This is a genomic window from Patescibacteria group bacterium (assembly GCA_022563395.1).
Lineage (GTDB): Bacteria > Patescibacteriota > Minisyncoccia > Minisyncoccales > UBA10102 > 01-FULL-49-22b.
Map to the genome: position 1 here is coordinate 57124 of JADFNM010000001.1, position 454848 is coordinate 511971.

Below are 454848 nucleotides of genomic sequence, written 5' to 3' on the forward strand. Positions count from 1 at the left end.
TTTTTTATTTGAGCGATCCTTTCGAGGTGATGCACAAACGGTAGTTGAGCTGGCAGAAGCTTTATATACAAGTCATGAAAGAGAGGGAATCACTTCTGTGCCAAAACATTATCCTGGATATGATGATGTTGTTTTCAATCCAGAGATTGGAACGATTCCCCGTGCTGCGACATTCCCAGAGAGTATGGTCTTTAAAGAGTTTTTGCACAACGTTATGCCGTCTTTTCTGATGCTGTCTCATCTCTTTTATGATGAACTTGATGGTGAAAATCCACTACCTCTTTCCTCAATTGGTATTATAGCTATTCGAGAGCGTGTTGGAGATAGAATTCTTTTAATCTCAGATGATTTGTTGAGTAAGTCTCTTCTGACATTTTATCCTCCAGAAGAGATTGGAGCTTTGGCGATGATGGCTGGAATAGACGTTTTGTTGGTAGCTGGGTACCCAGATATTGATATGGTAGAAAGATTTTATGAGGGTTTTTTGGAGCGAGCAAAAGAGGATGCAAGATTGCGAGAGCGAATATTTAAAAGTGCAGCGAGGGTTCTTGAAATAAAAGGGGAATTTGCCCTTCCATAGGGACAATAGTATGCTAGAAACACCATGGAAGAACTTATCATCCATAGCAAAAAGGAAAAGGAGGTTTTAGACATTACCGATGAACTAAAAGAGCTCGTCAGGGAAAAGGGGGCGAAAGAGGGGGTGTGCAACCTTTTTTTGACCCATACCTCGGCTGCCTTAACCACGGCAGATTTAGATAACGGAACGGATTTGGACATGCTGGATGCTTTTGAAGAAGTGGTGCCCCAGTTAGCATACCGTCACCCCCACAATCCAGGGCATGTGAAATATCACATTCTCTCTTCTATTATTGGTTCTTCTCTTACCATTCCCATTGAAAAAGGGGAGTTGGTGCTGGGGCCATGGCAGAAAATCGTGTTAATTGAGTTTGGAGGCCCGAGAGAAAGAACCGTTGCAGTGAACTTTATTTCCTGAATATGTCTCAGTTCTATTCCGGAAAACGAAGTAGAAACTTGTATGAACCCTCAACAAAGGAGTCTTTTCGTTTAAGCCGCTCCAAGATCGAAAACTTTTTGAAGTGTCCCCGCTGCTTTTATCTTGACCGGCGCCTTGGCGTGGACCAGCCGCCTGGGTATCCATTTAGCCTCAATGCTGCCGTAGACACCTTGCTCAAAAAGGAGTTTAATCTTTTGAGAACAAAGCGAGAACCCCATCCTTTATTTAAAGAATACGGCATTGACGCTGTTCCTTTTCAGCACCCAAAAATGGATGAATGGAGAGAAACCCTAAAAGGCCTTCAGTATTACCATGAGCCCTCAGGATTTTTAGTGACCGGCGCGGTAGACGACATTTGGCAGAACTCAGAGGGAGAATTACACGTAGTGGATTATAAGGCAACGGCAAAGAATGGGGAGGTGAACTTGGATGCTGACTGGCAGCGCTCCTACAAAAACCAAATGGAAATCTACCAGTGGCTCCTGCGTCATCAACCAGACGGGTTCAAGGTTTCTCCTTTGGGATATTTTGTGTATGTGAACGGTAAGATGAACCGGGAAGCGTTTGACGCTCGCCTTGAGTTTGACATGAAGATTATTCTCTATAAAGGAGATGATTCCTGGATAGAAAAGGCCTTGATGGATGCAAAGAAAGTGCTGGATTCAGACAAGCTGCCGCAAGCAAACGAGGGGTGCGATTATTGTTTGTACCGAAAGTCGGTGCAGGACGTTTTGCAGCCCTTTCAGAAAAGCGAATAGTTCCTTAACGAAATTAAGGATTCCTTAGTTTAGTTAAGAGACAACCAAGAGAACCATTCGTGCTTAAATGAGATTTAAGCAGGAATGCAGAATAAAGAGTCGCCAAACAGGCGATTCTTTGTTAAACTATGCAGGAGATATGAAACAGGTGAGTTATAGTCAGTTAATGACGTATGTGAGATGTCCTGAGCACTGGCTGTTCCGTTACAAGCTGGGCTTAAAGCGCTCTCCCAAAAAGATTTTAAAACACGGTTTTGCCTTACATGAGACCTTTGCCTATCACTTTGACCAAAAAAAGAAAGATGGGAAAGGACTAAATGTTGGGGATGCAAAGGAGTTTTTTGCAGATGTTTTTCTGGAAGCATTAGATGACTATAAGCAAGAACTGGAGTCTGTGCGTCCCCATCTAACAAGGGAATATCTGAAAAAAGAACGAGAGGTTGATGTGACAAATTTGCTTGATCTTGGCATGCGGGGCATTGAGGTCTACTACAAAAAACTTAATCAATATATTAAACCTGACTTAGTGGAAGAGGCATTTGAGTTCCCAGCTAGCAGGGAACTCAAGGTTATAGGAAGAATTGACCTTACCGACAAGAGCAGTGTTATTCATGAGTTAAAAACCACCAGAAAATCACCCAATATGCAGGATATTCGTTCTGACCCCCAGCTTGCGATCTATCAGTTGGGATACCATAGCATCAAAAAGAAATATCCAAAGGCCATTAGCAAAGACTACATTGTGCTTTCAAAGAGAGATTCTAGGATTGTACGATTTAAGGTTGCTCGTCCCTTTGTAAATCGCTTAACGATTCTTAGAAACATTAACACCATTATGGATGCGGCCCGCCACAACATCTTTTACTGCATGCATCCAGCAGAAAGTTGGTTATGCTCTAAAGAATGGTGCGGGTACTATACTTTGCACCAGGAATTGAAAAAACTGGGATTACAAAAGTTTATGGCAAAGTATTTAAAGAAATGATGGCATCATATACCATAATACATCTTGGGGGGTCGGTGGTGGTCCCCCATATTTCAGATACAGGAGGCATCAATATTACCTATCTTAAAAAGCTGCGAACCTTTCTTTTGCCTCAGTTAAAAAAGGGCAGAAAGTTTATCATTGTCATTGGAGGTGGAAAGACCGCACGAGTGTATCAAAAGTCAGCAGAAAAGATTGTGAACATCCATGAATATGATTTGGACTGGATTGGCATTCATGCCACCCGTCTCAACGCGCATCTCTTGCGTACCATTTTTGAAAAAGAAGCATATCCCGTGGTTATTGATCACGACCCCACGCGAGAGGAAGTAGAAATGCTAAAAAGTTCAAACAGGAATCTATTTTTTGCTTCAGGCTGGAAACCCGGATGGTCTACTGACTATGTTGCAGTGGAACTTGCAAGAAAGTTTGGCGCAAAGGAGATAATCATTGCAAAGGACACCCCATATGTGTATGACTCAGATCCCAAGAAGAACAAAAACGCAAAACCACTCAAGAAAATATCCTGGAAATTGTATAAGCAGATTATCCCACAAAAATGGACCCCCGGTCTCTCTGCCCCAGTTGATCCTGTAGCAACCAAACTGGCAGAAAAGTTGGGACTTGAGGCAAAGATTCTCAAAGGGACCGATTTGAAGAATATGAAGAAGGCTGTAGAAGGAAAGCAATTTCGCGGCACCCTTATTCATCCTTAATGAAATTAAGGAGATAATTGATAGAATCAGCCATTCTTAAATAAGATTTAAGCAGCATGGAGAGAAAGAATCGCCACAAAGGCGATTTTTTGGTAAAATAGATTCATAAGTAGTATTCATGTAGTATGCCAAATTTCTTGAAACGTCCCTTCGGAGTCATCTCTATCTTCGTTCTTATTGGTGTTATTGGAATGTTCTTTGTTTTGAGGGATCCTGGAGAACTGCGTATTGAAACAGCAGAAGTTGTAAGGCGCGATATTGTGCAGGAAGTGGCAGTGACCGGGAGAGTTAAGGCAGCTACATCCGTAGAGCTTGCCTTTGAGAAGGCGGGCAGGGTATCTCAGGTTCACGTAAGAGTCGGAGACAGGGTTGTTCCCGGGACTTTGCTTGTGAGTTTGGATAGCTCAGAATTGCTTGCCAACTTAACTGAAGCAAAAGCCGATGTGAAAGTACAAGAGTCAAAACTAAAGGAGCTTAAGCGCGGCACAAGAGTAGAGGAACTGGAGATTCAGCGGGTGAAGGTGCAAAATGCGGAGTTTGCACTACAAGATACCAGGCAGCAGATTCTTGATACATTGCAAGACAGCTACACCAGGTCAGATGATGCGGTGCGAAACAAGATAGACCAGGTGTTCTTAAATCCACGAGGTTCATCTCCACAGATTCTATTCATTGCAACGAATTTTCAATTGGAGTACACGATTAAAACGAAACGCATCGTCGTGGAGGCAACACTCACTTTCTGGAAGGCTTCATTGGAATCCCTTTCCTTAAAGAGCGACCTGAAGGGAGCCCTTGAAACAACAAAGCAGAACCTAGGGGAGATTCAATCCTTTCTGGACGACTTGGCTCTTGCAATCAATGGGGCGACTCCCGCGGGTTCCATAACCCAGAGCACCCTAAACTCCTGGCAATCTGACGTTTCCACGGCAAGAACGAATGTGAATACGGCAGCTTCCAACACCAGCTCGGTAGAAGAAAGTCTGCAAGTAGCGCAATCGAGCTTGGCTTTGCAGCAACAGAACCTTGTCTTAAAAGAGGCTGGGGCTGCTCCAGAAGAGATTGCAGCCCAACAAGCAAAGCTGGAACAGTCAGGAGCTGCAGTCACAAAGATTGAGACGCAAATAGACAAAAACAAGCTATTCTCTCCCATTTTTGGCGTTGTTACCAAGCAGACGGCTAAGGTGGGAGAATTGGTGGTTTCAGCTGTCATCATCGTTTCTCTTATCTCAGAGAATGACTTTGAAATTAAAACCAATGTTCCAGAAGCCGACATTGCAAAGATACAGACTGGAAACACAGCTGAGGTAACCTTAGATGCCTATGGCAGGGATGTGATGTTTGGAGCTAAGGTTGTGAGTATTGACCCCGCAGAAACCATTATTGAAGGAGTGGCAACGTATAAGGTAACCTTGCTATTTGAAAAAGAGGATGAGCGCATCAAGTCTGGCATGACTGCAAACATTAATATTGTAGGAGCAAGCAAGCAAGGAGTACTTGCAATTCCCCAAAGAGCAGTTATTCGAAAAGATGGTGAGAAGTTCGTTCGGGTATTCAGAGGAAAGGAGATAGAGGAAATGAATGTAAAAACAGGACTGCGGGGTTCGGACGGCTTCATTGAGATTACAGAGGGCCTTAAAGAGGGAGACGTTGTCATCACCTTTCTTGAAGGTGAGTAACTTCATGGCCTTCCTTTTAGTAGAGAATGTAGAGAAAAGCTATAGTGACGGAACCCAGGCACTCCGGGGAGTGTCTTTTACAATTGAGAAAGGAGAGTTTGTTGCCATCATGGGACCTTCCGGCTCTGGTAAGTCTACCTTGCTGCATGTTCTTGGATTTTTAGATAGGCAAACAAAAGGAGAGTATCGCTTTGATGGGAAAACGATTGATGACTATACATCAGAGGAGTTGGCCCATGTTCGCAACAAAAGGATGGGATTTGTGTTTCAGGCATTTAACCTCTTGGCGAGAACCACAGTACAGGAGAATGTAAAGCTGCCCTTGTTGTATTCTGATGTGAAGAAATCAGAGCAAGAAGAATTGGCAAGAAAAGCGGTTGCAGCGGTGGGTTTGACAGAGCATAGCAATCATCTTTCCTCCCAACTCTCTGGGGGCGAGAAACAAAGGGTTGCCATAGCTCGTGCGTTAGTGAACAACCCCGATGTTATCTTTGCAGATGAGCCTACTGGGAATCTTGATTCAACTTCCGGCAAGATAGTCATGAAAATCATCCAGAAGTTAAACGAGGAAGGACACACGGTTATTCTCATTACACATGAAGCCTATACCGCAGAGCACGCCCAGCGCATCATTTACATGCTAGACGGCAAGATTGAGGGCGACAGCAAATAGTATGACGTTACAAGATAGCTTTAAGACCGCATTCAAGGGGTTGGAAACCAATCGTTCCCGCTCCCTTCTCACTATTTTAGGTATTGTTATTGGCATTACCGCCATTATTTTAATGATGTCCATTGGCCAAGGTGCAGAATCCTTGATTCTTCAGCAGCTCGGAGGATTGGGAGCCGAAACCATTGTTATTCGCCCCGGCAAGCAGCCCACTGGTCCGAGTGACATTGGCGAAACCCTACTGACCAATTCTTTGAAAACAAGGGATGTGGAATCCTTAAAGAGAAGAGAAAACGTGCCCGGTCTGGTTGAAATAACACCCATTCTTTTGGTGCCAGGGTCAGTATCATTTGAGGGGGAAACGTTTCGACCCACCATCATTGGAAGTTCGGGTAGCTTTTTCCCCGACGTGTTTAATGTCTATCCTAAAGAGGGCGTTTTGTTTGATGAGTCAGACATTACCCAGAATGCAAGCGTTGCAGTAATTGGCTCCAGGGTTGCTGAAGAGCTTTTTTTGAGCTCTGATGCCCTTGGAGAGTATATCACTATTAAAGACCGAAAGTTCCGCGTTATTGGAGTGTTTCCTCCAAAAGGCCAAGTTGCCTTCTTTAACATTAACGAGTTGGTTATTGTACCTTACACCACAGCCCAGCTGTACCTCTTGGGCGTTGATTACTTCCATGAAATCATCGTGAAGGCAGAAAGTCAGGAAGCGGTTTTGCGAACAGTACGAGACATTGAACTTACCTTGCGTGAAAACCATGGCATTGCAGATCCTAAGGACGATGACTTTTTTGTGACCACACAAGAAGGTATTGTAGAGCAGGTTCAGATTATCATTGGAGCCTTAACCGCGTTTCTGTCTTCGGTAGTTGCTATTGCTTTGGTAGTGGGAGGCATTGGAGTCATGAATATCATGTTAGTGTCGGTAACAGAACGAACACAAGAGATCGGACTCAGAAAGGCCGTGGGAGCAACAGAAGGGGATATTCTCTTTCAGTTCTTATTTGAAGCAATCATTCTCACTGGGGTGGGAGGTGTCATTGGCATTGCATTAGGCACAGGTCTCTCCTTTTTGGCTTCCCTTGTTTTAACAGCTACTCTAGGCGTTACTTGGATCTTTGTTTTTCCCATAACCGCAGCTCTCTTGGGGTTCTTTGTGTCAGGGTTGGTTGGACTCATCTTTGGCTTGTATCCTGCAAGACAGGCCGCAAAGAAATCTCCGATTGAAGCTTTGCGCTATGAATAACCAATAGTGCCCTAATGCATTAAGGAGATAATCACTAGAATCATTCATGCTTAAATGAGATTTAAGCAGCATGGAGAAGAAGAATCGCCAAACAGGTGGCTTTTTGATAGAGTTGGAGTATGGCATTATCACTCGGAATTGTGGGGCTGCCTAATGTGGGGAAATCTACCCTGTTTCAGGCGCTAACAAAAAAGGAGGTGGAGATTGCAAACTATCCCTTTACCACCATTGATCCTAACGTAGGGGTTGTTCAGGTTCCAGATGAAAGGCTGGAGAAGCTTGCCCACCTTTTTCATTCAGAAAAGGTGATACCTTCCATTATAGAGTTTGTAGATATTGCAGGGTTGGTAAAGGGTGCGAACAAAGGAGAGGGGCTGGGGAATCAGTTTTTGGCACGTATCAGAGAGGTTGATGCCATCTGCCAGGTGGTGCGCTGTTTCCCCAGCGCAGACATTATCAACGTTGAGAAGACCGTGGACCCGTTGCGCGATATTGATACTATTAACACAGAGCTTGAGTTAAAAGACATTGAAACAGACAAAAAAGGGAGTTCTATCCCAGAGTCTGAGCTGTTAAGCAAAAAACCCGTTCTGTACCTGCTTAACTGCAATCCCGGTGATGCTTCAGAAGAGCTTTTAAAGCAAGTCAAAAAATCTGGCGCTGCTTATGTTACTGCAAATCTGAAAGACGAACTTGAAATGCAGGAGCTTGCCGAAGTGGAAAGAAAAGAGCTTGGTTTTGTATCCCAACTCCCAGAGCTCATCAAGAAATCTTACGAACTCCTAGACCTTATTACGTTCTTTACCGTGGTAGGAGAAAAAGAGGCGAGGGCATGGGCTGTCAAAAAGGGAACAAAAGCCCCCCAAGCGGGGGGAGTGGTTCATGGCGACTTTCAAGAGAAGTTTATTAAAGCCATGGTAATACCCTGGGATAAGTTGCTGGAAGTTGGAACTTATGCTGCGGCCGCAGCTAAGGGCTGGCTGAGGACAGAAGGCAAAGACTATGTGGTGCAAGATGGTGACGTGATTGAAATCAAACACGGTTAGTACACTTTTCTATCTACAAAAAGGCCGTTTTCGTCCAGAAGTTGGATTGTGTCGTGGGTGGGATGTCCAAAGCTTCGGTTCGCGAAAACCTGCCACTCATTTTTCAGAAAGTTGGAGTCGCCAGAATGTTTGGTAACGCAAGCCCCATAGTTTAGGTTATCGTTGATATAGGTGATGCAGGGAGCATTGGCGGCAACAGCTGCGTTCTGAGAATACGAAGGGACTTCGCACCGGGAAAAGTTCACCTCTTTTAATATGAAATCCTGGCAGGCAGGAGTGAGGAATGACACATCCTGAAGGCTTGGCCTGTCTGGGCAAGAGGATGGGACGGAGAGGGGAAAAGAATAGTATTGGGCGAGCCAGCCAAAGCATATGTTCGGCCTGAAGTTGCCGCCGGCTCCGAACGGGGAAGCGGCCCCGGAAACGAGCACCTTATCACCCCTATTGAGCACTATTCGTTTTTGAAAGGCCGTGCCTACAGGAGAGATCCGTTCTGCGCCAAAGCCAATAGAAAAGCTCCCCGTGTTGCTCTTTAGGGTCCAGTTGGAGATGGAAAGGGTTTCCCCGGATTTAAGGTGCGAGGAAAGAGTGAACATAAAGGGAGAGGAAGAAGTTGCCCGCCGGAAGCTTCCAATGGTTATCTTCCCAAAGGAAGGGGAGACGTTGACGCGAAAGGCTCTTGTGGCGGGAGTCGTGTCCACCTCATTCTTGAGCTTTGCTCGGACTAAAAAAGTGTATTCGGCCGGTCCCCCGGGAAGTGTAATCTTTCGTTGCCTGCTTGAGGTTGCTTTCCAGTCAGGGTCAACACCCTCAATCTTGGTTTCAAAGGTGATACGTCCTGCTGTATCTGTTGGATTTACAGATCCCTCAAACTCAAAGGTCACCACATTGGTATCGCTGATTTTTGTATCCTCTGTTGGGCCTTTTGTAATAACGGTGTTAAGCACAAACGGGAGAGAGGTTTTTAAAGGGGCTTGTCTAATGGTGCTTGGTCGCGGAGTAGCAGCTTTTGGCGTTACTTTTTCAACGCTTTTTTGCGAGAATAGCTGGAGGCTGGGTAAAGGAATATCTATGTTTTTAAGAATATCGCCACCAGCAGAAAAGGCAAAGATTCCAATTAAGATAAGAATGGGAATAAGAAAGATTGGCATAGATTCCTTTATTCTATGATATAATCCATGGATATGAAAGTAACAGCTCTAAAGACAAAAAAGATTACCCCAAAGGATACCGATATCTTGGAGATTCTTGACAGGTATCTTCTGCGCTTAAAAGACAGGAGTGTGGTTGCTGTCACCTCAAAGATTGTAGCTATTTGTGAAGGAAGGGTGGTGCCAGAAAAATCAGGAGGCAAGGACAAACTTATCATCAGGGAAGCAGAGTATTACCTTCCCCGTACTTCTAGCAGGTATAACATTATGCTCACGGTGAAGGGAAACGCTATCAATTTCTCTTCTGGCATAGATGAGTCCAATACCGGGGGGTACTTTGTCTTGTGGCCCAAAGATCCCCAAAAGTCTGCAAATACAATTCGGGAATACCTTATTAAAAAACACAAGAAAAAGAACATTGGTGTTGTTATTTGTGACACCGCTTCCGTGCCCTTGCGTTGGGGGCAGCGAGGAGTGTTTGTCTTGGCGCACAGTGGGTTTGCCGCTTTAAACTCCTACATTGGAAAACTGGATATCTTTGGCAGACCCTTGAAGATGACGTCTGCTGCAGTAGCCGATGCTTTGGGAGCCGCTGCCGTGTTGGTGATGGGAGAGGGAGCAGAGCAGACTCCTTTGGTTGTTATTGAAGATGTTCCTTTTGTAAAGTTTAAACAGAGAAACCCGACCAAAAAAGAGCTTGAGAAGTTACAAATGCCGTTGGAAGATGACCTTTATGCCCCGTTATTGAAAGCAGTAAAATGGCGCAAAGGGGGTTCTGCCTAAATCTCGTTTAGGTGTGGATAACTAAACGAGATTTAGGCAAAATCGCTTATTCCTTAAAAGAGATTAACTTTCAGATGAAAAAGAGAGTTGTGGTATTTGGGATATTTGATGGTATCCATGATGGTCATAGAAGTCTCTTCCGTCAGGCAAAGAGGTATGGAGACGAGCTTGTTGTCGTTATCGGAAGAGATTCTGCTTCTTTAAAATGGAAGGGGAAGAACCCAAAGTATAACCAAGAAACGAGGCGAGCCCTCGTTTTGAAAGAAGAGCAGGTAGACCAAGCAGTATTGGGAGATGAGGAGCAGTCTTCCTATAAAGTGTTAGAAAATCTAAATCCCGATGGTATTTGCTTAGGATATGACCAGGATGATTTAGCTCAGGATTTGAGGCTATGGCTCAAGAAGATGGGTCGAGAAACACCCATCTACATTCTTAAACTTCACCACCCTCATATTAACCACACTTCTTTCCTTTCCTAATTCCTGCCTTCGTGAATTTTAAGGTATTTACAAAAGCGTTTTAAGGTGGTATCCTATCTTGACCGCATTGTTTTGATATATGCATATTAGTCTACAAGCTGAAACCTTAGGTATATTATTTGGTATCCCCATTACCAATAGTTTAATTCTTTCTGTAGTAACCGCCCTTCTTTTGGTTGGAGGCGGTCTTTTTGTGGCCTATTCTTTAAAAGTCATTCCAAACAGGGTCCAGGGAGCAGCCGAGGTTGTATTAGACGGCATTCTTTCTTTCATGGCACAAACCTTAGGAAGCATGGACCAGGCAAAGAAGTTCTTTCCCTTGGTGACCACCATCTTTTTGTTTATCCTGCTGAACAACTGGATTGGGGTATTGCCGGGAACAGGTTCTATTGGGTTTTTTGAGATGCATGATGGCAAAGAGGTATTTATCCCGTTCTTTCGTTCTGCAAACAGCGACTTAAACACCACCTTTGCCTTGGCTTTAATAAGCATGATTGCAATTCAGTTGTACGGCGTAAAGAAACTCGGGGTGTGGGGTCATGTTTCAAAGTTTTTGGTGTTGACGAAGGGTCCTATAAACTTCTTTGTTGGTATCCTTGAATTGGTAGGAGAGTTTGCCAAGGTGCTTTCCTTCTCCTTTAGGCTCTTTGGAAACATCTTTGCAGGAGAGGTCTTGCTTTTGATTGTGATGATGCTTGTTCCATTTTTGGCCCCATTTCCCTTTTTACTGCTGGAGTTTTTCGTGGGCTTTATTCAGGCCCTTGTTTTTGCTATGCTAACCATGATTTTCCTGAAGATGGCAGCCCTAAAAGTTCAACATTAAAAGGTCAGAGAAGATAACAGAAAAAAGACAATTACTATGGAATTGGAAGTATTAAAATCTATTGGAGCGGCTCTGGCCATTGGCTTGGGTGCCTTGGGACCTGGCATTGGTATTGGGATCTTGGCTGGAAAAGCAATGGAGGCAATTGGACGTAACCCCGAGGCTTCACAAAAGATACAGACCTCAATGATCTTGGCCATTGCGTTTGCAGAAGCCATTGCCATTTATGCTTTGGTCGTCGCCCTTATTATCCTGTTCGTGTAATGTCAGAGCTTCTTTCTAATCTTGGTATTGATATGAGGCTGCTGCTGGCGCAGGCAGTGAACTTTTTGTTGGTGCTGTGGCTTTTACATCGCTTCGTATTCAAGAGAGTCTTAAAGTTCTTGGACGAAAGAAAGCAGGGTATTGAAAAAGGAGTGGAGCTGACAAAAAAAGCCAAGCTTGAAATGGAGAGGATTGGAGAGGCAAGAAAAGTGGCCATGGGAAAGGCACGGGAGCTTGCAGAAAGCATGGTGGTGGAAGCCAAGAGCAAGGGGCAAGCTGCGCAAAAGGAGATTGTGGAGGAGGCCAGGACAACAGCAGAAGTTCTTTTGGAGAAGGCAAAGCAGGAGTCAGAACGAAAAAAGCAAGACGCTTTGCGGGAAGCTGAGGCAGAGATGCAAAAAAGAGCGTTCTTCCTTGCAGAAAAGGTCCTTTCCCGTTCTTTGACCAAGGAAGACGAAGCTATCATGGGGCAAGATTTGTTAAGGGAAGTTAAAGGACATGACAAAGAAAGCTAGCATATATGCAAAGGTTTTAGTGCAATCTTTTAAGGGAGCTCCAGAGAAAGAGCAAAAAATGATTGCAGCAAGATTTAAGAGTCTTTTAAAAAAGCGGGGCGATCTGCGTTATGTAAGTTCGATACTCCAGGAGTTCGCAAAGCTCTGGGAAGAAAGGAATGGAAAGATTGCCCATGTCCTAACAGCTCACGAACTTCCCGTATTGTATGCTCATTTAATAAAAAGTGCATTGAAAAAACAGGGATATCAAGTAAAGACAGAACTCAATGAGAGTCTCATTGGAGGAACTGCCATATTTTTGGGGCAAGAATATCTTTTTGACAATACCGTGAAAGGAAAACTACAAAAACTGAGAGCTGTATTACAGTCATAGCAATGGCAAGAGATCACGTTTTTGAAATTTTGCAAAAGGAACTGGAAGGAAAATCTTTGAGCCCTCAAAAAGAGGAGATTGGAAGAGTTGTATCTGTGGGGGACGGCGTGGTTTTAATTGAAGGGCTTCCCAATGTTATGTTTTCTGAAATGGTAGAAATTACGAGGTGGCCCCAGGAGGAGAACCAAAAGAGTATTCCGGCTTTGGTTTTGAGCTTAGAAGAATATACTCTTGGAGCCGTGATACTTGGAGAGGACAAAGATATTCAAGAAGGGGATTTGGTGAAGAGAACTGAAAAAGTTCTTTCCGTACCCGTAGGAGAGGCTTTGCTGGGAAGAGTGGTAAATCCCTTGGGCAAGCCCATTGACGGGAAAGGAAGCATTGCTACAGAAAAACAGCTTCCCATTGAGAGACCGGCCCCTGCGGTGCTAGACAGGCAGGCCGTGAACACATCTTTGGCTACCGGCATTAAGGTGGTGGATGCTGCCATTCCCATTGGAAGAGGCCAAAGAGAACTGATTATCGGAGACAGGCAAATAGGGAAGACCGCTTTGATTCAAGATACCATTTTGAATCAATTAAACGAACCAGAGGAAACAAGACCCATTTGTATTTACGTTGCCATTGGGCAAAGGGCTTCAAAGGTAGCGCAGTTGGTAGGTGAGTTAGAAAAGAGGGGGGCAATGGAGTACACCATTGTGGTTGCGGCAACCGCTTCAGACCCTGCTTCTTTGTGGTATGTTGCCCCGTATGCCGGATGCAGCATGGGAGAGTATTTTCGCGACAAAGGTAAGGATGTTCTAATAATCTATGACGATCTTTCAAAGCATGCTTGGGCATGGCGTCAAATTGCATTGCTGTTGCGCCGGCCTCCGGGAAGAGAAGCATACCCTGGTGATGTTTTCTATCTTCATTCAAGACTTTTGGAAAGAGCAGCATGTTTGTCTGAAGAAAAGGGTGGAGGTTCTTTGACTGCGCTTCCCATTGTTGAAACTCAGCTGGGGGACGTTTCCTCATATATTCCAACCAACATCATTTCCATTACCGATGGGCAAATCTATCTTGAAACCGATTTGTTTGCAAAGGGACAGAGGCCTGCGGTAAATATTGGTTTATCCGTGTCTCGTGTAGGCTCTGCTGCACAGGCAAAAGCAATGAAAAAGGTGGCTTCTCAGTTAAAGCTGGATTTGGCGCAGTATCAAGAGTTGGCTGCGTTTGTGCAGTTCGCCCAGGATTTGGATGAGACAACAAGAAAGAGAATTGATAGGGGAGCACGGCTCGTTGAGACATTAAAGCAAGGGCAGTTTGAAGTTTTGCCCATGGAAGAACAGGTATGCTTGCTGTTTGCAGTAAACAAAGGGTACTTTGATGAGGTTGCAGTGGAAAATGTGCGCGTGGGCGAGAAAAGGCTCTTGGAGCACTTGCGAAACAATGAGACAGGATTGCTGCAGACGATCCGAGACAGTAAGGATCTGGACAATGAAACCCAAGGGGCACTACAAACAGTATTAGGAGAATTCAAGATATCCTAAACGAGATTTAAGCAATATGCCTTTTTCTTCACGACAACTCAAAGGAAAGATCCGTACGATAGGGAATATCAAGCAGATTACCAAGGCAATGCAGATGGTATCTGCAACCAAAATGCGTCGTTCACAAGAAGTCGCCCTGCGCGCCCGTCCTTTTGCAAAGGAGGCACTTTCCTTGCTGCGAAATTTGGTACGCCATGAAGAGGTTTTAGAGCAAGAAAGCATCTATTTTAGAGAACCAAGCAACAAAAAGACTTGCCTTATCGTCGTAACCTCAGATAAAGGGCTGTGCGGAAGCTTCAATAGTCAGATTACAAGGATGGCATTCCAGTGGCTTTTAGGCAACGACAATGTGGACATTGTTGCCGTGGGAAGAAAGGGCAGAGATTTCTTTAAGGCGAGAGGAATAGCGCCTGTGGCAGAGTTTCTTTTATTCTCAGATATTGTTTCTTTGCATGATGTAGCCCCGCTTTCAGAATGGGTGCTTAAGGCTTTTGAAAAAGGCAGATATACAAGAATAGTGATTGTTTCCACGCAGTTTTTCTCAGCATTGCTGCAAAAACCCAATATCCGACAGCTTCTTCCTTTAGACATGAAAGAATTAAAAGATGCGGTGGAAAACATTGCACCCAAAACGGGAAAATATGCAGATTGGAATAGTAAGGAGAATGAAAAGGAAGAACTCCCGCATCTTTTAGAACCTTCCCCAGAGGCAATCACACAGTCTTTGGTGAGAGACCTATTGCGAGTGCAGATTCTTCACTACATCTTTGAGTCCAATGCTTCAGAACATTCAGCGAGAATGGTTGCAATGAAGAATGCCACAGAAAACGCAACGTCTCTTGAAGATGAGCTGCAGCTTGCATTGAATAAGGCAAGACAAGCTGCGATTACGCAAGAGTTAACTGAGATTTCAACAGCAAAAGAAGCATTAAGTAACGAGTAATGCCTAAACGAGATTTAAGCAACAAGCCATGAATACAGGACATATAGTACAGATTATGGGTCCGGTGGTAGACGTGGAGTTTGAAAAGCAGCTCCCGTCCATAAACACCGCTTTGGAAGTGAAGCTGGAAGAAGCCGCCGAAGGCGAGCCTCGCCCTGCTGGGCGGGGCACTCTCGTTCTTGAGGTAGCGCAGCATTTAGGTGGAAACAGGGTTCGAACCATTGCAATGAGCTCCACAGATGGGCTTAAAAGAAAGGCTGAAGTTCAAGATACTGGCAAGACCATTTCAGTTCCTGTGGGAGAGGAAGTGCTGGGTAGAATGTTTAATGTGTTAGGTCAACCCATTGATGGAAAAGGAGAAGTTAAGGGAACACGTTCTTCTATCTATCAGGCACCTCCAAAATTGGAAGACCAAAAGACAGAACCTGAATTATTTGAAACCGGAATTAAGGTGGTGGACTTGTTGGCCCCTTTCTTGAAAGGAGGAAAGGTTGGTTTGTTTGGAGGAGCTGGAGTTGGAAAGACCGTGCTGCTCCAAGAGTTAATTCACAACACCGCAAAGGAGCACGGTGGATATTCCGTGTTTGCCGGGGTTGGGGAGAGAACAAGAGAGGGAAACGATTTGTACCGCGAAATGGAAGAGTCTGGGGTGCTTAAGAACACCGCCTTGGTGTTTGGGCAAATGAATGAGGTTCCAGGGGCGCGGTTTCGCACTGCCTTGACGGGACTAAGAATGGCAGAGTATTTCAGAGACGAGAAAGGAAAAGACGTTCTCTTGTTCATAGACAACATCTTTCGTTTTGTGCAGGCGGGTTCTGAGGTTTCTGTGCTTTTGGGGCGAATGCCCTCGGCCGTGGGATATCAGCCCACCTTGGCTACAGATATGGGAAACCTGCAAGAGCGGATTACGTCTACCAAAAACGGGTCCATTACCTCGGTGCAAGCAATCTATGTGCCGGCAGACGACATTACTGATCCCGCCCCAGCAACCACCTTTTCTCACTTAGATTCCACCGTGGTATTGTCTCGTGAGTTGGCTTCTTTGGGTATTTATCCTGCGGTAGATCCTCTGGATTCCCGTTCTTCTGCCTTAGATCCAAGAATTGTGGGGCAAGAGCATTATGATGTAGCCCGTGATGTGCAGAGAATCCTGCAGCGCTACAAAGAACTGCAAGACATTATTGCAATTCTTGGCATGGAAGAACTCTCTGACGAAGATAAGCTTACCGTTGCAAGAGCGAGAAGAATCCAGAGATTTCTTTCCCAGCCCTTCTTTGTTGCGTCGCAGTTTACGGGAAGAGAAGGAAAGTATGTGCCGAGAGAAGAAACCATTAGAGGATTTAAAGAAATCATTGAGGGGAAGCACGACGCAAAAGATGAGTCTGCCTTCTACTTGAAAGGCAGCATAGATGAAGTATGACATTTCCACTTTTGGTGTTTGCGATAGATAGGGAGATTTTTGTGGGTAAAGCCGAATCCGTGAGCGTTCCCGGGGCAGACGGTGACCTGCAAATTTTAGCTGACCATACCCCTTTAATCTCCCAATTGAAGGAAGGGGATATGATTATCCGGGGAGAAAACGGAACGGAAAAGAAGCTCCCCATTTCAGGCGGAGTTCTGGAAGTGAAAGAAAAAGAAGTGGTGGTATTGGTGAACTTTTAGAAGAATACAACATTGTTAAGGCAGACCAACTGCCTCGGTTTTTATTGGAAAGTGTATACTCCCTTAATGAAATTATGGGTTCCTTAATTTCATTTAGGAGACATGCGATCTTTGGAGTGGGAGGGGACTTGACAAGGTTGTATGGCGCATGATATCGTTTAGATAGTTATAGAAACGTTTAATTAATAGTATGGAGCGAAAGTTGTTTCTCCCCATTATTTTGGCCACAAACCGACAGGGTAGGCAGTCTGAGAACGTTGCCAAGTTGTTGCTGGAAACTATGAAAGGCCGAGAAGGTGTTGAAACGCAGCTCTTTGATGTTCGGGATTTTAAGTTTCCCCAAGATGACTATGGGCAGGATATAAAGGGGCAATTCCCTGAATGGCGGGATGCTATTATTAAAGCAGACGGTCTCGTGATTGTAACCCCTGAGTATAACCATGGGTATCCTGGTCCTCTAAAATCTGCACTTGATCTTTTACTGCCAGAATATATACATAAGGTAGTAGGTTTGGCGGGAGTATCCATGGGTCCTTGGGGCGGCACAAGGGTCATTGAGAACTTGCTCCCCACGATGCGAGAGCTGGGACTCGTGGCAATTTCTGCCAATCTGAATTTTCCCCGAGTACAGGAGTTGTTTGACGAAAAAGGGAACTTAAAAGACAAGACGTATGAAAAGCGTATTGCAGGATTTCTCGATGAGCTAGAATGGATGGCTCAGACTCTGAGATGGGGAAGAGAGAATCTGTAAGTTAAAGAATAATATGCTCAAAGAAAAGGAATTACAGAAAGTACAAAAATCCTTTACTGAGGCCAAAGACCGCATGGCCTTTATATTTGAGGCACTGGGAGATTCAACTCGCTTAAAAATCTTTCGGTTGCTTTGTCAAAAGAAAGGATTGTGCGTGACGGATGTTGCGAATGTATGCGGGATATCGGTTCCCGCCGCCTCCTACCAGCTAAAGATTCTTGAGATTGTGGGGTTAGTACAGCGAGAACGGGAAGGGAAGATGGTTTGTTATGAGCTGCGAGAGGAAGACCCCATGGTGAAAAATATTATGATGATTATTAAATAAAAGAAGAGAAGGTCGAAGCATAAGCAGTTTAAATTCAATCAAATGTATGGCAGATGTAACCATTTACACTACTCCAACGTGCGTATACTGCAGGGCAGCAAAGGAGTTCTTCAAGGAGAACAATGTTGAGTATGAAGAAAAGAATGTTGCCGAAGACGAGCAGGCCAGAGATGCCATGGTAGAGAAGTCAGGTCAGCTTGGCGTTCCCGTCATTGATGTGAAAGGGAATATTGTTGTTGGCTTTGACGAAAAGAAGCTCTCAGAACTTTTAGGAGTCAAATAAGGAAGCATGAAGCGTGGCATTATCATTCTTTTACTGCTGGCTGCCGGCGTAATCCTGGGAACAGTTCTTCTGCGCCAGCAATCCTCTTCTTTTGACTTGCCAAAGGGAGGAGATACCGTCGTTGAAACTATAACGGTGGAAGATGTTGACCAGAAAACCATGGTAGAAAAAGAGATTTTCGTAACCGACGGGGTAAGGCACAGCGTACCCTTAGAGGAGATTTTGAGCGGGGGGCCACCTAAAGACGGCATTCCTTCTATTGATAACCCAAAGTTTATCTCTTCAAAAGAAGCAGATGCTTGGTTGAAAGATGAGGAACCTGGCATTGCATTTTCTCAAGGAGACACGCATCGCTTTTACCCCTACCAGATTATTGTGTGGCATGAGATTGTGAACGATACCATAGAAGGGGAAAGGGTTTTAGTAACCTATTGTCCTCTCTGCCTTACAGGTTTTGTGCTTGATCCCGTGGTACAAGGAGAACGGGTGGAGTTTGGAACATCGGGGAAATTATGGAAGTCTAATCTTGTAATGTATGATAGAAAGACAGACAGCTTGTGGTCTCAGGTGTTGGCTGAAGCCATTGTGGGTGAAATGACAGGAACGAAACTTGCTATCCTTCCCTCAGATCAGATGCGGTACGGCAACTGGAAAAAGAAATTTCCCCAGGGAGAAGTTCTTTCTCAAGACACGGGCGCGCGCAGATTCTACGGACAAAACCCGTACGGCGACTACTTTACTGCAACAGGCCTTGCGCTTTCTTTGGCAAACCCAAAAGATACGAGACTCTCAAACGATGCATTTGTATTTGGAATCGTAATCAACGGAAAGGCAAAAGCGTATTCTACAGAGTCAGTAAAGCAACAGGGAACAGTGGAAGATTCTTTTGAAGGAACAGATCTTGTCCTGCGCCACGATACAGAACTTGATGTGGTGCGAATGTACAAAAAGGGCCCCGGAGGAGAGGAAGAACGAATAAACCCAATCAGTGGATTCTGGTTTTCCTGGGCTGCTGCTCATCCCGATACAGAGTTGTATAAGTGATAAAGAAAAGGTCATAGAGAATATAAGTTAACCATAGCAACACAATATGTTTTACAACGAAGATACTCCTAAAACGTGCGAGGGCTGCGGACATGCGCATGGAGAAGATGGAAAGTGTACTGATAGTACGTGTGGTTGCTAATAAGTAATTCCTGGGGGATGCCTTAGCGAGACCAAGGAATCCTTGGTCTCGCTAAGAGCCTCCTAACACTTTTTATGTCTAAGTTTGTTATTTTTGGCATCATCGTTGTAGTCGGTATTGGAGGGGGAATCCTGCTCTTGACACAGGGAGGAACTCCTGGAGAACAGCAGGAGGTTACGTCTCAGGGAGCTGGACGTGAGCTTGCCGATCTTACGCTCATTGACTACGAGGGAAACAACGTAGCGTTAACTGATTTTGTTGGCAAGCCTTTGGTGGTCAATGCCTGGGCTGTGTGGTGTCCTTTTTGCGTAAAAGAGCTCTCTGAGTTTTCTCTACTCCAAAAAGAGTTCCCCGAAGTGGTAGTTATTGCCATTGACCGGGCCGAATCCTTGAATACCGCAAAATCGTATACCGATGACATCGGCATCACCCAGGATTTGGTGTTCTTGCTCGACCCCAAAGATTCCTTCTACAAGTCCATTGGAGGATTTTCCATGCCCGAGACCTTGTTTGTTGATAAAGATGGTGTGATTCAAGACCACAAGCGAGGGCCAATGGATTTAGATGAGATGAAGCGTAGAGTGGAGAAGATATTATAATTATGGTGAAAGAAATCAAACAAGATGAATATGTCTGTGAGGCGTGCGGGTATCGCTATAGAGCGAGAGAACTAGCTGAGCGGTGCGAAGCATGGTGCACAGAGCACCACAGCTGCAACCTGGAAATTACCGCACAGGGCATGCCCCCAGAAGAACTATGAATATTGAATTTGTTGGTTTTACCCTAGACGTCATCGGCAAAATCATGGTGGCCTTCACAGCCATCATGGTGCACTATCGCTTTCGCAAAGAACACAAGATTGATGAGAGGGTGTTCCGCACGATGAGGAGAGAACAGTTGCTTGGGATCATTGGTATCTTCTTCATTATCCTCGGATTCCTTTTGCAGGCGCCCTTTAAGCTTTAAACTATGGAACCCATCAGTCTCACCTTTATCCTCGCAGCCTTTGTTGCCGGCATCATTACTTTTTTAGCGCCCTGCACGTTACCTTTGGTGCCAGGGTATTTGAGCTTTATTAGCGGCTCTTCGGTTGCCGATTTACAAGACCCGACAAAGGCAAAAAAAGCACGGCTCAAGATTTTTCTGAACGGGGTCTTTTATGTGATAGGATTTAGTGCGGTGTTTATTCTGCTGGGAAGTTTGTTTGGTCTTGGGGGAGCAGTATTTTTCCAGTATCGTTCTCTCATAACCAGGATAGGGGGCGTGCTCATTATTTTCTTTGGGCTATTTCTCTTGGCTCCTGCAATTACCAGCTTGAGCAAAGGGAAAATCAATCTTCTTCATTTTCCGCTATTCCGTTTTCTGGTTCCAGAGCGCCAGATGCGGGTACTGGGAAAACTTAAACCAGGAACCCCATTCAGTTCTCTTATGTTTGGAGGTACGTTTGCGGTTGGGTGGACTCCTTGTGTTGGGCCGATTTTAGGGGCAATTCTAACGTTTGCTGCCTCTTCTGCCACGGTGGCGAAGGGCGCTTTTCTCCTGTTTGTGTTCTCTTTGGGACTGGCAGTGCCTTTTTTGCTTACCGCCCTTGCCATTGGTTGGGCTTCAAAGCATTTCGCCAAGCTGGGCAGATATCTCAACTGGGTAGCTATTGTGGGAGGAGTCTTTCTTATTATCCTTGGAATCTTTATGGTAACCGACAGTTTTGTCATTTGGATTGCATATGTGTATAATGCGCTGCAGTTTCTGAATTATGAAGAGCAGTTATTAGATCTCTTGTAATATATGCAGCAAAAGCACGCTTCCTCGCATGGCGAGTACGATCAATGGGGGCCAGAAATTGTGCTCAAGGTCTATGACCCAGCCCTTCACATGACTGGGTTTTTGGTGGTTGACAATACCGTGTTGGGTCCAGGAAAGGGAGGCATTCGAATGACCCCCAATGTGACAGAAGAGGAAATCAGGAGGCTGGCCCGGGCCATGACCTTTAAGAACTCCTTGGCAGAGTTGCCTTTTGGTGGTGCAAAAGGAGGAATTGTGTGGCCAGGAGGTTCAGATAAGCTAAAAAAGCAGTACGTACAGTCGTTTGCAAGAGCAATTTCATTGCTGACTCCAAAAAAGTACGTTGCAGGACCCGACGTGAATACCGGAGATCAAGAAATGCAGTGGTTTGTGGAGGCAACAGGAAATTGGAGAAGTGCCACGGGCAAACCGGCATCTCTTTGCATGCTGGTATTTGGGGAAGGGGGATCGGTAGAACAATGTGGCATTCCCCATGAATTTGGCAGCACTGGGTTCGGGGTAGCTCACTCTGCCAAGATTGCTTCTGAGTTTTTGGGATTGGATATTCGCGGCCTCAAGGTTGCAATTCATGGCTTTGGAAACGTGGGAAGCTTTACCTATAGTGTGTTAACTGATATGGGTGCAAAGGTTGTTGCCATAGCCGACGCAAGGGGTGCGGTGCATGTTGAGAGTGGATTCAAAAAAACCCAGATGAGACCCTTAATACAGCACAAAGCTTCTATTATGGAGTACAAAGGAGGGGAAAAGATTTCCTCAGAGGAGTTCTGGGGCTTGCCAGTAGACATCCTGATTCCAGCTTCCGTGACCGACGTCATTCACAAGGGCAACAAAGATCAGATTAAAGCAAAGATCATTGTGGAGGGAGCCAACATTCCCATGCGAGAAAATGTTGAAGAAGAACTGCACAAAAGAGGTATTCTTATTGTCCCTGATATTGTCGCAAACGCAGGTGGAGTTATCAGCTCATATGCTGAGTTTCGCGGATACAACCCAAAGCGCATGTTTGATACCGTGGAGCGAAAGATAAAGGAAAGTACAAGAAAGGTACTTCAAAAGAGTTTGAGGACCAAAGAGAATCCGAGAACGGTTGCGCTTAAGCTGGCAGCAGCCAGAATTGATGAGGCGCAAAGATAATACTACAATAGACGAATGAATAATAAAGAAACTCTCCCCACCATATTTGTTATCTTGGGCGCAACCGGAGATTTGATGCGCAGGAAACTCATCCCGGCGCTCTTTCATCTATACAAGGAAGGAAATCTTCCCAAGCTTTTTCAGGTGGTCGGTTTTTCCAAGGACAGCTTAGATAAGGAAAGATTCCAGCAGATGGTGGCAGAGATGACGAAAGCTAAGGTTGCGGCAGCCGCAGAAGAGATAGCTTCTTTTTCCAAATTCTTTGTATACCAGCAAGGAACCTTTGGGGAAAGAGAAGGATACAAGAAGTTAGCTGAGTTTCTTGGAATGAGAGACCAAGAGTGGCAGGTCTGCTCCAACAAACTCTTTTACCTGGCGGTCCCCCCAGAACACTACAAAACTATTTTCCAAAACCTTCATGCAACTGGACTTACGAAACCCTGCAGTCCAGAGGAGGGATGGACTCGTGTTATCGTTGAAAAACCCTTTGGCAAAGACTTAAAAACAGCACAAGAGTTAGACCGCATGCTGGGAAAGTTGTTTAAAGAAGAACAGATTTACCGCATGGACCATTACCTGGGAAAGGAAACCGTGCAGAACATCTTGGCGTTTCGTTTCTCCAATTCCTTCTTGGAGCCCGCCTGGAACAAGGATTGGGTGGAAAGCGTTTCCATACGGCTTCTGGAAAAAGAAGGAATCGGAGAGCGAGGCATCTTCTATGATGGTATGGGCGCATTGCGCGATGTTGGCCAAAACCACATGCTTCAGCTTCTGGCGCTTTTTCTCATGGAGAGCCCGGCATCCTTTCAAGCGGACGCTGTTCGGCATGCACGCTCGCAAGTATTCAAGGCGCTGCAAGTTCCTATGGGGAAAGCGCTGCTGGAAACGACGATACGGGGACAGTACAAAGGATATGCGCAAGAAAAAAACGTTGCAAAAGATTCAAAGACCGAGACCTACTTTCGCATTGTGACGTCTTTGAGCAATGCTCGATGGAAAGGCGTGCCCATTATCTTAGAAAGCGGCAAAGCAATGGAAAAAGACCTGGTGGAAGTGCAAGTAGTGTTCCGGCATCCGGGCTTCTGTCTATGTCCCGACAAGAACGAGCATTACAAGAATGTGCTGCATTACACGATACAGCCAGACGAGGGGGTGCGTCTGAAGTTCTGGGTGAAAAAACCTGGAACAAAGATGCAGATTGAAGAAAAGGACTTCGTGTTTGATTACAAAGAGGCCTTTGAGGGAGAAGAATTCCAAGATGCATATGAGCGGTTGCTCTTGAGTGTTATTGAGGGAGATCAGACCCTGTTTGTGAGTACCGAGGAGATTATGGCAAGCTGGAAGTTTGTCGATTCTATCTTGCGAGGTTGGGAGAAAGCAAACGCCCCTCTGGTAATGTATCCTCAAGGAGCTTTTGTTATAGAAACTTAGTTAAACTAAGTTTACAAAAGTATGAAAAAAGAAATCGGATTTATAGGGTTAGGTAAGATGGGTATGGCAATGGTGCAAAGGCTTTTGAGAAAGAGATGGCGTGTTGTGGTGTATGATATTAATGGAAGAGTACTGAGAGTTGCAGTAAGAAAAGGCGCTGTGGCAGCTTCAAGCCCAAAGGAGTTAGCGCAAAAGCTCTCTATGCCGAGAACCGTGTTCTTGATGGTTCCGGCAGGTAGGCCCGTGGACAAGGCTTTGTTTGGAAAGCAAGGATTAATAGGCGCTCTCAAAAGAGGGGATGTGGTGATTGACGGAGGCAATTCTTTCTTTAAGGATTCTGTGAGAAGAGCTGCTCGATTGAAAAAGAAGGGGATTCACTACTTGGACACAGGGATTTCAGGGGGACCTGTATCAGTTAAACAGGGAAAGTTTGCCATTATGGCAGGTGGGGAAAAGAGGGTATATGAAAAGACCAAACCCTTGTTTCGCGCTCTTTCAGATACCGCCTCTGGTTACATGGGGAAATCCGGAGCAGGCCACTTTGCCAAGATGGTGCACAACGGCATTGAATACGGCATGATGCAGGCTCTGGCCGAGGGGTTTTTTGTATTGAAGAAATCTCCTTTCCGTTTTCGCTTAGAAGAAGTCGCTAACATATACAGCCAAAACAGCATCATTACTTCAAGATTGGTGAGCTGGTTGAAAGAGGGGTTCGAAGAATACGGGGAAGATTTAAAAAAGGCTTCCGGCAGTGTAGCCCATACTGGTGAGGGGGAGTGGACCGTGAAAACCGCAAAAGAGTTGAGGGTTTCAGTCCCCATTATTAAGGGAGCTTTTGATTTCAGGGTACGCTCTGCAAAGAATCCAAGCTTCACAGGAAAGATTCTTTCTACGTTGAGAGCGGTATTTGGTGGACACAAAATATGATGGAGATTACGCGCACAAAGAATAAGGAAGAAGCTATAAAAAAAGCCTCATCGCGCTTGAACCAAATTTTGGACGCACATTCTCACGTGCCCACACTGTTTTTATCTTCTGGCGGTTCTTCCTCGGGACTATTAGAACGCATTGTCATTTTCCCGCCAAACTTTATAGTCGGAATGACTGACGAGCGGTTCTCAGAGGACCCCAAGGTGAATAACTTTGCCCAGTTGGCTGAAACTGGGTTTTTTGAGAAGGCCCAGGATCGTGGAGCATATTTTATTGATACAAGAGTGCAGCGGGGAGAAGACCTGGAGGTTTTTGCTAAGCGTTTTGAAGCAGCACTCACGAATTGGAAAGAAGAACACCCTGGAGGAAGAATTGTCATTACCCAGGGTGTGGGGGCTGACGGACATACTGCAGGCATCATGCCCTATCCCAAAGAGAAGAGCAGATTCCAGGAACTTTTTGAGGGTGATGCCTTGGTGCGGGGGTATGACGCACAAAAGAAGAACGAGTATCCTTTAAGAGCAACAATAACACTGCCTTTTTTGCGTATGGTAGACCATTCAGTACTGTACATGGTGGGCAAAGAGAAGAAAGAAGCACTCAAACGAGCGCTCAAGGTCGAAGGAACATTGTGGGAAACGCCAGCTCGCATTATTCATGAAATGAAAGAGGTTCATATATTCACCGATATTCAAATTTCCTAAATTTCATTTAAGACACATTGATTATGTATTTATTGTTCGACATTGGAGGAACAAAGTGTCGCTACGCGCTTTCACGTGATGGTGAAACGATCGAGAAGTCCGTGGTTATCCCAACGCCCCCTTCGTATGAAGAGATACTTTTAAAGTTTAAAGAGATACAAGAGAGCCTGCCGCCTGGAGAACTGCAATCGATCGCAGCGGGATTGGCGGGTCCCCTGGATTCAGCGCGGAGCATGCTGGTGAACTCTCCGCATACGCCAGCCCTCATAGGAAAGCCGTTTAAACGAGACGTCGAGAATATATTCAAAGTTCCGGTCTCGCTTGAGAATGATGCTGTGGCGGCCGGTGTGGGGGAGGCTGTTCAAGGAGCAGGGAAGGGGAAATCTATTGTTGTGTATATGACCGTGAGTACGGGAGTTGGAGGAGCACGAATCATAGATGGAAGGGTTGATCGCAGTGCCATGGGTTTTGAGCCCGGGCACCAGATTATTGACCAGGGAAAAAGCCTAGAGCTAGAGCAGTTGGTTTCTGGGAGTGGAGTTGCAGCCCGCTACGGCAAAGACCCCAGAAAGATTGCAGACAAAACGATATGGGATGAGCTGGCGCGGCTGCTTGCGGTCGGGTTGAACAACACGATTCTTCATTGGTCCCCGGATATCGTTGTGCTTGGCGGCTCCATGATTCTCGGAGACCCTGCGATTTCTTTGGACATGACAAGGAAGTATCTGAAGGATATTCTAACCATATTCCCAGAACTTCCTCCTGTTGTGAAGGCAGAGCTTGGAGATGCGGCAGGGTTATATGGAGCCTTAGAACTGGCAAAGCAGCATGTATAAACCCATTCGTGACTACGCCATTATTGGGAACCTGAGATCCGCAGCCCTGGTTTCAAAGGAAGGTTCGGTTGATTGGGCTCCGGCTCCCTACTTAAACTCACCCTCGGTGTTTGCTGCCTTGCTGGACGAGCAAAAAGGGGGAAGTTGGAGTATAGCTCCCACGGAATCCTATAAGGTAAAGCAAGAATACCTTGGTTTTACCAATATTCTTGTGACCCGCTTTACTACCGACAATGGGGTGGTGGAAGTTGTAGATTATATCCCAGCTCAAGCCGGAAAAGCCATGGAAGAGCGAGAAAAAGCAGAGGTTCATAGAAAGATTACATGCACAAAGGGAACCTGTGAAGTTCAGGTTATCTTTGCTCCACGCTTTGACTATGCCAGAGGAGAAACCACACTTTCTTTCACTGAGCATGGCCTTGGAGTAGACCATGAAGGCACAAGAAAGGGAGAGCTGATTTCTCCTGGCGAGTATGCAATTTACGGCAACGTTGCAACCGGCACCCTTGCTTTAAAAGAAGGAGAGTCAGCATATCTTGCTTTTCACTACCATGAGACAACAAAGGAAGACTGGGCAGATGAGCATTACGAAGAGGAGCTTAAAGAAACCAAAAAATTCTGGGAGGATTGGGTCCATCGCTGCGATATTAAAAGCTGCCCGCTTTCGGGTCCCTGGCATGATTTGGTGGTGAGGTCTTCTCTGGTCTTAAAGATTCTCTTTTTTGAACCGCCTGGCTCCATTGCGGCAGCTCCTACTACCTCTTTGCCAGAGGCCATTGGGGGAGTAAGGAATTGGGATTATCGGTTTTCCTGGATTCGAGACTCCTCTTTTACCTTGCAAGCGCTTTTTCAAATGGGATATGTGAGGGAAGCACGAGCGTATGTGGATTGGCTGTTGGATGAATGCTGCAGCTTGAGAAACTTTGACCCAAAGGATGTTCAAATTATGTACGGATTGCAGGGCGAGGTGAATCTAAGAGAGGAGATTCTCCCGCATTTTGAGGGATATAGAGGTTCAAAGCCCGTGCGCATTGGCAACTCGGCACATCTTCAAAAGCAGTGGGACATTTACGGTTCCATGTTAGACACAGTCTGGCGCATCCATTTAATGGATGAGAGCTACAAGATAGAAGAGAGCACCTGGAACATTCTTCGCAAGTTTGCAAACTATGTGGTGGAGATTTGGCGTCAGCCAGATGAGGGTCTCTGGGAAGTTCGCGGAGGAAGGCAGCACTTTGTGTATTCCAAGGTTATGTGCTGGGTTGCCTTGGACCGTGCAATAAAGATCGCAAGAGAATACGGCTTTGAGGGAGAGGTTGAAGTGTGGGAAAAGGAGAAGGAAGCCATTTTTTCTGCAGTCATGAAACAAGGATGGTCAGAACAAAAGCAGTCCTTTGTACAGAGTTTTGGTTCTCAGGATTTAGACGCCTCTTTGCTTTTAATGCCCGTAGTTGGATTTATCAACGGGAAAGACAAGAGAATGATTTCTACCATCAAAGCTATTGAGAACGAACTTTCCGTGATGAATGGGCTTCTCTTGCGCTATACCGCCAAAGACGGTCTGCCAGGTAGAGAAGGCGCTTTTCTGCCAGCTTCCTTTTGGTTGATTGATGCCTTAATTTTTGCTGGTGAAAAGTCGAGGGCGAGAGTATATCTTGCAAGTTTAACAAAACTGGCAAACCATGTGGGGCTGTATTCAGAAGAGATCAACCCCAAAAGTCTGGAATTCTTGGGAAACTTTCCCCAGGCCTATACCCACATTGGCTTGATTAACAGTGCCTTTTACTTGTATAATATAAAGGATCTATGAAGTACGATCTCATCATTATTGGGTCTGGAGCGGCGGGTCTTTCTGCTGCGCTCTATGCGAGGCGCTACAAAATGGAAACCTTGGTGATTGAGGGGGAGTTTGGGGGTGAGACGGCCACTGCAGGAGCAATTGAAAACTACCCTGGCATTCTATTCATTGATGGGTTTGATCTGGTAAAGGCAATGCAAAAGCAGGCAAAGGACATTGGAGCTGTGTTTGAAAAAGGAAAGGCAGAAAAGATCAGTTCTGATGGGAATTGTTTTACCGTTAAGGTTGGCGAAAAGGAATTTCAAGGCAACACTGTTATTCTTGCCATTGGCTCTCAGCGGCGTCACCTTGGCCTTCCCAATGAAAAGGAGTTAACCGGAAAGGGAGTGCATTACTGCGTCACGTGCGACGGCCCGGTATACAGCGGCAAAACGGTTGCCATGGTTGGCGGGGGAGATTCTTCCGTGAAGGGAGTGAACTTTCTTTCTGAGTATGCTAAGAAAATCTATCTTATTGTCCGAGGGAAAGAAGTAATGGCAGAACCCGTGAACCTCGAGCGCATGAAAGCTCAGGGCAATAAGGTTGAGGTGTTGCTGGAAACTGAGGTTGCAGCGATTATGGGAGAAAAGTTCTTGGAGAAACTCGTTCTTTCCAAGGAATACAAAGGATCAAGGGACCTGAAGGTGGATGGTATGTTTGTGGAAGTTGGTTTTGATCCCGACAAGACCTTTGCAGAACAGCTTGGTATTGAGTTGGATGAAAAAGGATATATGAAGGTGGATAATTTGATGAAAACAAATGTGCCGGGCGTATTTGCAGCAGGAGATACAACGAACCACTTTGGGAGATTTAAGCAGGACATTACGGCCGCAGCTCTTGGGTCGGTTGCTGCAACCTCTGCTTACGAGTATCATCAAACCCATGGAGATATCTGCGAACTGCATGGAAAGGTTCCAGATACTAAATAGTTAAGGACACAGAGAATATATATGGTTAACAACCTTAAAGAATACAAAGAGCTGTTTTTGCCGGGTGCCATCGTGTTTGCGGCTTTGGTCATTGGAAGCTCCATTATTTACTTAGCTAATATGGGTGAAGGAAGTGTGCCAGAACGCGCAGGCTCGACCGCACAGCGAGAGACTTCCACCAATACGGTGGATAACAACGGATCCACAGTTAACTTTACCATCGGCGTAAACGACCATATTCGGGGTAATCCCAATGCGAAAGTAACCTTGGTGGAGTTTTCGGATTTTGAGTGTCCTTTCTGTCAGCGTTTCCATCCTACGGTTCTTAGGGCTTTGTCGGAGTATGACGGAGATCTTCGCTGGGTGTACAAGCATTTTCCCTTAGACAATATTCATCCACAGGCACGTCCTGCAGCAGAAGCATCGGAATGCGTATGGGAGCAAAAGGGGGACGAGGGATTTTGGGAATTTGCAGATGCCATGTTTGAAAGCCAGAGTCGTTTGGGAAATGCGTTTTATGAAGAAGTTGCCTTAGGAATTGGGGTTAATCTTTCGCAGTTTCAAACCTGTGTTTCAGAAAGAAAGTACCAAGACAAGGTGGAGCAGGACTATCAGCAGGGAATACAGGGCGGGGTTGCAGGAACTCCAGGTTCTTTTGTGAACGGAGTGCCGGTGCGCGGGGCCATACCCTATTCTCAGTTGCAATCAATCATTGAAGCGCAACTCTGATGGAAGAACAGCTATCAAAAAAAGAGAGGAAGGACTTAAGGCACCAGGAAAAGCGCGAAGGACAAATACACGAACGAAGAATGAGAAAGACCAAAAAACTTGTTATCTGGGCAATTTCTCTTGGTGTTATTGCGGTGGCAGGGTGGTTTGGCATTCAAGCTTTGACCCCAGAACCTTTGGGCGAGGATTACTCCCGTGTAATACCTCAGGAAGGCGGAACGCATGTTCAGGAAGGAACGCGCGTTTTGTATCAGTCAAATCCACCAACATCGGGGAATCACTGGGCTACTCCTTTGCGAGACGGCATCTACGATGTAGAGAAGCCGGACGAGGCTGTAATCCACAGCTTGGAGCATGGAAGGGTTTGGATTACCTACAAGCCCGACATTGGGCAGGAAGCCATTGCGGCTTTGAAGGACGCCGTAAAGGGGCAGTCTGGCACTATCATGAGCCCGCGTGTAGCTAACGAGACTGACATTGCGTTGGCTGTGTGGACGAGACTCGATACGTTTAATCTTCGTGAGGACGGTACGCTTGATGCAAAGCGCGTTCGTGAGTTTATTCAACGCTATCGCAATAAAGGCCCAGAATATGTGCCTCAAAATACCGGCAAAACCTACGAATAATGAGCAGAAAGACACTGTATGTGTTGGGTTATTGAGAAACTGCTTTTTGGGTACAATTGACAAAGGTCGTTTTGTATAAGAAATAATAGAAAGTATACATGATGAATAAATACATTCTTATCGTTGGGATTGTTGCTGTAGCTGGAATCGGGTGGTATGTGTGGAGTACAGGTGCGTTCACGCAGGCTCCTGCGGACAGGGAAAGAGAAGAAGGTCTAGCAGAGATGAGTGAGCCGGAGGTGGTGAATGAGATAACAGTGAATCTTGAGGAACAGAATGGATCTGGCGAGAGCGGAATAGCAATTATCACGGAAGTGGAAACAGGAATAAGGGTTGTTTTGCGCTTGACCGGTGCGCCAGAGGGCGTAACACAGCCAGTACATATCCATGTGAATTCATGCACCGATATTGGTGGGGTTCAGTATCCTTTAGAGTTTACAGGAGATGGTTATTCTGAAACCATGCTTGAGGTTTCCATGGCTACATTGCAGGCTGGTCTGCCTTTGTCGATAAACGTGCATAAGTCAGATGAAGAAGCAAGTGTGTATGTTGCTTGTGGAGATATTGTGCTGTAACTGTTAATGGAATGTATTGAAAACAGAACAAAGAGTCGTCCTTGAGGCGGCTTTTTGTAATGTTCAAGAATCGTCCCGGATTTGGATGGGGGGCTTGACTACTACTTTGGCTTTATTTAAGGTATAATAAGAACTTGAGGGGTAAACCCTCAAAACCTTGATGTTTCACTTCGTTCAACATTGAGAATGAGACGTAAAGAGAGGGAAAGGTCGTTTGGTATAACCTAACCATTATTCATAATATGGCTGATCCTACTGAGGGATACTGTGTAAAGTGTAAGGCAAAAAGAGAGATACAGGGTGCCAGAGAGGTTCCCATGAAGGGAAAGGGCGGAAAAACACGGAGAGCTATGACAGGCACCTGCCCAAAATGCGGCACGAAGATGTTCCGAATTTTGGGGAATAAGTAAACTATTAAGAAGGCTATTTTGCAACCCCGCCCTCTATGCTGTCGGAGTGATAAGTAGGTCATCCAAACAGCTTAGAGGGCGGGGTTTGTGTTGGCATGAAAGTTACTCTGATTGTTCTAGTGTTCCTGGGGGCAAGCTTTATCGCCCCAGTCCTTTGGAGCGAAGTTCTTTTTAGCCCCTCTTTGGAGCTTGCTTTCTTTGATGTTGGGCAAGGAGACGCCATATTCTTTGAAACGCCACAGGGCCACCAGGTTCTCATTGATGGAGGACCGGATGCGAAGGTTCTTTTAAGGCTTGGAGAGGTTATGCCCTTTTGGGATAAGACCATCGATCTTGTTGTTTTAACTCATCCCGATGCAGATCATGTTGCGGGATTGGTGAATGTGCTTTTGAGCTATGAGGTTAAGAATGTTCTCTGGACCGGCAAGAGAAAGGATACCAAGGTATTTAAGGCTTTTGAGAAGGCCTTGAAAAAAGAGGGCACGCAAGAGATTCTGGCTAAAGCAGGACAAAGAATTGTGTTTGAGGGATCTGAAGCCGTGCTTGAGATTCTGTATCCAGAGCAGGGAATTGATATTCAGAAAGAAAAGAGCAACGAAACCTCTATTATTGCAAGATTAGTATATGGAGAGCACGAAGTCCTTCTTTTGGGAGACACGACAAAGAAGATAGAGAAAAGGGTGGTTAAAGCAGAAAGTGAGCTTGTAGCTGATATTCTGAAGATTGCTCATCATGGTTCCAAAACCTCAACTGCCCGGGAGCTTTTGGGGGCGGTGGGACCTTCTACCGCGATCATTTCCGTTGGCAAGGATAATAGATTTGGACATCCACATCCAGAAGTTCTTGCGAATTTGGCGGAATATGGTATAAAAGTACGCAGAACAGACCAAGAGGGTACTATTCTATTTTATTTCCCCCTACCTAAATTCCATTCAGGTGGGGATAACTAAATAGAATTTAAGCAAATACGATTATATTTTTATTTGTGTGTTGCCTAAATGAGATTTAGGCAGAATGGATTATCATGGAGCAACCAAACGCAGGGAAAATTGAATTCCCGCTTTTTAAAACGAAAATCGTAGGGCTTGACCGAACATTTAATCTTACCAGCCCTCAAGAGCAAAAGGAGTATTTTGAAGCAAAAGCAGGAGAGGAGATTGCGAAGCTTCAAAAGTACCTTTCTTTAAATACCTTCATTGCGTATTTTCTTGGTAAAAAAAATGCCGGCAAAGGAACATATTCAAAAATGTTTGCTGAACTTGTTGGCCCAGAACGTATCTCTCACGTTGCCATAGGAGACATCGTACGAGATCTAGATAGCGTTATTCAGGATCCTGCGAGAAAGAAAGAACTCCTCACCTTTCTTGAAAAGTCTTATCGGGGATGGGTTTCTCTTGATGATATTATCTCAAGCCTTGAAAACCGGAGTACCCAATCCCTTCTTCCAACCGAACTTATTTTAGCTCTTGTAAAGAAGGAAATAGCAAAAAGAGAGAAGAAGGCGATTTTTCTTGACGGATTTCCACGTACGTTGGATCAAATTTCATATTCCTTGTTCTTTCGCGACCTGGTTGGGTACCGAGACGACCCAGACTTTTTCACCCTCATTGATGTGCCTACAAGCGTGATTGATGAGAGAATTAAATGGCGAAGAATATGCCCCGTGGACCAAACTTCAAGAAACCTAAAACTTCTTTCAACGCTTAAGGTAGGATACAAAGAAGATACAAAAGAATTTTATCTTATCTGTGATCATCCAAATCATGGCGGCAAGGAAATTGAAATGGTACCAAAGGAGGGGGACGAGCTCGGCACAGGGCCCATCAAAGCACGTTTAAAGATGGATGCAAAACTCATGGAGCAGGCATTCAACTTGCATGGAATTCCGAAAATCCTATTGCGAAATACCGTACCCGTAAATGCAGCACATGAATACATTGATGATTACGAAATTACTCCGGAGTATGTGTATGAGTGGCAAGAACAAGAGCAGAAAGTAAAAGTTCTTGAGAAGCCGTGGGTGGTTAAAGACGATAAAGGAGTTTCTTCATATAGTCTTCTGCCTCAAGCCGTAGTGGTTTCTCTCATCAAACAAATGGTTCGGGTATTGGGATTGTGAGGTTGATTTGACGAGGTCCCTTACCTCTGTGGTACAATACAAGAAGCCCCGTTCTTCTTTTAAATTTTCCGCTATATCTTTCTTAGGAAGCTGGGCAGAGTGTGACCCGTGGGTTACACCTCACCGTGGCATCCACTTAGACCTTTGTCGGAAATATTTATAGGAGAATAGGGCGTACAGCCCCGCCCTCTATGCTGCCGGAATGATGTCGTTGCGTTTATTGCAAAGATGAACCAGCGCAATGATAAGTAGGTCATTCAGACGGCTTAGAGGGCGGGGTTTTGCTTTCCGATAACTTTTTTTGTTACAATATACCAATGAACATTTTCCCCCACATCTTAAATAGGGGACTGGCCCACGTGGTAAGATTCAGCTCTATTCCCCAGCATTTTCCAGAGAGCGTGGCAGAGCATTCCTTTTACACCGCTTACTATGTTTCCCTGCTCTGTGATATTTTGGAAAAAGCAGACATTGAGATAAACCGAGAGAAAGCAGTCACCATGGCTTTGATTCACGACACAGAGGAGATGTTTTCAGGCGACATCCTCACTCCATTTAAGCATTATTCAAACGAGGTAAAAGAAACCATCCAAAAGGTGAACCGCGAGGTCATCCCTCAGGTGTATGAGGGATTGCCAAAAGACATGAAAGAGAAATACATTGCCCTCTGGAATGAAGATTCAAATGGGGAGAGTATGGAGGCAAAGATAGTAAAAGTTGCAGACAGACTATCTCTACTTTCAAAGTGTGCTGAAGAGGTAAAGGTGGGAAACGGATACTTTGAGAATATTTACGAGAGCCAGTTGAAACTACTTAAAGATTATGATGCTTCCTGGTGGCAGAAGATAAAAGAGCAGGTCCTCCCCAAGAGTGCTGCTTAAACGAGATTTAGGATGCGCTGAGCTTCTTGCTTCAGGAGTGGTCCTTCGTATTCTCCACTGTGGGCAGAGCTGCCTTGGTAGGAAGGTTGTTTTTGGTCTAAATGAAGTTTAATGATTGCCTCGTCATCCGTAGTTGTGGCGTAGAGGTGAAATCGTGGGTATCTTCTGCCCGTAAGAGACCGAAAAAACCGGAGTTCACCGGTTCTGCTGTCTTGTCCGTCTGGGGCATACCTACATTTCCTCATGATATTGAGAAGGTGTTCCTTTTTAAGAGAGATTGTGAATTTCATGTATAAACTGCTTGGCTTGATAAAATCACCCTTGTCGGGGAGCCGGGAATCGGACCCGGGCTGTACGCACCCCATGCGTACGTACTACCATTATACTACTCCCCGTCATTTTTTAAGGTATCCGCCTTCGGCGGACCCGGGGAAACCCTTCTTATGCCGTCGCCTCAGCGGCGACATGGCAAATTAAGGTAGGTTTCCCGCTAAAAACCACGCAGGTGGTTTTTAGCCCCCATGGACTTGTGCTGCCGTTGCACTATGCCCCGATTATGTTTTTGCCAATGCCTTCTTGCATTTAGCACAAAGTTTCACGCGTTCTCCCGAAGCCAACTTTGCCCACTGGAGATTGGGTTTCTGGATTCTCTTTACGGTAGGGTTGTACTTACCACGGAGCTTTACTAATCTCCAGGCAAGGTTTCTGCCTTTGCCGCACTGTGTACATCGCTGTGCCATATAACCACAATATAGTATTTTGAAAGCTAAATGTCAAAATCTCTCGCTTCGCAAGATATGGCGCAGCCAGACAAATTCCAAACAAACTCAAAATATTAAATACTAAATACTAGATACTAGATACAAAGTATGATAGAATAAGCCGTATGGAATTTATATTCCTCATTGCTATCTTAATATTCTCTGTGGTAATCCACGAAGTCTCCCACGGCGTTGTAGCCAATGCCCTAGGTGACCCCACGGCAAAGAATGCAGGAAGGCTAACCTTAAACCCCATTCCTCACTTAGATCCCATAGGTTCCATTCTCTTGCCGGGGTTTCTTATTTTAATGTCCCAGCTTGGAGGTGGGGGAATTATCTTTGGCTGGGCAAAACCGGTTCCGGTCAATCCCATGAATCTTAAGGGGAAATATGGTTCTGCTTTGGTAAGCATAGCAGGGCCTGGTTCCAATCTTGCTATTGCCCTGATTTTTGGCTTGGCTCTGCGTTTTTTGCCTTTAGTAGAGCTCAATCCAGCTCTGGTCTTAATCTTTTCTTATATTGTCTTCTTAAACATCCTGTTGGCAATATTTAACCTCTTGCCTATTCCTCCCCTCGACGGTTCCCACGTTTTGTTTACCTTTCTGCCCCGTTCGTTTGACGCTTTGAGAATCTTTCTCTCCCGGTTTGGTCTTTTTGTCTTACTCTTTGTTATTTTCTTTTTCTTTGGTTTTGTGTCTTATGTAGTGAACCTCATCTTTAGCCTTATTGTCGGTACCCCATTTTTCTAGGGAATGAGCCGTATCCTTAATTTCGTTAAGTTTTATTGACAAAACATGGGAGTTTTGATAAGCTTCTGTGTGAAAATTGTTTCATATGCCAACGATTCATCAACTTATAAAGAGACCAAGAAAGAAATCCAAGGGAAAGGACAAAACACCTGCTTTAAGTTTTGGTTTTAACACAAAAAAGAACCAGCCCGTGCGGTATGCAGCTCCATATAAAAGGGGAGTATGCCTGCGTGTGTTTACCACCACTCCAAAAAAGCCAAACTCTGCATTGCGCAAGGTTGCAAGGGTCCGTCTTTCCAACGGCATGGAGGTTACGGCCTACATCCCAGGCATAGGCCACAACCTTCAAGAGCACTCCGTGGTGCTGCTTCGAGGTGGAAGAGTAAAGGATCTTCCTGGAGTTCGTTACCATATTGTGCGGGGAGTCTTGGATGCAGGAAGCGTGGAAGGAAGAAAACAAGAGAGATCAAAGTACGGAACCAAGAGAGCAAAGTAAGAACCTTGCCAACGCAAGAACCTTGATTTCTAACGAAATTAGTATGCCAAGAGGAAAGTTTCAAAAAAGAGTTCCCAATCCTGACCTGAAATACAGCAATGCCACAGTGGCAAAGTTTGTGAACCACATTATGATGCGGGGCAAGAAGGCTGTTGCAAGAAAGATTGTGTACGGTGCTTTTGATATTGTAAAAGAGAAGACCAAGAAAGATCCCGTGGAGGTGTTTGAGCGTGCCCTAGAAAATGTTGCTCCCATGATTGAAGTTCGTTCAAAAAGAGTGGGGGGAGCGACCTACCAGGTTCCCGTTCAGGTAAAAGACCACCGTAAAGAATCTTTGGCCACAAGGTGGATTATTACTGCAGCCCGTTCCAAAAAAGGGAAACCCATGCAAGAGAAGTTAGCTGAAGAACTCATGGCAGCGTATAAGCGTGAAGGGGCGGCTTTCAAGAAAAAAGAAGATACGCATCGCATGGCAGAAGCAAACAGAGCATTTGCGCACTTCGCGTGGTGAGATATGGGCGCAAGAATCTCGCCTCGCTCCGCAGCGCCATACCCACGGCCTGCCCGATGCTACGCTCTGGCGAGACTCTTGCGCTTTTGTAATGCAAAAGCAGTATGCCGAGACAATACCCTATTGAGAGAGTGCGCGATATTGGAATAATCGCCCACATTGACGCCGGGAAAACCACCACGACCGAGCGTATTTTGTTTTACACGGGTATTTCCCACAAGATAGGGGAGGTGCATGAAGGGGCAGCTATCATGGACTGGATGGAGCAAGAGAGGGAACGCGGCATTACCATTACCGCAGCCGCCACCACGTGCTTTTGGACTCCAACCTATGTGAAAGAGAAGAACAAAGAAAAGGAGGTTCGAATCAACATTATTGATACTCCGGGCCACATTGACTTTACCGTAGAGGTACAGCGCTCCTTGCGGGTGCTGGACGGTGCCATTGTCGTGTTTGACGGAGTGGCGGGGGTGGAACCCCAGTCAGAAACGGTGTGGCGCCAAGCCGACAAATTTGAGGTTCCCCGTATGTGTTTTATCAACAAGTTAGATCGCATGGGAGCTTCTTTTGAGAAAAGCTTTGGCTCCATTGTAGAAAAACTTACGCCAAATGCTGTAGCGGTGCAGATTCCTAATGGAGAAGAGGACCAATTCTCAAAGATAATCGACTTAATTTCAATGAAGGCATACTCGTTTACGGGGGACTTTGGGGAAACGGTCAAAGAGGAGGAAATTCCAGCAGATTTAAAAGAGAAGGCAAAAGTGTGGCGAGAAAAACTCATGGAAAAGGTAGCAGGAGAGGACGAGTCTTTAATGAATAGGTATCTTGCGGGAGAAGAAATACCGGCTCTAGATATAAAGAGAGTATTGCGCAAAGCCGCTTTGGCAAATAAGTTGATTCCCGTGTTTGTGGGTTCTTCTTTAAAAAACAAAGGTGTGCAGTTAATGCTTGACGGAGTGGTGGACTATCTGCCTTCTCCTCAAGATGTTCCTCCCATTAAAGGGATTGACCCGCGTTCCGGCCAGGAGATTGAACGCCACGCAATAGATACGGAACCCTTCTCTGCTCTTGCCTTCAAGATTGCAACCGATCCCTTTGTAGGTACCCTAACGTATTTTCGCGTGTACTCCGGTACTTTAAAAAAGGGCTCGTATGTGTATAACGCTACGACGGGCGTCAAAGAGAGGATTTCTCGTATCTTGAGAATGCATGCGAATGAAAGAGAAGAGGTGGAGGAGCTCTATGCGGGGGACATTGCTGCCACTGTGGGGCTTAAAAACACTTCCACGGGGCACACCTTGTCGGACGAAGCAAACCCCATCTTGCTTGAACAGATTACCTTTCCAGAGCCTGTTATTTCGGTTCGCATTGAACCTGCCACCAAAGCTGACCAGGAGAAAATGGGCATGGCGTTAAAACGTTTGTCGGACGAAGACCCAACCTTTAGGGTTTTAACAGACCAGGAGACCAAAGAGATCATTATCTCTGGCATGGGAGAGCTGCACTTGGAAATCATCGTAGACCGAATGAAAAGAGAGTTTAATGTTACAGCCAATGTTGGAAGACCTCAGGTTGCCTACAAGGAAACCATTAAGCAAGAAGCAGAAGCAGAAGAGAAGTATGTCAGGCAGTCTGGCGGTCGTGGGCAGTATGGTCACGTCGTTTTGAGCGTTGAGGCCAAGGAGCGGGGAGAGGGCTTTGAGTTTGTAAATAAGATTAAGGGCGGCGCTATTCCTCAAGAATACATTCCAGCCGTAGAAAAAGGAGTAAAAGAAGCCATGGACAAGGGAGTGATAGCTGGGTATCCTGTTATTGACTTGAAAGCAACGCTGCTTGACGGGTCTTTTCATGAGGTGGACTCTTCTGAGTTTGCCTTTAAGATTGCCGCCTCCATTGCCTTTCAGGCTGCAGCAAAGAAAGCTCATGCAGTGTTGCTGGAACCCGTAATGTCGCTTGAGGTAATAATACCCTCTAATTTTCTTGGAGACGTAATTGGAGATTTGTCAGCAAGAAGAGGAAGGATTGAAGAGACAAAAGACCGGGGAAACCTCAAGGTGATAGATGTCAAGATTCCTTTATCTGAGATGTTTGGGTATGCCACCAACGTGAGGTCCTTGACCGAAGGAAGAGGAACCTTTACCATGGAGTTCAACACGTATGAGGAGGTGCCGGGGAATATAGCAAATGAAATTATTGAAGGCAAGCGCAGATAAAAGAACTATGGACTTGGAAGAATTAAAACGCATACTGCAAAAAGATAAGGGAAAGATTATCATTGTTGAAAACGGAAAGCCCGTGATGATAATTCTCCCCTACGAAAATCAGGACTTGCATCATAGCCAAGAGGAGGCAGTTGAACCTCCTTTGGAGGAAGAAGAGATGGGGCCTGTTCCTGGGGAGTTGACAATTGACGATTTGCCGCTATAATTGGAACATTGTCAATTAACGAGCAGTAGCGAGTATAATTGGAACATTGTCAATTAACGAGCAGTAGCGAGTATAATTGGAACATTGTCAATTAACGAGCAGTAGCGAGTATAATTGATAATTGCAATACTTAAGTAATAAATAAGAATTGATCGAAGAATACACATATGGCAGAAAAGTTTGAGCGAACAAAGCCCCACGTCAATGTTGGTACCATTGGTCACGTTGACCACGGAAAAACCACGTTGTCAGCGGCCATCCTGCATAGTTTGAAGTTGGCAGGAAAGAACGTGACCGAGAAATCGATTGACCAGATTGACGCTGCTCCAGAAGAAAAACAGCGGGGTATTACCATTAACATCGCGCACTTGGAGTATGAGACCGACAAGCGCCACTATGCACACATTGACGCTCCAGGCCATGCAGACTATATCAAGAACATGATTACGGGAGCAGCCCAGATGGATGGCGCCATTTTGGTGGTTTCAGCTCCAGACGGCCCCATGCCTCAGACCAGAGAGCACATTCTTTTAGCCAGGCAAGTGGGAATTCCGTCTATTATTGTTTTTTTGAACAAGATTGATATGGTGGATGACCCAGAAATTGCAGATTTGGTAGAATCTGAGGTCAGAGAGCTTTTAAAAAAGTATAACTACCCAGGAGATGATGTTCCTGTAATTCGGGGTTCTGCTCTAAAGGCATTGGAGGCAACTTCCGTGGACGACGAAGCAATAAAACCCATCTTGGAACTCATGAACAAGGTGGATGAATACATTCCAGAGCCTGTTCGAGAGATAGACAAGCCATTTTTAATGGCAGTAGAAGATGTCTTTTCGATTGAAGGGCGAGGAACCGTAGCTACGGGAAGAATTGAGCGTGGCATTGTGAAGTCCAACGAAGAAGTTGAGCTGGTTGGCATTAAGCCCACCTCAAAAACCGTTGTTGTGTCTGTAGAAATGTTTAACAAGTCTTTAGATGAAGGACGAGCCGGTGATAACGTTGGTATTCTTTTGCGAGGAACCAAGAAAGAAGAGATTGAACGAGGTCAGGTGTTAGCAAAGCCAGGATCCGTAACACCCCACACCGAGTTTGAGGCCGAGGTGTATGTTTTGGCCAAAGAGGAAGGTGGAAGACACACCCCATTCTTTAAGGGGTACAAACCGCAGTTCTACTTTAGAACTACAGATGTAACCGGCGACGTTGAACTTCCAGAGGGGACCGAAATGGTAATGCCTGGAGATACCGTGAACTTTAAGGTAAAACTCTTGGTGCCAATTGCCATGGAAGAAAAGCAGAGATTTGCCATCAGGGAGGGTGGAAAGACCGTGGGAGCAGGAGTTGTGATCAAGATTCTCAACTAACCATCCCTCGTTCCTCACGCCCCGTACCTTTTATGCCTCCGACAAAGCAAAAAGCAGAAAAACTCTTGCCATTGCAGCAAAAGCTGAGAATAAAGATCTCAGCCTACGACCATAAGGTCATTGACGCTTCCTCAAAGCAGATCATTGATACTGTTCTCAGATATGGATGCGAGGCAGTAGGTCCTGTTCCCTTGCCAACGGAAATTAAGAAGTATACGGTGAATCGCTCTTCTTTTGTGCATAAGGACTCAAGGGAACAGTTTGAGATGAGGGTGCACAAGAGAATCATAGACATTCTCAACCCCAGCCAGAAGGTGATTGAGGCCTTAACCAGTCTCAACCTTCCTGCCGGCGTTGACATCGAAATCAAAATGTAGCTAGAGAATTGCACTCATCCTAAATGTAATTAAGGAATCCTTAGTTTCATTTAGGAGATATGTGCAAGAATCAGTACTGCTTAAACGAGATTTAAGCAAACCAAAGAATCGCCAAACAGGCGGTTTTTTGGTAGAATAAAAATATGAAGCTAGAGAACAAAACCGCATTAATAACTGGGGGTTCGCAAGGAATTGGTAAGGCTATTGCTGGGAGGTTTATTAGGGAAGGTGCAAAGGCCATAGTTTTTGATGTTAAAAAGCCAGACTACGAGGCAGAATTTTATCAAGTCGATATACGAGAAGAAGAACAAATCAAAGCAGCTTTTGAACAAATCAAAAGTCTAGATATTCTCGTCAATAATGCTGGCGTTTACTTTGAGGAGGCGGTAGAGAGCACAACAAAGAAGCAGTTGGATGACATTGTTGATACCAACATTAAGGGGACGTATTTGATGTGCACGTATGGGATTCCGCTGATTAAGAATAGTAAGGGTACTATCATTAACATCTCTTCTGGGCTTGGGTTAGTCCCCGACCCAGCTGCTCCTGCATATTGTGCAACGAAAGCCGCTATAACCATGCTCACAAAATGCATGGCACAGGAGTATGCTGCAGAAGGAGTAAGGATAAATGCAATTCTGCCTGGTCCAATTGATACACCGATGTTGAGGAGTGTCTTTGCTTCTGAGAAAGAATTTGATGACTATGCGAAATCGAATCCACTAGGGAAAATTGGGAAAGTAGAGGATGTTGCAAATGTTGCAGCTTTTTTGGCATCAGACGAAGCAAGCTACGTAACTGGAAGTTTGTATACGGTTGATGGAGGAGAGTCTTCATCAAGCCTGCACTCTAAATAAAACAGGTTCTAACGTCGTCCAGTAGGGGGGGGAGCCATTATTGCTTAAACGAGATTTAGGCAATATTCATTTAAATGAATGGTTCCTTAATGAAATTAAGGAGATATGCGGGAAGTCATTAGTTCTTAAACGAGATTTAAGCAAACCAGGAACCGCCCACTAAGAGCGGTTTTTGGTTGATGTGTTGACAGTCTTTGAGTATTGTCATATACTCTATTCTATGAACGCTAAGCCAGCCTTGTGAGCGGCGGAGAGGTTGTAGCCACACTACGTCTATGTTAGATGTGCCAGGGTTACACCCTGGCGTTTTGTTGTAAATATGAAGGCAATAGTAGGAAGAAAACTGGGTATGACCCAGATATTTAAAGAGGACAAAGTCATTCCGGTGACCGTTATTGAAGCTGGCCCTGTTTCTGTTTTGCGAAAACTGACCAAAGAAAAGGATGGGTATGACGCAGTGCAGGTTGGGTTTCAGCCAAAAAAGAAGGGATACAAGGCAGTGAAAGAGATTAAAGGAAGCCAACTTGAAGTTGGGGACCAAATGACCGTTTCTGTGTTTGAGGAAGGAGATAAGGTGAAAATCTCTGGTATTTCTAAGGGAAAGGGATTTCAAGGAGGTGTGAAGCGCCACGGATTTCACGGAAGAAAGGCCACCCACGGAGTAAAGCATGAGGAACGAACCATTGGGTCTGTTGGAAGCATGTTTCCCCAGAGAGTTATTAAAGGAAGACGCATGCCAGGGCGGATGGGAGCGGAAAAGATAACAACCAAAAACCTTCAGGTGGTGCAGGTTGATGCAGAAAAGAATCTGCTTTCTGTGAAAGGAGCTGTTCCCGGAAGACCGGGTACACTCCTTTTTATTCAAGGATAATATGAAACAGGCATTGCTAAACACAAAAGGAGAAAAAGCAGGTGAGCTGGAATTGTCAGACAAGATTTTTGGGGTTGCCTGGAATCCTGACTTGGTGCACCAGGTAGTCATCATTCAGCAGGGGAACAAAAGACAAGCTTCAGCTAAGGTAAAAGACCGGGGTGAAGTGCGAGGAGGCGGAAAGAAGCCTTGGCGACAAAAAGGTACAGGAAGAGCAAGACACGGGTCCACTCGTTCTCCCCTCTGGAGGGGGGGGGGAGTTACCCATGGCCCCACCAGCGAGCGCAACTACAAAAGAAAACTCAACACCAAGATGCGAAAGAAGGCCTTGTTTTCGGCCCTGTCAGAAAAGCTCCGAGAGAGCAAGGTTTTCTTACTCGATTCTTTCGGTATTGAGAACGCCAAGACCAAGGAGCTGATAGCGGCACTGCATAACCTTCCCCTAAACGAAAAAAGCACCTTGTTGGTGTTACCAGCAATGGAGCAAAAGGTGATTCTTGCTTCACGCAACATTCCGTACTTGAGTACGGTGCAGGCGCGAGAGTTAAACGTTTTGGACGTCATGAATGCAACGAATGTCATCTTGCCCAAGGAATCATTGAAAATACTAGAGGAAACGTTTGGGAATTAATTATGCCATTCAGCTTTTTAAAAAAGTTAAAAGAAATAAGGAAAGAATTAGACCCCAGGCGTTCTTCGACCTCTCAAAAAGGACTCCACGAGACACGTGCCCGCGCGAAACAAGCAGTTGACTCTCACCCAAAAGAACATGAAGCCGCTCCACAGTCAGCTCCTGTTATAAAAAAGAAGGTAAAGAGGGCACCTTCTTTCCCAAGTGTTTTGTTGAATCCACACATCACAGAAAAGGCAACCTTGCTGGGGGAGAAGGGGCAGTATGTGTTTCGGGTTCAACCACAGGCAACAAAAGACGCAGTGAAACAGTCGGTGGAAGCGCTGTATGGAGTTGCGGTTCGAAACGTTCGCTTGATAAAGAAGCCAGCAAAGAAGATTCGTATTGGCCGAAGAGAAGGCGTAAAACAAGGATTGAAAAAGGCAGTGGTTCAACTAAAAGCAGGAGAAAGCATTGAAGTTATTTCAAGATAGTATGCCAAAGGTTTCAAAGAAACGACCAGAAAAAGCATTGCTGAGGTATCTTAGTAAAAGTGGAGGGAGGAACAACAGGGGCAGGATCACCGTGTGGCACAGAGGAGGAGGGGTAAAACGTCTCTATCGTGTAGTTGACTTTGCACAGGGGCATCTTAACATGCCCGGCAAAGTTGTTGCCATTGAATACGATCCCAACCGCAATGCGCGACTTGCCTTGCTGGAGTATGAAAATGGGGAGCGCTCTTACGTCTTGGCTCCGCATGAGCTCAAAGAGGGTGACGAGATTGTGACAAAAGACAAGACTGAGATACGAACCGGAAATAGAATGCGCATTGGCAATATTCCCGTTGGAACCATGGTGTACAATGTGGAGTTAAGCCCTGACCGAGGCGGAAAGCTTGTGCGTGGAGCGGGGGCCGCAGCTCAGGTACTTTCGCATGATGCAGGGTATACCCACTTGGCACTGCCATCCACGGAAGTAAGGAGGATTCCTTCAAAAAGTTTTGCTTCAGTGGGTATGGTTTCCAATCCAGAATACCGATACCAAAAGGTAAAAAATGCAGGCTCAAACCGCCTGAAAGGAAAACGCCCCAAGGTTAGAGGAACCGCGATGAACCCTGTGGATCATCCCCACGGGGGAGGTGAGGGAAGGACCGGAAGGGGAATGAAGCATCCCAAAACCCCCTGGGGAAAGCCTGCCTTGGGAGTGAAAACCAGAAAGAAGAAATGGTCAGACAAGCTTATTGTACAGCGGAGGAAAAAGAAAAAGCGAAAGAAATAAAAACCATGGCACGATCACTCAAGAAGGGCCCATACATTGACGAAAATCTTCAAAATCGGTTAAAAAACCGAAAACTGGGAGACAAGACCGTTTTAAAAACCTGGTCTAGGAGAGCCACCATTACTCCAGAAATGGTTGGGTTCATCTTTGGCGTGCATACGGGAAAAGACTTTGTGCAAGTTGTGGTACATGAAGAGATGGTGGGCCATAAACTGGGTGAGTTTGCAGCAACCACGAAATTTTCCCGTCATGGTGGAAGGATGCAAAAAGAAATAGAGCAAAAGGCGGCAACGGGCGCTGCTCCGGCCGCAGCAGAGAAGAAGTAACATGAAAGCAACGGCAAAACTGAGGTATTTAAGAATGGCACCTCGCAAGGTTCGCATGGCGGTTGACCTCATTCGGGGAAAGAAGGTTGTGGAAGCGCAACGCCTGCTTCAATTTGCCGCAAAACATTCTGCATTGCCGGTGTTAAAAACGCTAAACTCAGCTATTGCTTCCGCAAAGAACAATTTTGAGGCGGACGTGGCCAATTTATATATCTCCCATATTGCGGTAAACGAGGGACCAAAGTTAAAGCGATACCGCCCAAGGGCGCGGGGACAGGCCTACGAGATCCAGAAGAAGACTTCCCATCTTACCATTGTGGTAGATGAGATTGAGCAGGGTAAGACAAAGAAAGCCCTGCCTAAATCTCGTTTAGGAACTCCTAACCGAGATTTAGGCAAAACTGCAAAGCCAAGTTTTCGGCCAGTGCAGGAAACCGCAAAGCAAAAGGAACCGAGAGGAATGCAGAGAATGTTTAGAAGAAAAAGTATCTAACCATGACACATAAAGTACATCCCAAAATCTTTCGCATCAGGGAAACCAAGGACTGGCTTTCTCGTTGGGTTGACAAGAGATTGTATGCTAAAACCCTAGAGGAGGATTTTCGCATTCGAGAGTTCTTGCAAAAGAAACTGAAAGATGCTTCTTTGGAATCCATTGAGATTGAGCGGGCGGCTTCGCGCATCACGGTCATTATCAATTCAGGGAGACCAGGATTGATCATTGGAAGGGGAGGGTCTGGTATTGAGATTGTGAAAAAGGCGCTGCAAAAGCTTGTTGGAGTAAAAGACATTCGCTTGGAGATTCGAGAAATCAAGAACCCCTTAGAGTCAGCTACTCTGATAGCCCAGAACATTGCCCAGCAGTTAGAAAAGAGAATGCCGCACCGCAGGGTCTTAAAGCAGATCATGCAAAAGATTATGGCAAACAAAGAAATTCAGGGAGCTAAATTGGAGGTGGCGGGACGTTTGGGTGGAGCGGATATTGCCAGGCGAGAAGGATTAAAAGAGGGTCGCTTGCCTTTGCAGACCATGCGTTCTGTAGTAGATTATGCCTTAGTGGAGGCTAGAACCACGTATGGCACTATTGGGGTGAAGGTATGGCTGTACAAAGGAGAAAAATTTGACTAATATGTTGACACCAAAGAAGGTAAAACACAGAAAGTGGATGAAAGGACGAAGCAAAGGGTTGGCAAACCGAGGTACCGAACTTTCCTTTGGCAGCTATGGTTTGAAATCCCAGGGAACCCAGTGGATACCCTCTCGTCAAATAGAGGCTGCACGGCGAGCAATCATTAGGTACCTGCGCAAGGGAGGAAAGATGTGGATTCGCATTTTCCCAGACAAGCCCATCACAAGAAAAGGAGCCGAAACCCCCATGGGAGGCGGCAAGGGAGGTGTGGATCACTATGTTTTTCCTATAAAGCCTGGCAGGATTATCTTTGAGATTGAAGGTATTACAGAAGACATGGCAAGGGAGGCGCTGCGCAAGGCCGCAGCAAAGCTGTCTGTTAAGACAAGTGTTGTCACAAGGGAGAAATCATGAAATTGGTTGAGCTGAGAAAAAAGACCGAAACGGAGCTGCTGGATATGAACAGGAACCTGAAAGAAAAGGGACGGGATCTTCGCTTTCAGTTGGCAGCAGGCAAGGTAAAGAATGTGCGGGAAATCCGTTTGACCAAAAAGAGCATAGCCCAGGTACAAACGATATTACAAGAAAAGAAACGCTAACATGCCAAAAAGACAATTAACCGGCATTGTGGTTTCAGACAAGATGCAAAAGACTCGCGTGGTTCAGGTTGAGAGGTTAAAAACCCACCCAAAATACAAGAGGAGATACCGTTCTCATGAGAAGTATAAAGCGCATGATGAACAAAGCGAGTACCACACAGGCGATAAAGTGATTATTGAGGAGATGCGACCAATGAGCAAGGACAAGAGATGGAACATCGTGAAACGTGTAGTGTGAAACCTGAAACGTGTAGTAATTTTTACGTTTCATGTTTCATGTTTTAGGAATAACATGATTCAACCGCAGACAAATTTAAAAGTAGCTGACAATACGGGAGCAAAGCTCATCCAGTGTTTTCGTGTGTTGGGTGGTACCAGGAGACGGTATGCTGAAATTGGCGATGTCATCGTGGCAGCGGTCAAGGAAGCTGAACCTCGGCGCCAGGTGAAAAAGCACGACGTGGTAAAGGCAGTTGTGGTGAGACAGAGAAAGCCCTATCGGAGAAGTGACGGCTCCTATATCTCTTTTGACGAGAACGCAGCAGTGATTTTGGAAAAAGACAAGGAACCAATGGGAGGAAGAATGTTTGGTCCTTTTCCCCGGGAGATTCGAGAAAGGGGATACACGAAGATAGCAGCATTAGCCCCAGAACTCATATAGCGCTGCGCGATATATTAATCGTATTTTCTCAGAATTTTATTCAACACATTGCTAAAATTTCTTAAAAATACTCTACTATGAAACTCAAGAAAGGTGATACCGTTCAGGTTATGTCGGGAAAAGAAAAGGGAAAGCGTGGCAAGATTTCACGGGTGTATCCAGAAGACTTTCTTTTGGTGGTAGAGGGAGTGAACATTAAGAAGCGGCACCGCAAGCCAACCAAATCAGGGGAAAAAGGACAAACCATAGAAAAGCAGAATCCCATTCCTTCAAGCAAGGTACAACTGGTGTGTTCAAAGTGCAGCAAGGCAGTACGCATTGGCTACAGGGTGGAAGGGAAGACCAAGATTAGGATATGTAAGAAATGTGGCGCAGAAGTCTAAACCATGGAAAACATGAAAAGGCGATACGAAAAAGTAGTAATTCCCGAAATGGTAAAACGCTTCGGATACAAAAATGTTATGGCAGCTCCGCGTATTGAAAAGGTGGTGCTCAATTCTTCTTTTGGGAAGCTGGCTTCTGCAAAGACCAGTGAGGAGGCAGGGAAGATTGGAAAAGCCATTGCAGAGGATATGGGCCAGATTGCAGGACAAAAGCCCGTACAGACCCGCGCCAAAAAATCCATTGCAACCTTCAAGCTGAGACAAGGAGCTCCCATTGGGGTGAAAGTAACTTTACGGGGGCAAAGGATGTATGATTTTCTAGGCCGGCTCGTTCACGTTGTACTGCCGCGCTCCCGCGACTTTCAGGGGTTAAAGACCTCCTTTGTCGATAACCATGGCAATTTGAGCATTGGCATTACAGAGCATTTGTTTTTTCCCGAGATTTCCCTGGAAAAGTCAAAGATTCCCTTTAGCCTGGAGGTTACAATCCCTACGACGGCAAAGACCAAAGAGGAAGGGCTGGAATTATTCAAGTTGTTAGGATTCCCAATGCAAACGGAATGATATATAATCGTCAAATTTCTGAAGGACACCTTAAAGTTTTTGGAGGTTGAACACCTTTTTACCAAAAAGGGGTCCACATGTATGGCAAAAAAGTCACAGATTGAAAGAGCAAAAAAGAAGCCAAAGTTTGCCTCGCGCGTTGTGAGAAGATGTTTTCGATGTGGAAGAAAGAGAGGATTCATGCGAGACTTTGGGCTTTGTCGAATTTGTTTTCGGGAAATGGCGAACAAAGGATTAATACCTGGTATAACGAAATCTTCATGGTAGACCCTATAGCAGACATGATTAATAGAATAAAGAATGCTCAAGCTGTCAAAAAGGAAACGGTTGAGGTTCCCTTTTCTAAGATCCGTTTTGAGATTGGAAAGATTTTGGAGCGCACAGGCTTTTTGAAAAAAGTGGAGTTAAAGACCAAAAGAAGCAAGCGGCCTATTGAACTGACCCTGCAATACAAAGAGGGGATGCCGGTAATCTCTGACGTGAAGCGTATATCAAAACCAGGGAAGCGCATGTATGCGACAGCGTCCCAACTCACAAAGATTGCACGCAGGAGAGGTATTGTTATCGTTTCTACCTCCAAGGGATTGATGACCGCGGGGGAAGCACGGGCGCAAGGTCTCGGAGGAGAATTACTTTGTGAAATATTATGAGCAGGATAGGAAAAAAACCAATTGAAATACCGTCTGGAGTTGAGGTTATTTTAGAAAACCACACAGCTAAGGTGAAAGGCGCTAAAGGAGAGCTTAACTATGCTTTGCATCCAGACGTTGCAGTGAAAATGGAGGATAGCCAGATTGTAGTTTCCCTGAATGCCGGGCTTTCAAAAAAGCGTGCAAACCAAGCAAAGAGCCTGTGGGGATTGACTCGGACACTTCTTTTTAACATGATATGGGGCGTATCTGAAGGATACCAAAAGAAACTTGAGATAGAAGGAACTGGATATAGGGCTGCTGTAGAGGGTGACTCTCTAAACCTTTCTCTTGGTTTTTCCCACGCGGTAAACTTAAAGATTCCAGAAGGGCTTTCTTGCGAAGTTCAAAAGAACGTCATTATTGTTTCTGGCATCAGCAAAGAACGGGTGGGTGAATTTGCCGCCCACATTCGAAGATTGCGTCCCGTGGAGCCATACAAGGGTAAGGGCATTAGATACGAAGGCGAGGTTGTGCGCAGAAAAGTAGGAAAGAAGGCAGCCGGTGTAACCGGAGCCGCATAAGGATTATGGTAAAGATTACAGCAAAGGAGCGGAGAAAAGCCCGGCATCGTCGCATCAGGACGAGGATACAGGGAACAAAAGAGCGTCCCCGGCTTGTGGTTTCTCGTTCCAATCAGCATCTGTATGCCCAGTTGGTGGATGATGAAACGGGAAATGTGCTCGCTGCGGTTTCTGATTTGAAAGCCAAGGGAAAAATGTCAGGAGTGAAGCTTGCCAAGTCAGTAGGAAAGGCCATAGCTAAGAAAGCTCAAGGCCAAGGAGTTTCAAAGGCGGTGTTTGATCGGGGAGGGTATAAGTATCACGGAAGCGTTAAAGCATTGGCGGAAGGTGCAAGAGAAGGAGGATTACAATTTTAGACCCCACGACTATTAATATGCCAGGAAAACAACGAAGACAGCCTCAGAGAAGGCAGCCGCGAGAGAAATCCGAGTTTGATTCAAAACTCGTGGATTTAGCTCGCGTTGTGCGTGTGTCAGCTGGCGGGAGGAGATTCCGTTTCCGTGCTGTGGTGGTGGCCGGAGACAAGAAATCTCGGGTTGGAGTTGGCGTTGCAAAGGGAGGTGATGTTGCCCAGGCAGTGGAAAAGGCAACCCGCAAAGCGACAAAGAACCTGGTGCATGTCCCAATTGTAGAGGAGACCATACCCCATGAGGTAGAAGGCCATTTTGGAGCTTCCCACATTCTGTTAAAGCCCCAGCGAAAGGGACGAGGACTAGTTGCAGGAGGGGTGACAAGAATTATTGCAGAGAAGGCCGGTATCAAGAACATTTCTGCAAAGACCATTTCAAAGAGCAGAAATAAGTTAAACAATGCTTTAGCAACCCTAGCTGCTATAAGAAAGCTTAAGGTAAGGGAAGTAAATGAACCCAAGGTTGCAGAGGAAGCTGAAAACGAGAAACCAGAACAAGAAACTGCAAAATAAGAACCTGCAAAGCAGAACCTTGCTGCAGGAGAACCTTAATTGTAAGCGAAATTAGTATGCAGATGCACACACTTACGCCAAAACACAAGAGACCTCAAAAAAGGCGCATTGGCAGGGGCGGCAAGCGCGGTACCTATTCTGGCAGGGGCATGAAAGGGCAGAAGGCAAGAGCGGGAAACCGGCCAGCACCCGTTGTCAGAGAACTATTAAAGCGCTATCCTAAACTCAAGGGATACCGCAGAGTAAAGCGGCAGAGAAAACCCCAGTCGGTTTCTTTGGCTGTTATTGAAAAGAAGTTTTCAAAAGATGAGGTGGTTTCCCCAAAGGCCCTGGTTGCAAAAGGGCTGATTAAGCAACAAAAGAGCGGTACCCCAAAAGTAAAGATTGTGGGATTGGGCAAACTCAAGAGCGTGCTCACAATCCAAGGCTGCATCCTTTCTGCTGGCGCAAAAAAAGCCATTGAAAAGAGTGGTGGGAAAATCACATGACCTGGTTTCGCAACATTATTCGTACATTCCAGATCCCAGACTTAAGAAAGAAAATCCTGTTTGTTCTGGGCGTGTTTGTCCTGTTCCGCCTCATGGCAAACATTCCTATGCCCGGCATTGAGACCGAGCGTATCCAGCAGTTCTTTGCAAACAACCAGCTGTTCGGGCTCTTAAACCTCTTTACCGGGGGAGCTTTAGACAGTTTATCTATTGTTATGCTGGGACTTGGCCCCTACATTACAGCTGTCATTATCATGCAGTTATTAACCATGATTGTTCCGGCTCTAGAGCGAATGTATAAGGAAGAAGGGGAGGCGGGAAGGCAGAGGTTTAACCAGTACGGACGATACTTGGCAATACCCTTTGCCTTGCTGCAGGGATACGGATTTTTGACCCTGCTGACCCAACAACAGGTCATTGACCGCCTGAGTCCGGAAATCTTGGTTACGTCGCTGGTAACGATTACGGCAGGGACAATACTTTTAATGTGGCTTGGAGAGCTCATTACAGAGAAAGGCATTGGGAACGGAGTGTCACTCCTCATTTTTGCGGGTATTATTACAGGATTTCCTGCCTCAATCAGGCAGCTGTCGCTTGCTTATGACCCAACCCGACTCCCAGCCTATATTGCCTTTTTCGTCATGGCGATTGTGATTATTGCAGGGGTAGTGTTTATCACGGAGGCGCGAAGAAACATTTCAGTTTCCTATGCAAAGCGGATTAGAGGAAACAAGATGTATGGCGGGGTTTCAACATATCTGCCCTTGCAGGTGAACCCGGCAGGAGTTATCCCTATCATCTTTGCCTTGTCTCTGTTGACTCTTCCTGGCATACTAGCCTCTTTTCTTGTGGGAATTGGAGGTGTCGTTGGAGGTATTGCAAACGCCATTCAGAATTTTTTGGTAAACCAATTGGCATATGGCATTCTTTTCTTTTCGCTTGTGGTGATGTTTACTTTTTTCTATACTGCAGTAACCTTTGATCCAAAATCAATTTCTACAAACTTGCAAAAGATGGGGGGTTTTATACCGGGAGTGCGCCCTGGCGCCTCCACTGCCCATTTTCTCTCTTTTATCTTAAACCGCATTTTGCTTATTGGCGCCGTGTTCTTGGGAACCATTGCGGTCTTGCCCTCTATTGTGCAATGGGTAACAGGCATTGGCGCGTTTCAATTCTTATTGGGAGGAACCGCCCTCCTCATTGTGGTTTCCGTGGTTTTAGAAACCATGCGCCAGATACGCGCCCAGCTTCAAATGAGAGAGTATGATACCTTCTAAACGTTTTCCCATAGTTATTATCTTAGGGAAATCGGGATCTGGAAAAGGAACTCAGGCAAAGCTTCTTTCTGATAAAACTGGATTCCACATTGTGAGCTCTGGCAAGCTGCTCCGCTCTCGGATAAAAAAGAAAGACTTTCTCGGCAAGAAACTACGCAAGATTATCTATGGTGGAGGCCTCGCTCCTTCGCCCCTTATCTTTCACCTATGGCTTCACGAGTTTGAGCGTTTGCTTCCACAGCGCAAGATCAAAGGCCTTATCTTTGAAGGAAGTCCGAGAAAGCTGTATGAGGCATTCCTTTTAGACGAAGTGCTGGAGTTCTACAGTGCCAACAAGAATATGCGTGTTGTGCACATTCAGCTTTCAAACAAGGAAGCGAGAAAAAGATTGCACAAGCGCGGGCGTGTCGATGATGAGCTCAACGAAGTTAATAAGCGTCTCCGTTGGTTCAAGATTGAGGTAACCCCGACTGTAAAACACTATCGCATGGAGAAAATACTTGTTGAAGTGAACGGTGAGCAGTCAGTCGAGAAAGTTCACCAGGAGATTATGCGAAAGCTGAAGACCTTTTTGATGTGATTGTCGTTAAATCAAAACAAGATATTCGAGAGATGCGGGATGGAGGTGCAATCCTCGCCCGCATTTTAGATAGGGTTGCCACTGCGGTGAATCCTGGAGTGACAACCAAGGAGCTGGATGCTGTAACCAGAAAGCTCATCTTGGGGGCTGAAGCTGAGACTGCGTTTTTAGGATATCAAGGGTTTCCTGGGGTTGTGTGCACTGCAGTGAATGAAGAAGGAGTGCATGTTCCGCCTTCTCAAAGAAAGCTCCGAGAGGGAGACATCCTTACCTTAGACATGGGCCTTAAATGGAAGGGGTGGTATTTGGATATGGCCCGCACCCTTCCTGTCGGAGAGGTTAATCAAGAAAAACAGCACTTGATTAAGGTTACCAAAAAGGCCTTGAATCTTGGTATTACAAAAGCGCGAGTGGGGGATCGCTTAGGTGATATTGCAAGCACCATCCAAGAGTATGTTGAAAGCAATGGGTATAATGTGGTGCGCGAGCTTTGCGGGCACGGCATTGGCAGGGAACTTCACGAAGATCCCAAGGTATTAAACTATGGTAAAGCTCATACCGGCAAAAAGCTAAAGGAAGGCATGGTTATTGCTATTGAGCCCATGGTAACGGTGGGAGATTGGAAGCTGGTCTTGGCAAAAGATGGCCATAGCTATAACACCAAAGATGGTTCTCTGTTTTGCCATTTTGAAGATACTATTGCCATTACCAGAAGAGGACCTGTGGTGCTCACAAGGTAGAATCTGGTACAATAGGGCAATATGCAAGAAGCCTTGTTCACCTTTCTTGTTGCAGCTTCTCCGGTTGTAGAACTACGGGGGGCTATTCCCTTGGCTTTACTCGTCTATGAATTGCCTCTTTGGCAGGCTTTTTTCTTGTCTGTTGCAGGGAATATGGTTCCGGTGCTTCTTTTGCCTTTTCTTGGAGCTTTGAGCGGTGAACTTTCGCGTCGCTTTTCCATCTTTGAGCGATATTTTACCTGGTTGTTCTCTAAAACAAGTAGGAACAAAAAGAGGATGTTTGAGATATTCCGGGATTTTGCCCTTGTGGTGTTTGTGGCAATTCCCTTGCCGTTCACCGGGGCTTGGACCGCCGTGGTGGCGGCGTTCGTGTTTGGGATTCCGTTTCGCCGGGCATTCCCTCTTATCCTGTTTGGGGTTATAATGGCCGCGATCATTGTGTCTCTACTGACAACGCTATGGTAGTATTAAAGGTAGCGGCCATTTTGTCCCCATAGTTAGTAAGGATTAGGGGACAATAATAGCTGGAGTTGTGGTAAGTATGATTACACTTGGTATACCAAAGCTATGAAACCCATCATCATTGCAAACTGGAAAATGAATCCAGGTACTCTCAGGCAGGCAAAAACCTTGTTTTCTGCTGCACAGAAGGCAGCAAGATCAGGAAAGGTAGAAGTTGTGGTGTGTCCTCCTTATCCCTATCTTGCGGCCCTGCGCCAGATGACAAAAAAAGTTGCCCTGGGGGCTCAGAATTGTTCCTGGGAGGACAAAGGTCCTCTCACGGGAGAGGTTTCCGCAAAGCAGCTCAAGGATATTGGATGCAGGTATGTCATTATAGGACATTCAGAACGAAAGAAGTACTTAGCTGAAACGTTGGGCATGACACGAGCGAAAGTCCAAGCTGCTTTAAGAGCGGGATTGAGTGTTATCTTGTGCGTTGAGAATGCGAGAGAGCTTCAGATGATAATGAAAAAAACCAAGAGTTTTAAAAACATTCTGGTGGTGTTTGAGCCGTCTTCTGCAATCAGCACGCAGGGAGGTACGCGTGTTACGCCAGAAGATATTGCAAACATGGTTCAGACAATGAAAAAGGTGGCAGGAAGAAACGTTCCCGTATTGTACGGAGGGAGCGTGGATGCAAAAACCATCCGGCATATTCTCTTGCTGGGAAAGGTGCAGGGAGCTTTGGTGGGAGCTGCTTCCTTGGAGCCAAAGGAATTTGCCACCCTTGTCAAAAATGCGCTTTAAGAGTATACTGGGTAGATTATGGATGTTATATCTCAAGGAACATTTTACAACCCCACAAAAGGCCAAATGGATTTACAAGGGGTTCTCAGAGAACTTATAGGGTATCTCAAGGAAAAACCAGAACGCTCCTATGAAATTATTGTAGGATGCGATTCTTCTGCTGTGGAAGAGCCCACCTTTCCCGTGGTTATTGTTGTCTTGCGCAAAAAGGAAGGAGGCAGGTTCTTTTTAACCAAAGTGAGATACCCCGCACCCCGCAAGTTCTACAACATCCATGACCGGATTTTAGAAGAGGTGCTCTTGTCTTGTCAGCTTGCTTTGTGGTTGAGAGAGAACTTTGCTCTTAAAGCAGAAAAAGAAGATCTTAAGGTGCCCTATGAGCTTCAGTACATTCATGCTGATGTGGGAGAAAACGGTGTAACCAGAGACATGATTAAGGAGGTGACAGGACTCATTCGGGGCAATGGATTTACTCCAATGATAAAGCCCCGATCCTTTGCTGCCTCTAGTGTAGCTGACCGCTTTTCCTAACATTGCCTAAATCTCATTTAAGCAATATCAATAGTGCCTAAATGAAATTAAGGATTCCTTAATTTCATTTAGGAGATATTCGCTTTCGCCATATGGCTTCGCTCAAGCGCAACAGCAGTATTCTTGATTACCAGGAGTTTGTACGGCAGGTGTACGGTTTAAACAACGACCGCTACTTTAGCACTACAGACATTCTTACCCAGGTGCAGCGCTTTTGCATGCGCGGCCTTAAGGGAATCCGCAAGGGCGAGAGACAAAAGACAACACTCAATTTTTTGATTGCCCTCTGCTGGTTTATGTCTTTAATGAATCAGTTGCATATTGATCTCGCAGCTGCAACTTGGCAAAGGTTTCCCAGCCTCTGTTCATACTGCGGGAGTTGTCCGTGTGTTTGCAAAAAACAGAAGGTAAAGAAACGAAAAAGGGTTATAGCAAGAAACGGCAAGAAGCCAAAAACCATTGCAGAGTTTCAGCGCATGTTCTCTGTTATTTATCCTAAAGAGAGTAGAACCCTTGAACATGCGGGTATCCATCTGGGAGAGGAAATGGGGGAGCTGGCCGAAGCAGTGTTGGCATACCGAGGGGGAAGGAATGAAGAGGACTTTGAAAAAGTAGCTGAAGAGGGCGCAGATTTTCTTTCCTGCCTGTTTGGTGTATGTAATTCATGGGATATTGAGGTTGCAAAGGAGCTTGCAGCAATGTTTCCTGAGAACTGCCATGTGTGCAAAAAGGCTCCATGCGAGTGTAGTTTTCAGTCCATCACCGATTTTAAGTCCTAAAAAGTTATTCACATTGACGAAAAATCTTAGCCAATAATTCCTTAATGAAATTAAGGATTCCTAAATTTCATTAAGGAGATATGCGAAGAACCATTAGCTCCTAAACGAGATTTAAGCAAGCCAAAGAATCGCTAGGAAGGCGGTTTTTTGATAGGATAGAGTGGATGAGTAAAGAGAATAAGAAAGTTGAGTTCCCATTATTAGTATATGACGGAGATTGCACATTTTGTCGCGCATGGGTTGATTACTGGAAAAGTTTAACAGGAGATAGAGTTGCATATGCTCCTTTTCAAGAGGTAGCAGAACAGTTTCCAACAATCCCCCTCAAGGAATTTAAAAATTCGGTTCAGCTCATTACTCCAAAAGGAAAGATATACAGTGGAGCTCATGGGGTATTTCGTACCTTGGCCTTGGGTAAGGCAGTAAAGTGGCTGCTTTTTATGTATCTTAGGGTTCCTGGTTTTGCATTCTTTTCTGAACTCTTTTACAGGATTATTGCACGTCACCGCGGTCTTGCCTATTTTTTAACGAAAGTTTTTTGGGGAAAGCAGCTTATCCGTCCCTCATACATTCTTGTTCGGTGGCTCTTTTTTAGACTCTTCGGAGTCGTTTACCTTACTGCATTTATCTCGCTCTTCCTGCAGTTGTCGGGTCTTGTGGGGAGCAATGGCATTTTGCCTGCCAGCAATTTTTTGGAGGTACTGATAGATAATCTGGGACCCAAAGCCTTTTGGTTTTTTCCTACGGTAGCCTGGTTGAATGTAAGCGATCTATTTTTGCACCTGGTAGCCCTTGTGGGCGCAGTTTTATCACTCCTTCTTATCTTTGGGATAACCCGTACTCGTCTGTTGGCTGCCCTCTGGTTTTTGTATTTATCTCTTTTTACAGTTGGGCAGGTCTTTTTGTCATTTCAGTGGGATATTTTACTTTTGGAGGTAGGGTTCTTGGCCATACTCTTGACCCTGTCTCAAAATGTTATCTGGCTGTTTCGTTGGCTGTTGTTTAAATTTATCCTGATGTCTGGCGCAGTCAAGCTCTTAAGCGGGGATATTATCTGGAGAAATTTTACTGCCCTCAATTTTCATTATCAAACACAACCCCTCCCAACTCCTTTTGCCTGGTATATGCACCAGCTCCCAGAATGGTTTCAAAAGTTTTCCGTTGGTTTTACGTTTTTTGTGGAACTTGGGATTGTGTTTTTGATTTTTGCACCCCGTCGCCTCAGACTCGTTGCAGCCTTTTTTATCGCAGGCAGCCAAGTCTTGATACTTTTGACCGGAAACTACACCTTCTTTAACTTCCTCACCATTATTCTTTGTGTGTTTTTACTTGACGACGCTTTTCTCAGCCGTATCTCTCCAAAGAAGTTTGCAGAAAGAATTGTCAAACGTTTTTCTCCACGAATCATACCGGGCCCCGGACAAGTTGCTTTAGCAACCATTGCCTTTGTCCTTGTGTTCTTCAGTATTCTTCAGATGACCCTCATGTTTTCTGGTTCCTTGCCAAGCTCAGCTCAAGGTATGTTGCGCATTATGCAACCTTTTCACATTGTGAATACCTATGGGCTGTTTGCAGTCATGACTACCTCAAGGCCAGAACTCATTATTGAGGGCTCCAATGATGGAGAGCACTGGCAAGAGTATGAATTCAAGTATAAACCAGGCGATCTGAGAAAACCACCTGGCTTCGTAGCTCCTCACCAGCCTCGTTTAGATTGGCAAATGTGGTTTGCGGCATTACATGCACAAAGAGCTTTGGAAAGTGGCATAGAAGAGGGGAGGTATAATCTATGGTTTGTAAACTTTATGGTTAGGCTACTGCAAGATTCTCCGCAGGTCTTAAAACTCTTGGCCAAAAACCCCTTTCCTGAATCTCCGCCACGCTATGTAAGAGCATTGTTGTATGAGTACCAATTCACTGATTTTGATACGAAGAAGCGAGAGGGTACGTGGTGGAAAAGGGAATTGAAAGAAATATATCTTCCTTCTTTATCATTGCAATGATTTTCTACAAGCATTTCATTAAGGTCTGCCTGCCGCAGGCAGGAAATATGCAAGGGAATCAGTAAAAAAAGTTATTCACATTGACGAGAAAGCTTGCAAGCATATGATGTAAAGAAGAGTACATGCCGGGGAGTGGTCGCCCCCTGCACCTTGATATTTCTCATCTTGAGAACATGCCAAAAAAGAAAAAAGGCAAGAAGAAAAAGAAATAATATTTTTCTTGGAACAAAAAGAGAGAGCTGCAAAGTTACTCTCTTTTTGTTATTATGGTGTATGAGCGGTAAACTTCGTCTTGCTCTTCTCATATCTGGGGGTGGGAGTACAACGCAAGCAATTATCCGGGCCTCAAAATCAGGACAACTTGCGGTGCAGCCCGTTTGTGTAATTGCGAGCACGAATGAAGCGGGGGGAATTAAGCTGGCTCTCAAAGAAGAGATTGCGCCAAAAGACGTTCTTGTTCTCAAACCCGAGGAGTATGTTTCCCCCGAAGCATTTGGGGAAGCAATCCTTGCTGCGTGCAGGGCACGAGGCGTAGATATCATTGGGCAATATGGCTGGATGCCAAGAACTCCAGCGAATGTGATTGCGGCTTTTTTGGGCAGGATGATAAACCAACATCCAGGGCCGCTTGATCCTGGAAGACCTGATTTCGGCGGGAGAGGAATGTTTGGAAGGCGTGTTCATGCAGCGCGTCTCTGGTTTGTGCGTAAAACCGGGCAAGACTTCTGGACGGAAGCAACAGCTCAATTGGTCGCAGAGCAGTTTGACAAGGGAGCGCTTCTAAAAACTCAACGACTTAAGATTCTGCCCGATGATGATCCTAAACTCCTGCAAAGGCGCCTTCTTTCAGTGGAGCATGAAGTACAGATAGCAACACTCCAGGATTTTGCTCTGGGGCAGGTCAAAGTACTCTTGCCCCGTAAGTATCCTCTTGTGCCTCCCGACAAGGAATCTCTTTTGAAAGAGGCAAAACAGATTGCATGCGCCCGCTTCCCGCATGGATAGTAGAAGAAGTGACAGCGGGTGCGTTTTATGGCATAATCAAAAACCATGAACAGAAAGAAAAAGAAAGTATTTGTTGCAATGTCGGGCGGTGTGGATAGTTCGGTCGCTGCGGCTCTCTTGAAAAGAGCCGGTTTTAATGTTGTTGGAATATATATGAAGTGCTGGGTAGAAGGCTTAGCCTGTACGACACAGGAAGACGAGCGCTCAGCAAGATTGGCTGCCCAGCATCTTGGTATTTCCTTTTATGTTTGGAACTTTATTGACCAATATAAAGAAAAAGTGGTGGAGTACATGCTCAAAGGATATGAGGCAGGAGTTACCCCCAACCCGGATATTATGTGCAACCGAGAAATCAAGTTTGGCCTGTTTTTCAAAAAGACAATGGAGCTGGGAGCAGACCATGTTGCTACCGGACACTACGTGAGGGTAAAGAAAAAGAATACAGGATATGCTCTACTGAAAGGGAAGGATTCAGACAAAGATCAGTCATACTTTTTGGCCATGATAAGCCCCAAGGTATTAGAAAAGACCTTGTTTCCTATCGGTGAATACACAAAGACCCAGGTACGGGCTTTTGCAAGAAAGATTGGACTCCCCAATGCAGAGCGCAAAGATAGTCAGGGTATATGTTTTGTGGGAAAGGTAGAGATTGGGGATTTTTTGCGTTTGCACATCCCGCAAAAAGCAGGTGTCATTGTTTCTTCTTCTGGTGAGGTCTTGGGAGAGCATGACGGCGCCCATTATTATACCTTAGGACAGCGACAGGGTCTTGGATTGGCTGGTGGGCCTTACTATGTTGCGAAAAAGGATATTGAAACCAATACCCTACAGGTAACGAGGGAAGAACAGGATATTATGACATCCGAGCTTTTGGTAAAGAATGTGAACTGGTTTTTGCCTCTCAAGGAAAAGACTGGTATTTCGGCGAAGTTTCGTTATCGACAAGAGGATGTTTTTGTAACCATTGAAGAACTCAAAGATGGTTCAATTCGAGTAATCCCAGAAGTTCCCCAGCGAGCCATTACTCCGGGGCAATTTGCGGTGTTTTACCATGGAGAGGAGCTTTTAGGCGGTGGAGTTATCTTTACCGAAGTGATATAGTTTGCCATATGGGGGCAAACGAGATACGAGAAAAGTATCTGAACTTTTTTAAAGAGCGGGGGCACAGCATTATTCCCTCTTCTTCTTTAGTTCCAGAAAATGATCCCACCACCTTGTTTGTGGGTTCTGGCATGCAGCCGCTGATTCCCTACCTTTTGGGCGTAAAGCACCCCATGGGCTCTCGTCTGGTAAACTCACAAAAGAGTTTTCGGGCAGAAGACATAGAAGAGGTGGGCGACAATCGCCACACCACTTTTTTTGAGATGCTCGGGAACTGGTCGCTGGGCGACTATTTTAAGGAAGAACAGCTTTCTTGGTTTTTCTCTTTTTTAACAGATGAGATGGGCTTGGACCCTCAAAAACTCTACGTCACCGTGTTTTCTGGAGACACAGAGAACAATATTCCCAAAGACGAGGAGTCCATTGCCATTTTAAAACGCCTATTTCAAGAAAGGGGGATTGAGGCAAAGGAGGGGGAGCGCATCTTTGCCTATGGGGTCGAAAAAAACTGGTGGAGCAGATCAGGAATCCCTTCCAATATGCCAGTAGGTGAGCCGGGAGGCCCTGATTCTGAGGTTTTTTACGACTTTGGCACTCCACATGATATAAGGTATGGCGAAAAGTGTCATCCAAACTGCGACTGTGGAAGGTTCCTTGAAATAGGGAACTCCGTATTTATGGAATACAAAAAGAAGGACGACGGGAGTTTTGAAAAACTCAAACAGCGCAACGTAGACTTTGGCGGGGGATTGGAAAGGATTACGGCTGCAGTGAACAATGAGCCAGATGTATTCAAGGGAGATCTACTATTTCCTCTCATTCAAAAAGCAGCAGAGCTTTCTGGCAGGAGCTACGAGAAACACGTCAATTCTTTTCGCGTCATTGCAGATCATGTGAGAGGAGCTGCCTTTATGATTGGAGATGGCGTTATTCCTTCTAATACAGAGCGCGGATATATTGTTAGAAGATTGCTTCGCCGTGCAGTGCGCCACGCTGATTTAATAGGAATGGAAGAGGGAAATCTGGCCCTGTTCGTCGATCCTTTACTTGCCGCATATCAAAAAGTATACCCCGAGGTTGCAGAACGCAGAGAAGAGATTGTGCAGCATATCCAAGAAGAGGAAAAGAGGTTTCGCATCACTCTTCAAAATGGATTGAAGGAATTTGAGAAACTTTCTGGAAACAATATTTCTGGCAAGGAGGCTTTTGACCTCTATCAGACCTATGGATTTCCTCTCGACGTTACCCTAGAGCTTGCAAGGGAAAAAGGAGTTACGGTAGATACTACAAGTTTTGAGCAAGAGTTTTTAAAGCATCAAGAAGTTTCCCGGACTGCAGCAGCAGGAAGGTTTAAAGGAGGTCTTGCTGATACCTCCTATGAAACAACAAAACTTCATACCACAAACCATTTATTGCTTGCGGCTCTCCGCAAAGTACTTGGGCAAAACGTGCACCAGCGGGGAAGCAACATTACGGCAGAACGCATCCGCCTGGATTTCTCTCATGGGCAAAAGATGACTCCAGAGGAGATACAACAGGTTGAGGATTTGACGAATGAAAAAATTCAAGAGGGTCTGGATATGGTCAGAAAAGAAATGTCAAAAGAGGAAGCAGTAAAATTGGGGGCCGAAATGGAGTTTGGGATAAAGTATGGAGATGTGGTGTCTGTGTATGTCGCACAAGATAAAAAAGGGAATGTATTTTCCAAAGAGTTTTGTGGTGGGCCCCATGTGAAAAGTACCTCAGAGCTCGGCAAGTTTAGAGTTGTGAAGGAAGAGGCAGTCTCTGCTGGCGTGCGCCGCATCCGCGCAGTATTAGAACCTAAATGAAATTAAGGAATCCTTAATTTCATTTAGGAGATATGTGGAGAACCAGTAGCTCCTAAACGAGATTTAAGCAAACCAAAGAATCGCTAGAGGGATGGTGATTACTATTGATGAATTTCTCGATTTACTCTAGAATAGGACTATGGCAAATTGGAAGATTCAAGATATTGCCCCCCCCAAAAAGCTCAAAAAAAGGGCAGAGGAACTTTTTGATAATGAAGAACCAAAGGCGCGTAATACGCGTGAAAGAAGGCACTTGCCAGTCTGGATACTAAAGGGAGTCCTGCCGCTTTTTGTGCTCTTGGTATTTTCCTTTGGAGCCGTACACTTTTTCTTTACTACAGCTAAGGTTACCTTATGGCCGGAAACCAGACAGATAAAGATTTTGGAACCCATTGTAGCTGAGGTGGGAAGGGAACAATTGAACAAAGAAGAGCGCATCATTCCTGCTCGCACACTGACAGAGGAGAAAAAAGCAACGCGACTGTTTCCAGCTTCCAGCAACACCATAAAGGTGAATCGCTCGTCTGGAACCATTCGGGTGTTTAACGCATACACGACCTCTCCCTATACTTTAATCGCAAAGACCCGTTTTATATCAGAAGAGGGAAAGCTCTTTCGTACTCTCGTGCGGATTACCATACCTGGGTCTACTAACGAGGGGCCGGGATTTATCGACATTGAAGTGGTGGCAGGAGAATCCGGAGAAGAGTATAATGTTGGACCCTCAAACTTTTCAGTACCAGGGCTTTCGGGTTCCGCCGCGTTCACTGCAATCTATGCTGAATCTACAGAGTCTATGACCGGGGGGTCAGAACGTGAGGTGTCCGTTGTTTCAGAGGACGATATTGAAAAAGCAAAGCAATCTTTGATTGAAGAGCTGAAGCTAAAGGCAACCCAAGATTTACTCTCTCGCGTCCCAGGGCATATGATGGCAACCAAAGACTCAGTTTTAGTTGAGGTGACGGAAGCTGATTCCCTGGTGCAAGCTGGAGCCGAGTTAGATCAGTTCAACGTAAGTGTTTCTTTGACTGCCACTGCATACCTATTTTCGAGAGCTGATCTGGATATTCTGGTGAACGATTTTCTTTTGCATGCGCTCCAAGACGGAGAGCGCATTGCGGAGGATAAAACCGTAACCTACTTTGAGCAGATTACAGTGGATAAAGATGCGAATACAGCTGCTTTGGAGCTTGGCGTTACAGCTACAACATATCAGTATGTAGACCCAACAGAGCTTAAAATCAAGCTCAGGGGAAAGTCAAAGGATGAGGCAGAAAGTATTCTTGCGACCTACAGTGTCTTTCGCCAGACAGACCTTTCCCTATGGCCTTTTTGGATTTCCTCCTTGCCTGGCGGCGTGGATAAGCTTGAAATTCAGGTGATTGTTGACTAATAGAACTTACTTTGGTATACTCTAAACCGCAATTTCACGCATGAAGAACGATAAACAGGACGAGCTTGTAATGCAGGGTGAGGTGTTGGAAACCCTTCCAAGTTTAAAGTTTAAGGTGCGCTTGGAGGATGGAAGCGAGGTATTAGCATATCTTGCAGGAAAACTCAGGAAATTCAGGATCCGCATTTTGGCGGGCGATAAGGTTTCTGTTGAAATGAGCCCGTATGATGCCACCAAGGGGAGGATAGTCTATCGAAATAAATAGTATGAAAGTCCGCTCAACCCTCAAAAAGATTTGCAAGGATTGCAAGATTGTAAAGCGGCAAAGAAAGCTGTATGTCATTTGCAAAACGAATCCAAAGCATAAGCAACGCCAGGGGTGAAAACTCGACTGCTCGAGTTTTCACGGCTTCGCCCGGCGAGCGATGTTCCTAGAGGAACCCGCGAGACGTAGAGGCGAAGACCGGGCTTTTAATAAGTTTTTCATTTTTCATCATGCCACGACTTGCCGGAGTAAACATTCCAGACAAAAAGCAAATTAAGGTAGCCTTAACCTATATTTATGGCATTGGTGAGGCTGCCAGCGTGAAGATTTTACAGCAAGCAAAGATCAACCCTCAAAAAGAGGCAGGAGAGTTAAAGACCGAAGAACTGAGCATACTGCGTGATATTATTGAAAAAGGATTTAAGATTGAAGGGAGTTTGCGACGTGAAGTGATGCTGAATATAAAGCGTTTAAGAGACATTGGATCTTGGAGAGGATTGCGCCACCAAAAGCGGCTTCCGGTTCGGGGACAGCGCACCAGCACAAACACCAGGACCGTTCGTGGAAATGTGACAAAGACCGTAGGGTCTGGAAAGAAACCAGCAGCATCTCCGACATAATCTCATGGGAAAGAAACGAGTCATTAAAAAAGGAGAGGGCGCGGTAGTTACAACCACCTTTACCCCAAAAGCACTAACCAAGGGACGAAGCTTTCAAGATGGCAGGGTAAGTATTTATTCTTCCTATAACAACACCATACTTTCTTTGGCTGACACACAAGGTAATGTTGTGTTTACCACGTCAGCTGGCGCAGTTGGGTTTAAGGGAACCAAAAAGTCCACACCCTATGCCGCTTCCAAAGTGGCAGAAACCCTAGCAGATGTTGCAAAGGCACGAGGCGTGGAACGCATTGCAATTACCTTGCGGGGGATTGGACCCGGCAGGGAATCTGCCTTAAGGTCTCTTGGGACAAAGGGTTTTGTGATTCAATCCATTCGAGACTTAACTCCAGTACCCCACAACGGTCCACGAAAAAGAAAAGTAAGACGCGTCTAGTATGCAAAAGGGAATAATGAGAAAACGACGGCCAAAGCCGCTGTCTGAATACGGAAGACAACTACAGGAAAAGCAGGATTTGAAAGGTCAGTATAACCTCAGAGAAAAGCAATTCAAGCGCTATGTGAAAGAGGTGTTGGGCATGAAAGCCCATGGCGATTCTCCAGAGTTGTTTTTGCAAAAGCTAGAGCGCCGACTCGACAATGTGGTGTTTCGCTCCGGACTAGCTTCTACCAGAAAGCAGGCTCGCCAGATGGTTTCCCATGGTCATTTCTTGGTGAACGGCAGAAAGGTGGATGTCCCTTCCTTTGCGGTAAAAAAGGGCGACAGTATTTCTGTTCGTCCTTCCTCGCTGCAGCGAACCCTGTTCAAAAATGCGCTGCTGGGATTAAAAAAGTATGAAGCTCCTTCTTGGATACTGCTAGACAAAGAAAAACCAGAGATTATCATTCAACAACTTCCCTCGCTTGCTGAAGTTGCACCCTCGGTCGAGATTCCATTAATATTTGAGTTTTACTCAAGATAAGTATGATTCCACTTTCCAAATCAACGAAGATTGTGTCGAACAAGGGGAATAAAGGCGTCTTTGAGATTGAGGCCCTGTATCCTGGATACGGGGCTACCATAGGCAACAGCTTACGGCGAGTTCTTCTCTCTTCCTTAGAAGGTGCTGCGGTTACGAATGCTAAGATAAAGGGAGCTTCTCATGAGTTTACAACGCTCCCTGGTCTTAAGGAAGATGTCTTGGGTGTTTTGCTGAGCCTAAAACAGATTCGTTTTCGAGTATTTGGAGATGGTCCGTTTTCTGCAACACTGAAAGTAAAGGGAGCACGAGAAGTAAAAGCTGGTGATTTTAAGACCCCAAGTCAGGTTGAAATTATGAACAAAGATCTGGTAATAGCCCACTTGACCGCGAGTGGAGCTGAACTGGAGATTGAGGTTCGGATTGGGAAAGGTGTGGGGTATGAGACAGCGGAAAGCCGCCGCAGGGAAAAGGAAGAAATAGGAACCATTTCTTTGGATGCCATTTACACTCCGGTAAGAAAGGTAAGCTATCGAGTAGAGCAGATGCGTGTTGGAGATCGAACCGACTTTGATCGCCTTATCCTAGAGGTTGAAACTGACGGAACATTGAATCCAGAAACTGCCCTCAAAGAGGCTTCCGCTATTTTAGCGAGACAGTTTGAGATTACAGGAGAGGGGTTGAAAGAAGAGGAGGTAATGTCAGTGGCATCAAGCACAGTAAAGCCGAAGAAGAAAAGGGCTATAAAGAAGCCCGCTACAACGAAAGTCGCCTCAGCGGTACCTCGCAAAAAAGCCGGGAAAGCTGCCGCGGGAAAGAAAAAGTAGTATGAAGAAAAAAATTCACAAACGTACGTTGTCTCGCAAGGCAGGACCAAGAAAAGCTCTGCAAAAAAGCCTTTTGCGTGCTTTAATATTAAATGAGAAGATTGAAACGACCCAGGCAAAGGCAAAAGCGATTTCTCCTATGGCAGAAAAGCTTGTTACCAAGGCAAAGAAGGGTGGGTTGGCTCAAAGAAGGCAGTTAGTTGCACTCGTGGACGGTGAATCTGCGAAAAAGCTTGTTGATGTGATTGCTCCCCGATACCAGCAAAGAAAGGGCGGGTACACCCGCATTGTAAAACTTGTGCCCCGCAAATCAGACAGCGCAAAGCGTGCAATTATTGAATTTGTATAGTCATGGAACGCAAAACCTACACCATTAATGCTCAAGGGCGCCCGTTGGGACGACTGGCAGTAGAGATTGCAAACCTTCTTCGCGGAAAGCAAAAAAGCGACTTTGCCCCATACAAGGATGCGGGTGATTTTGTGACGGTCCAGAATTTCAAGCGGATTCGTTTCACCGGAAACAAACCTCAGCAAAAGCGGTATTTTCGACACTCGGGGTATTTGGGGAATTTGAAGGTAAAAACGTTAAAAGAGTTGTTTGAAAAGCAGCCTCAGGAAGTACTGCGCAAGGCAGTATGGGGTATGTTACCGACAAACAAGCTGAGAGCGCGTCAGATAAAAAGATTGAAAATTGAGCTATAGTAAATATGAACCATTCGCTTCTCTCAGAACCATATAATTTTCGCAAATAGCTCAAATTATGGCAACAAAGACAATAAAAACAACCAAAAAACCCGCTTCATCGGCGGTAGCACCTCATCGGTCCACCCGCCCGGTGAGGCGGAGTGCGCCAAAGAGGCGCAAACAGTCCTCAAAAAAAGATGAAGGACGATACTGGCAAGCAACAGGGAGAAGAAAGACTGCCGTGGCACGGATAAGGATTAAAAATGCAACGAAGACCAGCTTTATTGTAAATCAAAAGCCCTTTGAGGACTATTTTCAGGATGCGGAGTACCGCATAATTGCAAAAGAATCCTTAGATCGCGGGGCTGCGGGAAAGGCGTTTGAAGTAAGCATTCTTGTGCGAGGCGGTGGAATACGAGCACAAGCTGAGGCAGTACGCCATGCTTTAGCTCGCGCTTTAGTAGAGTGGGACGAGGGAATGCGAGATTCTATGAAAGCCCTTAAGTTTTTAACGAGGGATCCTAGAATGCGAGAGCGAAAAAAGTTTGGTTTGAAAAGAGCCCGTAGAGCTCGTCAGTGGAGAAAGAGGTAATCTATCGCACCACTTTTTCAGAAACAAAGAAGGTATCTTCGCTTAAAATGTAGAGGATGCCTTTTTCGTTATTCCAAAAGAATTCATGGTCAGAAAATGTGATAAGGTCCACAACATTGAGTCGGTCCCGAGTATCGATTTCGGCTCCTCGTATGGTTTCTCCTAAACTGAAGAGAAGATAGGAGGAGTCAATCCAGGAAAGCTGCTGTGGGGGCTCTGAGAATCTTGTGAGGAGCACCAGCTCACCGGCCTGGTGCTGGGGCTGTTCGGTTTCCTCTTTTAAAAAGAGAACCCAAAGTTCTGACTGGTTGCGGAGTGCGACCTTGGCACCTCCCGGACCCACAGCTATTTCAAGAACGGGGGAAAGAACCTCACGCCGCTCTGAGACGCTTCTTTCATGGAGAAACAGCGCTGTGTCTTCTTTTATGAGTATGGCGTCTCCGGCAATCAATAGTTCGTAGGTAGTTTCACGTTTTGGCGTAAATACTGATTCTTGAAAAACCTGTGCCTCGCTGTCTGCATCAAGGTTTTTTTGCCACAGTGTACCATCGTTATCCAGCCAAAAAACATAAGTGCTATGGCTGGTAAAGGCCACCACATTATTTGCGATGGGGACAGCCGATTTCTGCTCTCTGTATTGAGCCATAAACAGTGCCTTTGTTGTATTAAGGAATCTGGTAAAGAGTACTTGATTTAGTGTTGCGGGGGAAAATTGTATATTTCCTATGCCCTGGTTAAGGTACTCCAAGCTGCAGGGGGCCTTAAAGCACGGTTGGTTAGCTGAGACATTGTGGATCTCAGAAACTAGCTGTTCTCCACGAGTGCTATGAAGCAAGAAGCGGCGGGAGTCCTTTGCCCATTGGATGTCAACGATTTCATCTTTTGAGCTGGCCCCGACCATTAAGGATTCTTTCCCCCCGGTTTCTAGGTTGAGAAGGTTAAGTTGCCAGGATGTTTTGGGCTCACGCTGCAAAAGCAGTGCATACTGTTTGTTTGGCGAAACCCAGAAGCGCTCAACCTTATCTGCGAGTTTTTGAAACGCAGGGTTCTTTTTAAACAAGAGAATATTCTTTGCTTCAGTAACCTGCTGTTCTTTTATGTCAAGGATTTTTTGCCAGGAATGATATCCTTCTTTTGTAATTTCAAGAAAGTAGCTGCCGGGGAAAAAATTCTTGGTTAGCGCGGAACCAAAAAGGAAATCAGTTCTTTTAATATGGGTTCCGTCAACAATGATATCAGCTCTCGCGGGGGCGATCTTAAAGTAGAAAGCGCCTGTTTGAGTTATTCTTTTTTGCTGTATATCAATTCGATATCCTTGAGAGTACAGAGTAAGCGAGGGAGCGAGTATCAAAAAAAGACCAAGAAGCAAAAGAAACAACAGTGTACGTTGGCGTTTGGTCATAATGCTCTACTATATGCCAAAAAGTGCACCTTGTTAAGCTTTGCCAGAAAGACTTAGGAATCCGGCATCGCAGGCGCCTTTCTTCTCTTTGTGAGATCGGCGCTTTTCTTTTAAAAGTGAAGTACTCCTAAACGAGATTTAGGAGTACCTAAATCTCGTTTAGGAGATATGCAAAGCAACCACATAAACTAATAGTGCCTAAATGAAATTAAGGAATCCTTAATTTCATTTAGGAGATATGCGCGTTTTTACTCCATTGCCAAAAGACCTCATTTCAGCTAGAATAGGAAAGACCAACTATGGAGAAATTCGTTATTCATGGAGGGAAGCATCTTAAGGGAGAGATTGACGTTAAAGGGGCAAAGAATGCCGCCTTTCCGATTTTAGCTGCTACCATTTTAACCAAAGAAGACTGCACGATTAAAAATCTTCCCTTAATTGAGGATGTGTTTCGCATGATCGAGATTTTAGAAAGCATGAAGGCAAAGGTAGAATGGGTGGAAAAAAGATCGGTGAGGATAAACACAAAAAACTTGAATCCTGCCACCATTGACAAAAAAGCTATCTTAAAGTTCCGGGGGTCTGTGCTTTTGTACGGGCCATTGCTTACGCGATTTGGGAAAATATATCTTCCCAAGCCTGGAGGAGACATTATTGGAGCACGGCCCATAGACACCCATTTGGATGCCTTTTCTCAGTTGGGCACTTTTGTGAAGCCGCGGCTCAAAGGATTTGAGCTGAGATTCTCTGGGAAGGCAAAAAACAAGGTGGTTGTGCTTAATGAGTTCTCGGTTACGGGCACAGAAAACCTCTTGCTCTTTTGTGCGCTGAGACCAGAGCGTATTGTTATAAAGATTGCAGACATGGATTACCAGGTGCAAGAGTTAATGCGAGTGTTGCGAAAAATGGGGGTGTGGATTAGGGTTTCTGGGTTGCATGAGATAACCATTCAAGGAAAGAAAGGATTAAAAAGGTTTTCCCATACCATTATTCCAGACCCAATTGAAGCTGCCACCTTCATTGTCATGGCTATTGGAACACAAGGGAAAGTGCTGGTGAAAAATGTCTCCATACGGTTTCTGGAATTCTTTTTTAAAAAGCTCCATGACTTTGGTGCAAATCTTAAGATTCAAGAGCAGCGAGGAGGCATTGGCACTGTCCAGGTCTTGCCAGCTAGAAAGCTCAAAATAGATAAGATTCAGAGCTTGATTTACCCCGGCATTCCATCTGACCTTCAGTCGGTACTGGGAGTGCTTGCTACACAAAGTAAAGGCTCCACGCTTTTGCACGATCCTTTGTATGAAGGGAGGTTAAAGTACCTTGAAGAGCTCAACAAAATGGGAGCTGAAATTTACTTTACCGACCCTCATCGGGCAATCATCAACGGTCCTACGAAGCTTCGCGGCACCGATCTTGGCACGTTTGACTTAAGAGGGGGAGCTGCCCTTATCATGGCAGCCCTAATGGCAGAAGGAAAAAGCACGATTGATAATATCTACCAGGTGGACCGGGGATATGAGAGAATAGAAGAGCGCCTGCAAAAACTGGGAGCGGATATTAAACGCATAACGATATGAGTTTATTTGTTTCGAAAATTGGCATTGACCTTGGAACCAAAAACTCCCTGGTGTTTGTGCCTCAAAAAGGCATTGTGTTAAACGAACCCTCGGTGGTTGCGGTTTCCTTGGCAGACAACAGCATCTTGGCAGTAGGGGAAGCCGCAAGAGAAATGACCGGAAGAACCCCCGATACCATTCGAGTGTATCGCCCCATGAAAGATGGGGTCATTGCAGACTACCGGGTTACGCTGGCCATGATTCGCTATTTCTTGAAAAAAGTTATGCCAAGATATCAGTTTTTCAAGCCAGAGGTTTTAGTGTCAGTACCAGCTGGCATTACGTCTACGGAACGGCGGGCCGTGGTTGAGGCAACCACCGCAGCCGGGGCAAGGGCAACGTATATTGCAAAAGAGCCCATCTTGGCCGCCATTGGGGCCGAGATCCCCATTAACTCCACTTCAGGGCACATGATTGTAGATATTGGAGGGGGAACCACCGAGGTTGCGGTAATTTCCCTTGGTGGCATTGTTGCTGTCTCATCTGTCAGGGTGGCAGGAGACAAAATTGACCAAGCCATTTCAGACTATATAAAACGCAAGTACAATCTTGCCATTGGAGAGAATATGGCAGAAGAGATAAAGATCAAGATTGGATGCGCGCTTGCCCTAAAACCCGAGCTCACCATTGAAGTGCGAGGCCGCGACTTAGCTCAAGGATTACCCAAGAACATCAAACTGACATCTACCGAAATCTCCCAGGCTGTACAGGAACCCCTGCAGGAAATCATCATGATTATTAAATCACTCCTGCGGGAAACTCCACCCGAACTTTCAGCTGACATCATGGACAAGGGAATGATTATTTCTGGGGGCGGAGCATTGCTCAAAAATATTGACCAACTAGTATCTCAGACTACGGGAGTTCCGTGCTTTATTGCAGAGGATGCCTTAACCTGCGTTGCCAAGGGGACTGGAGTCGTGCTGGATAACTTGGAAGTATACAAGAGAAGCATTATGACAAAAAGATGAGTAGACCCCTTGACCACCTCACATATTTAAAAACAGCTCAGGCGCAAGGGAAACTGGCTCACGCCTACCTGCTTTCTGGTAATGATACTGCAGGGAAAGAACAGGTGATTCAGGGGTTTGTAGCCTTTTTACTCGGCCCTCAAAAAGCCAAAACGCATGCTGATGTGGCAATTTTGAGTCCGGAAAAAGATGAGATTGTCATAGGACAGATACGAAAACTCAAAGAACAGCTTAGTTTAAGTGCATGGGCCTCGCCCTACAAGATAGGGATAATCAGATCGGCTGACCGTATGAATCAAGAAGCCCAGTCTGCGTTCTTGAAACTCTTGGAGGAACCAAAAGGAAGCACCCTGCTGTTCTTGGAAGCTCAGCATTCTTCTTTGCTTTTAGATACGATTCGCTCCCGCACCCAGGAGTTGCGTCTATACCGATTTGAAGAGCCACATGCACAAAAGACAAACCTGCTTTTCAAACTTCAAAAGAGTTCCCTTCAAGAGCGCTTTGCCTTTGCACAAAGAGAAAGCCAGGATCCCAAGGCATTATATGAAACTCTGCTTGATTTGCAACGGGAGACGCGACTTGAGCTTTTGCATCAGCTTCGTGATGGAAAAGCCGAATCATTGCGGATTCTCCGCGTTTTTCAAGATGTCCTTTCTGCTTTGCGACAAACCCAGGTGAATAGACGCTTTGCTGCAGAGCGTATTCTTCTTGAATTGTAACTTGGCCCCTTTTTGCGAAAATGGTTAAACAAATTCTTGAAAAAACAAAACCGGAATTAGAGAAAGCGGTTGAATTCTTTCGCCAAGAACTGGCTAAGATTCGCACAGGACAGGCAAGCCCTGCCCTGGTAGAGGACATTATGGTTGATGTCGGAGGAGTGCTTCTCCCCATAAAGCAGTTAGCTGGGATCTCTTCTCCAGAACGACGCCAGATCTTAATTCAGCCCTGGGATCCTTTGTATCTTGGCCCCATGGAAAAAGCCATTCTCAAAGGGTCTCTTGGGATTTCTCCTGTAGTTGAGGGAAAAACCCTGCGTATCACTTTGCCCGCATTAACGCAGGAATATCGTCAAACCTTGCTTCGTCTTTTGGCTGAAAAGACAGAGCAGACAAAACAGACTCTTAGAAAATGGAGAGACGAGGCATGGGGAAAAATTCAGGAAGGTGCACGGGCAGGAGATATTCGCGAGGATGACAAGTTCAAGGGTAAAGAAGACCTGCAAAAGCTTATCGATGAATACATGCAAAAGATTGATGACCTGGTCGAAAAGAAAAAATCTGAAATAGATTTGTAATTGCTTTTTTATGACCCTTATTATTGTTCTGGTGAGCTTTCTTGCCTTAATCATCCTTCATGAGCTGGGACATTATCTCTTTGCCAAAAAGTACGGGGTAAAAGTGGAAGAGTTTGGCATTGGGCTGCCTCCTCGATTGATTGGCAAAAAGATAGGGGAGACCCTGTATTCTTTGAATCTTCTTCCCATAGGCGCTTTTGTAAGGCTCCAAGGGGAAGAGCAAGCCGCTGGCGGCCCCCGGAGCTTTACTGCAAAACCCATATGGCAAAGGATGGTTATTGTGGCAGCTGGCGTTGTTGCCTTTTGGCTGGTAGCTGCCCTTATCTTTACTGGGCTGGCCGTGACCAGCGGGATTCCAACTGGGATTGGGGACGAAGAGGTTCAAGGAGTGGTAAATCCCAAGGTGCAGATTTTGGGCGTGGCAAAGGATTCTCCTGCAGAAAATGCTGGCATTGAGCTGGGAGATAGTATTCTTAAGATGGAAGAGCGCGATTCTGGTGTTGTAATAGAGCCCACAAAGGTAAAGGAAGTTCAGTCTTTTACCGACAGCAGCGAGGGGAAAGAAATTATTCTTACCCTGCAGCGCGGAGAGGAAACAAGAGAGGTTGCTTTGGTGCCAAGGACAGAGCCGCCTGCCAGAGAGGGCGCCATGGGGGTTGCCTTGGTGAGAACAGCATTTGTGAAGTATGCCTGGTACGAAGCTCCCTTTCGTGCCATTGAGAGAACCGCTGTGTTGACCTATGAGATTGTGCGCAACCTCGGGGGATTGCTTGTAAACCTTGTATCTGGCAAGGGAGTACCAGCGGGAGTTGAGTTTATGGGTCCGGTGGGCATTGTTGACTTTTTGAACAAGTCTCTTTCTTTGGGCATAGCACACTTTTTGTCCTTTTTTGCAGTTTTGGCTGTTTACCTTGCCATATTCAACGCCCTTCCCATTCCCGTGGTAGACGGGGGAAAGCTGCTATTCTTGGGGATAGAAGCTATCCGAAAAAAACCTGTTTCAGAACTTTGGGAAAAAAGAGTTTCAGCAGTGGTTTTTGCCCTCTTGATAACCTTAATGATCTGGGTAACGGTTAAAGACATCACCCGTATTTTCTAGGTTTAGATTTGAATAGTTCTTAAACGAAATTTAAGCACCCTTAATTTCATTAAGGATATATGCGTTTATCTTAAAACAAAGAATCGCAAACAGGTGGTTTTTTGGTAAAAAGAAGATATGAGATTTGAGAAGTGGCACGGTCTTGGGAACGACTTTATTCTTTTGGATTGCCGGGTCAACGATATCCCAAATAAAAAGGCACTTGCTATCAAACTTTGTGATAGGCACTTTGGCATTGGGGCAGACGGCCTTGTATGTATCTTACCGAGCATTGTGGCAGATTACACAATGGAGATTTTCAACCCAGACGGGAGTGAGGCTGAAATGTGCGGGAACGCAATTCGCTGCGTTGCAAAGTTGCTCAAGAAATCTCCTGTGACTATTGAGACTTCATCTGGGATAAAAGAATGTGTTGCGCAAACGGATGGTTCAGTCAAGGTTAATATGGGAAGCCCCTTAAATATTAAAAAACAAGGCAGGTTTACAACCCTCTCTATGGGTAATCCTCATGCAGTTCTCTATGTAGACAACTTTGACTTTGATTGGAAGCAAGAAGGAGAAAAGATTGAGAACAATAGAGAGATGTTTCCAGAAAGAACAAATGTAGAGTTTGTGAAAATACTCAACGACGATACCATCCGGGTGAAGGTATGGGAAAGGGGAGCTGGCGCAACGCTTGCATGTGGGACAGGAGCATGTGCTTCTATTGTAGCGGCTGTAATCGATAAAGGTATTCACCGGGATGTCAACGTAGAACTACCTGGAGGAAAGCTGTTCGTGTCTTGGTCTGAATCTGGAGATGTTTACATCACAGGGCCGGCTGAGAAGGTTTTTGAAGGAGATTTGGTTTTATGAGAGCTAGGTTTTAACATCCCTTTAGAGGAGGGCCGGCGTCTCGCAGAGCTATTACTGCTTAAACGAGATTTAAGCAAACTCACCTAAAGCGAGCGGTTCTTAAACGAAATTAAGGATTCCTTAATTTCGTTAAGGAGATATACGTATAACTCTTATGGGGCTTTTCTTTTTTAAAAAAATATGTATAGTGGAAAATATGCGGCAGTCAGAACTCTTCAGTAAAACCCAGAGGAGTCTTCCAAAAGACGAGGAAAGTACCAATGCCAAGCTCCTTTTACGCTCAGGCTTTGTGCATAAGGAAACGGCAGGAGTATACTCGTTCTTGCCTCTTGGACTTAAGGTATTGAACAACATTATTTCCATTATTCGGGAAGAGATGAATGCCATTGGGGGGCAAGAGGTCTTTTTGTCCTCGCTTCAAGGCCCTGAAGTCTGGCGCAAATCGGGAAGATGGGATGATAAGATTGTGGATGTATGGTTTAAGACCAAGCTGAAAAACGGTGGAGAGCTTGGTTTGGCAAACACACACGAGGAAGCCCTAACCGCTCTTCTTTCCCACCATGTTTCCTCGTACAAAGATTTGCCCTTGTTGGTGTATCAATTCCAAACAAAGTTTAGGAACGAGACACGGGCAAAGAGCGGTCTCATGAGAACCCGAGAGTTTATCATGAAAGACCTTTATTCCTTTGCTCGTACCTTAAAAGAACATGAAATGCTGTATGGAAAGGTAATTGAGGCCTATAAAAAGATATTTGAACGTATTGGCATTGGAGAAAAAACCTTGTTTACTTTTGCTTCGGGCGGAAGCTTTTCAAAATATTCTCATGAGTTTCAAACATTGTGCTCTGCGGGTGAAGATACCATTTATATATGTGGGCACTGCAAGGTTGCAGTAAACAAGGAGATTATTAAAGAACAACCATCCTGCCCCCAGTGTGGCAATCAAGAGCTCAAAGAGGAGAGTGCAGTGGAGGTGGGCAACATCTTTGCTCTGGGCACCAAGTATGCTGAAATCTTGGGCCTTGAGTACTTAGATGAAAATGGTAAAAAAATACCCGTGGTTATGGGAAGCTATGGCATTGGACCAGGACGCGTTATGGGCAGCGTTGTGGAACTCTTTCACGATGAGAGAGGTATGATTTGGCCCGAGTCCATAGCTCCCTTTAAGGTGCATCTTCTTTCTTTGCCTGGGGGCGAAGAAGAAAGCGATAAAGTATATAGCTCATTACAAAGAGACGGGATTAAAGTCCTATATGATGATAGGGCAAATGTATCACCCGGCGAAAAATTAGTAGATGCTGATCTCTTTGGTATTCCCTGGCGTGTCGTGGTTTCAGAAAAGACTGTTGCGGTAGATTCTGTTGAGGTAAAAAAACGAAATGAAGAAAAAGCAGAGTTGATAAAACAAAAAGATATTGCAAAGTTTCTTGCAAAAAATACATGAAAAAGATGCTGCGGAAGATATTGTCACATTTGGGTCAAGACATTGCCATTGATCTTGGAACGGCGAACTCGTTGGTATATGTACGGGATAGAGGCATTGTTATTCAAGAACCTTCAGTGGTTGCAGTAAACCAAAAAACCGGGCAGATTTTGGCGATTGGGAATGAGGCAAAGAACATGGTAGGGAGAACCCCATCCCACATTGTGGCAACGCGGCCTTTGGTAAAGGGAGTCATCTCCGACTTTGAGGTAACAGAGCAAATGCTCAGGTACTTTATCAACAAAGTGGCACAAAGAAAGTTTCTGTTTTCTCCTGGCCCCCGGGTTATCATTGGCATTCCCTTTGGTGTGACCGAGGTGGAAAAAAAGGCGGTGCGGGATGCTACCTTGCAAGCCGGAGCCCGAGAAGTCTATCTTATCGAAGAGCCCATGGCAGCTGCCATTGGATCTCGCCTTGCAGTACAAGAGGCCGGCGGCAACTTTATCGTAGACATTGGGGGAGGAACAGCTGAAGTTGCCATTATTTCTCTTGGCGGCATTGTACTTGCAAACTCTTTGCGGACCGCAGGCGACAAGTTAAATGAAGACATCATCCAATTTGCTCAGGACGAATACAAACTCCTTATCGGCGAACGTACCGCAGAAAGTTTAAAAATAGGCATTGGCTCTGCTTACCCCTTAAAAGAAAAAAGAGAGATGCCGCTTCGGGGGCGTAACTTAGTGTCTGGGCTTCCCGAGGAAATTATGGTGTCAGATACAGTGATTCGAAAAGCAATGGAGCGCTCCGTGCGCCAGATTGTAGGGGAGATTAAAGCTGCCGTGGAGCAAACTCCTCCTGAGCTCTTAGCTGACATTATGGAAAAGGGCATCTACCTTTCTGGTGGTGGAGCTTTGCTGCGCGGTTTCGATACCTTAATTGCAAAAGAAACCAAGATTCCCACAACCACCGTAGAAGATCCTCTTACCGCCGTGGTTAGGGGTGCTGGCATGGTGCTGGAAAACCTGGATGAACTGCAAGAGGTATTGGTAGAAAGCGAAGAACTAGAACCACCCCACTAACATGATTGACAAAGAACAGGTTAAGCATATTGCAAAACTTGCCCGCCTCCAATTGAAAGAGGAAGAGGTTGCAGCATACCAACAGGATTTATCACAAATCCTAGATTATTTTGATATTTTAAAAGAAGTGAATACTGAAAACGTAGAACCCATGACCCACTCTATTCATCATGAAAACATTATCCGGGAAGATGTTCCGCAAAGAGAAGACCCCGATGTTATCTTGCGTATGATGCAGTTGGTGCCAGCCATGAAAGATGGGTTCTTGAAGGTAAAAGAAATCTTGAAACGTGATGCATGAAACCTGAAACATTGACTATTGATTCTGTTCAGCGGGGTCTGCAAAAGAAAGAGTTTTCTGCGATAGAGCTTGCCGAAAGTGCGCTTAAGGAAACAGAGAAACAGGAACCAAATCTGCATGCTTTTTTAACCTTGACTCCAGAGCTCGCGCGAGCTTCTGCTCAGGCAACAGATGAAAAAATTGCAAGGGGAGAAGAACTGCCGCCTCTTTCTGGCGTTCCTTGTTCGGTAAAGGATGCAATCTTGGTTCAAGGAATAAGGTGTACTGCAGGGTCCCGTATGCTCGATAACTATATTGCCCCATATGATGCTGCCGCAGTGAAGAAGATAAAGGAAGCAGGAGCTGTGATAATTGGGAAAACCAACATGGATGAGTTTGGGATGGGGGCTTCCACAGAAAACTCTGCTTTTGGAGCAACTCATAACCCCGCTGATTTAGAACGGGTTCCGGGCGGCAGTTCTGGAGGGTCTGCAGCATCAGTGGCGAGCGGAGAAGCCATGCTTTCTTTAGGAGCAGATACCGGCGGCTCTATTCGGCTGCCAGCTTCCTTTTGTGGGGTTGTTGGATTAAAACCAACCTATGGGGCAGTTTCAAGAGCTGGTATCATTGCCTTGGCTTCCTCGCTGGATCAAGTTGGGCCTTTTGCAAGAACCACGAGAGATGTACAAATCTTGTTTGAAGCTATCCGCGGGAAAGATCCGAATGATGCGACAAGCGTGGATATTCCAGGAGGCGGAAAAGAAATGAACGTTAAAGATCTTCGCATTGGGATCCCTAAAGAATACTTTGCAGAGGGATTGGATCTTAAAGTGGAAAAACTCATACGAGCTGCCGTGCAAAAGTTTGAGAAAGCTGGTGCAAAGATAGTAGAGCTTGAGCTCCCGCATACTCAGTATGCCTTGGCTGCCTATTACGTAATCAATATGTCTGAGGCATCAGCAAACCTGGCTCGGTATGATGGCATTCGCTATGGACTCCACCAAGAAGCTCCTGATCTGTTCCAAGAGTATCTTGACTCTCGAGGCACCGGTCTTGGAACTGAAGTGAAGCGCAGGATTATGCTGGGTACTTATGCCCTTTCTCAAGGATACTACGATGCCTATTACGTGAAAGCGCAAAAGGTGCGCTCTCTGTTAAAACAGGATTTTGATAGTGCATTTGCCAAGGTAGATGTGATTATGGGACCAGTATCTCCGGTTCTGCCTTTCAAATTGGGTGAACGAACTCAAAACCCATTGGCAATGTATTTAGTTGATATTTATACTGTTCCCGTGAATTTGGTGGGGCTGCCTGGAATTTCTCTCCCGGCAGGAAAGGTCGGTAATCTTCCTGTTGGGCTTCAGGTCATAGCCCCAGCATTTCAAGAAAACTTGCTCTTTTCTGTGGGCAAAACCCTTGAGAACCTGTAAACTGAAAGAACATGGAGGCATTGTTTGAAACACTTTCTATCGTGAATAATCCCGGGCTCCAACAGATCCTTGTACCCTTGAGGTGGGCTCTTGGAGTTTTTGGAGTTCTTTTGCTTCTCTTTTCTGTGTTTGTGCTTTTGCGCACCATGTGGATGAAGTTTGCTTTTCTCTTTGATCTTACTGAGTTTTTTACTTTTCGGCCATATGGATTGCGCAGAGTAGTGGGGAAGTGGCAAAAGATTCAACGACGCTTGGAAACCGCAAATGAAGCAGAGTACAAGCTTGCTATTATTGAGGCAGACGGTATGTTAAACGATATTTTGCTTCGCATGAACTTTCGAGGAGAAACCCTGGGAGATCGCCTAAAGACTTTGACCACCTCAATCATCCCCAACTTAGATGATATATGGAAAGCGCACCAAACGCGAAACAATGTGGTGCATGATCCAGATTACCGATTGACCTTAGAGGAAGCACAGAGGACTCTTGAAATCTACCAAACTACCTTTACTAACCTTGACCTCATCTAAACTTAGTCCTGCTAAGTTTGTATTCAACATAACCTTGATTTGGTTTAGATTCTCTGGTATTGTAAAACGTACGATGGCTTATGCCAGGCCTTCGCCACTCGCCTTTACCGGCTGTAGCTTTAACTGGGCTTGCCCGCAAAAGCGGCTACGGCCTGCGAAGGCGGGGTAGTGGAGTAGTACCATGCGAGGCCCATAACCTTGTGACGCCGGTGCAATTCCGGCCCCCGCAACAAGTATGTCGGGGTAGTTCAGCTGGTTAGAACGCCGCACTCATAAGGCGGAGGTCGTGAGTTCGAGTCTCACCCCCGGCACAAGTAAGAAAAATGCATCCTGCCATGGCGGGCAAAGGCGGGCGTAGAGGAGCCTGGAGTCCTCGTCTCCCTGTCACGGAGAAAATCGCCGGTTCGAATCCGGTCGCCCGCGCCTAAAAACTTAATCTCGCTTTGTTTTCCTTAGCAAAAACTAAGGGTGCTTTAATTTCATTTAGGAGATATGCGATTCTTTACGGGTTTGACAAAACTTGTGTTTCTGGTAAAAGGTGGGTAGCACCCTCAAATCTCATACGAGGGTTGATACTTGTCTGAGGAGAGACATCATGACAACCCGACATTTCGGAGAACTTCTGGCAGCTCGCATGGAGGCTGGATTTGCGGTCTGTGTGGGTCTCGACAGCGACCATGCACGCCTCCCTGCGGTGGCAACCGACGTAAAAAACGTCGGGTGGCGGTCAAAGGGAAAGCAGATGCACTGGTTCAACTGCCATATCGTAGACGCGGTGGCAGACCTGGTAGTGTGTTTCAAGCCTAATGTCGCCTTCTATGAGGCGCACGCGGGTGGATTCAGTGCCCTCCGAGAAACGATCCGCTACATCCACAAGCGGTTCTCGGACATCCCGGTAATCGTGGACGGCAAGCGCACCGACATCGGCAGCACGAACAAGGGATACGTCCAATCCTTATTTGACTACCTTGAGGCCGATGCCATCACCATCAACCCGTACTTCGGCGCCGAAGCAGTGATGCCTTTCCTGGAACGGGAAGAAAAGGGTATCTTTGTCCTTTGCAGGACGTCGAACCCAGGAGCAGGCGAGTTCCAAGACCTCATGGTAGAAGTCGACATCGGGAAGATGCCCCTCTACCAAGTGGTAGCAAGAAGGGTGGCAAACAACTGGAATGAACGGGGCAACTGTGGGTTGGTTGTTGGAGCAACTTACCCAGAAGAGCTTGTCCGGGTACGCCAACTTGTCGGTGACGATATACCCATTCTCGTTCCCGGCGTTGGAACCCAAGGAGGAAGTGTACAGGAAGTGGTAGCTGCCGGTAAGAAGAACCTGATCATCAACTCGAGTAGCGCTGTCATCTTTGCCTCCAACGGTTCAGATTTTTATGGCGCAGCAAGAATCGTTACCCAGGAGCTCCACGATAAGACTCAAGCGGCACACGCTGCCATGGCCTAGAAAGGAGAGGCATGCTTACAAGAGAACTGCTTGAGTCGATGGGCGCCATCCTGTCGGGACACTTCGTGTTTGCCTCGGGGCTTCACAGCAACACATACATCAACAAGGATGCCGTGCTCGTACGACCTCGTCTGCTCAACGATGTTGCCAAAGACATCGTTGCTCACTCTGGCCCGGATATTCAGACGGTTGTCGCTCCTGAAAAGGGCGGCATCAAGCTTGTGCATGCTGTCGCCCAGGAATTGTGCCGTCTCATGGAGTCAGAGATATTCTCCCCATATGCTGAACGAGGGGAGAATGACCGCTTCTACTTCAAGCGAGAACACGGCAAGTTTGTGGCGGGATACCAGGTGCTTGTTGTAGAAGATGTCATCACCACCGGAACTACGGTCCGCTCAGTCATTGATGCAGTGCGCGAGCTTGGCGGTACGGTCGTGGGTGTGGGCGTTATCTGCAATCGAGGCAAGGAAACTGCGCAGACCCTGGGAGTTCCATGGCTGTATTCCGTACTCCAGATTCCCTTGCCGAACTGGGAAGCAATTTTATGCCCCCTCTGCCTACAGAGAATGCCGGTGAATACCGAGGTGGGGCATGGGTGGAAATTTGTTGCCTAGATATCATAGTAATTCCTTGGGTAAAACCTGGGATTGCAAGCCGCTGAACATCTGTTCAGCGGCCTTTCTTTTCTTATTTCAATGGTTCCTAAATGAAATTAAGGATGCCTTAATCTCATTTAGGAGATATGCGGTTCTCATATTTTTGTGGATAACTTCCTCTTGATTTTAAAGGGATTTTAAGGTAAAATTAAGCCATGGTACATAGCCTCAAAGCCCTGGAAATAACGGCAAAAAAAGACATCAACAAGGCTAAAACCCTCAAAGCATTAGATGGGGTTTTTCGTGTGTATTTAGGTAAAAAAGGCGAGCTCACCCAGTTGTTAAAATCCCTTGCAAAGCTCAAGGTAACACAAAGAAAAAAACAGGGGAAAGCAGCTAACGCGCTAAAAGAAAAGATTCAAAAGTTGGTTCAGAACAAAACACAGGAATTACAAAAGAAAGAAGCTTCTGTTGTTGAACAAGGAGAGTGGCTGGACATTACAATGCCAGGGAGAAAGATTGAGCAAGGCCATGTGCATCCTTTAACGCAAGTGCACAGAAAAGCGCAGGAGATCTTTCGTTCTATGGGTTTTGCGGTGGCCGAAGGACCAGAAGTTGAAAGCGAATGGTATAATTTTGATGCTTTGAATATGCCTCCTGACCACCCAGCAAGAGAAATGTGGGATACCTTCTGGTTAAAACAAAAGGAGCGCTCAAAAAACACCAAGGAAAACTTTCTTTTGAGAACCCATACCAGCCCGGTACAGATTAGGTATATGCAGCAGCATAACCCACCCTTGCGCATTATTGCACCAGGTCGTGTGTTCCGTTATGAGGCGACAGACGCAAGGCATCAGATTAACTTTTACCAACTGGAAGGGCTTATGGTGGGAAAAGATGTTTCGGTAGCCAATTTCCGTGCCATGATCCAAGAATTTTACCAAAAGTTCTTTGGAAAAAAGATTACGGTCAGGCTCCGCCCCAGCTATTTTCCCTTTACCGAGCCCTCTTTTGAAGTAGATATGACCTGTGTGGTGTGTATAGGAAAGGGATGCAGTTCTTGCGGCCACGGTGGATTCATGGAAATGATGGGGGCTGGTATGGTGCATCCCAACGTATTCAAGGCAGCAGGATACAACCCCAAAAACTGGCAGGGTTTTGCCTTTGGCATGGGGATAGATAGGTTGGCAATGATGAAATACAAGGTGGAGGATATTCGCCTCTTTTATACCAAAGATCTAAGATTCCTCCAGCAATTCTAGCATGTTGTTTTCTGTAAACTGGCTCAAAGAACATATTCAAGGGCAACTTCCTGCCCCAGACAAACTGGAGCAGCTTTTGAATATGCATATTTTTGAGGTGGAAGGAAAGGAGCAAAAGAAAGGAGACTGGATATTTGATGTTGCTGTATTTACACACCGAGGAGATGCAGTTTCGCACCGCGGTTTAGCGCGTGAACTTGCGGCTCTCTTAGGCCGCCAGATGAAAAAGCTTCCTTTAAAACCCTTGAAAAAAGAAAGGGGGAGTTTGGCTCCTCTTAAAATAAAGGTTCAATCTCGCGCGGTATATCGATATTCTGCTTTGGTTTTTGAAGGGATTCGTATCAGCAAATCCCCTCAATGGCTTAGGGACCGCCTGGAATTACTGGGTATCAACTCCATTAATAATATAGTGGATGTCACCAACTATGTCATGGCAGAGCTTGGCCAGCCCCTCCATGCTTTTGACTATGACACGCTGCGAGGTCACCAGATGATTGTTCGAGAAGCCAAAGAGGGAGAGAAGATAGAGACCTTAGATGACCTTACCTTTACACTTTCCAAGGGAACCTTGGTTATTGAGGACAAAAATCGCTTAATTGATTTAGCTGGGATTAAAGGGGGAAAGTACAGCGGCATTAAGCGCAATACCAGGAATGTGGTACTCCAAGCAGCATCTTTTTCTGGAAAGCGCATCTACAAGACCAAAAAGCAGCTTGGGTACACCACACCGGCAGCAGATATCTATATCCACGAACTGGATCCTAATGGCACGGTAGAGGCCTTAGAGCGTGCTGTAGAGCTTCTAAGCAAGTTAGGGAAGGTAAAGATTGTGCAGATGGTGGACGTATACCCTGAAAAGAGGATAGCAAAGAAACTCTTGTTTGACCCGACTTTATTAAAGCAATACCTTGGGGTCTCACTGCCAAAGACTGTTGTCACACAGATTTTGAAGCGCCTGGGATTTAAGGTGAAAAATCAAAGGAACAAATGGGAAGTCACCGTTCCCACATTTCGCCAGGATATTACTTTGCCGGTAGACCTAATAGAAGAGGTGGCGCGTATGTACGGGTATGAAAAGATTGCCCCTGTCTTTCCCGTAACCTCGCTCTTGCCTTCAGTTGAAAATCCCGTTGTGCGCTTTAAAGAATGGGTACAGAACGCCTTGGTAGAGGCAGGGTTTACGGAAACATACAACTACTCTTTTATCGGGGAAAAAGACCTTGAAACATTTCAGTATGTTGCGAAAGATAGAGCAGCTCTGGTTGGGCTTCAAAACCCTTATAGTGAGGAGTACAAATACTTGCGCCAAAACCTCATAGAAAACCTCTTGAAGGTAGCCGGAGAAAACACAAGACGTCTTGTGGGCAAAGACATTCGGGTATTTGAGCTGGGAAAGGCATTCCAAAACATAAAAGGAAAGATTGTAGAATGGCATCTTGCAACCGGTGTTCTTGCCCTATCAGAAATGAATGACCAGGTAGCATTCGCTGAAGCAAAAGGTGTGGTAGATTTTGTATTGAGCCGCCTTGGAATTGCAGGCTCTTGGTATGACAGCTTTGCCGCAACCCCATTGCACTCTCGAACCTCGCTATGGCATGAAAAGAAGGGGGCTGAAATAAAGGTTGGGCAAAAGAAGATTGGGTTTCTTGGTATTGTCGCCCCTAAAATTACAGCAAACCTGAAGCTCAAGGGAAGCTGCGCTGTTTTTTCCCTTAATATAGAAGAACTCTTGCCCTTGTTTGCGAAAGAACGTCAGTATCAAGCAATTCCTCGTTTTCCTGCGGTCTTGCGTGATCTTGCAATATTGGTTCCCCGCAGAACCAAGATAGTTGACGTCATGAATATTATGCATACTGCGGGAGCCGAGCTCCTTGAAGATATCGATCTTTTTGATATGTATGAGGGCGAGCATATCCCTGAAGGACAAAAAAGCCTTGCCTTCCACTTAATCTACCAATCTCAACATCGAACCCTTACTGCAAAGGAGGCAGATAGCGTGCACCAAGAAATCATTTCAACCCTGGAAAAGAATCCCGCATGGGAAGTACGAAAGTAAGTATGGCAAAAAAACAAACTAAACAATCTGAATACGAAGCAAAGGACATCGTGGTTCTGGAGGGTTTAGATCCCGTCAGAAAACGTCCTGCAATGTACATTGGCTCCACAGGTCTTGATGGACTGCACCATTTGGTGTGGGAGGTGTTGGATAACAGCATTGATGAAGCCATGGCAGGATATGCAAAAAACATTGAGATTTCCTTGCTTCCCCAAAACCGGGTACAAGTTATTGATGACGGACGGGGCATCCCCGTTGAAAAACACCCCCAAACCAAGAAATCCACCCTAGAAACCGTCATGACCATTCTGCATGCAGGGGCAAAGTTTGGGAGCAAAGCATATCAGGTTTCAGGAGGTTTACACGGAGTAGGGGTTTCTGTGGTGAACGCCCTTTCTACCTATTTGAAAGCCGAGGTATGCAGGGACGGCATCCACTACCAGCAGGAATATTCCAAAGGAAAACCAAAGAGTCAAGTTAAGAAAGTGGGCAAGTGCAGAGGGTCTGGAACCAAGATTCTTTTTGAGCCAGATAGTGAGGTTTTCAAAGAAATTAAGTTTGATACAAAACGCATTATTAATCATTTGCGGCAACAGGCCTACCTTACCTCAGCTACCAAGATCACCCTTATAGACTTAAGAGAGAAGGAAAAGGAGTCTTATTCCTTTTACTTTGAGGGGGGGGTGGCTTCCTATGTTCTGTATCTTGTCAAAGATAGAACTCCAAAACATGACACTGTTTTTTACGTGAAGGGCGAGAAAGAAGGAATATTGGTAGAGATTGCGTTCCAATACACAGAAGAGTTTGAGATTATGGAAGAAAGTTTTGCCAATAACATCTATACCCCGGAAGGCGGAACCCATCTCACCGGTTTTCGATCTGCCCTGACAAGAACCTTAAACGAATATGCAAAGAAGAACAATTTTCTAAAAGGAGAGGAATCTCTTACCGGAGAGGATGTGCGGGAGGGAATGACTGCGGTGATTTCAGTGAAAATCCATGATCCTCAGTTTGAGGGACAGACCAAGGCAAAACTGGGAAACCCCGAGGCAAAGAACGTGGTGGAAAGCATTACGGCAGAGGCCTTGACCGATTATCTGGAACGCAACCCCCTAGATGGGCGAGCCATCATTGAAAAATGCATTCTTTCTTCCAAAGCCAGAAAGGCAGCTAAGGCAGCTCGCCAGATCGTGTTGAGAAAAGGAATACTGGAAGGATTGGCACTGCCAGGAAAGCTTGCTGACTGTGCTTCAAGAGATCCAGAAGAGTCAGAACTCTACATTGTAGAAGGGGAGTCAGCCGGGGGTTCTACCAAGCAGGCACGAAACCGAAGATTTCAGGCAGTATTGCCCCTGCGAGGCAAAATCTTGAATGTAGAGCGCGCAAGGCTAGACAAGATATTGACTTCAAAAGAAATTCGCGCATTGGTGATTGCCTTGGGAACTGCCATTGCAGAGGATTTTGACATTGACAAGATTCGCTATCAACGCATCATTATCATGACCGATGCTGACGTAGATGGTTCTCACATTAGAGCTTTGCTCTTAACTTTGTTCTACCGATACTTTCGTCCCATAATTGAGCGAGGATATTTATACATTGCCCAACCTCCTTTATATAGAATACAACAGGGAAAGAATGTGCAGTATGCCTTTTCTGACCAAGAGCGGGATAAAATCGTCTCCAAGCTTAAAGCACAAAAGGGAGCCCCAGCAATGAATATACAGCGATACAAGGGGTTGGGTGAAATGAATCCCGAACAGCTATGGGAAACCACCATGAACCCTGAACGTCGTGTCCTCTTGCAGGTCACCGTGGATAACGCCAGGGAGGCAGACAAGATCTTTGACGTGCTTATGGGAGACGAGGTTGCTCCAAGAAAGAAGTTTATCCAGACCTATGCAAAGTCCGTGAAGAATCTTGACATTTAGTATAGTTATAGGTATAGTTTAAAACCCAAAGCAATGCAAAATCCGCTTTCAAAACTTGGAACATTCCTCAAGGAATCTCATGGAGAGGCGAAAAAGGTAAACTGGCCCACTAAACAGCGTACCCTGCAAAACACTATTTTGGTGATTATATTTTCGGTTGTTGTGGCTATATTCTTAAATACGTTTGACCTTTTGTTTAGTAATCTGCTAGAAAGGTTCATTTTGTAATGCCAAAACAGCAAACAATACAAGAGCGAAATTGGTATGTTATTCACACGTACTCTGGATATGAAGACGCCGTAGCTCGTTCTCTCAAGCAAAGGATTGAATCTCTTAGCATGGAGGACAAGATATTTCAGATATTGGTTCCAAAGGAAAAAAAGATTAAGATAAAGTCAGGAAGGCGCCGAACCGTAGAAGAGAAAATCTATCCTGGATATGTGCTGGTAGAGATGATTGTGACCGATGACTCGTGGTATGTGGTTAGAAATACCCCCAACGTTACCGGGTTCGTGGGAGCTGGAACCACCCCCATTCCCGTTTCTAAAGAGGAGATTGACTACTTAAAAGAACGCATGGGTCAAGAATCCCCACAGTACGACATTAGTGTGGCAGAGGGAGATGCGGTAAAGATTATTGATGGCCCTTTTAAGGATTTTGACGGTAAGGTTTCAGAGATTGACCAAGAGCGGGGAAAGATAAAAGTGCTGGTAAATATGTTTGGTCGCGATACCCCCGTAGAGCTGGATTCGCTTCAGATACAGAAGTTATAATTATATTTATTGGGTTTATGGCAAAAAAAATAAAGGCGCAAATAAAGTTACACATTAAGGCAGGGGAGGCGACTCCCGCTCCTCCTGTTGGTCCGACGCTGGCCCCTCATGGACTGAACATAGGGGAGTTTTGCCAGAAGTTTAACGATGCTACCCGTGAAATGAAGGGATTCAAGATCCCAGTAGATATTGTAATTTACGGAGACCGGAGCTATGACTTTACAGTCCACCAACCTCAAGCCTCAGAGCTTTTAAAACGTGCTGCAGGTATTGAGAAAGGATCTGGTCAACCCAATAAACTGAAAGTTGCAAAGATAAGTAAGACGCAACTGGAAGAGATTGCAAAACAGAAAATGCCGGATCTCAACACAGACAATCTTGAATCTGCCGTAAAAACTATTGAAGGAACCGCAAAAAGCTTAGGCATAGAAATAATCTCATAGTACGCATTATGATACTGTCTGACCGAGACATTAAAAAGTCCATCCAGGAAGGGAAAATCATTATGTCCCCAGCCCCCAACTATGAAGAGCAGCTGGGGCCTTGTTCTTTGGACCTTCATTTAGGTAACGTCATGAAGGTATTTAAGACCACCTCCTATCCTTATCTGGACTTAAAGCGGGAAATCAATTTTGAAGAGTTGATGGATGAAATCACGGTAAAAGAGGGGGATCCCTTTGTGTTGCAGCCGGGAGCCTTTGCCCTGGCAATAACCAGAGAGGAGTTTACTCTCCCAGACGACATCATGGGGCGCTTGGACGGCAGGAGTTCCCTTGGACGCCTTGGCATTGTGGTGCATTCCACCGCAGCCCGTTTTGACCCAGGGTGGTCAGGAAAAGCTGTCATGGAATTGGGAAACCTTGGGCCAAGTCCGGTCATCTTGTATGAGGGCATGAGAATTTGCGCCTTAACCTTTGAAACGTTAACCTCTCCTGTTGAGGAATCCTACGCCAAAAGCAGCAAGCGAAAATACTCGCACCAACAAAAACCCCAGGCAAGCAAGATAAACAAAGAATTTAGCGAAAGTTAGGTCGACTTTTTGACCTCCTCCTTTTCATACAGTCCTCCTGCCACCGTGAGTTCTCCCTTGATGGCAGGGTAGGGATCGTAGTTTTCCAATGATACAAGATCTGGATGGAAATCATCCAGCTCTTTTATTTTAGGATCCAATATAACGTGCGGGAAAGGTCTTGGTTCTCTTTTTAGTTGTTCTTTGACCTGTTCAACATGATTCTCATAAATGTGGGCATCTCCAAAAGTATGTATAAATTCACCAGGTTTCACCCCCAGGATTTGGGCTAATACTTTTGTAAGCAAAGCATAGCTTGCAATATTAAATGGGACTCCTAAAAAGAGATCAGCTGATCTCTGATAGAGTTGAAGATAGAGTTTCCCACCTTTCAAGGATATTTGATACATATTGTGGCAAATAGGAAAACGGGAAGCATCCTCTTCTTGCGCCATTGTATAGAGGTATTCGGGGTTCCATGAGGTAACAATGGCATTCCGAGCAAAGGGGTCTTCTTTAAGCTCATCTACAATCCATTGAAGTTGGTCTATAGTATCGCCTCGTTTGGTGGGCCATTTTCTCCACATCTCCCCATATATTCGAGGAAGTTCTCCATGTTCTTTCGCAAATTCTTGGTCCTGTGCGATTTTGGCGATGAATTCTTCTTTGGAAAGTTCTGGAACACCCTGTTTTTGGGAGTAAATCTTGTAGGGATAATCATCCCAGATATGAACATTGTTGTCTACTAAGTATTTAATGTTGGTTTGGCCAGTCAAGAACCAATAAAGCTCATGGAGAACCCCTTTCCAGTACACTTTCTTAGTGGTTAAAAGAGGAAATCCCTCTGTAAGGTCATAGCGGATTTGCCTGCCAAACACACTCCAGGATTTGGCTCCAGTACCCCTGTCTACGTTTTCTGTGCCTTTCTCAAGGACCTCTTTGAGCAAGTTGAGATATTGGTATTCCGGATGCATTATGATACTATAGCAGAGACAAATAATGCGGGTCAATATCTCCTAAATGAAATTAAGAAATCCTAAATTTCGTTTAAGCAACCAACAATGACAACTTTTATTATAGCAGCCCTTACTGCAGATGGCTTTATTGGGAAAGATTCTACCCACTCGCCCTTAACTTGGAGGAGCGAGGGTGATAGGAAGTTTTTTATTGAGCGTACCAAACAAGCTGGTCTCGCCATTATGGGATTGAACACGGCAAAAACGTCAAAACGACCCCTTCCAGGTCGCCGCAATATTATTTATGCTGACAACAAAGATCAGTTGCTTCACTGGCAAGAATATGGAGAGTGGGAAATAACCCAGGATAACCCAAAAGAGTTGCTTTCTCGTCTTAAAAAAGATGGACACAAAGAAATTGCCATCTGCGGAGGAGCTACCATCTACACCATGTTCATGGAACAGAACCTCGTGGATAAACTCTATTTGAGCATTGAGCCAGTGTTATTCGGAAAAGGCATTACCCTGTTTAACAAAGAATTAGATACAAAGCTTCAACTTAAAAACGTATCAAAATTAGGCGAGCAGACAATTTTACTAGAATATAACGTGCTAAAACTTCGTTAAACGAATTCTGCTTAAATCTTGTTTAGGTGCGGATAACTAAATGAGATTTAAGTAAAAAGGAATATCTATGGTATTGGGGATTAAAGAATTACATCAATTGGTCAAAGAAAAAAATCTTGTAACCAATTTATCACAGCGAGAGCTTGAAAACCCGGAAGGCGCCGGTTTTGATTTAAGAATAGGAGAGCTGTACGAGATTTCTGGACAGGGTTTTTTGGGCGAGACAGAGCGGGAAACTCCAAAGATGAAGCTCGTTGAAAAATACGAGGAGGGAAAAACCAATGAGATACAACTCAAGCCCCACACTTACTATCTTTTAAAAACCGTGGAGGATGTAAACATGCCGGAGAATCTCTTGGCCATTATGACGCCTCGCTCCACTCTGTTTCGCTCTGGTGTCTACATCTTTGGAGGGCAAGTTCCCCCTGGATATCAAGGGGGTCTTAACATGGGCATCTATAACTACCGAGATACGGATTTTCGTCTTGAAATGGGGGCTCGTGTAGTACATATTATGTTTTTTGAGGTAAAAGGTGAAGGAAATCTCTATCGCGGCCAGTGGCAGGGTGGGCGGGTAACCACAGAACAAAAAGAAACTCAGGTATAAAACACGAGGCCCCTGGAGTTTTATCTCACAGGGGCCTGTTTATCGAGTGAAACGCCAAGCGTGTTTGCAACTCGTACGAGCCACGCGAATATATCGGCGAGCTCTTCTTCCATGCCCTCCTTGCTATTTTTGTTGATCGCCTCGTCAAGCTCAAGAACTTCATCCCTGAAGTGCTGAGTCTCTTCTGCGAGGGTATGATGCGGGGGGAATACCTCCCCGAGCATTTCCTGAATCCGCCAGAGATGATTTTCTTTCGGAGGAAACCCTGGATAGAGCTTGTACGGCGGTTTTACCTCATCATCCCAGCAGACGCAAGGGTTGCTGTGACAACGTGGGCATTGGTTGCGGTACTTCTTTCTTACCGCAACTCCCATATCAACGTCCAGCGCGCTTGCGATGCACAACAGATCATGCAAGACAGACTGCAGATCTTCGTTCTGTCCGCAGAACCGCATTGCGTCATCCTCTTCCTCAAAGAGATCAGAGAAATGCTCGACAAGATACGCGAGGCCGATATCAAATGTGCGACCACCCCACCGAGTAAGAGGTAGTCGCTCTTGGAGCTGAGACAGCATCGTCATGCGATCCCTCCTTTTCTCGTAGAATGTAAGAAGAATATAGCACAATTTCTCTTTTCTGTCAATAACTTTCAAAGAAAAGAGATATCTGTTACACTGGGTCTATTGTATGAAGATGAAGGGAAGGAAAGGACAATTTATTGTATTTGAAGGCATTGACGGGGCTGGAAAGACCACTCAAACCAACCTCCTAATAAAGCATCTTAAGAGAATCGGAAAAAAGGTTGCTTCCATTCACTTTCCGCAGTACCAAACAAAGTCAGGTGGCCTTATTGAAAACTATCTTCTGGGGCACTACGGTAAGGTAGGGCCGTATCAAGCCTCGGTATTTTATGCTGCAGACCGGTTTGATGGAGGACTTCACATTAAACAATGGTTGCGGGGTGGATATATTGTGGTGGTAGACCGTTACCTTGCTTCTAATATCGGGCACCAGGGTGGAAAAATCCGGGATATAAAGGAACGTGAAAAGTTCTTTCGCTGGCTGTATTATTTTGAGTATGGACTATTTCAGATTCCCAAACCCATCATCTCTTTTCTCTTGAAAATGCCGCCTCGTGTTGCGCAACGACTTACCAAAAAGCACGGTAAAAAACTTGATGTCCATGAAAAAGACATTCGTCACTTGCAGCATGCAGATCGGGCCTATCAACACGCAACAAAGGTATTTCCTCGAGATTTTCAGATTATAAACAGCATGTCTGGCAGCGCTCTGCGCTCACCAAGAGATATTCACAACGAAGTATGGAACAAGGTACAAGAACTCCTATGAACTATATCCCCACCATTGGTTTGGAAATCCATGCGGAGCTTAAAACCAAGAGCAAAATGTTTTGTTCTTGTTTAAACGACTCTTTAGAGCAGCATCCAAACGTTAACATCTGCCCTATTTGTATGGGGCATCCCGGTACTTTACCTGTTGCCAATAAAGCTGCCATTAAGAAAGTGCAAAAAGTTGGGCTTGCTTTAAGCTGCGATCTGGTTTTGTTTTCTAAGTTTGACCGCAAAAACTATTTTTATCCGGATCTTCCAAAAGGATATCAGATAAGTCAGTATGACCTGCCTTTTTGCAAAGGAGGATATCTGGATATTGCAGAAAAGCGTATTCGCATAACCAGAATCCATCTGGAAGAAGACACAGGAAAGCTTCTTCATCCTGCAAGAGCTGACTATTCCTTGGTGGACTTTAACAGAGCCGGCGTCCCCTTAATGGAACTGGTAACAGAGCCAGATATTACTTCGGGGCAGGAGGCAAGAGCATTTGCCCAGGAACTTCAAGTGCTTTTGCGCTACCTTGCGGCTTCAGATGCCAATATGGAAAAGGGTCAAATGAGAGTAGAGGCGAATATATCAGTGAGGCCCGAGGAGCAGGAGCAGCTGGGAACAAAGGTAGAAGTAAAAAATCTTAACTCATTTCGCTCTGTAGAACGGGCCATTGCCTTTGAGATTGCGAGGCAGTCGCAGGTTTTAGAATCAGGACAAAAGGTTATCTTGGAAACCCGGGGGTGGAACGACGCAAAAGGGGAGACCTTTTCTCAAAGAGTAAAAGAGGAGACGCACCACTATCGCTATTTCCCAGAACCTGATATTCCTCCCTTTCGTTTCACGAAAGAAGAGTTTGACGAATTAAAGAGTGAACTTCCAGAACTCCCCTGGCAAAGAAGAGAGCGGTTGGGTACTGAGTATAAACTTGGACCAAAGGAAACCGAGGTCTTTGTGCAGCAAAAAGACATTGGAGAATACTTTGAAAAGGTGGTTTCAGAGCTTGGTCCCAATTTGACGCAAGAAAGGCTGCAAAAACTTACCAAGCTTTCTGCCAACTATATCCTCACTGATTTAATGGGGCTTTTGCAAAAAGCTTCTGTCCAGGGTGAGGATTTTCTCATTACCCCAGAGAACTTTGCTGAACTTGTTTTGCTGATTGAAAAGGGAGAGATCTCCAGCCCCATTGCAAAGCAGGTGTTAAAAGAGATGTTCGCCAAAGGAGGGGACCCCTCTCAGATTATTGAAGAAAAGGGGCTGGCCCAAGTCTCTGATGAAGCAAGTATCCAAAAGATTGCAAAAGTAGTGTTAGAAAAAAATCCCAAGGCAGTTTTAGATTTCAAAAAAGGAAAGGAAAATGCCCTACAGTTTTTGGTTGGTCAGCTCATGGCAGAAACCAAAGGCACTGTAAACCCACAAACCGCCCGCACTATCCTCCAATCCCTTCTTGATTAAATTAAGGAATCTTTAATTTAATCAAGGAGTCGACTAATCAGACGATCCGCCTCTCGCGCGTTTGTTATCCAGTGGATGCGCGGATCTTTTTTAAACCAAGTCATCTGACGGCGGGCAAAGTCCACGGTAGCTTTTACTACTATTTCAATCATCTCCTTCTTTGAAATCTTACCTTGAAGGTATTGGGAAACCTCACGATATTCCAGCCCAAACTCTTCAATTCTTTTCCAAGATAATCCTTGCTTGCGTAGTGCTTTAATTTCATTTAGGAAACCTTGCTTTAATATCTTAAGAAAGCGTTTTTTGATGCGCTTTTTTAACTCGTGGGAAGACCTAGAGATTCCCAGAAACAAAACTGGGTAGGGAAGTGGAACCTTTTTGAGTTGAGGGATTGGCTTGCCAGTAGATAGGACAATCTCAAGGGCACGGATAAGGCGTCGCCGGTTCTTTTGCTCTATGGTTCTTACCCGCCGCGGGTCCAACTTCTTGAGTTTGTTAAGTAACTGAACTGTGGTTAATTTCTCCAATTGCACTCTAAGCTTCCTGCTCGGTGCTACTTTAGGCATAACCCAACCATCTACTACAGCGTAGATATACAGGGGACTGCCTCCAACCAGAAGAGGAAGCTTGCCCATTCGTTGAATATCTTGGATTGCTTTTCTCGCGGTCTTTTGATACCGAACAACGGTATAGCGTTTCTTGGGAGAAACTACATCCAAAAGATGGTGGGAGATACTCCTCCTCTCTCTTTTCGTCGGTTTTGCGGTCCCAATATCCAAACCTTTATACACCTGCCGTGAATCTGCAGAAACAATCTCGCCTTGAAACTTCTTTGCAAGACGTATTGCAAGTCCGGTTTTCCCCGAAGCCGTAGGCCCTAAAATTACAATCAACTTTTGCATACGGCTGGGGCGGATGACGGGTCGGTTGTTTGAAATTATAGTATCGAGCGTCAATGGACTTCTTCGCGTTTCTCACGCAGGAATGTCCTCCATTGTTCCAGGAATTCCACAAACACCTGGAAGGGAACCTCTATTAAGAAATTGAAGATGACAACAAGAATATTGTAGCGAGCAACCTGCCGAGACAGCCATCCGCCCGTATGAATGATGGGGAGTGAAAATAAGTCAAAAATGGTATAGAGAAATCCCTGCTTTTCTTTGCCAATTAAGAGTTCTCGGCCACGCTGCCTGATTTTGGTTCCAGCAAAGGCAACCAGGGAGAGAAAGAGGAGAAAGATAAGGATGGAGAGAATGCTAAAGTTCATCTGCCACAATACCCATGAAATAATGCCAAAGGAAAGCAAAAAACTTAAAAGATAAATGGTACTGATGAATTTTCTAAGCATGGGTCGCTTGCGTGCCGCCATAGGTATCTCCAGCACTTCTCCGTTCTTTTTCCCATAGGTAATCTTCATAACCCCCATCACTAAACGTTGAAAGTTCTCCTCTGTTGTCGTTTTTGTGCTCATAACCAGCAGCAACATAAGCAGGGGAGGAACTACAACGCTTATCCACAATACCGTTTGATTGAAGTCGCCGGTGACATATTTGTCAAAAGGAATCTCAATGCTAAAGGCAACTAAAACTTTTGTAAGAAATACCGAAATAGTGCTGTATACGGCGGCTCTTCGCATTCTACCCTTGAGTCTTTGCAGTCGAGTTTTATAGCTCTCTTCCACGGCGCCTTCCATGGCAGTGGCGTCTAAACTAAACTGTTCAAACTCGGTGGGGTGTACAGTCAATACATCCCCGATAATCAAATATGGGGAATCGTACTTTTCCATGAGCTGGTAGAAGCGTTCTGCCATGGGGTTCTGCAGAATCAGATGAAGCTCTTTCTTTACTAAAGGAAGTTGACCTGCTAATTGCTGAAGATTGGGTCCAGAAAGGGTTTTCCAGTTTTGGTAGCGCTGTTCTAAAAGATGATAGGTAATGGTTGTTTCATCCAGCTTAAACAGGGCTCGCTCTACGGCAACGGCAATCTGAAGATTCTTTTCTTCCTCGCCAATGGTGTTACCTTCTTGAACCCGCACCTTTTCTCTCATATCTTGCGCCATGAACTCAATTAAAGCGCGCTCTCGAATAGGCGGAGCCAGGGTTTCTTCAATTTCGGCTGCTGCAATAGAAAGCAGCCACATTCTAAGTTCTGCCAATACTTTTTCAGTCCCTTCCTGTGGGGTGTTTTCCAAAAGATAGAAGTATTTCTCAACAATCTTTTGAATTTCTTCTATCTTTGCTGTGGGAATGCGCTCATTGGGAAAATGTCCACCGCGGATAAGTTCTTGCAAAAAGGGTTCTGCAAAATCTTCCATTGTTCCCAGAAGCATCCTGCGCTTCAAGATTCTCTCAATTGCGGTCTTGCGCAGCAAATGTTCTTCTCGCCAATCAACCACGCCACGTATCTTTTCATAAAAAGAAGCAACCTTGGCTGCTACTTCATCCACCACAATGGTGGAAATGCCCTCCTGCGGCTGAATGCTTTTATACCAACGTTGGTATTCTGCGGTTAACTTTTTTACACTTGGTGTAAGTTCCATATTTCAGCTTCGCTTCTGGATTTCTTTTTCAAGGAGTTTTGCAAAAACATCAACCTTCATTAATCCCAGATCTCCTTTTTGCCGCTTTCTTGGACTCACGGCTGATTTCGCTTTTTCTTTTTCTCCTACCACAAGGAGGTAAGGGATTTTCTGCATTTCTCCTTCGCGTATCTTCTTTCCTAAGGTCTCATTTGTATCTCGCACTACAGCACGTAGTGAAGGGAGTTTGGACTGCAGTTGCTTTTTTACTTTGTTTGCATACTCTATAAACTTGTCTGACACCGGGACAATCCATACTTGTTCTGGGGCAAGCCATAAAGGGAAAGCTCCTGCAAAATGTTCAATAAGCATTGCCATGAAACGTTCAAGAGAACCCATAAACGTACGATGAATCATGACCGGTGTCTTCTTTGTACCGTTTTCTGCGATATATTCCAAGCCAAAGCGCTTTGGCATATTAAAGTCAAGCTGAATGGTAGAAAACTGCCATTCCCGTCCCAGACTATCTTTTGCCATGAAGTCTAGCTTGGGACCATAGAAGGCCGCCTCACCTTGAGCTTTGGTATAGGGGATTTTATGCTGTTTGAGTATCTGCTCCATTTCACGTTGCGCCCGTTTCCAGGTGGCATCATCTCCGAGATACGCCTTTTTGTTCTTTTCATCGCGCAGAGATAAACGAATCCAGTAATCCTTTATGTGTACTGCTTTTACCAGTTCTTGTTGAATGCGGAGATTCACGTCAATCTCTTTTGCAATCTGATCTTCCCTCAAGAAGGCGTGGCCGTCGTCTTGCGTGAATGCTCGTACCCTCGTTAATCCGCCCAGCTCTCCTGTCTGTTCGTCTCGGTATACGGTAGTGGTTTCAAAATAGCGCACCGGCAAATCTCGATAACTCCGAAGCTGAGACTTGTATATCTGGGTGTGATGCGGACAGTTCATGGGTTTTAATATAAAGTCGCTATCTTTTCCTTTGACATAAAAGAGGTCTTCTTTGAACTTCTCTAAATGCCCGGAAATACGATAGAGGTCGGGTTTCGCGATATGGGGAATCCATACTTGCTGATATCCATACTGGCGCTCAAGATTCTCCACAAAATCAGTGAGTATCTTGCGAATTATAGTTCCCTTGGGAGTAAAAAGGGGAAGACCAGATCCTACAAGCTCAGAAAAAGTAAAGAGTCCCAGGGTCTGTCCGAGTTTTCTGTGGTCCCGTTCTTGTGCTTTAGCTAACTGTTCAAGATGTGCGTTCAACTCTCTCGTTGTCTTGAAGCTAACGCCGTAGACACGCGTAAGCATAGGATTCTTTTCATCTCCCTTCCAATAAGCTCCTGCCACTCGCGTGAGTTTGAAGGCCTCCATGGGAAGGTCCTTTGTGCTTTTTGCGTGTCCTCCTCTGCACAAATCCAGAAATTCATCCCCCATATACACCATACCTACTTTTGTGGTCTTTTTTCCTTTGGAGAGTTCCTTGATGAGAGCAAGCTTAAGGGGCTGTTTCTCCTTTTTGTAGTAGGCAGTTGCTTTTCCTGCAGGCCAAAGCTTCTTTTTGAACAAAAGATTCCTTTTTGCAATGGTACGCATGTTTTCTTCAATGCGAGGGAGCTCCTTATCGGCAATCCTTACGTTTCCAAAGTCATAGTAGAACCCATTCTCAATAGCTGGACCAATGCCAAACTGGACTTTGGGGTAGAGTTTTTGTACGCTAGCTGCCAAAAGATGTGCAAAAGAATGTCGTATGCTCTCAATATCCTGCGATTGTGTTGCCTTGGGCATATCCCGTTCTATCACAGAATAATCATTTCTTCAATCTCTTCTGCGACAAACTTTCGGACACCCTGATATTGATTGACTCTGCCTGCGACCAAAACAATCTTGTTCTTTTGAAGTACAGTGGTGTACTTTTCAATGACTGAAGGAAACACCACCACCTCAATCTTTGAAGTCAGGTCTTCCAAGCCCAAAAAGAGCATGGGTTTTCCGGTTTTTGTAACGATGCGCTTAATAGAGGAGATGATGCCTCCAATGCGGATTCGAGATACCGGAGCGCCGGGCATTCGTCTTTGAGGCTCTTGAGCCATAATCCGTGAAATAGAAAAGGTTTTCTTTTCCAAAAGGTTCTTGACGCTCTGCAAAGGATGGGAGGAAACGTACAGGCCCAAAAGTTCCTTTTCCCATTGGAGTTTTTGGTTTTCGGTTGTTTTCTCCGTGTCCTGAAGGGGAAGCTGTAAAGGAGTCTGGCTAATTCCTGCAAACAAGGATTTCTGAGCTCCGTTTTGCGCCTTAAAGTTCTCTCTGGCAGCCTGCAGAAGGCGCTCTAAGTTAAACAGCAGCTTGTTTCGGTCAGCAAAGGCATCAAAGACCCCGGCCTTAATCAAGCTTTCCAGAGATTTCTTGTTTAAGTTGGTAGAGCTTATACGAGAGATAAAGTCCTGCATGCCAAGGTAGGGGCCGCTTTTCTTTCGTTCATCAATGATTATCTGCACAATGCCCTCTCCCACATTCTTTATTGCCAGCAGGCCAAAGCGAATTTGATTCTTTTTTGGCACTACGGAAAAGTTGCTGAAACTCTCATTTAAATCTGGGGGAAGCACTTCAATTCTCATCTTCTTTGCTTCTTCAATATAAAAGGCGACGCGCTCCACATCGTTTCGTTCGGCCGTCAGGAGAGCTGCCATGAACTCCACAGGATAGTGGGTCTTGAGCCAGGCGGTCTGGTAGGCAATGGTAGCATAGGCAGCAGAATGACTCTTGTTGAAGCCGTATCTGGCGAAAGGCAGTACCCACTCCCATATCTTATTGGCAATCTTCTCGTCGATGCCATTTTTCACCATGCCAGAGAACAACTTCTCTTGCTGCTCTTCCAGCAAGCTCCTGATTTTCTTTCCCACGGCTTTTCTGAGAACATCGGCCTCTGCCAGCGAGAATCCTGCCAAGTCTTGGGCTATCCTCATTAACTGCTCTTGGTAAATACAGATACCCTGTGTAGACTGTAAGATGGGTCTTAACTTTTCATGGAGGTACGTTATCTTTTTCTTTCCGTGTTTTCTTGCAATGTACTCTGGGATAAGTTCCATGGGTCCGGGGCGGTATAGGGCAATCATTGCAATGATGTCTTCAAACTCGGTGGGCTTTAATTCCTTAAGATAGCGGCGCATTCCCTCAGATTCTACCTGGAAGATTCCAATGGTGTTGGCATCTTGGAAAAGTTTGTACACTACAGGGTCGTCTTGTGCAATGCGGTCAATGTCAACGCTTTCTCCCTGTACAACGTAGATTCGCTTTAGGGCGTCTTCAATAACAGAGAGGTTCTTTAGCCCCAAAAAGTCCATTTTCAAGAGTCCAAGGTCTTCAATGCTGTGCATCTCGTATTGCGTTACAATGTTCTGGTCATTTTGCGTGGGATGTTGCAAGGGTACAACAGAATTCAAAGATTGAGCTGCAATCACCACACCGCAAGCATGGGTAGAAGCATGCCTGGCCACTCCTTCCAATTTCTGTGCTAAATCAATTAAACGCTTTGCCTTATCATCAGTCTCATACAATTCTTTAAACTCCTTTACTTGCTGGAGAGCTTGTTTTAAGGAATGGTTAAAGGGGATCATCTTTGCCATCCGATCGCAGTAACTATATTCATATCCCAATGCCCTGCCAACGTCTCGAACTACAGCTCTGGCTGCCATGGTTCCAAAAGTAATAATCTGGGCTACCTTATCAGACCCATACTTTTCTGCTACATACGCAATAACCTCGTCTCTGCGGTAATCTGCAAAATCCAGGTCAATATCAGGAAGAGAAATTCGCCCTGGATTCAAGAATCTTTCAAAGAGAAGATCATACTGCAGGGGATTAATGTTCGTGATTTTCAAAACATAGGCAACCAAGGAACCGCCAACTGACCCTCTTCCGGGCCCCACCACAATGCGCTTGTCCTTTGCCCAGTTCACGAAGTCTTGGACAATAAGAAAGTAAGAAGAAAATCCCATCTCTTTAATTACCGTTAACTCATAATTTAAACGATCTATAACTTCCTGTTTTCCTTGAAGCTCCGGTTTCTCTTTTAAGCGCGTGAAACAAAGTTTCTTGAGGTAGTCATCGTCTGATACGCCCTCTGGCAAAGGAAACACCGGAAGCTTGTTCACTCCAAGCTCTAGTTTAAGATTGCACTGCTCAGCAATCTTTTGCGTGTTCTTTATTGCATCTGGGATGTCAGAAAAAAGCTTTGCCATGTCTTGCTGGCTTTTTAAAGAAAAGTCGTCTGCAGTAAGCGTCAGGCGTTCTGGATCGTCTGGCCGAGCCCCTGTATTAATGAGCATTAAAATGTCTTGGGCTTCTGCATCTTCAGGGCGCAGGTAATGGGAATCTGCGGTGGCTACCACAGGAATGTTGAGTTTCAAAGAGAGCTCCAAGAGCCCCTGGTTTGTGGTCTTTTGCTCCGGGATGTTTTCATGTATCTGAAGCTCAAGATAGAAGTTGTCTTTCCCAAAGATTTCCTGGTACTTTACAGCTGTTTCCTCGGCCTCTTTTTTCTTTTTTGCTTGCAGAAAACGAGGGATTTTTCCACTGAGGCAGCCAGACAAGGCAATAAGGCCTTTGGAATGTTCTTTTAAGAACGCCTCATCCACCCGGGGCTTGTAGTAAAATCCCCGAAGGTGGCCTGCGGTTAGGATTTTCACCAGGTTTTCGTACCCTTCTTGGTTTTTCACCAGAACCACCAGGTGGTAGATGGTATCATCGATCTGAGGGCGTTTTTGGTCCATACTCTCAAATGCGAGATAGATTTCAGCCCCCAAAATGGGTTTAATGCCTTTTGCCTTGGCTTTCTTATAGAACTCCACTGCGCCATACAGGTTGCCATGGTCGGTTACGGCTACAGAATCCATGTTAAGCTCCTTTACTCTATCTAAAAGCTGGTCTATTTTGGGAAGACCATCAAGTAAAGAAAAATGCGAGTGCACGTGGAGATGCGTGAATTTTTCCATGGATACGTTATTTCATTGTATAATACTCTAATGCAAAGTTCAAAGCGAATTGAAAATCTGCACTCGCAGATTTTGGGTTTCCCCCGTGTCGGAAATTATTCAAAACCGAGGGTTTTGAAAAGAAGGGGGGTCGGGGGAAACCCTGTGATCGTGGCTGGAATAGACGAGGTAGGAAGAGGTCCTTTAGCGGGTCCTGTGGTGGCAGCTGCCGTTGTTTTCTTTCCTAAACGAAATTTAAGATATCTTAAATTTCGTTTAGGCAACTTTGGCAAGCTTCGAGACTCAAAACAACTTTCTTTCAAACAGCGGGAGAAATGGTATCGTTTGTTTTTGGAGGATCCTAACGTTCTATGGGGGATAGGAAAGGTATCTGAAAAAACCATAGACCGAATCAATATTCATCAGGCAACACTGCTTGCCATGAAGCGGGCAGTACAGAACCTTTCAAAGAAAGTACGTCCGCATTTCTTGCTGGTAGACGGCATTGCAAAAATTCCCATGGCTTTGCCGCAACGAACAATCATCAAGGGGGATACAAAGGTGAGACTTTGCGCTGCTGCTTCTATCATTGCCAAAGTATACAGAGATCGTCTCATGCTTCGCTATCACAAAACATATTCTCAATATGGCTTTGATCGACACAAGGGATACGGCAGTATACTTCATCTGGCAATGCTCAAGAAATATGGGCCATGCCCAATACATCGAAAAACTTTTTCTCCGATTAGCTCCTTAGCTAGACTAAGGAATGTTTAGTTTAGCTAAAGCGCTTGCAAACAGGCACATTCTCTGCTAGACTCAGCCATATGGCAGTGCCAAAACAACATCGTTCTAAGTCCCGTCAAGGGCAGCGTAGAATGCACATCTACTTGAAAGGGACTTCAACTGCAATCTGCCCAAAGTGCAGCAAGGCGGTTTTGCCGCACACCGTGTGTGCAAACTGTGGGTTCTACCGGGGCAAAGAAATGATAGATGTCTTGACGAAGCTCACTAAGAGAGAGCGAAAGGCAAAAGAAAAGGAAATGGCTTCCCAAAAAGAACAAGTAAAGTCCCAGGGAGAACTCTCTCCAGAAGGACTCTCACGGTCCAGCTCCTAAAGCACATATGGCGTCTCGGCATCTTGCAAGATCCATTGCCATGCAGACTTTGTATGAGTGGGACTTTTCTGGCATGAAAGTGGATACAACAAAGCTCACAGAAAAGAACATTGAAGAGTTTGGTCCAGGATTGAAAGACGTAAACAAGGACTTTATCCGCACCCTGGTTAGAGGAGTCTTGGAGCGAAGGGCTGCAATTGACAAAATCATTGAGAAGGCGGCCCCAGAATGGCCCCTAGAACAGATCACCATGGTGGACCGCAACGTTCTGCGCCTGGGGCTCTTTGAACTGCTGTACGGCAACAAAGAAGAGGTCCCACCCAAAGTTGCCATTAACGAGGCAATTGAACTGGCAAAGAACTTTTCGGGGGAGTCATCTGGCAAATTCGTGAATGGAGTGTTGGGAACCGTATTCCGAGAATTAGAAGAACAAAACAAAGAATGAACGACATTTCCACATTCCAGCAAGCGACTGGTATTCATTTCAAAAACGAAGACCTTTTACGGCAGGCCTTTACGCACCGTTCGTACCTCAACGAAAATCCAGAAACCAATTTACAGCATAACGAACGCTTGGAGTTTCTGGGGGATGCGGTATTAGAACTTGTGGTCACAGAGTCTTTATACAAGAACTATCCAGACAAGCCAGAAGGGGAGCTTACCACGTGGAGAGCTGCCTTGGTGAACGCCAGGATGCTGGCTATCGTGGCAAAAGACCTTAAGCTTGGGGATTATCTGCTTTTGTCCCACGGAGAAGCAAGAGAGACCGGAAAGGCCAGGGACTACATTTTAGCCAACGCCACAGAAGCCCTTCTTGGAGCCTTGTATCTTGACCAGGGGCTGAAAGTATGCAACAAAGTTATTGAACAATACGTGCTTAACAAACTCCCCCAGGTCTTAGAGGAAAAACTCTTTGAAGATGCAAAGTCTCAATTCCAGGAGTTAGCCCAAGAAAAGACTGGCATTACCCCAAACTACCAAGTATTGCAAGAGTGGGGCCCAGACCATGAAAAGCACTTTCGTGTTGGGGTAACCATAGGAAAAGACCTTATAGCAGAAGGAGAGGGGACCTCAAAACAAGAGGCAGAACAGGAAGCCGCCAGGGTAGCTTTGGAGAAGCAGGAAAAGATTTGGGTTTGAGTAAACTGCATATGTTAACAATAAGATTACAACGAAAAGGAAAAAAGAATCAACCTTTCTTCAAAATAGTGGTAACGGAAGAAAAGAAATCTTCTACGAGAGGGCGCTTTGTTGAAGAACTTGGCTATTACAACCCTCTTACCAAAGAGAGATCCTTGAACGGGGACAGGGCAAAATACTGGATGTCGGTTGGAGCACAGCCATCTGATACCGTATACAACATGTTGGTAACAGACAACATTATTGAAGGAAAGAAACGTCCCAAGCACAAAAAATCCAAAAAGAAGCCTGCCTCGCCCGATGCCAGCCTCGCTGAGTCTGGGCAGACGAGTCAAGGCGGGCAACCGGAAACAGCCGCCCCCAGTGGGGGCGAGCCTCGCCCCGATGCGTCGGGGCGGGAAGCTGCTCCAGTAACTGCAGCTCCCGCAGAAAGCACGGCCCCAGCTCCAACAAAAGCCAAGGCTAAGAAGGTAAGAGAAGAGCTCAAAGAAGCTGAGGTGCCTAACGAGACTCCAAAGTCTGAATCAGAGCCGGCAAAAGAGCAGAAACAAGTCTCAGAACCTACCTCAGAAGAATCCAAAGAAAAGACTCACAATCCTTAACTCCTAAATCTCATTTAAGCAGGATTGCTTAAATGAGATTTAAGCAACAATGAGGATTAAATAGGGGGGGGTTGACAAATCCTAGAGGCTATGCTATACTATTGGCATAAGTGAAATATGGCTTGCCCGTGATGGAGAGATATCGGGCATTATGAAATAGACAATCTGAATTAACAGGCGGCTCTCTTCACAAAGGAGGGCCGCCTGTTCGTTGAGACGAGCAAGTACACTATAATCCCAATAGGGAGCGGAAAGGAGAACGACATGAGAAAAGAGAGAAAAGACTGGGGACAGATGAGTCAATGGGAAAAGCTCCAGAACCTTGTCTGGAATATGCGATTGGCCCTAAGTCTGGGGGCAATCGTAACACTCAACGTAGTCCTCAGGAATCTCCTGTCGTGAAGGGCAAGTAATGAGTTTAATCCTCATATTTGCCCCCACACTTGAGCCTCAAACAATAGTTGGAGATTCAAGTGTGGAGGAAAGCACACAAAATCTCCCTTGAGCACCAAGCTTGAGGGAAGAAAGGAGAGTGGCATGACGTACTTCATCGTCGGCGGTCTGGTCTTCTTTTCGCGAGAAGACGCCGTAACCTACATGCACGGTTGCAGGTAGGCATGGAAGAATCGGGGCGACGCAGTATGAACAATGCGACTCTCCGATTCCTTAAGCTCGAGACCCATAGGCTAAGCTCGAGGCCGTGGGTTTAAGGAATCGGAGTTTAAGTTAGATGTTAAACATTAAGTGTCTAACATCCAGCACCTTGAGAAATATTCGAAGTGGCGAAATGAACATTAGCCAGAAACGCTCAAAGATATGAAAGATTGGAGTGAAAGACAGAGTTAGTGTTCATCTCGCCGCTCCGGAGTAAATCTAGAGTAGGCAGGAGAGATTTGTATGCGCAAGCATACTAAGCCCACCAGTAGGGGCTAAAAACATGGGGAAGGCTGCTGGTTGCAGTTGCCTGGCGAGGAGAGTTTTCACTCTTACTCATGCCAATAGGTCTGCACTCTTCCCCCCATACTTGAGCTTATTATCTTAAGATAGTAGGTTGAAGAATGGGAACAGCACCTTGAAACAAAGATGTTAGACCTCGGAGGTCTAACACATCCGGAGTGACGAAATGAACATTAGCCAGAAACGCTCAGAAGTATGAAAGATTGGAGTGAAAGACAGAGTTAGTGTTCATCTCGCCGCTCTAGAAAATGAGTAAAGGGGGTTGTTATGTCTCAGGAGACTCGGTCACTTGCAATCCGGGCGTCTATTCTAACCATACTCCGCAGCTGTGCGGACGAGGGAAATCGACCAACACTTGCCCCTCTTGAGGAACAATCCGCCCAAGTCAATCTACTCCAACGCCTAGGAAGAGATACTGCGGGTCTCATTCTATACGATGAGGTCTTTGAGGATATCCTCCAGCTGTTTCTTATCGGGCGAATATCTATCATGCCGGATAAATGGAAGCCAGGGGTGCTGCACTTGAAGTACAGATATTCCCCCGAGGATTCCGAAGAGGCAAAGCGCCATCGCGAACAGGGTTTCATTACGGCTTAATCCCAAGCCGATAGGGGGAGTAGGGGGAGGTACATATGAAGTGTACAAAGTCCACCAGCAGGGACTAAAAACATGGGGAAGGCTGCTGGTTGCAGTTGCCTGGCGAGGAGAGTTTTCACTCTCTCTCAATGCCAATAGGTTCTGCATACTTTCCCTCCATAGTGAGGAAAGGACGAGGAAGACTACATGTCTCTCCTCGTCCCCACACTTGAGCTCAGTACTGAGCTTGTCGAAGTAGTGAGTTGAAGTGTGGTTGACAGTACATTCATACTGCTTGTCCTTGGCGATTTGGCTGAAGATTCTTTTGCCAAGTCGCTGAGGACAAGTCTATAGGGTAAGCTATGGAGTCCAAAGCCCCTGCCTCGTCGAAGAACGCCGGGGATGCAAAGGGGTAAATATTCTGGCGAAGAACGTCAGAGAAAGAGAATGCAAAGATGTCATTCATAGACTGGTTTTTGGAGTCAATGTTCTCTCGACCAGGCAGCCAATCTTGGCTTCGGAAATCCGCAGAGGATTACGACCGTAAAGAGGTCGTAATGGATATCTTTCGAGCCCTGCTATTTGTGTTGCCACTAGCGTTAGTGACTGGTGCGGCAGCATGGAGTGGACTTGTACTACGTGATACCCCAGGGTTCCTGCTCTTGCTCTTGATTGTAGCGTCGATAAGTGCAGTACTGTTTGTCTTCTCGTTCTACAACCGTTTCCTCGGTCTCATCCCGTACTGGGTTGATATCTGGCAGGACAGAAGACGAGAAGAGATAGCAAGAAAAAGCAACAGTTTTGAAGCGATCTTCGGGGGCGGTGCGACTCAAGAGAAAGTGGACGAAGTTCTTGCTGGGTTGGCTGAGCAGTACGATAAGGCATGCACGACGCAATCTCTGCAACAGCGTTACCATCGACCTCCACTGTCCAGCGAGCTGTGGGAGAACCTCAAGGGACTGGTTGATCAAGAAGTCGAGACCACAAAGCAGACCTTCTGGCATGCGCATAAGCTAGCCAAAGACGCGAAGTTTGCAGTAGGAAGGCAGCACACAGATCACATTCCTCAGTCGGTGCTCACAACCTAGGCAGTACAAAGAGCGTCTTACCACGCTTTTCACAGGGGCAAGTTCGCTTGCCCCTCCAATTGAGCCCATCAGTATAAACTGGTGGTCTCAACGGGAGTACTTGAAACTAATCCAGAGTGGCGAAATAAACATTAGTATTATTTAGTGTTCATCTCGCCGCTCCAAAAACCCGAGCTGGCAACCTCATAATGGAAGAAGGAGGTAGTTATGGCGGGGTTCTTCATTGCATCAGACCCCAATGGGGGTCTGATCGTATACAAGGACGCAGAAAGAATTCTGCGAATCGTTGCCGAAGAAGAAACCGCATACGCCATTGCCCTTGTGGATGGACTTACCCTCAACGGTATATCCTTCCCGGCTTTGGGAGTCGGTCTCCCATTGAGGAAGGGGGATATGATTGGCATGCCCGGCGGCGGTCAGTTCACGATCACACAAGATGGGCTACCGTCATAGGAAAGGACGAGGAGAAAGACTATACGTCTCTTCCTCGTCCCCACACTTGAGCTCAATACTGAGCTTGTCGAAGTAGTGGATTCAAGGGTGGGGAAAAATACCGAAGGGAGATCATCATGCTGAATCGTATCATATCCGCGGTGAGGAGATCCTTCCGACCATGGTCGGGGATTACCAATATCTCGGCCAGCCCAAGGATCCTGGAGGCTGCTTGGTACCTCCAGGCGGGGAAACCTACGCCACCAAGGTAGACCCCCGAGGCAGGGCAGGAGAGATTTGTATGCGCAAGCATACTAAGCCCACCAGTAGGGGCTAAAAACATGGGGAAGGCTGCTGGTTGCAGTTGCCTGGCGAGGAGAGTTTTCACTCTTACTCATGCCAATAGGTCTGCACTCTTCCCCCCATACTTGAGTTCAAAATCACAGATTGTGGATTCAAGCATGGAGCTCAGAGGTGCTCTTGCAAAGGATGAAGTTTCTCTCCCTTCTTTGTGAGAGCCCTTCTGCGCTTTCTTGACAAAGATATTGTTTTGGCTACACTAAAGCTTACGAATACTGAAAGGTCGTTTTTTGCTGAATATACTGAAATCCACATATGGCAGACGAGCAGTTCACATACCAAGATCTATTGGAATACATCGTGAAAGGGTTGGTAGACCACCCAGACGACGTAAAAGTAGAACGCAAGGTGGATGAGATGGGCGTACTCATGATTCTCAAGGTACATCCTGAAGACATGGGTCAAATCATTGGCCGCCAGGGCTCCACAGCCAGGTCAATCCGCACGTTAGTGAGGATTGCAGGACTCAAGGCCCACGCCAGGGTAAACCTCAAAATTGAGGAACCAGAAGGCGGAAGGCAATCACAAGAGCCAAGAGAAGAAAAAAAAGAGTCTCTTGAAGACCTATCCATCTAAGTTGAAATCTAGGAAAACGGTGCTACACTCAAACAAGGTAGCATCGTTTTCTTTTGAGATGATAACCTTTGATATCTTAACCATATTCCCCAAACTCTTTGAGCCTTTTAAAAAGGAATCTTTGCTTGCGAGGGGAGCAAAAAAGAAACTGCTGAAAATCCAGGCTCATAACTTAAGAAAGTGGAGCACAGACAGGCACGGAACCATAGACGATAAACCCTTTGGCGGGGGATTGGGTATGGTAATGAAGATAGAACCTGTTTATAGAGCGGTGGCTGAATTGCAAAGGAAAAACCGCCTCAGCGGCGGTTCGCCGACGAGGCGAAAATCTAAAATAATCCTCTTTACCCCTCGAGGAAAAAAGTTTGACCAGGCAATGGCCCATGACTTTTCCAAACAAAGCCAGCTAATCTTCATTTGCGGCAGGTATGAAGGGGTGGACGAAAGAATTGCAAAGAAGATAGCAGACGTTGAGCTCTCAATAGGAGACTACGTTTTAATGGGTGGGGAGGTGCCTGCCATGGCTGTTATTGAAGCAGTCTCTCGCCTCATTCCAGGCGTCATCGGAAAACCCCAGTTCTTAAAAGAACGTCTTGGCAAAGGACGAAAGAAAGGGTTCTTGGAATATCCACAATATACCCGCCCTGAAATATTCAGGGCGAGGCTCGCCAAAGGCGGCCAGGCCATAGAATGGCGCGTTCCCAAGGTTTTAATGTCCGGGGACCACAAAAAGATAGAGGAGTGGCGGGCAATGCATGGGCGCACCATTGGCAAATAGCCCATTTTATGCTATCGTATATTATGTTTGGATAGCTCCTAAATGAAATTAAGGATTCCTTAATTTCATTTAAGAAATCGGGGTCGGTGCCGGAGCGGCCAATCGGACGTGGCTGTAAACCACGCGGCTTTACGCCTTCGGGGGTTCGAATCCCTCCCGGCCCACAAGAACAGTTTGCTTTAAGCCGTTGTAGCTCAGTTGGTAGAGCAACTCCATGGTAAGGAGTAGGTCGCCGGTTCAAGTCCGGCCAACGGCTCAAGAGAAATGTAACAAACGTTCAAATTATGGCAGGAAAAAGAAAAGCATACGCAAGGTTACTGTGCCAAGAGTGCAAAAACATTAACTACGCTACTCACAAATCCTTGATGAGAGACCGTAAGGAGGGTGAACAGAAGTTAGAATTCAAAAAGTTTTGCAAACATTGCAGAAAGCACACGCTGCACAAAGAATCCAAGAAATAATCCTTAGTTTAACTAAGTTTTCCTTAATAAAACTAAGGATAGAGGGGTGTGGTGAAGTGGTATCACGGAGGTCTCCAAAACCTTCGTCGGGGGTTCGATTCCTCCCACCCCTGCATTTGACAAAGCTATAAAAGTATGCTATACTCTGATCATTAGAGTTCTTTGATATCTGTCCTTTTGGGCAATGAGGCCTTAAATATACTTGAGGTTTGATTGTCCAAAAGGACATTGGCCTGAGCTGCACAGGTTTGGCGGGAAGCCATAGTTTGCAGTAATATAAAAAGGAGGTGCCGAGATGGCACGCCACAATAGGTTCAAGGTTCAAGCCTTTTTCGCAGAGTTCCCCTTCCTTGAACGACTCTTCCAAGAAAGGTTGGTCGTAGCGATGGGGTACGACAACGCCGAAGTTGAGGAGGTTTACGTCAAGCGTGTTGACACAAACTTTCTTGATAAGATCCCTCTCTATGAAGGAGCAACAGGCTCTTTGGTGGGAATCGAGGACGCCGAGAGTATCTTTCTCTTGAACAGTCAAGGGGATTTCCTCGACGTGGTCCACTCGGCGAAGAGCATCGTGCACAACGAGGCTTACTTGGATAATGAGGAGGAGGAGGGAGAGAGTGTCGGTGAAACGCTCACCCATTTCCGGGATCCCGATGTTGTAGCGTATGCGGTGTGTATACACGTAGGGTTTAAGGTTCGAGATCACCGCAGTGTTGGCGGATATTCCGTCACGCTATACAAACCCCCAAAGGGATTTTCCTTAAGAGGGTGGGTGGAAGAGCAGCAGAGACGAGCTGAGCAAATGCTCGCCGCCGAAGTTGCCGAGATAGACGCCGAAGCCACCGCCTAAGCGTCAATAGGGAGGAGGGGTGATAAGGGCAACCGCTCAAATCACCCCTCTTCTCCTAAAACCTTTCAAACACAGCTTACAGCTGTTTTTTTAAAAACTTGGGATATAAATATATTCCTCATTTAGCCTTATTCTAGTTCTAACATCCTCTACGAGCCCCTGCTAACATTGACAGTATCACAGATATATGTTATTGTTTTTGTATACAGTGTTATACAAAATAAAATCTAACAAAAAAATTATGGCGAATTTTAATAAAGATAGAAATTCACACGGAGACAAAAACTACAAGAAATCTAACGAACGAAGTTTTGGCAATGACCGAGGTGGAAATAGGGGATTTGGTGGCGGAAGAGGCGGTGGTCGGCCTGATATGCATAGTGCCAAATGCAGCGAATGTGGCAAAACTTGCGAAGTACCATTTCGACCAACAGGCGAAAAACCTGTTTATTGCAGTGATTGTTTTAGACGTAGACGTAATGAAAATTCTCAAAATGGTGGGAAAAGTTATTCTGGCAACAAAGACTCTAAGTCACGATATGAAGAAAAGCCATCATATCAAAACAGCGGAAGTCAGAATACAGAAAACCACAAAGCTCAGTTTGAAAATTTAAACACTAAACTCGATAAAATCCTACGAGTATTAAGCTCTGTTGGTACAGAAAATGCAAAAACAGTAGACATAGTAAAAGCAAAGGAACTTGAAAAAGCTTCAAAAAAAGAGGTTGATACAGCGGGTCTTAAAGAAGTGATAGCAGAATCAATTCCTAATAAGTCTGCACCAAAAAAGAAAACAGCCAAGAAAGGTACTACTAAGAAAAAAACATTCAAGAGGAAATAGAGTAGTGGCATAAAGCTAGCATCAAAAAATCACTAACTCGGCGGTTTTTTGTTTTTAGAGACTTGGAATACAAATATACCCCTCATTGAGCCTTATTCTAGTTCTAACATCCTCTACGAGCCCCTGCTGGCTAATTTCAAAGAATCGCCAAGAAGGCGGTTTTTTGGTAGTATAGAAACAAAGGCGAGAAAATATTCGTTAATAACACAAATTATGGCTCAAGTTATCACTTCAGAGGAGCTTAAGCAAAAGATTGACAACAAAGAAGATTTTGTTCTCGTGGACACGCTCATGGAGGGCGGCTATGAGATGCGGCATGTTCCTGGAGCGGTCAGTGTTCCTTATGGCACGAACTTCCTCCAGGAGTTTGAGAAGAAGGTAGCAGCTCCCAAAGACAAAGAGATTATTATCTATTGTGCCTCCGCTACCTGTCAGTTGAGCGTCCTGGCGGCAGATGCCTTGGAAGAGGCAGGATACACGAATGTGAAGCATTACAAAGAAGGAATCGCAGGCTGGCAGCAGGCAGGGTACAAGTTTGAGGGAGAGAGGGTGTGACCCTCATTTTATTGGGCGGTTTTTTGGTAGAGTTGAGTTATGAAGATGGAGTCTCTTAAGATCTCTAACATATAAACATAGCTTTTCTATCTTGAATAACAGCTCTAAAGCAAAACTCTCTTTCTTTACGATCGTACGAAGTCTAGCCACCTTATTTTATGCGGGTTTTGTGCATGTTACCCTTGCATTTATCGCATTCTTCGTGTCTCTTTATACTGCAGTGCAGATTGCGAGCGGTGAAATACATGGCGGTGTTCTTTTGCAGATGATCGTGCTGACAGTACTGTTTTTCACAACGAGTTGGATTGTATACCGGAAATTTCCAGAACGCTTCGTTTCCTGGAAAGAAATAACTCATCACAAACTGTTGATGTATATTTACTTCCCGCCTGTTTCAACTTTTTTCATGGCGATCGGGTTGAGCTTTTTTCTTCTTACATTTCTTAATGAAGATCTCCGCAAAACTTGGGAATTCATAAAAATATTGCCTTCTGTTTTGGGTATGAGTTTAATATTTCCAGCGGGAGCGATTTTCTTTGTTATTCTCTTCATGCCTTGGTCTAAGTACTTACAACTTGAACATTCGGCTCTGCAAAAGAAGATCATGTTCGTCGCGCTTTGGACTCTTTTTTGGGTTATTGTTCTTTTCCTGATATGGGTGAGTTTTGCAGAATTTAGACTATTGTATGAACAAATGATGGTACCCATTTTTGTTTTCTTAGCAGGATCCATTCCACTTGGATGGCTCTATGAGCTGTATTTCGGATCTTTTGCCAAGAGAGCATTACGAAAGGCCGTATAAACAACACGAGTAAAGTCAAAAGAACGTTAGGATGATGATAGTAACTCTGGCATCCCAATATATTCCTTGTGCTCTCTTATTCTAGTTCTAACATCCTCTACGAGCCCCTGCCATTATTGCTTAAACGAGATTTAAGCAGTATGAGCATCCTGTACTAACCGCTGCAAACAAAAGAGCGCCTTTACCGGGCGCTCTTTTGTATCCACTCAGTTCTACATCTTTTCATGTGTGTTAGATGTCCAACGTCTAACATCTTCGTCTAACATCTTCTACACTTTCTCAGATCCTGGCAGGGGCAGTCCCAGTTTGTTTAAGTTGCGGAACAGGGAAGCAACAAGAGAAAGCACAATCAAGAGAAAAGCTGCGGGGAGTAGAAAGGCCAAAGAGGGAATACCCTCTGCCACCAGCTCCAGCACCCCATATCCAAAGACATACCCCAATACGGGTCCCTTCAGGAATCCGCCTAATTTCCCAAAGCGGAATTCCTTTGCTACCACAGCTCCCAAGACCCCCAAAACAACATCAATGGCTATTAAAGCTACAATGATTTGTACTTGAGTGGTTGAGAATAAATCAACAAGTCCTAGCATTTTAAAAATGAGTAGTTTATGATAAAATCACCCGACCTTGTTATGATAGTATACCAATGCCTAAGAATCCCAGGAAGAAACTTATCCACACCTCGACAAGCTCGGTGTAAACTATGCTCAAAATCGTAAAGTATCCTGCAGCCATCCTCAAAAAGCAGGCAAAAGAGGTTCAAAAGGTAACACCAAATCTCTTGTCTTTGATTTCTCAAATGGAGGTTGCCATGGAAAAGAATCAAGGCATTGGTCTGGCAGCGCCCCAGGTTGGTGTTTCAAAGCAAATCATTGTGCTAAAAGACGAGAAAAAGAGTCAGGCCTTTCTCAATCCAAAGCTTCGCTCAAAGAGCAAAAAGCAGGAAACCGATGAGGAGGGATGTCTCAGCCTTCCGGGGCTCTTTCTACCCATTAAAAGAGCACAAAGCGTCCGCCTCTCTTGCAACACCAAAGAGGGGAAGTCTGTCATTATTAAGGCAGCTGGATTGGCCTCGCGCATCTTCCAGCACGAAATAGACCACCTTCATGGAAAACTCATTATTGATCGCGTCCCCCCTCTTAAGCGATGGAAGATCAGAAAGAAGCTGGAGGAAATCAAAAAGAAGGGCAGGGTAAACGCAAAATGAAGAAGTTCTTTTTTGCCCTTGTTATCATTGCTCTGTTGATAGTGTGGATTGGCATCTTTCTCCCCCAAGACCCTGGTTCTAAGCAGGAAATTTCATTCTTGGTTAAACGAGGTGAGGGAACCAGAGATATTGCAATACATTTAGAGCAAGAGGGGCTTGTGCCCTCCTCACCCTTGTTTTACCTCTTTGTTCTCAGCACCGGCATCTCAGGAAAGCTGCAGGCTGGAACCTATGGCTTTTCTTCTGCCATGTCTCCTTTTGAGATCTCAAAGAAACTGGCTATGGGAGATGTTATTGAAGAACACATCACCATCATTGAAGGTTGGGGCATTAAAGATATCGCCGCGTATTTCACAGAAAAGGGATTATTCCAGGAAAAAGAGGTGCTGGCATACACAGATTTTGAGGGATATCTCTTCCCCGATACCTATCTTGTAACCAAAGATATAAAACTCAAAGAAATCATTCAGCTTATGCTCCAGACCTTTGAAGAAAAGATTTCTTCAGAGTGGAGAGCAGAAATCCAAAAACAAGGAAAAACTCTTTCTGATATTGTGATTATGGCCTCTCTTTTAGAAAAGGAATTGCAGACACTTGAAGACAAAAAGATTGCAGCTGATGTGTTATGGAAGCGCCTTGATATTGGCATGGCTCTTCAGGTAGATGCCTCGCCCATAACCTATAAACAAAGAGGGCTACCGGAAAAACCTATTGCAAACCCAGGCCTTAAAAGCATTGAGGCAGCCATCTATCCTACAGAAAGTCCTTATTGGTACTACCTTTCTACTCCAGAGGGTGAAACCATTTTTTCAAGAACCCTAGAGGAACACAATACTGCCAAAGCACAGTACCTCAAATAGTGCTTTCTCATATTTTATGATATTATAGTTACATAGTTTAGTTACATAGTTTTAGAGTTTCGCAGCTCATTTCAGTATAAATCAAGGAAAGGCAAAGGAGGGTCTCTCATGGTGCAAGCGATAGCGTTCGCAGACCCTCAAAGGGGGGTGTCTCGTTCCGCAATTATCGGGCATTCGCTCTTTCATGCAGGAGCACTTCTCACCTTGGGACTGTTGTTGGGGGTAACCCTCACCAACAATCCTGAGCCTTGGATGACATCTTCCATCATGATTTCCTCGGGAGCCTTTGTGGTAGGGAGCATACTGCTCTTGTTCACCACGATATGGGAGACCACAAGGATCCGCTCTTTCATAAACTCAGCAGGATTCTATATCCTGGTGAGTGGGCTCCTTGTACTTCTCACCCTCTTCATGATAGGGGGGTTCCATCTGTTCCATGTTGGGATGTGGATACTTTTCGGCATGTACTACTTTGGGACGGTGTTTGGTATCACTGCCGGATATCACCGATGGGGAACCCACGAGGCATTTGAGGCTGGCCCCTGGTTCATACGTACTGTGTTGTTTTTGGGCGCCATGGCCTCTCAAAAGGATGCTCTTTGGTGGATAATAACCCATCTCATACACCATTCAATGACCGAACGTGCGGGGTGGGATCCCCACACCCCCAAAGAGGGATTCTGGTGGGCGCACATCTTCTGGATATGGTTTCCTTACCAGTACTCAGATGAGATGTGGCAGAAATATGCCAATGCCAAGAATCGTAACCCGTTTCTGATAGAACAGCTCCGCTACCAAAAGTTTGCCATGTGGTTCAGCCTTTTGTCAGGACCGGCAATCTTCTTTGTCTTAACGCTCATCACCGAAGCTTCTCTTCTTGAGGCAATCATCGAAGCGTTCAAGGCATTCCTTCTTGTGTCGGTATTGCGCACGGTGCTCGTATACCACACAACCTTCATGGTAAACAGCGTGTCCCACGCATGGGGATCCAAGCGCTATTCCACTCCGCGTGGGGGACAGAGTCGGGACCTCGTGTTCGGGCCACTTGCCATTCTCAGCCTAGGAGAAGTCCTGCACGCCATCCACCATAAATTCCAAAACGTAGCGGTGTACGGGGTGAGGTGGAACTACATTGATCTCACGGGAATGATACTACTGGCTCTTGCGGCAGCGAGGCGAGTATTCCCGTCTGAATCCCTCGGGTTACCCTACAACCTCAGACGGATTCCCAAAGAACGTCTCTGAACGTTCTCCACAGGGCTCGCCTCATCGCGGGCCCCTTCTTTTTGACTCTTGACAACCTCTAAAAGAGGAGTATGATAGTTGCCACGGACCGCAGCGTGGGAGCTTTGTACGATCAAATGACGGGGACAGAGAAGTAACGGTTAAGTGCCTCCTCACTGCAAGTGAGCTGGGCTACTACGAAGCTCCCAAGCACGTACTTCTCTGTTCCTGTCCCATATTCCGCAGACCGTGGGCAATAATAAGACCCGCGCAGGAAATCAATATATCCTAAACGAGATTTAGGAATGGTTGTCTGCGGTATCGCAGATTTTTTGTTCTCCCACAGGATAACAAACCCACCATAGCCCAAAGGGCGAAGGGGGGTATACCAATGAAAACAAAGACCCAAAAACAGAATATTCTCCAGCAGATTGCAGACAATCTCAAAAAGCAAAAGTCCCTGCTGTTTGTGGACTACAAAGGAATTGGAGTAAAGGATCTGTCACAGCTGAGAAAACAACTCAAGGAAGTAGGGGCAAGGCTTGAGGTTGCAAAGAAAACCCTGTTTTCCCGTGCCTTCAAAGAAAAGGGGATTGATGCAAACTTCAAAAATATGGAAGGACAAATTGCCGTGGTGTATTCTTTTAAGGACCCTTTAGCTGGAGTGAAGACGACGCACACGTTTGCAAAAAGAAGAGAGGACATAAAGCTCTTGGGCGGATATATGGAAAATCAGATGCTGGACGCAGGCCAGATAAAAGAACTGGCTTTGCTTCCTTCCAAAGAGCAACTGCTGGGACGATTTGTAGGAACCCTTGCTGCCCCCATGCGAGGGTTGATAACTGTATTTGAGGGGAATATAAAAGGTCTGTTAGTCGCGCTGAGCGCGATACAAAAAAAGAAATCATAAATATACACTATGGCAACAGAAGAAACAAAAGAGGAAACCGTAGAGGTTCCAGCAAAGTTCAAGAGTTTAGTGGAAAGCGTAGAAAAGCTTTCTGTGCTTGAACTCTCAGAATTAGTGAAAGTGCTGGAAAAGAAATTTGGAGTTTCAGCAGCAGCCCCCATGGCAGTAACTCAAGCTCCCGCAGCTGAAGCGGAAGAAGAAGCAGAGGAAAAGACCTCCTTTACAGTTCAACTAAACTCAATAGGTGACAAAAAGATTGAAGTCATTAAGACGGTGCGAGACGCTACTGAAAAGGGATTGAAAGAGGCAAAAGATTTGGTGGATGCCGCAGCTACAGAGCCCCAAGTGGTAAAAGAAGGGGTTGGCAAAGAAGAGGCAGAAGAACTCAAGAAGAAGTTTGAGGCCGCCGGAGCATCGGTAGAACTAAAGTAAAAACCTGCAAAGCAGAACCTTGTTTTGTGCTCAAAATAGGAGAACTCCAAGCAATAACAGCGCCAGAAACACAAGAATAAGCACCGCTTGCTTTTTAAAAACAGAGGGATGACGCATCCAGGAGAATTTTAGGCTAAGTTTTAAAAAGCTGAGTTTTACCCCTTTTGGAAGCATTAGACGGGGCTTTGGAAAAGAGGCCTGCCCGCGCAGGCGCGGGAGCAAGGATTTATTGATAGGAGAGCGCTTAGCTACCTCCTCTTCAATAACAAAGGAAACGAGGACTCCAGAACTCAAAGAAAGCATGCGATTGCGCTTTGAAAAGAATTCGCGGAACTGCTTTGCTTCCTGCAAAGTACCAATCCCCCCAAGCGACTTTTCCCGGGAAAGAACATCAAAAACCTCTTTGCTTGCTGCAGTTATGCTATCATTGGGCACTAAAGCGCCAGAAACCAGGTTTCCAAACACCGTTCCTGGCTGGTGAGAGGAGCTCTCCAGATTCTTGCCAACATCCACTACCATTCCTTGGCGCACCAAAGAAATCTTTATATTTCCGGTCTTTGCCAAATGAAACATGGTTTTCTTTTCTTTAACAGTAATGAACAAAAGAACTGCAAGGTGCAGGTTGCCCAGCCAATCCACATTTCCTTTCTTTGATTCATCTCGCAAAAAATGGTTTGCCGCTTTTAAAGCTACCTTCAACGCGGGCGCAGCTCCTTTTAAAGATGATCTGTAATACTCTCTCTGTATGGTTTCGGAGAGTCGTTTCAGGAATCTTGAATTGAATTCCAAAGCATTATTGAGCTCTCCTATAATGTATAAGCTTCCCTTTGGTTTTTCCTTTAAGCTTTTTGGTTCATACGAAAAGACCTCAAAGAAACGGTCCTTTCTCTTTTTGGGATTGAATGCAAACTCAAAGATTTTCATAGCGTTGGTATTTAGTATATTATATCAACCTTAACAAATAAGGTAAAATGTGGTATACCAAGAGCGTAATGCGGGCAGTTAGCTCCAACTAATGGGCGCGTAGCTCAGCTGGCAGAGCGCTACATTCACATTGTAGAGGTCAGAGGTTCAAATCCTCTCGCGCCCACTGAAAAAATATGAAGAAAAAATACCTCACCGATCAAAAGAGTTTGAACCGAGACACAACGCTTGAGTTTCGCCGTGCATCAGGCCCCGGGGGACAACGAAGAAACCGCAGGGAAACAGGGGTACGACTCCATCACATTCCCTCGGGCGTTGTTGTTATCGCAGAAGAACTCGCTTCTCAGGCACGAAACCGAGATGTTGCGTTTAAACGACTCAAAGAACGTTTGATGAAACTGAACAAGCCAAGAAAACGTCGCATCCCAACACAACCACCGCCATCTGCAGAAGAGAAGCGCATAAGAACAAAACATTGGAAAACCAGAAAGAAGGAGCTACGCAGACCTTCCCACCTTGAACAGCTATGAAAAAACAAAAGTACTGGTCAGCTCAGGTGACTCAGGAAAGCGATTCTTTGACCAGTCTGCAATGTCCATGCTCAACTTTTATATAAATAGAGCAGGTAAGAACCTTACCGATTCCCGAAAGCGTATCCTTAATCTCGTTAAGTTATCCGCGCCTTAGTTTCAGTAGCGATTGAATTATGAAACAAATACTTCCAAAAGTTGAATTTCGGTATTCCTGGATATACGATGAAAATCTCAAAGAGTGGACGAAAGCACCCAGGGAACGAAAGAAATTTTCGTCTCAAAAAATCCTGAACTACATAAAGACAGTAGAACCGTTGTGGCGAAAACACGAAAAGAGCGTACTGCGAGAAATGAGCAAGGTATTAGAACTGCCGTGGCATGCAAAAAAGATACCGTGCTATGTTGTTGCCTGGTCCACTCCATTTTCCGATCCTCTCACCGTTCCCTTTCGCCCAGACAAAAACCGCTTTATTGATACCCTTACCCACGAACTCATCCATCAGCTCTTCTTTCAGGGAAATAATGTGAAGCGCGCTGCGCACGCCTGGCAATATATACACCGAAAATACAAACGGGAGCAGTTCAACACCAGGATTCATGTTCCCCTCCATGCCGTCCACGAGCATATCTTTCGCTGTCATTTTGGAGAAGATCGCCTTGACAAAGAATATGCATGGATGAAGCATTTTAATGACTATAAGCGCAGTTGGGATATCGTGAAAAAAGATGGGTACTTGAATATCATCAACGAGTTCCGCGGTCGGACAAAGCGCGGTATATAGAGTGCAAAAAATCGCCAAGTCGGCGGTTTTTTGTTAGCATAGAGGAATGAAACAAAACATCTGGGCATACCTCTTTTTCTGGTATCTTTGGGGCGTACCAAAAGAGATTTTAAGAGGGTGGGGGAATATCCTGTGGTTTAACCTGGAATATTTCTCTTTTTTCTTTTTGCTCAAAACCCTCTTTGCCCCCTGGCGGCGTATTCAATGGACTCGCGGCAAAGGATTTAACATTGGCAAATGGTTTGAGGCTTTAACCGGCAACATCATCTCCCGCCTCTTGGGATCCATGATCCGGAGCAGCTTAATTGTTGTCGGGATTTTGATTGAATTCTTGCTCTTATTTGTGGGGCCAGTTGTCTTTATCCTCTGGTTTCTGCTCCCACTGCTCTTAATCAATTTCCTGTATCAAGGTGTGTTTGTGGCGGAGTTTCCAGGTCTTCAAGCATACCTTCTTTTAGCAATCTTCCTTGTGGGAACCATCTTACTAACACGTTCGTTCCTTAGAAGTTACCACAGCGCAATACCTCTCTCTACAGCAAAAACCCTTGCTGAATTTCTCAAAAAAGAGCAAAAGAGCCTGCGCTTTGTCTTTGCCAGACTCCTTATGGATTCAAAAGAACTCATAACTCGTCTAGAAGCCATCGTGCCTAAACGAGATTTAAGCATATTGCTTAAATCTCGTTTAGGCAGCACACCAACACCAGAGGAGGTGGTTGCTGTGGCCGCAAGGGAAGATAAAGACTTTCAAAAGGTTTTGATGCAGCTGGGTGTTACTCCAAAGGATATAGAGAATGCGGCTCTCTGGCTTTTGTCTTTGAGGCAAAAGATTGTGAAACAGGGAAAATGGTGGACAAAAAAGAATCTAAGAAGATACGGAACACTGGGCAGACAATGGACCTCTGGTTTTTCCCCTTTGCTGGACCAGTTTTCCTTGGATCTTTCAGAAAGAGTACGAAATCAAAGATTCCCTGAACTCGTCGGGCACAAAAAAGAAGTTCGCGTCATAGAACGCATATTAGCCCGAGACCAAATGAACAACGTATTACTGGTAGGGGAGCCGGGGTCTGGAAGAAAGAGTATTGTTAAAGAATTGGCCAAGAAAAGCGTGCTAGGGGAAACCCTGCCGGAGCTTAACTATAAAAGGGTGGTAGAACTAGACATCCCGGCCCTGCTTTCTCAAACGGAAAGCTCGGGGGAGCGGGAAGCTGCTCTAGACGAGATTTTTCAGGAAGTGGTGCGGGCTGGCAACATTATCTTGGTGATAGATGAATTTCATAACTTTGCGGGCCCCACTGGAGAAGCAAGGCCCGGAACTTTAAACATTACCGGGATTCTGGCAAAGTATCTTTCTTCCCCGCGCTTTCCCATTATTGCTATTACCACTTTCACTGGGTTGCACCGCGACATTGAGCAAAACCCTTCCATCCTTTCTTTGCTCGAGAAGGTGGAAACCGAGGAGATCTCAAAAGCAGAGGCGCTTTTGGTTCTTCAAAGCGTTACTCCCTTTTTTGAAAGAAAGTACAAGAAGTTTATCTCATACCAAGCTTTACGGGATATTGTGGAGCTGTCTACAAAATATATTCAAGCGATGCCTCTGCCCAAAAAGGCATTAAACGTACTTGAAGAAGCAATGGTGCATATCTCTCAGGGCAAAGAAAAAATACTTTTGCCAAAACACATTGCAGAAATCATTTCTGAAAAAACCCAGATTCCCATAGGAGAAGTAGAAACAAAAGAGAAAGAAGTATTACTTAATCTGGAGGATCTTATTCACAAGAGAATCATTAACCAAGATGAAGGAGTCAGGGAAGTTGCATCCTCGCTGCGCCGCGCAAGGACTCAGATTGCCTCTCGCAAGGGTCCCATGGGCAGCTTTCTCTTTCTGGGGCCAACAGGGGTGGGGAAGACAGAAACCGCAAAAGCATTAGCTTCTATCTACTTTGGCTCAGAGTCCCGCATGATACGCTTAGACATGTCTGAGTTCCAGAGCATAAAAGACATTGACCGACTGCTTGGTTCACCAGGACGGGAAAGCCTGCTCACTACGGCGGTCAGAGAAAATCCTTTCTCACTGATTCTCTTGGACGAATTGGAAAAGGCTCACGGCAATGTCTTGAATCTTTTTTTGCAGATATTGGATGAAGGACACGTCACAGACGGCCTTGGAAGAAAAGTGGACTTTTCTCACACCATTATCATTGCAACCTCCAACGCTGGCTATCAGATTATCTTGCGTGCATTAAAAGAGGGTATGGACTTTGCTTTAATCAAACAAGAAATCTTTGACCAATTGTTTGCGCAAGGAATCTTTCGCCCAGAGTTTTTGAACAGGTTTGATGGCGTTATTCTTTTTAAACCCTTAACAAAGCGGCATCTTGTAGATATTGCGCAGTTAATGTTAGCCAAACTGCAAAGGAACTTGCAAGAAAAGGGGATTGAATTCAAGATTACAGAACCTCTGAAGGTCAAGATTGCAGAGCTGGGTTACAACCCTCAGTTTGGGGCCAGAGACATGAGAAGGGTGATTCAAAACAAGGTAGAGAACGCTTTAGCTACTGCTCTTTTGAGAGGAACCATGAAAAGGGGAGACAGTATTGAGATTGATCCCACAACCTTTACCATAAAACCAGTATCTCCTTAATGAAATTAAGGATTCCTTAATCTCATTTAGTTATCCACAGCCCCGCACATAAATTGCTTATGTGCGGGGTTTTGCCTTATCCTATCTGTGGAAAACCAGGGGAAAACAGCTATATTTAGGCCTATCTAGATAGGGTATACCAGTGGTTGACTGGTATCTTTGGGTGGGATATAGTGAAATCAAGTGGGAAGCTGTGGATAAAAGTGGGGAAAACTCCGAGGAATTGGGGACAACTTTTCAAAGTTAGACACAAATCCGAGGACCCCGCCCTCTATGCCAATGCATTATATCTATGTTCTGCATCAGAAAAGGCGGGCTACAGAATTCTACATTGGATATACAGAAGATCTTCGCAGACGACTAAAACAGCATCAACGAAATTTTCCAAGTGAACTTCTATACTATGAAGCGTACAAATCAAAACAGGCAGCACGAGAAAGAGAAAAGAAGCTTAAATTTTATGGAAGTGTTTGGAGGACACTCAAGAAACGAATATCAGCTTAGAGGGCGGGGTGTCAGCCTCGCTTGAAAGCTCGGCTTCCATGTTCATAGGTGAATACCGACATTCTATAGACGAAAAAAAGCGTCTTGCTATTCCTTCTAAGTTCAGAAAGGAGCTTGGGGACGGGGCAGTAATCACAAAAGGACTAGACAATTGTCTGGTTATCTATCCCGTTAAATCTTGGAAAAAGAAGTCTGAAAAATTGGCTCAGCTACCTGAAGCCTCAAAAGAGGCGAGGGGATATGCAAGAACCATTTTGGCTGGGGCCGCAACAGCAGAATTTGACCGCTTGGGGAGAATTCTCATCCCGGAGTATTTGAAAGATTATGCAAAAGTAGAAAAAAACGTAGTTATCATAGGCCTGCATAACCGTTTGGAAGTCTGGTCGGAAAAACTCTGGAATACATACAGAGAAAAAGCTGAAAATAACATAGAAGATTTCGCCTCAAAGCTCAGTGATTTTGGAATCTAAACATGCACATTCCAGTCTTAAAAGACAAAGTCATAGAATACTTAAATCCCAGACCCAATCAAAACTTTATTGACGCAACGCTCGGATATGGGGGACACACAGTATCTATCCTGGAGAAAACAGCTCCTAAAGGAAAGGTTCTTGCTCTAGACCTCGACGCTACTGCGCTTTCAAGAGTTACAGCAAGAGCGAAAGAGGCAGGGGTGGGGGCAAGGCTTAAGGTGAAAGAAGAGAACTTTGCAAATATAGCGGGTGCTGCAAAAGAAGAAAAGTTTAAGCCCGTACACGGTATACTCTTTGACCTTGGGCTCTCATCTGATCAACTAGAGAACTCGGGGAGAGGATTCTCATTTAAAAAGTCAGAACCTCTCGATATGAGGTACAGCAAAGAGAGTCCAACCACAGCTGAAAAAATCGTGAACTTCTGGTCAAAGCGGGATCTAGAATACATTTTGAAAGAATATGGGGAGGAAGAGTTTTCAAGGGAAATTGCACAAGCCCTTATCCAGACAAGAGCCACAAAGCAGATTACCAAGACCAATCATTTGGTAGAAATCGTGCTGGCGGCCACTCCAAAGTGGTACCACAAAAAGAAAATCCATCCGGCAACAAAAACCTTTCAGGCATTGAGAATCGCAGTGAACCGAGAACTGGAAAACCTGAAGATAGCATTACCTCAGTCAGTAGAAATATTAGAAAATCAGGGAACCATCGTGGTCATTTCCTTTCATTCATTGGAAGACCGTATGGTCAAAGACTTTTTTAAAGAGCACTCATCACTCGTCGTTCTAACCAAAAAGCCCGTTGTGGCTCAGGATGAGGAGGTAAAACAAAATCCAAGGTCAAGATCGGCAAAACTGAGAGCAGCAAGAAAAACTGTATAAAGTATGCGCATGATTGCTTTTGCGACAAAGCCACCAGTAAAAGGAGCAGTACTCCTGGGAGTCTTCTTGGCCGGGCTTCTCCTGCTCTACATCTTTCAGGTAAATGCCCTCACCGCCAGTGTCTATCACATGGGAGACCAGGAGAAGCGCTTGAGGCAGCTAAAAGAACAGAGCATTCTTTTTAAGGTACAACATCTTCCAAGCTTTTCGAGAGCTCGTATGGAAGAGTTGGCACAAGAGATGCATTTTGAACGGGTCCAAGAGGTTTCTTACCTCAGAGTTCTGGGTCCCGCCGTGGCTGCAACCACAAACCAGGAATAGGATTGGGGGATACACCCCAGGGATATGCGAAATTGGAGACTTCTTCTCATTGTTTTTTTCTTCTTGGCTCTTGGATTTGGGCTTACAACCCGTCTTGCCATTCTGCAGATTGCAGACCACGGGTTCTATAGGGCCCTGGCACAAGGGCAACAGAGCTTACCTAGGATCGCGGTGGGGAACCGGGGAGACATCTTCTTTGTAGACAAGAAAGGGACTTTGTATACGGTAGCCACCACCAAAAAACAGCCTTTTGTGTTTGTCACTCCAGTTGAAGTAGAGCAAAAGGAAGAAACTGCGGCAATCTTGGCCGCCATCCTTGATGTTCAAAAGGATTTTGTTATAGAAAAGCTTTCCAAAGAGGAAAGTCTTTTTGAGGTAGTGAAAAAGCAACTCAGTTTAGAGGAAACGTATGAGCTCCAAAAACTGGTGCTACCTGGAGTATATATTCAGCAAGAAAGCATACGCTCATACCCGCATGGCGCTTTGGCGTCTCGCACCTTGGGGTTCGTAAACCAAGACTGGGAAGGCCAATATGCAATAGAGAAGTACTATGAGGAACATTTAAAAGGAAAAGAGGGTTTAGAAAGAACCGTACGCAATGTGGCAGGATACCTGCTCTCTGAGAACAAAGATACCTTGCAGCATGGAAAAGACCTCGTGCTCACTATTGATTTTAACATTCAGTCAATGGCTGAATCCTTACTTCTCAAAGCAAAAGAACTCCATAACATTGAAGAGGGGACCATTATCGTAATAGATCCCATGGACGGTTCCATCTTAACTCTGGCAAACTATCCAAACTTTGACCCCAACACGTATTCTGAGGTTGCGGATTTTGGCGTGTTCCAGAATCCCGCTGTCCAAAAACTCTTTGAGCCAGGCTCCGTGTTCAAACCCATTACCATGGCTTCTGGCATTGATGCCGGCAAAATTACTCCTTCCACCACCTACCAAGACCAAGGAGTGGTGCGCATTGGAGGATACAAAGTTTTAAACTATGACGAGCGAGTATGGGGAGAACGGACCATGACCGAGGTTCTGGAATACTCCATTAACACGGGGGCGGTATTTGCAGAAGCTGAAACCGGGCACGCTACCTTTTTAGAATATCTTGAGAGGTTCGGCATATTTAAACCAACTAAAGTAGATATCGCAGGAGAGATCTACTCCGCAAACAAGGAATTGAAAAAAGGATATGAGATTACCTACGCTACAGCTTCCTTTGGGCAGGGCATCGAAATGACCGCAATGCAACTCCTGCGGGCATACTCTGCCCTGGCCAACGGCGGATATTTGCCGACCCCACATCTGCTAAAGCAGGATATGCCGTTGTCTGCACCTATTATTTCAGAAAGGACGGCCTCCCAGGTAACAGCCATGCTGGTGTCGGTGACGGAAAATGGATTCGCAAAGTCAGCGCGAGTTCCTGGCTACTACTTAGCCGGTAAAACCGGGACTGCTCAGATTTCGTACTCGGCCCTTGGGGTGGAAAAACCCGGCTACTCAGATGAAACCGTTCAATCTTTCATTGGATACGCACCGGCTTTTACGCCAAGGTTTTTGGCTTTAGTAACGCTCAAAAACCCGCAAACCAAGACCGCAGAATATTCTGCAATCCCTTTGTTCCAAGAACTAGCAAAGTACATCCTGGACTATTACGAAGTTCCCCATGATTACGGGGAATAGCTCTCTGTAGAGTAGACTTAGCCTATTTCCTATGATATAAGAAAGAATCTTGGCCTTATCGTCTAGTGGCTCAGGACGCCGCCCTCTCACGGCGGTAACACGGGTTCGACTCCCGTTAAGGCCACACTCGTGAATTTGTCAAACTTCCCGCCTCGCCGCTTTGCGGCTCGCCGCGTTCTTCAAAAACTGCCAAAGAACCGGAAAAATATCGGCTCAAACCATATTTTGGTAAAAGAAAAATTTTTATATAATAAGGTCGAGATAATTATTAAGTTATATATAAATTATGAATTTAAAATACATTACATTTATTATAATTTTACTCACTCTTTTTGTTAGTTATGCGCTTTTTGGTTACCAGGTTGTAGAAGGACAAGAACTTCCCAATCCTTTTAAAGCACCACCGAAAGATATTGCGGGAGGAATATTTTCTTTGATTTTTAGCTTTGGTTTCGCGGTATTGCTTCCTATCTTGATCTTTTTCCTCATATCTTATTTCCTTATTTCATTAGGATTTAAGATTCTAAAAATTGAGGGGATAGCAAGATCTAAGATTGTAGTTTATATATTCGTAATGTTTCTAGTGGGTTCTTTCTTGCAGCCAGTAATTAGTAAATCTCTCGGAGGCGCTGTTAATGTATTCATTCTTTATTTGATAAATAGTCTTATTTCTTTTGGAATAACTTTCGCTCTCCTTAAATATTACTTTTCACTATCTGGGAAGAAACTTTGGCAATTCTTTCTGTATCTTGTCATCCTAGCTTTAATCTTTTTGGGATTAAGGGCGCTGTTGTTTTAACTTGCCGCCAAAGAAAAACTTGAAATTGTCAAAGAACGCGGCGAGCCGCAAATCACGGGGGCTTCTTCTCGCCGCCGTAGGCGGAGAAAAATGTTCGAGCTAATTTAAGAATAGCCCACATCTCGCAATTTCGCCTGGTTCGCCCCGTCATTCGACGGGGCGCCCCGTGTTTATCACGGGGCGACTCCCCTTGGGGCCACCATTGATTGACATCTTTTTTACCCCGTGTACCATAGATAAAACACAGGTGTTTTATGTCTTTGTTGAGCACTTTTTTCCAGGAGGGAGGGTATGGCAACCAGCCAGAAGGTTTCCGTCACCAAAACTCCTCCCCCCACTGAGGAGGGATGTAACCATCACTGGGACATTGATACACCAAGTGGTGGTTCAACAAGCTTGGGACGATGTCGCTTCTGCCGCGAGATCAGGGAATTTCGCAATGCGATGCCGCAATTCGACAAGCGGGGTGAGCGCGAGTACAACTAATCCCTCGACCGCCCCCAACGGTTGATGCAGTACCCCAGGAGCTATACGTACGATGCGTATGGCTCTTTTTCATTTCAGTTCCCATGCGTTTTCTGTATAATACAAGAATGCAAACTATTACTGCGTGGCACAGTATTACAACAAAAGAAGCGCTGAGAATTCTCAACTCGAATGCGGAGCTTGGGTTAAAAGAAAAAGAGGTTGAATTGCGAAAGAGTGAATACGGATTAAATACCCTTCCTGAAGACAAACCATTGTCTCCTCTGGTTCTTTTTTTACGTCAGTTTAAGAGCCCCCTCATCTTTATTCTGGTAATAGCAGGGAGCGTCACCTTCTGGCTTCAAGAATATACCGACAGCATCGTAATTTTCAGCGCCGTGCTCCTCAACACCGCCATTGGATACTTTCAAGAAAATAAGGCGAGCAAGGCACTTTTTGAGTTAAAAAAGATTCTCCAACAAAAAGCCTTGGTCGTGCGAGAGGGGACAGAAAGAGAGATACTTCAAGAAGACCTGGTGCCGGGAGACCTTATAGTGCTCACGGAGGGAAACAAGGTTCCCGCGGACTGTCGAATCCTAGAATCCTTTGAACTGCGCATTAATGAGGCAGTGCTTACCGGAGAGTGGCTCGCTTCAGAGAAAAAGCCAATGGTTCTTGAAAGAAAAACTCCCTTAGCTGACCGAGACAACATGGCATACATGGGCAGCGTGGTGGCAGCAGGAAAGGGAAAAGCCCTTGTTATCGCCACAGCTCAGAGAACAGAGCTTGGTAGGATTTCAAAACTCATATCTGAAGTTAAAGAAGAAAAGACTCCCTACCAAAAGAAACTTCAGCGCTTCTCTTGGATTATTGGGACTATCATTGCTTTTCTTACCGTGTTCATCTTTGTAGAAGGGGTGGCAACCGGTGGAGACATTGTTGAAATGTTCACCATTGCAGTGGCCATTGCGGTGGCTGCCATCCCAGAAGGCCTGCCTGTTGCAATGACCGTGGTACTGGCAGTTGGCATGCAGCGAATCTTGGCAAAAAAAGGTCTGGTGCGCCATTTAACTTCTGCCGAAACCCTTGGAAGTACCTCAATTATTGTAACCGACAAAACCCTTACCTTAACAGAAGGCAGAATGAAGGTAGAAGAGGTTGTACCCTTGAAAGCAGGGAACCGAGAAGAGGTCTTGCGAGCCGCTGCCCTTGCCAACGAGGCATTTATTGAAAATCCAAAGGCCGCATTGGAAAAGCCAGTGTTAAGGGGCAGACCCACAGACAAGGCCCTGCTCCAAGCTGCCATGGAAGCTGGCATCTCACGACAAAAGATTGAAGAGCACGCACCTTGCTTGTTTCGCATTCCCTTTAACTCAAATGAAAAGTACTTGGCCTCCTTTCACAAAGACAAAGAGGCAGTAAAGCTGTATGTCTCGGGAGCACCAGAAAGAATCATGGAACTCTCCAAGCTTTCTGAAGGAGAAGTCCATCAGGCAGAAAAAAGATTGCAAGAACTCACTTCCCAAGGTCTTAGAGTGGTTGCGCTTGCCAAAAAAGACATTCTGAATCATCAAGGACCAATGGTAAAAAAAGAGATGCTAAGAAAAGAAATTGTGGGGCTTGAATTTCTCGGTTTCATTGCCTTAAAAGACCCTATTCGCAAAGGAGTAAAAGAGGCGATAAAACTTGCAAAAGACGCAGGACTCAAAACCATCATTGCAACAGGAGACCATCTCTTAACTGCAAAGGCAGTGGCAATGGAACTTAAGATACCCGCAAACGAAGAAAATCTTATGGAGGGAAAAGAGTTGGATGGTTTAACCGACAATGAACTTGATTCAAGGCTGGGACACATTTTTGTCTTTGCAAGGGTAGAACCCAAGCACAAGCTCCGTATCATTGAGGCATGGCAAAGAAGGGGTCAAGTTGTTGCAATGACGGGAGACGGGGTGAACGACGCCCCAGCCCTAAAAAAGGCAGACATTGGTTTGGCCCTGGGCTCTGGAACAGATGTTGCAAAAGAGGCCTCTGACTTAATCTTGCTGGCCGACAACTTTGCCATTATTCCAGCTGCCATCAAAGAGGGCAGAGTTATTATAGACAACATCAGAAAGGTCATCACGTACCTCGTATCGGGATCCTTCACAGAAACCATATTAATAGGAACCAGTTTGTTGCTGGGGCTCCCGTTGCCTTTGACGGCCCTGCAGATTCTCTGGATCAATCTTGTAGAAGACGGATTGCCTGGCATGGCTTTGACCTTAGAAAAACCAGAAGGGGATGTTATGGCAAGACCCCCTTTAAAAAAGAACTCTTCCCTGCTTACGCAGGAAATGAAGGTCATTATCTTTGGCATTAGCATTATTACCGACGTTCTCTTGTTTGGACTGTTCCTCTGGCTCTTGCAAACGCCCTACACCATACAACACATCCAAACGGTCATCTTTGTAGGGTTGGGGATTGACTCTTTGTTCTACGTCTTCTCGGTTAGAAGTTTGAGGAGAAACATCTGGCAGTACAACCCCTTTTCCAATCTCTGGGTCACGGGAGCTGTGTTCTTGGGCCTTTTGCTGCTGGTATCTGCAGTCTATCTTCCTTTGCTTCAGTTCTTTTTGGGCACGGTAGCCTTAACATTGTTTGATTGGACCCTGCTTATTTCGCTTGGGCTCCTCAATGTTCTCCTCATTGAAGCTGTGAAGTGGTACTATATCAGAAAAATGAAGTGAGATGATTTTCCACGTACTCTTAGTTATCTTTTCTGCCTTCTTGATGTTCCGTGCTGCCAATTGGCTGGTGCAGGGAATCAGCAGGGTTGCACAATATCTTCAGTGGAGTGAGTTTGTTATCGCCTTTTTTGTTATGGCGATGGGGGGTTCATTGCCCAACCTCTTTGTGGGGCTTTCTTCTGTTGCCCATGGCATTCCAGAGCTCTCCTTTGGTGACGTTGTGGGGAACAGCGTGGTAGCCCTTACCCTGGTAGCAGCATTAGCTGTGTTTGTCGGCGGTTCTGACCTGTTGGCTGAAGGAAAATTGATACAAACCTCTGCCTTTCTCACTATTTCCATTGCCCTTCTGCCGTTGTTGCTTATTCTTGATGGAGTACTGGGAAGGGGAGATGGCATTGCCTTAATAATTGTCTTTTTCGGGTATGCCGCCTGGATGTTCACAAAACGCAAATACTATCAGCAGACCCTGGACGAAAGCCAAAAACCACCTCTGAAACAATTCCGAAGCTTTATGATTGGGCTTTTACAAATTATTGTCGGCGGGGCATTGCTTTTGGCTGCGGCAGAGGGGGTTGTACGTTCTGCCAACTTTTTTGCAAATGAGTTTTCGCTGCCTATTGCCATAATTGGTATTCTTGGGCTGGGCTTCATGTCTGCGCTTCCAGAACTCTACTTTGCAATAGCCGCAGCGCGCAGAGGAAAAAGCTGGATTATCTTGGGAGAACTCACGGGCTCCGTCATTATCTTAACCACCCTGGTGTTGGGCATTGTCGCCATTCTCCAGCCCATTGTAATAGTGGACTTTTCGCCCTTTGCCTTCGCCCGCTTCTTTATGATTCTCGCTGCCTTGTTTTTCTTAATCTTTATTCGCACAGAACGAAAGATTACCAAAAAAGAAGCGCTCTTTCTCGTTGGTCTCTACCTTGCCTTTGTGGGGGTAGAACTGTTCACTAAAATCTGGTGCGACCCCACCATGATTTTCTGTTTGAGGTAATAAAATGATACAATAAAGGCGCATGACAACCGTATTACTTTCAGTCATCATCATTCTTCTCGTTGGCGTGTTTGCATTCCTCTTGTGGCAGCAGCGAAAAAAAGAGGACAGCGCCAGCTCCCTTATGTTGCAAAACCAAATTGCAGAATTAAATCGTACGCTTGACTTAAAGTTAGGAGAATCAAGCAAGGCGATTCGTGACCAATTTGGTGAAAGTACAAAAATTATCAAAGAAATCACCCAAGAGCTTGTGAAAGTAGGGGAGGGACAAAAACAGGTGATGGGCGTTACCGACCAACTCAAGAGCTTGCAAGACATCCTTAAAAACCCAAAACAGCGGGGGGTTCTTGGTGAATACTATCTTGAAACCGTATTAAAAAATGTTCTGCCTCCGGGTGCGTACCAAATGCAGTATTCATTTAAGGACGGAACAATTGTAGACGCGGTTGTTATTACCAAAGAAGGTATTATCTCGGTTGACTCCAAGTTTTCTTTGGAAAACTACAACCGTATCTTAGAAGCTGCCACACCTGATGAGCGCGAGCGCTATGAAACAGCATTTCGCAACGACCTAAAGACGCGAATTGATGAAACCGCAAAGTATATAAAACCCCAAGAGGGAACGCTGAGCTTTGCCTTCATGTTCATACCTTCTGAAGCCGTGTACTATGACCTTTTGGTGAATAAAATAGGGGCAGTAAAAACAAATACCCTCAATCTTATTGAATACGCTGCCGGTCAAAAAAAGGTAATAGTGGTTTCTCCCACAACGTTTCTCGCCTATCTTCAAACCGTACTGCAAGGGCTCAAAGCTTTAAAGATTGAAGAATCTGCAAAGAAGATAGGGGAACGGGTACAAGCCCTGGGCAGGCATATTGGAAGCTATGAAAGCTACATGAAGAAACTTGGGGCACACCTTGGAACCACCGTAAACACCTACAACACCGCGTATAAGGAGCTGGGGAAGATAGATAAGGATGTGCTTCGCATCACAGGCTCCTCCAATGATATTGAGGCCGTGCAGATTGACCGCCCGCAAACCGAAGACGACGAATAGTTCCTTAACGAAATTAAGTTATCCACACCTAAATGAGATTTAGTTTTAAGGGATGCTCTTTACTTTTACTCCATTTTTGGTAGGATAGGGGACGTATGGCAGAGATTGCTGTTATTAAAACCGGAGGCAAGCAATATATTGTGCGCCCCGGGCAAAAAATCAAGGTAGAAAAACTCCCCAAGAAAGAAGGAGCTGAAGTTGTATTTAGCGAGGTATTGCTTTTGGACGATGGCAAGAAAACAGAGATTGGTACTCCTAAAGTAACGGGAGCTAAAGTAAAAGGGAAAATACTTAAACAGAGAAAGGCAAAAAAGGTTATCGTCTTTAAGTTTAAGGCAAAGAAACGTGAGCAAACAAAAAAAGGGCACCGTCAGCCCTATAGCGAAGTAGAAATTCTCAAGATTGAGACAAAGTAAGAACCCTTCGCTTCGCTCAGGAACCTTGATTTCTCACTTTGTTCAAAATTGAAGAGGGCTGCCTGAAAAGGTCAGCCCTCTAGAGTGCCGTACAGAACGTTACGGAGAGTTAGTGTTAATAGAGGGGAACGTCTTTGTACGCTGAATCGTCCCTGCGTGCCCGGGCAACAAGCTCAAGCTCAACTGGCTGCCACTCACCTTCTACTCGAGCCACTGCAAAGAAGGTGACCGGCTCATGCCCAATGAGCATTCCGAATGCACTGCCAGCGGGCACTGGTACCATACACAGGAACGTGGCCCCATCATGCGCAACATATCCCACGTAGCCCTCTTGTAAGGATGTAACCCTGAGTATGGCGACGGTCTTCCATCTCCATAGGACGCCCGAGACGATACTCAAGGATCCTGTTGTGGGGCCTACTTTGGGGTCACCGGCACAGGAAATGCCGTGAACAACGTCTCCCTCGTATTTTTTCCAGTTCCACGGCGAAAGAACTCTCATTACGAACCGCATATCTTCCCTCCCTCCTGGGTATTTTCTTTTTGGCTTTATAACCTTTACATTCTCCAGGTTCGTCAATAAAACACTAGCACTTTTTGTGGTATTTGTCAACCATTAGTGCTTAAACGAGATTTAGTTTGGGAAAACTAAATCTCGTTTAGGAAACATTAGCGGCGATTTTCTAGAGATTGTTTTAGGGTTTCAGGGTCTGCGTACTCAAGCTCACCCCCAATGGGAAGGCCTCGCCCAAGACGAGTGAGTTTCACATCCATATCTTTAAGTACTCGTTCAACATAAAGGGCAGTTACTTCACCCTCTGTTGTTGGATTTGTTGCAATGATGACTTCTTTAATAGGGGAGTGCTGCAGGCGTTCTTTGAGTTCTTTTGTTCTTAGGGTATCTCGCTGTTCCTTTTGCAAGGGGTCTACCGCACCTCCTAAAATAAAATACAGTCCCTTGTATTCTTTGATTGATTCTAAAGCCTCAAGGTCGCTTTCTTTCTCTACCACGCAAAGAATTTTCTGGTCTCTCGTTGCATCCTGGCAAATTACGCAGACCTCTCCTGTTTTTTGGCTTGCATCAAAAGGGGAAAAACACATCTTGCATAAGGCAACCTCGTTTCTGAGCTGTGCTATCGCTTCAATAATCTCTTTTACATCCCCTTTGGGGGCTTTGAGAATGTGAAATACAAAGCGGGCCGCGGTTCTTTGCCCCACGGTAGGAAACTGAGAGAAGAGTTGAATGAGGCGCTGGATCTGTTTTGGATACATTCATATTGCCTAAACGAGATTTAGGAGCTCCTAAATCTCGTTTAGGCGATAATGGTTAAAAGGAGATTTCTTCGGCTGGTTCTTGATACTCAAGGTCTTTTTTTGCAAGATCGCTAAAACTCACGGTGCGCTCATTAAAGTAGAGTTTTACTGAGCCGACCGGTCCGTTTCTGTGCTTTGCAATAATAATCTCGGCAATCCCTTGGTTGGTGGGGTCTGCCCTATACTTGTCTTCTCGGTAAATAAACAGTACCACGTCCGCGTCCTGCTCAATGCTCCCGCTGGTGCGAAGGTCTGAAAGACGTGGACGCTGCGGGGCTCTTTGTTCCACCGCCCTTGAGAGTTGGGACAACGCAAGAACAGGAACGTTGAGTTCTCTTGCCAAGCCTTTGAGGGAGCGGGAGATTTCTGTCATCTGTTGAACTTCGTTCGTTTGAGCGTTGCGAGGCTCGATAAGTTGGATGTAATCAATAATCAACAGGCCGAGCCCCTGGTTTGCCTGCAATCTTCTTGCCATGGCCCGCATTTTCAGCACGTTTTGAAGAGAGCTGTCTTCAATATACAGAGGGGCTTCAGACAACACTCCCATTGCTTCTTGTATTCTTGCAAAGTCATTATCATCTCCTTGAGAAGAAAGTCTTCCTGTTCTCAGTTTCCAAAGATCAACACCTGCTTGGGAGGCGATAAGGCGGTCTATAACCTGGTCTTTGGACATTTCCAAAGAAAACACTCCTACGGGAATCTGTTGCTGGACCGCAACTCTTTTTGCAATGTCCATTGCCAGGGCTGACTTTCCCAGAGAAGGACGGGCTGCCAAGATAACAAGGTCTGAATTTTGGAGCCCAGAAAGAATGTTGTCTAGGTCTGCAAATCCCGTGGCAACTCCTCTTGTGCTCTTCTCGTGCTTTGAAAGCATGTCAATTCTCTCAAAGGCCTCTTCTAAGCTGTCTTTTACCTTGGTAAAGTTCTGAGCAAAGGACTTTTGGGCAATGGCAAAGATGCTGGATTCTGCTTTGTCTAAGAGAAGGTCGGTATCTTCTGCCTCGTCATACCCCATGCTTCCTATCTCATAGGAGACGGAGATTAAGTCACGCAGGATTCTCTTTTTCTGCACAATCTTGGCATATGCCATGACATGCGAGGCAGTGGGAACAGAGTTGATGAGTTCGGTTAAATAAGCATTTCCTCCCACCTCTTCTAGTTTTTCTTTTTCTTTGAGTCTGGAGGCAACGGACAGCAAATCAATGGGCTCCCCCTTTTCAAAGAGTTCTTCTATTGCAAGGTATATTTGCTGATGAATCTTTTTGTAAAAATCTCTGGTTTCCAGAAAATCGCCAACCTTTAAAAAGGCGTCTTTATCCATCATCAAGCTGCCCAAAAGGGAGGCCTCAGCCTCAATGTTTTGTGGGGGGAGTTTGTCTGGAACAGAGGTTTTTTCTTCTGCCATAGTAGAACTATCATAGCCATTCTGGAAAGGTTTGGCAAGAACAGTAATCCTTTGTGGATAAATAGCTTGTCGCCATTTGGGGAATGCTGTATGGTACAAAAACAGGTCCTACAATCACCCATACGTAAACGCAGACTGAAAGGAGACGGACATGGCAGAAAAACTATGTAAGCACACCATGCCCATCCTTCAGTGTGCTCTTTGCAACAAGAATCCAATAGAGCTCAGGAAGGCTGGGATGGACCCGTATCCACGCTCGGTTGTCAGTTTGCCACCAAGTACCACGAAGCAGGTGGCAACGCCAGAGATACCAGAAGAAGGCGCTTTCGAGCCCAAACCCGAGGGCGAAAAAGAGATCGCTGAGGCAACCATCTTAAGAGAAGAGAGTCTCAGGCCAGCGGAAGACTTGGGAGACGACGGGGATATGGGAGACACGCCTCCAGAAGATGTGGAGCGAGACATGCAGGAAACCCCTGCAGCCCCTGTACCAACGCCAAAACCCATCAGAGCTTCCACTCCTTCTTCCAACGGCACAACCTCGCGTGCTCCAATCGTCCATCTGGCAACGGGGCACGAGGAAAGCCCAGATATTTCGCCTCCCGTGACAGAATCCGTAGCGGCTCCCCATCCTTCTCGCAGGACCATAAGAAAAAAAAGGGCAGCCACATCCCCTCCGCCACCTATCTCCACGGCAAAGAGGCATAGGCCAAAAAGGAGAAAGAGTGCGATATCAAACAAAAACTCTCCGAAAAGGAGAACCCGAGGAGAGACCATTCTAAGGAAACTTGGGATGCTAAAGAAGCGTCTCGAGAATATGTCTGGTATGAGCCCGGGGCAGATTTCCTCGATAACGCCGGAGGAGCGAAAAGAAATCGTCCAACAGATTTCGTTCCTCCTATGGGTTCTTCAAAAACTTGGCATCAAGTTCTCTCCTGAATGAGAACTCCCAGCCCAGGGCTTAGGCTCTGGACTTTTCTTTTGGTTTTAAGCGAGGTCCTTTGGAGGTATCGTCAACCTGCCACCCTTTCTTTAAGAGCATTTTTCGTAACTCGTCTGCCTTTTGCCACTGCTTGGCTTTTCGATACTTATCGCGTTGTTCTGCTAACTTAAGAATATCTAATGGGATTATAATTTTTGCCTTGGCAAAGAAAATAAATCCAAAAATCTTGTCTGCCTCTTTTAAAAAGGCGAGGATTGCTTTTGAGTCTTTGAAAGAAAGCTTTCCCGCTGCCATCATGGTGTTGCCGTGGTTTATTAACTCAAAGAGGATAGAAATGGCTTTGGGAGTGTTGAAATCATCTTCCAATGCTTTTTTGAATCTTTCCCGCACTTCTTTCAAAAACCCAGTGTGTCCTAAATCTCGTTTAGGAGAACTTAGAGCTTTTAATTTATCAACAAACTCATCAATGTGTGCTAGTTCCCGCTTTGTCTGTAAAAGCAGTTTGTCTGAATAATCAATAGGGGAACGATAATGGGTTTTGAGTACCAGGAGTCGAAGCATTCGGGAAGAATGTGCTTTCAAGAAGTCTTTGATGGTAATAAAGTTGCCCAGGGATTTGGACATCTTTTCGCCTTCTACTGTCAAAAACCCAGAATGCATCCAGTGCTTTGCCATGGGTTTTTTGCCAGAGATGGCCTCCATTTGAGCAATCTCTGCTTCATGGTGGGGAAAAATGAGATCTTGAGCCCCCCCGTGCAGCTCGTACTGAACGCCGAAGCGCTTCTCTGTCATGGCGGTATCTTCAATGTGCCAGCCAGGGCGTCCCCGCCCCCAAGGGCTCGGCCAAGCGGGGTCTGACCCCGCTTTTGCTTCAAATTTCCACAAGGCAAAGTCACCCTTATTCCGTTTGTGTATTGATTCATCAATACGGGAAACCGCATCTTCTGCCTGAAGAGAGGTTCTGCCAGAGAGCTTACCGTAATCCTTGAACTTTAAGATATCATAATACAAGCCATCTTCCTTAATCTCATAGGCATATCCTTTTTGCACCAACCGCTTTATCTGGGTGATAATCTCTTGGATATGTTCGGTGGCCCTGACATACTTGCTTACGCTTTTAATGCCCAGGGCCTTCATGTCTTTTAAGTACTCCTTCTCAAATCTCTTTGCTAAGGCCTTTGGAGTAACCCTGGTTCTTTTAGCCCGTTGAATAATCTTGTCGTCAATATCGGTAATGTTCTGCAGATAGTCTACCCCGTACCCTTCAAACCTTAAAAACCGCACAAAAGCGTCAAAAGAGATATAGGTTCTGGCATGACCAAGGTGCGAAAAGTCGTATACGGTGGGGCCACACACAAAAAGAGAGATTTTCTTTTTTGGTCTGGTTTTTAGGGGCTCTTTTTTTCTTGAAAGCGTGTTGTAGAGCTTTATCATGTTTCACTATTGTATCACAGCACCAAGGTTTGAAAAATGCCTCATTTTTTGCTAGTATTGCTGCATGGCCACCAATCTTGTGCTCTACCGCAAATACAGGCCCCAAAGCTTCGGAGAGGTTATAGGCCAAGACCACGTGGTTCAGACCTTAAAAAATGCAGTGAGGGCTAACCTTATTGCCCACGCCTATCTGTTTTCCGGTCCCAGAGGTTCGGGGAAAACAACCCTGGCCAGGATCTTAGCTAAGGCGGTAAACTGCAAGAATCCCAAACAAGGAGAGCCAGACAACACGTGTGAGTCTTGCCAAGAGATAAACCAAGGAAGAGCACTGGATTTCATAGAGATTGATGCTGCTTCTAACCGAGGCATTGACGAGATTCGAGAATTAAAAGAGGGGATTCGCTTTGTACCCGCAAGGTTAAAATACAAGGTCTTTGTCATAGACGAGGCACACCAGTTAACCAAAGAGGCCTCTAATGCCCTGTTAAAAACCCTGGAAGAACCTCCTTCCCATGCAATCTTTGTTTTAGCTACTACAGAGGTTCACCGCATGATTGGCACCATTGTGTCTCGGTGTCAGCGCTTTGACTTTAGAAGATTGCAGGTTCCAGAAATAGTAGAACGTTTGCAAGATCTTGCAAAAAAAGAGAAGGCTACAATTGACAAGCAGGCTCTCTTGATTATTGCAGGAAGCGCCGGGGGGTCATTTCGCGACGCAGAGTCACTGCTTGACCGCGTTCTTACTTTTCATGCAGGAAACAAGATTACGCAAGAAACAGTACAAGAACTCCTTGGCATTGTAGACATTCATATTCTCTCTAAATTTGTAGACCTGCTGTTTTTGAAGAAAGCGGCTCAACCAGTGGAGTTTTTAAACAAGAAGCTGCAAGAAGGCATGGACCCCCAAGAGTTTGCAAAGAATCTGGTAGAATATTTGCGAAACCTCCTTATTCTCAAACTCAACCCAGAGCTTAAAGATACCCTTACGCCAAGCTATACCAAAGAACAGCAAGAAAAAATAGCAGAGCAGGCAAAGGCAGTGGAAGGAAAGTTTTTGACCAATGCCTTAAAACTCTTTATGGCAGCAGAGCGTGACATGAGGTATGCCGATATTGTGCAGCTTCCCTTGGAACTTGCGATTGTAGAGAGCACAATGAAAGAAGAGTAACGATGCGGGGTCGCCCGCCTAGACTCGACGTCTAGTCGAGGCTGGTCTAACGGCCTGCCTCGCGAAGACTCGTCTCGAGACGAAGCGGATAATCTTCAGCAAGTCGAGGCAAGTAGGACTTAATGAAATATATAGTTTACATCCTTCAAAGTCTGTCAGCTAAAAAAAGTTATGTCGGAGTAACGGATAACATAGAACGCCGCATCAAAGAGCATAACAGCGGAAAACATTTCTATACGAAAAGGCATACTCCGTGGAAAGTAATTCATACAGAAGAGTATTCAAACTTTCAAGAAGCACAGAGGCAGGAAAAGTACTTAAAAACCACATCAGGCAGAAGAATCATGAAGAAAATCTTTGACTCAATCAAAACATAATCATTGCGGGATCGTCTAACGGTAGGACATGGCCCTTTGGAGGCCAGTATCTAGGTTCGAATCCTAGTCCCGCAGCCAACGTGTACGAACAGAGTCAAGAACTTTCTTGCTCTTATAATTAATAACAAGATACGGGGTATTGAAATGGACTTTTCCCTAGTCTAATGGTATAATAACTTACATAAGATTATGCTGGAAAAAGAATTAAAATATTTTATTGATAATCAAAAAGAACTCGTAGCTAAATACGAGGGAAGATTTTTAGTGATTAGGGACCAAAAAGTTCAAGGTGTTTATAACACAGAAATAGAAGCATACAACGAAGCTAAAAATAAGTTTGAACTAGGAACCTTTTTGATACAGAGAGCTCTTTCTGGTAAAGAAGGCTACACCCAGACTTTTCATTCTCGTGTAAGCTTTCCTTAGCCATGCAAGATGCCTTTACTACAAGATATAAAGGACTGACACAAGTATTACACACACAAATAGGTGTGTGTTTGCCTTATACCAAAGAAGAAATAGAAATTAACAAAATTCAACTCAAAGAATATCTTGCAATCTGGGACACAGGAGCAACTCATTCAGCTATAACCAAGAAAGTTGCAGATGAGCTTGGATTAAAACCAACAGGTCTGGTTGATGTAAGACATGCTAAGGGATTGTCTAAAACCAATACTTACTATGTTAATATTGAGCTACCAAGCCATCTAATGATTGGCAATGTACGCGTAACAGAGGTTGAACTTATTCCAGACGCTAATACTTCAGATGACCAGCAACCACAAATTTTGATTGGTATGGATATCATTGGTTTAGGTGATTTTGCAGTAACTAACTATAAAGGAAATACTATTCTTACATTTCGCACCCCCTCTATTGAAGAGATAGATTTTGTACCAGAGGCAAAGGAAGACAATATCATGGAAGGTGGAAATAGCCACGCACGTAAAGTTCAAAGAGCTAAAAAACGTAGAAGAGATAAGAAGAGATAAATTCTTTACTTTCTAATAAACTTGTACTGTAAAAACAATCAAAGAATCGCCAAATAGGCGGTTTTTTGGTAAGGTAGAGTTATGAGGGGCATTTACAGCATAACAAAGGGACAATTGATTACACTATGGTTTTTTGGAACTATTGGTTGGCTTTTCGCTGGTCTCGTTTTGCTTAATGAAATTATCAGTGCCCTCCTGTATATTTTTTTGATTCCGTTTATTCTTATTTTCTATACTATTGGTTGGAGAAATAGTAAAAAGAAAAAATAGTGAATAGCAGAGTAGGGGAGAAATAATCTATTATCTACCTATGAAGAGGAAAACTAAAAAAAGTACAGAGCTTACTACTAAGGAAGATTTGGGTAGCGACGAGGGATACTTGGAAAGTGAAGCGGTAGTAAAGCCTCCAGAAAAAGATAGTTTATTAAAGAGAATCCTATCGAGATTAGGCATGGGCGCCTTAGTCGTTGGTGGTGGCGCACTCTTTAGTGTAATTACTATTTTACAATTTTTAGTTACTGCTATCATTGGTTTAGGAATGATATGGTGGGCAGTAGTCTTATTTTTAGACGGCTCCATTATTTTGGGCCTATTGGTTCTTTTAATCGGGACCCCAATAGCTATTGGATTAACCCACTTTTTCTTTTTCTTCTTCCTGGCGATAGGAATCCTTGCAACGATAATATGGGGAGTTGCTAACCTATTTGGTGTCGGTCTTTCTTTTGGTAATGCCTGGGATATTATTTGGCTGGTTATTGAGGTAGTGCTGCTTGGGGGTATGGCTTTTCTGGGAGTAAGTGGATTGATTGAAGCGATAAAAGAAAAGAGGGTAGCAGAGTTTTTTAAAGGAAATTGGTTCTATCTTTTACTCTTTGCATTTCTTTTTTGGTTATTTTTTCTCTAAGAGAAACCAGTAAAACATCATAGTATGGTCAAAAAAATCTATAGAGCAAATAATAGAGATGGCATTCTTATTGTGTTTGAGGATGGAAAACAAGTCGGTTTAACTGATATAATGCGTGGTGTCCTACAGAACACATTCCGTACCCAGTTGGAGAATATAAAAATGCACCCTATCCCTCAGGAAGAAGGGGCATTAGAGACGAGACCTGATGAAGTAACAGAGGTTATACAAAAAGAAACTGGCTATTATTTAGAGGTTTCGGGAGATAAAGGGGATTATGATATTTCCGTTTCTCCTGAGGAGCTTAAAACTCTAATTTTTCTTGATGATAAATAAATATGTATCTTGATATTGTTCTCGGTTTTTATAATCGTGCTGATGGTGGCTATGCACCGTGGTTTATGATTTTTGAGCGTGATGGAGGTAATACCAGGGAGATTCCATTTGATTGCAAAGAGACTGCTCAATCAGAAAAAGAAGCAATACGCATTGCAAAAGCACACGCACTAAAGATACTGGAAGAAAGATACTCCTCATCCGTCCAAGTTCGCTTTAGAGAAAAGTAGGGGATTATCGCACAAAACTATATGCAAAGGTGAACTTGCCACCCAATAAAAGGGTTCTAACTTCGTCCAGTGCCCCCGGCTGCTAATTTTAAGCTTAGATTCTAAGCACCCTATCGTGGAGTTAGAACTATGGGTGATTTTTTGATAAAGTGAACAATATGAAAAAGAAATTGAGATTCATCTTACTAAACGGGCCAATAGGTTCGGGTAAATCCACTACTGCCAATCTTCTGCAAAGCAAATTGAAAAGAACTGCTATATTGAGTGTGGAAGACATTAGACAACTTATTTCTGATTTCAAGCACAACAGAGAAGACCATCTCCTTACGTGGAAAATTATCCATAGTATGTGTGATGAATATTTCAAAAATGGAATAAGTGTGTTGCTTGAACAGTCCTATTGTTCCAAAGATAATGTTAATCAATTTCTGCGTCTTGCAAAAAAGCACAAGTGCTCCATAGGTTTCTATCATCTTCAAGCACCAAGAAGTATTTTACTTGAAAGAATTAAGCAACGAAAGAAAGACCATAAGACTTCAAAAGCTAAAATAATAAGTAATATTAAAAAACACGAAGAAACGACCTACCCAGACGCTATTGTTATTGATACTTCTGAAATGAAACCGGTCGAAGTCGCTAAGCTTATTTTGAATGATTTAAAGTGATTGGAGAAATAGTGTAACGTGGGGTGGGGTAATTTGTGTTAAGATGAGCTCAAACTATAGGCAAACCCTGACTTTCCTTGCAATAAAAGGGTTCTAACTTCGTCCAGTACCCCCTGCCATGATTGCTTAAACGAGATTTAAGCAATATGAGAAAAAGAATCGCCATGCAGGCGGTTTTTTGATAGAGTAGGATTATGAAAAAGATTCATTTCTTCCTAGACGAATTCCACCACGGGGCTGTGAACCATGTGGTACATTTTACTGGCTTTACGCTCCTTGGATATGGATTAGGCATAGAGAACTGGTGGATTGTTATCCTCTCTCCTTTTGTCATGGAGATGGGTCATCTTTACAACTACTCTACGGGTAGAGACAGACACCATGCTATTCGCATCATTCCAATGCAGATAATAGCATGGCTCATCTTTGTAGGAATCGTATACTTACTTACAAGATTGTTTAGTTCATAGAAGTTAAATTTGGAATATAAAACTCATCACTTAGCCTTATCCTGGTTCTAACGTCGTTCACGACACGCAGCTAGTTTTAGAGGTTTGACGTGTTTGTGGATGCTTTGGTAAAATGAAATATGGAAAATAATTTTTATAGTAAAGGGCAAAGTTTAGTTGGTATAGCTATTATTTCAGTCATTATTAGCTTAATAGTAATAGGTGGTTTATATTTTTATTTTTCAAAACAAATCCCAGAAGTGTCTAAAATTTCCGAAAAACAAGCCGAAGAAATAATTCAACCAGAAGAGGTTATTCTTCCATCTGAAGAGTTACCCAAAGAAGAAATTGCTCCAGAGAAGAAAGTTGTAGAAATCTCAATTAAGGCTCCCAAGGAAACGGAGCTAGAAGCCCCCGCACCCCAATCACCGCGCAAACCCTTTCCACCAACTGTTAGGATTGAGGCAAATCCAAGCACAGTGCCATCTGGAACACCAGTTACTCTTTCTTGGACTTCTGAAAACGCAGATTCTTGTATTGCAAAAGACGATTGGTCAGGATCGTTGGAGCTTTCTGGGCAAAGAACAGTTACTCCTCCTAGATCCATATCATACTATCCTGTAGAATGCCGGAATCCATTCGGTATCGCATCATATTCTGTAACTATATATGTAGAGTCTATTGCACCTTTACCCTCAGAGGATGCGCCATTAACACCTAAAGAAGGATTTAGTCTACTTGTTGTCTTCACTTACGAAGATACACCACTAGATTCTCAGATTAAAGAGGACTTATGTACCGGATCTGGCACAAATAAGTTTTCCTATCTTCCAAAATGGTTCAAACGTGAAGCAAGCAGATACGGCGTTTCATTCTCAATGACGGTACAATGTCTTGATCAACAAGTTGAACTATCGCAGGATGTTATTGAGACAACAAACACCTGTAAGGGTGGTCTCGGAGGTACATTCACTTGTCCATATGACAAAACAAAAGCAAAAAGTTATCTCGAACAAACCATTCCATTACTACAGAATTATGATGTTGTGACGATTATGCATTATAAGCCTTATTCTTATGAATTTGGGGCTGATTCAGACGGTTCTGGGGGAAAATATAATTATATATACCTCGCAAAAGGCCCAGTTATCGACGGAGTCCAATATTATAACCCCAATGTAGGAAACGAAGGCAACCATGCTTTTGCTGCTGCACATGAAAGTCTCCATAATCTAGGAGCATCTGACTACTACTTTCAGGGTTCCGGATACAAATGTTTGATAGAATCTGATCCTACTTTAATTTATAATAGCAGGTATATAATGTGTGCTGCTGCTAGGGAAGATCCTTTTAGTAGTTATGTAATTTCTCCTGAGACTGCAAAAGAACTTGGATGGAGATAAATTCAAGCTATATTAAGAAGTCGTATGACGAGAATGTGAGCTCCTCACATACCAAAAGGGTTCTAACTTCGTCCACGACACGCAGCTAGCAGTTCTGAATAGCAAAAATCGCAATGCAAGAAAACAAACTAACGATTCAAATTAACAAACCTATTGTAGAGGTTTTTGCTTTTACGACGAATCCGCAAAACACGCCTTTGTGGCTTGACTCAGTAGTTACTGAACAAGTGAATGAGTGGCCAGCAAGACAAGGGAGTATTTATAAGAATCAAGATACAGATGGAAACTGGTCAGAGTATGTCGTAAGTGAGTGGAGAGAAAACGAAATGTTTGTATGGGACAAAAAGAATAGTAATTACCATGTTAGGTATATCTTTACGCCAGTAGACGAAAATATCACAGAACTTGAATACTATGAATGGGTAGATACAGGAGAGCTTGATAAACCCTTTACCCAGAAAATACTAGAAAAGCTAAAGCGCGTTTTGGAAAATTAGTTCTAAATGAGACACGAGATACTACGCCTATCCAGTGTCTCATTTGTCTCATTTTGTGCTAAAATGACCCCGACCGAGACGGGTAGATGAGACACCCCTAGAAAGCCCCAGAATCCCTCTTAAACCTCATGTTCCAGACCAAGGGTGCTAAAGCCAAACATAAAACATGATATCTCACCCATCTATCAAGGCCATCTTTATACCAGGAAATGATGGCGGTACAACGCAGGACCAGTGGTTTCCGTATGCCAAACGTGAACTTAAAAAGCTTGGTCTTGCAGTAAGGGCAGAAACTTTTCCTGACCCCATTCTTGCAAGGGAACAATACTGGATCCCTTTCTTGAAAGAGCTTGGCGCTGACGAGAAGACCATCCTTATAGGACATTCATCGGGAGCAGTCGCTGCAATGAGATTTGCAGAGCAGAACAAAATTCTGGGATCGGTGTTGATTGGGGCCTGCTACACTGACCTTAATGACGAGATGGAAAAGAAAAGCGGGTATTACGACCGCCCCTGGGATTGGGAGGCAATCAAAGCGAATCAAGAGTGGATTATCCAATATGCCTCTATTGACGATCCATACATTCCTGTTGAGGAAGCTCGGCATATCCATACACAACTTGGTACAGAATATTACGAGTATAAAGACCAGGGACACTTTGGAGAACCCACAAGGCCTAAACCAGAGTTTCCAGAGATGATAGAGGCAATCAGAAAAAAGCTATCCCAGGACTAAGATTCTCTGCACCAGCATTCACGCAACGGGACATTCGTCTCTGAGAGACTCAGTCTCGATGAGTTCTAACATCGTCCAAGCCCCGCAGCATACTAATACAAGAAGCCAATGGTTCCTAAATGAAATTAAGGATTCTTTAATTTCATTTAGGAGATATGCGCTCTAAATAAGGGGGACAAAACTTGTGTAAATCGGATGTGCACAACAAGGATTTTGAGAATATCATTAACTTTTTAGGCAAATGATTTATAATAAAGATGATAGATAAAAATGAACAGGATGATAACAACTTAGAAAAATGAGAGCAAAAATCCCCTTTATCTTCATTGTTGTTTCCCTTATGTTTGTCAGCATGTTTGTCGGCGCTTTTTTAGTCGGAGAGGTTAAGGCGCAGACAAAAGATTCCCAAGAGCTGTCAAAGGTTTTAGTGATTGACATTGAAGGAGAGATTCGCGCCGGCACGGTTCAGTTTGTAAAGCGCGCTTTGACAAAGGCCCAAGCTGGCGACTTTGAACTTTTTCTTATTCAACTGAACACCCCAGGTGGGCTCTTAAAGGCCACCGAAGAGATCAGCCGGCTTTTGCTGGACAGCAAAATACAAACCGCCGTGTTTGTTCATAAAAACGGCGGCTGGGCATTTTCGGCCGGCACTTTTATTCTTCTGTCTGCAGAAATTGCAGTTAGCCATCCCAATGCCTCAATTGGTGCGGCTCAGCCGCGCGCTTTGGGTATTGGGGAAGTCGCGGAGCCTGATGAAAAAATTATTAAAGCCTCAAGCATTTGGATGAAATCATTAGCTGAAGCTCGCGGACGAAACCTCGAGGTCGCGGAAAAATTCGTCCTGGAAAATCTAACATTAAGCGGTAAAGAGGCACACGAACAAAATATTATTAATTTCACCGCCGTATCTTTGGATGAACTTCTCAACAAGCTTAAATTTAAAGACGCCGCCATAGAAGAAGTAACGCCAAATCTCTTAGAGCAAATCCTGTCTTTTCTTTCCATTTCTTTTCTAATTCCGCTTTTACTTGGCATTGGGTCTTTAGGGTTGTTCTTTGTATTTCGCACAGGCGAGGTGGAAATTGGAATTTTCGCTATCGCTGCTCTTCTTTTAGGACTGTGGGGAATGGGGGCTATCAATCTTTCGGTGCTGGGAGCAACGCTTTTGTTCTTTGGTATTGCTCTTATTATTCTTGAAATTTTTGTGATGCCCGGATTTGGTGTTTTTGGCATAGCTGGAACCATCGCCTTTCTTTTTGGGATACTCACCTTTGCCCAAGAGCCGTTCTTACCAAGCGTTTTTACCAATGCAGCTTTTTGGTTTGTGATGGGGGTGACGTTGGCTGTTTCTGTGTTTTTCATTGTTCTTGGCAGATTGTCGCTTAAAACCCTAAGGGTAAAGGCCAGGGCTGGTCCGGAGGCTCTCACGGGAGAAACAGCTGTTGTAACCGAAACACTGCATCCCTACGGCAAGGTAAAGATTAACCGTGAGGACTGGGTGGCAAAAAATATTTCAGATAAAGAAGTTATTGAAGTGGGAGAGAAGGTAAGGGTTGTAAATATCCAGGGAAATACTATAATAGTAAAAGGGTCGAAAACTAGCATGCTGTAAAAACTTGTAAATATTATGGAATTTTTGTTTAATTTATTTTTCTCAACTGGAGGAATTATTGTTATCGTCGCCATCATTCTTTTCTCAGCTGTAAAGATTGTCAGGGAATATGAGCGGGCAGTTATTTTTCGCTTGGGACGCTTGGTGGGCACGCGTGGACCCGGTCTTTTTCTGCTTATCCCAATGATTGAAAAAATGGTCAAGCTTGATCTTCGGATTATTACCCTTGATGTGCCGGCCCAAGAGGTTATCACCCGCGACAACATACCCATAACGGTTGACGCGGTGCTGTATTTTAAGGTTTCTGACCCTATTCGTGCAGTGGTTGAGGTTGAAAACTTTCTGAAAGCAACTTCGCAAATCGCCCAGACATCGCTTAGGGGAGTTGCCGGCGAGGCGGCTTTTGACGAGATTCTGGCCGAGCGTGAGAAGATTAACACCAAGCTTCACAAAATTATTGACATTGCCACGGACCCTTGGGGAATTAAAGTCTCGGCGGTGGAAATAAAGCACGTTGAGGTGCCAGAAGCCATGCAGCGGGCAATTGCCAAACAGGCGGAAGCTGAGCGGACAAGACGGGCAAAAGTAATTTTGGCCGAGGGAGAATTTCAGGCGGCTCAAAAACTAAAGGATGCCGGTGAAATTCTCGGCGCCAACCCAATTGTGTTTCGCTATCTTGAAACCATAGCAGAAGCGGCTAAAGAAAAAAGCAATACCATCATCTTCCCGGCCGAGATGCTTGACTTGGTCAAAAAAATCTCCCGAAAATCGGACATGCAGTGAAAAACCACTTGAAAAATTAAGTGGCAGAGAAAAATAGAACTTGCTGGTCCTCTTTAGAGACACTACCCCTATCTAGTGTTTCATTTGTCTCATTCTGCCTTATTTCTTCTTGGTTGAAAGTGCCCCGTCCCCGTCAGAATTAGTTTCTTTAGTAGCCCCAATTTCCCCTTAAAATTCCGAGGGGATAAGGTGCAAGACTCGCCTAGAGAGCATTAGTGCTTAAACGAGATTTAAGCAAACTCATAATCTAATATGCACACAGGAGTTCCATTACCATCAAATCCTATGGAAGAATTAGAACAAAACAAAAACCTCGCCGAGGCAGCACAGCTTACCAAGCAAGAGCGGAAACAGTTAAAGAAACAGCGTAAGCGAGAAGAGCGTCAACAGGGACGCAGTCAAGAGAAAATGAAAAAGATAATTACTATTGCTGTAATTATCTTGGTTGTGGGGGGAGGAATCTTTGCTCTGGGCTGGTTTTTCTCAACCGGCCCGAGCCTGCCGCCAACCTCACAGCTAAATCATTCTGAACTATCGCCGCCAGCTCATATTGTCACAAGTCCTATCCCAGCAGCCATCCAGAAGCATATGCTTGAACACGCCGATGGAGGAGGCAAGCCCGGGGTTATTATTCAATACAATTGCGAAGATTTTGCATGTGAGCAGGATCTGGTAGACAACTTAACTGAGCTCGTAAAGCGGTATCCAGCCAACGTATACCTTGCTCCAAATAATTATGACGGAAAGATTATCTTAACCAAGCTTGGCAGGCGACAAATCTTAGAGGAGTTTAACCAACGAACAATAGAGGACTTTATTGGACGATAAACAGCCTGCAGGGTCGTGCAGGTAAGTTGCATATACGTTAAGGTGAAGTAACATATGAACAAAACCATAATAATCATTATTATTGCTTTAGGAGCAGTTGTCGGGGCATACTTCCTCTTTCAGGGAGGGGATGGGGTTCCACAGGAATCTGGTACGCAAACTCCTGCGTCGCAAAACCAAGAGCGGATTATATCCATTCGCAACCATCAGATTACAGAACCCACGCTTGTTATCTCAGTTGGTGACACGGTGACCTGGAGAAACCAGGATAATCTTGCGGGATTCCCGTATGATAATCACTCGCCAACGAGCGGCACGATTGATTCTACGGGCGCTCAGGGCCAAAGAGGCGTGGTTCCCAACAGCGGAAGCGGCATAGCCGATGGTACGTTTGAGCTTGCTCTGGGTTCTGGTGAGTCACAAAGCTTCACCTTTACTGAAGCTGGCACCTATACTTACTATATCGCAGAACACCCTTTAGTGAGCGGCGAGGGAAAGATTATTGTGGAGGAAAAGAAGGTACCAGTAAGCATGAGTGCTCGCAGTTTTGCCTTTAGCCCCGAAACGCTCAAAGCAAGGGTTGGGGAAAGTATAGTGCTTGAGGTGCAGGCAACCGGACAACATACCTTCACCATTGATGAATTGGGCGTGAATGTTTCCCTGCCGCATGGCAAAACAACGAGAGTGGAATTTACGCCGTCTCAAACAGGAACCTTCACTTACTACTGCGCCGTTCCCGGCCATCGTAATGCGGGGCAAATCGGCACTCTAACGGTCGAATAACTTATAACTAATAACTCATCACAAACACTATGAAATGGTCACCAATTTTACACGGAGTTGCCGCAGTTTCCGGAGTCGTTGGCTTTTTGGTCTTAGTCATGTGGTGGATAGTTCTTTTGAGGGAAGGCGCATCGCCTTTTTCGGCAGAACATTTGTATGACGACGCAATAGCTTTACTTTTGCTCTCAATCGCGTTTGGCATAGGCACTCTTATCCACCAAAAACAGGAGCGACAGCAATAATACCGTATGTTTTTTCGACCCGTTCTGGGTGTTTTTCTGGTTTTTGGTCTTCTCGTCCTTGGGGGCTGGTTTGTACTGCAAAAAAAGGGTAACGTTAAAACCCCAGCCGTGGACGATATTCAAGAGAAAGTTCAGGTTGCAGCCAGCTACTCTTTTTTTGTAACAGTTGACGGGATAGGACTCAATGTTGATGTGGCAGATACGCCAGAGAAAAAGGCCCAAGGGCTTTCTGGAAGAATTGGCATGGGAGAAGACGAGGGCATGCTGTTTGTGTATGATGCGCCGGGGCTTTATACTTTTTGGATGAAGGATATGCTATTTTCCATTGATATTATTTGGATCAATGAAAATTACGAAATTGTTGATATCGCAAAAAATGCTTTGCCTGATTCATTTCTTCAGACTTTTCAACCACAAAAACCAGCGCAGTATGTGTTGGAGGTAAATGCGGGCTTTTCCGATAGAAATAATATCCAAATCGGCAGTAGAGTAGATTTTTCAGAAATTTTTATTGGTAGTAAATTTAAAGAACTTGTTTTTGTTGTAGATGCCAAAAACGATGAGGTTATTGTTCTAACCAAAGAAGGTGGAATCATAAAACGAATCAAAGTTGATCATAGTCCGCACGATATTGCTCTCTCGCCCAATAGCAAGTTTATCGTTACGGCTAATTTTCACAGCAATACCATAAACATCATTGATGTTCAGAGTTTATCTTTACAAAAAACCATCGCAACTGGCGATGGGGCCCATGGCGTAGTATTCAGCCCGGATGGCAGGTTTCTTTTCGTTGTAAACGCAAGAGAAGACACGCTTTCCATTATTGAAACCGCAACCTTTACCCAACAAACTAAGATCAATGTAGGAAGTTATCCAGAATATGTGGGTGTTACCAAAGATGGCTCCAAAGTTTTTACCACCAATCTTAGTGATGGGGGATCAATAACCGTATTGCAGAACATTGGCTTTGAATCAAAAGTAATAAAGGAAATATCTTCTGATGTTGATCCTCACGGCTGGGCAATTTCGCCAGATGGCTCAAAAGTCATTATTACCACGCTGGGCAGTAACTCTGCTTATCTTTATGATAGCAGCACCTTTGAAGAAATAAGCCACTTTGATATTGGTGCGCCCTCAGAGTTTGCCGCTTTCCGCACGAACAACGAAGTGTGGGTTACCAATATTGGAGCTAATTACATTTCTATTATTGAGATTACGCAGAATACAATTCTTGACCAAATTGCGGTTGGAGAAACCCCTCACGGCATTTCTTTTTCATCAGACAAAACGCTTGCATTTGTTCCTTTATATCAACCAGGTGAAGTTGTTATAATTGACACGGTAGAACGAAAAGTAATCAAAAAAGTAAAAGTTGGCGAAGAACTTCATAATGCAGTGGTAGTAAAATCGAGGTAACAGCGCTACAATTTAAAGGCGCAGGCAGGAGATATGCGCCTCTAGGCAAGGAGAGAACAAAACTTGGGGCGGGTCGTCTTAGCGGAGAATCCGGCCCGTGGCCCTACTATTTACACGTACTGTTTTGTGCTATTATATCAATGTAGAACGATTTGAGATTTAGCAGGCTGTAATAGTAAATAAAAGGTTGAACTGCCTGCTAAGATTGAGTAACTACCACTTAGAAATATATGCCTATGAGTAAAAATGTAGCTATTGGCGTCGTTGTAGTTATTCTTGTCGTAGTGGCGGGAGCATTCTTCATTTTTAGAGGAGAAGAAGCATTTGATGTTTCTTTGTTTGAAAAAGATGAGGCGGAGTTAACCAGTATTGGCAATGATATTGAAATGCTTTCTCAAGATGCTGTCTTAGATGAACTTGAGCAGACATTCGGCGATATTCTAGAGGGAGCAGGAATCAGTGCCGCCGAGGCATTGGACGAATCCTCAATCGCACTAGAGGCATTAGAAGCCGACTTATCCCAAACATTAGATGCTTTTGCGTCAGATGATGCCGTTTTGCAGGAACTTGACCAAGCATTTGGCGACGTTTCGCAGTAATAACTCCCTAACATTATGACTATGAAAAAACTACTACTATCGTTCTTGCCAGCTTTGATTGCTTTGGTGCTTGTAGTGTCTCCATTGGCGGGGCTTGCACAAACTACTGATGAGGACTTTCAGAATGCTGTTGGCAAACTTCGTGCGGCGCGGCAGGGCTTTAATGATGCCAAAACGCAAGAGATAAATGAGGCCTCTCAAGAAAGCAGAGCACAGGGGCAGGCACTGCGTGAGGCAGCCCAGCAAAGGCGGGCCGCCGCACAAGAGAGAATGGAAGAGAAAAGAAAGGAGACCCTCCTCCGTTTGGTTGATATTCAAGTAAAGCACCTGGAACGCACCAATGAGCGTATTCAGAGAATGCCCAATATCACCGACGACCTCAAGGCTCAGCTTGCCACAGAGATTGCTTCTGATATTCAGAGTGTGAATGACCAAAAAGCAAAAGTTGAGAGTGCGTCAGGACGAGAAGAAATACAAGCTCTTGCAAAAGAAATCCGAGCTTTCTTTAAGTCTTACCGAGAAACCGTAAAAAGTATTGTTGATGCTATTCATGCCTCCCGTGCAAATATCGCTGCTGCAAAAGCCGGGGAACGAGCCGCCGCCATTAAGGCAAAGGTTCAAGAGCTAAAACAGCAAGGAAAGGACACAACTGAAATTGAGGTAGAACTTGAGGATGCAGAAGAAGACATTAACGACGCAGAGGATGCGATCGGACGAAAGGCATTTAAGGAAGCCAACGAAGACCTGAAGGGTGCATACCAAAAGTTCCGGAATATAGCAGAAAAGGCGAAAGGGCTGTAAATACCGAGCAGTCAAAAAGAAAGGCGGCTTTTGTTTATGCCGCCTTTCTTTAAGTTATCCACACCTAAATCTCGTTTAAGCATGAATGGGGAAAAGAAGTCGCCAGGGAGGCGGTTTTTGGGTAGAATAGCAATATAGTCAACATATGAATAAGGAGACCGGATTTACACTTATAGCATTACTTATTTCAACTGGATTAGTTTTGCTTGTTATCGCAGGCGGGATTTTTGTGGCTGATAGATACGCGGAGATGGATAGACTAAATCCACCGACTCAAGCTGTTCCTGCACCTGGGTTTGAAGATGTACCAGAGATGATTGTCAATGAAGAAGACAGCTTTGCTGAACCTGAACCCAAACCTGAATCACTTCCGCCGCAACGTGAAGACAGTGGTGAACCCAAAGAACCTCCGACTCCGCCTGTAGAGGTAGCGGAAATTGTAGAGTGGAAATATAGGCAAAACGGATGGGAAACAAACGTAACTCCGCCAGCCTGTCCGGAACCGCTCCAGCTTGTGACGCCTACCGATCTCACACTTGTTACATCTGTTTTATATCCAGGTCAGTATCGAGGCGATGACTACAAACCGCATGGGGGATTCCGTTATGATAATTCTCAAAGCGGCGATATAACAATTATCGCTCCCATGGATGCGCGAGTGGTCGATGGCAACAGGATGCTTGCTAATGGCGAGATTCAATACATGTTTGATTTCATAGCGCCTTGTGGAATTTGGTATCGGTTTGGGCATTTACGAGAACTTTCTCCGAAATTCGCAGCTATAGCCGAGACACTTCCAGAGGCAATTGAAGGTGATTCGCACACATATGAGTTGAATGCTGTAGTAACAGTCACTTCTGGGGAGACAATCGCCACTGCCGTTGGCACAAAAAATGATAATACTATAGGCGTGGATTGGGGTGTATATGACATCCGTTCCAAAAACAAAGCGTCAGAAGATCCTTTGTGGACGGCATTACATCCCGGGGGCCAGGAGCAACATGGAGTGTGTTGGTTTGATTTCTTGTCTCCGGAGGACGAGGAGATTGTGAGAAGTTTGCCTCCAACGGATGGAGTGAGCGGAGCAATGAGTGATTATTGTTTGTAGACAAATCCTAGTCCCGCAGCACTTCATTTTTAAGCTCGAACCTTAGGTAACCCCTCGTGGAGTTAGAACTATGGGCGGTTTTTTGGTAGAATACAACAATGGTAGATTTGGTTCGTATTAAAACATACCAAAATAGAATGGAAGCAGAGCTTGCAAAAGGACTTCTTGAGTCAAAAGGTGTCAAAGCTATGGTTTCTGCAGATGATGCTGGTGGGGCGCACCCCGCCCTCTTATGGGCCACAGGAGGAGTACGCTTACTCGTTAAGAAGAAAGATATTCAAAAGGCAATTAAGGTTTTAGAAAGTTTTAAGGAGTAATAAATCCACTGAGCAGGTTCTAACTTCATTCAACAGGCAGAGCCAATCCTGCTTAAGTTTCGCTTAAGCAGGATTGGCTAAGGCGAGTGGTTCCTTACCGAAATTAAGGATTCCTAAATTTCGTTTAGGAGATATGCGTATCTTGAAGGACTCGCCAGTACGGCGGTTTTTTGGTAGGGTTGAATAATATGTTGTCAAAAGAATCGATTACGCTTATCCTTTTGTTTACTCTTATCCTTGCTTTAGTCGCAGGTGGCTACGGGCTTTTTATCTGGTTTGTTATTACCATAATGAAAGGTGGGGCCGCCTATGGATTATTCTTTGTTGCAATAGTTGCAGGAATAGCGAGTTTCTTTAATCCTTGTGCATTTCCGTTACTTCCCGCCTATCTTGCTCAATACCACACGACAAAAAAGGGGGAAAGTAGAAAGCCAATGAGTAAACTGCTCTTTTCTGGGATAGCCGCAGCATTAGGTCTTATCACATTTAATCTTCTACTTGGCAGCATCATTGGTCTTTTAGGAGCTGGTTTTGGGAAGTCACTAGGTCTTGCAGGAGAAAATCCAAGTGTCCCTGTGAGATGGCTCCGTGGTATTGTAGGTGTATTCCTTGTCTATCTTGGTTTGAGCCACGCTACGGGCAAAGGGAATCCTTTTGGAAAGTTAACTCATCTCTGGCATCCAAAATCCCCCTCTCAAAAGAGTCAATCTTCTTTTGCAAAACTCTATAGCTATGGTTTTGGGTATACATTGCTTGGAATAGGTTGTGGTGGCCCCATAATGGCTGGACTAATAGTATTTGCTCTTTCTCGTGGTGGTTTCACAGATGCACTTCTTGCCTTCGGAGTTTACTCATTAACAATGGCATTACTTATGATTGTCATATCAACCCTGATTGCTCTTTCCAAAGAGACCCTGCTTCAAGGACTTAACCGGTCAACCGCTGCTATTCAGCGAGTAAGTGGCGTGCTTCTTCTTCTCGTCGGGGCTTTCCTTATTCTTTCCTCTATCTTTATTACCGCATTTACAAGTATACTGTTCCCATAGATATTACAGAGGTTCTAACATTCTTCCAGACCTGCCTGCGCAGGCAGAGGCGGGCAGGCGTTTCGTATGGGGAGCAACCATTGACATAGATATCAAAACGCGATATAATGAACTCATGAAATCAATTAAAAACAAAAAACTGTTAGTAGTAGCAGGTCTCATACTCTCCCTGGGAGTGTTTGTTGCCGTAGCCAGCGCTAATAATTCATGGAGCAAATATCACTGGAATATTTCAACTGCAGAATCAATCGAAAATCCGCTTGTACTTGGAAACAACCTGACCACTTCTGCATGGAACACTAGTCTTGCGGGAACATCTGCTGACTGGAATGCCTCCGTACTTAAGAATGGGGTTGTAGCTGGAACAAATACTGATTGTAATCCTGTTCTCGGAGGCGTTGAAGTTTGTAATAGTAAGTACGGTAACAATGGTTGGCTTGGTATTGCGCAGATCTGGATATATCGTGGAAGGGCCGGCCATATTGCGCAAGGATTAGTAAAGGTAAACGATACGTACTTTAATACTCCCCAATACGACACTCAGGCATGGAGAAACCTTGTTATGTGCCAAGAGGTTGGTCATACATATGGGTTGGGGCACCAAGATGAAGACTTTAGCAATGCGAACCTAGGTACTTGTATGGATTATACAAGTGATCCGGACGGCACAATCTTAGGCCAGTTAGATAATCAACATCCAAATCAGCATGATTACGACGTGCTCACCAAAAAATACGCGCATCTAAACGAAACGACCAGTGATGAACCCAAAAAGGGGAAAGGCGGAGGTAATAACGGTAAAAAGAAAGCAGGAGTTGGAGCAAATATTGATTTAAGCAACCCATCAGCATGGGGTCAAGCAATTAAGCAAGATGCGCAAGGCAGGAACTCACTTTATGAGCGTAATCTCGTAAACGGCGTAAAGGTGTTTACCTTTGTTATCTGGGCAGACGGAGAATAAGCAGACTAGCTGCTGCAGTAGTATTCCAAAAATACAAAATGACCCGGGAACCCCGGGCCATTTTGTTGTTTCTGTATAAAATAAGTTTCCCAACAAGGCAGTCAAACAGTGAACATACCGGGGTATGTTCATTACAACATTATGCACAAAGATAATATTGTACGAAAAATCGTAAAGAACGAACGGTGACATAATGTTAGACATCGGATGTCTAACATACGATGTCTAAGATACTAACATACGAAACTTATGCAAACTCACCTGAGGCGAGTGGTTCTTTAATGAAATTAAGAAATCCTTAATTTCATTAAGGAGATATGCGCTCTAGACATGGGGAACAAAGATGGTACAATGAAAAGGTCGCTTAAAATAATAATAACATTTTAGTGAGAGCTACACATGAATAACATCAATGAAAGAATGGGGGAGATAAATGTGAAGAAAATTATTTCCCGCATAAGTATTGGATTGGTTGTTCTTATCTTTGTCTTTAGCACTTTTGGCACGGTAGGGGCAGGAGAAAGAGGAGTGCTACTTCAATTTGGGGCAGTCCAGGATAAGGTTTTTGGGGAAGGGCTTTATTTAAAAATACCCTTTGTTCACAAAGTGGTGAAAATGGATGTGAGAATTCAAAAGGATGAAATAAACGCAAGCGCCGCTTCCAAGGATTTGCAGATAGTAACTTCCAGAATTGCCTTGAATTATCACATTGATCCAGACTCGGTGAATAAAATCTGGCAAGAGGTAGGAAAGAACTACAACGTCCGAATTATCGCTCCTTCCATTCAAGAGGCGGTTAAGGCAGAATCTGCAAAATTTACCGCAGAGGAATTGATTATAAAGAGAGAAGAAGTAAAGGAACAGATCAAGGCAAACCTCTCTAAAAGATTGCTGGAACGCTCCATTATTGTGGACGAATTCAACATCATTGAATTTCAGTTTTCCCAAGCGTTTAACGAGGCAATTGAGGCTAAGGTTACGGCAGAGCAGCTAAAACTTAAGGCAGACAGGGACTTGGAAAGAATAGTAATTGAAGCTGAGCAAAAGGTAGCTGATGCCAAAGGAAAAGCAGAGGCAATCAGTATTGAAGCTATAGCCTTAAGGCAAAATCCCCAAGTGGTGGAGTTAAGATGGATAGAAAAATGGGACGGGAAAGTTCCATTGTACTGGGGAGAAGCCAGCCCGTTTATCGGGATAAACAGATAAAACATCTTTTCTCTGAATCTGGTGTTGTGCCCCGCCCCAAAAGGGCGGGGCGGCTTTTTGGATTAAATAGGATATAATGAATATAATGCAAACCCCATATATCTCTATTATACAGGCAGGGCTTGTTATCTTGCTTTTCTTTGTGATTGTGAGCTTATATGGTTTTTACACTGCTGTGCGCCCCCCAAAAATTCATTCTTCTTTTACTCCAGCTGACTTTGGTTTAAATTTTGAAACAGTGGCTCTAAAGACCAAAGATGCAGTGAAGATAAAAGGATGGTTTATTTCTCAAGAAAATTCAGACAAGATTATCATTGCACTTCACGGGTATCCAGCTGATAAGGGCGATATTCTTCCTTCGCTGGTATTTCTTCACCAAGATTTTAATCTGCTCTTTTTTGATTTCCGCTACTTTGGCGCAAGCGATGGACTCTACTCCACAGCGGGCGCAAGGGAGATATATGATCTTTTGGCTGCTGTTGAATTTGCAAAAGAGCGGGGATTTACAAAAATCGGAATATGGGGATTTTCAATGGGGGGAGCCGTAGCTCTTATGGGTGCCAGCAAAACTTCAGAGATAAAGGCCGTTGTATCAGATTCAAGTTATGCCTCGCTTTCCTTGCTTGCAAAAGAACCCTATCGCAACCTTGCTTTCCTTAAATATCCTCTGGCATTCTTCACAAAGGTCTTTGCAAGAATATTTCTGGGAATATCCATTGATGAGGTTTCACCTGCAGAAAAAGTAAAGGGCGTGAAAATTCCCATATTGCTCATTCATTCCTCAGACGACAAGGTCATTCCCTTTTCTCATGCCCTCCTCTTGAAAGAAGCGCTCAAAGATAATCCAAACGCAGAATTCTGGTTTCAAGAAGAAATAAGGCACGGAGAATTTCAAAAAGAATACGAGACACGCATACGGGAGTTTTTCCAGAAAAATCTTTAAACTATGTTTACCAAGAAGCAAAAGGTACTGTTCTTCATTATTATCCTTGTTTTTGTGATTTTGCTCGTTCCCAAGATTCCTCAGGTTGCAACGGCTTTCAAAACAGGTGCGCTTTGGATTAATATGGCTATTCCTGAGGGAGACTGGCGACCGCTAGACCTTTTTACGCCTGCTCCTGTCCTTAAAAAACATAGTATAGAAAGTGAAAGCCTGCGTACCCTTACGATGCATTTATATCTTCCTGCTGGTAAAGATAGGGCGGGGGCAATCATAATCTACACCCCATTCGTTGGAGGGGGAATTGAAGATGCTCGTCTGGTTAATGTGGCAAAAAGTTTTTCTCGGGCTGGTTTTGCAGTGCTTTTGTCTTCCCGTACCGGAGACGAACTTATTATGAGCGCCAAAGATATACAAGATGTTGTTTCTTTGTTTCTTTTTTTGGAAAAACACCCAAAAGTCAATCCAGGGCGCATAGGATTGCTGGGAATCAGTTATGGGGCTGGCCCTGTTATAATCGCTGCAGCAGATTTAAGAATTCGAGACCGCGTTCATTTTGTAATGAGCATGTCAGGATACTATGATTTTAAGAACTCTTTGCGCTTTATTGTAACTGGCCAATACTCTTACAAAGATATACGGGGGCAGTCTGAACCTTTGGCCTTTACCCAAGAAATCTTAAAAAATAGTTTGGAGCATCACGGCATAAACGGAGAACTTTTTGAGTCCTTTATTTCTCAGCCCAATCGCTTTGAAGAATTATTCCAGGATTCGCCAGAGATTCAAGAATTTGGGTTGCAGCTTTCTCCTCTAAGGGTAATTGACGACATAAAAGCGCGGTTTTTCATTATTCATTCAACAGAAGACCTTTTAATACCCCATACCGAATCAATGCGCTTGGCCGATGCCTTACAAGACAAGGTGCCAGTCTCCTTCGCTCTTCTTTCTCTGCTGGAACACGGGCAACCCAAGCCCTTTACCATGAAAAATATTACCAGGTATTATGTACCGAGTTTAGCTGACTCCTATGTTTTTTTGTATAAGCTACTTAAAGAGCAGTGGCGCCAATAAAACATGTTTTCCTTGCTGAAGAATAAAAAGATTTTAGCTTGGACTTTCTATGATTTTGCCGATACTGCCCTGGCAGCTCTTTTCTTTACCTTTTTCTGGCCCTTGCTTATCAAAGAACATTTGGGAGGAAATGAATTCCAGATTGGCCTTGTTATGGGTCTTTCGCTTCTTTTCGTAGCGCTCTTTGTGCCTTTGATAGGAGCAATATCTGACGCCACTGGCAGACGCATGCCAATTCTTATTATATCTACTTTGCTGACCGCTATTTTTGCAGTTCTTACCGGATACATGGGTTTAGTTGGAGCTTTAATTCTGGGGTTTCTGGTACGGTTTTTGTTCACCGTTGATATTGATCTCTACGACGCTAAACTGGTTGATATTGTTGCGCGTTCCAAAATCGGCTTTGTATCCGGCCTGGGAGTTGCCATTGGATATCTTGGCACAATAGTTGGCCTGGCCGTAGCCTATCCATTGCTGGAGTATTTTGGCTGGGACACGTTGCTTGGCATTCAAGTGATTTTTATTGAAGGGGCGCTCTTTCTGCTTATTTTCTCTCTTCCTCTTTTCTTGTTGGTTAAAGATAAACCCCTCAAAGAAAAAATACCCTTTCTGTCTGCTTTTCGCAAAGGTCTTAAAGCACTGAAGTTTACCATTACCAACCTTAAACAATTCCCGGCCTTTGGCAGGTTCCTGCTTGCTTCTTTTATCTACAACGATGCGGTAAATACCACGCTTATATTTTTAGTGCTGTATGCCACAAGCGTTATTGGCCTTCAAATCAAGGAGTTTTTCTTTGTTTTTGTCCTTATGGCTTTGGGAGCTGGAGTTGGAGCACTCATATTTGGGTATCTTTCAGGCAGCTTTAGTCCCAAACGAGCCCTAATCATTGCTCTTGGAATGTGGATTTTTGTCATTGTTTATCTCCTTTTAATCAAAACCTTTGCCAGCATACTTATTGCCGGAATTATAGGAGGGGCGGCACTTGGAGGCATCTGGACCGCGAATCGGCATATGGTAGTTCTAATCTCGCCATATCGGAAAATAGCTGAGTTTTTTGGCATTGAAGGGTTAACCGAACGCCTCTCCGGGGTCTTGGGACCTATTATTTTTGGCGCAATTGTTGTCACGATTGGATACCAAGTTGCTCTTTTCTTTATCCTCTTTTTGTTCATTGCAGGCCTTGCTCTTCTTTTGAGAGTGCCGCTAAAAACTTGATTAAATTAAAATGGACATATCTCAATTTGTATCTCTTTTCCATCGTGTTGAGAAAAGATATTGGCAATTGTTCCCATGAGAGCTATACTATTGGTATGCGCTACAGCGTGAAGGGAACAAATATGGAACTCACTCCGGAGGTCTCCACGTATATTGAGGAGAAGATAGGAAGCTTGGATAGGTTTATTAAGCATGTGGATTCTGCAGTGCAAGGATGGGTAGAAGTTGGGCGCATTGGCAAGCATCATCAAACAGGAAAGGTCTGGAGAGCAGAAGTTCAAATTCATCTGCCAGGCAGGTCAATGAGATCGGAAGCTGTGGCCAAAACCATTTTCCTGGCTATCAATGAAGTGAAAGACAAATTGCAACGGGAACTCAAACAATATAAAAGGAAACAAGCCACTAAACAGAAAAAGGGGGCTCGCAGCTTTAAACCGCCTTTCCCTTTGAGAAAACCTCCCCGTCTCAAGGGAAAGGTTCAGAATGTTGGGATTAAACCAATTCGCAAGAAACCTCGTACTCATATGCCACCAGAAGCCCCTAAATAAGGGGCTTTTTGGTTGCATGGGGAGTGGAGTTCAAACTTTTGTTGGTTTTTTGGTAGAATGAGAATATGAATCCAATAGCATTCGCAGTTCTAGCAGCACCAGCTTTTGGTTTGTGGACCGTATTCCATAAGCTCGCCGCTCCGTATATCAACCAAGTGTTTGGAGCAATTCTTGTGTCGTTCACTGCTGTCATCTTAGGCAGTATTGTTCTGCTGCCTAGGATAAAAGACGTCCAACTCTTTAGTGACCCGAAAGGAATAATCTTCCTTGTTCTTGCAGGACTAATGGCCTTTGGAATTGATTTCTTTGCACTTCAGGCATATTCAAAGGGATTACCTCTCACTGTCGGTGGACCTATCATTATCGGAGGAAGTATCGCCGTCGCCGTTAGTATTGGCTTTGTATTAGGAATTTTTTAAAATATCTGCTAGACTATTAATATTCAAGGTCGGCTAATACTTCATTTACTAATATTTATTCCATGAAAAAAACTACATGCAAGACTATGGGTGGCGTTTGTGACGAGGAGATCCGTGGGGAAACTGCTGAAGAATTGATGGCCAACGGTAAGCAGCACCTTCATGATGCGGCTGAGACCGGCGACGAAGATCACAAAGGTGTCATTCAAAAAATGGAACAGATGAGCGAAGAAGATCGCAAAAAGTGGGCTGGAGAACTTACGAATAACTTTGATGCACTGGAAGAGGCTTAAAGTTAGATCCCGATAGGTAGGAGGGTGTGATCTCTTATTATACTAACCAATCAATCGCCAAACAGGCGGTTTTTTGGTAGAGTAAGGATGGCGAATTTCAGAGGAGAGAAGTGAACGACAAGCACCCAAGAACAGGGGAGAGGCATATGTATATGTACTGGATGCTCAGGATAGCACCCGTAGTGACGATTCTCGTTGTTATCAACCTCCTTGTGTGGCGGTTCACCGAATTTAAGGTGATCTTCGGCCCCGGGCTCTCTGGGGTTCTCCTGATTGCCTCTGTGGGTCTGTGGTTTATTGCCCTCTATGCTTCACGAAATGCTCGATATCGAGCAAGATGAGGGTTCATACCATGATAGGGCGGTGAGATGATATCAATACCCGCTTTTCTTTTACACAAAACAGGTTCTAACATCGTCCCATAGGGAGAGCCATTGTTGCTTAAACGAGATTTAAGCAATATCCATTGAAGTTAATGGTTCCTTAATTTCATTTAGGAGATAATCACTAGAATCAATCATGCTTAAACGAGATTTAAGCAGCATGGGGAAAAAGAATCGCCAGTACGGCGATTTTTTGGTAGAATCAAATATGATTATGAAACTCGGGACTGATATCGTACATATTCCAAGATTTGAAAAGACATTGAGAGAAAGTCGGGAATACTTTGAACAGAATGTGTTCTGCCCCGAAGAATGGGCAGATTCATCAATAGAGAAATTAGCTGGAAGATTTGCAGCAAAGGAAGCAACACTCAAGGCCTTGGGTATTAAAGCTGGCCGCTGGCAAGAAATTTGCGTCAAAAATTCAGAAGATGGAAAACCGTTCCTTGCTTCCTTCCTAATGCAGAAAAAATGGAAACATGAACTTTCCATTTCTCACGACGGTGAATACGCAATTGCTGTCGTAGTATTCTATCGGTGATTCCCCCATGTTGAGCAGGGAATCACAGGTTTCTTATTTTTTCTTCAATAAAACGGGCAGCTTCTTGATAGGTCATTGTTTGGTCAATGAGAAAAGGTTTTCCAAAGGTTATCTTGACCCTGTGACGACGAGGCCATCGAAACACAGGAGGCGCTCCTTCGGGTCCCGGTTGGACAACCTGTTGGGTTCCTTTTAGTTTGACAGGCACAATGGGAACTCCCATTTCAATTGCCAAGAGTCCGGCACCCCCTTTGAACTCCCTAAGTCTCCCGGTCCTGGACATGACCCCTTCTGGGAATACCAACACCGAGAAATCACGGTCAATAATGCGCCCAAGATATTCCACGGATGACTTTACCTGCCCGCTGCGTGAGAAAGGAAACATAACGAAAAGAAATTCTAGAAATCCTTTCGCATACTTAATCCAAGGCGTTTGTGTTTCATACAAAACCTCGGTGGCGGCAGCCACTGCAAGCCGTTTTCGAATCCTGGCGGGTAGTGCTCCATAGATTACACCTACATCAATCGTACTTAAATGATTTGAGAAAAAGAGAACAGGATGTTTGATGTGCTCTATATTCTCTAATCCCTTTATTTCTACGGGGGCAACATACAAAACCAAGGGCTTGAGAAAAAATATCTGAAAAAGTGCTCTCAAGAAGGTGGTATAACTTCCAAATGGTCTTGGATTAAATGGATAGAGTATGTGTTTTTGCTTTTTCTCTGTAATCGTTTCCCGTATGTCTCGCACAGTGGTCTGGGGAGTAATTTCAGCTTCGTCTAAGGCAACAGAAAACTCGCTTTCAATTCTGGCTACGAGCTCAATGCGCTTTAGGGAGTCTAGATTGAAGTCAGCAACAAGCCGCTTCTCGTCTTTAACCTCTTGTACAGGAACCTCTGCTACCTTTGCAACAATCTCTTGAAGGATTGAAGGGGTCTTAGAAGGAAGCTCCTCCTTTCTTTTACCTTGAATCTCAGCTTCAATAACTGGCAGCACTTCATGTTTCTTTACTTTTCTCGTGGGAGTACGGGGAAAATCATCCAAAGACCATACAGAGAAACCTTGAATCCTCTGATATGCCATCAATTTGGCATTGACTTTATTAATAATGGTTTGAGGATTGACCTCTGTATCTTTTTTAAGGAGAAGAACTGCGTGTACTTGTTCCTCTCCATTCCTTTTTAAGCCAAGAACCGTAGAATCAGCCACTCCATGTTCTTTGTTCAGCTCAAACTCAATATCCTCAGGGTATACATTCTCACCAGAGGGCAGTACAATCATAAATTTTTTGCGGCCTCTAATGTGAAGGTATCCTTTTCGGTCAAAAAATCCAATGTCTCCGGTCCGAAGCCACCCTTTTTCGTCAAATATTTCTTTTGTTTTCTGTTCGTCCCTCCAATATCCAGCAAAGATATTTGGGCCTTTCGCAAGTATTTCTCCGTCCCCTGAAAGTTTGAGAGTTACGCCTTGAACTGGCTTGCCGACAGATGCAATAGTGCGCTCTTGATAGCTGTTGACGGTGAGCACGGGTGAAGTTTCGGTGAGACCGTATCCCTGGAGAATATAGATACCCAAACTCTCCCAAAATTCACCCACCTCTTTTGAAAGTGCAGCTCCCCCAGAAGCGATGGTATGCATGTTCCACCCAAACTTTTTATGGATGTTGCGAAAAAAGAGTCGGCGCAAAGCCATGGATGGGATTGCTTGAGAAATTGAAAGCAGCACTTCCAGCATTCTGAGCTTATGTTTTATTTCAGCTTGGTCTCTGATTCTAAGATATATGAGCCGTAAAAATTCCGGCACTGCCAACATGCGGTTTGGTTTATCATCTTGAAATATCCTGCTCAGATGGTTTGGACTCAGAGAAGCCGCATAGCTTACTTGAGCGCCAGCGGCAAGGGGAACCAGCATGCCTCCCAACTGTTCAAACATGTGAAAAAGCGGAAGAATTGAGACAAATCGCATGGTGTGGTCTACGGGGATTGCCTTGCGGGAACCTGCAAGACTGGAAAGAAGGTTTTTATGCGTAAGGATAACACCCTTGGGGTTTCCTGTGGTTCCTGAAGTATATACAATCTCTGCGATATCATGTTCGCCAAGAGCAGGAAGGGAAGCATGGACTGGCGTACTGGGTTTTGCTATGTCTTCAATAAAAACAATAGGAATAGAAATTCCTTTGGTTGAGATGGTGCGATTTTTGAAGATACATTTTGCTTGAGTTTGTCTGACTATACCCTGAATAAACTCAGGTTTACTCTCGGGACTGAGAGGCACCGCTACCGCTCCCCGAAGCTGGATACCAAAGAATGAAGCTACCCAAAAAGGGGAATTAAATCCTATAAGAACTACGCGATCTCCCTTTTGAATGTTGTGTTGCCCGAGAATATGCGCAAAGGAAACCGCATGATTCCATAAATCTTGGTATGTCCAGCTCAGTGTCCGAAATCTGGGACGATACAGGTATGCGGTTTGAGAAGTGTATCTTTGGCATACACGAAAAAAGAGTTCTGGAAGGGTCTTTTGTTCCATGCTGTCATTATACCTATGAAAGAAAGGGGTTATCAAATATTTGTTTTTGTATTAACCTATGGTATAATATGTATTCTCTTGTAAATTAACCATTGGCATCAACTATGATGCTGTTAATATATTATGGATGAAAGCTCGCAACGCGAGCGGATACGGCTCCGCAAACAATTGCTCAAAGAAATTCAAACCCTCAAAGACCGAAGAGGATTTCTAAGAGCCGGCCTACCCAACTATAATCGTTTATTTGGAAGAGATTCTTTGATTGCCGCTTGGCAATTATTAGATTGGAATCCGGGAATCTGCAAATCAACTTTAGAAATTCTCTCTCAACATCAGGGTAAACTGTTTAACGACGAAAGAGAAGAAGAGCCCGGTAAGATAATCCATGAAATGGATTTGGAGGAGAGTTGGCATCCTGACCACTACTTTCCCTTTCCTTACTATGGCTCTGTTGACTCCACTCTTCTTTACCTGATTCTTTTTGCTTTTTATTTCAAAAAAACAAAAGATCGAAAGTTTCTGCAGGAGCATTGGGAAAATGTCCTCATGGCTTTGCACTGGCTAGAAGAATGTGGTGATAAGGATAAGGACTATTTTATTGAGTACAAAAGAAAAAATCCAAACGGACTTTTTCATCAGGGATGGAAAGATAGTTTTGAGAATCATTTGAAAATAAAGCCACCTGTGGCTATTGTAGAAGTTCAAGGATATCACTACTTGGCCTTAGAAGAGATTGCCAACTTGGCAGATGTAAGAAGAGACTTTGATTTGAGAGAGAAACTCAAAGAAAGGGCAGAAAACTTGAAAAAAGAGTTTAATAAAAAATTCTGGATGGATGAGAAAAATTACTTTGCATTGGGATTAGACGGAAAAAAGAGACAGAGGAAAGCAATTACTTCCAATCCCGGACGTTGTCTTTTTACGGGTATTATAGATGATGAGAAAAAACAGAAAATAGTGGAAAGGCTATTTGAAAAAGATATGTGGACACCTTTTGGCATCCGCACTCATTCAACGCAAGAACCGGATTTTGACCCTCAAGCCTATCACCTGGGGTCCGTTTGGCCTCACGATAACTGGATAATAGCTCAAGGTTTGAAGAAATACGGCTTCTTCAATGAATATCAAAAAATAAGACAAGCTTTATTTGCAGCACACAGAGAACTTGGTTTTCTTCCTGAGCACTACGGGGTAATTGATGGAAAAGTTATTCCAATCTCTACCGCAGCTTACCCCCAGGCTTGGGCAACCTGTGCCCTGTTTAACTTTCTCGGTTTGCAGATTCATGAGAAAATCCTCAGGATTCCCTTAAGGATTTTTCGCTGGTAATCTTTTTTCACCTCTTCTGACGGAGAATATCTTTGTACAGTTGCTCATAGTTATCCACCATGGTCTGCATGGAAAAATTCTCGACAACATGTTCACGACAGCGCCGCCTTAAGATAGCGTGAAGATTCTTTAAGGCTCGAACAGCCTCCTCCTTGGTATCAACAAGAAATCCTGTTTCGCCATCTTTGATTAACTCTGGCATAGCGCCGGATCTCGCAGCAATAACCGGAGTGCCGCAAGCCATGGCCTCAATAACTACAAGACCAAAGGGTTCTTGTCTTTTAAATACTGGAAAGAGTAAACCTTTTGCTTCCCTAAGAAGTCTTACTTTCTTTTTAAAATCTGCAACTCCCACAAATTGAATCTGTTTCCCGTCGATTAAAGGTTTGATTCGATACTCAAAGTAGTCTGCACTCCTTGGAAAGATTGGACCTGCAATTATAAGCTTCTCCCCGGCCATCTTCGCAATTTCAATAGCATCTGGTAACCCCTTGTCAGGAGCAATAAGAGATAACCAAAGAAGGTAATCTTTTGGTCTCGCATTAAAGCGATACCTAGCAATATCAATACCGTTGTAGATTCTTTTCGCGATATGTAACCCTGGTGCGGATTTCTTCTGATCATCCGAAATTGCTACATAATGAATATTCGGGAATTTTTTGTATATAATGGTATTTTCTTCGGTAAGGGGACTATGGATAGTACTGACGACAGGAGGCCTAAAAAAATTGCTGAAGGGGGCTGTGGAATATTCCCAATGGTCATGAATGATGTCAAATTCATCCTGTCGTTCCAAAAGTTCTTTACAGAGCAAAGCGAATACAGCATAGGTATACCAAACACCAGCGTCTTTATAGACACCTGTAGGCCATATGGGGATTAATTTCGCCTTCGTCTTTGAATCGGCGGTAGCGAACAGGGTTACCTCATGCCCTCTCTTTACTAGCTCCTCAGTAACAAGAGAAGTTATAAGAGTGCTCCCCCCGTAGGTTTGGGGAGGGACCTCAAACCAGAGAGGGGCTACTTGTGCAATACGCATAAGTTATCACTCATTATGGGGCAGAATGGAATTTTTGTCCACTCTGTGTCCACGGGGATACCAGCACACTAATACAAAAAGCCAATGGTTCCTTAACGAAATTAAGGAAATATGCGCTTTCTAGATAAGGGGAACAAACACAAAGCCCTCAAATCGCTGAATGTCGGGTTCTTTGCCTGGAACTTTTTGTATGCGCACCACCGCATCCTGCACGGGAAGCACCATGACCCCGTCATCTTTGAGCTGGGAAAGAAGTTCTCTTGGTATCTCTTTACCAACGGCCGAAACCAGGATTTTATCAAAGGGAGCTTGCCCTGGAAATCCCAAGGTTTCTTTCTTTGCCTGAACAACCTTAGCTGGCAACAAAGCATACTTTGAAAGATTCTCTTGCCCAAAGCGCACCAAGCCCGGTAACACCTCTGTTCCGTATACCTTTCCTTTGGGACCTGCGGCGTGAGCTAAAAGGGCAGTAGTCCAGGCGGAACCCGAACCAATATCCAGAATCTTTTCACCTTTTTTTGGCTGCAAAAGCTCCAGCATGAAAGCTACCGTGTAGGGCTGGGAAATAGTTTGGCCAAAGCCAATAGACAGAGGGTAATCCTCGTATGCCTGATTTTGATATTCTGGCAGCACAAAGTCCTTTCTATCTATCCCCAAAAATGCCTTAACGAGGGCTGGCGTTTTGAGAACCTCTACTTCTTTTAGGTGTTGCACGAGCTCTTCCATGTATGGTATTATTGTAGCATATAAGAACCTGCCTACTGGCAGAACCTTGAAATTCTTACAGAATTATGAAAGTATTTTTCTTGGGTATAGTTGCCATCTTACTTCTTGGAATTGTAGGGTATGTGTTATCGTTGAGCAAAAGTCCGAAGGAAGAGACTAATAACCAATCCGAGCAAAAAGAAGAAACTATGGCACCAAGCGAACTTCAAATTGAAGACACTATAGTGGGGGAGGGGAAAGAAGCTACTGCGGGAAAGATTGTCGTGGTGCACTATACAGGAACCTTGCTTGATGGAACCAAGTTTGACAGTTCTCTTGATCGCGGCACTCCTTTTGAGTTTGTCTTGGGGACAGGCCAGGTCATTCAAGGATGGGATCAGGGAATTGAAGGAATGAAAGTTGGGGGTAAAAGAAAACTCACCATACCTCCAGAGTTTGGGTATGGAGCAAGTCCGGGCCACCGTCTGCAAAACGAAACTCTCGTCTTTGAAGTAGAACTCCTGGACGTAAGAGAGCAATAATCATGGCAAATATATTATGAACAATACAACGCTTAAAAACTACCTTCTTCTTACCGTTATCGGAACCTTAATTGTTTTTGGCTTAAGTATTGTATGGTTTGTAGCATCCTACTCAAAAGCGACAGAGCCAGCTTCCTTTCGAAGCTTTCAAGTTTTAGGAGAGGGAAGTGTCACCACAATTCCCGACATTGCTCAATTCTCTTTTGGAGTCATCACCCAAGGAGGAATTGACCTTGCCGTCACTCAAGAAGAAAACACAAGAGAGGTGAATGCCGCCATTGCGTTCCTCAAAGAACAGAACATTGAGGAAAAAGACATCAGCACAAAAGCCTACCAGGTTAGTCCTCGCTACCAATACTACATCTGCAACGGAGAAAACGGCCCGTGCCCGCCTGCTGAAATCGTGGGGTACACAGTACAACAAACAGTACAGGTGAAAGTTCGGGACTTTAGTGTTATAGGGGGCCTGCTTGCCGGGGTGGTAGAAAATGGAGCAAACAGTGTTTCCCAGCTTTCTTTCACCATTGACGACCCAACACAGGTGCAAAACGAAGCAAGGGCAAAAGCCATTAAAAAAGCAAAAGAGAAGGCACAGGCAATAGCAGAAGCGGGAGGATTTAAGGTAGGGCGCCTTCTTTCAATCCAAGAAAGTTTCTCACCTTCCTTTGGCTATGTAACGCTCGAAAGTAGCAGGGGAGAAGCACCGAGTCCTCCCGCTCCCAGCATTGAGCCTGGGTCACAAGAAGTGAGCGTGGTAATGACCCTCAAGTACGAAATCCGATAAGCCGATTTCCTATGGACCCCATTGTCATTCAAAGAAAAGAAGAAACGGACAAGGGCTGGCGGTTCATAGTAGAAGTGGGAAGGCAAGCGGAATACAGGGTTGGCTTTTCGGTGAGCGTTGACAAGGACTACTGGCAAAAACTCACTCTAGGCAAACATTCTTCAGAACGTCTCGTCCAGGAAAGTTTTCGATTCCTCTTGGCAAAAGAAACAACAAAGACGGCTCTTATACGAGAAATCGGCCACTCTTTTAACTTGAGAGACCTTCCCAATACCTACTACAGCTACGAGAGGCGAATGAAGATGGCATTGTTCGGCACAGAGTACCCTGAGATTAAGTGATTACTGCACTCTTCTTACGTATTCACTCGTTTGTGTGTTTACCTCAATTTCGTCCCCGGTGTCCACAAACAGGGGAACTTGAATCACAGCTCCCGTTTCCAAGATAGCAGTCTTAGTGCCACCCACAGCACGATCACCCTTTATACCAGGGGGAGCTTCTTTCACCTTAAGATTCATTTTAATGGGGAGCGCAATGGTTAAAATCTCACCTTGAAAGCGCACCCCTTCCATTTCGGTGCTTTGAATCAAAAACTCCACTTGAGATCCAATCTGTTTCTTTGTAAGCTCGAAACGCTTTGAGGGACTGTTTGTTTCTGCAAAGACATACTTTTCTTGGTTCTCATAAATAAACTTGACCTGCAGCTTTTCTAACTCCGCTTCCTCAAACTCGTCTCCCGTGTGAAAAGTGCGGCTCAGAACGTTTCCGTTCTTTAGGTTTCGCAGCTTTACCTGCATCACAGAGCTTCCCCGTCCTTTGAACATTAAAGAATGCTCAAGAACTAAGCAGGGGGCTCCTTCATACACGAAATAAGTTCCTTTTTTTAGCTCAACATGGGAAAGCATAAGCGCTTTTTCCTAAATGAGATTTAGGAGCTCCTAAATCTCATTTAGGCAAGTATTGTGCCAAGAAAATCTTTATGGCCTAAGAGAAAGTCTTTTGCGGGCATGGGTTTTCCTCCTTCAAGCTGAAGCTCTTCAATGCTAAGTACTCCCTCTCCGGTGTGTACTGCAATTTTTCCATCAACCGCAAAGGTTGTGCCCGGTACTTTCTTCTCGTCTCCTAAGTTTAGCTTAGGAGAACTGACTTTTAATATTTTAAGAAACTTTCCGTTCCAGGAGGTATAGGTGCCGGGCCAAGGGTGAAAGGCCCGAATCTGCCTTGCAATATACTCAGCTTCCCGGTTCCAGTCAATCCTCCCATCTTCTTTTGTTATTTTCTTGGTAAAGGTGGCTTTGCTGTGGTCTTGCTCTTTTGGTTCAATCTTGCCCTCTAACCAAAGGGGCAAAGTTTTTACCAACAGTTCACCTCCTATCTCTCCAAGCTTTGCGTGGAGTTCTTCGTGCCGCATGTCTTCTGGAATAACAAACTCTTCTTTTGCTAAGATTGGGCCATGGTCTACTTTGTCATCTAACAGGATAATAGTGACTCCTGTTATTTTCTCGCCTTTAAGCAAGGTAAAGCGTTCTGGGGCCGGTCCCCGGTACTTTGGAAGCAAAGAAGGATGCACGTTCAAAACTCCTTTGGGAGGCAACTCCACCAATTCTTTTGACAGGATGTTCCCGTATGCACCCAATACAAAGAGTTCAGCCTCCTTGAGTTCCTTTCTCTCTAAAAGTTCTGCTGGGTTTTCGGGTTGCGCTACAGGAAGATTGTGCCTTAAAGCAACTTCCTTTACCGGTGATGATGTGGGTTCCTGTTTTCTTCCAGCTTTTCTGTCTGGCGCAGTCACCACCAAAGAAGGGGAATATCCTGCATTCAAAAGACGCTTTAACACTTTTGCTGCGAGCTCTCTTGTTCCAAAAAATACAAAGTTAAGGTCTTGACTTGTCATAATGTAATGGTATAAAGAAGATGTCCGTGGCTTAGGCAAAGCTCTCAAATCAGCCTCGGTGTAAGGGAGCTGCTCTGGAGAAATCCAGAGAAGGGAATAGAGGAGGTGCCACTCCTATTCCGAAAGAGGGATTGAGCCCCGCGGCTGCCGCAGCTTTTGCTCCGGCGTGCTCTCCCTCTCACTTTACTTTGCAAGGCGAGCTCTTCTCGGGCTCGCGTTTTCTTTTAGGGAACAATGCGCCACTCAATGTCCTTTTCTTCTGCCGCAAACTCCAGCCATTCGCCTTCGGGTGTCACCACAAACCATTTCTTCTTTCGTTCATCCCATATCATAGGATCTCCCCGAAAGAAGGCTTTTTTGACGGCTTCTTTCGGTTTGAGCTGTTCTAACTCCGGCCAACGTTTTATCACCGTATCAAGCGTGTAATCAAGCTTTCTGGAGTTTGCCCATTCTGCAACTTTCTTTATTGCACTCTCCGCCTTTTTTAAAGAACCTGCAAGCAAGAGAAGTTCGCGCGCTGACTTTGCATACTTTCCGTATACGATTTTCTCTGCTTTTGCCTTTCTTTTAAGCTCCACGAGTGAGACGCCCTTTGTTATAAAATAGTACGTGACAATCTGACGAAGTACGGTCTTGCGCCAGAGTTCATCGCGATATGCAATCTTCCTGGTACCAATATACTCCTCAATCTTTTGAGCAATGCTCACGCCGATGCCCCGTATCTTCTTTACTCCCGAAAGCCCTTCTCTCCTGTATATTCTCCCTACGCTTTCTTTAAGTTCCTCAAGGGCAAGGGCGGCTTTTTGGTATGCCCGTGGCTTATGTTTGGTTCCCTGAAGTTCCTCTAAATATGCAATCTCCCGCAGTATCTCAACCAACTTTTTGTTTTTTTCTTCTTTTGGCATTACAGTTTCATTTTACCTTATTTATGCTACTATTCAATCATGTTGCATCGGATTTTTCTCGCCATAAACCTGCCAGAGAAGACAAGAAAAGAGCTTCTGGGATACAAGGAAAAGTGGCTTAAACTCCCTGCACGCTGGATAACACCAGAGAATCTCCATGTCACCTTGGTGTTTCTTGGCAATACGTCTGATAAAGAACTTCTGGAAGTACAGAGAATTGCAAGAGAAATTGCAGCAAAACACAAACAATTTTCTTTCTTCCTTCAAAAGATTGCATACGGGCCCTCAGAAAAACAGCCTAGGATGATATGGACGAAGGGGACAATGTCAAAAGAACTCTTGTCTTTGCAAAAAGACTTGGCAGGGGCGCTGGGATACCAAGAGGAACGCCCATTCTCTTTGCACATTACATTGGCTAGATTGAATGAATGGGAATTCCGAATGATAGAGCCAGAAGAGCGCCCTGAAGTCAATGAGGAAATATCCCTTAAGATTCCTGTCTCTTCTTTGCAAGTCATGGAAAGCAGGCTCAAACGAACGGGCGCACAATACAGCGTGATAGAATCTATACCATTATCTCCTTAATGAAAAAGCGAATACATTTTATTGGTATTGGGGGAATAGGGGTTTCTGCCCTGGCAAAGTACTACCTAAAAAAAGGATGGCAGGTTTTGGGTTCTGACCTGACAGCAAGCGAGATTACCATACAAATGAAAAACCTGGGGGCAAAGGTACACATTGGAAAACCAAAGGCCTCCTTGATTACGACAAAAATAGAAAAAGTTATTTTCAGCCCTGCAGTTCCAAGGAATCATCCAGAGCGCATGGCTGCAAGAAAAAAGAAGATACAAGAACTCTCCTACCCTAAAGCCTTAGGAGAGCTTACTAAAAAACACTACACCATTGCGGTTTCTGGCACTCATGGGAAGTCCACTACCACTGCCATGCTCGGACTGTTGCTCACCAAAGCAGGGCTGGATCCCACGGTCATTGTGGGCACCAGGTTAAAAGAGTTTGGCAACAGCAACTGCAGGGTGGGAAAGAGCAAATACCTGGTTATTGAAGCTGACGAACACTTTGCCTCGTTTTTAAACTATCGCCCCCAAATCATTATCTTGACTTCTTTGGAAGCTGATCACTTAGACTTTTACAAAACATTGGAAAACCTTATCAAAACCTTCAAAAAGTATGTTCGCCTTTTGCCAAAAGACGGAATAGTAGTAGCAAACAGAGACGACAAAAACGTTCAAAAGGTACTCAAGGGTTTTAAAAAAGAGATTATCTGGTATTCAAAAAAGCATAAGGGGGCTAAAAAGGTAAAGTCTGCGCTCTGGATACCAGGAGAACATAATGTTTCAAACGCACTTTCCGTCCTTAAGGTCGCAAGACTTCTGAATGTTCCAGACAAGAAAAGTTTGGAGGCGCTTTCTCAATTCAAAGGTTCCTGGCGCAGGTTTGAACTGTTTTCCCTCAAAAAGCCCAAACCCTATACCTTGGTATCAGACTATGGTCACCACCCAACAGAGATTAAGGTAACAATAGAGGCCACGCGAGAGAAATGGCCTAAAAAGAACATCTGGCTTGTATACCAACCCCACCAGTATCAAAGGACGTTCTATCTTTTCAAAGATTTTGTGAGGGTGCTTTCCCGCCTTCCCATTCAAAAACTTCTCTTAATGGATATTTATGACGTGGCAGGCAGAGAAGAAAAAGCAATCAGGGGCAAAGTGTCCTCTCAGAAACTCATAGAGAAAATCCAGATGATGCCTAAACGGATGATGCCTAAACGAGATTTAGGATTTCCTAAATCTCGTTTAGGAGCCCCAAAAGAAGTTCTGTACATCCCCACTGCTGACCAGGTTAAAGCGTATCTTAAAAGAAACCTCACGGGAGGAGAGGTTGTTGTAGTTATGGGAGCTGGAGATATCTACCAAAATCTGACCCTTCGACTATGCTCAGGGTAAACCTTGCGATTGACCCCTCCCTTTCTTAGTCTTTTTAGGAAAGGGAGGGGTTGACACGCCCCATACTAAAAGAGGACAATAGAAAAAGAGGTCGAGACTGTATAAATAACCAACCACATTCATGCCATTTCTTTTAATAATCGTAATCATCATCGTGGTAGCAGCAGTGGCGTGGTACTTTGTAATGAGCAGGGGAAAGGGGAAAAGTCCAAAGCCTCAAGGCCCACAGCCTCCTTCCTTCAAAACCCCTCAGGGGCCACCACCTTCACCACCGCCTCCCGTGAGGCCAGAACCCCCGAGGCCAACTCCGCCTTCGCCTCCTCCGGTACTGCCAAAGCAACCAACACCTCCTGCGCCGCCACCTCCACCTCCCACGCGGCCAACTCCGCCTTCGCCTCCTCCGGTACTGCCAAAGCAACCAACACCTCCTGCGCCGCCACCTCCACCTCCTCCCACGCGGCCAACTCCGCCTTCGCCTCCTCCGGTACCGCCAAAGCAACCAACACCTCCTGCGCCGCCACCTCCACCTCCACCTCCTCCCACGCGGCCAACTCCGCCTCCACCACCGCCTCCGGTGGGAGGAGATACAGGAATGATGTAGCATTAGAGGAGATTCTTCAGTACTCATTTACCGCCCTCTTGAATCTCCTTATAAGTGGCCTTCTTGGGTTTTTTGTATACTCACAAAATCAAAAGAGTATTATCAACAGAACATTCACCCGTCATTGTGACCAAACGGCTTTTTGTCATTCGTGTCGTCTTGACCCAAATGCTGGTTGGCATCATTTCCGTGCTCCTTTTTATCAACCTCGTTCTTTCTAGAACCGCTTTTGAATACTTCTGGAAAGGGGGACTGCTCATAGCGTTCTTGGCAGCTGGCTACCTGTTTGTGAAAAGCGTGATAAATGAAATCAAGCAGCGCCAAGAACTGGAGCGAGCCCATGTGAAGTTAAAGGAGCTGGACGAGGCAAAGTCGGAGTTTGTTTCTATTGCTTCCCACCAGTTGAGAACTCCACTCACTGCCATTAAGGGATATATCTCCATGCTTATGGAAGGAAGCTACGGCAAGCTTTCTTCAAAGCAAAAAAAACCAATAACAAACATCTACGACTCCAATGAACGCTTAATTCGCCTGGTCAATGATCTTCTTAATATCTCTCGCATTGAGTCAGGCAGAATCAAGATGGAACCACAAAAAGCAAAGCTTCAAGAGGTACTGCAAGGAGTAGTTGACGAACTTAAGATTAAGGCGAAACAAAAGAATCTAAAACTCGTTTTGCGAAAACCCAAACTTCCCCTGCCTTCTTTCAACCTAGATCCTGCCAAGATGAGGAACGTTGTCTTGAACATCATTGATAATGCCATTCGCTATACTGCCAAGGGCTCCATTACGCTTCGGCTCACGCCCCAGCCTGAAAACCGCAACCTTCAAACCAAAAGCGTACTCATAACCATTAAAGACACGGGGGAAGGAATGTCCAAAGAAGAACTGCAGCACCTCTTTGAGAGTTTTACGCGAGGCAAAACAGGTACTAAGATGTGGACAGAAGGAGCGGGACTGGGTCTCTATATTGCAAAGCAGTTCGTGCAAATGCATAAAGGCAAGATCTGGGCAAAATCACCAGGCAAGGGGAAAGGCAGCACTTTCTTTATAGAGTTACCTGTATAATTAGGTATGGCAAAGAAAAACCAGATATTGTTCTTTTGGACATTCTTCTCTTTGACGGCCATGGCATTGAGTATTTGAGAACGAAGAAATCTGAAATAGGGAAGAACAAAGGCTTTTGAGTTGCCGTGATTTTATGCTATCCTACCTCAAGGATAGTTTTTATTTGTATTACAAGAAATCTGTGGATTTCCTTACAAATAACCGCAATTATATGGAACGAATTCTCGCAAGAGAAACTCCAGAGAAAGTGGCAAAGAAGGTAAAATTAGCTGGGTGGGTACAGACACGCCGCGACCATGGAAAACTGGTTTTTTTAGATTTAAGAGACCGAACAGGAATAGTTCAGGTTGTGTTCAAAGCGTCAAAAGAGGTTGAGCCTGTTCGCCCAGAATGGGTCGTAGAAATAGAGGGGGAAGTAAAAGAACGCCCCGAGAACATGAAAAACCCCGAACTCCCCACGGGGTCTATTGAGGTGGTAGCCCTCAAGCTCACCGTACTTTCAAAAGCCAAGCCCCTACCTTTTCCCATTGATACTGCGGGGTATGACATTGAAGAGGAGCTGAGATTGAAATATCGCTATCTTGATCTGAGGAGACCGAGGCTGCAGCGAAACATCAAAGTAAGGTCTGAATACATCAAAGCAGTAAGGGAATACCTCTTTTCAAAAGAGTTTGTGGAAATTGAGACCCCCATGCTCACCAAATCTACGCCAGAGGGCTCCAGGGATTTTGTTGTTCCCAGCAGAATTTACCCTGGCAAGTTCTTTGCCTTACCCCAGAGTCCCCAGCAATACAAGCAATTACTCATGACCGCCGGCTTTGAGCGGTATTTCCAAATTGCCAGAGCCATCCGGGACGAAGACCCCAGGGCAGACCGAGCTTTTGAGCACAGCCAGGTGGACCTTGAGATGAGCTTTGTTAATAGGGAAGACGTCATGGCTGTTGTGGAAGAGATGACTGTATTTGCCATAGAGAAGATAGGAGGAAAGATTGCAAAAAAACCCTTTCCCGTCATTACCTATAAGGAAGCAGTGAAAAAGTATGGGACAGACAAGTTTGACCTAAGAACAAAAAAAGAAAAGGAGGAAGGAATATTGGCTTTTGCCTGGGTTGTGGACTTTCCCTTTTTTGAGAAAACTAAGGAGGGTAAGTGGACCTTTACCCACAATCCCTTTTCAGCTCCTTTAAAAGAAGAGCAAGAGCAATGGCTTCTGGAAGGAAAAAACATTGAGAAGATCATAACTTCCCAATACGACTTGGTGTGCAATGGCCTAGAGATTGCAGGAGGAAGCATCAGGACGCACAAACCAGAGATACTGCAAGCTACTTTCCGGGTCTTGGGATACAAGGATAAAGAAATAGAAGAGGAGTTTTCACACATGCTGGAGGCCTTTGAATATGGAACTCCTCCGCACGGCGGGTGCGCCCAAGGCTTTGAGCGACTACTCATGGCATTTCTTGGAGAGGAGTATATACGGGAAGTACAGGCCTTTCCCCAAACAGGACAAGGGAGAACTTCTGTCATGGCAGCTCCCTCAGAACTCAACGCAACCCAATTAAAAGAACTGCATCTTGAGATAAAGAAGCCCGCCTCATCGGCGGGTGCGCCGAGGAGGCGCAAGAAAAAATGACAGGGAATCTCAAAATATTTCTCGGGGTGTTTCTCTTGAGTCTTCCTTTTTGGTGGACTTTAAATGTTTTTAGCCAGCATATGGAAGATTTCTTTTTGTTCTCAGAACTCGCACGAAACCCCCAAATATTCACCGCACAGGCAGCTTTGGAAGCTAAGGTTCAAGAGGTGCTTCCACTGCAAAAGGGAAATACTGCTTCCTTGGAATTGAGCAGCGCATCTCTACTCACGGTATTTGTGAATGGGAAAACCCAAGAAAGCAAGGCTTTGTTTGAAAAGGATACAGAAAAGAAACTTGCCATTGCTTCCTTGACTAAGCTCATGGGGTCTTTGGTGATTGTGCGCCATTATCCTTTAGACGAGGAAATTACAATCTCAAGGGCTGCTGTATTGGAAGAAGAGAACTTTGGGCAACTCAGGGAGGGGGACAGGTTTTGGCCGCGAGACCTTTTGTATCCATTGCTCATGGAATCTTCCAACGATGCCTCAGCTGCCTTCGCCTTGGAGGTTGGGATGTCAAACTTTCTGGATCTCATGAACCAAGAAGCAGAGTTTCTTGGCCTTAAAAATACCTTTTTTGTGAACCACGCAGGCCTTGACCCTGACATTAAAGGGGGGGCAATAAACTATTCCACCACACAGGATCTATTCCTTTTGACACAGTACCTCAAAACATTCCATCCCTCCGTCTTTGAGATTCTGGGACTTCAAAGTTACCCCCTGCACACCAGTGATGGCAAGTTCCATCACACCATGGAAAACACCAATGAGCTCTTGTCTTTGAATGGATGGCCCACCAAAGTCTTGGGGGGAAAGACCGGCTGGACCCCGGAAGCTAAAGGAGCTCTTGTTTTGGTATTGGAAAGTCCCAAAGGAAAGGGATATTTGGTAAACGTGGTGTTGGGTTCGAGCAAAAGATTTCAAGACATGAGAGAGCTGGTCAACTGGGTTTTTGACTCTTATACCTTCTAGCGCATGATCCCATTACTTTCCTTTTCTGTTATTAAGATTGCTCTTATGGTTTCAGCCGGCTTTTTGGTTGCTCTTTTCTTGACCCCGGGGCTTACCAACATTCTCTACAAATACAAGCTCTGGCGAAAATCAGTAAGGCAAACTGCCATGGGGGGCGGGGAACTCCCCATTTTTAAAAAGTTTCACCAGGAAGGGGAGGTGAAAACCCCTCGCTTTGGGGGAGTATTAATCTGGGTTACACCCCCATTTTTAGCCCTATTCTTTTTTTTGTTGTCAAAAACGGGGAATCCCTGGCTTGAGGGTTTCAACTTCCTTTCCAGGTCCCAAACCTGGCTGCCTTTGGCAACTTTGGTTGCGGCCTCCACAGTGGGTTTTTTGGATGATATTCTTCAAGTTCTTTCGGCCCCCACAAACATTTTTTTGCGGTCTTTATGGGAAAGGATAAACAAATACACTGCAGGGGGACTTTCTTTAAAACTGCGCTTCACCTTGGTTTTTCTTATTGGTTTGGTGGGGGCTTGGTGGTTTTTCTCAAAGCTCGGCTGGGACACCGTATTTGTTCCTGGGATAGGAGATGTATTTTTGGGATTTGCCATGATTCCCTTCTTTGTTATAGTCATGCTTGCCACCTATTCTGGGGGAGTCATTGACGGCATTGACGGCTTGTCTGGCGGTACTTTTGCTTCCATCTTTACCGCCTATGGGTTAATTGCCTTTGCGCAAGGGCAAATTGACTTGGCGACCTTGTGCTTTGCCATTGTGGGGGCGCTGCTGGCTTTTTTGTGGTTTAATATCCCTCCAGCCCGTTTTTACATGGGTGAAACCGGGATTATGGGACTGACTGCAACCTTAACAGTGGTTGCCTTTCTCACCGACTCTGTCATGGTATTGCCGATTATTGGCATACTCTTGGTTGCAGAATCCGCATCGGTCATTATTCAGGTTGCCTCAAAGAAACTACGAAAGGGAAAAAAGGTGTTTCTCGCAGCCCCCATACACCATCACTTTGAAGGCATGGGCTGGCCTTCCACCAAGGTGACCATGCGATTCTGGGTAATCGGAGTTGTCGCAGCTTTCGTAGGAGTTGCTGTCAGACTACTCGGATAGCTTCTTAGTGAAACTAAGTTTCTATGAAGATAGAGGTGTTGAGAAAAAAATATCCGAAGTTTTTCTATCGGGGGTATACCTACAAGCGTTCTGGGGGAGATCTCTGCATCTCTTTTGAGTTTGCGGTACCCCGCACCGTCGCCAAAGCGGCTATGGCGCGTCGGCGACCAGACATCTCCTTTCGCCCAACAATAGTGGTAAAGAACATACCAAAAAAGCATCCAAACATTGAGAACATTATCTTTCATCTTGGATTACTTGAGATGATAAGCTACTGGAAGGCAACAGCCTCGCCCAAGATTGTTATTGAAGCGGGGCATCTTACAAAAGAGCAGATTGCCTGGTTTAAAGATCTCATCTTTCAAGGAATGGGAGAGTACTTTTTTCAAAACAAGATAGACTTTACCCAGAAAAACTTCCTTACAATAACCTCCACCGGAAGTTTTCCTAAACGAGATTTAGGAACTCCTAAATCTCGTTTAAGCAACAGGACATTGGTGCCTGTGGGCGGGGGAAAGGATGCGGTGGTAACGCTTGAGCTGTTCAAAAAAGCAAAGCTTTTGCTGCGCCCCCTTCTCTTGAACCCAAAAAAAGAACAGCTTCGTATCCTTAGTCTAACTAAGACAGGGAAACCAATTGTGGTAGAACGCACCATTGATCCAGAGCTTTTGAAACTAAATCGTAAGGGATACCTCAATGGACACACGCCTTTTTCTGCTTATCTTGCGTTCCTGACAGTTCTCTGTGCAGCTCTTTTTGACTACAAATACATAGCTCTTTCCAACGAACGGAGCTCAAATGAAGGAAATGTAAAATACCAAGGCAAGATCATCAATCATCAGTATTCCAAGACCTATGATTTTGAAAAGAAGTTTCGGGCATATACAAAGAAATATCTTCTCAAAGATGTTGAATACTTTAGTTTCTTACGTCCCTTGTACGAATTGCAGATAGCAAAGCTCTTTTCGAGATACCCAAAGTACTTCCCTGTGTTCTTGAGCTGCAACGAAGCCTACAAAACAAAATCAGGAAGCAAAAAACCAACAGGGGAGTGGTGCGGGAAATGTGCCAAATGTCTCTTTGTGTTCCTTTCCTTGTATCCTTTTATAGGTCAGAAACGGACGATTGCTATCTTTAAAAAGAATCTTCTCAAGGAAAAGAAACTACAGCCACTCTTAGAAGAACTCACAGGCAAGAAGAGATTTAAGCCCTTTGAGTGTGTAGGCACTATAGCAGAAAGTAGGGCTTTGCTTGCATTGCAAAAGAAGAAAGACCACCTCATGCTGTATGCCTGGAATAAAATGCATTTCCTCCCCAAAAAGTTTGAACAAATACTCAAGAAAGCGCTTACTCCTTAATTTCATTTAGTTGCTATGTATATCAGTGAATTGAAAAGCAAGAAGCTTCTGATCCTTGGCTTTGCAAGAGAGGGGAGAGACACCTATAAGTTTTTGAGAAAGCATTTTCCCAATAAAGTATTTGGCATTGCAGATCAAAAGGAATCCCTGCCTAATCTTCCAAAGAAACGAGTAAGGCTTCATCTGGGCCGAAATTACCTAAAAGCAATGAGGCAGTATGACGTTGTAATAAAAAGTCCTGGCATTCCTTTAAGAATAGTGAAACCCTTGCTCAAAAAAGAACAGCATCTTACCTCAGAGACAGATATCTTTTTTTCAGAGTGCCAAGGCGCCATTGTGGGAATAACGGGCAGCAAAGGAAAGAGCACCACGGCTTCCCTTATCTGTTCCATGCTCAAAAAAGGAGGAAAGAAGGCAAAGCTGGTAGGAAACATTGGCACGCCCGCTCTCCAGTTTCTTTCAAAGCAAACTCCAGAAGATATCTTTGTTTATGAACTTTCGAGCTTTCAGTTAGAACATTTAAACAAAAGTCCTCACATTGCAGTATTCTTGAACCTGTACGAAGAACACTTAAACCACCACGGCAGCTTTGCTGCCTACAAGAAAGCAAAAGCAAACATCACCCTTTTTCAGACCTCAACAGATTTTCTTATCTACAACGCAAAAGACAATGAGGTTTCAAAGATTGCAAAGAAAAGCAGAGCACAAAAGATTCCCTTCGCTCCAGAAACAGTTTCAAAGAACCCGTCTTTTATCGCCCCAATAGAACCCGCCTTGCTTGTGGGCAAACTCTTTGGCATTACACCCTCAGCAATGAAAGAAGCGATAAAGAGCTTCAAGCCTTTACCTCATAGATTAGAAAGGATTGGGATGTTCAAGGGCATTGTCTTTGTAAACGATTCCCTCGCCACCATACCTGAAGCCACAATTTTAGCATTGGATGCTTTGAGCAATACTGTTACAACGTTAATCGCAGGAGGCTTTGACAGGGGAGTGAGTGTTACAAAATTGGCAAGAAGAATTGAACAAAGTAAGATAAAAACCCTTATTCTTTTTCCCACAACCGGAGAAACAATCTTCAAATCCTTAAAGAAGAAACCAAAGAACATATTTTTTGTCAAAAGCATGAAAGAGGCAGTACAACTCGCTTACCTGCACACAAAAACTGGGAAGATCTGCCTTCTTTCGCCCGCTGCCTCCAGCTTTAACCTGTTTTATGACTACCAAGACAGGGGAAACCAGTTTAAGGGGTTTGTGAAACGGTATGGATAGGAGAAGGAGAAAGAAATGGGGGGTTGACCCCGTACTTCTCGGCACTATTGTGCTGCTTGTGTTTTTGGGCATCCTTATTTTGGCCTCAGTGTCTGCTTCTTTCTCTTTGCAGACCTTTGGCACCACCTACTACTTTTTGAACCATCAAATCCTCTTGGGCCTTCTTCCCGGGCTTCTTGTTGGGGCCATGGCGTTCTTTTTTGTTTCTCCTGAAATGATAAAGAAGTGGAGCTTTGCTCTGCTCTTGGCCAACATTCTCTTGTTGATTCTGGTGTTCTTGCCTGGTATCGGGAGTCCAGAGGGAGCCCACCGCTGGATCTATATAGGATCCCAGTCCTTTCAGCCCTCAGAACTCCTAAAACTCACCTTCATTCTCTACCTTGCTTCTTTGCTGGCAGCCAAGGTTACAAAACACAGTGAAACCAGCAAGAAAAAGGAAGGAATGATACATCACCTCTTAAAAGGAAAGGAGGCATTGTTTCCTTTTGTCGTGGTCACAGGAATCATCAGCTTTCTCTTAATCCAGCAACCAGACGCCTCCACATTAGGGGTCATTGGCCTGACTGGCATTATCATGTACTTTGTTGCGGGAACCCCTTTGTGGCATACACCCCTCATAATCTTTTCGGGACTGGGACTTTTCTATTTCTTGATTAAGATTGCACCCTACCGATTCTCGCGCATTCAAGTGTTTTTCGACCCTTTACTTGACCCCTTGGGCCAAGGATATCAGATAAAGCAGGCGTTAATCGGCATTGGCTCTGGGGGGTTAACAGGCATTGGTCTGGGTCTAAGTTTTCAAAAGTTCGGGTTTTTACCAGAGCCCATCTCTGACTCCATTTTTGCTGTGGTGGCAGAGGAACTGGGATTTATTGGAGCTGTCTTTCTCGTGATGCTCTTTTTGTTCTTTGCCTGGCGCAGCTTTGCTTTAGCAAGAAAAATTGAGGACCCATTTGCAAAAATTGCAACGGTGGGTATTGCTTCCTGGATTACCCTGCAGGCATTCATCAACATGGGGTCCATTACAGGACTCTTGCCCTTGACCGGTATTCCCTTGCCCTTCATATCCTATGGTGGCTCTGCCTTGGTGGTAGAACTCATTGCAATGGGCATTCTACTGAAATTAACCTCAAAATCATATACAATGAGATAACATGAAGATTCTGTTTACAGGAGGAGGAACAGGAGGACATATCCTACCTATCATAGCCCTTACGCGAGAGATACGAGCGCAGGCAGACCTGCCCGCCGAAGCCTCGGCGAAGGAGGGGGATACACCTTTGGAGTTTTTTTACATGGGTCCAAAAGATGAATTTTCTGAAATGCTCTCGTCTCAAGAAGGAATAAAAACCTACCATATCTTTTCTGGCAAGATACGGCGCTATGAGTTTTTAAAGTCCTTGCCAAAGAATCTCCTTGATGTTTTTGTCAAAGTACCTCTTGGCATCATACAGGCATTCTTTCGTATCTTTTTTTTGGGCCCAGACATTATCTTTTCAAAGGGTGGATACGGGTCTGTTCCTTCTACCATTGCAGGATGGATTCTTCGCGTACCCATTATACTGCATGAATCCGACATTGTTCCTGGCATGGCAAACAAAATCGTAGCAAGGTTTGCTTCTGAAATCTTTGTGTCTTTCCCAAACACCAAAGAGTTTCCCAAAAACAAGGTTGTGGAGGTGGGTAACCCTATTCGAAAAGATATACTTACGGGTTCTAAAGAAGAAGCAAAGCGGCTCTTTAACTTACAGGGAACAAAACCCGTACTCTTGCTGCTGGGGGGCTCTCAGGGAGCTCAGCGGGTCAACGATATGCTTTTGGTTATATTAGATGAAGCACTAAAAGATTATGAAATCATCCATCAGACAGGGGAAAAGAACTTTTCTCAGGTAAAGGCAGAGGCAGAAGTAATTGTGGCAAAAGAGAGAAGGGGATTATACCATCCTTTTGCCTTTCTTAAAGAAACAGAGCTGCGCCATATGTATGCTGCAACAGACCTCATCATAAGCAGGGCAGGATCGGGGTCGGTGTTTGAGATTGCTGCCCTGGGTAAACCCTCCATTTTAATTCCCCTGCCAGAATCTGCCCAAAACCACCAAATAGAGAATGCCTATGCCTACCAAAAAACAGGCGCGTGCATTGTGCTGGAAGAAAACAACCTTACCCCACACTTCTTTTTAGAACGGGTACACTCCCTCTTTGCCAATAAAGCAGAACTCCAGAAGATGTCAGAGGCAGCAAAGAACTTTGCCAAACCAGAAGCGGGCAGAGTCATAGCAAAATACATAATTGAGTCTCTGTCAATCTCGTGATAGGCTGAATCAATGAGAGTAAGAACGAGATTTGCGCCATCGCCCACAGGGCCCCTGCACATGGGAAACGCCAGGACTGCCCTGTTCTCTTACCTCTTTGCCAAAAAAGAAAGAGGGGATTTTGTGGTGCGGGTAGAAGATACGGCCAAGGAGCGCTCAAAACCAGAGTGGGAGAAAGACGTGTTAGAAAACCTGGAATGGCTGGGGCTGAGTTGGGACGAAGGGCCAACCAAAGCAGGGGATAAAGGAAGCTTTGGCCCCTACCGGCAGTCTGAAAGAACCAAGATATACAAGGAATACCTTGAAAAACTCCTTAAAGAAAAGAAAGCATACTGGTGTTTTTGCACACAAGAAGAACTGGAAGCTCAGCGCCAGGATCAAACCAGCAGGGGAGAAACCCCAAGGTATTCTGGGAGATGCAGAACTCTCTCTTTAAAAGAACAAGAGCAGAACAAAAAAACCGGAAAACCTGCTGCTATTCGTTTTGTAGTGGAACCCAAAAAAATTACCTTCAAAGACCTTATTCGGGGTGAGGTTTCTTTTGATATGACTTTGTCTGGTGACATTGTGATTGCAAAGAACCTAAAAACCCCGTTGTATAATTTTACTGTGGTGGTGGACGACGAGTTAATGCGCATCACCCATGTTATCCGGGGAGAAGACCATATTTCCAACACACCAAAGCAGCAGCTTATAAGAAAAGCTCTGGGGTTTAAACAAGAAATCAAGTACGCCCACCTTCCGCTCATTCTTGGAGAAGACAAGACCAAGCTTTCAAAGCGCCACGGAGACAACTCCGTCACCAGGTTCAGGAAAGAAGGATACCTGCCAGAAGCAATCGTGAACTTTCTTGCCCTGCTTGGTTGGAACCCAGGGGATGAGCGGGAAATCTTTTCTTTGCAAGGGTTGGTCAAGGAGTTTTCTTTAGACCGGGTACAAAAGGGGAATGCCGTGTTTAACCTGCAACGCTTAGACTGGATTAACGGCTTTTACCTAAGGCAAAAAGACAAGAAAACCTTGGTAAAACTGGCAATTCCTTACTTAAAAGAGGCAGGGCTGCTGGAGGTAAATGGAAATGGAGAGCAAAAGAAGTTTTCCTTGCGAATGCAAAAATCCCACCCCTATGCCGTAAAAGAAACAGGGGAGGGGATTGGCCCTGAGTTTTTGGGTGAAGTGGTTAATCTATACCAAGAGCGCCTAAAAAAGCTTTCTGAGATAGCGGAGCTGGCTGACTTTTTCTTTAAAAAAGAGTTGAACTACGAAAAAGAACTCTTGCGCTGGAAAAACATGGAAGAACAAGAAATTGCAGAATCGCTGGAAAAATCCCACGAGCTTCTCTTAGGCCTCAAAGAAGGGGACTGGAATAAAGAAAAGATAGAACAGATATTGCTTAAGGAAGCCGAAGCGGGAGGCAAGGGAAAACTTTTATGGCCTCTGCGTGTTGCTCTTACGGGTAAGAAAGCTTCGGCCGGACCTTTTGAGGTGGCTTCGGTTCTTGGCAAAGAAAAGACGCTGCAGAGAATCAAGCAGGCAATGGCAAAACTCCAACAAACACAGAAACCATCCATGACCAACAATACTAACAATTTTAACTTCTAACGGGGTGAAAATCACCAAGGCGTCAGGCAAACAAGAAACCTACAGCAGACAAAAGCTCTGCAACTCTCTCTTAGCAGCTGGTGCTCCAAAGGCGCTGGTGAATCGGGTATGCCGCACGGTGGAAAAGGAGATTAGCCCCGGCATGACGACAAAAGAGATATATGAGAAGACCAAAAGGCACCTTGCAAAGGAAAACCCGGCTCTTGCAGCAAAATATTCTCTAAAACAAGGCATAATGGAGTTGGGACCTGCGGGCTTTCTGTTTGAGAGATATGTTGCAGCCATTCTCCAGGAATACGGCTATACGACAAAGACCAACCAGATAATGAAGGGGGAGTGCGTATCACACGAGATAGACATCTTGGCTTTCACCAAAGATAACCACTACATAGTTGAGACAAAATACCACAACACCAGGGGGATCAAGTCAGACGTGCGGGTTGCTATGTACCTGTATGCCAGGCTTCTGGATATTAAGGGACATCAAAAGAAAAAGGAGAAAAAGAAACCGGCAAAACACACCGCCTGGCTTATCACCAATACTAAGTTCACGAGCAGTGCCATTACGTACGGAACATGCAAAAACATGAAGCTTACGGGATGGAAATATCCAAAGAAAGAAAGTTTAGAAAAACTCATTGAGGGCAAGGCCCTGTATCCTGTGACCGTACTTCCTTCGGTCAACCACTATCTCAAAAGGCGGTTTGCGCAACATAATCTGTATTTTGCAAAAGATCTTATTCATTTCACGCCCCAGCAATTCCAGAAGCTATTTGGAATGTACCAGAAAATAAGTCAGAATATACAAAAGGAAGCTATGGCATTATGCGAATAACATTACTTTCAATTCTTATCCTGGTAATGACTATCGGTGCGGTTCCTGTCGCAGCACAGCAAGAAACAGCTCCCATTCAGGCTCCAGAAACCGTAGAGGAAGCACAGGAGTTTGGGCTTCAAATACTCCAGGGGATTCCTGGGGCAGTACAGGAGGTATGGAAAACACAGGTAATACCTTTGTGGACCAATATGTGGAGTATTGCAAAGAACATATGGGATACAACGGTGTTTTCTTGGGTAAAAGGATTATGGGACCAAGTTCTATCCTTTTTTGGACAAGAGATTGAAAAGAGAAAACCTTTCATTGAAGAGGAGTTTGAAAGAGAGAAAGAAGAATTGAAGCAAGAGCTAGAACAAAAGATCCCGGAACCAGGAAAAACTCTGTGGAACCGCATTAAAGGATTCTTTCCTGCCAATGAAACAGAATAGGTGCTCTTGGCCATTGAGTAGTCAAGAAATGATAGAGTACCATGACAGGGAGTGGGGGAGACCCCTTTTTGATGACACAAAACTCTATGAGTTTTTTCTTTTAGATACATTCCAAGCTGGTTTAAGTTGGGCAATTATTTTATCAAAGAGAAATAACTTCAAAAAAGCATTTTCTAATTTCAACGTTGCAAAAATTGCAGCATACGGCAGGGAAGAGCAAAACCGGTTGCTGCGTAACTCCGGGATTATACGAAACAAAAGAAAGATACAAGCTGCTATAACCAACGCGAAAATAGTACTTGACATACAAAAGGAATATGGCTCTTTTGCCAAATACCTCTGGAGTTTCACTAAAGGTAAGCCCATCCAGCATAGCTATAAAAGGCTGGGGGATATTCCCACGGCCTCAAAGGAGGCAGAAGCTATGAGCAAGGATATGAGAGCTAGGGGCTTTTTGTTTGTGGGTCCCACTACCTTATATGCTTTTATGCAGGGCATTGGCATGGTAAATGACCACCTGGTGTCCTGCTTTGCGCATAAAGAGGCTAAAAAGGCCATTTCTAGGCGTTTTTAGACCTTCTAAAGACCCTTGACACCTCATTGGGGGAGAGATATGGTTATAGCATGGTATTAGTCGCACAATGTAGATTAAGCGACGTTTAAGCCTATACTTCACCCGAGGTTACACTTTTAGCCCTTTTACAGCCGAAAAAGAAAAGAGGTGTATTTCAACCTCTTCGTGACGTTGTCAGCAGTGTTGCTAACGACTCTTGCTTTCTTCCAGTCGAGCGAGCAGGTCGCCGACACTCGTTGATTCCCAGAGTCCAACCAGTGCCCCGGTAACAAGGTTCCCAATCCATCGCAACAGGTACATGACTACCCCCAATCTGCCGAGTTTCCCAACTGTCAATCACGGGGCTTTGCCAGTATAACAGCAATAACTCCAAATAGGGATGGGTCAATGATCGCGAGCCACACTACAGGAATCTCGCTGTCAGGACGAGTTCCCTGCACAACTGCTAGGACAAAACTGACCACAAATATTGCCGTGAGGCCGCGGAACACCCACCGATGAACCATTATATCTTTTGCTCCTTGCTAGGGGTTACTGACTTAAACTTAAACTATCACCATTCCCCTGTCAAACAATAATATTTTATGAAATGTCGCAAAATGTTATACTAAGTATATGGTGAAATCAAAAAAGCCCATCATAGAACATATAAAAGACTTTCTTGATTACTGCGAGGTAGAACGCGGATTATCTTCACGCACACAAGAAAACTACAAACACTATTTAAAAAAGTTTACTACCTGGCTCTCCTTTAAGAATCGACCAGGCCTTCTTCCTCATGAGTTTTCTGCAGAGGATGTATGGGATTACCGGCTTTACCTATCAAGATACCAAAATAAGGGCAAAGAACTGTCCAAATTGACCCAGAACTACTATTTAATAGCCTTAAGAGCCCTTTTGAGCTTCTTTATTGCAAAGGATATCACTTCCCTACCGCCAGACAAAATCACCTTGCCAAAAGACGCAGCGAAAGAAAAATCAATAAAGTTTTTAAATCTTGATCAGATAAAAAAACTACTGGATGCTCCAGATGCCACCAATCCTGCGGGATTGCGGGACAAAGCCATTATTGAAGCCCTGTTTTCCACTGGATTGCGAATAGCCGAACTCGTTGCTTTAAACAAAGAGCAGTTTGATTCTATCTTAAACAAAGAAGACTTTGAGCTTAGTATTACTGGCAAAGGTTCATACACAAGAACCGTGTACTTTTCAGAGCGAGCTTTAGAATGGTTGAAAAAATATTTAAAGACCAGAAACGACAACGAAAAGGCTTTGTTTATTAATTACCGTGGGCGTAGGAAAGAAGAGAACCGCCTTACTCCCCGTTCCATTGAACGCATGATAAAAAAGTACTCAGTGAAAGCCGGTATTCCCCTCTTCACCACACCGCATACTTTGCGGCACAGTATGGCTACCGACTTATTGGAGCAAGGAGTTGATCTTCGTACGATTCAAGAGTTTTTGGGCCACAAGAATATTGTAACTACTCAAATCTACACTCACGTTACCAATAAACGCCTCCGGGACATTCATCGTCAATTTCATAGTGGAAAAAATCTAAAATAAAAAGAGTGGGGTACAAACGAGAAGCAGTGCTTCTCTCCCTCGCTCTTTTGCGGATCCGGGACTAATCGCCAGGCGGGTCGTGCCTTGTGCGAACCCATTCGCAGTCATTCTTGAACGCTTCAAGGTGCCTGAGCAACCTCCTGTCGTATACGCCGATCGGGTCGCCTGTTCGGTCGTACGCCGGAGAGCACCGAGACCCAATGACCTGGGTTTGACCTTGAAAAGTCCATGTCCCAGCCATAAGATCAAGAGTAACATCCTTTGGCACCCCGCTGATCAACGTTGAGTAGCAGGTATTGACCGGCCACACAAGCGAAACCAGATCCCTCTTCTTGTGCGCTGGCTTCACCGCCGTTGCAGAACTGCCCATCTCTCAGACCTCCTTTTGTATATCCTTATATCTGCGGAATCGGAAGCAGCCTCTTTCGAGCATATGCCTGGCGTGCTTTCAACGTCTGCAGCTTCCCGTCCTGAATTACTTTTGCACAACCAGGAGAACAGGTAAGCCCATAACCCCGCCGCAAGTGCTTTTGAGGCACATACAGTGCATTGCTGCAATCCGGGTTCCCGCACCACTCCCATTCTCCCCTGAAAAGGGTTTTGGTGTATCTTGCCTGGCCTTGATAAAGCGAGGCAAGATGTTCGAGTATCGCGTCCGTATGGGGTTCGGCCGCCACCACAATCCGATGATCATCCTTTCTGTAGAATGTAAACCTTCCAATTGTATACGCTTTGGCCATGCTCACTACCTCCCATGCTAGAAGCAAGCATATCACATTTTCCCAATTTGTCCAGCCCTGTAACCAATTTTAAAACTCAAACAAGCTCGGGTCCAAACGAATAATCTTGTCATCACCCTCTTTGGGGCGCCCTCTGCCGTCTTGATTGCTGGTTGTAATGTAGAGCATACCATCTGGAGCGAGGCGTACCGCTCTAATCCTCCCAAACTCTTTAAAGAAGTGCGCTTTCAGCTCTTTTGAGTTCTTTGTAACCTGATATAAAGCTTCCCCCCGAAGTCCGCCAAAGAAGAAGTTTCCCTTTATATATTCAACATCACCCGGGGCCCAGGTAAAGTCGGCTCCAGAATGCACAAAGGGAGCCTCCATGCCTTCTTTTGTCTCACCTCCCTGAATAACGGGCCAGCCGTAGTTCTTGCCTTTTTCAATGAGATTTAACTCGTCAAAACCAGATTGGCCGGGTTGAAGTCCGGATCTTCCATGCTCTGTGCTCCACAGCCTCCCCTTGTTATCCCACGTTAATCCTTGGGGATTGCGATGTCCGTACGAATAGACCTCGTTCAAAAATGGGTTGTCATCTGGAATGGAGCCATCATCGTTCAACCGCAGAATCTTTCCTGAAAGAGAATGTATGTCTTGGGCAGAGTCCGGATTTCCTGCATCCCCCGTGGTGATATACAACATGCCATCTGGTCCAAACTCTATTCTCCCCCCGTCATGGAACCTGGCTCCTGGAATCCCAGAAAGAAGCAAGGTGCGTTCTGACAGCTTGTTCTCCTCAAAACGATATCGCTCTACCCTGTTTTCCAAGCCCTGTTCAGTTTGCGTCGTGAGGTAAAGATAGAGCCAACGACTTGTTTCAAAGTCAGGGTGTAGGGCCATGCCAAGCAATCCCCCTTCTCCAACGTGCGCCACCCCTTCAATTTCATAGACCGCGTCCTCTCCAAGCAAAAGAAGTTCTCCTGAACGCTGAGTAACCAGAATATCTTTATTCGGGAGAAAGGCAACCTCCCAAGGAATAGTAAGTCCTTGAGCTATCATGGCAATCGCCTCTTCTGGAACTCTCTCTATGCCTGTTTGCGCTTTTGAGGGTGCTTGAGGAGAAAACAAAAAAGGCAAGAGTTGTCCTCGTACGCCATATAACACCAGGGCTATGCCAAGAACCACTCCTAATGCAAGAATAGTCTTCTTCATACAATCTCTTTACTTAACTAAGTTAAGTTTCTAGGGATTCGGGTGATCCTCGCTATGAGTTTGCTTGCCGTAGTGTTGCCCATCGGCACAATCACAAGGTTCAAGCATCTTCTCATGCTTTGGACAATCTTCTGCCTGGCACGTACCGGGCGTATCACTTACACCCTTGCATGTTCCTGTACAAATATAGTGAGTCATAGACAAAGTATATCAAAAAACCGCCTATCTGGCGATCCTCATTTAATCTTCCCAAATCATTTGGAGCAAACCGCATATTGCCCAGGCCTGAATAGGATTGGCATGAATAACGTTACCCGGTACCCCATGCTGCCATGCCCCAACAGAGAGACGAATAATTTTACCATCTTTGACTCCAAATAATTCTGGTATGCGTCCTAATTCTTGATGCACTAAAAGTAAGGCCTGTTTTATCTGATCAGCTTCCCTCAAAAATCCTAACTGCTTTAACCCGTAATAGATTATCCAATTGTCATGAGGCCAGACAGAACCTAAGTGATAACTTTGAGGGTCAAAGTCTGGATCATGTTTTGAAACCGTCTGAATGCCGTACGGAGTAAAAAGATCTGACTGAAACAGACGTTTCACAATCCGAGGCAAGACTTGTGCAGGAAGAATCCCCGTGAAAAGCAGATGGCCGGGATTTGAAGAAACGCTCCTTCTCTGCTTCTTGTCTCCATCTAAAGCAAGTGCATAGTACTGCTCCTCTTCCCACCAAAAGGACTGATGAAAACGCTCTTGCAGCGCCTTTGCCCTTTCTTCCCACTCAGGATTCACTTCTTTTCCTAATACTTTTGCCATTCTTGTGGCAGCAAGGTATGCAGCGTACACATAGCCCTGCACTTCAACAATCGCTACTGGGGAGGAAATTTTAAGGTGATTCTCATAGCTGTCGCGCCAAGCTTGATGAAAAAGACCTTTGGGAATTTTTCTCTCGTATTCCACAAAGTAATCTTTATCAATATCACCATACGTTGACATCCAGTCGGCTGCTGCAACAACATTCTTCCAAATTTGTGAAAGAAAACTCATGTCACCAGTTTTCTGTAAGTATTTATCAGCGACAATAACAAACAAAGGGGTGGCATCCACAGTTCCAAAATATGGGAAATCCCAGTCGGATAAAATAGCTTGCTGTTCTGGTTCAAGAGGATATTCATGCAGAATCTTCCCCGGTTCTTCTTCAGCTTTTCTATGGATGGTTTTGCCTTGATATTTTGCTAAGACCTTGAGAGAAGATTTTGCTATCTCAGGATTTATTTCAAGCATCTGCCATGCCGATATCAACGCATCCCGGCCAAAAAGTATATAATAGTTCGGGTATCCAGCATTCAAGTAACCATCTGGTGTCTTTAGTTTTTCAAGGTCCTGCAATAATTTGTTCCTCAGGGTTTCTTTAAAATCTGCCATATTTTTTATCGCTTGTAAAAATATCTGCCCACCCAAACTTAACTTTGTTAAGTTTTACCTTAACTTCTTTTCTCTCAAAATGCGCTACTCCCCTTCTTCCAACAAGAGTACAAGGCTCCCCTCTTTTGCTTTCTGGTCTACCTTAATGCCCACCGAGTCCCCCTTTTCTCCCTTCTCTATCGGTTGATACTCTTTTTGCATGGAAGTAACCTCCTGCTCAAACGTTTGGTCTCCCCGTTCAATCCGGATTCGGTCGCCCAGCTTAAGTTCGCCTTGAAGCTCAACAATGACCACTCCTGCTTTGCTATAGTAGTGAATGACTTTGCCTATTGGTTTCATAGAAAATGTTGAGAAACAACCTCGACCTTTAACGTTTTCTTAGATACTTCTTTCCTTTTAGCTTTTCTGGCAGTAAATCTTCTTTTGTATATTTCTCGTATTCCTTTCCGTATTCCAGCTCTTTCATAAGCTTAGTTGAAGCGTTCCTAATTTTCAAGGGAACGGGTAGGTTTCCGTATTCTTTCACATCATTAACAGCGCTAAAGTATGCCTCATATGAACTCCTGTCTTTCTTGCACTCACATAGGTATGCTACACCATGCGCCAGGTTTATGGCACATTCTGGCAGGCCAATAATCTCTACTGCACGAAATGCCGCATTTGCAACAACAAGAGCCGTGGGTTGGGCTAATCCAATGTCTTCTGAGGCAAAGATAACCATTCTTCTTGCTATAAACTTGGGGTCTTCTCCTGCATCAATCATTCTCGCCAAGTAGTATAAGGCAGCATCTGCCTGAGATGCTCTCATGCTTTTAATAAAGGCAGAAATGGTGTTGTAGTGCTCCTCACCCTTCTTGTCGTACCTTAAAAACCTTGCCTGGAGCGTGTCTTTGAGTGTTTCTACGGTAATTTTGCCATACAGTTCTTTGGTACTCTCAAGCATCATAATGGCCTGCCTGGCGTCTCCATTTGCCATTGCAACAAGCCAATCACTTGCCTTCTTATCTAACTTTAACCCTGTCTGCTTTATTATCTTTGCCATTTCCTCCTGGGAAAGTTCGTTTAACACAAAAACCCTGCACCTTGAAAGCAGAGGCGCAATAACCTCAAAGCTTGGGTTCTCTGTTGTAGCTCCAATTAAAGTAAGTTCTCCCGTTTCTACATAAGGCAAAAGAAAGTCTTGCTGGGCCTTGTTGAACCTGTGGATCTCGTCTAAGAACAAAACTTTGGGCTGCTCCTTTGCTTGCCCTGAGCTTGTCGAAGGGTCTGCCAATATGGCCTTAATGTCAGCTTTACCGGCTGAAACCGCAGAAAGCCCATAGAGTTTTGCATGTAAGCTCTTGGCATATATCCTTGCCAATGTTGTCTTTCCAGAACCCGGAGGCCCCCACAGAATAAATGAGAACAGGTGTTTTTGGGCAATCGCAACATTCAAGGGTTTCCCCTTTCCCACAAGATGCTCTTGGCCGACAAACTCCTTTAAGCTCTTTGGCCTTATTTTTGAAGCTAGAGGTTCCATATGACTATTGTGCGACTTTCAGATGTAACACAAATTAAGTAGGAAGAGTGAAATAAAATGTGTTGCCTATTCCTTCTTCTGATTCAACTCCTATGATGCCGCCGTGCCCCTCAACAATACCTTTTGCAATAGCAAGACCCAATCCGGTTCCCTTTGTGCCGTCTTTTGCGACCGCTTTAAATTGTTTAAATTTACTAAATAACTGAGGCAATACTTCACGAGGAATAGCTACTCCTGTGTTGAACACAGCGATAACTAAAGAGTCGGGGATTTTATTGATATTTTTATTTATGAACCGACGCATTCCCGCACTTTTTGCTTCCTCTCCCGCGCCCTGCCCTTTCTTGTAATAAAAAACATCAATAACAACCTTTCCCGGGGCATCACTAAATTTCAATGCATTAGAAATTAGATTATCCAATACTTGAGAAACTCGCATGGCATCAAAGTCGGCTTGCTTTGGGATATTTTCGCTAAAATGAGAGTGCAGTTCCACGCGAGCGTTTTTAGCCGAAATTTCAAAAAAGCTCAATCTACTTTTAACTATTTGTTGAATATCCGATGGCTCCTTGCGAATATCAAATTTTCCTGCTTCAATTTTCGCAACATCCAAAAGATCATTCACAAGCTCAAGCATATGCGATGAGCCGCTATGAATGAGCGCTATATACTTTTCAGATGAATCTTCGCTTTTGCGGTCCCCTCTTTCTTCTATTATTGCTTCGGCCATTTTTTTGATTCCATCCAAAGGAGAACGAAGTTCATGAACCATCATAGAGATATAGTCTTCCCGTATCTTTTCAATCTCTTTTTCGGGTGTTATATCGTGGAAAATTATTACTCCGCCAAGCACATTGCTCTTTATTGTTCCAGCCACGGCGCTTACAGGTGCAATAAAAATTTGGAAAAACTTGTCCCGCACCAGAATATCGTCAAGCTTTGATATTTTACTCGACGCAATGCTTTGTGCAAGCTTTCCTTTGATATCATGCTCTTTGCCTAGTATATTCGAAAGCTCAGAGATGGATAAGGTCCTCGTTATGGGAGCGCCGATAATGCGTTTAGCCGCAGGATTCATAACTGTAATTTTATAATTTCTGTCAGTCATTATTACTCCTTCAACCATGCTCTCTACCATTGCATTGAGATGGTTAAAAGATTCTCTTAGAATTTGCTCCTTGCGCGATATCGAAACGTATTGAGAAACATTAAATATCAATGCAGTCCCTATAATGGCGAGCCCCGGGTAGAGAAGGTCAAGCACAAGAAAATTATCAAAGCTGACAAACACAATTATGCTATACAGGGCAAAAATACCCAAAAGAACGGATAAAAGCATAAAGGTATTGCGTATACGGGCACTTACCCAGACAACAATGAACGCAAGAAGAAAAATAAACCCAACACTTATCCAGGGATTAAATGTATAAGATATTCCATCTAAAAATGTGTCGATCGCATTCGCTTGAATCTCTACACCGCTCATTAATCCAAACGGCGTCTGATGAAAATTTTGGACATCGCTTGCCGTAACGCCGACTAATACAATCTTATCTTTTATGAGCAGGCTCGGTACTTTTCCATCTAGAACCTCTATTATAGAAAAAGAGGGATAGGTGTTGTTGCGTCCGCGGTAATGAATACGAGTGAAATCTTGATTACTGAAGAGTATTTCTCCATAGGAAGCACCGCGTTGATAGATGGTGCTTATAATATGCGCAAAGCTTGGGAAGTCTTGGCTCTTTGTTTCAATACGGCGTGCCACACCATCAGAATCCACAATAATATTTGAAAACCCCTGATGGGTATATGGAATAAAACGACTAAGCGGCATAGTGGCACCATCATCTGTCTGAATATCAACAGGTAATACCACAGGAACAGCACTGTTTTTAAAAGCGTTTTGTAAAGCAGCGTCATCAGATTCTCCAAAACGAGAAGATTCTTTAAAATTTAAATCTATCCCTATCACAGATGCTGTTTCAAGAGAACGAATGAGGCGAGCAAAGTTTTCTCGAGCCCACGGCCACTGCCCTAGTTGATTAAGGCTTTTGTCATCAACCTTAAGTATGATAACTTTGCCAGAAGGAGATTGCGGGGTAAATAATAAATCAGACCCCGCATTTCGTAATGCGGGAAAGGGATCAAGAAGCGCAACAAGACTAAATAAAATCGAAACCGTCAGCCAAATAAGCAGACGGTTTTTATTTATATGTTGAAGTGTTGTGCGGCGCATATTCTAAGAATTGGCGGTTCTTGAATGCCAGAGTTTGACTGACTAGGCATGATACAAAGCCGCCAGTTTTATCTAAGCTCCAACACAAGAGTCTGGAGTAATTTTAACGATTTTTCGATTGACTCTAGGGTGTGGTTGATTCTGTCCCTGGTTCTAGGATTGGTTCTGACCCCGGTTCTAGAGTTTGGGTTGGTTCTGGTTCTAGAGTTGGCTCTGGTTCTGGCTCTAGAGTTGGCTCTGGTTGCGGTTCAAAAATTGGCTCTGGTTCTAAAATAAGCTCACCGTCTATAATATACTCTGAATCTATAATATATCCTTCGTTTAGAATATACTCACCGTCCAGAATATACCCTTCCTCTAGAATATATTCATCGTCTATAATATATCCTTCGTCTAGAATATACCCTTCGTCTAGAATATACCCTTCGTCTAGAATATATCCCTCTTGTAAAATAGACTTATCGTCTAGAATATACCCTTGTTCTATAATATATTCATCGTCCAGAATATATCCTTCGTCTAGAATATACCCTTCCTGTAGAATATATTCATCGTCTATAATATACCCTTGTTCTATAATATATTCATCGTCCAGAATATATCCTTCCTGTAAAATAGAACCGTCGTCTAGAATATATCCCGGCTCTAGAATATACTCTTGGTCTGATTCTAAAATATACTGCTGCTCTAGAATATACTCATACTCTTGCTCTAGAGTTTGCCCCAGCTCTAGAATTTGCTCTGTTCCTAGAATATGCTCTAGTTCTAGAATTTGCTCTGGTTCTAGAGTTTGCCCTAGCTCTAGCATTTGCTCTAATTGTAGAATTTGCTCTGGCGCTAGAATATTCTCTAGTTCTAGAATATCCTCAAGTTGTAGAATTTGTTCTAGTTCTAGAATTTGCTCTAGTTCTGGAGTTAGAGTTGGAAAAAGAAGTTCTCCGCTTGGCCTCTCAATAGAACGAAGAAGTATAAACTCTTCTGGGCTAATAGTTTCGAGCGCCTCGCCTGCCTTCAGGTGTTCTATATCCGCAATAGCTCTTTTGAAACCTTCCCTTGTTTCTAAAGATACCTGACTTTGTAGATTTTCCAGTATATCAACATGATGTAATGTTGCTTCTTCTACAAGGTTGCGCAGACTCTCTTCTCCAAATTTAAGATCATGCGCAAGCATTGCTATTTCATCGCCGAATGCAACATACCTTTGATATGCATCTATATTATGTTCCACAAACTCATCGTCACTGAAAAATACACCATCTTCAATATTTGACAGATAGTATTCTGCCTCATTTGCAAATATTTCAATCGCTCTTTCAGGATCTTGTATCGCAAGATCGCCCAAGGAAACAAGTTGGCTGTCAATAGAGCGATTTTTTACTTCCTGTATAGTATGCCCAATTCTTGACGGTAAGTCTTGAGAAATTAAACTAATCGTTTCAATAGTACGCAGTACATTGTCTATCTTAATACTGTACAATGCAAGAAGTTCTGCGTCGCTACCTTGCGACTCTCCGGCAAGCTGAAGGAATTGATTATAATCTTCCAGTTTATCAAGCATATCAAGTGAATCCTCTTTCGCGGCGGCAACCTGCATTTCTCGAAGGAGTTCCTGCGTTGCCTCAAGACTTAGGGTCAGCGCCTCTGAAGGGCTTTGAGAAGAAATAGCTTGCACAGCTGTGATATGTCCTTGGCGGGAAACAGACTCAGCTTTTTTGATAAACGCTCGTGCCTCTTCAGGTGCTTGCTCTAATATTGCCCCAAGAATATCAAAGTGTTCTGATGTTACCCGGGCCACCAATTTTTGTGTTTCTACACTCTCAGATTCTTCACTTATCCCTTCGGCCAGTACAAGCATTTTTTCATAACTCTCAAGCGCTTTATCTATCCCTCTTTTGCCTTCATTGGCAAGAAATTCTGCTTCGGCAAGCCGCTCCGACGCAAGATGTAAATACCTTTGCGCTTTTTTGTTCTCATCAAACACCAGAAAAGTTCCTATGGCTTCAGAAATTTGTTCAATCACATAGAAAGGGCTGTCCGGCGTTACCCCCGCTTCTGTAACTATATTACCCCGTGCGGTCTGCAATTTTTTCCGTATTTCCGGCCTGTTGAGCTCTTGCTCAACTCCCGCATGAACAAGAATCTTTGCTTTTATTTCTTCTGGAGTCATGCGTTCCCGCAAAGGTACACCAGTGAGTATTTCTTGATCCCCAAGAGTAATTTTTTCACCGGAAGATACTTCAACAACCTTTTCTGCAAGCGGTATCCCCGTTTCCGGGTCGAGCGCCGTAAGCACAACGGTGCTGCTGAGCACAGTAATAGTTGAGACATTGTCTTTTACTTCCACCTCAAATTCAGTTCCTCGAACAGATGTTACTATTCCTTGTGTTTCTATCTCATAAAGTTCGTCCTCCCCCAACAGTTTTTTAATTCTTGACCAAATACTTCCGGTTGTAAGCACAAGTCGTGAAGAGTTGCCATTTTTTTGGAGTGTCTTAACAACAAGATGTGTTCCTTCGTTAAGAGTCGTGAGCGTACCGCTGGGATAAATAAGTACGGCTTTTCCGGAATCAGATGTTCGTATTTCATCCCCCGCGCTGATTTCAACGCTTTCAGCAACTGAAGTAAAACCAGAATCTCCCGATTGTTTAACCGACACCTCGGAGTTCAACGCAATAAGTACTGACGCAAGCCCTGAATCAGAAGGAAAAGATGCAATCCTTGATCTCTCGATAAGCCCCACTATCAATCCAACCAGCACAAAGCTCATAACGAAAAGTGCAGTATATAATAATTTATTGCTCATAATAGTTAGTATGTCAGTATGTTAGATTAGGTAACGTTACATACCAAGTTTCTTTTTTACATCCTTCACCATGCTTTCTACCGAAAGGCTGCTCTTAACAAAATATCCATCAATCTTGCTAGTCATCATGTCACTAATTTTATCCATAGAATCAAGTTGCGTAAGAACAAAGACTGACGCGTTTTTCCCCCATTCATCTGCGCGCAACTTCTGGAGCATCTCCTCACCTCCCATTTCCGGCATCAAAATGTCAAGAAGAATAAAATCGGGATGCTTTTCTAATGCGATTGTAAGCCCATCTACGCCGTTTTGGGCCTCCAGAGTCTTTATACCCTCCGCCCTAAGCGCCTCCGAAAGTACCAGACGAAGTGCTTCATCGTCATCTACAACAAGAACTGTTTTCAATGACATATGTATTTTTAAAAATAGACCTTATCGAGCCTTGATAAATTATCTACAGGTACCAAGCAGGTTTATTTAACTTACACCATAAACGCTCCCAATAATATTATACCAAGGATACTGACTCAAAATCAATTTTCTTTTAGTTAGTTTTGCACACCCCAATTCTACCCAAAAATCACCTTTTTTGCGGTTTTTATTTATAAAATTTTGTAGAGTATTTTACTTCTCTCCTAAGAGTGCTTTTTTGCGGGCGGCTGGCTTCATTGCTTTTAGTTCCAGCATCCTTTTCTTTGCTGCGCGTCTCGTTGGACCTCTCTTTGTGTGAAACTTTTTTCTATTAAATACTCCGGATCGTCGTTTCGCCATATTTTTTTCTATTATGCAATAGAGTTATTTATAGTAACATTCTACCAAAAAACCGCTTTTTTGACAACTCTCTGCTTTGAGTCAACCAGCTCCACCACTGTATCTTAAAGAAAGGGGCCGATGTTGGTTGCATCGGCCCTCTTTGTTGGTCCTTATCGGATCTCTCCAATATCCTTGCGCCACACCGCCTTTTCAAAGCTGATCGTTTCCAAGCTCGTGTAGGCTGATTCGCGAGCTCTTTTAAGAGAGCTTCCGAGACCTACTACGGTCAGCACTCTGCCGCTCGCGTTGTCGGTCACGACTCTCCCGTCCACACTCTTCGTACTTGCGTGGAAGACCAGAAGATCCCCATTCAGTCCTTCAATGGGATATCCGCTCCCGTACTTTCCTGGATAGCCGTGAGAAGCCATGACCACGCCAACCGTATGGAGAGCGCGGTTCCAGGAAACCTGGACCTTGTCCAAGTTTCCATCCGTGCAAGCTTGCATGATCTCCAGTAGGTCGCCTTCCAGTAAGGGAAGAATCACCTGCGCCTCTGGGTCCCCGAACCTGGCGTTGAACTCCAAGACCTTGGGACCATCCTCAGTAAGCATGAGCCCGGCATAGAGCATACCTTGAAAGGGTGTGCCGCGCCTCTGCATTTCTCGCAGCACCGGTCTCATCACCCAGTCTCTAACCCATGAATCCAGCTTGCCATCCCAGAACTCGGGCCAGGCATAGCTTCCCATGCCTCCGGTGTTGGGACCTTGGTCTCCATTGAGCAAGCGCTTGTAGTCGCAAGCTGCAACCAAGGGGGAAATGTTCCAGCCGTCAGTAAAACAGAACACGCTTACCTCTCGCCCTTCCAGCAACTCTTGCACCACAATGTGTTGCTCTGGGAAAAGCTTCCAGCAGAGATTGGCTGCCCTCTCTACCTCCTCTATGGTATGGCACAACCACACACCCTTGCCTTGAGCCAGACCATCTGCCTTTACCACAATGGGCTTCCCATACCCCTTGGCAAAGGTTATCACGACCTCTGGGTTCAAGAACACCCAGGATTCAGGATGGGGAACGGATGCCTTGACCATAACCCCCAGGGCAAAGCTCTTGCTTGTTTCAAGCTGAGCTGCATCCCTGGTGGGCCCAAAGGCCGGTACCGGTACGGTCAGAGCACTCAAACGATCAACCATGCCCTCGGCTAAGGGTCCCTCTGGACCAATAACCACTAACCCTATCCCGAACTCCTGAACCATTTTGAGCAAGACCTCCATCTCAGAAGTCTCGATGGAAATGTTCCAAGCGACAGAGGAGGTACCATGGGTACCCGGCACTACATAGAGATTGCGCACCTTGGGACTTTGGCGCAACTTCCAGGCAATGGCATGTTCTCTCGCTCCAGAACCTACCACTAAAACGTCCATGGATATCCTCCTTTCCTTCTGGGCTAAAATGTCAAGCATCTTGCTCTACCCTAGCAGAAAACCTGGACTTGGCAACTTTAGATAAATGAGTCGCACATCGCACGTTGTACGACATTTGTTATCACTTTCGCTCTGTAAAAAAACACGTAATAAAACTCAATTAATTTAAATGGATTCTTTCAAAATAGACTTACGCAATACAATGGTATAAAATAAATAATTAGTCAAATAATTGCACGGGATCCCTTATTTATTATTTCTTCTTTCAACGCAATGATGTCAGATTCAAAACCTCAAAACATTGTATATTTATTTGGTGCTGGGGCGACTCACGCTGAAATTACTAACCTCTTCCCAAATTGGTTTACTGATGGCGTAAAAAGCAGAAAAGAAAGTCTTTTGCTGAAAGATGTCTCATTGAGAATATGCAGAGAAGCAAAATTAAAACCATGGTTTAAAAAATGGAAACAAACAAGAGATTTTGAGGATATAGAACTTTTTATAAGTTTAATAAAAGATAATCGTGTAGAATCTGATGCTACTGTTAAGGGGCTACAAAAGTTACTAGAAAAGGATATTACTTCAAAGCTTGGAGAGATAAGACAAAGGAGATTTTATCTTCATAGAGCTTTTTTTGAGCTACATAAAAAGACAGATGATAAAGAAACTTTAGTGGCTATAATCTCCTTAAATTATGACGATGTGTTAGACAAATCTTACGAGAGAGTCTTTAAGGAAAAACCAAATTATTCATTATTCAGCAATCCTGCTGGCCGTAGATTCATACTTAAGTTGCATGGAGGGTTTACACTTAAAAACAAGAAAACAGGCAGAAAAATACTAATCATACCCCCTGGAACACGAAAAAATTATCTGGAATTCCCCTATAATTTTATCTGGGGTCGAGCTCTAGAATCTCTTATAGAATGCGATATACTAAGGGTGGTTGGTTGTTCTTTTAGTGCGAATGATATAGGTTTAATCGACTTAATTTTTAAGGCAAATCTAGAGAGAAAAAGTAAAAATAAACTTGAAATTCAACTTATCAATGATCAACAGAGTGGGGTAGAAATAAAGGAAAGATTTGGTTTTTTCCCAGGAATTAAGACAATTGAGGAGATAAAAGAGCGTGGATACCAAACTTCTCTTGTTCCAAGAGTGGAAAACGACAATCCCTTCAAGAGTTGGCTACTAAAAAAAATAGAAATTATGATACCAAATGATGATGACATCAACAAAACAGAGTTTATAAAAAAACTTATTAATTCATGACCAGAAAGGATAAGAAAAAAAACAAAGATCTTGAAAGAGTTTTTGCCTTGGATGACAAAAGATCCGCCTTATTCGTTAGAGTGAAGGATTTTGTTGATGAGTTGATTTATACTATAGATCTTGATGCAGATTACCAAAGAGAAGAAGTTTGGTTAGATAGTACAAAGGAAAAATTAATTGATTCTATAATTGAAGGAATTGATATCCCAAAGCTCTATTTATTCGAGCTTAAAAACAATAAACAAAGTTTTAGATATGAATGTATTGATGGAAAGCAAAGAATGTTAGCCTTATTCCAGTTTTTTTCTCCAAGTTATGAAAAGCTTCGATCTGAAAAAAAAGAGCCTTTGAAGATTGTAGTTCATGGTAAAAAGTATACATATGAAAAGCTTAGAGAAGAGCTAACAGAAGAAGCTAAAAGAATTGAAAATTATTTACTTGAGTTTATTATATATAAAGAAAGTGACGATTTTAGCGAGGATTTTATTAGAGAAATATTCCTGCGATTGCAACTAGGCAAACCACTAAACTCTGGAGAGATATTAAATGCCCATATTGGTGTTATCAGAGATTTTATTTTCGCCGCAAAAAAGAAACAGATCCCATTTTTAGAAAAAACACATCTTTCCCAAAAAAGATACTCTAAACAGTTTACTTTGGCTCAGATCTGTATAAATTCTGTCATCAGAGCTGAAACTAATGAATTTACCAGGGCTCGTCTGCCTGATCTTGAAGCATTTTTTAATCGAGATATAGATAATATTACTGATCACTTTAAAAGAATAACAAAAGTTCTAGAGGAAATGGATAAAAGTTTTGAGGATAAAGCTGAGGCAGTTTCTAGTAGAGCTGTGGCCGTATCCGCCTACCTTTTTGCTGAAGAGCTATATCAAGACAAAAAGCTTGAATTAATCTCTAAATTTGCTGAATTTTACGAGAAGCTTTTACACGAAATTACGGATAATCTGACCTTGTTGAGAAAATATGACCCACCAAAGAATAAAGTCATCATTGATGAATTTCAAAAGCATATTTCTCAAGCTTCAGTTGAAAGAAACTCACTTGAAAACAGGCACAACTTTCTAAAGAAGGCGTTTTTGCACTATCAAAAAACAGGAAAGATAATTAATCGACGGACGAAACCTCTAAGTATTCTTCCAAATAATAATACTTTCTCTTGAGGGTTTCCTTTTAAATCGCTCCATTTGCTGGGCACTATTTCCTCTATATCTAGCAACGAGTATTGCGTTAGTTTGCAACCCAGCTTGCTCCCCTATTTGAGCAAGAATTTGATCAACATAAATATTTATACCCCCAAATCGAACATTGCTTACAACGAGCGCTAATTTCCCACCGCGCTTCAGATGTTTTTGCATCTGCAATAATGAAAGAAACATATCTTCAAAATACCCTGCAATCATCTCGGGAACTTTTGAATTGTTTAAACCCGCTTTTTCAACCCGGGTAATTATTTTATTAATAATTGCCGGTTCTTTATAGCTCGTGACTTTAAATCGTTTTCTCGCTTCAACATGGGATCTTAATGTGTTGTATCTAATCTGTTTTAGCTCGCTATTATCCCGAATAAAATTAAACATCAATTCAAGCCCATATATCCTTGTGTAATCATGCCTATTCGGATAAGGTGGCGAGGTAATTATTGCATCAAACTTTCTTTCGGTTGACAGTTTTCTTGAATCAGACATTCCTACAATCGCTTTTATCTTTGGAAATTTTAAAGTATTATTGAATCCTTCTACATCATCAATCATCGCCTTAATTCTTGTTAAATATTTTGGATGTACATCTTGTCCAGAAATATTCTTTTCACTGATTCGTAAGAAACCTCCAGCTTTTGAAGTATTGCTTACCGATTCAAGAATACTTAATAGACCCAACATAAAAAAGTCTCTAACATCAGAATTTCGAATCATCTTTACTTTGTATTTCAGATCCAATAACTCGTCTTTTACATCTTCACTAAACGCCTTATTCATAAGCTCAATGTCGGGGAATGAAGCCCTTCTCAGCATTCGCCGATTACTCTCGTTAAAATGTTTGAGCTGCTGTTTAAGTGCTCGTGGCTCGTAGGTTTTTACTTTGACACTGGATAAAAATACTGAAAAAGGAAGTATATCAAAACCCATTGAGTTAATACCTAATTCTTTGCAGGCAAGAAGCGTTGTGCCTCCACCACAAAAGGGATCGAGAACCCACGATCCCTTTTCAAGATTAAAAGTCCCGACTATTTTTTCAACAAGGTTTTTTGAATAACTGTGCTTAAAGGCATGCCAATTATATATAGGTCGATTCCGATCTCTTACAGGGGATATTAAAGAACCATATTCAGCTATTTTTTGAGTAATGGGAACAAACATCATTTGATCCTAAATTTTCCAGATTTAACAAGTTTGATACTATTGTAATCATCTAGTTTCGTAAACTCAAATTGCCAGATTGAGTAAATGTTTGTATCCTGTTCCTTGTCAAAAAATAGAGTCATAACTTTCTTTTTTGTACGAATTTGCCATTGTCTGAATGGATAGTAAAGCTGACGAATAATTGTATTTTTCGCACTAAAGTTTTTTGCCTCAACGAGCACAACCTGGTTTTTTCCTTCATACCCAGCATCAACCTCCGTCTGTACGCTTTTAACTTTAATCAACTGTTTTCCAACATAAAATTGAAAAATGGGAGTATATTTGCGCCCCCGTATGGTTAGAACTAATGAGACATCGTTCATGAAAGTTCGGATTAAGCTTGAGGCATATGCGTAATCCAAATGCTGCATTTCAGAATCCCCCACTTTAGCCGTGTCTAAAGAGAAATCTAATCTAGAAGAGTATACAGTTACCTCATTCTGAATTGATGGAATATCAACATATCCCTCGCCCTTAATAATGTTGTAAAAACCATTTTTGACTGGAAGTAAAAATAGGCCATTCTCTTGAAAAACTTTTGGTCTATCCTCTCTGGTATCTTGTTTACATAAAATACGCACTTCTTTTTCTGCTGTTTTCTTGAACCTTTGGACAGATTTCTTGATATCATCGGCAGAAAGCAAAAAAGGAGATTTATCAAAATCATGTCTTAAGATCTCATAATCTTTAAAGATTTTATTCCAAGATTTACTATTTGCCATATTAAAGCATCATGCTGCTTATACTTTTTTTCAACTCCTTAAATCTTTTCACCGATAAATCTAGATATTTCTTCTCGGTATCTATACCTACAAACTTTCTCCCATGCTCATATGCCGCAAGTCCTGTGGTAGAGCTCCCCGTAAAAGGATCTAAAATAATGTCGCCTTTATTCGAACTTGCAACAACTATACGCCTTAGCAAATTCAAGGGTTTCTGAGTTGGGTGCTTGGTAAACTTTTTCTCCCAAGCCTGCGGAGTATTTATGGCCCATACTGACCGCATTTGTTTATTGGGTTTTTTGAGAAAATCTTCTGGCCAATTTCCCTCACGCATATTTTTATAGTTAAAAGTATGTTTTGCATTCTTGTCTTTGCGGGCCCAGAGCAAAGTCTCATGACTCGCAGTAAAACAACGACCACTTAAATTGGGGGAGGCATTTGGTTTATACCAAGAAATATCATTAAGAATGTGGTATCCAGCTTGTTGCAAGGCATATCCGCATTGATAAATAGAATGATATGTGCCACTTACCCAAAGGGTTCCATGGGGCTTAAGAATTCGCCTACAAGCCTCAATCCACTTTTTGTGAAACTCAAAGTCTTCTTCTACTCCCCTGCTTTTATCCCAGTCTCCCTTGTTCACACTAACCCTTTTGCCAGCATGAACTGTAAATCCACCGTTCGAGAGGTTATATGGAGGATCGGCAAAAATCATATCTACTGAGTTTTCGGGGATGTCTTTAAGCAGCTCTAAGCTATCACCCTCGTAGAGTGTAAAATCATCCTTCTGAAAGTAAGGCTTTCCCAAGCTTGCCAATATATCCTTTTTTCCTTGCGACACTATTTTCTTGGTTCGGACTATCATTATATTACTCTACCAAAAAATAATCTTTTTGGCGATTTTTAGTCCCTGTCCGCACGATATGCGACACTTTTATCACTTATTCTACAACGGTAAAAAATTTAAAAGAGCACAAACTACTTTTTACGTTTCACCATTGCTTTCCTTTTTGGAATACTTTTCTTCCTCCACTCCAAATGGATAACTTCACCTAACTTTCGGAATTCTGCCAGTAGGTTCTTCAATCCATCCTCATGAACGATAAATAAAGCATAGGGGGTTGAACTCTTTTTTTCTCCAGGGAAATTAGTAAGTAACAAAATTCGTTTTTCCCTTGTAATTGTGAGCTTATTCATAGATTTATAACCTCTCAGATTTGCACTATATAAAGAACCATGAAATACAATCACGGGAATAAAAAGATGCAAAACATTCCCCGATGCATATCTTTCATGAAGAAACTCGGTCGCTTTCAAAACGCTTTGAGTTGCACTATAAATATTTCCAGCTTTCTCAGTATTATCTTTTCTAGGTGGAACTTCTGTAAATGAAAGATGCAACTTAGACTTTCCTTGTAATAGCTCAAAAGCTTTCAAAATTGATGAATCCCATGAAAAGGTGAGGGGGGCACTTTTAAATTTCAAGAAATGTGAATGTAATTTTTGATATACAGCATTCTTAAAAAACACCCAGGCATACTTTTCTGTTTTTTTACACTCAACCACATAATGAATGATTAGTCTTCTTTGATCGGGATCTTTCAATACTGTTTCATGGTCTGGATAAAAATCCAGTGCATGTAGATCGACTTCGCGAGCTTTCTGCGTTTCCGTATCAAAGTAAATCTCTCCAGGATGAACCATTAAATCTAGAGAGGCCAATTTATTTAGCACAGCAACTTCAAGAGGAAATCCTGTTCTGTATAATGAGTTCTTTACATCCCTTATGTTCTTGATGTTCATAATCAGTTCTAGCTATAGTATTATAGTTTGGCAGTCACGACGTACAATGTTAATCCCTTTTTCTTACAAAGTCTTTGTTGGCCAATTAGATATTACCATGGATTTTCTAAATAATTCTTCAATTGAACAGATGCGAAATAACACTTATCAGCATGTTTTTGTGCTAACTCTGCCTCTTCTTTTCCAAAAAGTTTTTCGGGTCCTATTCCAAAATTTTCTAGACCGTATTTAGCTACTATATAAAAATTACTCCAGAATCTTGAGTAAAGATACAATTTGTGAAATTCGAATTGCGCTAGTGATTCGGGAATTTGATTCAAAACCTCTTTGAATTCTATTTCGCCAAACTTGTGATCTTTCGGATATTTATCTAATAATAATAACGAAACTGCCTTTAAAGAAAATTCAATACACTCTTGAAAAGACGAGATCGCTTCGGCATCCTTCCAATTAGTCAGTGATTGTTTCCCTTCGTCGAGTTTATTCTTTGCCCTTTTCAACCAACTACCAGCCAGTAAAACATTCTCTTTTATTTGGTCTTCATTGGAAAAAAGTCTAAAATACAAAAAACCAATTTCTAATTCTTCACTTTTGGGAAAAATCTCTAAAACGCATTGCAACATCACGCTCCTATCTTCTTGGTAAGTTTTCTGGAGTTGTTGATATTTTTCACTCGGGGCATAGATAATAAAACAAGATAAAAATTTATTCCAATAAGAACTGTACTGATCTGTTTCTTCTGTCCCGGACCTACAGCCGATCAACAACTTTGCCAAATCGCTTTTGTTCTTATCTTTAAGTTTTTTAATAAGCTGTATAATGGGTTTATCCATACTGGAAACTTTTCATTTCGCCTAATTTTTTTGTTGGCCAGGACTTCATAAAAATAGGGAGGATAACACGGTTACTATTGAACCTATCCCAAGACCTGCAATAAAGTAAACCCCACCTTTTTTCTTTTGTTCAATCAAGACTTTGTAAATTCCTTCGAGGGTAGCAATTTCATTTAAAGTACTCTCCATGCTTTCAAACAGATCCTCGTTTTCAGTCATTCCTTTTGGTAGGCTTGCTTTTGTGTCCTGAAGAGATTCCAGATTTTTGCGAAGGTCGGCTAAAGATTTTGACTCTGCAAGTTTTTCCAATGCATTAGTATAGGCTTTATGCAAGTCCTCTAGGTGCTCCTCATATAGCACATCTTCTATGGTTGTCCCCATATTTTATTTCATAAATCCTTTAGTCCCAATCTGATTACCACCAAATTCTCCTGAGACCCCAGACAGGCCCGCGGTAAGATTGCTTTTCTTTTCTTTTTTCATCAACCCCAGATTATATCTTCTTTACTCTTTGGGAGCTAAAAATGAGATTTTTCTAAGGGGCAATAATGCCTTATCTTCGTCTAAGAGTTTGCCATAATATTCCTCCCACAAGTCAATAAAGCGTTCAAAATCAATCTCCTCAATATGCCTATTAGACTTCCTTACTTCAGCTAAAGCATCAGAGGAAAAACCCCCGGTTGAAACAATGATACCCACATATCCTTCTCCCTGTAAGTCTCCCATTAGGGTGGCCACCTCTGATCTACTGACTTTTGTTTCTGGTCTATGCTTTACCTGTATTCTGATTCGCGGTAATTCAACCCCAATAGGATCCTTATAAGCGATAATATCAATGCCTCCATCTGGCCCGGGCGGGGCTACAAATGGAGTATAGTAACCCATTCCTCGAAAGAGAGCTGCTACAAGATCCTGAAACTCATAAGGGTTAAGGTCTCTAATAAAGCTTTTTATCTCTTCCCGTGCGGTAGATTGAGATTGCTCATAGTTAGTAATGATGGAACCCTGGACCGCCTCTGGTTCTTCCTTTTCTTCAACTGACTCACGAGATTTTGCCCATTCACGGTATTTGCTAGTCGCAGTTTCAATAAAGTTCTCTGGATCCAATTCAAGTGCTTTTTTGCCTTCTTCGGTCACATACCACACTCCCTTATGCTTACGCAGCCAACCAGCTTTTGTGACATCAATCGAAAAGAAATGTAACACGGACTGCCAACGAATATAACCACTTTTTTCATAGATAGTTTTTTCATATTCATCAAAGGTTAACCGTTTCTCCATTTCTTGCATTATTTTTCTAGAAGGATAAGAACCACCATGCTCAAGAATGATTTTGAATGCGATTTGTAGGAATTCCCCTATCCGCTTGTAAGACATTTTTCTCATTGGTGGTCTATAGAATAAAAACGCTAGTTTAGAAAAAAATTAACATCTTTTTTATAAACTTTTGCGAGACTCGCAAGCTCAGTAGCATCGATACGTCGCTCTCCATTCTCCGTCTTTGAGATATAAGATTGAGGCTTCTTCAGCTTTTGAGCGACCTCAACTTGTGTCAATCTTACTCTCAAACGCGCCTCTTTGAGGCGTTTGATCATATTCTGGTACTTTTTTGAGCGTAATGATGTAGACATGCCTGTGGATAACTTTATGGTATATCCTATTGCAGAATATCCCAAATTGGGATATACTACAAATAGGCTAACTAACCCTTAAATAGACAACTAATGGAAATATCCGAAAAGCCTTTGACTGCCCATATCGACGAATTTCTTCAATACATAGAAATTGAGCGTGGACTTTCTCAAAGTACCCAAGTTAACTATCGTAGAAGTCTATATCATTTAAAGCAATGGCTTTGCTCACAAAATAAAGAACATGCTAAGCCACACGAACTCACTACCGAAGATATATGGCAATATCGTCTCTATCTCTCTCGAAAACAGGATAGAGTTGGAAACACAGTGTCAAAGAAAACGCAGAACTATCATCTTATAGTTCTGCGATGTCTGCTTGATTACTTTACGCTTCGGGATATAACTGCCATTTCTTCTCGAAAGATAATGCTTTCAAAAATTAATGACGATAAACAAATCTTAAAATTTTTAGATACCAGTCAGATAAAACTACTTCTCGAAACACCAGATATAAGTAGATCAAAAGGGCTTAGAGATAGGGCTATATTTGAAACACTATTTTCAACAGGCTTAAGAATATCTGAACTAGTGGCTCTCAATAGAACTCAATTCAACGGCATATGGGATCAAAACGACTTTAAAGTAAGCATTATAGGCAAAGGGAATTACCCTAGAATGGTGTTTTTCTCAGAACGCGCGACGTACTGGATTAAAGAATATCTTAAGGATGATAGTAATACTTACGAAGCCCTATTCGTAAGCTATAAAGACTCTACAAACAAAGAAAATCGCCTTACAGCACGATCCATTGAACGTCTTATGAAAATATACGTACTAAAAGCTGGTATTCCTACATTCGCCTCACCTCATACGATACGCCACAGTATGGCTACAAATCTCATGGAGCAAGGCGTAGACCTAAGAAGCATACAGGAATTCTTAGGCCACAGAAGCATTGTAACTACACAAATCTATACCCATGTGACCAATAAACGATTGCACGATATCCATAAAAAGTTTCATGATGGGAATAATTTTTAATCCCATTTCTAGCAACTATTTGGAACTACAAAAAGAAAGGACTATACTTAAACTATGAACTTTGCCGAGAATGAGACTAGTGAAAAATTAAGAGGCGGCTACTATACACCTTTGAATCTGGCGACTTTTCTCGCAAGATGGATTAAAGAAGTTCATCCCAAAAGCATATTAGAACCAAGTTGTGGCGATGGCGTTTTTTTTGAAGCATTAAATAAAGTTGGTAGTTTTCGCAGATCTGCAATTACAGGTATTGAGTTTAATTCAAAAGAAGCAAGCAAAGCTCGCCAGCGAATACAGAATGGTTTCGATAATGCAAAGATTCACTCAACTGATTTTCTAGATTGGTCTCTTAAGGCTTTAAAGAATAAGAATATACGATTTGACGCAGTAATTGGTAATCCTCCGTTCATTCGATATCAATATCTTCCAGAAATATTTAAGACTCACTCAGAAGAAATATTTAAAACCTTGGATTTGCCCTTTACTAAACATACTAACGCATGGGTACCTTTTATATTGGCTTCATTTGCTTTGTTAAAACCCGGAGGCCGCTTAGCTATGGTTATTCCAGCAGAGATCATCCACATAATATACGCGCAATCAACACGCAACTTTCTTGGTAAGGAATGTAAACGATTAGTAATAATTGATCCACAAGAAATTTGGTTTGATAACACCTTACAAGGAGCTGTCTTACTTCTAGCAGAAAAGCGTTCTAGCGAAACACAGTTAGCAGGGGGTGTTGGAATATATCCAGTAAAAAACCGAGAATTTGTTAACTTAGACCCGGGAAAAGTTTTTGCTGCTCCGAAACCAATTAACGGCCGGACCGTAATGGGGAAATGGACATATGCATTATTAGAACCTGCAATGCGCGTACTACTCGATGAAGTAAGTGAACACACAGAAGTACATCGCTTTAAAGAAATAGCTGATGTTGATGTTGGAATAGTCACAGGGGCAAACGATTACTTTCTTGTTTCGGACGAAGTAATTGATGAATATGGACTTTCAGATTGGGCACACCCCATGTTTGGCCGTAGTGATCACTGTCCAGGAGTAATTTATGATAAGAAACAACATTCTGAAAATAAATTGGCTGGTAAACCAACCAATTTTATTTGGTTTCCGAAGGAAGAAGTGTTTAAAAATGAAGGGGTCAAAAGATATATTCAGTATGGAGAAAAGAGAAAACTACAGACTCGTTATAAATGTAGCGTTCGTACCCCATGGTATTCAGTACCATCTGTATACGCCACAAACATAGGAATGCTTAAGCGCGCTCACAATATTCCACGTCTTGTTTTTAATAAGATGGAGGCTTTGACTACAGATACCGCATATCGTATTAGCTCTTCTACGGTCAAACCCGAAACATTGGTTAGTAATTTCGTTAATTCTTTGACTGCATTAAGTGCAGAATTAGAAGGTCGCCATTATGGGGGAGGTGTTCTTGAACTAGTGCCTTCGGAAATTGAGAAGCTACTCATTCCTTTGCCTAATGATGTGCATGGAAATCTGCGAGTTTTAGATAAAGAAATTCGCTCATTACCCATAGAGCAAGTTCTTGCCAATCAAGATAAAAGAATTCTTGGAGCTCTTGGTTTATCTAGGAAAAAAAGAGAACAACTTTTTAAGGCGTGGGAAGGGCTTCGCAACAGGCGTCAACGCATAGATGCCATTGCTTAATCAATCTCGATAAAGAATCTATCAGGATTTTTCTCATCTTGATAGAGAGACATTGTTCGTCCTATGAGATCTGGCCGCGCAATGTGAGTTTTCATATCACCCCAACTTAACCTGGTCATAGCATTATGTTGTAAGTAAGCAGTGCTTTCTGTATCGGTAGTATGACCTATGCGTAAATTGAATGTACCATAGGAGATATCTTTGATTACAAGTTGAAATTGAGCATGAGCTTCTTCGACAGTTTCTTTGTTTGTTGGTGACCAAGTTAGACTCCCAAAAATTTCCTCGCGAAAATAATGTCTATGATCAATGCTAGTATCCAACAATCCCTTATCTAGATTAATAGAGCCCGCTGCATGAGTCACATCTGCTTCGGGAATATCAAGATCTCTTCTAGTTAAAGGTTTGCTTTGCCAAACAAGTATAGGATTTGTAGAAATATCTGATGGCTCAACAGTAACTTCCGATACCACAGTAGTACTTGGGGTTGCCCTACGACGTATAGTACGACTACGTATTGGTACTGAAAGTTGAATACGTGGAACCGCATCGTTAATTGTTTCACCAACAACCCTTCTTAGGGGGCGTGGCGGTAATGCTTCATACTCATCGAGTAATCGGCCAGATGTTTGCATACTATCCAACTCTTCAGGACTAGTAATTAAAAAAATATTTTGAGGTTTCTGCTCCGGCAATTTAGAAAATTGAGTAACTATAGTATTCACAAGCGCTAAATCATTTTCATCTGCTAAGTCCAAATCGAGAGTAACACTTGCTTCTATGTTATTATTAAGGCCTCCAAGCGTTAAGTTAGCACTACCAATTACTAACCGTGCCTCCGTGGCGTTTTTTGTTAGATATAACTTAGGATGGAAGACAATACCACGTGCACCAGTATCTACCGCATACAGAGTTATCCCCATATCAAGTAACCGAACAAGCCCTTGTTTTGTTGTAATCTCATTTCGAATTCCAACAAAAATAGAAGTACGATCAGCAATACCTCTCAATCCTTCTTCAATAAGCCGAACGCCTTCATCAGTTACAAAAGCTACACTAAAAATAGCAACTTTTATGTCTGGAATATCAAACAAACGTAGTATTGCCTCAGTGTGAGTACGAGAAGTAAATCCCTGTAATATAAAATCTTTTTTGGGCATAGTATATAAATCCTGATTCACATACAATTTACTTTTCCTCTAACTCTCTCAAAGATCCTTGGATTACTTTAACTTTATGACGAGGACAATTTAATCTAGGACACCAAATTCTCATATTAACTCTATCCTCAGATTTACCAGTAATCTCAACTTCCATCTTAGTGCTACATATTGGGCAAAATTGATCTTTAATTTTCATATTTCTATCTTATCAAAAAATCACCATTCTGGCGATCTTTAGCACAAACGTCGTACAACATATAATGGACGTCATTTAGTCTCCCTCTGTACTCTCAAGTCCGGCCTCATATAATATACGTCTTTAATTTAATGTGTCTTAATCACGACCTTACTATCTTAAGAATAAGGTTACTAATACTCCTATTGCTATTCCTTTAATGAATGCAATCCAGACTACCCAATTACTCACTTTACTTAGCCACCATTTAAATATCTTCATAGTTATAAATCAAACTTATTATCATTTTATCTGACAATTCTATTCTATCAAAAAACCGCCTTTCTAGCGACTTTGAGTCCAGCCTTATATATTGAACGTCTTTAAATCCACTATCATAATTGCAAGGTCTCTATTCTTCAAAAACCCAGTCTTTGAGCTCTTCGTATGATACGGGATCACATATCAATCTTTTTCTTTCTGCGTCATAAAAACTAGGCACAACGAGATTCCCTCTGCAATGCTCTTTATAGAGATCTCTCATATCTTCCATTCTCTGATGATTTTCTGCGTCATGCCACGCTTCGCGCTTTACAATCTCTACCCCCTCTTCCGCTATCAACCGTTTCACTATGGGTATAACAGCTAAGCAATCTGGACACTCTCGCCCATAAAAAAATTCGATACGTTTTTTAATCATATTCAATTCTATCAAAAAATCGCCCTTTTAGCGATGCTGAGTCCCCCTTTATGCGCCTGAGTCCGGCTTCATATATTGTGGGACTAACTCATCCCTGAGCTCGTTGTATGGCTTCTCGAGCATAGAACTTAATACTAGATTCCAGGCGAAACCGTGAATCATCAAGTTCATCTTCTGTGAGCCATCGAATCTCGGTGTGTTCCTCTTCTGCAAGTTGAACCACATCAGTCTCAGTCCGCAAAAAATACACAAGACCAATGTGCTTGTGCGTTTTACTGATAGGATGAATATCTACATATGCTGGCGTATATAAAAACTTTCGACTAGGGTCCTCAAGACTTAGGTTCGGTTTTGACGCCAGCACTTCAACATTTTCAATACCGCTTTCTTCTTTAACTTCACGCAACAAAGCCTCATCAGGATCTTCATCAAGCTCTATGTGACCACCAAGGGGAAGCCACTTTTGGAGTTCCTTATGAAAAATAAAGAGCACCTTACGCTTATACACAACATAGGCTACGATTGTCCAATCAATTTGCTCGTGAATATGAGACATATTATATTCTTATCGTAACAAAAAACCGCCTTTTTGGCGACTTTAAGCATAGCTTATTATCTTGTATTACTTCCCAAGCTTAAGAGTTTCATCAATCCTAACTTGATCAACGAATTCCTTTACGTGACTCACAAGAATCATAGCACCCTCATACCGACTCAGTGCCTTTGCAATAATAGGCAAATGCCTAAAGTTCATATGGTTTGTTGGTTCGTCTAAAATAAGCAAACCGGGCTTTTGCAATACTAACTGTGCTAAAGAAACCAGGCCTTTTTGCCCTTCAGACAAGCTCCCAATCTTTGAATAAATAATATCTTGATCTATGAGAAATCCGGCAGCTAATGCTCGTAATTTTTCATTGGTGACACCAGTAAATACATTAACTAAAGAGTCATACACTATATCCTCAAAATTCAGTGTAGAAAAATCTTGACGATAATAACCAATCTTTACATCAGGATTTACCGTTATGCCTTTTGTATTGCGAAAAGCAATAGATTCCAATAATGTACTCTTCCCAATACCATTTGGGCCCGCTAAAAGAAGGTGATCGCCCTTGCGCAAAGATATGTTTACAGAATGATGCGATTCTTTTCCATCAACCATACTCGTTACGATGAAAATATTAAGAATCTCTCCGGACAGCGATTCCTGCACGGGAATTATAAAGGAACGGATTGTCTTATCCTCTTTTCGCACCTCCACCTTATTCTCCTCTGACTCTTTAATCTCATCTCTCAGCTTTTTTGCAACAAGCCGCATCTTTCCACCTTTATGAGAAAAAAAGTTAGCCTTATCTTTATTCTCTTGAATCACTTTTGCGAGTTGAGCATTCTTTCTCTTCTCTTGCTCAACTCTCGCTGTAATTTCTTTTACTACATCAAAGTAGTTCCCCGTATATCTCTCTATTCTTTGTGTAAATATATCTAAATATAGTACGCCTTCGGTAAATGCATTCAAAAAGTCTGCATCGTGAGAAATGACTATAACGGTCTTATCATAGTTAATCAAGAATTGCTTTAAGTGTTCAATCCCCTCTGGATCCAAGTTATTGGTTGGCTCGTCCAACAACAGCAAATCTGGTTTTTGAATTAAGGCTGAAGCTAAAAGCAGTCGTGCTTGCTGTCCTCCAGAGAAAGATCGTATAATTCTGTCATGATCCGCCTTAAAGTTCACTACTAAAAGAATCTCATCAATCTTTGGATCTATATCATATACCTTTTCTTTGAAACAAGCCTCAAAGAATTCACGCACTGTTATATCCAATTGTTCTTGCGGTATTACTTGCCGCGAGGTAGCGATAGTAAGTCCTCTTTCAACATGTATATTGCCGTCGGTAGATTCCAGCTTTCCATTCATTAACTGAAAGATTGTACTCTTTCCAGCACCATTCTGCCCCATCAAAGTCATCTTTGATCCTCGCCTAACAGAAAAATCCACCTCAGAGAGGATGGATTGTTTGCTCGTATATTTAAATGATACTTCACCAAATCTGACGATAACATTCCCATTGCTCATCTAGACATAGTGCAACTTTTTGAGTCAGGAGTCAATAAGTCCTATGTATTCGTTAATAAAAAACCGCCTGCTTGGCGATTCTTGAAAAAGTATAAGTTGACCACTTGCACAAGAAGCTCACACAGTTTAGAATGACTAAAACCTAGCAAGAGGGAGGTAAGTGAGATGGTTCTTTCCAAAATAGAAGAAATAAAAATCCGACTTATGGTGGAAGGTATGGCGGTAGACCCAGGTGTGCGGAACCTAGCCCTTGGCCCCCTTACTTTAGCTGAGTACGCTTCGACGTCAGGAGTTATCCTGGTGCTTCCAGATGAGGTCTGGGTGAATGCCCCTATTGCGGAACATAACCCAAATTTTGTTGTCCGGCCTTCCATCATACTCTCTGCGCACGAGGATGAATTGGTACTTCAGGTGAATGGAGAAGAGATCCCAGTTCGATTTAGCCCTATGCCTCAGGACCATGAAACAATGAGCCGATTGGGTGCGGTTATACATGCTGACCGTGTGCGCATTTCCCCCGTCGATGGGTGTGCTGTAACCTGCCTATTCTGTAATATCCCATATGAGGACAGGTACCAAAGGAGAGAAGCTGCGGATTTGCTGCAAGGCATCACACTCGCGCTCCACGACGAAGTGGTACCGGCACAGCATATCCTTATTTCGGGAGGAACCCCTCAACCCGGGGATTACGATTGGTTGAATGAGATGTATGAGCGGGTGGCGAATGCCTTCCGTGCTACCGTGGACATCATGATGGTACCAGAGGAAGGGTTACTCGACCCCGGGCATCTTAAAGAAATCGGCATTCACGGTCTATCTATCAATCTGGAGGTTTACAACCAAGAAGTCGCCCGGCGGATCATGGCAGGCAAATGGAAAGTGGGACTTGACCGCTACCTTAATTTCATTGGGAAAGCGGTGGAGATCTTTGGCGAAGGGAAGGTTCGGTCTCTCCTTCTTGTGGGCATTGAGTCGCTCGAAGATACCTTGCGGGGCGTGAGCGCATTGGCGGAGCGCGGATGCGACCCTGTCTTGAGCCCGTTCCGTCCCGACCCAGCAACACCCTTGCGGAACAATGTTCCTCCTTCTATAGAGCTCCTTAGGGAGGCATGGGAACGCAGCATAGAGATTGTAGGACGCTATTCAGGAGTCGTCCTCGGTCCGCGCTGCATCCCCTGCACCCACAACACTTTGACCTTCCCAGATGATAGCGGGAGGTACTACTACTCCCGCGTACACTAGGTAATGAGAGAAGGGAGAGTAGAAGGCCCGTTCACCTGATGAGCGGGCCTTTTCACTATTCAATGAAGAGAACAAACTTTCTCACGAAAGCCAATCATATTGAATTGTGCTGCTTGCACAGCGCAATACGCACCTGCTTTGGGAATTGCCACGAGATCGCCTTCACGGAGTTTCGGCATTTTCTTGAAAGGCACAAGTATATCGCCAACTTGGCAAGAAGCGCCAAGAATTGCTCCGTAGACAAGAGGTGATTTGCGAAAACTATACGGCCTTCTTTCATTTAACAAGCCTCTGATATGATGAATTGTGCCGTCCGAGAAGAAATAATATCGTCCCCTCCTTTGTAATACGGAATGGATACGGACAATATAATATCCTGCGCCGCGCACGATGTAGTTTCCAGGTTCCACTTGTATTTTTAGAATTCTTTTATGTTTCTTGCCGAACTTTTCTGCCTCTGCAATAATTCTTTTTGCATATGTTGTGATATCAAACTCGGACTCCTCGCTTCCAATAGGGGCTGCAATACCCCCACCGATGTTAATTACCAGAACAGAAGGATGTTTTTCCGTGATTTTAAGTAACCGCTGAAACGCTTCAATAAATAGACCAATTCGATATGAGTCCGAGCTTGTATGCATATGTAGTCTTGTTATACGATTTCTTAGTTTCGCAGGAATGCTTCTGAACTCTTCTGGAGAAACACCAAAATGGCTCTCTTTACTTCCCGAGGCAATTCCTGCCCCGTAACTCCACCCGATACGGGGATTGATGCGCAGTCCCACGTCTTTCATGGAGGCAATCTTTTTAAGGTCGGGAATACTATTTGCATTTGCTTTTACACTATTCCTCTTTATATATTGCAGTATCTCTGAGGTAAGTACTGGACCAGTGAAAGAAATATCCTTAGAAACTTTCCTCGCCGCCTTTAGTTCTTCCAAAGAAGAGACATGAAACCCCAAACCCATCCTACTTAGCTGCTTGAGTATCTCTGGGTTATTGTTCGCCTTTACAGCATAGAGCAGTTTGAAGTTTGTGTACGAAGAGAAGGCATTCTTGATTCTTTCCACCTGGCCTTTTACATGGTTTACATCATACAGAAAAACGGGCGTTCTTTCGCTCAAGGCTTTAGCATTCTCCAGCGTTGCTTTAATGCACTCAAGATCATTCACCGAAATCATAGTACCTATTGCAGTAAATCATGGGTTTTGGGGCTGTCAAAATAAAATTCCCAGTCGGTTGAATCAAAACTTGTCTCAATAATCTTGCCCACAGCCCCCCGTATTTTTTGTAGCGTCTGATCATACGACGTTCCTGTAGTAATATAGTATCCCGCGTTTCCTCCTGCGAATACATAACCTTTAGGATAGAACATCGCTTTGTAGGCAGCCCCTTTTTTCATAAATGGCGTGGAAGGGTTTTTGGAAGCGAAAACTCTTGTAATCTTTTGTCCACTCTTGTATGGCTTTATCTTACTGTGCGCCCATACATAATCAACCTGAAAGTTTGGGTAGGAAATATCAGGAATATCGTTGTGCAAGAATATGCGGAGTTCAAGGTCTATAAGATCTATGCCCTTGCTGCGAGCGGAAAGGATGTGACAAAGGTAACCACCTTGTCTCCGAGGATTCAAATCTGTAGGAAAAACAGAACCATTTTTATCAATAATAAAGTCGAGCCCAAATATACCCCGGAAACCCTTACGGGAAAGATAGTTCCCCACCACTGCAGTCGTTTTTCTCATTATGCCCTTGTGCCGTTCTGTGGCCTTTGAAGGGTAGATATTACCAATATATTGATTGCTGCGGAGAATCTGGTCTGAGATACAGTTCACAACAGTATTGTTTCTGCCTACTACTATAGCATTAGTGTTGGGGGATAATACAACATCCTCGATAAAGCGTGCCACAAGGAATTCATTGTTTCGGTTAATACCTCGTAATTCATGCGAGAACGAGTCAATCTGGGCAGGATTGCTTATAATCCTGCTTTCGTGTCCTCCAGAACTAAAAGATGCGGAAAGAAAAATAGGATATTGCTTTACAGTTCGTTGAACAGCAGCAAGGTTCTTAAAGATTTTGACTTCGTTCTTTGACAGACCTAGTTTATCAAAAAGCAGTTTATGCTGAACTTTATTATCATATTTCGTTACAACTTTTGAATCAGGGCCAAGAACAATCACTTTTGAGGAATTGAACGAAAGGTTGGTAGTCGTGAATGGAAGAAGAAATACGCGCTTTTGCTTCAAGATGAGTTTTCTAATAAAGTCTTTCACATAGGAAGATCTGCTAAATTCCTGATTAAGATCCTCATTCTCTGAGAGAAAGATGAAATTCTTTTCCCCAGTGTCTCTTTGTACTTTTTGCGCTCTCTGATTCATTACGAGGAAGTTCGCTTTTTGGAAATACTGATTGCTTCTTGCTGACACTACGAAAATGGGCTCAAAAGGTCTCTGAAAGCGATCCTGGAGTGCTTCTTTCCATAGCAGAGTAGCGTATTCAAAGCGGTCTACCAAAAAAGAGAAGAAGTACTCTCTCCGATTTGTAAATATGTTTGGATCCAGTTTTGCGGTGGAAATATCAGAGGCCATTCTTCAATCTATCAAAAAATCGCCTGTTTGGCGACTTTGAGTCCCCCTTTATACATACAAGTCCGGCTTCATATATTGGACGTCTTATGGTCCTACTGCACATATTCTCCAAGTCTCCTATCTCAGGTCAACAAAAGACAAAGATAAAAAAAAGAGGAAGTAGTCAATTAAGTGACTACCCCCTCATGAAAATCCCGAAGGATTCCCTTTAAACCTAGCTGACAACATCCAGAGGCAGATCTATCTCGTAGCCCTCCAGTAGTTCGTCTAGGAACGCTGCCGTCTGTGGATCAGCCTCTACCAAAGGCAGACGCAGCCCACCAACCGGGAAACCCACCTCATTCAGGCAATACTTCACAGGTATGGGGCTGGTGACCACAAACAGGCCCTTGGCCAAGGGAAGCTGCCGCAGGTGCTCAGACGCAGCCTTCTGCAACCTGCCTTCCACGGTCAGATTGATGAGCCGCTTGATCTGCTGCCCAATGAGGTGCGAGGCAACGCTCACCACCCCGTAACCTCCAAGGCTGAGGACGCCGAATGTGTCTGAGTCATTCCCGCTCCACACTTTGAACCCGTCTGGCGCGTTCCGAATGATCTCTCCGATCTGGTGGAAGTCTCCGGAAGCCTCCTTGACGCCAACGATGTTAGACACTTCGGCCAGACGCAACGTGGTCTCAGCCGTCATGTTGACGATGGTGCGGCTGGGCACGTTGTACAGAATGCAGGGCAACTCCACACTCTCAGCTATCGTCCTGAAGTGCAGATACAGGCCCTCTTGCGTGGGCTTATTGTAGTAAGGCACCACGAGCAAGAGAGCATCGGCTCCCGCTTCCTTCGCTTCCCGCGAAAGGTGCACGGATTCATCAGTTCCGTTGGTACCGGAACCCGCAATGACCGCTGCTGTGTCCCCTACCGCATTCTTGACTGCAGCCCACAGCTTGACGTTCTCTTCGTGAAAGAGCACTGGATTCTCGCCCGTGGTGCCGGTGACCACGAGGCCGTCGCTCCCAGAGGCCACAAGGGCCTTGGCCAAAAGCCTTGCTCTCTCAAGATCCACGCCACCATCTTCTCTAAACGGCGTCACCATTGCAGTAACGAGTCTTCCAATTTCCATTTCACTACCTCCATATTATTGTGACTTCTCCGTCAGTCTCTCGTCGCCAACCCCTTCATGAGATATCGTGCCTTCCTTTCTCCCTTTCCATAGAATCAGGATTTTTCATTCTTACTACCGGCTCTCTCCAGTAAGAATATTGTTAATGTACTTTGTGAGCCGATGAAGAGAGGTATGATCTCCCTTCATCGACACATAAAAACCCGCCTTTCTGGCTTATCCAAGAAGGCGGGTTCAAATGGCTTTATCTATCTAATGGATTACAGCTTTTGCCAAGCGAAAATACGCGCCTTCTTGAAGGGCTTCTTCGCTTTTTTCTCGTCTATCATAAACAAATGCAACATATACTTTAATGTATAAGAAGAAGCTCAGGGTGTCAAGCACACTTGAGTCCGGCTTCATATATTGTGGGACACTACTCCCCCCCTACAAGATAACGTTCATTCCTCTTCGTAGATCAATGTATCTTTGTACCCAGCAAACCAAGCAAACCAGAATGTAGAACTTGAAGGTATTGATATTTGTTCTCCATCTTTAATTAAGAACACTTGAGCAGAACGTCCTGCTATATCTCCAATAATTTCAAACTCTTGTCCACTCACTATATCTCTGATCACTTTTCCCTGAACTATTTTCACTGGATATGCCTTTGATATCCCATCAATTGTAATTCCCACCACTTGATCCTTGGGTAGTAATCTGTTGTCCTGAATACTAACAGGAAATCCGGGTTGCGAATCTGGATTTTCATATGCTCTATATGGATCACTAAGATAATTTCTTGTATATCCGGTATCAAGCGAGAGTACCTTGGTATCCTCGTGCAAAGCTCGCCACTCTTTCCACAACATCATCGTGGAAGGAAGTATAGAAAGCCGTTGTCCTTTTAAAGATCCGGTAAGAGCTTCACCAGTAATTTGGTACCAATAACTCTCAGTTTCTCTATCATACATTACCATGGCACTCTCATATAAAGCTCCTGTATTACCAAATGAAAGCAGCTGCTCATTAAGGTACCGGTCAAATACAATACCAGAGTTGCACAATGGGCAATACGTAATTACTATTTTCCGTCCTCCAATTGTCTCGTTCACAATCTCATGCCAATTCATAATCTTAATCGGGTAAGCTCTTGCATCTCCAGCAAATTCTACGCCTAAAACAATATCGTCATTTTGAATCCATCTTTCTGCTTCCAAACTACTTTCGTACTCTGGAGAATTAAGCGGTGGAATAGCGTCTCTGGGGACATCTTGAATAATGGGGATTATAGTGTCTTTACGCTGCGCATCCTCTCTGGATGGAATTACTTTCTCCGCCTTATTTGTGTAAATAAACATAAAAATGCTCAGTCCTATACCAAGCAAAGCAAGGAGCAGAACCAATAGAATCCCTAATATATGAACCAATTTTTGCCATTTTTCTACATAGCGGGATTCTTTTCCCCCTTTTCGCTCAAACAGTTTTTGTTGTTGTTCGGTAAACATTTGCTTTAACAAAAATCTTGACATCTTTACCCTATCAAAAAACCGCCTTTTTGGCGACTTTGAGTCCCCTCTATACGCTTGAGTCCGGCTTCATATATTGTAAGACTAGAGCTCTCCTAAATGAGCGTAATCGTTCCAAGTGACAAGTTTCCAGTTCTCTTCACCATCTTCCAAGTGAAAAACAGTGATGCCAGTATTTGTGGTACGCACATCGAAAGACTCTACATCTCCAAAAGGAAGAGACTCCGGGCCAAAGAGCACCACGCTCAGCATCATCTTTAAGGGAAGACTATGCATAACAACAAGGATGTTGTCTTTTGAACCCTTTTTCATTTCCTCCAAAAACTGAACTATCCTATCTCGCAACTCACCGATAGATTCCTCATCCTGCCATTTCCAGTAGAGGTCATCTTTGTGTAAAACAAGCTTGTTGTGAAATTCTTTTGCTTTCTTACCATCAATAGAAATATCCAAAAGGGACGATGGTTTACCCCACTCGTTCACGAGCTCTGTTATGTGAATAGAGAGCTTGAGCTTTTCATTGATGATTTCGGCTGTCTCCTGCGCTCTTTTAAGCGAACTCGAATACAGTATATCTATTGGTATATGCTCAAACCTCTTTTGGAGAATATATGCCTGCTCTCTTCCCTCTTTAGAAAGAGAGGTTTCTTTTCTTTGATAAATACGTTTATCATTTGCTTCACTTTTGCCGTGGCGCACAAGATACAGTGTTTTCATATTCCTATCGTAACAAAAAACCGCCTTTTTGGCGATCTATTGGCCCTGGAAGACCTTTCGACAGACTCAGGGCGGGGGCCAGGCATTTCTCGCTCCCTCATTCACCCTTTTTGCCTAAATCTCGTTTAAGCATTCTTCGCTGTTGCCTAAACGAGATTTAGGTGTGGATAACTCAGGAAAACCAAAAAAACCGCCTCCTTGGCGACTTTGAGTCCGGCTTCATATATTGGACGTAATTTGGTCCCCTTTTATACACCTGAGACTTTAATATCGCCCTATTTTATCTACGCATCGTGAACAACGCTAAACCTGTTGTTGGGCATTAAATATCTAATGTTCCATCTATAGGATTAACTAAAGTCCTAAGCTATCAAGGTTAAGGCTGCTTAAAAATATTGGTATGACAATAATAAGTCCCAGGATGGGCAAAACAATCATCGCAGCAGTTATAACAAGAGTTAAAAGGAAATACTTCCTTGTTTTTTCAACCGAGGAATAAATTGCATCGATCTTTTTTTCTAGCACTTCAAACTTGTTGGAAATTTCTTGATCCATATTTTAATTCTACACAAAAACCGCTATTTTAGCAACTTGAAGTTCTTCTTTATACACTTAAGTCCGGCCTCATATATTCTCCGACTCTCCTATCGCATCCTCTTAATATACTCATCTCGGCTGATCAGTTTTCTCATATCAGTTACTTTATCAAGATAGACAACTCCATTAAGATGGTCCATCTCATGCTGAATTACTCTAGCAAGCAAACCACTAGCTCGCAGGGTAAAAATCTCTCCATCGCCATTTTGAGCCTTTATCACTATGCCCTTTGACCGCCTCACTGGACCGAACAACTGGCCAGACGCAACGCTTCCACATCCCTCATGCCCAACACTCTGATCTTTTGAGAAAGAGACAATGCGAGGATTTATATAGACCCGAAGAGAATCTGTTTCCTGGAGTTTTCTCGTTTTCGTCTTTCGTAGCTCAGTTACAAAGACTCGAAGACTCACCCCAATCTGCGGAGCAGCCATGCCAACAAGCCCATGGAAACGCATAGAGTCAGTCAAATCCTTAACAACCTTTATAACCGTCTTTGAAGAAACTCTACCTACTCTCTGCGATTTCTTGCGAATAATGGAGCTCCCTATTTGTGTAGCTTTTCGTTTAACCATACCTTCTCTAATCTATCAAAAAATCGCCTATCTGGCGATCTCTTAAGTTTTGCTTAAATCTCGTTTAAGCACAAACCCATATTGCTTAAACGAGATTTAGGCGGGGATAACTAAATGGAATTTAGGTTTCCTTAGCGAAATCTGCTCTGCCGCCTGCCAAATCCTGTATGTCGCTGCCTAGACCCGCTACGTCCACGCCCTCTCTGCTGGGGCCGGGAAGGCCTCTCTACTGCCCGCGACTTGGGAGCGGCCAAAATACCCTCCGGGAGAGGTAAAGCGAGGATTCGCTTTTGGATTGCTCGCTCTATGGCACGAACCTCTTTCCCTTCGCTCACCATAGCAAAAGTAATGGCGTGTCCCTTGGTGCCGGCTCTCGCCGTGCGCCCGATGCGATGAACGTAGTCATCTGAAGTACCTGGCAAATCATAGTTCAAGACCAGCTCAATGCCCATAACGTCAATGCCTCTTGAAGCAATGTCGGTCGCCACGAGCACACGGTATTTCCCGGACTTGAATCCGTCTAACGCCTCCCTTCTTTGGTTCAAACTCCTGTTGGAATGCAACTCTGAGGCCCGTATGCCAAGATCCCGTATCTGGCGCGCCACTTTCTTTGCTCCATACTTTGTTCTGGTAAACACAAGAGTTGGGCCCTTGTAGCTTTCAAGCAGTCGTTTTAAAAGTTCTGGCTTCTGCTCTCTCGCAACCACGAAAAGCTCTTGTGAAACCTCTTCTAGGGTTGTGCCGGGCGGGGCAATCTCTACCCGTAGCGGAGTTTTCATATAGTCTGTTGCCAGCTTCATTATCTCGGGGGGCATGGTGGCACAAAACAGCATGGTCTGGCGCTCTTTGGGAAGGGCCTTAAGAATGGTTCGAATCTGGGGAAGAAAGCCCATATCAAACATACGGTCCGCCTCGTCAAGCACCACTATGGAAACGCTGGACAAAGAAAGGGTTTTTTGCAAAAGATGGTCGTTAATTCTTCCCGGTGTTCCAACGATAATGTGCGGCTTACGGGAGATATCACGGCGCTGTCGTCCAAAGGGAAGTCCGCCAATGAGCACGGCGGTTTTAAGACCCTGCTGTTGTCCCACCTTTTTTAGAAACGCTTCTACCTGAAGCGCAAGCTCTCGCGTAGGCAGCACCACCAACCCCTGTCTCTTTGTGCCAAGGAGCATTTGTATCATGGGAATGCCAAAAGCAAGGGTCTTTCCGGTTCCCGTCTGGGCTATGCCTACCAGGTCTTTTCCCTGAATCCCAAGAGGGATGGTACGAACCTGGATAGGGGTGGGTCTGGTGAATCCAGTCCGCTTGAGTACCTCTAGGAGACCGGGCGCTATGCCCAATCCATAGAAGTTCTGTTCTCTGTTTTCTGAAGATTCCTGCATAAGAAAAGCCCTGGACGCGCTTGCCAGGGCACACGTTAGTATAGTATACACTCTTTTTAAGATACTGCAACCTTAAAAATTACAAACTGAATGCTAAAAGCGGCAAAAATCTCAAGTGATGCTGGGCTCGGTTTAGTTTTCCCCACGCATTTCTACCGGGCCACATCCCCGCCGGTAATAAAAATAATCTCGCCCGTCATGTAACTGGAGTCAGCTTCGGAGGCCAGGTATACATAGGCCGGAGCCATTTCGTCTGGCTGGCCCGGACGACCCATGGGATTATACTTGCCAAAGTGCACAATATCCTCTTCTGATGAGTCTTTAATAGTTTGCAAGGGCGTCCAAACTGGCCCTGGAGCAACACAGTTCACGCGAATACCGCGCGGCAAGAGCTCTTTTGCAAGGGTTTTGGTTAAAGTATGCGTTGCAGCTTTGGTTCCAGAATATATCGGGTAGCCACCTCCACGCGATCCCACTATTGACCCCGTGTTTATGATACATGTACCTTCTTTCATATGTTTGAGTGCAGCGCGGGTCATGTAATAGTAGCTGAATACGTTCACTTGGTACATGCGTTCCAGCTCTTTGTCCGAGAACTTCTCAATATCGTCTGCAGGGGACATGGTAGCCACGTTGTTGACAAGGATATCCAGAGAGCCAAACTCCTGCACGGTCTTGTCTACGGCCTTCTGGCAGAAGGCGCTATCTGAAACATCACCCTCAAGGCACAGGCACTTTTTGCCCAACTTTTCAATCTCTTGCGTAAGTATCTCTGCGTCCCGGCTTTCTACAGGCAGATACGTAATGGCAACATTTGCGCCCTCTCTGGCAAACAAAAAGGCAACTGCACGGCCAATTCCTGAATCCCCACCCGTGATGAGAGCGGTTTTCTTAAGAAGCTTGCCAGAGGGTTTGTACTCTTTTCCCTGATACTGCGGCAAGGGCTTCATGTCTGCCTCTATCCCAGGGGGTTCTTGGTGCTGGGGTGGAAAAGGCGGGATTGGTCTTTTTGACTCAGACGCCATACATTACAGATGTTTCTTGATTAACCCGGTGAGCTCTTGAATGTGGTCTTCTTTATCCTTTTCCATCTTTTCCCAGAAGGCGTTGCAGTTTTCGCACTTCCCCGCGTCGCGCTTGTACACATCTTTGATGCGCCACAGACTTTTGTGCTCCACCACCAGCTGATTCATCAAGTTATACGTATGATTGTCAAACATAGGGGCAAAATACTCTATTAGACTTCTTTTTAAAACAACCTTTACTCATTTTAAAGTATATCAAAAAACCGCCCGTTTGGCGATTTAAGTCCACGCTCATATATTGTAGGGCTCATCCCCTAGCCAAAGGTGAAGGTGAAAAACTCAAGATTTAAAGAAGGAACAAGAAGTTCTAAGGTATGGGTACCATATTCCTCTTTTGTATCTACAAGATTATACAAACTTGCACCCTGAACTTTCAAAAAAGAAGCGGTGCCCTGAAAAACAATATCCTCTCCCTTGTTCTTTTCAGTAAGATATTCCCCGTCTAGCTTCACTTCGGCCAGAATGTCTGCTTCTCCTTTTGTATCCAACACAAGATTCAGCTTATTTGCCTTGTAGCGAATAAGAACTTTCCCCTCCCCCTCTACCAGTTGCGCAAACTCTGGGGCAATGCGCCAGGTTCCCACAAGATAAAAACGATTAAACTCTACTGCCTGGGGTTCTTTAAACTCGTGGGGTTCATTCACTTGAACTGCCTCAATTGGGTTCCCGATGTTGTTAATACGAGAAGCTCCAAAGTATATCTCTGGAGTTCCAATGCTCTTAAAATCAACGCCTGCAGGGGGTTCTGTAACCTTGGTAATCTTGTCTAAAGAAAGGAGGCCTGCCTCAAGCAACAGCTGTTGTATTGCAGCCTCGGTCTCTGCATATTGCCCTTCCCCAAAATGGGTGTAACGAATGTTCCCTTTTGCGTCAATTAAATAGAGTGCAGGCCAAAATCTATTCTCAAAAGCATTCCAGGTTGCATAGTTATTATCGAGGGCCACGGGATACTCAACGCCGTACTCTTTCACATTCCTTCTTACATTCCCCTCATCCTCTTCAAACTCAAACTCCGGGGTATGCACCCCAAGAACAACAAGACCGTTATCTTTGTATTTTTCATGGAACGCTTCGATATGGGGGATGTTGCGAATACAGTTAATACAGGTATACGTCCAAAAATCCACCAGCACAACCTTGCCTTGAAGCTCCTTTAGTACAAGGGGTTCAGAATTCATCCAAGAGGTAAGGCCAACGAACTCTGGAGCTTTTTTAAGAATAGGCAACTCTTCGGAAGAACCCAGAAGATTCCTTATCTCCTCCAAGACAGGCTCACGGGAGGTAAGGAACTCTTGATCTCCAAGTATGGCGTACCCGACTGCAAAAATGACGATAGCAAGAAGAACAAAAGTAATGAGTTTCATGGATATACTTTATCAGAAAACCACTTTCCTGGCGATTCTTTTCATACTTCTCTGCTCTAATCTGAAAAGAAAACAGGACGTTTTTGCATCCTGTTTTCTTAAGCCAAAACTCCAAGCGTTAAGCGCCCTTGCTTTGAGCATACTTTCTCCAAGCTTCTGCTGCTGATGCCTCTGTTTTTTCTAATTCAGCAAGAATGACCTCCCGCAATTCAGAGGTTGCAATTTCTTCTTTGCTATTTGCTGCTGCCAATGCAATCGGCAAAACCTGATTTACTACCTCGTCTGTCCTATCTGAAGAAAGGGCTGCGTCTTGCACTGCCAACTTAATGGACCTTCTGATTTTCCCTTCGTCAAAGGGCTGCTTTGAGCCGTCTCGCTTGACAACGTTTGTCGCCATAATTGCAATAATGATTCTTCATTATATTAAGTTTATAAAACAAGAGGGACCTTTCCTCTTGTTTTACTATGGCTTATGGAGAGATCCTTGTCAATTCAAATGGAAAGGCCGATGCTGACTGCATCGGCCCTGTGTTCACAGCTTGCGTAGCTCATCCTCCTTTCTCAGATTTTGCGTACCAGAGGAAGCTCGCGAATCAACATAACAAGCTCTACTTCCGCTTCAAGGTTTAAAAGAAGCAGCACTTGCTTGCTGCCTGCTGCCTGGATGCGATAATGCCACATCCCGTCGCTCATATACTCTTCCTCAGAGTCAATCCTGGGAGGAGAGAAGAGACTCATGGGTAAAACGATAACCCATGTGTTGTCATCCCTTTGCTCTCGAAGCTCCGCTTTGAGTAAAGACACCGCTTCTTCTGGCGTCTCTGCTAAAATAACAGCATCCGAGTCCTCTCCCTGAGTGAAAAGCTCATAGGCCTTGAGGCTCATTACACACCTTCCTTTTTAGAATGATCAAAAGGGCACCACTTTTATACATGAAAAAGAAGCTTTTGTCAACCTCCGGCAGAAACCAAATCTGTCTTCTAGGAAAGCTCTATGCGCTTGAATCCTTCTGCGTAGCGAAAGCCGGCCTTCTTGCCCAGCATCCGGGAACGATCACGAATACGCTTTTCAAACACCGCGTCAGGCATAACCTGACTTACATGCGCTTTTAGGGTTTTAAGTTTTGTTTCAAAGCTACCCGTAATATCCTCGCAATGCGTGGGGTCTTCCATGGCAACGAGCAAAAGTGTCTTTACCTTGTGGGAAGCCAATCCCCTCTTTTCATGATAAGGAAAGTTCAAGCGGTCTCTTGCCAGAGGAAACACCGCGTCAATTGCGGCCTGCCCCGCTGCCCTATGATCTGAATGATTTATAAATCCTCTCTTTACAGAGTACAAAAAAGTGGGGTCAAGCGTAATGACCAAGTCCGGTTTCTTTTGGCGAATCACCCTGGCAATATCTTCTTTGAGCTTTTTGTTCACCACAAGCTCCCCGTCAACATGGCGCAGGAATATTACGTCTTTTACTCCAAGAATTTTAGCCGCCATACGTTGTTCTTTTTTGCGTATGAGAGAAAGCTTGCGGGAGGTCATCTTTGGGTCATCTGACCCTTTGCTCCCATCGGTGCACACAAGATAGGTGATAGCAGCTCCTCTTTTGGCCCACTTTGCAATGGTGCCAGAAGAGCTAAAGTCCATGTCATCTGGGTGTGCAAAGACCGCAAGAACACTTTTAGGAGTCTTAAGATTTTTTGTCATATTTTTTCTATTCATATTCTATTAGTACACTATTCTTGAAGCTCAATTAAAAGCCGCGTCTCGTCTACAACCTTCTTTTCATCCTCTACTGCAAAATATCCTGCAGCAGACACAATAACAATAACAGCAAGAATGATAAACTTCATCATTTCTTTTCAAAGTTTAAACATACCGAGTTAATGCAGTACCTCCTTCCTCCCCTGTCTTTGGGGCCGTCGTCAAACAAATGACCCAAGTGAGAACCACATTTCTTGCATACAATCTCGGTTCTCTTGATACCAAGACTGCTGTCTTCTTTAAGCTCAACGTTCTCTAAGTTCGTAGGTTCAGTAAAGCTGGGCCAACCCGTGCCAGAGTCAAACTTGGTGTCAGAAGAAAACAATTCTTGTCCGCAGGCAGCACACGTGAACATTCCCTTCTCATGAAAGTTCGCATACTTTCCTTTGAAAGGGGCTTCGGTCCCTTTTTCTCGCATAATCTTGTACTGCTCGGGGCTCAGTTTCTCCTTCCAATTACTCTCCATCTTTTTGTAATAATTTCTTTACCTTTTCTACCTTTGGCGCAATAATTGCCTGGCTGTAGACCGTGTTTGGGTTCTTTTCATAGAAATCCTTGTGATAATCCTCTGCCTCATGAAAATCTTCAAAAGGCCAAATCTCTGTTGCAATGGGCTCCTTGTACTTTGAGGCCTGCTCTTTTTTTGTTTGCTCAGCTATCTTTTGCTGTTCTTTGGTGTGATAAAAAATAACCGCCTGGTACTCTGGTCCAACGTCAGGACCCTGCTTGTTTTTCTCGGTAGGATTGTGAATCTCCCAGAATATCTTTAACAACTCTTGGTAGGAAGTAAGTTTTGGGTCATACTCAATCTGAACCGTTTCCACATGCTCTTTTCCTGCGTATCCTGGGGTAACCGAAACCACGCCTTTTTTAAGCTTGAATGCGGCTTCTGCACACCAAAAGCATCCTATTCCAAGAGTAGCCTTTTCCATGTCTCTATTCTACCCCACTCTCTTGAATCTCAAAAAGAAATGGGAGGGCTTTTTCAATTGCGCGCTTTCGGTGCATATCCTCCAGTTCTTCAATGGCAAACTCAGAAAGCACCTTCCCTCCCAAAGTAAGGGAGAAAAGAGAACGATACGGATATCCTGCAACAATGGGATAGTACGCTTTCTCTGCAATGTATCCTTCCATAATACCGTCAAACAGGCGGATGTCTTGTTTGTCTTTAGCAATCGCAATAACTGCCCGGAACCTGGCAGTCCTTTTCTCTTTTGGGACTCCCTCCAACCTTTTGAGCGCATAATCTATAAGTTCTTGGTCTGTTGCTTCATACCCAGGCCAGCGTCTTGCATGAATGCCAGGCTCGCCTCCCACAGCGTCAATCTCAAGGCCCGTATCATCGGCAAGCACTGAAATCCCACTTTTCTCAAAGTAGAATTGCGCTTTCAAAAGAGCGTTCTCTTCCAAGGTTACACCAGTCTCTTCTGGTTTTTCCTCAATACCCAAATCAGAAAGTGTCACAAGCAAAAGAGGCACCTCTCTTAAAAGGTGCCTGTATTCTTTGATTTTCCCCGCGTTTGTTGTTGCAATAAGAAGTTGCATATCTTGCTTTAAAACCGTAGTGCGCTCTCTCGTGCTCGCAATATCTCCTCTAAAGAAAGTCCAAATCCGTTTGCGCCCCGGTGCATGAGCCGCTGCACATTTTGCACATGGTCCAATCCCAATATGTGTCCCACTTCGTGAGCCAGGGCCCGAAAGTCGTAGACCGTGGTATAGTCTGCCACGGCAACGCTGGAAAGTCCCCCAAAGGCAATGCCGTTTATCCCGCGCAATCTCGCCACGAGAAATACATTTATAAAGAAAGGGTCAAATCCCTCTACTCCTTCAACAAATTCGCGAGAAGAATCCAAGAGCAGAGTTATCTCCTCATCTGTTCTCTTTAACTCATACAGGTTGTGTATTTCTAATTCAATGTTTGCTTGTTCCCAAATCTGGGAAGCATTCTCAACCAAGTTCCTTATATTCTCTTTTGTACGCAGAGATCCGTTGTCTTCGTCGTTTCTGAGAATGAATAGAGAAAGAGGAACAAGAATCTCCTCTGCGTCTATTGCGCTCACCACTGGTTCTTGCTTGACCTCAGTTGGGGTCCTCTGGTAGAAAAAGTACTGGTCGAGCCCCGAAAGGTACACAAAACCCAAAAGAACCGCAAGGGCCATCAGCACTTTAAATATTCGAGCGAGAACACTGGGCTCTTGAATCTCTTCGTCTTCTTCAATCATTTCCCAAATCTTCTCTGCCTTCTTTGATATTCTTGAATTGCTTCATTAAAATCCTCTTCTGTAAAGTCGGGCCAATACTTACTGCAAAAGTAGAGTTCAGCATATGCTGATTGCCACAAAAGAAAGTTAGAAAATCTCTGCTCTCCTCCTGCCCGTATCACAAGGTCAGGATCTGGCAGGCCTGCGGTGGAAAGATAATTGGAAAACAACTCTTCTGTAACCTGTTCTGGAGATATCCCTTCTTTGAGCATTTTTTGTACCGCACTCACAATATCCCATCTTCCCCCGTAGCTTATAGCCAGGGTAACAAAGAATTTGTCATTGTCTTTGGTTGTCTCTTCTACCTTGGCAATAACCTTTTGCAGGGATTCTGGTAGGCGCTCTTTTTGACCAATGATACGTATTTTTACTCCCCGTTCTTTTGCTTTTTCTCCTACATACTTTTTAAGCTGCTGAACCAAACCAGTTTCCAAAAGACGCATTAAGTAGGTGACCTCTCGCTCCGTACGGTTCCAGTTTTCCGTGGAGAACCCAAACATGGTAAGGGCTTTTACTCCCCGTTCTTGGCACCAGTCTACAAGTTGTACTGCTTTCTCGTACCCCACCCGATGACCCTCTAAGGCATCCATGCCCCGTTCTCTTGCCCATCTCCGGTTTCCGTCCGGGAACAATACGATGTGTTGCGGAACATTATTCTCCATACTGTTCTTGGACCTGAACCGGGCCTTTTAACTGGTCTTTTGCCACTAAATATCCCGCAGCAAAGGAAATGAGGGAAATCAGAATCACGCCCAAAACCAGGACTATGTCCTTTTGATTTACTTTGACAAACTCTCTTATTTTTGTTAGTATAGTCATTGCTACATTGTTACATTGCTAAATTGTTTAACAATGTAACCATATAACCATTTAACAATTCTGTCGTATGGCTACTACAAAGTCAGTTGGATCAACGCGCCTCGGGCGGGATTCTCAACCAAAATATCTTGGAATAAAACTGTTTGCGGGTGAAAAAGCCAGGGCAGGACAGATTTTGGTCAGGCAGCGCGGCACCAAACTCTTTGCGGGCAAAAACGTTGGAACGGGAAAAGACTACACCCTCTTTGCCTTAAAAGAAGGTGTGGTGCAGTTTTCTACAAAGAGAAAGCGGGGATTTGACCGATCTCAAAGAATCGTCAAGGTGGTACATATTACCTAACTGCAGCTCGCACAAACTCTAAAAATAAAGGGTGGGGCTCCAAAGGCCTTGATTTAAATTCTGGATGAAACTGGACTCCAACAAAGAACGGATGATTTTTCAGTTCAACAATCTCTACTAAATCTCTTTCTAGATTGACGCCTGATATTACCATACCTTTCTTTTCCAGAATACCTCGGTACTCATTATTCAACTCATAGCGATGGCGGTGCCGCTCTGAGATATCTTGTTTTCCATACGCCTCGTATGCTAGGGTTCCCTTCTGAATACGACATCTGTACGCCCCAAGGCGCATGGTGCTCCCGTATTTCTTTTCTTTCAAAAGAGTCTTCTGGTCTTCCATCACATCAATAACGGGGTCAATAGTATCACGTGGGTAGAACTCTGCTGAAGATGCCTTTTTCAATCCACACACATTCCGCGCGAACTCAATTACTGCCAACTGCATACCAAAACATAAGCCAAAATAAGGAATTTTGTTAATCCGGCAAATCTCACTTGCCTTTGTTTTTCCCTCCACTCCCCTAGTGCCAAAACCGCCGGGAACAATAATACCATCAAAGTTTTTAAGCTCCTGGGCCGCCTTTGGGTTCTTTATATACTTCTCTGAAGAAAGCCAAGTAATTTCAGGATTCCTCCCCATGGCCCACGAGGCATGCTTGATAGCCTCAATCACAGAAAGATAGGAATCCATTAGGGTAAAGTCCCCTGTCTCAAAGTATTTCCCCACGATCCCTATTCGCACGGTCTTTTTTAAGGAACGTACCCTGCGCACCAAAGCTCTCCAGTCTCTCATGTCTTGCTTTTTGCCTTTCAATCCGAACTTTTGCAATATCTTGTCTCCCACCTTCTCTTTTTCAAAGTTCACGGGAATCTCGTAAATAAACTTTACGTCGGGGGCTGAAATGACGTAGTCTGCCGCAACGTTACAAGACAGGGAAATCTTTTGTTTTCTTGGCTTGTCTACGGGTAGTTCGGACCTGGCAATAATCATGTCTGGCTGAATACCTGCTGCGTTCAGAGTTCTGACAGCTGTCTGCGTAGGCTTGGTCTTTTGTTCTCCAATACTGGGTGGAATGGGAAGATAGCTTACCAACACAAAAAAAACCTGCTCAGGAGCGCTTGCCTGCATCATGCGCGCTGCCTCCAAAAAGAGCATGTTTTGATATTCTCCCACCGTGCCCCCTATTTCAATCAAGACAAAGTCTGCCTTGTCTACTCTTGCAGCCGCCTTAATGCGCGAGATAACCTCTTCTGGGATATGGGGAACTACTTCTACGCACTTTCCTTTGTATTCCAGATTGCGCTCTCTTTTAATAACAGAGTCATATACCTGACCTGTAGTCATGTAGTTAACTTTGGAAAAGGGTCTTCCAAAAAAGCGTTCATAGTTTCCCAGGTCCTGGTCTGACTCGGTTCCGTCGTCAGTCACAAAAATCTCCCCGTGTTCCAGGGGATTCATGGTACCGGCATCAACGTTGATGTAGGGGTCAATCTTTACCGCAGAGACGGCAAAACCCTTGCTTAAGAGAATCTTTCCAAGAGAGGCCGTAGCCACGCCCTTGCCAACGCCGGACATGACGCCTCCTGCAACAAAGATGTACCGGGTCATTCCGCTTCTTGTTCTGCAATGATTACTCGAATTTCTGCCTCCAGGTTATGCTCAAAGCTCAACTTTACAGGAAACTCTCCGAGTTCTTTTAAAGGATCCTCTAACTTTACCTGAGATTTCTTGACATTGTATCCCATCTCTTTTAACCTGTCTGCAATCTTTTGGGCGTTTACTGCCTCAAACAGCTGTCCTTCTTCTCCCACCTTCAGCACAAGCTGAACCTCCATGTCGTCTAACTGAGATGCCATTTCTTGAGATTTCTGCAGGCTCTCTTCTGCAACCTTTTCTACTAACTCCTTTTGCATCTCCGCCCATTCTAAAGCTTCCTTGGTTGCAGGCTTTACCAGTCCTTCTGGAATGAGGTGGTTTTGGGCGTGGCCGTCTGCCACCTCCTTTACCTCAAACTTCTTGCCAAGTTTTGGAACATCTTGCAGCAAAATAACCTTCATGAAAGTATTTTCTCACAAATCCTTAACTAACTCAAGAGCCTTGTCAAGCTGGGGATCCAGCTCTAGGTCAAAGTCCTCTGGAGTCATCTCAACTTCCACATCCGGGTCCAAGCCAACGTCGGTAATATGGTTTCCATTGGGGGTAAGCCAGTTTGCCACGGTCACTTTCAAAGAAGCATCTCCAACAAGGTTCTCCAACTCCTGCACAGACCCTTTTCCAAAGGACTTTTCCCCCACGACCGTCACTCCCTTGTGGTCTCGCAGGGCTCCAGCTAAGATCTCAGAGGCCGAAGCTGACCCCTGGTTCATTAAAATGACCAAAGGGTAGCCTCCCAGGCGGCCATTCCCTCTTGCCTTGTAGATGATTTCTTTTCCTTCTTCGCCAAAATCCTCCACCACCACAACCTGCCCTCTCTCTAGGAACCATCCTGCAATATCCACTGCAACCTCAAGAAATCCTCCCGGGTTGTTTCTTAAGTCTAAAATAATTCGGTCAGCTGAAGAAGCAAGAATGCCGGTTGCTGCTGTTCTGAAAGTGCGCGAGGCATTTTCTGAAAAATGGAAAAGCTGAATATATGCAATATTCTCTTCCAACATTTCCCACTCCAAAGAAGGAATCTTAATGACTGCCCTGGTGATAACAAAGTCTTTGGTTTCAGACCAGTCGCCTCGCAGAATGGAAAGGGTCACATCGGTTCCCTTGGGACCCCGAATTAAAGAGACTGCTTCATCAATCGTAAGGTTTCTTGTGAAGGTGTCATCCACCCGCACAATAACGTCTCCCGGGCGCAATCCAGCTGCCTTTGCCGGAGTCCCCTCCAGGGGAGAGATAACCCGAAGCTCACGGTTTCGAATGCCAATCTCCATACCCACCCCTTCAAAAGACCCGGAAATGTCGTCGCGGAACCGCTTGGTATCTTCTGGGTCCATGAACAAAGTATAGGGATCACCCAAACTCTCCACCATGCCAGAGATGGCACCGTACACCATCTCTTGATAATCAAAGGATTCCTTGGCAGCATACTTTTCTTGGATGATATTCCAGGCATCCCAAAACAGAGAAAAGTCTACAGCTTCAGGCGCCCCGAACTGGGTGTTTTGCACCCCTTCGATGGGAACTATTCTGGCCTCAGATTTCCCCACCTGAAAACCAAAGTAGTAAGCCCCAAGGATGGAGCCCACAAGAAAAAAGAGGACTGCTATTTTCCCTGCACCTCTTAACATATGGAAATAGTATATCATTTGGGGCTGCCTGGCGCAACCCTTAATATAGAAAGCCCCCTGTCCGCTTCTCCTTACGAGTTGCAGACAGGGGCCTTTAGTGTCACTCATGCATCCTCTCCGTCTGGTACCGGACAAGAGGCATACCGGTGATGCGCTCAAAGATCTCCAGATACCTTGAGCTTGCGTCCGACAGGACCTCTTCTGGAACCTTAAGCGAGGCCACGAAGGCGAGGTCTTCTGGAGCCTCAGGATCAAGCTTGTTGATTCCTTGCCCCTTTGGCGTCTCCACGGTACGCCCCCAGTTCCGCACCGTCTCCTTGTCATAGAAGACAGGGTCGCGCCCTTCTTTCATCGCGCGTTCAAAGTCCTCTACTGTAGTAAACCTTGAGGAGTCTGGAGTGAGCACCTCATCGGCAATGACGGGCGAGCCGTGTTCATCTACACCTACCTCAAACTTTGTATCGAGGATTAGGATGCCGCGCTTGCGTGCTTCTTCGTACACCAGTGCATAGGCCTTAGCAAACATGGAAACTACCCGAGGGCCAAGCTGCCCGGTAGCAGCCAGAAACTCATCCTCGGTGATGTTCACGTCGTGCCCGGACTCGGCCTTTGTAGAAGGAGTGAAGATTGGGGCGCTTAGCTTCTCCCACTTGGTGAGACCGTGAGGAAGCTGCTTGCCCGCAACCATGCCTGTGTCCTGGTATGCGGCCCACACCGACCCCCCAAGATGACCCCGAAAGATCAGTTCAAAGGGAATCATCTGGAGCTTTTTGACGACGGATGTGCGCTGTGCAGGAATCGATGCAAAATTCCCCATCAGCATACCCGAGTCCCTCAAATGGTGAGGAAAACTCGAAAGGACACCGCGCAACCAAAAGTGGGTCAGTGCGGTGAGCACCTCACCCTTCTTCTCCACGAAAGCGGGGAGAACAAGGTCAAAGATGCTTACGCGATCAGTTGCAACGATCAGAAGCAAGTCAGAGTTTGTTGGATGCGTATAGGTGTCCCGTACCTTCCCCTGATACAACCGGTCCAGTCCACCCTTCCTCAGTTCCTTACTGAACGGTGACTCTCGTACCATCTTTGGAATGACAGCTCCCATCAGGACCCTCCTTTCCCCTCAAGATTGTATACGGGCTCTCGTTTATTGCTTTCCAGGTAGACAGTCAGACCGCTTTTCACTCCCTTATCCCCCAGCGCTATGATCTGACAGGCCTGGATTGCGGCGTTCCGCAGTCCTGCACTCCCAATCCCCGTACAGGAAACTGAAACTCCAGGGGGCATACGCACAATAGAAAGCAGGGCGTCCATGCCGTCCAGCACGTCAGAAGCAAGGGCAACCCCAATCACAGGGCGTTCCTTGACAATAGCTGCTATTGCGCCAGGGAGCGCTGCTGACATGCCAGCCACGCCAATGAACACCTTGCCTCCGCTGCTCAGGCAGTAATCCCTGAGCTCCTCGGGATTTCGGTGGGCCGAGATCGCCGCAGCGGTCCAGGAGACCCCGACTTCATCCAAAACCTCGAACATCTTTGAGCTTCGCACCGCCTCTTCGTCACTTGTGCTACCAAGGATAACAATTATATCAGCCATGACAGGCCTCCTTTGTAATGGGCAATTCTGAGCAAAGCTCAGATAGGACAGTATACACAGAAAAGAAAAAGAGCGCAAGAGTTCAAAGAGTGGATTGGGCAACTCTTGCCCTTACTCCTATAAGGCGTATTGGGTTTAAGTTCTCAGTCAGAAATCTCAAAAGGAGCTGCATTGCTTCCTTCTCAAAGAGCTTCCAGTCTTTTTGGGGCTCCTTGAAGCTCTTTGCTTTCGTATGCGTCTCAAACCCATGGAAACGACACACCACGGTTATGGTTTTGAAAGCAAGCCCTGCTTCTTTGAGCTCTGAGGCAACCTCTCTTGCAAGCTCTCGGAACACGGGGAAGATTTCTTCGCCGTCTCTTGTATCCCTCTCAAAAGTGTGTTCCCTGCCAATAGACTTTACCTCTTCTTTAACGGTAACGGGGCTATGGTCAATGCCTCGAACCTTGTCATACAGAGTACTTCCAAACACACCCAAGAGTTTCACCAGCTCTTCTTTTGATGTCTCTCTCACATCTTTTATTTTGAGTGCCTTTTTCTTGAAAAACTTTTCCAGGATTGCGGCGGTTTTTGGCCCAATACCTGGAATCTCCCTGATACTCAAAGAAGAAAGAAAGCTCTCTACCTTTTGTGGCTCCACAACCAAAACACCATTGGGCTTTGCATGCTCACAAGCTATTTTGGCTACCATTTTGTTTGGAGCAATGCCGCAAGAAGCAGGAAGTTTCTCTTTTTTAAAAATCTCCTTTCTTATCTTTTCAGCTAACTTCCTTGCATTCTCAAAGCTCCCAACAAAGCTGATGTCCAAATATGCTTCATCTAAAGAAACTTGTTCTACCAAAAGAGTATACTTTCTCAAGATGGTCATGATGTTCTCTGACGCCTTATGATACAAGGCTCCATCCACCGGCAAGAACACGGCCTGGGGACATAATCTCCAAGCTTCAGATATGGGCATTGCAGAATGAATGCCATACTTTCTTGCCTCATAGTTGCAGGTGGATACCACTCCCCTGCCCTTGCCTTCTTTGGGGTCTGCCCCAACCACCACTGGTTTTCCTCTAAAGTGGGGGTTTTCTCTTTCTTCTACCATGGCAAAAAATGCATCCATATCAAGAAGCAATACAATTCTATTTTTCATAACATAAATAGAAACTAAATTTCATTTAAGCAATATGCGGATATTATATTAAATTTAAGCAGGACCGTTATGACACAATCATTATATACCACGCACAAAACAAAAGCCCCCGATTCGTTCTTTTGGTTCAGAACTACTACGGGGGCTCAGGAGCTGTATCCTGTTGCTGCTTTTCTCGTCAGAAATCTTCCAGTTCCGCCTCTTCACACTCCTGGCAGATACCATGAGTGGTCTTAAGACGCCGGAAAATCCAGCGGAGGAAAACAACAAAGATGAAACCTGTGTAGCCCATGTGCTTTCCGCATTTTTATCCTTTTGTCAAACAAAAAGTGCCCCTTGAGGGACTTGATTGGGACCAGTTACTAGAGGAGTTGAAGTACTTAGAGAAGCTAAGAAATGAATTTACACTCTCTGTAGCAGCCTGAGTGGTATTTGTCTATATATTTATGAGAGAAAAGGAAAAGGGTCTCCGGTGCACAATGTGCAGGGTGGAGACCCTTCTTTTAGAGGCGCTGCCGCAGCAACATACCTCTGTGGACCAGTTCTTCTGCAATCTGCACTGCGTTGGTCGCCGCGCCCTTGCGTAGATTGTCTGAGACGATCCACATTGCTAGGCCGTTCGGATGCGAGGTGTCGCGACGTATCCGGCCAATGAATACCTCGTCATGTCCAGCAGCATCAATCGGCATTGGGTAGACGGCGTTAGACGGGTCGTCGACCACAGAGATGCCAGGTGCACCAGTGAGGATGTCGCGGGCTTCCTCGGGGGTCATGGGGCGTTGGAATTCTACGAAAACGGCTTCACTGTGTGACACCTGCACCGGGACGCGCACGCACGTTGCTGCGAAGGCAACATCCGGTTCGTGCATGATCTTCTGCGTTTCCTGGCGCATCTTCACCTCTTCGGAGTAGTAGCCGTCCTCTCCGAGCGAACCGATGTGCGGTATAAGGTTGAGCGCAATCTGGTGGGGATATTGCTTGGGGACCGCTGGCTTGCCGGCGAGTACCTCACGGGATTGTTCGCTTAACTCTGCCATGGCAGCGGCGCCGGTACCCGACACAGACTGGTACGTGGCGACGACGACCCGCCTGACCGGGTTCTGTCGGTGCAACGGCCAAAGGGTCATCACCAATGGTGTGGTTGAGCAGTTGGGGATCGAGATGACTCCCTCGTGCTGATCTAGGTCATCGCCGTTGACTTCGGGGACAACGAGCGGGACTCTGGGGTCCATGCGCCATACGCTGCTGTCGTCAATAACGATGCACCCTTGCTTTGGTGCAAGCTCGCCCATCTGGCGACTCATCTCGTCCGTTGCAGAGATGAATGCGATGTCGCACTCGGCCAAGAGACGTTCGTCTACTACCTCTACCGTAATTTCCTCACCCTTGAACTCAATAGTCTTGCCCACCGAGCGCGGCGAGGCACAAAGACGTAGTGAACTCATAGGGAAGGTGCGTTCCTCCAGCACCTGTAACACAACCTTTCCCACGGCCCCTGTGGCACCAATGACGACAACTCGAGGGGCATTCATATAAAGTACTCCTTTCTGCTGGTTCTCTAGAGAAAAGGATTTCCTTATCTCCAGGGAACAGCACAAGAGCGCCTTCTCGTTGAGAAATCAGCTGTGAATATCGGTTATTGCTGATAGTGCCCCCAGCAGGACTCGAACCTGCAACCAATGGCTTAAAAGGCCACTGCTCTTCCATTGAGCTATGGGGGCAAAAGCAAACTGCTTTGCTTTTGCCGGGAAACCTACCTTGATTTGCCATGTCGCCGTTGAGGCGACGGCATAACAAGGGTTTCCCCGGGTCCGCCGGAGGCGGATACATTACTCAACTGCTTGAGTTTTTGCGGGGCCAGAGTCAACTGCTTGACTCTGGCGGGCGTTCTAGCAATTTAGTCCTTAAATTGCGTTAAGGAATGCCCAGGGCCCTCAATTGAATTCGTCCTCAACTAAATCAAGGAATCCTTGGTTTCACCAAGGACGTAATGAGTATACTCTAAAGTCCTTGATTTTTCAAGCGCTCCAAGAGCTCTTTTTGCTCTTTGGTGAGTTTCTTTGGGGTGACAACATCAATCTCAACTAGCATGTTGCCGCGGCCTAAACCAGAGAAATGAGGAATACCTTTGCCTAAAACTCGCAATGTCTTGCCAGATTCAATACCTTGGGGAATGGTTAAGAGAATCTTGGTTCCCTCAATGGTTGGAACTTCAATCTCGTCTCCCAAGGCGGCTTGCGAAAACAAGATTGGCATTTTTACATACAGATCATCCCCTTTTCTTTTGAACACGCTATGGGGCTTTACAAACACTCGAATGTATAAATCCCCTACTTTCCCTTTTCTTCTTCCCACGTCTCCTTTTCCTGCAATCTTAAGAATCTGGCTGCTATCCACTCCCGGGGGAATCTGTACCTTAATGCTATCTTCTCCCTGAATCCTTCCTTCTCCCTTGCATACGTTGCAGGAATGTTCTGGGATTAACCCTTCTCCCTTACATTCAGGACACAAACCAACCCTAGTAAAAGAGCCGAACACGGTTCTTTTAATCTGCTGCACCTGTCCTTGTCCCCTACAAGAAAAGCACTCTTTGACTTTGGTTGAGGGTTCGGCTCCTACTCCCTGGCACCTGATGCAGGTTACAAGCTTTGAAAGGTTAATAACCTCTTCTTTTCCTTTGACGGTTGCTTCCAAAGGTATTGTAAGCTCAACCTCAATGTCTCGCCCGCTTTTTATGTCTTTTGTGGTTTTTTGACCAAAGAAATCTTCAAAGATTTCTCCAATGTCAAAGTCAACACCAAAACCCTCCGAAAACTCGTCTGCGTCATGCTCATGAGGGGTTCCCCAACCCCACTGAAAACCTCCAAATCCCGCACCTGGAGCCCCTTCAAACACTCTGCCAAACTTGTCGTACTGGGCTTTCTTGTCCATATCTGAAAGCACCTGGTAGGCCTCAGCAACCTCTTTGAAACGTGCTGCGTCACCGCCTTTGTCTGGGTGATACTTGTGGGCCAACTTCCGGTAGGCCTTTTTAATGTCATCTTCTGTGGCGTTTTTTGTAACGCCAAGAATTTTATAGTAATCCTTCATCCTCGTATTTATTATTTCTCACGATACTTTCCTTCTTCCGGTTTTTCTTTGCCATTCTTTTTCTCCTCTGACTCCTGCTGTTGATACATGGAGGCCCCAATCTTTTGGATCGCCTGGGAAAGCTCCTCGGTGGCTTTTTGAATCTCCTCTATTGTTTCACCATCCTTCACTTTTTTGAGGGCGTCAAGCTTTTCTTCCACATCCTTCTTGTCTTGTGGTGCAATCTTGTCTCCAGCATCTTTTAGGGTCTTTCCCACGGTATAGATTAAAGAGTCTGCCATGTTCCGTGCTTCCACCAACTCCCTTCTTTTTTTGTCTTCTTCTTCATGTGCCTCAGCTTCCTTACGCATGCGCTCTGCCTCCTCTTTAGAAATGCCAGAAGACCCTTCAATGCGGATGGTCTGGGTTTTACCAGACGCCTTGTCTTTGGCAGTAACATTTAAGATACCGTTGGCATCAATGTCAAATACCACCTCAACCTGGGGAACTCCTCTGGCAGCCGGAGGAATGCTGTCTAAAATGAACCTGCCCAGAGACTTGTTGTCTTTTGCCATTTGGCGCTCTCCCTGCACCACATGAACCTCAACTGAAGTCTGATTGTCTGCCGCAGTAGAAAACACCTGCGACTTTGCTGTGGGAATGGTGGTATTTTTGGCAATCAAAATGGTGTTTACCCCGCCCAGGGTCTCAATACCCAAAGACAAGGGAGTCACGTCTAACAAGAGAACGTCTTTTACTTCTCCATGCAAGATTCCGCCTTGCACTGCAGCTCCCAAGGCAACCACCTCATCTGGGTTAATGGAGCGGTTGGGATCTTTGCCAAACAGCTTTTTTGCTGCTTCTTGGATGGCTGGCATGCGGGTCTGCCCCCCTACCAAGACAATTTCGTCAATCTCTTTTGCCACAACCTTAGCTTCTTTTAAGGTTTGCTCCACTAGGGTAATAGACTTGTCGATATACTCTTGCACCAAACTTTCCAGCTGGGCTCTCGTCATTTTAAAATACAGGTGCTTTGGACCAGAACTGTCAGAGGTGATAAAGGGAAGATTAACTTCGGTCTCCATGGACGAGGAAAGTTCAATCTTTGCTTTTTCTGCCGCCTCTTTCAAGCGCTGTAAAGCTAAAGGGTCTTTGGAAAGATCAATACCCTCTTCCTTGTGGTACTGCTCCACCAGCCAGTTCATAATCTTTTGGTCAAAGTCCTCTCCCCCAAGGTGGGTATCTCCTCCTGTGGCTTTCACCTCAATGGTGTCCTGGGAAACTTCTAAAATGGAGATGTCAAAGGTTCCGCCGCCAAAGTCATACACCACAATACGCTCATCCTTTTTCTTATTTAAACCATAGGCCAAGGCTGCCGCCGTGGGCTCGTTCAACACTCGCTTTACTTCCAGGCCTGCAATCTCTCCTGCCACCTTGGTTTCCTTTCTCTGGCTATCGTCAAAGTAGGCTGGTACGGTAATGATGGCTTCTGTAATCTTCTCTCCCAGCTTTTCTTCTGCATCAACTTTTAGTTTGCGCAGCACCATGGCAGAGATCTCAGCTGGCTTCAGCCATTTCTCCCCCAGCTTGATTTCTACTCCCCCATCCTGGCCTTCTCGTATATTGTAGGGCAGAAGCTTCTTATCTTTTTGTACGACAGCATCAGAAAACCTCCTTCCAATTAACCTCTTTACCTGAGAGATAGTGTTTTGAGGGTTGGTTATCTGCTGGCGTCTTGCCTGCACCCCAACCAAGATCTCCCCATTCTTAGCTTGTGCCACCACAGAAGGAGTGGTTCTTGCTCCTTCCCGGTTTTCAATGATTTTTGGTTCTCCACCCTCAATTACTGCCATAGCAGAGAACGTTGTTCCAAGGTCAATGCCTAATACTTTTGCCATAATGTTTGAATGTTAAATTGTGAGATGATATATGTTCTGCAAGCTCTCGGAGGCAATTTGGCATGGTTGCGAAAGCACAAATTGCCGAGAGTGCAGTTCCCAAAATCCGGCTGGGGATTTTGAGGAACGGTTGCCAAGAACATGTATCATCGAACAACCTTTACTTTAGCTGGTCTTAGTAATATGTCTTTTATGGTATATCCTTTTTCTACCACCTCTACCACCTTGCCCGGTTTTTCTCCTTGAACCATGCCTACTGCTTCGTGCAGGGCAGGGTTAAAGTTCTTTCCCTCTGCTTCAATCTCTTTTACTCCCTGGCTGTAAAGAAAGTCTTTTAACTGCTTTGCTATCTGCAAAAACCCTTGAACAAGCTTGCTGTTTCTCTCTTCGTCCTTTAGTTCCTTTTCTGCCCGTTCTAAGTTGTCCACCGTGGGAAGAAGGGAGGCAAGGAATTCTCCTCTGACATATTCCATCAAACCCTGCAACCGCTGTCTCTCTTCTTTCTTGTAGTTTACAAGGTCCGCCTTAGCTCGCTGCCATCCTGCCAGAAACTCTTCTTTCTCTTTTTGAAGCTCTTTTATCTTCTTTTGTAGTTTTTCAATATCTTTTTGTTCCATGAAATGTAGGTTTTGTTCACGTCCACCATTATACCCGATTTTTCTCTTTTTGAAAAGGGGTGATGCGCAAAAAGCAAAAATGAGTGTGGATAGTCTTCTACTCCAATACGCTTGAATCTGTTACAATAATGTAATGCGGAATATCATTGAACACGGAGGAATCACCTGGGTGGATATCCAAGATCCCACCAAAGAGGATGTGGAGTATTTGAGAGAGAGCTTTCATCTCCACCCCGTAGTACTAGAACAAATCATTCCTCCCTCCTGGGGAACCAGAGTAGAGCAGTTTGCCTCCAATCTCTTTTTGGTGCTGTTCTTTCCCATATACAGCAAAGAGCGCAAAGAAACACGTCCCAGAGAACTTGACATTATTGTTACCAGCAACGCTCTTATCACAAACCACTATAGCTCCATCTTGCCTTTAAAAGCCATGTTTGACGAGTGCAACCTGTATGAAGACTTAAAAGAACAGCACATGGGAAAGGGAGTGGGTCTTTTGCTTTACCGCGTGCTCCACACAATCTTGGAGGACACGGGAAAAAAGACAGGCAAGGTTGACCGCAAACTCATCCTTATTGAAGAATCCATTTTTAAGGGCAAGGAACGAGAAATGTTAACAGAAATCTCCCTTGCAAAAGCAGACATCATCAATCTCTGGCGCATCGTGCGCCCCCAAAAGGGAGTATTCACTTCACTTCGCGACAATGCAGCTAGTTTCTTTGACGGAGAGCACTACACTCCGTACTTCTCGCACCTGCGCAACCATTGGGCCCGCATCATGAGCACCCTCATTATTGCAAAAGAAACTATCAATTCTCTTGAGCAGACCAACAACGCCCTTTTAACAGACAAGACCAATGAGATTGTAAAGCTGCTCACCATTTTCTCGGTCATTGTCTTTCCCTTATCCTTAATTGCTGCCATATTTGGAATGAACACCAAGGTTCTCCCCTTGGTGGGACTCCCCGGAGACTTTTGGATTATCACTGCCATCATGGGAGTTGGCATCCTCTTTATGATTGCCTTTTTCAAAAAGAAAAAGTGGATCTAGTCTTGGTACTTAATGTAGGCCTGGTCCCCAAAACGAAGATCAATGTATTTAAGCTCCCCTCTTTTCTCCGGGGGGATTTTTTGTTCCAACACAAGCTGCAGCTTTGTTTGCTGCCATTCCATGCTTTCCTCCGTATCCAAGCGTATCTTCCATCCTTCCTGAGTCACACCCTCCACTTGTCCTGCGCGCCCAATCTCAAAGGCAGCAAGAATAACGTGCATGGGCTCGCCTGCTGAAAGGAAGGCCTCTCGAAAATCCAACAGAGTGGAAAGAAGCTGAAGGTTCAGGGATTCCTTGCCTAATGCAACCTGGGAAGCTTCCTTGGAACTAAACAAGGTATAACCTTCTCCAGCCTCCACCTCCTTGAAAGCAATGCCTTCTTTATCTAGTGCAAAACACAAGCTTTCCTCGCCTGCCTTAAGAGACACGCACCACGTCCCCACCTGCACCCGCTCTTCTACTGAAACGACAATGGTCTGCGGAAAGGAGCGCTTCACAAAAACCGCTCTGAGCAAAGGAAACTTATAAGATAGCAATTCTCCTGCTCCCGTGCCGTCAAAGAGCAGAATACTGTTTGTGGGAATGCCAAACCAGTTCCACCACAACTTCTCACCCAGAGCAGCAAGGATATGCTCTTTTTTGACTTCCTGTGCTCCCTCAACTTGAACCTCTTTGATTTCCAGCCAGGAAGAAAATACTACGGCGTAAAAAAGAAAGGTAAGAAAAAAAAGAACACCCGTCGCATACCAAAAGGACCGCAATTTCAAAAATGACACTCGCTTCTTTTTTCTTTTAAAACGCATGGGTTTTCTCATCAAAGATGTCTTCTTATTCTTCTGACAGTTTCAAAAAATGCGGTGAACCAATATTTTAAGCTCACTGGGTAATCCTGGGTCTTCACATAAAGCTTTGCCTCTCCTCCAAATCCCTGTTTGAAAAGCGTGGGTCCTGCCCAAGGATGCTTTGGCTGCGTCTTTGGGTCAACGTATCCCCAAAAATCATACAGCACACACCCTCTTCTCTTTGCCTCTTTTAAAGCTTCCCATAATAACAGATAAGACAAAGAAAGCTTTGCAAATTCCGGCAGAGAGACTGCGTGATGATAGAATCCAATGCCAGACCAAAACACCACAAAGGAAGCAGCTGCCACATTGCTTTTGTACTTTGCGAGAAACAAAAGAACCTGATTGTCTTTTGAAAATGCTTCAAACTCACCTTGTAAGTACTCCAAAGAAAAAGGGACAAAGGCCTGCCGCCTTGAAACTTTCTCATGCATGCGAGAAAAGAGTTCAACATCAACTCTGCTGCTGCTCCGTTCAATGGTAATGTCCTGGTTCTTTGCTGCCTGGCGAATAAGATAGCGTGTGGTCTTTCGCATCTGAGACAGTAACTCCTCTAGGTCAAGAGTAATATCTAACTTCCAAGAAGCTTCAGGGTGCATTTGTGAAGGAGCATCTTTGAATCCAGCTTTCCTGAAAAGCTGCACGTTTTCCTCTACCCTCTCCCAAATGGGGTTAAAACGAATAAAGCTTGCCTTTTCTTTTAAGGCAACGTCTTTCAAAAAAGGAAGCAGAGCAGAGAGTATTGCCTCCTTTCTCTGTTCCCCTGGTTTTGTCACCGGACCATGAGGCAAGAGCAAGAAAGTTCCCCGGCGGGCTACAACCTTCACCACAAGGGAAACTGCAACAAGGTTTTCCTCCTCATACACTCCCAAGCGCCATACACGCCCCCGTATGAGTTTCTGGAACTCGCCCCAGTTCCAAGACTGCAAAAAGGTCTTATCACGACATCCTTGCAAAAACCCTTCCCATTCTTCCTTGTTTGTAACCTTCTTAATCTCCATAGTGCTTAAACGAGATTTAAGAACTCTTAAATCTCGTTTAGGAGAAACTGGATAATAGTGTTTACTTCTTTTTCTGAAATGCGAATGTGCGTGGGGAGGTTAAGCGTAGTCTTGGCAAGTTCCTCTGCCTTAGGACAGCTCCCCCACTCGTATCCCATCTTCTCTATTTGAGTATCATAAGGAGCTATGGGAGTCGTGTACCAATCTCCCAAAAGCAGATTTTGCCGCCATGCCCTTTTGATGATCTCGTGGGCCTTTACATGCCGCAAGGGAAATCGAAGGTAAATATTTCCTTCCTGGTATTTCGTATCTAGTATTTGGTATTGAGTATGAGATAGGGCTTGAACATATTTTTGAGCAATCTGTCTTCGGTGTTCATTGAAACGTTCCAGTTTTCTCAATTGTTTTCTTGCCAAAAGCGCCAGCGCATTGGGGAGTGCCTTGGGGAAATATCCTGGTTTCTCGCCCCTTTTCTCTTTTTTGTGGACTGCCTTAGAAAGAACATGGAGGTATTGGGCAATACGAAGCGTGTACTTGCCTCCAATTCCATACAGAGGCAGAATCCTCCAGTTCATGATAACTGGATGAAGCAACTGCTGAAAAATCCAAAGTAAAAAAGGATACCCAACTTTTTTCTGAAACTCCCTCATACTCTCTGCAAGCGGAGCATCGTTTGTGACAACCATTCCTCCATACACAGAAGAAATCACCTTATCTCTTGAGAAACTGAAAAAAGAAGCTTTCCCAAACGTGCCAACTTTTCTACCTTTGTATTCTGCCCCCAGGGCATGGGCACAATCTTCCAGGAGAACAAGGTTGTGTTTGCTACAAATTTCTTGAATCTTGTCCATATCAGCTGGCGCGCCAAAGGTATGCTGCACCAACACTGCCTTTGTGTGTGGGGTAATCTTTTTTTTAAGATCCTCAGGAGACATGTTGTAGTCCTCTTTACAGTCAACGTACACGGGTTTCAAACCGGACCAAAGTATAGGATTGGGTACTGCATTGCAGGTGAAAGCTTGAATAAGAATTTCGTCTCCTTTTTTAAGCCCCAAAGATTCTAAGATAGCAAGAAAGGCAGACCTGCCACTGTTAAATGCAAACGCATATTCCACCCCCAAATACTCCCGAAACTCCTCCTCCAAAAGGGGGGTCTGACCCCCCTTTTGCCATCTCCACGGCTGAAATAACAACGCGAAAGCAGCCAGAATATCATCTGTCTCAGTATTGGGAGACAAGGAAATGGAAATGGGGCGAATCATACTTCAAGCAAAGGAAGAATACCAGCTGGTATTCTTCCTTCCAGCAACACAACATCTTCTTTCTTTGCTATCTTGAGAATCTTTTCCGCAATCTCCTTTGGATTTTCAGAAAGGAACATATCTTTTTCTTTCATGCCCTTTTCTTTTGCCCCCTTGAGAAGCGCAGGGAACTCATCTTGAGTGGTGATAATGGCCATGTCGCATACCTCCCCTATCTTGCGTCCTATCTGAACATGCAGTGTAGAGGAAGCTGACCCCAGCTCAATCAAAGAAGGCATAACCATAATCTTTTTTCCTTCCCACAGCTTTATGTGCTCTAAAGCAGCAAACACTCCGGTAGGATTAGCCGAGTAGCTGGAGTCCAGAATCTCAATGCCTTGCTTTCCCTTTTTAAGCAGCATGACACCTACTTCTGCCGGAACATCGCGCAGCGCCTCTGCTATCTCTTGTATACTCATGCCAAGAACCTCGGCTGTCGCAGCTGCCAAGAGCACATTTTCCACGTTGTGTTTCCCTACCAAAGGAAGGACTACCTTTGCCTCTTTTTCGTTCTTTCCTGCCATGGTGAAGCTGACTTGATCTTTTGCGACAACAACGTCTCTTGCAAAAAAGTCCTTTTGGGTTTTTGCAGAACACCACACATAGTTGGCAAAATTGGGATTCCACAACTGCAGCCAAGGCCCAAGTTCGTGCAGTTGTCTTGAATCATCGTTGAGGATTAAAACCCCCTCTTGTGGCAAAGACTGCACCAATTCTCCTCCTCCTTCAGCTGAAAACAGGCTCATTTCAGACCCAAATACACCCAGGTGCTGTTCGTTCACTCCCGTTACAATACCTATGGTAGGCTTTGCCATATTAGCTAACAGTTTTATACCTCCTTTGCTGTACGCCCCCATCTCACATACAAATACCTGGTGCTCGTCGGTAAGGTTATACAAAATGGTATGGGCAATACCCATTTCAGAGTTTTTGTGCTCTGGGGTTTTTAAAACAATAAACTTCTTTCCCAGAATGTGTGCCAAGAACTCTTTGGTTGAGGTTTTTCCGTAGCTCCCGGTAATTCCAACCACCTTGAGGTTTTTGAGCTTTGCTCTCTTTTGCGTTGCGCGCCTGAGGACTCTGCTTCTCTCAAATATGGTGTAGGGTTGCCATAAAAGCACCACCAAAGAACCAATCAGCAAAGACAACACATCAAAAAGAAGCAGGGCAAGAAACGGGGAATCAAGAATATACAAAAGTGTGCCGGCTAAAAACACGGATTGCAAAAAGAGTAGAGAGAACATAAGAACTGTGGTCTTTCTTGTAAGTACCGGGAAAAGCAATGTCTTTGTATTTGCGGCACGGAAAAACAGTATAGTTTCTCCAATATACAAGACCAGTAGCAAAAATGCTGCCGTCACTGGCTGAAAGAACCACAACACAAGTAAGGCAAGCTTTGCTGCAACAAAGGGATGGAAGAGTAGGCGTTTCCCTTTTGCAGTACGAAAATGCGCCAAGAACCGCCCTATGTGGTACTCTTTTAACTGCCAAAGGTACAAGGTAAAAAAGAGGGCTCTCGCAGTTCTTATATACCAAAAGAAAGAAAGAAGAAGTATCATATTCTAGTAAAGAAACTCAAGAATCTTTTGCGTGAAAGCTTGTGGCATTTTCTGCTCTATATCATGGTCGCCTTCAGGGAAGAGAGTGAGTTTTGAGTCTGTAATGTGTTTTTTGATGAAATAGGCATCTTCCACAGAAACCACATCGTCTTTCTCTCCCCAGAGAATAACAGTTGGAACTTTAACTTCTGAAAGAAGCGGGGAAAGATCCTGACCAATAACTTTAAGATAGATATCTTTCATGATTCCTTTTTGGTAAGGATAGTCGCTTGTTCTAATAATATATTTATACACTGCTTTGCGAAAAAGTGCATAGAAAGGAAGAAAGGAGAAAAACTTTCCTATCTTTGCTGCCGTCCTCAAGATATGCTTTCTTAAACTCTTTTCTCTTCTGATGGCGGCTGCCACCAAAAACAACTTTTTTACTCTCTCGGGATTCTTAGCAGTATAGGCAAGAGCTAATCCCCCACCAAAGGAGTGGCCGAGAAGATAAAACTCTTTTAATCCCAAGGCATCAACAAACTCCTCAACAAAGACACGGTACTCCTCTATGCCCCAGGGAGACTTTGGCTTCTCGCTCCTTCCAAACCCTGGCAAGTCTGGGATAATTACTTCATATCCCTGCTGCGTAAGTCCAACTTGCACAGACTGCCAGCTGGCTGAAGAACTTCCCCATCCATGCAGAATTAAAACCGCAGGACCTTCTCCCGCAGTTTTATAACCTACCTGAAAGCCTTGAATGTTGAGTATCTCTTCTTTCATCATTTCTTTATCTCTTTCTTTCCAACGTACTTTGTAAGCACCTTGGGTATTTTCACGCTTCCGTCTTTCTGCTGGTAATTCTCCAGAATGGCAATCAGCGTTCTCCCAATGGCAAAGGCAGTGGCATTAAGCATGTGAACATATTGGAGCTCTCCATTCTTTCCCTTAAACTTGATGTTCAGTCTTCTTGCCTGGAAGTCCGTGGTGTTGGAGGCAGAACTTACCTCGCGGTACTTGCCCTGTCCCGGGAGCCACGCCTCAATGTCTATCGTGGACGAAGAAGGTCGCGCCATGTCTCCCGTGGATAGCTGCACTACCTGGTAGGGAATCTCCAATGCTTGCCACAGGCGTTCTTGCATGGAAACTAAGAACTGGTGCTCTTCTTTGGACTTATCTTTGTGTGTGAAACTGAAAAACTCTACTTTGTCGAACTGGTGAACCCGCAATATTCCTTTGGTATCTTTGCCGTAAGAACCTGCTTCCTCACGAAAGCACGTTGAAAAAGCAACAGCCCTACTCGGAAGCTCGTTTTCCTCAAAAACCTCTCCCTGGTGCAAGGGCCCAATGGCTTGTTCTGCAGTCCCAACCAAAAAGAGTTGATCTTTTTCTAAATAATATCGCTCTGCCAAGTCCTCGGGAGTATCTATATACCCCATTCCTTGCATCGCTTTGAGCTTAATGAGAACCGGGGGCACGACAGGAACAAACCCTTCTTTGACAGCAATTTCGAAAGCAAGCTGAACCAAAGCAAACTCAATTAAAGCTGCTTCTCTTTTCAAATATCCAAACCTCGAACCCGAAAGTTTTGCTGCTCTTTTCACATCTATAATATTTAGTTCTTCTCCAAGATTTAAGTGATCTTTTGGTTCAAAGTCGAATTTTGGAACTTTTCCAACTTGTCTCAATACTACATTGGCAGATTCATCTCCTACCGGAACATCATCTTGGGGCATGTTGGGTAACAAGACAAGCAAAGAGCGTAGTCCTTCTTCCACTTCCTCCAATTGCGGCTCCAACTTCTTGATTTCCACCTTTATGCCTCTTGCTTCCTCAATATCTTCTTTTCCGAGTTTGTTCTGTTGCGCTTTCAAGGTTTCTATCATTCCCACAAGCTCCCTCTTTTTCTCGTCCAACTCCAAAACTCTGCTTACATCACAGGCAATACCTCTTTTTTGACACCCATCTTTTACCTTTTCTGGATTCTCTCTAATGTATTTTAAATCGAGCATAGTATACTTTGCTTAAACGAGATTTAGTTTTTCAAAACTAAATCTCGTTTAGTCATTACTTCTCTTTAGGTCTCATGGTGGGGAATAAAATGACTTCACGCAAACTATGCGAATCGGTAAGTAAAGCTGTTAATCTATCGACGCCCATGCCAAAGCCGGCTGCTGGTGGCATGCCATATTCCAGGGCCTCAATAAAATCTTTGTCCATACGCTGAGCATCCTCAAGCCCTTTTTTAAACAAAGACTCTTGCTGTGCAAATGCCTTTTTTTGCACTATGGGATCATTTTGCTCAGAATACGCCCTTACCAACTCCCATCCACCGCCAACCAACAGCTGAAAGGTTTCTGCCTTACTGGGATCATTTGCCCTGGTCTTTGCCAAAGGATACATCTCTGAAGGATGGTGGATAACGAACTGGGGTTCCCACAGCTCTGGGCGAATTGCCTTTTTATACAGCGCATCTACAACACGGCCTTTACTAAACGTTTTTTCAACATCAATACCAAGTTTCTTTGCTTCTTTTGCTAAAGCATCGCGATTCAAAGATTCAATATCCAGCTTAAGATACTTTCTAAACAGCTCGGCATATTCCACGCGAGGCCACGGGGTCTTAAAATTAATCTTTTTTTGCTCATACACAATCTCTTTTCCCCCTGCCACCCTCAAAACGACAAAAGAAATGAATTCTTCGGTGAACTTCATTAAATCCTTGTAGTCAGCATAGGCCCAGTAAAACTCCAGCATGGTAAAATCTGGGTTGTGTTGTCTGTCTACTCCTTCGTTTCGGAATACTCTCCCTATCTCGTACACTTTTTCAAAACCCCCAACAATCAAACGCTTTAAGGGCAGCTCCAGGGAAATACGAAGGTACATATCTAAATCAAAAGCGTTAAGATGCGTCATAAAGGGCTTTGCATCAGCTCCCCCGTATGTGCTTTGAAGAACAGGTGTTTCTACCTCAACGAACCCTTTTTTATCTAAAAACTCGCGAATGGATTTTAAAACAAGGGTTCTTTTTTTAAACTTCTCTTTAACCTCTTTGTTGAAGATAAGATCAAGGTAGCGCTTTCGGTATCGCTCTTCTTCGTCTTTTAGCCCATGCCATTTTTCTGGCAAAGGCAACAAGGATTTTGCCAGCATCTTTACCGAGCTTGCCTCAATAGTCTTTTCTCCTTTTTTAGTGGAAAAAAGAGTACCGCGGATTTGCACAAAATCACCTATATCAAAGGCATCCAAGAAAAACTGGTATGCCTTCTCCCCCACCCGATCTCGCTTGAGATAGACCTGTACTTGTCCCGTTCCGTCTTCAATATGAAAAAAAGTGGAACCTCCATGCTCCCTTACACTACGAATCCTCCCAACAGCCGTCACCTCCCTTCTTGACTTTACCAAAGCAGAAAACTCCTTGAGAAGCTCTTGCGCCTCGTGGGTTCTTTTAGACTCTGAAGGATATGCCGACTCTCCCGCCTTTTTCAGCAGGCCGAGTTTCTTCATTCTGGCTTTGCGTATCTCTGGGTTGCTTGCCATACTCCCCTATTCTACGACTATTTTAAGCCTTCTGCAATCTCCAGAATTTTGTAGGCAGTCTCTCCTTGAGGCGTTTGTACGACAACTTTCTCACCTTTCTTCTTCCCCAAAATAGCTTCACCCAGGGGCGAGGAAGCTGAGATCTTGTCTTTAAACGGGTCTGCTTCTTGCGACCCTGTAATGGTAATGGTCCACTTTTCTTTTTCGGTCTCCAGGGTTACCTTAGAACCTATTTCTACTGTTTCGTTTGTAGAAGAGCCTTCCACAATCTTAGCGTTGAAAAGGGTAGATTCAAGCTCTGCTATCCTGCGCTCCATGAAGCCCTGCTCTTCTTTGGCGTTCTGGTAGTCAAAGTTTTCAGACAGGTCTCCCATGGCAGCGGCCTGTCGAATGCGATTTGAAATCTCTTTTCGCTTGGTCTTTTTTAAGTATTCCAGCTCCTTTTGGAGCTTTTCTTTTCCCTCTTTGGTAATATATTGTTCCATATTATTAATATATGCCGGTGCGGTTTTATACGGCTCCGCAGGAGCTCCGCCTAAACCGCCCGTAAAAGTAAAGCAGTTTACTTTTACCCATACTATTGATTGAAATACCACTGAAACGCGTCACGCACAACCGGAAGGGTTGCAACCTGCCCCTCTATGACATCCTCCACAAGAACCACCAGAACAATCTCAGGGTTTACAAAAGGAGCAAAGGCCACGGTCCAGGAATAGAGATAATCTTTACCGTCAATAGTTTTTCTCCCGATTTGGGCCGTTCCGGTCTTTGCAGCGACAGCCACGGGCAATTCATTAAGAAATCCTGTGGCAGAACCTGAGGTCACGGCCTGTCGCATCCCTTGCCTGATAATCTCTATGCTCTGTCCGTCTACAAATCCTTGCCTCTTTACCTTGGGCTCTCGAATCTCCAAGGTGTTTCTCTCACCATCAACAAGCAGCTTTATTGCCTGTGGCTCCAGTAAAGTTCCGCCATTTGCCAAAGCTGCAAAAGCCGATGCAACCTGAAGAGGAGTTATGGCAAAGGGGCCTTGCCCAATGGAAAGATGGTAGGTGTCTCCCAATCTCCAATTTTGATCAAACGTTGGCAAGATGCCGCTTCCTTCCCCGGACAAATCCACCCCGGTTGTTTCACCCCACCCAAACTTCTCAATGTACTCTTTAATCTTTCCCGGTCCCAAGCCAGCAAAACCCTCATATCCTCCGCCAATGATGTAAAAAAAGGTGTTCACCGATTCTGCAATGCCCCGTGCAATGTCGGTCGTGCCATGAAACATCCAATCCCGGAAACATTCATCTTCTTTGGTGTAAATATTCTCAACACAGATTTCCAGAGGGGCAAAGATCTTGGTATCTTCTTGAATAATGCCCTCTTCTAAAGCTGCAATCCCGACTAAGGGCTTAATGACAGAACCGGTAGGATAGCCAATACCGGATATGGCGCGGTTAAACAGCGGCTTTGAGGGGTTTTGTATTAAATTATTCCATTGTTCTAAGGAAATACCCTGTCCAAAAAGATTTGCGTCAAAGGAGGGTAAGCTCACTAAAGCAAGAATGCCCCCAGTGGAGGGGTCAAGAGCTACTGCAGCTCCCTTCTTGGTTGTAGTCTGCTTAAACACCGCCTCAAGAGATTCTGCAATGCGCTCTTGCAATCCTGCGTTAAGCCACAAAACAAGGCTGGTACCCTGCTGTGAGGGGATTGTTTCTTTTTGCCCCACGATCTTTCCTGCAGCATCCCGCGAAAGCACTATTCTCCCGGGATTCCCCCGAAGAAACTCCTCGTATGTTTTTTCTACCCCAACCTTGCCAATCTGGTCGGTCACCGAGTATCCCTGAAGCCCTAAAAACTCCTGAGCTGAAATCTTTGCGGTATATCCCAAGAGATGGGAAAACAGCTCTCCTTCAACATACTCTCGCCTCACGTTTTCTACAACGTGGCATCCTGGAAATTCTTGAAGTCGCGCCTCCAGCAGCACAAGTTCTTCGTGGGAAAGATTTTCTTTCACCAAAATGCGGGGTGCAAGATTCTTTTGAATCTCGTCTTTCAACTCCCCAAAGGAAATGCCTAACAAAGCAGAGGCTTTTTTAAAAATGGCTTCGTTTTCTTTTGGGATAGTAGGCATGTTAAACTTGTCGCATACAAAGTCAAAACTGGGCCTGTTGAATGCAAGCTGCACAAAGGAATTATCGTACAACACCCCGCGGTCTGGGGCCAAAGGAATGTTGCGAACTGCGTTTTGTTCTGCTGATTTTCGCATCTCTTCCCCTAAAAATACCTGAAGGTCAAAGGTTTTTACCAGAACAAGAGCCGCAACCAAAAGAAAGGTACCATAGAGAACACGCATAATTGTTTCAGACAGAGGGAGTTCAATCCTTTGCTCGGCAAACTCATCTCCTGCCTTTTTTTGAGCAAGCTTGTCGAGCAATACCTCCTGAATCTCAATCTCCTTCCCTGCCGCCTTCTTTTTATATATATTGCGGGAGGCGAACATAGTTTCTGAGAATATGCCGTGCTGCAAAGAACAGCATCAAAGAAAGGATTATCCAGAATCCAAAAGGGAGCGAAGAGTATAGGTCTAAAACAAAACCCCCAGCCAATGCTGCGACAATCCCTGTTTCAGTAGAGGCAAAAGAGGCCAAGATCACCAGAGAAATTAACACAAGGTTTGGTACCCATCCCCACAAAGGAAAGTGGGGCAAGAAACTCACTTGGAGCAAGGCAAGAATGAAAAAGCTGAGTATGACAAGGAATCCTTTCTTCATTGGTAGTTTGTGAGGATAAACAAGGAGTTCTCCTTTCTCAATTGAAAGAACAGCTCAACCTTTCCTCCTTGAAAAGCGGTAAGGTCGCTCTTTTCAATGCTTTTCACATCTCCAATCAAGAGATTGTCTGGAAACACACCTCCTAAAGCTGAAGTCACCACAGCGTCTCCTTCCAGTAGTTCTTCTTCTTGAGGAATAAGATCTAAAAGAACACGATATCTTCCCTGCCCTTTCAACACTCCTATCACCTCTTTTCCCTGGATCTTCACGTCAGAAGAACGGCCACTCAGCGAAAGAAGAAGAACCTTTGAGGTGTGTTCAAATACTTCACCGATGCTTCCCACGGCAACCTTGCTTTGCGTAATGACAGGCATTCCTTGTTTTACGCCATCTTGAGCCCCTTTGTTTAAGAGCAACACGTCCCGTTCAACTTCCTTTCCAATAATCTCAGTAAAAAGCAGATTAAACTCCTCCCTTGAGGCAATATCAAGCGCTTCCCTCAGACGTTCGTTCTCCTTTGCCACTTCCTGGACCAAAAGGAGCTTCTGGCGAAGGAGAAGATTCTCTGTTTCTAGTTCCCAGGCACGCTCTTGTGAAACCTTAGAAAAAATCTCTACAGTAGACGTACCCGCTTTCCAAAGCAAAGACTGCACGGGAGAAAGGAGTGAGGAAAACGTTCCCCGTACGCTTTGCGAACTAAGGTTTAAAATCAAAAGAACACCCGCGAGAAAGAGCAGTGTTAAAAGCTTGTGTTTTTTGAGAAGAGATTGCATGCGTTCCCCTAGTATATCAGGAAATGAGGAACAAAAAAAACCGCCTAATTGACAATTCTTTGTTTTGAGATAAACGGATATCTCCTAAATGAAATTTAGGAACCATTGGCTTCAATGAATATTGCTTAAATCTCGTTTAAGCAATAACGGCTCCCCCTGCTGGACGAAGTTAGAACCTGTTTGGTGTAAAGATAAAGGCCGCTGGGCGAACCATGCGGCCTTGCAATCGGGCAGATTAACACTTCTTCATACTGTGAATCAACCGAGCGCTGGACTGAAGCGTTCGAGTGCTTCTTGGTCGGCTGGATGCATGTTGTCCGGGCGTGGTTGATCAACCCGGTCATCCATCCCCCAATCTTCCAGTATCTGCGGCTCCCCAATCTTTGGAAGGATGAGCCGCTCCAGATGTCCTTCTGGAGCAATCACGATCCATCTTGATTGAGAAGCGTCTCGACGGCTGGAGAAGATGACGACCTTGGTCTCACCAGTTACTCCCTCAAGGAGAGTAACGTGGGGTCTTCGTCGCAACAGCCTCTCTCCGAGAGAGCGTTCCACAGCACCGAGCTTGATCGCAAGATCCGGAGCGAGCTGGACATGCCCTTTCTCTTGAAGGAAACGCTCAGCCCTGGAACGTAACACAGAAGTGTTCATTCTTCTACCTTCCTTTCTAAATGCAACCATACCACATCTCTATGGTATTGTCAATATTAGCTCCCCCTGCTGGACGAAGTTAGAACCTGTTTAGTTGCTCAATAATTGGAAAAGTCGTTCTTTTTCTTCCCCTGGTAAATCCTTGTAGAGGGGTTTGCGGTGAATGTCTGCCTTCTCGTGAAGCTCGTCTTGATACTCTCTTGGATAAAGGTGGAAGTGCATATGATTTACGTGGGTTTCACTGTTTTCAATATAGGGCTTGTAGTTCTGGCGGATATCACACCCAGAGGCGAGTTTATCAAGAATCTTTGCCTGAAACTCAGCAACAAAGTCTATAGTCTCGTCTCGCTCTTCCTTGGAAAGCTCCTGAAGTTTTCCCTCAATGTGCCTCTTGGGAATGACCAGAAGATGCCCTGGCATGAGCCGTGGATTGCTAAAAATCACATAGGCATACTGCCCGTCTTTGAGTATCCTTCCCTCTTCTTTTGCGGTTGTACAGAATGGACAAGTGTTAATCATACCACCCTAATCTCTTCTCAAAATCTTGAACTCCTTGAATCCAGTGTTCTCATCGAGCTCTCGAGAAAACTTATGCTTTTCTGACTCCCCAATAACTACCTCTGCTGTAGTATGCAAAACACATCCTTCTTTAAGGTGTCCTCCTATCGTGTTCCCTTTCTTATCTCCCAAACCAATATGTAGGTGCATCCCATCCTGCGAAAGGGTGCCTACTAAAGAGATGATTTCAAACTTCTCATCCCATGTTCTAATCTCATTCTCATCTGCAAGCCTAAGCGTTGCCTTCTTCAAGCTTCCAACGCACGTTAGAATGAAACCTGCCTGAATGTTGTTTTCCGCAACAAACTTCTTGAGCTCTTCTCTAAGATCCTGGCCTGGTTGAAGTCGAAAGATATGAGTTTTCATATGCTCACTCTACCAAAGAACCGCCAGATTGGCGATTCTTTTTCTCCATACTGCTTAAATCCATGCTGCTTAAATCTCGTTTAAGCATGATTGACTCTATTGATTATCTCCTAAATGAAATTTAGGAATCACTGGCTTCAATGAATATTGCTTAAATTTCGTTTAAGCAATAAGAGCTCCCCCCCAATCGGGCACAGTCAAAACTGCAATCCTTATGTAAGTCCGAATTGCACAGGGGTTTACAGTTGTAATCAATAGCAAAACCTGTATAATGACAAAGTAGAAGAATGCAACAGTGGAGATTTGAAGACGCGCGGGCTCCGCGGTAGCTCAACGGTAGAGCCATTCGCTGTTAACGAAGGGGTTGTAGGTTCGAATCCTACCCGCGGAGCTCGCGTGTTTTCTTTACAACAAAAACAGGGTGCTTATGCCCTGTTTTTGTGTAGATAACTTAGCCGGGATAAATTTTAATAACCGCGGAGTTTTTTTAAAGACCGGTGGTCCCGGATTTTCTCTAGAGATTTAGCCTCAATCTGGCGGATGCGCTCTCTTGTAACGCCAAATTCACTTCCCACTTCTTCTAGGGTGTGGGTAATTCCATCATCCAGGCCAAAGCGCATAGCAAGAATCTTTTGTTCTCGTGGGGTAAGATCAATTAAGATTTCTTTTAAGCGCTCTTTTAAAAGATTTCTTGATGCTTCCACAGAAGGAGGTGGAACCTTTTCGTCTTCCACAAACTCAGCCAGCACGCTGTCTTCATCATCCTTTCCTACGGGAGTTTCCAAAGACACGGTTTCCTGAGAAATCCTTTGAATCTGGTGAATCTTCTCTATCTGAAGCCCCATCTCGGCTGCAACCTCCTCTGCTAAAGGCTCCCTTCCCAAATCCTGCAGCAAGCGCCTTCTTACCTGGGTGTACTTTGAGATGGTTTCAATCATGTGCACGGGAATACGAATGGTCCGCGCCTGGTCAGCTAGAGCTCTGGTAATGGCTTGCCTAATCCACCAGGTAGCGTATGTTGAAAACTTGTATCCCCGCCTCCAGTCAAACTTCTCTACCGCACGAAACAACCCGAGATTTCCCTCTTGGATCAAGTCCAGCAGGGTAAGGTTTGGGGAGCGACCTACATATCTCTTTGCAATAGAAACCACGAGGCGGAGATTTGCCCGTGCCAACTGCTTTTTTGCCTCAATGTCTCCTTTTTCAATGCGCTTTGCAAGCTCTTTTTCTTGCTCTGCTGTTACAAAAGGAATTTTGCCGATTTCTTTTAAGTACATCTGCACCGAGTCTAAAGGAGCTTCTGCTTCCACCCTTTTCTTTTCTACCTCTTCTTTTTGAGGCACACTCAGGTATTCTCTTACCTCTTCCACCCGAATACCAGACTCCTCTAACCTTTCGTACAAGGCCTCCAGAGCAGGAACCTTCTTTTCAATGCCGGGGAAAGCGTACAAGATTTCAGAATACGTTACAAACCCCCGGGGCTGTCCTCTTTCAAAAAGTTCCTGGAGGAGATCCTCTGAAAACAAGGCTCTTTCCCCCTTCCTTCCTCTGCCCTGCTTTTTCGTTTGCCTGAAGTGTGGGCGGATAAACGTTCGCTTTGTGGGGCGAGGAACCAACTGCTTGGTTCCTCGCGGGGTCAGAGTCAACTGCTTGACTCTGGCGGGCGATTTAGCGAGGCGTCTCTGCCAAGCGTTAGAAATCGCCCTGGGCTTGCGGCGAGAGGTCATAGAGCGCCCCGGGTCTAATTTTTTCTTCTTCTTTCTTGTCGGCTTACGCCTCTTTTGCGTACCCGCCGGCGTAACGGGCCTTTTTGCTTTCTGTTTTCTTGCCATATATTATTGAGATAACTCCCTGGTTATCTCATGAAATTCCTGCAAAAGCAAGTCGAGTTTTGCTCCTTCTTTTGCCCCTTCTGCCTTCTTAACTTCCTGTATGATCTCTTCCAAGCGCTCTCTTAAAGAAAATACCGCAAGGGATTTCAAACACAGGTGAAACTCATCTTCCAAACCTTCTTCATCTTCTTCAAGATCTGCCAGCAAGGCAATGTGCTTTACTATTTTCAGGTTTGTTTCTGGGAATATCTTTTCTAAAGAAGAAAAATCCAAGTCCTCTGCTTTTTTAAGCCCCGTAACGATCTCTTGCGTTCTAAGAGACATCTGTTTTACATCTTGCTCTTTGAGTTTTTTTAAGTTCTCTTTGTCACGGAACAGTAAAATGAGAATGCGCTCTTCAATCAACTCTCGTCTCCCTTTCTTTTCTTTTGGGGGTTGCGCCAAGGGAGCTGTCTCTTTTCGTTCTCCAGGATCTTTTTTGACTTTCGATAACTCCTCAAAAACTGCCTCTTCTTTTACTCCAAGCTCCACGGCCAAACGCTGAATCCAGTGGGTCTGCTCAATTTTGTTGGGAAGCTTGCTGATAATATGCAACAGAAACGTTCCTGCCTTCTTTTTTCCTTCGGCTGTTGTCCTATCAAACTGAGAAAACGCTGTTTCAAAATAATAATCAATAATAGAAAAAGCCTGAGAAAGCGCTTTCTCCCACAAAGCGGGATCTTCCCTGGCAATGTCTGCTGGGTCTTTTCCTTTTAAAAGACGAGCAATCTTTAAATTAAACCCTTCAGACAAGGCCAGCTCAATGCCTCTCTTGGTTGCTGAATCCCCTGCAACGTCCATGTCAAAAGCCAATACTAGATTCTCTGAATAACGCTTTAACAACTGAAGATGAAAAGAGGTCAAGGCGGTTCCCGAGGTTGCAACCACATTCTTTGTTGCAGTCTGGGTTGTCAAGATAACATCCATGTATCCTTCCACTAAAATGCAAGAATCCTGTTTTCGCATTTCCAGTTTTGCCTTGTCCAATCCATAGAGAATCCTCCCTTTGTCATACAGAGGAGTTCCGGGGGTGTTCACATATTTTGCAAGGTCCTTTCCTTCCTTACCAAAGATTCTGCCTCCAAAACCAACAACGACGCCTTGCACACTGAACACGGGAAACATAATGCGAGAACGAAACCTATCGTACACTCCCTCATCCGTTCTCACCAAAAGCCCCGCCCTACCGATTTCCTGCTCTCGGTATCCCTTCTCCAGCAAAAAGTCCAGTAGGGTTCTTTTGGTATCTGGCGCATATCCCAAACTCCAGGTTATAAAGGACTCGTCTGAAACTCCCCTGCTTTTTAGATATTCCTTTGCCGCAAGACCCTGCTGTGACTCAAGCTGCTTTGCAAAAAACTTGGAGGCGAGTTCCAAAACCTCTTCTAAGCGCTTTCTCTCTGACTGCAGTCTAGCAAAGGCAGGGTCTCTTTTGGGAAGTTCTACTCCTGCTTTTTGGGCCAACAGGCGTAACACATCCCCAAACTCTATACTCTCAATCTGCATAACAAACTGAAATACGTCTCCCCCAACCGAACACCCAAAACAGTGGTACATCTGGCGGGCTGGACTCACAAAAAAGGAAGGACCCTTTTCTGAATGAAAGGGACACAGGGCACGATAATTTGCCCCGGCCTTCTGGAGTTTCACGTATTCTCCAACTACTTGAACTATGTCTAATCTATTTTTTATTTCTTCTATGGGAGAATTGAGCATGCCTATTTAGAAAGTTTAGCTAGGGCCAGGGCAGCAAAGAAAAGGCCAGCATCCCGAAACACAATATCCATGGCTCCCAGGTTAAGGACAACGATTCCAAGAAAGGTAAGGGCCGAAAGCAGGGCGGAGTATACAACCTTTTTCCCCCACAGGAGCCACAGGCCCAATGCCGCCTCATACAGAGAGAACCCTCCCAGCACCAACCCTTCCGGGATGCCAATGCGAAAGAGAAACGTCGGGAAAAACCCTATCCAGTTCAAGGGTTCTATAAAAGAACCCAGGGCAGCATACAACAAGACGAAGCCAAGGCCTACTCTCAAAAGGAGGGCTGCTGAGACATACTGGAGCATATATACTGCTATTGTACGGTAATCTTTCCCGTATTGGAAATGTTCAAGTGGTTGTGGTACCCCCAGCTTCCCTGCTCCTGAAAGGCAAAGGACCAACTTTCCCCGGGAGCTATGCCTTTGCAGGCATCAAAGATTCGAGACTCCTCTCGCGTACCGCACTTTTGAATGCCAGAACCAGGATAGATGGTGTGGGTTGGGTGAATGGCACTAGCAGGCCACATTTCCCTTGAGCTTTGGTTCTCAAATGTCACGGTTCCCCCTGCCAAAACAGCAACCTCTCTTGGGAAATACCCAGAGTCCGTATACGTTACTGTAACTGAAGATTGAGGAGGGATGCTTGCCTCTAAAGCAGCCTCTTGGGGAGCATCTCCTGACTGAAGAAACAGAAATCCTCCCAGCACAATAATGACAACAACGGCAATGATGATATAGGTGTTTTTCGACATATGCTTCTGAAGTTAAGTAGTATGAAACTCGACTGATATACCCTACTCTAGCAAAAGAAAGGAAAAGTTTAAAGCGAGAATTCTCTCAGCACTCTCCAATCTTTCAACTCTGTATTCTTTGAAGAATTGGTAAGAAAAAGACTTTTTACCTCAAAGTTTCGAGGAAACTCTCTCCCGATCTCTGTAATAATCTGTTTTTTTATCTCTTCAGAAAACTCTCCATAGAGCAAGCTCACATGTGGCATGAAAGGAGGGACTTGTTCTCGAGAAAAGATCTTCCTTGTTTTACTGTTAGCCTTCATCAATCCTTGCGTTTCTTGTGCTCTAATGAAGACGCAACGAAAATACTCATCAGAAGAATCGAGGGCGGTGAAGGAAGTGGAAAAAGGTTTTAAAAGACCGGCTAACTCTGCCGTTTTGGACATGATTTTTTCTTCTGTCTCTACAATATCGCCAAGCAGGGTAATGTGCGGCTCAAAAAGAGGGGCGGCATACTCCTTGCTCAACCGAGATATTATTCCAGCCAGTTCATCATACAGCTCTCCCTCAGGCATTAACCAAATGGTATACTCTTTTGTTTTCTCCATCATAACAAATGCTTTCTTATAAAAGCTCTGCTAGAACCTGACTTGAGATATTTTTCAAAGGCAAATGCTTTGTATTTACCACCAGTCCCAAAATAAAAATCTAATTTTACAGGCAAACGGTCTGTAGTGGCTGAAATTTGACCCTTGTTATGTCTTTTCAACCTGTTCTCAAGATCGTCGGTACAACCGATGTAATAGCCGTCTTTACATTTTAAGCTGTATACATAATACATAAAGCGGATTTATCACGCCGTAGCTGAGCCGAGCTTTTGCGAAGCTCGCCTTCGCTAAAGCTTCGGCGAAGCGAAGGCGGAGGGGGAGAGATTCGAACTCTCGATGCCCTTTCGGACATAGCTGCTCTCCAAGCAGCCGCACTAGGCCACTATGCGACCCCTCCTTTATTTCGGTAATGATACTATTATCTGGGAAAGCCTGGCATGCTGTACAGCAAACTTATACACCAAAAGCTTGAGAATAGTCAAGAAATCCAGAATTTCCTCGCGCAGTATTTCAGGTCCAGAAAACACTTCCCATGTTTCTTCAAACAGGTTCCGGGCATAGTGATAGAGAATCCTGTTGTTAGCAGATTCCCTTACATACACAACAATGTTCTTGAACTCTCCCCTATCCAGCCACACTCCGTGGCATAAACTGCACACATCCACTTTGATGTTAGAATCCCCGTACCTAACCTCATACATGGGAAGACGGTCTTTGGGGCACAGCTTTTGGTCTAAAGAAAGAACAAACTTGGCAGGGTCTTTCCACAAATCAATGTCCAGCCATCTCAAATCCCTGTCTTTCTCATCCTTTGCCTCTCTAAGCTCATGCTCGTCAAACCACAAACCATAGTCTTTTGGGCAATAATCAACCTCAACTCCCAAGATGGCAGACTGCTCTAAAGGTATTTGATGATGGGGACAAAGCTTTTTCATTTCAAGATTATATATTTCACTTCCTTGGCGAATCAAGGTTCTGCCAGCAGGCAGGTTCTTATGTTTTCTGATTTCTCAACACGGCTACGCGTTCTTCAATAGGAGGATGGCTCATAAACAATTTATGAATCCAGCTCTTCTGTTCTTTTCCTCGAAACGGGTTTGCAATGTAAAGGTGGGATAGAGCATCGTTTGCAGATTTTAATTGATGCGGGTCAGCTGAAATCTTTTCTAAAGCCCTGGCCAATCCTTCAGGATACCGGGTCAACAAAGCACCTGAAGCATCTGCCAAGAACTCCCTCTTCCTTGAAATAGCAAGCTTCATTATTTGAGCAAGCACCGGCGCTATAACCAAGAAGACCAAGGCAATGAGAATCATCACTATTCTTGCCTGTCCTCCTCCCCTATTGTTATTTCTTCCCATACCGCCAAAGAAAGCTAAGCGAAAGAACAAATTTGCGAGTAATACCACAATTCCCACCAACACCACCACAATAGTAGAAATCAGCATGTCTTTGTTCCCAATGTGCGACAACTCATGGGAAAGGACTCCTTCCAGCTCCACGCGCTCAAGGCGCTTAAGTAGTCCCGTGGTTACTGCAACCACAGCATGTTTTGCATCTCTCCCTGTCGCAAAGGCATTGGGCTGCTGGTCCTGAATAATGAATATCCTTGGTGCTGGCAATCCTGCCGTAATGCTCAGATTCTCCACAATTCGGTAGAGTTCAGGAGCATCTTTTTTCTCAATGGGTTTTGCATGGGACAGAGACAACACCAGCTTGTCTGAATACCAGAAAGAACCGAAGCTCATCACGATACTCAAGACAACTGCAATCCACAAAATGAGCTGACTCCCGAGAACATAGCTCATCAACCACCCGGACCCAATCACAAAAAGAAAAAAACCCAGGAGGTACAGCCAAGTCTTTCTTGTGTTTGCCTCCGCATGCGAGTAAATGTTCACGGCACTGTTGCCTAAAAGTTTACTTTCGGAACTACCCGTTGCCCCTCCTCTTCAATCTCAAAGAACTCCTCTTTTTTAAATCCAAGGCTCTTTGCAACAAAGACCGCAGGGAAGTTTTGTATCATGGTGTTTAATGCCATGACTGTGGTGTTAAAAAACCTTCGTGCTGCTTGAATCTTGTCCTCTGCATCGCGAAGCTCACGCTGCAACTCCATAAAGTTTGCAGAAGCCTTAAGCTGGGGGTAGTTTTCTGCTACCGCAAACAGGGATTTTAAAGTTTGAGAAAGCATGTTTTCTGCCTTCCCCATATTCTTGACGTTTCCTGACTTTTCAGCAGAAAGCGCGTTTGCTCTCGCCTCGGTCACTTTTACGAATACTCCCCGTTCGTGCTGCGCATATCCCTTTACGGCTTCCACCAAGTTGGGAATTAAGTTGTACCTTCTCTTAAGCTGCACATCGATGTCAGAAAAGGCCTCTTTTGCCCGGTTCCTCAAGGTAATTAAGCGATTGTAGGTGAAAATTGCCCAGACGACAATAACAGCTACAACCAAAATAATGATTTGTGTAATGTTCATATGCCTCTATTCTACCAACAATACCTCCAAAAAACAACACCCCGCACATAAAGTTATGTGCGGGGCGCTGTTTTTGTGGGCGTAGCCTGCTTAAACGAGATTTAGGAGTTCCTAAATCTCGTTTAAGCAGTATCCCATGGATTAGTATTCTCCCATTCCTCCAGCCATGCCGGGGCTTGGAGACTTACCTTCTTTTTCTGGAATATCTACTATCACAGCTTCTGTGGTCAGCAGGGTGGAAGCAGCTGATACTGCACTCTCTAAAGCAACGCGCACTACCTTGGTGGGGTCTACCACTCCTGCATGTACCAAATTTTCATACGTGTCGGTTTTAGCATTGTATCCAAAGGCCCCTTCATTCTTTGCGACTTCTGCAACAACAACAGAACCATCCTTTCCTGCGTTTTCTGCAATCTGGCGGATAGGTTCTTCCATCGCTCTTCCTAAAATCTTAAAAGCAAGTATCTCTTCGGTCTCTTCAGGATTAGTAATATCTGGTCTTACGTTTTCCAGCACCTTTGCCGCTCTCAAGAGAGCAACTCCCCCTCCGGGAACAATACCTTCTTCAATTGCTGCCTTGGTTGCAGAAAGGGCGTCTTCTGTTTTGTGCTGTCTTGCTTTTTGTGCCACTTCGGTTGCAGCCCCCACTTTAATAACAGCCACCCCGCCAGCCAGTTTCGCCAAGCGCTCTTGAAGCTTTTCCTTGTCAAAATCAGAGGTAGTATCCTTCAAAAGTGTTCGTATCTGAGCAATCCTGGCATCAATCTTTTCTTTCTCTCCTTTCCCTTCGACAACCGTGGTGTTCTCTTTGGTTGCAACCATGCGCCGGGCAGATCCCAATTGTTCTAGGGTAACGCCGTCCAGTTTTAGGCCTACTTCTTCTGTGATAACCTGAGCTCCCGTTATCACGGCAATGTCTTCTAACATTTCTTTCTTTCTGTCTCCAAATCCTGGGGCTTTCACTGCCAGCGTATTAAAAATTCCCCGCAGCTTGTTGACCACCAGGGTTGCCAGGGCATCACCTTCTACATCGTCTGCAACAATAACAAGGTCTTTCTTGCCGGTCTTTGCAATAACCTCCAAGGTGGGAAGAATTTCTTGAAGAGAAGAAATCTTCTTGTCGGTTACTAAGATATACGGGTCTTCAAAAATTGCTTCCATGCGTTCTGTATTAGAAACCATGTACGGAGAAATGTATCCCTGGTCAAACTGGAGTCCTTTTACGATCTCTTTTTGAATGCCAAAGGTCTGGGATTCCTCTACCGTAACCACTCCGTCTTTTCCAACCTCTTCCATGACCTCTGCAATAAGGGTGCCTATGTCTTGGTCCTCTGCTGAAATGGTAGCTACCTGTGCCATTTCTTCCTTTTTAGAAACCGGCTGAGAAAGCTCTTTTAGGGCATCTATCACCTTTTTTGCGCCTTTTTCTAATCCTCTCTTTAAAGCGAGGGGGTTGGCCCCAGCCGTAACGTTTTTTAACCCCTCTGTGATAATGGCCTGTGCAAGCACGGTGGCCGTGGTGGTTCCATCACCCGCAGCATCATTTGCCCGAGAGGATACTTCTTTAATAACCTCGGCTCCCACGTTTTCAATCTTGTCTTCCAGCTCAATCTTCTTTGCAATGGTAACGCCGTCGTTGGTAATGGTGGGAATGCCAAACCCTTCTTCCAGCACGACGTTGCGCCCTTTGGGACCAAGGGTTACCTTGACCGCATCTGCCACCTTGTCTACCCCGGCCTTCAGTTTTCTTCTTGCTTCTTCTGAATAGAGTATCTGTTTTGCCATACTACTTCTCCAAGATAGCTAAAATATCCTTTTCTTCTGCAATGAGGTAGTCTTTGCCATCCACCTTCACCTCATTTGGTCCATACTTGCTAAACAATACAAGATCTCCCACCTTCACCTCCAGGGGAGTTATCTTGCCATCCTTTCCTTTCTTGCCAGGGCCCACCGCAACAACGGTTCCCTGCTCTGACCTTTCCTGTTCTGCGGTTTCTGGCAGTAAGATTCCGGTCTTGGTTTTTTGCTCCTCTTTTAGGGGCTCAATTAAAACGTGATCTGACAATGGTTTGATAGTCATAACTCTTTTGAGAATAGATTAGTAAACGCAACCTTTGAGTGCTGATTTCGCGCATAGGTACTCTACAAGACAAGAGAGAAATTGTCAATAAAAAAGCCCTTCTTTGGCAAGAAGGGCTACTCTCGGGACAGATGCCTCATCTTCCTCACGTGCACCTGGGGACGAGGAATCCCGACGCGAGGAGCAAGATTGCGGCTGATGCGGTGCGTAAGGTTACTGAATTTCCCCTTCTGGAATCCTTCAGCGGGTTGAACCAGAACCTCAAGAATACGTTTGCGGTCCACGCCCGTCTTAAATGAGATGCGTACATCCTCTACTCCAAGCTCTGCTCGGACCACCTCCTCAAGGAACTCGACGTCTTCAATGATTTGGACGCCTTCGTCTCTTCTTTGAGGAAGGATATCTATGGCTTTGAGCTCAACAGGCTCCTCGTCCTCTGCTTCCTCAGCTTCCTGCTCTGCCTCCTGCGGCCTCCCATTCCGATGAGGTAAAAAGAGGCGCAGGAATGATAGTATCTCCATTTCTCACCTCCGTAGGATTATAGTAAGCCGCTTCTAACAAATCATAAAACGGCCGAATTGTCAAAGAACCCTGCCCGTGTAGCTCTTTTTCACTCTTGCTACTTCCTTGGGAGTGCCCTCTGCAACAAGCTCGCCTCCTTTTTCTCCGCCTTCCGGTCCTAAATCCAAAATCCAGTCTGCATTACGCACCAAATCCAAATTATGCTCAATAACCAGCACGGTGTTTCCTTTATCTACAAGTTCTCCTAAAACCTGCAAGAGTTTTTTTACGTCGTCAAAATGCAACCCGGTGGTTGGCTCATCTAATATGTACAAGGTCTTTCCTGTTGCTTTCTTTGCAAGCTCTGTTGCCAGCTTTACCCGCTGTGCTTCCCCGCCAGACAAAGAGGGGGCCGGCTGTCCCAACTCAATATACGAGAGACCAACATCATGTAAGGTTTTTAACTTTGCTGCGAGCGATGGAATGTTCTTGAAAAACGCCAAGGCTTCCTCTACGGTCATCTCAAGTACCTCTGCAATATTCTTTCCCTTATACTGTACCTCCAGCACTTCTTTCATGTACCTTTTTCCCTGACACTCCTCACACTCAACATACACATCAGGCAAAAAGTACATCTCAATCTTTTTTAACCCTTGGCCTTCACAACTCTCACATCTTCCCCCCTTCACGTTAAAAGAAAATCTGCCCAAAGCATAGCCCCTTACCCTGGCCTCTCTTGTTCCGGCAAACAAATCACGTACGACAGAGAAAGCTCCGGTATAGGTTGCGGGGTTAGAGCGCGGCGTTCTTCCAATGGGCGACTGGTCCACCAACACCACCTTATTTACATACTCAATGCCTTCAATTGCTTTGTGTGCTCCCGGCTCTTCTTTTGCCTTGTAGAACTTTTGGAGCAGGGCTTTTGCCAAAATGTCGTTTATCAAAGAACTCTTCCCAGAACCAGAAACTCCGGTCACGCACACCAACTTTCCCAAAGGTATTTTTACGTCAATGTTTTTTAAGTTGTTGTGGGAAGCTCCCTTTATTGTAAGGAAATGCTGAGTGGGGTGCTGAGCGGGGTCAGACCCCGCTCTGCCTTGAAGGGGGGGTCTGACCCCGCTTTGCCTCAACATCGTGACTGTTTTTCTCCCCGCAAGATAATCACCAGTAAGGGTGCGAGATTTCTTCAGTTTTGCAGGAGTACCCGTAAATGTAACACGGCCTCCGTGCTTTCCAGCTCCGGGGCCAATGTCTATCACCCAGTCAGCAGAGCGGATGGTTTGGGGATCGTGCTCTACCACTACAATGGTGTTGCCCAATGTGCGCAATTTCTGCAATATTGCAATCAACCTGTATTGGTCTCTTGCATGCAGACCAACCGATGGTTCATCTAATATGTATAAGACTCCGGCGAGCTTAGAACCAATCTGGGTTGCAAGCCGTATTCTCTGCTCTTCTCCCCCAGACAAGGTTCCTGCCTTTCTTGCTAGGGTCAAATATTCCAACCCAACGTCAATCAAAAACTGAAGTCTATTCAACACTTCTTTTATTATGGGTTGGGCTATCTTCTTTTCGTACTCTTTTAAAGAGAGCTTGGAGAAAAACTCTTTGGTGTGATTAAGCTGAAGGTTCACTACTTGGTGGATGGATTTTGAGCCAACCGTCACTGCCAAGACCTCTGGCTTTAATCTCTTTCCTTGGCACTTGACGCAAATCTTCTCAACCATATACTGCTCAATTTCTTCCCTTGCATATTCAGAATCGGTTTCATGGTATCTCCTCTCTAGCCAAGGAATCACACCCTCAAACCCCGCACCAGAAGCTTCGCTTCGGTGCGGGGCGGGATCTCCGTAGAGTATTAAATCAATCGCTTTTTTGGGTAAATCCTTAACTGGACTATCCAAAGAAAACTTGCGCTCTTTTGCCAAATCCTCCAGTTTCCACCAAAAGAATCCCTGCCTCCCTATCCTATGGGAAGCATGGGCCCAGGGGAAAATAGCGCCTTCTGCAATGGAGAGCCGGGGATTGGGAATGACCAGTTTTGGATCAACCTCCAACTTCTCTCCCAACCCTTGGCAGGCAGGGCATGCTCCAAAAGGAGAATTGAAAGAAAAGACCCTGGGCTCAATCTCTGGCAAAGAGATACCGCAATCCTCGCAGGCAAACCGCTCTGAAAAAACAAGGTCAACATCATTTTGATTTTTTGCTTTTGATTTTTGACTTATCATCACCATGCCCTTTCCAAGCTTTAACGCGGTCTCTAAAGAATCAACAAGCCGGGGGCGGTCCAAATCATTTTCCATGGTCAACCTATCTACTACAACTTCAATGGAATGTTTCTTTTTGCGGTCCAACTCTTTTTCCAGGGCTTCTTCAATGCGGTATACGATACCGTCAATCCGAACTCGCACAAACCCGGAACGCTGAATCTCTTCTAAAATGCCTTGATGCTCACCCTTTCTTTCTCTTATCACAGGACCTAAAATGGCAACCTCGGTATCTTTGGGAAGTTTTTGCACCTGCAGCGCAATGTGAGAAACAGATTGCCTGGAAACTACCTTGCCGCAATTTGGGCAATGGGGTATGCCAATCCGCGCAAACAAAAGACGGAGATAATCATAAATCTCCGTAATGGTTCCAACCGTAGACCTTGGATTGTGCGCCCCTTTTCTCTGGTCAATGGCAATGGCAGGAGAAATGCCTTCAATGCTGTCTACGTCGGGTTTTTGCATGATACCCAGAAACTGGCGGGCGTATGCACTCAAACTTTCTACATACCTTCTTTGTCCTTCAGCATATAAGGTATCAAAGGCAAGAGAGCTTTTCCCAGAACCAGAAAGCCCGGTAATAACCACAAGCTTCCCCTTTGGGATGTCAACGTCAATGTTTTTTAGATTATGGACTCTTGCTCCCCTAATTTTAATGAGATCTTGCGCCATGTCGGTGCAATTATACACTCATTATCAAATCATTTCAAGAGATGAATGGGGAACCTGCAATTATTGACAAAGAGAGAAATATATGATATGAAAAATTCTAGCTCACGGCCAAAAAAATCAGTCAGCAGACGGAGGATACGATGAACGAACAGGAAATGCGCCAGGAAAAGATAGCTCTTGTCACAGGCGTCCTATTTGCTGTTTTGGGCGGCGCGTTCGGGTTCTGGATGGGGCTTGAAGCGGCGAGCGAGCCTATTGGAATTCTCGCAGGCATGATGGTTGTCGCCTTCGTCGGATACTTTTTCGGAGTTATCCTCGGAGGTATACTCGCCGCACCCCCAGAAAACGGCACTGCACACTAAGCAAACCTGGTCAGTATAGCCCCGGAGTTTCGACTCTGGGGCTTCCTATTTCTGCTATACTATTTTTATGGAGAAGTTTCGATATATTCTAAAAGCAAAACTCTCAATACTTCCCAAGGCACCCGGTGTCTATGCTTTGTCGTCTCCCAAAACAATCTTATATATAGGAAAGGCAGCCAACATCAAAGACCGGGTCAAAAACCACTTTGCAAAAATCATCTACAAAGACAACCTCTTCATTAAAGACGTAACCAGGGTTGGATATATCAAAACAGACTCAGATATTGATGCTTTGCTGCTGGAATCAAAACTCATTAAAACAAAGCAGCCAAAGTATAATGTCATGTGGAAAGACGACAAGAAGTACTTCTATGTCGCAATAACTAAAGAAAACTTTCCACGAGTATTTCTCACTCATCAACCCACAGGTTCCGCTACGGGAGCATCCACCGTCGCTTCGCGCGCCATACCCACGGCCCCTCCCGAGCTTCGCTCCGTCGGACGCTCCCTCCGCCAGGGCATAGACTATATTGGTCCTTTTACCGAAGGAAAGGCAATTAAGCGAGTGCTAAGATTGTTAAGAAGAGTATTCCCCTATTACACGGCAAAAAAGCATGGGACTCTTCTTTGTCAGTACTGTCATTTGAATCTATGCCCAGGCCCCACCCCTAACAAAAAAGCATACAAAAAGAACATACGCAATCTTGTTGCTGTTCTTTTAGGAAAGAAAACCTCGGTGTTGAAACAACTAAAAAAAGATATGGAGAGCGCGGCAAAGAACCAGGATTTTGAAAAGGCGGCAGGATTAAGAGACCAGTTTCTTTCTTTAGAACACATCATTTCCCATGCACGGCTTCTTTCTCCCGAGGTTTCGCCTTCCCTTAACTGGACCATGATAGAAAAAGAACTGCAAAAGCTCTTTTTGACCAAAAAGAGAATTACCCGCATTGAGGCATACGACATCTCCAACATTCAGGGTAAGGAGGCAACGGGTTCCCAGATTACCTTTCTTAAAGGAGTTCCTGCAAAGGAGTACTATAAAAAATACAAGATTCGATTGGTACATAATAAGAGCCGGGGCATTGCTAAACGCTCGACAGGGACGCCTCGCTACAATGCCCGTCGGAACCAAGCAGTTGGCTCCGACCCAAATGATTTCGCCATGATGAAAGAACTTCTTGAAAGGCGCCTTCGGCATCCAGAGTGGCCCTACCCCCAGCTCATGGTTATTGACGGCGGCAAGGGCCAACTCACCTCAGTTCTCAAAGCCATTTCAAACTTAATCTCGTCAAATTATCCCCAACCCTTCGGGTCTGAAAACCCTTCAGGGTCTGAACGACTTAGTTTAACTAAGTTACGAGGTATTAAAATCGTAGCTTTGGCAAAGAGACAGAATGAACTGTTCTTTCCAAAAAAGCCAAAGTCAGTATTACTCCGAGATCTGCCAAGACCGCTGGAAAACTTATTCTTGCACATTCGAGATGAGGCACACCGCTTTGCCATTAAATATCACCGTACCCTACGCTCAAAAAACCTATTCTTGAGGTCCTCTTAAATGAGGTCCTCTTAAATCTCGTTTAAGCATGTATGCTTAAACGAGATTTAGGCATTATCTGTATTATTGACGAAACGAGAGAATACCTATATACTAAGGTAATGCTGCAGACAATTGTACTCTCTTTGCTTGCAGGACTGGCTGGCCTTTGGATTGCAACGGAGTTCGTTCCAGGAGTTAGCTTTACGGGCAATCTGAAAAGCTTCTTGATTGCAGGTGTTATTCTTGGTATTATCATCGCTGTATCGCGCCCCTTGCTGAACCTCTTTTCTTTGATTGTGAAACTCGTGGTTCTGGTGGCCCTCACTCTTTTGGGAGTATGGATCTTGGACATTCTCTTTCCCGAACTCAACATTCTTGGTATAACCTCTTTGTTGTGGACCGGGCTTGCGGTGGCAGGAGCTACCGTAGTCCTTTCTCTGTTTGGCAGAGGTAAAGTATGAATCCTTTAAGCATTGCGCAAATTGTCGTAGCGGTCCTCTTGGTGGTTGCCATCCTTCTTCAGCAGCGTGGAGGAGGGTTGGGCGGCATTTTTGGAGGCGGAGGTGAAGGATTCTACGCCGCGAGGCGTGGGCTCCAACAAAAACTCTACTGGGCAACCGTTACATTGGGTATTCTCTTTGTAGCCCTTGCCCTGCTCAATCTCCTTTTTTAGGTAATGTTTCGAAAATCTCCTCTTTTTGACAACTTTTCTGGTTTTGTGCGGGACTTCAGGTTTCCCTCGTTTGATCAATGGACAAAACTGCCCCGCGTTCTTTCTCTAAAAGAAAAGAAGGGGCTGCTCTTGCTTCTGGTTCTCTTTTTGGGCTCCTTTCTGTTCTTAGCTTCCCATATCTATATCACCTACACCGTAGTAACTCCGGCCAGGGGGGGTCAGGTAACCGAGGGCATGGTGGGCTCTCCTCGCTTTTTAAACCCCGTGTATGCTGAGGTAAACGACATTGATAGAAGTTTGAGCCAACTTTTGTTCTCTGGGCTGCTCCGTTACGACAATGATGGTAACCTCGCTTACGACCTTGCAGAGAATTACAGCGTTTCGGAAGGCGGGAGAGTATTTGAGGTAAACTTAAAAGACAATGTGAGGTGGCACGACGGCTACGGCTTTGACGCAGACGATATTCTCTTTACCATACAGACCATTCAGGACCCCAGGTACAAGTCGCCGGTGAGGGCAAACTGGGTGGGAGTTAATGTTCAAAAGGTTTCTCCTCTTAAGGTACGATTTGTTTTAAAAGACCCTTTTGCAAGCTTCCCAGAACGTCTCACCTTAAAAATCCTGCCCAAGCACGTATGGGAAGAAATTAGTCCTGAAAACTTTGCTCTTTCCATATATAACCTTCAGCCCATAGGAACTGGCCCCTATCGCTTGGTTGATGTAAAACGCACCAAGTCAGGCTCGGTAAGTGAAATACAGCTCAGGGCAAATTCAAGATACCATCTTTTGGGCCCATACATTGAGAAACTCGTGTTCAAATTCTTTGAAACAGAAGAAGAGTTGCTCCGCGAAGCTGATGCGGGCAAGCTTCAGAGCTTTTCTCTCATAAACCCCGCCCCCTCAAGATTCCGCAACCCCGCATTAAAGCTATACGAGTTTTCTCTTCCACGCTCCTACTCTTTATTCTTTAACCTTGAAGCAAACTCTCCGGTTGCAGAAAAAAATGTCAGAAAAGCGCTTGCCCTCGGAATTGACCAACAAGAGTTAAACAAAAAAGTGTTTGCAGGAAATGCAATTCTGCTGTCTTCTCTTCTGCGGCCTGACCTATTTTTGTTTACCAATCCTCCAATCCAGGACAAAGATATTGCAAAAGCCTTTACCTTGCTTCAAGAAGAAGGATACCAAAAAACAGAGCAGGGAAATTTGGTAAAGGTTGCAGTTTCAAGCGAGTTTTCAACAGACCTTCGCCGAGGAAACCAAGGCGCCTTAGTGACTGCTTTGCAACAATGCCTATCGCTAGACCCCAATGTATATCCTGACGGCACGGTAAACGGGGTGTTTGGACCCGCAACCCAGGCTGCGGTCATACGATTTCAAGAAAAATATGCAGAGGATGTCTTGGCTCCCTCAGGCTTAAGCAAGGGAACAGGAACAGTGGGTCCCGCAACCCGTGCAAGGCTTAATGAAGTATGCTCTACTCCAGAAGAAGACACTCCGTTTAAGCTCACTCTTACCACCCTAGACCAGTCTCCCTTAAAAGACGTAGCCCTGTTTGTGGCAGATTCATGGAAAGAGCTGGGAATCGCCACAAAGATTAATTTTCTCACCTCTGGCGAATTGGAACGAGATGTGCTAAAACCAAGAAACTTTGAAATACTCTTGTTTGGAGAAATTCTCAGCAGAATTCCAGACCCCCTTCCCTTTTGGCACTCCTCTCAAGTAAAAGACCCGGGGCTTAACCTTTCAGGATACGACAACTCAGATGCAGACACACTGCTTGAACAAATCCGCAGGAGTTTAAACGCAAAAGACCGGAGCAATTTCCTGCTTGAGCTCCAAAGCCTTCTGTTAAAAGACCTTCCAGCAATAGCGCTCTATGACCTTCCTTTCCAGTATGTTGTTTCAAAGAAAATTAAGGACGTGAAAGGACAGCTCTTGTCTGAGCCTTCACAAAGGTTTTCTGGCGTTTTGGATTGGTATATAAAGACAAAACGAGTTTGGAGCTTTTAGGCCTGGGTGGTGAAATTGGCAAACACGCTAGCTTCAGGAGCTAGTGCCTTCACGGGCTTGCGAGTTCAAGTCTCGCCCCAGGCACCAAAGATAAATAAATAACTCACATATGACAAAACCACAGACGCAACCAATAAAGATTATCCCCCTAGGAGGATTAGGTGAGGTTGGGAAAAACATGATGGTCATTGAGGACCAGGGCAAAATCCTCATTATTGACATGGGTCTTCGCATGCCAGAAGAAGACATGCCGGGCATTGACTATATCATTCCCAACATTATTTCCTTGCGGGGCAGGGAAAAAGACATTGTTGGCATTCTCATCACCCACGGACACCTCGACCACATTGGCGCCATTCCCTACCTGGTAGGCAAACTTGGCAATCCTCCCATGTTTGTAGCTCCCCTTGCAAAAGGCATTCTCTTGAAACGCCAGGAGGATTTCTCGCGCCAGCCAAAGCTCAAAATCTCTCCCATAGAAGACGGGAAAATATTGAGGCTCGGGCCGTTTAAAATAGAGCCCTTTCGACAAAACCACAATATCAACGACAACTTCGGGTTTGTTATTGAAACGTCGCAAGGAAACATTGTCCACAGCTCAGACTTTAAGTTTGACGACAGCCCAGTCAATGATCCCCCAACAGACTATAATCGTTTTAAAAAGATTGGGAGAAACAAGGTATTACTGTTAATGTCTGACTCCACAAACGCGGAACAGCCCAATCATTCCCTATCAGAAAAGGTCATCATGGAAAACCTGGACGAAATCTTCAAGAAAGCACAGGGGAGAATCATTACCGCAACCTTTAGTTCTTTGCTCAACCGCATCCAACAAATCATCACACTCTCTGAAAAATACGGACGGAGGGTTGCCATTGAGGGATATTCCATGAAAACCAATGTGGAGATTGCAAAACGACTGGGGTATATTAAGGCAAGAAAGGGAACCCTGCTTACAACAAAAGAGGTATTAAAATACCCCGACAACAAGATAACAATTCTCTCCACGGGAGCTCAGGGAGAAGAGAATGCGGTCTTAATGCGCATTATCAACAAAGAGCACAAGGTTTTAAAAATCCAACGGGGAGATTCTGTCATTTTTTCCTCTTCTGTTATTCCGGGCAATGAGAGAACGGTGCAATTTGTGAAAGATCATCTCTATAGACAGGGCGCCATTGTGTTCCATTATAAAATGATGGATATTCATGCTTCGGGGCACGCCAATCAAGAAGAACTCAAAGAACTCATCTCATACTTAAAGCCCACGTTCTTTATGCCCATTCATGGACAGTTCTCCATGATGTATACCCATGCTGACCTGGCAAGGGAAGAGGGTATCCCTGAAAAAAATATCGTCATACCGGAAAACGGGAATATCATACATCTGACCCGAAGCCAAATCTCCATTGATAAAAAGAGTGTCCCCGCAAACCTCATTATGGTTGATGGTTTGGGTGTGGGAGATGTTGGAGAGATTGTGCTGCGGGACCGCCAGAACCTGGCCAAAGACGGTATGTTCGTAATTATTGTTGTGGTGGACCGCCAGAAAGGAACCGTGCGGGGCTCCCCCGACATTATCTCACGCGGTTTCATTTACCTGAGGGAATCCAAAGATCTCCTGCGGGACGTAAGGCGCAGAGTGGTGGGAGTCGTAAATAAGGCATCTCAAACCGGTGGAGCTGTCAACTGGGTGCATGTAAGAGACCAGGTGAAAAAAGAGGTTTCTGATTTTCTCCAAAAGAAACTGGACCGTCACCCCATGGTATTACCCGTCATCATTGAGGTATGATGGTGCAATGAGGATATTCTCTGGCATACAACCAACAGGACAGCTCCATATTGGAAACTACCTGGGAGCTACCAAAAACTGGGCCGAACTCCAAGCCAAACACGACTGCTTTTTTATGGTAGCTGACTTGCATGCGCTCACTGCTTTGCAAGACCCAAAACAATTCTCCAAGACCACTCTCGCAAAGTTTGTAGAGCTTCTTTCTGTAGGGCTCAATCCTGAAAAGTGCATTATCTTTATACAGTCCCACATCAAAGAACACACCGAGTTAGCTTGGATTTTCAGCACCCTCACCCCTCTTGGGGAGTTGGAACGCATGACCCAGTTTAAAGACAAGGTAAAAAAGCAACACGGAAATATCAACGCAGGGCTTTTAACCTACCCTGCCTTAATGGCAGCTGACATCCTCTTGTACAAAACACAAGGGGTCCCTGTGGGAAAAGACCAAACGCAACATCTGGAACTTGCCCGCAGCATTGCAAAGAAGTTTAACTTAACCTATGGAAAAACATTCCCAGAGCCAGAAACTATTTTGGTGAAAGAAGGCTCAAAAATCATGTCGCTGAAAGAACCAAAGAAAAAAATGTCAAAATCTGATGCGAAAGAATCCTTTATTAGCATTTTTGAAGAACCAGAAAGCATCTTAAAAAAGATTCGGGGGGCCATTACCGATACTGGCAAAGAAATCAAATATAATCCCACAAAAAAGCCGGGGATTTCAAATCTTTTGACCATATACGCTCTTTTTTCTGGTGAATCAATCCTAGAAATAGAAAAAAGGTTCAAGGGAAAAGGATATGCCACCTTTAAAAAATCACTGGCAGATCTTCTCGCAAAAAAGCTGGAACCATTGCGTAAAAGGCAAAAAGAGCTGGACTCACGCGAACTCTACGTAAAGGAAATCCTCCGCCAAGGGGAAAATAGGGCGCGTTCCATTGCCAAAAACACCATGGAGGAAGTTCGCGAGAAGGTTGGACTTCTAGAGGCCTAGCTAAGCCCGAGCTTCAGATAGTGCTCTTTTGTAACGGGCACGCCGAGCTTAGAAAACAAGTCAAGAAAATCCCGTTCTATCCTTTCCAGATCTTCTTTCGTTTCTCCTTCAAATCTACACTTCACGTGTGGACTTGTATTGGCTGCTCTCACTAAAGCCCACCCCTTTTCAAGCTGAATCCTTGCTCCATCAACATCAATAAGCGAATATCCCTCTTTCTTGAAATACTCTAACAACTTGCTGACAAGTCCAAACTTTGTTTTGTCTGGAACGTCGATAAACAGCTCGGGGCTCGCTTCATAATGCGGGAGGGTATCAATGTATGCTGCAAAGTCTTGCTGTGAAGAAGCAATTTCAGCCAACTTCAGAGAGGCGAACAAAGCATCATCTACAGGATAGTACTCCTGGGGAAAAATGAAATGCAGGGTAATCTCTCCGCCGAATACGGCTCCAGTCTCCTCAATTTTCTTTATCACCGCATTGTGGTGAGAAACAGAAAAGTGCGTAGGAACTCCCAACTTTCTCATTTCGTCTAAAAAAGCTTTGGACACTCGAACGTCATGCACCACGGGTCCCTTCTGCTTTTTTACTGCCTGCAAGGCCAACATGAGCATTGCAAAATCTCCCGACACCACCCTACCTTTATTATCTACAATGCCAACCCGATCTCCGTCGGCATCATACGCTAAACCAATGTCAGCTCCATCTTTGAGCACTGCTTCTTTTAAGTCTTTTAAGTTCTCCTCTTGGTAAGGATCGGGCGGATGATTCGGGAACGTGCCGTCATATTCTCCATACAGTGTTCTCACCGTACACCCCAGCTTTTGGAACACCTTTTCTGGAAGAAACCCCATGGCCCCGTTTCCAGAATCAACAACCAAGGAGAGCCGACGCTTCAAACGAATGCGAGAAGAAACATATTCTGTGTACTCCTCAACAGAATCTCTGGTCTCTACTTTCCCAGGAACGTCAGCTGAAATCAACCTTTCTTCTTCTGCAAGATCACGAATGCTGCTCAGTTCCTCTCCAACAACGTCATAGGGAACATCCTCTCCTTCGCGCTTCACGCTCATGCTCAAACCGTTAAAGGAGCCCAAGCTGTGGGATCCGGAAACTACAATTCCCCCGTCGTATCCGTGGTGAAACAGGGTAAAGTAGAACAGGGGGTCGGGTGCCAAGCCCAAATCAACAACGTTCTTTCCAGAGGCCAAAAAAACCTCTCTTACTGCCTCAGCAAGCAGAGGAGAACTCAGTCTCGTATCATGAGCCAACACCAAGGTTTTCACATGGGGATAGAGCCTGAGATATGCCTTTGCAATGCGAGATACCACCTCTTCTGAAAGCTCTTCTGGATACCTTCCCCGAATGTCATATGTCCGAAATATACTGGGATTTACGTTCATCCACCTTAGTATACCATACTGTGCTCTTGCTTAAATTTCATTTAGTTATCCACACCTAAACGAGATTTAAGCAGAGGTTGACCATGCAACTCAAATAGGATATGCTACCTGCGTATGAGAAACTATGAGCTTACTCTACTCCTCAAGGTAGGCCTGATGGAATCTGAACTCCAGGAACTTTTGGGTGGAATAGCATCCATGCTCCAAGACGAGGGAGCTTTGATTATAAGCCAAGACAGTAAAGGAAGGCGCGCCCTTCCAGCTCTCGTAAAAAAACACTCAGAGGCAGAGCTTACGGTTGTGAAGTTTGCCTTAGACCCCCAAAAGCTTAAAGGTGTGGAAAAGAGCCTAAGGGCCAAAGAAAGCATCCTAAGATTCGCCCTGCTCTCCTATATCCCCCAAAAAGCAAAAGAGCGCACCATTGCAAAAACTGTTGCAACTTCCATAACCCACGAACCAACAGAAGAGGAAAAGGTGGAAATTGGAGATATTGATAAAAAGCTGGAAGAAATCTTTAAAGACGACAATCTATGAATTTAAATAAAGTTTACATTGTAGGAAATTGTGTGGACGCACCAGAAATGCGCACCACCCAATCTGGTCAGCAGGTGGCAAGCTTGAGGGTTGCCACTAATAGAATGTGGAAAGATGCCCAAGGCCAACGCCAAAAGGCAACCGAGTTTCACAGTGTAGTTTTGTGGGGTAGGTTAGCAGAAATTGCCTCCCAATACCTTCAAAAGGGCTCTTTGGTCTTAATTGAAGGAAGATTGCAAACTAGATCCTGGGAAGACAGTTCTGGTCAAAAAAAGTACCGCACCGAGATCGTTGCAGAAACAATGCAGCTAGGCCCACGAGGAACAGGCGGGACAGCACAAACTTCCCAACCCTCCTCCGCTGACTCGGCCTCCGTAGCCACTTCGGCGGAGGGGGCAGCTTCGGAGGGCAAGGAAGAAATCCCAGTCATTGAAGAAAACGAAGATATTGACGTTAAAGACATACCCTTTTAGCTATGGAGTGCTATTTGTGCAAAAAGAACATTAAAGACATTGATTTTAAGAATACTCAACTCTTTCGAAACTACATTTCAGGATTGGGAAAGATACGCCCCAAAACAAAAACAGGGCTTTGTTCCACCCATCAAAGACGCATAGCCAAGGCAATCAAGCGAGCGCGGCACTTGGGTCTGCTCTCTGCCTCAGCTAAGTAGCTTTTCTCGAATCTCCTTTGCAAGCTTGGGGTTCTCTTGTAAGAACTTTTTTGAGGCCTCCATGCCCTGCCCCAGTTTTGTTGTTTCGTACTGCAGCCAGGAACCTGCCTTCTTGACCACTCCTTCTTTTAAACCTGCGTTCAAAAGGTCCGCTGCAGCAGAAATGCCTTCGTTGTAATAGATGTCAAACTCGGCTATCTTGAAGGGAGGTGCCACCTTATTTTTCACAATCTTTGCTCGAAGACGGTTCCCGATAATCTGGTCTCCGGATTTTAACTGTGCAATGCGGCGCAGCTCAATGCGAACCGAGGAGTAGAACTTAAGGGCCAATCCTCCCGGTGTGGTTTCTGGGTTTCCGAACATAACCCCAATCTTCATTCGAATCTGATTTATGAAGATAACGGTTGTCTTTGTTCTAGAAACAATCCCAGAGAGTTTTCGCAAGGCAGAAGACATTAACCGGGCTTGCAGGCCAATCGGAAACTCCCCCATCTCCCCTGCAATCTCACTTTTGGGAGTGAGGGCTGCAACCGAGTCAATAACAATGACGGCTACCTCGCCTGACCTTGCCAGGGTTTCTAAAATCTGCAGGGCCTGCTCGCCGGAATCTGGTTGGGAAATCAACAGATCATCCACGTTCACTCCAATCTTCTTTGCATAATCAGGATCCAAAGCGTGTTCTGCATCAATAAAAGCTCCAACCCCCCCCTTCTTTTGCGCTTCAGCTATAATATGCAGTGAGAGAGAGGTTTTCCCGGTTGCTTCGGGCCCATAGATTTCAATAACTCTTCCTTTGGGGACTCCTCCAACTCCCAAAGCAAGGTCAATGGAAACTGATCCGGTGGAGATAACCTCAACATCCATGGCCTTGGCTTCAGACAGGCGCATGATAGCTCCCTCTCCAAACCTCTGCTTTATCTCATCTATGGCTTCCTGGAGGTCTGCTAATTCTTTTTTTTCTTGTTTCTTTTTTGCCATGTTCTTGTATTCTAGTAAAAATTACGGAGAAAACCAGTCAGAGGCGCCAGCACCCTCTCCTTGAGGGACACCATACACCTCTCTGGGTTTCGCTCCTTCTCCTGGACCAATAACTCCTCTCTGCTCTAAAATATCCAGCAAACGGGCAGCCCTGGCATATCCAACCCTCAAGCGCCTTTGCAATAAGGAAGCTGATGCCTTCTTGGATTCCACAACTACCCTCTTTGCCTCCTCATACATAGGATCCTCGTCGTCTCCCCTGTTTTCTATGGCTTCCATGCCGCTTGCTGCTGCCTTGGCAAGCTCATCTTCTGCAATCTCTTCTCTGACATAGTCTTTGGTGTTCTTTTGAATCCACTCCACCACGTGCTTTACATCCTTGTCTGAGACATAAGAACCCTGAATTCTTTTTGGTCGGGAAAACTCAGAAGAAATGAACAGCATGTCTCCCCTTCCCAAGAGCTTTTCTGCGCCAGCCGCGTCTAGGATGGTACGTGAATCCACTTGTGAAGCAACCTGGAATGCGATGCGGGCAGTAATATTGGCCTTAATTAACCCGGTGATGACCTCCACAGAAGGGCGCTGGGTTGCCAAGACCAGGTGAATGCCAACGGCTCTCGCCATCTGGGCTAATCTCACCACCAAGGCCTCAACCTCTTTTCCTCGAGAAGCCATTAAGTCAGCTAACTCGTCAATAATGACGACAATGTAGGGCATTTGTTCTACCTCCTCACTCCTTTCCTTTCTCTTCTTTTGTTGTTCTTGCTGCCAGAGCGCATGGTAGCTTGCAATGTCTTTTGTCCTTGCAGCAGACAACACCTGAAACCTCCGTTCCATCTCTTTTATCAGCCATTTTAAGGCGTTGAGGGCGTGCTGGGTATCCAAGATAACAGGGGTTAGGAGGTGGGGAAGGTCGTTGTACACCAGAAACTCCACTCGCTTTGGGTCAACCAAGACAAACCTGAGGTTGGAGGGTGGGTTGCGGTAAATCAGGCTTAAGATAATGTTGTTTAAGGCAATGGTTTTTCCGGTTCCCGTAGCTCCTGCAACCATAAGGTGGGGCATTCGAGCCAAATCCGTGAAGATGGGACTTCCTGCAACATCCCTTCCCAAAGACATTAACAATGGATCAGTAGAGTTCTTGAATCTGGAGTTTTCAACTAAGGTGCGCAGGCGGACTGTGGTTCGTGCCTTGTTGGGAATCTCAATTCCCACCAAAGACCTCCCTGGGATGGGGGCCTCAATACGAATGGGATGCGCTGCCAAGGCTAAGGCCAAGTCACTGGAAAGCGCAGTAATTCTTGAGAGCTTTACGCCCTCGGCCGGTTTAAACGCATACTGCGTGACTGCGGGCCCAATATTCACCTCGGAGATCTCCACTGGAATGTCAAAGTTTGCCATCGTCTTTTTAATAATTGCAGAATATATCTTAATGTCCCCCGCATTGGGAACACCGCTCTCTGTTTCCAGAAGCGAAGAAGGCGGGAACTGGTAGTTTCCGGCCAAAGGCAAGGTTTGAAAACCTCTATCCTTTTCTTCTTTCCCGCCTCCGTGGCGAGGTACCGCTGAGGCGACTTCTTGCTCTTCTGGTTTTAAGTCCTCATCTTTGGGCCCTGGCTCTACTGCCTCTACTTCAAATTTGGGTTCAAAGATTTTCTTTACCTTTTCCTTTGCTCCTTGCGCAAAGGAAGACTCCTTGATCCTTTCGTGGTCCAAAAGCTGCCAAAAGATAATACCCGAAACTAAAACCACGCCGCCAAAGATAATCTCTGAAACCCAGAATCCAAAAGCAGAAAACGCGGGCCAGGAAACCAAGAGTCCAAGCCAACCTGAAACTTCTTGAATGTTTAACTCTTGAAAGCGAGCCACAGTTCCCACAATCCCCCCTGTTCCTAAAAAGAGCAACGCTAAAGCGAGCAGTACCTGCCATAAACCCCAGTAGCGCATACCAAAAAACACCAACCCTGCAATCACCAAGAACAAGGGAATGAGAAATACCGCTTTCCCGAGCACAAGAACTGCACCAGAAAAGAGAAGGGTTCCGGCAAATCCTGCCTTTTGAAAGAAAGCAAAGGCAAAGATGAGCGCCAGAACAAACATCAAAACGCCAGCTATCTTTCGCTTGGCGTCGTCTGGCACCTGAATACTCAGCCCTCTTTTGTTTCCCTTATTCTTATTCTGTTTCTTTCTTGCCACGTAAAATTTACTGTGTGATTGTTTCTGTATTATACCAAGAATCCCTTATCTATCCAAACTAACATTGTGGAAATCCGTCTTCATAAAAAATCGCCTCCTTGGCGATTTTTTGTTTTGAGATAAACGCATATCTCCTAAATCTCGTTTAAGCATGATTGATTCTATTGAATAATGCTATTTTTTCTTAAATCCGGTGCCGGCTGGAATGAGTTTTCCAATAATTACATTTTCCTTTAAGCCTCGCAGCCGGTCCTCCTTCCCTTCTAAAGCTGCCTTAATTAAAACGCGGGAGGTCTCCTGAAAGGAAGCCGAAGACAGAAAACTGTCTGTGGTTAGGGCAACTTTGGAAATGCCCAGGAGAAGCTGCGCGGCGCTCGCTCTTTTCTTTGTGAGTTTCTTCACCCTGGCATTCTCTTCTAAGAACACGGTCCGTTCTATTACCTCCCCCTCCGTGAATTTGGTGTCTCCTACATTTTTGATGCGAACCCGAGAAAACATCTGACGTGCAATGATCTCAATGTGTTTGTCATGAATAGAAGCACCCTGGGAGGTATAAATGCCCTGCACCTCTCTTACGATATAATTTGCAGTATTTTCTTTCCCGGTTAAGGAGAATACCTCTTGTAAGTCTAGGTGTCCTTCGCAGAGCTGCTGGCCTTGTGTGATCAGGTCTCCAACTTTCACCCACAAAGCTCTCTTTGCTGGAATCTGGTATTCCATAACTCCCGAATCCTGAGATTTGGAACCTGAAACCTGCATGCCAGATTTTTTGGTTTCATGTTTCAGGTTACGCGTTTTATGTTGCTTGTCGTTAATCACTTTAATCCTTACTATTCCTTCTGGAGTCACTTCTTGTACCTGCCCGTCCACTTCAGAGACTACTGCCTTCCCCGAAGGAGTCCTTCCTTCAAAGATTTCCTCCACACGGGGAAGACCCTGGGTAATGTCACCTCCTCCAGCAACTCCTCCTGTGTGAAAGGTTCTCATGGTAAGCTGTGTTCCGGGTTCTCCAATGGATTGCGCGGCCACAATGCCGACTGCAGCTCCAAGTTCAACCTCCTGGTTTCTTCCCAGGTCCCACCCATAGCACTTTTGACATACTCCACGCACTGCCCTGCAAGACAGGGGGGAGCGAACCTGAACTTCAGATACCTTCTCATCTTCCCCTATTTGTTGCGCCATATCCCAATCAATGTATTGCCCCTTTTTAACAATCCCCTTCAGGTCTGTCAAAAACATCCTGCCAGCAAGTTTTAAAGCAATATTCTGCCCAAGTTCTTCTGCTGCAGCTTTTGTAATGGTAATGCCCTCGGTATCCTTACAGTCGCTTAAGGTCACCAACACATCATGAGCAACATCAATCAAGCGCCGAGTCAAATATCCTGCAGTAGATGTTCTCAAGGCGGTGTCTGCGGTTCCCTTTCTTGCACCATGCGTAGAAATAAAGTATTCCAAAACGTTAAACCCTTCCTTAAAGGAACTGATCACGGGCAACTCAATGATACGCCCGGCCGGGTTAATCACCAACCCTTTCATTCCTGCCATCTGAACTGGTTGTGACCAAGACCCCCTTGCCCCAGAGTCAATAATGGAGAACACCGAGCCGCCTTCTGGCAACGCTTTTGGCACGAGTTTCTCTATGCTGGACTTTACCCGCTGCCAGATTTCAATAACCTTGGCAGATCTCTCCTCTTTAGAAAGGAATCCTTTTGCAAAGTGGGAGTCAATGACCTCAACCTCTTTTCTTGCGACGCTAAGCAGTTGTTTTTTCTCTGGCGGCACCAAAAGGTCATCCATACCCCAGGTAACGCCGGACTTGGTTGCATATTTAAATCCCAGCTCCTTTATCTTGTCCAACATCCCGGGAGCTTCTTTGGCAGGATAGTGCTTGATGATGTCTGCTACCAGGCGTTCCATTTTCTTTGCCGTAATCTGCTCGTTCATAAAGGGGAACCCCAAAGGCAGGGACTCATTGAAAATAATCCGTCCCGCTGTGGTTTCAACAAGAGAAATTGCATCGCCTCCCCAGTTTTCTGAGAGCCGGACCTTTATCATCTCTCGCAATTTAACAACCCCGGCTTCCATGGCAAGCATTGCTTCTTCGGGAAACGCAAAATTCTTTTGCTGCCTTACTTGTCCTGAGCTTGTTGGAGGATCCACGCCTGTAAGATAATAACACCCAAGCACCATGTCCTGCCTTGGGCTTGTCACCGGAATGCCTGTGGCGGGCTTGAGCAGATTCCTGTGAGACAGCATAAGGTCTCGTGCCTCTTCTTGCGCTTCCTTGGAAAGCGGGACGTGAACTGCCATCTGGTCTCCATCAAAGTCAGCATTGTAGGCAGAACACACTAAGGGATGTAGGCGGATTGCCGCCCCCTCCACAAGCAGGGGGTAAAAAGCCTGAATTCCCAAACGGTGAAGCGTGGGCGCGCGGTTTAAAAGCACAAGTTTTTCTGAAACAACCTCTTCCAAGATCGCCCATATGTCATCGGTTTCTTGCTCAATCAAACGGTTTGCCCCTCGGACATTAAAAGCAAACTCCCGTTCCAAGATCTTGTGAATGACAAAGGGTTTAAAAAGTTCCAAGGCCATACGCTTTGGCAACCCTACGTTATCAAGATTCATGGTGGGGCCAACTACAATTACCGATCTCCCAGAGTAATCCACGCGCTTTCCCAAAAGGTTCTGACGAAACCTTCCCTGCTTTCCCTTGAGCATATCAGCTAAGGATTTCAACAGGCGTTTTCCCCCGGTGGTAGCCTGGGTCATTTGCCCCTTTCTCATGGAGTTGTCAATTAAGGCGTCCACTGCTTCTTGCAGCATTCGCTTTTCGTTGCGCACAATAACGTCTGGGGCTCCAATATCCAAAAGATACTTTAACCGGTTGTTTCGGTTAATAACCCTGCGGTACAGGTCATTTAAGTCAGAGGAAGCATACCTTCCACCATCCAACTGCACCATGGGACGAAGATCAGGGGGCAGAATAGGCAGGTGCGTTAAAAACATCCACTCGGGTCGAATAGATGACTCAATCATGCCTTGGATGAATCGAAGGCGAAGCAAAAGCTTTCGCTTAGCTTGTATACTTGCCTTTTCTAGGTTCTTTTTTACCTGGCTGAGCAACTTTTTCAAATCCACCTCCTCAAAGATCTTACGCAAAGCTTCCCCTCCAGTTCCCGCCTCAAAGACCTGCCCATATTTTAAAGAAAGGTTCTGGTATTCTAATTCAGAAAGAATTTTCATTGGCTGAAGTCCTCGAAGCTCCTCTTTTGCCCTATCCCGCGCTCCCTTTAGGTCCTGCTTTTCTTTTTCTGTCTGTCCTTTTACCTTTTGTTTGAATTCCGCGTCAATCTCATCAGCAGCTTTTTGTTTCGTTTCTTCATGAACATTGGTAACAATGTAGGAGGCAAAATAGATGACTCGCTCTAAAGACGAGGCCGGAATGTCCAAAACCAAGCCCATGCGGGACGGCAGTCCCCGCAAGAACCAAATATGAGAACAGGGTACGGCAAGCTTGATGTGCCCCATACGCTCTCGCCGAACCGAGGATTTGGTTACCTCAACCCCACACCGGTCGCACACCACGCCTTTGTATCGGATCTTTCGATATTTCCCACAGTAACATTCATAGTCCTTTTCCGGGCCAAAGATGCGCTCGTCAAACAACCCATCCTTTTCCGCCTTCTGGGTTCGGTAATTGATGGTTTCGGGCTTCGTAACCTCCCCAAAAGACCAGGAAAGAATATTATCGGGAGAGGCCAGCTTAATCCGAATCGATTCTAAATCAGTTACCCTCATGGTTCTCTTGGTTATTTCTTGCTTCTCTTTTTTGCTGGGTTTCCTTTAGCTCAATGTTTAGACCTAAAGATCTCAGCTCAGCGACCAACAAGCTAAAGGAAGCAGGGAGGTTTGGGGTCTGAATGGGACTTCCCCGCAAGATACTCTCATAGGTTGAAGCTCTTCCCGGCACATCGTCTGACTTGATGGTAAGCATTTCTTGCAAGGTGTGTGAGGCTCCATATCCTTCCAAGGCCCATACCTCCATTTCCCCGAACCGCTGCCCTCCAAATTGTGCCTTTCCTCCCAGGGGCTGCTGAGTAATCAAAGAATAGGGACCAATGGAACGCATGTGAATCTTGTCTTCCACCATGTGAATTAACTTCATCATGTAAATGTACCCAACCGTAATCTTTTGGGGGAAGGACTCCCCGTCTCGCCCGTCAAACAAGGTCACCTTTCCATCTTCCGGGAGTCCTTGCGTCTTAAGCTCACTTTTAATGTCCTCTTCGGTGGCCCCTGCCAGCCCAGGAGTTATAGCATAGTATCCGCCTTCTTTTGCTGCCCAGCCAAGGTGGGTTTCCAGAATCTGGCCAATGTTCATTCGAGATGCCACGCCAAGAGGGTTTAAAACAATATCCACGGGGGTTCCATCTTCCATGAATGGCATATCCTCTTCTGGCAACACAAAGGAAATAACTCCTTTGTTTCCGTGACGTCCTGCCAGTTTGTCTCCTGGCTGCACCTTTCTTAACTCCGCTACCTCAACATGGATACGCTTTATAATGCCGGGTTCCAGTTTGTGACCCTGGGCCCTTTCAAATATCTTTACATTAACCACTTTTCCTCGTTTTCCATGCGGCATTAACAAAGAACTATCTTTCACGTCACGGGCCTTTTCCCCAAAGATGGCGCGCAACAATCGCTCTTCTGCGGTAAGGTCAGCTTCTCCCTTCGGAGAGATTTTCCCTACCAAAATGTCGTTGGGGCCTACTTCGGCTCCAATGCGAATCACTCCTTCCTCGTCCAAATCTTTGAGTTTCTCCTCTCCAACATTGGGAATGTCTGAAGTGATGACTTCGGGCCCCAGCTTGGTTTCCCTGATGTCAGCTACAAAATCCTCAATGTGAATTGAGGTGAACCGGTCGTCTCGTGCGAGCCGCTCTGAGATGATAATGGCATCCTCGTAGTTCCCTCCATGCCAAGAAATAAAGGCAACCAACAGGTTGGTTCCCAAGGCCAGACGCCCTTGGTCAATGGCGCCTCCGTCTGCAATAACCTGTCCCTTCTTTACTTTGTCTCCAATGTTTACAATAGGACGCTGATGAAAAGAGGTGTACTGGTTAGTCCTGACAAAATTCTTTAAGTTATGAGTTGTAACACGACCATTTTTTGGTTTTAAAGCTATGTGTTTTGCATCAACTTCAACGACCGTGCCATCCTCTTTTGCCATTATGGCAAGCCCTGAATCCTCTGCCACCTTTTCTTCAAGGCCGGTTCCCACCAAAGGGCTTTGAGGACGAAGCAGAGGAACTGCCTGGCGTTGCATGTTGGAACCCATGAGGGCACGGTTTGCATCATCATTTCTCAAAAAAGGAATTAAGCCAGTTGCGATAGAAATGGACTGCTCTGCAGCAACATCAAAAAGGGTGACGGTATCTCTTGCGGCAATGCTGGGCTCCCCCTTTACCCTGGCCTCCACCTTACTTGGGATAATCTTACCATTTTTGTCCAAAGGAGTTCCCGCATGCGCTATAATCTCCTGCTCTTCTTCAAAAGCATTGAGGTATCTTACATCTTTTGTTACCCTTCCTTTCTCTACTAAAAAGTACGGGGTTTCCAAGAACCCATAGGAGTTGAGGCGAGCATAGCTTGCCAGATGCCCCACCAAACCAATGTTGGGACCTTCTGGAGTTTGAATGGGGCAAATTCTTCCATAGTGGGAGGGCTGTACATCTCTGACCTCAAATCCAGCCCTCTCTCTTGTTAATCCGCCAGGCCCGGTTGCTGACACCCTTCTCTTGTGTTCCAGCTCCGCCAAGGGATTTTCGTTGTCCATGAACTGGGTAATCTGAGAAGAAGTGAAAAACTCCTTGATTATAGCCATGACCGGCCTGGGGTTCACCAACTGGACAGGGGTCAGCGTGGCAGAATCCAAGGTAGACATCCGGTCTTTTATAATTCGTTCCATTCTCATAAATCCAACCCGCAACCTATTCTGCAAAAACTCAGCAAAGGTCCTCACCCTTCTGTTCCCCAGGTGGTCAATCTGATCTGGCTGTACCCCTGGTGTATTATTGAGCCGGATGATTTCGCGGAGCACTTCTATCACATCTTCTAACTTCAAAACGCGATCTTCAATGGTAATCTCCTCTCCTGAAACCTGGAGCTTGGAACGTGAAACACTTTTTGTGTTTTGGGTTTCATGTCTCACGCTTTGTGTTTTATGCTTCAACGCTGGCAGACGCTGCAAAGTTTTCCATCTTCCAACCCGGGAAAGATCATATCTCTCAAAATTAAAGAACATATTCCAGATGAGCTCTTTTGCCGTGTCTGGAGTCACGTAGTCACCGGGGCGCAACCTTCGGTAGATTTCCACTAAGGCCTCGCCCTGTCCTTTGCTGGTATCTTTTTTCAGAGTTTCCGTAATGAAACTCACCTCTCCCGTGTCCACGTCTTGAAATGCACTCCGTATGGCCTCTTCGGTCTCCAAGCCAAATGCCTTCAAAAGCGTGGTAACAGGCGCCTTTCTCTTTCTATCAATGCGAACACCAATAAAGCCTGATTTTTCGGTCTCAAACTCCAACCAAGCACCACGATTGGGGATAATTTTTGCACCAAAGATTTTTCTTGTTGCAGTAACGTTCTGCCCGGTAAAGAAAGCTCCAGGGGAGCGGATGAGTTGCGAAATGGCAACCCGCTCCACGCCATTGATAATGAACGTGCCGCGTTCTGTCATTAAAGGAAAGTCAGCTAAAAAAACCTCCTGCTCTTTTTGTTCTTTGGTTTTCAGATTCACCAGGCGAACCTTTACTCGCAAGGAAGCCTCAAAGGAATCATCATTTTCTTTTGCATCTAGGTCTGAGGCGTAGTTTGGCTCTCCTATCTTGAAATCTAAAAACCATAGCTCAAACTCTTTTTTCGTGTGGTCACGAATGGGAGAGATTTCTTGGAGCAGTGCTTTAAAATCTGCAGCCCAAAACTGGTTCCAGCTGTCGTGCTGTACCTGCAAAAGATAGGGCAGTGGGAGGTGAACGCCGGTCTTTGAGAAGTTTTTGAAAGAAGATTGCAGAGCGGGCATGAAAAACAAAGGTCCCTTTTCCCATGCAAAAAAGGGCCTTGCTATAGCTTACTGCTTATATAAAGAAAGGATTCAAGGTTGAGATATTTTTGAAAATATTTAACTAGAAAATATACTACAAGGTATTGCCAAAAATGTCAACCCTTCCTGTCAAGGGGGTCTTTTCCCCAGGTTTTCAACAGGGACTATTGCTCCCCTTCAGGGATTGTTTATTCTTGGATTTCAGGCGGGGTTTCTTGGATGGGGGGCTCTGAAACCTGAATGCCTTCAAGAGCCGGAAGCCCCTGCTCCAGGTTTGCCAAAATCTTCTTTATCTCCTCATTGCTCGGGTTCAATCTTTCCACCTCAGAAAACTCCAGCTTTGCTGCACCTTTATCCCCTTTTGCATCATGCACCAGTCCCAAAATGTATCGTGCGTTGGAGTAATCAGGATTAATCACAATTGCTCGCTCCAGTTCAGATTGGGCTTTGTCCAATTCTTTGCGCTGCCAGTATAAGACTCCCAGCTGAAAGGCCAAACCAATGTCGTTGGGCGAGGCAATGAGTTTTGTTTCCTCCAGCTTTGCCACGGCTTCGTCCGACTTTCCCTGCTGGTCATACACTACGGCAGTCAAAAAGTGGGCAGGGGCATAGTCATTCTTTAACTCCAAGGCCTTTGTAAGATTCTCCAAGGCTTCCTCTAGTACTTTTGCTCTTGTCGCCTCAGCTTCTCCAAGAGCAAGGGTTTGGGCCTGTACAACCTTAGAACGCGCCAACTCAGTCCATGGGAAAGGAGAGGTTGGTTCCAGTTCTGCTGCTTTAAGATAGGATTCCTGTGCCAAGGCTTCTGCTCCCTGAATACCAATAAGGTTCCGGTACACAAATCCCTGTACGTTCCAGTTTGCAACGTTTGCTGGAGCTACCTTAGTCGCAGCCCGCGCAGCTGCTACCGCATTGGATACTGCAACCTGCGTTTGTTGCTGGCGTTCTTCTTGCGTAAGCTCCTGATTGACTGCAATCTGGTTCACCCGTGTAAGGTAGAGCTGGGAAAGATCTCGCCAGTACAAATCCACCGCAGGATTAAGGTTTGCTGCCGACAGAATCTTGCTAATGGCGCCGTCCAGGTCTCCTGTTACAGATGCTCTTGCACCCTTGAGGTACTGAGCTTCTGCCGCATACTTTTGTCCTCCGATAAACAAAAGCCCGAGACCAAAGATTAGAATAATCAAGAATACAAAAGAGGAGCCCAGGGCAAGGAATGGATAGGTGGTAACGCTAAAATGCAAAACTTTTCCCGCTCCCGTAAAGGCGAGGGCGCCAAGCAAGGTCCAGAATAGAAACCACAGCATAAAAGAAGAAGGATAGAAGAATGTAGAAACAATAAGGGCAACCAAAGAAGCAAAGGTTCCCAGACCCAGCATCCACACAAAGTTTTCTTTTTCAAAACGCACTAATGCTTTTGCTCCCATAACTTTTATCGTTCCAAACAGCGCCAATAGTAAAAGTAAGCCAACGGCTCCCTTGGTTACCAGCCAGTTTTGAACCTCAGAGGCACCCGAAGCAAATCGCGTTCCAAAGAACACGGTTTGGTTCAATTCTGCTGGCCGGTACTGAGTATACTGCAAGACAAAGGTTCCGGGTCCCCCACCAAAGAGCGCTCGCTGCTGCAGCGTGCTTTTTGCAACGTTCCAGGTTGCCCCCTGGTTTAGCGAAACCTCAAGCGGCAAGGTTCTTGGGGCTAGAGGAAGCGCCACCTGAAATACCATAAAGAACACGGCCACAATAATTAAGGCCATGGGCAAGGAAACCCACCCAAACTCAGCTTTCTTTCGCATGTTCCACATGCCAAAGGCTAAAAGCACCAAGAGGCCGGCTGTCAGGACTACCCAGGCTGTCTGAAAGTTTAGCAACACAAGCGAGACAAACAGTACGACTGCCACTGCCCAAAGAATCCAGCGCAAGAGCATGTTTGAAGCAAAGGCCAGGACCAGGGCCAAAGGCAAGAGTACTGCTGAAAAAATCGCAACCCCATTCATACTCCCCAAGGTGTTAAAGGTTGCAATCTTTGCAAAGTCAAAGGGAAGAAGATACAGCTGGTAGGCCTGCAGCAAGGTATATAAGACTGCAATGCCAGAAGAAACCAGTAGAGTCAACAGCAAACGAAAGAGATGCTTTGGATCTTCAACTACCTGAAAAACCAGAAAAGAGAACAAAGCAAAGACCGCAAAGGTCAAGAAGTTATCGCTTAAGTTCAAAGGCCAGCCCCAGAAAGAAGCTGCGACCCATCGGGACAGCAAAGTGGAAATGCCAATGCCGAGAAGCAACAGGGCAACGGGGATATACAGAAAGGATACCCTCAGACGAATCTCTCCTTGGCTCACTACCTTAGCTAACCAGGCAACCAAACCAACAAATACCAGCATCACCAGCAAAGCCTGCTTTTGATACACAAGAACATTTTGAGTCAGGGGCAAAAACCACAAAGGCAGCAAGAACACCGTTGCATACAAACTTCCTTTTGCGACCTTATCTAATATTGAAATGGACTGCATCATAGATATGAAATAAAGAAACTAGTTAATTGTTATTTATACCTTGCTTTCCCAACCCTTGCAACTTTTGTAAAACTTGCCTGGCTGTCGGGGTTTAACTCAAAGACCCTTTCAAACTGCAAAATTGCCTCTTGCGCTTCAACTACATTATAACAACAGCCGTCCTAGTTGAAAAGAGCTCCCCACATGTACGGGATAATGAAGTCTAGTAACTCTCCCATAATTTCCTAGTCTTCAACAATATTCTCATAGTGGTCTATGCGCCGCAATCCTTCATTTTCATCTATCACTAAGCACATAGCATCTATACGATAAGGGCCGTTATGTTTTTTTCGATGAATGTATGCTGCCGCGTTTCGCTTTAATCTCATGCGTTTTTTATAATCAATAGTTTCTTCTGGGGTTCCATAATGCTCGCGGCGTTTGGTGCGTACTTCCACGAATACGAGGGTACTTTTGCTGCGTCCGCAAAGGCCCCGGCGAAGGTGGGCAATGATATCAATTTCTGCCCTCTTTGTCCTGTAATTTTGTTCAATAATCTTATATCCCTTGTTCTCTAAATACTTTCTTGCAATCTCCTCCCCTTCCTTTCCTATAGTATTGTGTTTTGCCATGAGTCTTTGTCTTAATCTCGTTTAGTTATCCACACCTAAACGAGATTTAAGCAAACTCAACTTAATAGATTTCGTAGGACTTGGGACGGTACTGCAAAGCTTCTGCCATATGACCTTTCTCAATCTGTTCTGTTCCCGCCAGGTCTGCTATACTGCGAGCAATTTTTATCATTTTCATGTATGATCTGGCCGAAAGCTGATACTGAAGCGCTGCTCTTGCTAACACTTGTTCTGCTTCTTTTGTAAAGTTGGCATATTTTTTAATATGTGTATTTTTCATCTCGGCGTTGGCATAGATAGGTTCTTTAAAGAATCTCCTTTCTTGCAGTCTTCTTACCTTTGTGATGCGCTCACGAACACTCCCTGAATCCTCTGTAGTGCTTAAAGCTCGTTGATTATCACCAAACTCTTTCACATCAACCTCTGGCACCTCAACATGCAAATCAATGCGGTCCAAAAGAGGCCCGGAAACTCGTTTTCTATATTTCTTTACCTCTCTTGGAGTACACACACAGGGCTTTTGGGGATGGTTGAGGTATCCGCACGGGCAAGGATTGCAAGATGCCACCAACATAAAGCGGCAAGGGTAGGTTACCCGCTCACGAGATCGTGAAATCGTAAGCATGCCGTCTTCCACGGGCTGGCGAAGTCCTTCCAATACAGATCGGGGAAACTCGTTAAACTCGTCTAAGAATAAAACTCCTCGATGTGCCAAGCTTACCTCGCCTGGCTGGGGTTTTTGACCACCTCCAATTAAGCCAACTTGAGAAACGCTGTGATGAGGAGAACGAAAAGGTCGTGTGGTAATAAGCGATCCTCGGGGAGGAATAGACCCCGCAATAGAATAGATTTTTGTGACCTCAAGAGACTCTTCTTCGTTCAATTTTGGCAGAATCCCTGGCAGGGCCCGTGCCAGCATGGTTTTCCCCGAACCAGGGCTTCCTATCATTAATATATTGTGGCCACCCGCTGCAGCTATCTCAATGGCGCGTTTTGCGGTTTCCTGCCCAAGAATTTCTGCCATGTCAAACTCAATATCTTCCTTAAAATTCTCTTCTTTCTCTTCATACGAAACCGGCTTTAAAAAAGATTTCCCTAAAAGAAGTGCAGCTATCTCGGTAAGACTTTCTATCCCGTATACGTTTACGCCTCGAATAATGGCGGCCTCGTTTGCAGATTCTGCTGGCACAAAAACATTTTGGAGCCCGTGCTCTTTTGCAAAAAGTGCCATAAGTACAGCCCCTTTTGTATGGCGCAGTTTTCCATCTAAAGAAAGTTCTCCTAAAAATAGACTATCCTTGGGAACCTCATACTGCAGAACTGAGGCCATAATACCCACAGCTATTGGCAGGTCATACAAAGAACCTTCTTTGGGAATGTCGGCTGGCGCCAAATTCACCGTAATCTTTCTTTGAGGAAACTCAATTCTTGAATTGCCAATGGCAGCCCTCACCCTTTCCTTGCTCTCTTGAACCGCCTTGTCTGGCAGCCCCACAATGTCAAAACCCGGCAATCCTCTGTTAGAAACACTCACCTCAATATCAACCCCGAGAGCCTCCAGACCAGAATTTGCCGCAGATTGTACTTTAAATAACATGAAACTTGCCCTGCTCTTTTGTAATATGTCCTTTTAGTTGCAGCATCGAAATTGCAGCCCCCAGCTGTGCAGCCGGTATCTCAAGCTTTCTGGTAAGTGTGTCAATCTCCATCGCCTCCTTTTTAAGTTGTTCAACAATCTTTTGTTCCAATTCTCCTTCTACTTCTTCTAAGCGAGGTTTGCCCAAACGAGATTTAGGAGCTCCTAAATCTCGTTTAGGCAAACCATAATACTGCAGAATATCTTGTGCACTACTCACCAAAGTTGCACCTTCTTTGAGAAGCTGCGTCACTCCTTGAGAAACAGCACTCGTAAGTGGATTTGGCACGGCAAATACCTTTCTTCCATACTTTTTTGCAAGGTTTGCGGTAATTAAGGCACCGCTGTCCTCACCTGCCTCCACCACAAGCGTTGCTTTTGATAACCCGGCAACAATGCGGTTCCGTCTAGGAAACGTCCAAGAAATTGCAGGGTGAGTGTCTTCGTACTCTGAGATTATCAAACCTCCTGTATCTAGAATTTCTTGATATAAATCTGCCTGGTACTCCGGATATACCACATCAATACCGCAAGGCATCACGGCAATGGTTTTGCCTTCGGCCTTCACCGCTGCCTTGTGAGCCTCAGCATCAATGCCATACATAAACCCAGAAACAATGGTTACTCCTGCCGCCGCCACTTCTCCCACAATCTGTTCTGTCATGTGCCTTCCGTAGCCTGTCATTCTGCGCGTCCCAACCACCGCTAAGCACCTGTCAAAAATCTCGGGGTCCCAGTTTCCCTTGTAATACAGCTGCTTTGGCGCATCCCCAATACTTTTGAGTACCTTTGGATACTTGGAATTTCCCTTTTCAATTACACCTCCCATGTTTTTAAAACTCGCATACCTCCTTAATGAAATTAAGGATTCCTTAATTTCATTAAGTTTTATGGGGTGCGGGCTATAGTAAAGCCCCACACTTCTTTTACGCCTGCTTTTTTCAAAGCCCTGCAGCACTCTTTCATTGTGGCTCCCGTGGTCCACACGTCATCTATCAAAACCACCCTCTCAATCCCAGTTCCACTAGGACTGGCTATTAATTCAAACGTACCCTTTACGCTATGGAGCCGCTCTTCTTTGGTAAGATCTACCTGGGGCTTTGTGTCTTGTATTTTTTCTAACGTCCCGCGCACCTCTTTTTGTGCCAACTTTGCAACCTCTCTTGCGAATACTGCTGCTTGATTAAATCCGCGCTTCCTCTCCTTTTTTCTGTACATGGGCACGTATGTTACAAAAACGTTTTCTGAGAACAAAAATGAGAGAAATGCCCCAAATCGCTTCTCGTCTTTTATCATTGTTTCAAAGGCGTGCCTTGTAGTCTCCTCCACAGCATGGGTAACGCCAGCATACTTCACATAATGCAGCAAACTTTTCATGAGCCCTTCGTATTCCCACACACTTGCCAATCCCTCCAACCCATACATGGCTCTGCAGGCATGATGCCGCTCTCCTCCAAAGCTTGACTGCTGGCACGCCGGGCAAATCAACGCAACCTCACCCACAAAACCCTCGCACCTGGCACACATATATTTCCCTTCCTTCCCGCAACCCATGCAGGTTGCGGGAAATAATGCATCCAGCATACCACTCTTCACTTTTTCTAGAATTGTCATCATATTCCTTCCTTCGTATATCTCCTTAATGAAATTACTCTAAAAACAGCTCATTCATCGCTCCCAGCCCCTTCTTTCCAAGAAGAATATCGCGCGCAAAGTCACGATATTGCTTTGGGCTGGAAAACAAATCTTCTGCAATTCCTTTCTCCACAATAATAGAATCCCGCTTCCCCAAGTATTCTTGGTGAGTACTCCAGGGATATTCTTTCGCAAATTTCAATATCCCCTCTACATCCTGGGTACCCTGTTCTTTCAACATCGGCTCAATCTCCTGCCCGGGATTAATTACATTTATATATACAAGCAAATACTGAAGCTGCGTGTCTCTGTCTACCATCACTGCCTTAAACACACCTTGGAACAATGAACCTACTCGTTCGTATTTTGTATTGAAATATTTTGTATATCCCACTCCAAGTTTCTGCATAAATTTTGAAATGCCGTCTTCTTGTATCTCCTCTAAAAGAAGGTGGAAATGGTTTGGCTTTAAGCAATCGGCCATAATACGCACTAGGGGTCTTCGTTCTACCCCCTCTTGTTTCATGTAGTCGCGTAAAATACCAAAGTGCATTTTGCCTTTTTCTTGCTCGAGTCGATACAGCAAATTGAGCGAACCGCCCTCATCGTTAAAAAGATAGAGTCCCTGAAGAAATCTCTAGCGATCTCCATCGCTCAGAAAGATTTCACGCTTTTCAACGCCTCTATTGTATACATGATAAATTTTCCCTTTTTCAAATTTTACTCTTGCCATTTTCTTATGCTTAAACGTTTCTTATGCTTAAACGAGATTTAGGAAGTATCTCTAATTATAACCCCACACGCAAAAATTTTACTATTGCTTAAATCTCGTTTAGGTGTGGATAACTAAATTCCATCTGGGGGATACTCGGTGTGCTTAAATCTCGTTTAAGCAACCTTGGTTTATCTGAAGTATTTATCTGAAGGAGGGATCTACATCATCTATTGCTGTAGCTCCTGCATCTATAGTAGAAAGTTCCCTGCTCAATCTCCACCAAACTTAGTCCGACTAACGCCCCCACTATACCCGCTCGTTACTTTCACGCCGGTGTTATCACCAGTAAGACGGTCGACATATCCAAGAGTGGAGGAAAGAGAAACCTTAAACTTACCGGCATCACTCTGGTCAACGCCAATCGCCCAAGTCCTGGAAACTGTCTGCAAGTTCACGGCCCAACTCATACCAGGTGTCCTTGCCAAAAGCCATTCCAAAAGACAAGAGAAGCACAATTGCTATTACTGCAATACCAAATCGAAAAGCAGCAAACGGACTCGGGGGGTGATAAACATCCCCCGCCCCGTGTTCATCACGGGGTGAGCCCGTCAACTCTTCTCCGGAAAATAGTTCTGCTGGAAGATTTTCTGGGGGTTCAGGCAAACTGCTTTGCCTAGGGCTTTTATCCCTGCCATTTTGATACAGGTCAGCATTATCCACATATTCATCAAGCCAGTGTTTGGTAGTAACCCAGTTTCTTCCCAGCTTTATCGCTTTCAGTTTTCCCTGCCGAGCACGCAAGCTTAAATACTCTTGCGAATAGCTGCAGAGTTCTGATGCCTTTTGCAAAGAAAGGTATTCAATTTGTGTGTCTTTTCTGTGCATAACCTGTGGGCTAGCTTGGGGGAAAAAGGTGTACAAAATGTTGTCTTGACAAACATGGAGAAACTATCGGGGGCTTTTCTATTTTCCTGCCTGTTTAAAGCCAGTGACAAAGAACATCTTGAATATGTTATTACATTATCCGCGAAACAAAAACTTCCGTCAAGAGAAGATATGTGGATAACCGATATAGCCCCACTCACCCTATCGGGTAAACGATAATTTCTAAACTTGGTCATTGGGTATTGGGATTTAGCTAGACATTCAGACTAGTGGCGTTTGATGCTCAAAAGGATCCCCAACCCCACATACAGAGCCAGCAGAGAAGACCCTCCATAGCTCACCAAAGGCAAGGGAAGACCAATAATTGGCAGTAGACCCAGGTTCATGCCTATATTCACAAAGAACTGAAGGATGAAAAGAGTAGCAAATCCAGCCACAAATAGGCGTGGAAAGTTGCTTTTAGCGCTTAACCCAATTTTAAACATCTTGTAAAGTAAGAGTAAGAACAAAACTACAAGCAAAAACACTCCTAAAAACCCAAATTCTTCTGCGATGGCAGCAAAAATGAAGTCAGTTTGGGGTTCTGAAAGAAACCCATACTGAGTTTGGGTTCCCTGGCCTATGCCCTGCCCCAAAATCCCCCCACTGCCAATGGCAATCTTAGATTGAGCCTGGCTCCATCCAATACCCAATGGATCCAGTTCTGGCTCCAGAAAGCTGATTATCCTACTTTTTTGGTAATCATGAAGCACAACACCCCAACCAAATGAGAACAAAACAGTACCAATAATAAGTAAAGTAACAAAGTGACGAAGTTTAATACCGGAAATTAGGAGTAAAACTACCCACAATACGGCCAACAAGACAGCTGAGCCAAGGTCTGGCTGAAGAAATATTAGAAGTATGGGTATGCCAAAATAGATTCCAGATAGCAATATATGTCGTATTCGGTACATTTCAATATGCCTTAATGAGAAGTATTTTGCCATAAGCACAAGGAGTACAATCTTCACGTATTCAATGGGATCAATTGAAATATTTCCAATCCTATACCAGCTTTTCACGCCGCGTATTTCTGGGGCTAAAACAAAGAGTCCAATCAAGGCAAAAACCCCTATAATCCATAAAATAAAGAGGAAATAGGGGTCATTTCGCAAGAGCCGCCAATCAAAATAAGAGATGCCCAGCATAAGCAATATTCCCATGAACAGAAAGATTAACTGCTTTTGAAAGTTGCCAAAATCTTCAAGCCCAATTGAGGAACTATATAGAGAAACGAGTCCAAAAATGGATAAAAGTATTGCGATTCCGGCAATACTCCAGTCAATACTACGAAGATGAGTAAGAAATTTGCGCATATAACATTGATTGCCTAAACGAGATTTAGGAGTCCCTAAATCTCGTTTAGGAACACACCCAAAATATGTTTGAAACTAGGATATAATGGTGATACAAAACCTACTTTTTAAACATTGTGCAGCTATCCTAGTTTTAAACAGATTATGCCAGAGATTAAACGTTTAAAACTAGGAATACTGACTGGTTGCTTAAATGAGATTTAAGAGCTCTTAAATCTCATTTAAGCAGTGTCAAAAAACAGTTTTCTTCCCTCATTCTGTAAATCCTCTATATACGAGGTATAATCTTGTCTATCAGCAAAGAACTCCCCACCCAGAATCTTTAAAAGATTTGCTCTGCCCTCTGGGGAAAGCAAATGAGAGGTTCTGGTTCCAAAAAGGTCAGGAAAGCTTGAATAAGGATACTGCAAAAGAGCGTCTTGGCTGTAGTGGTCAAGTATCTTTTTTATATTAATGTATTTCACCACGCTTGCCAGCTGCTTTGAGTTTACAATGGGGGCAGCTTTAAATCGCCCTTCAAATAAAGTGCCGGTTCTCTTGTTTTTAAGGTTGTAGTATTTAGCAAAGCCCAAGTTAAGCTTTTGCATGTATAAAGGGATTCCCTCTTTTTTTGCCGGGACTATGCCTAAGTGGTAGCGGTCTTTACCAAGAGCAAAGCTAAAGAGGTGCACTAAGGGATCGTGCTCATTTTGCACAAAACCCTTGGGGATCGGCTCACCCTGCAAAATGGCGTTTGATATCTGAAAAATGTCTTTTCGGTACAGGTTAATAACGGGCTTTCCAATGTTTGCAGCATACATTTGAAACACAAACCGGGCCCGATCCTCTTTGGCCGCAAAAATCTCCCTGCCCTCTACCGCCTTTCCTAAAATATGGTAGGGGCGTATTTTCTCAGTGAGCTGTTCTTTTCTTTTTGGCATAGGCTAAGGATATTTTAGCAGGAAAATAAAAAAGCACCAAGAGGCGCAATCCACAGCGTATAATCCCCCATGTTGCTTAAATGAGATTTAGGAACTCCTAAATCTCATTTAAGCAGAATCATCTGCTTCATAGAGTTAGGTTTTAAGGAGGTGGAGGAACTCTTTTTCAGTAAGGGTCTGTATACCCAATTTTTTGGCTTGCTTAAGTTTAGAACCCGGGTTTGCACCCACCACCACATAATCGGTATTCTTTGAAACCGACTCTGAAATATTGCCCCCAAGCTGGCGTATTTTCTCTTTTGTCTCGTCTCTGGTTAAAGTAGAGAGGGTTCCAGTGAGAACAAAGGTCTTGCCCGATATTAAACTTGCCTGGCTGTTTAAGCTGGGTTTAGGATTCTGAATCTTTACCCCCACCTTGAAGAGTTTCTCAAGAAGCTCTTGATTTGCCTTGTTATGGAACCAATCTGCAATACTTTGGGCTACAACACTTCCAACATCTGGAATCTTTTCAAGCTCTTCTTTGCTTGAATTTTTAAGCTTATTTAAACTTAAAAAATAATTGGCCAAAGCTATGGCAGTTTCCTCCCCAACATGGCGTATGCCCAAAGCATACAGGAACCGAGACAGAAACACCTTTTTTGCATCTTTGATAGCCGATACGGTGTTTTGCGCAGCCTTTTCCGCAAACTTTTCAAGAGGTATGAGGTCACCTTCGGTAAGCTCAAAAATGTCGGAAGGTTCCGACAAAAGGTGCTCCTCTACCAGTTTATCAATGATCTTGGGGCCAAGACCAACAATGTTAAAGGCCTTTTTTGACGCAAAGTGGTAGAGATTCTCTCGCTTTTGGGCTAAACAACCCTTATTTGGGCACCTCCAGATTGCCTCTCCTTTTGGACGTACCAGTCTGACACCGCATACCGGGCAACGAGTAGGCATATGAATTACCTTTTCTGAGCCATTTCTCAACTCGGGGAGCGCCTTTACCACAGTTGGGATAACGTCACCGGCTCGCTGTACAACCACGGTATCCCCGATTTTAACCCGCAAACGCTTAATCTCGTCTGCGTTGTGAAGGGTTGCGCGGGAAACCGTGACTCCTGTCAATTGAATAGGCTCAAGCTGCGCCACCGGGGTTACGGCTCCCGTTCTTCCAACCTGAAATTTTACATCTACAATCTTGGTGGTTGCCTGCTTTCCTGCAAACTTTAAGGCACGGATTCCGCGTGGGCTTTTTCCCGCGACCCCAAGATCCTGAAATTCTGCGTTATCATTTACGCTTACAACTATTCCATCAATATGAAAAGGAAGGGAATCACGCTTTTTTTCCATCACTTTCCAATAAGAGAAAACTTCTTTTTTGTTCTTATATACTCTTGCTGTGGGGTCGGTTCGAAATCCTAACAAAGAAAGTATTTGGTGGTCTTGCTCATGTGTTTTCTGTCCAATGTCTGAAACCAAGTCATATGCCATGAACTTTAATGGACGAGCAGCAGCAAGCCTTGGATCAAGCTGGCGAATAGAGCCTGCAGCCAGGTTTCTTGGATTAGCATAAGGTTCTTCTCCAGCCTTCTTCCTTTGCTTGTTAAACTTCTCAAAATCCCGCTTTTCCATATACACCTCCCCCCTTACCTCAATTTCTCCTGTCCTTAGTTTAGCCAAGGATATATCCTTGGCTAAACTAAGGTGTCCTTCAGTCCTCAGGCGCAAGGGTATGCTTTGAATGGTTTTAAGGTTTTGGGTCACATTCTCCCCAAGCCACCCGTTCCCCCTGGTAGCACCCAGCACAAAGACACCTTTTTTATACCTCAAAGATACGGCAAAGCCATCAATCTTAACCTCGGCAAAGTATTCCAAGCTTTTCTTTTGAGACAAGCGCTCCAAGTATTCTTCCCACGAATCAAATTCTTCTTCCTTAAAAATGTCTTCGATGGAGAGCATGGGCGCCGCATGGGAAACCTTGCTAAACTGCGCCAAGGGCTCCCCTCCCACCCGCTGGGTCGGGGAATCTTTGGTGATAAGGTCTGGGAATTGCTGCTCTAAAGCAAACAACTCATGCTTTAAAACGTCAAATGCCTCGTCAGAGATCTCTTGCGTATCTTTAACGTGGTAGAGGTAGCGATGCTTTTGAATGAGGGATTTTAGCTTCTCAATCCTTTCTTTTGCCTCCTCTTTTCTCATATCCCTTCCATTATATCTCTTATATCTCTTTTACAAAAACGGGGTAAGGAGCCCTTATCCCACCTCTGGAAATCTGAGAAAACCTACCTTGCTATTCTCACCGCGCGCCTCGCCTCCTTGTAGCTTCCCGTTGCCTTCACGCAGTAGTTGAAGCCGAGAGCGCCAGGACACCCTCCTGTCCCGGCGTCCTCTGCCAAAAGCACGAAACTTGCCCCGTTCGCCAAGATAAGCTCCCCGGGCGGGATGTTCGAAAACTCCGTGGTGAGACAGGGTGCGTGCTCCTCCTCGTTCGCGCAAAAGGTATTATCAATAAACAGGGCGCGCTCCACACCGGCTTCCGTTGCGTAAAAGGCAAGGACCGCATGCCCCATGCCCCGCAGGATGCCGAGCTGGGAGAACAGAAGGGCACTCGTGCCAAGGGCAATGCCCAAGAGGGTAGTCATAATCATAAAAGCAATATACAGAGATACCCCTTTTTGGCTTTGGAAATTGGTCATTGAAAATTGAAAATTCTAATTAGGGACATCTACTTTTCTCTGGGATACCGTTGTATGCAGCTGAATGCTCGGCTTGGATTCCGGCTTTGGGCCCTGACCCTGAATCACCATGCCGAAGGTCACCCGGGGCTGAAGGTCGTCGGTCTGGTTCTCACCCAAAAGCACGAACTGTAAAGATACGACCTCAAGGTTGTCTGAGGTAAGAAACTCGGCTGGGGCTGGGGGAATGGATTCTTGGATCCTTGTTCCCTGCAGCAGGAACTCATGACATTGGCCGGCGTTGTTCAGGAACTTCACACCCTGCCCGCCCAGGGTGAGCTCATAGTTGAGCCCGCTCGTGGAAAGGCAGGTTGGGCCCAGGTCCTTTTGCGCCTGGCGCAGGACTCTCGTCATGTATTCTGCAAGAAAGGAAGTCTGGTCGAGAAGCTCTTCGGTCGCAAGGGAGTGGCGCTGGGCTATGATGCCCGTGAGTAGAAGGTTTGTGGCTCCCCCGATGACCAAAGAAAAAGCAAGGAGCGAAACCAAGAGTTCTGGAATGGTAAATCCTCGTTCTTTCATATGCTTTAAGGGGCCGGAAGCCAGTTATATAGTTCGGTGGCTATCGTCACGTCGTGACTCCTCGTTCTCTCTACCCACGTTACCTGGACCAAAACCTCCAGAACCTCCGCGGAAGGCTGGGTCACCGTAATCTTTCTTTTAAACAGCGTGTTGGTCCCCACAGTATAGTTGTACAAGCCCGAGCTCAGCTTCAAGACCGAGTCCGTATAGGACACCAAGGCGGCCTGGGTATAGTCGGCCTCGCACCCCGTGGTGCACCCTGTGAGGTTGTCAGTCCAATCTCCCCCCAGCCCCTTGTGAATCTTCAAAAGGTTGGTGTCCCGGATGTTCCGCGTGATCTCAATTCCCTCCTGGGCCAAGTAGGTGGCTTCCAGCTGGAAGACGGCATTCGTGGTAAAGGTGACAGTCTGCTGCACCAACGCAAAGACTCCCCCTGCTCCTAGAACCACCAGGAAGGACGCTGCCAGGACTTCAATTAAGGTGAAGGCTCGCTGCATGGTTAATCAACATCAATGATACCCTTACTGCTTACGGTGACAATCCTCGTGCCAGCAACCCCGTCCTTTCGCTCAAGCACGATCTGCGCCTGCGAGGGGTCTCCCGGCTTTATCCACACAATGGGAGTGGGAGGGATGAACACGATGCTCACGGCGGGAGTAGGCGTGACACTCTGCATCTGTACTCCACTCTCCATGGTAATCGTTTCTACCACCCCGTCCAATCCGGCATCATACGTGTTTGTGTCGTTGCACTCCGCGAACAGAATGTATGACTCAGGGGTGTTCACATTAAAGTAGATGCCGTACCCGGTAATGCTCCCTGTGGCGCAGGTGTAGGCCTGGGCCCTCATGGCGAGCTCCTGCGCCCGCCTCACGTCCTGGCCCACCTTGGCTGCCGTTCTCGCCAAGGCAAGGCTCCGATCCCCTGACCTCCAGTTGGGCAGGATGAGGGAGGTCATGAGAACAATAATGCCAACCACCACCAGGAGCTCTGTCATGGTATATCCTCCATCTCCTTCATTTGTTAAAAGGGTGAAATCTCTTGCCATTCTGGGAATGGAAGGGTTACGTTTACGGTATTTGTATCGGTGCAGGTTCCCGCATCATCCGTTGCTTGGAAAGTCACAAGATAGGCGCCGTTCACGGCATAGATGTGCAAAGGATTCTGCAGGGTTGAGGTTGCCGTATCTCCGAAGTCCCACGACCAGCTCTGACCCGTAGAGCTGGGATCATAGACGGTCTGGTCGGTGAATTGGATTTCTTCTTCGGCAGAAGGGAAAACCGGGACCCACGCAAAGTCTGTGGTAGGATAGGCGTGTACGGGCGTGGTAAAGAAAGGACCCGTTGCCCATTCGGGAGAGGATTGTTGATCAAAGCTGTCCCATACCTTTACCCGCCAGTGGTAGGTGGTGGCATATAAGAGGCCCACGGGAGTATACTCGCTGTTGGAGCTCGTGACCTTTCCTTCATCATCAACGATGTTTGTGAACCCGGCATCGGTTGCCACCTGCACCTGGTAAGCAGACTGGGAATCCCCGGGATTGGGGTCTGAAAACGTCCAAGAAAGGGTCACGTCGGGCGCGGAAACAAAGCAGTAGTCCGTCGTTGCGTTGTTGTGCGCAAGGTTTATGGCCTGGGGCGCAGTGTTCACGGTAACAACAATGGAAACCGTATCCTGCGCAGTGGCGCTTCCCCGGTCAACCTGCGTGTTCGCGGTGTAGGTGCTGGGACTAGCGTAAATGCACAGGTCCTGCACGGCAAAGATATCGGGGGCTGTCACCCTGGTGTTGAAACCGTTGCGCAGCACCCAGCCTGGGTCCGAAACTGACAGGTCAATTCCTGTTACCTCATACTCCCACAGGCTGTCGTTCGTGCAGTCAAACTTAAAGCCGGCGCTCCCTGACGCGGTTCCCGCAACCTGAGAGGAAAGGTCAAAGTTCGTCGTGGTAATCCCAGAGGAAGGGATGGCAGAAAGCGTCACGGAAAGGCTGTCCACCGTAACCACGCCGAATCCCCAGCCCGTGTTCCCGGGGCTGGGAAGGGTGAAGTCTGTGCAGCTAAAGGAAACGTCGTAGCTGCCGGGCGAGGCGAACGTGTGGTCAACGGATACGGTGCACGCTTCCCCGTTCTCGCAGGGAAGCGGGATGATGGTCGTTGCCCCACCGGTGTTCCATTCAGGATTGCCAACCAGCCTCCAAAAGAAGGTGCAGCTCGCAACCTTGCCCACGGGGTCTGACAAAGAAGAGCTGTAGTTCTGGGAAACCCCGGCCTGGGCAGTGGAGGGGGCTGGGGTGCCAACCACCGGGTCTGTGAAGTCCACGCTAAAGTCAAAGCTCTGCCAGCCCGACGTGTTGCCAGCAAGGTCAAAGGCCTGGGTGCGGACTCGGCACCTGTTTATTCCTTCAAACTCGCACACCTCGGGATTTGGCCCCACGCCGATGGTCTTCGTATCCAGGTTGCAGAGGCGCGTTAAGGTGCCGGACGTCGTGTCTGGCCCCCCGGGATTGAGGCCGATGAACTCGTACTCACAACTGGCTGCAAGCCCTGAACCAAGGTCAGAATCATCAAAGGTCGCAGTAAAGTTGTCCCTATACCAGGTGCCGGGTGCGGGGTCGGTCACTACTGCCGTGGGATTCTGCTTGTCCACCTGGATCCTCTGGGGCGTGCTTTCAACTGTTGGGTTGTTGGCATTGTCCAGCACGTGGAGGCCGTACCAGTAGGAGGCGGTTGCCAAAAGATTGGTATCAATGTAGGAATCGGTGTCGGTGCTCAATGTGGTAAAACCGGTGGTCTTCGTAGAAATAGGGTTGCTCTCTTCGTTTCCCGGATCGTCCCACTCATTCGGGGATACGGTATCAAGTACGCCATTGCCATTTATATCAAAAGCTCTCCACACCTCAATTTGTTGTAAGTTGGAGCCTCCGGCATCGGAAACGCTCCACGAAACCGTCCCGTTCGGAGCAGCGTTGTTTATCCAAGCCGGAAAAGCAGGAGTTGCCGTAAAGATGGAAATGCTGGGGTCTGTGGCATCTACCAAGAAGGCTCCAGAACTGGAAGAGGAGCAAAGGTCGCTGGTGTCACACACAAAGGCAAAGTAGTTGTTGGTGCCCTCATCCGCAGCCTGGGTGGTATATGTAGGGTTGCACGTTGCGTCCGTGCCAGATGGTACAGGGGTAGTATTTCTACACCATCGATTTACAGCTCCTCCAGAACAATCTCCTCCGGAAGGAGTGGTATTGTTTTTGCATACATAGAAGGTTACCGAATCTCCATCTGGGTCGCTCCAGTTTGCCGTAAACGTGATCTGTGCTGCTGCTTTGATTGGATCTGGTGTATCAGAAACAGTTGAGATGGTGGGGGCTTGGTTTAAGATAATGTTCCATGTATAGGAGGCGGGCGTCGGATCTGTGTTCCCTGCAAGATCAGTAGCCTGTACATCAAAGGTATGGGAGGCCTCAGAGAGTCCAGAATAGTTTTTGGGAGAAGTGCAACTTGAAAACCCTCCACCGTCCAACTGACACTCGAATGTGCCAGATTCCGTACTGGTGAAGGAAAAAGATGCTGAACTCGAAAAACTCGGATTGGGTGGGTTACTGGTAATAGTGGTATTAGGAGGCGTGATATCCTTTATCAGTTTGATGGGCCCCCGCACCGTTCTGCTGGGGTCCAGACTATCGGAGGAAACCCCTCCGCAGTGGGCGGTTGCCTCATCAATGCAGTTGTTTGCATTATCCACGGTATGTACACCGTACCAGTAGGTGCCCTCTGGGAGGCCGCTGTTGATAAAAACATCGTCATCCGTATCTAGGGTGTCAAACCCGGTGGTCTTGGTGAAGACGGGGTTTGGTTGCGTGCCTGCAGTGGGACTGCTGTCATCCCACTCCGACCCTTGAAGGATTCCGTCTCCATTCGCATCCCACGCCCTCCACACCTCAATCTGCTTTAAGTGCGATTCGCCGGTATCCAAAGTAGTCCAGGCGATGGAAGGATCGCCATTGATTATAACCGTAGTAGTGGAGCATGCGGCGCCCGTACAAGAAGTGCCGTCCACAGAAAAAGCGGTAATGTTGGGAGCAATGAGGTCTATCGTGACAATCTGCTCTTTGGTAATTTCCGTATTCCCTGCGGTATCCAAAGAGCGGAAACGCACGATGTGCGTGCCGCTGGTCGTCAGGTCAAAGGGGACGCTGTAGGTCAGGCTGGGTACGCAGGCACTCCCTATACAATATTGCGTGATGTCGCAGCCTGAATGCGGGTCGGCGCAAGAGAGGGAAACGGAAACTGTCTCTGCGTACCACGTGCCCAGACAAGAGACAGAGTTACAGGCAATGTTCGTGGTTGGGGCTTGATAGTCGACGTTGAAGTTCGGCGCTGCCACATTACAGAACGCAAAATCGTCTGGGCACTGTGTTACATTCCCGGCATTGTCTTCTGCACGAAGGTCAAGCTGACATTTTGAACTTCCTTGCCCATCCTCTGCACAATAGCCAGTATCTCCTACGGTAACAGTCACGGTTAAGGTGACAGATTCGCCCTCGCACGTTCCCGTTGCGTTCAGCCACGCTGTCGTCCATCCTGGCAAATCAACGTTCCAGAGGCGGTATTGACATTCTTCGAGACCGGAGCCGCCTGTATCTTCGTAGACCACCTGGCAAGTAAAGTCCGCAGTTTTCCATCCAGACCCCGCTGCCTGGCTGCACAGATGCGAAATTGCACCTACGTTATAGGCAAACCCAAACAAAAACACAAAAACCACCAAAACAATGGCATGTCTCTCAAGTTTTGTTAAAGCTGTAATCCTTTGCCTCATTAAAACAGTTTCTTTATTATATCCCTTCCGCTCCATAGAATAAAGCAACTTACCCACAGCGTGAAAGCAAGAGAAGGCATGGAGGGTCACTTTGTGCTCTTCCGCGTCGACTCCATAACGCAAGAAGGAGCCAAGATCTCCTACTTGTTCCGCTAAGTGCGAAGGCACAAAGCGGGAAAGGGGTCGGTTGAAACACACCGGCCCCTTTTTCTTTGTTTTTACCTTTACCTTGACAAGAAAACTTAACGAGATTAAGTTCTCCTAAATCTCGTTTAGGACATATTCGGGAATCCTTAATTTCATTTAGGAAATATGCGAAAGGTTGACAAACCTACTTTTGGAGGGTATAATATAGGCAGATCCTGAACAAGTGAATATTCGCGAGTTTGGGATACTCAAAGAAAGGAGGTGCCGAAATGGCACACGCAGAACATTCGCAGCAGGTTGCGGTGCCAAAGCGCATCTCCACGCGTTGGCCTGCAATCCTCATACCCATAGTCCTCATGGCTTTTCTTCTGGGCTTGGGGGCACTGATCGTCCTGAACATTGGTTCTGCAGGGGAGACTTCCTCGCAGACAGAGACAGTGGATACTGCTCCGGCAGTGACGGAGAGCGAACCAGCTCAAAACCTTGAGCCGGGAATGTCTGCGCCTGCTACACCCATAATCTCCCTCCAAGAGGTAGACTGGGTAGGGGTAGACCTACAGATTTTCACGTGGGATCAGATGTATCTCCGTGAAGAGAAAGAGGAATGGCTCCGTGAAAATGTCTACCCGAAGATTCAGCGAGATCCCTGGTTCTTAAAGCCCGGCGCCAAAGAAGGTTTCCCTGCGGGGTTCGTCTCGCTGTATGCCGATGGCAATGTCTGGTTTGCCTCAGTAATAGACCTGACATGTCTTCAAAACTGCGTTCGTCCTGCTGACCTCGTTGGAACCCAGAGGGATATAGTGACTCGCTTCACCTATCGGCTTCTTGCTTCGCTTGACGCAGGAGAAACGTGGATGGAGTTCGTACCACCCTCTCAGTACCACCAAGACAACCTTCCCCTGGCAGGAGAGGGTTACACCATAGGAGTGCGGGACAACGGGGAAACAGCAAGCTTCTACATCGGCATCCAGGAACCCGGCAAAGGTTCCGTGTACCGAGAATACCAGGCCACGATACCCAAGAGCCCTTCCTAGAGAGAAATCTCAAAGGAGGGCTTCTTTTTATTTTTCAAGATTATTACTTTTACTGAGGGGGCGTATAATCCACCCCAAATTGGAAATAGTTAATGTCATCATGAGTATCAGGAAAATCAATATAGCTTTGCTCGTCACTAGGGGCAATACGTATAGCGACCTCCTCGTTCGCCGCAGCATCAACAGCGTAGGCCTCAAGGGTACAGTTGTTGTTCTCTTCGGTTCTGCAATCCCCCGTAGGGCCCACGGTGAAGGTGAAGATTTTGGTGGTGATGGTGCCGCTGCAGGCAACCTCTTGTTCTTGTGTGCCGAAAATTTGATCGGTGATACGCAACCTGCAGAGAGAAAGCCCACCAGCATCTTTGTATTTCACGCTTACAGAATAGATGCGGTTTGTTCCGTCGTCTTTTGCCCGGATAAAGGCGCATATCTGTCCAGCAGTACAACTCCCCAGAGGAGCTATGCTTCCATCTCGGTACCCGATTGCCTGCCCTGAGTCAGGAGAAGAAATGCTCATAATCTTTGCTTCACTGGGGGCGACACTGTCAATGCAGGTATTCAGCGGGAAGTTTGCTGTTTGGCCGAGGTTGCATGTTTGAGTCGTGGACACCGCATCGGTGTTCGCACTACCGCTTCCCGGGGTGCAGTGAGCATCTGTAATACATTCCACAAGGTTATGGTTAGTCCCCCATAAACCCTCCACTCTTCCGTTTGCTGCGCTGTCAGAATACAAAGCGTCCACAGAGTAGAAAACATCGCTCGAGAGCACGGGGTGAGTATCTATATACTGATCCTCCCCCACAGCAGAGAGGCCTAAAATCGAATCCGCTTCAACAAATCTGCAGTATCTTTCGCTTGGCGGAATAAGGAGGTCGTACCCCCATCTCATATCCTCCGTGCTATCCTGAGATACAAATGAAGAGGTAGTCCAGAAATTCCATTGCGTTGGGGAGGGATCCTCCCAATCTGTCCACCATTTAAGAGCAGGGCCGCAATCTCCCGCACCAGGTGCATCCTCATCCATTTCAATACTGGAAGAGAATGCCACACCCCCTCCGCGGGGTATTTGCGGGGTACTGCTTGTACGCTCGTAAGAAAGCGAGCCACCGCCTGTAACATTAATTCCTTTATGAGTAATGAGAAGAGGACAGGTTTTTGGTGCTCCGGCAGTTATTATCGACACGTTAAACGTATCCTCTTTGGGGCTTGAGGTCTTCTGGCAAGTACTAACACTTACCCCCACGATGTCGGACTGCTCCCCGTCGTCGTCTGTCCCATTTAGAGGACTGCTCAAATCAATCCTTGCCCAGAAATCAACCACCCCACCGCCAAACCCGATTCCCGTTGTAAATCCGATCTGGCAGTAGCCGGAACTGATGACGCAGGAACCAAACGACCCGGGCAAGTTGAATGTGTTCCAGAAGAAAACCGTCCTCCCCTCGCAAGCACCCGCACAGTACGCTTTTAACGTTAACGTCTCACCCTCTACAATAGAGGTCGGTTCAACCACAAGCCGAAGCTTTGGCGTAAACATCACCCTGGCATTGCCCGTGTTGTCATAGTACTCAAAGAGGTAGTTGAACGAGCCAACCCCAAGATTGATGCTCCCCGTTGTTGTGCGGTAACTGCCGTCTCCCCACTGGTCTGCAATTGTGACACCGCCTACGGTTAAGCGCGCCCCGTCGTCAGAACCAATCATGAATTCGTAAACGCCAGTCGTGCCCACGGTAAAGCTCCTGCTGGACTTAAAACCAACCAAATCGGATGGGCCGCCGCTGAAAGGAACTCCGGCACCCCAGTTCGTATCAAAACGCCCAGAGCTTTCACTCGACGTCCCAAGGTAATTGCAGTCAGTAAACGTTGGGCTTACGCCAGATACCGAATACCAGAGACGCTGCCAACTCGTAGAGGGATAGGTGAGAGCGGGTACCGCTATGTTCAAAGCATTGTCTGCCGTCTGACTCGCCTGATAGCTCGTATCACCCTTAAACCGCACATAAAAGCTGTTGGTGCCAAGGTAGGTTGAGCAGGACGGTGTCCAGACATACAGCCTGGTACCAGTCGCATCAGTCTGGGAGCCCGCCTCATCTGCGCCCAGCCACGTTGCCCATGTGCCGTCCGATTTCCTGAGTTCAAGCGGCTTTCCCGCAAGCCCTCCTGCGTTTCCATCTAAAAGGCGGCCTCCAACCGATACATTCTCTCCCGGAACAAGGAGGGTTTTGCTAAAAATGCAGTTGCCATAAACACATTCAACCGAGGTCGAGTCGTTTACGGTTAATGTATCAAATAGTTCATTGTTGGTTTCGTTCGACTCCGTCACGTTGCAAAGGTCGTCTACGTACATCCATATCGTCTTGCTTCCGCCGGTCGCAAACCCTCCGCTCTTCACGAGAACAAATGGTTTGGTTGCGCCTCCCGCAATGGTACCCAAGGTCTGGGCCGCAAACCAATCCGCGCTACCACACAAGGGCGGATCCGAATTATACCCCGTAATCCACCCGCCAGAAGACTCCAGGGCCCCCTGGTTTTTCACTACCACAGCGTAGCTAATATCCTCTCCGGGCAGAGGGCTTGGAGGAGTTGGAATAATGGACTGGACAATGAGGTCGGGCGGACCTTGCCACGTAACCAAGGTGCCGGCAGAAATTGATTTAATAATGGTTGCAGCAGAATTCTCTATTTTCGCAGTGTAGCTGATGGCCGTATCGCTGTTGCTGACATCAAGCGTGCATTCTGTTCCCGAGCCGCAAGTTTTCAGTTGGGTGCTCCCATCATAGATGCGAATGAAGTAGGGGCTGAAACCAATGTTAAAGTTGCTCGTGGCAGTGAGGGTAACCGAGGTGCCGTTGGCAACCGGACCGCCCGCATCATCAGAGATGCCGGCAATCCAATCATCACCGGTTCCAGAAACAGTCCTGTTGAGCGGACCACCTTCCCCGGAGAACTCGGCCGTGCCGCTGCTGAATATCGCGGTGGTGGGCAAAAACCGTATTGTTACGTTCTGGGTCGCTGCCCCGCTCAGGTTATAAGTGCCGCATCCGCTGAAACAAGAAAAGGGAGCTGCCAGGCCGGAAACAATACCTGTAACCGTGAGACCCCCAGAGTTTGAAACCGTGAAGTCTTGGTTTTGCCAGCTACCAATGCCTATGGTCCCGAAGCTCAAAGACGTTGGGGTCACGGCAATCTGGGCATTCGGCTGCCACGTGATTGCCCAAGGACCAGAACTTGATTTAATAACGCTTCCAGTAGAATTCTCAATTCTCGTAGTGTAGGTCTTGGTTGTGTCGGTAAAACCTCCCACATTGACCAAGCATGTCGTTCCCGAAGCGCAAGATACCAGGAAGCTGGGCCATACGTTTGAGCCTTCGTAGATGCGAATCCAGTAGGGGCTGGTATTAACGGCGGCGTTGCTCGTACCAGTGATGGTGACGACGGTTCCATTGAGACACGTGGCGCAAGGCGCAGCATTGAGGCCAGCAACCCAGTCTACCCCAACCCCAGAAAGCGATACGCTATCTCCCCCTGCACCAGAGAAGTTGGCAATATCACTAAAATTCCCTGCGCTCGTGGGTGCAAAGCGCAAATTGACGTTAATACTACTACCTGCCCCAACGCTATAGTTGGTACAGTTGCTGGTACAAGAAAAGGGAGCTGCCAGGCCAGAGACGGAGCCCGAAAGCGTGCTGCCTCCGGCGTTTGACACCGTGAAGCCCACGGTTAAACCGTCATCAACCCCAAAGGTCTCATAGTTCTTGGAGCTTGGGGTCACGGAAATCTGGGCAGGAGGATTACTAACGGTTACCGTATTTGAGGTGAACCCAGTCGTATTGTTTGACCCGTCAAACACAAAAATAGTATAAGTGTAGTCTCCAGCAGTTGATTCTGAGGTGGTGAAACTATGGTTGCAAGAGGAAGCTCCTCCGCAACTCCAAAATTCACCGGTTTTCGTGAAATTCAGCCAATCAACACCGGAATGAGAATCTGCACCGGTTGTGGGAATGGTTATCGTATCTCCTGTAAACACGCTTGTCGGGCTTGCGCTCACACTCCCTGTTGGAGAGGTATAGTCAATGGAAAAAGAGCGCGTGGAAGCCCCTCCGAATCCAAAGGAAGTGCCGCCTCCGGCCTGTTGGCTGCCGGCATCCACGGTTACCGAACATGTATTGCTTCCTTGCGTGCTGCATGAACCTCCCGAGCCTGCGGACACCGTGTCGCTGCCGTTGCATGTGCGCACCCCAAGGTCCGGGGAGGTCTGCCAGCAGGTGGTAAGCTCGGCACCTGCGGGAACAGAGTCCGAAACAGAAATCGAGAAAGAAGAATTAAACCAAGATCCTGAGGACGGAGACGTTATTGTAGAACTGGATTGGCATTCGCTGGTGTGTTGGAACCCTGCCGCACAGGAAGCGGCCAGGAATACCGCACCGTACTTGCCTTTAGAAGCGCTCTTAAAGTAAGGCCTCAGGATTGCAGGCGTATCCTCGTCCAGCTTAAACTCCCCCTCCTGCAAGGAAGAAACAATGTTGAAGTTGTGCCTGATTCCACGCTGGATGGTTTCTAGTCCTTTTGCTGCGTGCTCCGGCTTGAGGCTGGGGTAATACTGCTGGAACATCGCAATATCCATGCCCTCCGCATACGCAAGGGCCTTTGTAACGAACCCTTCGGCCTCCTCAAAACGGTCCAACTCAATATACACGGCGGCCAGCCCCTGGTTGGCAAGGAAGCTAGAGGGGCGCTTCTCTGAAAGCTCTTGGAGAATCTCTTCTGCATCTTCAAACCTGTTTTGCAGGAACATCACGTAGGCCAGGTCATTGAGCCCCGCCTCACTGTTTGGATAAAAGCCAAGGAACGAACGAAAGTCCTGCTCAGCAAGTTTGAGCTCCTCCAAAAAGGCGTATGTAAGGCCTCTCATGTAAAAGGAGCTGGCGCTGTCTTTATGCAGGGCAATCTCTTGGTTGAATTCTCCAAGCGCCCTCTTAAGCTCATTGCCAGAGAAATAAATGCGCCCGAGCTGGTGGTGCGCCCACTGAACCGTTGGGTTCATATCCAGCGCTTGGAGGTACGCCTGCTCTGCGTTTTCAAAATCATAGCTCTCAAAGAACTCGTTCGCCGTCTCAAACTGTTCTTGGGCCAAGGACCCTTGCACATCTGCCGCTGTCAGCACAGCTCCCGCAGTAAGCGCAAAGAAAACTGCAAGGCCGCCGGCAACCACCGTAAAAATCCCCACGTGTTTCCGTCCTAACGTTGGCATATTCTCGGCCGGAGTAATGGCGGAATTCTGTTGTGTTTTACTCGCTTTATTCATAGACAATCAGACCTAACCAGGCAAGAACTGAGGATAGAAGCCGCTGTAGGGAGAGAAGCCGCTGTAGGGAGAGAACTGAGGGTAGAACTGAGGGTAGAAGCCGCTGTAGGGAGAGAACTGAGGGTAGAACTGAGGATAGAAGCCGCTGTAGGGAGAGAACTGGGGGTAGAACTGCGGGTAGAACTGCGGGTAGAAGCCGGTGTAGTAGAGAGACTGGGCATAGGGAGAGAACTGAGGGTAGAACTGCGGGTAGAAGCCGGTGTAGTAGAGAGACTGGGCATAGGGAGAGAACTGAGGGTAGAACTGCGGGTAGAAGCCGATGTAGGGCAAGAACTGAGGGTAGAACTGAGGGTAGAACTGCGGGTAGAAGCCGATGTAGGGCAAGAACTGAGGGTAGAACTGAGGGTAGAACTGAGGGTAGAACTGCGGGTAGAAGCCGGTGTAGTAGAGAGACTGGGCATAGTAGAGAGACTGGGCATAGTAGAGAGACTGGGCATAGGGAATGTCTGCTTGAACTACACCGAAAAACCCGAAAAAGAAAAGAGAGCAAAGTATTCCTACTCCTACCAAACACAATGCAAGCTTCCTTTTGCGACTAATCATGGTTCAACTACGATGATTTCGCCTGTGACATACGGCATCAAATGGTCGTGCATACCCCATTCACCCACCTTTTCAAAAATAAACCCCCATTCTTCGCCTGGTCCAATGGTTTGTTTGGGGTCAAACTCTGAATACAGTGTATGCGTAGGATGAATATCCGAAGCCGGCCAGTGCCATTCATCAGTTTTGTTCACAAAACGAACATATGTACCTTTTTTTACCTGCAGGGTTTGTGGGGTAAATCCATCTTCTGTAATCATAATAACATCTCCAGACGAAAAAAGGAGAGGGAAGGAAGGTATGCTTATTCCTCCTTTCCAAAATATTCCTCCTGCAATTACCAGTATACCAACTCCTCCGGCAAAAAGCACCCGCGAGAAGAAAAATGACTTCGATGGAATCATGCAGTTAAAAAAATGTATTTCTTTCCCACAAAAAACAAAGCTGGCTTTTAGTATCGATACGCTCTTTCATTATACAAAGTTATGATAAAATTGGGAATACAGGGTTGTGATATACATCATAAAACACGTTTGTTTAGGCAAGATTCGACATACGCCGGTTCGCTGTTGGCACAATACTCACGCAGAATTTCTTCCGAATAATAGTTCTCGTTATTCCCAAAGCCAATATTACTATAACAGGCAGCTTTTGCTTCTTCTTCAACTTTGCGGCAGAGTTGAAAAGGATTCTTGTTGCTCAGTAATGGATCGAACAATACCCAGTAGCGAACAGTGCCGGCATAGCAAAATCGTACATATTCCTTATCGGAATATGCCCTACAAGATTCGATAAGATCAGTAATCTTTTCTTCATTACTTAAGTCTGGCTGGTTGAGTAGTTGAATAAGAAGAGAGTTTGCAGCAGAATCATAGCATCGTCGAATATAATCGTCTCTTTTAACCGGATCGGGTTCCGGAATGTTGTCGCAACCCTTAAAGTCATCTGCAGAATCAGCAGTATGGGTCCTTCCCGGCACATGACTGTAGCAATGCCCGCGGAACTTTTCTTCAATGTCGCCGCAAGGATAATAAAGATCATCCTCACTCCACACATTTTCGATGTTATGATTAAGATCACCATCTACACTACCGGGCTGGGAGCCGGCATGAAAAACTCCACTTAAACAAAGCTGCACATCGTCGCTCAAAAATTCATCGCTCAATCCATCACACAATGCAAGTGTCTCTGTAAGGGGGACGTCTGCAAAAATAGCCATACCGTGCCCAAACCAATGCAAACACTGGTTAATGTAATATTGCGTCTCTTGAATTAACGGATTCTCCATACATGCCTCCCTAATTACTGTTGGACGTTCTTTGATCGGCAAATATGATAAAGCAGTCTCAATGACACCGTGGTAACATGCAAAAGCTCCAAAGCCATCACATTCTACGAGGGCCTTCCCGATCCGAGATTTAAGATCCGTATCTGGTCCCCCATAATACTTGATTCCGTGATTTCCGATGGTATGGCCAAATGGATGGCTATAGGAAAGAAGATAGGTAAACTCCTGAGAAAGCGGCTCAATCACCTGTAGTGCGGCGGGTATTCCTTTCTGTTCCGCAAGGAAAATAAGAACTTTATCTATACATTTAATTTGCTCTGCCTCGTCTTCAAACGTAAGGCATGATCTTACTTCAGCAGAGTATGTAGCAGCATCAAAGGTTTTATTGCTCTCACCCGTCTCGTCTGGTGTTGCTGCAGAAGTATAAGCTGCCACCCCAAAGACGACAAAGAACGCTAGAAGGTAAAGATATCTAATATGGAATAATACATTCTTCATAATTCTTGCGAACGCTGTCCCAGACAAACTTCATGAAAAGGACCACCCAACTCTTTACATAAAGTAATACGATTCTGAATACCTAAAAATTCCTCTATTACGTCTCCAAGCCTCTCGTGGCAGTATGCCCGGAAAGCGTCGGGCGCCGTATTGCAAATTGCAAATCCCACCTCGGGAGTTGAGTTTGTATCGGCGATAACAGTCTTTGCTGCTCCAGAAATACAGAGACTGATCATTTCTTCATTATATCCTTCACTACAGCTTTCTGCAACGAACAAGGGATCATTGGGAGTTGCGAGAAATAAGCTTTCTCCGATCCGCGCCGTACATTCCCTTTGATAGTCTGACGGCACCCGTCTACATGTTGCAAATGCCTCCTTTGGATTAAGGGTTCTCCCATACGCAAGATATCCTGCAAAGATAAAGCAAGATCTCCTATACGTGGCATCGACCTGAACACAAAAGCTGGCTATATCCTGCGGCATGGCTGATCGCTGAATCTGCTCGGGAGATAGAGTACTTAAAACCATAAACACCGCATGCCCGCATTGAAACCTTCCCTCTTCATCTTGTAACACATCACATCGATCAAGGTTTGCCTGGAGGTCTGTTCCAAACAAATCAGTGATACCATGGCCAAAGCCATGGTAACAAGCCGAGACTCTCTTTTTATCTCCGGCATAATCCGGAGGATTACAAAAACCATCCACACTCTCAATACTATTTCCGAGGGTAAGATATGTGTGGCCGACTCCGTTAAAACAACCTCCTTCGCATGCACTAGAACAATGAGTAAGAATATCAAGGCCATCATAACCTATCATTATTGCAGCCTGCCCCAAATCATGGCCCAAACTATGACAAGGTGCTCCCTGTAAAACCATACCCTCTTTTGTTGCAATATAGGAATCGAATGCCTCTGAAATTACTGCGAGACCATGCTCCTTCATGCCATCAAAAAATGCACGCTGATAACATGCATATCGGGGAGAACGGTCAAACTGACCCTCAAAAGGAAATACTTCGCAAGAACGAAACCATTGAAGAGCGCTCAAAGTATCGTGCCTCTGAGACTTTGGTAGAGGAGGAGAAGATTCAAAATAGCTATCGGACAAAAAACCCAAAACAATGCCGCCTACCATTACTACGGCTGCAAACATGAACAATGTCTTTTTTTCACTAAGTATGGCGTGCATAGATGCGCTTTTTATTCTGCCAAAACCCCTCTTTTTACAACACGTGCTGTCATGGGATACTCACTATTTTTTTGAACTCTAACGATACGATTCAAGGGCTGAGTAACAAAAGTCTGCATCTTCTGATGTCTCCATTTGCTCGCAAAATAGTTCAGGGGCATTGCTTCCAAAATCAACCGGATTTTGATAAAAAGTGAGAATAATGCCTTTCACACACTTTCTAAAATACTGCTCTCCCAAAGAATGACATGCTTCCCGTTTTGCCTTCATACTATATGGCTCATAGGCAATGCTTCCATAAACCTGGTGCTTACAGGTCTTTTGAGCCTCTTGATCCGGGACTTCCCCACATATTGGGAGCACATCCGGATAGGAAATCCCGGCAGAAATTGCCCTTTTTGCCACGTCAACATAACAGGTCCAGCGATACTCTTCAGGGATAATACCGCACGGATAGAATGGATCTTCCTCTTTATAAAAACGAGGGGGAGGAACTTCGAAATTACGATTGGCTAACTCCATAAAAACACCTGCCTGACACCAACGACGTTCGCGCAGTGCAAGAGAAGTTTCGTCGCATGCTTGAAGGGGCGAGATCAAATCATTTCTATCAAAGTCTGCCAGACCATGGCCAAGACCATGAAGACATTCCTCAAGAAAATTTGGTTTTATTGCCTGAAATGAATGGCAAAGCCTACTCCCCTCTTTTACAAATTCATCAATAGTCCAATTATTAACGATGTGCAATTCCGAAAATAATCCATGAAGATACCCCCACGAACATAACGGACTTAATGACTCAAACGCCTCCTCAAACCCTCTCTGTGTAACGGCGGCCCGACTGATAGTATGTCCCAGACTATGACAACCACCCAAGGTTACGTACCGTTCATCATATAAGAACTGAAGTGCTGTTTGGGCTTGAGCGGAACCAAAACGGAGCACAATATTCGAAAGCTCTTTTTGCATGCAAAGCGTATCTTCAATCCTCCGATTCTCCTCTTGACCATCTGGGGGACGGCATTGCTCAACAATGACTTGTGCATACGACTCAACCGACTCCTGGGAACGAAAAGAAGAGGACTTTAAGAGTATTCCTAAATAAAACAAAAAACCTCCAATAAAAAAAATAAATGCAAAACCGAGCACCACTATAAAAAACAGGTTCCGCTTCATTAAAAAAGTGACGCACGAGCGTATTCAACTGCTCCAAAACAACCTTCTCGATCGATTCTGTCTGGCAAGGAGTTACAAAGCATTTCTGCTTGTTGAGACTGTTGCGCGAACGAATAATGCGTTGCAGCGGTAGAAGTACACAACGTCCGGTATGTTGGATCGTACGTTACAAGTTTGTTGCATTCTTCAATAACTCGCTTTGGCTCACTGCTAAAATCCTGATTAATTGCAGAGCCCATTGCTCCAAAACATTCCCGCAAGGTATCTTCCGCTGTGAAGTATAAACAGTATTCAGCACTTTTATCTACATCCTTCCATCCAAAATTATTTCGAACATGAAAGATGTGCTCTCGTACGCAGGCGGCCTCATACTGTTGGGGAACGCTGTTGCAGGGATAATACGGATCCTCCGAATACAACTGGTCGAGTGCACCCTCCCTCTCGTGCCTTCGCACCACATTCTCCATAGAAACCCCATCGTAACAATAAAAGCTAGCGAGTTTATCCAGAGACATACGATCGCAATCTTCATAAGAAGGAATGAGATCATATCCTCGTACCACCATAATAGCATGCCCAATACCGTGAATACAGGCCGTAGTAGTTGTTCCGCTATGGGGGAGACTGAGGCATCCGTCGGCCAACTCCTCCAGGAGTTTTTGATTATAGCCGCTTTGCCGAATCGCCTCCAAAACAACTCCGTGGTAACATCCAAACTTAAAAAATGAATCACAGATGTTAAATGCCCCATACCCCAGTTTTAAAAATGCAGCTTCGCCAATGACATGAATGAGTTCATGGTCATCCGCAGGCTCGTCAGAATAGACATCTCTCAAAAACTGCCGCGCTCTCTCATATCCGTATGCTTTGGCCCACTCTTTAAGCAAACGAACCTGTTCAAGCGAAGCAAGTGATGAATAACGAAACTTTTCGCCGTCAAACGGAGGAATGGACCATTTGTTCAAAGGTTCTTCTTGTGATTGTGCGCTCTCCTTTTCAAATTCTGTCCCACCTGCAAAAAGTGGCAGATGATTTTTGCCAAAAAGAAATGCCTGAAAAATCATAACGCCAAGCAATATGTATATAAGGCTTATTCCGATAGATTGTATCTTCATGCTGGTAGCACGTTTGTAAAGGCAAAGTCTCTAAAAATTTTGCTGCGACCGAAATGACTGAATTCTATTCAGACATGCGCTTTGATCTTCGATGTTGAGAAACGTTGCGCACAATTGCTCAGCATAGGCGAATCGTTTCGTCATTGAGAAATTGGTTACCGCGCCAAAAATACAAAAGCGGAAATATGCACCACTTTTTCGACAGTGTTCAATAACCGCTTCCGGATCATCATACAATACTTCGGCATCTTGACTTCCTATCATACTAATACATTCTTGGCGGGTTTGTTCCTCCTTAAAAGAAAGGCAAAATGCCACCATTTCTTCAAGGTTAAATCCGAAATTCCGCTGCAGAAATCCGATATGATTGCGCACGCACACGGCTTCGTACTTCTGAGGAATACTATTACAGGGATAGTAGGGGTCTTCATCGCTTCCATAGGGTTCGGATTCTGAGTCTATCATTGAACGGGTAATGTTTTCCATTGTTACACCGTCTTGGCACCAAAAACTTTCATCCGAGTTCAAAAACCGTTCGCACTCCTCATATGCTTTAAGAAGGTTATATTGTTTTATAACCATAATAGCATGCCCAAGACCGTGAAGACAGTTGCCAGGAAACGGCGAGCTGCGCCTACAAGCTTCCCAAAGACCCTCACCTAAAAGTGGTTGTTCTCCATGGAAACGAATCGCAGCAAGCGCCGCTCCGTGAAAACATCCAAAGTTTAAAAACGTATCGCAGCGTCCAAATCCGTCAAGACCTAATTCTTTAATTGCAATTTCGCCTAGTTTGTGACTCAGATCATGTTTTGATGGGGGTTCATCCGGATATGCTGACTTCAGAAAACTCCAGACCGTATCAAAATTTTGGATGTTGCTCATATCATCTAACGCTCGGATTTGCATTTCATGCGACAACGTGCGAAAACGTTCTATCGAAATGCTGGATTTTTGCGAAATCTCCTCAGGGATGATACCCCCTCCTTGACTATAAAAATTATGCAGACCAAAAACCACCATACCCACAACCGAAAAAAAGGTGAAAAGGATTAAGGCCTTCTTCACTATAATTCTACGCATATATCATCGTATTATAGACACTTTTCATGCATGTAAACAAGAGTCAATACAAATACATACCACGTATTTCTGCTCGCAGCTGAATCTATTACATCCTGGCATTATTATGGTTTTGAAGGTTTCAAAGCCGATTGGCATATCGCCAACTCTGCTCCGACCATAACGTTACAGAATTGCTCAGGGGCGTCTTTATCAAAATTGATTACATTAGAAAGGGTATGAACAACGCCTTTGATACATTTCTTGGAGTACGCATCCCCCAGTGAACGACAGTTCTCAAGCCTCCCTTCCATATCGGGTCCTCCCCACGTGATACTCCCATAGAGCTGACTCATGCAATTCACAATCGCCCTTTTATCAGGAATTCTTTGGCACAATGACACTACATCGGGGAAGGGAACGTCTGCATAAATTGCCCTAGGTGATACATCAATATAGCACGCCCAACGATATTCTTTTGGAGTAATATCGCACGGATAGAATGGATCTTCCTCTTTATAAAAATACGCCTTTTCTCCTTGGTTGGGCCGAGCCAACTGCATAAACACACCTGCTTGACACTGCTGGCGGTCCTCAAAATCTTCTGAAGCTTTATCGCATGCTTTTAGGGGAGCAATCAAATCTTTGGGGTTAAAATCCGTAAGACCGTGCCCAAGACCATGGAAGCAATTCCTAAGAAATTTTTTGGTTTCGCTTTCACCCTGTATACGACATGCCTCTCCGCCTTTTGCTGCGAATATATCAATTGTCCAATTTTGAGTGCTTTGGAGGGCGAAAAAAACTCCGTGGAGATAACCCCAGCTACAAAACGGATCTAATGCTCCCAAAGCTTCATCAATTCCTTTTTGAACGACTGTTACCCGGCCCACAAGATGCGCAATATTGTGACACTCGCCGAGATTTACACGACCATCTTCATAAAGTGTCCCAAGTGCTACTTGAGCCTCGGCGGTTCCAAAATCCGTCACAATCTCTTCTAGTACATTCTGTAGGCATCTATCCTCATCTATATCTAAATCTCCGGGTCTATCATCAATACACTTATTTACTATGAGTTTAACTTGCGACTCTGATAATTTTTTGGGGAAATGACTAAAAAATAGAGTGAATTCCGAAAATATTTTTTGGCTCCCAAACAACCCAACTACAAAAAAAAGGAGGAAGAAAGCGGCTAACACTATAATGAGTAACCTGCTGCTAAAATGTCTACCACCTTTTACTTTCAGCGTTGAAAAATGGTCTAATTGTATACGCATATATATAAAATTCTGTATCGTCACTGTTCATCAAAACAAAAGGCGGCTTCTGATGGACCAAACATATTACAAAAACTCTCTTTCCCGCCTTCACCATGCAGCTTTTCAACATTTTGTCCAAGATACACAAAACAAACACGTTGGAGTTCTTCTTCTAGTACCCCGCACAAAGAACCCCCCAGTGATCCTGAAGGATCGGTAACAAAACTTGAGAAAATCGCCCCCTCAACACACGCTTCTTTTTGATGCTGTTTACCAAATTTGCATGCCTCCCAAATTTTCTCTACTCGGCCTTGAGAAAGAAAAAATAGGTCTGCTCCTATAACAAAGTTGCATTCTTTAAAAAGAAGCGGTGATATACTCTCACAAGTTTGAAATGCTTTTTGGATATTATTCGATCTCTTCAATTCAAAACCTCCCACACTCTTTAAACATAAATCGGCATATATGCCAGGCAAAGTCTGACAAAAGCGAGGAATGTCTTGAGGTATTTCAAGGCGTGGATGACTTTCTGTGGGAGCATCAAAAATCTCCATAAAAACCCCAGTAGCACACTCATTTTGGGCATTCGTGTTATCAAGAAGATCGCATAAGTTTAGTGTCTTCACAAGGTCAAACTGAACCATACTAGCAAGCCCGTGCCCCAATCCATGATTGCAGGCAGTAAGATCTTGACCGGGCAGTGGGGAAGGAGAAAGTTTCTCACACACCGAAGGAAGATCATCTAGTAAGTTGGGATTAAGACGTAATACTCCGAGAGCCGCGCCGTGCGTGCATCCAAATCCGCACTTTCTTGTACAGCTTGCAAGAACTTCACCCGCATCTTCTTGTAACTCAATACCAAGCTCTCCGACCACATGACCAAGATTATGACAGGAAACTCTGGAGGCAACCCCTCCCGATTCCTCATTCAAATATTCAAGCTCACTCATCATTGCATTCACACCATATCTAGAAACAAGCGGTCGGCTCTTCTCCCTGAAACAGCGAAAATAATGAGCCGTGTTGGTGTCTTCACCACATTCCTTCAAAACAGATGTGAGCTCGAAAGAAAGATCCTCTGCTTGGATGTCTGTACTTGACTCTCCGGAAAGAAAGGACATCATTCCCGCCACAAATCCACCTCCAAAAAATATAACAATGCTTATTTGAAAAATGAATTTTTTTATACGAGCCATGTTTAATTATTCAGCTGGGTAAGACAGTGTTTTTGAAACGAATCGGGAATAACCGAAGATTCGCAAAACTGTTCCTGTTTTTGCGGCCCGTGTCGCTCTTTAACATACAAACCAAGTAATTCAAAACATGTTGGCTTAAAACCTTCTTCGATAATCACGCATAAAGAAGCTCCATGCCGTTCTGAGTCGGATATGACGCTCGAAACCAACGCTCCCTCAAGGCATGCACGATACGAGGCTGGGGAGGGCGCCTTTTTGCAGGAACGAACTATATCTTCTCTCTCTCCCTCAAAAACAAAGTAAAAGTTTTGGCCGGTAGAAACGATACACGGGCGTTGTAAGGATGAAGGCGCCTCCCCACATGTTGTAAATGCCTTTTCCTCATCCCTCGATCTCCCATACTCGTGTACCCCGGCAGTAACATAGCATACTTCTGCATACACCCCCCAGAGCGTACTGCAGAAATCGGGTATGTCTTCAGGAAACTCGAGAAGAGGATGCTCAAAACTTGAAGGTTCGTAGAGTTCCATAAAAACGCCAGTACCACAATCTTTTCTTTCCTCCTCCTTTTGTAGGGAGTCGCAAAGCTCAAGGGATCTTTTAAGTTTGTATCCTGCAATGGTGGCGACGCCGTGGCCAAGCCCGTGAAAACATGCCGAGCGAGATCCACGATTCAAATCATCATCTGGTATTGCAGCACAAAGTTTCGGAAGTTCGTCAAGCAGGTTGGCTCCACGAGCAAGAAAACCCTCGACTACTCCATGATAACAACCATATGTACAGAGAGACGAACAGCTTGAAATCGTTGAATCCATATTCTTAGAATGCAGACCTCCTACCTGACCAATGGCATGAAGAAGATCATGGCACTGTGTAATGGCTCCGGCTTGACTAGTATTGCGAGCGGTGAACATCTGTTCAACGGCATTAATAAAGGGAGAGATTCCGTACGTTTTTACCGCCTCTTCGATATGCTTTCTAAAACAAAGTATGCTGCGAGACCGGTCACTTTCCGGTTTGCATATGTTTTGAACGTTTATGATCTGAGAAGAAATATCATCTTGATAATTCTCAGAGAAAGAAATCCGTGAATTGTACAGCGAAACAAAAGATAGTCCAAAATGGACATTCAGAATAATCCCGAACAAAAAAACAAAAGTTAAAACTATGCCCAAAACAGATGGTCTCATACAAACCAAAAATAGAAATGTGTATTCCCCCTACGTCAGTACCCCTATTTTATTCTTTCCTTAAGGCGGGCTTTTCTGCAAAGGAAATGTAAAAAAAGCATCTTTTACTGAGGGGCTGTTTCTGGACTACCCACCATCTCCATATATCCTACGATATTTCTGGATTCGCCACAGGAAATACCATACCATCCCGGCCCATTTGGAAACTGGGTATCAATGCTCTTTTCCTCGCCTGCTGCCACAAAAACATTTTTATCACCAACTAAAATTAGATGATCTACTGAAGCCGTGCTCTTAAACGTAAATGGCAAACCTTTTAGGGGGCGTACAACAAGCGGTGTGAGTACACAGCCTTCACCGATTTCCATGGTATTTGTTTCTACGGTCAACCTACCCATCTGGGCATTGAAAGCTGTCTTTTCCTCCTCAGAAGCATTTTCTGTTGGCAACAAAGACAATTCCCCTATCAGAGGAACACTGTCCCCACGAGTCCGAGTCGGTGATGCTATCTCTGGAGAAACTGAAGAGGATGGAGCCGGTTGCCCTATCTCCCCTTCTCCTGTTTTCTTTTCTTCTTGCTGCTGGAATTGCTTGAACGAAATACCAACAACATTCCCCAAAATAAGAGCCGCGCCCAGGATTAAAATAATGATGATAACTTTCTTTGTTTTACTTCTCATGGTACTTTTGTTATTGAATTATCCGATTCATACATCGAACAAATAGAGAATACTCTCCGTATTGTGCTTCTATCCATCTGTTCGACCGCCAGATTACATGAAAACATCTTCATTCCATTCATGGTGTTCATAATTATACATAATCACATCTCTTTCTTTCTTTTGGAATAAAATACTGTGCTCCCGATTATCCCCAGTATAGCACCTCCTCCAAATGTAATAACCCATAGAAAGTTACGCAAGTCAATAGTTTCCTTATTTTTATATACAGGTTCAAAGGGCGGGACCACGGAAAAAGAGAAAGAGGTCTCTGCCAGTGTTTCCTCCGTACCTTCAAAACTCAGTGTCGCATTATATGGTCCTTCTTTTGGGAAAGTCGCGACCAACCGCGTACTCCCCGAAACCAATTTTGATTCATCCAGTGATGAAACTAATATTACCGATCCACCACTCTTTGCAAACCGCACAAACAGGTAATCAAATGGGGTGCTCCCCTGGTTTGTAGCATCAAGGAGACGGAACGTAAAAGAAACTGCCTCACCGCTGTATATCTCGGGGGTATCATATGCAAATTCAACTGTATAGTCGCCAACAGTTTGAATTTGCTCCGTATCAAAGCCATGCCCCCAAGAAAAAAGTGGGGTAAGGGTCACAAAAAATACTCCGAATACGGCTGGAAGAAAAGGTAGGAAGTGTTTGAAAAAAAATACTGTTTTTCTCATGAAATAATATGTAAACACAAAGTAAAGATGCTGGAGCTACATGATATTCTATCATATTTTCAGATGGCAAACAAACTCATCAAGAAGACCACTTCGTTATATTTAAAGACAAAAAGTTGCAGTATAGAGTGGGGCAAATTCTTTAGGAACAGAACAGACTATTATCATAATTACTTTCTGCCCATCTGGAGTTATGACAGGAGCGCGTGTATCTATTCCCCCTTTTTTCCCGTCCTCCGTTGTTCTAAAAACTCCACAGTTAGTTAATTCTGAACTGTTTTGTGGATCACTAAGTTTCTGACACAGTATGGTGTCAATTTGGGGTATAAATTGATCTGTAAAGACACCTGCCATCAATGATATGGCCCGTGTTTCGTCCACTACAGTTCCTAAAGCAAATGTCCATCCTCGTATATACGTTGGGGTCTTAGAGGAAGAATCTTCTACATAGAGCACTGTAAAAAATCTATTGTCTTTATTCCAGCTTCCCACATATTCATTGCCGCCGCCACTATTTAATGGAGCTCGCTGAAAAACAACTCCTTCTGGTAAAAACTCTTCCCGAAATACGTTCTTGATAAACTGCATTATCGTTTGTCTGGCTTCATCGTCCAATTCCGAACTCATAACCATGCTGGAGATTTCAGGTTCTTTGGGTTCTCCGACGCTTCCTGTGCTAAAAAAATATTCTGGGATGAAAAAAATACTGAGCACAATTCCTGCCCCTACCAATACAAAGACCTTAATACTCTTTAAAAAGTTGTGACTATACATTAATTGTTTCATATTCTTCATAAAAACTCCGCCATAAGGCAGGAGCAACATATGGGTGTACGTACTGCTTTTGTATGTGAAGTAAAGCTAAAACGTGTCATTTTTTTCAACAATAATTATTTTCTGGTTCAACTGCACGTTAAAGAGTGTTTGGATTGCTCCACTCGGCCATTCAACTTTAACTACGTCAGCACGAGAAGATATTCCCAGCCCAAATGTTTGCCACAGGCTGTTCTGAGAAAGAAAAGAGGAGCCGTTGATTATCTCTCGTATTTGATATTTTTCCCCCGTTGTAATGGTTATTCGTGCTCCGATACCATCTCTATTACTCTTTGTTCCGACGAGCTGAACGGTCAGCCAGTTATTGCTGTTGCCCTGATTCTGGTAGAGACGGTGTGAGGATTTCTCTTCAAGATGGCTTGAAACTACTATAACATCGATAAATCCATCGTTATTATAATCTGCAAACGCTGCTCCCTCTTTTGCATCACTACCGTATATTCCTTCTTGTAAAGACACTTCGGTGAATACTCCCTCTCCGGTATTTTTATAAAGTTTATCGGTCACATTCATCTGAAAAGCGATCGTCCTCCTGCTGGGCACTCCCCCCGACAGTCCGGCGGGGCGGGCTTCAACAGTTACGCTCCCATTTATGTCATAGAGATCAAGATTGCCATCGTTATCATAATCCAAAAACCCAACCGCCCACCCCAAAGATGAACTATCTGCCGTTCCCGTACGTTGTGCCACTTCGGTGAAGGTATCATCCCCATTGTTCTCCCAGAAATAATTTGGGCCTGTATTGGTAACATATAAATCTAGGTCACCGTCGTTATCATAGTCCCCCACCGTTACGCCCATCCCTGTGCCCTTCAAACACAATCCGGCTTCTTGTGTTACATCCGTGAATGTGCCATCTCCGTTGTTCCGATACAAAGGGCTGATACTGGCATCGGTTGCAATAAATAGGTCCGGCCTTCTATCATTATTGTAGTCAAACCATATTGGCTGGAACGCTATTTTCCAGGGACCATTTCTAACCGTAAAATCTAACCCTTCACCTGGGGTAAACCCCGAACAATCAGCAATGCCCATTACCCCCGATTCTTCTGTTGTATCTGTAAAGGTGCCATCGCCGTTATTGCGATAGAGAATATTTGGCTCCGATATGTATGTCTCGAATGCTATTCGCTCACCATAGTTCGCAACATAAATATCTACATATCCATCATTATTATAATCGGCCCATGCTATTCCGGTTCCACGGTACGTATCTTCTATCCCTGCAGCACTACTCACATCCGTAAAGGTACCATCACAGTTATTGCGGTAGAGGGTGTCCGATCTTTTATCAAATCGATTTGATACATATAAGTCAATACACCCATTATTATCGTAGTCTGCGAAAGCTCCTGCCCAAGAAATAGGGGCATGGCCAATAATCGCATTGGGCTTAATTCCGGCTTCTTTTGTTACGTCCGTGAATGTGCCATCTTTGTTGTTCCGATACAGTTTATTCCCGTCTCTTCCCCCCAGCATAAGAAGATCGAGATATCCATCGTTATTATAATCAGCCCATGCAACTCCGGTTGACTCGCCTCCTTTTTTTATCCCAGAATCTTTTATCACATTAACAAAAGTGGGGGTAGAGTTAGAAATTAACGTACCTTCGACTACTAAAATAAAGGTCCCCCCCGCTATTCCGGTTCCTACAACAGCCATAAATAGGATGATGGCAAGTTTTTTGGAGAAATACTTTCCAATGACAAAAGTTGAAAAAATGCTGTAGGCAGGTAGGGTAATTAAAAGAGCTGCGGCGACACCAAGTGATAATCCGGCCTGGAGCAAAGCCAAGACAAGAATAAGATCAACAAGCATAGGTATGGGGAGGGCGGTTCCAATGAGTGCCGCAGCTCCAATCAAAAGAAACTGATTCTGCGTTGGGTCAATGAAATTTTCAAGAGGAAACAGGGTAATGATGGTAGCCCCCAATACTCCAGCAAGAAGCATGAGGGGAACAACCAGAACTGCCAGTCTTGCTGTTTGATAAACGAATGATGTTATTCCTGCCCGCAGTGCAAAAAACAAGCTTTCTTGTTCCCATTGAGTTTTTCCTTTCAGAACGAGGAAGGAGACGTTGCTTTTCTGCGTGAGAAATCTTACGACAAAAGGAATAACCAAAAAGATGAGAAAGAGCGTTGCAATAACCTTGGTAACTGCTAACTCAAAAGGGAACACGGTAAAAACAATGCTGAGAGCAACGATATTCAAGGTAGGAGAAGCAAACATGGCAGAGAGCGTCGTCTCAAGACTCACTCCCCTTTTCTTCATTGCAACTCCAACCGGGGCAACACAGTTGGCGCAAATGCCCATCGGAGCTCCTATGAATATTCCAATCAAAGAGCCTCCGAGGCCCCTTACTGAAAAATATCTCCGGAGTGCCATCAACGGAGTCAATAATGCGAGGAGTGCTCCTCCAAGAATGATACCAAAACTCATGCCTACCCTGTTTGCATATATCCAATCCAATGTGGTTTTGCCAATCACCACAAATGTACTTTCTGGCTTTTGAGCATCAATCTCTACAATTTCATCTTTGGTGATGCTCCCCACGTTGCGTTCAAGCAGAGTTCCTTGTTGTGCTCTCTTTGCCTCATACAACAATTCCGGATACCGCGAAAACGCCCAAAAAGAAAGGCCTATGAACATAATAATCAGGATGTGTACCCCTAACCTTTTTTTGGAAATGTGAATCCTTTCTGGCATAGAATAGAGCTAATCTTCTTATAAGGATACCATATTACTGTAAACACAAATACTTTTTCAAAAAGAAAAAACCAGAGAGCCTCGGTTTTTTTGTAATGACAGAAATGTAACTGGCTACGCCGTGGACATCTATTCTAGCTGCGATCTTTTCTTAAGATTTGTGAATTCCCATTCTTCAAATTTTTGCTTGAGCTTTGCGGCAACATCAGGATGCTGACTAATGACATTCTGTGTTTCTTTGGGGTCATCCTTAAGATTATAGAGTTCAAATCTTTCGCCAGCCTTCACAATAAGTTTCCACTGTGAAGTACGTATAAACTGAAGTTCATCCAATCCCGACATCGCATCTCCCTCACCGTATGCATACTCACTAACATTAGGACCAGCTCTTCCTGTTAAGAGGGGGAGAAAACTCTTTCCTTGAAGTTGCTTCTTTACGTTTTTCTCAATTGGAATGCGGAGGATGTCTAAAATTGTAGGAAAGATATCAATAAGTTGGATCTGTTCATTGACTTTTTGCTGTCCGAGCAAAGGATGTTTTATTAAGAGGGGGACACGAATGACTTCATCATATACTACCCCTCGATGCCCAACAAGTCTTGTCTTGTCGCTGAACACTTGTCTTGTCATATTGTCCATTGTGGTCAAGCCATGATCAGAAAAAATTATAACAAGAGAATTTTCATACAACCCCATGTCTTGCAATACATCGAGAAATTGCTGAATAAGATAATCCGTATGCAATATTCTTCCATCTTGGTGTGCAATGGTATGATAGATATCTTGCGGTTCAAAAATAATAGTTTCATTCTCAAGCCGCATAACTGCTTGCCCCCCGATCTTTAAAATATTTCGCATAGCATGAAAATATGGAGGTTGGTTTGGGAGTGTCCTATAAGCAAACTCAATCAGCTCTTCGTTGTGCAATATCCCATCATAATCAGGGTCAAAAATATGGTCAAAGGAATTAACAACAGGGACTTCAAAAGGAGGGTGGGCATCATATGCATGGAGAAACAACAAAAACTTTTCAGCTTTGTTTTTTTTGAGCCACTCCACTGCAAGCGGTATTGTGCTCACAAAGCTTCTCCCGACATCATCTACATAGATATCAAACCCTTGAGCGAATCCAAACTGTCCAGAAAGGTGTCCGTCTCCTACAAAAGCAGCTGTTTTGTATCCTTGTCCTTTTAGGACTTCGGCCAATGTTACCCTGGAGTCGGCAAGCACCTCGGTCGCTTGCAGCAACCCATGAACACGAGGATATTGTGATGTGAAAAAAGATGCCTGGCTTGGGAGCGTATAAGATGCCTGTGCAATTGCCTGCTCAAAAAGGATGCTTTCCTCTGCAAACCGATCAAGGTTGGGAGAGGTGTCGCGAGAGTACCCATACATTCCGAGGTGGTCAGCTCGGAGGGTGTCGATGCCGATAATAATCACGTTATAGGGAACGGGGGGCTGGAATAACTTTTTAGAAGAAGGGGTAAGACTTTTCGGAAAATAAAAAAGTAATCCGGCAGAAAAAGTCAATAATCCTATGATAGCTACTGCGATAATGTACTTTTTGGACATGGGGAGGGTATGATTTTATTATAAGTCAGGTATGGTATGATTCTTTTCTAGCTGTGATTTTTTTCTAAGATTTGTAGATTCCCATTCTTCAAACTTTTGCTTAAGCTTCTCGGCAACGTCAGGATATTGATCAATAACATTCTGCGTTTCTTTTGGATCGTCCTGTAAATTGTATAATTCAAAGTATCCTTCTGATACCATAAGCTTCCACTGAACGGTCCGTATAAACACGGGCTGATGCCCGTCTGCTTGTCCGAAGACATACTCATTAAAATGCTCATCTGCCCTATCTTCTATGAGTGGGACTAAACTTTTCCCCTGAATTCGCTGCTTAATTTCTTCAGATATTGGAATATGAAGAAAATCTAGGATAGTAGGAAAAATATCAATAAGCTGTACTTGGGTGGATATTCTTTGCCCTTCAAAGTCAGGGTGTTTGATAAAAAGAGGGACATGAATAACTTCTTCATAGAGTCTACCATGACCAAAAAGTCTGTCATTTTCATCTTTCTCCCTTCTAAGAGAATCTACCAGCATCTCACCATGATCCGAAAGAACAATGATGATGGAGTTATCATATACACCCATTTCTTTGAGTGTATCAAAGAATTCTTCTAGAAGAGAATCGGTATAGAGTATTCCTCCATCATAATGAGCAATGACATGATCGATGTCCCGTTGTTCAAGTGGGATGACTTTATCGTTCCAGGAAAGAACGGGGTTGTGGTTGATATTTTTAATTGAATAGAGGATGGAATTTGGATCTCTTGTTTGATTGGGAGTGTAATCCAGGTAATACTGCTCATGATCACTCAATATACCGTCATAGCCAGGATCAAATATATGATCAAATGGCTCTGGTTTGTGAAGAGGAGGATGAACATCATATCCTTGCACAAATAAGAAAAAGTTTTCTCCTTTATTAAGTCTAAGCCACTCTACTGCTGGAGGAATAGTTTGGCTCAGGTAACCGAGGGGACCAAAGTCACGATCGTAAAGATCAAATCCTTGAAGAGAATAACCTTCTGTTCCAGATATTTGCGCAAATGCAGCTGTTGTATAGCCCGTCTCCTGTAATATCTGCGCAAGGGTAATACTTGATAAACTTAATCTATCTGATGTCTCTATTACCCCATGAACAGAGGGGTATTGTGATACAAGTAATGAAATTTGGCTTGCCAATGAATATGGTGCCTGAGTAATTGCCTGCTCAAAAAGGATACTTTCCTTTGCAAGCCGATCAAGGTTGGGAGAGGTATTGCGAGAGTACCCATACATTCCGAGGTGATCAGCTCGGAGGGTGTCGATGATGACAAGAATCACATTGTAGGGAACGGGGGGTTGGAATAACTTTTTAGAAGAAGGGGTAGAACTTTTCGGAAAATAAAAAAGTACTCCGGCAGAAAAAGTCAATAATCCTATGATGGCTGCTATGATGATATACTTTCTTAGCATAAAAAATAGGGGTGTAATTTATGATGAATCAGGCAGGGGCTGCTTCTTTACTCATTGTGTTCTCTTCTGAATATTTACAAGCATCCATTCCTCAAGTTTTTGTTTAAGTTTCTCGGCAACGTCGGAATATTGATTAATGACGTCTTGAGTTTCTTTGGGATCATCATGGAGATTGTATAATACAAAATCTCCACTCGATGAAACAAGCTTCCATTGATTGGTACGTATAAATACGGGTTGATGCCCGTCTGCTCGTCCAAATACGTACTCATTAAAATTTTCATCCGCATTGCCCTCTATCAATGGAACCAGACTTTTTCCTTGAATTTGTTCTTCCACTTCTTTAGGTAGCAGAATGCGTATAAAATCAAATATGGTGGGGAAGATATCAATTAATTGCACCTGGGTGGATATGCTTTGTGGTCTAAAATCGGGGTGTCGTATGAGCAAAGGAACATGCACGTCTTCTTCATAGAGTCTTCCATGACCAAAAAGTCTTTCGTTGCCCATATCGCGCGCCAGAGAGTCCCCTAAACTCTCCCCATGATCTGAGAATAATATAATAATGGAAGTATCATAAAGACCCATTTCTTTTAATGTCTCAAAGAATTGCTTTAGAAGAGAATCGGTATAAAGTATTCCTCCATCATAATGAGCAACAATATGATCTATGTCTCTTTGGTCAAGCACAGTAGTCTGATCTTCTGATACCAAGGTGGGCCGGCCTTCAACGTTTTTGATTCGCTGCAAAGTATCATGTGGTGCTACATCGTAATCAAGATAGTACTGCTCGTGGTCACGTAATATACCATCGTAGTTGGGATCAAATATATGATCAAATGGCTCCGGTTTGTGAAGAGGGGGATGGACATCATACCCATGAACAAACAAAAAAAAGTTTTCTCCTTTATTACGTTTAAGCCATTCAGTAGCAGAAGGGATGGTGTTCTGGAAAGAACCGTATTTGTTGCTCTCATCAATTTGATGAGTGCCAAATCCCTGTGCAAAACCGTAACTCTCTCCCAGATGATTCCCAGCCACAAATGCGGCGGTCTTGTAGCCTGATTGCTGCAACACTTCTGCAAGAGTATATTTTGATACATCTAACGTATCTAAAGTAGAGATTAACCCATGAACAGAAGAATATTGAGATAAAAACAGTGAAGCATGGCTTGCGAGACTATATGGTGCCTGAGCAATTGCCTGCTCAAAAAGGATGCTTTCCTCTGCAAACCGATCAAGGTTGGGAGAGGTATCGCGAGAGTACCCATACATTCCGAGGTGATCGGCTCGGAGGGTGTCGATGCTGATAAGAATGACATTGTAGGAAAATGAAGAAGTAAATGGAGATTCGGACGGCGTAGAGACGCTGAAGCTTAAAAGAAACCACACCCCGCCAGCAACGAGTAGGACACCCATGATGAGTACTGTTGTACGAAAGCGTTTATCCATAAAAACTGCTGAGTGCATTATTCAAGCTCTGCTCTTTTTGTGAGATTGATCAACTTCCATTCTTCAAGTTTTTGTTTTAGTCTTTCAGCAGTGTCCGAGTACTGACTGATTACATTGTGGGTTTCTTTGGGATCGTCTTTGAGATTATACAATTCAAATTCTTCTCTAGATGATATAAGTTTCCATTGGTTGGTTCTGACAAATATATAATTATAATTCAGTTGTTCCCCTCCTCCATATGTATACTCAAACTGTTTATCTGTCCTGCCCTCTATCAACGACACCAAGCTTCTTCCTTGAATCTGTTGTTTGGCTTCTTGGAATATCGAGAGGTCAAGAAAATCTAGGATGGTGGGGAAAATATCAATAAGCTGTACTTGGGTGGATATTCTTTGCCCTTCAAAGTCAGGGTGTCTTATTATCAGAGGAATACGTATAACTTCGTCGTAGAGCTCTCCGTGCCCGATGAGCCTACCCCCCTCCAAATACTGTCTGTCTAGGGATTCTCCCAGACTTTCTCCGTGGTCGGAAAAGATCACAATTATGGAGGTATCATATAAATCCAACTCTTTTAACGTATTGAGAAATTGTTGGATAAGGGGGTCGGTATAGAGTATTCCATCGTCGTAGTGCGCAATGACGTGGTCAAGATCCCTTTGTTCAAGAGGGATTGTTTCGTTGCCCAACACAAGAAAAGGTTTGCCTTTAATTTTTTCAATAAAACGTAACTTAAAATTGGTGCTCTTGTGGTCACTAAATATGCCTTTATAATCGGGGTCAAAAACATGCTTAGGTGGATACTTCAGATATTGAAAACGAAGATCGCGGACATCATACCCATGCACAAACAAGAAAAATTTATCCTCTTTTTTGTTTTGCTTAAGCCATTTTATTGCAAGAGGGAAATTATCGGCGAGAGAGCCTCCATTAATGTAGGTATCAAATCCTCGATTAACGCCAGAACGATCAGACAATTGTGTGCCGGCTATAAATCCGGCTGTCTTAAACCCGTATTGTTTCAAAACTTCCGCAAGCGTGAATCGTAAGGGAGATAACGTATCCAATGATTCAGTGCTTGTTCTATGAACATCTGGGTATTGAGAGGTAAATAATGAAGCATGGCTCGGTAATGTTGCGCCTGCCTGAGTAATTGCCTGCTCAAAAAGGATGCTTTCCTCTGCAAACCGATCAAGGTTGGGAGAGGTATCGCGAGAGTACCCATACATTCCGAGGTGATCAGCTCGGAGGGTGTCGATGTTGATAAGAATGACATTGTAAGATTTTGGAGGAACGAGTAATTTCTCCAGGGGCAAAGTGTAATTTTGTGCAAAAGAAAACAAAAGTACGATAGACAAAATAAATATGCCCACAAAAGGAAGCATAATATTATATTTCTTGGTCATAGAAAGTTGTCAAGCATTAGAATACCACACAAAACCTACCCGCAGCGCAGAGAATGCAGTAGTCCTAAATCCCTGCTTTCCACAAATATTTCTGGTGGAAAAAATAATTTCATTTCAATAAACACGTCGTTTTTGGGACAATATAAAAATCCTATCAAGGATTTATATTTCACTTCATCAAGAGAACAGACCCCATAAGAGAATCTCTCGCTGGCGTACAGAATATAATAAGATACGCCATCCCGTATGCCACGAACGGGATGAAATTCATCGGGGCACTCCACATTGCGTGTTATTATACCCGGATAATGGGCGGGTCCGGGAAGAAAAATAGATTCTATGCTAGCCTTTTTGTCTTCCGTGTAGAGCTGGGCTTCCCTTTCTTCCATATTCTCAACTAACTCTATACGGGCAATAATGTTCTCATGCTTTGCTGATATTTTTGTGACTTTGAGGTCTATAATTTGTGTTGTTTTTATCTTATTGATGGAAAAACTCTGCGTCTCTTGAAAGAGTACTCCTTTTGTTTCTAGATACTCTTTAAGATTAGATGCAACAAAAGTGCTCTGTATTTTCCCAACGAGAAATACTGCCGAACCAACAAGGAAAACAATGCCGATGAAAACTAAACTCTTTGGTATTTTCCTCACTTCATTGTGACAATCTTCATTCTGCTTTTATTTCTTCTAACATCCTCCCTTGTACATATGGTGGCGACTCGATGCCCATCAGATTCAAAATGGTAGGCAACTGATCTATGTGAGAAATCGGATCGAGCAACTGAAATCCTTTTTTAACTCCAGGGCCCATTACCACAAACGGCGTCCACATACAGCTGTTTTCCTTTGCATCTATGGTTTGCTTGTATCCGGATGTCAAAGGATTAGCAAACACCCTTAAATCCTCATCCATTTCTTCCGTCCAAAAATATCGAGGGGTAACCTCTATAACAACATCACCAACTCTATCGGTCGGTAACTCAAAGAACTTGGGAGCATCTTCCCATGGGATAGCGTTTACGACCGGCTTAACTCCATTATCATCTTCTAAAGCCAATAATGTATCAATAACCTCCTGCCGTAATGCTTCATATTCGGCTCCCGAAGCTCTTTGCCAATCTCCGCCAAGTCCTTGAGGATGCACATAAATATGGGCCATCTTCAAATAGATGACTTTCGAATTGTCCCAGTCAATGGTAGGCTCTCCGGTCTTTTGATTGATAGTAAATTTTAGCCAGCCTTTTTGAGCAAACACATTATTCAATTTTACAAGCCGTTGAAGGGGGCAAACTCCATGGTCAGAACTTAAAACAAATAAAGTGTCTTTATCCGCATTATCCATGGCTTCACCAATAATTGCATCCAATCCTTGATACATCTCCAAAATATCGGCCCAAGCGCCCTCCGCCTTTTTTTGGTCATAATCCTCTCTTGATGTATCAATCAACCTATGCCACCATCTGCTTTCCAGCATCTGATTTGGGGTGTAGATGTCTTGAATGAAGACATCTGGATTATAGTTTTCGTAGATAAAAGGTACCGCATTCTTGTGCCATTCCCAAGACATCCTTGCCTCTTCCAAAAATGTTTCTTTGTCTTCCTGTTCATAAATAAGTTGGGGCGGCCAGTTATCTGCAAAATCAACCATCGGCCCCACATTCTCGGTAAGCTCGCCAGCTACCGAGGAAGGCTCCGTAACAAAGCGATTCAGGTTATTGTACAGAATCCTCACTCGAAAATTGCTCGTATCCCACAATTTGATGAGTTTAATTTTTATATCTGAATCAAAAGACGCATCTTGAAATGTTAATTGAACAGGCAGCCAATTGCTCCATTCGCCCTGCGCAAGCTCTACAAAAGTGTCTGGGTTGGATTTATCAAGAGCAAACACGATGCGATCATAATTTTGAGCACTATCATCACTCGAATCGTAAATATAGGCATACACGGGCAATCCGTGCGCTTCTAGTGTTGCCTCCATCGGGTTACTCAATGATGTGGGGGCGCCAACCCACCCCCCGGCATTATCTTTATCAACAAATTGCGTTAAGTGGGGTCCTAAGAAAAATAGTCGAAATCCCCTTCCCGCGTCTTTTCTTTCTTCAAGCTGCTCTTCTGACTCATATATAACCTTAAAAGTATCTGCTCCCCATCCTCCCCATCTTCCTCTTATTGTAATTCCCTCTTCTAATTCGGGGGGGGTAGAGCCCGGGATTGAAAGCAATAATACTTTTTTCCCAAGCTCTTCAAAAATACTCCAAACAGGAGAAACCTTTTTCGCAACAGAAGAAAAGCCCCCTACTGATGGTTTTGCAAGAGGATGCCCCTCCACGTGCATAGGGCCATCGGCTATTCCGTGAACAGTGGGAAAGGCACCCGTAAAAAGAGTAGCGAAATTCGTGGGTGTGTGGGACGGAAATACAGGAATTGAGTATCCATATGCACCATTATCCATCATTTTTTTTATGTTGGGTAATTTCCCTTCCTGCGCCCACTTAAAGACATCAAACTCCTCGGGATCTGCCCTCATGCCATCGGGAATAAACCAGTAAAGCTTTGATGCCTGAACTTCTTGATTAAAAACTGATTGCCAGACAAATAAAATACCTCCAAGCAGAACAACAATGCTAAGAAAAATAATAGAAAATTTTTTCATACTAGTTTACAAATTACTATTTTTTATCAAACAATCTTAAATTTATAATACAGGAGGTTTAAAGCTTGTGCAACTGTTAGGCTCTCCCCAGTGGAGAGCTCAGTTTGCTTGGGCTTTAGCCTTTATTTTTTTGCTCCTGCAAAACATTTGTTTTGCCAGAATTCAGGAAGACTGCTGCACAGGCGAAAGAATTCGTCAGACCCAGGATGAAAGTTGTATGTAGAATAGAAGAGGAGTTCTTCATAGCATTGTTCACCTATCTTGAGAAGCTCGGCTTCCCTGCACAAAGCAGCTGCTCTTTTAACCAAACTCGCATCTGTTTCAATCACCCTGGAAGCCATGCTGGCAAAACACTTTGCTTTTCTTTCTTCTAACATATTAGAACAGAAGTTTACCATCTTTACTTCATCTAAACGAAAATGGGCAGCTATGACATAAAAGAGGCCGTAGTAGCAGCGGTCTTGATGCAAGGAATTTGTGGGAACCGAGCAGAATTCAACCAACCCTCCTGGGGTTGCAATCTCCTTATAATACAAGGGCCAGCCCTCGCTCCAGCAAGAGTTTTGCTGCTGCAGAGAAAACTGGCTGCAAAAAGCACCCAATTCCTCTTTTTCCGGCTGCAATCCTTCTACGATGGCAAAATCTTCGGGTTCTAAGGGCTGAAAAACCTGCATGAATACACCGTCAAAACAGAGCTGGGAATAGTCTCTGCCATCTTGTTTTCTGGTAGTTGCCTCGCACAAGCCAGCAGACTTCTCAACATTTCCACCTGTAACATACATGGTGAGGTGGCCTAAGGCATGGTAGCAGGTTGCTTGTTCTAAACGAGTGGGATTCCAGTCAGCCCGTTTCTCGCAGATATTCTCCAGCTCTGGCTTTAACTCTGCAATCTCTGCATCGGGAAGAGCGTCTGCGCGAAACCGTTCTTGAAATGCCCCGTGGATACACCCATTCGAACAAATTCCACTTGGGCATCTGGCAATAACCTCCTTCCATTTGTCTGGGTCTTTTGCCGTTTCTTTTGCGCTCAGGTTATGTCCCAAGACGTGACAATACCAATATTCATCATCCTGTTCCTGTACAAGCCTCGTAATTTCAAACACCTCCTCAAGAGACACAACATCAAGAAACTTGGGGATCTCTCTGTCGTAGCATGCCGGACGATATCGCTCCTCACTGCAGATCTCGACGACCTGAGCTGCGTATCGCCGGAAAGATTCTTTATTGGTCCCCACGGGGCCCTCTGAAAGAAAGGGTAGTCGTAGAAAAACCAACAGAACACCCACCAGGAAAACAATAAAAAGCAGGGGGAGGGGGGGGATGGATTCCTTGCGAAATCCTCCGAATCTTTCTTTTCTCAGAAACTCTTGTAGACGCATAGTAATTCTCTCTTGGGGTCGACTTTAGGGGCTCTTTTGATTCATTATAGGGTTTGCGACACTTTTATACTATACTTCATAAAGTATGAAACGATTGATAAAAAGTAAGGCGGGGGCTTCCGCCTTTGTGCGTAGGTTTCACCTCTTTGATTTTCTTCTCATCGTTGTCTTACTTAGTGTGTTTTGGATAACAATCAATGCACCTTTTGACTACCTCGCAGAAACAGACAAAGATAAGGATTACCTGGTAGCTCGTCATATAGTTCAATACAAGGAGTTTCCTTTATCTGGGCCTTGGAATAGTATATCTGGCGCTTTTACGCATAGTCCCGTATCTTATTATTTCCTTGCTCCCTTTGTGGCGATCAAAGATGATATCGTGTTTTTAAGGTTTGTAAATATCTTGCTTCAACTCATTACGATTGTCATAATTTACCTGCTCGCAAAAAAAGCATTTGGCTCAGGAACGGCTTTCATTGCATCACTTTTGTTTGGTCTTAGTTCTCACATCCTACTCCTATCAAGATATCCTATAGTACCTGTTCTGGCGCATCCATTTATCAACCTGAGCTATCTCTTACTCTTATTTGCTTATGTGAAAAAAAGTTACCCATTGTTACTAGGAAGTATAGTTGCTTTGTTGTTTGCTTGGGCCATACACAGCACACCAATCCTAGTAATGCCGTTGTTCCTGGCGGTTATATTCTTGATTCTAAGAAAACAAGGTGGATCTATTGTTCATTATATCGGGGCACTCGCGGTTTTCGCTGGCTCTTTTCTTTTGTTTTATTCTTCAGTACTACTTGATTTATACAAAACAGGATTCGACACTTCCTCTCATTTTCTGACGAGTCTCGTTGTTTCATCCCCGTATGAATTTTCCCAGAACTTTTTGAGCAACCTGCAATCTCTCATAGGCTTCTTCTTTTCCTCGAATCTTCTCATGACAACTCGTTCCCTGGGTGGTCTATTGTTTTTTGTTCTTCTGCTTGGGGTTCCACTCTACTTTTTTTACTTCCAAAAAGACGCTTCCAAAAAATTCTATGCATTACTCGCTCTTCTTGGAGTCCTCCAACTATTAGTTATGCTTTCTCTCTTAAAAGCTCCTGTGTACGGCTACATGTTTATCCCCGTGTTGGGTTTATTCATAATCTTCATTGCTGAAATTCTTAATACCATATTATCAAAATACCACATCCTTACTGTTTTCAAGATTATACTAGTTATTCTGCTTATAAAAGTATTTTCTATGAACTTCTTCTTTCTCGAAACTCAGCCTCAGGAAAATAGGTTAGACCCTATTATTACCTCTATCAAAACAGAATTGTATGAAATCAAAACGCGGGAGGATTATAATGATTTTTCTTTTTTTCAAGTGAGACTTTATCGGGAATTGCAGCCACGTTCCACTTCAGAAAAACGGAGGTGGTTTCCCTTTGCTGATGCGGTATTTTGGACGCCCCTCGAAAAAGATCTTAATACAAAGTTAACAACAACAATTGGAAAAAACTATCAATTCTACGTATATCGATATTTTGGGTCTATGCCTATTGGTAGTGACGATTACATTTTTTTAATTTGCCAAAATCAATTTTCTCGTATTTCTGACATCGAAAATGAATGTATCGACACTTTTCTTATGGAGCATCGAACTCACTCCATTGGAAGACAACTCTATTCCCAAGATTCCTTTTCTGTTTATGTTATGAAGAAAATACCTCATTCTGATACATTGTAGGTAAAGCTACTCTTTTAAAGTCCTCACAAAGAGATTCAGTCTGAGTTCAAAAAACTCAAAGCGTATTTTTCTAGAAGAAAACCCTGCTTCACATAAAATTCTCTTGATCTCTCTTTTTGCATAATGCCTCTTGTGACTTTCGATCTCCTTGCGAGAAATAACTCCTAATCGTGCGAGAACTTGCAATGGTATCTTCAAGATGAGGACCGGAGTAGTAAGTAAAAGCACCCCTTTTGGTCTCAATACTCTAAAGCACTCTCGTATGACTTTCTCTGGATGCTCAAGGTGTTCAAATACAGCAAGCATAGTTACCACATCGATAGAAGCATCCTGAATTGGAAAGATTTTCTTAGCTTGTTGGGGATAAAGCATAAATTTTCCAAACTTCATCTCTCTTTCAAGGTAAGGATCGATCCCGATACCTTCCGTAACACGATCGTTAAGCGTAAAGAGAAAATGGCCATCTCCACATCCAACATCAAGCATACGGACTCCTCGAGGAATAAATGGCATGACTTGCTTTTCTCGAAAAAACCGAATTACATCATCAAGCCACCAGAAATCTTTTACTTCGCTTGTCAAACGTTCCCGAATTAAAACCCATATTGCCCTAAATCCATGAGTCCACTGCAACTTTTTCCCGTCTCGCAAGGTACGTGGTCTGTATGTAATCGGAACTTCAGATATATGATGCCCTCTCTTCAGAATTTTCGCTGTTAACTCTTCGCAAAATGCAAACCCCTGTTCTTGAAACTCAAAATCTTTTATGACTTCTCTTCGAAATGCTTTGTAGCAAGTTGGTAAATCGGTAAGATGAGAACCAAATAGAATATTTGCAACCTGTGTTATAAAACGACCACCGAGATAAAAAAGTGTGGATACTCTTGGATTTTCCAAGAGGTTCCTTGAACCATACACCACATCGGCATCCCCTAATAAGATTGGCTGAAGCAACTTCGAATACTCCTTTGGATTATATTCGAGATCAGCATCTTGGAGAATCACAATATCTCCAGATGCATGCGCAAGACCCGTTATAACAGCAGCGCCCTTTCCAAGATTTCTCTCGTGACAAACATATGGGAGCCCCATTAAGTCTAAAATTTCCCTTGTATGATCTGAAGAGCCATCATCAATAACAATCACCTCCTTCTCTTGAATACCCAAACTTTTAAGGTCTACCTCTTGGATCTTTTGAAGAATCGTATCAATGGTATCTTCCTCGTTAAATATGGGAACGATAATGGATATTTTCATATTCACCGCCACTTTTAAGAGTTACAAAGCTTCCTATACTCTTCTGGAACTGTTTGACACACCACGCCTGATTGCTCTTGAGAATACCAAACCCTCAAGCGAGACAAAATATGCTCAAAGCACACTTCTTGTTCTTTGTTAGAAAGAATGCCAGAAGAGCAGAACGCAAGGCCTTGAACATACTCCTCGTCGGGCTTGCCGTATTTCATGTGCCCTCCAGAAAGTCCATCAATGCAAGAAAGGTGCAGAGGGGCCTTGAGCGACCGGCACAAAGTCACTGCCTCTTTTAGGGCTGCCGGTTCTGAAAGATGAAGACGGAGAAACTCGTGGAATAAACCTGACAGCACGATGTTTCGAATCTCGTAGTCTTCGTCTTGGGGAATATCCTCTTCTATTACGCTTGCTGCCTTTGCAAAATCGTTGTTCGCAATCCTCAAAATGACAGGAATCATATTGGTATAGCAAGCTTCTCGATATTTTTCTTCTTGTACGTGACACAGCGAGAAGGGATCTTTTTGAAGTTCCTCTAGTTCATACTTTGGATCAATAGACAGAATCTCAATTGCGTTAAAGATACCTGTTGCACAAAGGTACTCTTGAAAGTTCGTCTCTGCAAATGCTTGGCAAAACTCAAAGCCCGGGGCTATCATAGCATCCACATTGCCCCAGACCCTTGGATCTCCCCCGTCAACCGCTCCATGTCCTACCCCATGGTAGCAAGCGGCTGCCGCTCCAAACTTTTGGAGGTACAACTGCTCGTCTACATATTTACAGAACTCTCGCCCTTGCCCCACGTCTCCTGTGGTCAAAAGCAGAGTCTCCATGAACCCGTGGTAGAATCCGTATCCGCAAAAAGAGGTTTTGGGGCTCAGCTCTATTTCCTTGCCTGCGGCAAACAACTCATATGCCTCCTCTCCAATCTCGTGAACGTATCCGTGGCAATCCCTTGCAAACTCGAGTTCTGAATTATACAAGGATGCCACCACTTCAAAAGCATCTGCAATGCCAGTTTCTTGAAGTGTTTTCTGTATGGTTTCTTGCCAGCACTGTCGTTGCTCTCCCCCAGATGTATCACAAGAGAAAGCATACTGAACATCAAAAGTCTTCTTCCCTACGATGACCGTGCCAACAAACAAGGGAGATAGATGATTGTGGTACTTCCATACCCCCTCCTTTTCAAAAGAAAAACTCCAGTCAAGCACGGGTTCCCGGGGGTCAAACTCTGAATAGATTCCATGACTGGGATGCAAGCTGGAAGCTGGCCAAAACAATGTTCCGTTCTTTGAAACAAACTGTACGGTATCTCCTTTTTCAATGATGACTTCTTGAGGAGAAAATCCATCCTCGCGAAGTTCTACGGTGTGGACGTTTCCATCCGTACGCCAGATAGAAAGTAGAAATAATCCACCAACAAAAACACCAAACAGAAGTATAAGGAGAATTGTCTTTGTTCGCATATGCTTGTTCTAGTCTACTCAACCTTGCCTCTCCTGTCTAACCGGTGAACATAATGGTATAATGTCGCCATGCGTTTTTTCTTGCTTCTCGCTTTCCTTGGACTAGGGATTGGAGTCTTCCTTGCTGTCAAGAAGTCTGTCCCCCTGTATCAACTTCCTGAACAAGAATCAGCATTACTTGCTCTTGGAAAGTCTCACTTTCGAAAAGGAAATTTTGAGGAATCTCTTCTTGCTTTCCAGAAAGCACTTGACAAGAACCCACAGAGTGTAAGTGCACTCATGCAACTGGCAAATTTTTACCGATATGTTGGTGGGCAGTATGACAAAGCAGAAACTATGTTCCAAAAGGCTCTTGAGATAAATCCAGAGAATAACTGGATTCTTGTTGATCTAGGGAAGCTCTACCGTAATATGGGGCGCTATCAAGATGCCGAAGATATGTTTTTTAAGGTTCTCGCGCGCAGTCCAGATACCGTTGCGGCATACGACTACGGACTTGGATATCTCTATCTCGAGCAAGATCAGTATGAAAGAGCGGAAGCGATGTTCAAGAAAGCCCTGGAGTTAAGTCCCGAACGTGATTTTGCATACATGGGTCTGGGAGATCTGTATCGAGAGATGGGCAGATACCAGGAATCAGAAACAATGTTCCGCAGAGCACTTGCGCTCAATCCAAAGAGCGAAGCATACCTTGGACTTGGCTGGCTCTACTTGTACCAGAAAGAACACGGGAAATCAGAGGAAGCGTTTCTCTCGTATCTTGACGTCTTGAAACCAAAAAGCGAGGTATATTACGGCTTGGGCGGCATCTATCTCTTCCAACAGCGATATGAGCAAGCGGAGGATATGTTCCAAAAATCCGTAGACTTGAACCCAAGGCTTGGAGGATATATTGGTTTAGGATCTCTCTACGAAAAACTGAAACAATACGACAAAGCACGAGAAATGTTTGCAAAGGAGCTTCAACTCAATCCTCAAAATCAATCTGCGAAAAACCAGATTGAATATCTTGATTCTCTTTAAGGGCAAAGTTTCTTGTACTGTTGTTCTACCAGGGTGCAAACCTCTTGATATTTTTCCTCGGGGAAAAGATGCGAGGTATGTCCCAAGGCAGTTTTGTAGCAAGCATGTTGTTCCTCTTCAGTAAAGATGTTCAAGCCGCAAAACTCAAGTGCTGGAACGTACTGATATCCCGGAGGACCAAACTCAAGTAGGCCCCCCACAAATCCTGTTATGCAAATCATATGGAGACGGTCTGATAGGGAGCGGCACGTGAGAACGAGATCTGTATTCTCTGTTGGTCTGGCAGAACGAAAGCTTGCAGCGTAACTCGCCAAACCCTCCATGGCGCGTTGAGCGTAATAATCATCGGAGATACTCTCGACCAAGAGAACTGCTTCTTGAAACTCAAAATCTGCCACAGAAAGAACGAGGGTGTTCATTTCTTCATAACAAGACTTTTGAAAGTACGGCTCCTCTTGAGTTCTGCAAGTCGCATAGGGATCTTGCCTGTCAAAAGAAAGCTTGTACTGGCCACCAACATACATAATAGCAAGGGAATTAAAAACTCCAGAACCGCAAAGATATTTCTGGAACTCGTTTGCTCCTATTAATTCACACATTTCCAAGCCCGGTTGAATGACAGATTGCGCATCTCCCCATGCCCGGGGGTCGCTTCCGTCTACCGTGCCGTGGCCAATGCCGTGATAGCAGGCGTTAGAGGCACCTGCACTTTGCTTGGATAGCTGATTGTCCACATACGCACAAAATTCTCGCGCTTCTTTGATGTCTCCTTTCGTGAACACCAGGGTCTCCATAAAACCATGATAAAACCCATACCCACAAAATGAAGTGCTAGCGCCCAAGACAATTTCTTTTCCCTCAGCATAGAGAGCATATGCTTCTTCCCCAATGAGATGAGTATACCCGTGGCAATCAGCTGCAAAGTCAGGGTCTGTAGTATAGAAGTCTTCCAGAACATCAAAGGCCGTCCCTACACCCTGTTCCGTAAGGACTCTCAGTATTGTGTCTTCCTTGCATTGGCGTTTTGACCAATCGCTGGAATTGTCTTCTTCGTTGCAATTGTATGTGATTGCTGTGCCCTTTTCATCAAAAACAATGATGGTTCCGGTATAATAAGAAGCTAAATGATTATGATATTTCCATGTGCCTACTTTATCAAATTGAAAACTCCAGCTTTCCTGTGGTTCAACGGGTTCCCCGGAATCAAACTCGGAATAAATAGTATGGCTTGGGTGTATGTTAGAAGCTGGCCAAAATTCTTTATTCTTCTTTGTTATAAAACCTACAGTCTGTCCCTTTTGTATCGTTAATTCTTGAGGATAAAAACCTTCCTCACGAAGTTCTACGGTATAATCTGGTTTTTGATTGAGCTCCGCTCTTCCTTTTGGCTCAAATCCGAACAGGTATAAAGATAAGGGAATTATAACGAGAAGAAAAAAAATGCCCCCTAAAATACTTTTTTTAAACAATGTTTTGCCTATAAAAAACTGCATTCTCGTGCTGTATAATTTGCACAAAATATTACATGTATTACCTTGAAATTACTTTAAGTGTTGCGCGACATTCCTCGGAGTATGAAGACGGCAGTTCTTCACAGAATGTTCTTCTATATATAGGATCCTGAACATAATAAGAAACTGCTCTCATTAAATTTATAAAACAGGAACCTTGATAATAGGGATCATCAATGACATTACAAAATGCAATTGCAATACTCCGGTCATTCTCACCTCCCCAATACAGCGAGTTTGTTGCATGCACCACGCAGGCCGCAGCGCCCTCTTTCGTATTCGCAAGCAGACACCATTCATACACACGATTTAATGCTTCGTCTGTTATCTGTTCTATTGTAGATACTCTAATATCTCGCCCCAAAGCTAATCCTATAAACTCTTTCCCAAATCCACCGTAGCATGCATCCCGACTACGAAAATCGGCAACAGGAAGCTTATCGCAGTACAAAAATGCTTGTTTGAAGTCAGCAGGCGTCGGAAATCCCGCATCTGCTCCTGCAGCGTTAAAAAGATGAGGGGTCAAATATATATAACAAAGGGAGCGCGCCTCATCGGGCATGAAATCGCTTGAACAGGGATAGAGAGGATTCTCCTCTTTAAAATATTTTTTATGCTGTTCCTCCCAAAGCTCCTTATCGTGAACTCCATTTATAATCTCCATAATACTCCCGCTGATACACTGATGCGCTTCCTGGTTTCCGTATTGTGGGGTACCGGTTTTCTCGCAAAGGTTGATTGCCTTCTCTAGATCATACCCAGTATAAGCTAATACTCCGTGGCCTAATCCATGGAAACACATGGTATAGGCACCGGAACCGCCCGGTGCGTTCCGACAAGCTTTTGCAATCTCATCAAGAGCAGCTTCTCCTTCTTCAAAAAATAGGCCTATGACAATGGAATGGGAGCAGGCATTACGAAAATCATGGGTGCATATGGGAATACCCCCCAACCCTTCTTGCTGATAGAGAACGCCGCCCACAACATGTGCAAGCAGATGCATATCAATGTTGGGGGGAATTGATGCAGCTCGCAACACATCAAAGGCATACCCTCCCCCTTTTTTCTTTGCAAGATCTTCAAAATACCTGCCTAACTCTTGAAATGAAGACAAGTTCTGAGTTTGGAGTTCTTGGATTTCAAGATACCTATTTTCTTTTTTACCCAAAAGCGGAGAAAAAATATTGATGTCTCCTTTCACTAAAGGAAAATAAGCCAAGAAAACTCCCCCAAGGAAAACGAGGAGAAAGAGAATAAAAAGAAGAATATTTTTTGAAAACAGGGAGAAAATAAAGGCAACCATGATATCTCAACATACCATGGTTTCTGCTAACAAAAAACCGAGGGTTCCTCGGTCTTTTGCTGAACTCTGAGGCAAACAACAAGATCTTAGGGAAGAATCTGCACCTCCAGGGGGTCCACCACCTCGTCTCCCGATTTCACGGGAACGGAACTCCGCACAAACACCTGTTCCCCAACCTTCAAATCCTCAATGGTAACCTCTTCCCTGATGGGTGTAAAAGAGGTGCCGGGGGGAGGATTGGCAATGTCAAAAGGGAATATAAGACGTATGAAGTTGGTGTTCTCTCCGAGTCTCACGGTAAAACTGCGTTCGTCCGCTGCCTGGAAGATCACAAAGGAGTTTTCTGCGATCTCTATTGACGTCACCTTTCCTGCAATGCTGCGAACTGCGGGTTGATCAATCTCTCTTTTTTGCTGTTCTTGGCCAAGCTGTTGAGACTCGCTCTCTCCTTCTTGCTGTTCTTGGCCAAGCTGCGAAAGATCTCCAGTAGAATAGAGATACACTCCCCCAACCACTGCCACCAGAACAACAATAATACCAATGGTGCTTAAACTTAATTTAGGCATAATGCTCTTTTTGTTATTCATTATTACTTATATCATATCCCATATCTCCTGCCTGCGGCAGGCAGGCCCTAGCAAAACTAAGGAAAAACGACTTTCTTTATTATACCCCCAGCAAAGTAAAATACCAATCCACAAGGGTCTCACCCCAGAAAAAGGCAATCAAGGTCCCAAACACCAAAAAGGGGCCAAAGGGTACCTCAGAGCGCATGGTCTTTCTTTTAAAGAAGATAAGCGCCAAACCAACAATTGTTCCGGCGGCGAATGCTAAACTCATGGCAACAAAAATATTGGGCCACGAAAGAAACAATCCCATAAAGAGCGCCAGCTTCACATCACCAAACCCCATGGCCCGTCTTTTTGAGAGAAGATAAATTGCCCAAAAAAACCCGGCCGCTCCGAGTCCTGCAAGCAGAGCCTCAAGAAAACTTAACGAGGTTAAGTTTTCTGCAATCTGAAAATGCAAAAGCAATCGCCAAAGCAATACAAGGCCTATGGCAGGATATAAAATCTTGTCTGGAATGAGGAAATGCTTAAAATCATACACAAAAATCACCACAAGGAATGAAACTATAGCCCAAAGATAGGCAACATTGAGTACCTGTAGAAAACTTAACGGGGTTAAGTTTTCTACGCCTTGTCCCAACCAAGGAATAATTAAATAGAATACTCCAACGAACAATAGGGCGGTGGCAAGCTCTACCAAAGGATACTGTATGGATATTGGTTTCCTGCAATATCTGCATTTTCCTTGAAGCAAGGCAAAGCTCGCCAGAGGAATCAAGTCATACCAAGCCAGCGTATGCGAACACGAAGGACAAAACGATCTTCCGCGCATCACCGTTACGCCCGTTTTCCTGCGATCGTGAGGAATTGGGCGCAATTTCTGCCGAACTTCCAAGCGGTAGATAAAAGCGTTGAGAAAGCTTCCCACTGCCAACCCAAAGAAAAACACCACAAAAAAGATCATTGTTACATTATATCTTATCTTGCCCCTGTGGAAAACTAAACGAGATTTAGGTGGGGATAACTAAATGAGATTTAAGCAAAACTAAATCGATCCGCCTCAGGCGGACCGATTTAGGAAATAACTGTATTGTTCCTTAATTTACATTAAGGCCTGCCTGCGCAGGCAGGAATCATCCACTCAGAAATTATTCACAAACAGCAAGGGTAACAGTTCCTGCGTCAGGTACGCTGTTTCCATCAGCATCTGCTACTTCCTTTTCAGTCACTCCTCCAGGACCCGTGGCTATAATGGCTACTTGTCCTGCGGTTGCGGCCCGCTCAAGAATGGCATAGGCGCAGTAGTCCTGGTCTGTAGCTGAGTTGTCAATCCAGGTGTAGGCAGGATTCCCAGAACCCGGATCTGTGGGAACTTTCAGGTACGTTCCAACTGCAGATGGAATGGGAGGAACCTGAGAAAGATACGCCTCGTTTGCGTTGCAGGTAGAATCGTCATAGCACAGTTCCATTGCGGTGTTAAACTGCCTCATGTCAGATTGTCTGCGTGCGTCTCTCGCATTGGCCCGTGCTCCTCCAAGAGATACCAGCACAATACCTGCCAGAATCCCAATAATCGCGATGACCACCAAGAGTTCAATTAAAGTAAACCCGCCTAAGTTTTTCTTAGAAAAATTTTGGCGGATAAATCCTTTTTGTTTCATTGTTGCGTTCTTGTTACTATAAAAACAGATATCTCGACCTTTCTGTCAAATCCGGTTCGGGTCGGACAGACACTCTACTAATGTAAATCCTTTTTGTTTCACTGTTGTGTTCTTGTTCTTTAAATGCACAAGCATCAACCCCTAGAGAGTACAATCATTGGTAAACACTCCATTGGTCTCAATTGAATGTAACCCCTCTGCCAGGCTCCCGGCTCCACTCTCCAGCCAGAAACAAATCTGGTAGTCTCCCGTGGTTGCACCGAGACTTCCGTCAGCCTGACTAATAGAATACTGACAGGTGGCACTAGTACCATTGGCACAGGCTGTCCCTCCGGTTCCAACTGATGGGTCAGCAAAGTTCACAAATCCTACAATGCTATTATTGCTTGGGCATCCGCTGCACCCCGTACAGGTATTTACCTTGGCATCAGCCAAGACGCATCCTGTCAGTGCCTCTGGATTGTCTGAGGCCTCAACTTCCAAGGCAGTGGACATTTGCCGTACGTCCGTCACGCGTCTGGCGTCTCTTGCCTTGGCACGAGCAGGACCCAGGGATATAAGAACAATGGAAGCAAGCAAGCCAATAATCGCTATCACGATGAGCAGCTCAATTAAGGTAAATCCTTTTTGTTTCATTGTTGTGTTTTTGTTCTTTAAATGCACAAGCATCAACCTTTCAATCGTATTCAAAACAACCTATTCTTCGCATGTGGTAAACACCCCATTGGTTTCAATGGCGTTTAAACCAGATGACAGGCTCCCGGCTCCACTCTCCAGCCAGAAACAAATCTGGTAGTCGCCCGTGGTTGCAACGGCACTTCCGTCATCCTGGCTAATGGAGTACTGGCAGGGGGCGGTGGACGGACTTACACTTTGCTGGCAGGCTGCTCCTGCGGTTCCTACTGTGGGGTCGGCAAAGTTCACAAACCCTGCTACTGCTCCGGGGCCCGTGCACAAATCCACCTTGTGGTCGGCCGAGGTACAGGTTTCTACGGCTTCTGGATTGTCTGAGGCCTCAACTTCCAAGGCAGTAGACATTTGCCGTACGTCCGTCACGCGTCTGGCGTCTCTTGCCTTGGCACGGGCAGGACCCAGGGATATAAGAACAATGGAAGCAAGCAAGCCAATGACTGCGATAACAACTAACAGTTCAATTAATGTAAATCCTTTTTGCTTTTTCATACAATCAATGTAAAAAATGATTTTGGCTTTTTTGCCGTTCTGTCAAATCCAAACTGGCCTACTGACACGTGGTAAACACCCCGTTGGTTTCAATGGCGTGCAATAGTGGGCCTCCCAAGCTCCCGGCTCCACTCTCCAGCCAGAAACAAATCTGGTAGTCGCCCGTGGTTGCATCGGCCGTCCCGTCTGCCCTACTGATAGAATACTGGCAGGTACTGCCGGAAGCTGACGTACAGGGAGTTCCAGGCGCAGTAGATGAAGGGTCAAGAAAGTTGCCAAAACCAGCAACCGCACCAGGTCCTGTGCAATCACGCACATTATCATCCAACCCCAGACAACCTTCAATATCTTCCGGATTGTCTGAGGCCTCAACTTCCAAGGCAGTGGACATTTGCCGTACGTCAGCTACGCGCCTTGCGTCTCTTGCCTTGGCACGGGCAGGACCCAAAGCTACCAATACAATGGAAGCTAACATCCCAATGACTGCGATAACAACTAGCAGTTCAATTAATGTAAATCCTTTTTGTTTCATAGAATATAAATAATATCGACTTTTTTACCGTTTCCTTAATGTTGAACAAAGTAAAACATCAAGGTTCTGAGGGGTTTACCCCTCAGGTTCTTATTATACTTGACTCAAAGCTTACCAACAAGGGCATTGTCCACCGTTGGGGCTTCCTGGCAGTCCCGGGTTGTAATCCAGCTTGAGGGAACCTTTTTGTGAACCCGCAAACCAGTCCCCTTCTTCAAGCTGTATGTACACGCAATACAACTGGCTTGAACAATTGGTAGTCAATGTATTCACGTTGTCTATCCAGAGGTAGGTACTCCCTTGAGGGTCTTTTGGGGTTGGGTCTAAGTACTTGCCGTCATCTACACCATTGCAGGCTGGGGGATTGATGCAGGGAATCTTTGAAGGAAGAGAGGATCCTGCAATCTGGGAGTACAGCTCATCATCCGAATAATCCAGCTCCATTGCAAGCGTTATCTGTCGAATGTCAGACTGGCGCCTAGCATCCCTGGCCTTTGCCCGTGCTCCCCCCAGGGACACTAAAATACTGGAAGACAAAATGCCAATGATAGCTATTACCACCAAGAGCTCAATTAAGGTGAATCCTTTCTGCTTTTGAGACATTGGTTTAGTATATCAAAGAGAGCCTAGTTGATACAGGGGCAGCAGGACCGAAGCCAACAATCCCCCCACAATCAATCCTAAAAACACAATAAGGGCTGGCTCAATGATGCTGAGGAATGCTTCCACGGTGCGATCAACCTCTTTTTGGTAAAAGGAAACAATGTTGGACAGGGTTTTGTCTAGGCTCCCTGATTTTTCTCCCACAAACACCATTTGGGTGAATACGGGAGGAAACTCTGCGGGGTACTTTTGCAGCACGGTGCTTATTTGGTTTCCCTTTTGTACCTCACTCTTTGCCTCCTCAATAATTTCTGTATACACCGAGCTTCCCACAATACGCCCGGTGATATCCAGGGCCTGGACAATGGGAAGGCCTCCTGAAATTAAGGTGGAAAGGTTTTCTGCAAAGCGTGAAAGATAAATCATTCGCAAAAAGGAATTCAAAAGCGGGACCTTAAGATAAAACCTGCTCAACAACCGTGTTCCCTCAGGAGTGCTTTTCCAGCGAAGGAAAAAGAATACAGCTCCCCCCGTCAATAAGAGAAAGACCCACCAGAACGCTCGAAACAAAGTGGCTAAAGTAAGAACAAACTGGGTGACGGCAGGAAGTTCCTGGCCCGTTTGCTCCAATACTTTGGTTAAGTTGGGAATAACAAAAAACATGAGCAAGGCTAACACCGTAAAGGACAGAAACACAATAAAGGCAGGATACACCAAGGCAGAACGAATCTTTGAAACTAAGTGGTACTCTCGCTCCATGTGGTCAGCTAAATACTCCAGCACAGAAGACAGGGTTCCTGATGCCTCCCCTGACTTTACCATGTTAACGTAGAAGGGGGAGAAAATATCAGGGTACTTTGATAGGGCTTTTGAAAACAGAGTTCCGCCTTTCACCTCTTCTGACAGGCGAAAGATTTTTTCTTTAAATGTTCTACTCTTGGTTTGGGAAGCTAGGGTCTGCAAGGCCTCTACCAAAGGTACGCGAGAAACAAACATGACAGATAACTGTCTGGAAAACATCATAATATCTCTCATGGAAACCCGCTCAAAAAACCGGATGTTCCGTTCAAAGAGTGGGCGTGCCTCTGCTGCCTCAAGAAACGTGACAAACAGATTATGGGCCGCCAAGAGCGACAAGGCAGCTTCCCTGGAGGAAGCCTCAATCACGCCAGACTGCGTTTTGCCTTTGTTGTCTTTGCCCTGGTAGTTGAATTTCATCCCGTTAGAGATAAGAAATGTTCTGCGGAACATTTCTGTAATTCATTGATGCAACCATAGAACCCTTGGTGCTTTTCTTTGTGTGAATAATAAAGTTTGCAAACATAGATATAATAATCTCTAACGGGATTCATTTAGTTTCTTGCCAGAGTTCTGAGTTCTGTTGGGTTCAAGGAGTAGGCAAGGGCATTTTCTAGGGTGATGGTCTTTGAACGAACCAAGTTTGCCAAGGCCCGGTTCAAAGAAATCATGCCAATTTCAGCAGACGTCTCAATCACCAGGGGAAGCTCGTGAATCTTGTTTTCTCGAATGAGGTTGGCTACCGCAGGGTTGGACATCATGATTTCAGCTGCGGGAACCAACCCGCCCCGCACGCTGGGAACCAAGCGCTGAGATACCACGCCCAACAAAGAACCTGACAGCTGCGCCCTGACCTGAACCTGCTGCGCTGGAGGAAAAGAGTCCACAATGCGGTGAATGGTTTGGGCGGCAGAGTTGGTGTGCAGTGTGGCAAATACCAGGTGTCCGGTTTCAGCTGCGGTGATGGCGGTGGCTATGGTTTCTGAGTCTCGCATTTCCCCTACCATGATACAGTCTGGGTCTTGGCGGAAAGTGGCGCGCAAGGCCTTTTCAAAACTCTGGGTGTCCTGATACACCTCTCGCTGGTCAATAATCGACTTGTCGTCTTCAAACACGTACTCGATGGGGTCTTCAATAGTAATGATGTGGTCGGCTCTTGTGTGGTTAATCTCGTCAATCAAGGCAGCTAGGGTGGTGGATTTCCCATGGCTGGAAGGACCGGTAATCAATACAAAACCCTGGCGTGCAGTGGCAAACTTATGAAGTATGGGAGGAAGGTTCAATTCTTCCAGCGTCTTTATCTGCTTTGGGATAAGGCGCAAGGCAGCAGACAAAGAACCCTGCTGGTAAAACACGTTTATTCGGAACCTGGCCTTATCCTCCATGTTGTACGAAAAGTCCACCTCTTTTTCCTGTTCCAAGCGTACTTTTTGTTCTTCGGTCATCAAGGAGGTGGCGAGTTCTCTAACGAGGTCTTGTGTCATGGGTCTCTTTTTGACCAAGGGAACCAAGCTCCCTGCAATTCGAAGGGTCGGAGGATGCCCCAAAGACAAATGTAAATCAGAAGCCGCTTCTTTTACAGTCAGTTCTAATAATTCCTGCATTTGTGTGGTTGGCATACAGTTACATTGTTAAATTGTTATATGGCTAAATGGCTAACAATTAAACAATTTAACCATTTAACAATTCTTTTACCTCCTCTACTACCTGGGTGGGGGTAAAGTGAGCTTTAATCAGGTAGCGGTCAGCGCCAAGAGAAATTCCTTTTTCAATCTCTTCTTTTTGCCCAAGGTTAGAGAGTACTACAATCTTTGTGTTCCGCAAGTTTTCTTGTTTTTGAGCGGCTAGAAGCAATTCCCAGCCGTCCACATGAGGAAGCACAATGTCCATGACAATGACCGAAGGGCTCAGCTTAGAAAACAAGGAAAGCGCCCTTTCTCCAGAATCTGCCACCTGCACCTTAAATCCAGCTTCTGTAAACTTTGTGGTGTAAATATCAATCAGCAAGGGGTCGTCTTCAACGAGTAAGATAGTATCTTTGGGGGACATATCAGTCTTCGGTCACGCGAATAACCTCCTCTATTGTTGTTATACCATCAATTGCCTTTAACACGCCATCCTGACGAAGCGTGACCATGCCCTGGCGCACTGCTTCTTTTGCAATGTTTGCTTCAGACGGAGTTTGAAGAACAATGTCTGAAAGCTCGTCGGTCATTGTAAGCACCTCAAAGAGACCAATCCTACCACTGTATCCTGCGGCTCCACATTCTTTGCATCCTTTGGCAACAAACAAACTCAGGTCTTTTCCTTTGGTTGCCAGGTGCACGCTCACGGATTTTTCTTTGGCAGCAGGAATCTTTCTGAGTTCTTGCAAGATGAGCTCTTTCATTTCCGTTTTTGGCTTGATGCGTTCCTTGCAATTATCGCACAAGCGTCTCACCAAACGTTGGGAAAGGGCAATGTTAAGCGTGGTTGGAACCAGGTACTTGTCCACTCCCATGTCCAAGAGACGAGGGATGACGCCAGAAGCATTGTTCGTATGCAAGGTGGAAAGCACAATGTGCCCTGTTAAAGCAGCGTGCACAACAAGGGAGGCCGTCTCTTCGTCTCTAACCTCACCTACCATGATAACGTCTGGGTCTTGGCGCAGAACCTGGCGTAACCCTTGGGCAAAATCGTATTGAATATCGGGCCTAACCTGGGACTGGTTCACGCCTTCCAAAAGATACTCCACGGGGTCTTCCAAACTCACAATGTTCAAGGATTCCTTGTTAATACTCTGGAGCATGGCATACAGGGTGGTGGTTTTTCCAGAGCCCGTGGGCCCAGTCACCAAAATCAACCCAAAGGGGCGTTTCAAAGCCGCTTGTGCTTTCTCTAAACTGGAACCTCCCAAACCAAGCTCGCCAAAACCCTTTAACCCCACTTCAGGGTCTAAAACACGTATGGCAACCTTTTCTCCTAGGGCAGTGGGAAAAGTGGAAACACGAAAGTCTATAGAGCGCTCTCCAATGTTTGCAGAAAATCTCCCATCCTGTGGTACTCGCTGCTCATCAATCTTTAAGTTGGAAAGAATCTTAATGTGCGACACCACGGCTTGGTGAACCCGTTTTGGCAAGAATAAAGAGGAGTACAGGTCCCCCAGCATGCGAAACCTTACTCTGAGTTTGTCTTTGGTGGGTTCAATGTGAATGTCAGAGGCCTTCCCTTCAACCGCGTTTCTCAAGATGACTGCCACCATCTTGGTGACCGGGGCCTCCTCCACCAAACGAGCGAGTTTTTGAGCTTGGTCCTTGCCCTTTTCTTCCTTCATCTCTTCTTGGAGTTCTCCTAAGGCCTGGCTCATATCGTTCTTTTGGTTTTGATAATGGCGCATGACTGCAGCAAACTGAGAAACAGAGATGAGCTGTATCTGAAACGAAAACCCTCCCTGGCGAGACAGGAAGTTCAGCGCCTCCTTTGCTTTTACGTCCTCCGGGGCTACCATACCAACCTCAACCACTCCTGCCCGCTTAGACAAGGGAACCATGCGATAGTGAGATGCCGCATCCTCGGGGATAAGCTCAAGAATCTTTAAGGGAATGTCTTTGGGCTCAACAGATCTCAAAGGAACCTGCAGTCCCTCTGATTTAACGCTAAACAAGAGCTCTTCTTCCACAAGCTTCTTTTCCAAGAGTACTTCCTCAACCAACTTTTGGGACCGAGTTGCCTCCTCTTGGACTTGGGTTGCGGCCTCGCTTAAAAGAAGATTTCTCTGAACAAGGGTTTGAAGAATGTTCATTATAGGGGGGGGAGCAATGGGTTGTCTCGACCAACATCCTGGGGAATTTGCGCTTTTGCCTCTGCCTCATCTAGTTTTTGGAGTATTGGATGGGAGAGAATGGAGGTATCCACCTCAACCCTGAGGGGCTGGAGAAGGATGTCGCCTGTGGGGAAAGGGGCTGTCACAAAGAATCCCCACCAGATGACAACTGCGGTAATAAAGACCACTACCCCAAGCGCGAGAATGAGGAGGCGTTGAATCTTCTTTTTCTGGAGAAACGTTACTGCCATATGTGGTTCATATGTTAGCTAGTAGAAATAGGTATGAAGCTGCAAAGTTACATTGAACCTTTCGGTCTCTTGGCTCCCAGAAAGGTTCAGGGATTGAAGAGAAACCATACGAGAAGCGATATTCAAACGTCCCGTCAGTTCTTTTAAAGCACTCCAGGAACCTACAAGCTCAAGTGTCACAGGAATGGTGCGTAGCTCTAAGGATTGAGCTTGGCTCTCCACTGCAGCTGAAATGTTGCGCAAGGACATTCCAGAAAGTGCGGAGCTCCGCTGCAAAAAGTCGTAGAGCGAGGGAAGCTGGGGGCCTAAGGGAAGGGCGGCCTCAACCTTTAAAAGCCCTTCTGCAAACTCCGCAAGGCTTGCCTTAACCTTTATCAAATCTGCAAAGTAGGTTTCCCGGTTTTCCAGCTCTTGCTGGCGGCCTTTAAGTTCAGACCTCAGCTGCTGGAAGGTCTGATAGTTGGGCCAGGTTAAGAAGATGCCTACGGCAACTCCTATAAAGAGCAGGATTCCAATGAGAAGGGTGCGGTTCATATTATTGAAAGAATGCGGCTGAAAATTGTATTTCCATTTGAAAGTCAACCCCGCCCTGTCCCCCAAGCTTAAGATTCGTCAGGGAAATGGAGCCTGGTTCTGACCGTGCTTCAAGCACCACAAGCTGTTCATCTAGGGCAGAGAAGGATTCTGCAGTTCCCCTAAGCTGCACAGTGTGGCTTTGCACATCAACATTCATTGAAAGAAAGGTGACCTCGGGATGTACCACGTTCTCCAAGAAAGAGAATGCGGGAAGCACGTCCTTTCGAAGCTCTACCAGTGTTGCAAAATCTTTAAGCCTGGTTCGTGCAACAAACATGTCTTGCTCCAGCTGTGCCTGCTCTGGGGTCTTTTCTGTTCTCAAGAGTATTTCTGCCTCTTTAATCTTGGTTTGAGTTCTTGATTCCAAGAAAAACAAGAGTACAAATCCTCCCACCGAAAGCACAAAGACACCAATGGACAAGGCAAAGAACACCCTCATGAACAAAGAGGAAGTTTGAGGCACTTTGGGAATGATTTCTACCATATATATTTACTCCAGTCCTCGTAATGCCATTCCTACTGCGACGCAGTACGAGGGCCCCATCTCTTTTATTGTATCTTCCAACACAGGAGGATAAAAGACAGAACGAAAAGGATCAACGAATTCTATCTCTTTCTTCAGGCTCTCTTTTAAGTATTCTCTGAGCCCCGGTAGCATTGCGGACCCTCCTCCGAGAACCACCCGTTGAATTTCCTTTTCTCTGAATTCTTGGATTGCTCTTTGGATTTCCGTCACCACGGTGTCTATCAGAGGACCTAATATAGTCTTGAGTTCTTTTGACAAAAGTCCTTCGGCTATTTTCTTCTCTTCTGCTTCTTTTCGGCCAATAGACAAGGATTGCGCAATGCGTTCTGAAAGGTTTCCCCCACCAATATCAATAGACCGTGAAGACTGCAGCACTCCTTTTTTAACCACATTAATAGTTGTGGTTTGGGCTCCCATGTCCAGCACCACAAGGGAACCTTCTCCATTTTTCAAAGAAGAGCGGATAAGACCAAAAACTTCTGCCTCTAGAGTTTGAAGCCGCAGCTTGGCCAACTTTGCTATCTCTTGATACTGATTGATTAGCTCGTTGGGGACTGCCACCATTAAAATCTTAATAGGTTCCTTTGGCAGACCAAGGCGCTTCTTGTTTAAAATCTGCCAGTCAAAGGTCACTTCAGAAAAGGGAATGGGGATGTGTTTTCTCGCCTCGTACTGAACTGCTTCTGGCAACTCCTCTTTGGTCATCGGAGGAAGCTCAAAGTGTGTGAAAAAGGAAGAGAAGTCCGGAATGGAGAATACCGCGTTCTTGGTCTCAATCTTTGCTTCCTGCAAAATGCCGCGAAGGGATCTTGCAATGTCTTTTGAAGAAAGGAGCAGGGAACTCTTTTCTGCTGTTCGAAACGGTTTGTCATACAGCATTTCAGACCGCATCTCTCCATAGTTCTTCAAGCTTTTTTTTGCGCCCCACCGAGAAAGCTCCACCACCTTAATGGTTGAAGTTCCGATGTCAATGCCAAGAAAGCTTTTGGGAATAAATTTGAAAGAACCAAGCTTCATATATACTCGCTACAGCTCGTTATTCCTTCTGGAATATACTCCCTGCAACTCGTTATTCCTTCTGGAATATACTCCCTGCAACTCGTTATTCCTTCTGGAATATACTCCCTGCAACTCGTTATTCCTTCTGGAATATACTCCCTGCAACTCGTTATTCCTTCTGGAATATAGTATATCATAAAAAATGCAAACAATCCTGTTATTTCCTGTATTATATAGTATATGCAAAGAAAACCCAAGTATTATAGGGGGCTATTTCTCTCCTCATGGCTTCCCCTGGTGTATGATTTTTGGGTGTGGCTTGCCGTGTTGGGAAACACAAAAAAACTCAGAGAAAGCATCTTAGAGTTTGTGCCGCAAAATCCAAACGTTCTTATTGATCTTGCAACGGGAACAGGAGAGAACGCCCTGCTTCTTAAACAAAGATTTCCTTACTCCAAGGTTCTTGCCTCAGACCTGTCTCAAGGAATGCTCAAGGTGGCAAAAGAAAAAGCAACAAGGCAGGCACGGGAAATTGAGTTCTCTTTTGAAGATGCGACAAAAACTAATTATCCATCAGAAATTGCGGACTTTGTTGCAATCTCTTTTGCCTTACACGACCTTCCCGGAGAAAAGAGGGTAGAAGTGATGAAAGAAGCTTTGCGCCTGTTAAAGCCTGGCGGGATATTCGTAATCTATGAGTACCACCTTCCCAAGAACTTGCTTGTCCGTATTCCCCTCATCATTCAGTTCCTATTAGTAGAAAACCTGGATGCCTGGCGCATGCTAAAAGAAAACCTTACAGAAAAACTGAAAGAAGCTGGGTTCAAAAACACAAAAAAGAAAACCTATTACAAAGGGTTAGCCCAGATTGTAGTTGGGTCAAAGTAAACTGCTTTACTTTGACGGACGATTTAGCGAGGCGTCCCTGCCGAGCGTTAAAAATCGTACCGGGCCCGCCGAAGGCGGATACCTTATTGTTTATTTGGCGGAGGGGGTGAGATTCGCCATATCATTCGATATGGCGCCCTGTCGAATGACAGGGCGAACCTCACTTTAATACGTCTCGATATTGCTGTCGAAATAATCTCTTTCCCTCGGTCGTCTTCAAGAATCGCTCTCTTCTCTGTGCATCGCTCTTCAGGAGGTATGCTTCATATCCTATCAGCTTAAGTGGTCGCAGTGATGTCGTTGCTCGCACATTTCCGATTTCGTGTTCCTTTGTTCGTCTACGCAAATCGTTCGTAGAACCAGTATAAATCCTCCTATTTCTGAGGCGAAGAAAATATACATAGTACATGTGCGGCGGGAGAGGGATTCGAACCCCCGATACCCTTTCAAGTATAGCAGTTTTCAAGACTGCCCCATTCATCCGCTCTGGCATCCCGCCTATACAATAAATTAAAGCTGGTGGCGGTGGGGGTGGGATTCGAACCCACGAGAGGATTTCTCCCCTAGCACATTAGCAGTGTGCTGCTTTCAACCGCTCAGCCACCCCACCTAACTCTTTCTATTCTATCTTATTTCCCGAATATTTCAACCTTTGAATTTCTTCTCGGATTCTGGTATATTCAAAGCGCATATCTCCTTAAGAAGACTGAGGAGCCATGCTCCCGTAGTTTAACGGACAGAATGAGGGATTGCGGATCCCTTGATACAGGTTCGATTCCTGTCGGGAGCACATGCAGCTAACCACTCCTCTCTCTGAAGTTCCACGCATTGGGCCGGTCTACCAGAAGCGACTGAAAACAATGGGGATCACAACTTGCCGTGATCTTCTTTTTCATTTCCCCAGAATGTATCACGACCTCTCTACCATCACTCCCATTGGAAAAGCAAAGGAGGGTTTTGAATACTGCTTTCAAGGAACCTTGGGAGAGCTTCAAGAAATGAGAACATACAGGAAAAGAATATCTGTTGTAGAGGGGGTACTAAGCGACAAAACAGGGAGCATAAAGGTGGTGTGGTTTAACCAGCCCTATCTCAAAGACACCCTGTCTTTAAGACAGGAGGTGTTTCTTGCGGGAAAGGTGGTTCGCGACCAAAATGGTATCCATCTTCAAAGCCCAGCGTATGAGAAAATGAGTAGAAACCCCATTCACATGGCAAGACTCGTTCCCGTGTACCAAGAAACCAGGGGGGTATCTTCAAAGTGGTTGCGCTTTGTCATTCATATGGTTTTAGACTCTCTTAAAAACATTCAAGACACACTTCCTTCATCCCTACTAAAAGAACGGGGGTTTCCTTCACTCAAGGATGCCTTGTTTTCTATCCACTTCCCAAACAATCCAAAAGACGCACAGCTCGCAAGGAAACGCTTTTCCTTTGAAGAACTCTTCTTCATTTCTTTGTTTGTCTTAACAGAACGAAAGAAACTTTCTGAAGTAAAGGCCCCGGTGGTTGCTTATGCCCCAGATATCATGAAGCGCTTCACCTCAAAACTCTCTTTTGAGTTGACCGACGCACAAAAGAAAGCTGCCTGGCACATCTTGAAAGATATGGAAAAGCCAAGACCAATGAACAGAATCTTGCAAGGGGATGTGGGTTCTGGGAAAACCGTGGTAGCTGCCATGGCCTCTTTGGCTGCAGTAAAGGCGGGGTATCAGGCTGTACTTATGGCTCCAACAGAGGTTTTAGCCCAGCAGCACTTCAAGACCGTGGGGGAATCACTGGCACTCTTTCGCATAACCATTGGCCTTTTAACCGGAAAGACAGACCGATTCATTTCTCCTAAACTTCCCAATGATTCCATTGAGATCTCACGAAAGAAGCTTTTAAAAAGAGTCAAAGAAGGAACCGTTGACGTTCTCATCGGCACCCACGCCTTAATTCAAGACAAGGTAAAGTTCAACAACCTTGCCTTGGTTATTATTGACGAACAACACCGCTTTGGCGTACAGCAAAGAAAAAAGCTTCAACACAGATCACAGCTCATTCCTCACTTTCTTTCCATGACCGCAACCCCCATTCCAAGAACGTTGGCAATGAGCGTGTATGGGGATTTAGACCCCACGATTATTGACGAGCTTCCCAAGGGAAGAAAGAGGATTGAAACCAAGATTGTGGCGCCAGAAGAACGGGCAAAGGCATACAAGTTCATTGCAAAAGAAGTGAAAAAGGGAAGACAGGTGTTTGTGATTTGTCCTCGCATTGAGAAAGTAGAAGAAGGAGAGAAATCAGAATTGAAGACCGTAAAAGAGGAGTATGAAAAGCTCTCAAGGGATGTATTCCCTGGCTTTGAAGTTGCAATGCTCCATGGGAAAATGGGGGCGCCAGAAAAAGAACAAATCATGCGGCGCTTTAAAAGAGGGAAAACAGACATTCTTGTTTCAACATCGGTTGTAGAGGTGGGGGTGGATATTCCCAATGCCTCCGTCATGATGATTGAGGGCGCAGACAGGTTTGGGTTGGCCCAACTCCACCAGTTTCGAGGAAGAGTGGGGAGGTCTCGCTATCAATCATACTGCCTCTTGTTTTCAGAATCCAAAAGCGCCGCAACAAAACAACGCTTAAAAGCTTTACTTGAATCTGAGAACGGATTTCAACTAGCAGAGAGAGACTTAGAGCTCCGCGGCCCGGGAGACTTTTCTGGAAACAAGCAATGGGGGCTGCCTGACTTTGCCATGAAAAACTTGGCAAACCTTCCCTTGGTTCAAGAAACTAGGGAGGCAGCAGAAAAGCTTTTAGAACAAGACATCTCTCTAAAAAACCACCCCTTACTTAAGAAACGAGTAGAAGAGCTCCGAGAGAAGCTGCACTTGGAGTAATCTTTGTCTGCTTAAATTTCATTTAGGAGTTCCTAAATGGAATTTACGCTAAGGCCTCAACTTCTGTGTTTTGGAGTTACCCAAAAACCAAGGTATTTTCCCAACATCCATCTGGTTTGTGCTTCCAAAGCAGGGAGCGCCATGAGAAAAATCATGGACAGGGGAAGCAAGATCCACTGGGCAACAAACCAAAAGGCTTTCATCTTGCCAAAGCTCGGCTTTCGCTTTGGCAGCAGGTACAAGCTCAAGACTCCAGTTCCAATCAGTCCAAGCATGGAAAAGGTGAGCATATTGCTCACAAACCGGGGGAGGTTGTAAGAAAGTAGAGTTTCAGAAAAAGCGTCTCCTCCCAGCATCAAGGGCAACCAGCCTAAGACAAAGATGAGAAGGGGGGCTGTTGCCCAAGTCCAGTGGCTTTCCAGCAGCTCAACTCCCAGGGTCAGCTTTCTTCCCAGGGGGATGGTTTTGTCTTTTAAAAACCCAAAAAACACGTATGCTATTTCTCCTACTCCATAGGCCCATCTTCGGTGCTGCAGATAGATGTTTTTTAGCGTAGTCCACAAACTTTTTGCTGCATTGGCATCCATGGACACAGGGTAATACAAAGACTGCACCTTGTAGTTTCCCTGATACCTAAAAAAACACTGCCAAAAGATATGTGAGTCGTCATTCACCACGTTGGGGGCACGGAAGTTCACATCCACCAGTGCCTGAAATGACATTGCATGGGAAGAAAAGGTAATGAGTTTTTCTGGACGCTGTTGGTTCATGGTGTGCCAGAAGGTAGAAGAAAAGGCAAATACTCTTGAAATGGGGGGCGCCTGCCAAATGTTGTTTAAGTACAAAGGGATTGGCTGAAAGCTGGTGCGGGTTGCATCCGGGGTCGTCAAGTAATACCAAGAAAGGCAGGAGAAATACTGAGGGTACACCACGGTGTCAGCATCTAAGGAAGAAATGATGATATTTTGATAGGAAATCTTTAATTCGTCAAAATACTCTCTTGCCTTTTTTGCAGCAAACGATTCGTTGGAACCTTTTCCGGCTATCTCTCCTTCAATGTTGTCTGGGTGCTCGGTAACCAAAAACTTTGAAAACACACCCCCAAACTCCATCTCAAGAATCGCTGCCTTCTCTTTTGCGACCTCTCCTTCTCTTTGTTCAATGCCGAGTATCACAACCATTCTGTCTTTTGGATACGAACTGTCTTTCAATGCTTGAAAGGTAGAACGCAGCACCTCTAAGGGTTCCTTGTATGTTGAAACAACAACAAGGTGCCACAGGTCTTTGAAGGAAGAAACGGGAAGCTGGTACTCTGCCTTTTGCAAGTTCTTAAGTTCCACAATCCAGTCTTTCTTCTCATTTACTCGCATATGTTGATACCCGGTCCACAAATGAAAGGCGAAGTACAGAGTACGAAGCAAGAGATAGATTACGAACGCAATCATAAAGAAAGCCACCCAGACTGGCTGCAGCCAGGAAAAGAGAATGGCAAGCGCAAAGGTTCCCCAAGCAAGAATACCCGGGAGCATTTCTAAGAACCGGTAGAGTCGCCGCTCCACTGTGTTCTTAAGGTCGCCTGCCCTGCCTACATGGGAATAGTTTTCTGGAAGAGACATAAAATAAGGTGGCCCCAACGGGAATCGAACCCGTGTTACCACATTGAAAGCGTGGTGTCCTAGCCGTTAGACGATGGGGCCAAATCGGGTTAATATTACCTTAAAAATTGCAAAAAATCAACCCTCTGTTATGCTTTCAATGTATGACTATTCTCGGCATTGAAACCTCGTGCGACGACACAGGCATTGCAATAGTTGAAGGCAAGGGCCTGCCCGCGCAGGCAGGAAAAACCTGGCCCCGCTTTCGTATTCTTTCTAACGTTGTTGCCTCTCAAATAGAGGTACACAAAAAGTATGGAGGAGTGTATCCCAACCTGGCAAAACGCGAGCATATCGTGAATCTTCCCGTTGTTCTCAAAGCAGCGTTGAGAAAAGCAAAGCTCCAAAAAAAGAATCTCAAGATTGATGCTGTGGCTGTAACCTACGGCCCGGGCCTTTCTCCTTGCTTGTGGACTGGTATTAACTTTGCAAAAGAACTGGCTAAAAAATATAGCGTTCCTTTAATCCCCGTTGACCATATGGAAGGGCATCTCTTGGTTGGTCTATTCACCGGTTTGCCTAAACGAGATTTAGGCAAGATCTTTCCTGCTGTCGTTCTCTTGGTGTCGGGAGGACACACTCAGCTCTTGCTCATGAAAGGAATGGGGAAATATGAGCTGTTGGGAGAAACCAGGGATGATGCAGCAGGAGAGGCCTTTGACAAGACCGCAAGAATTCTCGGGCTTCCTTACCCCGGCGGACCCGCCGTCGCCGCTGCAGCGGCTCTGGCGGGCAAGCCCGCCATTGCAAAACTCGCAGCCATGCCTAAATCTCGTTTAGGCATTAACCTCCCAAGGCCAATGATATACACCAAGGATCTTGACTTTAGCTTTTCTGGCTTGAAAACCGCGGTACTATATGACTATCAGAAAAGAACAAAGAAAGTGCGGGAGTCCAAAGAATATGTACGCAAAATGGCACAAGAAATTCAGCAGGCAATCATTGATGTCTTGCTCAAAAAAACACTGAGGGCTGCAAAGCAATACAACGCAAAGAGTATTATCCTGGGGGGAGGAGTTTCTGCAAATGAAGAGTTACGAAAACAGCTTAAAGAAGCGGCAGGCAAAGAAAAGATAGCGCTCTTCCTTCCAAAGAAATCATTGGCAACGGACAATGGGGTGATGCCGGCTTTTGTGGGATACTTTCTCCTTGTCAAAAAGAGGTATACAAAAGACCCCGAGTCTATTGCCGCAGACCCCAATCTGCGCTTACAATAGATGAATAGTTCCTTAGTCTAGCTAAGGAATTTTTAGCTAGACTAAGGATGTACAAGGATAACTATGAACGAGTTGCCAAAAGCATACAACCCCCAAAAGACGGAAGACAAAATCTATCAACTCTGGGAAAAGAGCGGCTTTTTTAATCCAGATGTTCTTACCAAAAAGAGGGTGGCAAAGAAAACTGCCAAACCATTTTCCATTGTTCTTCCTCCTCCAAACGTGACGGGAACCCTGCACATGGGGCACGCTGCCATGCTGGCGGTGGAAGATATCCTTATTCGCTACCACCGAATGAAAGGGGAGAAGACGCTTTGGCTGCCCGGAACCGACCATGCTGCCATTGCAACAGAATCCAAGGTAGAACAAACCCTTTTGAAAAAAGAAGGAAAGACCAAACACGACCTAGGCAGGGAAAAGTTTCTCAAGCTTGTGTATCAGTTTGCAAAAGAAAGCCACGACGCCATTGTACACCAGGTAAAAAAGATGGGGGCTTCTTTGGACTGGAGCCGTGAGGCCTATACCCTGGACGAAAAGCGGAGCCTGGCTGTGAGAACTGCCTTTGAGAGAATGTATAAAGAAGGTTTAATCTATCGCGGTGAGCGCATTGTGAACTGGGATCCCAAGATGCAGACCACCGTGTCAGATGATGAGATTGAGTGGAAAGAAGAACAAGCCCCCTTTTACTACTTGAAATACGGGCCCTTTACCATTGGTACTGCCCGTCCTGAAACCAAGTTTGGAGACAAGTATGTGGTCATGCACCCAAAAGACAAGAGGTACAAAAAGTACAAACAGAGAGACAAAATTGAGCTTGAGTGGATACGGGGGAAAATTACTGCAACCATCATCAAAGATAGCTCCATTGACATGAACTTTGGAACCGGAGTCATGACCATTACTCCCTGGCACGACAGAGCCGACTTTGAGATAGCTCTGCGTCACAACCTAGACAAAGAACAAATCATTGATCTGAAGGGAAAACTCCTGCCTATTGCGGGGGAATTTACAGGCCAGCACATTACAAAAGCCCGTCCCTTGATTGTAGAGAAGCTCCAAAAGAAAGGGCTCTTAGAAAAAGTGGATAAGAATTACACCCACCGCATTGCAACCAATTCCAGGGGGGGAGGCATTATTGAACCCCAAATTATGCGCCAGTGGTTTGTGGATGTAAAGAAAGAGTTTCCGTTTCCGCATGCAGGACTTAAGGGAATAAAGAAGGGACAGAATACCACGTTAAAGAAGCTCATGCTTCATGTGGTGAAAACAAAACAAATTGAGATTCTTCCCAAACGCTTTGAGAAAATCTACTTTCACTGGATTGAAAACCTCCGCGACTGGTGTATTTCCCGCCAGATATGGTTTGGGCATCAGATCCCAGTCTGGTACAAGGGTAAAGAAACCTATGTGGGAATACAGGCTCCCAGAGGGAAGGGCCCCGCCTTCGCCAATGCTACGGCAGGCACGTGGAAGCAGGATCCCGACACCTTAGATACCTGGTTTTCCTCTGGTCTGTGGACGTTCTCTACCTTGGGCTGGCCCCACTTCGCGCAAAGCGCTACGCGGGGCAAGCCCGGACCAGAAAACGACCTTGCTAATTATCATCCTACTTCGGTTCTGGAAACAGGGTATGACATCTTGTTTTTCTGGGTAGCAAGAATGATTTTAATGAGCACCTACCTCGTGGGCAAAGTTCCTTTTCGCACCGTATACCTGCACGGTTTGGTAAGAGATGAAAAAGGTAGAAAGATGTCAAAGTCGCTGGGCAACGTCATTGATCCTTTAACCATGGTAGAAAAGTACGGGGCTGACGCAACCAGACTGTCTTTGATTATTGGAGCTGGTCCCGGAAACGATATCAAGCTGTCTGAAGACCGCGTTAAAGGATACCGCAACTTTGCAAACAAACTTTGGAACATTGCAAGGTTCGTTCAAATCAACACCAAAGACTACCCTTTAACTTCGCTCGGGGCAGGCAAAGGAAAGGCAAAACCTAAACTCTCAGCCAAAGATAGAAAGATTCTCTCTGACTTTGAGAAAACCAAAAAGCAGGTGACTAAACTTATTGAGGAATACCGCCTTTCGCAAGCCGCGGAAACCTTGTATCACTATGCCTGGCACACGTTTGCTGACAAGGTGCTGGAGGATTCAAAGAAGGTGCTGGCGCAAAAGAACCAAAGGGCTGGAAGACAAAGAGTGCTGCTTTCCATTCTCCGAGAGCTCTTGTCTCTTCTCCATCCCTTCACTCCTTTTGTCACAGAAGAACTGTATCAGCAGCTTCCCTTAAAAGATAAAAAGAAAACTTTGCTGATAGAGCAATGGCCTGTGTAACTAAATCTCGTTTAGGAGCTCCTAAACGAGATTTAAGCGGACTATGAATTATCCGCTGTTTCTCTTCTTTGGTTTTGTTCCCAGTATAATCTGGCTTGCCTTTTATTTGAGAAAAGATTCCCACCCAGAGCCCAATTCCGTTATTCGAAAGGTGTTTTTCTGGGGAATGCTGGCAACGCTTCCTGCCATTGCCCTGGAACTTACCTTGCGCTCCTTATTCTCATTTCTTCCTTTCTCAGAAGGAGTCATCCTGATTTTGTACATCTTCTTGGGAGTGGCCTTGGTAGAAGAAGTGCTTAAGTTCCTGGTGGTGCGCTTTTCTGTGTATGCAAACCCAGCTTTAGACGAACCCGTGGACGTCATGCTCTACATGATAATAGCTGCTCTTGGGTTTGCTGCCTTTGAAAACATCTTAATCTTGTTTGGATTGGGGCCTACGTCCCCTGTCTCCAACATTGTGGCCTTAACCTTGGTACGCCTGGTGGGAGCCACTTTTCTGCATGCCTTGACTTCTGGAACCTTTGGATACTTTCTCGCCCGTTCCTTCTTTGACCAAAAAAGGAAGTATTGGTACGTGGCAGCTGGCCTCTTTTTGGCAACCCTCTTGCATGGCTTCTTCAACTTCTATATACTAGAGGCAGATGGGATTCAAAAGCTCCTCTTCCCAGCCATTATCTTGCTGGGATTGGCAGTTTTTGTATCATTGGCTTTTCGACAGCTAAAAAAGATAACGAAACTACAAATGTAACATGCCTTCGTTTTTTGAAAAGTTAAGAAACAGCATGGGCATTGAAGAGAAAGAATTGGACGAGAAGGAGCTTAAGGAAGAAGAGCGGCCCAAGCAGAAGTCGCCTCAACAGCAATCCGCCGGCGAGGAGGAAAAGAAAAAGGATACTGAAGAAAAGAAGATACAGGTGAAATCCTCAAAGTCCTCCGGAGGCGGACCCGCCTCTGGCGGGAAAGAAGATGTGGCTCCCTCAAAAGAGGAAGCCCCTGACTGGTTTGAGCCAGAAGGTGAGTTGGCTGTTGATGTATACCAGACGGATGATGAAATCGTTATTCAGTCAACCATTGCAGGGGTGAAGCCAGAGGATCTGGACATTTCCATTGAAAACGACACCGTTAGCATTTCAGGGGAGCGAAGGAACGTTGTTGAAGACAAAGGTAAGAACTACTTTTACCAAGAGTGCTTCTGGGGAGCTTTTTTAAGGGAGATTATCCTGCCAGAAGAGGTAGACGGAGAAAGGGCAGAAGCTGTCATGAAAGACGGGGTATTTACCCTGCGCATTCCAAAGATTGAACGCCAGAAAGTAAAAAAGGTGAAGGTGAGAGGATAAAGCAAAAGGGGGGTCTGACCCCCCTTTTGCTTTGTGACCCCCCTTTTGCTTTGGTGCGCCCGGGAGGATTCGCCCTATGATAAACATAGGGCGCCCCGTGTTCATCACGGGGCGAACCTCATGTGATGTGGGCAGGGTGGGAGTTGAACCCACAAGCCTTGCGGCGCTAGCTCCTAAAGCTAGTGCGTTTGCCAGTTTCGCCACCTGCCCAGCGCTTTGAATATAGCTGAAAATTGAGAGAAAAACAATACAGCGAGGGAATTCCCTCGCCATATTGTACTCCTTGTCTTAAAAAGAATATTTACGTTACAATGCTCCGCAAGATAGCGGGGAATCCTGCTGCCATCAAAGCAATGGCAATGCCAATTAAGGCATAGATGAGCTTTTGTCTTGCACCCGAAACTTGTGCAGGATCCCCTCCTCCAGTCACAAACTGGAAGGCAGCCAAGACAATGTAGATTAAAGATATTGCCAGAAACACGGCAAAGACCCAGTTGGCAATGATTTGAATACGAGCAAGTATTGCGCCACCAGATTGTGGCACTTCACTCTCTGTTCCAAGACGGAAATTAGCTGGGGGAATTTCGCCCGTACCTGAATTACAATCAGCCTTTGTTGCGTACACGGCACTCTTTGAAGCTTTGCAATAATCGCCTGCTTTTGCAGCAACACCTCCACATTCGCAGTCCGCTGTAACCGCTGCCTCACAATTACCTCCACCTACTGTGCTACACTCCGCCGCAGCAAAAACTGTGGCTGGAGCCAATAAGATCAGTAAGAAAACTGCAAGAAAGAAAGTGAGGCCAATAGTTTGTATTCTTTTCATAGCTTTACGTCACAATGCTTCGGAGAATCGCAGGGAAACCGGCAGCCATTAAGGCAATGGCAATTCCTATGAGAGCGTAGATTAACTTTTGGCGAGCTCCTGACACCTGGGCAGGATCCCCTCCTCCAGTCACAAACTGGAAGGCAGCCAAGAGAATGTAGATTAAAGATATTGCCAGGAATATGGCAAAGACCCAGTTTGCGATAAGACCGATACGGCCAAGAATTTCTGAACCTGAACTAGGTGCCTCTTCGGTGGTTCCAAGGCGAAAGCTGGTATCTGGTAGTTTGCTCTCATTAACACAAAGTCCGCCGCTACAAATGAAGCCAGTGCCGCACTCAGCGTTTGTGGTGCAACTGTCTCCCTCTACAGCAAACACAGCAACTGGAGAGAAAATGAGCACAAAAAGGAAGATTATTCCCAAAAGTATTTTCATACTATTGCCAAATATGCGTTCAAACTCGGCCTCTTAGGTTAATATACTTCTTAGCACATCATCTACCCCGTTGGCAAGGAGGGCAAGCCCAATGCCAATAATGGCATAGAGGAGACGCCTCTTGGCAGAAGAGACCTTTTCTGGGTTTCCCTCACCTGTTACGAACTCAAACGCCCCCCAAACGAGAAAGATAATAGAAATTGCAAGAAAGATGGCAAAAACCCATTCTCCAACCCGTTGAATAATCTGTAGGACAGCTCCTGCCGTCTGGGGACCCTCTGGTAATTCTGCCAAGCACTCATTACTTATACTGCATGTCAATCCAGAGTTACACGTTCCTCCGGGTCCGCACGGCTCTCCGAGTCCCTGTGCAAACACAGACCCTCCTGCCAGTACAAAAATAAGGAGGGCTGTTCCAATCCCAAAAAGTAAAATATACCTTGCGGGTTTCATTAAGCTTTATCCTACCAGAATATTCCTCAAAATATCGTCAAAACCTGCAGCCAAGAGAGCAATGGCAATTCCTACTGCAGCATAAATGAGCTTTTGGCGCGCCGCAGTCACCTGGGCCGGGTCACCACCACCGGTCACAAACTGGAAGGCAGCCAAAATAATATAGATGATTGACATTGCCAGGAAAATGGCAAAGACCCAATTGCCAATTAAGGCAATGCGGTCAAGCAGGTCAGCTCCCGTTTGTGGGCCTTCAGGAAGCCCATTGGTAGGGTGTTCTCCTCCATGAACAGCCATTGCTACCGGGGCTCCCACCATGACCAGCAGACTCACCGCTAGCATAATACCAAATACTATTTTCATTCTTTTTGTTTATTGCTTCAATTATGTGAAACCTCGACCTTTCTGTATCATAGCACCAAATGGGAATTGTTAAAACCCTATGATAGCCCGCAAGACCACAATCAGTCCTTTAGCCAGCAAGATAATCACAAATCCTACCGCAGTCCATAAAAGAATACGCTTGGCAGTAGAGATGCGCTCTGGGCTTCCTCCTGCCGTTACAAACATAATACCTGCCACCACTATCATAAGAGGGGTTAACAGCAAGGCAAAGTTAAAGAGAATGTCAAGAATGTTGTTTACAATACCAGTGAAGTTCTCGGTTTGAAGAGGATTGCAGATTTGAATCGTATCTTTTTCTTGGCACAGTCCCTGTGCTCCCTCCACAGCTCCCTGACAGACCAGATCTCCATCACAATTTGCATCCGTCTCACAAGCACCACACACCGGAGCAGCGTCTATTCTTTCAACAAAGCTTCCTCCAAACAAGAAAGCTATAAACACAACCAAAATCAGGGCCTTTTTCATATTAGGTCATTGTACTTGGGAGGATAAGGTATAGCAACAGGGTTATCCACAATCCCAAAAACCTCCCGGCACCATTGACATATTGACGAATTATGATATATTTCTGCACATAGAGAAAGAACAGAGAAAGAGGGGTGCAGCACAATGAGGAGACACATGGGACTGATGGTTTTCTTGCTTGCCACTGTCTTCTTGATAGCGGCATGCGTAGAGGACCCGCAAGGACCCAAGGAAGACACCGGAGGAACAGACTCACGAGGACTGCAAGGAGAACCAGGGCCTCAAGGCATACAAGGAGAACCAGGAACTCAAGGAGTCCAAGGAGAACCAGGGCCTCAGGGCATACAAGGAGAACCAGGAACTCAAGGAGTCCAAGGAGAACCAGGGCCTCAGGGCATACAAGGAGAAGGAGGGGAGCCGGGGCCAAGGGGAGATAAAGGAGACAAAGGAGAGTCTCCAAGCGAAGATGAGCTCATTAAGCTCCTCAACCAGATAGTGAATCCTCCTATTCCAACCCCAGAACCCTTGGAGGGCTCCTATCAAGCTCCCAATCCTCGTTTCGTGTTTAGCTACACGACAAAAGATGACGAGGAGGAGATAGGCGGATTAGACATCTACCTCATCTCAGACCCGGTCTTTGACCACCCTGGATGCCCTGCGCAAGCCGAAGTATTCGGCCAAAGTGCGAGAGGAGATAGCGTTCGATGCAGGTTTAATCCTTTACTCCTGCTTACGTGGGTCAAAGAATTCTCTCTGGCAAGCGAGCTTCCTGAAGAAGGTATGGAGTGGGGCGTATACGCCACTCTCACGCCCTACCAGGAACCGTGGCCTGTGCCAGAAGAAGCACAAGGACCCAAACCCAGATTCCTCGTACAGCTTGAAGCGTTTGGGCAGGAACATTCAGGAAACATCCTGCTCACCGTATTCCCGAAAGGCAAAGAACCCACTCCTCGGTGTCCTGACCAGGCAGATAAAGGGAACATAATAACTGAGGGAGAAACTGAGTACTATCGTTGTATCGCGTCTCCTGTGGCCACGCTTGCGTGGCTCCAGAAGTTCTCCCTTGTTAAAGATCTCCCCCCTCGCGAGGAATGGGAGGAGACCTATGCCATCTTCCCTGCGATCTTCCCCTGGGAGACGTAAAAGAAGGCAACGCAAAAGGGGAGGCGTGCTACAGCATGCCTCCCCTTTCCTTTTCCTACAAACTTGCGGCTGAGGCCACCTTGTCTTTCTCGTCAAGCCTCATGATTCTGACCCCTTGCGTAGAGCGGCTTATCTTTGCAATGTCTGCAATGGCAGTACGGATAACCTGGCCCTTTCTTGAAATAACAATAAGGTCTTCTTCCTCGCCAGAAAGCGCCTTGGCATACACCAGGTTTCCTGTTTTTGCGGTAATGTTTGCGGTTTTAATGCCAGACCCCCCTCTGGTTTGTACCCGGTATTCTTTTAAGGAAGTGCGCTTGCCATACCCATTTTCCGTGAGAATCAAAAGATAATCACCCTCTTTTGGAAGCTTAGCTTCCAAGTCCTTGGAAGCTAAGCTTCCATTATTCCCAGCAATAACATCCATGCCAACCACCTCATCTCCCTTTTTTAAGCGAATGGCCCGGGTTCCGGCCGCGGTTCTGCCCATAGCCCGTGCATCTTTTTCCTTAAACCGAATAGACTGACCCTTTTTGGTAGTGACAATAATCTGGTCTTGTCCCGTACTCTTTCTCACAATTCTCAGTTCATCCCCTTTTTTTAAGGAAATTGCAATAAGGCCGGACTTTCTCACGTTCTTAAAATCTTCCAGCGGCGTCTTTTTGACAAGCCCGTCCTTGGTAGTCATAACCATATACTTTATGCCTTGCTCAGTATCCTTTTTCCCAAGGGCAAAGAGGTTAAGAACCTTGTCATTTGAGCTCAGCTCAACAAAGTTTAACAGGCCACGGCCTTTTGCCACCCTGGTTCCTTCTGGAATCTCGTACACGGGCAGCTGAAACACCTTTCCAGAATCGGTAAAGACCATTAAAGAATCGTGGGTATTGCAGTACAAAAAGTGCTCTACAATGTCGTCTGACACGGTCTTCATGCCAATAATGCCCTTGCCCCCTCTTTTTTGGAGCTTGTAGGTGGCAGGGTTGATGCGCTTTATATACCCACCCTGGGTTAAGGTAATAATGGTTTCTTCTTTTGCAACCAAATCTTCTTCTGCAATCTCCCCCACCCCAGCAACTTGTACCCTGGTTCTCCGTTCATCCCCAAAGGTTTCTTTAGCGGCCGCAAACTCTTTTTTGATGACCTCATCTATTTTCTTTGAAGATGCCAAGGTGACAGTGAGTTCTTTAATCTTTACCCTCATTTCTTTTAACTCGTCTTCAATCTTTTTGCGCTCCAGCTTTGCCAGCTGGGCTAATCTCATATCCAGAATGGCGTTTGCTTGAAGTTCCGAAAGCCTAAAGGCTTTTTGCAATTTGATCTTTGCGTCGTCGCGGTGTTGAGCTGCCCGAATAAGCTTAATAACTTTATCAATGTTTGCCAAACACTTGTGCAAACCTTCCAAAATGTGTGCTCGGTCCTTTGCCTGAGTCAGGTCATACCGGAGGCGGCGCTGCACCACCTGACGCCGGTGCTCTATAAAATACTGGAGAATCTCAACCAAAGAAAGAACCTTGGGCTGAATGCCGTCTACCAAAGCTAAAAGGTTTACGTGAAAGGTCTTTTGAAAGTCAGAGAACTTGTACAGACGGTTTAAAATCTTTTGGGGGTAAGCATCTCTTTGCAGATCAAAAACAATTCTCATGCCGTCCTTGTCTGACTCATCTCGAATGTCGCGGATTCCGTCAATCTTTTTTTCCTGGACCAGCTTTGCAAACTGCTTTACCAAAGATGCCTTGTTCACCTGAAAAGGAATCTCGGTAATGATAATCTGGGGTTTCTTTTGGTCTTCTGTAATCTCTGCCTTTCCTCTCATTACAATTGGTCCCTTGCCCTGAGAATAGACAGCAATGATTTCTCGTTTATTGAAAATGGTGCCTCCGGTTGGAAAGTCTGGCCCTTTGATAAAAGAAAAGAGGTCTTCGGTGGTGGCTTTTTGGTGTTCAATTAAGAAGTTTAAGGCATCAATCAGTTCCCGTAAGTTATGGGGTGGGATATTGGTTGCCATGCCCACTGCAATTCCCAGGGTTCCGTTCAAAAGCAGCTGAGGCACGGGGGAGGGAAGCACCACGGGTTCTTTTCTGGTGCCGTCGTAGTTATCAACAAAATCCACCGTATCCTTGCCAATATCACGGAGCAGCTCTTCTCCTATCTTGGACATTCTGGCTTCTGAGTAGCGCATGGCAGCCGCACTGTCCCCATCTATAGATCCAAAGTTTCCCTGCCCATCAATTAGAGGGTATCTTAATTCAAAATTCTGGGCCATGCGAACCAAAGAATCATAGACCGCGGTGTCTCCGTGCGGGTGATAGCGTCCCAAAGTACTTCCCACTACCGTAGCTGATTTTCGGTATTTTGCAGTATGTGTTAAACCGTCCTCGTGCATGGCAAACAAGATTCTGCGGTGCACAGGTTTTAAGCCGTCTCTCACATCGGGCAGGGCGCGAGCCACAATAACAGACATTGCATAGTCCAAGTAGGACTCGCGCATCTCTTCCACGATTTCTCGGGGCTGAACCACACCTATTGCTGCCTTTTCTTCACTATTGTCCTTGGCTTTGGCCATATTCTTGTAGTTCTTTAAAAACCTCTTCTGGAATCTCTATCTCTTCAAATGCTGGGAATGTGAATTCTTCTTGCGTACGCTGTAGACTTTCTTTAAGCTCTTTTGGAACTTTGGGAAGAGAAACATTCTCTAGGGTTTCTTTAACATTCCTTCCCCACCAAAAAAAGAGCATGATTCCCAGCACCGCAACCACCGCCCACAGAATCACTTTGCGCTGCTTTACTGGGAGCTCTTGAATCTTCATTGCGGCTTTAAGACCACAATCTCTGCTTCTTCTTTTTCTCCTGCAACATCCTTTGCTTTCAAGCTAAGCTTTCCTTGGGGTTCAAGTCCCTTTTTGCCCATTGCGCGCAAAAACTCTTCTACCGGGGCCAACTTTACCTTAAGTTTTGGCAAAGCGTAGTGCATGGGAATGATAATGTTGGGTTCAATTTGCGAAATGATTTTTCCTGCGTCCTTGCCGTTGATAGTATACGTGCCCCCAACCGGAATCAGTAACACGTTAACCTGCCCGATCCTTTCTACCTGCTCTGGGGTCAGTTCCTTTTGCCCAAAATCACCCATATGACACAAGGTAATACCTTCTGCAGAAATGGTGTATACCGTGTTTGAGCCACGTTCTTTTCCCTCAACATCGTCATGAAAGGTTGCAATTCCCTGCACAAACACTGATTTTGCCTCGTACTCTCCTGGAGAATCAATAACAAAGGGATCTCCTTTTGCAACCTTCACATTGTTATGGTCAAAGTGGCCGTGCGTGACCAGTACAATATCTGCCTCCTGGGGAGGCAGTTTCAATCCGAGGGAATCTTCAAAGGGATCAATGAGAATCTTTATCTGCTCCTGCTTCCCTCGCGAGGTGGTAATGTGAAAGCAGGCCTGGCCTTTCCACACGATCTGCATAATATGTCTATTATGTGCCGGCTGGCACAAATGATACTTACCTTAAATATCTAATCTACAAGTACCATTATAACAAAATTAAGTATTTTTGCAAACTAAGAAGCATTGGCCCAGCATCACTTTTAGAAGAAATTCATGGAGTAAAGGTGATGCTGGATTGACAAAATTGATGATAATAGTGTAAAGTGTAGGACATGCAAACTATGCAAGGAAGAACACCAGAAAAGCTGGAGATGCTGCGTCCGTTTCGAGTAGGAGACATTGTAGAGGGCATTGTCATTGGCATTGGAAGATCGTCTGTGTACTTAAACTTGGGCCCTCGGGGGACCGGCATTATCTTCGGCCGGGAGTTTTTGGAAGAAAAAGATCAGCTCAAAGGCGTGAAGAAAGAAGACACGGTTACCGCCAAAATCGTAGAGTTGGAAAACGAGGATGGATACATTGAGCTCTCCTTGCGGGAAGCAGGCCGAGAACTCGCCTGGCAAAAACTCAAGGAACAAAAAGCGACAGAAGAACTCCTGAAGGTGAAAATCATAGGGGCAAACAAAGGAGGCCTTTTAGCTGATGTCTTTGGTATGCAGGCTTTTCTGCCTGTATCCCAACTTTCCCAAGAGCACTACCCAAAGGTGGAAGACGGGGACTCCATAAAAATCCTCCAGGCCTTGCAAGCTTTCATGGGAGAAGAGCTTGAGGTTGAAATCTTTGACCTGGATCCCAAGGAAGGAAAAGTCATACTTTCAGAACGCTCAAAGGAACGAAGAAAGGTAAGAGAAATCCTATCTCAGTACAAGGTAGGAGACGTGGTGGAGGGTGAGATTACCGGCGTGGTTGATTTTGGGGCTTTTGTGAAGTTTGGGGCCAAGGGAGAGGAGATTGAGGGATTGATTCACATTTCAGAGATTGACTGGCAAATCATTGAAGACCCTTCCTTGTTTTTAAAGGTTGGGGACCGGGTGAAGGCTCAAATCATTGACATTTCAAACGGCAGGGCATCCCTTTCCTTAAAGACCTTAAAAGAAGACCCTTGGAAAGAGGCGGCCAAAAAGTACCAGAAAGGAGACGAGGTACAAGGCACGGTAACCAAGCTCAACCCCTTTGGTACCTTTGTGGAAATCGAACCCAAGATCCAGGGGTTGTGTCACATCTCAGAGTTTGGAACAAGAAAGGCAATGGAAAAAGCACTGGGCGTGGGAGCTACCTTAAAGTTTCAAATCTTGGAGATTAATCCTGAAGAACACCGAATGTCTCTCAGGCTCGCCGGGCAAGAACCCGTCGCAGCAGCAGAATCAAAAGAGCAGACGAAAGAGCCAAGCTAAAAGCAAGAAACGCAGGAGGACTAAACACCGATTCTTTAGAGAAAGATCCAGCTGGGTCTTTTTTGTTTGCAAAAGAAGAAAGATTGGCAACTAATTCTTTAAACCCTTCACTGTTCTGACTTTTTGGAGTTCCACCCACTTTTGCGCTCGTCTGCCAGGCCTCCGCTAAAGTTTCGGCCTGCAAAACACCCGTCCGCTCCATGGTGCGTTTGGTTTCATTGTTTCCAGCTGGCCAGCCGTCCTGCGCGTCAATTTCATCGATAATGTTCCCAACCCCGTCTTTCAACGCCACCCTCATACCATTATTCAAAAACTTCCCTCCAAGGTTTGCATAGTTCACATCAGCATTTGGAATCTTGTCATGAGCCGCAACCAGAAAATATCCACCTTGAAAAATGGTGCCGGCAAGAGGAATCACGAAATACAATTCATCTTGCCGATACAGCTCAACATTCCATCCATCCAACAAAAATGGAACATCCTTTGTATTGTGCAGTTCCAACCATTCGTAGCGCCAATACTGGTTTGCATCCACCCCGTCCACAGATGAACCCATCCATGCTATCTCGTTTATGAGAACCGAAGAATCCTGCTGAGCAAGCACAACGCTGGGTAAAAATAGCAAGACAAGGAGAATCATAAATGCCATATCTGCATTATATCCTTAATCTCGTTAAGTTATCCACACCTAAATTTCATTTAGGCACACAGCGATAGGTTTAATTGTATTGCCTAAGCTTAGCTTGGTTTTCCACTCCTTAATTTCATTAGGGATATATGCGGAGCGAGAGCTTGACAAATATAGAATAAAATGGTATAAATACACCCAGTACGAGGGTCCAAACTTAGCCCTCGACAAGGTAGGAGGTGCTCCAGTGGATGCATTTGGAGTGGCTGTCCTGACAAAAGGACAACAGGGAAGAGTCTTCGGCGGTCCCGGGTACAGAGGATGTTCGCTGAGTGTCGCTGGACGCCCCGATGTCATCGACATCAGGGTCCGGGCCAAGGGCAATGGGATCACCCCCATCGCCATCTACGGAGGCCAGCCCTTCGAGTACGCAGAGGACATGGAGTTCCTGCTCCAGGTCCCTGTGCAGTGGAAGCAGCAAGGAAACGTCTGGGTCCCTCACACGCGAGAGCGTGGGAAGGACAATGTGGACATCATCCTGCTGGACTCCAACCTGCGCTTCAAGGATGTGCAGGTATCCCTGCTCTCTCGCAAGGGCCGCTTCTACGTCGTGGTCCAGGAGGTCTATGCAGGGTGGATACGGGTTGTGGAAGACGAGGTCCGCTTCGTCCCCAGCAACCCGATCTACGCCTACCCGGACGCAGACTACCGGGAAACCTGGAGAGGCATGGGCAACGTCCTCGCCACCATGGCTAGGGTCGTCAACGGAGTCCTCGACACGATGGGGGGGACGCCGCTGGAAGAGCCCACGCCGGCGGTGTGGGAACCCAAGGAGGTCCCCAACCAGGATGGGTGGAAGAGGGGCCATGTGCTCTTCTTCAACCCAATCACGAACACGGGACGCTTGCTCGGAGAGGACGGTATCACATACCACCTCTTCGGCAACGACCTCGTGGGTGTGCAGGGCGAGGTACACATGGTGGCTGCCATGGCCGCCGTGTACTTCCGTCCCGGGGAGCAGAAGGAGGGACAGGGCTACCCGCCGGTCCGTTCCTGTAAGCCAGCCTAGGCCGCGAAGCGCAAGGGGTCCGGGGAGCGATTCTCTCGTAGAATCGTCTGTCCCCGGACCCTTCTTTGTTTTCATAAACCCCTCATTTCCTCTATACTAACCAAATGAACCAAGCCTTTATGCAATCTTGGGAGAAGACAGTTCCCCGGCTAAAAGAAATTCTCCAAAAGATGCAGGAAAAAACGATTATCGCTCTGGGTATTGCTCCCTACCCACGCATCGTTCCCGCGTTGTTCTTAAAGAACTACCAAATCTATGTCGTAAAAGATACTGCAGACCTTGATGTTCTACGGAATTACGCTTCTATTTTCTGTCTGGAAGAAAAGTTTCCCAAGGTTGCACCAAAAATTCACTCTACGAACTACTTATTGGGGAATTATGCGTTCCAGGCATTTTTGAAATCACGGCGGCGGCCCTTCCGTCTCATGTTCTATCAAACCACCCCTCCGATTATAAAGAAGTTGGAAGAACAGGGTCTTGATTGGATAGGAAACCGCCCAGAGGCTTTTGAAAACATGCTGCTCAAACGGGATTTTCGCGATGTGGTGCAGAGTCTTGATTTGGCGCATCTTAAAGAACTAAGAGGGGCAAAAGAAACATTTCTCTCCAAATCTTTTCAAGAAATCTTTGCTCGCTGGGACAAACCCTTTGTGGTTCAACGGGGCGACTTTGACGTAGCAGGAGAACAGGGCACCTTTTTCGTTCGCAACGAGAAAGAATGGCAGATCATGCATGATATCCTTTCTGTCGATGAACGATTCAAAGAGATTCAGGTGTCCCCGCTCGTGGAAGGCCACTCTACTTCCATAGTTGGGTGCATAACGCATCTGGGAGTACTCACCTCTCCTCTCCAGCTTCAACTCATTGACGTACCAGAAGCTTTACACAATCAGCTTCCAACCGGGGTATTTCTTGGACACGACTGGAGTTTTCGCTCATGGCCAGAACGGGTAGAGCGCGATGCGCAGACCATGATGGAGCGAATCGGAGCCTTTCTTGCTAATCAAGGATTTCGAGGAATTTTTGGCGTTGACTTTATTTACGACACAGTAAAAGAAGAAATCTTCCCCCTAGAATGCAACCCCCGCTTTACGGGAGCACTTCCCATGTATTCTTTAATGGTCATGGCTCAAAACCAGGTTCCCCCCATGGAGTTCTTCCACCTCATGGCACACCTCAACATCCAAGAACCCTTTGACTTTGAAAAAGTAAATGAGCAGCTCAAAAACAGACTTCCCATTGCGCACATATCCCTTGCCCCCAAGGGCGTATATGAAATGAAGCTGCCTTTGGGAAGCGGCATCTACTCTTGGTCCCCCGAAACCAAAGAGCTCACGTTTGAACGCCAGGGAGCTTTTCCCTGGGAGCTCAAGAGCGACTCTGAGTTTATCATGATAGATTCAGTTCCACGCATGGGTGGGCGCATCATTCAAAACGTTCCTCGCTTGTACAAACTCATCTTTGCCCGCCCCATCGCAACCTCTTCTTTCTCGGTACAAAAAGATATTGCAAGTCTTTTGCAGAATCTCTCTGGAGCTTTGCGAAAAGACCAGTCCGAGCCGAAAGAGGAAACAGCATGAGAAGGCAAACAAGAGTTTTAGGATAACGCATACATGAACTACTTGACGAAACTTATAAAGTATGGTAAGAACTTGGTAGCGAAGCTCGGCAACACCAAGGAGGAAGACATGCCGCGTACCTTTGTATTCGGATACGGGAGTCTTCTCAGCGAGAATAATCTCCAGGGCACTCTTCCCGGCAAGAAGCACGCTGGATGGGCAGACCTCCAGGACTACCAACGAGTCTTCAACAAGGCCGGCCTCGAGCACGCCTACCTCAACATCAGAAAAGAGGAGGGCAGCGTGGTCCGTGGGGTGCTCGTGGAGGTGAACCCATCGGAGCTGGCACGCCTCGCACAGCGGGAACAAGGATATGAGCTGGTCGACGTGACCGACTACATTTCCCCAGTCCCCGAGGACGCCCAGGTACTTACCTTCATCGCGCCAGGCTTGGAGTCCATGCCGGTGCGGGGCAGCTACCTCAAGCGTGTGCTGGAAGGAGTACCCAAGGAGGAGCACGACCGATGGATAGCGGAAACCGACTTTCAGGGTCGTAAAATCGACGAGAGTTCCTAAGCCGCCAGAACCCCCATACACCTTTGCCGTGGCGCGAATGGGTACGGGGGTTATTCTTTTCCCTTGAAATTCAACCCTATTTTGATATACTAACCCCACGGTCACACAGTTTCCCCCGACCCCCCTTCTTTTCAAAACCCTCGGTTTTGAATAATTTCCTACACGGGGGAAACTGAAATTTCACACAATAAAATTTACGATGAAAAACCTAGGCAAAAACCTTTTCTTTGTCATCCTGATCTTCTTAGCAATCTCGGTTTTGTTTGCTGCGTTTGCTAAACCCTTTGAGCAAAAGGACGTCATTTCCTTGACGCAACTGGTCGCAGATATTGAGGCAGGAAGCATAGAAAAGGTAAGCGTTACAACAGGTGAACTGAACATTACCTATAAAGAAGAGGGAGTTGAGAAAACCTCAATGAAAGAGCAGGACGCAGCTCTTAGCGAAACCCTGCTTAACCTTGGCCTTTCAAGGGAAGCCCTGGCAGGGGTAGAAATTGAGACCAAAAAAGAGACCGGCATTTTAATCTGGCTGGCTCCTTTATCTTTTATCCTTCTTCCCCTTCTATTGTTTGCTTTCTTCTTCTTCTTTATCTTCCGTCAAGCAAAAGCAGGATTGGGCCAGGCCTTTGACTTTACCAGGGCAAAAGCGCGGCTGTTTGGCGCTGAAGGAACGAGCAAGGAACGCATCACCTTCAAAGATGTTGCGGGGTTAAAAGAAGCAAAAGAAGAACTCAATGAAGTTGTGGACTTTTTAAAAAACCCTAGAAAGTACCTGCAGATGGGGGCTAAAATCCCACGAGGTGTTCTCTTGATTGGTCCCCCGGGCACAGGAAAAACCTTGCTGGCAAGAGCCGTGGCAAACGAGGCCGGCGTTCCCTTCTTTTCTGCTTCTGGGTCTGAGTTCATTGAAATGTTTGTGGGAGTTGGTTCCTCGAGAGTAAGAGATCTTTTCTCCACAGCAAAAAAGGCAGGACGCAGCATTATCTTTATTGACGAGCTGGACGCCATTGGCAGGCAGCGGGGATTCGGGTTTGGGGGAGGACATGACGAACGAGAACAAACCTTAAACCAGATTTTAGTGGAGATGGACGGTTTTGAAAGGGATTCCACCACCATTGTGATTGCTGCCACCAACAGGCCAGACGTGCTGGACCCGGCTTTGTTGCGTCCCGGAAGGTTTGACCGGAGAATCATGCTTGACTTGCCAGATATTAATGACCGGGAGGCAATCTTGAAAATTCACGGCAGGGGAAAGCCTTTGGCTCAAAACACCAACTTAAGAGAGGTAGCTGAACGCACTCCAGGGTTTGCGGGAGCCGATTTGGAAAACTTAATGAATGAGGCTGCCATCTTTGCTGCACGCAGAAACAAACTGCAAATTAGCCAGGAAGAACTGCTGGAATCCATTGACAAGGTGCTCTTGGGCCCCGAACGAAAGAGCCATGTCTTGAGCAAAAAAGAAAAGGAGATTACCGCCTTTCATGAAGCAGGCCATGCTTTGGTAGCTTCCTTAGTTCCTCATGGAGATCCGGTACGCAAGGTTTCCATTATTTCCCGGGGAAGAGCAGGAGGATATACTTTAAAACTTCCAAGCGAGGAGAAACACTTAAAAACCAAGGCAGAGTTTCTCTCAGACTTAGCGGTGCTGCTCGGTGGGTATGCAGCAGAACGACTCAAGTTTAAAGAAATTACCACCGGGTCCTCCAATGATTTGGAAAAGGCAACTGAAATTGCGCGCTCTCTGATAAAACAGTTCGGCATGTCAGAAAAGCTCGGCCCTGTCACCTTTGGGGAGCGCGACGATACAATAATGTTTCTGGGAAGAAGGGGGCCCGAAACCCAGAACTATTCAGAAAAGGTAGCAGAGGAGATAGACAAAGAAGTGGCAAAACTCTTAGAAAATGCCAGAAAGACTGCAGAAAAAATCCTGAGAAAAAAGAAAGCAACCCTTGAAAAGATAGCCAGGATTCTGATAGAAAAGGAGACGATAGAACGGGAAGAGTTTGAGAAAATAGTAGGCAAGAAACAAAGGAAATAACGGATATTCCCTTAATGAAATTAAGGATGAGGGCACGTAGCTCAATGGTTAGAGCACCAAGCTTATACCTTGGCGGTTCCTGGTTCGAGTCCAGGCGTGCCCACTAGTATAATCCTGGGCGGTTAGCTCATTTGGTTAGAGCGTCACATTGACATTGTGAAGGTGACAGGTTCGATCCCTGTACCGCCCACCATGAGCTTGAATATTCTCTTTGAAAATGCTACACTCCAGGTTGTAGACAAACCTGCTGGCATTGATATTGAGGGAATACAGAAACTCTTGCCAGAAGGTTTTTCTCCAGCGCACCGCTTAGACAAAGACACATCGGGAGTACTCTTGGTGGCAAAAACAAGAGATGCTCTCGAGTACTTTAGAGGACAGTTCCAAACAAGAAAGATACAAAAAACCTACCTTTGTTTAGTACAAGGCAATGTAAGAAAAGAACAAGGAGAGATTGAAGCACTGTTGGGGAGATCCCCAAACGACCGCAGAAAACAAAAAGTGTTCTTGCCGGGGGAACCTGGGGCTGAAGGAAAACGGGAAGCCAGCAGCAAATACCGGGTACTCAAACAATATCAAGGATATGCCTTCTTAGAGGTAAAACCCAAGACAGGGAGAAAGCATCAGATCAGGATACATCTCAGCCACCTTGGCCATCCCATTGCAGGAGATAGGCTCTATGGATTTAAAGGCCAACAGGTTCCAAAAGGACTCAACAGACAATTCCTTCATGCGCACTCATTGCAGCTCACCATGCCAGATGGGACTACCAAAGAATTCACGTCAGAATTATCAGAGGATTTACAAGAAGTTCTCATGAAACTTAAAACATGAAACGCGAAACCTTATTTTTATGTTTCACGCTTCACGTTGCATGCTTCAAGACATTATGACCACAAAGCTAGAAGCAGTAGCGAATATGACACTAAAACAAAACGTGCCCGACGTTCGACCAGGCGACGTGATTCGGGTACACCAAAAAATCAAGGAAGGGGGCAAAGAAAGAATCCAGGTATTTGAGGGTATAGTGCTTGCCAAAAAGCATGGCAAGGGAATCACGAGCACCGTTACCGTAAGAAAGATAACCCAGGGCGTTGGGGTTGAGCGAATCTTCCCTTTGCACTCACCCTTGATTGACAAAATTGAGATTGTACGAAGGTCTAAGGTAAGAAGAGCAAAGCTTTATTACCTACGGGAAGCTAAAGGAAGAAAGGCGCGGCTCAAAGCAAAAGCTTTCAATCTGGAAGTCCCAGAAAAGGAACCCCAGAAAGAAGTGCCAGCACCAAAAGAACCTGTCGAGGAACAATCTGCTGAAGAAGAGAAAGCTGCTTAACATTTGCGGACGTGGTGGAATTGGCGAGACACGCAAGCTTGAGGGGCTTGTGGGAGCAATCCCGTGGAGGTTCGAGTCCTCTCGTCCGCACCATTTCGAAGGGGCAGCTAGCTCAACGGTAGAGCATCGCGTTTACATCGCGGGGGTTACGGGTTCAAATCCTGTGCTGCCCACCAAAAGCATGGGACAAAACGATCAAATCTTCTACGTCGGCTTGAAAGCTTTTATTGCCGATGGAGAAAAACTTCTCATCGTCCAGGACCAAGATGGACAGTGGGAGTTGCCGGGTGGTAAAGTTCAGATTGAGGAAGATGTAGCAGCTGCATTAAGCCGAGAAGTAAGAGAGGAGATTGGAGAGAGTGCAGACATTGAAATCGGCTCTGCGTTTCATGCGTGGATACGACAACCACACCCGGACCTAAAGTTCCTTCTGTTTTTGGTAGGTTTCCGTTGTTTCTGGAAAAGAGGTGAAATCTCGATAAGCCCTGAACACAAGAACTTTCGCTGGATTACCAAAGAAGAAGTTGATAGCATAGGCTTTGAAAATACGTATAAAGATGCTATAAAGTATTATTTCCAGAGCCTTGAAAAATAAATATGCCGCGGTAGCTCAGTGGTAGAGCAGTGGCTTGAAGAGCCTCGTGTCGAGTGTTCAATTCACTCCCGCGGCACAAAGTCCAGCCTTCGCTGTCTTCTTTGCGGGTCTTGCCCGCGCGCCGTCGCCAAAGCTATGGCGGCGTGCGACCGAAGCCAGCTACGGCTGGCGAAGGCGGGCGTGGTATAGTGGCTATTATGAGTCGTTGCCAACGACTAGACGGCAGTTCGATTCTGCTCGCCCGCTCCAAAAGCAAAATCGCCCCAGAAGGGGCGGTTTTGTGTTCCTTCAATATCTCCTTAATGAGATTAAGGATTCCTTAATTTCATTAAGGAAAAATTGCTTTCTATGCAACACCGCAAGGGCAAGTTCGTATGCTCCAACAAACACTCCGACAAAGAAGAGGTCTCCCAGTAGAGTATATTTCAAGAAGGGGAGACCCATTGTATAAGAAAGCATAAGACCTTCTAGGGTTGGGGCGTACAAAGGAGAAAAAGCCCACACGGCAAAGTTGGTGAAGAGATAAAAGAGAAACGATCCTGCCAGGGTTGCCAGTGTTATGGTTCCAAGGTTCTTTCTGCCTTTGATAAGCAGGCCAAAGATACCATAGAACAGAAAGCTTCCGTACACCACAAGCATTAACTTTACATCATAAAACCCAATGACAAGGTCAGCCAAAAACATCACGGCCAATGGGAGGACAAGGGCCCACCTGCTTTTTCTGGCAAGATATATGCCGGCAAACAAAGCCAAAGCACCTACCGGAGTAAAGTTTGGGGGGTGAGGAATCAGGCGCCCTGCCAAAGCAATTCCTAGGGCAGCCAACAAAAATCCAATAAGAAGATGCCGCTTCATTGCTATTTGTATGTTGGTTTCTTTTCTCTGATTTTACCTTCTGAAATCTCAAGTCTCGCTAAAGCATACAGGTAGCTGGAGAGCCGGTTCAGGTAAGTTATAAGCTCTTGTGGAAGTTTGTGTTTTTTGTTGAGCTTTACTGCTGATCTCTCTGCGCGGCGTGCTACCGCCCTGGCATAGTCCAGCCACGAGGCCTGCTCATTTTCTCCTGGAATGATGAACCCACGTTCTGGCTTTATCTTCTTCTCCATCCCGTCAATCTCTTGTTCCATCTTTCGAATCTTACCTTTTGTCATCTGAGGACTTTCAAACTTTTTAAACATCAACCAGGCTATTCTTGCCTGGATAATAAACAGGTTTTCCTGTACCAAAAAAAGCTTTTTTTGCAATTCTTTCTTTGCGGTGCTGCGAATAAGCCCCAGTAGAGAGTTTAACTCATCTAAATCACCCAGCACTTCTAAGATGGGAGAATCCTTGGGATATTTCTTTTTTCCAACAAGAGACGAACCTTTGTCTCCCTTTCCGGTATAAAATAATGCCATATCTTAAAAGAGCGAGGCAACAAATTAACAAAATAGCTCTCGGAGGCAGTTTTGCATGGTCCGTTAACGAGGCGGAAAACTGCCGAGAGCGCAGATTGCCCCGCCGTACTGGAGGCGGGGACAATCGATATTTTGGAACTTTGTTGCCAAGCCTTAAGTACACCTACTAAACCCACACATCTTGCAGGAAATGCATCCTTCCTGCATTAAAAGTTGAGCTCCGCAATCCGGGCATCCTGGCATAAATCCAAAATCCGCCATTTCCATCTTTGCCGTAGAGTCTCCAGCAAAGGGCAGCACTTCTTGCTTTTCTGGGCGGGAGATAACTTCTTGAACTGTTCCTGTGGCTGTCACGTGCTGCTCTAAAATTTTACCCAAGGCGTCTGGCAAAGAAAGAATGGTTCCTTTGTCGGTGAATACGGGCATTGGTCCCCGAATACCTTTCAGGTGCTTCACAATCTCATCTGCTGCGACCCCCGCCCTCAAAGAAATGGAAATGAGTTTACAGATTGCTTCTGACTGTTCTTGAAAGAATCCTCCTGACTTGCCAATGGTGGCAAACACTTCAAAGGGTTTTCCCTTCTCGTCGTTATTCACGGTGACATAGAGATTACCATACCCTGTCTTGACGCGGTACGTGTTTCCCGACATGACCTCGGGTCTCTGCCTGAGCTTACCCTGTTCTGCACTAATACTCAGGGCTTTTGTACGATTTTCCAGCGCCTCGGTGGGAGCAATGATGTTGTCTCCTAAGCCCACGTTGAGAATCTGTATAACCCGGCTGCCGTCTCGATACACGGTACACGCCTTACATCCCATCTTCCAGGCCTGCACAAAAGTATCTGCAACTTCCTCTCTGGTTGCCTCGTTGGGAAAGTTTACGGTCTTTGAAATGGAGTTATCCACGTTACGCTGAAAAGCAGCCTGCATTCTCATGTGGTCCAAACCCGGAATATCCATTGCAACCACAAACGTATCTCTAAATGCTTTTGGTAAATCCTCCAAATGCTGAATAGTTCCCTTCTCAATGACTTCTTTTAAAATCTTGTCCTGTTCTTTTGCAGAAAACTTATAGCGCTCCAGAGCTTTCTTGAAATGCTGGTTGAAGTACTGGTACTGCTGGCCGTCCTTATCTTGTTTGATGTAGGCTAAGGCAAAGTTGGGCTCAATGCCAGAGGAAGCATCAAACATCATAGAGATGGAGCCCGTAGGAGCCACTGTGGTCAGGGCAACATTTCTCATCTTCTTTCCCATGCCCCACTTTTGGGCTGCAGCATGCTGAACCTTCTTTTTTCCAAAGATGGATTTCTTGTAGTTTGCGAATTTGCCCTTCTCCTTTGCCAGAACTTGGGACATAAGATACGCCTCTTTATTAACGAACCCCATCACCTTTTCTGCGGCGGCGAATCCCTGCTTTGAGTGGTACCTTATCCCCAATTGGTAGAGCATGTCTGCAAATCCCATAATACCCAAACCAATCCTGCGGTTCTTTTGTGCAAGTTCAGTTACGTCCTTTACGGGAAAATCAAACTTGTCAATGACATTATCCATTAAACGCACTGCGGTCCTCGTTGCAAAGCGCAATCTCTTAAAATCTACCTTCTTTTGCTTCACAAAGGTTGCTAAGTTCAGGGACCCAAGGTTGCAGTTGTCATAAGCGTGCAGAAACTGCTCACCGCAGGGATTAGAGGCCTGAAGAGGGCCCATGTCAGGCAAGGGATTGGTGCGGTTGACGGTATCGATGAAAGCAATACCGGGTTCCCCGTTCAGCCAGGCGTGCTCCACCAGCAGGTCAAAGAGTTCTTTTGCGGTAATGTCTGTCTCTTCTGCCTTGAAGACCGAGCCGTTGGGGTGGCGAAACACCTTGTGAGGCTTTGTTTTCTTTCCCTTAAAGATACAGTACCATTGTTTGTCTGGGTTCTTTTCTAACTGTTCCATGAACTCGTCGGTCATGGTTACAGAAATGTTGAAGTTTCGAATATCGCCTTCGGTTTCCTTGCAAGAAATGAAGTCTAGAACATCGGGGTGGTCTATTCGCATCATTGCCATGTTTGCCCCGTGTCGTCCTTGCTGCTTGATGGTTCCAAAGGCAGCATCATACACCTTTAAGAAGGAAACAGGACCCGATGCCTTGCCGCGGGATTTCTTGGTGGGGAAGTCTGCCGGGCGCATTTCAGACAAATCAAAACCAAGGCCAGAGCCTGCCTGCTGCAAGAGGGCGGCATCTTTCAAGGTTTGAAAGATGCTCTCCATAGAGTCATGGATGGGGAGCACAATGCAGTTTGCAATGAGGGGAGTTTCAGACCCTCCATTGGTGAGTGTTCGACCAGCCGGGGTGTATTCTTTGCTGGCCATGATGGAGAGAAAATCCTTTGCAATCTTGTCGGTAAACTTTTCGTTTCTTCCGTACTTTTTTTCTTGCTGCGCCAAGTCGTTTGCCACCCGCAGAAACATGTCAGCTGGGGTTTCTTGCGTTCCATCATCTCGCGGAATAAGGTATCGTTTCTTCATCATCTTTAAAGCATTCTCTGAGAATCGAGCGTTGATGACATTCTTTTCTTTCTTGGTGAGCTGCAGCATAGAGTTATTTTTTTTCTAATTTTTTGATTTCCTTTTCAAAGGCCTTCGTGCTCTTAAAGTTTCGGTGCACAGAGACAAATCTTATGTAGGCAACCTTGTCTAATATTCTGAGGTGCGAAAGAACGATTTGCCCTATCTCTTCTGAACGAACAGTCTCTTTTTCCAAGTTAAAGATGTCGTTTTCAACCGCAGAAACCAGCTTCTGGAACTGTTCTTCTGACACCGGGCGCTTTTCCAAGGCCTTTCTCAATCCAAGCTCTAGCTTGTGACGCAAGTAGGGTTGTTTTTCCCCGCTTCGCTTTACCACCTGGAGCCCAAAAAGCTCGATGCGTTCGTACGTAGTAAAACGCCGGTTGCACTCCAGGCAAACCCGGCGACGCTTCACCGCTCTCCCATGGTCAGCTGATCTTGAATTGCTAACCTGAGTAGAGTTTTGACAGACAGGGCATTTCATTCCCTAATTAGTCAACATATTGTATAGAATGTCAAGGGTACTGTACTATGAAATATTTAGCAGTGCACTTCACATTGTAAAAGGCCAGGGGGTTGGTGTCAAACTGCAGACTGTGGAGAAATGCAAAGACTCCATACCAGAGATTGATTTTGCAGGGTTCTCAGGTCTTGACTTTCCCTCATTTCTGGTATATACTTTTTGCATACCCCGTGAAGGGGGTTTTCTATGAAACAAACAATTGCAAGAACAATTTTTGCCTCCCTTGCGGCATTTGGAATGGCTATTATCCCTATTTTTGGGGAAAAAATAGATAAGGGACCTATCTTTTTAGAAGAACCCCCGGCATTGATGGGAGAACTATCTTTCTCGCAGGCAAACGCTCTCCTTCCTATCCCATCGCCTACTCCAGAAAAGGTGGTTAAAACAATTCGTGTGGTGGTAACCGCCTACTCTTCCACCCCAGAGCAAACCGATGATACCCCCTTTATCACAGCATCTGGAACCAAAGTGCGAGAAGGTATTGTGGCAGCAAACTTTTTGCCCATTGGAACCAAGATTAAGCTTCCTGACATTTACGGAGACAAGATTTTTGTGGTGGAAGACCGCATGCACCCTAGGAAAAAATACATGGTAGACATTTGGTTTGCCAGCTTTCAAGAAGCAAAAGCATTTGGAGCAAAGCTCACCTACGTTGAAGTTTTAGAGGGGTGAAGTTTCAACTGCTTGAAACTTCACGGATTTGCGCGCCCCGAGTCCCCGAGGGGCAATAATGCAAATCCTGGTCCTGCTTTGGAAAACTGCTGAAAGCAAATCGTTTTTCAAAGCAGGTACCAAAAAAAACAAAAAATAGCTCAGACATGAAGCTGTTTTTTGTTAGTGCCCAGGGTGTACTATTAGACCTCCGAAGTCTAACACTCCTACGCCTTATTTATACTTGACTCAAAGCTTACCAACAAGGGCATTGTCCACCGTTGGGGCTTCCTGGCAGTCCCGGGTTGTAATCCAGCTTGAGGGAACCTTTTTGTGAACCCGCAAACCAGTCCCCTTCTTCAAGCTGTATGTACACGCAATACAACTGGCTTGAACAATTGGTAGTCAATGTATTCACGTTGTCTATCCAGGCATACGAACCTCCCCCTTGAGGATCTGTGGGGACGGGATCTAAATACTTGCCATCACCTATACCATTGCAGGATGGAGGATTGGTACAGGGAATCTTTGAAGGAAGAGAGGATCCTGCAACCTGGGAATACATCTGATCATCCGAATAATCCAGCTCCATTGCAAGGGTAATTTGACGAATGTCAGCCTGACGCCTGGCATCGCGTGTCGTTTCTCTTGCCAAATTGAGACTCAAATCAGATTGGCTGCGTGCGTCGCGCGTCGTTTCTCCTGCCGAATTGAGACTCCAAAAAAGGGTTGAAAGAATTATGGCAAGGATAATCAAAATTCCAAGAATTCCAAGAATTCCAAGAATTCCGATAATAATAAAAGTTGCCTTCTTTCTTCTGGTTGGCGTAAAAACAACCTCTCCTTTTACGGCTTTTAGATTGCTATACACTAAAAACGCATAAGTCATTGTCAATGGGGTCAAAAACAATCCAATAACAATACGACTAATTTCCTCCCCGAAAGGAATCTTCAGAAAGCTAAAAATAAGAATTGGAACTAAAGAAATTATAAAAGATATTACGCCGATAAAAAAGAAACGCCAAAATACACTACCCCATTTACCTTTTACATACTCACGACTCTTTAATAGAGCGTTCATTCCTTTTAGGTCTTCTGCAATTAAAACAAACACTGCCAAACTAAACCAGACAGCAAAAATAATTCCGGGCACAATCAAAAGAAAAAATCCACCAAGAGTAATAAATCCTACTAACAAAGAAACCCACCAGTAGGAAAATATTTTGTGCCATCCCCGCCGATACGACTCCATTACTCCAATCCTCTCTTGACTATCTTTCACAGCATACAGTAACGCTATTTGCCCCCATACTTGGCTAATAAAAGTAATTACAAAAAATAAAATAGCCAAAAGAATAAGCAAGCCAATGCCACCAGCAGCAAATTTTGAAAAAAGTAGACTAGTACCCAAAAGTCCACCGCCGGCAGAAATAGCGAGGACCGCTATTGATACTAACATCGGAATTACCATCACACCCAAAAATGTGCCAAGCCTTTGTTTATATATAGTCCATGCTTGGCCAAAAATCGCTGTAGCACCCGGTAAAGAAGAAATGGTTTGCGCTGGCGGCGGGGCTGGTTGCGATTGGTTAGTAGGATTTTCTATAAGAGAAAAAGCCTCATCAATATCTTGCATCTGCCAACCATTAGCCATTAGAGAACTTTTAATTTGTTCTTTGTTCGCTCCTTGTTGTAGCTGTTGCTTGATATAATCAAGCAATTGTTGATTAATCATATTTTCACTTAAAAAATTAGTTAATTATTTTTTTGACTCCACCATTACTTATAGCTTACCCTTACCGACACCTTTTGCAACAATCGTTTAGTTATCTTGTTAATACTTACCTTAAGAGCTTTCGCAATTTTCTTGAGTGTATCAAATGTTGGGCTCTGATTTTTACCAGCTTCAATTTAGTGCCGAGGGAGAGATTCGAACTCTCACGCCATTGCTGGCAGGGATTTTAAGTCCCCCGTGTATACCGTTCCACCACCCCGGCAAACTTAATCTCGTTAAGTTTGGAGGCACAGGCGAGAATCGAACCCGCTCATAGGAGTTTTGCAGACTCCTGGCTTCCCATTTGCCTACTGTGCCATTATTCTTCTTTCTTGATTTTATCTAAAATCTCATCAATCTCTTGTGCCTCTGCGGTCTTTTCTTCCAAGACCCACTCAATGCGGGGAACAGGGCGCATGTTGAGACGCTTGTTTAAAAGCTGCTGCATTGCATACACCTCCTTTTTAAGAAGCTGTAACACCTCTTTTGCCTTTTCTTCTGGCATTACACTAATATATATCTTGGCCTGCTGCAAGTTGGGAGCTGTATCTACCCTGGTTAAGGTCACAAGGGTATTTTCTGGCACATCAAACTCACGAAGTAAGATTGTTCCCAGCTCTTGCTGCAAAAGCTCGTTGACCTGTGGGACGCGCTCGGTCACAAGGCAACTTGCTGTGTTTCTTGGATAAAGGATTTCAAGAAATCTCCCTCCTGGACGCGCTCTGACCCTTCATACATTAACCCACATTCTTCTCCAGTTTTGGCAGACCCCACATCCTTTTTGTTTTTCTGGAGATTCACAATTTTCCCTGTTCCAATAAAATCTTCTCCCCGAAACACCTCCACCTTACTGCCCTTTCGAATCTCGCCAGCCACAACCTTTCCTCCCAGAATCTGTCGATTCTTGTTGGTCAAAAACACTGCCAACACTTTTAAAGAACCGAGTTCTGTCTTTACCGATTCTGGCTCAATGCTCTTTTCCATTAAGGTGCGTACTCGCTGGATTAACTCGTAGATAACATCAAAAGTTTCAATCCTTACGTGTTCACGTTCAGCCAAATCAGCTGCCGTGCTTTGGACTTTGGTACGAAAACCAATAATCCTTGCTTTGGTCCCAATTGCTGTTTTCACATCTTTCTCGGTAATCTCCCCGACCCTGGCATCCACAAAGCGCAAGGCAACCTTTTCTTGTGGGATTAAAAAGAGGGCCTGCTCCAATACTTCCAGAGAACCTACCACATCGGTCTTCAAGATAACGTCTAGGGTGGGAAGGCCAGCTTTAAGCTCGCGGGGTGGCCGAGTCTGACTCGGTTGTGGCAAAGAAATGTTGGCTGGCGCAAGAAATGCCTTCGCTTCTTCTGCGCTGTCAAATACCTTAAACTCCTCTCCCACCCGGGGAGGACTTTCAAACCCAATGACAAGGCAGGGAAAGGAGGGGGGGACCTTGTCCATTGCCTTGCCCTGGAAATCTTCTACAATGCGCGCCTTGCCAAAAGAAGATCTGGTGCCCACAAAAGATCCTGGGGTCAAAGTTCCTTCTTTCACCAACAGGGTTGCTGCTGGTCCTCGTCTTGAATCCAGATAGGATTCAATAACAATGCCTTGTGCTGGTTTTCCTGCGTTGGCCTTTAAATCCTCAATATCTGCCACTAAAAGAATGGTTTCTAAAAGCTCTTGTATACCTTGTTTCAAAACCGCAGAAGTTGCAACCTCTGGCACCTTTCCTCCGTATGACTCCACCACAATGCCCTCTGAGGAAAGCTGCTGCTTTACCTTCTCCAAGTTGATTTCCGGCTTGTCTATTTTATTGAAAGCAACCACCACGGGGATTCCAGCTTTCTTTGCCTGCTCAATTGCTTCTTTGGTCTGGGGTTTTACTCCCTCGTCTGCTGCCACCACCAAAACTGCAAGATCTGCTACCTTAGCTCCCCGGGACCTAACTGCAGAAAAGACCTCATGGCCCGGGGTATCAATAAAGGTAATAGGCCTGCCTTCAAACTCTGCAACGTAGGCCCCGATATGTTGCGTGATGCCTCCAGACTCTTTTGCAATAATCTTGAAATCCTCTCGAATTGCTTCCAATAAAGAGGATTTACCGTGATCAACATGACCCAGTATTACGACAACCGGGGGGCGTATAACCATAGTTGTATCATTATTCAAATGTGTGATGTTTGGTGTCGCCATGTTACTTGTATCTAGTATGAAAAACTTGAAATATACAAAATACTATATACTCACTACTAGCTTCGTGCCTTCTTGATTGCCTCCTCTTCCTCCATAGACAAGGAATGTTCGGACTTTCCCTCTTTGATTGGCTTGGCATATATTCTTTGTATATCCTTTCCGTAATGGGAGGTAATAACAACTCCTGAATCTTTACTGTCTAGTAAGGCTATGGAAAAACTCTGGTCTCCTCCTATCTCGCCAAAGGGATTAAACCTCACCATACCAACCTTAGTGACTGCTTTCTCGTGGGCCTTTTGTAAAAGAGCAAGCTCTTTTGCGGTTTTTTCCAAGCGTTCTTCCAAGGACTTTACCTCTTTTACTAATTCCTTTGTAGTGGTTGCCTGCTTTTTCTTTTTTCCAAAGTTGAACATATATTCTCGACCCACCTTCGCGGTCTGGCGGACTTTGTCCGCCAAAGCTCGCTACGGCGGGCGAAGGCGGAGGGTGCAGGATTCGAACCTGCAAGGGATTGCTCCCAATGGTTTTCGGGACCATCGCAATAGCCGTTCTGCCAACCCTCCTTTTGTGGACCGTACCGGGCTCGAACCGGTGACCTCCTCGATGCCATCGAGGCACGCTACCAACTGCGCCAACGGCCCATACTCTTTTGTGTGCCCCCGGGAGGAATCGAACCTCCATCGGCTCGTTAGGAGTGAGCTACTCTATCCGTTGAGCTACGGGGGCCAAAAGCAGCAATAATGCAAATCCCGAGCCTACCTTAATTTTACCCTTAAAATATAGCACAAAATGCTCTCTTTTACAACCTTTGCTCTCCTGTGCAAAACCTCAGTTGACAGAGTTTTTAGGGCAGATAATAATGATATTTATAATAAAGAAAAGGTCGGAAAAGAACACTTTTCTTGTCTTAAAATTCATTTCTACACAAAGTATGTTAATAGACCAAAAACTCAACAATCAATTCCCTTCGTTTGAAGATAACGAAAACACGGAGATCCCCTTGGAAGAACCGGGGAGCGGTTCTTTTGAAGATGTAGATGACGAGGAAGAGGATGACGATGACGATGACGATGACGACGTAGAAGACGACTCGGAAAAAAAGGAGTAAAAAAAACGGTTCTGCAATCCTTTCAAGAGAATATTGGTTTCATGGTCTTGTTCAATGAGCTAACCTTTTGTATCAACCACCTTTTGCAAGGTTGTAATCATATCATTTTTCGCAGAGAGCAAATCTGAGGATTCTTCCTTCTCTTCGTGGTCATGCTCTCATGGAAGTTCCTTTTTGGAGGAGCTTCCTTTTTCTTATTATATCTGCCTAAAAACACATAAAAGTCCGCATATCGCCTTAATGAAATTAAGGATTCCTTAATTTCATTTAGGAACTATTCGAGTGTTTGAACTGGGGTCCCACTCCACAGCTTATTATAACCTTAGAGGACTGGAAATATATGTCTATTATGCGAGAAAAACTCCTGGAAATCAAAGCGTTGTGCCCAACCTAACTCCCCAGTCCAAAGCTTATTATACTTTTAGAAGATACAGAATATATGGCTGGTTTAAAGCAGAATTTATTGCAATTGACTTAACCTCGGAATCCACCCTCCCATAGAAGACATAAATTACGTAAAGAAATCACGCTTGGTTTCGTCTGAATTAAACCCCGAAAAACCACCTTCTTTGATAGAAAACATTTCCCCATGTGTCGATATGCTCTTTTTCACTTTTCTAACGACTTTCTCAGCGTTCTCTGCTGTATCTGCTACAACCAATGCCTTATACCCCATTTTGGGTAAATTATTCTTTAAGATTTCCAGCAACAGTGGATCGCCAGCACTCCACCCGATAATCAGGACTCTATCTATGTTTGGAAGAACACGCTCAAGTGTTTGGATATGACTTAACGGACATATATAATCATCTTTCTCGTTCAATGGAAGTGCAAGAGCAGGAAATTTAAGGAATTCTCGACTGCCAGTATTTTTACGAGCAAATTCTTGTTTATGGTAGGGCGCTATCTTTTCTTTCCGCAGATTCTCAAGAAGTCCGGGATTTTCAAGATACAACTGAAAATTGGTTTTTCGTTCTTCGCTACTAGATGCAAAACTATCCCTTGGTAAGGCATATATCCAATCATGAGAACCATGCAATTTAATCACTTTCAGATCACCCTCTACATAGTCTTTCATCGCTTGGGGTGGCCCGCCCGGAATATTGCGTTCAAATAACGTATCGTAGTTAAATGTCACTATACATGCCTTGCCGTCCGCATAAGTATCTATGCTATTAATAAGGTCTCTATAATTATTTATACTATGCATTCTTTTTTTTCTAGGAACACCAGCGTCAACTGAAATAGTCTCAAATAATACCTGTAGATAAAATTCTAATGCGGCAAAATGAGAACGCATCCGAGAGGAATGACTTGATTGTTTTTTTAACTCAGTTAGTACTTCTTCAAAGCTACGCTTCTTCCCCTTTACCTGTTGAATAACACTAGAAAGCAAAGACCCAGCCCCAGGATACCTATCTAAAAGTTCAGGGTTAAGAAACTCATCATCAGTTAAATGTATGGTCAAAGGACCAACTTTCCCCAGAGGAGAGTAATCATATGATGCACCTGCACCGAAAATAATAAGTGGATACGCCATGTCAGATAGTCTACCAAAAAACCGCCTCAAAGGCGATTCTTTGATTGAACATATCCTAAATCTCGTTTAGGAACTAATGATTCTGACGCATATCGCCTAAATGAAATTAAGGAATCCTTAATTTCATTTAGGAACTATTCGAGTGTTTGAACTGGGGTCCCAGTCCAAAGCTTATTATAACTTTAGAGGACTGGAAATATATGGCTGGCATGAGAGAGAAACTCTTGGAGATTAAAGTGTTGTGCCCAAGATAGCTCCCCAGTCCAAGGCTTATTATACTTTTAGAGGATGCGGAGTATATGGCTAGTATCAGGGAAAAGCTTCAATATGTTGCTAGTTTTTAGCCTTAGAACTTAAAGGAAAACAGGTATTCTGCTCAGAAGTATCCGCAAGAAAGCGAAATAGCAATATGCTACAATAAATCAATGAATAAGAAGTTTGAAGAGATAAAAAAGAAAGTTGGGATTCCTTATTTTGAGGATGAAAACTTTTTACTGTTCAACCAAGATGCCATTGCATCCTTAGAAAAACTAACCTCTCGGATATTTGATCTAACTGTAACAAGTCCTCCTTATAATATAGGTAAAGAGTATGAGAAGATTAGGGGGCTAAAAAACTATATAGCTTGGTCTCATCAATGGATAAAAGCTGTCTATGAATGTACTAAACCCCAGGGGTCTTTCTGGCTTAATCTTGGATACCTTGATATGAATAATAAGGCAAAAGCTATCCCCATTATATATCTTTTGTGGGAGCACATTCCTTTCTACTTAATTCAAGAAGTCATCTGGCACTATGAAGCAGGGGTTACTGCAAAAAAGTTCCTTGCTCCAAGGAATGAAAAATTCCTCTGGTACGTAAAAGACGCCAGATCCTATACTTTCAATCTTGATAATATTAGAGATCCAAACGTTAAATATCCCAACCAAAAAAAGAATGGGAAATTACGATGTAATCCGTTTGGAAAAAATCCTGGAGACGTTTGGGATTTTCCAAAAGTTACTTCTGGAGACAAGCGTAGTTCCAAAGAACGCACAAAACATCCTGCTCAATTCCCAATCGCAATTATAGACCGTATCCTTAAAGCATCTTCTAACAAAGGGGATTTTGTACTAGATCCCTTTATTGGTTCAGGTACTACCGCTGAATGTGCGTTAAGAAACGGACGAAAAGTGGTTGGTTTTGAAATAAAAAAAAGCTATTGCGATATCGCTATAGATAGATATAAGTCTGCAAAAGATAAGCTCAAAAAAACTATCTAGAGTAAGTTTAAAAGCTTAAACTTCATAGCTTCTACGCTGAGCCTAGATTGCTGCCCTGTAGGGGCTTTTTGTGCTATCCAATCAGAATGCTCAATCCATCCAAATCTTATCTTCGTTATTTGAGGTAACTCTTGCTGTACTTTCTTGTCAAAATTTATGACGAGATAATATCCTTCTTTGGACTTTTGAGTACCTTCTGTTGCCTCTTGACCATAACTCCGGTTTCCATACACTCCACTATTACTTGAAGATGTCTTAATCTCAAAAGAATAATCATCATTAGAAAAATATACCATATCCTTTTCCTTTTTAGATTTTCCAATTCGCCAAGCACTAGGATCTTTTTTTTGCAAATTATAGGCAATAAGAATATGCAAAAAATTGCCTATCATCTGAGGAGTAAGATTAATGTCCTTCCCTATCTGAAGAACTCCTCCTATCTTGCTCTTAAAAATCTGCTCCCACGATTTAAGACAAACTTCAAGAATGCCTTCCTTATCTAAAGGATGCTCTTCAACTAATTTTTCAGTAATAGCTAACCAATCCTTTGGCTGTTTTTTAGTATATGGATTCACTCAAACACAATTATACTCTAATTCCTTCAACATGACTCAAGTATACCAAAAAACCGCCTATATGGCGATTCTTTGGTTTAAAACTAACTTTTTAATTCTTCTAGCTCTAAATTGAAGTTGCAGTAAAATTTCTTGGAGCACTTATTGCATACAAAACACCTATCTGGCTCTGTAACCATTAAGATTCCGCCACATGCATAGTTTTCGTCTTCAGAATTTCCGCTACCAGGACACTGAGTAGCTCCGTATTTTTTAATCCACTCATCCATAATAATTTTACTTACAAGTCCCGTGCGATACTAAGGTATCCAAACCAAATCCAACTGTCTCAATATACTTGTTATCAAGTGATAACTTTATCGAAAAGGCTCTTGCCTCTATTGGTTCTAAAATAGTAAACAACCCGCTTTCATTGCTTACAACATTATAACTATCACACGGCTTATTGTCGCACCTGTATACTATACTATTGTTCTCGTCATATAAAATAAACACCGTTGGCTTTACTGGCTTGCAACCTGTCTCACTACATTGTTGCTTTGTCTCTGGCAAACATATTTTAGTATAAAGCGGTAGTTGATAAGAGAGAGCAGATACATCAATATCAAATGTTAAACCACCTTTAACCCCACCTAAAAACTCATCAACTTCTTCGTTGACCCCTTCTTTTCCTGTTTGTGGCTGGCTCTGTTGTGATGTATACCAATAAAAACCAACTCCTAAAACTACCAAACCGATACCGATGATATATTTGTATTCCTTGAGTTTTTCCATATCCCAATTCTACCAAAAAACCGCCTGTCTGGCAATTCTTTAAAAAGTATAATAAGGCCAATCACTTCCCCCTATGGGACACGTTTAGAACTTTAGATTGGAAACAAATTATACAGGAATTACTGAGTTAGAATATGACCATTACCTCAAAATTCAGTTGATTATTTTTACTTGCCTTAACCTTGCCCCTTGCATATGAGGTATATCAAGTGATGCATTAAGATCTTCAACGTCTTCTTTTTTTAACGAGAAGCTGACTTTCTTACATATGTTACTATCTTCTCCCATCCCCTTATTAGACCATCCTGAGATACTGAAATCATATCTTCCCTCAACCCATTTAAATGTATCTGATGAAATAAATTCTATACCCTGAAAGGCGCTACTTTTAGCTAATACAGCTATTGATGTTGGAAGCTGTTCAAGCTCACTGCTTACAGCTTTTAATCTATAGAAAACATTCCACACATACGTATACTGCTTATTACCAGGAATATCTAAAGTAGCCGCAAGTTTATTTACTACTAACAGTTTATTCGTAGAATTAGTAAAATTAAAATTAATCTGTATTTTATTTCTCGCTGCATAAACTATCTGTAAACTATCACCGACAAAGATCTTAAGCTTCGCTGGTAAAATATAATCTTTCAGGAGAATAAATCCAGAGATAAGTAATGCGGCTAATGATATGATTATAGATATGTCCATTTGTATAGATAGAAGAGATTTTTACTGGTTAGCTCTATCTTAGACGGTGTTAAACGCATGTTTAACTACTACGTAACTTTTATGGAATCGTGGGGAATCGCAATTAGACAATCTGAGTCGGGCATTGGGTTATTGTCTTTTACTACAGCAATATGTAAACGCCTCAACTCCTGCTCTGGAAATTGAACAAGGTATTGCTTACCAACTCGAGCATTCACAATCGTGTCCATAATAGGTTTCATTTCCCCCTCTTCAGTTTTTCCTTCAAAAGAAAAAACTATCGCTACCTGATCCTTTAATTCTGGGTGGTCAATAATAATATCCTCATTTGAAGGTTTGATAGATTTTAAAGATTCTTGATTTCTTATTATAACAGTAAATAAATTCCTAGTAATAGGCATCTCGACAAGATAAAAACTCCGGTCTATTGATCCATCTTTGATTTCTCTCTTAAGCTCTATTTTGTTATCCTTAAATTTAAAAGAAATCTCTATACTTTCCCCATCTTCAACTTTTTTCACAGTATGTGGCTGTTCAAAATCTAATTTCTCTAGACCACCATAATGTTTTTTCCATGTCCTTACCGGACTTATTTTGTTTTTAAAGGAACACTTAAAACTATATCTTCCTTGGGAATCAATAAGATATAATAAATCGGCTAGATGCAAATTTTTATTTAAGATTATTCGTTTCTTAAAAAGTGGCTTCATACTCTTTAATTCCTATTTTAGAGTATGCTTAAGTTATTGGGAATAAAATCACTATGATATATATAATTGGATTAAATCACGGATATCAAAGTCAAACAGATACTTGGCCTCCTATTCATGGTGTCCCTCTTGAAAAGAAAAGTAAAGACCAACAACAGCCATTCTTAAGATGGCTTGAATCTCAACTATTGAGCGACCCGCTGTTAGTATGGGTATTTGAGGAATGGACTTACGGTAATAGACAAATACCAAGCATTGCTTTCACTCTGGTGGAAAAGTTAAATAACGGTATTCAACATCTACAAATTGACCCCATGGATAGACTTTTCAAAGACAAATCTGAGAGCAATGAACATCGTGAAAAGATTTGGCTTGAAAAGATTCTTGCAGAGCTTAACCCTTCTATGTCAGGAAATGCATTGTTAATAGTAGGAGATGAGCATGTTAAAACAATGGAAGAGAAATTAAAGTTGAAAGGATACGAAACTAAAACAATAAGGGAAGTAACTCTACTAGAATCCATATCTAAATTATCATAATCTACCCTCAAAGGTAACAATATACTTCTCACGCCTTAAACCAGCTCAAAACCGGGGTTTTATGGCCGATACGGGTGGTTGTAATGGGATGTCTTGCTCTTTATACACCAAGGTTTACCAAGGTTACCTACTTTCCCCATTGAAACCTGTATTAACAAGTGTTTCTTTTCTATTAGACTTAAGAAAACTTGATTATGAGATAATTTTAAGATAAAATCAACCCATTAATTCAACAGGTTTATGACGCTATGACGCCAGAAGAAAAAATCAATTGGCATCTTTGGTGGCTTCTTCAAAAAATAAAGGAAGAGTATTTAAGTACGCCAAAGGGAGAGCCTGTAACGCTTGAGCTCGGAAACACAGAGTCTCTGGTCAATGTTAAGTTTCCCTCAATAGACAGGAGGGAGAAGCTAATGCTCAAGCTAAGAGAACTGGGGGCGATAGAACTTTTGGGAGATAGGCGCACTATCTACGGAAAAACGTTCATACTTAAAGTTTCCCAAACAAACTTTGATAAACTCTACAAAGAATACGAGCAACGCTGTAAAGATACTGCCAAAAATGAAGCGATAACGTTTGATGACGCTACCACCTCTCTAAAGATGGGCAGGAAAAAATGTCAGTTGCCTCCTTTCAAAAATGAACATTTCTTCTGTAGAGAGCTCTTCAAGTACCTTCCTAATGAGGCAGTAGACTGGTCTCTAATCTACGAAGCAATAACTGGAAATCAAGTAGATAGTAACAAGCAAAAGCAACAGAAAAACCGAAAAATGGTTTATGATGTCTATGAAAATCTAAACAAAAGGGGAAAAGAGTTGTTTGGGATAAAGAATTGGCTAGTATGGCAAGGTAAAACCGTAAAAAGAACCCAATAGACCATGACATAAACGGTGAGTCACCGCAATTCTCAAGTGACTCACACCGGAAAGAGTAGGCTAAAAACAAAGCCTACTTTTTTTATTGCCTAGATGCAAGAGAAACACAATCCAAAAGAACAAATATCAGAACTTGAAAGGGCAGCAGAAATGCTTGCTCGGATATTCCTTTCGCAATTGGAAAACACTAAAGGTCGTGGCAAGAAAAGCATTGGGGTCACCCACACACAACATGCCAAAAGTACAAAACGTAAACGAAAGAATCTCCGAGCTAGAAGAGGCCGTTGAGATTCTATGGGGCTGGATGGTTCAACAATTTGAAGAAAATAATGGCAAGACCTTACGCAAAAAGGAGGTACATCCAGCATGACTGGACGACCCAAAAGGAGTTTGACCTATCCCCCACAGAGGCACTTACCATAGGACTCATTGCGGGTCTCTCTATAAATACTGGGTGGTCTTACGCCTCTAAAGTCACCTTGGCAGATATTGTAAATATTAGCGTACCAACTTTGAATAACACAATACGCAGACTCAAAGATAAAAGACTGATTGTAGAAGATATAGAAAACCGTGGACCAAAGAATGTAAAGATGTTTGCCCCAACCAATAAATGGTGGGATTCCGTATACGTAGATGAAATTCTCTAGAAGAATACAAAACCACGTATTAAAATTCTTAAAGAATCACTAAAGCTTTTTTAAAAGAAGACCTAAAGTTTCTTTTGATATGGGGCCAATTTCTTTAGACAATATTAATAAACGATACTAATAAAAGTAATAATAATAAAAATATGTTTTTATTTTTTCCTAATCCTTACTGGCTTATAAGAAATACAGCTAGCAAAACTGTGAAGAACTTGGTTGGTAGCATCATTAACAGTAACTATAATAACCTAAACTTAATTGAAGAAATATGAAAACAGAAGACAAGCAAACAGCGCTGGTATATTGCCGAGTCTCCAGCGAGGAGCAGGTCCATGGATATTCCTTAGATGCTCAAGAAAAATCTTGTAAAAGATTTGCAGAAACCAACAAACTCAAGGTACTCAAGGTTTATAGAGACGAAGGAAAAAGTGCCACCAATCTTGATAGACCTGCTCTTCAAGATCTTCTTTCTAGATGCAAAGAAAGCAAAGGGATTGAAGCAGTGATAGTCCAAGAAACAGATCGCTTGGCAAGAAAAACCCAAGACCACCTTGCTATCAAGGCAATCCTTAAAAAAGCAGGGGTGCGTCTCATCTCTGTTGCCCAACCAATGTTAGATGAAAGTCCTGAAGGCAACATGATAGACACCATTCTTGCCTCTGTAAATCAATTTCAATCAGACCTCAATGGGAGAAAAACGAAGAAAGGATTACAAGAAAAGTTTGACTCCGGTTGGTGGCCCGGACTTGCTCCTCTCGGATATCTCAACAAGTCTGTTGGTGAAAAAAATATCATAGTTAAAGATCCTACAAGGTGGGAACTTGTTAAAGAGGCAATGGCAATGTATTTGACTGGTAGCTATTCAGCAATACAAATTTCAGATACTTTATACACAAAAGGGCTTACAGGCAGATCTGGAAGAAACATCACCAATGGCATGATGATTAGCATCCTAAAAAATCCTTTCTACTGTGGAATAATGTGTAGAGACAACCAAGAAAAAACTGGTAGACATGAGGCAATGATTTCAATTGATGAACATCAGCGAATCCTTTCAATTGCACAAGCTCATGGTCAGCATGCTTCCCGCAGAAGAAAGCATGACTTTCTCCTACGAGGATTTGCACTATGTGCCATTTGTGGCCAACGATATACTGCAGAAAAACACCGAAACGGAAAGAATGTAGACTATTATCATTGCTCAGCTAGTATCACAAAACATAGCAACAAAGGACAAAATGTAGAAGTGGAAGAACTTGAGAAACAAGTAGAGGAAAGGTTCCAAAGCATTCAGTTCAGCAAAGACTTTATTGACCTTGTTGTTCAAAAGGTTACAAAATTCTACCGAGAGAAGAGAGCAATAAAGGAAACTAAGAAAAGGGGATTGCTGAATAAAAAGAATGGCATTGAAAAGAAAAGAGATACAGCAGAGGAAAAGCTTATTGCTGGAACTCTTTCAGATGAAGACTTCGTAAGAATGAGGGACCGATTTAAACAGGAAATTGATGTAATTCAAAATCAAATAGATGAAATAGAAAACTGGCATGAGGTAGATACCGACACCATACGGGAAGTTCTCATGCTCGCAAGAAACATTTATGAAGCCTACAAGAAAGCTCCCAATGAAGTAAAGAGGCTTTATCTTGGATTCTTCTGGGATAAGTTCCTGGTAAAAAACCAAAAAATAGTAAAGGCAGAACCCACAAAACTAGTGCAGACTCTCAAGAATCAAAGGAAAATTATATTAAACCTTAACTGGGGTGGGCGAGGGGATTCGAACCCCCGATCTTCGCTGCCACAGAGCGACGCTTTAAGCCGCTAAGCTACGCCCACCATAATCCCTCCATGTGCCCCCAGTAGGAATCGAACCTACATTCCCAGCTTAGAAGGCTAGTGCTCTATCCGTTGAGCTATGGGGGCTTAAAACCAAACTGCTTTGGTTTTAAGGGGCATTTTCTCTGCGAGCGATCTCGCCGCAGAGGCGAGCGCGAGGCGAGAAAATGCACCGGGTCTATAATCTACCTATTCCAACTGCTTTGCTTGTGCCTAGGGCCTGCTTTGGGAAACCGCTGAAGGCAGATCGTTTTACAAAGCAGGTACATTAGCCTTCAAAATTATACCGAAAAATGCTGGTTTGGTCAATTCCTTTACGGATTAAACAGATCTCGGGGATTGAGAAAATCTGCTTGCTTAACCCTTGTTTCTTCCCTTTGTAACTCAGACAAAAGCTTCTCAAACACCTCTTCTTGGAATTCAAACTCAGAAGTTACTGCTTCCTCTCCTATCTGTGGGGAGAAAACCACATACTGGTAAAAGAGGACCGCAGCAATAAGGCCGGCTCCCAACACAAAGAGCAGGATTGCGACAAATGCATGCTCACCCAGAAACCACACAGCACCGCTCAATCTTTTCCCCCATTGCATCATATCTTGTTTTAAAAACTTTCTCATGGTGTTGATACTTTAGGCAAGGGCCCAGTAAACACTTGAACCAGCAAGGTAAAACTCACATCTTTCGCAATATTTTCTTCGTCTTCTAAAATCCGGTCTCTCGTAAGAAAGGTATTCTGTACCTTAAGAAGGTAGGGACCGTTCTCTAATTTCTCTAAAAAGCGAAGGAATACGGGATAGCTCACAGACGAAGCAAGCTGAAAATCCATGATTGGCCAGGCAACCCCTTTTTGCTTTTTTACGGTGCCCGGCGTTATCTTTACTGTGAGATTTAAAGTTGCTGCAATCTTTTCTATAAATCGAATAAAGCCAATGGGGGTTTCGGCATCCACAAAGATGTTCTCAATTGTCTCAAAGTCCTCTTCTTTCGCCTGAGATAATTTTAAGAACTTTGCAACCTCTGTTTCAGCCGAGCTTGCCTGAAGCACTTTTAAGTACTGATTCTCCAAATCCTTGGAATCTCTCTTGATTCCTCTAAGCAAAGGAAGTACTGCAAGAACTCCAAACAAGAGGATGCCAACAAGGAGTGCCGCTGTTGCAATAATGGTTTTCTGTCTCATGGCTTGTCTTGTAACTTTGCCTGAAAAGAAAAGGTAATATCACTTGGACTCACCCAGTTTGAGGGAGGAAACACAACTTCAGCAAAAAAGGGGTTGGCCTGCAAAGCGTCCTTGAAAGAAAGCAGCTGTTCTCGGGTTTGGGCTTTTCCGGTTACGGCAATGGTGGCTGGAGTTTTTTGCACTTCACCCCCCTTCTTTTCTCTTTCAAAGGCAGGAGTGTAAGAAAAAGAGAACAGGTAGAGGTCTTGGGGAAGTGAAGAGCCAACCTCATCAAACACATCTTTGAGGAAACGGCGCTCTTGCTTGAAACTTTCGATGTTCCTCAGCTTTGAGTTCCAGTTCTTAATCTCAGTCAAGGTAGAATCTTCCTTTGTACTCTTTTCTTCAAAGGAACTGAGCTTGAATTCTTGGGACAGGCGCTCTTTGGCAAGGGAGACCTGAATAACCAGAAGAAAAACGCTCATGGCAAGAAGGGCAATACCAAGAACAACGCCCAAGAGGAGCACAAGACGGAACCGCTCTTCCTCTCTAAGCTTCTGGCGATATTTTGGTGGGAGTAAATTAATCATTGTTTACTTTGCTCCTCTCAATGCAAGCCCCAAGGCCGCCGTGTACTTTAATGATTCTCCAAAGGAGAGGAGAGGGAGTTCTTTAAGTGAGGTTTCCAAAATGTTCACCCAAGGATTTCCCAAGATAACCTCGCGTTCCAGTTCTTTTGAAAGAAACCTGGTAAACCCTCTCAGATTTGCTCCTCCTCCAGAAACGATGACTCTCTTGATACGCTGCTGGTTTATTCCCAGATGTTGGTGAATGGTGTGGGATTCATAATAGGAAAGGTGTTTCTTGATCTGTTCCACAAGGTTCAAAAGGGGTGGCATCAAGGCCTCAAGCACCTTCTTTCCCTGTTCGTCGTCTTGTCCTTGCAAACCAAAGCTAATCTTTAATTCCTCTGCCTTCTCTTCTGTAAGCTTTAGGGTCTCTGCAATGCTTTTTGTAAGCTGGCTTGAAGAAACAGGAATGGAGGCGGTAAAGCGCAGACTGTACCCAGAAAACACCACAAAGCTTGTTCTTGTTGCGCCAAAGTCAACCAATAACAAGGGCAGTGCAGCTGTTTCTTTTGGAACGAGGACCCGAGAAATTGCCAAGGACTCAATCTCCAGCGCCTTAACGGTCAATCCGGAATGCTCTAATGCCTCAAGGTAAGGATCCACCATGGTGCGGGGGAGGGCAGCTAACAGAACGTCTGTGTGGTCTATATAGCTGTGGAAGGGTTTTACCACTTGGTAATCTAAATATACCTTCTCAATTGAATGTGGGACATAGTTTTCTGCTTCAAAGCGCACTGCGTGTTCTAGCTCCTCTGGCTTCATGCGCGGCAACTGCATCACCTGCAAAAACGCTTGCTCTTCGGGAAGGGAAGCAACAACATATTTGGTTGAAAGTTTGCTGCCAAAACTTTTCACTGCCTCGCGGATGGTCTGTGTCAAGACATCTCCCTGTTTCACCTCCCCCCGCTCAACCACCCCGGGGGCAATGGAAAATTCTCCAAAAGCATGGAGTTGGAATCCCTTTCCCTGGCGTTTTAAGCACATAATCTTTAAAGAAAGATCTGAGATGTCTAGCCCAAAGGCTGACGGATGAAGAGTTAATGCGTTCAACATTCTTTTATTGTACCTGTCTATTCCACTTCTTTCCAGGACACAAGCTCCCACGCGCCTCCGGTGCCCGAACTGAAGATGGCTGACGTAAGCTCAATTTCGTAGGTTATGACTGCGTTGTTTTCCAGGTGAACACCGTATCCTGTAACCACCCGCAGCTCGTCGTTATTCTCTATGAGAATCCAACCAGCTGAGGTATAGAGGATATCAGCTACGGCGTTGTTCTTTATGTTTATTGCGGGATTGCCGGTGTTGGTGGAAAGATACATGAGATAGCTTCCTTCGCTTCCAGAACCAGAGGAGATGGTGATGTTCTGAAGAGTAATGACGCTGTCTGCCACAATGACTCCGCTCGTGCCCCCAAAGGAGACGTCGAGTCGCACTTGAGCATCATTCTTCACATCCACATTGCCCGTTACCCAGAGATTGCCAGTAAGGGTGAGTACTGCCTTGTCCGCCACCAACAGGTTCCCAACGATTTTTTGCGGCCCAAGGGAAGCGGTCTCGGTTTTGTCTAACTCATAATCTCCAAAGAAAACTCCACCGGCTTCGGCCGCATCCTTCCACCCCTGAATTTCTTCTGCGGTAATGGGAAGGGAAACGGGATCTGGAGGGGTTCCCAGAGAAACAAAGGCGCCAAAGGAGCACCCATCGTTGTCGTTCGCGTTCAGGGTTGCTGTAATATCGGCATCCTTACATTCATCTACAAACACATCTCCCACCACCGATATGTTAGAAAGATTACCGCCCAACCCCGCAACCCTTGCAGTTCCGGTGACGATGGCTCCAGAATTTCCTGTAATGTCTCCGTTGGAAAAGACGTCTCCTATTACCTGGCTATTGTTGTGCATAATCAATCCTCCATCACCTATATGAGCACCATAGAAGAACTCGGGGATGATGCCGGCAAGACGGTACAGAGCTTCCACCCTGCGAAATCGAGACGAATCATTTCCTTCAGCAACCACCAGCTTTCCTTGTGGAGTATCTGTAACGGTCGTGGTGACTGTCGCATCCAGCACGTTAAGGGAACCCGGATTGCTCCAATTCAAGGAATTCTTGACGCGAAAGAGCGCATCTTCTACCCCGGCTTCTGCTCCATAGTATGCCTGCAAAGACGCTTTTGTGTTTTGAATGATGCGCTGTTGCGAGGAGGTCAAAACAAAAGCAGAAATCCCAATGCCAGACAGCACAAACACCACCAAGAGGGTCAGATACAGGGCGACAAATCCTTGCTGTATATTGTTCATACTATCTCAAAGAAGCAGTGGAGGTTACTGGTACCACGGCCTCCAGTTCTGGCCTGTTATTGGGATTTTTGTGGCGCACTTCCATAAATACTCTTAAGGAAGGAAAGTCTGTATCGGTGGAAATGGTGGTGAAAGAAAGGTTGGTGACCTCAACTGTGTTTGGAGTAAGGGCAAGGGTTGCTTCCCCTTCTTTTTTTATACACAGAGCTTCACCGCACAAGAAAAAATCAATGTATCCTAAAGTTTCCCCCGGAGGAATTGAGGTTTTAGTTTTAAGGGAAACCTGGGTCGCCGTAGTGGTGGGGAGATACAAGCTTTCTGCCTCTCTGATTTCATACATTACGCGGTCCATTGCGAGCTGCGCCGAAGAGGTTGTTTCCTGCAACACTTGGGTTTTGGTATGGGCTTTTAGGGTCCACAAAAACAGCGTGGAAGTAACTCCCCCAAGAATAGCAAGAACTGCAATGTACACCACGAATTCTATAATCGTGAACCCGCCTAAGTTTTTCTTTGAAAAATTTTGGTGGGTCATCTCCAGTTAGTGAGATATGTTGTTACCTGAATGTCGTGTGTTCGCTGACGTTCCTCCCAGAAAACAGTGACCGTGACTTTTTTGGTTTGAGGGTCAAGAGTTCCTCCTGATTCTACAATATTGTCTGCCGCATCGCGCTCCACAAGATCCACCACAACCTCCCTTGTGAAGATTCCAAGGGTTTCCTGGCCCAAAAGAAGCTGCCATCGTGGAGGGGTATCTCCTGAAAGTTCAAGGTGGAGTGATACTCCGGTAGTAACCTGCCCCAAACCATCGTAGTTGTTGCCAGGATCATCATCCGTCCACCCCGTGTTGTCTCGATAGTTCTTTAGCGCCTCCACATATTCTTTAGCGAAAAAAGAGGCCTGGGTGGTTTGCTTAAACAGGGAAGCTGTTCTCAAAGAAAAGGTGCTAAAAGAAATCGAGGCTGAAATTGCCACTCCAATAATCATAATAACGACGAGCAACTCAATGATAGAGATTCCTCTACTGTAATTCCGGTGTTCCAGCATAAATGGATGTTCCTTGTGTTGTGATTCCTGTTGCATCATAGGAAATGAGGTTGCCGGTTGCGTCTCCCGACAACTCAATTTCTAGGGACTTGGTGTTTTTATCTCTCCTACGGTGCAAAGAAAACAGGGTCCCTTGCGTAACATCGTTCAAAAGGTGGGTATGGATTTTGAGATGCTGAGTTTCCCCCTCTGATACCACATCTCCCTCCCAGAAAATCTGGTCCGCTGACATATTGTCTAGAATCGGGAAAGAAAAGGTGGTATCGGGAAATATCAGACGCACGCTTTCGGTGGTTGTGGCAATATCTCTCCCTTGGTAGGAGAGATGAACGTGTCTTGAATCCACCACCCGGTCCTCATCTGAGGGCGGGGTTGCGGTTCCCTCTTCAACTGTACCAGAAGAAAGAATACTCACGGTTTTTGTGTAAGTTGGATCTGCAATCCGGCGGAACGTAATAGTTCCTTGTACGCTCGCTTGCCCGGTCAAGCGCAAAAATACCACTTCATTTCCTCCGCCCAAGGAAATTACGGAAATCTCAATTGTCTTTGAAAGCTCTGTAACCTGGTCTTCTGCAGGATCCCTTGCTGCATAGCTTGAACCTTGAAACAGGGTATACTGGTTGGGAGTGCTCAGGGTATCAAAGTACACGCCGTACTGCAAAGCTCCCTCTGAAGCTAAGGTGCGGCTCTTTGCAAGACGCAAAGTTGCTACCACTTCCTTTCCGGTGTTTTCCAAATAAGACACCTGCTGAAAGGAACGCAACTGAGGGATACTCAGCCCCAAAAAGAGAACAATAATCCCCACAACAACAAGTATTTCAATCAAAGTAAATCCTCTTTGTTTCATTATACGTTTCCCAGCATAGAGTACATTGGCTGGATCATAGAAATGGCAAAGAACCCAACGACAGCTCCAATGATAAGCATGAGCACAGGCTCAATGATAGAAGCCAAGTTCCTGGTGATGTTCGTCACCTCTTCCTCAAAAAAGTCAGCGAGCTTTGCTAAAAGCTCGGCTGTCTGTCCGGTTTCTTCTCCCACCTCAACCATCTGCACCACCACAATAGGATAGAGATTGGTGTGTTGCGAAAGAACCTCAGAGAGTTTCACCCCCTTTCGCATTTCTTCAGCTCCTTTAAGCAGCACCTTTCTGAAATGCGTGTTCCCAAGCACGGTTGCGGTCACCTCCAAAGCGCGAACCATGGGAATGCCAGCTCCAATCAAGGAACTCATGGTGCGGGCAAAAAAAGCAGTATTCACCTTTTTAACAATGGGGCCTACTATGGGGGTTCGTAAGACCAACGTGTCCACCAGGTTCTTTCCGGCCTTGGTACGCAAGGCCAGATATCCCACAGCCATGCCCCCCAGAGCAAAGAGAATTACAAGATACCAAAAGCTTGTGAAAAAATCTGCAAAAGAAATAATCGCTCTCGTGCTGGCGGGAAGAGGAACCTGAAGTTCTTCAAACGTGGCAGCAAGATTCGGCACCACCGTAATGAGCATTAAAATCCCAATGCCAATCATGGCAACTATAATGACTGCAGGATAAACTAAGGCACCCTGAATTTTGGAGCGCAAATCGTGTTCCCGTTCCAGCTGTAAGGTGAGCTGAGAAAGCACGTTTTCGAGCGTTCCCGACTCTTCACCCGTTCTGATCATATTCACAACAAGGTCGGGGAAAATGCCTGGATAAAAACTCATGGAGTCAGACAACTGATGTCCCTGCAAAACTCGCTTTCGTATCTCTCCTAGGGCATTCTTCAGTTTCCTTGATTTTGTTTGCAAAGAGAGTACCTCAAGAGTTTTGGGCAGGGCAATGCCCGCGACAACCATAACTTTAAGAGTACGCATGAACATGAGCTTTTCTGCCAAGGGGACTCCAAACAGCCCCGAAAATGCTCCAAGAAACTGAAAACCAGGCTTTTTTAAGCCCCTAAGGTCAGCTTTTGTGAGAATATACCCTTTCTTGCGCAGTCTCCCGGCAAGCTCGTGTTCATCTTTGGCAAACTCCTCTCCGGTGAGATATTCCCCCTGTTTTGAGATTGCAGTGTACTTGTACTTTGGCATTACTCAGAAATGACTCTCAATACTTCTTCAATAGAGGTAACACCCTGCGCTGCTTTTAGAAAACCGTCTTGAACCATGGTCGTCATACCCTCTGCCACGGCTTGCTTTTGAATCTGGTCGGCTGTCGCCTTTTGTACAATGAGGGTTTTTATGGACTCGCTCACGGGAAGCACTTCATAGATTCCAATCCTTCCCTTATATCCATCTTCTGCCTCTTTGCTTGTCTTTGGCTTGTAAAACGTGATGGAAGAAAGAGTGTCATGTTGCTTGATGACTTTTTCTTCTTCAAAAAGCTTGGTAAGCTGATCAAGGTCACAATAAGAACTGAGATTCTTGAGGTTTTTGAGAGAGAGTTTGTAGGGCTCTTTTTCTTCAGCAAGTTTCCTGACCAACCGCTGGGCAACAATGACGTTGAGGATTGAGGCAATGAGAAAGGGTTCTCCTCCCATTTCAATGAAGCGGGGAATGGCACCAGCAGCACTGTTGGTGTGCAAGGTGGAGAGTACCAGGTGTCCGGTTAAGGCAGCATTGATTGCAAGCGAGGCGGTTTCTTGGTCTCGAATTTCACCTACCATGATAATGTCTGGGTCTTGCCTCAAAAGAGAGCGGAGCCCTGAAGCAAAGGTTAGCCCTATCTTGGGGTTCACCTGCGTCTGGTTTATCCTCGGCATACGGTATTCTATCGGGTCTTCCACCGTTGAAATGTTCACATCAGGCGTGTTTAAAATCTCCATCGCAGAATACAAGGTGGTGGTTTTCCCGGATCCCGTAGGACCCGTAACCAAGAGCATACCTACGGGTCTTTTCAGCGCATGTTCAATGTATTCTAGCGCAGCTCCCCGCAATCCCAGTTCTTCTAAGGTAAAGGCCTTTGCGGTTTCAGAAAGCAGGCGCATGACAATCTTTTCTCCGTCAAATACCGGCAAGATGGACACGCGGACAGAATACTTGTACTCTTCAGTTTTTACCTTAAACCTTCCATCTTGGGGAAGTCGGTGCTCGTCCAATTTCAAAGTGGAAAGCACCTTGATTCTCGCCACAATGCCAGCGGCTGCTGTTTTGGGAAGCACCATGGCATTTCTCAACACGCCGTCAATGCGATATCTCACCACAACTTCTTTCTCTTCTGGCTCAATGTGAATATCAGAGGCTCGCTGCAAGATGGCGTGCTTTAAAAGAGTATCGACAATTCTAATGATGGGAAGATCTTCTGCTGCCTTTTCTAATTCCTTTGCGCCAGATCCCCGTTCTTCTGCCTTGATTGTCTTAATGTCTCCCACCTCCTTTTTAATAATATCCCCAAATTCAGCTTCCAGAGTCTTTGAATACTGCAACAAAACCTGTTTCATGGACTCTGGGGTGGTGAGACGGGGGAGAATCTTTAAGTTTGCCTTCTTTCGAATAAAGTCAATGGTAGCTAAGTCCCCTGGGTCTAACATTGCAACCTCCAAGTTCTGGCCTGATTTGCGGAGCGCCACAATATTGTGGGACCTTGCAATGGGCTCTGGAATAATCTTTAATACTTCGGGCGCAATCTTTTCTTTTTCCAGGTTCACAAAAGGAATGCCCAAGATGTAAGCTTCCATCTTGATAACCTCTTCTTCTGATATCAATCCCTCTGCAATCAAAACATCCCCAAGGCGTTTTCCCTTTTTTACTGCCTCCTTATTTAGTTTCTGCAAAGCCTTTTTCTCAACGAGTCCTGAATCTGAGAGAAAAGCTTGGAGCTGTTGATCTTCAACCCTCATTGTTCTCGAGTTCTCTTTTGACCTTTTGAACCACTTCTTCAAGATCGTAGTTGGACTTCACAAGGTAGGTGGTAGCTCCCAGGTCCGTTGCCCGTTGAACATCCTCTAGGTTTTCCAGGTTGGTCAAGACAATGACGGGAATGCCCTTTGTTTCATCATCTCCACGGAGCTGTTCTAACACCTCAAATCCCGTTATCTTGGGAAGAACAAGGTCTAAGAGTATAAGGTCTGGGGTTTTCTCTTTTGCCAGTCTCACCCCTGCTTCTCCGTCCAAGGCAGAAAATACCTCGTATCCCTCTTGCGACAGCACGTCGCCCATGGTCTTTTGCAAAGCTGCTTCGTCTTCAATGAGTAAAATTGTTTTCATGATGCGTATGGTATGGTAAACCAGAATGTCGACCCTTTGTGTTCTATAGAATGAAATCCCATTTCTCCTCCAGATCTTTTAACTATAGCTCTGGCAATATATAATCCGAGGCCGGATCCTTGGGTTTCATGGCGCAGTACGTTGCCGGAACGAAAAAACTTCTGAAATAGGTACTTTTGGTCTTCTTTTGGAATGCCCACCCCTGTATCTTCAATCTCAAAACGGAGATTTTTCCCTTTGTCTTTCAGGCGCATGGTGACTAAATGTTCTCTTGCTGTGTCCTGTAAAACCGCACTCTTGGTCTTACCTGTATATTTAATGGCATTGTCCAAAAGGTTGGAAAGAACCTGCCGAATCTGCAAGGGATCGGCAAACACCTTGGGAATCTTTTTTGGGGACTCCAAGCGTAGTGTAATGTTGGTAGCTTGTATCATGGGTTGAAAGTTTAAAACAACTTCTTTGAGCAGGTCTTCAAACGAAAACTCCTCACGTTTCGTCACCAACCCTCCTTCCTCAATGCGAGATACCATCAAGAGATTGTTCACCAGCTCTTGCATCCGAGAAGAGTTTTCTTTGAGCATTAAAAAGTATTCCTCTTGATTGGCGTTTCCTTTCCTAGACACCAAGAGGTCTGCTATCCATTTCATGTTTGAGAGGGGAGCACGGAGCTGGTGGGACACAATACTCACAAACTCGGACTTTAATCTGGAGGCTTCGGCCAGTCGCTCAAAGCTTCTTTCAATGATAAAGGCGAGAACGAGCAAAACCAAGGTTAGAACGATAATAAAAAGAGCAGCAATGTGCGGGTCTTCAATATATCTTCTCCCCAAGATGTAAGAAAGAATAGAGGAGACAACGATAATAATCCCCATGACCAGAAACAGAAACTGCGGGTGCTGCCACAAAGGAATCCCGTATTTCCTTGCCTGCTTGACAATATTCAACTCGGCTTGCAGTTCCTTCAAACCCATTTGTGTAGTATACCCCGTTAGAAGTTCCCTTCGCAAGCAATGTTGCCCCTTTAAGGCGGTACAACCTGGATGCTTAACTTCTAACGGGGTATATCACGGATTGAAAAAGAAGAGCAAAAATGGTATAAGAAAATACGCTGCGGGGTGTCGTATAATGGTAGTATGCTTGCTTTGGGAGCATGTGGCTCAGGTTCGATTCCTGGCACCCCGACAAGAAACGGAAACAAGTTCTCCTTAAGTTTAGAATGCGGGTGTAGCACAATGGTAGTGCTTCTGGTTTCCAACCAGACTACGAGGGTTCGATTCCCTTCACCCGCTCCAAGACCAAAGACAAATCTTTTTTACTTACTTCGCGGTGGGCATCCGCAATGGATGCCCATTGTTTTTGAGCCAATGATTTTTTAACTTACTTGCTTACCCCACCCTTCCCGTACACGTGTTACATTTTGCCGACTTCAAATCAATGATTTCAAATCGGCAAACTCCCATTTTATTAATTTTCTTTATATCGTTATTATAAGCCGACGTAGTTCTTTGAAAAACTTCCCACCTAAAAGACTATCATCTACTGTATTAAGTATTTTAATTGCTTTTGCTGGTGAGGGCAGGGATTGAAAGGGAAGACTCTTAATCATTGCATTAAAAAGGGATAGCTCTGAAACAATATCAGGGAAAAACGATTTCGTCATCGAATAAGTAAGTGCTGCGCGGTAATAAGAAAGAAAAGGAGTGACTATTAAAAACATTATTAAGAAAACAATTAAGATCTTTTTAAAATTAAGTAAAGAGAACTTCTGCATCAGAAAATAAAGAAATAAGAATAAAACCATAATAGAAACTAAAAGATATGCGGGATATAAAACTGCTTGAAGCCATAATGGAAAAAAGAGAAGTAAGCGTGATAGATCTATAAGCCAAAAAACAAAAAATCCTACTTCATATAAGAAAATTAATTTTAACACTGCTGAAAATTTAGCTAACCGATTAAAGAGTTTAATTAAGAGATAAAATATCCCTATATTTACTAGAAAAGCTAAAAGGATTGTAATTGCCTCTAAAATTATAAAATATGTCATAATTTTTTACTCAAAAAATCTAAAGGTAGAAAGCAACTTATTTATTATTTCATCCTTCAGGGGATCGCTTTTGGTGATTATATAAAAAGTCTGATTGTTTTCTGATATAAAAAATAATTTCAGTAGAAGAAACTTTTTCGTGTACTCTCCAGTCGTACCAGTTGTAACTGACTTTATCATCTATTTCACCGAGGGTAAAACTTCCCAATGCCGAGTTCCAAGTCTAAAATCTAGACCTGTTACATTATACAATGTCAAGAGCTAACTAGAAAGCCGCCTTTCACGGGCGGCTTTCTGTTTCTAAGGCGCATATATCCTAAATGAAATTAAAGCATCCTTAATTTCATTAAGAAACTAGCGCGCATACTCTACAAATCTATTCTCCCGCACAAGGGTTACCTTAATTTCCCCTGGGTAGCGAAGCTCCTCCTCAATTCTTCCCGCAATGTCTTTTGTGAGTTTCTCTGCCTCAACGTCAGACACTTCTTTTGGTTTTACAAATACCCTGATCTCTCTTCCCGCCTGAATGGCATAGGACTTTTCAACACCCTCAAAAGAATTGGTAACGTTCTCCAATTCCGCAATCCTTTTCAGGTAGTTTTCCAAACTGTCTTTTCTTGCTCCGGGGCGGGCTGCTGAAATGGCGTCTGCTGCCTGTACCAAAACCGCTTCAATGGTCTCATACGGATACTGCTCATGGTGAGACTTCATGGCATCAATCACTTCCTTTTCTGCTCCAAACTTCTCCAGCACGCGCATGCCAATGTCAATGTGGGAACCTTCTACCTGGTGATCCAAGGCCTTTCCAATGTCATGAAACAGTCCTGCTTTCTTTGCAATAGCAATATTCATTCCAATCTCTGCTGCCAAAGCTCCTGCCAGATGAGCCACCTCTATGGAGTGCAAGAGAACGTTCTGGCCGTAAGAGGTTCTGAACTTGAGTCTTCCCAGCAGCTGTATAAGCTTTGGGTCGCTTCCCACAATTCCAACGTCAAAGACCGCAGCTTCTCCTGCTTCTTTAATCTGCTGCTCAATCTCCTGTTCTACCTTTTCCACTTCTTCTTCAACGCGCGTTGGATGAATCCTGCCATCTTTCATCAGGCGTTCTAAGGCAACCTTTGCAATGTGGCGGCGCAAGGGGTCAAATCCAGAGATGACCACGGCTTCTGGGGTTTCGTCAACAATGATCTCAACTCCGGCTGCCCGTTCCAAGGCACGAATATTCCTTCCTTCCTTCCCAATGATTTTTCCTTTCATGTCTTCGGAAGGCAAGGGAACCGTAGTGCTAGAAATCTCTTGCACCTGAGAAACCGCAGTCTTTTGAATAGCATACGCAAGAATCTCTTTTGCTCTGTTTTCAAAGCGTTCCTGGCCCTCGGCTTCAAGCTTCCGGATTCTGCCCAAGATATCTTTCTCGTAGCTTTCCTCAACACCTTTAAACAACTGTTCTTTTGCTTCTTCACGGGAGAGCTTTGCTACCTGCTCGAGCTTTTGCAAAGTCTCGTTCTTGCTTTCGGCTAACTTCTGTTCTTCCTTTTTGAGTTTTTCTACTTTGGCAAAAAACTCCTGCTCCTTTTCTTCATACAAAGAAAGCTTGTCGCCTAAGGCGACCTCGCGCTTTAAGAGTAATTGTTCTGTTCCAAGCAGAGCTTTTCTGCGCTCGTCTTCTTGGCTTTTAGCTTTTGAAAGAAGTGCTTCTGCTTCTTTCTCTGCTTGAGCTACTTTCTTTTGCAGCCGCTGCTCTACGGTTCCGGCTTGGCGCTTTGCAAGGGATTGTCTCAACAAGTAGCCGAGAAAAATTCCCAGTGCCAAAGCCCCAAAGCCTGCCAAAAGGATTTGGGTTGTCATAGAGAATATTGAGCGATTGGATTGTATTGTTCATCCAAGGGTCAAAGTTACCTGGTAGTTAATTCCTAAGAATACACTACCAGATTTCCCTTCCCTTGTCAAAGGCCTCAAAAGCTCCGAAGAATCGCGGGGAGCCCCCTGGCCAAGAGGATGATGGCAAAGGCGATGACCGCCCACAGCAGGATGGTCCTGGCCCTCAAGATCTTTTCCGGCGCGCCTCCGGCCGTAAGCAAAAGGATACCCCCATACAGGATAATGATGGGGAGGACAACCACGGCAATGCCAAAGAGGAAGTTAAGAACGTTCTCCAGCAGCTCTTGTAGGGTTTCAGAAGAGATGGGGTTAAGGTCAGACGGGCTAATGATGGGAGGCCCCCCTCCACCAGGTCCCCCTCCGCCAGGCCCCCCTCCTGGCGGCGGCTGGACTACGACCGGATCCTGCTCAGTGGAAAAGGTTGCCGGCGAGGAATCGTCAATAGGACTTCCGGCCGAATTGTAGGCGGTCACCTTCCAAGTATAGGAATCTGCGAACTCAATCCTTCCAATGGAAAGAGCCAAGAAAGGAAAGGTACACGTGCCTCCAGCACACACCCCAGAAGAGATGTTGTCTTGAGATTCCGTAAACTTGGTTGGATTCGAGTGAAGAATATCCAAAACATACTTTGTGGCAAGTGGAATCTCCTGCCATTGGAAATGGGCGTCCACCTCCACATTTGTTGCTCCGTTCGTGGGAGCAAAGGTATCAAAGGCAAGAGCGCTGACAGGAGAGAGCAGGAGTGCGAGGGAAAACGTTAGGAGAAGAACCGGTTTCATTGATTCAGTATATCAAGCATTGATTTACTCCACAATCACCCAGGCCGTAGCACACGTTGCCGTTGCCCCGCTTAAGTCTCTGACTTCAACCTTTGGCATAAACGTCCCGAGACGCGCGTAGGAATGGAACGGAGAAGAATATTGTGACGTGTCCCCATCCCCAAAACTCCAGGAAAAGGAGAGTTGGTCTCCGTCGGGGTCCGTGGCTTGCGTCTCAAACCGAAACTCGGTGGTCCGGTCCCCCCGGCCAGGGGTAACCCGACAGAAGCTGATCTCGGGGCTTTTATTCACAAACACCCGGAACGGCACCGATTCCCCGGAAGCTACGTTTCCTGCCGCATCAGAACAGACAAAGGCGCCCCCGTACTCGCCGGGCACAGAAAAGGCGTGTAAAAAAGATACGCTGCAAGCTTCTCCCTCCTGGCAGGGCAAGGGGGAGAGAAAAACGTCTGCCTCCAGCACTTTTCTGTCTACAAAGAAGGCGCATCCCGTTATCTTGCCGTTGTCTGAAACCGTTGCTTCAATAATATACTCCTCCCCCGGCTGGACAATGGGAGGTAGGGAGGCCTTCCCCACCTCAGGACCGTTAAGGTCAATGAGGAACACGGCACTCTCCCAGGAAGATTCGTTCCCCGCCTTGTCGAATGCCTTGCTGGACAGCAGGCATCTTCCAGCAGAAGAGGTGGCATCAAATGTGGAGGAGCACGTCTGCCCCTGCCCGACCGAGACAAACACCCGAACTTCCTGGCAGGGGCGGACTCCCCCAACAGCCTGCCTTGTTCCAAGGTCCTGAATGATGTACTGACATTGGTGTTTCTCTGCGAAACCAGAATCGAGATCAGAATCAAGAATCGTGGCGAGAAATCCCTTGCTGTGCCAGGACTTGTCCTGCGGGAAGAAGATGGCCGTAAAAGGAGGAAGGGTATCACTTAAGACATCCGGCTGCTCGGCTTCTTGGGGGGATTCTCTCAGCAAGAACCCCACGGCAAACACCAGCAAAAGAACGCCAAGTCCAACAAAGAAGAAGGCAAGGTATCGTCTTCTCATTTCCGCATTCTACCACGAAAGAATCAAAAACGCGCAGGGTTTCCTGCGCGTCCTCTCCTCTCATCCCGACTTTGCCTTGATTACCTGATCAATTAAACCGTAAGTTTTTGCTTCCTCGGCTGTCATATAGTAATCGCGGTCCGTATCCTTTTCAATTTTTTCCATGGGTTGCCCCGTGTACTTTACCAGAATCTTGTTTAAGCGTTCTTTCATCCTCACGATTTCCTTGGCTGCAATCTCAATCTCAGAGGCCTGGCCCTGGGCTCCTCCTATGGGCTGGTGAATTAAAATTTGGGAGTTAGGCAGGGCAAAGCGCTTTCCTTTCTCGCCCGCTGCCAACAGCAGGGCTCCCATGGAGGCTGCCATGCCAACACATACCGTGTGTACGGGCGACTTTATATACTGCATGGTGTCATAGATGGCAAGCCCAGAGGAAATGATGCCGCCCGGGGTATTGATGTAGAACTGAATGGGTTTTTCTGCATCACGTGAAGCCAAAAACAAGAACTGGGCAATAATGGAGTTTGCCACTACGTCGTTAATGGGGGCCCCCAAAAAAACGATGCGGTCTCGCAAAAGACGAGAATAGATGTCGTAGGCCCGCTCCCCATATTGAGTCTTTTCAATAACGGTTGGAATAAGATTCATAATGTTATCTTACCCTTTTTCTTCTTTTGACGCAACCTCTTTGTGCCTCGTCGGCACATCCTCTGATTTCTCAACCTCCTCTTCTTCTTTTTCTAAAGAAACTCCTTTCCCTTCTGGGGTTCGAATATCTATCTTCCAACCCGTGAGTTTGGCCGCTAAGCGCACGTTCTGGCCATCCCGTCCAATGGCCAAGGACAGCTGATCTTCTGGAACAATGGCCACTGCCTTGTTCTGATCTTGAACCTCAACCTGCAGAACCTTGGCAGGGGATAGGGAATTTGCAAGATATACTTCAGAATCCTCTGCCCATTCAATAATGTCTATCTTTTCACCCCCCAGCTCATTAATAACGGCAGAAACCCTTGTACCTCTTTGCCCTACCATGGAGCCAACCGGATCCACCCCTTCCTCCCGCGAAACCACGGCAATCTTTGACCTGGATCCGGGTTCCCTGGTAATGGCCTTAATCTCCACGCTTTCTGCTGCAATCTCTGGAACTTCCAATTCAAAAAGCTTGGAAATGAACTTGGGGTAGGCACGAGAGAGAACCACAGAAGGACCCCGGGGCTGGTCTTCTACAGACAAGAGGTAGAACTTCAATCTTTGGCCCGGACGGTAAAACTCTCCTGGAACCTGCTCTTCTTTGGGCATAATTCCTAACGTCTTTCCCAGATCCACAAATACCATTCTTCCCTCCACTCGCTGCACAATGCCAGACACCAGCTCTCCTTCCTTTGACTGAAACTCTTCTAACACCGCCTCTCGTTCCGCCTCGCGTATCTTTTGCAAGATAACCTGCTTTGCGGTTTGAGCTGCAATCCTTCCGTAGTCGCCCTTTGACTCCAGTTTTATCTCCAGATCCTCTCCCACAGCAATCTTTTTTTGTATCTTCTTTGCGTCTGCCAAAAGAATGTGGCGCTCAGGGTGAAACCTCACCTTTTTCCCCTCTTGCGCAAGCTCTTCCTCCTCTTTTTTGTCCTTTAATTCCTCCAACTCCTCTTCTGAATAGATCATGTCTTCGTCTACCACCTGCTTTACCTGCCAAAACTCAACCTTCCCTGTTTTGGGGTCCATTTTTGCCTTCACTATCTGTCCTCTGGTTCCGTATTCTTTTTTGTAGGCAGCGGCAACAGCCTGCTCAATTAACTCAAAGACCTTTTCCTTGGGAAGGCCTTTCTCTTCTGCAATGATCTCTACTGCCAGTAAAAAGTTTTTTAGATCCATCCTTCGCTTTCTCGCTTCGCTCAAAAGCTACGGATGCCCTTCCGTAGCCTCCGGCGAAGGAGGGCTACAATTTCTATACTCTTGATTAAAGAATGTCCGCTTTTGGCGGACACCTTCATTCACAAAGCCACTATACATCCTTTACTCCACTCTGTCAATCCCTCCTTAATAAAATTAAGGAATCGTTCTGAGCTACCACACATAACGTAGCTCAGTCTCCAACTCTATATTCCTCACTTTTTGGAGGTTTCACCCTTCCAGATTTTATGTCTCTTTTAAGATAAAAACGAGGCTTCCCTATGACATCAAAAATAGTCTCGTATGGTTCAAAAGAAACCATGTCCTCTCCAAAACTTAAATCATCCAGATCGCGGAGGATAAGTAAAAGGATAGCAACGGTTGAGATAAGCGTGCCAGTCAAAAAAAGAGATGGTAGGTCTGGTGTTCTGACAAAAAAGATAGAGAACACCAGGATCAAAGAAAGAAACAAAACTACCATCCACTCCAATTTACTCAACCTATCTTTGCCATACATAAATAAGCGTTCTCGTGCGGTTGTAATCTCGTTTAAAAGCGGCAAGAAGTTCGTATACGTCTCCACTTCTTTATTGGTCTTTAATTCTTTTACATCACCAAGAGATTGAATGATTGCATTAAAATGCGGGTCAATTTTTCCATAGTCCTGCCACTCAACAGCAAAGAACTCTCTTACGTATCTATCAATAAGTTCTTGCTGTTTTTTTGCCCACTCTTTGTGCTGAGGGAAGTCCCCGAGTATCTGTGTAAAAAGATAATAGGTCTGAAGACCACTGACCTCTGTTGCAACACTGTCCCTGATTTTTTGGAACCTGCTCCATAGGTCGGTAATGAAAAACCCAACCAGGATTGCGAAAAGAAGGCCCACGACTCCCAGAATGGTGTTTATACCCTCTCCTACATCTTCCTTGGTGGGAAGCAGAAAAACCAGGAGAAACGATCCCGCTATAACAACAGTAACAAGATATGGGAGCTTAATTTTCTTTAAGAGAGAGGCCACATATTTATAATACTGAACTAGCACAATAAGACAAGAAACCCGCCTATTTGGCGCTTCTTTGTTTTGAGATAAACCGATATCTCCTAAATGAAATTAAAGCATTCTTAACTTCATTAGGGAATCACTAATTTCAATGAATATTGCTTAAATCTCGTTTAGGCATGAATGATTTTTCCGATTATCTCTTAAATGAAATTAAGGATTCCTTAATTTCATTTAAGAACTATTGAATTCTCACTTTGACCTACAAAAGGAGGTGGGGCATACTTGAGATATGAGCATTATACGGCTTGCCGTCTTCTTTCTCTTTCTCTTTTTTCCTTTCTCTCTTGCTTTCGCTCAAGAGACAAACGCCGGGTTTGTACAGGGTGTTTGGTATTCAAAAACCCCCTTTTTTGCAGGGGATACGATAAGAATATACACTGCAATTCAGAACAACTCCGGCTTTGACATTCAAGGAACCATAGAGTTTTTGGTAAACGGCAACAATATAGGTGAATCATCGTTTTCTGCTGCCAACGGAAGAATTACAGAAGCATGGAGCGATTGGAAAGTTACACAGGGAAATTACTCCGTTGCAGCTCACATTAAAGAAGCATTTAGGGTAGAGATTGGAAAAAATCCAGAGCCAATTTCCCTGGGCACTGGTGTGCTTGGAGCAAGCGAGGTGTTTATAGATGAAGATACGGATCAAGATGGAATAGGAAATATGGAGGATGACGACGATGATAACGACGGCCTCACAGATCAAGAGGAAGAAATACTTAAAACAGACCCTCTGAATCCAGATACAGACGGAGACGGAGTAAGCGACCAAGAAGAGGTAAATTCTGGGACCAACCCATTAGTAAAAGAGAATGCTTTAATAGAAACGCAGGAAAAATCAGAAAAAGAGGAAGTGGTACCAGAAGAATCCCTTTTAAAAGAGATTACTGACACAATAACCCAAGAATACCTTCCTTCTCTCGTACAAAAAGTAGATGCTCTCGCAAAAGACACAACAGAGAAACTCAAAGAGCAAAGACAGGAACTTCAAGAAAAGAAAAATGCATTTTTAGCAGGAAAAAGCCCCGAGCCCCTTTCTGTGGCAGAACAAAGCCTGGACTTTCTTTTAGCCTCAGCCATTATTGCCCTACCACAATGGCAGATTGGTTTGTTCCTCTTTTTTGCAATTGCAGCAGCTCTCCTGTTACGCCGTCTCGCTTCTAAAGAACAAGAAAGAGGATAAAGAAATTCACTAAGGCACTCAAGATACACCATTCACACCACTTTTTCAAGATGAAAGCTTGAACAAAAAGAAGGTACAAAGAAGCAAGGGAGGCTGAAATTGCAGCAAACAGCAAAAGGGAAAGAAGGGGAAGTCCCAGACCCATGGTATTGCCAAGCTGCGAGAGAACAAACAGGGCAAGAACAAAAAGGTAAAAGCCAACGCCAAACACCTCGCTGGGGATACCAAACATGTATCCATACTCGCTCTTGCTCACTTTGTCGCAGTCATCCCCAAAAAAACACACAAGCTTTTCCTTTCGGAGTTTTTTGTACAAGAGGTAAGAGGCATCTGCCAACCCAATAAGGGCTAGAACGGGAATCCAAAAAGAAAACATATTACAGCCAGCGGTTTTTCAAAAATAAGGTAAGAACGGCAACAGAAACTAAAATAGTGACCCCCAGCACCACCAAAAAGGCATCAGGGGAATCAGCCAGGGGAAGACGCACATTCATGCCGTAAAAAGAGGCAATAATGGTTGGAACGGTCAAAACAATGGTAAGAGCAGTTAAGATTTTTATCACCCGGTTTAAGTTGTTGCTCATGATGGTAGAGTATCCTTCCCTGACGTTGCTAATACTCCTCATGTTGGACTGGCACAGTTCAATTAACTGGCGGTTTGAAAGCGTGAGGTCTTCCACTAATTCGCGGTCTTGCTCGTAGAGCTGCAGAAATTTCCCAGACAAAAGATTATTCAGCAAGGTGTTTGTGGGGGTCAGGGCTGCGAGAAAATCGTTCAAAGACCCTTCAAACATCACAAACTGCTTTATCTCCTTGTTTCCAATGTCTTCTAAGCGAACCGTCACTCCCCGCACATTCTTTGCAATGTTGTTGATGAAAGAAGAGTACGCGGTGTTGATTTCAGAAAAGAGCTGCAGGAAGAGTTTGGTTTTTTGCGTGGTGTAAAATTCCACCCTGCCTTCCTGAAACTTTGCTAAAAAGGGAAGAGAACGATGAGAAATCGTCAAAACAAAGTTTTTGCCAACTGCAATCATGAGAGGAGTGGTGGTCTGCACTTCTTCTTGAAGAGGCACCCTTGTGTATACATACGTCACGCCTCCTTCTCGCTCCACCCGGGGAACCTCATAGGGATCCACAGCGTCTCGGAGAAGATCTCTATTAAGTGGCAGATCCTGTGCCAAAAAATCCAGCTCTTCCTCGGTTGGATTCTCAACTGCAACCCAAGAACCCGTCTTGAACTTTTCAAGCGTTTGGAGCTCCTGTTCTTTTAATGTTCTGTAGTAGATAGTAATCATAGAATTTTTCTATTATACCTTACGGTGGACCTAGGCGGAATCGAACCGCCGTCTCAGCAATGCGAATGCCGCATTCTACCATTGAACCATAGGCCCTGGTCGGGGATGTGGGAGTCGAACCCACCATCTCACCGTCCCGAACGGTGCATGTTGCCGCTACACTAATCCCCGTTTGTTTTTAATGTTTGAAACCAAGCAGTTGGTTTCAAACCCAATACTTTTGTTTTGACATTTCATCCCGCTTCATCTCCACATGTTCGCGCTCTTTCTTTGCCTTCTTTGAAAGATGGAGGAGTTCTGCCTCCTCAAGGGGTAAGAGTTCTTTTACTTCCCTCTCCAGATACTTTTTGGTATTCTTCTTGGGGTCTTCCAGCACCCCCGCCAACAGCACATCTAATAGGTAGCCAACCTTGGGACCAGGGGAAAGGTTTCCCAGTTTCATTACGTCCGAACCGTTGAGTTTTAACATCTTTGCTGAAATGGGGTCCTTTTGCACCCTTTCAATAACATACCGCAAGTGGCGAAGCTTGTAGGGTTCGGCCTTTGGCACCCCAGAGCCAATGCGGTCTGCCATGCGAACTTGCATTAAATCCTCCACGTTCTCTTTCCCAATATTTCGCAGTAACCTCCGAATGGATGATTCTGTTACTTCGTCCACGTTGTAGTAAAAGAGGTGATAACGAACCAGATTCGCTATCTTCCCTGTTTGTTTTTTGGGAAACTTAAGGCGTTCTAAAATCCGTTCTGTCATTTTAGCTCCCACCACCTCATGGCCATAGAAAGTGGAGTGTAAACCTTCTCCTCTCTTTACCTTGGGCTTGCCAACATCATGCAGCAAAGAAGCCAGTCTCACTTCCAAACTCCAGTTGTTTTTTGCTGCGTATTGCAAAGCCAAAAGGTTGTGTTCCCACACGGTGTAAATGTGGTGCTTGTTTTGAGCGACTCCATACCCTTGCTCAAGCTCCGGAAGAATGTATTTGAGCAGGCCTAATTCTCTGAGTTCTTCAATGCCTTCCATTGCTTTTTTGCCCATGAGAAGCTTTAAGAACTCATCCCGTATTCTTTCAGCTGAAATTTCTTTTAAAAGGCTTGCATCCTTTTGAATTGCCTTTCTGGTCTTCTCTTCTATTGCAAACCCCAGGGTTGCAACAAAGCGCACTGCTCTCATCATGCGCAAGGCATCTTCTTTAAACCGTTCCTTTGGATTTCCCACTGCGCGAATGAGTTTTGCTTTTAAGTCCCTTTGTCCTTCAAAAGGGTCGTACACCTTCAGCTCTCCTAAACGAGATTTAGGAGCTCCTAAATCTCGTTTAGGAGATAAGGCAATGGCATTTACAGTAAAGTCGCGGCGAGAAAGATCTTCGTTAAGATTATTTGCATATTCAACCCTTCCTGGCCTCCTTCGGTCTGCATACTCAAACTCAGCCCTAAAGGTGGTCACCTCAATCTCTTTTACATGGGGGTCTTTGCTGTTGGTGAGAATAGTTACCGTAAAGAACTTATTTTCATAGAAGTTGCTGGGAAAGAGTTTTTGAATCTGCTCTGGGGTGGCACTTGTCGCAATGTCCCAGTCGTTGGGCTCTTTTTTTAAGAACAGGTCCCGAACGCATCCTCCCACCACATATGCCTCAAAACCTGCTTTCTCAAGCTTTGCTACAACCTCTTTTACCTCTTTTGGAAGAGCAGTCTTCATCGCTTGAATATTAGCTTAAATTGTGGTATATTTCAATCGAAAGCTTCCTTAATTTCATTAAGGCCTGCCTGCGCAGACAGGAGATAGACGAGTAAATGTACTGTCCTCGTGGTGTAATGGATAACATTTTGCGCTTCGGACGCGACGATTGCAGGTTCGAGTCCTGCCGAGGACACAATCCTTAATTTCATTAAGAAAATATGGCAGAATAGAACAATGAAGAAGTTTCTCCCCATAGTTCTCATCGTATTCCTGTTTTTGCCTTTGCTCATTTTTGCACAACAGGGGCTGGTTCCTTGTGGCGAAGCAGGAAACCCTTGCAAGTTGTGCCATCTTTTTCAGCTCGTCAACAACATCTTAAATTGGGTGCTCTTTGTAATTATCCCCATTATAGCCCCTATCTTTATTGTGATTGGGGGCATCTACCTTTTGATTGCGCGAGGCGATCCTGGGATGTTTAGTAAGGGGAAAAGCGTCTTGACTGCAACCGTTATTGGCCTTATTATCGTGTACACCGCCTATGTTCTCTTGAGCACTGTGCTCACCTCTTTGGGAGTAGCTAACTGGACCGGCCTTGGAAGCTGGTGGCAAATTGCTTGTCCGATATAAATGAAGAGATTATAGACCCGGGGAAACCCAAACAGTCTGCCAAAGTAGTCCCGCACAAGCGGGACCCCGGGCCGAGCTTCTTATGCCGTGCTCGCCGCTGGCTCGCACATGGCAAAATATGTTGCTCGGCCGGCAAAAGCCAAGCAGTTGGAATGGGTAGATTATAGACCCGGTGCATTTTCTCGGTGAGCCGAGCCTACTGGCAAACAACGCTCGCAGAGAAAATGCCCCTTAAAACCAAAGCAGTTTGGTTTTAAGCCCCCATAGCTCAATGGCAGAGCAGAGGACTCTTAATCCTTTGATGTAAGTTCGACTCTTACTGGGGGCACTATATTTATTAGTAGTATGAAAGTACCTTGAATGAAATTAAGAACGTGTTGATTTTTTGGCGATTCGTGATACAGTGCAGCTATGCTCACTACAAAAGACAAGGAAAAACTGATTGAAAAATACAAGATTCATACCACAGACTCAGGGTCCCCCGAGGTTCAGATTGCCTTAATTACCGAGGAAATCAAGCGGCTGCTCTCACACTTAAAAAAGCATCCCAAGGACTTTCATTCAAAAAGGGGTCTTTTGAAAACCGTGGCAAAAAGGAGAACTCTCCTGGCATATCTCAAGCAGGAGAGCGTGAGACGCTACAACAGCCTTATTAAAAAGATTGGATTGAAAAAGTAATAGAATGCCCATTAAAAACAAGGATCAGCGCGTCGCTATCTTTATTGACGTTCAGAACCTATATCATTCAGCAAAGAACCTCTATCAGGCAAGAGTGAACTTCCGGGAGATCTTGAAAACCGCAACGGCTGGCAGAATGCTCATTCGGGCCATGGCCTATGTAGTAAAAACCAAAACAGGGGAAGAAAAACCTTTTTTTGATGCCTTGCTTGGCCTTGGCATTGAAACCAGGGTAAAAGACCTTCAAGAATACTATGGGGGCTTAAAAAAGGCAGACTGGGATGTTGGTATCGCAGTAGATGCCATTAAAAACTCGGGGGGGGTAGATGTTATTGTCTTAATCTCCGGGGACGGGGACTATGTTCCTTTGGTGGAGTATCTTAAAAACCACGGCAAACGCGTGGAGGCCCTGGCTTTTGGAAAATCCACCTCCACCAAACTGCGTGAATCAGTGGATGAGTTTATCGACCTGGGAGAGGATTCTGGAAAATATCTTTTAAAGAAATCACGATGGCCAGCAATCAGGATTATAAAATAAAACTCGGAGAAAAGGAGATTTCTTTTGAATTAACCTCCCTTGCTGAGCAGGCAAACGGGAAGGTTTTGGTCAGAATGGGAGATACCGTGGCTTTGGTAACAGCTGTCATGTCCCGCCAATCCTTAGACAATCTCCCCTTTTTCCCCTTAACCGTAGAGTATGAAGAGCGATTCTACGCTGCAGGGAAAATCCTGGGTTCGCGCTACATGCGAAGGGAAGGAAGGCCCTCGGATGAGGCGGTGATTACGGCCCGCTTAATTGACCGCGCCATTCGCCCCTTGTTCCCCAAAGGATTCAACCGCGAAGTTCAGGTTATCTGCACCGTGCTTTCCTGGGACGCAACAAACGACCCCGACGTTATGGGGTTAATGGGAGCTTCCTTGGCGCTTTCAACTTCTAACATTCCTTTTGCAGGACCTGTTGGAGTTGTTCGTATTGGCAACATAGATGGAAAGTTTGTCTTGAACCCAACCTATGAAGAACGCTCAAAGAGCGACCTCGACTTTGTGTTGGCAGCTACAGCTAAAAAGGGAGAAGTTCTCTTTAATATGATAGAGGCAGAGGGGCAGGAGGTGCCAGAAGACGTATTTCAAGAAGCCCTGGAGTTTGCAGAGCCCCACCTGTTGTCGCAAATTGAGTTTCAGGAAAAGATTGCAAAAGAACAAGGAAAAGAAAAAGTGCCTTTTGAGGCACCGGGAAGCGATAACGAACTTGTCCGGGAATGCAAAGAGTTTCTAGGAGAAAAGTTAAAAGAAGCTTTGTTTACAGGAGAAAAGCCTTTACGAATGGAAGCTGTCAATGATCTAAAGGCAGAGCTCGCCTACTATATTGAGGGCAAGTTTCCAGGACAGGAAAAGGCAAACCCTGCAAAGGACTACTTTGAGTCTGAAATTGACGCCGCGGTTCACGAAGCAGCACTCAAGGAAGGAAAGCGCGTAGATGACAGAAAGTTAGATGAAGTAAGAGAGCTTTCAGGAGAGGTTGGGCTTCTCCCCCGCACTCACGGCTCAGGACTCTTTGTGCGCGAGCGCACCAAAACCCTCTCCATTCTCACCCTGGGAGCGCCCGGAGACCAGAGGCTTATGGAAGGCATGGAGTTTATTGGAAAGAAACGCTTCATGCACCATTACAACTTTCCTCCGTATGCGCCAGGCGAGGTAAAACCCATGCGGGGCCCCGGAAGACGAGATATTGGCCACGGCTTGCTGGCTGAAAAAGCCCTCCTTCCCATTATTCCTTCTGTTGACCAGTTCCCCTATACCATTCGCATTGTGACAGAGGTTGTCTCCTCCAACGGCTCCACCTCCATGGCTGCGGTCTGCTCCTCCGCGCTTGCCTTGTTGGATGCCGGAGTTCCCATCAAAAGACCGGTTGCCGGCATCTCAATGGGAGTAATGATGGCAGAAAACGGCAAGGGTTACGCACTCTTAACTGACATTCAAGGGCCAGAAGACCACCATGGAGACATGGACTTTAAGGTGGCAGGAACCAAAGAAGGAATTACTGCAATTCAGATGGACGTGAAAGTACAAGGCATTAGCAAACAAATATTTAAGGAAGCCCTGGCTGCTGCAAAAGAAGTCAGGTTTAAGATTTTAGATAATGTTATTGAAAAACTGCTGCCCGAGCAAAGAAGGGAGCTTTCACCCTTTGCCCCTCGCATTATTATTCTTAAAATTAAGCCTGAAAAAATTGGCATGGTTATTGGCCCTGGAGGAAAAACCATCAACAAGATTATGGACGAAACCGGAGTAGAAATTGACATTGACGATTCGGGCGAAGTTTTCATTACGACAGACGACCCAGAAATGGCAAAAAAGGCCTCTGACATGGTACAAGGTATTGTAAAAGAGGTTGAGGTGGGAGAACTGTATGAAGGAAAAGTAAAGAAGATAATGGACTTTGGCGCATTCGTTGAAATACTTCCGGGTCACGATGGCTTGGTCCACATTTCCCAACTTGCCAATGAACGAGTTGAGAAGGTGACCGACGTGGTAAACGTGGGAGACAGTATCACCGTAAAGGTTATCAAGATAGATGACCTCGGGAGAATTGATCTTTCTTTGAAAGAGGCAAAAAAAGCGAGTAGCAAAATGCCAGCACAATAGTTTCTTCATTAAATTAAAGAGATAGCATGGACGCACCAAAACAGCCAGCATCCCAGCCAAATCAACAACCCCCTGACGAGAAGTTGGAGTTTTTAAAAAGAGAAGAGGTTCGCACCATGGCAAAGGACATTGCCAAGGTCAGAGAAGTGGAGGCGAAAAAAGAGCAAGAGCGCATAGCAAACTTTAAAAAAGAAGCGAAACTGCCAAAGAAGCCTCAAGTGGTACTCTCCCAACACCCCGAAGGAAAACTCAGGACGATTTCTAACGGCTCCGCAGGAACTCCGCCTGCCCTGGGTACTTTCCAACGGCTCCGCGGCCTGCCTGCGCAGGCAGGGAGCTCCGCCGAAAGTGCCCGTCCAAGTCAAGCAGTTGACTCGGACCCCGGGGGAACAACGCAGCTGACTCCAGCCCCAGAACAGCCTTTGATGCAAAGACGTCATCCCAGGCGCTCCGAAAAGCTGTTCATTCGCCTGGTGCTAGGTGGGATTATCTTGTTTCTGCTCTTTAATGCGGTGGCCTTTGGGTTCTGGTACTTTTTTCAGAAAGAGGCGGAGCCAAGGCTCGAACCAACGAGTGAACAGGTTGAAGAGCCCACTCTGGCGGAACCAACACCCCCACCTCCCCCCCAGCCAGAGGCTGGTCCGTCTCAGGCGGAACCCCCAATATCCTTTTTTGAAGCGCCAGAGCAAGAACTCTTAATTGAGTCCCCAGGAGAGCTCCTTTCCAAACTTCAGGACTTTCTTGGTGGAGTCCCAGCTCTCGGGTTCACCAATCTTGCGGTAAAAACACAAGGGGATATTCTTTCTCTTAAAGACTTCCTGCAGGGAGCGGAGATCACAATACCCCAAGAACTCAAAGGAAAGCTCGCAGAAAACCTCATGCTCTTTTCCTACGTTGCAGAAGACAAAAAGCGCCTTGGATTTGTTGCAAAGCTTAAAGAAACAGAGGGTGTATCAGGACTTTTGCAGTCATGGGAGCAAAGCAACATGGAGCAGGACCTGGCTTCTTTCTTTGACATTATTGAAAGAAAGGGGTCAGCCTACACTCCCTTCTTTCGTTCCGCCACTTACCAGGGAGTGCAAGTTCGCTTTCAGACCTTTTCTGTGACAGACTTTGGGATTGTGTATGGTGTTCTCGATAACAAATTACTACTCACCAGCTCATTTGAGAGTTTCCAGAGGGCGGTTGACCAACTTAAGGCATCAAGACCAGAACCTTAGGATATAAACCACCATATTAATAAATCAATAATTTCATCAAGGTGCGCTGCGCACATTGATTTATTAGTACCAGGGTGAACAAGAAATCAATTACAAAAACACAGCAGAAGTTAGAAGAGAAAAAGAAACAGCTGGAGCAAGAGCTGTCTTCTTTTGCTACCAAAGACCCCAATGTGAAAGGGGACTGGGACACCAAGTACCCCCGTGTTCCAGAGGGGGACCTAGAGGATGCTGCAGGAGAAGTAGAAGAATACTCCACCAAGCTTCACATTGAGTTTAGTTTAGAAAAGCAGCTTAAAGAGGTGAACAACGCTTTGGAGCGCATTGCAAAAGGGCAGTATGGAATGTGTGAGAACTGCAGCAAGGAAATTCCAGAAGAACGGCTCCTTGCCATACCAGAATCACGGCATTGCACGGAGTGTACAGCAAAGCAATAACAAAAAAGACCCTGGGTTTTGCCCGGGGCCTTGTTTTATCGGAATGGATTCGCTGCGCCTCTCACCTCAAAGTGAACGTGGCATCCCGTGGCATACCCAGTGCGCCCCGTATATCCAACAAGCTGCCCTTGGTATACTTTTGTTCCGGGGGTTGTGAGAATTGCTGAAAGATGCCCATAATAGGTCACCACGCCGTTGGGATGAATGATGCGAACATAGTTTCCTCCCAAGGATGTATATCCGGTTCTCTGCACGGTTCCTCCAGCTGCTGCATACACCGATTCCCCGCATATTCCGTTGGAAAAGTCCACTGCATTAAAGGCGTGCAGTCCTTGGGTGATGTGGTAGGGGGAAGGAACCGGGTAGATGAAGTAGGAGTTGGCAAGAGGAGTGAGTCTGCCTTGGGGAAGAACCGAGGGTTGAATACCGTCTGGAATAATCAAGAAGTCTCCTGCAAAAATGGCAGAAGAGGATTCCAGGGCATTAAAGGAAACAATCTCTTTAACTTCAGCTTGGTACCAGCTTGCAATCTCGCTTAAAGTATCGTTGGGGCGCACCAGGTGCAGAGCACCGATGGTGGGCAGGATTACAAGCTCATGGCCTGGTTTTAATGTGGAGCTTTGAGACAGGTCGTTTGCCCAGAGAATGGTGTTCAAAGAAACCCCAAACTGCTCTGCCACGCTTGCCGTGGTATCTTCTTTCTGTACAATATATCTTGCAACCTCGGGGCGAATATCAGCTTCCAGTTGCCCCATAATGGCTCCTAGCACCTGAGGAGTTATGGTCAAAGGAGGGGTGGCGGCCCGAAGGGTATTGTGCGCCACAAACATTAACTCGGGGGTTTCTGGAGCCGGAGCCTGCTTAGAAGAAAGTTCAAAAGCAGAAAGAACATTGGATCTAAGGCCTAGGTCTCCTGGCCCCTCTATGGTGCGAAAACTCAATATGAGCAACAAAAAAGTAGCGATCACAGCTACATATAAAAGAGGGCTAGCGGTTTTCATACCTATTGTCCCATGTTACGCTCACTGACCTCAAAGTCAATATCTGTATCCACACCCCTAAAACAATGGATTTATACTCAATAAAAACTATAAAAGAGCTTCTAAGAGCATACAATACAATCCCAAAGGAACGCCTTGGTCAGAACTTCTTGTTGGAAAAAAGGGTGGCTTCAAAGATGCTCAAGGCAACAGAGATCTCTCAAAAAGACATCGTTCTTGAGATAGGGCCGGGGATTGGGACTTTAACCCAAGAACTCGCTCAAAAAGCAAAACGAGTCATTGCCGTAGAAAAAGACCCTACCATGGTAAAGATTCTCAGGGAAACCACCGGAGCCCTCCCCAATATAGAGATTATCCAAGCTGACATCCTCAAGCTAAACTTAGCTAGACTAAGTTACTCAAAGGTGGTGGCAAACCTTCCTTATTATATTACCTCGCCTGTAATACGCATGTTCCTTGAAGCAAAGAACAAGCCAGAGCTCATGGTGTTTATGGTGCAAAAAGAGGTTGCGCAAAGGATTTGTGCCAAGCCCCCAGACATGAATCTGCTGGCTGTGTCCGTACAGTTTTACGCTGAACCAAAAATCGTTTCCTTTGTGCGCAAGGGTGCTTTTTGGCCTCAGCCTAAGGTGGATTCTGCTATTGTAAAGATTGTGCCAAAAAATGAGTTACCTTTTGTGGATCCTGGTCTTTTCTTTCGTATTGTGAAAGCGGGCTTTAAACAACCAAGAAAGCAGCTAGGAAACAACCTCGCGCAAGGACTCAAACTTTCAAGAGAAGAAATAGAAACTTGGCTTAACCAAGGGGATATTCAACCAACGCAGAGGGCCGAAACCCTTTCACTTACAGACTGGGTAGTGCTCGCAAAATCTCTTCCAAAGTCTACCTAAACGAGATTTAGGTGTGGATAACTAAATCTCGTTTAGGCAGAACGGGAGAATCTGGTACAATAAAACAATGCGATTTATTGTAATTGGTTTGGTATTGAGCGTTCTTGTTTTTGTTCCTCAATTTGCTGTTGCAAACACAGCTCCGGTGGCAAATGCAAATGGGCCCTATGAAGAGACGATAGGAAAACCTATTATATTTGATGGCTCAGCTTCCTCTGACGCAGACGGGGATTTCTTGACGTCGTATAGCTGGGACTTTGGGGATGAAGCTACAGGAACTGGCAGATTTTCTTTTCATGTATACGCTGCCCCCGGAATCTATACAGTAACTCTTGTAGTACATGACGGCACAGAAAACTCGGCCCCTGCAACAACAGAAGCAGTAATAGGGTTGGCTCCGCCAAGCAACCCGGTCTTGCCTAAAGAGGATGCGGGCTCGGTGGCGTTCCCCTTAATTCTTGAATGGGAAGAGGTAGAAAATGCCAAGTCGTATTTCTATAACATTTTCCCCATGGAAGAGGCCTTTTCGGTCTCAGATACAAAAAGCGGACCCCTGCCAAACGAGGTTTTGGAGTTCCTCTCCCCAAAAATCTATGAGGAGTACAAAAGGCAGTGCAAGCAAGAAAAAGGAGGGGCATGCTCAGATGAAGACATCCAGCGGGTTATTGTAAGGGAGCAAACCTACCCTTGGAGGGTAAAGGCGTGCACCGTTCCAAATCCTTCCGCCCCAGACGACGCCTCTTGCGGGCCCTACAGCGATCCACCTTGGAGTTTTGTATATATCCCCCAACCCCCAGAAAACTTAGAAGAACCGAGCCCAGGTTCTTCGGGCGTTACCCTGCCCGTAAAGCTGGGGTGGACAGGAGTTGAGAATGTAGGTTCCTATGTTATTGATGTGCGGCTTGACATTGGCTGCAGCGTTATAGACAACATTGTAGGGTTCTTTACTGGAGGAGATTGCGACCCTCTGAACTTCTTTATAGAATCGGTCCTTGACTGGTTTGGGTTTGGAGAAAACTATGACCCATCCTGCCCTTGGAATTTGTGGAATAAGAACACGCAAGAATGCGTGCCCCTGCCCATCCTCCCTCGACTCAACAATGAAGACCCTCCAGTAGAAGAGTTGACCCCTCAATACCAAGATGCGGAACAAAAAATCTTGAAGATAAAAATTCCGGGGGTAGGTGATGTAGGAGATACGGTAGAAGGCCAATGCGTGTTTCCCAAAAATGCATCCTATAAAATCACCATCGCAAGTTGTCTGGATAAACAGGCACAAATCTGTGGGGAGTGGAGCGATGAATGGAAGTTTTCAACCGGAGCCAACAGAGAAGACGGTTCTTCATACGAATTGCCGACTCCCACCCATATTGAACCAGAGTACGAACTGGGCAAACCCTTGCCTGTTGTAGGCAAAAACGCCTTGCTCAAATGGGAGGCGCAGAATTGTGTGCATTACGTGCGCCTCTTCGTTTCTCCTGTTGGGGGCAGTCCCATCATTAAAGAAATCTTGCCAAACTTTGAAAGCGCAGACCTTTCCCGAGAACAGTTTAAAAAGCTTTGGGACGAACCTTCCGACTTAGACAAAGAGTATGTATGGAATCTAGAGCCTTGCTGGCGAGTAGTGGATGATATATTTTGTGAAGGAGTGTTTAGCAACGAGTGGTATTTTAAAACCATTGGAGAACCACCTCTCCTTGAAACTCCAGAGAATGGCGAGTTTATGAAAGTTCCAAGTCAACTTTCTTGGAAAGGCATTGGCGGAGTAGAATCCTACAAAATAGAGATTGCTTCTGATGAAGAATTTGAAAACATTGTAAAGGAAGAAAGTGTGATACTGGGGAACACCTTTGTTGTTCTTTTTGAAGATGGTTTTCGACCAGACAACCAGTATTGGTGGCATGTGGCATCCTGCGCAGATACAGAGGGGGAAGTATGTGGAAACAACTGGAGCGAAGAAAGAAGCTTTCGTACTCATCCCTTACTTCCTCCTACCAATCCAAACCCGGGGGACGAAGGAGAAATGTTAATCCCAGGAAGCATCTCGTGGCAGCCAGATCCCGGAGCTTCCTATTATCAATACCAAATCTCGTATGCCTTACTCGCTCCAGACGAAACGCTTGAGGGGTGCGCAGAAAAAGAAGGGACGCAAATTATTCCAAGACCAGGGGATACTCCTCCTATCACAAACCAAACTTCCTTTTATTTGAGTGAGCGCTGTACCGGAGAATACAATTGGAAAGTTCAATCTTGTGCGGATAAAGATTGCGCTATAAACAGTGACGATACCGAGGATTGGACAGCAACCCCGCTCTGGAGCTTTACTGCACAAGAACTCCCCGTGGAAGAACGCTTTGGTTTGGTCCCTTGCGGAAGAAACTCCAACAACCCCAAAACTCCGTACAATGAAAAAGAAGCATGTGGGGTAAAACACGTGGGCTTTCTTCTGCAAAACATCTTGGACTTTGTGCTATGGAAACTGTCTCTCATTATTCTTGCCGTCTTGGCGGTGTTTGTGGCAGCATCAACTTACTTCTCTTTTGGAAGGCCTGATGTCATAACGCGTATTCGCTCTGTGTTTCGCTCTTACTTCTATGGTGTTCTCATTCTTCTCTTTGCCTGGCTCATTGTGAATATCATCATGGCGGTGCTTGGCTTTAACGTTAACTTCTTTGGCAATTGGTATGAAATACCATTTTAAACACATCCTTAATTTCATTTAGGAACTATGGCTTTCCATTTTCACCCTCTCTGGGATATAATATAATAACCATATGTACAAACGAGTTGTAGATTTCATGCGCGCTCTACCCCCGCACAAAGGAATGCTCTTTGGCATAACATTTTTTATAGTACTTTTTTCTATTGTTCCTCTGCGGTTTGCTGAGGCAAACATCTTTTCTGACATCTTTGGGCTAATCAGCAACCTTTGGATTGGCTGGGCGTTTGGAATACCGCTTGCCATAATCACCGCCCTGCTGGTCATTGGCGCGCTTTTGGCTGTCTGGCTGTCTGCAGTCCTGGTAACCATCATCAAGTTCTTTATCATATCCTCTCTTAGCGTACCGATTCTCCCCGGATCTGGGATTGAGGTGGTAACTGTGGGATGGGAGTTCTCACGAGACTTGGTGAATCTTGTCTTTATCCTTATTCTTGTTTTTATTGGGCTTGCAACTATTTTGCGTATTCAAAATTACCAAGCGCAGCGAGCCCTTCCTCTTTTAATTGTCGTTGCACTTCTTGTGAACTTTAGCGGTGTGTTTGTTGCTTTCATCGTAGATATTGCCAACCTTGTCACCAATGCCTTTGTGGCAAAACTGGGTGGATTTCATATGGCAGTCGCGGGATCTAAGGCGATTCTCGAATCTTTAGCAACGGGCCTCGTCGGCATTGTCACCAACCTTACAGACTTTGGCGCCATTCTAGTCCCCCCGATAACGGCAGCAATTTATCTTATTTTCTACCTTGTATTTGCGATTATAATGTTTTTGGTCGCCCTTCTCATTATTGTGCGTGTGGGCATTTTGTGGGCACTTACGATTTTAGCACCCCTTGCATTTGCATCTTACATTCTGCCTGCCACCAGAGGCTTGTGGAATCAGTGGCTCAAACAGCTTATCCAGTGGTCCATTATTGGCATACCCATAGCATTTTTCCTCTGGCTTGCCCAAACCGCTGCAGCCGGTGCTACAAACATTAAAAATGCGTTCATGCTGGGGATTAGACCTGAGTGCTATAACCCTGCCTCCGAAGAATTCTTGAATGGGGCAGGATGCCTTAATGGGGCGGATCCTGGACTGATGAATGTTATCGCAAACCTTATGGGTCCTATGGTTGCTCTTCTCTTGGTTGTAATGGGAATTATAGTGGCGATGCAGTTTGCTCCTGCTGGAGCAAACCAGGTTATTAACCTTGGAAAGAAATGGGGGCCGAAGGGCGGAGCTGCTCTTGGAACTTTTGCATGGAGAAGAATGGGGGCTGGTATAGAAAAGTTTGGGGGGAATATCAGGAAGCGGGCACAAGGCACATGGGATGTTGAAAAAGACACGCTTACTAGGGGCGAAAAAGTTCTTGGGGCAATAGGAAGAACAACACGCCTTGAAAAAATTAACTTGGGCCGCTTTGGAAAAAGGGGGGCAGAGATTTTTGGCACGGTTATTGAGACTGGGAGTAGAAAAACAACTGCCCAAATGCACAAACGGGATGACGCTGAAATAGCTAAAGCATTAAAAGCAGGCACAAACCAAGATTTCAATGACAACTTCGGCGATATGACAATCGCTGCAAAAAGAAAAGATTGGAATACCTATCTTGGGAAGCTGGTTGCTACCATAGATAAAAATGGAGACACCGATGAAGTCAGAAAGGCAGCAAACTCTGGAAAACTGAGCTGGAAAGATATTGATGCAGCCCTACAGCATGCAGAGCACCATGGGAATCCTGATTACTTCCGTCCTATTATAAAGGGGCTACGCGGTAAAATGCAGGATGGCACAAAAACGGAAGATGGCACCTTGCTACATCCACAGGAATCAAACCTTGCAACTATTGATGAAAAAACGAAAGTTCGAGACATTACAGAAAAAGTTGTAGACCTAGAAAGTATTATGGGCACACCCGAAGGAGAGGAGGTACTAAACGGATATTTCTTAAATGCTGATTCTAACATTACAACGGCAGTGATGCGACATCCGAACAGAGCGGTGCGGGAATGGGCAGTGCAACATGCAGAATCGCTGGGCGCAGACTGGTTTCTTGAGAACAACAGGCGAGATACACTTGAAACGATTGTCAGCTCGGGAGGAAGAAGCATGGGCGTGCCTGTGTTTGGCGGACTAGCTCGCGACGGGATTCGCCGAATGGCGGTTGAAAGAACAGGGCGTATGAGCGACGAGGAGCTTGAACAAAAAATTGAGAGGACGAATGATCAAATAGGGGGATTGAGGGTGCGCGAAGAAGAAGAACGGGCGGCTGGAAGAAAACCAGGAACAATCAAAAATCAGAGAGGGCAGCTTGAGAAAGAACGTACGGAAGCCCAGGAGGCGCTCCGCCTGCGCAGACTTTCTCCAGAGGATTTGCAACAAGAAAGAGTGGATCGCCAGTCCGAGATTGGCAACATAGACCAACAATTTGCCGCCAAAACGATAGACGGGGATGAATACTACCGTCAAAAAGCACAGCCACAGCGAAACCTTGAGCGCACGGAACAAGAGCTAGAAAGGAGGGGAGTTGCTACGCCCGAAAAAGAACCGGTCTCAGGGGAAAGAGCAAAACTCCAAGAATCTACCGGCCCCATAGGAAAGACTTACCAGCAATGGACGAAACAAATACAGCGAGCGAGAGAGCTCGGGGCTTCGCTTCCAGAACTTCATGCGCGTGTTATGGGTCTAAGAGACGAAAAGGAGCGTGATCGCGCATCAAATATGCTTATAGAGCTTGGAACTAAGGCCGAAGCGGAACAAGAAGTTGCACAGGAATTCATTGCTTCAATTCTTACAGTATCAAAAGAATCTGAAGGTCTTTCAGTAAAAGAACAAAGAGAGGCGATAAACCCCCTCAAGCTTGACGCCGAACGAAGTTCCGCAATGAACGAAGTAAAAAACACGCTGAAAAAGCTTCGAGCAAACTTAGAGAAGGCAGAAAGCAAACAACGCGATGAAGAACCCCCAGCTCCTCCCGGAGAAACCCCTGGAGGCCCCATTCCGCCGCCTTCTCCGCCACCACCACCGCCTAACACAGGAAGGGCCCCAGTACCTCCTCCGTCTCCTCCGCCCCCAGGGGGGAGTCCTGCTGTGCCTCGTCCCCCACAACCACCAACAAGAGGAGGTGGGGAAGCTAAAATTACCGTAGAACGAAAACAGGGGACGCCAGCATGGCTGAGAAAAGGTCTTGCGGACTTGGAGGATGGACAGGCAGTACCAACGATGATATCAAAGCCTCTTCAAAAATACCTGCACAGCAGAGGAATCACCAAGGAAGAAATGGGTCGCATGAACCCACAACAAGCTTGGGAAAGGGTTGATGAATTATCAAAGGAATGAAGAAAAGAATGGAAAGTACCTTAAAATAAGAAAAAGGAGAGAAGGTACTCATGACATTGTGGTGTCATTTTCCCCTCTCTCCTTGCTTGAGCGAGGTGCCCCTAGCTTTGTTTGCTAGGGGAGCTGCAGACCCGGAGGCGGGTCGCCAGACGCATCCTCCTCAAAGATCTCCAGGAGGCGCTTGGCAAGCTCTTTCGCCTGCCTCGCTTCCTCAGCCTGTGCCTCGGCCTGCATGATCTTGACCCGGGCCTCCACCACCACCCCCGCCTTGTTATAGGCGGCGGCGACCAGTGCCCTGTTGGCGCCTTCAAGACGCCTCTTCCCTTTGCCGTGCCACCATCCGACGACGATCTTGACCAGCAAGATGACCGCCAGTACGATGGCGAACGCCACTGCCAGCCAGAATGCCCACGCTTCAATCATGACGTCTTTCCTCCCCGAAGATGTGTGATCGGACTAGGAATCTTCCGCCCTCATCGCCTTGCTCAGTGGCTGAAGCGGCCTGTGGGCGCTCCAGAGAGCCTGCGGCGTAGAGTCTGCTGCCGCGCGTTCCTCCTTCTTCTATTCTCTCCTTTCTGGTCACTTTGGAATTTTAACTAGGAGGGCTGGTGCCATCTCCTATCCATCTCCTCATGAACTTCGCCCATAGTATACACTAAAACGTTAAAAATGTCAAGCGCCTATCATGCCCCCCAAATACACCCAAGAACAACTAGATAAAATCTATGAAAAGCTCCCAGAAGAGCTTAAGGAAGCCATCTTCTCCGTGGAGACAGCACAAGATATTGGAGAGGTCGGCGACAGCTATGGGGTGACCGACGAGCGTCTCAACAAAATCTCTGAATATGTCGGACATGTCTTGATGGGGCTCTTGCTTCCTCAAGAGTTTGCCGGAGTGCTGGAAAAAGACGTAAAACTTCCTAAGGTATTGGCCAAGGCCATTGCTCGAGATTTGAACAGGCTGGTATTCTATCCGGTAAAACCAGCTTTAGAAGAGCTCCACCAAATGGAAATTAAGGTTACAGCCAAGGTTGTTACTCCAAAACCAGAGGAAGAAGAAAAACCACCAGAAGAACCAGGAAGAGAAGATAAGTATAGAGAATCGTTGGAACAATAAATGAGATTTCAGGTACCACAATTCATAGAGCATGAGGCCAAGGTAATAGGGCCTCTCACCTTCCGTCAGTTTATTTACATAGGCATTCCAGCTGCCGTTGCATTCTTTTTATATTTTTTAGTCACCTTTTTTGTATTTATTGTAGCCGCTGTTTTTCTGGGAGCTCTTGGCTTCATGTTCGCCTTTATAAAAATAGGGGGAAGAAGCTTACCCAGCATCTTGCTAAACTTCTTTAACTTTACCATTGCCCCAAAAAGATACATCTGGCGCAAAGGTCAAGCCCCACTACCAACATCCGTTGGCATGGGGATAGCCTCACACCTTGGCAAGGTGGCGGGGGAACAATCCTCTCAAGAAACCCCCAAGCGAGAAATTAAGCTTGTCCAAAAGAGTAAGATAAAAGACCTCGCAACAAGAGTAGAAACCAACCGTTAAATATGAACCACTCGCTTTGCTCAGAACCATATATTTCTCACTAACGTTCAAAATATGGTGAACGCATCTACGCAAAACTTTTTGGAGATTGATGAGATTAAAGAGGGAATGTTGGTATTAAAAACCCGCCAGCTCCGGGGCGTATTAATGGTGTCTTCTGCAAACTTTGCGTTAAAGTCAGCAGAAGAACAGCAGGCCATTATCTTTCAGTTTCAGAACTTTTTAAACTCCTTGGACTTTTCTTTGCAGATTGTGGTGCAGTCCAGAAGGTTGAACATTACAGGATACCTGGACGCCTTAAAAAATCTTGAGCAAAACCAGCAAAACGAGCTGCTCCGCGCACAGACCGCAGACTACCGGGCATTTGTAGAACAGCTTATTAAGGGGAGTTCTATCATGGCAAAGAACTTCTTTGTGGTAGTCCCCTTTTCTTTAGGTGAGGTAATTGGAGGAGTACAGAAGGAAAAACAGCAAGAGAAAAAAACCGGAAAGCTTTCTGAAAGCCAATTCCAAAGAATGAAGAACCAGTTGTGGCAAAGAATGGAGTTTGCTGCCCTGGGCTTGCGCAGAACAGGACTTCAGGTAGTTCCCTTAAACACAGAAGAGTTAATTGAGCTTTTCTGGAGTTGGCACCACCCACAGGAAGCAGAGGTTGGATATTACCCAGAAATACCCCCCGAAGTACTGAAATGATAAACATTCCTTTTTTCAAAAAGAAACAGCAGGTTCCAGAAAGAATTTTTGAAACCGCAGTCACCACCGCAATAGACATCATTGCGCCGGCTTCGGTCCAGATAAACCCTGGGTATTTAGACATGTCGGGGAGAATGGCAAAGTCCTTCTTTGTGTTTTCTTACCCCCGCTACCTTTCTGCCGCCTGGCTCTCTTCTGTTATTAACCTGGATGTACCAATGGAAATCTCCATGTTTATACATCCTATAGACACTGGCTACATCTTAAAACGACTAAGGCGCAGTGTGACCGAGGTGCAGTCAGAATTAATGGAGAAACAAGAAAAGGGGCTGGTGCGTGATCCAGAGCTTGAAACCGCATTCCAGGACCTGGAAGGATTGAGAGACCGCTTGCAAACAGCTCAGGAGAAAATGTTTCGCTTTGGCTTGTATCTCACCATTTACGGAGAAACGCAAGAGGAACTGAGATCGATTGAGACAACACTGCGTTCTATTTTTGAGTCCCGCTTAATTTACATTAAACCTGCCTTGTACCAGCAAAAAGAGGGATTTAACTCCTGCCTGCCCTACGGAAGAGACCTTTTGCAGGTGCACACTCCCCTAAACACAGAGCCCTTATCTTCTACTTTTCCCTTTGTTTCATTTGACTTAAGCTCCAACGAAGGAATCTTGTACGGCATTAACCGCCACAACAATTCCTTGATTCTGTTTGACAGGTTTTCTTTGGAAAACGCCAACGAGGTTATCTTTGCAAAGTCTGGCTCTGGGAAATCATATGCGATAAAGCTAGAAATTCTGCGTTCTTTAATGACCGGCGTAGACGTGGTAGTCTTGGATCCAGAAAATGAGTACAAACCTTTGGCAGAAGCCGTGGGGGGGAGCTTCTTTGACATCTCTCTTGGTTCCGAAAACCACATTAACCCCTTTGACCTGCCACCCCCAAGGGAAGACGAAAAGCCAGAAGACGTCCTGCGTTCAAACATCATTAACTTAGTGGGATTAATGCGTTTAATGCTTGGCGGTCTAACCCCAGAAGAAGACGCCATTATGGATCGGGCTTTAACGGAGACGTATGCTGCAAAAGACATCACCCTTGAATCTGACCCTGCCTTGTGGGAGCAAAACATCCCCTTAATGGAAGACTTGGAGCAGGTATTGGGGGGCATGGAGGGAACAGAATCCTTGGTGCGAAGAATTAGAAAGTTCACCAAGGGAACCTATGCCAATTTCTTTAACCAGCCCACCAACATCTCTTTGGATAAGTCCCTTATTTCCTTTGGCATTCGAGACATGGAAGAAGGCCTTCGTCCCATGGCAATGTATATTATCATGCGCTACATCTGGAACATTGTAAAATCTAAATTAAAGCGCAGATTATTTGTGTTGGATGAAGCCTGGTGGATCATGCAGTCAGAAGACGGGGCCTCTTTCTTGTACGGCATTGCAAAGCGGGCAAGGAAATACTACCTGGGGGTTACCACCATTACGCAAGATGTGGGGGATTTCTTGAGATCTAAATACGGAAAGCCAATTATTACCAACTCTTCTATCCAGATTTTAATGAAGCAGTCTCCTGCTAGCATTGAGGTGGTGCAAAAGGCATTTAATCTTACCAATGAAGAAAAGATGCTGTTGCTGGAAACCGAGGTGGGAGAGGGCATATTCTTTGCGGGGCAAAAGCATGTTGCCATAAAGGTGGTGGCCTCTCCCAAAGAACACGAGATTATTACCACCTCCCCAGAAGAGTTGCTGCGAAGAAAACAACAACAATCAAACGCATAGTGCCTTAACTAAATTATGGATTCCTTAATCTCGTTAAGGAAACGCCCAAGGTATATACAATGGCAGAAGCTGTAAGCATAACGTCCCAAGAGCTGGAGCATCCTCAAGGTGAGGATGTAGAGCAGCAGCAAGCTGAATCCCGGGCAAGCTTTCTGGACCCAGATGTGTTGCTGTTTGCCCTCCCCTTTGCTGTAATCATTGATATCCTCGACGTTGTCTTGGCTATTGGGGTAATTGTAAACCTCTTCATCGGTCTCCCCCTCCTTGCCTGGATGGTATGGAAAACAGGACGAATAGAGGCCGGGAAAGAGCAGGTTGAGAGGGTTCGCCAGGGACCTCAGATGAGAGAAAGATTTCGCCAAAGACAACAAGCACGACTTTCTGCACGGCGCGCTGCAACTCGCCGTGCCCTGAGACGAGGCCTTCTCTACTTTCTCGCCGGACTAATCCCGATTGTAAGCATCTTTGTTCTTTGGACATGGGCAGTGATTTCCACCATAAGAGGAAAATGATACACTAAGCTTAGCTAAGAAACCATGAAGCATACAAAGAAAATTATCCTTGCGATGCTGCTTTTAGCCCTTATCGTTCCTGTTGCTGTAGATGCAGTCAGGCTCAACTTAACCTATCCGACTTTCCCCGGGGCTCCTGACATTAACCTAGAAGAGAACCAAAGTCTTTCTAGCATCGTAGCCTGGCTCTACACCATGATTGTTGGCATTTCTGGGTTAGCTGCCTTTGTCATGATTGTGTGGGGTGGGGTGCAGTGGATGACGTCAGCTGGCAACCCTACAAAAACCTCTGACGCAAAAGACAGGATACAAAAAGCCCTGCTGGGGCTCTTGCTTATCTTGGCTTCCTTCTTGATTCTACAGGTGATTAACCCAGAGCTTACGTTACTCCGAGAGCCTGGATGATCTACAGCTTCTCCTTAATCTTTATCACCACTCTTCTGTCTTCCCCTTCTCCTGCGCTTTCGGTTTCAATGTCACTTCTTTCCTGAAGCTCCATATGAACCAGCCTTCTTTCGGCCGGCGACATGGGGGGAAGCTCCTTTGGAGTCTTTAAAAGAGTTACCTCGTCTGCCGTGGTTCTTGCAAGCTCTCTTACATAGTGCTCTTTGTTCTTTCTATAATCATTAATGTCTAATGCTACGTATACCGGCTCCCCGAACTTCTTTCTCAATAGGGACTTTAAGATATACAGAATCTCTGATAAGGTCTGGCCTTTCTCTCCAATATAGAGCTGGGGGTCCTGGCAGGTAACGTCTATTGCAAAACTTCCTTCTTCTTTTTTAGAAACCCGAATGTCCCCCTCAAGCCCTATTTTGCGCAAGAGCTCTTTTGATGTTTGCTCAATTGTTTCTAATGTTTCGTGTTTCATGTTTCAGGATTCGTGCGTTTAATATACCACTGCTGGCCAATGGAAAACAAAGACGTTGTTATCCAATACAAACCAATGGCAGAGGGCAGTTGAGACACAATAACCAGGGTTAAAATGGGAAAGAAATATAGGGCTTGCTTTTGGAAGGTCACAGCAAAGCTCTTTTGGTCTCCTGCTGGGCGCTTTTGTACCATCTGCTTTCCCTGGACAAACTGGAAGACCGCTGCTACAGCTGCCATGGCAAGAGACTGCTCCCCCAGGTTTATCATGCCAAGAAAGGTTGGGTCAATGAGCCCCGGGTTTGCAACAAAACTATACAGAAACTGCAGCTGTTCTACCGCAAGCCCTTTCCAGAACACCTGGTATAGGGCAATGAGAAAGGGAATCTGCAAAAGAATGGGCAGGATGCCAGCAAGGGGATTGACCTTCTCTTTTTTGTAGAGCTCTAAAAGTTCTTTTGCCTGCCTATCCCGGTCCTTTTTAAAACGCTCTTGGATTTCCTTTGCTTTGGGCTGCAAAGCCGTGAGCTTTCGCTGCGCCACCACTGCTTTAGCTGACATGGGGGCAAAGGCAAAACGCACGAGCAGGGTTACCAAGATAACCGCAATCCCAAAGTCCTGGCCCGGAACAAGGTTATACAAAATAACCAGGGTATTAAAAAGGGGTTCAAAAAGAACGGTGTGGTAGATTGAGAAAAGGAAATCTATCATGAAATACGAGTAAGTTTTGCCTTCAAAAAGAGTTTTTCAATGATGCTTTGGGCCTCGTTGAGATCTTTCAATGAAAATCCTGGGAGCGCAACCAGGACAATATCGTATGGGCCTCGCAAAGAATCTTGCTGTGCCCCGAGAGCCTCTGAAAGGAGCCTCCTCATGCGATTTCTGTGCACTGCCTTCTTTGCGACGCTTTTTGGCACCACGATTCCAAAACGGGAAGAGTTCTTTTGCGACGCTTTTGCCTTGAGGAGCAGCGCCCCTTCCTTGACGCTGCGCTTACTGCGAGAAACCGCACGGAAATCTCTTGTAAGCTTGAGGCGTTTTTCTGCGGGGAGGGCCATTGCGTTTACGGCGTCAGGCGCTTTCTGCCTTTCTTTCTTCTGCGGGACAACACCCTTTTGCCGTTCTTGGTTTTGCTGCGCTTGAGAAACCCGTGGGTTCTAGCCCTCTTTTTCTTTTTTGGCTGATACGTTATGCTCATAAAAGAAAGTATACTACAAAAGGAGCTCGGTGTCTATTTGGGGCTCGACATAAGGTTTTCCGCGACCACCTCGTCCCGCCCCCAGCGAGGCGGGCGGGTTGCCCTCTCGGTCTGCCACCCTTCGGGACCATGCTGGCAGACCTGCGAGAGCTCGCAAAAACCTTAATGTCTTGCCCATCTCATTCTTCACATATTTTCCACAGGTTTTGCACACTAGGACACATTTTAACCTTAACTTTACCCCTCCCCTTGTCATTGTGTATAATGATGGCGTACTATACAGAATTACTGGTGCCATCATTTGTGCCGGCGGGCACATAATGATGACGTATCATGATGTTGCTCCCGTGAATCCCGTTAGAAGTCCAGCCCACAAACGTAGAAACCATCCATGAACAACAATGCTAACAATTTTAACTTCTAACGGCATGAATAAAGATGAACTCTGGCAGGCTGCCTTAGCCCAGCTCCAATTCAAAATCTCCCCCGCCAACTTTGCAACCTGGCTTAAAAACACCTTCATCCTCTCAAAAAAAGAAGGGACTCTTTTTGTTTCTGTCCCCAACAACTTCTCAAAAGAATGGCTGGAACACAAGTACAACAAAATTATCTTTCATGCGATCCGAAGCCTGGACAACGAGATTCGGGAAATCCGCTACACCGTAGAGAGGACGCAGCCAAAACCCAAGGAAACTCCTCCTCAACCAACGAGCCAAGTCCAAGAAGACCAGATGGAGTTTCCGGAGTTTAAGGTAGACCGCTCCACCAATCTCAACCCCCGCTATGCCTTTGACAACTTTATTGTAGGGGCCTTTAACGAACTGGCGCATGCGGCCTCCTTGGCTGTTGTAAAAACCCCCGGCAGCGTATACAACCCCCTCTTTGTCTACGGCGGCGTAGGACTTGGAAAAACTCACTTGCTTCAAGCGATTGGCAACCAGATTATAAAAGAATTTCCTCAAAAGAAGTTAAAATATATTTCCTCGGAGCGTTTCACGTCCGGGGTAGTGTCTGCCATCCGAAACAAGAACATGGATGCCTTGCGCTTAATGTACCGAGAGCTTGATGTCCTGATTGTTGACGACGTACAGTTTTTGGCAGGAAAGGATAAAACCCAAGAAGAACTCTTCCACACCTTCAACACCCTTTACGAAGCAGGAAAGCAGATTATCTTTTCCTCAGACCGTCCCCCAAAGGCCATTCCTGCTTTAGAAGAGCGTCTGAGGTCTCGGTTTGAGGGCGGCATGGTAGCTGACATCTCCTCGCCAGACTACGAAACCAGAATAGCAATCTTGCGAGCCAAGATGCAAGAAAAAGAGCTTGCTTTGGACGATGAGGTCTTGGACTATATCGCCTCCCACATTCAAAGGAATATACGGGAGCTGGAAGGGGCCCTGAACCGACTTGCTGCTTTCTCGCGTCTCAACTCGGGCAAGACTCCGGCCTTTGGGGAAGCAAAAACCCTGCTGCGTACGGTCATTCAAAACCCAAACAGGGTGGCTAACCCAAAGAAAATCCTTCAGGTGGTAGCTGAGTTCTACGACTTAAGAGAAAAAGATATACTGGCCCTGTCTCGAAAAAAAGAGGTGGTGAGACCCCGCCAGATTGCAATGTACCTTTTAAGAGAGGAACTTAAGGGTTCCTACCCTTTTATTGGGAAGAGGTTTGGTGGTAAAGATCATACCACCGCCATCTACGCTTGTGCAAAAATTGCAAAAGAACTTCAGGTCTCTGAGGTTTTGGTTGATGAAATCGCGTTAATACGCCAGCGCATATACAGTGGATAGATTGGGGAGAGCTTTTGCCCTCCTCTTGACGCCGCCCCGCCCCTGCTTTTCTCCACAATATTTCCCGAACAATCCACAAGAACAAATAGAAGGTATAATAAAATAATCCACACCAGTAAGTATAATAAAGATATTATACTAATGAAAACCCAGATATTAAAAGAAGGTTTAAAACGAGCCATAGCGATTGTGGAAAGAGCAACAGCCAAAACCCCAACATTACTGACGCTGGGGGCAATCTCGCTTGTCGCCGATAAAAACACTCTTGAGTTGTCGTCCACAGACCTTGAAATGGGCATTCGCTACAAGTTGTTGGCAAAGACAGAGAAAGAAGGGGGCATTGCTGTGCCCTCGCGGCTCTTCTCCCAGCTTGTGGGCGTACTGCCAGAAAAAGAAATTAACCTAAGTTTGGTGGGGGGAGAACTGAGGATTGAATCCAAAGAACACCAAACCAGCCTAAAAACCCTTTCTTTGGATGATTTCCCCATTATTCCTTCTCTTAAGGAGGGAGAGGAGGGAGTGGAGGTTGAAACCAAGGTTTTTTGTGCGGGGCTCAGCCAGGTTGTTTCAATCCCTGGGCAAAATCAGACGCGACCTGAAATCTCAGGAGTTCTCATTTCTATTCAAAAAGATGGGATGAGGATTGTTGCAACAGACAGCTTTAGGTTGGCAGAAAAAATCCTGAGTTTTAGCAAGCCCCAGCACATAGAAACCTCCTTTATCCTCCCCCAAAAGACAGCCAGAGAACTTGTTGCTATCTTTTCAGATCTCCCCGGGAAGATGAAACTCTATGTATCTCCGACCCAGGCCCTGTTTGACTATTCTACAAAAGAAGAGGTTGGACACCCCTCATTGCAGGTTGTCTCGCGTCTCATTGAAGGGGAATACCCCCACTACCAAGACGTTATCCCGCGAAACTTTGTCACAAAGGTGCGGGCCTTAAGACAAGAACTTATATCCTGCATTAAGGCAGCAGCGGTTTTTTCTGGCAAGATGCAAGATACCAAGCTGGTAGCTGACCCAAAAAAGAAAGGACTTGAGATCTCCGCAGAAAGCGCAGATGTTGGGAGACACAGCTCCTTTCTTTCGGCCGATGTAACAGGGGAGCACCTGGAGATTTCCTTTAACTGGAGGTTTTTATTGGAGGGACTTTCGAATATCAAAGGGGAGGAGGTAGAGATTGGATTTGGAGGAGAAGACGCACCAGTCCTTATGCGTCCTTTGGGCAAGGAACAGTATCTCTACGTTGTGATGCCCGTTAAGGCATAGACTGCGTTTTGAGTAAAACAGGTTCTAACATCGTCCATGAGGCGGAACCCGTAAAGCCGGATCAAAGAATTGTCATCAGGCCGACTTCTGCTATAATCTAAATATGGACACTTTTACTCTTATAATTCTCGGTTTAGCCAGTTTGCCCATAGCCGGTTTCATTTTTGTTTATATTGGACAAAAGCATGGACATAAATACAAAAGTTATTTGGGCAGTACTATTCTCTTAGGAGTAGGCGGGTTGGTTATTGGAGCTATTTCTTCTTTTGCTGTCATTTATTTGCTGTGTGCAAATGAGCCGCCTTCAAGCTTTTGTGGGCTTGAGATATTCTTCTGGTTTCCTCCTTTAACTATCCTTGGGACTAGCATAGGAGTTATT

At 45.0% G+C, this 454848-nt stretch carries 478 protein-coding genes, 38 tRNA genes and 2 pseudogenes (2 of these 518 cut by a window edge); 283 read left to right on the forward strand and 235 right to left on the reverse strand.

The genetic code is table 11. From position 1 onward, the window contains the following. From IH982_00315 to ychF, 9 genes are all read left to right on the forward strand, one after another. Window positions 1-580: the 3' portion of a glycoside hydrolase family 3 protein gene (locus IH982_00315; protein MCH7828301.1), read on the forward strand. 476 nt of this gene lie to the left of the window's left edge; 580 of the gene's 1056 nt are visible here — the last part of the coding sequence; its start codon lies off the left edge, out of view; it ends in the stop codon at window positions 578-580. Window positions 581-604: 24 nt separating this feature from the next. Next, window positions 605-997, forward strand: a complete 393-nt coding sequence (locus IH982_00320; GenBank protein ID MCH7828302.1) for a YjbQ family protein — start codon at window positions 605-607, stop codon at window positions 995-997. A 2-nt stretch (window positions 998-999) separates the two neighbouring features. Continuing rightward, the gene (locus IH982_00325) at window positions 1000-1776 is read left to right on the forward strand and encodes a PD-(D/E)XK nuclease family protein (GenBank protein MCH7828303.1); all 777 of its coding nucleotides are present in this window, start codon (window positions 1000-1002) and stop codon (window positions 1774-1776) included. Window positions 1777-1843: 67 nt separating this feature from the next. Next, window positions 1844-2761: a PD-(D/E)XK nuclease family protein gene (locus tag IH982_00330; protein MCH7828304.1), complete on the forward strand. Its 918-nt coding sequence runs from the start codon at window positions 1844-1846 to the stop codon at window positions 2759-2761. After that, window positions 2758-3477, forward strand: a complete 720-nt coding sequence (locus IH982_00335; GenBank protein ID MCH7828305.1) for a UMP kinase — start codon at window positions 2758-2760, stop codon at window positions 3475-3477. The genes IH982_00330 and IH982_00335 overlap by 4 nt, the downstream gene beginning before the upstream one ends. Before the next feature lie 125 nt (window positions 3478-3602). Further along, window positions 3603-5156: an efflux RND transporter periplasmic adaptor subunit gene (locus IH982_00340; protein MCH7828306.1), complete on the forward strand. Its 1554-nt coding sequence runs from the start codon at window positions 3603-3605 to the stop codon at window positions 5154-5156. Between the two features lie 4 nt (window positions 5157-5160). Then, a complete protein-coding gene (locus IH982_00345; GenBank protein MCH7828307.1) occupies window positions 5161-5829 on the forward strand; it encodes an ABC transporter ATP-binding protein in 669 nt (222 codons plus the stop codon). A gap of 1 nt (window position 5830) precedes the next feature. Continuing rightward, on the forward strand, window positions 5831-7075 hold the full coding sequence (locus tag IH982_00350) for an ABC transporter permease (protein ID MCH7828308.1): 1245 nt from the start codon (window positions 5831-5833) through the stop codon (window positions 7073-7075). Between the two features lie 119 nt (window positions 7076-7194). Continuing rightward, a complete protein-coding gene (gene ychF, locus IH982_00355) occupies window positions 7195-8121 on the forward strand; it encodes a redox-regulated ATPase YchF (GenBank protein ID MCH7828309.1) in 927 nt (308 codons plus the stop codon). Here ychF and IH982_00360 read toward each other — a convergent pair. Then, a complete protein-coding gene (locus tag IH982_00360; protein MCH7828310.1) occupies window positions 8118-9272 on the reverse strand; it encodes a hypothetical protein in 1155 nt (384 codons plus the stop codon). The two genes, ychF and IH982_00360, sit on opposite strands and share 4 nt — an antisense overlap. 27 nt (window positions 9273-9299) lie before the next feature. Between IH982_00360 and IH982_00365 the strand changes: the two genes are divergently transcribed. The 31 genes from IH982_00365 (at window position 9300) to IH982_00515 (ending at window position 34135) form a co-directional block, all read left to right on the forward strand. Next, a complete protein-coding gene (locus IH982_00365; GenBank protein MCH7828311.1) occupies window positions 9300-10055 on the forward strand; it encodes a coenzyme F420-0:L-glutamate ligase in 756 nt (251 codons plus the stop codon). Between the two features lie 74 nt (window positions 10056-10129). After that, window positions 10130-10534 carry an adenylyltransferase/cytidyltransferase family protein gene (locus IH982_00370; protein ID MCH7828312.1) on the forward strand — a complete coding sequence of 135 codons (405 nt, stop codon included), beginning with the start codon at window positions 10130-10132 and terminating at the stop codon, window positions 10532-10534. A gap of 79 nt (window positions 10535-10613) precedes the next feature. Further along, entirely contained in the window at window positions 10614-11357 is a 744-nt protein-coding gene (gene atpB, locus IH982_00375) for a F0F1 ATP synthase subunit A (GenBank protein MCH7828313.1), read from the forward strand. A 36-nt stretch (window positions 11358-11393) separates the two neighbouring features. After that, window positions 11394-11621 (forward strand): ATP synthase F0 subunit C, encoded by a 228-nt coding sequence (atpE, locus tag IH982_00380; protein ID MCH7828314.1) that lies wholly within the window; start codon window positions 11394-11396, stop codon window positions 11619-11621. Beyond that, a complete protein-coding gene (gene atpF, locus IH982_00385) occupies window positions 11621-12136 on the forward strand; it encodes a F0F1 ATP synthase subunit B (GenBank protein MCH7828315.1) in 516 nt (171 codons plus the stop codon). The genes atpE and atpF overlap by 1 nt, the downstream gene beginning before the upstream one ends. Then, window positions 12120-12509, forward strand: coding sequence for a F0F1 ATP synthase subunit delta (locus IH982_00390; protein MCH7828316.1), 390 nt, complete (start codon window positions 12120-12122; stop codon window positions 12507-12509). The genes atpF and IH982_00390 overlap by 17 nt, the downstream gene beginning before the upstream one ends. A gap of 2 nt (window positions 12510-12511) precedes the next feature. Beyond that, a complete protein-coding gene (locus IH982_00395; protein MCH7828317.1) occupies window positions 12512-14041 on the forward strand; it encodes a F0F1 ATP synthase subunit alpha in 1530 nt (509 codons plus the stop codon). 16 nt (window positions 14042-14057) lie between these two features. Next, a complete protein-coding gene (gene atpG / locus IH982_00400) occupies window positions 14058-14984 on the forward strand; it encodes an ATP synthase F1 subunit gamma (protein MCH7828318.1) in 927 nt (308 codons plus the stop codon). A 28-nt stretch (window positions 14985-15012) separates the two neighbouring features. Beyond that, window positions 15013-16404, forward strand: a complete 1392-nt coding sequence (gene atpD / locus IH982_00405) for a F0F1 ATP synthase subunit beta (GenBank protein ID MCH7828319.1) — start codon at window positions 15013-15015, stop codon at window positions 16402-16404. Beyond that, window positions 16401-16646, forward strand: a complete 246-nt coding sequence (locus IH982_00410) for a hypothetical protein (GenBank protein MCH7828320.1) — start codon at window positions 16401-16403, stop codon at window positions 16644-16646. The genes atpD and IH982_00410 overlap by 4 nt, the downstream gene beginning before the upstream one ends. Window positions 16647-16836: 190 nt before the next feature. Beyond that, window positions 16837-17397, forward strand: coding sequence for an NAD(P)H-dependent oxidoreductase (locus IH982_00415; protein MCH7828321.1), 561 nt, complete (start codon window positions 16837-16839; stop codon window positions 17395-17397). A gap of 13 nt (window positions 17398-17410) precedes the next feature. Beyond that, a complete protein-coding gene (locus IH982_00420) occupies window positions 17411-17722 on the forward strand; it encodes a winged helix-turn-helix transcriptional regulator (protein ID MCH7828322.1) in 312 nt (103 codons plus the stop codon). Window positions 17723-17768: 46 nt separating this feature from the next. Next, window positions 17769-18005 (forward strand): glutaredoxin family protein, encoded by a 237-nt coding sequence (locus tag IH982_00425; protein ID MCH7828323.1) that lies wholly within the window; start codon window positions 17769-17771, stop codon window positions 18003-18005. 6 nt (window positions 18006-18011) lie between these two features. Further along, window positions 18012-19049 (forward strand): DUF3179 domain-containing protein, encoded by a 1038-nt coding sequence (locus tag IH982_00430; GenBank protein MCH7828324.1) that lies wholly within the window; start codon window positions 18012-18014, stop codon window positions 19047-19049. A gap of 216 nt (window positions 19050-19265) precedes the next feature. Then, window positions 19266-19790, forward strand: a complete 525-nt coding sequence (locus IH982_00435; GenBank protein ID MCH7828325.1) for a TlpA family protein disulfide reductase — start codon at window positions 19266-19268, stop codon at window positions 19788-19790. A gap of 2 nt (window positions 19791-19792) precedes the next feature. Then, window positions 19793-19951 (forward strand): hypothetical protein, encoded by a 159-nt coding sequence (locus tag IH982_00440; protein ID MCH7828326.1) that lies wholly within the window; start codon window positions 19793-19795, stop codon window positions 19949-19951. Beyond that, window positions 19948-20157, forward strand: a complete 210-nt coding sequence (locus IH982_00445) for a hypothetical protein (protein ID MCH7828327.1) — start codon at window positions 19948-19950, stop codon at window positions 20155-20157. Before IH982_00440 ends, IH982_00445 begins: the two co-directional genes overlap by 4 nt. A 3-nt stretch (window positions 20158-20160) precedes the next feature. Beyond that, window positions 20161-20973: a sulfite exporter TauE/SafE family protein gene (locus IH982_00450; protein ID MCH7828328.1), complete on the forward strand. Its 813-nt coding sequence runs from the start codon at window positions 20161-20163 to the stop codon at window positions 20971-20973. A 3-nt stretch (window positions 20974-20976) separates the two neighbouring features. Next, window positions 20977-22128: a Glu/Leu/Phe/Val dehydrogenase gene (locus IH982_00455; protein MCH7828329.1), complete on the forward strand. Its 1152-nt coding sequence runs from the start codon at window positions 20977-20979 to the stop codon at window positions 22126-22128. 15 nt (window positions 22129-22143) lie between these two features. Beyond that, window positions 22144-23559, forward strand: a complete 1416-nt coding sequence (gene zwf, locus IH982_00460; GenBank protein ID MCH7828330.1) for a glucose-6-phosphate dehydrogenase — start codon at window positions 22144-22146, stop codon at window positions 23557-23559. Window positions 23560-23580: 21 nt separating this feature from the next. Beyond that, a complete protein-coding gene (gene gnd / locus IH982_00465; protein ID MCH7828331.1) occupies window positions 23581-24486 on the forward strand; it encodes a decarboxylating 6-phosphogluconate dehydrogenase in 906 nt (301 codons plus the stop codon). Continuing rightward, window positions 24483-25193: a 6-phosphogluconolactonase gene (locus tag IH982_00470; GenBank protein MCH7828332.1), complete on the forward strand. Its 711-nt coding sequence runs from the start codon at window positions 24483-24485 to the stop codon at window positions 25191-25193. The genes gnd and IH982_00470 overlap by 4 nt, the downstream gene beginning before the upstream one ends. 23 nt (window positions 25194-25216) lie before the next feature. Further along, window positions 25217-26029 carry an ROK family protein gene (locus IH982_00475; GenBank protein ID MCH7828333.1) on the forward strand — a complete coding sequence of 271 codons (813 nt, stop codon included), beginning with the start codon at window positions 25217-25219 and terminating at the stop codon, window positions 26027-26029. Next, window positions 26022-27839 carry a glycoside hydrolase family 15 protein gene (locus IH982_00480; protein MCH7828334.1) on the forward strand — a complete coding sequence of 606 codons (1818 nt, stop codon included), beginning with the start codon at window positions 26022-26024 and terminating at the stop codon, window positions 27837-27839. Before IH982_00475 ends, IH982_00480 begins: the two co-directional genes overlap by 8 nt. After that, window positions 27836-28795, forward strand: a complete 960-nt coding sequence (locus IH982_00485) for an FAD-dependent oxidoreductase (protein MCH7828335.1) — start codon at window positions 27836-27838, stop codon at window positions 28793-28795. Before IH982_00480 ends, IH982_00485 begins: the two co-directional genes overlap by 4 nt. A gap of 21 nt (window positions 28796-28816) precedes the next feature. Further along, window positions 28817-29524 (forward strand): DsbA family protein, encoded by a 708-nt coding sequence (locus IH982_00490; protein MCH7828336.1) that lies wholly within the window; start codon window positions 28817-28819, stop codon window positions 29522-29524. After that, the gene (locus IH982_00495; GenBank protein ID MCH7828337.1) at window positions 29524-30150 is read left to right on the forward strand and encodes a DUF3105 domain-containing protein; all 627 of its coding nucleotides are present in this window, start codon (window positions 29524-29526) and stop codon (window positions 30148-30150) included. The genes IH982_00490 and IH982_00495 overlap by 1 nt, the downstream gene beginning before the upstream one ends. A gap of 98 nt (window positions 30151-30248) precedes the next feature. After that, window positions 30249-30725, forward strand: coding sequence for a hypothetical protein (locus tag IH982_00500; protein MCH7828338.1), 477 nt, complete (start codon window positions 30249-30251; stop codon window positions 30723-30725). Window positions 30726-31230: 505 nt separating this feature from the next. Next, window positions 31231-32085, forward strand: coding sequence for an MBL fold metallo-hydrolase (locus IH982_00505; protein MCH7828339.1), 855 nt, complete (start codon window positions 31231-31233; stop codon window positions 32083-32085). Between the two features lie 74 nt (window positions 32086-32159). Continuing rightward, window positions 32160-33254 carry a nucleoside monophosphate kinase gene (locus IH982_00510; GenBank protein MCH7828340.1) on the forward strand — a complete coding sequence of 365 codons (1095 nt, stop codon included), beginning with the start codon at window positions 32160-32162 and terminating at the stop codon, window positions 33252-33254. Between the two features lie 317 nt (window positions 33255-33571). Next, window positions 33572-34135: an HD domain-containing protein gene (locus tag IH982_00515; GenBank protein MCH7828341.1), complete on the forward strand. Its 564-nt coding sequence runs from the start codon at window positions 33572-33574 to the stop codon at window positions 34133-34135. Here the strand turns inward: IH982_00515 and IH982_00520 are convergent. The 3 genes from IH982_00520 to IH982_00530 form a co-directional block, all read right to left on the reverse strand. Then, window positions 34132-34425, reverse strand: a complete 294-nt coding sequence (locus IH982_00520; protein MCH7828342.1) for a hypothetical protein — start codon at window positions 34423-34425, stop codon at window positions 34132-34134. The genes IH982_00515 and IH982_00520 overlap by 4 nt on opposite strands. A gap of 34 nt (window positions 34426-34459) precedes the next feature. Continuing rightward, window positions 34460-34530 (reverse strand) — tRNA-Pro (locus tag IH982_00525). 159 nt (window positions 34531-34689) lie between these two features. Then, a complete protein-coding gene (locus IH982_00530; GenBank protein ID MCH7828343.1) occupies window positions 34690-34875 on the reverse strand; it encodes a 50S ribosomal protein L28 in 186 nt (61 codons plus the stop codon). Between the two features lie 146 nt (window positions 34876-35021). Here IH982_00530 and IH982_00535 point away from each other — a divergent pair, with 146 nt between their 5' ends. The 48 genes from IH982_00535 (at window position 35022) to rpsI (ending at window position 67151) form a co-directional block, all read left to right on the forward strand. Then, complete coding sequence (locus IH982_00535) at window positions 35022-35645, forward strand: site-2 protease family protein (GenBank protein ID MCH7828344.1); 624 nt, start codon at window positions 35022-35024, stop codon at window positions 35643-35645. A gap of 85 nt (window positions 35646-35730) precedes the next feature. Beyond that, window positions 35731-36141, forward strand: coding sequence for a 30S ribosomal protein S12 (gene rpsL / locus IH982_00540; protein ID MCH7828345.1), 411 nt, complete (start codon window positions 35731-35733; stop codon window positions 36139-36141). A 43-nt stretch (window positions 36142-36184) separates the two neighbouring features. Continuing rightward, on the forward strand, window positions 36185-36652 hold the full coding sequence (rpsG, locus tag IH982_00545; GenBank protein MCH7828346.1) for a 30S ribosomal protein S7: 468 nt from the start codon (window positions 36185-36187) through the stop codon (window positions 36650-36652). 104 nt (window positions 36653-36756) lie between these two features. Continuing rightward, window positions 36757-38865 carry an elongation factor G gene (fusA, locus tag IH982_00550; protein ID MCH7828347.1) on the forward strand — a complete coding sequence of 703 codons (2109 nt, stop codon included), beginning with the start codon at window positions 36757-36759 and terminating at the stop codon, window positions 38863-38865. Between the two features lie 7 nt (window positions 38866-38872). Next, window positions 38873-39079 (forward strand): hypothetical protein, encoded by a 207-nt coding sequence (locus IH982_00555; protein ID MCH7828348.1) that lies wholly within the window; start codon window positions 38873-38875, stop codon window positions 39077-39079. A 167-nt stretch (window positions 39080-39246) separates the two neighbouring features. Further along, the gene (tuf, locus tag IH982_00560; protein MCH7828349.1) at window positions 39247-40440 is read left to right on the forward strand and encodes an elongation factor Tu; all 1194 of its coding nucleotides are present in this window, start codon (window positions 39247-39249) and stop codon (window positions 40438-40440) included. A 32-nt stretch (window positions 40441-40472) separates the two neighbouring features. After that, window positions 40473-40817 (forward strand): 30S ribosomal protein S10, encoded by a 345-nt coding sequence (gene rpsJ, locus IH982_00565; protein MCH7828350.1) that lies wholly within the window; start codon window positions 40473-40475, stop codon window positions 40815-40817. 143 nt (window positions 40818-40960) lie between these two features. Continuing rightward, a complete protein-coding gene (locus tag IH982_00570) occupies window positions 40961-41674 on the forward strand; it encodes an SDR family oxidoreductase (GenBank protein MCH7828351.1) in 714 nt (237 codons plus the stop codon). 319 nt (window positions 41675-41993) lie between these two features. Next, window positions 41994-42545, forward strand: a complete 552-nt coding sequence (gene rplC, locus IH982_00575) for a 50S ribosomal protein L3 (protein MCH7828352.1) — start codon at window positions 41994-41996, stop codon at window positions 42543-42545. A 1-nt stretch (window position 42546) separates the two neighbouring features. Continuing rightward, window positions 42547-43176 (forward strand): 50S ribosomal protein L4, encoded by a 630-nt coding sequence (rplD, locus tag IH982_00580; protein ID MCH7828353.1) that lies wholly within the window; start codon window positions 42547-42549, stop codon window positions 43174-43176. A 2-nt stretch (window positions 43177-43178) separates the two neighbouring features. Continuing rightward, window positions 43179-43649, forward strand: coding sequence for a 50S ribosomal protein L23 (gene rplW / locus IH982_00585; GenBank protein ID MCH7828354.1), 471 nt, complete (start codon window positions 43179-43181; stop codon window positions 43647-43649). Between the two features lies 1 nt (window position 43650). After that, on the forward strand, window positions 43651-44433 hold the full coding sequence (gene rplB, locus IH982_00590; GenBank protein MCH7828355.1) for a 50S ribosomal protein L2: 783 nt from the start codon (window positions 43651-43653) through the stop codon (window positions 44431-44433). Between the two features lie 5 nt (window positions 44434-44438). Further along, window positions 44439-44759 (forward strand): 30S ribosomal protein S19, encoded by a 321-nt coding sequence (gene rpsS, locus IH982_00595; GenBank protein ID MCH7828356.1) that lies wholly within the window; start codon window positions 44439-44441, stop codon window positions 44757-44759. Between the two features lies 1 nt (window position 44760). After that, the gene (gene rplV, locus IH982_00600) at window positions 44761-45252 is read left to right on the forward strand and encodes a 50S ribosomal protein L22 (GenBank protein ID MCH7828357.1); all 492 of its coding nucleotides are present in this window, start codon (window positions 44761-44763) and stop codon (window positions 45250-45252) included. A gap of 2 nt (window positions 45253-45254) precedes the next feature. Further along, a complete protein-coding gene (gene rpsC, locus IH982_00605) occupies window positions 45255-45887 on the forward strand; it encodes a 30S ribosomal protein S3 (protein ID MCH7828358.1) in 633 nt (210 codons plus the stop codon). A 1-nt stretch (window position 45888) separates the two neighbouring features. After that, window positions 45889-46302, forward strand: a complete 414-nt coding sequence (rplP, locus tag IH982_00610; protein ID MCH7828359.1) for a 50S ribosomal protein L16 — start codon at window positions 45889-45891, stop codon at window positions 46300-46302. Continuing rightward, on the forward strand, window positions 46299-46487 hold the full coding sequence (gene rpmC, locus IH982_00615; protein MCH7828360.1) for a 50S ribosomal protein L29: 189 nt from the start codon (window positions 46299-46301) through the stop codon (window positions 46485-46487). The genes rplP and rpmC overlap by 4 nt, the downstream gene beginning before the upstream one ends. 1 nt (window position 46488) lies before the next feature. After that, on the forward strand, window positions 46489-46725 hold the full coding sequence (gene rpsQ, locus IH982_00620) for a 30S ribosomal protein S17 (GenBank protein MCH7828361.1): 237 nt from the start codon (window positions 46489-46491) through the stop codon (window positions 46723-46725). Between the two features lie 54 nt (window positions 46726-46779). Further along, window positions 46780-47148 (forward strand): 50S ribosomal protein L14, encoded by a 369-nt coding sequence (gene rplN, locus IH982_00625; protein ID MCH7828362.1) that lies wholly within the window; start codon window positions 46780-46782, stop codon window positions 47146-47148. Between the two features lie 77 nt (window positions 47149-47225). Further along, window positions 47226-47531, forward strand: a complete 306-nt coding sequence (locus tag IH982_00630; GenBank protein MCH7828363.1) for a 50S ribosomal protein L24 — start codon at window positions 47226-47228, stop codon at window positions 47529-47531. A 3-nt stretch (window positions 47532-47534) separates the two neighbouring features. Further along, the gene (gene rplE / locus IH982_00635) at window positions 47535-48095 is read left to right on the forward strand and encodes a 50S ribosomal protein L5 (GenBank protein ID MCH7828364.1); all 561 of its coding nucleotides are present in this window, start codon (window positions 47535-47537) and stop codon (window positions 48093-48095) included. 81 nt (window positions 48096-48176) lie between these two features. Further along, on the forward strand, window positions 48177-48362 hold the full coding sequence (locus tag IH982_00640; GenBank protein MCH7828365.1) for a type Z 30S ribosomal protein S14: 186 nt from the start codon (window positions 48177-48179) through the stop codon (window positions 48360-48362). Then, a complete protein-coding gene (gene rpsH / locus IH982_00645; GenBank protein ID MCH7828366.1) occupies window positions 48356-48745 on the forward strand; it encodes a 30S ribosomal protein S8 in 390 nt (129 codons plus the stop codon). The genes IH982_00640 and rpsH overlap by 7 nt, the downstream gene beginning before the upstream one ends. Next, the gene (gene rplF / locus IH982_00650; protein ID MCH7828367.1) at window positions 48742-49308 is read left to right on the forward strand and encodes a 50S ribosomal protein L6; all 567 of its coding nucleotides are present in this window, start codon (window positions 48742-48744) and stop codon (window positions 49306-49308) included. The genes rpsH and rplF overlap by 4 nt, the downstream gene beginning before the upstream one ends. Window positions 49309-49313: 5 nt before the next feature. Beyond that, complete coding sequence (locus IH982_00655) at window positions 49314-49664, forward strand: 50S ribosomal protein L18 (GenBank protein ID MCH7828368.1); 351 nt, start codon at window positions 49314-49316, stop codon at window positions 49662-49664. Between the two features lie 17 nt (window positions 49665-49681). Next, on the forward strand, window positions 49682-50230 hold the full coding sequence (locus IH982_00660; GenBank protein MCH7828369.1) for a 30S ribosomal protein S5: 549 nt from the start codon (window positions 49682-49684) through the stop codon (window positions 50228-50230). Between the two features lie 56 nt (window positions 50231-50286). After that, complete coding sequence (locus tag IH982_00665) at window positions 50287-50718, forward strand: uL15 family ribosomal protein (GenBank protein ID MCH7828370.1); 432 nt, start codon at window positions 50287-50289, stop codon at window positions 50716-50718. Then, window positions 50715-51995: a preprotein translocase subunit SecY gene (gene secY / locus IH982_00670; GenBank protein MCH7828371.1), complete on the forward strand. Its 1281-nt coding sequence runs from the start codon at window positions 50715-50717 to the stop codon at window positions 51993-51995. Before IH982_00665 ends, secY begins: the two co-directional genes overlap by 4 nt. Next, window positions 51982-52575 (forward strand): nucleoside monophosphate kinase, encoded by a 594-nt coding sequence (locus tag IH982_00675; GenBank protein ID MCH7828372.1) that lies wholly within the window; start codon window positions 51982-51984, stop codon window positions 52573-52575. Before secY ends, IH982_00675 begins: the two co-directional genes overlap by 14 nt. Beyond that, entirely contained in the window at window positions 52572-53315 is a 744-nt protein-coding gene (gene map / locus IH982_00680; protein ID MCH7828373.1) for a type I methionyl aminopeptidase, read from the forward strand. The genes IH982_00675 and map overlap by 4 nt, the downstream gene beginning before the upstream one ends. Window positions 53316-53336: 21 nt before the next feature. Continuing rightward, a complete protein-coding gene (locus IH982_00685; protein ID MCH7828374.1) occupies window positions 53337-53780 on the forward strand; it encodes a small multi-drug export protein in 444 nt (147 codons plus the stop codon). Window positions 53781-53882: 102 nt separating this feature from the next. Beyond that, window positions 53883-54563: a triose-phosphate isomerase gene (gene tpiA / locus IH982_00690; protein MCH7828375.1), complete on the forward strand. Its 681-nt coding sequence runs from the start codon at window positions 53883-53885 to the stop codon at window positions 54561-54563. Window positions 54564-54581: 18 nt separating this feature from the next. Continuing rightward, the gene (locus IH982_00695; GenBank protein ID MCH7828376.1) at window positions 54582-55094 is read left to right on the forward strand and encodes a hypothetical protein; all 513 of its coding nucleotides are present in this window, start codon (window positions 54582-54584) and stop codon (window positions 55092-55094) included. A gap of 92 nt (window positions 55095-55186) precedes the next feature. Further along, a complete protein-coding gene (locus IH982_00700; protein ID MCH7828377.1) occupies window positions 55187-55873 on the forward strand; it encodes a MazG-like family protein in 687 nt (228 codons plus the stop codon). Between the two features lie 164 nt (window positions 55874-56037). After that, window positions 56038-57876 (forward strand): lipase maturation factor family protein, encoded by a 1839-nt coding sequence (locus IH982_00705; protein MCH7828378.1) that lies wholly within the window; start codon window positions 56038-56040, stop codon window positions 57874-57876. 273 nt (window positions 57877-58149) lie between these two features. Further along, window positions 58150-58881 (forward strand): hypothetical protein, encoded by a 732-nt coding sequence (locus IH982_00710; protein MCH7828379.1) that lies wholly within the window; start codon window positions 58150-58152, stop codon window positions 58879-58881. A 45-nt stretch (window positions 58882-58926) separates the two neighbouring features. Beyond that, the gene (gene mnmA, locus IH982_00715) at window positions 58927-59982 is read left to right on the forward strand and encodes a tRNA 2-thiouridine(34) synthase MnmA (protein ID MCH7828380.1); all 1056 of its coding nucleotides are present in this window, start codon (window positions 58927-58929) and stop codon (window positions 59980-59982) included. 8 nt (window positions 59983-59990) lie between these two features. Further along, the gene (locus tag IH982_00720) at window positions 59991-61811 is read left to right on the forward strand and encodes an alanine--tRNA ligase (GenBank protein MCH7828381.1); all 1821 of its coding nucleotides are present in this window, start codon (window positions 59991-59993) and stop codon (window positions 61809-61811) included. Between the two features lie 139 nt (window positions 61812-61950). After that, the gene (locus IH982_00725) at window positions 61951-63204 is read left to right on the forward strand and encodes a hypothetical protein (protein ID MCH7828382.1); all 1254 of its coding nucleotides are present in this window, start codon (window positions 61951-61953) and stop codon (window positions 63202-63204) included. 40 nt (window positions 63205-63244) lie between these two features. Then, window positions 63245-63469, forward strand: a complete 225-nt coding sequence (gene infA / locus IH982_00730; protein MCH7828383.1) for a translation initiation factor IF-1 — start codon at window positions 63245-63247, stop codon at window positions 63467-63469. A gap of 1 nt (window position 63470) precedes the next feature. Then, window positions 63471-63587, forward strand: a complete 117-nt coding sequence (gene rpmJ, locus IH982_00735) for a 50S ribosomal protein L36 (protein MCH7828384.1) — start codon at window positions 63471-63473, stop codon at window positions 63585-63587. Between the two features lie 112 nt (window positions 63588-63699). Further along, on the forward strand, window positions 63700-64089 hold the full coding sequence (gene rpsM / locus IH982_00740) for a 30S ribosomal protein S13 (GenBank protein MCH7828385.1): 390 nt from the start codon (window positions 63700-63702) through the stop codon (window positions 64087-64089). Window positions 64090-64093: 4 nt separating this feature from the next. Beyond that, window positions 64094-64525, forward strand: coding sequence for a 30S ribosomal protein S11 (gene rpsK, locus IH982_00745; protein MCH7828386.1), 432 nt, complete (start codon window positions 64094-64096; stop codon window positions 64523-64525). Window positions 64526-64541: 16 nt separating this feature from the next. Then, entirely contained in the window at window positions 64542-65051 is a 510-nt protein-coding gene (gene rpsD / locus IH982_00750; protein MCH7828387.1) for a 30S ribosomal protein S4, read from the forward strand. A 2-nt stretch (window positions 65052-65053) separates the two neighbouring features. Beyond that, a complete protein-coding gene (rpoA, locus tag IH982_00755; protein MCH7828388.1) occupies window positions 65054-65875 on the forward strand; it encodes a DNA-directed RNA polymerase subunit alpha in 822 nt (273 codons plus the stop codon). A gap of 13 nt (window positions 65876-65888) precedes the next feature. Further along, window positions 65889-66224: a 50S ribosomal protein L17 gene (rplQ, locus tag IH982_00760; protein MCH7828389.1), complete on the forward strand. Its 336-nt coding sequence runs from the start codon at window positions 65889-65891 to the stop codon at window positions 66222-66224. Between the two features lie 2 nt (window positions 66225-66226). Continuing rightward, window positions 66227-66577: a 50S ribosomal protein L13 gene (gene rplM, locus IH982_00765; protein MCH7828390.1), complete on the forward strand. Its 351-nt coding sequence runs from the start codon at window positions 66227-66229 to the stop codon at window positions 66575-66577. Window positions 66578-66635: 58 nt separating this feature from the next. Then, the gene (gene rpsI / locus IH982_00770) at window positions 66636-67151 is read left to right on the forward strand and encodes a 30S ribosomal protein S9 (GenBank protein MCH7828391.1); all 516 of its coding nucleotides are present in this window, start codon (window positions 66636-66638) and stop codon (window positions 67149-67151) included. 1 nt (window position 67152) lies between these two features. Here rpsI and IH982_00775 read toward each other — a convergent pair whose 3' ends face one another. Further along, on the reverse strand, window positions 67153-68553 hold the full coding sequence (locus IH982_00775; GenBank protein MCH7828392.1) for a hypothetical protein: 1401 nt from the start codon (window positions 68551-68553) through the stop codon (window positions 67153-67155). A 299-nt stretch (window positions 68554-68852) separates the two neighbouring features. On the opposite strand from IH982_00775, the gene murA reads away from it, so the two are divergent. The 23 genes from murA to IH982_00890 all read left to right on the forward strand — a co-directional run bounded on the left by murA (window position 68853) and on the right by IH982_00890 (window position 88234). Continuing rightward, window positions 68853-70130, forward strand: coding sequence for a UDP-N-acetylglucosamine 1-carboxyvinyltransferase (gene murA, locus IH982_00780; GenBank protein MCH7828393.1), 1278 nt, complete (start codon window positions 68853-68855; stop codon window positions 70128-70130). Further along, window positions 70127-71140: a rod shape-determining protein gene (locus IH982_00785; protein ID MCH7828394.1), complete on the forward strand. Its 1014-nt coding sequence runs from the start codon at window positions 70127-70129 to the stop codon at window positions 71138-71140. The genes murA and IH982_00785 overlap by 4 nt, the downstream gene beginning before the upstream one ends. Continuing rightward, entirely contained in the window at window positions 71137-71859 is a 723-nt protein-coding gene (locus tag IH982_00790) for a hypothetical protein (GenBank protein MCH7828395.1), read from the forward strand. The genes IH982_00785 and IH982_00790 overlap by 4 nt, the downstream gene beginning before the upstream one ends. A gap of 20 nt (window positions 71860-71879) precedes the next feature. Next, a complete protein-coding gene (frr, locus tag IH982_00795; GenBank protein ID MCH7828396.1) occupies window positions 71880-72434 on the forward strand; it encodes a ribosome recycling factor in 555 nt (184 codons plus the stop codon). A gap of 10 nt (window positions 72435-72444) precedes the next feature. After that, complete coding sequence (locus IH982_00800) at window positions 72445-73533, forward strand: site-2 protease family protein (protein ID MCH7828397.1); 1089 nt, start codon at window positions 72445-72447, stop codon at window positions 73531-73533. Between the two features lie 117 nt (window positions 73534-73650). After that, window positions 73651-74388 (forward strand): diaminopimelate epimerase, encoded by a 738-nt coding sequence (gene dapF / locus IH982_00805; protein MCH7828398.1) that lies wholly within the window; start codon window positions 73651-73653, stop codon window positions 74386-74388. A gap of 196 nt (window positions 74389-74584) precedes the next feature. After that, a complete protein-coding gene (locus IH982_00810; protein MCH7828399.1) occupies window positions 74585-75832 on the forward strand; it encodes a prolyl-tRNA synthetase in 1248 nt (415 codons plus the stop codon). Between the two features lie 5 nt (window positions 75833-75837). Next, window positions 75838-76890, forward strand: a complete 1053-nt coding sequence (locus IH982_00815) for a rod shape-determining protein (GenBank protein ID MCH7828400.1) — start codon at window positions 75838-75840, stop codon at window positions 76888-76890. 1 nt (window position 76891) lies between these two features. Further along, complete coding sequence (gene gatC / locus IH982_00820) at window positions 76892-77191, forward strand: Asp-tRNA(Asn)/Glu-tRNA(Gln) amidotransferase subunit GatC (GenBank protein ID MCH7828401.1); 300 nt, start codon at window positions 76892-76894, stop codon at window positions 77189-77191. Then, on the forward strand, window positions 77188-78600 hold the full coding sequence (gatA, locus tag IH982_00825) for an Asp-tRNA(Asn)/Glu-tRNA(Gln) amidotransferase subunit GatA (GenBank protein ID MCH7828402.1): 1413 nt from the start codon (window positions 77188-77190) through the stop codon (window positions 78598-78600). The genes gatC and gatA overlap by 4 nt, the downstream gene beginning before the upstream one ends. Window positions 78601-78611: 11 nt before the next feature. Beyond that, window positions 78612-79130, forward strand: a complete 519-nt coding sequence (locus tag IH982_00830; GenBank protein MCH7828403.1) for a hypothetical protein — start codon at window positions 78612-78614, stop codon at window positions 79128-79130. Window positions 79131-79290: 160 nt separating this feature from the next. Then, window positions 79291-79360: transfer RNA gene (locus tag IH982_00835), tRNA-Met, on the forward strand. A 7-nt stretch (window positions 79361-79367) separates the two neighbouring features. After that, window positions 79368-79441, forward strand: a tRNA-Met gene (locus IH982_00840). A 37-nt stretch (window positions 79442-79478) separates the two neighbouring features. Then, window positions 79479-79553, forward strand: a tRNA-Asp gene (locus IH982_00845). Window positions 79554-79725: 172 nt separating this feature from the next. Next, the gene (gene pyrF, locus IH982_00850) at window positions 79726-80586 is read left to right on the forward strand and encodes an orotidine-5'-phosphate decarboxylase (GenBank protein MCH7828404.1); all 861 of its coding nucleotides are present in this window, start codon (window positions 79726-79728) and stop codon (window positions 80584-80586) included. Window positions 80587-80597: 11 nt separating this feature from the next. Next, window positions 80598-81200 (forward strand): phosphoribosyltransferase, encoded by a 603-nt coding sequence (locus tag IH982_00855; protein ID MCH7828405.1) that lies wholly within the window; start codon window positions 80598-80600, stop codon window positions 81198-81200. 197 nt (window positions 81201-81397) lie between these two features. After that, entirely contained in the window at window positions 81398-82444 is a 1047-nt protein-coding gene (pheS, locus tag IH982_00860; GenBank protein ID MCH7828406.1) for a phenylalanine--tRNA ligase subunit alpha, read from the forward strand. A 1-nt stretch (window position 82445) separates the two neighbouring features. Then, complete coding sequence (gene pheT / locus IH982_00865) at window positions 82446-84500, forward strand: phenylalanine--tRNA ligase subunit beta (GenBank protein MCH7828407.1); 2055 nt, start codon at window positions 82446-82448, stop codon at window positions 84498-84500. Between the two features lie 2 nt (window positions 84501-84502). After that, window positions 84503-86431 (forward strand): DNA topoisomerase (ATP-hydrolyzing) subunit B, encoded by a 1929-nt coding sequence (gene gyrB, locus IH982_00870; GenBank protein ID MCH7828408.1) that lies wholly within the window; start codon window positions 84503-84505, stop codon window positions 86429-86431. Window positions 86432-86464: 33 nt separating this feature from the next. Next, a complete protein-coding gene (gene secE / locus IH982_00875) occupies window positions 86465-86659 on the forward strand; it encodes a preprotein translocase subunit SecE (GenBank protein ID MCH7828409.1) in 195 nt (64 codons plus the stop codon). Beyond that, the gene (gene nusG, locus IH982_00880; protein MCH7828410.1) at window positions 86659-87204 is read left to right on the forward strand and encodes a transcription termination/antitermination protein NusG; all 546 of its coding nucleotides are present in this window, start codon (window positions 86659-86661) and stop codon (window positions 87202-87204) included. Before secE ends, nusG begins: the two co-directional genes overlap by 1 nt. 17 nt (window positions 87205-87221) lie before the next feature. Then, window positions 87222-87647, forward strand: coding sequence for a 50S ribosomal protein L11 (rplK, locus tag IH982_00885; GenBank protein MCH7828411.1), 426 nt, complete (start codon window positions 87222-87224; stop codon window positions 87645-87647). Between the two features lie 8 nt (window positions 87648-87655). Then, a complete protein-coding gene (locus tag IH982_00890; protein ID MCH7828412.1) occupies window positions 87656-88234 on the forward strand; it encodes a dCTP deaminase in 579 nt (192 codons plus the stop codon). On the opposite strand, the gene thyA is transcribed toward IH982_00890, so the two are convergent. Continuing rightward, window positions 88231-89187 carry a thymidylate synthase gene (thyA, locus tag IH982_00895; protein MCH7828413.1) on the reverse strand — a complete coding sequence of 319 codons (957 nt, stop codon included), beginning with the start codon at window positions 89185-89187 and terminating at the stop codon, window positions 88231-88233. The two genes, IH982_00890 and thyA, sit on opposite strands and share 4 nt — an antisense overlap. An 87-nt stretch (window positions 89188-89274) precedes the next feature. On the opposite strand from thyA, the gene IH982_00900 reads away from it, so the two are divergent. Together IH982_00900 and IH982_00905 are read left to right on the forward strand one after the other, a co-directional pair. After that, complete coding sequence (locus IH982_00900) at window positions 89275-89796, forward strand: dihydrofolate reductase (protein ID MCH7828414.1); 522 nt, start codon at window positions 89275-89277, stop codon at window positions 89794-89796. Window positions 89797-89863: 67 nt separating this feature from the next. After that, a complete protein-coding gene (locus tag IH982_00905) occupies window positions 89864-90403 on the forward strand; it encodes a hypothetical protein (GenBank protein MCH7828415.1) in 540 nt (179 codons plus the stop codon). Window positions 90404-90423: 20 nt separating this feature from the next. On the opposite strand, the gene IH982_00910 is transcribed toward IH982_00905, so the two are convergent. Beyond that, window positions 90424-90984, reverse strand: a complete 561-nt coding sequence (locus IH982_00910) for a hypothetical protein (GenBank protein ID MCH7828416.1) — start codon at window positions 90982-90984, stop codon at window positions 90424-90426. 106 nt (window positions 90985-91090) lie between these two features. Here IH982_00910 and IH982_00915 point away from each other — a divergent pair, with 106 nt between their 5' ends. Both IH982_00915 and gatB read left to right on the forward strand, forming a co-directional pair. After that, a complete protein-coding gene (locus IH982_00915) occupies window positions 91091-91753 on the forward strand; it encodes a thymidylate kinase (protein MCH7828417.1) in 663 nt (220 codons plus the stop codon). Beyond that, window positions 91750-93198, forward strand: a complete 1449-nt coding sequence (gatB, locus tag IH982_00920; GenBank protein ID MCH7828418.1) for an Asp-tRNA(Asn)/Glu-tRNA(Gln) amidotransferase subunit GatB — start codon at window positions 91750-91752, stop codon at window positions 93196-93198. Before IH982_00915 ends, gatB begins: the two co-directional genes overlap by 4 nt. A gap of 17 nt (window positions 93199-93215) precedes the next feature. Here gatB and miaA read toward each other — a convergent pair whose 3' ends face one another. Genes miaA through IH982_00940 form a run of 4 tightly spaced genes read right to left on the reverse strand, consistent with a single transcriptional unit; the run spans window position 93216 to window position 100716 of the window. Continuing rightward, window positions 93216-94100: a tRNA (adenosine(37)-N6)-dimethylallyltransferase MiaA gene (gene miaA / locus IH982_00925; GenBank protein MCH7828419.1), complete on the reverse strand. Its 885-nt coding sequence runs from the start codon at window positions 94098-94100 to the stop codon at window positions 93216-93218. A 50-nt stretch (window positions 94101-94150) separates the two neighbouring features. After that, a complete protein-coding gene (locus IH982_00930) occupies window positions 94151-95737 on the reverse strand; it encodes a hypothetical protein (GenBank protein ID MCH7828420.1) in 1587 nt (528 codons plus the stop codon). 3 nt (window positions 95738-95740) lie between these two features. Beyond that, window positions 95741-97510: a threonine--tRNA ligase gene (locus IH982_00935; protein MCH7828421.1), complete on the reverse strand. Its 1770-nt coding sequence runs from the start codon at window positions 97508-97510 to the stop codon at window positions 95741-95743. 11 nt (window positions 97511-97521) lie between these two features. Then, complete coding sequence (locus IH982_00940; GenBank protein ID MCH7828422.1) at window positions 97522-100716, reverse strand: DNA polymerase III subunit alpha; 3195 nt, start codon at window positions 100714-100716, stop codon at window positions 97522-97524. 30 nt (window positions 100717-100746) lie between these two features. Here IH982_00940 and IH982_00945 point away from each other — a divergent pair, with 30 nt between their 5' ends. The 18 genes from IH982_00945 to IH982_01030 all read left to right on the forward strand — a co-directional run bounded on the left by IH982_00945 (window position 100747) and on the right by IH982_01030 (window position 111831). Continuing rightward, window positions 100747-101472: a ribonuclease HII gene (locus tag IH982_00945; protein MCH7828423.1), complete on the forward strand. Its 726-nt coding sequence runs from the start codon at window positions 100747-100749 to the stop codon at window positions 101470-101472. A gap of 50 nt (window positions 101473-101522) precedes the next feature. After that, window positions 101523-101813, forward strand: a complete 291-nt coding sequence (rpmF, locus tag IH982_00950) for a 50S ribosomal protein L32 (GenBank protein MCH7828424.1) — start codon at window positions 101523-101525, stop codon at window positions 101811-101813. A 7-nt stretch (window positions 101814-101820) separates the two neighbouring features. Further along, on the forward strand, window positions 101821-102258 hold the full coding sequence (gene nusB / locus IH982_00955; protein MCH7828425.1) for a transcription antitermination factor NusB: 438 nt from the start codon (window positions 101821-101823) through the stop codon (window positions 102256-102258). Beyond that, window positions 102255-102953, forward strand: a complete 699-nt coding sequence (rnc, locus tag IH982_00960; GenBank protein ID MCH7828426.1) for a ribonuclease III — start codon at window positions 102255-102257, stop codon at window positions 102951-102953. The genes nusB and rnc overlap by 4 nt, the downstream gene beginning before the upstream one ends. Before the next feature lie 11 nt (window positions 102954-102964). Beyond that, on the forward strand, window positions 102965-103555 hold the full coding sequence (rpsP, locus tag IH982_00965; protein ID MCH7828427.1) for a 30S ribosomal protein S16: 591 nt from the start codon (window positions 102965-102967) through the stop codon (window positions 103553-103555). Between the two features lie 1224 nt (window positions 103556-104779). After that, window positions 104780-105109 (forward strand): hypothetical protein, encoded by a 330-nt coding sequence (locus IH982_00970; GenBank protein MCH7828428.1) that lies wholly within the window; start codon window positions 104780-104782, stop codon window positions 105107-105109. Window positions 105110-105645: 536 nt separating this feature from the next. After that, entirely contained in the window at window positions 105646-106176 is a 531-nt protein-coding gene (locus IH982_00975; GenBank protein ID MCH7828429.1) for a hypothetical protein, read from the forward strand. Window positions 106177-106383: 207 nt separating this feature from the next. Beyond that, the gene (locus IH982_00980) at window positions 106384-106629 is read left to right on the forward strand and encodes a hypothetical protein (GenBank protein ID MCH7828430.1); all 246 of its coding nucleotides are present in this window, start codon (window positions 106384-106386) and stop codon (window positions 106627-106629) included. Window positions 106630-107223: 594 nt separating this feature from the next. Next, window positions 107224-107544 carry a KH domain-containing protein gene (locus tag IH982_00985; GenBank protein MCH7828431.1) on the forward strand — a complete coding sequence of 107 codons (321 nt, stop codon included), beginning with the start codon at window positions 107224-107226 and terminating at the stop codon, window positions 107542-107544. Window positions 107545-107602: 58 nt separating this feature from the next. Next, the gene (gene trmD, locus IH982_00990; GenBank protein ID MCH7828432.1) at window positions 107603-108322 is read left to right on the forward strand and encodes a tRNA (guanosine(37)-N1)-methyltransferase TrmD; all 720 of its coding nucleotides are present in this window, start codon (window positions 107603-107605) and stop codon (window positions 108320-108322) included. Window positions 108323-108402: 80 nt separating this feature from the next. After that, window positions 108403-108486: transfer RNA gene (locus tag IH982_00995), tRNA-Tyr, on the forward strand. Between the two features lie 19 nt (window positions 108487-108505). Continuing rightward, window positions 108506-108578, forward strand: a tRNA-Thr gene (locus IH982_01000). A 28-nt stretch (window positions 108579-108606) separates the two neighbouring features. After that, a complete protein-coding gene (rpmG, locus tag IH982_01005) occupies window positions 108607-108783 on the forward strand; it encodes a 50S ribosomal protein L33 (GenBank protein MCH7828433.1) in 177 nt (58 codons plus the stop codon). Between the two features lie 42 nt (window positions 108784-108825). Beyond that, a tRNA-Trp gene (locus IH982_01010) sits at window positions 108826-108896 on the forward strand. Window positions 108897-109078: 182 nt separating this feature from the next. Continuing rightward, window positions 109079-109633 (forward strand): hypothetical protein, encoded by a 555-nt coding sequence (locus IH982_01015; protein MCH7828434.1) that lies wholly within the window; start codon window positions 109079-109081, stop codon window positions 109631-109633. Window positions 109634-109874: 241 nt separating this feature from the next. Continuing rightward, window positions 109875-110474: a hypothetical protein gene (locus tag IH982_01020; protein MCH7828435.1), complete on the forward strand. Its 600-nt coding sequence runs from the start codon at window positions 109875-109877 to the stop codon at window positions 110472-110474. 213 nt (window positions 110475-110687) lie between these two features. Next, entirely contained in the window at window positions 110688-111029 is a 342-nt protein-coding gene (locus tag IH982_01025; protein ID MCH7828436.1) for a rhodanese-like domain-containing protein, read from the forward strand. Window positions 111030-111120: 91 nt separating this feature from the next. Beyond that, the gene (locus tag IH982_01030) at window positions 111121-111831 is read left to right on the forward strand and encodes a hypothetical protein (GenBank protein MCH7828437.1); all 711 of its coding nucleotides are present in this window, start codon (window positions 111121-111123) and stop codon (window positions 111829-111831) included. A gap of 269 nt (window positions 111832-112100) precedes the next feature. Here the strand turns inward: IH982_01030 and IH982_01035 are convergent, their stop codons facing one another. Continuing rightward, the gene (locus IH982_01035) at window positions 112101-112421 is read right to left on the reverse strand and encodes a phage holin family protein (GenBank protein ID MCH7828438.1); all 321 of its coding nucleotides are present in this window, start codon (window positions 112419-112421) and stop codon (window positions 112101-112103) included. Between the two features lie 113 nt (window positions 112422-112534). Between IH982_01035 and def (IH982_01040) the strand changes: the two genes are divergently transcribed. From def (IH982_01040) to rplL, 5 genes are all read left to right on the forward strand, one after another. Continuing rightward, on the forward strand, window positions 112535-113038 hold the full coding sequence (gene def, locus IH982_01040; GenBank protein MCH7828439.1) for a peptide deformylase: 504 nt from the start codon (window positions 112535-112537) through the stop codon (window positions 113036-113038). Further along, entirely contained in the window at window positions 112978-113898 is a 921-nt protein-coding gene (locus IH982_01045; GenBank protein ID MCH7828440.1) for an endolytic transglycosylase MltG, read from the forward strand. Before def (IH982_01040) ends, IH982_01045 begins: the two co-directional genes overlap by 61 nt. A gap of 108 nt (window positions 113899-114006) precedes the next feature. Beyond that, window positions 114007-115143: an acyl-CoA desaturase gene (locus tag IH982_01050; GenBank protein ID MCH7828441.1), complete on the forward strand. Its 1137-nt coding sequence runs from the start codon at window positions 114007-114009 to the stop codon at window positions 115141-115143. A gap of 370 nt (window positions 115144-115513) precedes the next feature. Further along, on the forward strand, window positions 115514-116032 hold the full coding sequence (locus IH982_01055; protein MCH7828442.1) for a 50S ribosomal protein L10: 519 nt from the start codon (window positions 115514-115516) through the stop codon (window positions 116030-116032). Window positions 116033-116041: 9 nt separating this feature from the next. Continuing rightward, window positions 116042-116464: a 50S ribosomal protein L7/L12 gene (gene rplL, locus IH982_01060; protein ID MCH7828443.1), complete on the forward strand. Its 423-nt coding sequence runs from the start codon at window positions 116042-116044 to the stop codon at window positions 116462-116464. 30 nt (window positions 116465-116494) lie between these two features. Here the strand turns inward: rplL and IH982_01065 are convergent, their stop codons facing one another. Then, window positions 116495-117388 (reverse strand): hypothetical protein, encoded by an 894-nt coding sequence (locus IH982_01065; GenBank protein ID MCH7828444.1) that lies wholly within the window; start codon window positions 117386-117388, stop codon window positions 116495-116497. 93 nt (window positions 117389-117481) lie between these two features. Here IH982_01065 and IH982_01070 point away from each other — a divergent pair. From IH982_01070 to rplU, 16 genes are all read left to right on the forward strand, one after another. After that, window positions 117482-117554 (forward strand) — tRNA-Val (locus IH982_01070). A gap of 10 nt (window positions 117555-117564) precedes the next feature. Next, window positions 117565-117918: a peptide chain release factor-like protein gene (locus tag IH982_01075; GenBank protein MCH7828445.1), complete on the forward strand. Its 354-nt coding sequence runs from the start codon at window positions 117565-117567 to the stop codon at window positions 117916-117918. Between the two features lie 61 nt (window positions 117919-117979). Next, a complete protein-coding gene (locus IH982_01080) occupies window positions 117980-118075 on the forward strand; it encodes a DUF3175 domain-containing protein (protein ID MCH7828446.1) in 96 nt (31 codons plus the stop codon). Between the two features lie 19 nt (window positions 118076-118094). After that, entirely contained in the window at window positions 118095-118703 is a 609-nt protein-coding gene (locus IH982_01085; GenBank protein ID MCH7828447.1) for a hypothetical protein, read from the forward strand. A gap of 46 nt (window positions 118704-118749) precedes the next feature. Beyond that, window positions 118750-121344 (forward strand): ATP-dependent Clp protease ATP-binding subunit, encoded by a 2595-nt coding sequence (locus IH982_01090; protein MCH7828448.1) that lies wholly within the window; start codon window positions 118750-118752, stop codon window positions 121342-121344. A gap of 279 nt (window positions 121345-121623) precedes the next feature. Further along, the gene (locus tag IH982_01095) at window positions 121624-121848 is read left to right on the forward strand and encodes a GIY-YIG nuclease family protein (GenBank protein MCH7828449.1); all 225 of its coding nucleotides are present in this window, start codon (window positions 121624-121626) and stop codon (window positions 121846-121848) included. A 38-nt stretch (window positions 121849-121886) separates the two neighbouring features. Next, complete coding sequence (gene mraZ, locus IH982_01100) at window positions 121887-122318, forward strand: division/cell wall cluster transcriptional repressor MraZ (protein ID MCH7828450.1); 432 nt, start codon at window positions 121887-121889, stop codon at window positions 122316-122318. Between the two features lie 2 nt (window positions 122319-122320). Continuing rightward, the gene (rsmH, locus tag IH982_01105; protein MCH7828451.1) at window positions 122321-123202 is read left to right on the forward strand and encodes a 16S rRNA (cytosine(1402)-N(4))-methyltransferase RsmH; all 882 of its coding nucleotides are present in this window, start codon (window positions 122321-122323) and stop codon (window positions 123200-123202) included. A 9-nt stretch (window positions 123203-123211) separates the two neighbouring features. Continuing rightward, window positions 123212-123523, forward strand: coding sequence for a hypothetical protein (locus IH982_01110; protein ID MCH7828452.1), 312 nt, complete (start codon window positions 123212-123214; stop codon window positions 123521-123523). Window positions 123524-123547: 24 nt separating this feature from the next. Further along, the gene (locus tag IH982_01115; GenBank protein ID MCH7828453.1) at window positions 123548-125209 is read left to right on the forward strand and encodes a penicillin-binding protein 2; all 1662 of its coding nucleotides are present in this window, start codon (window positions 123548-123550) and stop codon (window positions 125207-125209) included. Window positions 125210-125260: 51 nt separating this feature from the next. Continuing rightward, window positions 125261-125333, forward strand: a tRNA-Glu gene (locus IH982_01120). A 162-nt stretch (window positions 125334-125495) separates the two neighbouring features. After that, window positions 125496-126008 carry a hypothetical protein gene (locus tag IH982_01125; GenBank protein ID MCH7828454.1) on the forward strand — a complete coding sequence of 171 codons (513 nt, stop codon included), beginning with the start codon at window positions 125496-125498 and terminating at the stop codon, window positions 126006-126008. 593 nt (window positions 126009-126601) lie between these two features. Then, a complete protein-coding gene (locus IH982_01130; GenBank protein MCH7828455.1) occupies window positions 126602-129199 on the forward strand; it encodes a cation-transporting P-type ATPase in 2598 nt (865 codons plus the stop codon). A 1-nt stretch (window position 129200) separates the two neighbouring features. Next, window positions 129201-130193, forward strand: coding sequence for a sodium:calcium antiporter (locus IH982_01135; GenBank protein ID MCH7828456.1), 993 nt, complete (start codon window positions 129201-129203; stop codon window positions 130191-130193). Window positions 130194-130215: 22 nt separating this feature from the next. Beyond that, the gene (locus tag IH982_01140) at window positions 130216-131250 is read left to right on the forward strand and encodes a DNA recombination protein RmuC (GenBank protein ID MCH7828457.1); all 1035 of its coding nucleotides are present in this window, start codon (window positions 130216-130218) and stop codon (window positions 131248-131250) included. Between the two features lie 95 nt (window positions 131251-131345). Continuing rightward, on the forward strand, window positions 131346-131666 hold the full coding sequence (gene rplU / locus IH982_01145) for a 50S ribosomal protein L21 (GenBank protein MCH7828458.1): 321 nt from the start codon (window positions 131346-131348) through the stop codon (window positions 131664-131666). 115 nt (window positions 131667-131781) lie between these two features. Here the strand turns inward: rplU and IH982_01150 are convergent, their stop codons facing one another. The 3 genes from IH982_01150 to dnaB all read right to left on the reverse strand — a co-directional run bounded on the left by IH982_01150 (window position 131782) and on the right by dnaB (window position 134385). Continuing rightward, the gene (locus IH982_01150) at window positions 131782-132180 is read right to left on the reverse strand and encodes a hypothetical protein (GenBank protein ID MCH7828459.1); all 399 of its coding nucleotides are present in this window, start codon (window positions 132178-132180) and stop codon (window positions 131782-131784) included. 155 nt (window positions 132181-132335) lie between these two features. After that, the gene (recR, locus tag IH982_01155; protein MCH7828460.1) at window positions 132336-132938 is read right to left on the reverse strand and encodes a recombination protein RecR; all 603 of its coding nucleotides are present in this window, start codon (window positions 132936-132938) and stop codon (window positions 132336-132338) included. A 55-nt stretch (window positions 132939-132993) separates the two neighbouring features. Continuing rightward, window positions 132994-134385, reverse strand: a complete 1392-nt coding sequence (gene dnaB, locus IH982_01160; protein MCH7828461.1) for a replicative DNA helicase — start codon at window positions 134383-134385, stop codon at window positions 132994-132996. 151 nt (window positions 134386-134536) lie between these two features. On the opposite strand from dnaB, the gene IH982_01165 reads away from it, so the two are divergent. Continuing rightward, the gene (locus IH982_01165) at window positions 134537-135325 is read left to right on the forward strand and encodes a hypothetical protein (protein MCH7828462.1); all 789 of its coding nucleotides are present in this window, start codon (window positions 134537-134539) and stop codon (window positions 135323-135325) included. An 18-nt stretch (window positions 135326-135343) separates the two neighbouring features. On the opposite strand, the gene IH982_01170 is transcribed toward IH982_01165, so the two are convergent. Further along, window positions 135344-136759, reverse strand: coding sequence for a cysteine--tRNA ligase (locus tag IH982_01170; protein ID MCH7828463.1), 1416 nt, complete (start codon window positions 136757-136759; stop codon window positions 135344-135346). A gap of 64 nt (window positions 136760-136823) precedes the next feature. Here IH982_01170 and dnaX point away from each other — a divergent pair, with 64 nt between their 5' ends. The 33 genes from dnaX (at window position 136824) to acpS (ending at window position 161628) form a co-directional block, all read left to right on the forward strand. Next, entirely contained in the window at window positions 136824-137927 is a 1104-nt protein-coding gene (dnaX, locus tag IH982_01175) for a DNA polymerase III subunit gamma/tau (protein MCH7828464.1), read from the forward strand. Between the two features lie 122 nt (window positions 137928-138049). Beyond that, entirely contained in the window at window positions 138050-138304 is a 255-nt protein-coding gene (locus IH982_01180; GenBank protein MCH7828465.1) for a GIY-YIG nuclease family protein, read from the forward strand. Window positions 138305-138308: 4 nt separating this feature from the next. Then, a tRNA-Gln gene (locus IH982_01185) sits at window positions 138309-138382 on the forward strand. Between the two features lie 111 nt (window positions 138383-138493). Beyond that, entirely contained in the window at window positions 138494-138730 is a 237-nt protein-coding gene (locus IH982_01190; protein ID MCH7828466.1) for a hypothetical protein, read from the forward strand. A 2-nt stretch (window positions 138731-138732) separates the two neighbouring features. After that, a complete protein-coding gene (locus tag IH982_01195; GenBank protein ID MCH7828467.1) occupies window positions 138733-139296 on the forward strand; it encodes a retropepsin-like domain-containing protein in 564 nt (187 codons plus the stop codon). A 310-nt stretch (window positions 139297-139606) separates the two neighbouring features. After that, window positions 139607-140200: a hypothetical protein gene (locus tag IH982_01200; GenBank protein ID MCH7828468.1), complete on the forward strand. Its 594-nt coding sequence runs from the start codon at window positions 139607-139609 to the stop codon at window positions 140198-140200. Window positions 140201-140224: 24 nt separating this feature from the next. Beyond that, a complete protein-coding gene (locus IH982_01205) occupies window positions 140225-140536 on the forward strand; it encodes a hypothetical protein (protein ID MCH7828469.1) in 312 nt (103 codons plus the stop codon). Between the two features lie 2 nt (window positions 140537-140538). Next, on the forward strand, window positions 140539-140766 hold the full coding sequence (locus IH982_01210; GenBank protein MCH7828470.1) for a hypothetical protein: 228 nt from the start codon (window positions 140539-140541) through the stop codon (window positions 140764-140766). A gap of 158 nt (window positions 140767-140924) precedes the next feature. Continuing rightward, on the forward strand, window positions 140925-141431 hold the full coding sequence (locus IH982_01215) for an ATP-binding protein (GenBank protein ID MCH7828471.1): 507 nt from the start codon (window positions 140925-140927) through the stop codon (window positions 141429-141431). 194 nt (window positions 141432-141625) lie between these two features. Beyond that, window positions 141626-141901: a hypothetical protein gene (locus IH982_01220; GenBank protein MCH7828472.1), complete on the forward strand. Its 276-nt coding sequence runs from the start codon at window positions 141626-141628 to the stop codon at window positions 141899-141901. 119 nt (window positions 141902-142020) lie between these two features. Continuing rightward, window positions 142021-143283: a hypothetical protein gene (locus IH982_01225; protein ID MCH7828473.1), complete on the forward strand. Its 1263-nt coding sequence runs from the start codon at window positions 142021-142023 to the stop codon at window positions 143281-143283. A 113-nt stretch (window positions 143284-143396) separates the two neighbouring features. Beyond that, window positions 143397-143780: an SRPBCC family protein gene (locus IH982_01230; GenBank protein ID MCH7828474.1), complete on the forward strand. Its 384-nt coding sequence runs from the start codon at window positions 143397-143399 to the stop codon at window positions 143778-143780. A 166-nt stretch (window positions 143781-143946) separates the two neighbouring features. Continuing rightward, window positions 143947-144516 (forward strand): alpha/beta hydrolase, encoded by a 570-nt coding sequence (locus tag IH982_01235; GenBank protein ID MCH7828475.1) that lies wholly within the window; start codon window positions 143947-143949, stop codon window positions 144514-144516. A gap of 298 nt (window positions 144517-144814) precedes the next feature. After that, a complete protein-coding gene (locus IH982_01240; GenBank protein MCH7828476.1) occupies window positions 144815-146128 on the forward strand; it encodes a nodulation protein NfeD in 1314 nt (437 codons plus the stop codon). A gap of 15 nt (window positions 146129-146143) precedes the next feature. Continuing rightward, window positions 146144-146911: a slipin family protein gene (locus IH982_01245; protein MCH7828477.1), complete on the forward strand. Its 768-nt coding sequence runs from the start codon at window positions 146144-146146 to the stop codon at window positions 146909-146911. Window positions 146912-147196: 285 nt separating this feature from the next. Then, the gene (locus tag IH982_01250) at window positions 147197-147739 is read left to right on the forward strand and encodes a hypothetical protein (GenBank protein MCH7828478.1); all 543 of its coding nucleotides are present in this window, start codon (window positions 147197-147199) and stop codon (window positions 147737-147739) included. A 54-nt stretch (window positions 147740-147793) separates the two neighbouring features. Beyond that, entirely contained in the window at window positions 147794-148522 is a 729-nt protein-coding gene (locus IH982_01255; protein ID MCH7828479.1) for a cupredoxin domain-containing protein, read from the forward strand. A gap of 29 nt (window positions 148523-148551) precedes the next feature. Beyond that, window positions 148552-148764, forward strand: a complete 213-nt coding sequence (locus tag IH982_01260) for a hypothetical protein (protein MCH7828480.1) — start codon at window positions 148552-148554, stop codon at window positions 148762-148764. 108 nt (window positions 148765-148872) lie between these two features. Next, window positions 148873-150180 (forward strand): DUF192 domain-containing protein, encoded by a 1308-nt coding sequence (locus IH982_01265; protein MCH7828481.1) that lies wholly within the window; start codon window positions 148873-148875, stop codon window positions 150178-150180. Window positions 150181-150416: 236 nt separating this feature from the next. Then, entirely contained in the window at window positions 150417-150779 is a 363-nt protein-coding gene (locus IH982_01270; protein MCH7828482.1) for a hypothetical protein, read from the forward strand. Between the two features lie 21 nt (window positions 150780-150800). Next, window positions 150801-151580, forward strand: a complete 780-nt coding sequence (locus tag IH982_01275; protein MCH7828483.1) for a hypothetical protein — start codon at window positions 150801-150803, stop codon at window positions 151578-151580. 145 nt (window positions 151581-151725) lie between these two features. Next, entirely contained in the window at window positions 151726-152688 is a 963-nt protein-coding gene (locus IH982_01280) for a hypothetical protein (GenBank protein ID MCH7828484.1), read from the forward strand. Between the two features lie 98 nt (window positions 152689-152786). Then, window positions 152787-153005 (forward strand): DUF2007 domain-containing protein, encoded by a 219-nt coding sequence (locus IH982_01285; protein MCH7828485.1) that lies wholly within the window; start codon window positions 152787-152789, stop codon window positions 153003-153005. Window positions 153006-153193: 188 nt separating this feature from the next. Further along, entirely contained in the window at window positions 153194-154051 is an 858-nt protein-coding gene (locus tag IH982_01290; protein ID MCH7828486.1) for a hypothetical protein, read from the forward strand. 115 nt (window positions 154052-154166) lie between these two features. Then, window positions 154167-155012 (forward strand): hypothetical protein, encoded by an 846-nt coding sequence (locus tag IH982_01295; protein ID MCH7828487.1) that lies wholly within the window; start codon window positions 154167-154169, stop codon window positions 155010-155012. Window positions 155013-155411: 399 nt separating this feature from the next. Next, on the forward strand, window positions 155412-156218 hold the full coding sequence (locus IH982_01300) for a prohibitin family protein (protein ID MCH7828488.1): 807 nt from the start codon (window positions 155412-155414) through the stop codon (window positions 156216-156218). Between the two features lie 76 nt (window positions 156219-156294). Next, window positions 156295-157161, forward strand: coding sequence for an alpha/beta fold hydrolase (locus IH982_01305; GenBank protein MCH7828489.1), 867 nt, complete (start codon window positions 156295-156297; stop codon window positions 157159-157161). A gap of 3 nt (window positions 157162-157164) precedes the next feature. Then, the gene (locus IH982_01310; protein ID MCH7828490.1) at window positions 157165-158229 is read left to right on the forward strand and encodes a hypothetical protein; all 1065 of its coding nucleotides are present in this window, start codon (window positions 157165-157167) and stop codon (window positions 158227-158229) included. Window positions 158230-158232: 3 nt separating this feature from the next. Next, on the forward strand, window positions 158233-159444 hold the full coding sequence (locus tag IH982_01315; protein MCH7828491.1) for an MFS transporter: 1212 nt from the start codon (window positions 158233-158235) through the stop codon (window positions 159442-159444). Further along, window positions 159441-159992 (forward strand): ribosome-associated translation inhibitor RaiA, encoded by a 552-nt coding sequence (gene raiA / locus IH982_01320; protein MCH7828492.1) that lies wholly within the window; start codon window positions 159441-159443, stop codon window positions 159990-159992. The genes IH982_01315 and raiA overlap by 4 nt, the downstream gene beginning before the upstream one ends. A 65-nt stretch (window positions 159993-160057) precedes the next feature. Beyond that, on the forward strand, window positions 160058-160411 hold the full coding sequence (locus tag IH982_01325; GenBank protein MCH7828493.1) for a hypothetical protein: 354 nt from the start codon (window positions 160058-160060) through the stop codon (window positions 160409-160411). A 62-nt stretch (window positions 160412-160473) separates the two neighbouring features. After that, window positions 160474-160704: a hypothetical protein gene (locus tag IH982_01330; GenBank protein ID MCH7828494.1), complete on the forward strand. Its 231-nt coding sequence runs from the start codon at window positions 160474-160476 to the stop codon at window positions 160702-160704. A gap of 543 nt (window positions 160705-161247) precedes the next feature. After that, entirely contained in the window at window positions 161248-161628 is a 381-nt protein-coding gene (gene acpS, locus IH982_01335; protein ID MCH7828495.1) for a holo-ACP synthase, read from the forward strand. A 22-nt stretch (window positions 161629-161650) separates the two neighbouring features. Here acpS and IH982_01340 read toward each other — a convergent pair whose 3' ends face one another. Continuing rightward, window positions 161651-164158 carry an AMP-binding protein gene (locus IH982_01340; protein MCH7828496.1) on the reverse strand — a complete coding sequence of 836 codons (2508 nt, stop codon included), beginning with the start codon at window positions 164156-164158 and terminating at the stop codon, window positions 161651-161653. A gap of 123 nt (window positions 164159-164281) precedes the next feature. On the opposite strand from IH982_01340, the gene IH982_01345 reads away from it, so the two are divergent. Then, window positions 164282-165487, forward strand: a complete 1206-nt coding sequence (locus tag IH982_01345) for a hypothetical protein (protein MCH7828497.1) — start codon at window positions 164282-164284, stop codon at window positions 165485-165487. Between the two features lie 7 nt (window positions 165488-165494). On the opposite strand, the gene IH982_01350 is transcribed toward IH982_01345, so the two are convergent. Beyond that, window positions 165495-166526 carry a glycosyltransferase family 4 protein gene (locus IH982_01350; protein MCH7828498.1) on the reverse strand — a complete coding sequence of 344 codons (1032 nt, stop codon included), beginning with the start codon at window positions 166524-166526 and terminating at the stop codon, window positions 165495-165497. 120 nt (window positions 166527-166646) lie between these two features. Continuing rightward, a complete protein-coding gene (locus tag IH982_01355) occupies window positions 166647-167252 on the reverse strand; it encodes a methyltransferase domain-containing protein (GenBank protein ID MCH7828499.1) in 606 nt (201 codons plus the stop codon). 188 nt (window positions 167253-167440) lie between these two features. Here IH982_01355 and IH982_01360 point away from each other — a divergent pair, with 188 nt between their 5' ends. The 3 genes from IH982_01360 to IH982_01370 are packed head-to-tail and all read left to right on the forward strand — an operon-like array spanning window position 167441 to window position 168898. Continuing rightward, a complete protein-coding gene (locus IH982_01360; protein MCH7828500.1) occupies window positions 167441-167773 on the forward strand; it encodes an FKBP-type peptidyl-prolyl cis-trans isomerase in 333 nt (110 codons plus the stop codon). Between the two features lie 16 nt (window positions 167774-167789). Next, window positions 167790-168557: an SIMPL domain-containing protein gene (locus tag IH982_01365; GenBank protein MCH7828501.1), complete on the forward strand. Its 768-nt coding sequence runs from the start codon at window positions 167790-167792 to the stop codon at window positions 168555-168557. 11 nt (window positions 168558-168568) lie between these two features. Continuing rightward, window positions 168569-168898, forward strand: coding sequence for a hypothetical protein (locus IH982_01370; GenBank protein MCH7828502.1), 330 nt, complete (start codon window positions 168569-168571; stop codon window positions 168896-168898). Here the strand turns inward: IH982_01370 and IH982_01375 are convergent, their stop codons facing one another. The 3 genes from IH982_01375 to IH982_01385 form a co-directional block, all read right to left on the reverse strand. Continuing rightward, on the reverse strand, window positions 168899-169462 hold the full coding sequence (locus IH982_01375) for an elongation factor P (protein MCH7828503.1): 564 nt from the start codon (window positions 169460-169462) through the stop codon (window positions 168899-168901). It abuts the gene before it with no gap. A 44-nt stretch (window positions 169463-169506) separates the two neighbouring features. Then, window positions 169507-170451 (reverse strand): methionyl-tRNA formyltransferase, encoded by a 945-nt coding sequence (locus tag IH982_01380; GenBank protein ID MCH7828504.1) that lies wholly within the window; start codon window positions 170449-170451, stop codon window positions 169507-169509. A gap of 224 nt (window positions 170452-170675) precedes the next feature. Continuing rightward, entirely contained in the window at window positions 170676-171356 is a 681-nt protein-coding gene (locus IH982_01385) for a hypothetical protein (protein MCH7828505.1), read from the reverse strand. 39 nt (window positions 171357-171395) lie between these two features. Here IH982_01385 and thpR point away from each other — a divergent pair, with 39 nt between their 5' ends. Then, on the forward strand, window positions 171396-171941 hold the full coding sequence (thpR, locus tag IH982_01390) for an RNA 2',3'-cyclic phosphodiesterase (GenBank protein ID MCH7828506.1): 546 nt from the start codon (window positions 171396-171398) through the stop codon (window positions 171939-171941). Then, on the forward strand, window positions 171941-173320 hold the full coding sequence (locus tag IH982_01395; GenBank protein ID MCH7828507.1) for a UDP-N-acetylmuramate--L-alanine ligase: 1380 nt from the start codon (window positions 171941-171943) through the stop codon (window positions 173318-173320). The genes thpR and IH982_01395 overlap by 1 nt, the downstream gene beginning before the upstream one ends. A gap of 239 nt (window positions 173321-173559) precedes the next feature. Here IH982_01395 and IH982_01400 read toward each other — a convergent pair whose 3' ends face one another. Next, entirely contained in the window at window positions 173560-173886 is a 327-nt protein-coding gene (locus IH982_01400; GenBank protein ID MCH7828508.1) for a hypothetical protein, read from the reverse strand. 161 nt (window positions 173887-174047) lie between these two features. Here IH982_01400 and IH982_01405 point away from each other — a divergent pair, with 161 nt between their 5' ends. From IH982_01405 to IH982_01460, 12 genes are all read left to right on the forward strand, one after another. Continuing rightward, complete coding sequence (locus IH982_01405; GenBank protein ID MCH7828509.1) at window positions 174048-174989, forward strand: HAMP domain-containing histidine kinase; 942 nt, start codon at window positions 174048-174050, stop codon at window positions 174987-174989. A 211-nt stretch (window positions 174990-175200) separates the two neighbouring features. Then, entirely contained in the window at window positions 175201-176619 is a 1419-nt protein-coding gene (locus tag IH982_01410) for an aspartate--tRNA ligase (protein MCH7828510.1), read from the forward strand. Continuing rightward, the gene (locus IH982_01415) at window positions 176616-177590 is read left to right on the forward strand and encodes a D-alanyl-D-alanine carboxypeptidase (GenBank protein ID MCH7828511.1); all 975 of its coding nucleotides are present in this window, start codon (window positions 176616-176618) and stop codon (window positions 177588-177590) included. Before IH982_01410 ends, IH982_01415 begins: the two co-directional genes overlap by 4 nt. A gap of 3 nt (window positions 177591-177593) precedes the next feature. Continuing rightward, the gene (locus IH982_01420; protein MCH7828512.1) at window positions 177594-178697 is read left to right on the forward strand and encodes a hypothetical protein; all 1104 of its coding nucleotides are present in this window, start codon (window positions 177594-177596) and stop codon (window positions 178695-178697) included. Window positions 178698-178720: 23 nt separating this feature from the next. Beyond that, on the forward strand, window positions 178721-180055 hold the full coding sequence (locus tag IH982_01425; protein MCH7828513.1) for a hypothetical protein: 1335 nt from the start codon (window positions 178721-178723) through the stop codon (window positions 180053-180055). A gap of 15 nt (window positions 180056-180070) precedes the next feature. After that, a complete protein-coding gene (locus IH982_01430; protein MCH7828514.1) occupies window positions 180071-181327 on the forward strand; it encodes a UDP-N-acetylmuramoyl-L-alanine--D-glutamate ligase in 1257 nt (418 codons plus the stop codon). Beyond that, window positions 181320-182480: a putative lipid II flippase FtsW gene (gene ftsW / locus IH982_01435; GenBank protein ID MCH7828515.1), complete on the forward strand. Its 1161-nt coding sequence runs from the start codon at window positions 181320-181322 to the stop codon at window positions 182478-182480. The genes IH982_01430 and ftsW overlap by 8 nt, the downstream gene beginning before the upstream one ends. A 1-nt stretch (window position 182481) precedes the next feature. Then, window positions 182482-183639: a UDP-N-acetylglucosamine--N-acetylmuramyl-(pentapeptide) pyrophosphoryl-undecaprenol N-acetylglucosamine transferase gene (locus IH982_01440; protein MCH7828516.1), complete on the forward strand. Its 1158-nt coding sequence runs from the start codon at window positions 182482-182484 to the stop codon at window positions 183637-183639. Between the two features lie 12 nt (window positions 183640-183651). Beyond that, a complete protein-coding gene (locus IH982_01445; protein ID MCH7828517.1) occupies window positions 183652-185238 on the forward strand; it encodes a glutamate--tRNA ligase in 1587 nt (528 codons plus the stop codon). A 4-nt stretch (window positions 185239-185242) separates the two neighbouring features. Beyond that, the gene (locus tag IH982_01450; GenBank protein ID MCH7828518.1) at window positions 185243-186073 is read left to right on the forward strand and encodes a hypothetical protein; all 831 of its coding nucleotides are present in this window, start codon (window positions 185243-185245) and stop codon (window positions 186071-186073) included. Then, window positions 186064-186504: a hypothetical protein gene (locus IH982_01455; GenBank protein ID MCH7828519.1), complete on the forward strand. Its 441-nt coding sequence runs from the start codon at window positions 186064-186066 to the stop codon at window positions 186502-186504. Before IH982_01450 ends, IH982_01455 begins: the two co-directional genes overlap by 10 nt. Continuing rightward, the gene (locus IH982_01460) at window positions 186491-187078 is read left to right on the forward strand and encodes a DNA-3-methyladenine glycosylase I (GenBank protein MCH7828520.1); all 588 of its coding nucleotides are present in this window, start codon (window positions 186491-186493) and stop codon (window positions 187076-187078) included. Before IH982_01455 ends, IH982_01460 begins: the two co-directional genes overlap by 14 nt. A 332-nt stretch (window positions 187079-187410) precedes the next feature. Here the strand turns inward: IH982_01460 and IH982_01465 are convergent, their stop codons facing one another. Next, window positions 187411-187584, reverse strand: coding sequence for a hypothetical protein (locus IH982_01465; protein MCH7828521.1), 174 nt, complete (start codon window positions 187582-187584; stop codon window positions 187411-187413). Window positions 187585-187693: 109 nt separating this feature from the next. Between IH982_01465 and IH982_01470 the strand changes: the two genes are divergently transcribed. Further along, complete coding sequence (locus tag IH982_01470) at window positions 187694-188644, forward strand: tyrosine-type recombinase/integrase (GenBank protein MCH7828522.1); 951 nt, start codon at window positions 187694-187696, stop codon at window positions 188642-188644. 395 nt (window positions 188645-189039) lie between these two features. Here IH982_01470 and IH982_01475 read toward each other — a convergent pair whose 3' ends face one another. The 10 genes from IH982_01475 to purD form a co-directional block, all read right to left on the reverse strand. Next, window positions 189040-189384, reverse strand: coding sequence for a hypothetical protein (locus IH982_01475; GenBank protein MCH7828523.1), 345 nt, complete (start codon window positions 189382-189384; stop codon window positions 189040-189042). Between the two features lie 69 nt (window positions 189385-189453). After that, complete coding sequence (locus IH982_01480) at window positions 189454-190575, reverse strand: PQQ-dependent sugar dehydrogenase (protein ID MCH7828524.1); 1122 nt, start codon at window positions 190573-190575, stop codon at window positions 189454-189456. A 240-nt stretch (window positions 190576-190815) separates the two neighbouring features. Next, a complete protein-coding gene (locus IH982_01485; GenBank protein MCH7828525.1) occupies window positions 190816-192003 on the reverse strand; it encodes a hypothetical protein in 1188 nt (395 codons plus the stop codon). Window positions 192004-192087: 84 nt separating this feature from the next. Beyond that, window positions 192088-192342, reverse strand: a complete 255-nt coding sequence (locus tag IH982_01490) for a hypothetical protein (GenBank protein MCH7828526.1) — start codon at window positions 192340-192342, stop codon at window positions 192088-192090. Window positions 192343-192370: 28 nt separating this feature from the next. Further along, on the reverse strand, window positions 192371-193522 hold the full coding sequence (locus tag IH982_01495; GenBank protein ID MCH7828527.1) for a replication-associated recombination protein A: 1152 nt from the start codon (window positions 193520-193522) through the stop codon (window positions 192371-192373). Between the two features lie 34 nt (window positions 193523-193556). Further along, a complete protein-coding gene (locus tag IH982_01500) occupies window positions 193557-195758 on the reverse strand; it encodes a CHASE2 domain-containing protein (protein ID MCH7828528.1) in 2202 nt (733 codons plus the stop codon). Between the two features lie 124 nt (window positions 195759-195882). Then, window positions 195883-198561, reverse strand: coding sequence for a FecR domain-containing protein (locus IH982_01505; GenBank protein ID MCH7828529.1), 2679 nt, complete (start codon window positions 198559-198561; stop codon window positions 195883-195885). A gap of 36 nt (window positions 198562-198597) precedes the next feature. After that, complete coding sequence (locus IH982_01510; GenBank protein MCH7828530.1) at window positions 198598-198972, reverse strand: response regulator; 375 nt, start codon at window positions 198970-198972, stop codon at window positions 198598-198600. Between the two features lie 213 nt (window positions 198973-199185). After that, window positions 199186-199332 carry a hypothetical protein gene (locus IH982_01515; protein MCH7828531.1) on the reverse strand — a complete coding sequence of 49 codons (147 nt, stop codon included), beginning with the start codon at window positions 199330-199332 and terminating at the stop codon, window positions 199186-199188. Between the two features lie 152 nt (window positions 199333-199484). Continuing rightward, window positions 199485-200774: a phosphoribosylamine--glycine ligase gene (gene purD, locus IH982_01520; protein ID MCH7828532.1), complete on the reverse strand. Its 1290-nt coding sequence runs from the start codon at window positions 200772-200774 to the stop codon at window positions 199485-199487. Between the two features lie 234 nt (window positions 200775-201008). Between purD and IH982_01525 the strand changes: the two genes are divergently transcribed. Together IH982_01525 and IH982_01530 are read left to right on the forward strand one after the other, a co-directional pair. Then, a complete protein-coding gene (locus IH982_01525) occupies window positions 201009-202007 on the forward strand; it encodes a hypothetical protein (GenBank protein MCH7828533.1) in 999 nt (332 codons plus the stop codon). Next, a complete protein-coding gene (locus tag IH982_01530) occupies window positions 202004-203188 on the forward strand; it encodes a DUF262 domain-containing protein (protein ID MCH7828534.1) in 1185 nt (394 codons plus the stop codon). The genes IH982_01525 and IH982_01530 overlap by 4 nt, the downstream gene beginning before the upstream one ends. On the opposite strand, the gene IH982_01535 is transcribed toward IH982_01530, so the two are convergent. The 8 genes from IH982_01535 to IH982_01570 all read right to left on the reverse strand — a co-directional run bounded on the left by IH982_01535 (window position 203153) and on the right by IH982_01570 (window position 209380). Then, entirely contained in the window at window positions 203153-204388 is a 1236-nt protein-coding gene (locus IH982_01535; protein ID MCH7828535.1) for a DNA adenine methylase, read from the reverse strand. The two genes, IH982_01530 and IH982_01535, sit on opposite strands and share 36 nt — an antisense overlap. Next, window positions 204385-205149, reverse strand: coding sequence for a hypothetical protein (locus IH982_01540; GenBank protein MCH7828536.1), 765 nt, complete (start codon window positions 205147-205149; stop codon window positions 204385-204387). The genes IH982_01535 and IH982_01540 overlap by 4 nt, the downstream gene beginning before the upstream one ends. A gap of 1 nt (window position 205150) precedes the next feature. Continuing rightward, window positions 205151-206014 (reverse strand): site-specific DNA-methyltransferase, encoded by an 864-nt coding sequence (locus IH982_01545; protein MCH7828537.1) that lies wholly within the window; start codon window positions 206012-206014, stop codon window positions 205151-205153. Window positions 206015-206127: 113 nt separating this feature from the next. Further along, window positions 206128-206952, reverse strand: a complete 825-nt coding sequence (locus IH982_01550) for a hypothetical protein (GenBank protein MCH7828538.1) — start codon at window positions 206950-206952, stop codon at window positions 206128-206130. A 92-nt stretch (window positions 206953-207044) separates the two neighbouring features. Then, window positions 207045-207785, reverse strand: a complete 741-nt coding sequence (locus IH982_01555) for a HEPN domain-containing protein (GenBank protein ID MCH7828539.1) — start codon at window positions 207783-207785, stop codon at window positions 207045-207047. A 45-nt stretch (window positions 207786-207830) separates the two neighbouring features. After that, on the reverse strand, window positions 207831-208166 hold the full coding sequence (locus IH982_01560; GenBank protein MCH7828540.1) for a hypothetical protein: 336 nt from the start codon (window positions 208164-208166) through the stop codon (window positions 207831-207833). 123 nt (window positions 208167-208289) lie between these two features. Then, complete coding sequence (locus IH982_01565) at window positions 208290-209171, reverse strand: Mrr restriction system protein (protein MCH7828541.1); 882 nt, start codon at window positions 209169-209171, stop codon at window positions 208290-208292. Between the two features lie 23 nt (window positions 209172-209194). Next, window positions 209195-209380 carry a helix-turn-helix transcriptional regulator gene (locus tag IH982_01570; GenBank protein ID MCH7828542.1) on the reverse strand — a complete coding sequence of 62 codons (186 nt, stop codon included), beginning with the start codon at window positions 209378-209380 and terminating at the stop codon, window positions 209195-209197. Window positions 209381-209509: 129 nt separating this feature from the next. On the opposite strand from IH982_01570, the gene IH982_01575 reads away from it, so the two are divergent. Then, a complete protein-coding gene (locus IH982_01575; GenBank protein MCH7828543.1) occupies window positions 209510-210460 on the forward strand; it encodes a tyrosine-type recombinase/integrase in 951 nt (316 codons plus the stop codon). 54 nt (window positions 210461-210514) lie between these two features. Beyond that, a complete protein-coding gene (locus IH982_01580) occupies window positions 210515-212149 on the forward strand; it encodes an N-6 DNA methylase (GenBank protein ID MCH7828544.1) in 1635 nt (544 codons plus the stop codon). Here IH982_01580 and IH982_01585 read toward each other — a convergent pair. The 5 genes from IH982_01585 to IH982_01605 form a co-directional block, all read right to left on the reverse strand. Next, window positions 212146-213330 (reverse strand): phospholipase D family protein, encoded by a 1185-nt coding sequence (locus IH982_01585; protein ID MCH7828545.1) that lies wholly within the window; start codon window positions 213328-213330, stop codon window positions 212146-212148. The two genes, IH982_01580 and IH982_01585, sit on opposite strands and share 4 nt — an antisense overlap. A 7-nt stretch (window positions 213331-213337) precedes the next feature. Beyond that, window positions 213338-213508, reverse strand: coding sequence for a hypothetical protein (locus tag IH982_01590; protein MCH7828546.1), 171 nt, complete (start codon window positions 213506-213508; stop codon window positions 213338-213340). A gap of 391 nt (window positions 213509-213899) precedes the next feature. Further along, window positions 213900-214187, reverse strand: coding sequence for a hypothetical protein (locus IH982_01595; protein MCH7828547.1), 288 nt, complete (start codon window positions 214185-214187; stop codon window positions 213900-213902). A gap of 88 nt (window positions 214188-214275) precedes the next feature. Then, window positions 214276-214743, reverse strand: a complete 468-nt coding sequence (locus tag IH982_01600; protein ID MCH7828548.1) for an NUDIX domain-containing protein — start codon at window positions 214741-214743, stop codon at window positions 214276-214278. 66 nt (window positions 214744-214809) lie between these two features. Then, a complete protein-coding gene (locus tag IH982_01605; protein MCH7828549.1) occupies window positions 214810-216261 on the reverse strand; it encodes an ABC-F family ATP-binding cassette domain-containing protein in 1452 nt (483 codons plus the stop codon). A gap of 165 nt (window positions 216262-216426) precedes the next feature. Between IH982_01605 and IH982_01610 the strand changes: the two genes are divergently transcribed. After that, window positions 216427-217503 carry a radical SAM protein gene (locus IH982_01610; protein ID MCH7828550.1) on the forward strand — a complete coding sequence of 359 codons (1077 nt, stop codon included), beginning with the start codon at window positions 216427-216429 and terminating at the stop codon, window positions 217501-217503. Between the two features lie 59 nt (window positions 217504-217562). Here the strand turns inward: IH982_01610 and IH982_01615 are convergent, their stop codons facing one another. From IH982_01615 to IH982_01710, 20 genes are all read right to left on the reverse strand, one after another. Continuing rightward, window positions 217563-218684, reverse strand: coding sequence for a hypothetical protein (locus tag IH982_01615; GenBank protein MCH7828551.1), 1122 nt, complete (start codon window positions 218682-218684; stop codon window positions 217563-217565). A 5-nt stretch (window positions 218685-218689) separates the two neighbouring features. Further along, complete coding sequence (locus IH982_01620) at window positions 218690-220093, reverse strand: ATP-grasp domain-containing protein (protein MCH7828552.1); 1404 nt, start codon at window positions 220091-220093, stop codon at window positions 218690-218692. A 214-nt stretch (window positions 220094-220307) separates the two neighbouring features. Beyond that, on the reverse strand, window positions 220308-221207 hold the full coding sequence (gene dapA / locus IH982_01625; GenBank protein ID MCH7828553.1) for a 4-hydroxy-tetrahydrodipicolinate synthase: 900 nt from the start codon (window positions 221205-221207) through the stop codon (window positions 220308-220310). A gap of 440 nt (window positions 221208-221647) precedes the next feature. Further along, entirely contained in the window at window positions 221648-222718 is a 1071-nt protein-coding gene (locus IH982_01630; protein MCH7828554.1) for a DUF3179 domain-containing protein, read from the reverse strand. A gap of 81 nt (window positions 222719-222799) precedes the next feature. Continuing rightward, the gene (locus IH982_01635; protein ID MCH7828555.1) at window positions 222800-223432 is read right to left on the reverse strand and encodes a histidine phosphatase family protein; all 633 of its coding nucleotides are present in this window, start codon (window positions 223430-223432) and stop codon (window positions 222800-222802) included. A gap of 354 nt (window positions 223433-223786) precedes the next feature. Next, the gene (locus IH982_01640) at window positions 223787-223987 is read right to left on the reverse strand and encodes a hypothetical protein (protein MCH7828556.1); all 201 of its coding nucleotides are present in this window, start codon (window positions 223985-223987) and stop codon (window positions 223787-223789) included. A gap of 89 nt (window positions 223988-224076) precedes the next feature. Then, complete coding sequence (def, locus tag IH982_01645; protein ID MCH7828557.1) at window positions 224077-224604, reverse strand: peptide deformylase; 528 nt, start codon at window positions 224602-224604, stop codon at window positions 224077-224079. A 131-nt stretch (window positions 224605-224735) separates the two neighbouring features. Continuing rightward, window positions 224736-225989, reverse strand: coding sequence for a DEAD/DEAH box helicase (locus tag IH982_01650; protein MCH7828558.1), 1254 nt, complete (start codon window positions 225987-225989; stop codon window positions 224736-224738). A 152-nt stretch (window positions 225990-226141) separates the two neighbouring features. Beyond that, a complete protein-coding gene (locus IH982_01655; protein MCH7828559.1) occupies window positions 226142-227014 on the reverse strand; it encodes an SDR family oxidoreductase in 873 nt (290 codons plus the stop codon). A gap of 3 nt (window positions 227015-227017) precedes the next feature. Next, complete coding sequence (locus IH982_01660; protein MCH7828560.1) at window positions 227018-227209, reverse strand: hypothetical protein; 192 nt, start codon at window positions 227207-227209, stop codon at window positions 227018-227020. Window positions 227210-227328: 119 nt separating this feature from the next. Further along, complete coding sequence (locus IH982_01665; protein MCH7828561.1) at window positions 227329-228438, reverse strand: thioredoxin family protein; 1110 nt, start codon at window positions 228436-228438, stop codon at window positions 227329-227331. Between the two features lie 118 nt (window positions 228439-228556). Further along, complete coding sequence (locus IH982_01670) at window positions 228557-228835, reverse strand: hypothetical protein (GenBank protein MCH7828562.1); 279 nt, start codon at window positions 228833-228835, stop codon at window positions 228557-228559. 164 nt (window positions 228836-228999) lie between these two features. Then, window positions 229000-229323 carry a hypothetical protein gene (locus IH982_01675; protein ID MCH7828563.1) on the reverse strand — a complete coding sequence of 108 codons (324 nt, stop codon included), beginning with the start codon at window positions 229321-229323 and terminating at the stop codon, window positions 229000-229002. 95 nt (window positions 229324-229418) lie between these two features. Beyond that, on the reverse strand, window positions 229419-230135 hold the full coding sequence (locus tag IH982_01680) for a PIG-L family deacetylase (protein ID MCH7828564.1): 717 nt from the start codon (window positions 230133-230135) through the stop codon (window positions 229419-229421). 145 nt (window positions 230136-230280) lie between these two features. Beyond that, window positions 230281-230658 (reverse strand): peptide-methionine (R)-S-oxide reductase MsrB, encoded by a 378-nt coding sequence (gene msrB, locus IH982_01685; protein ID MCH7828565.1) that lies wholly within the window; start codon window positions 230656-230658, stop codon window positions 230281-230283. Further along, window positions 230648-231124 (reverse strand): peptide-methionine (S)-S-oxide reductase MsrA, encoded by a 477-nt coding sequence (gene msrA, locus IH982_01690; protein ID MCH7828566.1) that lies wholly within the window; start codon window positions 231122-231124, stop codon window positions 230648-230650. Before msrA ends, msrB begins: the two co-directional genes overlap by 11 nt. A gap of 4 nt (window positions 231125-231128) precedes the next feature. After that, entirely contained in the window at window positions 231129-231737 is a 609-nt protein-coding gene (locus tag IH982_01695; GenBank protein ID MCH7828567.1) for a non-canonical purine NTP pyrophosphatase, read from the reverse strand. Between the two features lie 8 nt (window positions 231738-231745). Then, window positions 231746-232414, reverse strand: a complete 669-nt coding sequence (locus tag IH982_01700; GenBank protein ID MCH7828568.1) for a hypothetical protein — start codon at window positions 232412-232414, stop codon at window positions 231746-231748. Next, window positions 232411-233115 (reverse strand): di-trans,poly-cis-decaprenylcistransferase, encoded by a 705-nt coding sequence (gene uppS / locus IH982_01705; protein ID MCH7828569.1) that lies wholly within the window; start codon window positions 233113-233115, stop codon window positions 232411-232413. Before uppS ends, IH982_01700 begins: the two co-directional genes overlap by 4 nt. Further along, on the reverse strand, window positions 233105-233272 hold the full coding sequence (locus IH982_01710) for a hypothetical protein (GenBank protein MCH7828570.1): 168 nt from the start codon (window positions 233270-233272) through the stop codon (window positions 233105-233107). Before IH982_01710 ends, uppS begins: the two co-directional genes overlap by 11 nt. 67 nt (window positions 233273-233339) lie before the next feature. Here IH982_01710 and rpmA point away from each other — a divergent pair, with 67 nt between their 5' ends. After that, window positions 233340-233612: a 50S ribosomal protein L27 gene (rpmA, locus tag IH982_01715; protein MCH7828571.1), complete on the forward strand. Its 273-nt coding sequence runs from the start codon at window positions 233340-233342 to the stop codon at window positions 233610-233612. On the opposite strand, the gene IH982_01720 is transcribed toward rpmA, so the two are convergent. From IH982_01720 to dinB, 6 genes are all read right to left on the reverse strand, one after another. Then, window positions 233605-235224, reverse strand: a complete 1620-nt coding sequence (locus IH982_01720) for a CTP synthase (protein MCH7828572.1) — start codon at window positions 235222-235224, stop codon at window positions 233605-233607. The genes rpmA and IH982_01720 overlap by 8 nt on opposite strands. Then, the gene (gene rplI / locus IH982_01725; GenBank protein MCH7828573.1) at window positions 235221-235673 is read right to left on the reverse strand and encodes a 50S ribosomal protein L9; all 453 of its coding nucleotides are present in this window, start codon (window positions 235671-235673) and stop codon (window positions 235221-235223) included. Before rplI ends, IH982_01720 begins: the two co-directional genes overlap by 4 nt. Window positions 235674-235685: 12 nt before the next feature. Next, window positions 235686-236897: a S41 family peptidase gene (locus tag IH982_01730; protein MCH7828574.1), complete on the reverse strand. Its 1212-nt coding sequence runs from the start codon at window positions 236895-236897 to the stop codon at window positions 235686-235688. 100 nt (window positions 236898-236997) lie between these two features. Then, complete coding sequence (locus IH982_01735; GenBank protein ID MCH7828575.1) at window positions 236998-237978, reverse strand: phosphoribosylaminoimidazolesuccinocarboxamide synthase; 981 nt, start codon at window positions 237976-237978, stop codon at window positions 236998-237000. Window positions 237979-237998: 20 nt separating this feature from the next. Beyond that, the gene (locus tag IH982_01740; protein ID MCH7828576.1) at window positions 237999-238490 is read right to left on the reverse strand and encodes an AIR carboxylase family protein; all 492 of its coding nucleotides are present in this window, start codon (window positions 238488-238490) and stop codon (window positions 237999-238001) included. An 82-nt stretch (window positions 238491-238572) separates the two neighbouring features. Continuing rightward, the gene (gene dinB, locus IH982_01745) at window positions 238573-239631 is read right to left on the reverse strand and encodes a DNA polymerase IV (protein MCH7828577.1); all 1059 of its coding nucleotides are present in this window, start codon (window positions 239629-239631) and stop codon (window positions 238573-238575) included. A gap of 69 nt (window positions 239632-239700) precedes the next feature. Between dinB and IH982_01750 the strand changes: the two genes are divergently transcribed. After that, complete coding sequence (locus IH982_01750; GenBank protein MCH7828578.1) at window positions 239701-239868, forward strand: hypothetical protein; 168 nt, start codon at window positions 239701-239703, stop codon at window positions 239866-239868. Window positions 239869-240134: 266 nt separating this feature from the next. On the opposite strand, the gene IH982_01755 is transcribed toward IH982_01750, so the two are convergent. The 5 genes from IH982_01755 to IH982_01775 form a co-directional block, all read right to left on the reverse strand. Next, the gene (locus IH982_01755; protein MCH7828579.1) at window positions 240135-241163 is read right to left on the reverse strand and encodes an aspartate-semialdehyde dehydrogenase; all 1029 of its coding nucleotides are present in this window, start codon (window positions 241161-241163) and stop codon (window positions 240135-240137) included. A gap of 117 nt (window positions 241164-241280) precedes the next feature. After that, window positions 241281-241352: transfer RNA gene (locus IH982_01760), tRNA-Lys, on the reverse strand. A 280-nt stretch (window positions 241353-241632) separates the two neighbouring features. Beyond that, window positions 241633-242721, reverse strand: coding sequence for a molecular chaperone DnaJ (dnaJ, locus tag IH982_01765; protein ID MCH7828580.1), 1089 nt, complete (start codon window positions 242719-242721; stop codon window positions 241633-241635). A gap of 11 nt (window positions 242722-242732) precedes the next feature. Next, on the reverse strand, window positions 242733-244598 hold the full coding sequence (gene dnaK / locus IH982_01770; GenBank protein MCH7828581.1) for a molecular chaperone DnaK: 1866 nt from the start codon (window positions 244596-244598) through the stop codon (window positions 242733-242735). Between the two features lie 146 nt (window positions 244599-244744). Further along, the gene (locus IH982_01775) at window positions 244745-245215 is read right to left on the reverse strand and encodes a nucleotide exchange factor GrpE (GenBank protein ID MCH7828582.1); all 471 of its coding nucleotides are present in this window, start codon (window positions 245213-245215) and stop codon (window positions 244745-244747) included. Window positions 245216-245348: 133 nt separating this feature from the next. Here IH982_01775 and IH982_01780 point away from each other — a divergent pair, with 133 nt between their 5' ends. Then, on the forward strand, window positions 245349-246266 hold the full coding sequence (locus IH982_01780; protein ID MCH7828583.1) for a magnesium transporter CorA family protein: 918 nt from the start codon (window positions 245349-245351) through the stop codon (window positions 246264-246266). On the opposite strand, the gene IH982_01785 is transcribed toward IH982_01780, so the two are convergent. The 14 genes from IH982_01785 to IH982_01850 form a co-directional block, all read right to left on the reverse strand. Then, window positions 246263-247081 carry an FtsQ-type POTRA domain-containing protein gene (locus tag IH982_01785; protein ID MCH7828584.1) on the reverse strand — a complete coding sequence of 273 codons (819 nt, stop codon included), beginning with the start codon at window positions 247079-247081 and terminating at the stop codon, window positions 246263-246265. The two genes, IH982_01780 and IH982_01785, sit on opposite strands and share 4 nt — an antisense overlap. Next, the gene (locus tag IH982_01790) at window positions 247081-248109 is read right to left on the reverse strand and encodes a peptidoglycan bridge formation glycyltransferase FemA/FemB family protein (GenBank protein MCH7828585.1); all 1029 of its coding nucleotides are present in this window, start codon (window positions 248107-248109) and stop codon (window positions 247081-247083) included. The genes IH982_01785 and IH982_01790 overlap by 1 nt, the downstream gene beginning before the upstream one ends. A 26-nt stretch (window positions 248110-248135) precedes the next feature. Next, window positions 248136-249371, reverse strand: coding sequence for an aminotransferase class I/II-fold pyridoxal phosphate-dependent enzyme (locus tag IH982_01795; protein ID MCH7828586.1), 1236 nt, complete (start codon window positions 249369-249371; stop codon window positions 248136-248138). Continuing rightward, complete coding sequence (locus IH982_01800) at window positions 249368-250969, reverse strand: UDP-N-acetylmuramoyl-tripeptide--D-alanyl-D-alanine ligase (protein MCH7828587.1); 1602 nt, start codon at window positions 250967-250969, stop codon at window positions 249368-249370. Before IH982_01800 ends, IH982_01795 begins: the two co-directional genes overlap by 4 nt. 3 nt (window positions 250970-250972) lie before the next feature. Continuing rightward, window positions 250973-251734: an alpha/beta hydrolase gene (locus IH982_01805; protein ID MCH7828588.1), complete on the reverse strand. Its 762-nt coding sequence runs from the start codon at window positions 251732-251734 to the stop codon at window positions 250973-250975. Then, window positions 251731-252960, reverse strand: coding sequence for a serine--tRNA ligase (gene serS / locus IH982_01810; protein ID MCH7828589.1), 1230 nt, complete (start codon window positions 252958-252960; stop codon window positions 251731-251733). Before serS ends, IH982_01805 begins: the two co-directional genes overlap by 4 nt. 55 nt (window positions 252961-253015) lie before the next feature. After that, window positions 253016-254488 carry a lysine--tRNA ligase gene (lysS, locus tag IH982_01815; GenBank protein MCH7828590.1) on the reverse strand — a complete coding sequence of 491 codons (1473 nt, stop codon included), beginning with the start codon at window positions 254486-254488 and terminating at the stop codon, window positions 253016-253018. Window positions 254489-254505: 17 nt separating this feature from the next. Beyond that, entirely contained in the window at window positions 254506-254973 is a 468-nt protein-coding gene (gene greA, locus IH982_01820; GenBank protein ID MCH7828591.1) for a transcription elongation factor GreA, read from the reverse strand. 92 nt (window positions 254974-255065) lie between these two features. Further along, window positions 255066-256979, reverse strand: coding sequence for a penicillin-binding protein 2 (gene mrdA / locus IH982_01825; protein ID MCH7828592.1), 1914 nt, complete (start codon window positions 256977-256979; stop codon window positions 255066-255068). Further along, entirely contained in the window at window positions 256954-257250 is a 297-nt protein-coding gene (gene mreD, locus IH982_01830; protein ID MCH7828593.1) for a rod shape-determining protein MreD, read from the reverse strand. The genes mrdA and mreD overlap by 26 nt, the downstream gene beginning before the upstream one ends. Next, complete coding sequence (gene mreC, locus IH982_01835) at window positions 257247-258023, reverse strand: rod shape-determining protein MreC (protein MCH7828594.1); 777 nt, start codon at window positions 258021-258023, stop codon at window positions 257247-257249. The genes mreD and mreC overlap by 4 nt, the downstream gene beginning before the upstream one ends. 258 nt (window positions 258024-258281) lie before the next feature. Next, entirely contained in the window at window positions 258282-258704 is a 423-nt protein-coding gene (locus tag IH982_01840; GenBank protein ID MCH7828595.1) for a hypothetical protein, read from the reverse strand. Window positions 258705-258764: 60 nt separating this feature from the next. Continuing rightward, window positions 258765-259193, reverse strand: coding sequence for an HIT domain-containing protein (locus IH982_01845; GenBank protein MCH7828596.1), 429 nt, complete (start codon window positions 259191-259193; stop codon window positions 258765-258767). Window positions 259194-259199: 6 nt separating this feature from the next. Further along, window positions 259200-259598, reverse strand: a complete 399-nt coding sequence (locus tag IH982_01850; GenBank protein MCH7828597.1) for a DNA-binding protein — start codon at window positions 259596-259598, stop codon at window positions 259200-259202. Window positions 259599-259917: 319 nt separating this feature from the next. On the opposite strand from IH982_01850, the gene IH982_01855 reads away from it, so the two are divergent. Then, window positions 259918-259989: transfer RNA gene (locus tag IH982_01855), tRNA-Asn, on the forward strand. 76 nt (window positions 259990-260065) lie between these two features. Here IH982_01855 and IH982_01860 read toward each other — a convergent pair. From IH982_01860 to uvrA, 14 genes are all read right to left on the reverse strand, one after another. Continuing rightward, the gene (locus IH982_01860) at window positions 260066-261325 is read right to left on the reverse strand and encodes a sigma-70 family RNA polymerase sigma factor (GenBank protein MCH7828598.1); all 1260 of its coding nucleotides are present in this window, start codon (window positions 261323-261325) and stop codon (window positions 260066-260068) included. 108 nt (window positions 261326-261433) lie between these two features. Beyond that, window positions 261434-263185 carry a DNA primase gene (locus IH982_01865; protein ID MCH7828599.1) on the reverse strand — a complete coding sequence of 584 codons (1752 nt, stop codon included), beginning with the start codon at window positions 263183-263185 and terminating at the stop codon, window positions 261434-261436. A gap of 2 nt (window positions 263186-263187) precedes the next feature. Further along, the gene (locus tag IH982_01870; GenBank protein ID MCH7828600.1) at window positions 263188-263535 is read right to left on the reverse strand and encodes a hypothetical protein; all 348 of its coding nucleotides are present in this window, start codon (window positions 263533-263535) and stop codon (window positions 263188-263190) included. 8 nt (window positions 263536-263543) lie between these two features. After that, window positions 263544-263981: a hypothetical protein gene (locus IH982_01875; protein MCH7828601.1), complete on the reverse strand. Its 438-nt coding sequence runs from the start codon at window positions 263979-263981 to the stop codon at window positions 263544-263546. A 68-nt stretch (window positions 263982-264049) separates the two neighbouring features. Further along, complete coding sequence (locus tag IH982_01880) at window positions 264050-264571, reverse strand: 2'-5' RNA ligase family protein (protein ID MCH7828602.1); 522 nt, start codon at window positions 264569-264571, stop codon at window positions 264050-264052. Continuing rightward, window positions 264568-264801, reverse strand: coding sequence for a GIY-YIG nuclease family protein (locus IH982_01885; protein ID MCH7828603.1), 234 nt, complete (start codon window positions 264799-264801; stop codon window positions 264568-264570). Before IH982_01885 ends, IH982_01880 begins: the two co-directional genes overlap by 4 nt. A gap of 77 nt (window positions 264802-264878) precedes the next feature. Beyond that, window positions 264879-264965, reverse strand: a tRNA-Ser gene (locus tag IH982_01890). Window position 264966: 1 nt separating this feature from the next. Continuing rightward, window positions 264967-265503: a zf-TFIIB domain-containing protein gene (locus IH982_01895; GenBank protein ID MCH7828604.1), complete on the reverse strand. Its 537-nt coding sequence runs from the start codon at window positions 265501-265503 to the stop codon at window positions 264967-264969. Between the two features lie 58 nt (window positions 265504-265561). Beyond that, window positions 265562-266374, reverse strand: coding sequence for a M48 family metallopeptidase (locus tag IH982_01900; GenBank protein ID MCH7828605.1), 813 nt, complete (start codon window positions 266372-266374; stop codon window positions 265562-265564). 104 nt (window positions 266375-266478) lie between these two features. Further along, window positions 266479-267042, reverse strand: coding sequence for a LemA family protein (locus IH982_01905; protein ID MCH7828606.1), 564 nt, complete (start codon window positions 267040-267042; stop codon window positions 266479-266481). A 141-nt stretch (window positions 267043-267183) separates the two neighbouring features. Beyond that, on the reverse strand, window positions 267184-268827 hold the full coding sequence (gene groL, locus IH982_01910) for a chaperonin GroEL (protein ID MCH7828607.1): 1644 nt from the start codon (window positions 268825-268827) through the stop codon (window positions 267184-267186). Between the two features lies 1 nt (window position 268828). Further along, complete coding sequence (locus IH982_01915) at window positions 268829-269122, reverse strand: co-chaperone GroES (GenBank protein ID MCH7828608.1); 294 nt, start codon at window positions 269120-269122, stop codon at window positions 268829-268831. Window positions 269123-269238: 116 nt separating this feature from the next. Next, window positions 269239-269643 (reverse strand): hypothetical protein, encoded by a 405-nt coding sequence (locus IH982_01920; protein ID MCH7828609.1) that lies wholly within the window; start codon window positions 269641-269643, stop codon window positions 269239-269241. Between the two features lie 60 nt (window positions 269644-269703). Beyond that, the gene (uvrA, locus tag IH982_01925; protein ID MCH7828610.1) at window positions 269704-272562 is read right to left on the reverse strand and encodes an excinuclease ABC subunit UvrA; all 2859 of its coding nucleotides are present in this window, start codon (window positions 272560-272562) and stop codon (window positions 269704-269706) included. A 140-nt stretch (window positions 272563-272702) separates the two neighbouring features. Between uvrA and IH982_01930 the strand changes: the two genes are divergently transcribed. The 8 genes from IH982_01930 (at window position 272703) to trpS (ending at window position 279924) form a co-directional block, all read left to right on the forward strand. Beyond that, window positions 272703-272924, forward strand: a complete 222-nt coding sequence (locus IH982_01930) for a hypothetical protein (GenBank protein MCH7828611.1) — start codon at window positions 272703-272705, stop codon at window positions 272922-272924. A gap of 67 nt (window positions 272925-272991) precedes the next feature. Next, a complete protein-coding gene (locus IH982_01935) occupies window positions 272992-274479 on the forward strand; it encodes a UvrB/UvrC motif-containing protein (protein MCH7828612.1) in 1488 nt (495 codons plus the stop codon). A 101-nt stretch (window positions 274480-274580) separates the two neighbouring features. After that, window positions 274581-274922, forward strand: coding sequence for a hypothetical protein (locus tag IH982_01940; GenBank protein ID MCH7828613.1), 342 nt, complete (start codon window positions 274581-274583; stop codon window positions 274920-274922). Beyond that, complete coding sequence (gene secG, locus IH982_01945; protein MCH7828614.1) at window positions 274919-275134, forward strand: preprotein translocase subunit SecG; 216 nt, start codon at window positions 274919-274921, stop codon at window positions 275132-275134. The genes IH982_01940 and secG overlap by 4 nt, the downstream gene beginning before the upstream one ends. A gap of 3 nt (window positions 275135-275137) precedes the next feature. After that, entirely contained in the window at window positions 275138-277144 is a 2007-nt protein-coding gene (locus tag IH982_01950) for a hypothetical protein (GenBank protein ID MCH7828615.1), read from the forward strand. Next, window positions 277145-277231, forward strand: a tRNA-Leu gene (locus IH982_01955). A gap of 22 nt (window positions 277232-277253) precedes the next feature. Further along, entirely contained in the window at window positions 277254-278933 is a 1680-nt protein-coding gene (locus tag IH982_01960) for a ribonuclease J (protein ID MCH7828616.1), read from the forward strand. 7 nt (window positions 278934-278940) lie between these two features. Continuing rightward, a complete protein-coding gene (trpS, locus tag IH982_01965; GenBank protein MCH7828617.1) occupies window positions 278941-279924 on the forward strand; it encodes a tryptophan--tRNA ligase in 984 nt (327 codons plus the stop codon). Here the strand turns inward: trpS and IH982_01970 are convergent. Next, on the reverse strand, window positions 279921-281327 hold the full coding sequence (locus IH982_01970) for a phosphomannomutase/phosphoglucomutase (GenBank protein ID MCH7828618.1): 1407 nt from the start codon (window positions 281325-281327) through the stop codon (window positions 279921-279923). The two genes, trpS and IH982_01970, sit on opposite strands and share 4 nt — an antisense overlap. A 114-nt stretch (window positions 281328-281441) precedes the next feature. On the opposite strand from IH982_01970, the gene IH982_01975 reads away from it, so the two are divergent. Genes IH982_01975 through IH982_01985 form a run of 3 tightly spaced genes read left to right on the forward strand, consistent with a single transcriptional unit; the run spans window position 281442 to window position 282534 of the window. Then, window positions 281442-281861, forward strand: a complete 420-nt coding sequence (locus tag IH982_01975; GenBank protein ID MCH7828619.1) for a 30S ribosomal protein S6 — start codon at window positions 281442-281444, stop codon at window positions 281859-281861. After that, the gene (locus IH982_01980) at window positions 281858-282334 is read left to right on the forward strand and encodes a single-stranded DNA-binding protein (GenBank protein ID MCH7828620.1); all 477 of its coding nucleotides are present in this window, start codon (window positions 281858-281860) and stop codon (window positions 282332-282334) included. Before IH982_01975 ends, IH982_01980 begins: the two co-directional genes overlap by 4 nt. Window positions 282335-282336: 2 nt before the next feature. Further along, entirely contained in the window at window positions 282337-282534 is a 198-nt protein-coding gene (locus IH982_01985; GenBank protein ID MCH7828621.1) for a 30S ribosomal protein S18, read from the forward strand. Here IH982_01985 and recA read toward each other — a convergent pair. The 19 genes from recA to IH982_02080 all read right to left on the reverse strand — a co-directional run bounded on the left by recA (window position 282523) and on the right by IH982_02080 (window position 311158). Continuing rightward, complete coding sequence (gene recA, locus IH982_01990) at window positions 282523-283512, reverse strand: recombinase RecA (GenBank protein MCH7828622.1); 990 nt, start codon at window positions 283510-283512, stop codon at window positions 282523-282525. The genes IH982_01985 and recA overlap by 12 nt on opposite strands. Before the next feature lie 21 nt (window positions 283513-283533). Next, the gene (locus IH982_01995) at window positions 283534-285708 is read right to left on the reverse strand and encodes a DNA translocase FtsK (protein MCH7828623.1); all 2175 of its coding nucleotides are present in this window, start codon (window positions 285706-285708) and stop codon (window positions 283534-283536) included. 174 nt (window positions 285709-285882) lie between these two features. Next, entirely contained in the window at window positions 285883-289506 is a 3624-nt protein-coding gene (rpoC, locus tag IH982_02000) for a DNA-directed RNA polymerase subunit beta' (GenBank protein MCH7828624.1), read from the reverse strand. Continuing rightward, a complete protein-coding gene (rpoB, locus tag IH982_02005; protein MCH7828625.1) occupies window positions 289493-292786 on the reverse strand; it encodes a DNA-directed RNA polymerase subunit beta in 3294 nt (1097 codons plus the stop codon). Before rpoB ends, rpoC begins: the two co-directional genes overlap by 14 nt. A gap of 209 nt (window positions 292787-292995) precedes the next feature. Next, entirely contained in the window at window positions 292996-295320 is a 2325-nt protein-coding gene (locus IH982_02010) for a tetratricopeptide repeat protein (GenBank protein ID MCH7828626.1), read from the reverse strand. Window positions 295321-295544: 224 nt separating this feature from the next. Continuing rightward, a complete protein-coding gene (locus IH982_02015; GenBank protein MCH7828627.1) occupies window positions 295545-295931 on the reverse strand; it encodes a YraN family protein in 387 nt (128 codons plus the stop codon). A gap of 61 nt (window positions 295932-295992) precedes the next feature. After that, window positions 295993-297528 (reverse strand): YifB family Mg chelatase-like AAA ATPase, encoded by a 1536-nt coding sequence (locus IH982_02020; GenBank protein ID MCH7828628.1) that lies wholly within the window; start codon window positions 297526-297528, stop codon window positions 295993-295995. Next, window positions 297518-298486 (reverse strand): DNA-protecting protein DprA, encoded by a 969-nt coding sequence (gene dprA, locus IH982_02025; protein ID MCH7828629.1) that lies wholly within the window; start codon window positions 298484-298486, stop codon window positions 297518-297520. The genes IH982_02020 and dprA overlap by 11 nt, the downstream gene beginning before the upstream one ends. Next, complete coding sequence (locus IH982_02030; protein MCH7828630.1) at window positions 298456-299184, reverse strand: ComF family protein; 729 nt, start codon at window positions 299182-299184, stop codon at window positions 298456-298458. Before IH982_02030 ends, dprA begins: the two co-directional genes overlap by 31 nt. A 31-nt stretch (window positions 299185-299215) precedes the next feature. After that, the gene (locus tag IH982_02035; protein ID MCH7828631.1) at window positions 299216-299755 is read right to left on the reverse strand and encodes a transposase; all 540 of its coding nucleotides are present in this window, start codon (window positions 299753-299755) and stop codon (window positions 299216-299218) included. Window positions 299756-300328: 573 nt separating this feature from the next. Next, complete coding sequence (locus tag IH982_02040) at window positions 300329-300802, reverse strand: hypothetical protein (protein ID MCH7828632.1); 474 nt, start codon at window positions 300800-300802, stop codon at window positions 300329-300331. 266 nt (window positions 300803-301068) lie between these two features. Next, window positions 301069-302160, reverse strand: coding sequence for an FtsW/RodA/SpoVE family cell cycle protein (locus IH982_02045; protein ID MCH7828633.1), 1092 nt, complete (start codon window positions 302158-302160; stop codon window positions 301069-301071). A gap of 221 nt (window positions 302161-302381) precedes the next feature. Next, window positions 302382-303080, reverse strand: a complete 699-nt coding sequence (locus IH982_02050; protein ID MCH7828634.1) for a hypothetical protein — start codon at window positions 303078-303080, stop codon at window positions 302382-302384. Between the two features lie 135 nt (window positions 303081-303215). Further along, complete coding sequence (gene ligA, locus IH982_02055) at window positions 303216-305258, reverse strand: NAD-dependent DNA ligase LigA (protein ID MCH7828635.1); 2043 nt, start codon at window positions 305256-305258, stop codon at window positions 303216-303218. Between the two features lie 83 nt (window positions 305259-305341). Continuing rightward, window positions 305342-305707 carry a hypothetical protein gene (locus IH982_02060; GenBank protein ID MCH7828636.1) on the reverse strand — a complete coding sequence of 122 codons (366 nt, stop codon included), beginning with the start codon at window positions 305705-305707 and terminating at the stop codon, window positions 305342-305344. A gap of 63 nt (window positions 305708-305770) precedes the next feature. After that, a complete protein-coding gene (locus tag IH982_02065; protein ID MCH7828637.1) occupies window positions 305771-306313 on the reverse strand; it encodes a prepilin-type N-terminal cleavage/methylation domain-containing protein in 543 nt (180 codons plus the stop codon). 5 nt (window positions 306314-306318) lie between these two features. Beyond that, on the reverse strand, window positions 306319-306810 hold the full coding sequence (locus IH982_02070) for a hypothetical protein (GenBank protein ID MCH7828638.1): 492 nt from the start codon (window positions 306808-306810) through the stop codon (window positions 306319-306321). 2 nt (window positions 306811-306812) lie between these two features. Continuing rightward, window positions 306813-307361: a prepilin-type N-terminal cleavage/methylation domain-containing protein gene (locus tag IH982_02075; protein MCH7828639.1), complete on the reverse strand. Its 549-nt coding sequence runs from the start codon at window positions 307359-307361 to the stop codon at window positions 306813-306815. Continuing rightward, the gene (locus IH982_02080; GenBank protein ID MCH7828640.1) at window positions 307337-311158 is read right to left on the reverse strand and encodes a PKD domain-containing protein; all 3822 of its coding nucleotides are present in this window, start codon (window positions 311156-311158) and stop codon (window positions 307337-307339) included. Before IH982_02080 ends, IH982_02075 begins: the two co-directional genes overlap by 25 nt. Before the next feature lie 380 nt (window positions 311159-311538). Here IH982_02080 and IH982_02085 point away from each other — a divergent pair, with 380 nt between their 5' ends. Beyond that, the gene (locus IH982_02085; protein MCH7828641.1) at window positions 311539-312303 is read left to right on the forward strand and encodes a hypothetical protein; all 765 of its coding nucleotides are present in this window, start codon (window positions 311539-311541) and stop codon (window positions 312301-312303) included. Window positions 312304-312352: 49 nt separating this feature from the next. Here the strand turns inward: IH982_02085 and IH982_02090 are convergent, their stop codons facing one another. The 22 genes from IH982_02090 to IH982_02195 form a co-directional block, all read right to left on the reverse strand. After that, window positions 312353-317551 carry a hypothetical protein gene (locus IH982_02090; protein MCH7828642.1) on the reverse strand — a complete coding sequence of 1733 codons (5199 nt, stop codon included), beginning with the start codon at window positions 317549-317551 and terminating at the stop codon, window positions 312353-312355. 66 nt (window positions 317552-317617) lie between these two features. Continuing rightward, window positions 317618-318208, reverse strand: coding sequence for a hypothetical protein (locus IH982_02095; GenBank protein ID MCH7828643.1), 591 nt, complete (start codon window positions 318206-318208; stop codon window positions 317618-317620). Next, on the reverse strand, window positions 318205-318612 hold the full coding sequence (locus IH982_02100) for a hypothetical protein (GenBank protein MCH7828644.1): 408 nt from the start codon (window positions 318610-318612) through the stop codon (window positions 318205-318207). The genes IH982_02095 and IH982_02100 overlap by 4 nt, the downstream gene beginning before the upstream one ends. Window positions 318613-318728: 116 nt before the next feature. Further along, entirely contained in the window at window positions 318729-319994 is a 1266-nt protein-coding gene (locus IH982_02105; GenBank protein MCH7828645.1) for a hypothetical protein, read from the reverse strand. Continuing rightward, window positions 319991-321190 (reverse strand): hypothetical protein, encoded by a 1200-nt coding sequence (locus IH982_02110; GenBank protein MCH7828646.1) that lies wholly within the window; start codon window positions 321188-321190, stop codon window positions 319991-319993. Before IH982_02110 ends, IH982_02105 begins: the two co-directional genes overlap by 4 nt. A 78-nt stretch (window positions 321191-321268) precedes the next feature. Further along, window positions 321269-322366 carry a hypothetical protein gene (locus IH982_02115; protein MCH7828647.1) on the reverse strand — a complete coding sequence of 366 codons (1098 nt, stop codon included), beginning with the start codon at window positions 322364-322366 and terminating at the stop codon, window positions 321269-321271. Further along, window positions 322366-323481 carry a hypothetical protein gene (locus IH982_02120; protein ID MCH7828648.1) on the reverse strand — a complete coding sequence of 372 codons (1116 nt, stop codon included), beginning with the start codon at window positions 323479-323481 and terminating at the stop codon, window positions 322366-322368. The genes IH982_02115 and IH982_02120 overlap by 1 nt, the downstream gene beginning before the upstream one ends. Before the next feature lie 30 nt (window positions 323482-323511). Further along, window positions 323512-324546 (reverse strand): hypothetical protein, encoded by a 1035-nt coding sequence (locus IH982_02125; GenBank protein ID MCH7828649.1) that lies wholly within the window; start codon window positions 324544-324546, stop codon window positions 323512-323514. A 119-nt stretch (window positions 324547-324665) separates the two neighbouring features. Then, window positions 324666-325817 (reverse strand): hypothetical protein, encoded by a 1152-nt coding sequence (locus IH982_02130; GenBank protein MCH7828650.1) that lies wholly within the window; start codon window positions 325815-325817, stop codon window positions 324666-324668. Window positions 325818-325837: 20 nt separating this feature from the next. Continuing rightward, on the reverse strand, window positions 325838-326995 hold the full coding sequence (locus IH982_02135; GenBank protein ID MCH7828651.1) for a hypothetical protein: 1158 nt from the start codon (window positions 326993-326995) through the stop codon (window positions 325838-325840). Between the two features lie 2 nt (window positions 326996-326997). After that, entirely contained in the window at window positions 326998-328185 is a 1188-nt protein-coding gene (locus tag IH982_02140) for a hypothetical protein (GenBank protein MCH7828652.1), read from the reverse strand. 104 nt (window positions 328186-328289) lie between these two features. Next, window positions 328290-328865: a hypothetical protein gene (locus tag IH982_02145; GenBank protein ID MCH7828653.1), complete on the reverse strand. Its 576-nt coding sequence runs from the start codon at window positions 328863-328865 to the stop codon at window positions 328290-328292. A gap of 143 nt (window positions 328866-329008) precedes the next feature. Next, complete coding sequence (locus IH982_02150) at window positions 329009-329587, reverse strand: hypothetical protein (GenBank protein MCH7828654.1); 579 nt, start codon at window positions 329585-329587, stop codon at window positions 329009-329011. A gap of 102 nt (window positions 329588-329689) precedes the next feature. Next, window positions 329690-330382, reverse strand: coding sequence for a hypothetical protein (locus tag IH982_02155; GenBank protein ID MCH7828655.1), 693 nt, complete (start codon window positions 330380-330382; stop codon window positions 329690-329692). A 66-nt stretch (window positions 330383-330448) separates the two neighbouring features. Then, window positions 330449-333127 carry a VCBS repeat-containing protein gene (locus tag IH982_02160; protein ID MCH7828656.1) on the reverse strand — a complete coding sequence of 893 codons (2679 nt, stop codon included), beginning with the start codon at window positions 333125-333127 and terminating at the stop codon, window positions 330449-330451. Window positions 333128-333256: 129 nt separating this feature from the next. After that, window positions 333257-334699, reverse strand: coding sequence for a sulfatase-like hydrolase/transferase (locus IH982_02165; protein MCH7828657.1), 1443 nt, complete (start codon window positions 334697-334699; stop codon window positions 333257-333259). 18 nt (window positions 334700-334717) lie between these two features. Further along, complete coding sequence (locus tag IH982_02170; GenBank protein ID MCH7828658.1) at window positions 334718-336154, reverse strand: sulfatase; 1437 nt, start codon at window positions 336152-336154, stop codon at window positions 334718-334720. A gap of 51 nt (window positions 336155-336205) precedes the next feature. Further along, entirely contained in the window at window positions 336206-337606 is a 1401-nt protein-coding gene (locus IH982_02175) for a sulfatase (GenBank protein MCH7828659.1), read from the reverse strand. A gap of 17 nt (window positions 337607-337623) precedes the next feature. Next, window positions 337624-339009, reverse strand: coding sequence for a sulfatase (locus IH982_02180; protein MCH7828660.1), 1386 nt, complete (start codon window positions 339007-339009; stop codon window positions 337624-337626). A gap of 35 nt (window positions 339010-339044) precedes the next feature. Continuing rightward, a complete protein-coding gene (locus IH982_02185; protein ID MCH7828661.1) occupies window positions 339045-339659 on the reverse strand; it encodes a hypothetical protein in 615 nt (204 codons plus the stop codon). Window positions 339660-339675: 16 nt separating this feature from the next. Beyond that, the gene (locus IH982_02190; protein ID MCH7828662.1) at window positions 339676-341664 is read right to left on the reverse strand and encodes an alkaline phosphatase family protein; all 1989 of its coding nucleotides are present in this window, start codon (window positions 341662-341664) and stop codon (window positions 339676-339678) included. Window positions 341665-341786: 122 nt separating this feature from the next. Further along, the gene (locus IH982_02195) at window positions 341787-343043 is read right to left on the reverse strand and encodes a hypothetical protein (GenBank protein ID MCH7828663.1); all 1257 of its coding nucleotides are present in this window, start codon (window positions 343041-343043) and stop codon (window positions 341787-341789) included. Between the two features lie 85 nt (window positions 343044-343128). On the opposite strand from IH982_02195, the gene IH982_02200 reads away from it, so the two are divergent. Next, window positions 343129-344781, forward strand: a complete 1653-nt coding sequence (locus IH982_02200; protein ID MCH7828664.1) for a glycosyltransferase family 39 protein — start codon at window positions 343129-343131, stop codon at window positions 344779-344781. Between the two features lie 6 nt (window positions 344782-344787). Here IH982_02200 and IH982_02205 read toward each other — a convergent pair whose 3' ends face one another. Beyond that, on the reverse strand, window positions 344788-346038 hold the full coding sequence (locus IH982_02205) for a glycosyltransferase (protein MCH7828665.1): 1251 nt from the start codon (window positions 346036-346038) through the stop codon (window positions 344788-344790). Window positions 346039-346052: 14 nt separating this feature from the next. Beyond that, the gene (locus tag IH982_02210; GenBank protein MCH7828666.1) at window positions 346053-347495 is read right to left on the reverse strand and encodes a hypothetical protein; all 1443 of its coding nucleotides are present in this window, start codon (window positions 347493-347495) and stop codon (window positions 346053-346055) included. Between the two features lie 69 nt (window positions 347496-347564). Between IH982_02210 and IH982_02215 the strand changes: the two genes are divergently transcribed. Further along, a complete protein-coding gene (locus tag IH982_02215; GenBank protein MCH7828667.1) occupies window positions 347565-348518 on the forward strand; it encodes a tetratricopeptide repeat protein in 954 nt (317 codons plus the stop codon). Here the strand turns inward: IH982_02215 and IH982_02220 are convergent. From IH982_02220 to IH982_02305, 18 genes are all read right to left on the reverse strand, one after another. Continuing rightward, window positions 348515-350011 carry a cupredoxin domain-containing protein gene (locus IH982_02220; protein MCH7828668.1) on the reverse strand — a complete coding sequence of 499 codons (1497 nt, stop codon included), beginning with the start codon at window positions 350009-350011 and terminating at the stop codon, window positions 348515-348517. The genes IH982_02215 and IH982_02220 overlap by 4 nt on opposite strands. Window positions 350012-350048: 37 nt before the next feature. After that, a complete protein-coding gene (locus tag IH982_02225) occupies window positions 350049-351332 on the reverse strand; it encodes a hypothetical protein (GenBank protein MCH7828669.1) in 1284 nt (427 codons plus the stop codon). Window positions 351333-351418: 86 nt separating this feature from the next. Beyond that, window positions 351419-351919, reverse strand: coding sequence for a hypothetical protein (locus IH982_02230; protein ID MCH7828670.1), 501 nt, complete (start codon window positions 351917-351919; stop codon window positions 351419-351421). Window positions 351920-351998: 79 nt separating this feature from the next. After that, entirely contained in the window at window positions 351999-352865 is an 867-nt protein-coding gene (locus tag IH982_02235; protein MCH7828671.1) for a prepilin peptidase, read from the reverse strand. Between the two features lie 184 nt (window positions 352866-353049). Continuing rightward, window positions 353050-353562 (reverse strand): prepilin-type N-terminal cleavage/methylation domain-containing protein, encoded by a 513-nt coding sequence (locus IH982_02240; GenBank protein MCH7828672.1) that lies wholly within the window; start codon window positions 353560-353562, stop codon window positions 353050-353052. A gap of 141 nt (window positions 353563-353703) precedes the next feature. Further along, a complete protein-coding gene (locus IH982_02245) occupies window positions 353704-354198 on the reverse strand; it encodes a type II secretion system protein (protein MCH7828673.1) in 495 nt (164 codons plus the stop codon). A gap of 60 nt (window positions 354199-354258) precedes the next feature. Next, window positions 354259-354744 (reverse strand): type II secretion system protein, encoded by a 486-nt coding sequence (locus tag IH982_02250; protein MCH7828674.1) that lies wholly within the window; start codon window positions 354742-354744, stop codon window positions 354259-354261. Between the two features lie 58 nt (window positions 354745-354802). After that, window positions 354803-355276 (reverse strand): type II secretion system protein, encoded by a 474-nt coding sequence (locus tag IH982_02255; GenBank protein MCH7828675.1) that lies wholly within the window; start codon window positions 355274-355276, stop codon window positions 354803-354805. Window positions 355277-355387: 111 nt separating this feature from the next. Beyond that, on the reverse strand, window positions 355388-355879 hold the full coding sequence (locus IH982_02260) for a type II secretion system protein (GenBank protein ID MCH7828676.1): 492 nt from the start codon (window positions 355877-355879) through the stop codon (window positions 355388-355390). A 12-nt stretch (window positions 355880-355891) separates the two neighbouring features. Next, window positions 355892-357097 (reverse strand): type II secretion system F family protein, encoded by a 1206-nt coding sequence (locus tag IH982_02265; GenBank protein MCH7828677.1) that lies wholly within the window; start codon window positions 357095-357097, stop codon window positions 355892-355894. A 134-nt stretch (window positions 357098-357231) separates the two neighbouring features. Next, entirely contained in the window at window positions 357232-358296 is a 1065-nt protein-coding gene (locus IH982_02270; protein ID MCH7828678.1) for a type IV pilus twitching motility protein PilT, read from the reverse strand. 52 nt (window positions 358297-358348) lie between these two features. Further along, the gene (locus IH982_02275) at window positions 358349-358726 is read right to left on the reverse strand and encodes a response regulator (protein MCH7828679.1); all 378 of its coding nucleotides are present in this window, start codon (window positions 358724-358726) and stop codon (window positions 358349-358351) included. A 1-nt stretch (window position 358727) separates the two neighbouring features. Beyond that, a complete protein-coding gene (locus IH982_02280; protein MCH7828680.1) occupies window positions 358728-360458 on the reverse strand; it encodes a type II/IV secretion system protein in 1731 nt (576 codons plus the stop codon). Next, entirely contained in the window at window positions 360458-360730 is a 273-nt protein-coding gene (locus IH982_02285; protein ID MCH7828681.1) for a hypothetical protein, read from the reverse strand. Before IH982_02285 ends, IH982_02280 begins: the two co-directional genes overlap by 1 nt. An 18-nt stretch (window positions 360731-360748) precedes the next feature. Then, entirely contained in the window at window positions 360749-361264 is a 516-nt protein-coding gene (gene pilO, locus IH982_02290; protein ID MCH7828682.1) for a type 4a pilus biogenesis protein PilO, read from the reverse strand. Between the two features lies 1 nt (window position 361265). Continuing rightward, window positions 361266-361790, reverse strand: coding sequence for a hypothetical protein (locus tag IH982_02295; GenBank protein MCH7828683.1), 525 nt, complete (start codon window positions 361788-361790; stop codon window positions 361266-361268). Window positions 361791-361796: 6 nt separating this feature from the next. After that, the gene (gene pilM / locus IH982_02300; GenBank protein MCH7828684.1) at window positions 361797-362849 is read right to left on the reverse strand and encodes a type IV pilus assembly protein PilM; all 1053 of its coding nucleotides are present in this window, start codon (window positions 362847-362849) and stop codon (window positions 361797-361799) included. Beyond that, window positions 362846-363028, reverse strand: a complete 183-nt coding sequence (locus IH982_02305) for a hypothetical protein (protein MCH7828685.1) — start codon at window positions 363026-363028, stop codon at window positions 362846-362848. The genes pilM (IH982_02300) and IH982_02305 overlap by 4 nt, the downstream gene beginning before the upstream one ends. A gap of 43 nt (window positions 363029-363071) precedes the next feature. Here IH982_02305 and IH982_02310 point away from each other — a divergent pair, with 43 nt between their 5' ends. Next, complete coding sequence (locus IH982_02310) at window positions 363072-363719, forward strand: methyltransferase domain-containing protein (protein ID MCH7828686.1); 648 nt, start codon at window positions 363072-363074, stop codon at window positions 363717-363719. 160 nt (window positions 363720-363879) lie between these two features. Here the strand turns inward: IH982_02310 and IH982_02315 are convergent, their stop codons facing one another. From IH982_02315 to IH982_02325, 3 genes are all read right to left on the reverse strand, one after another. After that, window positions 363880-364128 carry a GIY-YIG nuclease family protein gene (locus IH982_02315; protein MCH7828687.1) on the reverse strand — a complete coding sequence of 83 codons (249 nt, stop codon included), beginning with the start codon at window positions 364126-364128 and terminating at the stop codon, window positions 363880-363882. Between the two features lie 3 nt (window positions 364129-364131). Then, window positions 364132-364218, reverse strand: a tRNA-Ser gene (locus tag IH982_02320). 21 nt (window positions 364219-364239) lie between these two features. Continuing rightward, a tRNA-Ser gene (locus IH982_02325) sits at window positions 364240-364329 on the reverse strand. A gap of 108 nt (window positions 364330-364437) precedes the next feature. Between IH982_02325 and IH982_02330 the strand changes: the two genes are divergently transcribed. Both IH982_02330 and recG read left to right on the forward strand, forming a co-directional pair. Further along, window positions 364438-364509: transfer RNA gene (locus IH982_02330), tRNA-Arg, on the forward strand. A 1-nt stretch (window position 364510) separates the two neighbouring features. Next, complete coding sequence (gene recG, locus IH982_02335; protein ID MCH7828688.1) at window positions 364511-366595, forward strand: ATP-dependent DNA helicase RecG; 2085 nt, start codon at window positions 364511-364513, stop codon at window positions 366593-366595. Between the two features lie 56 nt (window positions 366596-366651). On the opposite strand, the gene IH982_02340 is transcribed toward recG, so the two are convergent. Next, window positions 366652-368211 (reverse strand): glycosyltransferase family 2 protein, encoded by a 1560-nt coding sequence (locus IH982_02340; GenBank protein ID MCH7828689.1) that lies wholly within the window; start codon window positions 368209-368211, stop codon window positions 366652-366654. 9 nt (window positions 368212-368220) lie between these two features. Then, window positions 368221-368292, reverse strand: a tRNA-Glu gene (locus IH982_02345). Window positions 368293-368354: 62 nt separating this feature from the next. Here IH982_02345 and tsaD point away from each other — a divergent pair. The 4 genes from tsaD (at window position 368355) to IH982_02365 (ending at window position 373135) form a co-directional block, all read left to right on the forward strand. Then, on the forward strand, window positions 368355-369467 hold the full coding sequence (tsaD, locus tag IH982_02350) for a tRNA (adenosine(37)-N6)-threonylcarbamoyltransferase complex transferase subunit TsaD (protein MCH7828690.1): 1113 nt from the start codon (window positions 368355-368357) through the stop codon (window positions 369465-369467). 63 nt (window positions 369468-369530) lie between these two features. Next, complete coding sequence (locus IH982_02355; protein MCH7828691.1) at window positions 369531-371798, forward strand: valine--tRNA ligase; 2268 nt, start codon at window positions 369531-369533, stop codon at window positions 371796-371798. A gap of 43 nt (window positions 371799-371841) precedes the next feature. Beyond that, window positions 371842-372546 (forward strand): PrsW family intramembrane metalloprotease, encoded by a 705-nt coding sequence (locus tag IH982_02360; GenBank protein ID MCH7828692.1) that lies wholly within the window; start codon window positions 371842-371844, stop codon window positions 372544-372546. A 1-nt stretch (window position 372547) separates the two neighbouring features. Further along, window positions 372548-373135 carry an Hsp20/alpha crystallin family protein gene (locus IH982_02365; GenBank protein ID MCH7828693.1) on the forward strand — a complete coding sequence of 196 codons (588 nt, stop codon included), beginning with the start codon at window positions 372548-372550 and terminating at the stop codon, window positions 373133-373135. 128 nt (window positions 373136-373263) lie between these two features. Here IH982_02365 and IH982_02370 read toward each other — a convergent pair. The 6 genes from IH982_02370 to IH982_02395 all read right to left on the reverse strand — a co-directional run bounded on the left by IH982_02370 (window position 373264) and on the right by IH982_02395 (window position 375720). After that, a tRNA-Leu gene (locus IH982_02370) sits at window positions 373264-373345 on the reverse strand. A gap of 91 nt (window positions 373346-373436) precedes the next feature. Continuing rightward, a complete protein-coding gene (locus IH982_02375; protein MCH7828694.1) occupies window positions 373437-373961 on the reverse strand; it encodes a hypothetical protein in 525 nt (174 codons plus the stop codon). 4 nt (window positions 373962-373965) lie between these two features. Then, a complete protein-coding gene (locus IH982_02380) occupies window positions 373966-374397 on the reverse strand; it encodes a hypothetical protein (protein ID MCH7828695.1) in 432 nt (143 codons plus the stop codon). A gap of 33 nt (window positions 374398-374430) precedes the next feature. Then, the gene (locus IH982_02385) at window positions 374431-374850 is read right to left on the reverse strand and encodes a hypothetical protein (GenBank protein ID MCH7828696.1); all 420 of its coding nucleotides are present in this window, start codon (window positions 374848-374850) and stop codon (window positions 374431-374433) included. Between the two features lie 6 nt (window positions 374851-374856). After that, the gene (locus tag IH982_02390; protein MCH7828697.1) at window positions 374857-375213 is read right to left on the reverse strand and encodes a hypothetical protein; all 357 of its coding nucleotides are present in this window, start codon (window positions 375211-375213) and stop codon (window positions 374857-374859) included. A 69-nt stretch (window positions 375214-375282) separates the two neighbouring features. Further along, entirely contained in the window at window positions 375283-375720 is a 438-nt protein-coding gene (locus IH982_02395) for a hypothetical protein (protein MCH7828698.1), read from the reverse strand. Window positions 375721-375864: 144 nt separating this feature from the next. Between IH982_02395 and IH982_02400 the strand changes: the two genes are divergently transcribed. Next, window positions 375865-376863 (forward strand): collagen-like protein, encoded by a 999-nt coding sequence (locus tag IH982_02400; protein MCH7828699.1) that lies wholly within the window; start codon window positions 375865-375867, stop codon window positions 376861-376863. A 55-nt stretch (window positions 376864-376918) separates the two neighbouring features. Here IH982_02400 and gyrA read toward each other — a convergent pair whose 3' ends face one another. From gyrA to IH982_02415, 3 genes are read right to left on the reverse strand one after another with little or no spacing between them, the layout of a single operon-like run. Further along, a complete protein-coding gene (gene gyrA / locus IH982_02405) occupies window positions 376919-379426 on the reverse strand; it encodes a DNA gyrase subunit A (GenBank protein MCH7828700.1) in 2508 nt (835 codons plus the stop codon). After that, window positions 379404-379670, reverse strand: a complete 267-nt coding sequence (locus IH982_02410) for a hypothetical protein (GenBank protein MCH7828701.1) — start codon at window positions 379668-379670, stop codon at window positions 379404-379406. Before IH982_02410 ends, gyrA begins: the two co-directional genes overlap by 23 nt. Beyond that, window positions 379667-380329 carry an MBL fold metallo-hydrolase gene (locus tag IH982_02415; GenBank protein ID MCH7828702.1) on the reverse strand — a complete coding sequence of 221 codons (663 nt, stop codon included), beginning with the start codon at window positions 380327-380329 and terminating at the stop codon, window positions 379667-379669. The genes IH982_02410 and IH982_02415 overlap by 4 nt, the downstream gene beginning before the upstream one ends. Window positions 380330-380532: 203 nt before the next feature. On the opposite strand from IH982_02415, the gene IH982_02420 reads away from it, so the two are divergent. Continuing rightward, window positions 380533-381645: a S1 RNA-binding domain-containing protein gene (locus tag IH982_02420; protein ID MCH7828703.1), complete on the forward strand. Its 1113-nt coding sequence runs from the start codon at window positions 380533-380535 to the stop codon at window positions 381643-381645. Here the strand turns inward: IH982_02420 and IH982_02425 are convergent. Then, entirely contained in the window at window positions 381578-382294 is a 717-nt protein-coding gene (locus IH982_02425) for a lamin tail domain-containing protein (GenBank protein ID MCH7828704.1), read from the reverse strand. The two genes, IH982_02420 and IH982_02425, sit on opposite strands and share 68 nt — an antisense overlap. Window positions 382295-382388: 94 nt before the next feature. Here IH982_02425 and IH982_02430 point away from each other — a divergent pair, with 94 nt between their 5' ends. The 13 genes from IH982_02430 to IH982_02490 all read left to right on the forward strand — a co-directional run bounded on the left by IH982_02430 (window position 382389) and on the right by IH982_02490 (window position 389692). Next, window positions 382389-383342, forward strand: a complete 954-nt coding sequence (locus IH982_02430) for a hypothetical protein (GenBank protein ID MCH7828705.1) — start codon at window positions 382389-382391, stop codon at window positions 383340-383342. Window positions 383343-383446: 104 nt separating this feature from the next. After that, entirely contained in the window at window positions 383447-384922 is a 1476-nt protein-coding gene (locus tag IH982_02435; protein ID MCH7828706.1) for an ATP-grasp domain-containing protein, read from the forward strand. A gap of 33 nt (window positions 384923-384955) precedes the next feature. After that, a complete protein-coding gene (locus IH982_02440) occupies window positions 384956-385477 on the forward strand; it encodes a gamma-glutamylcyclotransferase (protein ID MCH7828707.1) in 522 nt (173 codons plus the stop codon). A 199-nt stretch (window positions 385478-385676) separates the two neighbouring features. After that, window positions 385677-387515 (forward strand): ATP-dependent zinc metalloprotease FtsH, encoded by a 1839-nt coding sequence (gene ftsH, locus IH982_02445; protein MCH7828708.1) that lies wholly within the window; start codon window positions 385677-385679, stop codon window positions 387513-387515. 30 nt (window positions 387516-387545) lie between these two features. Then, window positions 387546-387618 (forward strand) — tRNA-Ile (locus IH982_02450). A 13-nt stretch (window positions 387619-387631) separates the two neighbouring features. Beyond that, window positions 387632-387708, forward strand: a tRNA-Val gene (locus IH982_02455). Next, on the forward strand, window positions 387708-388349 hold the full coding sequence (locus tag IH982_02460; protein MCH7828709.1) for an RluA family pseudouridine synthase: 642 nt from the start codon (window positions 387708-387710) through the stop codon (window positions 388347-388349). The genes IH982_02455 and IH982_02460 overlap by 1 nt, the downstream gene beginning before the upstream one ends. Window positions 388350-388404: 55 nt before the next feature. Further along, window positions 388405-388848 carry a 50S ribosomal protein L19 gene (gene rplS / locus IH982_02465; GenBank protein MCH7828710.1) on the forward strand — a complete coding sequence of 148 codons (444 nt, stop codon included), beginning with the start codon at window positions 388405-388407 and terminating at the stop codon, window positions 388846-388848. A gap of 5 nt (window positions 388849-388853) precedes the next feature. Beyond that, window positions 388854-388941 (forward strand) — tRNA-Leu (locus tag IH982_02470). Between the two features lie 8 nt (window positions 388942-388949). Beyond that, a tRNA-Val gene (locus IH982_02475) sits at window positions 388950-389024 on the forward strand. Next, the gene (locus IH982_02480) at window positions 389012-389443 is read left to right on the forward strand and encodes an NUDIX hydrolase (GenBank protein ID MCH7828711.1); all 432 of its coding nucleotides are present in this window, start codon (window positions 389012-389014) and stop codon (window positions 389441-389443) included. Before IH982_02475 ends, IH982_02480 begins: the two co-directional genes overlap by 13 nt. A 4-nt stretch (window positions 389444-389447) precedes the next feature. After that, window positions 389448-389519 (forward strand) — tRNA-Phe (locus IH982_02485). Window positions 389520-389617: 98 nt separating this feature from the next. After that, window positions 389618-389692 (forward strand) — tRNA-Gly (locus tag IH982_02490). 39 nt (window positions 389693-389731) lie between these two features. Here the strand turns inward: IH982_02490 and IH982_02495 are convergent. The 4 genes from IH982_02495 to nrdR form a co-directional block, all read right to left on the reverse strand. Then, window positions 389732-390298 carry a hypothetical protein gene (locus IH982_02495; GenBank protein ID MCH7828712.1) on the reverse strand — a complete coding sequence of 189 codons (567 nt, stop codon included), beginning with the start codon at window positions 390296-390298 and terminating at the stop codon, window positions 389732-389734. A 2-nt stretch (window positions 390299-390300) separates the two neighbouring features. Then, window positions 390301-390840: a cob(I)yrinic acid a,c-diamide adenosyltransferase gene (locus IH982_02500; GenBank protein ID MCH7828713.1), complete on the reverse strand. Its 540-nt coding sequence runs from the start codon at window positions 390838-390840 to the stop codon at window positions 390301-390303. Between the two features lie 153 nt (window positions 390841-390993). Beyond that, complete coding sequence (locus IH982_02505) at window positions 390994-393420, reverse strand: adenosylcobalamin-dependent ribonucleoside-diphosphate reductase (protein ID MCH7828714.1); 2427 nt, start codon at window positions 393418-393420, stop codon at window positions 390994-390996. Window positions 393421-393424: 4 nt separating this feature from the next. Beyond that, window positions 393425-393874 (reverse strand): transcriptional repressor NrdR, encoded by a 450-nt coding sequence (nrdR, locus tag IH982_02510; GenBank protein MCH7828715.1) that lies wholly within the window; start codon window positions 393872-393874, stop codon window positions 393425-393427. Window positions 393875-394099: 225 nt separating this feature from the next. Here nrdR and IH982_02515 point away from each other — a divergent pair, with 225 nt between their 5' ends. Beyond that, window positions 394100-394585, forward strand: coding sequence for a 3D domain-containing protein (locus IH982_02515; protein MCH7828716.1), 486 nt, complete (start codon window positions 394100-394102; stop codon window positions 394583-394585). Between the two features lie 235 nt (window positions 394586-394820). Here IH982_02515 and IH982_02520 read toward each other — a convergent pair whose 3' ends face one another. From IH982_02520 to IH982_02560, 9 genes are all read right to left on the reverse strand, one after another. Continuing rightward, window positions 394821-396299: a hypothetical protein gene (locus IH982_02520; GenBank protein ID MCH7828717.1), complete on the reverse strand. Its 1479-nt coding sequence runs from the start codon at window positions 396297-396299 to the stop codon at window positions 394821-394823. 180 nt (window positions 396300-396479) lie between these two features. Next, window positions 396480-396561 (reverse strand) — tRNA-Leu (locus IH982_02525). Between the two features lie 20 nt (window positions 396562-396581). Next, window positions 396582-396656, reverse strand: a tRNA-Cys gene (locus IH982_02530). A 1-nt stretch (window position 396657) separates the two neighbouring features. Then, window positions 396658-396999, reverse strand: coding sequence for a 30S ribosome-binding factor RbfA (gene rbfA / locus IH982_02535; protein ID MCH7828718.1), 342 nt, complete (start codon window positions 396997-396999; stop codon window positions 396658-396660). Further along, window positions 396996-398483 carry a translation initiation factor IF-2 gene (infB, locus tag IH982_02540; GenBank protein MCH7828719.1) on the reverse strand — a complete coding sequence of 496 codons (1488 nt, stop codon included), beginning with the start codon at window positions 398481-398483 and terminating at the stop codon, window positions 396996-396998. Before infB ends, rbfA begins: the two co-directional genes overlap by 4 nt. A 98-nt stretch (window positions 398484-398581) precedes the next feature. Beyond that, the gene (locus IH982_02545) at window positions 398582-398938 is read right to left on the reverse strand and encodes a DUF4446 family protein (protein MCH7828720.1); all 357 of its coding nucleotides are present in this window, start codon (window positions 398936-398938) and stop codon (window positions 398582-398584) included. Between the two features lie 67 nt (window positions 398939-399005). Continuing rightward, window positions 399006-399088: transfer RNA gene (locus tag IH982_02550), tRNA-Ser, on the reverse strand. 5 nt (window positions 399089-399093) lie between these two features. Continuing rightward, window positions 399094-399166, reverse strand: a tRNA-Ala gene (locus tag IH982_02555). Window positions 399167-399179: 13 nt separating this feature from the next. Further along, a tRNA-Arg gene (locus tag IH982_02560) sits at window positions 399180-399251 on the reverse strand. Between the two features lie 133 nt (window positions 399252-399384). On the opposite strand from IH982_02560, the gene IH982_02565 reads away from it, so the two are divergent. Further along, entirely contained in the window at window positions 399385-399633 is a 249-nt protein-coding gene (locus IH982_02565; protein MCH7828721.1) for a hypothetical protein, read from the forward strand. A gap of 511 nt (window positions 399634-400144) precedes the next feature. On the opposite strand, the gene IH982_02570 is transcribed toward IH982_02565, so the two are convergent. Next, the gene (locus IH982_02570) at window positions 400145-401173 is read right to left on the reverse strand and encodes a hypothetical protein (protein MCH7828722.1); all 1029 of its coding nucleotides are present in this window, start codon (window positions 401171-401173) and stop codon (window positions 400145-400147) included. Between the two features lie 425 nt (window positions 401174-401598). On the opposite strand from IH982_02570, the gene IH982_02575 reads away from it, so the two are divergent. Further along, window positions 401599-402435 (forward strand): site-specific DNA-methyltransferase, encoded by an 837-nt coding sequence (locus tag IH982_02575; GenBank protein MCH7828723.1) that lies wholly within the window; start codon window positions 401599-401601, stop codon window positions 402433-402435. Here IH982_02575 and IH982_02580 read toward each other — a convergent pair. From IH982_02580 to IH982_02600, 5 genes are all read right to left on the reverse strand, one after another. Beyond that, a complete protein-coding gene (locus tag IH982_02580) occupies window positions 402432-403010 on the reverse strand; it encodes a ScaI family restriction endonuclease (protein MCH7828724.1) in 579 nt (192 codons plus the stop codon). The genes IH982_02575 and IH982_02580 overlap by 4 nt on opposite strands. An 83-nt stretch (window positions 403011-403093) precedes the next feature. After that, complete coding sequence (locus IH982_02585; protein MCH7828725.1) at window positions 403094-403279, reverse strand: hypothetical protein; 186 nt, start codon at window positions 403277-403279, stop codon at window positions 403094-403096. Between the two features lie 7 nt (window positions 403280-403286). Then, window positions 403287-403784: a hypothetical protein gene (locus tag IH982_02590; GenBank protein MCH7828726.1), complete on the reverse strand. Its 498-nt coding sequence runs from the start codon at window positions 403782-403784 to the stop codon at window positions 403287-403289. A 153-nt stretch (window positions 403785-403937) separates the two neighbouring features. Beyond that, window positions 403938-404492, reverse strand: coding sequence for a hypothetical protein (locus IH982_02595; GenBank protein MCH7828727.1), 555 nt, complete (start codon window positions 404490-404492; stop codon window positions 403938-403940). A 68-nt stretch (window positions 404493-404560) separates the two neighbouring features. Beyond that, window positions 404561-405202: a hypothetical protein gene (locus IH982_02600; GenBank protein MCH7828728.1), complete on the reverse strand. Its 642-nt coding sequence runs from the start codon at window positions 405200-405202 to the stop codon at window positions 404561-404563. Window positions 405203-405255: 53 nt separating this feature from the next. Here IH982_02600 and IH982_02605 point away from each other — a divergent pair, with 53 nt between their 5' ends. The 5 genes and pseudogenes from IH982_02605 to IH982_02625 all read left to right on the forward strand — a co-directional run bounded on the left by IH982_02605 (window position 405256) and on the right by IH982_02625 (window position 408545). Continuing rightward, window positions 405256-405741 (forward strand): hypothetical protein, encoded by a 486-nt coding sequence (locus tag IH982_02605; protein MCH7828729.1) that lies wholly within the window; start codon window positions 405256-405258, stop codon window positions 405739-405741. 248 nt (window positions 405742-405989) lie between these two features. Continuing rightward, the gene (locus tag IH982_02610; GenBank protein ID MCH7828730.1) at window positions 405990-406616 is read left to right on the forward strand and encodes a hypothetical protein; all 627 of its coding nucleotides are present in this window, start codon (window positions 405990-405992) and stop codon (window positions 406614-406616) included. A 329-nt stretch (window positions 406617-406945) separates the two neighbouring features. Further along, a complete protein-coding gene (locus IH982_02615; GenBank protein ID MCH7828731.1) occupies window positions 406946-407266 on the forward strand; it encodes a helix-turn-helix domain-containing protein in 321 nt (106 codons plus the stop codon). Window positions 407267-407531: 265 nt separating this feature from the next. Further along, window positions 407532-407996 (forward strand): annotated as a pseudogene (locus tag IH982_02620) (recombinase family protein). 204 nt (window positions 407997-408200) lie between these two features. Next, window positions 408201-408545, forward strand: a pseudogene (locus IH982_02625) (recombinase zinc beta ribbon domain-containing protein). Window positions 408546-409019: 474 nt separating this feature from the next. On the opposite strand, the gene IH982_02630 reads toward IH982_02625, so the two are convergent. From IH982_02630 to IH982_02695, 14 genes are all read right to left on the reverse strand, one after another. Further along, window positions 409020-409096 (reverse strand) — tRNA-His (locus tag IH982_02630). A 15-nt stretch (window positions 409097-409111) separates the two neighbouring features. After that, window positions 409112-409183: transfer RNA gene (locus IH982_02635), tRNA-Arg, on the reverse strand. Between the two features lie 227 nt (window positions 409184-409410). Next, window positions 409411-409713 (reverse strand): hypothetical protein, encoded by a 303-nt coding sequence (locus IH982_02640; protein ID MCH7828732.1) that lies wholly within the window; start codon window positions 409711-409713, stop codon window positions 409411-409413. Then, complete coding sequence (locus IH982_02645) at window positions 409710-410273, reverse strand: hypothetical protein (GenBank protein ID MCH7828733.1); 564 nt, start codon at window positions 410271-410273, stop codon at window positions 409710-409712. The genes IH982_02640 and IH982_02645 overlap by 4 nt, the downstream gene beginning before the upstream one ends. After that, on the reverse strand, window positions 410270-410842 hold the full coding sequence (locus IH982_02650; GenBank protein ID MCH7828734.1) for a PilN domain-containing protein: 573 nt from the start codon (window positions 410840-410842) through the stop codon (window positions 410270-410272). Before IH982_02650 ends, IH982_02645 begins: the two co-directional genes overlap by 4 nt. Window positions 410843-410845: 3 nt before the next feature. After that, the gene (gene pilM / locus IH982_02655; protein ID MCH7828735.1) at window positions 410846-411934 is read right to left on the reverse strand and encodes a type IV pilus assembly protein PilM; all 1089 of its coding nucleotides are present in this window, start codon (window positions 411932-411934) and stop codon (window positions 410846-410848) included. Between the two features lie 17 nt (window positions 411935-411951). Beyond that, window positions 411952-413181 carry a pilus assembly PilX N-terminal domain-containing protein gene (locus IH982_02660; protein ID MCH7828736.1) on the reverse strand — a complete coding sequence of 410 codons (1230 nt, stop codon included), beginning with the start codon at window positions 413179-413181 and terminating at the stop codon, window positions 411952-411954. Between the two features lies 1 nt (window position 413182). Next, window positions 413183-413713, reverse strand: coding sequence for a type II secretion system protein (locus IH982_02665; protein MCH7828737.1), 531 nt, complete (start codon window positions 413711-413713; stop codon window positions 413183-413185). After that, on the reverse strand, window positions 413710-414225 hold the full coding sequence (locus tag IH982_02670) for a prepilin-type N-terminal cleavage/methylation domain-containing protein (protein MCH7828738.1): 516 nt from the start codon (window positions 414223-414225) through the stop codon (window positions 413710-413712). Before IH982_02670 ends, IH982_02665 begins: the two co-directional genes overlap by 4 nt. After that, on the reverse strand, window positions 414200-415072 hold the full coding sequence (locus IH982_02675; GenBank protein MCH7828739.1) for a prepilin-type N-terminal cleavage/methylation domain-containing protein: 873 nt from the start codon (window positions 415070-415072) through the stop codon (window positions 414200-414202). Before IH982_02675 ends, IH982_02670 begins: the two co-directional genes overlap by 26 nt. Beyond that, entirely contained in the window at window positions 415072-416292 is a 1221-nt protein-coding gene (locus IH982_02680; protein ID MCH7828740.1) for a type II secretion system F family protein, read from the reverse strand. The genes IH982_02675 and IH982_02680 overlap by 1 nt, the downstream gene beginning before the upstream one ends. Beyond that, entirely contained in the window at window positions 416292-418040 is a 1749-nt protein-coding gene (gene tadA / locus IH982_02685; protein MCH7828741.1) for a Flp pilus assembly complex ATPase component TadA, read from the reverse strand. The genes IH982_02680 and tadA overlap by 1 nt, the downstream gene beginning before the upstream one ends. Then, window positions 418030-418407 (reverse strand): response regulator, encoded by a 378-nt coding sequence (locus tag IH982_02690; protein ID MCH7828742.1) that lies wholly within the window; start codon window positions 418405-418407, stop codon window positions 418030-418032. The genes tadA and IH982_02690 overlap by 11 nt, the downstream gene beginning before the upstream one ends. Beyond that, the gene (locus IH982_02695) at window positions 418404-419378 is read right to left on the reverse strand and encodes a HAMP domain-containing histidine kinase (protein MCH7828743.1); all 975 of its coding nucleotides are present in this window, start codon (window positions 419376-419378) and stop codon (window positions 418404-418406) included. The genes IH982_02690 and IH982_02695 overlap by 4 nt, the downstream gene beginning before the upstream one ends. Window positions 419379-419518: 140 nt before the next feature. Between IH982_02695 and IH982_02700 the strand changes: the two genes are divergently transcribed. Next, window positions 419519-419589 (forward strand) — tRNA-Pro (locus IH982_02700). 36 nt (window positions 419590-419625) lie between these two features. Continuing rightward, window positions 419626-419699 (forward strand) — tRNA-Gly (locus IH982_02705). A 182-nt stretch (window positions 419700-419881) separates the two neighbouring features. On the opposite strand, the gene IH982_02710 is transcribed toward IH982_02705, so the two are convergent. The 7 genes from IH982_02710 to IH982_02740 form a co-directional block, all read right to left on the reverse strand. Then, entirely contained in the window at window positions 419882-420454 is a 573-nt protein-coding gene (locus IH982_02710) for a hypothetical protein (protein ID MCH7828744.1), read from the reverse strand. Between the two features lie 354 nt (window positions 420455-420808). Next, on the reverse strand, window positions 420809-422302 hold the full coding sequence (rny, locus tag IH982_02715; protein ID MCH7828745.1) for a ribonuclease Y: 1494 nt from the start codon (window positions 422300-422302) through the stop codon (window positions 420809-420811). 107 nt (window positions 422303-422409) lie between these two features. Beyond that, entirely contained in the window at window positions 422410-423114 is a 705-nt protein-coding gene (locus tag IH982_02720; GenBank protein MCH7828746.1) for a hypothetical protein, read from the reverse strand. Window positions 423115-423138: 24 nt separating this feature from the next. After that, the gene (locus tag IH982_02725) at window positions 423139-424161 is read right to left on the reverse strand and encodes a PKD domain-containing protein (GenBank protein ID MCH7828747.1); all 1023 of its coding nucleotides are present in this window, start codon (window positions 424159-424161) and stop codon (window positions 423139-423141) included. A 60-nt stretch (window positions 424162-424221) separates the two neighbouring features. Beyond that, entirely contained in the window at window positions 424222-424809 is a 588-nt protein-coding gene (gene clpP / locus IH982_02730) for an ATP-dependent Clp endopeptidase proteolytic subunit ClpP (GenBank protein MCH7828748.1), read from the reverse strand. Window positions 424810-424818: 9 nt separating this feature from the next. Next, window positions 424819-426033, reverse strand: a complete 1215-nt coding sequence (gene nusA, locus IH982_02735; protein ID MCH7828749.1) for a transcription termination/antitermination protein NusA — start codon at window positions 426031-426033, stop codon at window positions 424819-424821. Between the two features lie 211 nt (window positions 426034-426244). Next, window positions 426245-427069, reverse strand: a complete 825-nt coding sequence (locus tag IH982_02740) for a DUF4239 domain-containing protein (protein MCH7828750.1) — start codon at window positions 427067-427069, stop codon at window positions 426245-426247. Window positions 427070-427343: 274 nt separating this feature from the next. Here IH982_02740 and IH982_02745 point away from each other — a divergent pair, with 274 nt between their 5' ends. Then, window positions 427344-428297, forward strand: coding sequence for a hypothetical protein (locus IH982_02745; GenBank protein ID MCH7828751.1), 954 nt, complete (start codon window positions 427344-427346; stop codon window positions 428295-428297). Here IH982_02745 and IH982_02750 read toward each other — a convergent pair. The 5 genes from IH982_02750 to IH982_02770 all read right to left on the reverse strand — a co-directional run bounded on the left by IH982_02750 (window position 428275) and on the right by IH982_02770 (window position 431285). Continuing rightward, the gene (locus IH982_02750) at window positions 428275-428673 is read right to left on the reverse strand and encodes a vitamin K epoxide reductase family protein (protein MCH7828752.1); all 399 of its coding nucleotides are present in this window, start codon (window positions 428671-428673) and stop codon (window positions 428275-428277) included. The genes IH982_02745 and IH982_02750 overlap by 23 nt on opposite strands. 1 nt (window position 428674) lies before the next feature. Then, complete coding sequence (locus tag IH982_02755) at window positions 428675-429592, reverse strand: magnesium transporter CorA family protein (protein ID MCH7828753.1); 918 nt, start codon at window positions 429590-429592, stop codon at window positions 428675-428677. Window positions 429593-429617: 25 nt separating this feature from the next. Then, window positions 429618-429688 (reverse strand) — tRNA-Ala (locus tag IH982_02760). Continuing rightward, window positions 429689-429763, reverse strand: a tRNA-Pro gene (locus IH982_02765). A 34-nt stretch (window positions 429764-429797) separates the two neighbouring features. Next, window positions 429798-431285: an HD domain-containing protein gene (locus tag IH982_02770; GenBank protein MCH7828754.1), complete on the reverse strand. Its 1488-nt coding sequence runs from the start codon at window positions 431283-431285 to the stop codon at window positions 429798-429800. Window positions 431286-431387: 102 nt separating this feature from the next. Here IH982_02770 and IH982_02775 point away from each other — a divergent pair. The 8 genes from IH982_02775 to IH982_02810 all read left to right on the forward strand — a co-directional run bounded on the left by IH982_02775 (window position 431388) and on the right by IH982_02810 (window position 436875). Continuing rightward, window positions 431388-431460: transfer RNA gene (locus tag IH982_02775), tRNA-Arg, on the forward strand. Window positions 431461-431501: 41 nt separating this feature from the next. Beyond that, window positions 431502-431894, forward strand: coding sequence for a hypothetical protein (locus tag IH982_02780; protein MCH7828755.1), 393 nt, complete (start codon window positions 431502-431504; stop codon window positions 431892-431894). Window positions 431895-432151: 257 nt separating this feature from the next. After that, window positions 432152-432222 (forward strand) — tRNA-Lys (locus IH982_02785). 83 nt (window positions 432223-432305) lie between these two features. Beyond that, complete coding sequence (gene rpsO / locus IH982_02790; GenBank protein ID MCH7828756.1) at window positions 432306-432572, forward strand: 30S ribosomal protein S15; 267 nt, start codon at window positions 432306-432308, stop codon at window positions 432570-432572. 4 nt (window positions 432573-432576) lie between these two features. Next, window positions 432577-433110: an NYN domain-containing protein gene (locus IH982_02795; GenBank protein ID MCH7828757.1), complete on the forward strand. Its 534-nt coding sequence runs from the start codon at window positions 432577-432579 to the stop codon at window positions 433108-433110. Then, window positions 433083-435218, forward strand: coding sequence for a polyribonucleotide nucleotidyltransferase (locus tag IH982_02800; protein ID MCH7828758.1), 2136 nt, complete (start codon window positions 433083-433085; stop codon window positions 435216-435218). Before IH982_02795 ends, IH982_02800 begins: the two co-directional genes overlap by 28 nt. Window positions 435219-435244: 26 nt before the next feature. Then, window positions 435245-436438, forward strand: a complete 1194-nt coding sequence (locus IH982_02805) for a hypothetical protein (protein ID MCH7828759.1) — start codon at window positions 435245-435247, stop codon at window positions 436436-436438. Between the two features lie 74 nt (window positions 436439-436512). Beyond that, complete coding sequence (locus tag IH982_02810) at window positions 436513-436875, forward strand: TraR/DksA family transcriptional regulator (protein MCH7828760.1); 363 nt, start codon at window positions 436513-436515, stop codon at window positions 436873-436875. Window positions 436876-436910: 35 nt separating this feature from the next. On the opposite strand, the gene IH982_02815 is transcribed toward IH982_02810, so the two are convergent. Further along, the gene (locus IH982_02815) at window positions 436911-437876 is read right to left on the reverse strand and encodes a peptidoglycan DD-metalloendopeptidase family protein (GenBank protein ID MCH7828761.1); all 966 of its coding nucleotides are present in this window, start codon (window positions 437874-437876) and stop codon (window positions 436911-436913) included. A gap of 65 nt (window positions 437877-437941) precedes the next feature. Between IH982_02815 and rsmA the strand changes: the two genes are divergently transcribed. The 3 genes from rsmA (at window position 437942) to IH982_02830 (ending at window position 444807) form a co-directional block, all read left to right on the forward strand. Next, window positions 437942-438766 (forward strand): ribosomal RNA small subunit methyltransferase A, encoded by an 825-nt coding sequence (rsmA, locus tag IH982_02820; GenBank protein MCH7828762.1) that lies wholly within the window; start codon window positions 437942-437944, stop codon window positions 438764-438766. A gap of 67 nt (window positions 438767-438833) precedes the next feature. After that, window positions 438834-441467 carry a PKD domain-containing protein gene (locus IH982_02825; protein MCH7828763.1) on the forward strand — a complete coding sequence of 878 codons (2634 nt, stop codon included), beginning with the start codon at window positions 438834-438836 and terminating at the stop codon, window positions 441465-441467. Between the two features lie 73 nt (window positions 441468-441540). Next, the gene (locus tag IH982_02830; GenBank protein ID MCH7828764.1) at window positions 441541-444807 is read left to right on the forward strand and encodes a hypothetical protein; all 3267 of its coding nucleotides are present in this window, start codon (window positions 441541-441543) and stop codon (window positions 444805-444807) included. A 114-nt stretch (window positions 444808-444921) separates the two neighbouring features. Here the strand turns inward: IH982_02830 and IH982_02835 are convergent, their stop codons facing one another. Beyond that, window positions 444922-445230, reverse strand: a complete 309-nt coding sequence (locus IH982_02835; protein ID MCH7828765.1) for a hypothetical protein — start codon at window positions 445228-445230, stop codon at window positions 444922-444924. Window positions 445231-445492: 262 nt separating this feature from the next. On the opposite strand from IH982_02835, the gene IH982_02840 reads away from it, so the two are divergent. The 6 genes from IH982_02840 to IH982_02865 are packed head-to-tail and all read left to right on the forward strand — an operon-like array spanning window position 445493 to window position 449750. Continuing rightward, window positions 445493-445924, forward strand: a complete 432-nt coding sequence (locus tag IH982_02840; GenBank protein MCH7828766.1) for a hypothetical protein — start codon at window positions 445493-445495, stop codon at window positions 445922-445924. Then, the gene (locus tag IH982_02845) at window positions 445925-446359 is read left to right on the forward strand and encodes a PrgI family protein (GenBank protein MCH7828767.1); all 435 of its coding nucleotides are present in this window, start codon (window positions 445925-445927) and stop codon (window positions 446357-446359) included. It abuts the gene before it with no gap. Window positions 446360-446413: 54 nt separating this feature from the next. After that, window positions 446414-447052 (forward strand): hypothetical protein, encoded by a 639-nt coding sequence (locus IH982_02850; GenBank protein MCH7828768.1) that lies wholly within the window; start codon window positions 446414-446416, stop codon window positions 447050-447052. Beyond that, the gene (locus IH982_02855) at window positions 447052-448833 is read left to right on the forward strand and encodes a DUF87 domain-containing protein (GenBank protein MCH7828769.1); all 1782 of its coding nucleotides are present in this window, start codon (window positions 447052-447054) and stop codon (window positions 448831-448833) included. Before IH982_02850 ends, IH982_02855 begins: the two co-directional genes overlap by 1 nt. A gap of 59 nt (window positions 448834-448892) precedes the next feature. Further along, window positions 448893-449345 (forward strand): hypothetical protein, encoded by a 453-nt coding sequence (locus IH982_02860; GenBank protein ID MCH7828770.1) that lies wholly within the window; start codon window positions 448893-448895, stop codon window positions 449343-449345. A gap of 24 nt (window positions 449346-449369) precedes the next feature. After that, a complete protein-coding gene (locus tag IH982_02865) occupies window positions 449370-449750 on the forward strand; it encodes a hypothetical protein (GenBank protein MCH7828771.1) in 381 nt (126 codons plus the stop codon). A gap of 1 nt (window position 449751) precedes the next feature. Here the strand turns inward: IH982_02865 and IH982_02870 are convergent, their stop codons facing one another. Genes IH982_02870 through rpmH form a run of 4 tightly spaced genes read right to left on the reverse strand, consistent with a single transcriptional unit; the run spans window position 449752 to window position 451413 of the window. Continuing rightward, entirely contained in the window at window positions 449752-450216 is a 465-nt protein-coding gene (locus tag IH982_02870) for a hypothetical protein (GenBank protein MCH7828772.1), read from the reverse strand. After that, complete coding sequence (locus IH982_02875; protein ID MCH7828773.1) at window positions 450213-450923, reverse strand: membrane protein insertase YidC; 711 nt, start codon at window positions 450921-450923, stop codon at window positions 450213-450215. The genes IH982_02870 and IH982_02875 overlap by 4 nt, the downstream gene beginning before the upstream one ends. Next, window positions 450923-451273 carry a ribonuclease P protein component gene (gene rnpA, locus IH982_02880; GenBank protein ID MCH7828774.1) on the reverse strand — a complete coding sequence of 117 codons (351 nt, stop codon included), beginning with the start codon at window positions 451271-451273 and terminating at the stop codon, window positions 450923-450925. Before rnpA ends, IH982_02875 begins: the two co-directional genes overlap by 1 nt. Window positions 451274-451278: 5 nt before the next feature. Continuing rightward, a complete protein-coding gene (gene rpmH / locus IH982_02885) occupies window positions 451279-451413 on the reverse strand; it encodes a 50S ribosomal protein L34 (GenBank protein MCH7828775.1) in 135 nt (44 codons plus the stop codon). Between the two features lie 401 nt (window positions 451414-451814). Between rpmH and dnaA the strand changes: the two genes are divergently transcribed. The 3 genes from dnaA to IH982_02900 all read left to right on the forward strand — a co-directional run. Further along, window positions 451815-453200: a chromosomal replication initiator protein DnaA gene (gene dnaA, locus IH982_02890; GenBank protein ID MCH7828776.1), complete on the forward strand. Its 1386-nt coding sequence runs from the start codon at window positions 451815-451817 to the stop codon at window positions 453198-453200. A gap of 141 nt (window positions 453201-453341) precedes the next feature. Then, window positions 453342-454469, forward strand: a complete 1128-nt coding sequence (gene dnaN / locus IH982_02895) for a DNA polymerase III subunit beta (protein ID MCH7828777.1) — start codon at window positions 453342-453344, stop codon at window positions 454467-454469. A gap of 103 nt (window positions 454470-454572) precedes the next feature. Further along, window positions 454573-454848, forward strand: partial view of a hypothetical protein gene (locus IH982_02900; protein MCH7828778.1) — the 5' portion only. Its footprint extends 33 nt past the window's final position; the window shows 276 of its 309 coding nt (coding positions 1-276); its start codon is at window positions 454573-454575; its stop codon lies off the right edge, out of view.

Bases quoted from the DNA above. Each gene is read 5' to 3' on its own strand.
- IH982_00320 (MCH7828302.1), top strand. From the start codon at position 605: ATGGAAGAACTTATCATCCATAGCAAAAAGGAAAAGGAGGTTTTAGAC.
- IH982_00325 (MCH7828303.1), top strand. From the start codon at position 1,000: ATGTCTCAGTTCTATTCCGGAAAACGAAGTAGAAACTTGTATGAACCC.
- IH982_00330 (MCH7828304.1), top strand. From the start codon at position 1,844: ATGAGATTTAAGCAGGAATGCAGAATAAAGAGTCGCCAAACAGGCGAT.
- IH982_00335 (MCH7828305.1), top strand. From the start codon at position 2,758: ATGATGGCATCATATACCATAATACATCTTGGGGGGTCGGTGGTGGTC.
- IH982_00340 (MCH7828306.1), top strand. From the start codon at position 3,603: ATGCCAAATTTCTTGAAACGTCCCTTCGGAGTCATCTCTATCTTCGTT.
- IH982_00345 (MCH7828307.1), top strand. From the start codon at position 5,161: ATGGCCTTCCTTTTAGTAGAGAATGTAGAGAAAAGCTATAGTGACGGA.
- IH982_00350 (MCH7828308.1), top strand. From the start codon at position 5,831: ATGACGTTACAAGATAGCTTTAAGACCGCATTCAAGGGGTTGGAAACC.
- ychF (MCH7828309.1), top strand. From the start codon at position 7,195: ATGGCATTATCACTCGGAATTGTGGGGCTGCCTAATGTGGGGAAATCT.
- IH982_00360 (MCH7828310.1), bottom strand. From the start codon at position 9,272: ATGCCAATCTTTCTTATTCCCATTCTTATCTTAATTGGAATCTTTGCC.
- IH982_00365 (MCH7828311.1), top strand. From the start codon at position 9,300: ATGGATATGAAAGTAACAGCTCTAAAGACAAAAAAGATTACCCCAAAG.
- IH982_00370 (MCH7828312.1), top strand. From the start codon at position 10,130: ATGAAAAAGAGAGTTGTGGTATTTGGGATATTTGATGGTATCCATGAT.
- atpB (MCH7828313.1), top strand. From the start codon at position 10,614: ATGCATATTAGTCTACAAGCTGAAACCTTAGGTATATTATTTGGTATC.
- atpE (MCH7828314.1), top strand. From the start codon at position 11,394: ATGGAATTGGAAGTATTAAAATCTATTGGAGCGGCTCTGGCCATTGGC.
- atpF (MCH7828315.1), top strand. From the start codon at position 11,621: ATGTCAGAGCTTCTTTCTAATCTTGGTATTGATATGAGGCTGCTGCTG.
- IH982_00390 (MCH7828316.1), top strand. From the start codon at position 12,120: ATGACAAAGAAAGCTAGCATATATGCAAAGGTTTTAGTGCAATCTTTT.
- IH982_00395 (MCH7828317.1), top strand. From the start codon at position 12,512: ATGGCAAGAGATCACGTTTTTGAAATTTTGCAAAAGGAACTGGAAGGA.
- atpG (MCH7828318.1), top strand. From the start codon at position 14,058: ATGCCTTTTTCTTCACGACAACTCAAAGGAAAGATCCGTACGATAGGG.
- atpD (MCH7828319.1), top strand. From the start codon at position 15,013: ATGAATACAGGACATATAGTACAGATTATGGGTCCGGTGGTAGACGTG.
- IH982_00410 (MCH7828320.1), top strand. From the start codon at position 16,401: ATGACATTTCCACTTTTGGTGTTTGCGATAGATAGGGAGATTTTTGTG.
- IH982_00415 (MCH7828321.1), top strand. From the start codon at position 16,837: ATGGAGCGAAAGTTGTTTCTCCCCATTATTTTGGCCACAAACCGACAG.
- IH982_00420 (MCH7828322.1), top strand. From the start codon at position 17,411: ATGCTCAAAGAAAAGGAATTACAGAAAGTACAAAAATCCTTTACTGAG.
- IH982_00425 (MCH7828323.1), top strand. From the start codon at position 17,769: ATGGCAGATGTAACCATTTACACTACTCCAACGTGCGTATACTGCAGG.
- IH982_00430 (MCH7828324.1), top strand. From the start codon at position 18,012: ATGAAGCGTGGCATTATCATTCTTTTACTGCTGGCTGCCGGCGTAATC.
- IH982_00435 (MCH7828325.1), top strand. From the start codon at position 19,266: ATGTCTAAGTTTGTTATTTTTGGCATCATCGTTGTAGTCGGTATTGGA.
- IH982_00440 (MCH7828326.1), top strand. From the start codon at position 19,793: ATGGTGAAAGAAATCAAACAAGATGAATATGTCTGTGAGGCGTGCGGG.
- IH982_00445 (MCH7828327.1), top strand. From the start codon at position 19,948: ATGAATATTGAATTTGTTGGTTTTACCCTAGACGTCATCGGCAAAATC.
- IH982_00450 (MCH7828328.1), top strand. From the start codon at position 20,161: ATGGAACCCATCAGTCTCACCTTTATCCTCGCAGCCTTTGTTGCCGGC.
- IH982_00455 (MCH7828329.1), top strand. From the start codon at position 20,977: ATGCAGCAAAAGCACGCTTCCTCGCATGGCGAGTACGATCAATGGGGG.
- zwf (MCH7828330.1), top strand. From the start codon at position 22,144: ATGAATAATAAAGAAACTCTCCCCACCATATTTGTTATCTTGGGCGCA.
- gnd (MCH7828331.1), top strand. From the start codon at position 23,581: ATGAAAAAAGAAATCGGATTTATAGGGTTAGGTAAGATGGGTATGGCA.
- IH982_00470 (MCH7828332.1), top strand. From the start codon at position 24,483: ATGATGGAGATTACGCGCACAAAGAATAAGGAAGAAGCTATAAAAAAA.
- IH982_00475 (MCH7828333.1), top strand. From the start codon at position 25,217: ATGTATTTATTGTTCGACATTGGAGGAACAAAGTGTCGCTACGCGCTT.
- IH982_00480 (MCH7828334.1), top strand. From the start codon at position 26,022: ATGTATAAACCCATTCGTGACTACGCCATTATTGGGAACCTGAGATCC.
- IH982_00485 (MCH7828335.1), top strand. From the start codon at position 27,836: ATGAAGTACGATCTCATCATTATTGGGTCTGGAGCGGCGGGTCTTTCT.
- IH982_00490 (MCH7828336.1), top strand. From the start codon at position 28,817: ATGGTTAACAACCTTAAAGAATACAAAGAGCTGTTTTTGCCGGGTGCC.
- IH982_00495 (MCH7828337.1), top strand. From the start codon at position 29,524: ATGGAAGAACAGCTATCAAAAAAAGAGAGGAAGGACTTAAGGCACCAG.
- IH982_00500 (MCH7828338.1), top strand. From the start codon at position 30,249: ATGATGAATAAATACATTCTTATCGTTGGGATTGTTGCTGTAGCTGGA.
- IH982_00505 (MCH7828339.1), top strand. From the start codon at position 31,231: ATGAAAGTTACTCTGATTGTTCTAGTGTTCCTGGGGGCAAGCTTTATC.
- IH982_00510 (MCH7828340.1), top strand. From the start codon at position 32,160: ATGGAGCAACCAAACGCAGGGAAAATTGAATTCCCGCTTTTTAAAACG.
- IH982_00515 (MCH7828341.1), top strand. From the start codon at position 33,572: ATGAACATTTTCCCCCACATCTTAAATAGGGGACTGGCCCACGTGGTA.
- IH982_00520 (MCH7828342.1), bottom strand. From the start codon at position 34,425: ATGAAATTCACAATCTCTCTTAAAAAGGAACACCTTCTCAATATCATG.
- IH982_00530 (MCH7828343.1), bottom strand. From the start codon at position 34,875: ATGGCACAGCGATGTACACAGTGCGGCAAAGGCAGAAACCTTGCCTGG.
- IH982_00535 (MCH7828344.1), top strand. From the start codon at position 35,022: ATGGAATTTATATTCCTCATTGCTATCTTAATATTCTCTGTGGTAATC.
- rpsL (MCH7828345.1), top strand. From the start codon at position 35,731: ATGCCAACGATTCATCAACTTATAAAGAGACCAAGAAAGAAATCCAAG.
- rpsG (MCH7828346.1), top strand. From the start codon at position 36,185: ATGCCAAGAGGAAAGTTTCAAAAAAGAGTTCCCAATCCTGACCTGAAA.
- fusA (MCH7828347.1), top strand. From the start codon at position 36,757: ATGCCGAGACAATACCCTATTGAGAGAGTGCGCGATATTGGAATAATC.
- IH982_00555 (MCH7828348.1), top strand. From the start codon at position 38,873: ATGGACTTGGAAGAATTAAAACGCATACTGCAAAAAGATAAGGGAAAG.
- tuf (MCH7828349.1), top strand. From the start codon at position 39,247: ATGGCAGAAAAGTTTGAGCGAACAAAGCCCCACGTCAATGTTGGTACC.
- rpsJ (MCH7828350.1), top strand. From the start codon at position 40,473: ATGCCTCCGACAAAGCAAAAAGCAGAAAAACTCTTGCCATTGCAGCAA.
- IH982_00570 (MCH7828351.1), top strand. From the start codon at position 40,961: ATGAAGCTAGAGAACAAAACCGCATTAATAACTGGGGGTTCGCAAGGA.
- rplC (MCH7828352.1), top strand. From the start codon at position 41,994: ATGAAGGCAATAGTAGGAAGAAAACTGGGTATGACCCAGATATTTAAA.
- rplD (MCH7828353.1), top strand. From the start codon at position 42,547: ATGAAACAGGCATTGCTAAACACAAAAGGAGAAAAAGCAGGTGAGCTG.
- rplW (MCH7828354.1), top strand. From the start codon at position 43,179: ATGCCATTCAGCTTTTTAAAAAAGTTAAAAGAAATAAGGAAAGAATTA.
- rplB (MCH7828355.1), top strand. From the start codon at position 43,651: ATGCCAAAGGTTTCAAAGAAACGACCAGAAAAAGCATTGCTGAGGTAT.
- rpsS (MCH7828356.1), top strand. From the start codon at position 44,439: ATGGCACGATCACTCAAGAAGGGCCCATACATTGACGAAAATCTTCAA.
- rplV (MCH7828357.1), top strand. From the start codon at position 44,761: ATGAAAGCAACGGCAAAACTGAGGTATTTAAGAATGGCACCTCGCAAG.
- rpsC (MCH7828358.1), top strand. From the start codon at position 45,255: ATGACACATAAAGTACATCCCAAAATCTTTCGCATCAGGGAAACCAAG.
- rplP (MCH7828359.1), top strand. From the start codon at position 45,889: ATGTTGACACCAAAGAAGGTAAAACACAGAAAGTGGATGAAAGGACGA.
- rpmC (MCH7828360.1), top strand. From the start codon at position 46,299: ATGAAATTGGTTGAGCTGAGAAAAAAGACCGAAACGGAGCTGCTGGAT.
- rpsQ (MCH7828361.1), top strand. From the start codon at position 46,489: ATGCCAAAAAGACAATTAACCGGCATTGTGGTTTCAGACAAGATGCAA.
- rplN (MCH7828362.1), top strand. From the start codon at position 46,780: ATGATTCAACCGCAGACAAATTTAAAAGTAGCTGACAATACGGGAGCA.
- IH982_00630 (MCH7828363.1), top strand. From the start codon at position 47,226: ATGAAACTCAAGAAAGGTGATACCGTTCAGGTTATGTCGGGAAAAGAA.
- rplE (MCH7828364.1), top strand. From the start codon at position 47,535: ATGGAAAACATGAAAAGGCGATACGAAAAAGTAGTAATTCCCGAAATG.
- IH982_00640 (MCH7828365.1), top strand. From the start codon at position 48,177: ATGGCAAAAAAGTCACAGATTGAAAGAGCAAAAAAGAAGCCAAAGTTT.
- rpsH (MCH7828366.1), top strand. From the start codon at position 48,356: ATGGTAGACCCTATAGCAGACATGATTAATAGAATAAAGAATGCTCAA.
- rplF (MCH7828367.1), top strand. From the start codon at position 48,742: ATGAGCAGGATAGGAAAAAAACCAATTGAAATACCGTCTGGAGTTGAG.
- IH982_00655 (MCH7828368.1), top strand. From the start codon at position 49,314: ATGGTAAAGATTACAGCAAAGGAGCGGAGAAAAGCCCGGCATCGTCGC.
- IH982_00660 (MCH7828369.1), top strand. From the start codon at position 49,682: ATGCCAGGAAAACAACGAAGACAGCCTCAGAGAAGGCAGCCGCGAGAG.
- IH982_00665 (MCH7828370.1), top strand. From the start codon at position 50,287: ATGCAGATGCACACACTTACGCCAAAACACAAGAGACCTCAAAAAAGG.
- secY (MCH7828371.1), top strand. From the start codon at position 50,715: ATGACCTGGTTTCGCAACATTATTCGTACATTCCAGATCCCAGACTTA.
- IH982_00675 (MCH7828372.1), top strand. From the start codon at position 51,982: ATGATACCTTCTAAACGTTTTCCCATAGTTATTATCTTAGGGAAATCG.
- IH982_00685 (MCH7828374.1), top strand. From the start codon at position 53,337: ATGCAAGAAGCCTTGTTCACCTTTCTTGTTGCAGCTTCTCCGGTTGTA.
- tpiA (MCH7828375.1), top strand. From the start codon at position 53,883: ATGAAACCCATCATCATTGCAAACTGGAAAATGAATCCAGGTACTCTC.
- IH982_00695 (MCH7828376.1), top strand. From the start codon at position 54,582: ATGGATGTTATATCTCAAGGAACATTTTACAACCCCACAAAAGGCCAA.
- IH982_00700 (MCH7828377.1), top strand. From the start codon at position 55,187: ATGGCTTCGCTCAAGCGCAACAGCAGTATTCTTGATTACCAGGAGTTT.
- IH982_00705 (MCH7828378.1), top strand. From the start codon at position 56,038: ATGAGTAAAGAGAATAAGAAAGTTGAGTTCCCATTATTAGTATATGAC.
- IH982_00710 (MCH7828379.1), top strand. From the start codon at position 58,150: ATGAGCGGTAAACTTCGTCTTGCTCTTCTCATATCTGGGGGTGGGAGT.
- mnmA (MCH7828380.1), top strand. From the start codon at position 58,927: ATGAACAGAAAGAAAAAGAAAGTATTTGTTGCAATGTCGGGCGGTGTG.
- IH982_00720 (MCH7828381.1), top strand. From the start codon at position 59,991: ATGGGGGCAAACGAGATACGAGAAAAGTATCTGAACTTTTTTAAAGAG.
- IH982_00725 (MCH7828382.1), top strand. From the start codon at position 61,951: ATGGCAAATTGGAAGATTCAAGATATTGCCCCCCCCAAAAAGCTCAAA.
- infA (MCH7828383.1), top strand. From the start codon at position 63,245: ATGAAGAACGATAAACAGGACGAGCTTGTAATGCAGGGTGAGGTGTTG.
- rpmJ (MCH7828384.1), top strand. From the start codon at position 63,471: ATGAAAGTCCGCTCAACCCTCAAAAAGATTTGCAAGGATTGCAAGATT.
- rpsM (MCH7828385.1), top strand. From the start codon at position 63,700: ATGCCACGACTTGCCGGAGTAAACATTCCAGACAAAAAGCAAATTAAG.
- rpsK (MCH7828386.1), top strand. From the start codon at position 64,094: ATGGGAAAGAAACGAGTCATTAAAAAAGGAGAGGGCGCGGTAGTTACA.
- rpsD (MCH7828387.1), top strand. From the start codon at position 64,542: ATGAGAAAACGACGGCCAAAGCCGCTGTCTGAATACGGAAGACAACTA.
- rpoA (MCH7828388.1), top strand. From the start codon at position 65,054: ATGATTCCACTTTCCAAATCAACGAAGATTGTGTCGAACAAGGGGAAT.
- rplM (MCH7828390.1), top strand. From the start codon at position 66,227: ATGGAACGCAAAACCTACACCATTAATGCTCAAGGGCGCCCGTTGGGA.
- rpsI (MCH7828391.1), top strand. From the start codon at position 66,636: ATGGCAACAAAGACAATAAAAACAACCAAAAAACCCGCTTCATCGGCG.
- IH982_00775 (MCH7828392.1), bottom strand. From the start codon at position 68,553: ATGACCAAACGCCAACGTACACTGTTGTTTCTTTTGCTTCTTGGTCTT.
- murA (MCH7828393.1), top strand. From the start codon at position 68,853: ATGGAGAAATTCGTTATTCATGGAGGGAAGCATCTTAAGGGAGAGATT.
- IH982_00785 (MCH7828394.1), top strand. From the start codon at position 70,127: ATGAGTTTATTTGTTTCGAAAATTGGCATTGACCTTGGAACCAAAAAC.
- IH982_00790 (MCH7828395.1), top strand. From the start codon at position 71,137: ATGAGTAGACCCCTTGACCACCTCACATATTTAAAAACAGCTCAGGCG.
- frr (MCH7828396.1), top strand. From the start codon at position 71,880: ATGGTTAAACAAATTCTTGAAAAAACAAAACCGGAATTAGAGAAAGCG.
- IH982_00800 (MCH7828397.1), top strand. From the start codon at position 72,445: ATGACCCTTATTATTGTTCTGGTGAGCTTTCTTGCCTTAATCATCCTT.
- dapF (MCH7828398.1), top strand. From the start codon at position 73,651: ATGAGATTTGAGAAGTGGCACGGTCTTGGGAACGACTTTATTCTTTTG.
- IH982_00810 (MCH7828399.1), top strand. From the start codon at position 74,585: ATGCGGCAGTCAGAACTCTTCAGTAAAACCCAGAGGAGTCTTCCAAAA.
- IH982_00815 (MCH7828400.1), top strand. From the start codon at position 75,838: ATGCTGCGGAAGATATTGTCACATTTGGGTCAAGACATTGCCATTGAT.
- gatC (MCH7828401.1), top strand. From the start codon at position 76,892: ATGATTGACAAAGAACAGGTTAAGCATATTGCAAAACTTGCCCGCCTC.
- gatA (MCH7828402.1), top strand. From the start codon at position 77,188: ATGAAACCTGAAACATTGACTATTGATTCTGTTCAGCGGGGTCTGCAA.
- IH982_00830 (MCH7828403.1), top strand. From the start codon at position 78,612: ATGGAGGCATTGTTTGAAACACTTTCTATCGTGAATAATCCCGGGCTC.
- pyrF (MCH7828404.1), top strand. From the start codon at position 79,726: ATGACAACCCGACATTTCGGAGAACTTCTGGCAGCTCGCATGGAGGCT.
- IH982_00855 (MCH7828405.1), top strand. From the start codon at position 80,598: ATGCTTACAAGAGAACTGCTTGAGTCGATGGGCGCCATCCTGTCGGGA.
- pheS (MCH7828406.1), top strand. From the start codon at position 81,398: ATGGTACATAGCCTCAAAGCCCTGGAAATAACGGCAAAAAAAGACATC.
- pheT (MCH7828407.1), top strand. From the start codon at position 82,446: ATGTTGTTTTCTGTAAACTGGCTCAAAGAACATATTCAAGGGCAACTT.
- gyrB (MCH7828408.1), top strand. From the start codon at position 84,503: ATGGCAAAAAAACAAACTAAACAATCTGAATACGAAGCAAAGGACATC.
- secE (MCH7828409.1), top strand. From the start codon at position 86,465: ATGCAAAATCCGCTTTCAAAACTTGGAACATTCCTCAAGGAATCTCAT.
- nusG (MCH7828410.1), top strand. From the start codon at position 86,659: ATGCCAAAACAGCAAACAATACAAGAGCGAAATTGGTATGTTATTCAC.
- rplK (MCH7828411.1), top strand. From the start codon at position 87,222: ATGGCAAAAAAAATAAAGGCGCAAATAAAGTTACACATTAAGGCAGGG.
- IH982_00890 (MCH7828412.1), top strand. From the start codon at position 87,656: ATGATACTGTCTGACCGAGACATTAAAAAGTCCATCCAGGAAGGGAAA.
- thyA (MCH7828413.1), bottom strand. From the start codon at position 89,187: ATGCATCCGGAATACCAATATCTCAACTTGCTCAAAGAGGTCCTTGAG.
- IH982_00900 (MCH7828414.1), top strand. From the start codon at position 89,275: ATGACAACTTTTATTATAGCAGCCCTTACTGCAGATGGCTTTATTGGG.
- IH982_00905 (MCH7828415.1), top strand. From the start codon at position 89,864: ATGGTATTGGGGATTAAAGAATTACATCAATTGGTCAAAGAAAAAAAT.
- IH982_00910 (MCH7828416.1), bottom strand. From the start codon at position 90,984: ATGACGATGCTGTCTCAGCTCCAAGAGCGACTACCTCTTACTCGGTGG.
- IH982_00915 (MCH7828417.1), top strand. From the start codon at position 91,091: ATGAAGATGAAGGGAAGGAAAGGACAATTTATTGTATTTGAAGGCATT.
- gatB (MCH7828418.1), top strand. From the start codon at position 91,750: ATGAACTATATCCCCACCATTGGTTTGGAAATCCATGCGGAGCTTAAA.
- miaA (MCH7828419.1), bottom strand. From the start codon at position 94,100: ATGCAAAAGTTGATTGTAATTTTAGGGCCTACGGCTTCGGGGAAAACC.
- IH982_00930 (MCH7828420.1), bottom strand. From the start codon at position 95,737: ATGGAACTTACACCAAGTGTAAAAAAGTTAACCGCAGAATACCAACGT.
- IH982_00935 (MCH7828421.1), bottom strand. From the start codon at position 97,510: ATGCCCAAGGCAACACAATCGCAGGATATTGAGAGCATACGACATTCT.
- IH982_00940 (MCH7828422.1), bottom strand. From the start codon at position 100,716: ATGGAAAAATTCACGCATCTCCACGTGCACTCGCATTTTTCTTTACTT.
- IH982_00945 (MCH7828423.1), top strand. From the start codon at position 100,747: ATGCAAAGTTCAAAGCGAATTGAAAATCTGCACTCGCAGATTTTGGGT.
- rpmF (MCH7828424.1), top strand. From the start codon at position 101,523: ATGGCAGTGCCAAAACAACATCGTTCTAAGTCCCGTCAAGGGCAGCGT.
- nusB (MCH7828425.1), top strand. From the start codon at position 101,821: ATGGCGTCTCGGCATCTTGCAAGATCCATTGCCATGCAGACTTTGTAT.
- rnc (MCH7828426.1), top strand. From the start codon at position 102,255: ATGAACGACATTTCCACATTCCAGCAAGCGACTGGTATTCATTTCAAA.
- rpsP (MCH7828427.1), top strand. From the start codon at position 102,965: ATGTTAACAATAAGATTACAACGAAAAGGAAAAAAGAATCAACCTTTC.
- IH982_00970 (MCH7828428.1), top strand. From the start codon at position 104,780: ATGTCTCAGGAGACTCGGTCACTTGCAATCCGGGCGTCTATTCTAACC.
- IH982_00975 (MCH7828429.1), top strand. From the start codon at position 105,646: ATGGATATCTTTCGAGCCCTGCTATTTGTGTTGCCACTAGCGTTAGTG.
- IH982_00980 (MCH7828430.1), top strand. From the start codon at position 106,384: ATGGCGGGGTTCTTCATTGCATCAGACCCCAATGGGGGTCTGATCGTA.
- IH982_00985 (MCH7828431.1), top strand. From the start codon at position 107,224: ATGGCAGACGAGCAGTTCACATACCAAGATCTATTGGAATACATCGTG.
- trmD (MCH7828432.1), top strand. From the start codon at position 107,603: ATGATAACCTTTGATATCTTAACCATATTCCCCAAACTCTTTGAGCCT.
- rpmG (MCH7828433.1), top strand. From the start codon at position 108,607: ATGGCAGGAAAAAGAAAAGCATACGCAAGGTTACTGTGCCAAGAGTGC.
- IH982_01015 (MCH7828434.1), top strand. From the start codon at position 109,079: ATGGCACGCCACAATAGGTTCAAGGTTCAAGCCTTTTTCGCAGAGTTC.
- IH982_01020 (MCH7828435.1), top strand. From the start codon at position 109,875: ATGGCGAATTTTAATAAAGATAGAAATTCACACGGAGACAAAAACTAC.
- IH982_01025 (MCH7828436.1), top strand. From the start codon at position 110,688: ATGGCTCAAGTTATCACTTCAGAGGAGCTTAAGCAAAAGATTGACAAC.
- IH982_01035 (MCH7828438.1), bottom strand. From the start codon at position 112,421: ATGCTAGGACTTGTTGATTTATTCTCAACCACTCAAGTACAAATCATT.
- def (MCH7828439.1), top strand. From the start codon at position 112,535: ATGCTCAAAATCGTAAAGTATCCTGCAGCCATCCTCAAAAAGCAGGCA.
- IH982_01045 (MCH7828440.1), top strand. From the start codon at position 112,978: ATGGAAGATCAGAAAGAAGCTGGAGGAAATCAAAAAGAAGGGCAGGGT.
- IH982_01050 (MCH7828441.1), top strand. From the start codon at position 114,007: ATGGTGCAAGCGATAGCGTTCGCAGACCCTCAAAGGGGGGTGTCTCGT.
- IH982_01055 (MCH7828442.1), top strand. From the start codon at position 115,514: ATGAAAACAAAGACCCAAAAACAGAATATTCTCCAGCAGATTGCAGAC.
- rplL (MCH7828443.1), top strand. From the start codon at position 116,042: ATGGCAACAGAAGAAACAAAAGAGGAAACCGTAGAGGTTCCAGCAAAG.
- IH982_01065 (MCH7828444.1), bottom strand. From the start codon at position 117,388: ATGAAAATCTTTGAGTTTGCATTCAATCCCAAAAAGAGAAAGGACCGT.
- IH982_01075 (MCH7828445.1), top strand. From the start codon at position 117,565: ATGAAGAAAAAATACCTCACCGATCAAAAGAGTTTGAACCGAGACACA.
- IH982_01080 (MCH7828446.1), top strand. From the start codon at position 117,980: ATGTCCATGCTCAACTTTTATATAAATAGAGCAGGTAAGAACCTTACC.
- IH982_01085 (MCH7828447.1), top strand. From the start codon at position 118,095: ATGAAACAAATACTTCCAAAAGTTGAATTTCGGTATTCCTGGATATAC.
- IH982_01090 (MCH7828448.1), top strand. From the start codon at position 118,750: ATGAAACAAAACATCTGGGCATACCTCTTTTTCTGGTATCTTTGGGGC.
- IH982_01095 (MCH7828449.1), top strand. From the start codon at position 121,624: ATGCATTATATCTATGTTCTGCATCAGAAAAGGCGGGCTACAGAATTC.
- mraZ (MCH7828450.1), top strand. From the start codon at position 121,887: ATGTTCATAGGTGAATACCGACATTCTATAGACGAAAAAAAGCGTCTT.
- rsmH (MCH7828451.1), top strand. From the start codon at position 122,321: ATGCACATTCCAGTCTTAAAAGACAAAGTCATAGAATACTTAAATCCC.
- IH982_01110 (MCH7828452.1), top strand. From the start codon at position 123,212: ATGATTGCTTTTGCGACAAAGCCACCAGTAAAAGGAGCAGTACTCCTG.
- IH982_01115 (MCH7828453.1), top strand. From the start codon at position 123,548: ATGCGAAATTGGAGACTTCTTCTCATTGTTTTTTTCTTCTTGGCTCTT.
- IH982_01125 (MCH7828454.1), top strand. From the start codon at position 125,496: ATGAATTTAAAATACATTACATTTATTATAATTTTACTCACTCTTTTT.
- IH982_01130 (MCH7828455.1), top strand. From the start codon at position 126,602: ATGCAAACTATTACTGCGTGGCACAGTATTACAACAAAAGAAGCGCTG.
- IH982_01135 (MCH7828456.1), top strand. From the start codon at position 129,201: ATGATTTTCCACGTACTCTTAGTTATCTTTTCTGCCTTCTTGATGTTC.
- IH982_01140 (MCH7828457.1), top strand. From the start codon at position 130,216: ATGACAACCGTATTACTTTCAGTCATCATCATTCTTCTCGTTGGCGTG.
- rplU (MCH7828458.1), top strand. From the start codon at position 131,346: ATGGCAGAGATTGCTGTTATTAAAACCGGAGGCAAGCAATATATTGTG.
- IH982_01150 (MCH7828459.1), bottom strand. From the start codon at position 132,180: ATGCGGTTCGTAATGAGAGTTCTTTCGCCGTGGAACTGGAAAAAATAC.
- recR (MCH7828460.1), bottom strand. From the start codon at position 132,938: ATGTATCCAAAACAGATCCAGCGCCTCATTCAACTCTTCTCTCAGTTT.
- dnaB (MCH7828461.1), bottom strand. From the start codon at position 134,385: ATGGCAGAAGAAAAAACCTCTGTTCCAGACAAACTCCCCCCACAAAAC.
- IH982_01165 (MCH7828462.1), top strand. From the start codon at position 134,537: ATGGCAGAAAAACTATGTAAGCACACCATGCCCATCCTTCAGTGTGCT.
- IH982_01170 (MCH7828463.1), bottom strand. From the start codon at position 136,759: ATGATAAAGCTCTACAACACGCTTTCAAGAAAAAAAGAGCCCCTAAAA.
- dnaX (MCH7828464.1), top strand. From the start codon at position 136,824: ATGGCCACCAATCTTGTGCTCTACCGCAAATACAGGCCCCAAAGCTTC.
- IH982_01180 (MCH7828465.1), top strand. From the start codon at position 138,050: ATGAAATATATAGTTTACATCCTTCAAAGTCTGTCAGCTAAAAAAAGT.
- IH982_01190 (MCH7828466.1), top strand. From the start codon at position 138,494: ATGCTGGAAAAAGAATTAAAATATTTTATTGATAATCAAAAAGAACTC.
- IH982_01195 (MCH7828467.1), top strand. From the start codon at position 138,733: ATGCAAGATGCCTTTACTACAAGATATAAAGGACTGACACAAGTATTA.
- IH982_01200 (MCH7828468.1), top strand. From the start codon at position 139,607: ATGAAGAGGAAAACTAAAAAAAGTACAGAGCTTACTACTAAGGAAGAT.
- IH982_01205 (MCH7828469.1), top strand. From the start codon at position 140,225: ATGGTCAAAAAAATCTATAGAGCAAATAATAGAGATGGCATTCTTATT.
- IH982_01210 (MCH7828470.1), top strand. From the start codon at position 140,539: ATGTATCTTGATATTGTTCTCGGTTTTTATAATCGTGCTGATGGTGGC.
- IH982_01215 (MCH7828471.1), top strand. From the start codon at position 140,925: ATGAAAAAGAAATTGAGATTCATCTTACTAAACGGGCCAATAGGTTCG.
- IH982_01220 (MCH7828472.1), top strand. From the start codon at position 141,626: ATGAAAAAGATTCATTTCTTCCTAGACGAATTCCACCACGGGGCTGTG.
- IH982_01225 (MCH7828473.1), top strand. From the start codon at position 142,021: ATGGAAAATAATTTTTATAGTAAAGGGCAAAGTTTAGTTGGTATAGCT.
- IH982_01230 (MCH7828474.1), top strand. From the start codon at position 143,397: ATGCAAGAAAACAAACTAACGATTCAAATTAACAAACCTATTGTAGAG.
- IH982_01235 (MCH7828475.1), top strand. From the start codon at position 143,947: ATGATATCTCACCCATCTATCAAGGCCATCTTTATACCAGGAAATGAT.
- IH982_01240 (MCH7828476.1), top strand. From the start codon at position 144,815: ATGAGAGCAAAAATCCCCTTTATCTTCATTGTTGTTTCCCTTATGTTT.
- IH982_01245 (MCH7828477.1), top strand. From the start codon at position 146,144: ATGGAATTTTTGTTTAATTTATTTTTCTCAACTGGAGGAATTATTGTT.
- IH982_01250 (MCH7828478.1), top strand. From the start codon at position 147,197: ATGGAAGAATTAGAACAAAACAAAAACCTCGCCGAGGCAGCACAGCTT.
- IH982_01255 (MCH7828479.1), top strand. From the start codon at position 147,794: ATGAACAAAACCATAATAATCATTATTATTGCTTTAGGAGCAGTTGTC.
- IH982_01260 (MCH7828480.1), top strand. From the start codon at position 148,552: ATGAAATGGTCACCAATTTTACACGGAGTTGCCGCAGTTTCCGGAGTC.
- IH982_01270 (MCH7828482.1), top strand. From the start codon at position 150,417: ATGAGTAAAAATGTAGCTATTGGCGTCGTTGTAGTTATTCTTGTCGTA.
- IH982_01275 (MCH7828483.1), top strand. From the start codon at position 150,801: ATGAAAAAACTACTACTATCGTTCTTGCCAGCTTTGATTGCTTTGGTG.
- IH982_01280 (MCH7828484.1), top strand. From the start codon at position 151,726: ATGAATAAGGAGACCGGATTTACACTTATAGCATTACTTATTTCAACT.
- IH982_01285 (MCH7828485.1), top strand. From the start codon at position 152,787: ATGGTAGATTTGGTTCGTATTAAAACATACCAAAATAGAATGGAAGCA.
- IH982_01290 (MCH7828486.1), top strand. From the start codon at position 153,194: ATGTTGTCAAAAGAATCGATTACGCTTATCCTTTTGTTTACTCTTATC.
- IH982_01295 (MCH7828487.1), top strand. From the start codon at position 154,167: ATGAAATCAATTAAAAACAAAAAACTGTTAGTAGTAGCAGGTCTCATA.
- IH982_01300 (MCH7828488.1), top strand. From the start codon at position 155,412: ATGAATAACATCAATGAAAGAATGGGGGAGATAAATGTGAAGAAAATT.
- IH982_01305 (MCH7828489.1), top strand. From the start codon at position 156,295: ATGAATATAATGCAAACCCCATATATCTCTATTATACAGGCAGGGCTT.
- IH982_01310 (MCH7828490.1), top strand. From the start codon at position 157,165: ATGTTTACCAAGAAGCAAAAGGTACTGTTCTTCATTATTATCCTTGTT.
- IH982_01315 (MCH7828491.1), top strand. From the start codon at position 158,233: ATGTTTTCCTTGCTGAAGAATAAAAAGATTTTAGCTTGGACTTTCTAT.
- IH982_01325 (MCH7828493.1), top strand. From the start codon at position 160,058: ATGAATCCAATAGCATTCGCAGTTCTAGCAGCACCAGCTTTTGGTTTG.
- IH982_01330 (MCH7828494.1), top strand. From the start codon at position 160,474: ATGAAAAAAACTACATGCAAGACTATGGGTGGCGTTTGTGACGAGGAG.
- acpS (MCH7828495.1), top strand. From the start codon at position 161,248: ATGGGGAAAAAGAATCGCCAGTACGGCGATTTTTTGGTAGAATCAAAT.
- IH982_01340 (MCH7828496.1), bottom strand. From the start codon at position 164,158: ATGGAACAAAAGACCCTTCCAGAACTCTTTTTTCGTGTATGCCAAAGA.
- IH982_01345 (MCH7828497.1), top strand. From the start codon at position 164,282: ATGGATGAAAGCTCGCAACGCGAGCGGATACGGCTCCGCAAACAATTG.
- IH982_01350 (MCH7828498.1), bottom strand. From the start codon at position 166,526: ATGCGTATTGCACAAGTAGCCCCTCTCTGGTTTGAGGTCCCTCCCCAA.
- IH982_01355 (MCH7828499.1), bottom strand. From the start codon at position 167,252: ATGGAAGAGCTCGTGCAACACCTAAAAGAAGTAGAGGTTCTCAAAACG.
- IH982_01360 (MCH7828500.1), top strand. From the start codon at position 167,441: ATGGCACCAAGCGAACTTCAAATTGAAGACACTATAGTGGGGGAGGGG.
- IH982_01365 (MCH7828501.1), top strand. From the start codon at position 167,790: ATGAACAATACAACGCTTAAAAACTACCTTCTTCTTACCGTTATCGGA.
- IH982_01370 (MCH7828502.1), top strand. From the start codon at position 168,569: ATGGACCCCATTGTCATTCAAAGAAAAGAAGAAACGGACAAGGGCTGG.
- IH982_01375 (MCH7828503.1), bottom strand. From the start codon at position 169,462: ATGCTTTCCCATGTTGAGCTAAAAAAAGGAACTTATTTCGTGTATGAA.
- IH982_01380 (MCH7828504.1), bottom strand. From the start codon at position 170,451: ATGACAAGTCAAGACCTTAACTTTGTATTTTTTGGAACAAGAGAGCTC.
- IH982_01385 (MCH7828505.1), bottom strand. From the start codon at position 171,356: ATGCCAAAAGAAGAAAAAAACAAAAAGTTGGTTGAGATACTGCGGGAG.
- thpR (MCH7828506.1), top strand. From the start codon at position 171,396: ATGTTGCATCGGATTTTTCTCGCCATAAACCTGCCAGAGAAGACAAGA.
- IH982_01395 (MCH7828507.1), top strand. From the start codon at position 171,941: ATGAAAAAGCGAATACATTTTATTGGTATTGGGGGAATAGGGGTTTCT.
- IH982_01410 (MCH7828510.1), top strand. From the start codon at position 175,201: ATGGAACGAATTCTCGCAAGAGAAACTCCAGAGAAAGTGGCAAAGAAG.
- IH982_01415 (MCH7828511.1), top strand. From the start codon at position 176,616: ATGACAGGGAATCTCAAAATATTTCTCGGGGTGTTTCTCTTGAGTCTT.
- IH982_01420 (MCH7828512.1), top strand. From the start codon at position 177,594: ATGATCCCATTACTTTCCTTTTCTGTTATTAAGATTGCTCTTATGGTT.
- IH982_01425 (MCH7828513.1), top strand. From the start codon at position 178,721: ATGAAGATAGAGGTGTTGAGAAAAAAATATCCGAAGTTTTTCTATCGG.
- IH982_01430 (MCH7828514.1), top strand. From the start codon at position 180,071: ATGTATATCAGTGAATTGAAAAGCAAGAAGCTTCTGATCCTTGGCTTT.
- ftsW (MCH7828515.1), top strand. From the start codon at position 181,320: ATGGATAGGAGAAGGAGAAAGAAATGGGGGGTTGACCCCGTACTTCTC.
- IH982_01440 (MCH7828516.1), top strand. From the start codon at position 182,482: ATGAAGATTCTGTTTACAGGAGGAGGAACAGGAGGACATATCCTACCT.
- IH982_01445 (MCH7828517.1), top strand. From the start codon at position 183,652: ATGAGAGTAAGAACGAGATTTGCGCCATCGCCCACAGGGCCCCTGCAC.
- IH982_01455 (MCH7828519.1), top strand. From the start codon at position 186,064: ATGCGAATAACATTACTTTCAATTCTTATCCTGGTAATGACTATCGGT.
- IH982_01460 (MCH7828520.1), top strand. From the start codon at position 186,491: ATGAAACAGAATAGGTGCTCTTGGCCATTGAGTAGTCAAGAAATGATA.
- IH982_01465 (MCH7828521.1), bottom strand. From the start codon at position 187,584: ATGGTTCATCGGTGGGTGTTCCGCGGCCTCACGGCAATATTTGTGGTC.
- IH982_01470 (MCH7828522.1), top strand. From the start codon at position 187,694: ATGGTGAAATCAAAAAAGCCCATCATAGAACATATAAAAGACTTTCTT.
- IH982_01475 (MCH7828523.1), bottom strand. From the start codon at position 189,384: ATGGCCAAAGCGTATACAATTGGAAGGTTTACATTCTACAGAAAGGAT.
- IH982_01480 (MCH7828524.1), bottom strand. From the start codon at position 190,575: ATGAAGAAGACTATTCTTGCATTAGGAGTGGTTCTTGGCATAGCCCTG.
- IH982_01485 (MCH7828525.1), bottom strand. From the start codon at position 192,003: ATGGCAGATTTTAAAGAAACCCTGAGGAACAAATTATTGCAGGACCTT.
- IH982_01490 (MCH7828526.1), bottom strand. From the start codon at position 192,342: ATGAAACCAATAGGCAAAGTCATTCACTACTATAGCAAAGCAGGAGTG.
- IH982_01495 (MCH7828527.1), bottom strand. From the start codon at position 193,522: ATGGAACCTCTAGCTTCAAAAATAAGGCCAAAGAGCTTAAAGGAGTTT.
- IH982_01500 (MCH7828528.1), bottom strand. From the start codon at position 195,758: ATGCGCCGCACAACACTTCAACATATAAATAAAAACCGTCTGCTTATT.
- IH982_01505 (MCH7828529.1), bottom strand. From the start codon at position 198,561: ATGAGCAATAAATTATTATATACTGCACTTTTCGTTATGAGCTTTGTG.
- IH982_01510 (MCH7828530.1), bottom strand. From the start codon at position 198,972: ATGTCATTGAAAACAGTTCTTGTTGTAGATGACGATGAAGCACTTCGT.
- IH982_01515 (MCH7828531.1), bottom strand. From the start codon at position 199,332: ATGGCGAAACGACGATCCGGAGTATTTAATAGAAAAAAGTTTCACACA.
- purD (MCH7828532.1), bottom strand. From the start codon at position 200,774: ATGCTTGACATTTTAGCCCAGAAGGAAAGGAGGATATCCATGGACGTT.
- IH982_01525 (MCH7828533.1), top strand. From the start codon at position 201,009: ATGATGTCAGATTCAAAACCTCAAAACATTGTATATTTATTTGGTGCT.
- IH982_01530 (MCH7828534.1), top strand. From the start codon at position 202,004: ATGACCAGAAAGGATAAGAAAAAAAACAAAGATCTTGAAAGAGTTTTT.
- IH982_01535 (MCH7828535.1), bottom strand. From the start codon at position 204,388: ATGATGTTTGTTCCCATTACTCAAAAAATAGCTGAATATGGTTCTTTA.
- IH982_01540 (MCH7828536.1), bottom strand. From the start codon at position 205,149: ATGGCAAATAGTAAATCTTGGAATAAAATCTTTAAAGATTATGAGATC.
- IH982_01545 (MCH7828537.1), bottom strand. From the start codon at position 206,014: ATGATAGTCCGAACCAAGAAAATAGTGTCGCAAGGAAAAAAGGATATA.
- IH982_01550 (MCH7828538.1), bottom strand. From the start codon at position 206,952: ATGAACATCAAGAACATAAGGGATGTAAAGAACTCATTATACAGAACA.
- IH982_01555 (MCH7828539.1), bottom strand. From the start codon at position 207,785: ATGGATAAACCCATTATACAGCTTATTAAAAAACTTAAAGATAAGAAC.
- IH982_01560 (MCH7828540.1), bottom strand. From the start codon at position 208,166: ATGGGGACAACCATAGAAGATGTGCTATATGAGGAGCACCTAGAGGAC.
- IH982_01565 (MCH7828541.1), bottom strand. From the start codon at position 209,171: ATGAGAAAAATGTCTTACAAGCGGATAGGGGAATTCCTACAAATCGCA.
- IH982_01570 (MCH7828542.1), bottom strand. From the start codon at position 209,380: ATGATCAAACGCCTCAAAGAGGCGCGTTTGAGAGTAAGATTGACACAA.
- IH982_01575 (MCH7828543.1), top strand. From the start codon at position 209,510: ATGGAAATATCCGAAAAGCCTTTGACTGCCCATATCGACGAATTTCTT.
- IH982_01580 (MCH7828544.1), top strand. From the start codon at position 210,515: ATGAACTTTGCCGAGAATGAGACTAGTGAAAAATTAAGAGGCGGCTAC.
- IH982_01590 (MCH7828546.1), bottom strand. From the start codon at position 213,508: ATGAAAATTAAAGATCAATTTTGCCCAATATGTAGCACTAAGATGGAA.
- IH982_01595 (MCH7828547.1), bottom strand. From the start codon at position 214,187: ATGATTAAAAAACGTATCGAATTTTTTTATGGGCGAGAGTGTCCAGAT.
- IH982_01600 (MCH7828548.1), bottom strand. From the start codon at position 214,743: ATGTCTCATATTCACGAGCAAATTGATTGGACAATCGTAGCCTATGTT.
- IH982_01605 (MCH7828549.1), bottom strand. From the start codon at position 216,261: ATGAGCAATGGGAATGTTATCGTCAGATTTGGTGAAGTATCATTTAAA.
- IH982_01610 (MCH7828550.1), top strand. From the start codon at position 216,427: ATGGTTCTTTCCAAAATAGAAGAAATAAAAATCCGACTTATGGTGGAA.
- IH982_01615 (MCH7828551.1), bottom strand. From the start codon at position 218,684: ATGATTTCGGTGAATGATCTTGAGTGCATTAAAGCAACGCTGGAGAAT.
- IH982_01620 (MCH7828552.1), bottom strand. From the start codon at position 220,093: ATGGCCTCTGATATTTCCACCGCAAAACTGGATCCAAACATATTTACA.
- dapA (MCH7828553.1), bottom strand. From the start codon at position 221,207: ATGGAAATTGGAAGACTCGTTACTGCAATGGTGACGCCGTTTAGAGAA.
- IH982_01630 (MCH7828554.1), bottom strand. From the start codon at position 222,718: ATGTCAAGATTTTTGTTAAAGCAAATGTTTACCGAACAACAACAAAAA.
- IH982_01635 (MCH7828555.1), bottom strand. From the start codon at position 223,432: ATGAAAACACTGTATCTTGTGCGCCACGGCAAAAGTGAAGCAAATGAT.
- IH982_01640 (MCH7828556.1), bottom strand. From the start codon at position 223,987: ATGGATCAAGAAATTTCCAACAAGTTTGAAGTGCTAGAAAAAAAGATC.
- def (MCH7828557.1), bottom strand. From the start codon at position 224,604: ATGGTTAAACGAAAAGCTACACAAATAGGGAGCTCCATTATTCGCAAG.
- IH982_01650 (MCH7828558.1), bottom strand. From the start codon at position 225,989: ATGCAGGAATCTTCAGAAAACAGAGAACAGAACTTCTATGGATTGGGC.
- IH982_01655 (MCH7828559.1), bottom strand. From the start codon at position 227,014: ATGGCGTCTGAGTCAAAAAGACCAATCCCGCCTTTTCCACCCCAGCAC.
- IH982_01660 (MCH7828560.1), bottom strand. From the start codon at position 227,209: ATGTTTGACAATCATACGTATAACTTGATGAATCAGCTGGTGGTGGAG.
- IH982_01665 (MCH7828561.1), bottom strand. From the start codon at position 228,438: ATGAAACTCATTACTTTTGTTCTTCTTGCTATCGTCATTTTTGCAGTC.
- IH982_01670 (MCH7828562.1), bottom strand. From the start codon at position 228,835: ATGGCGACAAACGTTGTCAAGCGAGACGGCTCAAAGCAGCCCTTTGAC.
- IH982_01675 (MCH7828563.1), bottom strand. From the start codon at position 229,323: ATGAGCCTCAAGGCCTATGAGCTTTTCACTCAGGGAGAGGACTCGGAT.
- IH982_01680 (MCH7828564.1), bottom strand. From the start codon at position 230,135: ATGACAAAAAATCTTAAGACTCCTAAAAGTGTTCTTGCGGTCTTTGCA.
- msrB (MCH7828565.1), bottom strand. From the start codon at position 230,658: ATGGAGAGTAATTGGAAGGAGAAACTGAGCCCCGAGCAGTACAAGATT.
- msrA (MCH7828566.1), bottom strand. From the start codon at position 231,124: ATGGAAAAGGCTACTCTTGGAATAGGATGCTTTTGGTGTGCAGAAGCC.
- IH982_01695 (MCH7828567.1), bottom strand. From the start codon at position 231,737: ATGCAACTTCTTATTGCAACAACAAACGCGGGGAAAATCAAAGAATAC.
- IH982_01700 (MCH7828568.1), bottom strand. From the start codon at position 232,414: ATGATTGAAGAAGACGAAGAGATTCAAGAGCCCAGTGTTCTCGCTCGA.
- uppS (MCH7828569.1), bottom strand. From the start codon at position 233,115: ATGGAGAATAATGTTCCGCAACACATCGTATTGTTCCCGGACGGAAAC.
- IH982_01710 (MCH7828570.1), bottom strand. From the start codon at position 233,272: ATGACTATACTAACAAAAATAAGAGAGTTTGTCAAAGTAAATCAAAAG.
- rpmA (MCH7828571.1), top strand. From the start codon at position 233,340: ATGGCTACTACAAAGTCAGTTGGATCAACGCGCCTCGGGCGGGATTCT.
- IH982_01720 (MCH7828572.1), bottom strand. From the start codon at position 235,224: ATGACCCGGTACATCTTTGTTGCAGGAGGCGTCATGTCCGGCGTTGGC.
- rplI (MCH7828573.1), bottom strand. From the start codon at position 235,673: ATGAAGGTTATTTTGCTGCAAGATGTTCCAAAACTTGGCAAGAAGTTT.
- IH982_01730 (MCH7828574.1), bottom strand. From the start codon at position 236,897: ATGTTAAGAGGTGCAGGGAAAATAGCAGTCCTCTTTTTTCTTGTGGGC.
- IH982_01735 (MCH7828575.1), bottom strand. From the start codon at position 237,978: ATGGTACGAGAGTCACCGTTCAGTAAGGAACTGAGGAAGGGTGGACTG.
- IH982_01740 (MCH7828576.1), bottom strand. From the start codon at position 238,490: ATGGCTGATATAATTGTTATCCTTGGTAGCACAAGTGACGAAGAGGCG.
- dinB (MCH7828577.1), bottom strand. From the start codon at position 239,631: ATGAAAAATAGAATTGTATTGCTTCTTGATATGGATGCATTTTTTGCC.
- IH982_01750 (MCH7828578.1), top strand. From the start codon at position 239,701: ATGACACAATCATTATATACCACGCACAAAACAAAAGCCCCCGATTCG.
- IH982_01755 (MCH7828579.1), bottom strand. From the start codon at position 241,163: ATGAATGCCCCTCGAGTTGTCGTCATTGGTGCCACAGGGGCCGTGGGA.
- dnaJ (MCH7828580.1), bottom strand. From the start codon at position 242,721: ATGAAGGATTACTATAAAATTCTTGGCGTTACAAAAAACGCCACAGAA.
- dnaK (MCH7828581.1), bottom strand. From the start codon at position 244,598: ATGGCAAAAGTATTAGGCATTGACCTTGGAACAACGTTCTCTGCTATG.
- IH982_01775 (MCH7828582.1), bottom strand. From the start codon at position 245,215: ATGGAACAAAAAGATATTGAAAAACTACAAAAGAAGATAAAAGAGCTT.
- IH982_01780 (MCH7828583.1), top strand. From the start codon at position 245,349: ATGCGGAATATCATTGAACACGGAGGAATCACCTGGGTGGATATCCAA.
- IH982_01785 (MCH7828584.1), bottom strand. From the start codon at position 247,081: ATGAGAAAACCCATGCGTTTTAAAAGAAAAAAGAAGCGAGTGTCATTT.
- IH982_01790 (MCH7828585.1), bottom strand. From the start codon at position 248,109: ATGGAGATTAAGAAGGTTACAAACAAGGAAGAATGGGAAGGGTTTTTG.
- IH982_01795 (MCH7828586.1), bottom strand. From the start codon at position 249,371: ATGATTCGCCCCATTTCCATTTCCTTGTCTCCCAATACTGAGACAGAT.
- IH982_01800 (MCH7828587.1), bottom strand. From the start codon at position 250,969: ATGATACTTCTTCTTTCTTTCTTTTGGTATATAAGAACTGCGAGAGCC.
- IH982_01805 (MCH7828588.1), bottom strand. From the start codon at position 251,734: ATGATGAAAGAAGAGATACTCAACATTCAAGGCTTTCAGGTAGGTTAT.
- serS (MCH7828589.1), bottom strand. From the start codon at position 252,960: ATGCTCGATTTAAAATACATTAGAGAGAATCCAGAAAAGGTAAAAGAT.
- lysS (MCH7828590.1), bottom strand. From the start codon at position 254,488: ATGGCAAGCAACCCAGAGATACGCAAAGCCAGAATGAAGAAACTCGGC.
- greA (MCH7828591.1), bottom strand. From the start codon at position 254,973: ATGGAACAATATATTACCAAAGAGGGAAAAGAAAAGCTCCAAAAGGAG.
- mrdA (MCH7828592.1), bottom strand. From the start codon at position 256,979: ATGTTCGCCTCCCGCAATATATATAAAAAGAAGGCGGCAGGGAAGGAG.
- mreD (MCH7828593.1), bottom strand. From the start codon at position 257,250: ATGAAGAAAGGATTCCTTGTCATACTCAGCTTTTTCATTCTTGCCTTG.
- mreC (MCH7828594.1), bottom strand. From the start codon at position 258,023: ATGCAATCTCTTCTCAAAAAACACAAGCTTTTAACACTGCTCTTTCTC.
- IH982_01840 (MCH7828595.1), bottom strand. From the start codon at position 258,704: ATGGTTGCATTTAGAAAGGAAGGTAGAAGAATGAACACTTCTGTGTTA.
- IH982_01845 (MCH7828596.1), bottom strand. From the start codon at position 259,193: ATGATTAACACTTGTCCATTCTGTACAACCGCAAAAGAAGAGGGAAGG.
- IH982_01850 (MCH7828597.1), bottom strand. From the start codon at position 259,598: ATGAAAACTCATATCTTTCGACTTCAACCAGGCCAGGATCTTAGAGAA.
- IH982_01860 (MCH7828598.1), bottom strand. From the start codon at position 261,325: ATGACCTCTCGCCGCAAGCCCAGGGCGATTTCTAACGCTTGGCAGAGA.
- IH982_01865 (MCH7828599.1), bottom strand. From the start codon at position 263,185: ATGCTCAATTCTCCCATAGAAGAAATAAAAAATAGATTAGACATAGTT.
- IH982_01870 (MCH7828600.1), bottom strand. From the start codon at position 263,535: ATGCTCCAGTATGTCTCAGCAGCCCTCCTTTTGAGAGTAGGCCTTGGC.
- IH982_01875 (MCH7828601.1), bottom strand. From the start codon at position 263,981: ATGTCGAAAAACACCTATATCATCATTGCCGTTGTTGTCATTATTGTG.
- IH982_01880 (MCH7828602.1), bottom strand. From the start codon at position 264,571: ATGATGGAGAAAACAAAAGAGTATACCATTTGGTTAATGCCTGAGGGA.
- IH982_01885 (MCH7828603.1), bottom strand. From the start codon at position 264,801: ATGTATTATGTATACAGCTTAAAATGTAAAGACGGCTATTACATCGGT.
- IH982_01895 (MCH7828604.1), bottom strand. From the start codon at position 265,503: ATGAAAAAGCTTTGTCCCCATCATCAAATACCTTTAGAGCAGTCTGCC.
- IH982_01900 (MCH7828605.1), bottom strand. From the start codon at position 266,374: ATGAGCTATGTTCTCGGGAGTCAGCTCATTTTGTGGATTGCAGTTGTC.
- IH982_01905 (MCH7828606.1), bottom strand. From the start codon at position 267,042: ATGAACATTACACAAATCATTATTTTGGTTGTAGCTGTTATTGTCGTC.
- groL (MCH7828607.1), bottom strand. From the start codon at position 268,827: ATGGCAAAACAGATACTCTATTCAGAAGAAGCAAGAAGAAAACTGAAG.
- IH982_01915 (MCH7828608.1), bottom strand. From the start codon at position 269,122: ATGACTATCAAACCATTGTCAGATCACGTTTTAATTGAGCCCCTAAAA.
- IH982_01920 (MCH7828609.1), bottom strand. From the start codon at position 269,643: ATGGAGATACTATCATTCCTGCGCCTCTTTTTACCTCATCGGAATGGG.
- uvrA (MCH7828610.1), bottom strand. From the start codon at position 272,562: ATGGCGCAAGATCTCATTAAAATTAGGGGAGCAAGAGTCCATAATCTA.
- IH982_01930 (MCH7828611.1), top strand. From the start codon at position 272,703: ATGAACGAACAGGAAATGCGCCAGGAAAAGATAGCTCTTGTCACAGGC.
- IH982_01935 (MCH7828612.1), top strand. From the start codon at position 272,992: ATGGAGAAGTTTCGATATATTCTAAAAGCAAAACTCTCAATACTTCCC.
- IH982_01940 (MCH7828613.1), top strand. From the start codon at position 274,581: ATGCTGCAGACAATTGTACTCTCTTTGCTTGCAGGACTGGCTGGCCTT.
- secG (MCH7828614.1), top strand. From the start codon at position 274,919: ATGAATCCTTTAAGCATTGCGCAAATTGTCGTAGCGGTCCTCTTGGTG.
- IH982_01950 (MCH7828615.1), top strand. From the start codon at position 275,138: ATGTTTCGAAAATCTCCTCTTTTTGACAACTTTTCTGGTTTTGTGCGG.
- IH982_01960 (MCH7828616.1), top strand. From the start codon at position 277,254: ATGACAAAACCACAGACGCAACCAATAAAGATTATCCCCCTAGGAGGA.
- trpS (MCH7828617.1), top strand. From the start codon at position 278,941: ATGAGGATATTCTCTGGCATACAACCAACAGGACAGCTCCATATTGGA.
- IH982_01970 (MCH7828618.1), bottom strand. From the start codon at position 281,327: ATGAACGTAAATCCCAGTATATTTCGGACATATGACATTCGGGGAAGG.
- IH982_01975 (MCH7828619.1), top strand. From the start codon at position 281,442: ATGAGAAACTATGAGCTTACTCTACTCCTCAAGGTAGGCCTGATGGAA.
- IH982_01980 (MCH7828620.1), top strand. From the start codon at position 281,858: ATGAATTTAAATAAAGTTTACATTGTAGGAAATTGTGTGGACGCACCA.
- IH982_01985 (MCH7828621.1), top strand. From the start codon at position 282,337: ATGGAGTGCTATTTGTGCAAAAAGAACATTAAAGACATTGATTTTAAG.
- recA (MCH7828622.1), bottom strand. From the start codon at position 283,512: ATGGCAAAAAAGAAACAAGAAAAAAAAGAATTAGCAGACCTCCAGGAA.
- rpoC (MCH7828624.1), bottom strand. From the start codon at position 289,506: ATGAGGGTAACTGATTTAGAATCGATTCGGATTAAGCTGGCCTCTCCC.
- rpoB (MCH7828625.1), bottom strand. From the start codon at position 292,786: ATGCCCGCTCTGCAATCTTCTTTCAAAAACTTCTCAAAGACCGGCGTT.
- IH982_02010 (MCH7828626.1), bottom strand. From the start codon at position 295,320: ATGATGCAGTCCATTTCAATATTAGATAAGGTCGCAAAAGGAAGTTTG.
- IH982_02015 (MCH7828627.1), bottom strand. From the start codon at position 295,931: ATGGCAAAACACAATACTATAGGAAAGGAAGGGGAGGAGATTGCAAGA.
- IH982_02020 (MCH7828628.1), bottom strand. From the start codon at position 297,528: ATGTTATTTAAAGTACAATCTGCGGCAAATTCTGGTCTGGAGGCTCTC.
- IH982_02030 (MCH7828630.1), bottom strand. From the start codon at position 299,184: ATGATGACAATTCTAGAAAAAGTGAAGAGTGGTATGCTGGATGCATTA.
- IH982_02035 (MCH7828631.1), bottom strand. From the start codon at position 299,755: ATGCACTTTGGTATTTTACGCGACTACATGAAACAAGAGGGGGTAGAA.
- IH982_02040 (MCH7828632.1), bottom strand. From the start codon at position 300,802: ATGCACAGAAAAGACACACAAATTGAATACCTTTCTTTGCAAAAGGCA.
- IH982_02045 (MCH7828633.1), bottom strand. From the start codon at position 302,160: ATGCGCAAATTTCTTACTCATCTTCGTAGTATTGACTGGAGTATTGCC.
- IH982_02050 (MCH7828634.1), bottom strand. From the start codon at position 303,080: ATGCCAAAAAGAAAAGAACAGCTCACTGAGAAAATACGCCCCTACCAT.
- ligA (MCH7828635.1), bottom strand. From the start codon at position 305,258: ATGAGAAAAGAGGAGGCAAAAGAAAGGATTGAGAAGCTAAAATCCCTC.
- IH982_02060 (MCH7828636.1), bottom strand. From the start codon at position 305,707: ATGATTATGACTACCCTCTTGGGCATTGCCCTTGGCACGAGTGCCCTT.
- IH982_02065 (MCH7828637.1), bottom strand. From the start codon at position 306,313: ATGAAAGAACGAGGATTTACCATTCCAGAACTCTTGGTTTCGCTCCTT.
- IH982_02070 (MCH7828638.1), bottom strand. From the start codon at position 306,810: ATGCAGCGAGCCTTCACCTTAATTGAAGTCCTGGCAGCGTCCTTCCTG.
- IH982_02075 (MCH7828639.1), bottom strand. From the start codon at position 307,361: ATGGCAAGAGATTTCACCCTTTTAACAAATGAAGGAGATGGAGGATAT.
- IH982_02080 (MCH7828640.1), bottom strand. From the start codon at position 311,158: ATGGAGCGGAAGGGATATAATAAAGAAACTGTTTTAATGAGGCAAAGG.
- IH982_02085 (MCH7828641.1), top strand. From the start codon at position 311,539: ATGGCACACGCAGAACATTCGCAGCAGGTTGCGGTGCCAAAGCGCATC.
- IH982_02090 (MCH7828642.1), bottom strand. From the start codon at position 317,551: ATGCCAACGTTAGGACGGAAACACGTGGGGATTTTTACGGTGGTTGCC.
- IH982_02095 (MCH7828643.1), bottom strand. From the start codon at position 318,208: ATGATTAGTCGCAAAAGGAAGCTTGCATTGTGTTTGGTAGGAGTAGGA.
- IH982_02100 (MCH7828644.1), bottom strand. From the start codon at position 318,612: ATGATTCCATCGAAGTCATTTTTCTTCTCGCGGGTGCTTTTTGCCGGA.
- IH982_02105 (MCH7828645.1), bottom strand. From the start codon at position 319,994: ATGAAGAATGTATTATTCCATATTAGATATCTTTACCTTCTAGCGTTC.
- IH982_02110 (MCH7828646.1), bottom strand. From the start codon at position 321,190: ATGCACGCCATACTTAGTGAAAAAAAGACATTGTTCATGTTTGCAGCC.
- IH982_02115 (MCH7828647.1), bottom strand. From the start codon at position 322,366: ATGAAGCGGAACCTGTTTTTTATAGTGGTGCTCGGTTTTGCATTTATT.
- IH982_02120 (MCH7828648.1), bottom strand. From the start codon at position 323,481: ATGAAGATACAATCTATCGGAATAAGCCTTATATACATATTGCTTGGC.
- IH982_02130 (MCH7828650.1), bottom strand. From the start codon at position 325,817: ATGCGTATACAATTAGACCATTTTTCAACGCTGAAAGTAAAAGGTGGT.
- IH982_02135 (MCH7828651.1), bottom strand. From the start codon at position 326,995: ATGGCTCGTATAAAAAAATTCATTTTTCAAATAAGCATTGTTATATTT.
- IH982_02140 (MCH7828652.1), bottom strand. From the start codon at position 328,185: ATGAGACCATCTGTTTTGGGCATAGTTTTAACTTTTGTTTTTTTGTTC.
- IH982_02145 (MCH7828653.1), bottom strand. From the start codon at position 328,865: ATGAGAAGTAAAACAAAGAAAGTTATCATCATTATTTTAATCCTGGGC.
- IH982_02150 (MCH7828654.1), bottom strand. From the start codon at position 329,587: ATGAGAAAAACAGTATTTTTTTTCAAACACTTCCTACCTTTTCTTCCA.
- IH982_02155 (MCH7828655.1), bottom strand. From the start codon at position 330,382: ATGAAGAATATGAAACAATTAATGTATAGTCACAACTTTTTAAAGAGT.
- IH982_02160 (MCH7828656.1), bottom strand. From the start codon at position 333,127: ATGCCAGAAAGGATTCACATTTCCAAAAAAAGGTTAGGGGTACACATC.
- IH982_02165 (MCH7828657.1), bottom strand. From the start codon at position 334,699: ATGTCCAAAAAGTACATTATCGCAGTAGCTATCATAGGATTATTGACT.
- IH982_02170 (MCH7828658.1), bottom strand. From the start codon at position 336,154: ATGCTAAGAAAGTATATCATCATAGCAGCCATCATAGGATTATTGACT.
- IH982_02175 (MCH7828659.1), bottom strand. From the start codon at position 337,606: ATGGATAAACGCTTTCGTACAACAGTACTCATCATGGGTGTCCTACTC.
- IH982_02180 (MCH7828660.1), bottom strand. From the start codon at position 339,009: ATGACCAAGAAATATAATATTATGCTTCCTTTTGTGGGCATATTTATT.
- IH982_02190 (MCH7828662.1), bottom strand. From the start codon at position 341,664: ATGAAAAAATTTTCTATTATTTTTCTTAGCATTGTTGTTCTGCTTGGA.
- IH982_02195 (MCH7828663.1), bottom strand. From the start codon at position 343,043: ATGCGTCTACAAGAGTTTCTGAGAAAAGAAAGATTCGGAGGATTTCGC.
- IH982_02200 (MCH7828664.1), top strand. From the start codon at position 343,129: ATGAAACGATTGATAAAAAGTAAGGCGGGGGCTTCCGCCTTTGTGCGT.
- IH982_02205 (MCH7828665.1), bottom strand. From the start codon at position 346,038: ATGAAAATATCCATTATCGTTCCCATATTTAACGAGGAAGATACCATT.
- IH982_02210 (MCH7828666.1), bottom strand. From the start codon at position 347,495: ATGCGAACAAAGACAATTCTCCTTATACTTCTGTTTGGTGTTTTTGTT.
- IH982_02215 (MCH7828667.1), top strand. From the start codon at position 347,565: ATGCGTTTTTTCTTGCTTCTCGCTTTCCTTGGACTAGGGATTGGAGTC.
- IH982_02220 (MCH7828668.1), bottom strand. From the start codon at position 350,011: ATGCAGTTTTTTATAGGCAAAACATTGTTTAAAAAAAGTATTTTAGGG.
- IH982_02225 (MCH7828669.1), bottom strand. From the start codon at position 351,332: ATGGTTGCCTTTATTTTCTCCCTGTTTTCAAAAAATATTCTTCTTTTT.
- IH982_02230 (MCH7828670.1), bottom strand. From the start codon at position 351,919: ATGAATAACAAAAAGAGCATTATGCCTAAATTAAGTTTAAGCACCATT.
- IH982_02235 (MCH7828671.1), bottom strand. From the start codon at position 352,865: ATGATCTTTTTTGTGGTGTTTTTCTTTGGGTTGGCAGTGGGAAGCTTT.
- IH982_02240 (MCH7828672.1), bottom strand. From the start codon at position 353,562: ATGAAACAAAAAGGATTTATCCGCCAAAATTTTTCTAAGAAAAACTTA.
- IH982_02245 (MCH7828673.1), bottom strand. From the start codon at position 354,198: ATGAAACAAAAAGGATTTACCTTAATTGAGCTGCTCATCGTGATAGCG.
- IH982_02250 (MCH7828674.1), bottom strand. From the start codon at position 354,744: ATGAAAAAGCAAAAAGGATTTACATTAATTGAACTGTTAGTTGTTATC.
- IH982_02255 (MCH7828675.1), bottom strand. From the start codon at position 355,276: ATGAAACAAAAAGGATTTACATTAATTGAACTGCTAGTTGTTATCGCA.
- IH982_02260 (MCH7828676.1), bottom strand. From the start codon at position 355,879: ATGTCTCAAAAGCAGAAAGGATTCACCTTAATTGAGCTCTTGGTGGTA.
- IH982_02265 (MCH7828677.1), bottom strand. From the start codon at position 357,097: ATGAAATTCAACTACCAGGGCAAAGACAACAAAGGCAAAACGCAGTCT.
- IH982_02270 (MCH7828678.1), bottom strand. From the start codon at position 358,296: ATGCCAACCACACAAATGCAGGAATTATTAGAACTGACTGTAAAAGAA.
- IH982_02275 (MCH7828679.1), bottom strand. From the start codon at position 358,726: ATGTCCCCCAAAGATACTATCTTACTCGTTGAAGACGACCCCTTGCTG.
- IH982_02280 (MCH7828680.1), bottom strand. From the start codon at position 360,458: ATGAACATTCTTCAAACCCTTGTTCAGAGAAATCTTCTTTTAAGCGAG.
- IH982_02285 (MCH7828681.1), bottom strand. From the start codon at position 360,730: ATGGCAGTAACGTTTCTCCAGAAAAAGAAGATTCAACGCCTCCTCATT.
- pilO (MCH7828682.1), bottom strand. From the start codon at position 361,264: ATGAACCGCACCCTTCTCATTGGAATCCTGCTCTTTATAGGAGTTGCC.
- IH982_02295 (MCH7828683.1), bottom strand. From the start codon at position 361,790: ATGGTAGAAATCATTCCCAAAGTGCCTCAAACTTCCTCTTTGTTCATG.
- pilM (MCH7828684.1), bottom strand. From the start codon at position 362,849: ATGAAGCTTGGTTCTTTCAAATTTATTCCCAAAAGCTTTCTTGGCATT.
- IH982_02305 (MCH7828685.1), bottom strand. From the start codon at position 363,028: ATGATATACTATATTCCAGAAGGAATAACGAGTTGCAGGGAGTATATT.
- IH982_02310 (MCH7828686.1), top strand. From the start codon at position 363,072: ATGCAAAGAAAACCCAAGTATTATAGGGGGCTATTTCTCTCCTCATGG.
- IH982_02315 (MCH7828687.1), bottom strand. From the start codon at position 364,128: ATGTACTATGTATATTTTCTTCGCCTCAGAAATAGGAGGATTTATACT.
- recG (MCH7828688.1), top strand. From the start codon at position 364,511: ATGCAGCTAACCACTCCTCTCTCTGAAGTTCCACGCATTGGGCCGGTC.
- IH982_02340 (MCH7828689.1), bottom strand. From the start codon at position 368,211: ATGTCTCTTCCAGAAAACTATTCCCATGTAGGCAGGGCAGGCGACCTT.
- tsaD (MCH7828690.1), top strand. From the start codon at position 368,355: ATGACTATTCTCGGCATTGAAACCTCGTGCGACGACACAGGCATTGCA.
- IH982_02355 (MCH7828691.1), top strand. From the start codon at position 369,531: ATGAACGAGTTGCCAAAAGCATACAACCCCCAAAAGACGGAAGACAAA.
- IH982_02360 (MCH7828692.1), top strand. From the start codon at position 371,842: ATGAATTATCCGCTGTTTCTCTTCTTTGGTTTTGTTCCCAGTATAATC.
- IH982_02365 (MCH7828693.1), top strand. From the start codon at position 372,548: ATGCCTTCGTTTTTTGAAAAGTTAAGAAACAGCATGGGCATTGAAGAG.
- IH982_02375 (MCH7828694.1), bottom strand. From the start codon at position 373,961: ATGAAAAGAATACAAACTATTGGCCTCACTTTCTTTCTTGCAGTTTTC.
- IH982_02380 (MCH7828695.1), bottom strand. From the start codon at position 374,397: ATGAAAATACTTTTGGGAATAATCTTCCTTTTTGTGCTCATTTTCTCT.
- IH982_02385 (MCH7828696.1), bottom strand. From the start codon at position 374,850: ATGAAACCCGCAAGGTATATTTTACTTTTTGGGATTGGAACAGCCCTC.
- IH982_02390 (MCH7828697.1), bottom strand. From the start codon at position 375,213: ATGAAAATAGTATTTGGTATTATGCTAGCGGTGAGTCTGCTGGTCATG.
- IH982_02395 (MCH7828698.1), bottom strand. From the start codon at position 375,720: ATGAAAAAGGCCCTGATTTTGGTTGTGTTTATAGCTTTCTTGTTTGGA.
- IH982_02400 (MCH7828699.1), top strand. From the start codon at position 375,865: ATGAGGAGACACATGGGACTGATGGTTTTCTTGCTTGCCACTGTCTTC.
- gyrA (MCH7828700.1), bottom strand. From the start codon at position 379,426: ATGGCCAAAGCCAAGGACAATAGTGAAGAAAAGGCAGCAATAGGTGTG.
- IH982_02410 (MCH7828701.1), bottom strand. From the start codon at position 379,670: ATGAAGATTCAAGAGCTCCCAGTAAAGCAGCGCAAAGTGATTCTGTGG.
- IH982_02415 (MCH7828702.1), bottom strand. From the start codon at position 380,329: ATGCAGATCGTGTGGAAAGGCCAGGCCTGCTTTCACATTACCACCTCG.
- IH982_02420 (MCH7828703.1), top strand. From the start codon at position 380,533: ATGCAAGGAAGAACACCAGAAAAGCTGGAGATGCTGCGTCCGTTTCGA.
- IH982_02425 (MCH7828704.1), bottom strand. From the start codon at position 382,294: ATGGCATTTATGATTCTCCTTGTCTTGCTATTTTTACCCAGCGTTGTG.
- IH982_02435 (MCH7828706.1), top strand. From the start codon at position 383,447: ATGAACCAAGCCTTTATGCAATCTTGGGAGAAGACAGTTCCCCGGCTA.
- IH982_02440 (MCH7828707.1), top strand. From the start codon at position 384,956: ATGAACTACTTGACGAAACTTATAAAGTATGGTAAGAACTTGGTAGCG.
- ftsH (MCH7828708.1), top strand. From the start codon at position 385,677: ATGAAAAACCTAGGCAAAAACCTTTTCTTTGTCATCCTGATCTTCTTA.
- IH982_02460 (MCH7828709.1), top strand. From the start codon at position 387,708: ATGAGCTTGAATATTCTCTTTGAAAATGCTACACTCCAGGTTGTAGAC.
- rplS (MCH7828710.1), top strand. From the start codon at position 388,405: ATGACCACAAAGCTAGAAGCAGTAGCGAATATGACACTAAAACAAAAC.
- IH982_02495 (MCH7828712.1), bottom strand. From the start codon at position 390,298: ATGAAGCGGCATCTTCTTATTGGATTTTTGTTGGCTGCCCTAGGAATT.
- IH982_02500 (MCH7828713.1), bottom strand. From the start codon at position 390,840: ATGGCATTATTTTATACCGGAAAGGGAGACAAAGGTTCGTCTCTTGTT.
- IH982_02505 (MCH7828714.1), bottom strand. From the start codon at position 393,420: ATGCTGCAGCTCACCAAGAAAGAAAAGAATGTCATCAACGCTCGATTC.
- nrdR (MCH7828715.1), bottom strand. From the start codon at position 393,874: ATGAAATGCCCTGTCTGTCAAAACTCTACTCAGGTTAGCAATTCAAGA.
- IH982_02515 (MCH7828716.1), top strand. From the start codon at position 394,100: ATGAAACAAACAATTGCAAGAACAATTTTTGCCTCCCTTGCGGCATTT.
- IH982_02520 (MCH7828717.1), bottom strand. From the start codon at position 396,299: ATGATTAATCAACAATTGCTTGATTATATCAAGCAACAGCTACAACAA.
- infB (MCH7828719.1), bottom strand. From the start codon at position 398,483: ATGGTTATACGCCCCCCGGTTGTCGTAATACTGGGTCATGTTGATCAC.
- IH982_02545 (MCH7828720.1), bottom strand. From the start codon at position 398,938: ATGTTCAACTTTGGAAAAAAGAAAAAGCAGGCAACCACTACAAAGGAA.
- IH982_02565 (MCH7828721.1), top strand. From the start codon at position 399,385: ATGATATTTATAATAAAGAAAAGGTCGGAAAAGAACACTTTTCTTGTC.
- IH982_02570 (MCH7828722.1), bottom strand. From the start codon at position 401,173: ATGGCGTATCCACTTATTATTTTCGGTGCAGGTGCATCATATGATTAC.
- IH982_02575 (MCH7828723.1), top strand. From the start codon at position 401,599: ATGAATAAGAAGTTTGAAGAGATAAAAAAGAAAGTTGGGATTCCTTAT.
- IH982_02585 (MCH7828725.1), bottom strand. From the start codon at position 403,279: ATGGATGAGTGGATTAAAAAATACGGAGCTACTCAGTGTCCTGGTAGC.
- IH982_02590 (MCH7828726.1), bottom strand. From the start codon at position 403,784: ATGGAAAAACTCAAGGAATACAAATATATCATCGGTATCGGTTTGGTA.
- IH982_02595 (MCH7828727.1), bottom strand. From the start codon at position 404,492: ATGGACATATCTATAATCATATCATTAGCCGCATTACTTATCTCTGGA.
- IH982_02600 (MCH7828728.1), bottom strand. From the start codon at position 405,202: ATGAAGCCACTTTTTAAGAAACGAATAATCTTAAATAAAAATTTGCAT.
- IH982_02605 (MCH7828729.1), top strand. From the start codon at position 405,256: ATGATATATATAATTGGATTAAATCACGGATATCAAAGTCAAACAGAT.
- IH982_02610 (MCH7828730.1), top strand. From the start codon at position 405,990: ATGACGCCAGAAGAAAAAATCAATTGGCATCTTTGGTGGCTTCTTCAA.
- IH982_02615 (MCH7828731.1), top strand. From the start codon at position 406,946: ATGGCAAGACCTTACGCAAAAAGGAGGTACATCCAGCATGACTGGACG.
- IH982_02640 (MCH7828732.1), bottom strand. From the start codon at position 409,713: ATGAGAAAGTTTTTAAAACAAGATATGATGCAATGGGGGAAAAGATTG.
- IH982_02645 (MCH7828733.1), bottom strand. From the start codon at position 410,273: ATGAGACAGAAAACCATTATTGCAACAGCGGCACTCCTTGTTGGCATC.
- IH982_02650 (MCH7828734.1), bottom strand. From the start codon at position 410,842: ATGATTAATTTACTCCCACCAAAATATCGCCAGAAGCTTAGAGAGGAA.
- pilM (MCH7828735.1), bottom strand. From the start codon at position 411,934: ATGTTGAACGCATTAACTCTTCATCCGTCAGCCTTTGGGCTAGACATC.
- IH982_02660 (MCH7828736.1), bottom strand. From the start codon at position 413,181: ATGAACAATATACAGCAAGGATTTGTCGCCCTGTATCTGACCCTCTTG.
- IH982_02665 (MCH7828737.1), bottom strand. From the start codon at position 413,713: ATGACCCACCAAAATTTTTCAAAGAAAAACTTAGGCGGGTTCACGATT.
- IH982_02670 (MCH7828738.1), bottom strand. From the start codon at position 414,225: ATGCTGGAACACCGGAATTACAGTAGAGGAATCTCTATCATTGAGTTG.
- IH982_02675 (MCH7828739.1), bottom strand. From the start codon at position 415,072: ATGAAACAAAGAGGATTTACTTTGATTGAAATACTTGTTGTTGTGGGG.
- IH982_02680 (MCH7828740.1), bottom strand. From the start codon at position 416,292: ATGCCAAAGTACAAGTACACTGCAATCTCAAAACAGGGGGAATATCTC.
- tadA (MCH7828741.1), bottom strand. From the start codon at position 418,040: ATGAGGGTTGAAGATCAACAGCTCCAAGCTTTTCTCTCAGATTCAGGA.
- IH982_02690 (MCH7828742.1), bottom strand. From the start codon at position 418,407: ATGAAAACAATTTTACTCATTGAAGACGAAGCAGCTTTGCAAAAGACC.
- IH982_02695 (MCH7828743.1), bottom strand. From the start codon at position 419,378: ATGGGTTTGAAGGAACTGCAAGCCGAGTTGAATATTGTCAAGCAGGCA.
- IH982_02710 (MCH7828744.1), bottom strand. From the start codon at position 420,454: ATGACATATTTTATAATTTTAGAGGCAATTACAATCCTTTTAGCTTTT.
- rny (MCH7828745.1), bottom strand. From the start codon at position 422,302: ATGACAACCCAAATCCTTTTGGCAGGCTTTGGGGCTTTGGCACTGGGA.
- IH982_02720 (MCH7828746.1), bottom strand. From the start codon at position 423,114: ATGAAACCGGTTCTTCTCCTAACGTTTTCCCTCGCACTCCTGCTCTCT.
- IH982_02725 (MCH7828747.1), bottom strand. From the start codon at position 424,161: ATGAGAAGACGATACCTTGCCTTCTTCTTTGTTGGACTTGGCGTTCTT.
- clpP (MCH7828748.1), bottom strand. From the start codon at position 424,809: ATGAATCTTATTCCAACCGTTATTGAAAAGACTCAATATGGGGAGCGG.
- nusA (MCH7828749.1), bottom strand. From the start codon at position 426,033: ATGGATCTAAAAAACTTTTTACTGGCAGTAGAGATCATTGCAGAAGAG.
- IH982_02745 (MCH7828751.1), top strand. From the start codon at position 427,344: ATGAGCATTATACGGCTTGCCGTCTTCTTTCTCTTTCTCTTTTTTCCT.
- IH982_02750 (MCH7828752.1), bottom strand. From the start codon at position 428,673: ATGTTTTCTTTTTGGATTCCCGTTCTAGCCCTTATTGGGTTGGCAGAT.
- IH982_02755 (MCH7828753.1), bottom strand. From the start codon at position 429,592: ATGATTACTATCTACTACAGAACATTAAAAGAACAGGAGCTCCAAACG.
- IH982_02770 (MCH7828754.1), bottom strand. From the start codon at position 431,285: ATGAAGACTGCTCTTCCAAAAGAGGTAAAAGAGGTTGTAGCAAAGCTT.
- IH982_02780 (MCH7828755.1), top strand. From the start codon at position 431,502: ATGAAGAAGTTTCTCCCCATAGTTCTCATCGTATTCCTGTTTTTGCCT.
- rpsO (MCH7828756.1), top strand. From the start codon at position 432,306: ATGCTCACTACAAAAGACAAGGAAAAACTGATTGAAAAATACAAGATT.
- IH982_02795 (MCH7828757.1), top strand. From the start codon at position 432,577: ATGCCCATTAAAAACAAGGATCAGCGCGTCGCTATCTTTATTGACGTT.
- IH982_02800 (MCH7828758.1), top strand. From the start codon at position 433,083: ATGGCCAGCAATCAGGATTATAAAATAAAACTCGGAGAAAAGGAGATT.
- IH982_02805 (MCH7828759.1), top strand. From the start codon at position 435,245: ATGGACGCACCAAAACAGCCAGCATCCCAGCCAAATCAACAACCCCCT.
- IH982_02815 (MCH7828761.1), bottom strand. From the start codon at position 437,876: ATGAAAACCGCTAGCCCTCTTTTATATGTAGCTGTGATCGCTACTTTT.
- rsmA (MCH7828762.1), top strand. From the start codon at position 437,942: ATGGATTTATACTCAATAAAAACTATAAAAGAGCTTCTAAGAGCATAC.
- IH982_02825 (MCH7828763.1), top strand. From the start codon at position 438,834: ATGCGATTTATTGTAATTGGTTTGGTATTGAGCGTTCTTGTTTTTGTT.
- IH982_02830 (MCH7828764.1), top strand. From the start codon at position 441,541: ATGTACAAACGAGTTGTAGATTTCATGCGCGCTCTACCCCCGCACAAA.
- IH982_02835 (MCH7828765.1), bottom strand. From the start codon at position 445,230: ATGATTGAAGCGTGGGCATTCTGGCTGGCAGTGGCGTTCGCCATCGTA.
- IH982_02840 (MCH7828766.1), top strand. From the start codon at position 445,493: ATGCCCCCCAAATACACCCAAGAACAACTAGATAAAATCTATGAAAAG.
- IH982_02845 (MCH7828767.1), top strand. From the start codon at position 445,925: ATGAGATTTCAGGTACCACAATTCATAGAGCATGAGGCCAAGGTAATA.
- IH982_02850 (MCH7828768.1), top strand. From the start codon at position 446,414: ATGGTGAACGCATCTACGCAAAACTTTTTGGAGATTGATGAGATTAAA.
- IH982_02860 (MCH7828770.1), top strand. From the start codon at position 448,893: ATGGCAGAAGCTGTAAGCATAACGTCCCAAGAGCTGGAGCATCCTCAA.
- IH982_02865 (MCH7828771.1), top strand. From the start codon at position 449,370: ATGAAGCATACAAAGAAAATTATCCTTGCGATGCTGCTTTTAGCCCTT.
- IH982_02870 (MCH7828772.1), bottom strand. From the start codon at position 450,216: ATGAAACACGAAACATTAGAAACAATTGAGCAAACATCAAAAGAGCTC.
- rnpA (MCH7828774.1), bottom strand. From the start codon at position 451,273: ATGGCCCTCCCCGCAGAAAAACGCCTCAAGCTTACAAGAGATTTCCGT.
- rpmH (MCH7828775.1), bottom strand. From the start codon at position 451,413: ATGAGCATAACGTATCAGCCAAAAAAGAAAAAGAGGGCTAGAACCCAC.
- dnaA (MCH7828776.1), top strand. From the start codon at position 451,815: ATGCTAACAATTTTAACTTCTAACGGCATGAATAAAGATGAACTCTGG.
- dnaN (MCH7828777.1), top strand. From the start codon at position 453,342: ATGAAAACCCAGATATTAAAAGAAGGTTTAAAACGAGCCATAGCGATT.